Genomic DNA, 461,373 nt, shown 5'->3' with positions numbered 1-461,373 from the left:
GCAGGGGAGTTGTGTATAAGTGGCTGCGGAGTAGCTAGAGGATACTTAAATAACGAAAAGTTAACTAATGAAAAATTTGCACAGAATCCATATGAGCCGGGAGAAAAAATGTACAGAACAGGAGATCTAGCAAGATGGCTTCCAGATGGGAACATAGAGTATTTAGGAAGAATAGACCATCAAGTTAAGATACGTGGTTTTAGAATAGAGCTTGGAGAAATAGAAAGTAATATATTAAAACTAGAAGGAATAAAAGAAACAATAGTTTTAGCAAGAGACGGGGCAGTAAATAAATATCTATGTGCATATTATGTTGGAGAAAAAGAGTACAGTGTAGGAGAGTTTAGAGAAGAATTAAAAAAATCTATGCCAGACTACATGGTGCCATTATATTTTATAAAACTAGAAAGTATGCCATTAACATTAAACGGAAAAATAAATAGAAAAGCACTACCAGAGCCACAAGGTAAAATTGATACAGGAGCAGAATATGAGGCTCCAAGAAATGAAATAGAACAAAAACTTGTACAAATATGGGAAGACGTATTGGGAGTACAGGATATAGGAATAAATGATGACTTTTTTGAATTAGGAGGACATTCCCTAAAGGCAACAACACTAGTAGGAAGAATTTACAAGGTGTTAAATGTAGAAGTACCACTAAGGGAGATATTTAGTAAGAGAAATATAAAAGTTCTTAGTGAATATATAGATTCTGTTAGTAAAAAAGAATATGAGGCAATAGAAAAAGTAGAAGAAAAGGAATACTATGAAGCATCATCAGCACAAAAAAGAATGTACATGCTCCAAGAGCTTGATAAGGACAGTATAGCATACAATATGCCTGGAGCCTTAGAGATATTAGGTGATTTTGATATAAAAAGAATGCAGGAAGTGTTTATAAAATTAATAGAAAGACATGAAACATTAAGGACAAGCTTTTACTCTAAAGGTGATAAGATAGTACAAAAAATTACTAAAATTCATGAAATAAATTTTGAAATTGAGCAAATAGAAGTAAAAAGTGAAGAAGAAGTAGAGAAAAAGTTCCAAAAGTTCATAAGGCCTTTTGAATTAGATAAGGTACCGCTATTAAGGGCAGGAATTATAAAATTAGAAGAAAAAAGACATGTTATGTTCTTTGATATGCATCATATAGTATCAGATGGAGTTTCAATGTCCATATTAACAAGGGAATTTAGCGATTTATATACAGGAAAGGATTTAGGAGAATTAAAGGTACAGTATAAGGATTATTCTGCATGGCAGTTAAAGAAAAGAGAAAGTGAGGACTTTAAAAAGCAGGAAGAATATTGGTTAGGAGAATTTAGTGGAGAGATACCAGTATTGAATTTACCTACAGATTATAAAAGACCAAAGGTTAAAGAATTTAACGGCAGAAGCATAAATTTTGTGTTGGATAAAGAAACCACTGAAAGATTAAGAGAGATAGCCAAAGAAACGGGAAGTACCATGTACATGATGCTAATGGCCAATATAAATATACTATTATCAAAATACAGTGGACAGGAAGACATAATAATTGGAAGCCCAATAGCTGGAAGAAACCATGTGGATCTAGAAAATGTAATAGGTATGTTTGTAAACACGTTAGCAATAAGAAGTAGTGTAAATAGTGAAGCAAGCTTTAAGCAATACTTAAAAACAGTAAAAAGTAAAGCGTTAAAGGCTTTTGAAAATCAAGATTATCAGTTTGAAGAATTAGTGGACAAAATAGATGTAGATAGAGACTTAAGTAGAAATCCATTGTTTGATATTGTATTTGTACTTCAAAATATGGAAGAAGCTAAAATGAAAATAAAAGATTTAACCTTTAAGCCTTATGATATAAATGACGATATAGAAAAATTTGATATGACAATGATGGCAGTTGAGGGAAAAGAGGAAATCTATTTTAAGCTAAGTTATGCAACTAGTATATACAAGGAAGAGACTATTGAAAGAATGATTAATCATTTCTTAAATATAGTAAAAGTAACAGTAAGGAATATAGAGGTTAAGCTTAAAGATATAGAAATAGTGAGTGAAGAAGAAAAACGTAAATTATTAGTAGAATTTAATGATACCAGTGTAGATTATTCAAAAGACAAAACAATAACTGAGTTGTTTGAAGAGCAGGTAGAGAGGACTCCCCAAAATACAGCAGTTGTATTTAAAGATGAAAAATTAACTTATAAAGAGTTAAATGAAAAAGCAAATTCTTTAGCAAGAGTTATAGCACAAAAAGGTATATGTCAAGATGATATAGTAGGAATAATGGTAGAAAATTCCATTGAAATGATAGTAGGAATAATGGCAATCTTGAAAGCAGGAGGAGCATATCTGCCAATAGATCCAGAATACCCAGAAGATAGAATAGAATATATGCTAGAAAATAGCAAAACAAATATAGTATTAACAAAAGGTAAGCTTAAAGAGAAAATAACTGGGGATAAAAGAGAAATATATGATTTAGATAATGAAGAGTTATATAAGGAAAGTAAGTCCAACTTAGGTAAAACCTCTAAAGCAAATAATTTAGCATATGTAATATATACATCGGGGACAACTGGAAAACCTAAGGGAGTTATGATGGAACATAAAGGACTTGTAAATTTATCCTTGTGGCACAATAGATATTATGAAGTTACTGAAGAAGATAGAGCTACAAAATATGCAGGAGTAGGATTTGATGCATCAGTATGGGAGATATTTCCGTACATTATAGCTGGAGCAGCAATACATGTAATATATGATTCAATAAGGCTAAATATAGAACTTTTAAATGACTATTATGAAAAGAATAAAATAACCATAAGCTTTTTACCTACACAAATTTTTGAACAATTTATACAGCAGAAAAACCAATCACTTAGAAAATTGTTGACGGGAGCAGATAGACTTAAAGTATATAAAGAACAGACATATGAATTAATAAATAACTATGGACCTACAGAAAATGCAGTAGTTACAACAAGTTTTAGAATAGATAAAGAATATAGAAATATACCAATAGGAAGACCAATAGATAACGTAAGAATATATATAGTTGATGAAAATAATAAATTATTGCCTATAGGGGTAGCAGGAGAATTATGTGTAAGTGGAGATGGACTAGCAAGAGGATATATAAATAATGAAGAATTGACCAAAGAAAAATTTGCAGCCAATCCATATGAATCAGGACAAAGAATGTACAGAACAGGAGATTTGGCAAGATGGATTCCTAATGGCAATATAGAATACTTAGGAAGAATAGACCATCAAGTTAAAATAAGAGGCTTTAGAATAGAGCTTGGAGAAATAGAGAATAATTTATTAAAACTAGAGGAGATAAAAGAGGTAGTAGTTTTAGCAAGAGAAAAAGAAGAAAACAAATACCTATGTGCGTACTATGTAGGTGAAAAAGAATACAACATAAGCGAGTTAAGAGAGGAACTTAAAAAATCCTTACCAGACTATATGATTCCAGCATACTTTATAAAATTAGAGAGCATGCCGTTAACACCAAATGGAAAAGTGGACAGAAAAGCATTACCAGAGCCAGATGGAAAAATTAATACGGGAGTAAAATATGAAGCTCCAAGAAACGAATTGGAAAAACAATTGGTGGAAATATGGGAAGATGTATTAGATGTGTGCGATATAGGTATAAATGATAACTTCTTTGAAATAGGAGGACATTCCTTAAAAGCAACAACACTAATAGGAAGAATTTATAAGAAGTTAAATATAGAAGTACCACTAAAAGAAATATTCAGTAGGGGAAGTATAAAGGGATTAAGTGAATATATAGAATCTATTAACAAAACAGAATATGAAGCAATAGAAAGGGTAGAAGAACAAGAATGCTATGAAGCTTCATCAGCTCAAAAGAGAATGTATATGCTTCAAGAACTTGATAAGGATAGCACTGCATATAATGTGCCTGGAAGTTTGGAAGTATTGGGTAAATTTGAAATAGAAAGAATGCAGGAAGCATTTATAAAGTTAATAGAAAGACATGAAACATTAAGGACAAGCTTCTATACTGTGGATAATAAGATAGTACAAATGGTAAATAAAGCTAGTGAAATACAATTTGAAATAGAAAAAATAGAGGTAAGGACTGAAGAAGAAATACAAGAAAAAATAAAGGAATTTATAAGACCATTTGACTTAGGTACTGCACCATTATTAAGAGCAGCAGTTATAAAGTTAGAAGAAGAAAGATATATTATGATTTTTGATATGCATCACATAGTATCAGATGGAATTTCAATGTCCATATTAACAAAAGAAATTAGTCAGTTATATATCGGAAAAGACTTAGGAGAATTAAAAGTACAATATAAGGATTATTCTGCATGGCAGTTAAATAAAAAGGCAAGTGAGGAGTATAAAAGGCAGGAGGAATATTGGTTGCAAGAGTTTAGCCGAGAAATACCAGTATTGAAGCTGCCTACAGACTATGCAAGGCCAAAGACTAAAGATTTTAAAGGTGACAGTATAAGCTTTGTTTTAGATAAAGAAACAACTGAAGGCTTGAGAAATATAGCTAAAAAAACTGAAACTACTATGTACATGGTGTTATTAGCAAATATCAACGTAGTATTATCAAAATATAGTGAGCAGGAAGATATAGTGGTTGGAAGCCCAATAGCAGGAAGAAATCATGTGGATTTAGAAAACTTAATAGGTGTATTTGTAAATACATTAGCAATAAGAAGCCATGTAAATGGTGAACTAAGTTTTAAGGAATATTTAAAGACAGTAAAGAACAAAGCATTAAAAGCATATGAAAATCAAGATTATCAATTTGAAGAGCTGGCATCTAAAGTAGAGAAATATAGAAATTTAAGCAGAAACCCATTATTTGATGTTATGTTTGTTTTAGAAAATGAGGGAGAAGCTAAGATAGAAGTAGAAGGTTTAACCTTTAAGCCATACATCCTAAGTAATAAGATGGAAAAGTTTGATATTACAATAGCTGCGTCTGAAGGAACAGAAGAAATTAAATTTAATTTTAGTTATGCAACTAGCCTATATAAGCGCGAGACTATGGAAGATATGATTGAGTGCTTTAAACATATGATTAAAGTATCAAGTAGTAATTTAGATATAGCTATAAAAGATATAAGTTTAATGACTAATAATGAAGCCTACGATTTTCTATCAAAAACAAAGAGTAGTAATTTTAACAAAGATAACTTTGATTTTGATTTTGAAGATTAGCAAGTAAGGAGTAATATGCCAGATGGTAATGTAATTAGATTGAAAAATTAAATCACATTACTATCTGGAATTAATAAATGTGGATTAGTACTAAGAAATTAGGGGGGTATTACAAATGATTAGAGCAGAAGAGTCAGATATTAATTTAATTAATTTATCTAAAAAATATTGGAATAAGATTGCACATGGGGAATATGAAAGAATAAATTTTAGTAAGAGGGCTTCAGAATATGTACCAAGTAAAAATGAAATCAATGTAGACATAGATGGTGAAGTATTTAATAAAATAGTTAAAACATCTCGAAATAATGATTTAATTATTTATTTAATTATGTTGGCTACATTTAAAATCACTATAGCTAAGTACTTTCAAAATAATAAATTTTTAATTGGAATTCCACAATATATTGAATCAGAAGATATGGAAAGTACTAATGAATTTATAATATTAGATAATAATATTATTGAAGATAATACATTCAAACAAGCATTAGTTCATCAAAAAAATCAAACTTTTGAAGCATATAAACATCAATTTTATCCAGTCAAAAATATATATAAAATCAATGATATATATGACAGTGTTAATGTGTATTGTTGTATGAAGAATATTCATAATAAAAAACAGATAGAAGATATTTTGGCTTTAGGTAATAATGATTTTACTTTAAATATAGAAAAATATAATAATTCCATCAAGCTTATATTTAATTATTGTAACAAATCATTAATGGACGAAGTTAATGGAGTTAAAAGTGCTTTTATTAATATATTAAGTTCAGTAAGTCTTAATATGAATTCAGTTATTAAGGATATAGAAATACTAAGCGAAGAAGAACGCAGTATACTAGAAAAGTTCAATGATACAGAAGGAGAATATCCAGAAGGTAAGGTAGTAAGTGAACTCTTCGAAATGCAGGTGGAAAGGACTCCAGACAACATTGCAGTAGTATATGAAAACCAGAGTCTAACTTACAAAGAGCTAAATGAAAGAGCTAATTCATTAGGAAGAACCTTAACGAAAAAAGGCGTAGGAGCGGACTCAATAGTAGGAATAATGGTGAAGCGTTCCTTAGAAATGATAGTGGGAATAATGGGTATATTAAAAGCAGGGGGAGCATACATGCCAATAGACCCAGAATATCCAGATGATAGAATAGAATATATGCTAGAAAATAGTGAAACAAAGCTAGTATTAGTAGAAAACAAGTTTAAAGACAGAATAAATAAAAATAACGTAGAAGTATGCGGCTTAAATGATGAAGAATTATACAAAGAAAGTAATGCTAACTTAGGTAAAATTGCTAGTGCGGAAAATTTAGCATATGTAATATATACATCAGGAACAACTGGAAAGCCTAAGGGAGTTATGATAGAGCATAAAGGAATAGTAAATAGAATTAATTGGATGCAGAAAAAATATAACATAAGCAGCAAAGATGTAATATTACAAAAGACAACATATACATTTGATGTATCAGTATGGGAAATATTGTGGTGGTCATTTGTTGGAGCTCAGGTTAGGATGCTGGTGCCAGGAGGAGAAAAAGATCCAAGAGAAATAACAAAGAGTATAAAAGAAGGAAAGATTACAGTTCTTCACTTTGTTCCATCAATGCTGAATGTTTTTATGGACTATGTAATATCAGAAGATAAAGTGGAAGATATAGAAAGCCTAGAGAAGGTATTTACAAGTGGAGAAGCGTTAAAAGTAGAACAAGCCAACATATTTAATGAAGAAATAGGAAGAGTAAATAACACAAGGCTAATAAATTTATACGGACCAACAGAAGCTTCAGTAGATGTAACCTACTACGAATGTATGGAAAAAGAAGAAAAGATACCAATAGGAAAACCTATTGATAATACAAAAATATATATAGTTGATAAGAATAATAAAATGCTCCCAATAGGAGTAGCAGGAGAGTTGTGTATAAGTGGCTGCGGAGTAGCTAGAGGATACTTAAATAACGAAAAGTTAACTAATGAAAAATTTGCGCAGAATCCATATGAGCCTGGAGAAAAAATGTACAGAACAGGAGATCTAGCAAGATGGCTTCCAGATGGGAACATAGAGTATTTAGGAAGAATAGACCATCAAGTTAAGATACGTGGTTTTAGAATAGAGCTTGGAGAAATAGAAAGTAATATATTAAAACTAGAAGGAATAAAAGAAACAATAGTTTTAGCAAGAGATGGGGCAGTAAATAAATATCTATGTGCATATTATGCTGGAGAAAAAGAGTACAGTGTAGGAGAGTTTAGAGAAGAATTAAAAAAATCTATGCCAGACTACATGGTGCCATCATACTTTATAAAACTAGAAAGTATGCCATTAACATTAAACGGAAAAATAAATAGAAAAGCACTACCAGAGCCACAAGGTAAAATTGATACAGGAGCAGAATATGAGGCTCCAAGAAATGAAATAGAACAAAAACTTGTACAAATATGGGAAGACGTATTGGGAGTACAGGATATAGGAATAAATGATGACTTTTTCAGTTTAGGTGGAGATTCATTAAGTGCAACAACTTTAACAGGGAGGATTTTCAAGGTATTAAATGTAGAAGTGCCACTAAAGGAAATCTTCAATAACGGAAACATAAAGGGACTCAGCGAATACATAGAAACTATTAGCAGCAAGCAATATCAGGCAATAGAAAAAGTAGATGAAAAACAGTATTACGAAGTTTCATCAGCTCAAAAGAGAATGTATATGCTTCAAGAGCTTGATCAGAAAAGTACAGCATATAATATACCTGGAGCCTTAGAGATATTAGGTGATTTTGATATAAAAAGAATGCAGGAAGTGTTTATAAAATTAATAGAGAGACATGAAACATTAAGGACAAGCTTTTATACCAAAGCTGATAAGATAGTGCAAAGAATTAATAAAGCTAATGAAATACAATTTGAAATAGAGAAAATAGAAATAAAAAATGAAGAAGAAGTGAAAGAAAAGTTTGAAGAATTTATAAGACCGTTTGATTTAGAAAAAGCACCATTATTAAGGGTAGAAATTATAAAATTAGAAAAAGAAAGACATATTATGTTCTTTGATATGCATCATATAGTATCAGATGGAGTTTCAATGTCCATATTAACAAGAGAATTTAGCGATTTATATGAAGGAGAGGATTTAGGAGAATTAAAGGTACAGTATAAGGATTATTCTGCATGGCAGTTAAAGAAGAGGGAAAGTAAAGAATTTAAAAAGCAGGAACAATATTGGTTAAAAGAATTTAGTGAAGAAGTACCAGTACTAAGCTTACCTACAGATTATAAAAGACCGAGGGTCAAAGACTTTAGGGGCAGAAGTATAAATTTTGTTTTAGATAAGGAAACAACTGAAAAATTAAAAAAGATAGCTAAAGAAACGGGAAGTACCATGTATATGCTACTAATGGCCAATATAAATATATTATTATCAAAATACAGTGGACAGGAAGACATAATAATTGGAAGCCCAATAGCTGGAAGAAACCATGTGGATCTAGAAAATGTAATAGGTATGTTTGTAAATACGTTAGCAATAAGAAGTAGTGTAAATGGTGAAGCAAGCTTTAAGGAATACTTAAAAACAGTAAAAAGTAAAGCGTTAAAGGCTTTTGAAAATCAAGATTATCAGTTTGAAGAATTAGTGGATAAAATAGATGTAGATAGAGATTTAAGTAGAAATCCATTATTTGATGTTATGTTTGTACTTCAGAATATGGAAGAGACCAAGGTAGAAATAAATGACTTAGTCTTTAGGACATATAATACAAATGACAATGTAGAAAAGTTTGATATAACAATAACAGCAAAGGAAAGAGAAGAAGAGATCTACTTTAATTTAAGCTATGCAACTAGCCTTTATAAATATGAAACCATTGAAAGAATGAAAAAGCATCTATTAAACATAATAGAAGAAACGGGACAGAATGCGGAAACTAAGATTAAAGACATAGAATTAATAGATGAAGAAGAAAAGCATAAATTACTTATAGAATTTAATGACACAAAGGCATCTTATCCAAGAGGGAAAACAATAAATGAATTATTTGAAGAAGAAGTAGAGAAGACTCCAGATAATATTGCTGTTGTATTCGAAGATAAAAAGTTAACTTACAAAGAGCTAAATGAAAGAGCTAATTCATTAGGAAGAACCCTAACGAAAAAAGGCGTAGGAGCGGACTCAATAGTAGGAATAATGGTGAAGCGTTCTTTAGAAATGATAGTAGGAATAATGGGTATATTAAAAGCAGGGGGAGCATATATGCCAATAGACCCAGAATATCCAGATGACAGAATAGAATATATGCTAGAAAACAGTGAAACAAAGCTAGTATTAGTAGAAAACAAGTTTAAAGACAGAATAAATAAAAATAACGTAGAAGTATGCGGCTTAAATGATGAAGAATTATACAAAGAAAGTAATGCTAACTTAGGTAAAACTGCTAGTGCGGAAAATTTAGCATATGTAATATATACATCAGGAACAACTGGAAAGCCTAAGGGGGTTATGATAGAGCATAAAGGAATAGTAAATAGAATTAATTGGATGCAGAAAAAATATAACATAAGCAGCAAAGATGTAATATTACAAAAGACAACATATACATTTGATGTATCAGTATGGGAAATATTGTGGTGGTCATTTGTTGGAGCTCAGGTTAGGATGCTGGTGCCAGGAGGAGAAAAAGATCCAAGAGAAATAACAAAGAGTATAAAAGAAGGAAAGATTACAGTTCTTCACTTTGTTCCATCAATGCTGAATGTTTTTATGGACTATGTAATATCAGAAGATAAAGTGGAAGATATAGAAAGCCTAGAGAAGGTATTTACAAGTGGAGAAGCGTTAAAAGTAGAACAAGCCAACATATTTAACGAAGAAATAGGAAGAGTAAATAACACAAGGCTAATAAATTTATACGGACCAACAGAAGCTTCAGTAGATGTAACCTACTACGAATGTAGGGAAAAAGAAGAAAAGATACCAATAGGAAAACCTATTGATAATACAAAAATATATATAGTTGATAAGAATAATAAAATGCTCCCAATAGGAGTAGCAGGAGAGTTGTGTATAAGTGGCTGCGGAGTAGCTAGAGGATACTTAAATAACGAAAAGTTAACTAATGAAAAATTTGCACAGAATCCATATGAGCCGGGAGAAAAAATGTACAGAACAGGAGATCTAGCAAGATGGCTTCCAGATGGGAACATAGAGTATTTAGGAAGAATAGACCATCAAGTTAAGATACGTGGTTTTAGAATAGAGCTTGGAGAAATAGAAAGTAATATATTAAAACTAGAAGGAATAAAAGAAACAATAGTTTTAGCAAGAGATGGGGCAGTAAATAAATATCTATGTGCATATTATGCTGGAGAAAAAGAGTACAGTGTAGGAGAGTTTAGAGAAGAATTAAAAAAATCTATGCCAGACTACATGGTGCCATCATACTTTATAAAACTAGAAAGTATGCCATTAACATTAAACGGAAAAATAAATAGAAAAGCACTACCAGAGCCACAAGGTAAAATTGATACAGGAGCAGAATATGAGGCTCCAAGAAATGAAATAGAACAAAAACTTGTACAAATATGGGAAGACGTATTGGGAGTACAGGATATAGGAATAAATGATGACTTTTTCAGTTTAGGTGGAGATTCCATAAAATCAATACAGGTAATATCAAGAGCTAAAGCAAAAGGATATTATTTTGAGGTTAAGGATGTATTCAACAATTCAAATATAAAAGCTTTAAGTAAGTGCGTAAAGAAAAATGCTGTAACAATAAGCCAAGATGAAGTAGTTGGAGAAGTAGAATTAACTCCTATACAAAAATGGTTTTTTGAAATGAATTTTGAAGAAGAACATCATTGGAATCAATCAGTAATGCTGTTTAGTAAAGATGGGTTTGAAAAAGAAGCATTAGAAAAAGCATTTGAAGCTATAATTATTCACCACGATGCATTGAGAATGGTGTATAAGAAAGAAAATGGTGAAGTACATCAAATTAACAGAGGGACAAGTGAAAAGTTATACGATTTAAATGTATATGAAGGTTTAAATGAGAAAGAAATAACAGAAAAGTGTGATGAAATTCAAGGTAGTATTAATCTACATGATGGACCTCTTGTAAAATTAGGCTTATTTAAAACCCATGAAGGAGACCATTTACTAGTAGCAATACACCATTTAGTTATAGATGGGGTTTCATGGAGAATATTATTTGAAGATTTATCAAGGGCATATGAAATGACCAAAAACGGAGAAGATATAATACTTCAAGATAAAACAACATCATTTAAAGAGTGGGCAGTAGAGCAGAAGAAATATGCTGACAGCTACAGTATAAGAAAACAATTAGAATATTGGAATGGCATAGACAAATATGAGATAAGGAAACTTCCAAAGGACAAAGAGGCAGCTGTATCTAGGATTAAAGATTTAAGAAGTGTAGGATTTAACCTTACAAAAGAGGAAACGGAGAAATTATTAAAACATGTAAATAAGGCATATAACACAGAAATAGAGGATTTGCTATTAACAGCTTTGGCATTAACAATAAGTAAATGGACAGGCGAGGAAAATATATTAGTAAACTTGGAATGTCATGGTAGAGAAGAAATTATAAAAAATGTGGATATAACCAGAACAGTAGGCTGGTTTACTTCGCAATATCCAGTAGTATTGAATAGTAATAGCGATGATTTAGAAACTACAATAAAGAATATAAAGGATTCTTTAAGGAGAGTGCCTGATAAGGGAATTGGCTATGGCATAATCAAATATCTATCTAAGGATAAGATGGAATTTAGGTTAAAACCAGAAATAAGCTTTAATTATCTTGGACAGTTTGATGAAGATATTAATAATGATATCTTTAATATGTCGCCTTTAAGCAGTGGAAATTCAATAGGTTTAAATAATAAGGGATTATACTCATTAGACTTTTCTGGGATACTTGTAGATAAATGCTTAAATTTAAACTTAGGCTATAGTACTACAGAATACAAAGATGAAACAATTAGAACACTGGTTAATGATTACAAAGATAATCTTGAAAAGATTATTAAACACTGTATGAATAAAGATAAAGCGGAAAAAACAGCAGCAGATGTAACAAAGGAGAATATAACCTTACAGCAATTAAAACCGTATTTAAAAGATATAGATAATATCAAAAATATATACCCTTTGGCACCAATGCAAGAAGGAATGTTATACCATACGTTATATGATAATAAATCAGAAGCTTATAATGAAGAATTAGTAATAAAGGTAAAAGGACAATTAGATATAGACTTATTAAAACAAAGTTTTAATAAGTTAGTAGAAAGACATGATATTTTAAGAACTGCTTTTGATTATGAAAACTTTAATAGGAATATGCAAATTGTATTTTATAAAAGAAAAGCAAATGTCAGATATGTAGATATAAGTCATGAAAAATTTGACAAAGAAGACTATATAGATAAAGCAGTAAAGAATGATAAAAAGCAAGGATTCGATTTAAATAAAGATGTTCTTATAAAATTGACAATAATTAAAACAGAAGAGGATGTATATAATCTAATACTTAATAATCATCATATTATAATGGATGGTTGGTGTCTTAATATAGTAATGCTTGAATTATTTAAGATATATAATGAATTAAAGTATGGATACAAAGCAGATTTAAAAGAAGCAGTACCGTATTATGAGTATATAGAGTGGCTTAATAATAAGGATAGAGATGCAGCAAAGGAATATTGGAGAAAATACCTTTTAGATTATAATGAGGTAACAGCAGTACCGTTTGAAAATAAAGAGAGCAGTAAGGAATATAAAAAAGAAGAAATTAACTTTAATATAGGAAAAGATATAACGAGAAAGCTTGAAGCAATAGCTAGAAATAGTAAGGTTACAATTAATACAATAATACAAAGCGTATGGTCAGTACTGCTTAATAAGTATAATAACAGTAGCGACTCTGTATTTGGATATGTTGTATCAGGAAGAAATCCAGAGGTTAAGGGTATAGAAAATATGTTGGGATTATTTATAAATACTGTACCTTTAAGAGTTAAAGCAGAAGGAAATATGACGTTTAAAGAATTACTGACTACTGTTAATAAGTCTTTCTTAGAAAGTAGCAAGTATGATTTTTATCCTTTAGCAGAGATACAAGGGTTAAGTGAAGTTAAAGAAAAATTAGTAAACAACATAATGATATTTGAAAACTATCCAGTTGACACCGATGGCATTAATAATGAAGTATTGACTAAGAACAATCTAAAAATAATTGGCTGTAAATCACAAGAGCAAACAAACTACAACTTTAACTTAACTGTCATATATCAGGATACTATTTTAATAAAGTTTAAATTTAATAAATTAATGTATTCAAGGAATAATGTACTAAAAATTAAAAATTATTTTGAAAGCTTAATAAATCAAGTTATAGATAATACAGAAGTACTAATTAAAGATATAGAAATAGTAAGGAAAGAAGAAAAGTATAAGTTACTTATGGAGTTTAATGACACAAAAGTAGATTATCCAAGAGAGAAAACAATAAATGAATTATTTGAGGAAAACGTGAAGAAGGCTCCAGATAATATTGCTGTTGTATATGAAGATAAAAAGTTAACTTATAAAGAGCTTAATGAAAGAGCTAATTCATTAGGAATAACCTTAATGAAAAAAGGTGTAGGAGCGGATGCTGTAGTAGGAATAATGGTGCAGCGTTCTCTTGAAATGATAGTGGGAATAATGGGTATTTTAAAAGCAGGGGGAGCATATATGCCAATAGACCCCGAATATCCAGAGAATAGAATAGAATATATGATAGAGAATAGTAAAGCTGAAATAGTATTAACTCAAAGTAAGTTTAAAGAAAAAATAAAAAATGAAAAAATAGACGTATGTGACTTGGAAGATGAAGAGTTCTATAAAGAAGATCGTGCTAACATAGGTAAGACTGCCAGTGCAAAAAATTTAGCCTATGTAATATATACATCAGGAACAACTGGGAAGCCTAAGGGTGTTATGATAGAGCATTCCAATGTAACTAATTTAGTACATGGATTAAATGAAAGTATATACAGTAAATATAATGATAATTTAAAAATAGCTTTAGTAGCTCCATATGTTTTTGATGCATCAGTTAAGCAAATCTTTTGTGCTTTATTATTAGGAAATACATTATATGTAGTTACAGAAGCTGCTAGAAAAGAAGGCGACAAGTTAGTTGAGTTCTACTTAAATAATAAAATAGAGATAACAGATGGAACACCAATGCATTTAGCAATGATGGCTAATTCAGAGCTTCTAACAAATAAAAACTTAAAGCTTAAAAATTTGATAATTGGTGGCGATAAACTTACACGGAAAATAATAGAAAAGATATATAAGAAAGTTAATAATAAGGAGCTTATTATAAGTAACGTATATGGACCGACGGAGTGCTGTGTTGATGCTGCATGTAACAATATAACTATAAATAATTTGAAAAATTATATAAATATGCCATTAGGAAAACCAATAGATAATGTAAGAATATATATAGTTGATAAGAACAATAAATTGATGCCAATAGGTGCAGCAGGAGAACTATGTATAAGTGGATATGGGCTCTCAAGGGGATATTTAAACAATAAAGAATTAACCGAAGAGAAATTTGTAGCAAATCCATATGAACCAGGGCAAAAAATGTATAAAACAGGAGATTTAGCAAGATGGCTGCCAGATGGAACCATAGAATGCTTAGGAAGAATAGATTATCAAGTTAAGATAAGAGGTTTTAGAATAGAAATAGGAGAAATAGAAAATACATTACTAAAACTAGAGGGAATAAAAGAAACTGTAGTAGATGCAAAGGGAAAAGAAGAAAGTAAGCGCCTATGTGCGTATTATGTTGGTGAGAAAGAATACAGAGTAGGTGAATTAAGGGAAGAACTTAAAAAATCTTTACCAGACTATATGCTTCCGTCATACTTTATAAAAATAGATAAAATGCCACTAACTATAAATGGAAAGGTAGACAGAAAGGCATTACCAGAGCCACAAGGAAAAATTAATACAGGGGCAGAGTATGAGGCGGCAAGAAATGAAATGGAAGAGAAGTTAGTTAAGATATGGGAAGATGTACTGGGAATAAGGAATGTAGGAATAAATGATAACTTCTTTGAACTAGGTGGAAATTCTATTAAATTAGTTGATTTGTTGGTAAAAATGAAAAAACAATTAATCCTAAATGTTACAATGGATCAGTTATTTACAAACCCAACTATAAAAGATATTTGTAATTTATTATATTCTGATTTAGGTGAAGGCGGAAAATTTGTTACAAGGCTAAGTTATAGTGGAGGTAAAAATATATTTGCATTTCCACCGGCTATAGGATATGGATATTCCTATTTAAATTTAGTAAATAGAATAGATAATTATTCAATTTATGCATTTAGTTTTATTGATAATGCTAATATTATAGATGAGTATGTAAAAAGCATATTAGATACTCAAAATGAAGGACCGTTTATATTATTAGGATATTCTGGTGGAGGTAATTTAGCTTTTGAAGTCGCTAAAGTACTAGAAAAGAAGGGTTATGAAGTTTCTGATATTATAATGTTAGATTCGGCGGTAAAAAAATCAGTAAAAGACAATTTAACGTACCCTTCAAAGTATGAGGTTATTAGTATTATGAAAAACTTTTTTAATATAGACAATTTCCATGAATTTGAGGAAAATATAGCGGAAAGGGCTATGGTAAATCATAAAAAATATATACAGTACAATAATAAAAATATAACCAAAGAAAAAGTAAAAGCTAATATCTATGTTATATCAAGCTCTAGTACTAGAGAAGTAAGAGAAAACTATGAATACTTATTAAATTGGGAGAACCATACAATGGGTAAGTTCGTTATATATGATGGGTATGGTCTTCATTTAGATATGTTATCAGGAGAATATTGCGGTAAAAATGCAGAGATATTAAAAAATATATTAGCTGAATAAAGTATATAAAACCAATGAATAAGTTTGTGTGAAATCAGAATAGGAACGTACATAGATTTGTGTAAACAAACATGGTACGTTCTTTTTTTGGTATTTAATGCTACAGTCTCTTTTATGTATCTCAAAATTGATTATAATTATTTTTGCAAATATACATATTGCCTATTCTAAGTCATGTTCTGCCTTATATTTATCTACACAGTCTTTGCATATGCAGGCTTTCATTTTTAAATGTTCTGGTACTAAATCCTTTAAACCTTGAGGTACTTTTATGTGGCTGCACCAGCATTCACCATGTGGCAGGCCTTTTCTATTTCCGCAGTTATTGTCCTTACCACAGATTGGACACACTGTTGGGTCTATATGTTCATTCATAATATCCTCCTTTATTGGTTTCTTAGCTATAAGTCTATTATTTTTAGCATAGAAATAATTCATATTATACTATATTTTTATCAAGGTGTGTTTATAAAATCTAAAAATTGACAATAATAACGATATATACTGGTAAAGTATTACAATATATTAAACGAGGAGTTAGATTATGAATAAAACACTTTTAATAGGAAGAATGGCTAAAGATCCAGTTATTAAGCATATAGAAGCAACTGGAAATGATGTATGTGACTTTACTATAGCAGTAAATAGGAGAAAAAAGAAAGATAATGGTGAAAATATAGCAGATTTTATTCCTATTACTGTATGGGGCAAGTTAGCAGAAAATGTTGCAAAGTATATGAAAAAAGGCAGCCTTGTTGGAGTAGTTGGAAGAATACAGATAAGAAGCTATGCTGATAACGATGGAAATAGAAAATATGTTACTGAAGTTATAGGAGAGGAAGTACAGTTTTTAGAAAATAGAAAAGAAGCTGTATAGCGAATTAACATTGATTTGGAACATTAAAAAAGCTCTATAAATCTAAGGTAAAAAAATCATAAAATACTAAGGGTTTTGAATAACTCACTAACGTTCAAACAAATTTAAAACTCTAAGTATTTTATGATTTTTTTGCCAAGATTTATTAGAGCTTTTTTAAATTGTTCCTTCATCAATGTTAATTCGCTTTTGAGGTAAAACAATGAAAAAATTCCTCCGTGCCTACGGAATTTTGGGCGTAAACAGTGTGTATTGGACATAATTAGTTTGTAGGGGTTCTGACATTGCTTTGCTCGTCAACATGTTATGGTTTTGCCTAAAACTTGTGTATTATAATATCTAAGAATTTTATAATTTTTTTGCAAAGATTTATTAGAGCTTTTTTTAATTGTTCCTTGGCTGTGACGAAAAACCCCTAACTTGATTCACAATATAATAGAAATTACGTGCTATATATATTTGTAAAAACTAAATTTAAGTGATATAATAACTCAACATTGAATGTGTAATTTTTACAGTAAAAGGAGTGGTAATATGGATGAGGATAGTTTTTATACAGTGGGTGAAGAAATTGCAAATGCAATAACACACGGTATTGGTGCGGCATTAGCAATTGCAGCTCTTGTTATTCTTATAGTTTTTGCAGCCAGGACTGGCAGTGCATGGTATGTAGTTAGCTACAGTATTTATGGTACATGTCTTGTTTTACTATATTTATTTTCTACTCTTTATCACAGTATACAAAATAAAAAAGCTAAGCGGGTTTTTAGAATATTTGATCATGCATCTATTTATATATTAATTGCTGGAACATATACTCCCTTTGCTTTAACGATACTTAGAAAACATGGTGGTTGGATAATTTTTTCTGTTGTATGGACGGCAGCTGTGTTTGGGATAATACTCAAGGTTTTTTACTGCGGTAAATTTGAAAAAATATCTACACTTATATATGTAATAATGGGATGGATGATTATATTTTATTTTAAAACCATATTAACAGTTATGCCGGTTCAAGGAATTGTGCTTCTAGTTGCCGGTGGTGTAGTATATACACTTGGTTCGCTGTTATTTCTATTTGATAAAATTCCATACAATCATGCTATTTGGCATCTGTTTGTTATGGGCGGCAGCATATGCCACTTCTTTGCTGTGTTAACCTTATAGGGTATGAAATTTTTTTCGTCGACTTAATGTAGTGTAAAAACACTTAAGAGCCGACGAATTTTAAGATTATATTAAAATATCTGGATAGGATTAACACTGCGTATGCTTATCACTACTGATATATCACTATTGATATATCAGTAGTGATAATGTATAATAAAAGTGATTTTTTAATGTGTAAAAAGTAAAAGGAGAATATTATATATGGAGAAAATAGCAATTGTAACTGATACCGGTGCGGATTTGCCAGAAAAGTTTATAAAGGAAAATAATATAAACGTGCTTGCGTTTAGAATTATTTATAGAGATAAAGAATATAGAGATAAGATAGATATAACGTCTGAGGAAGTTTATAAAAATTTAGAAGTTGAAGTTCCAAAGTCCTCAATGCCATCACTTCAAGATATGGACGATTTATATACAAAACTTGAAGAAGAAGGATATACTCATGTTATAGGTATAACGATTTCAAGTGGACTTTCAGGAATGTTTAATGGACTTAAAATGATTGCAGATGATCATCCTAAAATTAAATCTTTCATATATGATTCTAAGATTTTAACTATAGGTGAGGGTGTATTAGTTATAGAATGTGCTAAACTCCTTAATAATAAAAAAAGCTTTGATGAAATAGTAGAAGCTATACCTGAAATAAGAAAAAGAATACATGGATACTTTGTTGTTGGTACACTTGATTATTTAAGAAAAGGTGGTAGAATAGGTAGAATAGCAGGAACGATAGGCAAGTTTTTAAATATTAAGCCAATAATTACGGTTGACGAAAATGGTGTTTATTATGCTTATGATAAGGTAAGAGGAAGAAAACAATCATTGAATAGGCTTCTTGAAATAGCAAAACGTATAACTGAAAAACACAAATGCAGAGCTTACATTGTTCATGGATATGCAGAGGAAGAAGCAAGAGAATTTTCTAATAAAGTAAAACAGATTCATAATATTACTGAAGTTATTTTTAATGGGTGTTTGGGTCCTGTTATGGGAGTTCATAGTGGACCTGGACTTATAGCAATTGTACTATTAGAGGAATAATATGCATAATAATGAATTAGATATTAAAGAGGAAGAAAAAAGGCTTTATGAAGAATACAAACAAAAAGTTGCAAAACTTAGGAAGATAAAAAAAGAAGGAAAAGCTGTTGGACAGGTCTTTACAAAAGGACTTCTTCCGCTTTATGTTCTTTTTGTATTGAGTTTAGGATCTACCAATGGTAATGATATTGCGAATCAGATAGGTAAGAGAACGAACGGACTATGGATTCCAAGTACTGGTGGAATATACCCTATATTAAATAAAATGGAGAAAAAGTCTCAAGTAGAAGGAAAATGGGATAGCGGAAGTAAAAAAAAGCAGAAGATATACAGTATAACCGATGAAGGATTAAAGGAACTTGAAAACAAAAAATATCTTTTAAAGGATAAAATAGGTGATGCTCTTCGTGTTTTTGAAATAGTTTATAGGGATCTATACGGGGGTAAATAATTATATTGCTTAAATGTTTTTACTAAATGCCTATTAAAATGTAGAAATCCTGTGCATAATAACTTTGTTTGGGAGGAATTTATGAATTTTTATTCTTTGTTTGTGATTGCAGTGGCATTATCATTAGATGCTTTTGGAATTGCAATTAGTATTGGACTTGATAATTGTGTTAAAAGGAAAAACAAAGTAATGTTTTCCTTATCTTTTGGATTTTTTCAATTTTTATGTACATTTGTAGGAGCATATGCTGGCTTCATTTTTAACACTTACATAGTAGCTGTACCACAAATTATTGGAGGTATAATAATTGCTTTCGTAGGCATATTTATGATAAAAGATGGTTTTGAACATAAAGAAGAAAAATTACTTTTAAGTGCTAAGATGTATTTTATTTTAGGAATTTCAGTTAGTATAGATGCAGCTGTTGTTGGGTTTACTGTATTCAACAAATTATCAAGCAATTTTTTTATATTTATGGATTCTGTATTTATAGGAATTGTGACTTTTGTTTTGTCAGTTATAGCATTTATTATATCAAGATACCTAAAGAAGATAGATTTAGTATGCAAGTATGCTGATTATATAGGTGGAGTTATATTGGTTATTTTTGGATTGAAAATGATGTTTTTTTAAAATAGTAATTAATTGAGATACTGTCGTACTAAAAATTAGTGCGATAGTTTTTTTTGATATAAAAAATAAGGAACTGCGCATCAAAGAAAATTAAGAATTAAGAAGGATTTTCCGCTGCTTTGCTCTGGAAAATCCATATTTTATATTGAAAAATTTATATAGATGTTATATTGACATATGATTATGATATAATTAAAGAGAAACCAATAGTTAAACTGGTTTCTCTTTAATATAATGTTTTGTCGTATATTTTTAATAGGATATTAAGGTGATAGTATGGATTTAAAAATGTGCCTAAAAAATCACAATATTAAGTCCACTAAGTGCAGGATTAAGATATTGGATATATTAAGTAAGGCAAATGATGCGCTTACAGTAGAAAGTATATATAACAGTTGCAATAGTGAAGGCAAATTTGCTGATTTATCTACTGTTTATAGAAGTTTGGATTTGTTTGAGGAGAAAAATGTTGTAAGTAAAGTAGATTTAGGAAATGGAAAATACAGCTACAAAATTAAAGGAAAAACACATAAGCATATTTTAAAATGCAATATGTGCAATAAGGAAATAGAAATAGAATGTCCCATGGATCAAGTTGAGGAGATTATAAAGAATAAAACAGGATTTGTCTTAATAGATCATGAGCTTAAGATGAAGGCACTTTGTAGTGACTGCATGAATAAATTTAATAAGGATAGAGATAAATAATTTAATTAATATAAACCTGATTTTTCAATACGTTTTAACTTCCATATTCCTGAGGAGGTTTTAATCATTGTCAGCTTGTAGCTTACAGTTTTGTGTGGAGATTTTTCCTCCATACCGCTTACAAGCAAAATTGATTCATCATCAGATGAAAACTTTAATATATATGAATCTATTTTGTATAATTTATGTGTATTGAAAATTCCAGATGTCATATAGTAATTAGCTGCATATGTTATATCACGACGTTTATTTAAATTTATTTTGTAGTTTGCATAAGATATTATTAAAAGAACTAGAAATATTAAAGTAATTAATTTTTTGTTTTTTATGATAAATTCTTTAAACATGTATACACTCCTACTCAATGGAAAATATTTACAGTATAATTATATTGCTAAAAGTTAAAAATTACAATATAGATTTTCATTTTATTTAGGAAAGGAATTATTTATATGGATTTTACATCGTTAGTTTTATTTGAAAGAAAAGAAAATGACAACAGTTTTTTAAAAGAGATTGGAAGCTATGAAGTAAATGATGGAGCAGAGTATATCGTTAAAATGTACTATGACGGAGATAAGGTAAAGGTATGGTTTAATACCAAAAATGATGTGGAAGATTGGGAATATTCAGCTTGTTATGATTTATTTAATGAAAAAGCATTTATGGAGAAAGGATTTTCTATAAGTGAAGTAGATGATGAGTACAATCCAACATGGCTTGCTAAATTTGATTATATAGAAGAACATAATGGAATGGGAAAAAGAATAAATGAATTATGCAGTTTAATAAAGAATGAAATGGACAGAATATTTAAAGAAATGGAAGGAAAGAAGGATCAATATATCTAAGGTTACGGAGGAAAGATGATAAAAACTGAAAAATATTTAATTGAAAACTTATCCAGAAGAGCAGGAGGAACTCTTAAAGAATGTAACTGCTTACAAAACGATATAAAATTTTGGGCGGTTTCTTTTAAAAATGAGTATACAGAAAAATACATAGTTTTTTCGGATGAAAGTAAGTTTCATTATATAGATTATTCTTCGTGTGACAATAAAAGATTTGAAGAAGTTAATGATGAAAATTTAGTTAAAGTTTTAATGGTAGATAATAATGAGGCATGGAAGAGGTATGCAGAAAATCATGGTAAGGGCGAATTTATAGTAATAAACTATATTAAAAATCAAATAGTTTATTTCAATGGAAATAACGAGCAAATTGTAAAATTACTCAATATGCTTTTGAATGAAATTGTGAGGACAACCCAAAATAAAGGTAGTATGACTGTAACATGGATAATAATCGCTGTTAATGTAATAGTGTATGCTATTTCTGCTTGGTTATCTAATAACCCTATTGAAATAAATTCTGCTGTACTTAATTTGCTTGGAGCTAAAAATAATGCTTTAATAGATAGCGGACAGTATTATAGATTGATAACTTGTATGTTTTTACATGGTGGACTAGTTCATATAGGTGCAAATATGTATTCATTGTACTGTATGGGGTACATGCTTGAGAATGTATATGGAAAGGCAAAATATACTGCCATATATTTCTTATCAGGACTTACTGCATCAATATTTAGCTATTTATTTAGTAGTGGACTTTCTATTGGTGCTTCAGGTGCAATCTTTGGCCTTTTAGGAGCAGCTGTTGTGCTTGGATTTAAGCTGCGCACGAGAATAGGAAAGAGTTTTCTTATGAATATGGTATCCGTTGTTATTCTTAATATATTCATAAGTTTTACTATACCTAATATAGATATATTTGCTCATTTAGGTGGTCTTATAGGTGGAATGATTATTTCACTTATACTTGGAAATAAAATATGGGAAAGACAATAAAATTATAACTACCTCCATTTCATTTGGGGGAAACAGAGGTAGTTATATATTATTAGATTTTAAGATATAAGTGGCGGAAAATCGTCATTCATTCTTAATTTTCTTTAAGTTGCTTCTAAATATTGTCACCTAACAATAATTCTTTAATATCATCATAGTTAAGAGTTTCATCAGCTATCAGTTTATCTGACATATTTTCAAGTATAGTTTTGTTTTCTAATATAATATTTTTAGTATCTGAATAGAGCTCTTCAACTAGTTCTTTGCATTCATCAACTACTGAATTTGAAGCTGAATAGTTAATTTCAGATAATTCATCTGCATTTAGAAGTCCTAAGCTTGATCCCATGCCATACTGTGTTACCAATTTTGTGACCATTGATGTAACTTTTTTTAAATCGCTGTATGCTCCAGTTGTTATGGCATCTTTTCCAAAAATAATTTCTTCTGCTGCTCTTCCTCCAAGTAAAACTTTAATTCTATTTTTTATATAATTTTTACTTTGATACATCTTGTCTTCGGGTATACTTAAAGTATAGCCACCCGAGCCATTAGTGCTTGGAATTATAGTTACTTTTGATATTTTTTCTTCAGGAAGTACCTTTAATGAAACCAATGCATGTCCTGATTCATGATAAGCTGTTATTTTTCTATCTTTTAAAGAAATATGTGATCTATCTACTTTTTCATATCCTGCAAGTACAATAGAAAAAGCTTTATCTATATGCTTATCTTCAATAAAAGTACTGCTATCTTTACATGCAATTATAGCTGCTTCATTTATTAAGTTTTCTAATTTGGCACCTGAGAAGTAGGCAGTTTTTTGAGCTAAATCATTTATGTCTATGTCTCTTACAGGTTTATTCTTAGTAAGAAGATTTAAGATTTTTTTTCTTGCAGAAATATCAGGTAAATTTATTTCAATGTGTCTGTCGAATCTTCCCGGACGGAGAAGAGCACTGTCTAGAACATCAATTCTATTAGTAGCAGCAATTACAACTATGCCCTCTTTTTCTTTAAAGCCAGACATTTCTGTTAAAAGAGCATTTAAAGTTTGGTCTCTTTCTTCTGAGCCTCCAGACTTTCCACCATCACGTTTCTTTCCTATAGCATCAATTTCATCTATAAAGATAACTGCTTTTCCATTTTCACGAGCCTTTTTAAAAAGCTGTCTTATTCTACTTGCACCGACACCTACATATATTTGTACGAAATCAGAACCTGACATTGCATAGAAGGGTACATTAGCTTCACCGGCAATTGCCTTTGCTAGTAAGGTTTTTCCTGTACCTGGTTCACCATAGAAAATCACACCTTTTGGCATTCTTGCACCATAAGAGCTGTATTTTTCTGGATTTTTAAGAAAATCTATTATATCCTTAACGCCTTCCTTTGCTTCTTCATTTCCAGCTATATCGTCAAATTTTATGCCAATATCACCTATACTTTCGGTTTCTAATTTATCTATAGCAAAAATTTTTTTTGTTGGTAGTGATATTTTGAAAATTTTAATATATGCAATTATTATATACAGAAGAGAGAGTGAAATAACTATTAAATAAATTGTACTTTTTAAATCTCTAAAACTTTGTTCTGAAACTTTTATATTGCTTTTTAATAGGTTTTCTTTAAAGGTATCTATTCTTGGATTATCAGTAGTGTAAATTGTACCGTCTTTAAGTTTTACAGTTATTTCGGGGGATGATGTTAAGTAAACGGTATCAATGCTATTTAATTTAATATCTTTTTCAAAGCTTGTGTATGTTTTATAAAAATTTTTGTTATGCTGTAAAGAAGAGAGCATGAGTAAACTAAATGAAATTAAAAATATAAGAGTGGGGATAGTAAAATGTTTATTTTTTAAATGTTTCATTGAATATCCTCCTATGTCAATGTGGTTTACATAATACAATTATACATGATATTTTTTTAATGTCTATTGGTAAATAAAACAAGTAAAATGAATGTTTAAAAATATGAAAAATGCACAATATATAAACGAATAAATTAGGTGATTTTGTATTTTTAAAGAAAACTTAAATTATTGTTAAAAATTACTTAATTATGTTTATTAAAGATTAAAAGGGAGGAAATGCTTTATGAAGTATTTAAAAGGAGTAACAACAGGGGCAATGATTGGAGCAGTAGCAGGAATGATAATATTACCAGAACTTAGTAAAGGTACTAGAAAAAAGTTCAGAAAATCAGGTAGAATGATAAGAGAAACAGCAGAGGATATAATGGATTCAATGAAAATACTTGGTAAATAAGAAAATCGGATAGAAATATCCGATTTTTATTTAGAAAGATTAAAAAAATGGATTAGATTTTTGGAATTTTAAGAAAAAATATGTTATAATCATATTGCACAATAAAAAATACATTTATATAATTAACATGATATAAATGTAAAAAATTAATAAAAAAATTAAATTAAATTTAAATTACATAAGCGAGTAAAGGAAGATATGTATGGAGATATTGTCTTTGGGAGAAAAGATTAAAGCGAGAAGAAAAGAATTAAATATGACACTTAAGGATTTAGCTGGAGACAGGATTACACCAGGACAAATCAGTCTTGTTGAATCAGGGAAATCTAATCCAAGTATGGATTTACTTGAGTATCTTGCAAATACTCTTAACACATCCGTTGAGTATTTAATGGAATCTGAAGAAACTCAAGCTGAAAAAATATGTGTATATTATGAAAATACGGCAGAGGCTTATATGCTTAATGATGAGCTTACGGAAGCAGAGCAGTATCTTGAAAAGGCAATGTATTATGCAGAAAATTATAAAATTTCTTATCGAAAAGCAAGAACTTTGTATTTATATGGATGCATAAATATGTATAAGAATGAATTAGGGGTAGCACAACAATTCTTTCTTTCGACTAATGTCCTTTTTATAAAAGAAAATAAATATGAAGATATAATTAATACATTTATAAATCTTGGTAAGATTACTCTAAAACTAAAAGCTTATAATTCGGCTTGTAGTTATTTTGAACAAGCTGAAAGAGTGTCAAGGGATAATGATATTGGAAATGACTTTTTAATAGGAGAAATTTACTATTATATGTCACTAGTTTATTTTAAAATGGATGATAGCAATAAAACAATCAAATATTGCTTGCTAGCTAAAGAAAAGTTTGCTGAACTTGAGAATAAAAAGGAATATGCAAAGACTCTTCTTATGTTAGCTAAAGAATACAGCAGAATTGGTGATATTGATAATGCAATAAGGTATTCTGAAAAAGCATTAAAAGCATTTAAAGAAAATGATAATATATTTGCTGTAGCTGAAATAGAAAATGAACTTGGAAAGTTATTCTACGAGTTTGAAAACATAGAGGAATCTTTTATACATTTAAATAAAGCAAAAGAGATAAGGAAAAAAACAAAGGGACATGAATTTATAGAAACGTTATGTAATATTTGTGAAAATTACATAAAATTAAAAGATACTGAAAATTCTCAACAAGTTTTGAATGAAATAAAAGAAAATATAGATGGAAATAATGTTTTTGATGTACTCAAATATTATCTTATTAAATATAGAATAAGTATCTTGAACAAAAACTTAAAGGAAGCTGAAAATATTTTATTAAGAGCCCTTCAGTATGCTGAGAACATGGATCTTGAAAAAGAAGCGGCAGAGTTTTCAATTATAATAGGAAAATATTATATTGATAATGGCGATGATGTTGAAGCTGCTAAATATCTTAACAGTGGTATTGAAAGATTCAAGAAAATCGGCGTATTAAAGGATTTGTAATCAGATAGGTGTGAGAAGTATGGAAATATTATCTGTTGGTGAAAAAATTAAAAGGGCAAGGATTTATAAAAGGCTTACACTTAAGGATATATGTGATGATAAAATATCTGTATCTAAGATGAGCTGCATTGAAAATGGTAAAATAAATCCTGATGATGAAATTTTAGAATTTATAGCTAAAAAGCTTAATATTGATTTTGGATATTTGAAATATGGTGTTAAAGATCAATTTCAAAATAATCTTGATAAGCTGGATGAGGTTGAAGAAAATAAGAAAGATGAATATTTAAGATATAATGTGTACTACGCAGAGCAGTATGAGTATTATGATGTTGCATTTCAATTTATGCATTTATTATTTAATTTATATCTTGATACAAATAATCTTACAGCAATTCAAGGTGTGACTTCGGAATATTATGATATATCTAGAAAGATTAAAAACAGAAATAATAAATTTAAATATTATCTTGATATAGGAAAATATCTTTTTATGAGTGGTGAATATGAGCAGGCTATAAATTATTATAGTAGAATTAGAAATGAGTTAAAAGATAATAATAACAGTGATAAAGAACTTACTAATATAATGATAGGAAGTTATTATTATGAAGCTAAATGTTATGCTTTATGTAATAAACACGATAAGGCGTATCAATTAGGTGAAAAACTTACTGAATTTATCCATTTAATAAATGACGATGAAAAAATAGGGTATATATATAATCTCATGATGTTTTTATCTATAGAAGATAATACTGATAAGTTTAACTTCTTTAAAGATAAGGCTTATAAATATATTAATATAAATGATGAATTAAAATCTAAATATGAGTACAACTGTGGATTGAAGATGGTTGAAAATGATAAAATAGAAGATGCTAGGGAATGCATTAGCAAAGCTTTTAAGTTATTTCCTGTAGGTCTTAATTACAAATATACGCCATACATGATTAATTTTGTTAATTGCATATTGAGAAGTGATGATTTACACAAATTTAAGGATATATGTGATGATATACTAGATTATTCAATAGAAATGGATAATAATATGCTTATAGAAAAGTGTTATTATCTTAAATCTAAAATTTTTAATGTGCTTAAAGACTTTGATTCTTATGAAATGTATATGAATTTAGCACTTGATTTATTGATTAAAATAGGTGACAAAGAAGCTTTATATGATAGATATATGGAAATGGGAAATATGTACTTTAAATTTGATAATGTAAAAGAATCACTAAAATATTTTAATTTAGCTATAAAATTAGATGAAAAAATATAGTAAAAAGGGAAGTGGAAGTATGGATGTTGATAAACTAACAATGAAGGTTCAGCAGGCTATAAATGATTGTCAATCAATAGCTATAAGGTATAATCATCAACAAATTGATACAATCCACCTTTTTATGGCAATTATATCTCAAGAAGATGGACTTATACCTAATATACTGCAAAAGATGGGTGTTAATTTAGAAGCAATTAAAAAAGACACAGAAGCTGAACTTGATAAGATGCCTAAAATTCTTGGAGAGGGTGCTCAAAATTCTTCAATTTATGCAACTAGAAGATTTGAAGAAATATTTGTAAGAGCCGAAAAAATAGCAAAGGATTTTAAAGATTCATATATAAGTGTTGAGCATGTTATGCTAGCACTAATGGATAAAGATTCTAATGTTATAGGAAAGATTTTGAGTAAGAATGGTGTATCAAGGAAAGAATTTTTAAAGGTATTAGCAGAGGTTAGGGGTAATCAAAGAGTTGATACTTCAGATCCAGAAGGAACATATGATGCTCTTAATAAATATGGAAGAGATCTTGTTAAAGATGCTAAAAAACATAAATTAGATCCTGTTATAGGTAGAGACGAGGAGATAAGGAGTGTTATAAGAATTTTATCAAGAAGAACTAAAAATAATCCTGTACTTATTGGTGAACCTGGAGTTGGAAAGACAGCAATAGTAGAGGGACTTGCAGAAAGAATTGTAAGAGGAGATGTCCCTGAAGGCTTAAAAAATAAAGTATTATTCTCACTTGATATGGGTTCTCTTATTGCAGGTGCAAAATACAGAGGAGAGTTTGAGGAAAGACTTAAGGCTGTATTAAAAGAAGTTGAAAAAAGTGAAGGTAAAATTATTTTATTCATAGATGAAATTCATACTATAGTTGGAGCAGGTAAAACTGAAGGAGCAATGGATGCAGGTAATATTATAAAGCCAATGCTTGCTAGAGGAGAGCTTCACTGTATAGGAGCTACAACTTTTGATGAATATAGAAAGTATATAGAAAAGGATAAGGCACTTGAAAGAAGGTTTCAGCCAGTTACTATAGATGAGCCAACACCTCAAGATGCAATATCTATATTAAGAGGTCTTAAAGAAAGATTTGAAATACATCATGGAGTTAGAATACATGATAATGCTATAATTGCTGCTGTGAAACTATCTGATAGGTATATTACAGGAAGATTTTTGCCAGATAAAGCGATTGATTTAATTGATGAGGCTGGCGCTGCAGTGAGGATGGAAATAGATAGCATGCCTACAAATCTTGATATGCTCAAGAGAAAAATATTTCAGATGGAAATAGAAAAAGAGGCTCTTAGTAAAGAAACTGATAAGGCTTCAATTGAGAGATTAAAGATAGTAGAAGAGGAAATTAGCAATTTAAAAGAAAAAGATAAAGCTATGACCGCTAAATATGAAAAAGAAAAGGCTCAAATACAGGGAGTAAAGGATCTTAAAACTAAGCTTGATGATGTAAGAGGACAAATTGAAAAAGCGGAAAGAGAGTATGATTTAAACAGGGCCGCTGAACTTAAATATGGTGAGATTCCTAAATTAGAAAAGCAAATTGAAGAGAGCGAAGAAGCAATAAAGAAAAACGGAGAAAATGCAATGCTTCGTGAAGAGGTTACTGAAGAACAGGTGTCTCAAATAGTTTCAAAATGGACTGGTATTCCTGTTTCGAAACTTGTAGAAGGGGAAAAGAAAAAGCTAATTAGACTTCCAGAAGAACTTTCAAAACGGGTAATAGGTCAAGATGAAGCAGTTACAGCTGTTGCTAATGCTGTTATAAGGGCAAGAGCAGGTCTTAAGGATATGACTAAGCCTATAGGATCATTCATATTTTTAGGCCCAACTGGTGTAGGGAAAACAGAACTTGCGAAAACTCTTGCAAGAACTCTTTTTGACAGTGAGAGCAATATAATAAGAATTGATATGTCAGAATATATGGAGAAGCATTCAGTATCAAGGCTTATAGGACCACCTCCAGGTTATGTTGGATATGAAGAAGGAGGACAGTTAACAGAAGCTGTTAGAAGGAAGCCATATAGCGTAATATTATTTGATGAAATAGAAAAAGCACATAATGATGTGTTTAATATATTCCTTCAAATATTTGACGATGGAAGGCTTACGGACAATAAGGGAAATACAGTAGACTTTAAAAATGCTATAATAATAATGACTTCAAATATAGGAAGTCAATATCTATTAGGTAATAAAGGAGATTCATCCATTGATGATGAAACCAGATCCAAAGTAATGAATGAGCTTAAATTAAGATTTAAACCTGAATTCTTAAATAGGCTTGATGATATAATAATGTTTAAGCCACTTTCAGGGGACGAAATCGGTAAAATTATTGATATATTCCTTTTAGATATAAAAAATAATCTAAAAGAGAAAAATATAAGTGTTAATGTTACTGATAATGCTAAAAAATTTATAGCAAAAGAAGGTTACGATCCAGTTTATGGTGCAAGACCTTTAAAAAGATATATTGAAAATGTAATTGAAACAGAAATAGCTAAAAAGTTTATTAGTGGAGAAATTTATGAAGGAACTACTGTTCAAATTGATGCAGATAATTCTGGTATCTTAATAAGTAAAAAATAACTTTATAATAAGCATTTTATGTAGAAGGTAGATATTATTACCTTCTATTTTTTTTATAAAAGAAGGGATAATAAGAACAAAGAATAAAATAATTTATACTTACTGGAGATGCTATTCAAATGAAAATAAATAAAAAGTGTTTTTTATGTGCTTTGATTTCCTTTCTTTTAATAATGCCTTTAAATGTAAAGGGAATATGTAATAAACCTACAGAGGGGACGCCAGAGAAAATTGCTTTTCTGACTTTTGATGATGGGCCAACACCTAATAATACTGTAAAAATAATAAATGAACTTAATAAAAATAACATTAAAGCAACATTTTTTGTGGTAGGGCAAAAGGAAGAGGAAAATCCCATTGCATTTAAAGAATTAGTGAAAAATAAAATGTGTATAATGCCCCATACTTATTCGCATAATTATGATATATATAAAAGCCTTAGCACTTACAATGATGATCTAGATAAATGTATGAATTTAATTCGTGGAGTTAGAGGTAAAAAAAAGTTGGAATTTGTCAGAATTCCTGGAGGATCTGATAATCAAGTTTCAAATAAGTATGTATTAAGCAGTATAAGAAAAAGTATACTTGACAGAGGAATGAATTATGTAGACTGGAATGTATGCTCAGGTGATGCGGAAGCTCACTATGTTCCTAAAAGCAAGATAATAGGTAACGTAAAAAAGCAGTGTACAGGGCAAAAGATTATTGTTATATTAATGCATGATTCATATTATAAAAAAACTACGGTAGAGTCACTTTCTGAAATTATAAATTACATTAAGGATAAAGGATATACTTTTAAAACATTTGATGATGTAAGTGAAAAGGAAAAGAATGAAATGATAGATATGGGAATAATCAACAGAAAACAAAAAATAGACGAAGGGAAATAACAGTGATTTGGAACATTAAAAAAATTCTATAAATCTAAGGCTAAAAAATCTTAAAATACTAAGATATTTCAATAACTCGCTGAAAGGATGCTCAGACAAATTGAAATATCTAAGCATTTTAAGATTTTTTAACCAAGATTTATTAGGATTTTTTTAAATTGTTCCTTCATCACTGTTATTTCCCTTAGAGAGTAAAGCAAGGAGAAAATTCCTTCGTTCCTACGGAATTTTGGGCGCAAATAATGTTTTCGTGGAACCATTAGTTTGTGGGGTGTTGACATTGCTTTGCTCGTCAGCAGGTGATAGGGTTTGCACAAACATCATGTATGATAATATGTAAGCATTTTAAGATTTTTCAAACAAGATTTATTAGGGTCTTTTTAAATTGTTCTAAAGTACTGTTACTTTTTTATAAAGTTCCAAAATTCCGTAGGTACGGAGGAATTTTTTCCTTAAATCACCGTTTGGATAAAATAATAATGTTGTAGGACGATTTAAATAAAGGTCAATAAATCTTTGGGGCTAATTGTTAAAAGACTTAGAAGTTTCAATTTGTCTGAGCATTTTTTCAGCGAGTTATTGAAACTTCTTAGTATTTTAATAATTAGCCCCTTAGATTTATGACCTTTATTTAATGTCCTGCAATATTATTATTTTATCCCTTTTTTTGTTCACGATTAACTATGAATTCTTTTGCTTTGAGCTCTAGAGAATCATCTATAGGATCTAAAGTTATTTTAGTTTTGTATTTTGCTTCAAGGGCCGTTTTTATAAATCTATCTGCAAGTTCAGGATTCTTAGAAAGAAGTGAACCGTGAAAATATGTACAATAGGTATTTTTATAAATGCAGCCTTCATAACCGTCCTGTCCGTTGTTTCCATAACCAGCAATTACTTTGCCTAAAGGTTTTAAGTCATTTATATATGTTCTGCCGGAGTGATTTTCAAAGCCAACATAAGTCTCATTGAAATCTTCATTTTTTATAATTGTATTTCCTATGAATCTTTTGTTTCCGGGTTCTGTAAATATATTTAATATATCTACACCGGGAAGTTTTTCACCTTCAGGTGTAGTGTAATATTTTCCTAGGAGTTGATAACCACCACAAATTGCTAAGAATACTTTATTATCATTGATGTATTTACTTATCGCTTCTTTTTTTGTATCAATGATATCATCTGAAACTATTGATTGTTCGTAGTCTTGACCGCCGCCGAAGAAGGTAATATCATAATTGTCGGCATCAAAGGTATCCTTTAGAGATATATTAAATACATTGACTTTTATGCCTCTTTTTTCAGCTCTATATTTTAGTATACGTACATTTCCAATATCACCGTAAACATTAAGTAAATCGGGATATAAGTGACATATGTTTAATTCCAATTTTTTCACCACCAATTACCAAAGTTTTTTAATAAAGCCTTTTGAATAAAGGAATTTTCTAAGGTCTATCATTGCTGTATATGTAGCTAACACATATATGATCTCTCCACCACAGTTTTCCATTCCTGAAAGAAGCTCTTCAAAATTGTTTTTTAGTTCAAATTTATTATTATCTAAGCCTGCTACCTTTAGACGTACTGCCATGTCATATAATCTTATACCTGAAACTAAAACTTTGTTAACATTTAAAGTACTTAGTTTTTCAAAGTTAACATCCCATATCCACGAAACGTCACGTCCGTCAGCGTAATTATCGTTTAGTAAGATCGATAAACTTATTTCACGTTTGTCAAGAGATATGGTCTTAATTGCTTCATCGTAACCAGCTGGATTTTTTACTAAAATTATTTTTACATCTTTTCCATTTATATTTATGGATTCCTGTCTTCCGAAGCTGCTTTTAGAATTTTTTAGAGCTTCAAATATTATTTTGTCATCTACATTTAAGAATTTTGCTGCTGAATATGCACAAAGAGCATTGTAGATATTATACACTCCAGGTTGATTTAAATAAAAGTCAGAGCCATTTATAGAAATAGAAGAACCAGATGGATCAAGTCCTTTTATACTACTTATGTAATAATTTAATTCGGGTCTCTTGTAGCCGCAGTTACTGCAGAAGAATTTTCCTAAGTGATTATAAGTTATAAACTCATATTCATAGGGATGTTTGCAGTTTATACAGAACTTTGCATCTGCATTTACACTTATTTTATTTTCTGAATTAACAGGGCAATTGAAACCATAATACAATTTTTTGTTAGGGACATCTAAGTTTCCAAGTAAGGATTCATCACCATTCAATATAAGGGTAGAATTAGGAACTTTTTTAACTCCATCCATTATTTTTAAAAGTGTTGTGTAAACTTCACCATATCTATCGAGTTGATCCCTAAATAAATTAGTTATAATTATGGCTTTTGGCTTTGTATATTCGGTCAAAAATTTTAAGTTAGCTTCATCTATTTCAATAACTGCATACTTTTCTTCAGAATCATAAAATTTAAAATTTTTTATGAAGCATGAAGTTATTCCAGGTTTCAAATTTGCTCCAGTGTTATTAGTTATGACTTTTTTACCACTGGCTTTTATTATGCTGTAAATTAAATTTGTAGTAGTTGTTTTGCCATTAGTTCCTGTTATAAAGATTATATTGTAGTTTTTGGTCACAGTAGAGAGAATGTCTTTATCTAGTTTTAAAGCAACTCTACCTGGAAAATTCGTTCCTCCCTTGAAAAGTTTGCTAGATATATTTATTATTGTTTTTGAAATAATTATGCTAAAAAAACTTCTTATATTAATTTTGAACACCTCCAATGTTTATTATTATAATACATATTTTCTATATTTACATCAATATAAGGTTATTTTTTATTATGCTAATTTTAAGAAATTATTAAAAATACAAAATACTATTTTAATAATTTAATAAAAATAGTATAATTAAATGGTTCATAATGTGAAACTTAAATTATACGTGTTCTAAAAGGCTAGCATCAAAGCATTATGGCGCATGTATAACTTAATAGTTAAACTGTGAACCATAAACTCTGTGTACTTCTACAAATCGAGTTCTTATATTAGCCGAAAGGAGACAAGTAATGTATACAAACTTAATCTTTATATTTAAAACAGTTCTGGAAGGAATTATTGAAGGAATTACAGAATTTTTACCAGTATCTTCAACAGGTCATATGATAATTTTAGGAAGTATAATAGGTTTCAAGGATGGTACAAAACCTGCAGCTTTATATAGTGCAGAATATATACATATGTTTGAAGTAATAATACAACTTGGAGCGATACTTGCAATTGTAGTTCTATATTGGAAAAAAATATCATCTGCCCTTAAACCGTCAAATTTATTTCCGTCTATGAAAGAGCATGAGAGTTCAGGGGTAGGAATAATTGGTGAATTTTTCACTAAAGGTTACAGGACAATGCCTGGATTTAAATTTTGGGCAAATATAGTAATTGCATGTATACCAGCTATAGTAATTGGATTGCCTTTTCAAAAGAAAATTGATAAAGTACTGTTTTATCCTCTTCCAGTAGCAGCAGCCCTTTTGATTGGAGCTGTGTGGATGATTTATGCAGAAAATAAGTATAGAAGGAAAGCTAAAATTAGAAATGTAGACGACATAACTTTAAAACAGGCATTTATAGTTGGATGCTTTCAATGTCTTGCATTGTGGCCAGGAATGTCAAGATCGGCTTCTACAATAATAGGTGCATGGATAGTTGGTTTGTCAACAGTTGCTGGTGCAGAATTTTCATTTTTTTTGGCAATTCCAATGATGTTTGGAGCTTCGCTACTATTTTTAATAAAGAATACTTTAGTGCTTTCAAATATTCAGATAATAGGACTAGCAGTAGGATTTGTAGTTGCTTTTGTAGTTGCATTAATAGTTGTAGATAAATTTATAAATTTCCTTAAAAAGCGACCAATGCGAATATTTGCAGTTTATAGGTTAGTTCTTGGAGTAACAGTTTTAATACTTGGTTTTACAAAAGTAATAAGTTAAAGTTAATATGGAATTTTGAATACTAGCTTATGTGATATTCTATGTAAGCTAGCATTTTTTATTTTTTGCATAAAATTTGAAGAACAGATAATAATAATTTTATACAATTAAGAAAAAAGGAGCTGAAATAATGGATTATTCAGAGGTTATAGAGGATATTATTAAAGAAAATAAATGGGTAAGAAATAATATAGGTATGGAAAAAATTCAATGTACAAAATTAGTTAAAGAAAATGAAAAGCTTATGGTTATAATTGTATCAGATAAATGGGCATTCCCAGTTTGTAGTCTTGTAAAAAAGATAATGGTTGATGATGGCGAAATAATTTTATTTTATGATGGTGAATATTATGAAAGAGTAGAGGAAGGGGAATACGATCGATATAAAAAATATCTTGACCGAGAAGAATGGAATATAATATTGGGTGATGATCCTGCGGAAAATTTATTTAAAAAGAATAGAGTAAGTGATAGACAAGGTTTTTATGTTCAACTTCACGAAACGGTAAAGGACTTTATAAATGGTAAATATGATAAAAAAGATACAGATGAATTAAATAATATATATAAGATAGGTTAAAAAAATTAACCCTTTATTGATATGTTAATACTGAGTATTGTTTTAAAGTAGTGTTTTTAAGGTGAAGGATTATAATTATGATCTTTGTGGGTGATTTTTATGATGGGGGGGTAACAATATTTAGCAAAATTCTAAAAATATTTAAAGATTTTTAAAATAAATGTTGACAAAATTTTTGATAAATGATATTATATAAAAGCTGTCAAGTGCAGCGAAGAATTGAACTTTGAAAATTAAACAGAGAATTATAAACCAGCAATTCTTTTGAATAGAATTTATTCTATTTAATAAATAGCGATGAGCTATAGGAATATAGAAGAATTATGTACAGGCAATGATGAAAAGTTTCGCAATTAATTTTGTTAGTGCATTTTATTGATGAAATATTGTGTAAATTAATAATCATAGTTTGCATATTTTGACTATATATTATCAAACTTTTAAATTGAGAGTTTGATCCTGGCTCAGGACGAACGCTGGCGGCGTGCTTAACACATGCAAGTCGAGCGGGGAACTTCGGTTCCCAGCGGCGGACGGGTGAGTAACACGTGGGTAACCTGCCTTACAGTGGGGAATAGCCTTCCGAAAGGAAGATTAATACCGCATAATACTCAGAGATCACATGATCTTTGAGCCAAAGGATTTATTCGCTGTAAGATGGACCCGCGGCGCATTAGCTTGTTGGTGAGGTAACGGCTCACCAAGGCTGCGATGCGTAGCCGACCTGAGAGGGTGATCGGCCACATTGGAACTGAGACACGGTCCAGACTCCTACGGGAGGCAGCAGTGGGGAATATTGCACAATGGAGGAAACTCTGATGCAGCAACGCCGCGTGAGTGATGAAGGTCTTCGGATCGTAAAACTCTGTCTTATGGGACGATAATGACGGTACCATAGGAGGAAGCCACGGCTAACTACGTGCCAGCAGCCGCGGTAATACGTAGGTGGCAAGCGTTGTCCGGATTTACTGGGCGTAAAGGATGTGTAGGCGGATATTTAAGTGAGATGTGAAATCCCCGGGCTTAACTTGGGGGCTGCATTTCAAACTGGATGTCTAGAGTGCAGGAGAGGAAAGCAGAATTCCTAGTGTAGCGGTGAAATGCGTAGAGATTAGGAAGAATACCGGTGGCGAAGGCGGCTTTCTGGACTGTAACTGACGCTGAGGCATGAAAGCGTGGGGAGCAAACAGGATTAGATACCCTGGTAGTCCACGCCGTAAACGATGAATACTAGGTGTAGGAGGTATCGACTCCTTCTGTGCCGCAGTTAACACAATAAGTATTCCGCCTGGGAAGTACGGTCGCAAGATTAAAACTCAAAGGAATTGACGGGGACCCGCACAAGCAGCGGAGCATGTGGTTTAATTCGAAGCAACGCGAAGAACCTTACCTAGACTTGACATCTCCTGAATTACTCGTAACTGAGGAAATCCCTTCGGGGACAGGAAGACAGGTGGTGCATGGTTGTCGTCAGCTCGTGTCGTGAGATGTTGGGTTAAGTCCCGCAACGAGCGCAACCCTTATCATTAGTTGCTAACATTAAGTTGAGCACTCTAGTGAGACTGCCTGGGTTAACCAGGAGGAAGGTGGGGATGACGTCAAATCATCATGCCCCTTATGTCTAGGGCCACACACGTGCTACAATGGTGGGGACAGAAAGATGCGAAACCGCAAGGCTGAGCCAAACTAAAAACCCCATCCCAGTTCGGATTGTAGGCTGAAACTCGCCTACATGAAGCCGGAGTTGCTAGTAATCGCGAATCAGAATGTCGCGGTGAATACGTTCCCGGGTCTTGTACACACCGCCCGTCACACCATGAGAGTCGGCAACACCCGAAGCCCGTGAGGTAACCTTTTGGAACCAGCGGTCGAAGGTGGGGTTGATAATTGGGGTGAAGTCGTAACAAGGTAGCCGTAGGAGAACCTGCGGCTGGATCACCTCCTTTCTAAGGAGTCGACGTGAAAATGTAATTTTCACGAAGGTTTTTAATTCTCTGTTTAATTTTGAGAGCTTAATTCTCATGGGTTTATAGCTCAGCTGGTTAGAGCGCACGCCTGATAAGCGTGAGGTCGATGGTTCGAGTCCATTTAAACCCACCATGTACTTTGAAAATTGCATAGTAATGAAAGAGTAATACTCTAAAGCAAGGCAAAGTTAATTCTTTGTTGTTTGAATTTAAATATATTTACTTAAGGTCAAGCTACAAAGGGCGCATGGTGAATGCCTTGGCACTAGGAGCCGAAGAAGGACGTGATAAGCTGCGATAAGCTTTGGGTAGGCGCAAATAGCCTGTGAACCAAAGATTTCCGAATGGGGAAACCCCCATGGATTGTATCCATGGACTGTATACTGAATTCATAGGTGTATAGAGGTAAACCCGGGGAACTGAAACATCTAAGTACCCGGAGGAAGAGAAAGAAAAATCGATTTCCTTAGTAGCGGCGAGCGAAAGGGAAAGAGCCCAAACCGGAAACTTGTTTCCGGGGTTGCGGGCAGATCATTAAAGCTTTATATCTTAACCGAAGATTTCTGGAAAGTTAAACCGTAGAAGGTAAAAGTCCTGTAGGTAAAAAGAGAAAAAAGCCCGATCTGTTCCAGAGTACCACGAGACACGTGAAACCTTGTGGGAAGCTGGGAGGACCACCTCCCAAGGCTAAATACTACCTAGTGACCGATAGTGAAGCAGTACCGTGAGGGAAAGGTGAAAAGAACCCCGGAAGGGGAGTGAAATAGAACCTGAAACCGTGTGTCCACAACCGATCAGAACACATTAACGTGTGATGATGTGCTTTTTGTAGAACGAGCCAGCGAGTTACGGTATGCAGCAAGGTTAAGCACTTAAGGTGCGCAGCCGAAGGGAAACCAAGTCTTAATAGGGCGCATAGTTGCATGCTGTAGACCCGAAACCGGGTGACCTATCCATGGTCAGGGTGAAGCGGAAGTAAAATTCCGTGGAGGTCCGAACCACAATGGTGTTGAAAAACCATGGGATGAACTGTGGATAGGGGAGAAATTCCAATCGAACTCGGATATAGCTGGTTCTCCTCGAAATAGCTTTAGGGCTAGCGCTGTGAATGAGTACCGGAGGTAGAGCACTGAATGAGGTAGGGGCTGACAACAGTTACTGAACTTTATCAAACTCCGAATGCTGGATACTTGAATCACAGTAGTCAGACTGCGAGTGATAAGATCCGTAGTCAAAAGGGAAACAGCCCAGATCACCAGCTAAGGTCCCAAAGTATAGATTAAGTGGTAAAGGATGTGGGATTTCTAAGACAACTAGGATGTTGGCTCAGAAGCAGCCATACATTAAAAGAGTGCGTAATAGCTCACTAGTCAAGAGATCCTGCGCCGAAAATGTCCGGGGCTAAAATCTAACACCGAAGCTGTGGACTTGTACTACGTACAAGTGGTAGAGGAGCATCCTGCATGGGTTGAAGTCGTACCGTAAGGAGCGGTGGACTGTGCAGGAGAGAGTATGCTGGCATAAGTAGCGAGAACTAAGTGAGAATCTTAGTGGTCGAAAACCTAAGGTTTCCTGGGGAAGGTTCGTCCGCCCAGGGTAAGTCGGGACCTAAGCCGAGGCCGAATGGCGTAGGTGATGGACAATCGGTTGATATTCCGATACCGCAAAACAACGTTATGAGAAATGGGATGACGCAGAAGGATAGGATATGCGTATGTTATTGGAAGTGCGCTTAAGCATTGAGGATGGAAAGCAGGAAAATCCGCTTTTCGTAAGTCTGGGATGTAATGATGAGGTAGTTTACTACCGAAATATCTGATTTCATGCTGCCAAGAAAAGTCTCTATCCAGGAGTTTTGTGCCCGTACCGCAAACCGACACAGGTAGGTGAGGAGAGAATCCTAAGACCATCGGAAGAATTGCTGTTAAGGAACTCGGCAAATTGACCCCGTAACTTCGGGAGAAGGGGTGCCTGCGAGAGCAGGTCGCAGAGAATAGGCCCAAGCAACTGTTTATCAAAAACACAGGTTTCTGCTAAAGCGAAAGCTGAAGTATAGGAGCTGACGCCTGCCCGGTGCTGGAAGGTTAAGGGGAATGCTTAGCGCAAGCGAAGGCATGAACTTAAGCCCCAGTAAACGGCGGCCGTAACTATAACGGTCCTAAGGTAGCGAAATTCCTTGTCGGGTAAGTTCCGACCCGCACGAATGGCGTAATGATTTGGGCACTGTCTCAACAGCAAATCCGGCGAAATTGTAGTGCAAGTGAAGATGCTTGCTACCCGCGATTGGACGGAAAGACCCCGTAGAGCTTTACTGTAGCTTAGCATTGAATTTCGGTATTGTCTGTACAGAATAGGTGGGAGACTTGGAAGCAGTTCCGTCAGGGATTGTGGAGTCACCTTTGGGATACCACCCTGACAGTACTGAGGTTCTAACCGGAGGCCATGAAACTGGTCACGGGACATAGCTAGGTGGGCAGTTTGACTGGGGCGGTCGCCTCCTAAAATGTAACGGAGGCGCCCAAAGGTTCCCTCAGCACGGTTGGAAACCGCGCGTAGAGTGCAAAGGCAGAAGGGAGCCTGACTGCGACACAAACAAGTGGAGCAGAGACGAAAGTCGGGCTTAGTGATCCGGTGACTCCTCGTGGGAGGGTCATCGCTCAACGGATAAAAGCTACCTCGGGGATAACAGGCTGATCTCCCCCAAGAGTCCACATCGACGGGGAGGTTTGGCACCTCGATGTCGGCTCGTCGCATCCTGGGGCTGAAGTAGGTCCCAAGGGTTGGGCTGTTCGCCCATTAAAGCGGCACGCGAGCTGGGTTCAGAACGTCGTGAGACAGTTCGGTCCCTATCCGTCGCGGGCGAAGGAAATTTGAGAGGAGCTGTCCTTAGTACGAGAGGACCGGGATGGACTGACCTCTGGTGTACCAGTTGTCTTACCAAAGGCACGGCTGGGTAGCTATGTCGGGACGGGATAAACGCTGAAGGCATCTAAGCGTGAAGCCCACCTCAAGATAAGATTTCCCATAACATAAGTTAGTAAGACCCCTGAAAGAACAACAGGTTGATAGGTCAGAGGTGTAAGAGTGGTAACATTTTAAGCTGACTGATACTAATAGGTCGAGGGCTTGACCAATAAAAAGAGTAAATATATAAGTTACTATGCAATTTTGAAAGTATATACAAGTTTCTTTACGAAACTTAACTTGTACTTGTTCCAAAATACTAGCTTCAAAGTATTATGGTACATGTGGAAGTTAGTAGTTGAGTAGAAAGATTGACTTTCAAAAACAAAATGTAAATCCGGTGATCATAGCTTGGTTGCAACACCCGTTCCCATACCGAACACGAAGGTTAAGAACCAAAGCGCCGATGGTACTGCAGGGGTTGCCCTGTGGGAGAGTAGGTCATTGCCGGGTAGAATGTATTCCGCGATAGCTCAACGGTGGAGCACTCGGCTGTTAACCGATAGGTTGAAGGTTCGAATCCTTTTCGCGGAGCCATTTTATTTTTTGACGAAATTTATTATATTATATGCTATACATAGAAGAGATGTATTAAAAAGGAGTATAATTATGCGTTGGATTTTTTTATACATATATTTTGTGTTTTATATGATTAAAACTTTATTTTTTAAAATAAAACTTAATCATATAAAGAAAATTAAAAGTGAAAAAGAATATGAAGAAGCAGTTCATAATGTAGTTTTTAAGTGGTCTAAGCATATTCTTAAGGTTATTGGGATTAAAGTGAACGTAAAAGGATTAGAGAATATACCTGAAGGTACATGCGTATTTATTTCAAATCATCAAAGTAATCTCGATTTTTTGGCTATAATGGGAATTATTGATAAGCAAATTGGTTTTATAGCTAAGAGGGAAATCTTAAAAATAAAAATTGTAAGTGGTTGGATGAAAATGATGCATTGTGTATTTATAGATAGAAATGATATACGTAAATCGCTTATGGCTATAAATGAAGGTGTGGAAAATTTAGATAAGGGATATTCTATGGCAATATTTCCAGAAGGTACAAGAAGCAAAAGTAGCAATATGGGAGAATTTAAAAAAGGAAGTTTAAAATTGGCTACTAAAGCGAATGCTGTAGTTGTTCCAATCGCAATTGATGGTGCATATAAACTTTTTGAGGATGTGGGTGGTAAGATTAGATCTGGAGTTATAAATATGTCCATATTGGAACCTATAGATATTAAGGAGCTTGATAGAAGTGAGAAATCTAAATTGTCAGATATTCTTCATGACAAAATTTACAAAGAAGTTCAGAAAATTAAAAGCTAGTATAAGTGATAATATTAATTAGAGCATTATTGAATATAACTACTAAAAAAGAAATTTAATAGTTATATATTATGAAAGGAACTAGTTTATGAATATGAAAAGACATATTGAGAAGAAGAAAATTTTTATTGCATATGTTTTTTTTATTTTATTAATAAGACTTATATTATCAACAGGAGTTAGAGTATGGACTTTTGGAGATAATCACTATGATGATGGTATGATGATTAAAAATGCTGCTAACCTTATATCAGGAAATTGGCTTGGCAGATTTGATCAGTATATACTTGCTAAAGGAATAACTTTTCCATTATATTTAGATTTAATACATAAAGTTGGCTTACCGTTTATTTTTTCAAATGTATTAATGTGTTTTGCGGCTTCTGTGACTTTTATAGTATCCATTAAAAAAATAATACCAAATAGAAATGCTTTAGCTATAATTTATACAATATTAATGTTTAATCCAATAGCATCTGCTTCATGGACATTTCAAAGGGCATATAGAGATTCTATATATAGCTATTTAGTAGTAATTTTATTTTCATTAATTATAGCAATATATTTAAATAGAAATGAATCGTATAATAAAATATTATGGTATAGTTTAGCATCAGGCTTTTTTTTATCAGCAACATGGCTTGCTAGAGAAGATTCTCCATGGGTAGCACCTTTTGTTGTTGTGGCACTTTTAGTAACTGCGATATTTATATTTTTAGACAAAAAAGAAGATAAGAAGATAAAGATAAAAAAAATTTTATCCCTCACAGTAACGCCAATTTTTTTAGCTGTTAGTATATTAGTGGTTTCAACTATAAATTATAGGCATTATGGGGTATTTATGACTAATGAATATACCGGAGGATATTTACCTAAGTTGTTTAAAGAATTGACTATAATAAAACCTGATAAGTGGATTCCGGATGTACCTGTTCCAAAATCAACTAGAGAAAAAGCATATAAGGTATCGCCTACTTTTTCTAAATTAAAGAAGACTTTAGAAGCTCATCCATTTATAGCTACTCAGCCAGGAGGAAATGCATCTTGTTCAATGCTTGCATGGGCGGTTATTGATAGTGTTCAGTGGTATGGATTGAAGGATGGAAAATCAAGTCAGGAATTTTACAAGAAATCTGCTGATGAAATAGAGGATGCTATAAAATCAGGAAAGCTTAAAACACGAGGTGGATATATTTTTATGTTTGAGTCCCCATGGGATAATAGGTATATAGTTCCTTTTATGAAATCATTTTATGAAACATTTAAAACCACTGTACATATGGGACAGTATTATAATACTGACCAAGAAAGTCTTGTTGAGACTCTTCAGGTAGACAAAAAATATAACAAAACAATTATACCTTTATTTCAAAATAATATAACTAGCATAGGAAATGATCAGGAAATAAGAAATCTTGAATATGTAACAAATAATATTGCCTATAATAAAGCAGATAGTATACCAAGCAGACAAATTAAGATGCGTATAACTAATAAAATAAGTTTAATTTATTACAAAATAAATTCTTTCTTGTTTATAATTGGTTGCCTAGGATATATTTATATTACTTTACGTTTGATTTTAAGTAGAAAAAGTAAAAAAAATTCTTTATTTGATGAATGGCTAATTTTAACTGGTATATTTTTAAGTTATATACTTCGTTTAGCTCTAATATCTTATACGGATGTTTGTTCTATATTTATGCAGTATTCAATGTATTTGGCGCCAAGTTATTGGCTAATACTTATGTTTACTTTTTCTAGTATATTTATTTCAGCTAGGGATTTAATTAAAAATCATTATAGAAATTAATAAAATAACAAAAATAGACTTTAGAATATTTAAAGTCTATTTTTATTATTAAAAAATTTAGTGTTTTTAATGGAAATGTAATTATGTTTTTTAGTATAATTAATCTATAGTATTTATATTTTCAATTAAAAGTGATTCTATTGAATTTATTTTTAATTTTAAGGAATTGTTTTTTTCGACTAATTCGTCTATGTCTTTTTTGTAATTTATATTATTTTTGTTTAATAAGCTTAATTTTTTATCTAATTCATCTATTTTTTCTTTTTTCTTATTTATTAATTCAGAATACATTTCATTAATAAGAATTGTTTTCTCAGAAGTGAGTTTAATTCTTTGAGCAACATTATTTGTTTTATCGTTTGTGATTTTTAAAAATTTGTTAAGTGGATTAGCCATAATATCACCCTTTCTCATATATATACGTTTATTATAATATTATAATCATAATTAATAAAGGAGAAATTTATGGATGAAAATAAGATTGTAAATAAATTCTTAGAACAAAAGGAAAATGAAAACAAGTCTTTAGAAGAAAAAATTATTATGCTTGAAGATTCTATAGAAAAGATGAACAAAGAAAATAAAGAATATGAAAAAATTTTAGAAAAAGAAAGATTAAAAAATGCAATATTGAATAATCGTTACGGAATGCTTTTAGGGGAAGCAAAAGAAAAGGGGATTGTGTTTAAAATTCGAAATAGTAATTTAAACATAAGAGAATGGGATAATTTATATTTTAAAGATCAAAAAGGGATTATTTATATTCAAAGCTTCTCGGGAAATTTAATACATGAATTTGATGAAAATGTAAGTGGACTAATAAGAATTTTGATATCAGAAAATGAGTACAGTCTTATTGTCATAAGAATGAATGAAAAAAATATAAAAATTCAATTTAGAATAGTTGAAAAGACGAGCGATAATAAGTAATAGTTATAAAAGTTAGCGTAATATATGTAATACGCTAACTTTTTATTTATATTATAGGCTGAAAGTTAATGAATTAGCATTAGCTTTAAAAAGAAATTTAAAATATGAAATTTAAATCATACATTTATTCAAAAACAAGCAATATTTAATTGAAAATAATATTTTAATATGTTAAAATATATTATATTCATAAATGATTTTTCTGCATAGCACTAATAAATAGGGGGCTTACAAAGGATAAATGCAAATTTATGCAAAATGAATTCATTATTATAAATAATTCTATTTATTGAAATATGAAGGATTGAAAAAATAAAAATCATTTTAAATTTTTGTATTAGGAAGTGATTTTATGGAAGAGTTGAAGTTGAAGGATGTTGACAAAGCTAATTTGTATAGAGATATCTTTCCATATCATGATGTTCCACAAATTAAGTTTGATGGTAGTGACATTAAAGTAGATATACCAGATGATATATGGATAACAGATACAACTTTTAGAGATGGTCAGCAGTCTATGACTCCTTTTACAGTTGAACAAATAATTAATATCTTTGATTATTTGCATAAATTAGATAATAATACAGGTGTTATAAGACAAACTGAATTTTTCTTGTATACAAATAGGGATAGAGAAGCCTTAATTGAATGTATGAATAGAGGTTATAAATTTCCACAGATAACTACATGGATAAGGGCAAATAAAAATGACTTTAAGCTTGTAAAAGATACAGGAGTAGAGGAAACTGGAATTTTGATGTCATGTTCAGATTATCATATTTTTAAGAAGCTAAAAATGAATAGAAGACAAACCTACGAAATGTATATAGAAATAGTTGAGGAGGCTCTTTCAAATGGCATAATTCCTAGATGCCATCTTGAAGATATTACTAGAGCTGATTTCTTTGGATTTGTGGTTCCGCTTGTGAATAAACTTATGGAGCTTTCAAAACAATATGGAATACAAGTAAAGATAAGAGCTTGTGACACATTGGGGTTAGGAGTTTCATTCCCTGGTGTTGAACTTCCTAGAAGTGTGCCAGCAATAATAAGTGGACTTAGAAAGTATTGTAATGTACCAGCAGAATCCCTTGAATGGCATGGCCACAATGATTTTTATAATGTTGTTCCAAATGCTGCAGCTGCATGGTTATATGGATGTTCAGCTGTAAATACAACATTACTTGGTATAGGCGAGAGAACAGGAAATTGTCCACTTGAGGGTATGGTATTTCAGTATTGTCAGTTAAAAGGTAATCCAGGAATGAATCTTCATGTTATAACGGAAATAGCAAAATATTTTGAAGATGAAATGAAATATGAAATACCACCGAGAACACCTTTTGTTGGAACTGATTTTAATGTTACTAGAGCAGGTATACATGCAGATGGTATATTAAAGGATGAAGAAATTTACAATATATTTGATACAGAGAAAATTCTTGATAGGCCTGTACTTGTTGCTGTTAATGAATATTCGGGATTAGCAGGGATAGCAGCATGGATTAATACCTACTTTAAACTTAAAAATGGAAATGAAGTAGATAAAAGAGACGATAGAGTTGCAGAAATTAAAAAATGGGTGGATAATCAGTATGAAAGTGGAAGAACTACACCTATAACAAATAAAGAACTTGAACTTGAAGTTAAGAGATATTTTGAAGAATTAATTAACATGGAAAATACAAGAGTTAGTTAAGTTATTAAGGAGAGATGCTTAAAATGGGATTAACATTAACAGAAAAAATATTAAAGAATCATTTAGTATCTGGTGAAATGAAAAAGGGCAGTGAAATAGGAATAAGAATAGATAATACACTTACGCAGGATTCAACAGGTACAATGGCTTATTTGCAGTTTGAAGCCTTGGGAATAGGAAAGGTCAAAACTAAAAGATCTGTTGCATATATAGATCATAATATACTTCAAACAGGTCCTGAAAATGCAGATGATCATTTGTATATTCAAACGGTGGCAAAAAAGCATGGAATATATTTTTCAAAGCCAGGTAATGGAATATGTCATCAGGTTAATCTTGAGAGATTTGATGTTCCAGGGGAAACTTTAATCGGTTCTGACAGCCATACCCCAACAGCTGGAGGAATGGGAATGCTTGCAATAGGTGCAGGTGGTCTTGATGTTGCTGTTGCTATGGGTGGTGGAGAATACTATATAATAAACCCAAATGTAGTTAAAGTTAACTTAAAAGGTAAACTTAGGCCGATGGTTTCGGCTAAAGATATAATTTTGGATGTTTTGAGACAGGTTACTGTAAAAGGTGGAGTAGGAAAGGTATTTGAATACTGTGGTGATGGAGTTAAATATCTTTCTATTCCTGAAAGAGCAACTATTTGTAATATGGGAGCTGAACTTGGAGCTACAACTTCAATTTTCCCAAGTGATGAAACTACAAAAGCTTTCTTAAAGGCACAGGGAAGAGAAAGTGATTATAAAGAATTTGGTCCAGACGAGGATGCAGTTTATGCAGAAGAGGTTACAGTTGATTTAGATAATCTTGAACCATTAGTAGCTTGTCCTCATAGTCCGGATAAGGTAAAAAAAGTTTCTGAAATTAAAGGACTTAAAGTAAATCAGATTGCTATAGGAAGCTGCACTAATTCTTCTTTTGTTGATATGATGAAGGTTGCTGAAATTTTAAAAGGAAAAACAATCAATGAAAAAGTATCTTTAGTTATAGCACCTGGATCTAAGCAGGTTTTAACTATGCTTGCTGAAAATGGAGCTCTTGCAAGTCTTGTTTCGTCAGGAGCGAGAATACTTGAATGTGCTTGTGGTCCATGTATAGGAATGGGTCAGGCACCTTGTACAAATGCAGTTTCGCTTAGAACTTTTAATAGAAATTTTGAGGGAAGATCAGGAACAGTTTCAGCTCAGATTTATCTTTTAAGTCCTGAAACGGCTGCTGTGTCTGCGTTAACAGGGTACTTAACAGATCCTACAACTTTTGAGGCAGATGTTCAGAAGATAAAGGTTCCAGATAGCTTCCTAATTAATGATAATTTAATAGTAAGTCCAGCCGAAAATCCGGAAGACGTTGAAATAGTTAGAGGACCTAATATAAAGCCTTTTCCTAAAGCAAAACCATTAACTAATAAGCTTTCTGGAAAAGCACTTATAAAGGTTGAAGACAATATAACTACGGATCATATTATGCCTTCTAATGCTAAGCTTTTGCCATTTAGATCTAATATTCCTCATTTAGCAGATTATTGCTTAACACCATGTGATAAGGATTTTCCTAAGAATGCTAAAGAAAATAATGGTGGATTCATAGTTGGAGGTTCAAATTATGGTCAGGGTTCAAGTAGAGAACATGCAGCACTTGCACCATTATATCTTGGAATAAAGGGAGTATTTGCTAAATCATTTGCTAGAATACACAAGGCAAATCTTATTAACAATGGTATTTTGCCACTTGTATTTGCTGATGAAGCTGATTATGATAAAATAGATAAAAATGATGAAATTGAAATAAATGATGTTATAAATCAAGTTAAAAACGGTGTGGTTTATATTAAAAATGTATCTAAAAGTGAGAAATATAAGATGATTCTTGATATACCAGAAAGACAAAAAGATATGCTTATATGCGGCGGAAAGTTAAATCAGATGAATAGTAGAAAATAAAAAATTAAAGAGGGCTTTATGCCCTTTCAATTTTTGTATAAACGTAAAATTTAATATTGGAGGTACAACATTTATGAAAAAAGATCACAACATAACACTTATTCCTGGAGATGGAATAGGACCAGAAGTAACAGGTGCTGCTAAAAAAGTAATAGAAGCAGCTGGAGTTAATATAAATTGGGATGTAGTTGAAGCTGGAGCAAATGTAATGGATGAGTATGGTACACCTCTTCCACAGTATGTATTAGATAGTATAAAGAAAAATAAAATAGCGCTTAAAGGACCTATAACAACTCCTGTTGGAAGTGGATTTAGAAGTGTAAATGTTGCTTTAAGGCAGGCATTTAATCTATATGCAAATGTAAGACCTATAAAAACTTATGAAGGTATACCTACAAGATATAAGGATGTAGATTTGATTATAGTTCGTGAGAATACAGAAGATTTATATGCAGGAATTGAACATAAAATAGGAGATTATGCAGCTGAAAGCATAAAGATAATAACAAGAGAAGCAAGTGAGAGAATTGCGGATTTTGCATTTAAGATGGCAGTAAATCAAAATAGAAAGAAAGTTACAGCCGTGCATAAAGCCAATATAATGAAATATTCAGATGGACTATTTTTAAGCTGTGCTAGAAAGATTGCAGAAAAGTATAAAAACATAGAATTTGAAGATGTAATTGTGGATGCTATGAGCATGAAGCTAGTACAAAATCCTGAAAAATATGATGTGCTTGTAATGCCAAATCTTTATGGAGATATATTGTCAGATATGGCAGCAGGCCTTGTTGGAGGACTTGGAGTTGCACCGGGAGCAAATATAGGACGCGATATTTCAATATTTGAGTCAATTCACGGTTCAGCGCCAGATATAGCTGGTAAAAACATAGCAAATCCAACAGCTGCAATATTGTCTGGGGTAATGATGCTTAGATATATAGATGAGGGAGAAGCAGCAGACAAAATAGATAATGCTATCAGGAAAGTTTTAAAGGATGGCACAAAGGTTACTTGTGATTTAGGTGGAAATATAGGAACGAAAGAATTTACAGATGAAGTAATAAAAAATTTATAAATTAAAAGTTATGTTTTAAATAAGTGTAAAAAACAACACTTATTTAAAACATAGCCAAATTAAAAAATATTGTATAGTGGAGCTGTTGTATTTATTGCAATGGCTTCACTTTTTTTTGAAATAAGTTTCAATTTGTAATACATGAACAATACGAACTAATTAAAGTTAGTTTGTATTGTTTATAAAATATAAATTATTGCATAAAATAATTTTCTTGTGAATATTTATAAAATATATTGCATAATTATAAAAAAAGTCTTATAATAATAACAAGCGAAAAATATAAGGTTGAGGTAAAAATGCCTCATGTATTTTGAAATTAAATTATGCATACTATATAAATTTGTAGCGTATAAATAGTATTTGGAAAGGTGTTTGATATTATGAAAGAGAAAGTAGTTTTAGCTTATTCAGGTGGTCTTGATACTTCAGTAACAATTCCATGGCTTAAAGATAATTATGATGTTGATGTAATAGCTGTATGTGTCAACGTTGGTCAAGAAGATGATATGGAGAAAGTTAAGGAAAAGGCAGTAGAGAGTGGAGCAGCAAAAATATATGTTGAAGATGTTAAAAAAGAATTTGTAACAGATTATTTATATAATGCTATAAAGTGGAACGCAAAATATGAAGGAGAATATCTTCTTGGAACATCATTTGCTAGACCATTAATTGCAAAAAAATTAGTTGAGGTTGCACATAAAGAAGGTGCTAAATATATATGTCACGGATGTACAGGAAAAGGAAATGATCAGGTTCGTTTTGAAACTGCAATTGCAGCAATGGATCCATACATTCAAATAATTGCCCCATGGAGACTCTGGGATATAGATTCAAGAGAAGCAGAAATAGATTATGCAAAGTCAAAGGGAGTAAAGGTTACTGCGACTAAGGAAAAGATTTATTCGGAAGATTGGAATTTATGGCATATAAGTCATGAAGGTGGAGATCTTGAAGATCCTAAGAATGAGCATAAGACAGATATGTATAAGTGTGTTGTACCTCCTGAAAAGGCAAAGGATCAAGATACTTATGTAAGTATATATTTTGAAAAGGGAGTGCCAACTAAGATTAACGGAGAAGAGCTAGATCCTGTTCAGTTAATTGAAAAAGCAAATAAAATAGCAGGCGACAATGGTATAGGAATTGCAGATCTTGTTGAAAACAGACTTGTTGGTATGAAATCAAGAGGAGTTTATGAGACACCAGGTGGAACACTTCTTTATGAAGCTCATACTCAGCTTGAACATTTAACTATAGATAAAGATGCATATCATTACAAACAAGTATTGGCACTTAAATATGCAGAGCTTGTATATGATGGATTATGGTTTACTACAACAAGAGAAGCATTAGATGCTTTTGTTAACACTGTTGAGGAGAATGTAACTGGTACAGTAAAACTTAAATTATACAAAGGAAATATGAAAGTTGCAGGGGTAGAATCAAAATATGCACTTTATGATCAAGGTATATCATCTTTTGGGGCAAGTGATTTATACAGTCATAAAGATGCACAAGGATTTATAAATTTATTCAGCCTTCCAAGTAAAATTAAAGCTATGAAGAAGTTGGAGAAAAAGTAATGAAGCTTTGGGGTGGAAGATTTAGAGAAAGTGAAAGTAAGCTTATGGAGGCATTTAACGCTTCTTTAAGCTTTGACAAAAAATTATATGAAGAAGATATAACTGGAAGTATTGCTCATGTAAAAATGCTGAATAAATGCAACATAATAAATAATGAAGAGTATGAACAAATATTAAGGGGACTTAAATCTATAGAAGAAGATATAGAAAGTGGAAAACTGAAAATAGAAGGTGACTATGAAGATATACACAGTTTTGTGGAATCCAACCTTATAGAGAAAATTGGGGCGGTTGGAAAGAAACTTCATACAGCTAGAAGTAGAAATGACCAGGTTGCCCTGGATATGAAAATGTATGTTAAAAAAAGTTCATTTGTCATTATAGAGTACATAGATAAATTATTAAATACTTTAAAGGACAAAGGAAATAAAAACCACTTTATAATGCCAGGATACACTCATATGCAAAGAGCACAGGTTGTTACATTTACCCATCATATGATGGCATATTACAGCATGTTCAAGAGGGATAAGAAGAGAATAGAAAATGCTATTTCAAATTTGAACGAAAGTCCACTTGGATGCTGCGCTTTAGCAGGAACAACTTATGATACAGATATGGAGTTTACAGCTAAAGAACTTGGTTTTGATAAACCTGTAGATAATTTTTTGGATGGAGTAAGTGACAGGGATTATATACTAGAGGTATTGTCGGATTTTTCAATATGCATGATGCATTTAAGTAGGCTTAGTGAAGAGCTAATTATGTGGAGTACTAAAGAATTTGATTTTGTGGCTATGGATGACAAGTTCTCTACAGGAAGCAGTATAATGCCTCAAAAGAAAAATCCAGATGCAGCAGAACTCATACGTGGAAAAACTGGTAGGGTATATGGAAGCTTAATAGCTATGTTTACAATCATGAAAGGAATTCCATTAGCATATAATAAAGATATGCAGGAGGATAAGGAACAATTTTTTGATGCTTTTGATACTCTTAAAATGTGTCTTGCTGTAATGGAAGGTATGATTTCTACCATGAAGGTTAAAAAGGACAAAATGAGAAATGCAGTAAAAGGTGGATTTTTAAATGCTACAGATGTGGCTGATTATTTAGTTACTAAGGGTATAGCCTTTAGAGATGCACATAAAATATCAGGTGAAATTGTAATATACTGCGAAAATAACAAAAAAAGTATAGAAGATTTAAGCCAAGACGAATTTAAAAAGTTTAGTGATTTATTTGATAATGATATTTATGACGCTATAAATTGTGATAAAGTTATACGAAAAGGAAACAAAAAAATAATGTAAAGGTAAGGAGACTGGTTTTGAAATTAAAGCTAGTTTCCTTATATTTTTATAATTTGGCTTATTCTAATGCTTACGAAATCTTCCATTACCGCTGGTAGAAATGTTCTTTTATATGTTATTAGATTTTCAAGAGAAGTGGCGGAAAATCATTAATAAGTCTTAATTTTCATTAAGCTGTTTTGCAATATTAATGTATTATGTATTGAAAAAATGAAGTGCGGCTAATGAAAAAAATTCATTTTTATGGTATAATACTCAATGTTGGGTGCAAAAATGAATGAAATCAATTAACGAGCATTCATTCTTTTTATTTTATATAGGGGGTAAAGGATAACAATGCAAAAAGAATTTTCTATAAGCAACAATAAAGTAATAATTAATTTTACAGCTAAATATTGTGATACATCTGAAAAACTATTAAATAGTGATGGATTTAGAAGAGTATTAGCTGTTTTTATTAAAAAAGGGAGACATAGGTCTTCTAATGATTATAAGTATATTGAACAAACTATAATCGAGGATGATGAGAACAAAATAGTAGATGATATTACAGAAATACTTAAATTGCTCTTGATTTTTAAGAGGGAAGAAATAATAAAAATTAATCCTAAATATGAGAGTTTTTTATCTAAACGTGATAATATTGTGAAAATAATAGAGAATATATATGGATTCTGGCGAAGACTTGAAAGATATACAGTAGTTCATAATAGTAAAATTAATGAGGGACTTGAAAATGTAAGTTTTGTAGATGCTAACCTTCAATTTTCTCAGCTCATAATAAATACTTACAGGAAAATTGAAGAAAATATTTTAGGTGAAAAGCCTAAAGTATATAGACAGCTTCCAGCAGGAGCTAATGCAGGACTTATTGTTAACAGTATAAAATGGAAATATCCAGAGGGATACGAATGCCTTAATGGGGTGCCTGTTATAGATTCTGTGTTAATAGATCCTCCATTTATATCATATCCTCAAAAGATAAAAAGAGATGGATTTTTTACAGAAGTATTTGAAAATCCGCTTAACTGCAGAATTAATAGGGATCACTGGTTTTGCTTCCCTGTTAAAATAGGAACACTTCTTGCATTTATCTATTTTCACAGAGATTTCATGGCACATGGTATTACCTTATGCAATTTGTTTGAAATAGCTAAGGGAAGTGAATATAAAGATAGGAAACCTGATATAGTATTTGTTTTTGGAGCTAGAGATAACGCAGAAAAAACACGTACTATATTTTATGATGATAAGAAAAATGACATAATGCTTGGATATATTAATTATAGTGTTGATGTTGATTATTTTGGATACATGAAAAAAATGGCATTGACACTCCACAACTTAATTATGATAAAAAGAGGATACCTCCCAATTCATGGGGCAATGGTAAATATAGTAACAAAGGACGGAAATACAGTCAATGCTGTCATAATGGGTGATAGTGGTGCTGGTAAATCTGAAAGTCTTGAGGCATTTAGAGAATTAGGAGAAGAATATATAAGCGATATGACGGTTATTTTCGACGATATGGGCGTTGTTAAACCTAATGGCACAGGTGGAAAACCTATGGGCTATGGAACGGAAATAGGAGCATTTGTCAGACTTGATGATCTTGATCCTGGATATGCTTTTAGAGAAATGGATAGAAGTATATTTATGAATCCTGATAAAACAAATGCAAGACTAGTTATCCCGGTAGCAAGTTACAGTGATATAACAAGAGGATATCCTATTGATTTATTTTTATATGCGAATAATTATGATCCTGATGGAGAGGAACTTTCATTCTTTAAATCAGCTAAAGAAGCAATTCCTGTATTTAGAAGTGGGGCTAGAATGGCAAAGGGAACTACAACGGAAAAAGGTCTTGTAAATACGTTTTTTGCTAATCCTTTTGGTCCAGTTCAAAGAGAGAAGGAAACGGATAAGCTCATAACAAAATATTTTAATAAATTTTTTGAAACTGGAATTAAAGTTGGACAGATAAGAACACGACTTGGAGTAAAGGGTAAAGAAAAAGAAGGACCTAAAAATGCAGCAATAAAACTTTTGGATGTAGTAAAGAAAATGTAAATAACAGCGCAGGACATATTTTTATGCTCTGCGCTGTTATTTATATTTAACGTTTAAATTTTATTTTTCTACACGCACTTCTCTATCTCTTCCTAGGAAGGATATTGCATATAATCCACAAATGCCTACTACTGCATATATTATTCTTGTTAAAGTAGACATTGTTCCAAATAATGCTGATACTAAATCAAAGCTGAAAAATCCAATTAGACCCCAATTTATGGCACCTATTATGACAAAAACTAAAGCTATAATATCTAGTGTTTTCATCATTTACATCTCCTTTAAAGTAGTTTTACAGCATTATTTTGTACATAAAAACTTATTTTATACTGGAAAACATGCGCTAATTATGCAAAATCTATATTTCTGTCTATTGGCTGAGAAAGTGCCATAAAAGTATTAGTTCTTTGCACACCATCTATAAGTTGTATTCTATTTAATAAAAGATTTTGAAGGTCAGCTATACTCCTACAGACAACTTTTGCAAAAATTGAAAATTCACCAGTGATATAATAAAGTTCTACTATTTCCTTTATTTCTTTCATTGATTCGAGGACACTCGGATAAGAGGCCGCTTTATCAATATATATACCAACTAAGCAGCAAATATCATATCCTAATTTAGTATTGTCTACTATAAGCTTTGTACCCTTTATAATTCCCATGTCTTCCATCTTCTTCATTCTAACATGAATAGTTCCGCCGCTTACGTGACATTCTCTTGCTATTTCTAGATATGGCGTTCTTGAATCCCCAACTAAAATATGTAATATTTGTAAGTCCAAATCATCCAATCCATTAACTTGTAAATTCATTTAAATCAACTCCTATAAGTTATAGTAAACAACAATATTATAACAAATTCAATACCATTTTATCAAAATAAATATAAAAAATATTATAAAATTATAGTGTTTTATTAAAATTATATTTGGTGTATAATTAATTGTGTATACTTGAATGGGGGATTTTTATGTATATTAACGAAGAGCAGAGTAAGCTTGACATAAATAAAAATATAAAAAAAAAATATAATATGGATTCAATGGTTTATTTTGATATAGAAACTACAGGATTTGATAGAGAACAGGACAATGTAATATTAGTATCACTAGGATATTGTACCCAAAGCAATAATTTTTATATAAAGCAGTATTTTGCGGAAAATTTAAATGATGAAAAATGTGTTTTGGAAAATTTAAAAAATGATGTGGAAAAGTTTAATATATGGTGTTCGTATAATGGAAAAGCTTTTGATCAACCATTTTTAGAGCATAGGATGAATAAGTATGATATTGCTTTTAAATCGCCTGATGAACATTTTGATCTATACAGAAAGATAAGGCCTTATCAAAAGCAGCTTGGACTTGGGAGATGTAATCTCAAGAGCGTTGAAAAGTATATAGGAATCGATAGAAAAGATACTATTGATGGAGGGATAAGTGTAGAGCTTTACAAAAGGTATTTAGAAGACCAAGATGAAAACTTGCGTAAGGTTATAATGCTGCACAATTATGAAGATGTACTTAATTTGCCTAAGATATTTAAAATATTAAGTAAAATTGATAGCAGCAATTTTATACGTGAAGATCACATAACTGAAAAGCAGCTTAAATATTTAAAATCTTTATTAAGGAAGCATAATATATTATTAAATATTAATTTAGATAATATATCAAAAAGGGCGGCATCAAAGGCCATTGGAGCTATATTAAATGAAGATTATGATGAAGAAAGTCTAAAAGACATAATTAAAATTAATTGTAGATAAAGAAAAAACAAGATGGAACTTAATTTTGTACTGCTTTCTCTGTAAAAATCACCACATATAAAATAATAAGTAAGAATGGAGAATGACTATGGAAATAAAAAATATAATGACAAGAAATATTGTTAAAGTAAAAGATACTGATACACTTAAAAATGCACTAGATGTTATGACAAGTGATGTTGTCAACAGCGCACCTGTGGTAAATGGTAAGGATGAGCTTGTAGGAATAGTAGTTAAGGCAGATATATATAGATTCTTAATTGAAGATGGACATTATGATACTTACCCTGTAGAAGCAGTTATGACAAAAAAAGTAATAACTGTAGATTCAAATACTGATGTGGTTGAAGTAGGCAGAGTTTTAAGAAATAATGATATATTTGCAGTGCCAATAGTTGAAGAAAATAAGATATTAGGACTTGTTAGTGTAGAAGATTTACTTGATTATTTTTTAAAGAATGCAGACTACTTGACACAAAAATAAAATTATGATATTTTTATCTTATGATAATTGAATAAGCAAGTCGTATAACCGGCGGAAGTGGAATAACCACAGGGAGTACGATTTTTAAAAGCCGACCGCCTGGGCACATGAATGTCTAGGGGGTCTTTTTGTATGTTCTAGACATTCAATTTAAAATAATTTCAATTACAATATTTAATAAAAATAAAAATTTTTTTACAAAGGGGATTTTTAGAATGATTAAAGAATGGAATGGTTTTAAAGAAGGCTCATGGGTGAATGGAATTGATGTAAGGAATTTTATACAAAAAAACTATACACCTTATTTGGGTAGTGAAGATTTTTTATGTGATGCAACGGATAAAACAAAAAAGTTATGGAGTGAATGTGAAAAATTAATTTTAGAAGAGCTAAAAAAGGGCGGAGTTTTAAAAACAGATAATAAAACTATATCAGGAATAGATAGTTTTGAACCTGGCTATATCGATAAAGAAAATGAGGTTATATTTGGTCTTCAAACGGATGAGCCTCTAAAGAGAATGGTAAACCCATTTGGCGGTATAAGAATGGCTAAACAAGCTTTAGAAGCCTATGGTGATAAAATTGATAAAGATGTATATGATATATTTACAAAGTATAGAAAGACACATAATGAAGCTGTTTTTGATGCTTATACTGATGAAATGAGAATAGCTAGACATGTTGGACTTTTAACAGGACTTCCAGATGCTTATGGTAGAGGAAGAATAATAGGTGATTTTAGAAGAGTAGCTTTATATGGCATAGATTATTTAATAGAGCAAAAGAAAGTAGATTTAAAAGAATTAAAAGGCGATATGACTGAAGAACTAATAAGAGCAAGGGAAGAAGTAGCAGAGCAGATAAAAGCCTTAAAGAAAATGAAAAATATGGCACTTAAATACGGAATAGATATTTCAAAGCCAGCAGCTAATGCAAAAGAAGCAGTCCAATTCACTTATTTTGGATATTTAGCTGGAATAAAAGAAAATAATGGTGCAGCTATGTCTCTTGGAAGAGTTTCAACATTTTTAGATATATATATTGAAAGAGATATAAAAAACAATGTTATAACAGAAAAAGAAGCACAGGAAATTATAGATCAATTTATAATAAAATTAAGACTTGAAAGACATTTAAGAATTCCTGAATATAATGAACTTTTTGCAGGTGATCCTAACTGGGTTACTGAATCAATTGGAGGAATGGGAATAAACGGAGAAACTCTTGTTACAAAGAATTCATTTAGATTTCTTCATACTTTAACTAATTTAGGACCTGCACCTGAACCTAATATGACTGTTTTATGGTCAGATAAGCTTCCAGAAAGTTTTAAAAAATACTGTGCAAAGATGTCTATAAAAACTGATGCAATTCAATATGAAAATGATGAGGTAATGAGACCTATTTATGGTGACGATTATGGTATAGCTTGTTGCGTATCTGCTATGAAAATAGGAAAGCAAATGCAGTTCTTTGGTGCTAGATGTAACATTGCTAAATCGTTATTATATGCTATAAACGGTGGTGTGGATGAGAAAAAATTTGAATTAGTAGTTCCTGGTATTGAAAGAATAGATGATGATGTACTTGATTATAATAAGGTTAAAGAGAATTATTTTAAGGTAATTAAGTATGTAGCAAAATTATATGTAAATACACTTAACTTAATACACTATATGCATGATAAATATGCTTATGAAGCAGGACTTATGGCACTTCATGATACTGATGTTCATAGATATTTAGCTTGCGGTGCAGCAGGACTTTCTGTGGCAGCTGATTCTTTAAGTGCAATAAAATATGCAAAAGTAAAACCTATTAGAAATGAAGATGGAATAGCTGTTGATTTTAAAATAGAAGGAGATTTCCCTAAGTACGGTAATGATGATGATAGGGTCGATGATATAGCAGTTGAAATAGTAAACAAGTTCATATCAGAGATAAGAAAGACAAAAGCTTATAGAAATGCTGAACATACTTTATCAATACTTACTATAACCTCAAATGTAATGTATGGTAAGAAAACAGGTACAACACCAGATGGAAGAAAAGCCGGAGCACCATTGGCACCAGGCGCTAATCCAATGCATGGAAGAGATAAAAATGGAGCATTAGCATCATTAAATAGTGTTGCAAAAATTCCATATAGAGAAGTATGTCAAGATGGAATTTCAAATACATTTTCAATTGTACCAGATGCACTTGGAAAAGATGGTGAGACAAGAGCTAATAATTTGACTGCTATTTTAGATGGTTATTTTGAAAAAGGAGCTCATCACTTAAATGTAAATGTACTTAATAGGGAGACACTAATAGATGCTATGGATCATCCAGAAAAATATCCAACTCTTACTATAAGGGTATCTGGATATGCGGTTAATTTCGTAAGACTTACAAAAGAACAACAAATGGAAGTAGTTAGCAGAACATTTCATGAAAGAATGTAGGGGTGTTAATTTGGGTAGAATTCATTCCATAGAGACCATGGGACTTGTAGATGGTCCAGGTATAAGGGTAGTTATTTTTTTCGCAGGATGCAGGCTTAGGTGCGCATTCTGCCATAATCCTGATACGTGGAGCCTTGATTCAGGTAAAGAAATTTCAGAAATTGATTTAGTAGAAAAAGTTAAGAGGTACAAAAATTATTTCGATAAATCTGGTGGTGGTGTAACTTGTTCTGGAGGGGAACCACTAATGCAACCTGAGTTTTTAATTGCATTTTTGAAGTTATGCAAGGAAAAGGGAATAAGAACTGCGGTTGATACTGCTGGCTTTGGTAAGGGTATGTATAGTGAAATACTTAAGTATACTGATCTTGTGCTTCTTGATGTAAAACATATTGATGCTGCTGGGTATAGGAAATTAACCGGTGGGGATATGAAGGAATTTTATAAATTCTTACATGAAGTTAATAAATCTGACACGGAAGTTTGGATAAGACATGTTATGGTTCCAGGGATAACAGATAATTATGAAAGTATGGATAAGTTAATAAATATAATAAAAAAAGTTAAGAGAGTAACCAAATTTGAAATTTTGCCATATCATACTTTAGGGGTAAAAAAATATAATGAGCTTGGCATAGAGTATAGACTTAAGGATGTTAAGCCAATGGACAAAGATAAGGCTCTTAAATTTGAGAATTACGTAAATGAAAGGCTGAAAATTAAGAATTAAGAAAGAAGAATTAAGAATGAAGGATGATTTTCCTGCGCTTTGTTCTGGAAAATCTACATTGCCTTACTTTAAAAATGAATTAATAGTGTTTTGTAACAATTAAAAAAGACTCTAATAAATCTTGATAAAAAATTGTAAAATGCTTAGAGTTTTCAATTGTTTGAGCTGTGCGAGTTATTGAAAACTCTTAGTATTTTACAATTTTTTATCTTAGATTTATAGAATCTTTTTTATGTTACAAATTACTATTAATTTATTTAAGCTGTTTTTTGGTGGTACAGCAATTATTACATGTTTTTGAATTACAGCAGCTACTGCAATCTCCGTTAAGTCCTTTTTTAAAACTCTTATAAAAAATATAGATAGCTGAGCATATTATGAGAATTGTTAACAATATTTCAATCAACATAAAAACATCTCCTTATAAAAATCAATACAACATAATAATGAATATCATTTTCAATTAAATATTATCATTTAATTTTTACAATGTCAATTAAAAATTAAAGTGTACATAATGAATGCTAACAATGCTAGTAAACCTTCACAATATTAATACAGATAAATAGAATAATTTCATATATTCTTATTTTTGTTGAATTATGATATAATTTAAGTAATTTCGTTGAAAGTATAAGTAAAATATAATTGTATGTATTGCAATTTTTATTTTTAAGTAAGCAGATTTAGATTATATAATAGGGGGGATTTATATGGCATTATCCTCTAAATCTGATATTAGCTACAAAACCTATAGATTTGCAAAAGAAAAAAGGAGTAAAAAAAGAAAGAAAATTAACATAGAAATTTCATATCCTAGAATAAATGATAAGAGTGTATATGAAAAATTTACTGGAGAAGGACCTATATTAGAATCAGTTGATATTTCAGAAACTGGAATTTGTTTTAAAAGTAAAATAATGATTCATAAAGGGGACTTTGTAAGCTTTCTTTTACAAGTTGGAGATAATCCTTCATTTTGGTGTACTTCATATGTCAGGTGGACAGGATGCAATGATAACTCATATATAGTTGGTTGTGAATTTGTTTCGTTATCATTGATACAAATAAGAACTATACGTGATTTTATTGAAGAAGATTGATTTGATTTTTTGTAAATAATATCGATATGTTTTACCTTGATATAAATAATTTAAAATACAATTTTTTTATTCATTACACTTTTTAGTTAATGGATGTTGTATGCGTTATTATTTATTCAAGGTGTTTGTTTTGTAAAAAACATATTATTTTAATGTGATAAGTATATTTTTGTGTAAAAAGACTAAAAGCATATTGACATTTAAAGTTATGCTAATTATAATGATAATTAAGAATTTAATAAGAATAGTGCACTTATCAAGAGAGGTGGAGGGACCGGCCCTATGAAGCCCAGCAACCTGTATGTATCATTTTATGTACAAGGTGCTAATTCCTGCAGCGCTAGCTGAGAGATGAGAATAAATTGAGCTTTTAAAGCCTGAGATTTTTTCTCGGGCTTTTATTTTTTTAATTTGTAAAATGAGGTGAAACAAGTGATAAAAATAAAAGGTGTATGTAAATATTTTTTAAAAAATAAAGTCCTTAAAGATATAAATTTAGATATTAAAGATGGAGAGATATTTGGTATTGTAGGTCATAGTGGTGCCGGTAAATCTACTCTTCTTAGATGTATGAATGGGCTTGAAAATTATGATGACGGAAGTGTAATTGTTTCTGGCAAGGAAATAAAAGCTTTAAGTGAGAAAGAACTTAGAAATTTTAGAAAAGAAATTGGGATGATATTTCAGAATTTTAATTTACTTAATAGAAAGGACGTTTATCATAATATATCTTTGCCACTTGAGGTATGGGGAGTACCAAAAGATAAAATAGAATCAAGAGTTAACGAGCTTTTAGAGCTTGTTGATTTAAAAGATAAGGTACATAGCAAACCAGCTAATTTAAGTGGAGGCCAGAAGCAGAGAGTTGCTATTGCGAGAGCGTTAGCTTTAAATCCTAAGATATTATTATGTGATGAGGCTACATCAGCACTAGATCCTAATACTACAAAATCAATATTACAACTTTTAAAAGAAATAAATTCAAAACTTAAAATAACAATAGTTGTTGTAACACATCAAATGGAAGTTGTAAAGGAAATATGTGAAAGAGTTGCGTTAATTGATGATGGAGTTATAAAAGAAGTAGGTGTGGTTGAAGATTTATTTTTAAATCCAAGTAAAGATATGAAAAGACTTATAGGTCAGAGCAGTGATGTTTTGCCTAAGGATGGAATAAATATAAAAATAATTTTTCCTAAGAGCAGCAGTGAAAATGCACTTATAACTTCAATGGCAAGGAAACTTGATATTGATTTTTCAATTGTATGGGGAAAGCTTGAGAAATTTAGAGATAATGTTTTAGGTAGTTTGGTTATAAATTTTTCTGAGGACAAAAAAGATATCATATGTAATTATTTAGATTCACATAATGTAATTTGGGAGGAGGTTTAATTATCATGGATATAATAACAGAAATACTAGTACCTGCTTTAGGTGAGACAATATATATGGTTTTTGTATCTACACTTTTTGCTGTAATAATCGGATTTATACCTGCTATTGTTTTGGTTTTAACTGATGAAAATGGTTTAAGACCGAATAAAGTTGTGTATAAGATACTTGATTTTATAATAAATATGCTTAGGTCTTTTCCATTTTTAATTTTAATGATTGCTATATTTCCGCTTACAAAACTTATTACGGGAAAACAAATAGGAACAACTGCGGCAATAGTTCCTCTTACAATAGGAGCTTTCCCATTTGCAGCTAGAGTTATAGAATCTTCACTTAAAGAAGTTGACAGCGGTATAGTTGAAGCTGCAAAGTCTTTTGGGGCAAGCAATTTTCAAATAATATTTAAAGTTATGATAAAAGAAGCCATGCCAGCAATAGTTTCAGGGATAACACTCACAGTTATTAATATAATTGGATATTCAGCTATGGCTGGAGCAATAGGCGGTGGAGGACTTGGAGACGCAGCTATGCATTATGGATATTATATGTTTAATACTACGGTAATGATTTATACTGTAATATTACTTATGATTATAGTTCAACTTTTACAATCTTTAGGCAATTTTATCTATAAAAAAATGATTCAATAAATTATTAGAGGAGGGCAATTATGAATAAAAAATTTTTATCTTTAGTTTTATCTGGAATAGTTTTAATAGGAGCTTTAACAGGATGCAGTAGTTCAAGCAGTAGTACTACATCAAGCAGCGATAAGAAAACAATACTAGTAGGTGCGACAGCAGTGCCTCATGCTGAAATATTGAATAATGTTGTAAAACCTATTCTTAAAAAAGAGGGATACAACTTAAAAGTAAAGGTATTTACAGATTATGTTGCACCTAATACAGCACTTAATGATGGTGAATTGGATGCAAACTATTATCAACATATACCATATCTCGAAGCTTATAATAAAGAGAAACATACTGATTTAACCTATACTGTTAAGGTTCATATTGAGCCTATGGGAGTATATTCGCATAAAATTAAAAAATTAAGTGAACTTAAAAATGGTGATGAAATAGCTGTACCAAATGATTCAACTAATGAATCAAGAGCACTTAAGTTGTTAGAGAAAAATGGAGTTATAAAACTTAAGAAAGCTGATCTCGTTACAAAACTTGATATAACTGAAAATAAGAAAAATATAAAAATAAAAGAATTAGATGCTGCACAACTTCCAAGAGTTCTTGATGATGTTACAGCAGCAGTAATAAATTCTAATTATGCAATTCAAGCAAATTTAAACCCTACAAAGGATGCAATTGTTTCAGAGGCTAAGGATGCACCTTATGCAAATATTCTTGCAGTTAGGAAGCAGGATAAAAATAAGCCTTATATAAAAGCTTTAAGTAAGGCATTAAATTCACCTGAAGTTAAAAAGTATATTGATGATAAATATAAAGGAAAAATAGTACCTGCATTTTAATCTATATTAGAAAATTGAAAAAAGAATGGTTTTAGAAATTTAATATTCTAAAATCATTCTTTTTTTCATATAGTGGTTAAATGTTTAACTAAAAGCTCTATATTTAATGAAAGAAATTACATTATATGGTATAATATAAATTGCTTGAATAAAAGCAGCTGAAAATTTGTAGAGTTTGGAAATTAATTGACACATAAGTAAATAAACAAAAAGAGAGTGATAGGATTGATTAAAAGAAATACCGTAAGTAAAATAAAAATAAGTGATTTTTCTAATAGTTTTAAAATTGGGTGCGAGAATAAAGTGTATTCAAAAGCATTATTTTTTGATTTAGAGCATTATGTGTATAAAAAACCCATATGTATAGGTGTATTTGGGTGTTCATATTATAATGAAGATTCAGAGGAACTTGTTACTACGCAGTATATGATAGAAAATAAAAAGGATGCAAAAGAAGTACTAAAAATAGCAGAAGAATACTTTAATAATGCCATGAGCAATTTAAAAAAGAATTATATTGTTACTTTTTCAGGTAATAATGATTTTACAGTTATAAATTATTTATTTAAAAAATATAAAATAGACATGGAAGTAAATAAAAAATTTAAAAGCATAGACTTACAAAGCGAATATGAGAAAGTTTCTAAAAAATGTGTAGGACTTAAAAATCTTGAAAAAGTATTTGAAATAAGTAGGGAAAGCGAAATAATAGGTGGTTCCACCTTAGCAAAGACATTTGGAAAAATCATGAAAGATTCTGAATATTTTTCAAGGATGCCTGACGAGAAAAAAGATAAGATACTTTTATATAATAGGCAGGATGTTGAAAGTCTATTTAATATGATTGTTACGTGGAATAAGTATGTAGAGGAAATTAAAAATGGTGAATAGTATTTTAAAAAGTGAAAAATTAAAAATTGTAGTATTTAGGATATGTTTTGCAGCAGCACTTTTAATGGCTTTTATTTATGGTTTGGAGTTAAATACGATAAATGATGGATTTTGGCATATAAAAGTTGGAGAATATATTTTAAAAAATAAAGTTATACCACATAGAGATATATTCTCTTGGTATGGTATTCAAAATAAATTTTATTGGATAAGCCATGAGTGGCTATTTGGAATTATAGCTTATTGCGTATATAAAATAGGGAGCTTTAAATCTGTTATAATTTTTTCGGCTTTCATAAATTTAATTACAAGTTTTGCTGTATATAAATATTCATTTATTAAAAATAAAAATAAATTTATATCTTTAATAATAATGTGGATATACATATTAGGAAGTTCTGGAGATATTTCTTATAGACCTATTTTAATATCAAAGCTTATACTAATTTTGATATTTATATTGCTTGAAAAGCGTAGGTATTTATCGGCAATAATACTTTTAATAATTGGAATTAATATACATGGAGGGATATACCCATTATATTTAATTATTTTTGCATACTATACACTTCCACATGACTATAAATACTTTTTTTTAAGTATACTCTCTATTTTTATAAATCCATATGGGTATAAATTGTACGAATATACGTATCTTGCTATGAAAAATGCTAATATAAATAGTTATTATATTAATGAGTGGGGCGTAACTCCTATTTATTCAAATAAAGCGGCTTTAATCATAATATGTATGGTTATATGTGTTTATACAGTTTCTAAAATAAGTTTGAAGGATTTTCTGATATCAGGTGCTTTTATAATACTTGCATTAAGTTCTAAAAGACAGGTGTTTGTAATATTTTTATTTGTACTACCTATTATATCTTCATATTTATATGATTTTTACTGTGATTTATTTGAAAAATTCGTATCAAAAGTAAGAGTGGAGAAATTAAAGGGGTATAGAGTAAAACTAAATAATGTAACATGTGTGCTATTCATAATTGTGTTACTTGTAAAATCGGTTATACTTATTGATAAATATTTTATGAATGTTAATAGCATAAATTTTGTACCTACTGTAAGTAATTCCTCATATCCAGTAAAAGCTTGTAATTATATAAACTCACATGAGGAAATTAAAACATCTAGAATATTTAATGATTATAACAGCAGTCCATACATTATTTTTAGTGGAATAAAAACCTTCGTGGATACTCGTCAGGATTTATTTACATACAACTTCAACAAGACTAATGCATTTGTTGATCAGATGAAAGCTTTGAATAGTTATGATTATATGATTTATGTTTTTAAGAAATATAATATTCAATATGCAATATTAAGGAATGATATGCCTAATGTTAAGTTACTTGTTAAATACGATAAAGCGTATAGAATCTATGGGGATGATTATTATTCTATATTTGAAATTGATGAGGCAAATTAAAGAAAAGTTAAGTTTAATCTTGAGTTTACTATTGTGTGTATAAATAGAAAAAACATGGGCATAATTCCCAATAAGGTTATAGGCATAAAAATATAATGTTTCAGTGGGCTTTAATGCTCTTTTTATTTTATTTAAATACACTTAGTAGTAAAGAAGGTTAATAAAGTGAAAAACAGTACTAAGAGAAAAGGATTTACTCTTATTGAATTGATAATTGTTATTGCTATTATTGCCATTTTAGCGGCTATTTTAGTACCATCAGTTTCAGCTTATAAAAAAAAGGCAGAGAAATCAAGCATACAGGCAAGTGCAAGAACACTAAGTCATGCCATTGATGCATATAATGCTGATGATCATGTAAGTGAAATAGATTCCTATAATTCATCAGCGCAGAAATTAATTGTAGGTGATATAAATCCAGCTAAGGTTCCATCATGTTTAAAGGATAAAAGTAAAGATCAAATTGATAATATAGCTTCTGGCAATTTTACTATTGTCAAAGAAAATGGATTAAAAACCATAATTAATATAGGAAATTAAAAAAGCAAGATTCAAGAGTAGATTAAGAAATATTATAAAAAATGATTATTAATATACTATATATTTAGTATGTTAATAAAGTTATAGAGATGTGAAAACTCACATCTCTATAATGGGTACTGCCAGTATTTTTGATTTAACTATACCATAAAATGATATAGAACTCATATTACACTAATTTATAAATATATCATGCATGAATTCTGTTAGGGAAATGGTAGGTTCGCTGATTTGATTTAAATAATTATTAAATGGCAGTACATATGAGTTTTCTCAATAATTTTTTTATACTTTTAAGGATTTTTGTTTCATTATCCTTATATATATTATAAAAATCACACCAATTTTTTAATGTTGTAATATCCAATTTTTGTTTGTGTATATTTATAGATAAGTCCTTTACAATTCGAAGTTTCTGTAGTAATGGAATAGAAATAGCAATAGAAAATACATAAAATTTCTATTGCTATTTTTTAATGTTAATCATCTAATGATAATAATGTTATTAAATCACTGCTCTAGTTTTCAATGTTAGATTGAAAGAGCATTTACCCATAACATTAATATGTTTGTAACATAATGGTAATAATTTTGGCATATAAACATTACTTGTATCGTGGCCAGTACTTTTCAAAGAATCAATGGCTGATTCCAAAGCCTCGTATTCTACACAAATATAGAATTAATAATGAGTCCTAATTGATGTTTTTGTCCCTTTCTATATGCTTGATGAAGTTCTACTTTTTTACCATAGAATACAGTTGCTGCAATACCATTCAAAATATACAATAATTTAATAAGTATGGAATTATAATCAATAATATTAAGTTACCTATGTAGGCCTATCATATTTAAGACCAGTACAGTAAGTTAAAATTAGAAATTAAATAAGATATCGAATAGATTGTTTTGGTGATTTAATTATTTTAAAAAGAGGTAAATAAACAGTGTTGTTTAAACGTAACAAAAATGGAATGAAACTGACACAAAGTTGAAATTACAAGATACGATTTTTATTATAAAATTATATTAAATCAATCGGTTGATTAATAAATAATAGCAAACTGAAAGTATAAATTTACTTCAAAAGTGCACAATTGCAGTAAAAAAGTAAATTTTCATGCCCAAGAGGTTTGAATCTGAGAAAAATGCAAAAGTAGTAATGTTGATGACTAAAATATATTATGCAAATTCATTCCATGAATTTGCTGTCCTAATAAGGGAGAGTGACTTTTAGCCAATTAAATGTAATCAGAAATCAATTATTGTAGGTAATTGATTGAAGCTTTAGGAGGGGGTTATTTATGAATAAAAAGAATGTTTTATTTTTAGTTGCAGATGATAGTAATTATAATTCTTTAGGGGCGTTTGGTTGCCCAGTAGAGAATATTACACCAAATTTAGACAAGTTAGCTTGTAATGGTATTAGATTTGAAAATGCTCATGTTACAGTTGCTATTTGTCAGCCATCCAGACAGTGTTTGTTAACTGGTTTGTATCCATATAATAATGGAGCACCAGGATTTGATCCAATAAATTCAAATGTCACAACGCTTACTGAAGTGTTGAAAAGTTCTGGATATATGAATGGTATTATTGGAAAGATAAAGCATTGTAAACCAATTGAAAAATTTGCATGGGATTGGATTTCAGATACTTTTAATTCAGAAAATCTTTATGGAAGAAGCCCAGATATATACTATAAGAATTGTAAATCTTTTTTTGAAAAAGCAAAAGATCAGAACAAGCCTTTCTTTTTGATGGCAAACTCTCATGATCCTCATAGACCTTTTGCAGGAAGTGCTGATGAACTAAAACAATTTGGCTTTAATATTTATGCAAGCAGATATTATACACCAGAAGAGATAGATATTCCAGGGTTCTTACCCGATATTTCAGCTGTTAGGAAAGAAGTCGCACAATATTTTAGTAGTATGCACAGATGTGATGAAACAATGGGCATGATAATGAAAGCTCTGAAGGAAACAGGCATGGATAAAGATACATTAATAGTTTTCTTAAGTGATAATGGTATGGCATTTCCGTTTGCTAAGACTAATTGCTATTTGAATAGTACTAAAACTCCATTGATTTTTAGTATGCCTGGGATTATTAAGGAGGGATCAGTGGATAATAAACATTTTGTAGCAGGAATTGATTTTATGCCTACAATTCTAGATTTTATTGATATTTCATACGATGGAAAAGTGGATGGAAAATCTTATAAAAGCTTACTTTTGGGTGAAGATGAAGGAGAGTGGAATGAAGTTTACACTCAAATCACTAAAAATTCAGGTGGTACCTATTTCCCAATGCGCTGCATTCAAGACCATAAGTATGGATATATTTTTAATGATTGGTCTGATGGAAAGACTAAATTTAAAAATGAGTCAATGAATGGACTTACTTATAAAGGTATGGTTGATGCTGCAGCAGATAATCCAGAAATTGAGGAACGTGTAAAAATGTTTTTGTATAGATCAAAAGAAGAATTATATGATTTTGCTAAAGATCCAGATGCACTAAAAAATTTGATTGATAATCCAGAATATCAAAGTATCCGCAATCAGTATAGAGATAAAATGTTATCCTATATGAAGAAAACAGGTGATCCATATTTAGATGAATTTTGTAAAATATTAAATAAATAAAAAATTATTTTTAATATAACATATTGAAGATTGTACATTTACAGATTTATAATAACTCTGCTAATCCCCTTTTTTCAGAACATTTTAAATCTGTAAATGTAGTAAATCTTTTGAATTATATATTAGAAATATCAGAAGAAAAACATTAATCACCTGCAATAAAGAATTGAAATAGTAGTATAAATTATTAGATTACTGAACTATTGGAGGAATTAAACATGCTAGCTATAAATTTGTTAATCAAGCCTGCTTCAGGTAATTGTAATTTAAAATGTAAATATTGTTTTTATAAGGATGTTACAGAAAATAGAAAAGAAAAAAACTACGGAATAATGTCACATAAAACATTAGAGATGCTAGTAAAAAGGGCATTTGAATATGCAAATAATATTGTGGGCTTTGCGTTTCAAGGCGGCGAGCCTACTTTAGCTGGTCTTGATTTCTATAAAAACTTAATAACTTTGCAAAAAAAATATAATGTAAAGAAAATACGAGTAAATAATGCTATTCAAACTAATGGAATGGTAATAGATGATGAATGGGCAAAATTTCTTGCAAAAAATAAATTTCTTGTTGGTCTTTCATTAGATGGTCCTAAAGAAATACATGATCAAAACCGCATGAATGTCAATGGAATTGGAAGTTATAAAAGAATTGAAAAAACCATTGAAAGCTTTAATAAATACAAGGTACAATATAACATTTTATCTGTGATTAGTAAATCTGTAGCTAGACATGTTGAAAAAATATATAAATTTTTTAGTAAAAATAATTTTAAATACTTACAATTTATACCTTGTTTAGACAAGCTAGGTACAGAGGCAGGGAACAATGAATATTCATTAACGCCAAAAGCTTATGGGGATTTCTTAAAAAAATTATTTGATTTATGGTACACAGATCTTAAATCAGGTAAACGGATAAGTATTAGAATGTTTGATAATATTTTACAGATATTGTTAGGCATGCATACAGAATCTTGCGATATGAGTGGTTACTGTTCGGCTAATTTAGTTATAGAAGCAGATGGTTCATGCTATCCTTGTGATTTTTATGCTTTTGATACATGGAATATGGGAAATATCACAGAGAGTAGCATAAAGGAGCTATTACAAGGAGATAAGGTTAAGAAATTTGTAAATTTGGGAAGTGGTATTCCTAATGATTGTAGGAAGTGTGAATTTGCTTATATATGTAGAGGAGGTTGCAGAAGGTATTATGAACCTGCTGATGCAAAAGCTCTAGGCAAGAATTATTTTTGCTCGTCATATAAAGATTTTTATCAATATACTATTTTAAGATTTCAAGAGCTTACAAATATAGTTCGTAAATATCGTGTGGCAAGTGATTAGAATTTTTGCAGTTTTTTCATATTATAGTATTAACAAAAAAGATATTATGTTTGAATTGGTGTTTATAGAAATAGTAATAATTTAAATTATACAGGGTCAAATGTATCTTACCGCACATATAAAAATGCAAAATAATATTTCTTCAAATTTAATTTCATACTGTTGATTTTAATTGTTAATGGTTATATGATTGTGACTTATAATTTAAAGCGTAACAAACTTTGTATACTATATAAAAATAGATATAGTATATAGTAGTGATCTATATTCTATATCTATTTTTAGTTGTGTAAATATCGCTTTTTCTATTATTGTAACTTTTCAATTCCAATTTTTATTCTATTTAATGATTCTTCTTTGCCTATTATATCAGCTATTTCAAAAGCACCACCAGGTGTAAATTTTTTTCCGGAAAGGGCAGTTCTTAAAGGCCATAATATAATTCCGTTTTTTACACCTAATTCTTTAATATAGTTCATTATAGTGCTTTGTATATTGTCAAAAGTCCAGTCTTCTATACCTTCAATAACAGGAAGACATTTTTTTAGGCTGTCTAATGATATTTCAGCATTAGTTTTCATTTTTTTATGAGTATACATAGCTATATCATATTCAGGTAATTCATTAAAGAAATCAATCATCTCAGGAATTTCATTCAATACTTCTACTCTTGTTTGTATTAATTCACTTATTTTCTTTAAATCGATATTTTCTTTTGTTATAACACCCTTATAATAAGGAAGTGCATAATTATGAAATTCTTCTGGGCTAAGTTTTCTTATATATTCGCCATTCATCCATTTTAATTTTACAGGATCAAATACGGCAGAAGATTTATTTATATGAGTATAGTCAAAATGTTTAACCATATCTTCAAGTGATAAAATTTCATCAGTTCCTTCAGGATTCCAACCTAAAAGAGCAATGTAATTTAATACTGCTTCTTTAAGATATCCTTTTGCAATTAAATCTTGGAATGAAGCATCACCATTTCGTTTACTTAATTTACTATGAGCATCTTTCATTATTGGAGGACAGTGTACATATATTGGTACATCCCATCCAAAAGCCTCATATAGTCTATTGTATTTTGGAGCTGAGGATAAATACTCATTTCCTCTTACAACATGTGTTATGCCCATTAGATGATCATCAACAACATTGGCAAAATTATATGTTGGATAGCCATCTGATTTTATTAGAATCATATCATCAAGCTCTGAGTTATCAACAGAAATTCTTCCATAAATAACATCATCAAAACTAGTAGTTCCAGTAAGTGGATTATTTTGTCTTATAACATAAGGAATACCAGCCTTAAGTTTTTCTTCTAGTTCTTCTTTTGATAAATGAAGGCAGTGTTTATCATATTTAAAAGGTCTTTTTAAAGCTTCAGAATTTGTTTTTAACATATCAAGTCTTTCTTTTGAGCAGAAACAATAATAAGCTTCACCTTTTTCTACTAATTTCTTAGCATAATCTAGATAAATATTTTTTCTTTCACTTTGAACATATGGACCAACAGGACCGCCTATGTCAGGACCTTCATCGTGCTTTAAACCTGTCATTTCAAGTGTTTTATAAATTACGTCTACAGCACCTTCTACATATCTTTCTTGATCAGTATCTTCTATTCTCAAAATGAATTTTCCATTTTCATGTTTAGCTATAAGATAAGTATATAGAGCTGTTCTCAAATTTCCGATATGCATATAACCTGTAGGGCTAGGTGCAAAACGTGTTCTTACTTCTTTTGCAGCCATTAAAAATCACTCCTATGTAATATAAAATGCCTCACACCTAAATTGGTGAAGGCTAATTAAAACGGTATTTTAATAATATAATATTAGATATTTTATGTCAAGTTTTATATAATATATTGGAAGCAATTTTTATATTAAAGTATGATATGTACAATTAGTTAAAAATTATATTATAATAAGATGTGATTTTGTAAATAATATAAATGAATAGGAGGAAGTGATATGAAAAATTTAATTATATTTGTAGAAGATAATTTTGAGGATATTGAACTTCTATATCCATTATATAGGTTAAGAGAAGCTGGATATGGTGTGACTGTAGTTGGTACTGGAACTAAATATAATTATACAGGCATACATGGTTATGTAGTTGATGTGGATGCTTCTGCAGGTGAAATTGATGAGGATGACTATGAGGGCGTTATAATCCCCGGAGGTACGGCATTCCTCAAATTAAGGACAAATGTACATATTAAAAATATAGTAAAACATATGATGGATAATAATAAGATTTTAGGAGTTATAGGTTATGGAAATTATGTTTTAATATCTGCTAAAGTTCTAACAAGTCATAAAATAAGCTGTACAGACGAGATGAGTGATGATGTTATTAATGCTGGCGGAGAGTATGTTAGAATAGGGAATTATGTTGATAAGAATATTATAACTGCAAAAAGGCAGGTTAATTTGCCGCAGTTTATGAATGATGTTTTTGATTATTTAAATAAATAAATATGTTAGAAAAATAAGTGTAGATAGGTCACTTGTTCTTTAAACTAAATTAAAATAAGGAAAGATGTTTTAAATGAAAAATTTAATTTATACTGTAGGATTAGGGGAGAAGACTAATGAAGAGCTTACAGCACTTTTATTTGACTATAACATAAATTGTGTTGTGGATATTAGAAGCAATAATTATATAGATATGAATAAGATAGACAAGTTCAAGAAATTTATTAATAAGCAGGGCATATATTATATACCTATGAATAGTGAATTTAGTTTCAAAAGTTTTGATAGTGAAGAGATTTTAAATTTTGAAAAAGTAAGATTAAGCACAGACATAAAAAAAGGGATAGATAGAATAGAAAAAGGACTTATAAAAGGATTTAATATAGCTGTTATGGGTGAAAAAATTGAACCTTTGGATTGCATAAGAAGTGTATTAATAGGATATATCTTAACTAAAAAGTGTATTTATGTGAAACATATAATAAGTAAAGAAATTGTAAAGGATCAAAAGCAAATAGAAGAGGAACTTTTAAAAAAATATGGTGTAGGACTTATAAAAAAAGTGGCAGAATTGTCTATAGAGAGTATTATAAAAAAACAAGATCTTGAAATGGACGAACATGATTTTAAAAATGAAATGATAGAAGAAGCATATAGAATAAGATATAAAGAGATAATTCGAAGTAATAATGCTTTGTAACATTAAAAAAATTCTATAAATCTAAGATGGAAAAATCATAAAATACTAAGATATTTCAATAACTCCCTAGCGGTCAGACAATTAAAATATCTAAGTATTTTATGATTTTTTCACCAAGATTTATTAGAATTTTTTTAAATTGTTGCAAAACATTGTTACTTCGATTAGAGAGTAAAGCAAGGAAAAAATTCCTCCGTGTCTACGGAATTTTAGGTGTAAATAAGGTATACTAGCCATCATTAATCTGTGAGTTACTTACATTGTTTTGCCCGTTAGGAGGTAATGAGTTTGTTTTTTGACATTAGAATTCTATATCAAGAAATATAACTATCATATGAGGTGTTTGGAACGTAATCCCATTATTCTTCTATAATATATTATGATATTTTTCGTAAGGAAGTGGAGAAAAATTTACCTTGCTTTTATTTTTAGAGAAGTAATAGTATTTTGGAAATGGTTTAAATAAAATTCAATAAGTCTTGTTTGAAATTATAAAAAGACTTAGAATTTTTAATTTGTTTGAGCATTTTCTCAGCGAGTTATTAAAATTTCTTAGTCTTTTTGTAATTTCGAACTTAGACTTATGAGTTTTATTTAATGTTTCCAAAATACTATTACTTCTTACTTAATTACCATCTGTCTTTTCTTCTGAAAAATTTTATGCAGCCAAATACTGCAAGTCCAATAATAAGAACTATACAAACAAAAGTTCCAATATATACAGATTTATTGTCAGATAAAATATCATTTGAAGAAATAGAAGGATAAAGATTGTAACTTTTTTTCATATCTCTTTCCTTAAGAGTTAAGGTTCCAACAGAAGTATCTTTGTTTAAATTCCATTCGTTTAAAGAAACTTTTTTTATTAATTTTTTTTCAGAATCGTTAAATGAGTTTTTGTAATAAGTTACATTATCCTTTAATATTAAAGGAACTTTTATTGTTTTTTCAGGCCCAAAATATTTAAAAAGCTTATAATGCACTGTTTCATAGCTATAAACTTGATTTTCCTTATACAAAATAGTTGGTTTTATGTTGTAGCTATAGTTTATAACATTGTCCATATCTTTAAAAACTTGAAGATCATCTTTGTCATAAACTGATTTCATTACTACGCCTATTATTTTTTCACCATTTCTATTAAATATAGTTATAAGGCATCGCCCAGCTTCATTTGTAAATCCTGTTTTTCCACCTATGCAGGTTTTATCATAAACAGGTTCTTTGGGGTCTATTATTTTATTGGTATTTTTAATTTCACATTTAGTACCATTATCAAGTGTGATTGTTGTTTTTTGTGTGGAAATTGTTTTTTGTATCCAGTTTATAGAAAATGCAGCTTTGGCTATTCTACTCATATCATATGCGGTTGAATAATGATCAGGATCATGAAGCCCATTAGGAGTTACAAAATGAGTATTTTTTAGACCTAATTTTTTTACTTCATTGTTCATAATAACTGAAAAAGCATTTCTAACATCTACGGCAGGTGCATTGTTTTTATTTATTATATTAGAAGCTATTACATATGCCATATCATTTGCAGAATACATTAAAAGACTTTTAAGAACATCGTCAGCGGATAATCTTTCACCTACATTTAGTGCATGAATGTTTTTATCGAAAGAAGATTCAGGTTGTTCTTTAGCACTAACCGAATAATACATATAATCAGAAGGTTTTTTATATTGATTTAGTATTATTGAAGTTAAAAGTTTTGTTGTACTTGCAGGAAAAATTTTTGAATCTGGATTTTTAGAATAAATAACTTCCCCTGTTTTGGCATTAATTGATATAGCAGAAGTTCCAACGATATTTGGTTCATTAGCTGCTGCTAATACATTTGATGAAAAAGAAGAAATAATAATTACTGATAATAAAATAGATAAAATCTTATGTTTCAAAATTCATCGCTCCAATTGCTTTTTTTATATGTAGGTTTAATGCTCAAACCTACAAAGTCTACCATATGAGTATAACATTTTAGTATTGTAAGAACAATGGATTAAGATAAAATTAACAATTGTGAAGTACCAGTAGTTTGAAACATTAAATAAAACTCATAAGACTAAGCCCCAAATTATAAAAATCCTAAGAAGTTTCAATAACTCGCTGAAAAGAAGCTTAGACAAATTGAAACATCTAAGTCTTTTTATAATTTGAGGCAAAGTCTTATTGAGTTTTATTTAAATAGTGTTCAAACTACTGGTACTTCGCGTAGAAGGAAAGGCAAGGAGGATTTTCTTCCGCTACGCTGCGGAAAATCTGGGCGAAAAGATTATTCGAGGCTAAATGTTTAATAACTCGCTGGGAGGATTACTCAGACAAATTAAAATTACTAAGTCTTTTTATAATTTGAATCAAGACTTATTGAGTTTTATTTAAATTGTTTCCAAAATATTGTTACTTCACATAGGAGGTAGGGGCAAGGAAGATTTTCTTCTGCTCCTCTGTGGAAAGTCTGAATTAAAAGTTTATACAGGGTTAAAATTTTAATAACTCGCATATGATAAGAGTGCTTTTATATGGTTAAGAAGGATAACAATCATATTATTTTTCGTTGGATTTATGTTTTGATCTAACGAAAAATAACGATACTACTATTAAAGCTATGTACGCAAAAATGTATATTACAGAGATTGAACCTAATCTTAAAGCAAAGCTTATGTACAAAAAAAGTACAAAAGATACGACAGTCCAAAACATTGATAAATGTGATAATTTAGAGTTTCTTTCCCTCCATGAAATTGGGTCTTTCATATCACCTAGAATTTTTTCACGAGTCCTTTTTCCAGGAGTTGTTTTGGCAACTAGACTTTTGTAATATATTGAAAGTAAAATTCCTATTACTGTTATGGCTAGGAAGAAATACGATAACGATATTATTGTAACTCTCATAAAATTCACCTCTGATTATATAGTTAACCAAATTACAAATTTTTAGTTCTATATAAGTGTTTCCTAAAAAAAATAAACTATTCATAATGAGCAGTATAATTAATGAAAAAATTGTAGTGACATGAAGATATTTAAATTAGAGAGTAATTTATTATATAAAAATAAAATTGCAGTAAGTTTTAATAACTTCTGCAATTTTATTTCTATCAAAGTATTTATATTTTTTTAGCGTGAACTGTTATGTTGTGGAACTTATCAAAGAAATGCATTAGATCCCAATATTTATATTCAACATAGGGTTCTTCGTTCGTTTGCAAATCAACTTTTATATCATTTTTTTGTATTACTTTATTTATTACCTTATTATTATGTTTGAATTTTACTATATAAACATCATCAGAATCAACATCAATTTCAAGTATACCAAGATTTATTGATTTTTCATTTAATTTTGTAATTGATATAACTTTTGATTTTATTGTTGGAATTTTACTTAATTTATATACTAGTAAGCTTTTAGAGGAACGTAATAGTAAGAAAATTATAAAGCCCACTATTGCGACAAAAAAGTACATTTGTATAATATACTGCTTTGTAAAAAAGTATGTTATATAACTGAAGACCGTGAATCTTAAAATTGTGTAAAGCAGCACTGGACCTAATATAAAACAAATGAAAAATACTAAAAAATTGTTTAATAGCTTATTTTTCATAATTAACATCATCTCCGTACAAACTAACTCATACTTTAGTTAAATAATTAAGTATGTAATGTATATGGCTCACAAGGTCAAACTTAAGTTATATGTGTTCCAAAATGCTAATATCAAAGCATTTTGGTGTACGTATAATTTAATAGTTGAACTGGGAACCATTTAAAAATATAATTATCAATATTAAAATTATCAATACAAATTTATTATAGCATAAAAAGTGTGTTAAGGAATAAATACTTGGTTATAAATTATTTTAAATAAATAAAAAGAGTATAAAAATTCTATTAAATTTCATTAATATAGAATTTTCAAAAATATAAGAAAATACTTTCTATTTTGTACAGTATAGTTTATAATATAATATATATTTTTATTGATGGAGGCGTTTTTATGGCAAATTGTCCGTTTTTAACTACTGCGGAAAAAGAAAGTTCATGCTTTGAAGAATGTATTTTTTATAAAAGTGACGATACTAAAGAAGAATGTCCCTTTAAGAATATTGAAAAATTTGATGATAGAGATGCAAATGTATATTATGATTACTTTACAAGGAAAAACAAAAAATTTCCAGAAGAAGATTATTACAAGAAGAGAATAGAAAATGCATAAATTTATATAAGATGCTGTGATGATTCAGCATCTTTTTTGTGATTTCATATAAAATGTAAGGATTAAGTGACAATTATATTTCTTGCAATTATAGTGCGTGTATATATTACACAAACAATTGTATTTTAACCTAAAACATGCTAAGATATTATTATGATCATTGTAAATTTTAGGAGGGCTAATAATGGATAAAGTCAAAATAGGAATTTTGGGGCTTGGAAATGTAGGTAGAGGAGTATGGAAAATACTTAATACCAATAAAGAAGAAATCAGAAGAAGATCAGGTTACGATATAGAGATAGCTAAAATCCTCGTAAGAGATGTTGAAAAAAATAGGGGAGTAGATGTACCACGTGAAATACTTACTGTAAATCCTGATGATATACTTGAAGATGATTCAATAAAAATAGTTGTTGAAGTTATAGGTGGAATCAATCCTGCTAAAGAGTACATATTGAAAGCAATGAAGAATAAAAAGCATGTGGTTACTGCAAATAAAATGCTTCTTGCAACAGAAGGCGATGAATTATTTAATGCTGCTGAAGAAGAAGGAGTAATGTTTTATTATGAAGCCAGCGTCGCAGGTGGAATACCAATAATTCATGCTATAAATGAAAGTCTTACTGCGAATAAAATTGAGCAGCTTATAGGAATAATAAATGGAACTACAAACTATATTTTGACTAAAATGACACTTGAAAAAATGGATTTTGCAACTGCATTAAAAGAAGCACAGGAAAAAGGTTTTGCAGAAGCTGATCCGACTTCGGATATCGAAGCTTATGATGCTATGTATAAGCTTGCTATATTAAGCTCTCTTTCGTTTGGAACTAAGATTAATGTTAAAGATATATACAGAGAAGGAATAACAAAGATAGAACCTATTGATATAGAATTTGCTAGAGAATTTGGGTATGTAATAAAATTAATTGCTATAGTTAAAGAAACCGAAACAGGACTTGAGATGAGAGTTCATCCTGCAATGATACCAGAAAGACATCCTCTTGCAAGCGTTAATGATTCATTTAATGCAATATTTATAAAAGGAAATGCTGTTGGGGATATAATGCTTTACGGAAGAGGTGCTGGAGATCTTCCAACGGGTAGTGCAGTTGTAGCTGATGTTATATCAATACTAAGAGGAAATGTTGATCTATCTGCAATAAGTACGGTTAAAAATAACTTTAGAAATAGAAAAATAAATTCTATGGATCAAACAGTAAGTGAGTATTATGTGAGAATAACAGTTAGAGATTTACCTGGTGTCTTAGGTGAAATTTCAATGATTTTTGGAGAAGAGGGAGTAAGTCTTCTTTCCGTTATGCAAAAAGGAAAAAGAGAAGAGTTTGTTACTGTAGTTTACTTTACTCATTCAGCTCATGAAGGCATGATAAATAACGCAATTGAAAGAATTAAGAAATCTAAGTACACTAAGAATATAGATAATCTTATAAGAATAGAAAATATACAGTAAATTTGGAGGAATATTAATGGAACATATATATTATAGGAGCACAAGAAATAATGATGTGAAAATTTTAGCATCACAAGCTATCTTAAAGGGTATATCAGAAGATGGCGGTTTGTACGTTCCGAGCAGAATCCCTAAGCTTAATTGTGAACTTAAAGATATAGTTAATTTAGATTATAAAGAATTAGCATACAATGTTATGAGTAGCTTTTTTACTGATTTTGCAGAAGAGGAATTAAAGTCATGCATTGACAGAGCTTATGACAGTAAATTTGATACAGAGGAAATAGTACCTTTAAAAAAAGCAGGAGATGCTTATTTTCTAGAATTATACCATGGACCTACTCTTGCATTTAAGGATATGGCACTCTCCATTTTACCGTATCTTTTAAAAACAGCAGCAAAGAAAAATGGAATTCAAGATAAAATAGTTATATTGACAGCTACATCAGGAGATACAGGCAAAGCAGCCTTAGCAGGATTTAAAGACGTTGATGGTACTGAAATAATAGTGTTTTTCCCAAATGATGGTGTAAGTGAAGTTCAGAGACTTCAAATGGTAACTCAAGCAGGTAAAAATACACATGTAGTTGGTATTGAAGGAAACTTTGATGATGCACAGAGTGGAGTTAAGAAGATTTTCACTGATAAAGAGTTTATTAAAGAGATTAAAGACGATGGTGCAGTTTTTTCATCTGCAAACTCAATTAATATAGGAAGATTAGTACCTCAAGTCGTATATTATTTTTATGCTTATGCAAAAATGTGTTCAAGAGGCGAAATTAAGTTCGGAGAAAAAATAAATTTCGTAGTTCCAACAGGTAACTTTGGAAACATATTAGCAGCTTATTTTGCAAAGAATATGGGACTACCTATAAATAAGCTCATATGCGCTTCTAATGATAATAAGGTATTGTATGATTTCTTTGAAAGTGGCAGCTATGATAAAAATAGAGAATTTGTAACAACAATTTCACCTTCTATGGATATTTTAATTTCAAGTAACCTTGAAAGATTAATTTATCTTGTGTGTGATAGGGATTCTGGCAAGGTATCAAACTTTATGAAAGAACTTAATACTAAGGGTAAATACAATATAACAGACAGCATGAAGGAAAAACTTAAAGAGTTTTATGGAGGCTATGCAACAGAAGCTAAAACTAAATCAGCTATAAATAAGATGTATAATGAAAATAAATATTTAATAGATACTCATACAGCTGTAGCCTACAGTGTTTATGAGGACTATGTAAGAAATACTTCAGATATTACAAAAACCGTTATAGCATCAACTGCAAGTCCATATAAGTTTACTAATGCTGTTATGACATCACTTGATGACAAATACAGTAAATATGATGATTTTGAACTCATGGAGAAAATGAGTGAGATTATGAAATCAGATATACCTGCAGGAGTAAAGGGACTCAATAAAAGAGAAATTCTTCATAAGAATGTATGCAAAAAAGGTGAAATGAAAGAAATGGTTAGAAAGTTCTTGAAGTAACAGTGCGAAGTAACAGTATTTTAGAACATTAAATAAAACTCATAAGACTAAGCTCCAAATAATGAAAATACTAAGAAATTTTAATAACTCGCTGAAAAGAAGCTCAGACAAATTAAAATTACTAAGTCTTTTCATTATTTGGAGCTTAGTCTTATTGAGCTTTATTTAAATCGTTCTCAAAATACCGTTACTTCACATAGGATAAGGGCAAGGAAGATTTTCTTCCGCTCTGCTGCGGAAAATCTGGGCTAAAAATTTATTCGTGGCTAGATGTTTAATAACTCGCTGAAAAGAAGCTCAGACAAATTAAAATTACTAGGTATTTTCATTATTTGGAGCAAAGTCTTATTGAGTTTTATTTAAAATGTTCTCAAAATACTGTTACTTCGCATGGAGGGTATAAAGGCAAGGAAGATTTTCTTCCACATTGATGTGGAAAATCTGAATTAAAAGTTTATATAGGGCTAAACTTTTAAAATAATTCGCATATGATAAGAGCTTTTATATTGTACGAGATTTGTTAAAAACCTATTACCTGCTGACGGACGAAGTGATGTCAGCCTCCCACAAACTAATAATACCTCAAAAGCATTATTTACGCCTAAAATTCCGTATGCACGGAGGAATTTTTTCCTTGCTTTACTCTTAAAGAAAAATAACAGTGATTTGGGAACGATTTAAAAAAATTCTAATAAATCTTGATAAAAAAATCATAAAATACGTAGAGTTTTGAATTTGTTTGAATGTAAGTGAGTTATTCAAAACTCTTAGTATTTTATGATTTTGAATTAATAAATTAAAAGTTGTTAGCTTTAAATATTAAGATAGCCTGTATTTTATAAAGAAGGATAATGGGTCCTTGACCCAAACCCCAGTTATGATAAGATTCATAGAATTTTTTTAATGTTCTAAATCACTGTTATTTTTCTTTGTATTCGTCAAGAGCTTTTTGTAGTATAACCATTGAGTTCTGTATATCCTCTATACTTGTACAATATGAAAATCTTGCTTCATTTTTTCCAAGACCAGGTGTTGCGTAGAAGCCTGAAGCTGGGGCAAACATTACAGTTTCATTTTTGTATGAAAAATCTGTAAGAAGCCACTTAGCAAATTTATCTGAATCATCAACAGGAAGTTTTGCAAGTATATAAAATGCACCTTCTGGTTTACTACAAACAATTCCAGGTATGCTTGTAAGACCATCATACATAATATCTCTTCTTCTTTTGTATTCCATTTTAACATCCGTTATGTAGCTTCCCATAGTATTTATGAGATTTGCTGCAGCATATTGTTCAATGGTTGATACACAAAGTCTTGCCTGACACAATTTTAGTATTTCGTGAATTAATTCTTTATTTTTCGAAGCTACAAGTCCAATTCTAGCACCACAGGCACTGTAATGTTTGGATATGCTATCAACAAGTATAACTCTATCTAAAATATCCGTTAAATGTATACTTGAGGTATATGGAACATTTCCAAATATAAATTGTCTGTAAACCTCATCAGATATTATAAATAAGTCATATTCCTTTGCAATTTCACCAAGCATCTTCATTTCTTCATATGAATAAACAGTTCCAGTAGGATTACATGGATTTGAAAGCAATATACACTTAGTTTTATCTGTTATTTTTGAAACAATTTCTTCTTTAGGTGGAAGATGAAAGTTATTTTCTATTTTTGTTTCAAAAGGTACTATTTTTGCATCTGAAATTTGTGCAAAACCATTGTAATTAGAATAAAAGGGTTCAGGTGTCAGTATTTCGTCACCAGCATCGCAGGTTGCCATTATAGCAAATTGTATAGCTTCGCTGCCACCATGAGTTATCATTATTTCATCTTTATCAAAGTATATATTGGAATCAGATAAAGATCTTATAAAACTATCTATTAAAGTATCTATTCCCTGTGAAGCGGAATATTTAACTATTGTTTCATTGTAATTAGTAACACCCTGAAAAAATGTATCTGGTGTTTTTACGTCAGGTTGACCTATATTTAAATGATAAACTTTTATACCATTTTTTTCTGCAGCATCTGCGTAGGGACCTAATTTTCTAATTGGTGAAAAATCCATATTACATATTCTTTTTGAAAATTTCAATTTAACATCCCCCTTATCTAGCTATTAAATTCATTTGAAAATTTTTCTAGTAAATTATATTTTACGTTCCAGAGTTTTTTGGAAAGGTCGACATAATAAGTATGTGGATTTTCAAGTCTTAAGACTTCTGGCCAAAGCTTTTCTGTTTCTTCTTTAGCTATATCCCTTATTTTTAAAACTTCAGGATTTTCATATGTGAGTTTTCCTTTTTTAAATATTTGAACTCTTAGATTTTTCACGTAATAGTTAGTGAGTCTCTTCTTTTTCCAGGTATAAACAGGATTAAATATTTCAAGAGGTTTAGACTCATCAATAACCTCATCATTTAAGGTAATTAAATCTGCCAGAGCTTTATCTGTGTCTTTATCAAATATTCTATAGATTTTTTTAAAACCTGGATTTGTTATCTTTTCTTCATTTTCACTTATTTTAATTTTAGGTACTATAGTGCCGTCATCATTTTCAACAGCACAAAGCTTAAATACACCGCCAAATACGGGCTCTGAGCTTGCAGTTATTAATCTTTCACCAACACCGAAACTGTCAATGTTAGCACCTTGAAGAAGAACATCAGTTATTATATGCTCATCAAGAGAGTTTGAAATTACAATTTTAGCATCAGCATATCCTGCATCATCTAAGATTTTTCTGCATTTTTTTGTAAGGTAAGTGATATCACCACTATCAATCCTTATTCCGGCAGGTCGTATACCTTGAGGTTTTAAAACTTCATCAAAAACTTTTATGGCATTTGGAAGACCGGATTTTAAAACATTATAAGTATCTATTAAAAGAACACAATTATCGGGATATACTTCAGCCCAGGCTTTAAAAGCCTCATATTCATTATCAAATAATTGAATCCAGCTGTGAGCCATGGTTCCAACGGCATTTACACCGAACATTTCTTCCGATATAGTACATGCTGTTGAGCTGCATCCTCCGATTACAGCCGCTCTTGCACCATAAATTGCACCATCGTATCCTTGAGCCCTTCTAGAACCGAATTCCATAACAGGTCTTTTGCCAGCAGCTCTACAAATTCTATTTGATTTAGTTGCAATTAGTGTTTGATGGTTTATTGTTAAAAGTATCATAGTCTCAACAAATTGTGCCTGAATTGCAGGACCTCTTACTGTAACTAAAGGCTCATTTGGAAATACAGGATTTCCCTCAGGAACGGCCCATACATCGCATTCAAATTTGAAATTTGAAAGGTAATTAAGAAATTCTTCAGAAAATTGATGTTTACTTCTTAAATACTCTATATCATCTTTTGTGAATCTTAAATTTGAAAGGTATTCAGTGAGTTGTTGAACTCCTGCCATTATGCAGTAGCCGCCGTTATCAGGTACTCTTCTGAAGAACATATCAAAATAAGCTATTTTATTTCCAACTTTTTGATTTAAGTATCCATTTCCCATCGTCAGCTCATAAAAATCTACAAGCATGGTTAGATTTCTTTCATTTTTAATATCAAAATTTTTTTTGAATTCCATAAATATTTCCCCTATCATTATATGCTGTATTTTATGTGCTTATCTTTAAAGCTTTTATAAAATTATATATACTTAATGTATAATTTCACATTATAATTTATTCTAATACCATATTTAAATTATTACAATAGCTTTTGAATAGGTAATAGCATACCACTGCAAAAGTATTTTTATGCTGCACTGGTATAACTAATGCAAATGTGAGTATAATTTATAGGGAACCCAAAGCCAAACTTAATTTATGCATGTACCAAAATGCTAGCATCAAAGCATTATGGTACTTGCATAAATTATTAGTTGAGCGGGCTTCCCTAGTGGGAACCAAAGGCAAACTTGAAATCATATAAGAATGAAAAATGCTAGCATCAAAGCATTATGGTACATGTACAAATTGTTAGTTGAGGTTTATTCATCATCTAATAAGACGAAAAAGGTTGTAATCAGCTAAAGCTGAAGTGTGGTGCGTTTATACTAACCTATTAACGAGCGGAGCAAAGTTAATACATAGGGAACTAAGGTTATGAAGGAGAATTTTATACAATGGAATATAGATTGGATGACTATCAAGAAAAGGCAGTAACGACTGAGGCTAAAAATGCCATTGTTATTGCTGCGCCAGGAAGCGGTAAAACGAGTGTAATAATAAATAGAGTGGCATATTTAATCAATGAGAGAAAAGTTTCAACTGATAATATTATAGTAATAACTTTTACAAAAGCAGCTGCTGTTAATATGAAAAAAAGGTACATAAGCTATTTTAAGAATAAGCGAACTCCTTTTTTTGGAACATTTCATAGCTTATTTTATAAGATACTATCAAGATATAGGGGAAATATAAATATAATACAGGAAGTTCAAAAATACAATATAATCAAAGCTGTACTCATAAAATACATGGATGAAATAAATGATGATAAAGTTAGAGAAGTAATAAATGATATATCAAGTTTTAAAAATGGTAGTACATCAAGAGAGGAATTTAAAGCTAAAATAGACAGTAAGATATTTTTCGAATGCTTTGATAAATATGAGGAATACAAACTTCAGAATTCACTCATGGATTTTGATGACCTTCAATTGCAGGCTGTGGAGCTGTTCCAAAATAATTCAAGGCTCCTTGATGGCTACAGGAAATTATTTAAATATGTTCTTGTAGATGAATTTCAGGACTCTGATTCACTTCAAATACGTCTCTTAAAAATGTTTAGTGAAGAAAGCAGTATATATGCGGTTGGTGATGAGGATCAGTGCATATATTCGTTTAGAGGTTCAAGACCTGATTGTATGGTAGATTTTGATAAAATATTTCACAGTGGCAAAAAGTTTTTCTTAAATACTAACTATAGAAGCACAAATAATATAGTTAAAATTTCTAAGTATCTAATAGAAAATAATAAAAAAAGAAATCTAAAAAATATAACTGCGTATAATCACGGTGATGGAAATATATCTATAATAAATAGTCAAAATGAAAATGTTCAAGCTGATAAAATAACAATGGAAATACAAAAATTAAGGGAAGTATCAGGTTATAAATATTCAGACAATGCTATTTTATATAGAACTAATGTGGAAAGCAGAAGTTTAATTGATAGTTTCATAAGAAAGAGCATTCCCTTTAAATTTCTAGATAGAGAATACAATTTTTTTGAACATTTCATATGTAAGGATATTGCAGCTTATTTGAGATTGAGTGTAGATGGTTTTGATAGACAAAGTTTTCTTAGAATAATAAATAGACCCTTTAGATACATAAGCAAAATAAATCTTCAGAAGGTAAAAAATTATAGATATAAGGAAAATGTTTTTGACATACTTAAAAATATAGAGGACCTTCCGATATTTCAAATTAAGGACATTGAAAAACTTCAAAAGAAAGTAGAATCATTAAACAAAATGTCATTATTAAGTGCTGTACAGCTTGTAATTTCTGATTTGGGATATGGAGAGTACATTCAAGATTATTGCAAGAAGAGAAGTATGGATGTAGAAGAAATGATGGACATAATACAGGAATTTAAAAGCTCATGTGATGGCTACAACAGCATAATGATGTTCCTTGCACATATAGAAGAGGTCAAGGAAAAAATAAAAGAAAATAAATTTGATAATAATAGGGACACGGTACTGCTGAGCACTATTCACGGTGTAAAGGGAATGGAGTTTAAAAATGTTTTTATAATAAACTGTGACGAGGAAAATATACCGCACAAAAACAGCATTCCAGATAACATAGAAGAGGAGAGAAGACTTTTTTATGTTGGAATTACCCGGGCAATAGAAAATTTATGGATTTCCATTACAAATGAACTTAAAGGCTGTGTACGTAAACCTTCGAGATTTATAAAGGAATGCAATCTTAAATTAAATGATTTTGAAGGAAAATATAAAAAAGGGGATAAGGTTGAGCATGTTTCCTTTGGCGTAGGGGAAATTTTAAGCATTGATGATGATGTGACTGAAATAAAGTTTAAGGATGATGTTAGGAAGTTTGATACCAGCGTGCTTTTGAATTGTAAGCTTATGAAAAGGTGGGAGTAACTATGAATTATATAATATACGATTTAGAATTTAATCAAAAGTATTTAGATTCTACCGACACTGAATCCAATAATGCTTTAAGTTTGCCTTTTGAAATTATTCAAATTGGAGCATTAAAGCTTAACGAAAGCTTTGAAACAGTTTCTAAATTTAATGCTCTCATTAAACCTACTGTTTATCCTAGCATTCATCCTTATGTAGAAAGCTTAACAAAAATAACTAATGACAAAGTTAGTTCCTGCAAAAGCTTTGTGCCTGTTTATGAAGATTTTTTGCAATTTATTGATAAAGATGAAGCAATATTATGTGTTTGGGGAACAGGTGATATTAAAGAACTTCTAAGAAATATAAAATTTTATAATTTATCAATTTCACCAATTCCTAAACTCTGCATTGATGTTCAAAAGTATGCTTCAAAATATTTTAATACACCTAATAAATCTAGAATTGGTTTAAAAAACGCCGTAGAGCTTTTAAATATGCCTGATAATGGTGAATTTCATAATGCTTTTAATGATGCTTATTATACCGCAGAAGTTTTCAAGCATATTTATGATGATACTATAAAACCTAGTATCTACGAACTTAATTTTAACAAAAGAGTTACAAAGCCTAAAGGAAAAATTGATACAGCTGCCTTAATAAATCAGTTTGAAAAAATGTATGATAGAGAAATGTCAGAAGAAGAGAAATCCATAATAAAGCTTGCTTATATAATGGGAAAAACTGGACAGTTTATGGACAAATAAAATGAACTAGATGAATTAAGTAGGTTAGTTCATTTGTACTTATATATGGTTTTGTAAACATGAATAGTTCATTATATTGTGACAAAAATATTATATGATATTTATAAGGTGATTTACCCTTTAATATCTAGAGGTGCTATTATAACTTTGTTTCTACCTTGTTCCTTAGCTCGATAGATAGCAGCATCTGCAGCTTTATATGAATCATTAAAAGAGTTTGAAAAATTATCTTTTAATATAGATATTCCAAAACTTGCAGTTATCTGTATTTGAAATTTTTCAGTTATTATAACTTTATTTTGAACGGTTAACCTAATATTGTCAGCTAACTCATAAGCTTCATCAATTGAAGTTTCAAAAAGAAATATAAGAAACTCTTCACCTCCCCAGCGAGTAGCTAAATCATTAGCTTTTATATGATTCATTAAAATATGACTTAATTCCTTAAGCACAATGTCTCCTACTGGATGACCTAATTTATTGTTTACATATTTAAAATGATCAATATCTACTAGAATAAGTGCTGACTTATTTTTGTTCTCAGCAATAATCTTCATTTTTTTGCAACGCGAGTTCCAAAACTCCTTCAATTTAAAAGCCTTGTTGAAGGATCATGATTTGACATATAGTCTAATTTTAAGTTGGTTTTTTCTAAAATTAGATTTTTAGCTATTGCATCATAATGATAATTATAAATTACTGTTGAAAGTAAAATTGCTGTTAAAAAGAAAATTAATCCGTTTATACCATTAGAAATCAGCAAATAAACATTATGTTGTACTATTAGTTCACCTAAATAAATTAAAAATGGAAACAGATATACAGCTAAATTTAATGGGAAACTTAGTAATATAACACCGCTTTAGTTTTATTCTTCCTAGTTTTAATAAAATTCATGCATATTATTAATAAGAATGATAATATTTGTGCTTAATTAAGCTATTTTGTTTCTAAAAAACTTTGATTTATCTGCTTTACCAAAAACCAAAAACCTATAACCTAGGAAGTTAACTACTTGCGCTAATACCATGGAGAGTATTTTAGCTAAAAATGAATTTATAGATTTATTACCCATTAATACACTGAGGACTATTAAACTTACTCCTAAAGAAGCGGAATTAACAACAATAAATTGTACTATTTCACTTGTCGTTTTTTTCTTTTGCCTGGTGTCAGTGAAAGTCCAAAATTTGTTACATAGATAGCTGTTTAAAGTTCCACCCCCATATGATACTACTTGACTTGTAACATAATTTACTCCTAATAAACTATTTAAAACCGAAAATAATATAAAATCTATTAAAGTATTCAAGCATCCAACACAGCTGAATTTTGTGAGATGTTTAGTTTTCTTACTATTTATAAGGGAAGCACAAAAATTTTTTATATTAGTCATAGCAATCACCCCTTCAAATTATTTACTATATATAAATCAATTTTTTATTGTAAGTAAATCATAACAATAAAATGAGGGATAAATAACATATAAGTATGTTAAATTTATGTGATTTGTAAGCTAAATGTTAAAACATTAATGATATAAATTTTTGTAAACATATTTAAATTAGAAACTTTATTGAATAATTTTGGTCAGTATTATATAATTTTAGTAGATGAATGTGGAATATAAGTTAAAAGTGTCAGGTTTTGATTGGTTTTTTTTCGTTTTAGAAGAAAGACCTTATATTTTACTTGGATTTTTAACTTAAAAGGGTTAATTAAAATTTTGAATAAGAGGTAGGATTAATGTCAATAAATATTAATTTAGATGATTTAATATTTTCACTTGATATAGGAACTAGAACAGTTATAGGAACTGTTGGTTCTATAAAAGATAAAAAGTTTAATGTCATTTCAGAAAAGTATACTGAACATGAAGAAAGAGCCATGGTTGATGGTCAGATTCATGATATAAATCTTGTTGCACGAGCAGTAAATAAAGTGAAAAATGAGCTTGAAGAGGAACTTGGCTTTAAGTTAAAAGATGTAGCAATAGCAGCAGCAGGTAGATTTTTACGAACAGCTTCTGTAAAATCAGAAACAAGTATAGATGAAGATAAGGAAATTGATAAGGATATTATAAGAAGTCTAGAACTAACGGCAGTAAGAAAAGCTCAAGATGAAGTAAATAAGGATACTGAGGGTAAGTTATACTGTGTTGGTTATAGTGTTAAAAACTATTTCCTAAATGGATATGCTATATCAAATTTGCTTTCGCATAAAGGAGAATCAATAGCTGCAGAGGTAATAGCTACATTTCTGCCAAGATCTATAGTTGAAAGTCTTTATTCTGTTATGGCTAAGGTCAATTTAAATGTAAAAAGTCTTACACTTGAGCCTATAGCAGCAATGGAAGCAGCAGTACCAAAGAATTTAAGGCTTCTTAACATAGCACTTGTAGATGTTGGAGCAGGAACTTCTGATATAGCTATAAGTTCTAAGGATACTATAAGTGCTTATGGCATGGTTCCGTTTGCAGGGGATGAAATAACAGAAGTAATAGCTCAAAATTATCTTGTGGATTTTAACACGGCAGAAGGTATAAAGAGAAACTGTACGGCTAAAGATGAAATTACGTATACAGATGTTCTTGGAATGGAAAATACAATAAAATGTGAAGAAATAATAAAGCTTATAAAACCGACTGCTCAAAAATTAGCAGAAGAGGTAGCAAGTAAGATAGTAGAATTAAATGGAGACAAAGCACCTAATGCAGTATTTCTGGTAGGTGGGGGAGCACATACGCCTATGCTTAAAGAGCTTTTGGCAGAAAAGCTAAATATGCCTCCTCAGAGATTAGCCATAAAGGGCCGTGAATCTGTAGTTGATTGTGTATGCAAGGATAACTCTCTTGGAAGCACAGGAGTTACAGTACTTGGTATAGCGCTTGTAGCTATAAGGAGATTTGGAAATGATTTTATAGATGTTATTTTAAATGATAATATAATAAGTATTTTTAATGCAAGTGTTCATACAGTAAAAGACGTAGTAGTTCAAGCGGGAGTAAATCCAAAACTTCTTATAGGAAGAAATGGTAAGAATGTTAGATTTACTTTAAATGGAGTTAAGAGAGTTGCATTTGGAACTGTTGCTAAAAATGCTGAAATTAGGATAAATGGGTTTATAGCCAATATAGATGCTGAAGTAAAAGAAAGCGATAAGATAGAGATAAAATACGCTGAGAATGGTGTAGATGCAGCACCACTAATAAAGGATTACGTTAAAAACTTATTTAGTTTAGGATTCTTTATTGATGATGAAGTTGTGAACTTAGATCCTATATTTATAATAAATGGTAACAAGGTAAGTATAGATACAGAAATTTCAGAAGGTGATGAGGTTGAAACAGTTTATCCTTCTACAATATTAGATTATATAAAATATGTTGATAATGACCTTAATAAAAATTATTATATTAATGGCAGGCAGCTTAACGAAAATTATAACATAAAAGAGGGAGACAAAATATATACTAAATTGAAAGAGATTTCTGATGAGACTTCTGATGATAGTAATAGTGAAAAGGATGAAGAAATTCATGAAAATGAAGAAGTACATGAGACAGAAGAAACAGAAGAACTTGTTAAAGATATGGAGAATTCAAACAAGGAAATTGAAATTCCAGAAAAAGTAGAAAATGAAAATAGCATTGTGGTAGTTGTAAATGATAATCCAATAAAGATGACTGGAAAAGACAAGTTTAAATTTGTGGATATATTTGATTATTTCCCATTTGATTTAACCAGTGTAAAAGGCAATCTTGTGCTAAAGTTAAATGGAGGAAAGGTTGAATTTTTCGATGAGTTACATGATAAAGATGTAATTGAAGTCAGATGGGAATAATAGTATAACCATGTGAGAAAGGAAAATGAAATGAATTATATAGAGGAAGCTAAAAAAATATATGATGAATTAGTTGAGAGAAGAAGAGATTTTCATGAGCATCCTGAACTGGGATTTGAACTTCAAAGGACCAGTGGTAAGGTAAAAGAGTTTTTGAAAAGTGAAGGAATAGAATATTATGAAACTGCAAAAACTGGTATATGTGCTATTATAAGAGGAAAGAACACAGGAAAAACTGTTGGGTTAAGAGCAGATATGGATGCACTTCCACTTATGGAAAACAGTGAAAACAGATCATATTGTTCAAAAAATGCAGGTAAAATGCATGCATGTGGACATGATGCACATACCACAATTTTAATGGGAACTGCTAAAATCTTAAATAGTATGAAGGATGAACTTTGGGGTAATGTGAAGCTTTTTTTTGAGCCAGCAGAAGAAACTACAGGTGGAGCTCCTGTCATGATTTCAGAAGGTGTTCTTGAAAATCCTCATGTTGATGCTATCATAGGTCTTCATGTTTCAGAAGATATAGAGTGTGGGAAAATTGGAATAAAAAAAGGTGTAGTAAATGCAGCATCCAATCCTTTTCAAATAAAAATAAAAGGTAAGGGTACTCATGGTGCACATCCTAATGCAGGTGTTGATCCTATTGTTGCAGCTTGCAATATAGTAAATATGCTTCAAACTCTTGTAAGTCGTGAAATTTCACCTGTAAATCCTTCTGTTTTAACTATAGGTTATATTCATGGAGGTACTACTGCAGAAAATGTAATACCTGAGGAAGCTAAAATAGGCGGAATAATAAGGACTATGAAAAAAGAAGACAGGGAATTTGCAAAGAAGAGATTAAAGGAAATAGTAAATGGAGCTGCAAATGCTATGAGAGCAAAAGCTGAGATAAATATAGATGAGAGTTATCCATGTCTTTATAATGATGATACTATGTTTAATATGTTTAAAGGATTTGCTTCAAAGGTGTTAGGAGAAGAAAATGTAGTGCTTTTAGATGATCCTAGTATGGGTGTTGAAAGTTTTGCGTATTTTTCTATGGAAAGACCATCAGTTTTTTATTATCTTGGTTCAAGAAATGAAGATAAGGGAATAGTAAATCCAGCACATGGAAGCCTGTTTGATATAGATGAAGAATGTCTTCCTATAGGTGTGGCACTTCAGTGTAAAGCTGCAGCGGAAACTTTGAGAAAATTAGCAGATAAATAAATTCACAGGAGGAAATAATGAAGATAGTTATAGGACCAAATGAAGCAGGACAGAGAGTTGATAAATTCATACGAAAATGGCTTAAGGATGTTCCACTAAGTGCTATATATAAAGCATTCAGAAAAGGTGACGTCAGGATTAATGATTCAAAATGCAAAAAGGAAAATTACAGCCTTGAAGAAGGAGATATACTTGAAATAAAGTACATAAAATCAGAGAATAAAAAGAAAAAATTTGTGAGAATTGAAAACAACTTCAAAGTTGTATACGAGGATGAAAATATGCTGCTTGTTGAAAAGTGGCCTGGAGTTTTAGTACATTCAGATAAAGAAAAAAATTCTCCAACCCTTACAGACTATGTTTTATCGTATTTATATGACAAGGGGGATTATGCTCCTGAGAATGAAGTTACTTTTACACCATCACCATGTAATAGACTTGATAGAAATACTTCTGGTATAGTAATATATGGTAAAAATTTTGAAGCTTTAAAAGATTTAAATGAGATGATAAGGGAAAGAAGAATAAATAAATTTTATCTTGCAATTGTAAAAGGTAAGATAAAGGATGGAATTTATGAGGCTTATATAAAAAAGAATACAACATCTAACAAATCAAAAATATTTGATAAATTTGTAGAGGGAAGTAAGAAAGTTTCTATGTCAGTTAAACTAATAGAAACCTGTGGAAGTTTTTCATTTATAGAAATTGAACTTTTAACAGGCAGAAGTCATCAATTGAGGTCACATTTAAGTCATTTAGGTAATCCAATTTTAGGTGATCCTAAGTATGGTAATAAGGATGTTAACAATTATTTTGAAAATAAGTTTGGTTTAAATTATCAATTTTTGTATGCATACAAACTTATATTTAGAAATTGTCCTGAAAAGTTAAACTACATGGAAAATAAAACTATAGCAGAAGCTCTTCCACCTATATTTAAAAAAGTAAAAAAGGATGTATTTAAATTTTAAGGAGTAAGTCTTATGAAGAAACAATCTACCTCTAAAGGGTTCGCAGTACTTTCCATGGGAACTATTGTAAGTAAATTATTATCGTTACTCTATGTTCCACTTTTAACTAAAATACTTGGTGGTTCCACATCTGTTGGGATATATAGTGTTTCGTATCAAATTTATGCATTTGTATATGTGCTTACAAATGCAGGTGTGCCGGTAGCTATTTCTAAATTGGTTTCAGAATTTGTAGCTACAAAAAACTACAAGGATGCCAATAAAAGTTTCAAAATGTGCAGAGCTATTCTTATAACTTTGGGACTTGTAATGGGACTAATCATGTTTGTATTTGCAAAATATATTGCAGTAGCAATGAAATTTCCACAGGCAAAGCTTTCGGTTATGGCTTTGAGTCCTGCAATTTTGTTTACGTCAATATCGTCTACATATAGAGGCTACTTTCAGGGAAATGGCAATATGGTACCTACAGCTGTTTCTCAGGTATTGGAGCAGTTTTTTAATACTATATTTTCTTTAGCATTTGCAGCACTGCTTCTTAAAAATGGTGTTGAACAGGCTTGTGCAGGTGCTACTGTTGGTACAACATTAGGTGCTTTTGTCTCGGCTTTATATTTAATAATAACTTATGGGATGGATAGAAGAAATGGTATAGGCAGAACAAATCCAGAAGGAGTTAGAAGAAGATCAAGCAGGGCAATATTAAATAGAATTGCTAATTATGCGTTCCCAATAACAGTTTGCATTGGCATGCAGAATTTAGGAAACCTATTGGATACTACAAACACTAAAGCGAGACTTCTTATAGCAGGAATTCAAGACTATAAGGCTACAGGTCTTGTTGGAAGTTTGGCACAGTATCAGACACTTATAAATGTGCCCATAGCAGTTTTAAGTGCACTTGCGGTAGCAATTTTACCAGCAATTTCAGCGGCAGTGGCGGTTAGAGACAGAAAAAAAGTAGCAGGTAAAATAAATTATGCTTTTAGGCTATGTTTTGTTATAGCGATTCCTTCAGCAGTAGGTCTATCTATTTTAAGTAAACCAATTTATAAGTTTATCTATTCAAATTCATTGTCAGGATATAAGATTATGCTCATGGGCGCGGAGGTTTTAATATTTATGTGTTTACTTCAGGTTCAGACAAGCATACTGCAGGGAGCAGGTAAATTATATTCCGTTACACTGTACTCTATAATAGGTATAGTGGTTAAAATATCAACTAATTATATTTTAGTTGCAAATTCAAAGATAAATATATATGGTACTATAATTGGAAGTATCTTAGGTTTTAGTACGACTATACTGCTAAATTATTTACTTATGAAAAAATCTATGCATCATGTAAAATTTCATATGTTCAGATTTATTAAAAAGCCTCTTTTTGCATCTATTTTCATGGGAGGGGCCGCTTATGGTGTATATTATATTTTGAATTTTTCTATAGGATATGTACTTAAAGTTCAATATCTTGTTAATTTAATAGCGCTAATGGTTGCAATGTTAGCTGCGGTTGTAGTATATGGCATTGTCTTAGTATTTATAGGAGGCATAAGGAAGAGAGATATGGAATCTATGCCAAGTAAATTAAAAAGACATATACCGAATAGAATAATGAATATGATGAGGGAATAAAGTCAAAATATTGACTCAGACATGAAATTAATATTAAAGAATTTCTATGCTTGAGTTAATATTATTTTTTGTCATTTCTAGATTAGTGCTATAAGTAATAATAAAATATTGTTTATTAATCATAAATGTTATACTATATGCTTATGCTGACTAGTCATTATAAACAACATAAATGGGGGGAATTATGAACAAAACTAAAGAGGATATATTTGGCGCTGCCATTAAAGTTTTTTCTTGTAACGGTTACGATAGAGCAACTATGGATGATATAGCATCTAATGCTGGAGTTTCTAAGGGAACACTTTATTATTATTTTAAAAGTAAGGAAGAGATATTTAAATACGCTATATCAGAGAGCATAAAGTTTATAAGAAAAAATATAAAAAAAACAATCAATGGAGACGAAAAATCTTTAGATAAATTAATGTCTTTATGTAAAAATCAAGTAGTTATGTTATGTGAGAATAAAAATTTCTTTAATGTAATTATGAGTCAAGTGTGGGGACATGAACGCAGGCAGGAAGAACTCAGGCAAGTGATAGAAAGTTATATAATTGAAATACAAAAAAGTTTAAAAGAAGCTATGGATGAGGGAATTATAAAGAAAGGTGAAACTAAGTTTTTAGCATACACTTTTTTGGGCATTTTGTGTTCTGAAGCAGTATATGAACTTGTGAATGGTAATGAAAATAATGACATTGATATTATTGTAGAAAGTATAACTAAATATGTTTTACGAGGAATAATAAATATATAGTTTTAATTTTTAAGAGAGGCGGAGAAAAAATAGTCTTTCATTTAAGCTAGGTAAAGCAATATTATTTTGCATTATTTTAATTTATTTTTGATTTTTGCAATAAGGAAAGTGAATAAAGAAAAACCAACTAACATTATAATGGATGCTTTTACTAATACTAATCTGTTTGGAATGATATTATTTAATATACTGAGCACAAGATATATAAGTACGCACATCAAAAAATCTATAAATATATCTATAAAATAAAAGTGTATATAGAAATCTTTTCTAATGTCTTTCATATTGAGGTAATATCCAGTAACTCCTGTTACAAAAAGGGTTATTGCATATCCATAAATATTTATTGCACGTATTCCAGTTAAGGCATAAAGTAAAACAAGTTCTTCTACAGACACTATAAGAGAATTTATAAGCAATTTATTTTGTTTGCCAAGACCGCTTAAAATGGCAAAAGTTGAAGCTGAAGCATAGGAAATTGGCATAGATATAGCTGAGGCTGCTATGTAATAACCTAAATCATTTCTATCAAAAAATACTTTTCCAAGCAGATTAGGTATACTTAAGCATACAAGTAAGGTAATTGTGCCGAGAAAAAATGATATTTTTAAAACTTCACCAATTCTTTTTTCTATGCTGTAGTAATCTCTTATGTTCAAATTTTGAGAAATTTCAGGAACTAGAACTGTTGCCATAGAATAAATAATTACAATTGGAAAATATGTTATATTTAATGCCATTCCAGAAAATTTACCTATTATGGACAATGCCTCGCTGTGCAAAAAACCAGCGTGTACAAGTCTTACTGGAAGTATGAGTGTTGAAGCAGCAGCAAGTAATGATGATACAAATCCGTTTACGCAAAGTGGTAATGAAACTGAAAATACATCAAAAATAATTTGACCTTTACTTTCAATAATTGAACTAGAGAGTCCAAATTTTTTTTTGTATAATAAAAATACTAAATAAAGGGCAACTAAACTTATAAATTCTCCAAAACTTAGAACAGCATAAACAGCTGTAACTGTACTTGAAATTGTTTTAAGCATTAGTATAGTTATTACGGCAAGGACAATGCCAACTCTAGCGGCCTTTTCAAGTATGTCTATGTATGCTGGTATTTTTGCTTTTGAAATACCATAAAAATATCCTTTAAGAATAGATGATAATGTTATGAAAATTAATGCCGGGCAAACAACTTCAAGTGAATATAGAGCACGCATGTCTTTTATAAAAGATCTTGCTATAAAGTTTGAACTAAAAAACATAACAAGACTTATAAATAATGACCAAATAAAGCTGAATAGAGAACAAATTTTAACAAGTGAATTCATATTAGAATAATCACTTTTACTTGATAGCATGGCTACTTTTCTTGATACAGCTATATTAAGACCGCCGCATACTATACAGCAAAATAAGTCATAAACAGGCATGATTAATTGGTATAATCCAACACCTTCTGCACCCAGCTTTTCTGACAAAATTACTGAAAATATAAATTTTAATATTCCTGTTGCAAAATTTGATATGGTTAATACTATTGTATCCTTATAAAAACTATCTAATTTCATACTTCTCTCCGCAAAATTATTATTACAGATAATACTTATGTATACCTTTATAAAATATATACCAAAAATCTAATGAATATAGTTTGTTATTATTAATATATTAAATATGAGAGAATTTAATTTAGGCATTTTAAGTGCCTTACGGGAGGATAGAGTGAAAAGAATCATTAGGTTTTTTATATTTGTTATTTTTATATTTGCAGCGGTTGGAATTACACATTCATATATACATAGTGATTACACTGTTAAATGTAAAAATAATATAAAGTATCAAATAAAATTTAAAGGTATTAGGGATGCAGTAGATTTTGCTAAGGATGAAAATAAAAACTTTTATATAGCTTATAAAAATAAGATACAAGCTGTATATAGTAATGGAAAAACTTCAGTTATAGTAAATAATATTAGTGAAAATATAATGTGTTTAGTGTATCATAATAATAAGCTATACTTTTCCTCAGGCCACGATGTATATTGCTATGATTTAGAGAAGAAAAAATTAGTGAAGATAATAAATAATATACCTAATTTTGGAGATTATAAAAATGTACAGTTATTAGCTACTGATAAGTACCTGTATATTTCTATAGGCTCAGTCACTAATAATGGAGTTGTAGGAAAGGATAATAAATGGATTGATGAAAATCCATATAGTTTTGATGTAACACCTAAAAATATTACACTTAAAGGAATAAATTTTGGGTCCGGAAATACTGGAGCTTTTGTTTCATATAAAACTCCTAATATAAAAGGGCAGATAATACCAGGACATTTTCCGGGAAATAGTTCCATTATAATATACAACATAAAAACTGATGCTGCGGAAACTTTTGCATGGGGCATAAGAAATGTAACAGGTATGGATTTTAATAACAGGGGCAAAATAATAGCAGCTGTAGGAGGTATGGAAGATAGAGGCAGTAGGCCTGTTAAAGGGGACAGTGACTATATTTATGAAATAGGTAAAGGGAAATGGTATGGATGGCCGGATTACAGCGGTGGTGATCCAATTGATTCTCCTAAATTTAAAAATAGAAATAAAAGAATACTCGACAAAGTACCGAATATAAATCCGCCAGCACCTATTTATGAATATGATAAAGTTGGTGCTTTAGATACACTAGCAGTAGATAAAAATGGATTTTTAGGGATAAAAGATAGTGTTTTTGTATATGATAAAACTGACAATTGTATATTAAGAATGTATGGAAGTGAAGATGAAAGAGACATAGTCTTTACTCATAAGTCACTAATTAAATCTATTCATGTCTTTCATGATGGTATGTATGCTCTGGATTCTAGGGAGGGATGTTTACTTCAGTTTTATAAAGAAAGCTCTGAAAAAAATGTCTTAGTAGATAAGAAAATTGTGTATTCATTAATATGTATAATGGGAGTATCGGCTGCAATCATACTGATATTTGGACTTAAGAAAAATTAGGGGGGAAAATATGAAGAAAAACTTTGAAAATACTTATGGTAAAACTGTTAGAGGAATATTTTTAGTAATAAATCCTGTTAAAAAGAAGATAATAAAGACTACATGTGTTATTCATAAATATATAAATTCACTTGCAATTGAAATACTAAAAAATAAAAAACTTGAAAATCAGTATAGGTTTTTTAGTGACAATATTGACGAAATAAATAAGGGCACTGTTTGGGCAGATCAAGATTTTAAATCCACAAATCACTTTTTTGATTTTCAGAAGGGAAGGGGCTTATACGGTTTTTCTAATGCTGTTGTGGAAAGCCAAAAGTATTATAATATGTCAATATGTTATCTAAAGGCAGGAGATAAGCGAAAGTCGCTATTTTATTTTGGTGCGGCTTGTCATATAATTCAAGATTCTACGGTTCCACAGCATGTTAATAACAGACTTTTAAAAAAACATAGAAACTTTGAAATGTGGATTATCCAAAAATTTTTGTCAGGTTATAGATTTATGAAAGCAGATGAGTTAATTAGAAGTGACAGTATGAAGGATTATATTAGAAAGAATGCTATGGTAGCTAATAAGGTATACAACAAATATGCTGAAGTGAGAGACAAGGATAGTAGGTATCTTACAATATCTAATTATATAATATATCAGGCTCAAATGAGTACAGCTGGTCTTATGATGGATTATTATGAAATATATGAAGCTGTATGTAAAAAGGATTCTTATTCTAAAATGGTAATGTAATTATACTTGGAGTTTTACATTTTTAAAAGGTAGATTTTTTAGGTGAAGCGGCGGAAAATCATCTATTTGTACGATAGTATTCCGTAGGTACGGATGAATAGTTTCATTACTTTACTTTTTAAATCTAAGTGACAGTACTTCAGAGCGATTGAAAAAAATTTTAATAAATCTTGGTGAAAAAAGCATAAAATACTTAGAGTTTTAAATTTGTTTGAACTGCGTGAGTTATTGAAAACTCTTAGGATTTTATGCTTTTTTCATCTTAGATTTATAAAATTTTTTTAATGTTCTGAAATACTGTCACTTAGATTTATGTAATATTTTTGCGAATAAATAATATCTATAAATATATGAGAAAAATTATTTAGGGGGTATATCTATGGATAAATTATTTATTAATCTTGAAAATGAGGTTCTTCATGGAAATGTTTTAGATGTTGGCAGTGATAATTATGGAATAGTGTATGAGTTATGTAAAGAAAATAGTGATAGTATAGATGTAAACTATGTTTCAGGAAAAAATCAAAAAGACTACATAAATAAAGATGCTTATGACAATTGTGTTTGTTTTTTTGCACTTAAAGATTTAAAATTAGATAGAGATAAAAATAAGTTTTTTTTGGACATGTATAATTTCATGAAAGATAATGCTGTAATTTATCTGTGGGATATGGATAAAGCAATGTTTAAAACCTTCAGAAAAAGTATAAGAATAGTCTTACCAGAAATGAAGATAAAAGATATACAAGTCAACGATTTTAATATATTAGTTGATAATTCCTGCAGTAAAATTTGCAATATGATGAAAAAATATTTTAAAATTATAGATGTAAAATGTTCTGACGACATATATTACATAAAGGCACAGAAAGAGGAAGGTAAAGTTAATGAAAAAAGTACTTCTTACAGCGATAAATTCTCAATTTATACACAGCAATTTGGCAGTGAGATATTTAAAGGCCTATACAGAAGATTTGGACTTAGAAATAAAAATAAGGGAGTTTTCTATTAACGATAGGATAGAAAGAGTATTTGAGCAAATAATGCATGAAAAACCGGATATTGTAGCATTCTCATGCTATATTTGGAATGGTGAGTATGTTGATAAATTGGGTACTTTAATAAAAAAAGTAGATGAAAACATACAAATACTTTATGGAGGTCCAGAAGTATCATTTGATTGCAGAAAGTTTTTACTGAATAGTGTAGGTGACTTTCTAATAGAAGGTGAAGGCGAAGAGACTTTTAGAGAATTTCTTAAGTGGAAGCTTCAAAATGGATTTTATAGAAGAGACATTTTGATAAAGGGCTTATACAGTAAAACACAAAATAATGAAATACTCTTTGGCGGGGAAAGAGAAGCTATGGATATGAATACTTTGGTTTTTCCATATAAGGAGGATGATGATTTATCAAATAAAATAGTGTATTATGAGTCTTCAAGAGGATGTCCATTTAATTGCAAGTATTGTCTTTCTTCAACAATAAAAGGTGTGTATTTTTTAGATGTTAATAGAGTTAAAAAAGAGCTTAAGTTTTTTGTGGATAAAAAGGTGACAATAGTTAAATTTGTTGATAGAACTTTTAATGCTAATCCTAAGTTTGCCATGGAGATATGGAAATATTTAATGGAACTTGATACGGAAACTGTATTTCACTTCGAGATAACAGCAGATATTGTAACAGAAGAAGAAATAGAGCTTTTAAAACATGCGCCTAAAGGTAGATTTCAATTTGAGGTCGGTGTTCAGTCTACAAATAATCAGGTACTTAGAAATGTAAATAGGTTTATAGAATTTAAGGATATAAAGAAAATAGTAATGGCAATAAAAGAAGGAAATAACATAAATCAGCATTTAGATTTAATAGTTGGGCTTCCTGGTGAGGATTTTGAGTCATTTAGAAATTCTTTTAATGATGTTTATTCTATAAAGCCTGAAAAGCTTCAAGTTGGATTTTTAAAGCTTTTAAAAGGTTCTTCAATGAGACAAGAAGCAGAAAAATGGGGCATGTCATATTCTCCATATCATCCTTATGAAATTTTGAAAACTAGGGATATGAATTTCTATGAAATAATGAAATTAAAGCGTGTAGATGCAGTGGTAGATAAATACTATAATACTGGTAAGTTTAACAATATAATTAAATTTATGATTTCAAAGTTTGATAATCCGTTTGACTTTTATTATGCACTTTCTAAGTATTTTTATGACAAAGGTTATTTCTATAGGAATATATCTTCTGCCAATTATTACAAAGTATTTCTTGATTTTAATTCGGAAATTTTGCATGAGGATAATTCTGTTTTAGAAGAAATAGTAAAGTTTGATTACCTGAAATTTAATAAGAGAAGCTGGCTTCCTCCATTTTTACATAGATTAAATGTAAAAGAAGAGGAGCAGGAAATAAAGGAGAAACTAAAAGAACAGAATAAATTTGATAAGCATATTCACATAGAAAAGTTTAATATTGATATTAATAAATACATAAATGACGGCAAGGTTGAAACTAAAGAAATGTATTATATTTTTGAATAAGAAAAAAGCAATAAAACTATTCTCTGGGTTTGCAGAGAATAGTTTTGTTGCTTTAGTTTGATTCTTTATCTAGAACATATCCATAGGCATTAATACGACCATCTTCATTTTCAAGATATACTCCTTGAATTTCTGGAGCAAAGCCAGGAAATTCATTTATGCCGTCTCTTAATATCAAGAAATATTTTTGAACTACTGTGTTCCACCTTTCGCCTGGAGCAACGCAGAAAACTCCTGGTGGATATGGAAGAGCACCTTCTAAGGCTATTTCGCCTACAATGTTTTCTATATTAACAAGTTTAGTGTTATTTCTTATTAGCTCCCAGTTAGCTTCTTGAGGAGTAATTGCCTGCTCTGGGAATGAAGCTGCTCTAAATAACTTCTTTTGATAAGTTTTTGCATCATTCTTCTTATAAAAATTATGCATTTCCTGACATAACCTTTTAATTGTATATCCTTTATAGCGCTCTGAATATTTATTATAAAGATGCGGCAGTGCTTTGCTTAAAGGAGTATCATTTTTTATAACTTGTTCAAATTTAACTAGTGAAGATAAAAGTCTATCCATTTTTTCTGGACTTTCTGCCGGTGTCAGTAGAAATAATATAGAATTTAAATCATTTTTTTCTGGTACAATTCCATGTTCTCTTAAGTAACTTGCAAGTATAGTGGCGGGAATACCAAAATCTTCATATTCACCAGTCTCTACATTGATTCCAGGTGTTGTTAACATAAATTTATTAGGATCAACAAAGTATTGATCTTTACCATAGCCCTCAAATGAGTGCCACTTTTCACCTGGACGAAACTTGAAAAATTCAATGTTATTAGAAATTTCTTCTGTATCATAATCTTGCCACTTCTTTCCATTAACAACTGGTGGAATAAATGGCTTTAGAAGCGAGCAATTTCTTAAAACTGATTTTCTGGCTTCAATTCCAAGCTTTACACAATCTAACCATAAGCGCTTACCAGCTTCGCCTTCCTGCATCCTTGCATTAATGTCAAGTGCAGAGAACAATGGGTAGAATGGGCTGGTAGAAGCGTGCAGCATATATGAATTATTAAGCCTTTTATGATCAACGTAACGTTTTTGACCTCTAATATGCTTATCTTTTTTATGAATTTGTGATGCCTGGGAGAATCCAGCCTGCTGTTTATGAACAGATTGCGTTACAAATATTCCAGGATCTTCTTCATTTAAATCCAATAGTAATGGAGAGCAGTCCCTCATCATAGGTATAAATTGTTCATATCCAACCCAAGCAGAGTCAAATAAAATATAATCGCAGAGATGTCCGATTTTGTCAACTACCTGCCTAGCATTATAAATTGTTCCATCATAGGTTCCAAGTTGGATTACGGCTAATCTAAAAGGTCTTTTTGATTTGGCCTTTTCTGGATCAACTTTTGATGCTAATTTTCTTAAATATTCTTCATTGAAGCAGTGTTCATCAATTCCACCAATAAAGCCGAATGGATTTCGTGAAGTTTCTAAGTATATAGGTCTTCCGCCTGATTGAATTAGAGCAGAATTATATACAGATTTATGGTTATTTCTATCAAATAGAACTAAATCTCCAGGTGCTACTACAGCGTTTGCAACTACGGAGTTTGAAGCACTGGTTCCACTCATTACAAAATAGGTTTTGTCAGCATTATATACTTTTGCTGCATGCTCTTCAGCTTTCATGGCTGGACCTTCATGGATTAGTAAATCTCCTAATTCAACGTCAGCATTACAAATATCCGATTTAAAAATATTTTCGCCGTAGAAATCATAAAAGTATCTACCAGCTGGATGCTTTTTAAAATATTCGCCATCTTGATGCCCGGGACAGTCAAATTGTAAATTCTCTGTTTCAGCGTAACTGTTTAACACTTTGAAGAATGGCGGCAATAAATTTTCTTCATACTCATTTGCAGCAGTTTCAATTTCCTTTGAAAACGTGCTTTTATCAAGATTATTTTCATCAATTATACGATAAACTTTTTTAAGAAGATTATTATCTAGGTTAGATTTCTTTTCTGAAACAACAAATACAGGGATTTCAAACTTTGTATTATACACCTTATTAATTATATCTATATTTGAATCAGTTAATATAACTGCAGATACATCTGTGTAATCAGTATTTTCAACTGAAATTAAACATCTGTCAGTTGAAAAGAAATTTTTAGAATTTTTAGTACAAGCAATTTTTAAGTGCTTCATAATGTGCCTCCTTTGCAGCTTTGAATAAATTAGAAAAATCTTATATCCTAAAGTAGGGTTTTAATCCAAATAGTATTTTACCACAAAAGTAAGTATTTGATTTATGAAAATAAAATAAAATTTACATCTACTATAAGTTATATGACAAAAAGCATATTCTCGTTTTCGAAAATATGCTTTTTGTCATATAACTTAATTTTCATTTCTTAAATTTTTCATGCTTATATCTAAAACCTTAAAGGAATGAGTAAGCATTCCAGATGAGATATAATCAACTCCTATAACTGCTTTTTCTTTTATATTTTCATAAGTTATATTTCCAGAAACCTCAATTAAAGCTTTCTTATCTATTAATTGTACAGCAGCTTTAATTGTGTCAGCATCCATATTATCAAGCATAATTATATCAGCTTTAGCTTCAATGGCTTCTTTTACTTCTTCTAAAGTTTCAGTTTCAACTTCTATTTTTCGAACAAAAGAAGAATTTTTTCTGGCAAGATGAACTGCATTTTTTATACTTCCAGCTGCGTCTATGTGATTGTCTTTTATTAAAATCCCATCAGAAAGACCAAATCTGTGATTGAATCCTCCGCCAACCTTTACAGCATATTTTTCTAAAAGTCTCATACCTGGTGTGGTTTTTCTTGTATCAAGTAATTTTACACCTGTGCCATCTAACTTTTTACTTAAATTGTAAGTTGTTGTTGCTATACCGCTTAACATTTGCAGAAGATTAAGTGCTGTCCGCTCACCAGATAAAAGAGAACGTGTATTGCCATGAACGTTTCCTATTACCTGTCCCTTAGTTACTAAATCACCATCGCTAACATTAAATTCTGAAGAAGCATCTTCTAATAGCTCAAAAGTTCTGTTAAATATGCCTGTTCCTGCTATAATGCCATTGTCCTTTGAAATTATTTCTGCAGTACTTTTAGAATTTTTAGCTATAATTGAATTTGTAGTTATGTCATTGTAAGCGCCGTCATCATTTAATTCTCTCTTTATAAAATCATCATATATTGATAAGTTCATTTTTCTTTTCTCCTAAAATGGATTTGAATTTTTCTATTACAATATTTCTGTTATTTTCTATAGCATTTAATGCATCATTTACTGTAAAGGCTGTTTTTATATCTTTTGTAGTAATTTCAGAAATGTTGCTATTTATATTTTTAGCAGCACGTCTTGAAAAAACTAATCCTTCAAGAAGGGAGTTACTTGCAAGTCTATTGGCACCATGTACGCCAGTACTACTAACTTCTCCGCAGGCATATAAGTTTTTCATTGAAGTTAAGCTATTAAAGTTAACTTTTATTCCACCCATGAAGTAATGTTGTACTGGGCTTACTGGAATTTTGTTCTTTGTTATATCAAGTCCTCTATCTAGGCATTCGTTATATATGCCAGGAAATCTGTTTTTTATGAAGTCGTCATCCATAAAGGTTATATCAAGATATACATAGTTACTATTGTCTTTTTCTTCTTCTTTATATATTGCATTTGCAACTACATCTCGTGGCAGAAGTTCGTTTATAAATCTTTCATTTTCTATGTTTAGGAGCTTACCGCCCTCTCCTCGTACGGATTCTGATATTAAAAATTTCTTTTCATTTTTTCCTCCATCATAAAGTGCTGTAGGATGAAATTGAATATAATTTAAATCACGTACCTCAATATCGTTTTTTAATGCCATAGCAATTCCGTCTGCTGTAAGGGTTCTTTGATTAGTAGAGTTCTTAAATATTCCACCTATGCCCCCACAGGCTAAAATAGTAGCTTTTGAATGAATGTCATAGACAGTATTATCTTTTATAGCTGTTGCTCCAAAACACACATTATTTTGAGAGATTAAATCAAATACAGCTATATTTTCTATGATTTTTATGTTGTCTCTTTTTTTTACCTCATTTAGTAATGTTTCAAAAACAACTTTACCTGTTTCATCTGTGCTGTGTACTATTCTGTTTACACTGTGGGCTCCTTCCCTTGTGTAATTTAAGCTGCCATCTTTATTTTTATCAAAATTCATTCCTATATTTATTAATTCTCTTATGTTTTCTCGGGATTCTGAAGCAAGTATTTCAACAGATTCTTTTATGTTTCTATATTGTCCAGCTTTTAAAGTATCTTCTACAAAAAGAGGCTCGTCTTCTGTATTCAATGCAGTTGATATGCCACCTTGAGCAAGATAAGTATTACATTCAGAGACTGTTGATTTTGTGAGCAAAGTTACTTTTATATCCCTATTTAAGGATAAAGAAGAATATAAACCTGCAACACCTGTGCCTATCACTAATACGTCAGTGTATAAATCCATAAATAAATCACCTTCCAAGTATCAACATATTTTCAAGGGAAGTAAGTGCTTTTTCTCTCAAATTTTCTTCTATATTTATTTCAAAAGTAGAATTTAAAAGACTGTTATAAACATCTTCTAAATGTGTTGCTTTCATGTTTACGCATACCATATTATTTAGAGTATAAAATTGTTTATTAGGTACTCTTTCCTGCATTTTGTACATTATTCCTGTTTCAGTTACAACCAGATATTTATTTGAGGCTGTATCTTTTTCGGCATAGTCTATCATTGCACCTGTGCTGCCTATAAAATCTGCCATATCCCTTACTGGTTTCCAGCATTCTGGGTGAGCTAAAATTTTCATATCACCATATTTATTTTTAATTTCATCTATATCTGGAGGGATTATCATATTGTGAACTCTGCAAAAACCATTCCATAGTATTATTTTCTTTTCTGGAACCTTTTCTTGAACGTATGAACCTAAATTCTTGTCTGGCAAAAATATTATTTCATCAGAATCTATTGTTTTTACTATCTTTACTGCGTTTGATGAAGTACAGCAGGTGTCTGAAAGAGCTTTAACTTCAACTGAAGAATTTATATAACATACTACCTTTGCATTAGGATGCTGATTTTTTAATTTCTTAAGTTCATCTGCAGTTGCCATGTCTGCCATTGGACATCCAGCTTTAGGTTGTGGAAGTAGAACTTTCTTTTGGGGTGATAGAACTTTAGCGCTTTCAGCCATGAATTTAACGCCGCAAAATACAATTGTATCAGCTGTGTTTTCTTTAGCAATCTTACTTAGGTAATATGAATCACCAATGAAATCAGCTATTTCTTGTACTTCGGGTCTTTGATAATAGTGAGCTAGAATTACAGCGTTTTTTTTGCGTTTTAGTTCTAGAATTTTTTCTTTTAAATTTTGATCCATTAATAAGTACACTCCTTTTTTATTGTAAGCAAGATACAGTAAATTATTTTGGTGTATACAGGTGTATATACATTAAATATAATATACAACTTTGTTGATTATTTATCAATACAAAATAACTTGCTAATATTGACTTATTAATATAATAAATATATATTTAACTATAGGATTTCTAAGGTGGTGTGCGATTTTGTCTATAGAAAAGAAAGAATTTGAATATGAAAAAAATAAATTAGAAGATACTGAAAAATGGATAGATGGTCAGATATCTACTATAGAGAAGGATAATGAGGAATTTGAAAATAAAATAGGAGTACTAAAGAAGCAGTCAAAGGGTAAATACAGTGAAGAACTTGAAATAACCGAGAAACTTTACAATATAACTCATAAAAGTCTTCAGAGATATAATGAAGCAAAAATAGTGCCTTATTTTTCGAGGATTGATTTCAGGGAAAAAAGAAGCACCGAGATTGAAAGTTACTATATTGGTAAGTTTGGACTTGGTGATAGTAAAAACGGAGAGGAAAAAATAATAGATTGGAGGGCACCTATTGCTGATTTGTATTATAGTGGTACAGCAGGTAAGGTGTCTTATAGAGTTTCATCAGGGTACGTGGATGGAGAGCTTTATTTAAAGAGAAAATTTATTGTTGAGGATAAAAAACTAAAAGATGCCTTTGATGAGGGAATAAATGAAATCATTTTAAGATCTGATGATAATGAAGAAAATAATTTAGTTGATGAATTTCTCAAAATAAACTTAGAGAAAAATGTTAGCAGCAAACTTAAGGATGTAGTTGCAACTATTCAAAAGGAGCAAAATGATATTATAAGAAGTGAAAAGAATTCTGCACTGGTAGTTCAGGGATCTGCCGGCTCTGGAAAAACCACCATAGCGCTCCATAGATTGGCATATCTTCTTTATAAGTATAATAAGTCTCTAAGCGGTAAAGATGTCCTTGTAGTGGCTCCTAACAAGCTTTTCTTGGACTATATTTCAGACGTTCTACCTAGTCTTGGTGCAAATACAGTTAAGCAGGAAACTTTTGAAGATATAGCTCGTAAAGTTTTAGGAGTGAAATCAAGAGTTTATACTAAGGACAAAAAACTTGCATATATATTTGAAGATAAAAAAGATGAGGAAAAGAAGCTTGTTGTTAAGGCAAGTGAGTTTAAAGGCTCTCTTTTGTTTAAAAGTATGATAGATGAATATCTTAAAAACATAGAAGAAAAAGATTGTGATGTAGATGATATTAAAATATCAGGTTATGTTCTTTTTGAAAAAGCTGAAATTAAAAGGCTTTTTGTAGAGGATATGAAGCATTTACCAATTGATAACAGAAAAGAAGAAATAAAAAAATATTTTAATCTTAAGCTAAAAGATAAAGTTAAAAGTATTTTAGATAAGGTATCATTTAGGTATGAATATAATATTGCAAGATTAAAAAGGAATATGATAGATGGCGCAGAAAGAAGAAAACAGTTAATAAAAATATATGATGAAAGAGATAGTGAGAAAAATTATATAGTTAAAAATGTAAAGAATGTCATGGACGAATACTTTGAGAATTGGAAGCATACTGATACAGGTGTGATTTTAGATAGATTTTTTAATGATCAGAGTATATATGATGAAATAGTTAATGACAAAGTGACAAAAAAACTTTGGAGTTATATGAAAAAAGATTTTAATAAAAATAGGGAAAAGAAGACAATAGATAGTGATGATCTGGCAGCAATGCTTTATATAAAGTTTAATATAGAGGGAAATGATAAATTTAATTTTAAACATATAATAATTGATGAAGCACAGGATTATAGTGTATTTCAATTTGCAGCTTTGAAAAATCTTTGTAGTAGCAGTTCATTTACAATAGTAGGAGATTTAGGACAGGGTATATATTACTATAAGGGTATAAATGATTGGAATACTTTAAAAAATAATGTGTTTAAGGATAATTTTAATTATACAGCATTAAGTCAGAGTTATCGTTCTACTGTTGAAATAATAAAGTTTGCAAATAAAGTTTTGAAAAAACAAAATATAAATTTAGAACCGGCAAAACCAGTATTAAGGCATGGTGATAGTCCAAAAGTAATAGAATTTATGGCTAACAAGGAATTTGCAGAAAAGGTTGACAGTATAGTAGAAAAATTAGATAAACTAGGTAAGAGAAACATAGCTATTATAGGTAAAACTTACGATGAGTGCAAAAAAATCAATGATACTTTAAGAAAATATAGTAAGAATCAATGGAAGCTAATAAGGGAAAATGACAAGAGCTTTGAAGTTAGTAAAATAATAATACCATCATATATTACTAAGGGCTTAGAATTTGATTGTAGCATCCTTTATAATTGCAATGAAGAAAATTATAAGGATACTGAGCTTGATAAAAAAATATTGTACGTTGCTTTAACTAGAGCACTTCATTATGAGTATATTTTCTTTAAGGGAAAGAAATCTAAGCTTATTAAATAATAATTAATACTATTTAATAATTATTATTGATTTTTCTCCAAAATATGTTATACTATATGTATAGTAAATGTTATAAAAGTAACAATATAGTATTGAGGAGGAATTAAAATGAGTATTGAAAAGCTTCAAAATGATGTATACTGGGTTGGTGTAAAAGATAAGGAACTAAAGGTTTTCGACATAATAATGGATACTAAAAAAGGTTCAACTTATAATTCTTACTTAATTAATGATGATAAAATCGCAATAATTGATAGTGTAAAAGATGGATTTTTTGATGAGTTTTTAGCTAATATAAGAAGTGTAATAGGAGATAAAAAAGTAGATTATATAATAGTACAACATACAGAATTAGATCACAGTGGTTCAATGTATAGATTAATAAAGGAGTACCCAGAAGCTAAGGTTGTGTCAACTAAAGCAGCTAACATGTATTTAAAGGAAATAGTGAATGATGATTTTGAAAGCTTGGATGCTGTGGCTGTTAAAGAATTAAATTTAGGAAAAAATACTTTGAAATTCATATCAGCACCTAATTTGCACTGGCCAGACACTATGTTCACTTATAATGAAGAAAATAAAATATTATTTACATGTGATGTTATGGGCTGCCACTATTGCCCTGAAGGTAAAATAACGGATGCGGTTAAAGAAGATTATCTTCCAGAAATGAAATATTATTTTGATGTAATAATGTCACCATTTAAGAGATTCGTAAATATGGGTCTTGATAAAATAAAGGATTTAAAGCTCAATATGATAGCTCCAAGTCACGGACCGGTTCATGTGAAGAATATAGAAAAAAGCATGGAACTTTATAGGAGCTGGGCAAAACCAAAAGTAAATGATGAAAAAAATGTGCAAATATTTTATATTACAGCATATGGAAATACAGGTAAAGTTGCAAAATATTTATGTGAAGGCATAAACAAAAAAGGCATTAAAGCAGATGTGCATGAAATAACTGAGATGGAAATGGGTAATATAGTGAGCTTAGTAGATAATGCAGATGGTATATTAGTTGGATCTCCTACAATAAATCAGGATGCTGTAAAACCTGTGTGGGATTTACTTTCTTCAGTTTGTCCAATAATAAACAGGGGAAAGGCAGCAGCTGCTTTTGGTTCTTATGGATGGAGCGGCGAAGGTGTTCCAATGATGATGGATAGATTAAAGTCTTTAAAATTTAAAATACCTGATGCAGGATTTAGATTTAAGTTTGTACCTAGTGACAAAGAATTTAAGGAAGCAGATGCATTTATAGATAAGTTTGTAAGCTTGTTATAAAATTTAATGTTGTTGTACTAAATAAAAATAAAGTGAATTAACATTGATTTGTAACATTAAAAAAATTCTATAAATCTTATCCTAACTGGGGTTCAGGTTATATTGGGTTACCAATAAAATATAATATATTATTATAAATACAAAAATATATTATATTTTGGTAAAGAAGGATAATTATCATATCCGGGGTTTGGGTTAAAGACCCATTATCCTTCTTTATAAAATACAGGCTATTTTAATTTTTACGATTAATAAATTCAATTTCTTAATAAAAAAATCTAATTAAAAATCATAAAAAGACTTAGAAATTTTATGATTTTTAATTAGATTTTTTTCATAGAGTTATTAAAAGTTTAACTTTGTATAAACTTTTAATTCAGATTTTCAGCAGCGGAGCGGAAGAAAATCTTCCTTGCCTCTACCTTCTATGGGAAGTAGCAGTATTTTGAGAACGATTTAAATAAAATTCAATAAGACTTTGCTCCCAATAATGAAAAGACTTAGAAATTTTAATTTGTCTGAGCTTTTTTTCAGCGAGTTATTAAAAGTTTAACTCTGTATAAACTTTTGATTCGGATTTTCCGCAGCAGAGCGGAAGAAAATTTTCCTTGCCTCTACCTTCTATGAGAAGTAACAGTATTTTGAGAACGATTTAAATAAAACTCAATAAGACTTTGCTCCAAATAATGAAAAGACTTAGAAATTTTAATTTGTTTGAGCTTTTTTTCAGCGAGTTATTAAAATTTCTTAGTATTTTCATTATTTGAAGCTTAGTCTTATGAGTTTTATTTAATGTTCTAAAATACTGTTACTTCCCATTAAAATCCTTTATTTTTTAGTTCAGATACAATCTCAACGTATTTTTCTAATATATCGAAACCTTTGTAATCTTCTCTTCTTAAATCTATGATATCTCCATGGGAAATACCACGTCTATGATTATTTCTTAAGACTCCTCTGAAATCCCCCCATTTTGCAGAGTCAATGGATACTAGTCCATCATTTTCACCTGCGGTTAATTTTGAAAAAATATAAGGAATAGATACCACATAGTCGCTAAATATATTTTTTACTGCAGATGCATAACTTTGATAATAAACATCAGGTACATCTGTTACTTCTTTATTAAAATTCATACTGTGATAAGTTGAGAATTGTCTACTAGCTGTATAAAAATCTGGATTTTTATCGCCTAAGATTTTATAATACTTATCAAAAAATTTGGCAACAGTCTTATAGATTTTATCAGGAATTTTGCAAGCTGTATCAACAAATTTGCAACCTCTATGTGGTGATGACATCATTGTTAAAGATGCAACATATTTGCCCATGCCTAGTTTGCTAACCATGTAACGTGCATCTAATCCACCCTTTGAGTGAGCGATAATATTTACTTTTTCGCAGCCTGTTTCTTTAATAATTTGAAGAATTTTATTTTTTATATCGTGTGCATTATATTGGACTGTTCCCCAAGCCTCTTGATTTCCATAATAAATGGTGGCTCCATTACGAATTAATTCTCTAGGAATTCTTCCCCAGTAATTAATATATTTTAAATCTCTAAAGCCAACCCCGTGAACTAAAACAAGTGGATATTTTGTTTTACAAATTTCTGAATGAACACGCTCTTTATTAATATTTACTTTATAACATTCATGATCGTATTCCATTGCTGCAACGTGACATGCATATAGCATTGCAAAAATATTTATAATTGGAATTAGAGACATAAAAGCTGTTATAAATCTTTTAACTATATTTAATCTTTTTGAAGTACATAATATTCGCAGCATTCCGTTAGCAAGCAAGGTAAGTATAAATAATATTGCAATAATAAGATCTATTATAAAAATATGTTTAGGAATGATTAAATGCCATGATTCTGTAAAATAAATTATGTACAGTGGTATTTGAAGAAAGAGTGTATATAAGCCTAGTAGTACAATTTGTCTTCCTGCTATCATTAGCTTTAAACGTGTATTTACATTTTCCAATTTAATGGTTGGAAGTATATTTACTTTTATCCAAGTATAAAAAATAAAAATAAATATTTCAATTAAAATAATCCATTTGCATACAATGTGAGTTTGTCCGATTTTAGTGTAGTTACTAAAAAGATAATAGAATAAAATAATGTGGGGAGCAAAAACTAAATAAATACCTGTGAAGCTTTTATTCAGAAAGGATATTTTTCTTTGATTATATAGCACTGCAACAATAATTAAAAATATAGGTAAGGTAAAAGCTAATATAAGTTCTATCATAAATAAAATCATCCTTTGTTTATAATTAATGTAATCAAATAATAATATAACATAAATTACATTTAAAATGCAGATTATGCACTATATTATTATAAATGGTTTGAAAAAGTGTTTGAAAATTTGTTTAAACACTTTTTCTTAGAACATATTTGGTGTAAAATATAAGTGTAAATAATATAATACTTAATTAGGAAGCGGTGATTTATTGAGGGGAGAAAAATGTGTTGTATGCGGAAAAGATGGTGAAAGACATCATATAGTGTATAAAAGTCAAGGTGGACTTGATTTTCCTCTTAATTATGTTTATTTATGTGACGAACACCACAGGGGGATTAACGGACCTCACAAAAATAGAAAAATTGATTTAAAGTACAAATTAGCTATGCAGAAAAAGATTGAAGAACTTTTGCCAAATGAATATTATAAGCTTAAGGACTTAATAAAATTGCTTCAAATCAATCAAAGACAAGCTAAAAGTATGACTAAAAATTTTAAGTTATATAAAGAAGGCTACAAAACAAGAGATGTAATAAAGCGAATTATGGGTGGTTCATTTTATTATGAAGATATGCTTAATGATTATTATGATGAATCCTTATATAAGTTGTTAGAAGAGAGAGTTAAATAAAATTATAATAAATAAAAAATGTAGAGAGCTTAAGCTCTCTACATTTTTTATTTATTATAATTTATAGTTCCATATTATTTTCAGAAGATGATAATTCTTTAGCTAATTTTTCAGTGATTTTATCAAAGGTTTCTTGAAATAATATACCGTTCATGACGTTAGATTTTATGAGCTTTCCGTCTTTATATATACTTATAGAATCACTTTTGCCTTTAAAGAGATATCCGTTTATAGTCTTTTCCACAATAATGCCTCCCTAATTTATAGTATAAATAAAATACATTAATAAAAAATGTATTTACTTTTCATTATACAAAATAAGCGATAAATTTTCAACATTCATTTTGTGTGAGTTTAAAAAGTGCAGTAGTGGAAATAATCATTCATAGAGGTGATTGTTTTGAAAAAGAATATTATGTTATGTGATGATGAGGAAATTTGGATAATAAAATTGGGACTTATTAATTACAATAATTTTTTATTGAATGAGAAAATTAAAGGAAATAAGAATGTAAATGATAGATGTGATAGAGTTAGAAAAATTTTAGATGAATTAAAATAGCAGATAAAAGTACTTTTATCTGCTATTTTGAACTTTAAGCGTATTGAAGCTTTAACATATTTGTAGTTCCAGATTTACCTACAGGAACTCCTGCAACAACAACCACTAAATCACCTTTCTTAATTAGGCCTTCACTTAGTGCTCTTGTTATTGATTCTGATATAAGTTCATCTGTAGAGAGTACTTGTTTTGATGTAATAGGTGTTATACCGAAATTGAGAGCAAGACTTCTTGCAACCCAGTCATGAGGTGTAACAGCAATTATAGGACAAGTAGGTCTGAATTTAGATACCATTCTTGCAGTTATACCACTTTGAGTTGCTGTTATTATAGCAGCAGCTTTAAGCTCAGCAGCAGTTGAACATGCAGCAAGACTTATAGCATCTGAAATTTTTGTTATAGCCTCGTCTTTTCTTTCATTAAGAGCTTTTGTGTAATCTATTTGTGATTCTGTTTTTTGAGCTATCTTTGACATAGTCTCAGCAGCTTCGATTGGATATAATCCGCTAGCACTTTCACCACTTAACATTATAGCATCAGTTCCATCGTATATTGCATTTGCTACATCGGAAGCTTCTGCTCTTGTTGGTCTTGGGTTTCTTATCATAGAATCAAGCATTTGAGTTGCAGTTATAACTATTTTACCCGCATCATTACATTTTTTTATTATCATTTTTTGTATTCCAGGAACATCTTCTATAGGGATTTCAACTCCCATATCTCCTCTTGCAACCATGATTCCATCAGAGAGCTCTATGATTTTGTCTATGTTATCAACACCCTCTTGAGTTTCTATTTTAGGAATTACTTTTATATTTTTTCCGCCGTTTTCATTTAGTATATTTCTTACTACAGTTACATCTTCAGGCTTTCTTATAAATGAAGCAGCAACTAAATCAGCCTTTGTTTCGCAGGCAAATTTTAAATCTAATACATCTTTCTCAGTTACAGCAGGCAGACTTATTGAAACACCAGGTGCATTTACCCCTTTATGATTTGAGATAACCCCGCTGTTTATAGCTGAACATATTATGCTTTTATCTACTATGTCGTCTATTCTAAATTCTAAAAGACCATCATCAACGAGAAGTAGACCACCTTTTTTTACATCATTATAAAGATTTTCATATGAAACTGAACATTTTTCTGAGTTACCTAAAATTTCTTCGCCACATATTATTGTGAACTTTTGACCTTTTTTAATTTCAGCCTTATCATTTTCAAAATTATGGGTTCTGATTTTTGGTCCTTTAATGTCAACTACAATGGCAACATTCTTATTTAACTCTTTTCTGAGTTTTCTTATGATATCCATTTTTTCCTTGTGACTTTCATGTGTGCCATGTGAAAAATTTAATCTTGCAGCGTTCATTCCAACATTAATTAGTTCTCTTAGCTTTTCCTCTGTATCACTAGAGGGGCCTATTGTAAAAATCATTTTTGTTTTTTGCATAATAAATCCTCCTAAAAAATCTATTAATAAAGCAATTATAACACATAAAATTATTATATGTTGTAATTGCTTCAAAGCTATTATAAAGTTTTAAAAATATAATTTTGCGATTTTAAGAATTCTATTATCTCAGGTAGAGCTACCGAAGTAGATCCGTTAGAAGCTGAGTCATGCATTAGTATTATTAATTTATCGTTATTCCCATAAGAAGCTTTAATGTGGTTTATGATTTCGGATGAGGAGTTTTGCTTATTTATGACTGAATCTTTAGAATCTAGATTCCAATCAACAAACGTATAGCCAGCCTTTTTTATTGAATTTGTGAATTTTTTATTTACAACATTAGAACCTCCTGGAAATCGTATCAGTTTATTGTTGAATTTATTATTTTGCAGTACAGTGCCTAAAATATCAGAGCATTCGTTAAGGTCATTTATATATGCTTCTGGTGAGGAATATATTTTTTTAGTATCATTGTTAAAACTTTTTAAAGCTATTTCGTTGCCATCACGACTTTCTCTTATAAGAGTTAGTTTATTTATTATGGAATTTTTACCTGTTACAAAAAATGTGGCATTTATATTATATTTTTTTAGGGTATCAAGTATTTGTAGGGTTACGTTAGCTGATGGACCATCATCAAATGTAAGATAAACTACTTTTTGAACTTTTTTATTTTTTACTTTATTTGATGCTGCCATTTTTGTGGGAACATTTTTCTGTACTTTCTTAGATGAACTTAAAAAATTCACTTTAACAATGTATATAAGCCCCAAAATTATTACTGCTATGGATAAAATTGCAATGGATCTTTTTAATATTAAAGAATTTCTAGTCTTTTTCATTGAGTAGTTCCCCCTTTAGAGTTATAAAATAAAGCGTTTTAAGATGTTTTTACATTAAAACACAATAACTTCTAATTAACAAAGATATTATATATAAATTATAGAATCTTTATGCAAAAAAATAAAGGGCTTTGTCAAAATAAAAAAGGAAATGGAAGTTATTAAGAAAAATAGAAAATTTTTATTGGGTGTAATTGAATTAGCATACCCATTTTTACAGCGAAGCAGAGAAAAATTTTCCTTGTTTTTATTTTTAAGTAAAAAAACAATATTTTGGAACGATTTAAATAAAGCTTAGACTTATGAGCTTTATTTAATGTTCTAAAATATTGTTTCTTTACTTCACTTCTTTGTTATAGCTGATTCATCCTGACTTCTAGTAGAGCGTCCTTTTTTAGGTTCAGTTACAATTCTGTAAATGCCGTATACTATTGTTAATAATGCAGCGCTATATGATATAAAATTTCCTACAAAATATGGAACAACTGAGGCAATGAGATTATCTTGAAATATCATTGAAAAAGATGTATGAGCAAGTACTGCACCGCCTATGTATATTACTATTTTGTATTTTTGCATTAAGTTTGCTACATACTGACTTCCCCAAAATATTATTGGGATATTTAAAATCAAACCAAATACAATTAAGCCTACATGGCCCTTTGCAGCGGCAGCAATAGCTAGTACATTGTCAAGGCTCATTGTAAAATCAGCAATTACTATGCTTTCAACGGCTGCTAGCATTTTTTTTGAATTATGTATTTGAGTAGGATTAAAACTCTCGTCTTCTGGTTTTATAAAATCCCAGGTTATTTTAACTAAAATTATGCCACCAACTAATTTAATTGGAAGCCATTGAATCATTAGTATATAAGTAATTAGGCATGCAAAGATTATTCTCAATGAGACAGCAGCAATGACTCCAATAAAAGAAGCTTTTTTGGCTAGATTTTTAGGTAAATCTTTTGTAGCAAGGGCAATAACACCGATATTATCGCCGCTTAAAACCATATCAAGGAGAGTTATTTGCAGAGCCCCCATAAAAAGAGTTATTAAATGATCCATTTTTTCCTCCTTATATATGTAAAAATAAATATTTGTATTATAAAACCTATAATAGTAAACAGGTAAACTCTTAAAGTGGTTTATAACACCACATATAACAATAATTATAATATTATCCACATAATAATTCAATACTGCATTTAAACTAGGTAATTTAATTAGTGTGTGTTAATATTAATTATATTAGTACAGGGAGGGAATTATATGCTTCTTATAAAAAATGGTAAAATAATGACTATGGCAAATGACAATTATGAAAAAGGATGCATTCTTATAGAAAAGGGTAAAATAGTTGAAGTAGCTGAAAATATAAAAGAAAGTGAAAACATGGAGGTAATTGATGCTTCTAATCTTACAGTAATGCCGGGGATAATTGATGCGCATTGTCATATAGGAATTGATGAGCAGGATATTGGAAATGTGGGACTTGATATTAATGAAATAGCAAATCCTGTGACTCCAGATCTTAAGGCGATAGATGCGGTAAATCCAATGGATTCAGCATTTAAGGATGCGGTTATGGCAGGGGTTACAGGAGTTATGACAGGCCCTGGAAGTGCAAATGTAATTGGCGGGCAGTTCGTTTTTATGAAAACTTTTGGTAAATGCATTGATAATATGGTTGTACTTGAACCTGCTGCAGTTAAGGCAGCATTTGGAGAAAATCCTAAAAGAGTTTATGGAAGAAAGGGAAAGTCTCCAGTTACAAGAATGGCAATTGCAGGTCTTTTAAGAGAAGTTCTTACAAATGCACAAAATTACAGATATAAAAAAATATCAGCAGAAGCTAAAGGGGAAAATTTTGATAAGAATTTAAAAATGGAAGCTTTAATTCCAGTTATTGATGGGAAGATACCACTTAAGATACATGCACATAGGGCTGATGATATATTAACGGCAATAAGAATAGGAAAGGAATTTAACTTGAAAATAACACTGGATCACTGTACAGAAGGGCATCTAATAAGTGATGAAATTAAAAATTCAGGTTTTCCAGTTCTTGTGGGTCCACTAATGAGTTCAAGATCAAAAAGTGAGCTTTTAAATAAAACACTTAAAACTCCAGGCATATTATCATCTGAAGGCATAAAAACTGCAATAATAACGGATCATCCTGTTGTTCCAATACAGTATCTTTCATTATGCGCAGGACTTTCTGTTAGAGAGGGCATGAAAATGGAAGAAGCTTTTAAGGCAATAACTATAAATGCAGCTGAGATTTGTGGTGTAGATAATAGAGTTGGAAGTATTGAAAAGGGGAAAGATGCAGATATTGCTATATTTAATGATAATCCTATGGATACTTTCACCAAAACAATATATACTATAATAGATGGAAATATTGTTTATAAATGCGAAGGATATTGATTAATATCTAATTGTAAAGTATAATAAGTAGTAATATATAACATAATAAGTAATGTTAAAGTCTATGAAGTGGAAAGTAGCATATTAAGATTTAAAGCGAGCTGATGATGATGGAAGGTCAGTAATTCAAATATGTGAAATAGAACCATGGAGATGAGTTATCCGCTTAAAGCGTTAAAATTTTAGAGTGGACTTATTTATATATAACGCATTAAAATTTGTGAGTTATATCTATGAGTCAATCAGAGTGGTACCGCGAAATATAATCGTCTCTGCATTTTATGTAGATGGCGTTTTTTTTATATTAATTTTGAGGAGGTAAAGTTGTGGACTACAAAAAAATAATAGCTGAAAAAGTTGGTAAAATTATTGATGTGGATATTGATGCTCTATATAATGTTATAGAAATACCACCAAAGAAGGATATGGGTGATTATGCACTTCCATGTTTTCAATTTGCTAAAATTCTAAGAAAAGCTCCTAATATGATAGCTGGAGAACTTAAAGATAAAATAGATAAGGATGGTTTTGGAAAGATAGAAAGTATGGGACCATATCTTAATTTTTTCGTAGATAAAGCTGATTTTGCAAAAGAAACCATAGAAAAGGTTTTAAATGAAAGAGATAACTATGGACATTCAAAAGTAGGGGAAGGCAAAAAAATAATCATAGAGTATTCTTCACCTAATATAGCAAAACCTTTTCATGTAGGACATTTATTCGGTACGGTTCTTGGAAGTTCGTTATATAAAATATTTTCAGCAGCAGGATATACAGGAATAAGAATAAATCATTTAGGCGATTGGGGAACACAGTTTGGTAAATTAATATCTGCATATAAAAGATGGTGTGATGAAGAAGCACTTTATAAGGATCCAATAAAAGAGCTTCTTAGGATATATGTTAAGTTTCATAAAGAAGCTGAAAAAGCTCCAGAACTAGAAGATGAAGCAAGAATGTATTTCAAAAAGCTTGAAGATGGTGAGAAAGAAGAAGTAGAGCTTTGGACAAAATTTAAAGATTTAAGTTTAAGAGAGTTTAAAAGGGTTTATGATGAACTTGGTGTTGGATTCGATCATTATACTGGGGAAAGTTTTTACAGTGATAAGATGGATGCAATAGAAGAAGAACTTACGTCAAAAGGACTTTTAGTTGAAAGTAATGGAGCTAAGGTTGTAATGTTAGACGATTATAATATGCCTCCATGTATAATAAAAAAAGCAGATGGTGCAAGTATATATGCAACAAGGGATTTAGCAGCAGCTGAATATAGAAAGAAAACTTATGATTTTGATAAATGTATATATGTTGTAGGACTTGAGCAGTCACTTCATTTTAAACAATTTTTAAAAGTACTAGAACTTGCAGGACATGAATGGGCAAAGGATTGTGTTCATGTTGGATATGGTCTTGTACGATTTGCAGAGGGAAAACTTTCTACCAGAAATGGAGATGTAATTTTCCTTGAAGATTTATTAAAAGAGTCTGTTTTAAAGACAAGTGAAATAATAGAAAAGAAGAATCCTGATCTTAAAAATAAAGAAGATGTTTCTAAAAAAGTTGGTATAGGAGCTGTTATATTTACTTATCTTAAGAATGGAAGAGAAAGAGATATAATATTTGATTGGAAGGAAATGTTAAGTTTTGAAGGAGAAACAGGTCCTTATGTACAATATACTTATGCAAGAGCTAAAAGTATACTTAGAAAACTTGGTACTGCCAAGGGAGATATAAAGTATGATAAGCTTGTTTCAGATGAAGAATTTGACATAGTAAAACACTTAGAAAACTTTAAAGAAGTTATATTAAATTCAATAGATAGGTTAGAGCCTTCTGTAATAACTAGATATGTAATTGAGGTTGCAAAATCCTTTAATAAATTTTATAATATGTATAATATTTCAAATACAGAGGATGAGGAGCTAAAGAATGCAAGACTTGCATTAGTTGAGGCAGTCTCAATAGTTATAAAAAGTGCACTTAAACTCATAGGAATAGATGTTGTTGAAGAAATGTAAGGGGGAATCGTCGTGAAGGGATTTAATTTTACGTTTATGTTGATATTACTTGTAATAATGTTTGCTATGACAATTTTATACAACAGGGTTAAAGATTTATTTATTACAAAGTTAAACAAATGGGTTGTGTTAGTATTTACAGTAATCTTACTTTTGGCAACTCTTGTACTTGGAGGTACTTTTAAATTAGGCAGCGGAAAAATAACAGTGAATGAAGTACTATATTACATCCTAATGGCAGTATTTTTATTTTCACTTAATGCCTTCTTTGATGTTTTAGGATGGGGTGGCCCAAGAGACAGCGGTAAAAAGAATAAAAAGATAGTTATAAAACCAAAGGCTAAACCTAAAAGAGCTAAGAAGAAGTAGTGTGAAGTAACAGTATTTTGAAACATTAAATAAAATTAATAAATCTAAGGGTGATATTTTAAAAATCCTAAGAAATTTCAATAACTCACTAACGTTCAGACAGATTGAAATTTCTAAGTCTTTTCAAAATATCACCCTAAGATTTATACAATTTTATTTAAATTGTTTCCAAAATACTGTTACTTCGCACAGAAGGTAGATGCAAGGAGGATTTTCTTCCACTGCGCTACGGAAAATCTGAAATGAAGGCTTATATAAGGTTAAGATTTTAATTATAAAAATACTAAGAAATTTTAATAACTCGCTGAGAAAAAGCTCAAACAAATTAAAATTACTAAGTCTTTTTATAATTTGCAGCAAGACTTATTGAGCTTTATTTAAATTGTTCCCAAAATTCTATTCCTTCACTTTATGGGGAAAAGCAGGGATGATTTTCTTCCGGTCCGCTGCGGAAAATCGGAATTAAAAGTTTATACAGGAATAAACTTCTAATAGCTCTTATACATGGGGGGGCTAAGCTGAGGGGTATTAACTTTGCTTCGCCCGTTAATAAGGGGGAAGTTTTATATTTATTATGGAATTCATTTAATGTTACGGAGAGTTTTGGCTTCGCATTTCTTTAAAAATTGTGATATTATAATATGAGTTTATAAGATTATTGCAAATGGCATAGTCTCAAGTGGAATATTTATATATTTGAAGAGAGGATGGTTTTAATGCAGGAAATAGTTCAATCTGTGGATAGATCACTTTCTATTATAGAGGTACTTTCGGATTATGAAAATGGATTAGGAATTACTGAAATAAGTGAAAAAGTAGGATTACATAAAAGTACAGTATTTAGATTGTTGTCTACGTTAATATATAAAGGATATGTGCAGCAGGATAAAAACAGCAGTCGATATGGATTGACTTTAAAACTTTTTGAATTGGGAAATAAGAAAGTAGAAAACATGAGTTTAGTTACAGTGGCGCTTCCATATATAAAAAAATTAATGGAAAAAACTAATGAAGTTGTTCATTTAGTTGTGAGAGATGGAACAGATATGGTGTATATATCCAAGGTAGAACCCCAAAAGACTATAAGAATGTATTCAAGCATAGGTAAAAGGATTCCTTTGTACTGTACAGCAGTTGGAAAGGCAATGATGTCACAAATGCTGGATAATGAAGTTGAGGAAATTTGGGAGAAAAGCGATATTAAAAAGCTTACAGATAGAACCATAACTGATTTAGAGACTATGAAAAAAGAGCTAAAAAAAGTGAAAGAAAAAGGATACGCTATAGATGAGCAGGAAAATGAAATAGGAATAAGATGCATTGGAACAATTATAAGGGATTATAAGGGAAATATATGTGGAGCTGCAAGTGTATCAGGTTCAATTTTGAGCTTTACAGAAGATAAGATAGGCGATTTCTCAAAATGGATGCTGGAATGTGCAAGTAGTATATCGAAGGAATTGGGATATAGAAATTAATATTAAATTAAACTGATATTAAAGAATTAATTTTATTAAGTATTTAAGAGAATATTATATTTAATAAGCATTTATCTAAAAAATTGCGGGAAAATAAGTTTTGCATTACGGAACGATATTTCGTATAATGAAAACAGTAATAGATATGTGAAAGAAGGTAAAAAGATGACTTCAAAATTTGAAATATTAAAGAGAATTAGTGACGTTGGAGTAGTAGCTGTTGTAAGAGCTAATAGCGAAGATGAGGCTGTAAAAATATCAAAGGCTTGTGCTGACGGTGGAGTAAATATTATAGAATTAACATTTACTGTTCCTGGAGCAGACAATGTTATAAAGACTTTAAACAATAAATTTAAGGATGAATTATTGGTAGGTGCTGGTACTGTACTTGACAGCGAAACTGCAAGAGTAGCAATTTTAGCTGGAGCTAAATTTATTGTAAGCCCATGCTTTAATTTAGAAGCAGCTAAATTATGTAATAGATATGGAGTACCATATATAGGTGGATGCATGACTATAAATGAAATTGTTACAGCTATGGAAGCTGGACAGGATATAATTAAATTATTCCCTGGAAGTGCATATGGTCCATCAATCATAAATGAAATTAAAGGACCTCTTCCACAGGCTCAAATAATGCCTACTGGTGGTGTTAGTTTGGACAATGTTAAAGACTGGATTAAAAATGGATGTGTTGCTGTAGGTGTTGGTGGAAAATTAACTGGACCTGCTAAAGAAGGAAATTATGCAAAAGTAACTGAAAATGCTAAAGAATTTGTAAGCAAAGTTAAAGAAGCTAGAGCAGAAAGATAGTTTTAGTAGCAATAAGATATATTAATTTATATTGTAAAATACTAAAAGTGCAGCAAATTAACGAAACTTAGTTCCACAGTGCGGAAAATTGCGTGGGAGTTTCGTTAATTTGCTATAATAATTGGAAATAATATAAGATGCGATTACTTGTAAAAGGTGAGTGAATTGTATGAAAAAGTTCTTTAAGATAAATGAAAAAGATAATGTAGTTATAGCGCTTACAGATATTGCGAAAGGTGAATCCATTACAGTTGATGGCATGAACATATCTGTAAAGCAGGATGTGAAAAAGGGTCATAAAATTGCTATAAATAAAATTAGTGAAAATGAGAATATCATTAAATATGGTTTCCCTATAGGTAGAGCTGTAGAGGAAATTTCTCAGGGAGAATGGGTTCATACTCATAATATTAAAACTAATTTATCAGGATTAAAAGAGTACAAGTTCAATCAAAGTTTGAATGAAAACCCATTTCATAATAAAAATTTGACTTTTGATGGATATAAAAGAGAAGACGGAAAAGTTGGAATACGTAATGAATTGTGGGTTGTACCTACAGTTGGCTGCATAAACGGAATCGGAGATAAAATCATAGAAAGATTTAAAGAGAAAGCAGATGTTATTTCTGCGGATTCTGTAACTATATTTAAACATAATTTTGGATGCTCCCAATTAGGTGATGACCATGAGAATACTAAAAAAGTATTAAGAGATATGGTTAAACATCCAAATGCAGGTGGAGTTCTTGTATTATCACTCGGTTGTGAAAATAATATACCTGAGGATTTTAAAGCTTTTTTGGGTGATTTTAACGAAAAAAGAGTTAGATTTTTAGTAGCTCAAAAAGTAGAAGATGAAATTGAAACAGGTGCTAATTTACTTCTTGAATTAAATGAAAATATGAAGAAGGATAAAAGAGAACCTATTAGTTTATCAGAACTTAAGGTTGGACTTAAATGCGGTGGCTCTGATGGATTATCAGGAATTACAGCAAATCCACTTGTAGGAAAGTTTTCTGATTTTCTTATAGCTCAGGGAGGAACTACAGTATTAACTGAAGTACCAGAAATGTTTGGCGCAGAGCATTTACTTATGAATAGAGCAAAAGATAAAGAAACTTTTGATAAAGAAGTAGCTCTCATAAATAATTTTAAAAAGTATTTTATGAGCTATAATCAACCTGTATATGATAATCCTTCACCAGGAAATAAAGCAGGTGGAATCACAACTCTTGAAGATAAATCTTTAGGCTGCGTTCAAAAGGCTGGCAGTGAAACAGTTATAGATGTTCTTGAATATGCAGACACATTAAAAAATAATGGTTTAAATCTGTTAAGTGCACCTGGTAATGACTTAGTAGCATCTACTGCACTTGCAGCTGCTGGATGTCAATTAGTTTTATTCACTACAGGTAGAGGTACACCTTTTGGAAGTTTTGTGCCTACTGTAAAATTGTCTACAAACACAGAATTATATAATAAAAAAAGTAACTGGATTGATTTTAACGCAGGTGAATTAATTAATGATGTTACAATGGATGATTTAGTACAGAATTTTGTAAAATATATAATTGAAGTAGCCAGTGGTAAATTGGCTAATAATGAAAAGAACGGAATACGCGAAATTTCAATATTTAAAAATGGCGTAACTCTTTAATATAAAATTCTTATTATATATGAGTAGCTATTAAAAAAGTGATAAGCTCTAAAAACTTATCACTTCTAATAACTAAACAAAATAAAAAGAACCTACTTTTGATAAAATAAAAATGATCCCGTCAATCAAATTTATAATCAAAAGAGGTCTAATCTAAATGGATATTATTATAGTACCACATAATTAATGATTATGCAAAGGTAAGAATACTAATATGGAGTAATTAAGTTTGTACCTGGTAGAGCTAAAAAAGTTCTTGAAGGTACAAATTTTTTTTCGTTCCACATGAGAAAATTTTGAATATATCCCAGAGTGTCACTGTTAAATGTACCAATAATACGTTGAAAAGCAATTAAATCATAATAAGTAAGCTTTTCGTTCATAACAGTAGGAAGTAAGGTACTTAATGCTAGAACCTCTCCTTGAACTGGCTTTTTCAATTTCCCATTTTCATAGTAATATTGAGATAGATAATCATATCCTTTATAGCTTATATCCAATATGAAAAGCTTATCTAAGGTGGTGCTGCTAACATTAACCTTGTAGAAGTCAGCATAATCTACTCTATATTTATATTCTGCATTATATTTATCAAAATTGAAGATTTCTACAAAGCTGCTGCCATTAAAAGTGTAAATGTAGAAAAAGCCGTATCCGCCGCTGCCGCCAGAATCTATGCTTAATTTTATGTCATCAATTTTGTCCCGTGTAAAATCACCTAGGAAGATTGACGCGTTATATCCAGAATTGAATTTAGGTTTAATAGTTTGAAGCTTATGTGTATGCCCATCTTCAACTACAATAGTGATATTGTCAGAAAAAATTTCTGAAGAACCGTTCTTGTTTCCATATAAAGACACTTTATCAGGTATACCATCACCAGTAACATCGCCTATTTTTACGTCAATTAAGTATTCATTTGGATTGTCATGTCTATAAGAATTTGAAACATCATAATTCCCCAAAGTACCCCAATTTTCTACTTTATTAAAATATGGATTAGAGGATATAAAGAATACTATTATTGGAGAAGTATTTAACTCTTTGTGAGATAAAAAAAATAATCTATCACCATATCTAATAGCTTTTAAAGCAAGTGGTAATTCACGTCTAAATATATAATTTCGCACTGCAGCTGATGCTGGATTAAGTTTTCCATCTACATATAGGTATACATGATAAGCATAGTTATTTCCTCTTTTAATCCACTGTCCAAGTACTTCATCTCTAGTAGCATTAGTCTTGTCATAAGCATAATTTAATCCAATTGTTAAAAAAAGTTCAGCAGTTATGTCTGAATGTGTAAGTGTATACCGGCGTGGAATAATAGGCTCTGTAGGAGTAACTCCATTCCGGTATTCTACAGAAAGTTTTTCAGGATTGAATTTATTCATTTTATATACTCCTGCAAAATAGTTCTAATATAAGTATTATATGAACTATAGAAAAATTGTGTTATTTTTTAATTGCATGATGTAGTTCATTTTTATTAATTCACATAAATGTAATTAGATTTTTCATATATTGTTATGAGAAAATAATTGGGAAGTGAATTATTATGAGTGTTATCAGTAAACTACTTTATAAAATTTCTATAAATGCTGGAGGTATAGTAAAAGTAAGATTTAAGCGTGAAACTAAAAGGTGCAGAGAGGTAAATGAAAAAGTCCTATTTAATATATTGAGAGCAAACTGCAATAGTGAAATAGGAATGAAATTTGATTTTAATAGTATTAAATCTATAGAGCAGTTTAAAAGAAGAGTACCTATTACAGAATATAAGGATTATGAAGGATATATAAATAGGATGGCAAGAGGAGAAAAAAATATTTTAATGAAGGATGATATTGAATATTTTGGGCATACATCAGGAACTACAGGGAAGCAGAAACTTATTCCATGCACACGAAATAGCAGAAGAATATCCTCAAGATATATGGCACTGCTTGTTAATAAATTCTGTTATGATAATTTTAAAAAAGGCTGGAATTATGGAAGAGGTTTAATGATAGCAGACATAGTTATGACAACTTATACAGAGGGTGGAATTCCAATATGTTCAGCCACGTCCGGTGGTATGAAAGGCATAAAAAGTGTATTGCCATATTTGTTTACATCGCCACTTGAGGTTATGAAAATAAAGGACAAGGAAACAGCTTTATACCTTCACTTATTATTTGGTTTAAAAGAAAAAGAACTATTATATATAGGCGGCGTTTTTATTTCAAGTGTATTAGATTTATTTAGAGTTATGGAAAAATGGCATAAGGAGCTTGTAAATGATATAAGGAGAGGATGTATAAATAGTAAATTAAATCTTGACGAAGGTGTAAGAAAGGAATTAAATAAGTTTCTTTCACCGGATAATGTGAGAGCAGATAAACTGGAGTTAGAATTTAAAAAAGGTTTTAAAGGTATAAGTTCTAGAATATGGCCTAATTTATTGTACATTGCAACAGTAACTGGAGCAAATTTTTCTATATACGATGACAAAGTTAAGTATTACACAGATTCACTGCCGATTTATTCTGCTGCTTATGGTTCAACTGAGGCTATGATTGGCATTAATCCTTATGCAGATAAAATAAGATATGTAATTATACCAAGCACTGTTTTTTATGAATTTATCCGTGTAGATGGAACCAGCAGAGACACATTTCTTTTACATGAACTGAAGCTTGGAGAAAAATATGAAATAGTAGTTACTAATTATGCAGGACTTTATAGATATAAAATTGGAGATGTTGTTAAGGTAGTTGGATTTTATAATAACTGTCCTGAGGTTGAGTTTTTGTATAGAAAGAATCAGGTTTTGAACATGGCAGCTGAAAAGACTAATGAGGAACAATTAACAAGTGCCATACAGGCTGCAATCAAAAAACTAAAATTGAATTTAGTAGATTATACTACAATGCCGGATAATTCAATTACACCAGGGAGATACATTTTTTATTTTGAGCTTAAAAATAATATGTCAAGCTGCATACTTCAACTATTAGAACGAACTCTGGATAGTGAGCTTAGAAAATCAAATTTAGCTTACGATAGGGCAAGGGATAATAGAAGGCTTGGTAGGATTAAAGTAGTACTTTTAAAACCTAATACTTTTAATTTGATAAAAGAAGCTCTGTTTAGAAAGGGAATATCTAAAAATCAAATAAAAATTCCAAGGGTTGCGGTTAATAATAAATGTGTGTTAGAGATTAGTGAGGAAAATAAGATTTCGTATCATTAATTTATGCTTGAAATAGAATATTAAAAGTTCACTTTGACAAGTATAGTTTGACATGAAATTATAAACATAAAGTGTGTGAGTATTGGATAGTAAACCCTATGAAGAAAACTATATTAGTTTATAGACCTGATACTGATACAAACCAGTATGCAGCTCCTGAAAGTTATTCTTTCAAAGATAAAATAAAAGTTGGGATATATGATAATTTGGAAATCAATTTTAAATTGTTGAGATTGTAGGTTAAGATGGATGAGTTAGAAAAAATTTTGTTGAAACAGAGAAATCAAAAAATTATGTTTGCTTTTTTTAGAAATTTTATCTCAATAACTAACTTAGAAATAAAAAGATTATGTTTTAAAACTAATCTAATAATATAAAGAGGTACAAAATTTTTTATATTAAATTTGGCAATTTAAATTGAAATTTATATTTGAATTTAGGATAAAAGGCATTATAAACTGTTGAATTAATGCCTTTTTTGTTAGATTCACATGTATTAATATTCAAAAATTTGTTGTATAATTTAATAAACTTTAGTTTTAAAAGAGCATGAAATTTAAACTATTCTCAAGCTTTGAAATAAAGGTAGAATGGAGTGAATAAATGAAAATACACAAGCAAATCACAAAAAAAGAATTAATTTTATCAGTGGCAGCATGTACTGTATTTATTTTAGTATACTGGCTGGCATTTTATGAACTATACATATTGTGCAAATTTGGAAGATTCAAAAACAATGTACCAATATTGATTGGGTGTCTCACTTTCTTCGTAGTATGGTTTATAATTTTGATAATCAGAAAGTTAAGAAAATCGGCAGTTTTAGATGGACAAAGTGAAAATGAATATGAAAATTATTCAAAGCTTAAAACTAAGTGGAACTGTGTAGTATTGGTAATATTAGTGCTTATAACGTGTTTTTATGGAGCTAAAATATACCATGATGCAGTAAAATATAATGGAAAGCTGGCTTGGCTTTTAGAGGATTTGAGAAACAAGAAAACTGTAAAGCTTCAGCATGATAACATATATAAGGATGGCGTAAAAGGACTTTTTTCGGATATTAATGCAAAGATACATATGCCTGAAAAGCTTTATGTAGCAACCAGTTTCAGTCTTAAATTTGATTCTGATGGTAAAATCACAGCTTTTGATACATTTCTCTATGGTAAAGATAGTGATGGCAAGCTCAAGACCTATTTAATTAGCTATGATGGCAGTAAGTCAGATGATATAACAGTGCGTTTAAATGGAAATGCTAATCCAACGTACAGCAAAGATAAGCTTTTAAAACCGCTGCTTGATACAATGAAGGTAATTCCACTTAAGAAAACCGTAAGTAAGTGGAATGAAAAGCAATTTGGCATTCTTTATTATGGAAAGAGAAGTTTTGGATATAATACAACTGGTATTATGTATATTGATTCAAAGGGGAATATAAGCTCTCCTGGTATGGCATTTTCGCAAATATCTGGATATACTGTTTCAATATATGTGCCGGGAAAAGAAAATGAGTATGTGCCTGTTAGATATAATTTGCTAGAAGGTTCGGCTAACGCAAAAATGCCAGAGTTTTCGAATGCAAATGAGAATAAAAAGCCTTCTTTTGATGAGCCAGACAAAGCCTCAGGTCAATTTTATTTGTCAAAGAAAGTTGGATATCGCTTGCAGGTAACGGCAGCAGCGGCAGGAAGTAGATCGTATTCTTTAGAAGGTACAACTGATGGAGGAACTACCTGGGAGACTATAAATGATGATCCATTTGCAGGGGATATTGGCACTGCTTCAGGAGTAACTTTTTTAAATGACAAACTTGGATTTTTATGTTTAGCTAAAAGTGGAGGAAGTAGGGGAGACTTATATCGTACGGAAGATGGAGGTAAATCTTATGCAAAGGTAAGTTTTCCAGAAGTAAAAGTAACATCTGCCGGTCAAACTTATAATCCTTTTGATTTACCTGGAATGCCTTATAAGAAAAATGGAATCCTTAATGCTTTGGTTGGACAGGGCTCTGACGGAGATTATAATGGGAACTCTAAAGCTTTATATGAGTCAAAGGATAATGGTAAAACATGGGGTTATGTAAAAGAAGTTTCTAAAAAATAGTGGAGGGATGTAAAAATGCAAGATGTAAGAGAAAATGTTGAGAAAGCTTTAAGAGAAGCTGGAGAAATAATTGCTGCTTCAACTATACATGGTAATATGGTGGAAGAAAAAGGTTTTGCTAATTATGTTACAGAGATTGATTACAAGGTTCAAAAGTTACTTACAGCAAAGCTTAAGGAGATTATCCCGGGGAGCAATGTTATAGGTGAAGAGGCTAAGAATAATCTGTATGATATAAAAAAGTCTACTTGGATTGTTGACCCTGTAGACGGTACTACAAATTTGATGTATGGGTATAAACATTCAGCAATTTCAGTAGGACTTTATAAGGAAAATAAACCTTGTATGGGTTTTGTGTATAATCCTTATTTGGAAGAGATGTTTTTTGCAGAAGTAGGCAAAGGTGCGTTCTTAAATGGAGCAAAGATTAGTGTTACTAAAAACAAGGTTTTGGAAGAATGTCTTGCAGGCTTTGGCACTAATCCCTATGATAGAAGCAATGTAGATGAAACTTTTGAAATAGTAACATCACTTTTCAAAAAATGCAGAGATGTGAGAAGGTCAGGCTCGGCAGCTTTAGATATGTCATACGTTGCCTGCGGACGTATGGATTCATTCTTTGAAATGTGCCTTCAGCCGTGGGATTATGCTGCTGGATTTATAATTTTAAGTGAAGCGGGAGGAAAGACTACAGATTGGGAAGGAGAAGCACCGCAGATTATTCGTCCTTCAAGTATTGTATGTTCTAATGGTTTTTTACATGATGAAATGCTTGAAATAATTAATAATGCACGTTAAAAAGATACATTTTAGTATAAGTCTATGTTTAATGCAGTGCTGAAATGTAGATTTATGGACATTATAGGTGAGATTGTCCACCTGTAATGTTCAATATCATAAAATTTTGAAGTAAGATTTATGACTTAATCTCATGCAATACCAAACTCAATTTTGAGCTTTTCATACCTTGTTTTTTCATGTGGCATTATTTCAAAGGTAGGATTATAAAAGCAATGCTGAAGTACGTCTGCATCTATTAAAACTTCATTAAAATCAGAATGTACAAATTCTTTTTCGCTGTGTGTATAAATAGCATCACAAATAATTTTAGTTTCATCCTCGTTTGTTATCTTTAATGATGCTAGTATTTCCTTTGCCAAGACAGCACCTTTATGTGCATGGTCTTTAGCATCCATTTTAGAATATGAATATATGTCATGAAGCATACCTGCCATAGTTGCAAGTTCAGCATTCTCCCCACGTTTCAATGCAATTAATGCGCAAGATTGAGCAACACCATATAAATGTACATAAGCACATCTTCGTTCTTTAACATCTGACATATTTAAAAGTATATTATCAATATATTGTCTTAAAATCTCAATTCTGTTCATTACTATTTTTCTCCTCTCAAACACTATTCTATCTATATTATAATCTACTTTTTTCTTGATTTTTGTGAATTATGAATTGAAGTAATATAAAATATATTCTTGACTCTTCCCTTACAGGAGAATATATACTCAATAATGCAATTGAAAAATGAGTATATATTCGAAAGGAGATAATGTAATGGAAGATAGTATTATTATCAGTCATTTGAAAAAATGTTATAAGGACAAAGTGGCTGTTGACAATTTATCTATCAAGGTAAAAAAGGGAGAAATATTTGGTTTGCTCGGGCATAATGGAGCAGGAAAATCTACAACTATTGACTGTACTTTAGGACTTAAGAAGTTTGAAAGTGGATGCGTAAGTATACTTGGGATGAATCCAATAAAAGAAAGGAAAAAGCTATTTGAAAGAGTTGGAGTACAGCTTCAGGAGTCATGCTACCAAGGGAATATTAAGGTTGGAGAGTTATGTGAAGAAACTTATGCACTTTATAAAAATCCTGCAAATTATAAAAAGCTTTTAAAGGAATTTAAGCTATCTAAATTTGAAAAGAAACAAGTATCCAGCTTATCTGGTGGAGAAAAACAGAAACTATCGGTTTTGCTTGCGTTAATTCCTAATCCAGAGGTTATTTTTTTAGATGAGCTTACAACTGGCTTAGATTCTGCTGCCAGGAGGGAAGTCTGGAAACAGCTGCTTTCTTTAAAAGAAAAACAAACTACAATTTTTTTAACCTCGCATTATATGGATGAAGTAGAAGCACTTTGCGATAAAGTGTGCATTATTAAAAACGGAAAAGAAGTAGTAAGTGGTACTCTTGATGAAGTAATAACGGGGAGCCCATACAAGAGAATGGAAGAAGCATATTTATGGTATATGGGTGAGGAGGACGCAGAATGAAGAGGTTTTTAAAGTTATTAAAGATAGAGGGACTGCTTGGATTTAGGTGTCCGGATAGCATATTTTTTGGAGTTTGTATGCCAGTAGGTATTATTGTATTAATAGGTGCTATTTGCAAGTCAAAACCTGCTTTTCATGGGGCGAGCTACACACTTTTAGAAAGTTCCTTTGGAGCACTTATAACGGTTGGTATTTGTGCTACTGCTTTTATGGGGATTCCTATAACAATTGCGGATTACAGAGATAAGAAGATTTTGAAACATTTTTTTGTAACACCTGTAAGCCCTGCTGTGTTACTATTAGTACAGGTTGTAATAGATATGGTACTTTCTATAATATCTGCAATATGTGTATATGCAGTAGTTAAGCTGTTTTTTAATTATGAAATGAGGGGTTCAAAAATTGGGTTCATTTTATCCTATTTTTTAGTTATGTTTTCTATGTACAGTATTGGAATGCTTATGGCAAGTATTTGTAAGAATATGAAAATAACAAATGTAGTCTGTAGTATTGTATATTTCCCAATGCTGCTTTTATCAGGTGCTACTGTACCATACGAAATATTCCCCAAAACGCTTCAATATGTTTCAAATGTTTTGCCTCTTACTCAGGGGATTAAATTATTAAAAGGATATTCTTTAGGATTACAAGAACAAAGTCTTTTAACACCTATTGTGATTATGTTAGTATGGGGATTAGTTAGTGCTATTGCAGCAGTTAAAACCTTTAGATGGGAATAAATTTTAGAGATTGTATAAGTGGGGTTGATTATGAAAGAACAATATAAGTGCGAAAAAAAAGATGATACTATATTATATAAAATTGGATTGTTTTCTAAGATAAATCAAGTTACTATAAAAACACTAAGATATTATGATAATGTTGGATTACTAAAGCCTGCACATGTTGATGAGCATAATGGATATCGCTATTATACTTCTGCCCAGCTTCCTGTTCTTCATCATATACTGGCACTGAGGCAGATGGGGTTTACCTTAGAAGAGATCAAGGAAGTTCAAGATGGCATGTCAGAAGAAAAAATGCTTTTGAAAAAGAAGAGTGAACTTATTAGAAAAATTGCGGATGATACTATGAAATTATCAGAGGTGGAGTCTTATTTAATCCAAAAGAATAATGAAGGCGAGTATCATATTATATTAAAAGAACTGCCTGAAATAATTGTTGCATCAATGAGGACAGTTATACCAGATTATAGTGTTTTATTTGATGTTGCTTCAATTAAGGATGCAGAAATGAAGAGACTCGGATGCTCATATACAGTTCCTCAATATTGTTTTGATATTTACCATGACGGAGAATACAAGGAACATGATATAGATGTGGAAATTTGTGATGTTGTTACTGAAAAGAAGAAAGATTCTGATATAATTAAGTTTAAAACCATGGAGAAGGTTGAAACTGCAGCATGCGTACTGCACAAAGGAAGTTACAAGGAATTACCTAAAGCCTACGCTGCTGTTTTGAAATGGATAGAAGAAAATGAATTTCAAATGGTAGACAATCCACGGGAATCATACATTGATGGTGTGTGGAATAAAAAGGTTGAAGAGGATTGGCTCACAGAAATTCAAGTTCCAGTTAAGAGAAGATAGTTATAATTTAAAGATAAATGCGTTATACGTTATATGAAGCTATGAATTTTTTAAAAGAATTGAGTTTTCGTATTTCTTCTAATTCCTCATCTTCAAGGGCATATTCTAAAAATTCAGGGTATAATTTTAATGCTGTAATTATATCCTCACATGCCCTGTCCTTTTCATCAATTAAAGCATAAAAACAGCTTCTATTGTAATACAAAAAATGTACTTCAATGCAATTATTGATTCCATCTGATAGGACTTTTATACCTTTTTTAGTATTTTTATATTTGTAAATTACGGCTAAGTTTAAATAGCTGTATTCATAAGTTTTATTCTGTTTAATTGATTTTTGGTAGAAATTAATTGCTCTCTCTAGCATATTAAATTTATTACAAATTACCCCCATGTTAAAAAGTGCTAAGTAATTTTCTGAATCTATTTCTAAAGCATTTGAGAACATTTTATATGCAAGGTTGTTTTGATTTTCTTCCTCATATATAGCACCTAAATTTAAGTTTGCCCAGAAATTCATAGGATTTAATGTTAGCAACTTTTTATAGGTAGCTACTGCCAGCCTTTTTGCTCCTGATACATCATAGGCATTTGCTAGGAAAAAATAGGCTTTATGATAATTTGGATTTATGAAAATAGCTTTTTTATATAATTCTATAGCTTTTTTGTAATTCTTATCATTATCATATATTACAGCTAGACCGTAATAAGCTCTATCTTCATAGTCATCTATTGCCAAGGCTTCTAAATAATACTTTTTAGCCATGTCAGATTTTCCTAAAGAATCATATATTACAGCTAAATTAATTATTGCTTCTATATTTTTACCATTAGAAAGTTCATAAACTTTGTTATACAGATCTATGGCTTTAATTAATTTTTTCTCCTGAGAAGCCTGTTCTGCATTTTTTAGGTATTCATCAATTTGTAGATCATTTTTCATAAGTTAACTTTTCCATCCTTATTTTTTAATAGTTTAGCTGTTTCTTCAAACATTAGTTTGTGCCCATGGACATTTGGATGTATTCCATCACTGTATAAATTTTTAATATCTTTTTTATTTATAAACAGGTCGTAAAAATCGATAAGAGTAATATTATTATTTGAGCAGAAGGTTTTAGCCCAATTAATGTAATTTAGTAAATTAGTATTAACCTCTTTATAATTAATTTCAGCATCCCAATAAATTTTTGCAAGTGAAGCTATTACCGGCGGTTGTAGAGCTACTATAGGTTCTATGTTATTCTCTTTAGCTTCAGTTATCAAAAACTTAATATTATCCTTAATTAGTTTTAATGGATAATTCATAAGCATATCATTTGTTCCAGCCATAATGATTACATGAGATGGTTTTTCCTGGGTAATATCTCTATAAGATCTTGAAAGAATTCCAGAGGTGGTATCTCCATTCATTCCCTTATTTATTATTTCTAAATTTAAATGCGATTTTAAAAGTTCTACCCAGGAGGAATTTGATGGAACTCCATATCCATAGGTTAAACTATCGCCAATACAAACTAATTTCATGGTTTTACCTCGATTTTTTAAAATATACTACATTTTAAATTCATTTTAACACTATTTATTCATATTGACACGATTAAATAATTTAATTATTATATATTAGTTTAATAGCAAATTTTATTTAACATGAGTTATAGTTTCAATATAAAATTTGTGGAGGTGTTTTAATGATTGATTCTAATGAGGTAAAAAAACTTTTATATGATCTAGGAGCTGATGTGTGTGGTATAGCGCCAGTAGAAAGATTTAAAAATGCACCTGAAGGCTTTCATCCTAAAGATATTTATTCTGATTGTAAATCTGTAGTAGTTTTCGCTAAAAGACTTCCAGCCGCAGCAAATATGCTTAAAAGTACGAGAGTAGTATATACTCATATGACTGCTTTGATTTTTGAAGAAATTGATAGAATAAGTGCTAATGCTTGCTGCTATTTAGACAAGTTACATACAGGAGCAGTTATGATACCATGTGATGAACCTTATGAGTATTGGGATGAAGAGAAAAAACATGGTAGAGGAATATTGTCCTTAAAACATGCAGGAGAGCTCGCAGGTATTGGGGTTATAGGTAAAAATACTCTTTTAGTAAATAAAGATTTGGGAAATATGATGTATTTAGGGGCTTTACTTATAGATAAAGTTGTAGATTATGATCCTATGATAAAAGAAAATTATTGCTATGATAAATGCAGGAAATGTATTGAAAATTGTCCTCAAAAAGCTCTTAATGGAGTTAGTGTTAACCAAGCTTTATGTAGGAGTAATGTAGTTAAGCAGTCAAGCAAAGGTTATTGGTTTTATAATTGCTGTAAATGCAGATTAGAATGTCCTAATTCTTTAGGAATGAGGAAAAAAATCAAAAAATGATAATTTAATAATGAATCTAAATATTAGGGGAGAACCAAATTCAAAAGATGGAGGTGGTTCTCCTTATTTTATTTTAAGAATCATTCTGCTATGCCTAATATTATCTTTATTGAGCTTTCTATAAGTACAATACGAAGTTAATTACCGCTATTACAAGAAAAATATATGTCCAATTCTTGTTACGAATAAAGAACAATGAACTGTAATGGCTACAATTAATACGCAGGAGTTTAATTGTAACGTCACTGAAATTCTTTTTAGGAAATTTTTCTTTTTGATGTTCTAAAATCATTTCAAACTCATCGTTTGTTAGTTCTACTTCATTTCTGACAAACAAAACTGTAAATAAAAAATTTAATATTGCAGCCATAAGTAAAATAGCTGTGAGAAAGCATTGATTAGTGTTTGGAAACTTTTTGAAATTAATAAAATAAATGAGTACAGAAAGAATTAAAGAGAAAACAACCAATTTCCCTTTCCTTTTATAGATAAAAATCATTTTTTATCCTCCCTTTTTTTATTTTCAATTTTAACATTTGCCTGGAAAATTGCAACAAAAATTTACAGTTTTTATGGCAAAATAGATGGCTAAAACTCATAATACCTCATTAATTTGTATAATATTATAGAATTTTAAATTATATTAAATATATTTTTAAATTAAACTTAAATTAGTATAATATTTTTTAAGAATATAAATTTTAGGATATGATTGATATAGTAGGTTTCTAAGTTCTTTATCTAAGCTTTTATAATCTTATATAATTTTACAAGGTTAACATAACATAAAACACAATATATACAACAACTTTTTAATAATTCGACATAAAAATGTAATGACAGAGATTTTATAATAATTATTAAGTTAGAAACTGTTGAAAACCGTGGAAATAAATCATTGACAGTCAAAAATAAGAGTAATATAATAAACATGAAATGGAAAAAATTTTGAAATGAAATAGTAATAATATTAAACTTCACACTTAACTTAAGATAACAATACTGAAAATATATAAAACTAGGAGTTATTATGGCTTAAATCTCTGTGACACCTGAAGAGTTAAAATCTCAGGTTCAGGCTTGTATTCAATTTAAAGAAAAAAATTGATCAAGTGATTCAAAAAGTGAATTCAACGAATAGAACAATTGCTGAGGAATGGAAAGAAATTAAGATGCTACTTTTGTGGCATCTTTTGTTAAAAAAACTATAAAAAATGTACTATTAATATTCATCTGTGTATTTGGGGGAATATTATTTTTGGCGAGCGCCCGATGTTTTCTAGTTGATTCCTAAGTAACTGGCTTTATTGGTTCGAACCTGATCAAAGACAAGGGTACTGCTGGATATCCTGTTTATTCTAGCCATGCTTGCAAGGACAGGTGCTATAGCTTATTTTTCTATTGGACATGCTATTAAAGCTAATAAACAATATGAATTGTTTGCTCAAAAATATGGATGTCAATTTGATAAAGCACAAGGGAATCCTTATTATCGTGATAACTCTAAAAATCATACAGATATGAGCGTAATACACTTTGTGAATATTTACAAGGTAATTTGGATGCCAACACTATTCACGAAAGAATTAAAAATCTAATAATGCTAAAATTATGATCAGTTTCACAGGAACGACTAAGATTTGTGAAGAAGAAAAAAACGAGAACTATACGGAAATTCAAAAAATACTTAGGAGTGTAAAGATAAATGAAAACAAATAAAACTACTTTATTGGTACTAGTATTAGTCCTGTCGCTTTTAATTCTCGGTGGATGCAGCGGTTCCAAAAGTATTCAAGGGACATGGAAAGTGCAGGATGGTAGTGGAGAAAATTCTACAATGGTGTTTAAAGATAAGAAAGTAACTGTAGATGGAAAAACTTTCGCTTATACACAAAATGCAGTCGGCATTAAAAATGGAATTAACTATTGTGTGATAAAGCAAGATAATAAAAATTATACTATTGTTTTCCCTGACAAAGATAAAAAAATTGCCATAATGATTGAACCAGATTCGACTGATAATTATCTCCGAGGGAAAATGCTATATGCAATGAATAAAATAACACAGCCCAATTATAAAAAATATGCAAAAAAATATCTGAAGTAAATTTGCATGATTCCGTACTTAACGAAGCTGCGCAGTTTTTGGAGGAGGAAAGCACGTTATATGGATACTAAAAACAAAATATTTTCAGCTAGTTTTCAACAATCATTAGCGTATGTCAATAATCCTAAGCAATTAGCTTCAATGGAAAAAGAGTTTATAAAAAACTATTTTCATGAACACTCGGTGATAAGAGTATTGTTTTGTTCATTTTTATCACTACTACTTTTTGGGGTACTTCCATATATTTTAGGAGCTTTTCTTCCACAAGAATTAGCCAAGGCACAGATTGGAAGCATTAATGATATCAACTATTATTCGGCTGTGATGGCAGGCAAGATTGGCAGTTACTTAATTGCCGTTCCACAGGTCTTTGAACTTTTTTGGGTAATTACTTGGATTTATTTTCCTTTAAGAAGAATGCTTCCAGGATATTCCATGAAAAATGCAATGAAAATTGCAATTTTACAAATGGTGTTACTTACTAATATACTGTTTTTTACCGGTTTTCCTATGTTAGTTGGATTTGCTATTTCTGGTTCTGGGATACTGGGAATGGTAGTACAGGTACTTTTTGTTATATACTTTTTGATAAAATCTATTATACATACTAGGAATAGAATATTATTTGAACTATATAAAACTAAGGTGGAAATGAAGAAGGGAGGTAGTTTAAAAAAATTTTTTAATATTTTTGTAGTATTTGTTCTTTTGATAATAAATAGCTACTTTCCAAGAATAGGAATGATAACTCCAGTTGATAGTTATCAAATTCTTTATGGATGGCTTTTTCTAATAATTTCGATTGTAAGCATATTTTTAGGAAGAATAGTAACCCCAACACTATTAGCTCATTATTATATAATAAAATATTCAGAATCGTATAGGGAAATTTGGGAAATTACAGATGAACAATGGTACGGCAAGCGAAGAGCAAAACGTATAGCAAGAAGAAAAAAAATAAGAGAGAAGATCAATGCTAGGATGAGATCAAGATAAAAAATTAAAGCAGTTCAATATAAATGGTCTCATGCGTATGATGACTTAAAAGATGATGCTTATAAATTATATGATTATGCTGGGTAGAGGCTGAATACTATCAAAAAAGCAGCTAGCAACTTTATAAGATCCGATTAAGGAAGGTACTAAAGTATACTCCTAAGGTTCCACAAGTATATTAAATAGAATTTGGATGGTGATTTTTATGAGAAAACCTAAAATTTTTACTGCAACATTTGAAGAAAGTCTAAACTTTGAAGACGATCCTATATTAAAAAGGCAAAATAAGGATGTAGAGAAACCAAATAAAAAGGAAAGACCTGTTTTATTTTTCATCATTGCTTGTATTTGCATTTTAATGTTATATGGGGTGCATCGGCTCACAGTAAGTCTTACAATTGAGCAAACTGCTGACAGTTCACTTCCAAAGGCTGATATAAATTTTTCACCGGTTTGGTTATTTTGGCTGTGCTTTTTGATATTTGTTTTATTTTGGATCTATACTCGCTTCATACGAATAAAACGTAACCGAATATTTTGGGCGCATGTAAATGCAAATAATTATTTAATTTGGCTGGCACTTGAATTTAATTTGATGTTTGTTACAATGTTATTAAAAATTTTCACGGCGTGGGGAATTATAATTATATACTGTGCATTTGGGTTATTCGCTTTTTTACTATTTCGCAGACAAATAAAGTCTATTCAAAGAACATTGTTTTCATCGCAAGATATTCGCACTAGACACAATGCTTTAAAAAATAAGATAATTAACATTGCTTTGACATTGGGAGGAATAGCTTGCACATGTTATTTAATTTTAAAATGGAGATATCCACACATTGAGGATTTTGGTAGTGGAACAGATGGATTGATTCAAATAGTTACAATGTGGGTTATTTTTAATTTGGCACTTATAGCAATAGAAATATATATTGAATTTCCATATCAAGTTCAAGGATATTACAAACGTAAATATGCTGAAGAATATCGTAAAAGGGAAGGTAAAAGTCAAATTGAATGGTATGGTAAAAGGTATTTTAGTAAACATATTTTAGGTACAAACAAAGAAGATAAGGCAGGAAATTCGCAAAGATAGAAAATTAGTTCTTGCATAGGTTTACAAAATATACTTAATTTCTTGCATGAATATGCTTGATTGTTTTAGCTTAATTATAATATAATAAAAAATGCCACATTTCACAGTATTTTAGAAAGGAGCTAAAACATATATGACATATTTATGTTTAGGATTTAGTTTATTAATGGCAATTTTATTAATAGTTTCGAGAGGTATTTTTTATAAATATTATGATAAAATCAATTTGAAAATAAAAAAGAGATTAGATAAAATGTTAAAAATAATTTATTTTGCACCTATAATAGCTTTAGGTATAATAGTTATTTTTATTGTTGCATATTTTAAATCAAAAGCTTATATTAGACTATCACATGCGTGGTTCGTAGTTAATTTTTGGATATATGGTGTTATGTTTTATTATATAACTATATTAATAGCAAAAACACGAAAATTAGATGTAATAATACCTATTGTTGGCATGGTAGCATCTGTAGTTATTGCCATATCATTAACAGTTTTACAACACTATCAGAGTGTGTTTCATAACACTAACTTAATAGTTCCAAATATCTTTGGATTAATTATGCTAATAATATCCATGCATTCAAACTATACATTTTTGACAAAGGAAACTAAAAAGCAAATTTAAAAGTTAAAGTGTTTCTTAAAAATAACAGCGCAGTTCTAATTAGAACTACGCTGTTATTTTTTAAGAGACAATCAAGGAATTATGAAATGTGCAGTTTTGCTACAGAAATATTTATGAACTAGGTAAGCTGCATAGTGCGCAGTATAATATCATTTGAGGTGATATTATGAATGAATCAAAAATAAAAAAAGTAAGCATTTATAGTAATGTTCTAGGCAAAGAAATGTCCATGCTTGTGTATATACCAGAAGACTATAATTGTTTGGATTCTTTACCGGTATTATATTTTTTACATGGAAGAAGCGGTAATGAAAATATAATGCTTGAAACGGATATAAAGACTAAAGCCGATCGAATGATAAAAAATAGAGAAATTAGACCAATGATAATTGTATGTCCAAGAATTGAAAACAGTCGTGGAATAAATTCATCATTAATATGTAAAGATGTAGCTGTTACTGAAAATAGTAATAATAGAACTATAAATTTAGGAATGTATGAGGATTATTTTATAAAAGAGGTAGTAGTGTTAACAGATAGAACTTTTAATACCATAAAAGACAGAAAAGGAAGATATATAGGGGGAGTATCTGCTGGCGGGTATGCAGCTCTTCATAATGCATTAAGGCACCAGCAGATGTTTTCAAAAGTAGGAGGGCATATGCCTGCTTTAGAATTGAAACTTGAAGATGAAGATAAACCATATTTTAAGGATATGGATGTATGGGAAAAATATGATCCGATATGTATTGCAAAAAACAATAATATTTCTCCCGATATTGAAGTATATCTTGATGCTGGAGACAAGGATGAAGGTGGATTTTATGAGGGATGTGGAGTTTTATATAAAATATTAAAAGAAAAGGGTGTAAAAGCTCAAAATCATATATTTTCTGGTAATCACAGTGCTGAGTATATAAAATCTAACATTGAAAAATACCTGAAATTTTATGGAGGGCTAATATAATGATGAATGAAGGACTGAACACTGAAAAGATTTACCCCCACATTCCATAGTCGGAGGTGTGCCTGCAAAACTTATAAGAAAGAGATTTGAAAATCCGGTTATAGAAGATTTACTAAAAATTAAGTGGTGGAATTGGGATACTGAAAAGATATCTAAAAAATTACATTATATTCGAAGTGGAAATATAGAAGAAATGAAAAAATAGAGGATAAATTTATTAAAGTGGGTTTAGACAAGTCTTTAAATCAAGGTTGTCCGTCGTAAATATTAAGATAACCTGTATTTTATGAGGCTTTGCCCGCGATAAAGGTTATGGACGATTTTCTTCCGCTAACATGTGGTCACAGATGAAATATCTCACCTGCTGACGTGCAAAGCGATGTCAGCTAACGCTTCACTCTTAAAGTAAATTAACAATGAGTTGGAACGATTAAAAAAATCCTAATAAATCTTGATGAAAAAAATCGTAAAATGCTTAGATATTTCGATTTGTCTGAGTATTATCATATGCGAGGTTTGGGCTTTAGCCCATTATCCTTCTTAACCTAATACAAGCACTCTTTAAATTACGTGAGGTTTGGACAATTTAGAAAGTGCTAATATGAAGTTGTTAGTGATAATATAGAAAATGCCTATTGATAATTAAGAAGAATAATGGGTTTTTGACCCAAACCCCGTATATGATTGTTATCCTTCTTTACCAGATATAATATATCTTTATTAAATTCCGTAGGTACGGAGGAATTTCTTCCTTGTTTCACTTTCAAAGCAAATTAACAATGTTGAAGGAACGATTTAAAAAAATTCTAATAAATCTTAATAAAAAAATCATAAAATGCTTAGATGTTTCAATTGTCTGACCGTTAGGGAGTTATTGAAATATCTTAGTATTTTATGATTTTTTTATTTTAGATTTATAGAATTTTTTTAATGTTAATTCAACATTGTTAATTTACTTAATTACTTTTATCCAACCATCTGGTGCTTTTATGCTTCCCATTTGTATTCCTGTTAATGTTTCACGTAACTTTTTGATAACAGGACCTACATTTGTCATTCCGCTTGGGAAACAAATTTCTTTGCCATGATCTACTACTTTTCCTACTGGAGAAATAACGGCTGCTGTTCCGCAAAGTCCACATTCTGCAAAATCCTTTACTTCATCAAAATAAACAACTCTTTCTTCTACTTCAAGTCCAAGGTAGTCCTTTGCAACTGTAAGTAAAGAACGACGTGTTATTGAAGGAAGAATAGTGCTTGATTTTGGTGTAACAACTTTATTATCCTTTGTTACAAATAAGAAATTAGCTCCTCCAGTTTCTTCAACTTTTGTTCTAGTAGCAGCATCTAAGTACATATTTTCATCAAAGCCATCTGCATGTGCAGTAACAATTGCATGAAGACTCATTGCGTAGTTAAGTCCGGCTTTGATATGTCCAGTACCATGTGGTGCAGCACGGTCAAAATCACTAACACGTATAGTTAATGGCTTAACACCGCCTTTGAAATATGGTCCAACTGGTGTCCCAAATACTCTAAATTGATATTCATCTGCTGGTTTTACACCAATAACTGATCCAGATGCGAACATATATGGACGAACATAGAAAGTAGCTCCACTTCCATATGGAGGTACCCATGCTTCATTTGCCTCTATGGTTTTTACTATAGCATCTACAAATTTTTCTTTTGGAAAAACAGGCATTTCTAGTCTTTTACAAGAGTTTTCCATACGTTCTCCGTTTAAATCAGGTCTGAATGTAACAATATGACCATCCTTAGTTGTGTAAGCTTTCATACCTTCAAAGCATGATTGAGAATATTGTAATACACCTGCACATTCATTAATTACAACATTTGCATCTGAAGTTAATGCACCTTCATCCCATTTTCCATCCTTATAATTTGATACAAACCTTTTATCTGTTGGCTGATATCCAAAGCCAAGATTTGCCCAATCTAAATTTTTCTTTTCCATAATTTTTTACTTCCCTTCCATAACTGTATTACGCAGCTACTTAATTTATAAAATTAATTTTAAGTACGTGCAATATTATACCTGCTGAAACCGTGGAAGCTTAATTGCTCTATGGCACATAAGGTTTACTGTAAAATTGCTATTTATATTATTATAAGTGATTTTTAGGGACTATTTCAATGATTTGACCAAGATAATTTTGCCTTTTTAAGCAAAGCAGAACCAATTTTAAAAATTAAAACCAGGCTATATTTTTCCGCTGTGATACCTTGTCCATATTTTTATTTTCATTTTTTTCGATAAGAGCCCCAATTAATTGAAAACCGGCAACATTTATTAATATTTCTTAATAACGTCGCAATATGAACCTGTTAATTTTAATATAATATAATTTGAGACAATAGTCAATTATCAAAAGTACTTATGATAACAATTATAATGTAAAAAAATAGAGCGTAAAGGTATACATAGTACTTAGCCCTCTTGTGTTTTTTAAATAGAATTTTAGCTTCAAGGAGGAGGTTATTCAGATAAGTAGTGGATAATTAGAAGAGTAATATAATTTTTATTGAGCAAAATAATTAAAAAACAATGTTAGGGAGTGAATTTATTGAAGCAGGAATTTAAAGCAATTATAAAACAACATGGGGATAAAGATGCGGCTTATGTTGAAATACCTTTTGATGTTAATGATGTGTTTGGCTCAAAACGTGTTAAAGTAAAAGCAACATTTAATGGTGTAGAATATCGTGGCTCAATTGTAAGAATGAGTGGCTGCTATATGCTTGGCATAACAAAGGAAATTCGAAATAAAATTGGAAAGAGATTTGGTGAAGAAATATTTATAACTTTGGAAAAGGATGAGGAGAAACGTGTAGTAGAAGTTCCTGAAGATTTTGTAGCGGCTATAAATAAAAATGAAATAGCTTCAAACACCTTTCAATCCTTTTCGTATACAGATAAGAAGCGATATGTAGTTTGGATTACTTCAGCTAAACGTGAAGCAACCAGAAATGAACGTATTGCTAAGGCAGTTACTTTATTATCAGAAGGAAAAAAGCTAAAATAAATCGCAATACAGTAATTTCGACCAAATGATATTTATTTTAATTGTTATTATTTTAAATTTATTATATGATATAAAGTATCAGTTTATGAAAGGAAGTGATAGTATTATGGATCTAGAAAAGAAAATTAGGGATAAAACTGCTGTTTTAATAGTTATGGCATTTATACTATATATTGTTTTTAATTATGGTAATAATGTTACTGGTATATTAAATTATGTGTACAAGTTATTGTTTCCATTTATTTTAGGAGGATGTATTGCATTTATTCTTAATATACCAGTTACATTTTTATCTAAACAGCTATCAAAGTGTAAAGAAAAAGGTATAGGAAAATTAATTAGAAAATGTAATAGAGGTATTAGCATAGTAGCTTCATGTATTTTTATAGTAGGTATTATAACTTTGATTTCTTACATTATTATACCTAATATTATTGAAACAATTAAAATTTTGCCAAATGCCTTCAATAGCTCATCAAAAGCATTTGAGAAATGGCTTGACAGTAATACATGGTTAGCTAACAATGCCATGAATTTAATTAACAATATTGGCATAGACTGGAATAAAATTTTTAATGGCATAAAATCAGGTGTTCTTAAAGGTGCTAGTTCAGTTGTACTATCAACCTTAGGAGCAGCAACGACTTTTGCAAGTGCTACTGTAGAATTTATATTAGCATTTATATTTTCTATATACATACTAGCACAAAAGGAGAAATTAGGTACTCAGTTTAAAAAAATATTATATGCCTTTATGAAAAAAGAAAAAGTAGACTCAATGATAGACATATTAAAGCTTACAAGTAAAACATTTTCAAGTTTTATTACAGGTCAGTTCACTGTAGCTGCGATTTTAGGATTTCTGTTCTTTGTTGTAATGAGCATTTTTAATCTGCCATATGCTATGGTTATAAGTATATTAATTGGTTGTTTTTCTATTATACCTGTGTTAGGTTCAGTTATTGGATTTGCTTTAGGTATGTTATTTATTTTAATGGCTAATCCCGCAAAAGTGATTGTTTTTGTAATTATTTATGCAGTAATTAAACAATTAGAGGATAATTTCATTTATCCGAAAATTGTTGGTGACTCAGTGGGACTTCCATCTATATGGGTACTAGCTGCTATAACGCTAGGAGATAAAGTATTAGGTGTTATAGGTATGCTTATATTTGTTCCATTATTTTCAGTAGTTTATGTCTTGCTCCGTAAGGAGGTTTATATGAGGCTAAACAAGAAGCATTTAGAAGTGGAATAGATTGTGGTGAGATTGGAATACGGAAAAAATACATGTAAGGTTAACTGAAATCTAAAGTGGAAATATAGAGAGTTAAGAAATAGAATATAAAAAAATTTTAGTGGTGTGAAAAAAGTGCAGAATTAAGCACTTTTTTTCTTTGAATTTTATATTCATAATGAAGAGTTTTTTATTATATGTGTTTAATGTAACATCATTATAAAAATATACCACTTAAAAGCAATAAATAACCACTTACCGTTGTTATATTTACAATAGAAAAGATAGTTAATATAATAAAAATGTGGGGAGTGAAAATATGAAATTACGGATTGAATTAGATAATAAAATAAGGGAAGACGAAGTTATTATAAGATGTAGTGAACTTACAGAAGAGATTAAAAATATTCAAATTATGCTGGATGATATGCTGTCTTACAAGAAACGTATAACTTTTTATAAAGGTGATACTGAATATTATATTTCTTTTGAAAAGATACTATTTTTTCAAACTGAAGGAAATGGTATTTGTGCACATACCATTGACAATATATATAATGTGAAATATAAGCTTTATGAACTTGAAGAATTTTTACCAGGATATTTTATGAGAGTTTCAAAATCAACAATCCTAAATACAAATCATATTTACTCCATAAAGCATAGTATAACATCTTCTAGTGTAGTTGAATTTCAAAATACGCACAAACAGGTATATGTTTCGAGATATTATTATAAACCACTCAAAATAAAATTATTGGAAAAGAGGAAATGATATGAAAAAAGAAAGAATTTTTTGGGGAGTCTTATTTATATTAATAGGTATTTTCTTAATTATAAGTAAACTCGGATATTTTCATAATGTGAATGTAGTTAGCTTGATATTAACGATTTTTTTAGTGATAATTATTGTGAAAAGTGTGCCTCATCTTAACTTTGCAGGTATTTTATTCCCTATAGCATTTATATGTATTATATATGATAAGCAATTGGGAATTACAAGTATTACGCCATGGACGGTATTGATTGCAGCATTACTTGGAAGTATTGGGTTATCTATGATTTTTCATAAACATGTAGAATGGTTTAATTTTCATAGTAGATGCAATTATGGAGATTATAAATTTGAAAAAGTTGATGTAAATGATGGAAAATGTGTTAGATTTAAAACTTCATTTGGCAGTAGTATGAAATATATAAATACAAATGATTTTGAAGAGGCAGATCTTGAGTGCTCTTTTGGTTCTATGAATGTGTATTTTGATAATGCAGTTATGAGCAATAATAATGCAGTGGTTAGAATCAATGTTTCTTTTTCAGGAATGGAATTATATATACCTAAAAGCTGGAGAGTTGTAAATAAAACTAAAGTATTTTTAGGTGCCATTACTGAAAAGAATAGAAGTAGTGATACTACAACAAACACTTTAACATTAGTTGGTGATGTTAGTTTTGCAGGAGTAGAAATAATTTATATTTAAGAATATAATAAGCTAAATATAAGCAAGCGTAAAAACTGCTAATGATCAATATATTTAAATGATCGTTAGTAGTTTTTATACTTTTAAATTAAATATTTTTGTAATGAAATTTATATTTTTTAATGTAATACATTTTTTTTATACTTATTTTAAGTAAAAACGAACTTTTAAGTGAATAAAGCTGTAAGATATAGTGTTATAAATAATGTTTTGATAATCAATGAAGTATAGTGATTATCGAGTAATACGAGAATAATGGGAAGTTTTACCTTACAGGGATGTTATGGTAATATAGTATATAATTGTAGTATGAGTAAATGCGTTTTTTTACAATTACTATAAAATATACGAAGGGATGATTTATTATGAGAAAGAAAAAACGAATAACAGCACTATTGACGTCTTTAGCAATGTTATTCACATGTGCCATTTCTAATACTTCATTAAAAGCGGATACAACAGGGGAATCTATCTACACAACAAAGGGTGAGGCAACAAAAATTTATGCAAGTGCTTTTGCACAAAATACTAGCGATGACTGGGCATGGATGGATATAGGAGATACTGCTACCTTAGCGTATCAAGATGTGACTAATCTTAGTGGTGTCAACTCTACTAACGCTCTTGCAAAGGTAAATGGTAATGCAAATTTTGGTATAAATATTTCTGATGGAAATCTAGCGGTAGGGGATTCAAGTACGTTAAAATTCCATATTGGTACAGTTACAATTAAAGCTACAGGTTATGATGATGTTGTAGTTAATCTAAATAAAGATTACTCAGAATCATATACTGCGGAGAAAGCTAGTTGGGGAACTACTGGAAATACTACGCAGGTTTTATTAAATGACTATATTCCAAAGGATACGACAGCCAAAGCAGCTTATCTTCAAAAGATTACTAGTGTTAAAGCTGATATTACTTTGTCCGATTATCAATATACAAAAGCAGCACCAGTTACACCAACTAATGGAAAAGATATATATACAACAAAAGGGCAGAAAACTGATATTTATGCTGATGCCTTTGCTCAAAATACTAGTGATGATTGGACATGGATGGGCTTAGGAGATGCAGAAGCTCTTTTATATAAAGATGTTTTAAACATGCAATCTACTGGTACTTCTGCATTTGACAAAGTAAATAGTACTGCAAATTTCGGTATAAATGTTGTTGATAACAATCTTGGCGATGGAGATTCGAATATATTAAAGTTCCATGTTGGTACTGTTACAGTTAAGGCCAATGGATATGATGATATTGTTGTTAATTTGAATAAGGATTATTCAGAACAGAATTCTGCATCAAAAGTTTCTTGGGGAATTAATGGAAATAACACACAAATTCTATTAAATGATTATTTACCAAAGGATGCAACAGCAAAGGTAAATTATTTAAAGAAGGTTACTAGTGTTTCTGCTGATATTACATTGTCAGATTATCAGTATATTAAAGCACCATCACAAGAATCAGAATTTCCTGCTGGCTATAAGCATCCAACAACAATGAGAGGTCTTTCTTCTATGGATTTAGTAAAAGATATGAAGGTTGGTTGGAATTTAGGAAATACTTTAGATTCTAAAGGTGGAGAAACAGGATGGGGTAACCCTAAAACGTCAATGAAAATGATTGATGAAATAAAGAAAGCTGGATTTAATACAGTTCGTATTCCAGTAAGATGGGATGAAAATTATACTGATGCTAACGATACTATTAATTCAGATTATATGAAGCGTGTTGAAACAGTTGTAAATTATGCTTTAGCTAATGATATGTATGCAATTATTAATATTCACCACAATAAAATACAGGGTGAAATGAATGCAGCTGATGAAGATGCTGTTATTAATGAAGGAAGCCTTGTATGGAAGCAAATTGCAGATCATTTTAAAGACTATAGCGATAAATTAATATTTGAAACAATAAATGAACCAAGAAATGATGAAGATTGGACAGGTAAGGAAGAATATTATAAGGTTGTAAATGACTATAATGCAAAAATGCTTTCTGTAATTCGTGCAACTGGTGAGAATAATGCTAAGAGACTTGTAATGATGCCTACTTACTGTGCATCATCAGATTATGCTAAGGTTTCCGCTATGGTAGTACCAAATGATCCTAATGTTGCAGTATCTATTCATGCTTATATACCATACAATTTTGCTATGAATGTAGATACTACTAAAGGAGCTTATTCTACCTTTGGTGATACTGATAAAGCATTTATTGATAAAACTTTTAGATTATTAGATAAAACATTTGTACAGAAGGGAATTCCCGTAGTTTTAGGCGAATTTGCTGCTACAAACAAAAATAATTTACAGGATAGAGTTAACTATGCAAAATATTATGCACAGACAGCAGCTAGTTATGGAATACCATGCTGTTGGTGGGATAATAATGTTGCTGTGGCTAAGTCCACGGATAGTGGAACTGATGTAATGGGAATTTTCGATAGGAAAACTCTTAAATGGGTATATCCAGAAATTGCACAAGCATTGTTAGATGGTTACAGTAATCCAAAGAATATTAGTAATTATGATGACAATTTAATGTTTAGTGGTACAGCAACTTCTTCAAGTTGGGGACAAGCAGTTTCATTTAATTATGGTTTGGATTTTGTGGATGATGACTTTTCAAATAAATTAGCAATAGCTGTAGATTACAAAAGCACAAATGCACCTCAATTAGTTTTAAGAGGAGATCAAACAGCTACAAACTGGGTAAGAGTAAGCCCTTCAATAACTAAAACCAATGGAACTACAAGTACTGCATATTTTACTTTAAATGATATGATAAGTGCATATAAAAAAGCTCTTTCGAACTATGATACTTATGGTAAGGTTCTACCAGGAATTCAAAGCATCATAGTTGGAGATCAGGGTGCGGATTTAACAGTAACAAAAGTTTACAAAATATATGTACAGAAGTTAGAACAAAAAGTAAGTGACTCAACTATTTCATATACTAATAATTCATCAGATAAAACAGAAGACATTTCTGTAACTCTACCTACAGATTTACAGAAAGTAGTAGATGCTGGAATTTCAACTTCTACAATGAGTTATAAGAGCAGTGATGAGACAGTTGCAAAAGTATCTCAAGATGGAAAGATAACAGCAGTAGGAGATGGAAAAGCAACAATTACAACAGCAGTAACAGCAGGAGAATCAAAAGCATCTTTCGAAACAAGAGTAATAGTGAAAAATTCTAATATAACTCTTTTAGGCGATGTAAATAACGATGGAGTAATAAACGTAAATGATTTAATTTTGCTTAAAAGATATCTCAAAGGTGCAAGTGTAAATATTGATATGACAGCAGCAGATTTAAATGGAGATGGCACTGTTAATGTTCTTGATGTAATACTTATGAAGAAGTATTTGTCAGGAAAGATAACCTCATTTCCAGCATCTGCAAAATAGTATTTAATACAAAATTTATAGCGTTTACTATTAAACCCCCGTCTAATTATGGACGAGGGTTTTCTTGGTTTTGCAATTAATGAAGTAATAGTAGAGAAAACAGGCCGTGAACTAGGTATGTAGGTAGTAAATTGTGGATACGCAATGCAAACCGGAAGGATAAACTTACTAATTACAATGACAGAAGTATGATATCAGTGAAACTATTGTGAAATTTAATTTATAAATGTACAAAAATCACAATTTTCAAGTGATTATTGTGCATTTATGAATTTAGTTGAACTAGTTTCACGATACGATGCTATAGGAAATCCGTTAAACGATGGAGTATACAGCTACACCTGGGAAATGGGAAGACAGCTTGCAGGAATGTCGGGAAATGGACAGAATATAACATATAAATATAATGACAGTGGCATAAGAACAGAAAAAACTGTAAATGGAGTTGCAACAAAATATATACTGGATGGAAGCAATGTAATCTACGAAACAGATGGAACAAATAAGATATATTACACCTATGATAGTGCAGGCAAACTATTAAGTATGAACTTAAATGGAACGGAATATTACTACATTAGAAATGTTCAGGGAGATGTAATAGGATTAATTGACAAGGCAGGTACTCAGGTAGTAAGTTATACCTATGATGCTTGGGGAAAATTAATATCTATAGATGGAAGCTTAAAGGACTCAGTAGGAAAGTTAAATCCTTATAGATATAGAGGATACAGATATGATAGCGAGACGGGACTCTATTATTTGCAGAGTAGATACTATAATCCTGAGATGGGGAGATTTATAAATGCAGATGATATAGAAGAACTGAAAAATGAAGATTCAGATTTACTAGATTATAATAGATTTGCTTATTGTAGTAACAATCCAGTAAATAAAATTGATGATAATGGACATTTTGCGTGGGCATTAATATATTTTGTGCCTGGAATTGGTCAGATTGCATTTGGAGTAACAGTAACGGCGTTTTTAGCATATGGAACCTATAAAACATCATCTTGGGCAAAACATAGAATTATGTATGCTAAACGTAAAAGCGTTCAAAATATACCTATAGGAAGAGCTAATAGAAAAAAACAGGGACGAGAAGTAAATGAAAGAAAGAGAAAAAACAAAAATTTTAAAACAAGAAGTAATAAAAATCCAAATAGACCTATGAAAAAGCATACTCCATCAAGGAAAGGGCATAGTAAATATTTTTAAGGAAGAAGGGTATTGTATGATTCGTGGTGGATTAAGAATTAGATATGAAAGTCATATGGATTTGCAATTAAAAGATATAATTATTGAATTTGCACGATGGCTTAGGAAAAAATACATCTTTCCAATACGACTTACTATATATATTAGGTATGAATATAAAAGTAAGGCAAATAATAGCGACAAGTTTTTAGCTTCATTTCTTGAACCAGATAGTGAAAAATATAATCCTCATATTAGAGTAGAAGTTAAAAATCATAGAGATGATGTAGATGATACTAATGAATTTAGGAAATATATATTAATATCTATAGCTCATGAAATAATTCATTATATGCAGTGGATAAAAAAAGTGGATTTTTGTGAAAAGGAGGCGGAATATAAATCTGAAAAATTAGTACAATTATTTATAAAAGAAAGATTTTATGATTTGACAATAACCCATAAAGTAAAAAAATTATTGGAATTAGCTGATAAAAGATGTGAAAAAGGAAAATTTGATGAAGCGATTTCAATTTATAATCAAGTTATGAAAATTGGTTGTTATGATAATGGAGGTATATATAATTCTGTTGCATATTGCTATGATTGTATAGGAGATTATACTGAAGCATTAAAATATTATGATATGGCATTAAAATTGAATAGTAAAGATAGTACAATATACATTAATAAAGGATTTGCACTTCAGTCACTTGAAAGGCATAGAGAAGCAATAGAAAATTTTGATAAATCAATTGAAATTATGCCTAGTAAAGAGGCTTATGTATTTAAAGCCGATTCAGAAGGAAGGTTAAAACAATTTATGGAGGCTATAAATTGTTGTGATGAAGCTTTAAATTTAGATTTAAATTATGATATAGCGTATAATATGAAAGGACAATTTCTATATGTTACCAAAAGATTTAATGAGGCGAAAAGAATATTTTTAAAAGCTATTTCTATTAATTCTAATTATGCAGATGCCTATTATAATTTAGCCCTGACATATGCAAAGCTGGATGACTTCAAAGCATCAATGGATTACCTTAAAGTAGCAATAAAAATTGATAGGCAATACATAGTATATGCAAAGGAAGAAGACATCTTGAAAGATTATAACTTAAAATTATAGAGTTTTAGTTTTTGCTATTTTTTATAATTGAATAATTATACGAGAAGATGGTGGAATATTATGAAGCTAACTTTAAAACAAGCATATATGTCAATGTTTTATTATCTTTGTAGCATATGGAATAAAGTAAAGGATGATAAAACTATATATAATATAGATGATTTTAGTGCTTTCATGGGTGGTATAAATCCATTTTTATTTAAAGGAAGTATGTCTGCTGATCCTGCTGCCTGGGAGGATTGGATATCATGTGTTAATAAAATTGAATCCAATAATAGTGAAGAAATAATGCTTACGAGCGTAGAAGCATTTGATTGTATGATATCATTTGTTAAATTTTATATAGATGATTTGTAGCTTCAGGGAGCGATGATAAAAGTAAACTTATGAGATATTGTCTTAAGGATGGAACTATATCTCAAGCAGACTGCATATCTGATGCTGGCTATATTATAGATACAATAAAAATAGTTAATGGTTATTGGTACTATAATACAAAGGACAATAAAATTAGATGCGTTAAACTGGCGAAATAGATAAAATTTAAGGTTATGGATATGATGAATTTTTTCAAGTAGATGAAAAGACATTATCACATGAAATACTTTTTGCATCGGGGGCCACAATTCTAATTTATTTTGAAAAGATTTCAATTAAAAAAGTGAAAAATTAATTATAATAATATGAGTTTTTGAAATTAAGGATAGCAGAGACAATTTTAGTCGCTGCTATTCTTTTTTAGCAACATCTATTTATGCCTATTTATAAATGTAATATAATGTAAAAACTTTAATGCATTATTGTATATTAAGGAATGAAATGGTATATTTAAAGAGCATTAGATGAAAAAAGTTTTGCAATATTTTCTGTTGATAAAAGTGGGAATAAGTGTTTAAAAATAGTAGATGGAAAAAATGTAAAAGATTCTAATCTATTTGGCTATTTTATGGTACAAGATAATAATATATATTTTGATGATTCTATGTCGGTGTACTTGTTTGATATGTCATCTGGAAAATTAAAGCTTTTGAATGATGATGTTGAACAGTTTAAGATAAATAATGGATACATGTTTTATATAGATCATGCTCAAAAAACATTTACTATATACAAGGAAAATATAAATGATATGAAATCTCAAATTATTCTAGGTAAAGGAGTATCAAAACCAAATAAAGGTATATATTACGGTTTTGATTTTATAGGCAGTGATTTATATTTTCTTAAACGTATACCGGATAGTACTTACGAGCATTGTGCTAATGCACTATATGCCTATAAGAATGGAAATGAAATACTTATGAGAAAAAATAATAATGAGGGCATAGATGAGGAAATGGTGGTATATAAAAAAGAATTATATTTTGCAACAGATGATTCTAGTAACAAAACTACGCTTTGGAAATATTCTAATAAGGATAATACTATGTCTAAAGTAGCTTGCCTAGAGTCGTCTAAGCTATATAGTTATTTTATCTGGAATACAGTAAAAATAGTAAATGGATATTTATATTATTACACAAAGAATTATAAACTTAGGTGTGTCAAATTAAACTAGTGAGAAAATTCATAAGTATTTTAAATGAAAGGAAAACATAATAAATTTTTTATGTATGGTGTGGAATATGAAGCTAACTTTAGAACAAGCATATATGTCAATGTTTTATTATCTTAATAGGATATGGGATAAAGTAAAGGATGATAAAACTATATATAATATAGATGATTTTGGTGCTTTCATGGGTGGTATAAATCCATTTTTATTTAAAGGAAGTATGTCTGCTGATCCTGCTGCCTGGGAGGATTGGATATCGTGTGTTAATAAAATTGAATCCAATAATAGTGGAGAAATAATGCTTACTAGTGTAGAAGTATTTGATTGTATGATATCATTTATTAAATTTTATATAGATGATATGAACTTTAATCTTAATTGGCTAATTGAGTTTATTTATAGAGAAAAGAATATATGTAAAAAAGATAATATTATTGATGAATGGATGAAAAATATCTTACGCTAATTGGAATAGAAGCAGGCGTGCCATTTGGATCATAAGGAATGATTGTAGGAGAGGTAACGCCGGATGAAATAAATATTGAATGGGATGTGAAATAGAGTATGCAAATATTTAGTGATGATTTGATAGAAGAATATGTAGATTGGCAAAAAGCAAATCCTAATAATTTTACTTGGTGGAGTTATGTTAATATGAAAGCTGACATAAAGACTGCTTTGGCTTTTAGCAAGTTTTTTTATGCGGAATTAATGGAGATAGATGGATATATTTTACTGAAAGATAATTTTGATTTTGATAGGTACTTAGGCTGGAAAAAGTTTTGTAAAAATGATAAAAATTCAATCGAAAGAGTTATGAATACCTATGAGGTTAGAGACTTTTTCCACATAAATACTGATTATGATGATGATAACATAGAAGAACAAATTGAAGCACTTGGTGAAATGTTGAAGTTTTTCTGGTCATTAAGTTTTAAGCAGCAGTTCCCAAATAGAAATATTGTTGTTGAATTATATGAAGACGAAGTTTTGTGTATAACTGTTTTTGAGAATGTTGTAGAAGATACTAATTAGTAAAAAGTATATAATTAATTAAAAAAATATAAGAAGCATTATAAATGCAGATGGAATTGCTGTGATAACTGGGGAAGCAAAATGATAAAAACTATGAATTGAAGGGGTTAAAAAATAAAAAGTTTGATGAAATTAGATATAGATAAATATTATGAAAAAGGTGAAAAATACTATTTAAATCAGGATTATAATAAAGCATTGAAATATTTTAAAAAAGGTTATGATATGAGCGAACATGAGGATTTTTTAAATTACATTGGATGTTGTTATGAATCTTGGTGTATGTTTTAGCCGAGTAAATAAATACAAAGAGGCAATTGCAGAGTTTGATATTTGTTATGCTCAAGATAATATGTATCAAGATTCGCTGTTTAATAAAGCCATAGCATTACTTTGTATGGGACGATACATTGAATCATTATATACATCGTTAGATTTATATAAAATTAATCCTAAGGATATTGAAAACCTATTAAATATTGGGGAATGTTATTATAGACTTGGTAACTTGAGTGATGCTGAGAGTCATTTTAATGAGGTATTGAAGAGTGATTCTCTAAATAGTAAAGCAAATAAATTTTTAAAGAAGATACATGCCAAAAATAAATAGGGGATATATACTTTTCAGTAACTAATGAACAAAATATGGATATATTCTGTATAGATAAGAAAGGAAAAAATATTTTAATGTATTTTATGTGGAAGACATTCCTGATATGGATCAGTTGCTATATTATAGGTTTATAGTGAGTGGAAATAATATGTATATTAGCTCAGGTATTGCGGTGTACTTGTTTAAAATCACGGACCATGAATTAAAGCTTTTATGTAATGAGGTGTTAATATGAGTAGTAGAGTAAATATTGAAGATATGAATCTAGATGAAAAATTAAATAAAATAGACGAAATTGAAAATAGAAGTAAATTTAATAAAATTGATTTTGAAGTTTTAGAAAAATTTTCTCATGATATCAATGACGAAGTACGATCTAAGGTAGCAGAGGTTTTAATATTTACAGATAATAAGCAAGGAGAAGAAATATTAATCGATTTATTAGATGATAAGGACGAATTAGTACGAACAAATGCATGTGATTCGCTTTGTATCAGTAAATCAGAGAATGTTATTAAATTATTAAAAAATAAGATTTTAAGAGATAAAAGTAATTTAGTTAGAGGATATGCTGTAGCATCATTAGTTGATATTGTTATTGCAATGGATTATAAAATTGAAGATATGAAAATGTTTTTTATAAATGTACTTCTTAGAGAGAAAGATAATTGGGTAAAAATTGATGTTTATAGAGGGCTATATATGTTGGGGGATGAAAGGTACTTAAATAAACTAATAAATATTCTAAATGATAGAAATTATAGAAATAGATGTTCAGTTGTTAATATATTAGGAGCATTAATTTGTAAAGAAAACTTTAATGTAATTACAAGTGCACTTGAAAATAAGTTTCAAGTAGAGAAGTCTGAGGCTGTAAAATCTTCTATAGAAGATATAGTTACTAAATTAGAGTAGTGCTGGATGTGCGTTTATAATGACATTAATTTCAATGAATATAACATCGTATATAGGAGATGAAAAATCAGGGGATATAGGTATAAAAAAGAGAAAAAATCCATATAAGCATTAAATAATGAAAGTTTTAGAACTGGTACATATTTATGCCACAAGTATAATGACAACCTCAGAAATCTGTGATATATTTATAATAGTAAGAAAAGATAGGACGCATAGGTTCAGAAAGGAAACATGAATGATGATTACAGCAATTAATATAAAAGATTACCTTAATAGCGAACGTTATGATGAGACACTGGGAAGTCAACAGGGTCTGAATTTAATATGCTCATATAAGGTAAGAAAAAATAATTGTCTGTATGTTTGTTAGCCTGAATACTATTGTATCATTGCATATATATTGGATTTTTATAAACCGCTTACCTTGAATAAAGGGTAGGCGGTATTTTTATGTTTAATTAGTTAAATCAGGTTAACTTAGGTTTTGTAAGTTAAAATCTCATAGAGTCATTCTACTAGCAGAAGTAATAAGGAGGATATTAAAATGTTTGAAATTAAAGGAAAGATAAATACAGCATTATGTTATGCAAAAGTAGTAGAGGATGAGGCAATAGAGCAGATTAGAAGAATGTGTGATTATGAATTTACAGCAGGAAGTAAAATTCGAATTATGCCAGATGTTCATGCGGGTAAAGGCTGCACAATTGGTACAACTATGACAGTTAATGATAAGGCAGTTCCCAATATTGTAGGTGTAGATATTGGATGTGGTATGTATACTATTAATCTAGGAAAAGCAGATATTGATTTTCAAAAACTTGATGAAGCAGCACATTTTGTACCATCAGGCATGAATGTATGGGAAGGAAGGCAGGAGAGATTTGATCTGACAGAACTTTGCTGTTATAGAAGTTTAAAAAACACTAAACGATTGGAACGAAGCATTGGAACTTTAGGTGGTGGCAATCATTTTATTGAGGTTGATGAGGCACAGGATGGCACAAAATATCTTGTAATACATACTGGCAGTAGAAATCTTGGAAAACAGGTAGCTGAGATTTATCAGCAGCTAGCGATTGATTTGAATAAAGGCAAAGAAACATATTTTAAGAAAAGAGATGCCATTATAGCAGAATATGAGGCAGCAGGAAGACGAAAAGAAATACAGTCAGCGTTAGAAGATATTTGGTGGAGTAAGAAAGAGCCTACAATGCCTGAGGATTTATGTTTCTTGTATGGAAGGTATTTTGAGGATTATTTGCATGATGTGGAAATCTGCCAGAGATTCGCAAAACGTAATCGTGAAAAAATAGCGGAGGTATTACTACAAAGAACTGGAATGATTGGAAGTGAAGCTTTTCATACTATTCATAATTATATTGATATAAAGGAAATGATTTTACGTAAGGGTGCAATTGCAGCACATGAAGGTGAAAAGGTATTGATTCCTATCAATATGAGAGATGGAAGTGTGCTTGCTGTAGGAAAGGGGAATCCAGAGTGGAATAATTCTGCACCACATGGAGCAGGGCGTATTATGTCCAGAAGAAAAGCAAAGGAAAGCTTGAAACTAGAAGAGTACAAACATGTGATGGAAGGAATTTATACAACTTCTGTAAATGAGGCAACTCTAGATGAAGCACCAATGGCATACAAATCTTTGAATGATATTATTAGTGTTATTAGTGATGCTGTAACAGTTATTGATGTAATGAAACCAATATATAATTTTAAGGCTTGCGACTAGGAGTGGCTGTTTTTGCCGGTGCAAGAATAGAAGGGGAAGCTCAATTATGCGAGGGATTAGTTTTAAAACCAAAGAAAGCTATGGAAACATATTATGTGGGATTCTATTTGGAATTGATGCTAATAAATTTTGCTGGTATATTTCAGAAGATGAGATATATGATGAAAAAGATAAACCAATATTTGAAAAAGGTTATGTTGATGGGGCAACTTTTTTGAGAAAAATACAGGAAAAAAGTTATATGGTTATGTTTGCTAATATAAAAGCATATCCTTCAGGGTGCAAACCTATTGATGTTAAGAATTATGATGAATTTGTAAAAAGTAAATGTGAATTAGTAATTCTATGTTCAGACCTATATTATTATGAAATATATGCAAAGGATACTTTAATGATTGAGACTATTAAAAATAATGCAATAAAAAATGGTATGTATGATATAGAATATATTACTAAAGAGAATGATGGAAGAACTGTTTTTAGTGTTTTATAATTGGTGGTAGAACATAAGTTTAAAAAAGAGGTGTTTGAAAATCAAACATATTATTGTATTTGGGGAGAAAATTCAGGATGATTGGATTAGATATTAAAGTTAAAAATGAATATAACAATTATATACATAAAATTTTTGATGGTATTGATTTATCTAATTATATGTGTCAGATAAATTTTGATGACTCTTTATATTTACAAAATGGTAAAATAGGACAAGACATTTTTAAAACCAATATTTTAAATGGGGATGTTTTTTTGAAATGTATACCAAAAGATGAGTATTATATAATATTTTCTGATATAAAAATATATCCTATAGATAGTAAGTTTGATGAAATTAAGACATTTGAAGATTTTATGAAAAGCAATTGCCAAATGGTTTTTCTTTGTACGGACTCAACATTTATTCAATTTTATAGTAAAGATGAAGTTGCATTGGATAAAGTATATAGTAATTGTATAAATAATAATTTTGAAGATATTAAATATATAGATGCCGAAGATGCACTAAAAAGAAATTTAATTGCTTGGTGAAGGTGAAATAAGCTTTTGGTCTGTAGGTTTTAATATGTATATAAGAAAGCAACCATTATTACAACAATCTCAGAAAATTGAGTTTGATAAAAGGGGCGGAATATCGTTTAAGATGCTTTAAAAGATAGGATTCAATTTGTAAAGAAATACTGGACATATAATATTCCATTAAATAGAAAAGAATGTCCTTGCATTATTTGGTATAAGGTTGAAGGTGTTGAAGAAATTATTGAAGCATTAAGAGATGATTTGTACTGTTTTAATTGTGTCATATTAAAAAGAGGTAAGAAATTAGAAGATGCATCATATGTATTAGATTTCAATGAAGAAATAGACTTCAATAGTTTAAGTATTAGAGAGAAGAATAAGGGAGAGTTTATCAATAAAATTCTTCCTGAAATTGAATTATATTTGAATGAAAAACTACAAATTATAGAAAAATAAAAGTAAAAATTAAATTGGGCTTTTGTAATATAAGGAGACTTTTATGGATAAAGAATATGAAATAGATATAGTGAGAGCATTTTTTAATAAGCACTGTCAAGAAAGAATATCATATGAACTAGCTAGCAAAAATAAGCGTTATAATGCAATAGGTAGGTTGTGTCATGATTTTCAAGAAGTTTTAAAACTTAATTATATGATAAAAATTGAATGTTTGGATTATAAAGATGTACTAAAAGAAATGAAATATTATGGAGCGCTTAAAACATGTTATGTAATTTCATATAATAAAATTGTTGATGGAATGTGTGTGAAATTAGATGAAGCATTAAAAAACGTTGTTGGATATGGAATGCCATCACTAGTGGTTTGCGTGCCAAATAAATTGGCTTATTTTGAGTCAGAACAATTAGAGGGTGCACCTCCACGTTATATACTACAGAAGTAGTACATGGGAGTTTAGTTACTCATTATGAATATAGCATGCTTTAATTAATATAAATAGGTTATATTACTAAATTTATTCATAAACGATTCAGGAAGTTCTTTTTCTGAAATTATATAATTTAAATTTGAAATACTTGTTACTTTGTATGGAGCAATTGAATCAAAACGATTATAAGGACATAGGAATACTTTTTCGCTTGAATGGGACAGCATTATTTTACGGATAGCTGTCTCATTTTCATTAGTATCGGTAATAATGCCAGCTTTTGATAATGCAGCAGAAGCGAAGAAGAACATATCTACATATATATTGTTTAACATTTCGGCGGCGAAGGGACCTATTGTAATGACATTATTGCAGTCTGAAATTAAGCCACCTATGCAGTATGTGCGCACGTGCTTAGAAGCTAAAAAATGTGCCAAGCCAATGTTATTTGTAAATACAGTTAAATCCATATCGGATGTTAAAAATGTTCCAAGATTAAAAGTGGTTGACGAACTGTCAATAAAAATAGTAGCCTCGTGTTTTATGAGTTTTGATGCTGTTTTTACGATAGTCATTTTTTCACGTTTGTTTTCTTGAATTCTTATGGAAAATGGCGCCATGCCTGGCTTGGCTGAAAGTAAAGATGCTCCACCATGAGTTCTTTTTACAAGTCCGCGATTTTCTAAATCCGTCAAGTCTCTGCGTATGCTAGAAGGACTGGTAAAAAGTTTTTGAGATAAATGCTCTACTGTAGCATAGGTTGTTTCTTTGAGTAATTTCATGATTTCTTTTTCTCTTTGAAGGTTGCTCATATAGAGTGCTCCTTTCAATATAAAATTGTGCTCATTTATGACCGAATTTCATAATTGCCGCCAGGTATTGACCATATGAGCATTATTTTATATTATACTCTCATAAATAAGAATTAGGAAGGTGGTTTTTATCATTAAAAATATAATATTTGATGTTGATGGTACTTTATGGGATACAACAGGGGTTTCAGCTAAGGCATGGAATAAAGCAATTAAAGAAGTTGGAGGTACAAAAGCAGTTATAACCTCAGATATATTGAAAAAAGAATTCGGTAAAACAATGGACATAATAGCAAATGATTTATTTTATGATGCCAGTGATGATAAAAAGGAACTTATACTAAAAAAGTGTGTTGAATATGAGCATGAAGATTTAGAGGAGTGTACAGAGAATCTATTATTCCCGCATGTTAAAGAAACACTTCAAAAACTTTCAGAGAAAAGTAATCTCTTTATTGTTAGTAACTGTCAGAAAGGTTATATTGAATTGTTTATGGAAAAGACAGATACTAAAAAATATATTACCGATATTGAGTGCTTTGGAAATACAGGTAGGACAAAAGGAGAAAATATAAAAATTCTCGTTAAAAGAAATAAATTAGAAAATGCTGTGTATGTTGGCGACACTTATGGTGACTACGAAGCAACTGTAATAGCTGAAGTCCCTTTTATATTTGCTAAATATGGGTTTGGTGATGTGGAAAAGCCTTATTTGACTATAAATGATATAGAGGAATTGCTTAGTATATAGAAAAATTAAGATGAAAGCATACTAATCTTATAAAGATATAGGTGCTTTTTTCTGTTAAGGTGCAATTATGAAAAATGTGTTTAAGTTGTTGCAAATAAAATTGAGGTAGTATGATATAATTTTATTGGATTAGTAGAATGAATAGTGAGGTGAAATTATGTATTGGGATAAATTAAAAATTGTATTTTTATCAGAATTAGTTAGCAGCGATGATGGATCCACAAATTGCGAAATTGCTTCTTATATTTTAAAGCATATTGATGAAGTTAAGAAGTATAACATAAGTGAGCTGGCTAAAAAATGTCATGTATCTAATAGTTCAATCAGTAGGTTTTGTAGAGAAATTGGATTAAATGATTTTACGGAACTTAAAGAATTAATTACCACAACATCATTTCAATTTGATATGTATTCAAATCATCCCAATATTAATGTACGCTCATTAGATTTTATTAATAGGGTTAAGGATAGCCTCAATTTGGCCTCAGAGTCTTTGAATTATGAAGTACTTAATCGTTTATCAATAGATATTTACAATTATGAAAAAATAGCGATTTTTGGCTTACTGAAAGCAGAAACGGTAGCAATGAATTTACAGAGTGACCTATTGCTTCTAGGAAAAGGTGCTTTTACAAAGGTGCCATTTAAGCAGCAGCTTGAATATATAAAAAATGCAACGGATAAAAATTTAATAATTATTTTTAGTTATACTGGAATTTATTTTGAACATACTTTCCCTAGAAATATACCTGAAAGTAAAGCAAAACCTAAGGTATATTTTGTTACAAGTGATTATAATTCTAAGTTAAATAAATATTTTGATGAGGTGATTTGCTTTAAATCTTTGCAGGATTATGCTTCGCATCCCTTTCAATTGCAATTAGTTGGAAGTTTGATCGCTCAGAATTATGCATATTATTTAAATAAAAAGAATAAATGAAGAAATGTTAATTCATATAGCAACCTAAGAGAATCTTGACTTAGGCTGTTTTTTATTTTGATATAAATAGAGCATTTCCTAAATTGGGAAATCAATAGAATAAGAGAACTGAAATTAGTATAATTAAGACACAAAATAAAAAGAAAAGAGGAGATTTTAATGAAGAAAGTTGCAGTCTTTTTAGCAGATGGCTTTGAAGAAGGCGAATCATTATTTGTAATTGATGTTTTAAGAAGGGCAGGCATTCATTGTGATTCTGTAAGTATTGCTGGAGAAATGGTTAGAGGTTCTCACGATATTGTAGTTAAAGCAGATAAAATTATAGGTGATGAAATTAAGGAATATGATATGATTGTTTTCCCTGGTGGATTACCTGGAGCAACAAATTTAAGGGATGATGAAAGAGTAATTGAACTAGTTAAATATTTTGATAAAGTACCAGAAAAGTTTGTAGCAGCTATTTGTGCAGCACCAATGATTTTAGAAAGAGCGGGAATCGTAAAGGGACGCAAACTAACCTCATATCCTGGTGATAAATATATTGAATTACTTAAAGAAGCAAATTATGTAGATGATATTGTTGTTATAGATGACCATTTAATAACAAGTAGAGGTCCAGCTACAACATTACCTTTTGCTTATGCATTAATTGATGCTTTGGGAGGAGACAGCAGTAAGCTAAAACAGGGAATGTTGTACAATATGTTAAGAGAAAGTAATTTCTAATTAATAAAATGATGAAACAATATAATTATATTGAGCTTAATAAAGCTAACATTAAAAGAAGTTTAATGTTAGCTTTAGGCATAATTATTTCTGCATTTGGCATGACGCTGCTTGTAAAATCAAGTTTGGGGCAGAGCACAGTAACTGCAATTAGCTATAATATAGGCATTGTTACACAAATGAAAACAGGTACGGTACTAACGTTAGTTAATTATGTATGCTTTATTGGACAAATTATTTTACTTAAGAAGGAATTTAAACTTATTCAAGTATTACAATTAGTTGTTACTACAGTATTTGGAAGTGTATTGAATGTGTTTTTATATGGTATACCGTTTATTACAAATATGCAGTTAAATAATTATCTAGTAAAATTAGTTGTTTTGCTAATTGGTATTATATTCATGGCGTATGGAGTAAGTTTAATGGTATTAGCAAATTTAGTTTTCATGCCATATGAAGGATTATGCAATGTGATTGCTTTAAAATTAAATGTACCCTTTGGAACAATAAGAAGGTACGTTGATATTACTTTTGTAATTCTTTCATTGGCCATAATATTTGCTTATAAAATACCTAATACATCTGTTCGTGAAGGAACTGTTATATACACACTTTTGCTTGGGACTTTAACTAATGTATTTATGAAGCATATAAAATGAAATTACTGCGAAACTTAAACTATATGTTAATATGCATATATAGTTTAAGCTTCGCAGCTTTTCAATATATGAGAAAGAACATGAATTATCTAAAGGTTACTTAAAAGTACTATATAAATAGGAATAAAAATTAATGTTGCAAGAGTTGTCATAGTTGTGACTACAGCAGCATATTTATAGTCTCCTCCGCTGGCTTCAGATAAAACAGAAGTGATTGACATTGCAGGCATACCAGATTGTATAATAAAAACTTTTTCCATTAGTATGGGTAGATGCAGGAAAGAACACATTAAGAAAACTATTAGAGGGGAAACTATAAAACGTCCAATTGTAATCAGTGTCAAGGATTTGTCCCATTTTATTTCTTTAATATCAATGTTATATATAATTATACCTATGTATAACATTGATAATGGGGTAACTAAATTCCCCATGTACTTGCAGGTATCCATTACACATTTTGGCAAGGTTATTTGAAGGAGAATGAGAATTATAGCAGCAATGAATCCGCATAAAGGTGGAGAAAAAAGATTTTTAAGATTTTCACTTGAAAAAAGATGTACTTTTTTATCTCCACCATCTTTGGCTAAACAGAAAGCCCCTATAGTCCAGAATAAGCTTATGTTACCTAAAAAATAAATAAAGACGAAAGGAAGGCTTTTATTTCCAAAGAGTGATGTATTAACGGGTAAGCCTACAAAGAGGGTATTAGCTATTGATAAAGTTGAAACAAAAATTCCTCTTTTGTTAGATGGAATATTAAATATTTTTGCTAATATAATTCCTAAAATGTAGCATATAATTATTGAAGCAAAAGGTACAAATACGCCGGAAGCAAATTGAATAAGTTTATCTTTTGTATATGTTGTTAATAGATTTGATACCATATAACAGGGTACTGCTATATTTATTACAACTTTAGAAAAAAGTTTTGAAGTTTCATTGTTAAACCATCCTTTATGGCTAAAAAAATAGCCTATTGACAACATTAATATAATACTTAATACACTTTGTAGAGAATTTAAAATAACCATGTCTGTTCACCCTTTCTGTTTCAACTTTTTTTGAATGTATGATGAAATATTATTTCAATACAATAATAACAAAAAAGTATTTATACAAAAAATAGTTAGTTATTATGATATATATATATTTAATATATAAATATAGGTGGGAGTATTATGGATATAAAACAATTAAGTTATTTTCTTGAGATTGCTAAAGAGGGAAATATTACAAAGGCATCTGAAAAATTGCACATAACTCAACCTCATTTAAGTTTGCAATTAAAACTGCTCGAAGAAGAGCTGAATGTTAAATTAATAGACAGAACTACTAGAAAGTTTCAAATAACAGAGGCAGGGAAAACTTTACAAAAACGCGGAGAGCAAATTATTGAGTTTACACAGGATACTGTTAAAGAACTTAGAAATATTAATAAAGGCGTAATAGGAACACTTGCCATTGGAAGTATAACAGCAGAGGTAGATACATTATTACTTAAGAGGGTTAATGAATTTCATAAAACATATCCTAATATAAATTTTACTATAAGGGAAAGGCATACAAATGAAATACTACAATTGTTAGAAAAAGGAATGATAGATATAGGGATAGTAAGAACTCCCTTAAATTCCATGGACGTTGAAGCTGCATATTTACATGAAGAATCTATGGTAGCTGTATATTGTAATGACGAGGATTGGAAGGAAAATAAGAAGACTATAGATATTATTGAACTTTATGATAGGCCACTATTGGTGAATTTTAGATATGAAAAAGATATTATAAATGCTTGTAAAAGAGCTGGTTTTGAGCCTAGAATAATCTGTAGAATTAATGATGCAAGATCAATACTTCTATGGGCTAATACAGGTATGGGAGTAGCTGTTGTCCCTAAAGATTGGCTTAATGCTGTACCTAATATTGATTTTAAATATAAGGAGATTAATGAAAAATATTTAGTAACACAAACAGCTATTATATGGAGCAAAAAACGCTATTTATCTCCTTTAGCAAAAAAATTTTTGAAGACTTTTAATACGTAATAAAATATTAGAGTAAGTAAAAGGCTGCCAAACTAATATTTCTTAATTAATTGATATGCCCTCTTTTAAGTGACAAGTTTTTTATTATTTTACCTGTCTACCTACAAGGGAGCATACATTTTGTGATATATTCCTTTTTATTTTATATATATTTAGTTTAATATGCAGCCACCATTTGTCTCTATGATTTCTTTATAACGGTAATATGAGTTTTTGATAACTCTTTTATATGAGCCTTCTCCGTTATTAAATCTGTCTACATATACAAAACCATAACGCTTTTTCATTTCGCCTGTTCCAGCAGAAACAACATCAATAGGACCCCAGTATAAATATCCCATAATGTTGCAGCCATCTAGTATTGCTTCATAGATTTGTTTTAAATGTGCTTCTACATATTTAATTCTCTCAGGATCGTTAATTTTTCCTGATCCATCTAAATTTTCATCAAGACCTATTCCGTTTTCTACAATAAATAGTGGGAGCTGATATCTATCAGTTAATTCATTGCATACATACCTTATGCCTTTAGGATCAATAGGCCAGCTCCAAGGCTCTGGTGATTTTCCCTCTAAATAAGGATTATCTGTTCCAACTGCACCGCCGGTATCTCCGCCCATTTTTACTCCTGATTTATATACAGAAGATCTGTAGTAGCTAAAGGACATTATGTCTACAGTATATTTTTTGATTAATTCTAAATCCCCATCATCTATAACAGGCGCACAGTCATTTTCTCTCCATATGCGCTTTACATATCCAGGATATTCACCCCTACACATTACGTCGCCAAAGAAAAGATTTTTTCTTCTAAATTGAAGTGCTCCCATAACATCGTCTGGATTACATGTAGCAGGATATGTAGCACATGAAGACATAGAAAGCATGCATCCAATTTTTGCTTCAGGGTCAATTTCGTGACATGCTTTTACTGCTAGTGCATTTGCCACGAAAGTATAATGACATGCCTGATATTTTTCTTTCAAAGTTAAACCTTTGATAGGTTCGTTTGTGTCTTCAGGATCGATATCTAATAGGCCACCTGCTGCGAATGGCATTTTAAAAATGTTATTAATTTCATTAAAGGTTAACCAGTATTTTACCTTACCCTTATAGTGTTTAAAAACAGTCCTAACGTATTTTTCCCAAATAGATATTAACTTTCTATTTGTCCATCCACCATATTCTGTAAGCAAATATAATGGAGTTTCGTAATGACTTAAAGTTACAACGGGTTCCATTCTGAGCTTAAGCATAGTATCAAATAAATCATCATAATATTTTAATCCTGCTTCGTTAGGCTTATCTTCAGTTCCATTTGGATATATTCTTCCCCATGAAATACTTGTTCTGAATGCATTAAAACCCATTCCAGCCATTAACTTTAAATCCTCTTTATAGCGGTGATAAAAATCTATTGCTTCATGACTTAAATACTTTTTATCTGGCTTTAATGCCATTTCCCACTTTTTTGTACTTTTATTCCATTTAAGGCCTGGATGATCAGCATCTGTACTTATGCCTACCATGACATCAGTAATATCTGGTTTTTTCCCATCCTCAAGCCATGCACCTTCACATTGATTTGCGGCTACTGCACCGCCCCATAAAAAATTCTTAGGAAATGTTTTCATCATATCTCCTCCTAAACTTGATTTTAAGAAAATTATATAAGATAAATTTATATATGTAAACAATTTCTAAATATATTGGAGTTAGTTTTCAGAAATTAATATTAGATATCATATAATTTGAAAATATGTTTCGTTTAAAATAAAAATATTGAATATAATTGTAGTTAGCGTGAATTTATTTAAAGGCTTGAAAAAATAAATTTGTATAGACAATCTTATGAAATAGATTCAAAGTTAAGTCAATGCTATAATAGAATAAAAAATATATTAAGAGGGGTACATTATGAAATTTATATCGTATGAAACTAGAGAAGATGAAAGAAAAGATTTTGAAGAAATATCAAGAAAATTAAATGTAGAAATTGTTTTAGTAGAAGAGACGTTAAATGAAAATACTGTTTGTTTAGCTGAAGGTTGCGATGGAGTGACGACTTTAGGGCAGAGCCAAATTAATAAATCTATTATAGATAAATTAAAGGAAATTAATATAAAATATATAGCTACTAGAACTATTGGATATAATCACATAGATGTTAAGTATGCTAAAAGTAATGGCATAAAGATTAGTAATGCTCATTATGCTCCTAATGGTGTTGCGGAGTATACAGTAATGCTTATGCTAATGTGTATAAGAAATTATAAACAGGCAATGTTTAGAGGAAATGTAAATGATTATTCTCTCATAGGACTTAAAGGAAAAGAAATGAAGGATTTAACTGTAGGAGTTATAGGAACTGGTAAGATAGGAGCAGCAGTAATTGAATGCTTACAGGGATTTAAATGCAGAATTTTAGCATACGATAAATTTGTTAATGAAAGCATAAAAGAAAAAGTGTCTTATGTGGACTTAGATACAATATATAAGGAAAGCGATATTATAACTCTTCACACACCTTTAAATGAGGAGACTTATCATATTATAAATAGTGAGAATATAAACAAGATGAAAGATGGTGTGGTTTTAATTAACTGCGCCAGAGGACAATTAATGCATTTGCCTGATTTAATTGATGGAATTGAAAAAAGTAAAATAGGGGCATTGGGTCTAGATGTGGTAGAAAACGAAGAAGGGATTTATCATTTAGATAGACGTACTGATATTATTAGTAATAGGGACATGGCATATTTAAGACAATTTCCTAATGTAATTATGACACAACATATGGCTTTTTATACTGATGCAGCAGTTACCAGTATGGTTAGGTGTGCAATAAATAGTTTAGTTTCTTTTGTAAAAAATGATGTAAGTGATTGTGAAGTTAAATATTAAAGGGCTATGGCAGCAATGTATTTTAAAAGAAAAGAATTGGGATTTTTATAAAGATCCCAATTCTTTTCTTTTAAAACCAGTATATTAAATTTTAAAGAATGTTTTTATTGGCCTGAAATCATGGTTTCGGATTGATTTCCAAAATCATAACCATTTTCTGGTACCCATATTCCATTTGATGAATCAAAATTAAAGGATTGCTCCTTTGTTTCAGCTCCTGGTTTAGCAGTATTTAGGTCATTTTCAAGATGATTTATAAATGATTTTATTGCCTCATTTTTTGCTTGATTTTCGTCTGTTAAATTCATTGCTTGAACATCTGAAATTGCCTCCGAAGCTGCTTTTTGAGAAATGCTTTCAACGTCTATATAATTAGTTTTAACATTAACTAATGCAGTATCATCGGTTTTAGAAGTTGTTTCTGTTGTAACGTTAATATTTTTTATGGCGTTTTTATATGCAGAATAAATTTTGCTACAGTCATCGTCACTTATTGTTATATCTGAAGCAGAACTCTTTATTCCTTTACTAAATGCCTTTTCTTTCATTTTATCTAGCTTGTCAGTAAAATCTTTTCCTGTGAAATTCATTAATATTTTACTTGATCCTGAGTCGTCACTTTTTACAAAGAAATTAAACCACATTTCGGCAGATTTATCAGGTGCCATTTTTAATTTTGATAAATCCGCTGCAAGTCCACCTTGTGCTAAATCAATAACACCATCAACATATTTATGTTCATCTTGTGGAACCCAAACATGATCTTTTACTACAAACTTAAAGGTATTTTCCTTAGATTTTCTAGATGGTTTAGCTTTATTTAATTGATCTATAATACTATTTATGTATTTCTTACAAATTGCATCTTTATCAGAAAAATCATTTTCATTATCAAGGTTTTCATCCATGGTATCACTTATTGAGTTTAAAATAATTTGTTTTACATCTATATAGTTTGTTTTAACTTTTACTTCGGCTGTTTCATCATTTTCAGAAACGATACTTGTAGTTATATTTACTCTTTTTAATGCTTTGTAATAAGAATTATAAAGTTCATCAGCAGTAGTATCATCTACTCCTATACCTATTGACTTTTTAATCTCATCTTTAAATTCTTTTTTAAATTTGTTTTTTTGCGTATTAGTTGATGTATATAAACTGCTTTTTGTATCTCCCAATTTTGATATTTCAGAAGTATCATTCTTTACAATAAAATTAGATAAAATTTTGGCAGATTCATCTGCTTTGATTTTAGGCTTGCATCCAACTAATATTGCAGGTGTTAATACTAAGATCATTAGTATTGATATAATTTTTTTCATTCGCTATTTCCCCCCCGGAAAAAATATTTACAAATTATAAAAGCATGACTTACATTACAATTTGTTTCATTTTAGGCAATATAATTACAACAAAGTACTTTTAATGAGCACCTATCATACAAATACCTTGTTTACAAATAAATACCTTATAAATTTTAGTACTAAATTTATAAGTTGTCAATGACATTTTAATGTCTTTTTAAATTAAATTAAATTTAAAATTAAACTGATAATAGTTTTGCATGATAAAGAATTTATCTATAAAAAACTTTTTAAAATATAAAGGTAAAATTTATGTAAATTATAATTGACAATTTTAAGGTATTTGCATATAATGAACATATGAACAATAATTCACATGTTCATATGTTTGATAAAAAATTGATGGCCGTAAATAATGAAATTTATAAATAGTAATTGGGAGGGGAAACATGGAAAAACAAATTAAGAATTTAAATAAGAGTAATTTAAAATTAGTAAACTCAAATATTAAATTAGTGAACCCAAATGCTAATATTAAATCTAATAGGATTAGCAGTGAAAGTATAGTGAAAAAGTTTCTTCTTCAGGGATTAGACTGTGCTAATTGTGCAGCTAAGATAGAAAAACAGGTTAGTAAAACTAAAGGAGTAAGTTCGGCAAATGTAAATTTCTTAACTAAAACTTTAACTGTAGAAATTGGTAAAGTAAATAATGTACAAGAATTTATTTCAGAAATATCTAAAAGTATTGTAAAAATAGAGCCTGAAGTTAAAGTTATTGAAATTGGAAATAAAAATAATGCCTCAAAAGAGAAAATTATCGAACATGGGCATGAACATGAGAATGGAGAAAGTAATAAAAATGAAATAATTAGGTTAGTTATTGCAGCTTCACTTTTTGGGATAGCTACCATAGGAAAGTTTTCAAATTCTGTAGAATTAATACTTTATTTAATAAGTTATGTACTTGCTGGTGGCGAAGTAGTATTAACAGCATTAAAAAATATAAGCAAAGGGCAAGTATTTGATGAAAATTTTCTTATGAGTGTAGCAACTATTGGCGCTTTTGCTATTGGACAGTATCCAGAAGGTGTAGCTGTTATGCTTTTCTATGAACTTGGAGAAATGTTTCAGGGAATTGCAGTTAATCGTTCAAGAAAATCTATTACTTCACTTATGGATATAAGACCTGACTTTGCTAATTTAAAAGTAGGTGATGATGTTAAAAAGGTATCCCCAGAAGAAGTTAGTGTAGGAAATATTATAATTGTAAAACCGGGAGAAAAAGTTCCACTGGATGGTAAAGTGCTTGAAGGTAATTCAATGATAGATACTTCGGCCCTAACGGGTGAGTCAGTTCCTAGAAAGGTAAGTGTAGGGGATAATATTTTAAGTGGAGTTATTAACAAAAATGGACTTTTAACAATTGAAGTGCAAAAGGGATTTGGTGATTCTACTATTTCAAAGATATTGGATTTAGTTGAAAATGCAAGCAGTAAAAAAGCAGAAACGGAAAAATTTATTACTAAGTTTGCTAGGTATTATACACCTGTTGTTGTTTTTTCAGCTTTAGCTTTAGCTATAATACCGCCTCTTTTTACAGGAAGTGCTACCTTTTCACAGTGGATTTATAGAGCATTATCATTTTTAGTAGTATCGTGCCCTTGTGCCTTAGTTGTTTCCATACCACTTGGCTTCTTTGGAGGAATAGGCGGAGCTTCAAGAAACGGAATACTTGTTAAAGGTGGTAATTATTTAGAAGCTTTAAACAATGTTGAAATTGTGGTATTTGATAAGACAGGAACACTTACAAAAGGAGTATTTAAGGTAACAGAAGTGAAAAATCAAGATGATATTTCAAAGGATGATCTTATAGCTTATGCAGCTTATGCAGAAAGTTATTCTAACCACCCAATAGCAGTTTCAATATTGAATGCTTATGATAAAGAAGTAGACAAGAGTTTAATAAAAAATTATTATGAAATATCTGGACATGGTGTGAAAGTAGTAGTTAAGGGCAAAGAAGTGCTGGCAGGTAACTATAAATTAATGAATGAAGAAAATATAGAATATGATGAAACTAAAACTATAGAGACAGTAGTTCATGTTGCCATGGATAAGAAGTATGCAGGATATATAGTTATATCTGATGAAGTAAAAGATGATTCTAAAAAGGCCATAAAGGATTTAAAAAACATTGGAGTTAAGAAAACAGTAATGCTAACAGGTGATAACAAAGTAGTTGGAGCTAAGGTAGCTGAAGAATTAGGCCTAGATGAAGTTCATGCTGAATTACTTCCAGATGAAAAAGTTGAAAAGCTAGAATTACTTGATAAAGAGAAGACATCAAAGGGAAAATTAGTGTTTGTTGGTGATGGAATAAATGATGCACCAGTTTTAGCTAGGGCTGATATTGGTATAGCAATGGGAGGAGTAGGCTCGGATGCTGCTATTGAAGCTGCGGATGTAGTTTTAATGACTGATGAACCTTCTAAAATTGCTTCAGCTATAAAGATAGCGAAAAACACAAGAAAAATAGTAATGCAGAATATAATATTTGCTTTAGGTGTTAAGGTTGTTCTGTTAGTAATTATAGCCTTAGGTTTAGGTACTATGTGGGAAGCTGTATTTGGAGATGTTGGAGTAACATTAATTGCAGTGCTAAATTCTATGAGAGCAATGAAGACAAAAAATATATAATTATATTTGTGAAAAGATTTAAGATGAATTGTTATAATAATCTTAGAGGTGATATCAAATGAAGATTTTAGTTGTTATTCCATTAAATAAGGATGAAAAAGAAAAACTTAAGTCAAAAATGCCAGAAGCAGAATATATTTTTATAGCTAAGAGTAAAGTTAGTGAAGAAGTTGTAAAAAGTGCTGATATAATTATTGGAAATGTACCAGCTAAATATGTGAAAGGTAGCAAAAAGCTCAAGTGGTTACAGCTAAATAGTGTAGGTACAGAAGGATATTCTGATGGGGGAGTGATTCCTGAGGGAGCACAGCTTACCAATGCAAGAGGTGCATATGGTCTTGCCATATCTGAACATATGCTTGGCATGCTGTTTGAAATTAAAAAGAAATTAAATTTATATTATTTAAATCAGAAAAAGCATGAGTGGCGAGATGAAGGAAGCGTTACATCAATAGAAGGAAGTACAACATTAGTGGTTGGACTTGGTGATATTGGAGGAAATTTTGCTAGAAAAATGAAGGCTTTAGGAAGTTACACAATAGGTATTAAAAGAAATATAGCTAAAAAGCCAGAATATCTTGATGAACTATTTACAATGGAACACTTAGATGAAATCTTACCTAAAGTAGATATAGTAGCGTTATCTCTTCCAGGAACTAAGGCTACTCACCATCTATTTAATATGGATAAGTTTAAATTGATGAAGAAAAGTGCGGTCATTTTAAATGTGGGTAGGGGAAGCGCCATATATACTGATGATTTGTGCGAGGCCCTTGAACATAGAATTATAAGTGGGGCAGGACTTGATGTAACAGAACCTGAGCCTCTACCTTTTGAAGACAGATTGTGGGATATGCCAGGAGCTATTATTACACCTCATATATCAGGCAGTTTTCATCTTGATGAGACTTTGAGAAAAATTGTTAATATAAGTATTGATAATCTGGATAGATTTGCTAAAGGCGAGAAACTTATGAACATAGTTGGAGTTATAAAATAATAGAAAAAATTAGCCAGGTAATAAGGTATTGCCTGGCATTTTTATGTACAATAAAATATCAATAAATAGAATAAAAATGTAACGCTATCATATTTACCAAGCCCAAAGAGGTACTTGTGAAATAATCGGGGAATTTAATGAAAATAACATCCCTGTAAATAATACTCCTAAAAGTAAGCTGAAGAGTATAAGTTTATGCTTTTTTAAAAACATGCTAAATCATCCTTTCGTAATATACTTTACCCAAATTTTTTACAGAAATTATACATTTCTTTAAGTGCTTGTATGTCTTCTGTGTTTAAATAAAATTCTATTAATTTATATTTAATAGATGAATTAATTTTTCCTTCTTTACCTGAAAGAATAAAAAACTCATTCATGGTATCTAAAACTTTTTCATGATTATTAGTACATGTGTATATGTCTACTAATTTAGATAAAATATCATATTCCAAATAATATCGCATTGATTTTTTTGTATATTTTAAAGCTTGTAAATAATATTCTTCTGAATTTTCGTATTCATTTAGTTTTTTGTATAGTTTACCTATTTCTGAATAAACCTCAGGTAAGTAAACAAAATCTTCATTTAGATACTTTCTGTTCTTGAGCATTAAGTCCAAATTTTCTCTTGCTTTATCATAATCAGAAAGATCTATGTAAATATCAGATAAATTAATTAAAATTATAATGTATTTTTCAGGATTATTTTCTTTAATAAAATCTATTACTTTATAATATAAATTTAAGCTCTTTTTGTATTGTTTAAGGTCTGCAAAACAAACAGCTTTTTGAATAAGTACATCGTAATATTTGTTCATATCAATTTTTTCTAATATAGGTTCAATTTTATTAAATCTTTCTAAAGCTAGATCATATTGTTTTAAGTTTATATAGCATAATGCACTATTATAAAGGAAAATACAATAATATTCTTCATCCATATTGTTAAAATGATTTATTGAAAAATCACAGCATTTTATATCATCTTCATATTTACCCATATAAAAGTATACCATTGATAGTTTTCTCAAAATAGGAATTGTATTATTAATAGACATGTCCATATTTATTAAAGATTTAGCTTTTTCATAGTACATTGAACTTTTATAAAAATCATTGATACTGCAAAAATAATCTCCAGCTAATTCAAATATTGAGATTTTTTTATCATTAAAGTCCCATGTAATTAAAAATTTTTCAGCTGCATTTAATTTACTAACAAAACTACCATCTTTATATACTGTAAGATCTTTAAGTTCTTTTATGTATTTGTCCAATATTTTAGTAGCTTGCGATTTTTCATCTTCCATTAAATATTCTATGCTTTCATCAACTGATATATGTTTTTTATCGCAAATTTTATTTAAGTTTTTTAATATAATTTCAGCAGCATTTTTAGTGAGATTTGCCTTATCATGTTCTATTTGACTTATAAGGTTTCTAGTTATTTCACCGCCTGTCAGGTCGTCTTGCCTCACATTGTATTTTTGCCTTAAGTTTTTAAGTTTTGTGCCAATAGTTATTATTTCATAACTTCTTCCCATGCTTAAAACTCCCAACCTGTAAAATATTTTACTTACATTCATTATACCACTAATTAGTTTATATGTTAATAATAAATTCGTTTACATAAAATTTTAAAATAAAGTGGAAATTTTAAATATGGCAAGTATTGCAGCTTAAAATATAAACTAAGTTTACTATGGAGGTTTTATGAAAAAATTGAAAACATATTATATAGATGTTATAATTTAAAATGGATATGTATATTACAATAGTGAAATTAAGGGAGGAAAATGGACATGATAATAGTGAATTGTGCTTTAAAGCAAAACGATGTAATAAAAGTTGTTGAGGATATTGAAGTAGATAATGATAAACCCTTTAAATATGTAAAAAAACAAGGCTTAAAGCTTTTTTTTGAAAGTAAATTAGAAGATACTGAAAAGGCTTGTTCTGTAATTAAAAAGTCAATAAGAGATACTAGTTTTGGAAATTCATTATATTTTAGTGTTACTCCACAGTAGTATTAAATAAATATAAGAATGTAATTTATATAGACCAGCGCCATATAATGTTTTCAATAGGATGCTGGTCTATTTTATTATTTTATAACGCAATTTTTTTCGCCGCAAATCAGCTCTAATGTTTCTTTTTCATAATGTTTTATCCCACCAAGTATTAGTATGTCACCTTGTTTGAGAACAGTTTCTCCATTTGGCAGTATTTCTTTATTATCACGTATAATCATAAATATTCTTGAGTTTTTTGGAAAATTTATTTCCTTTAATTTTTTATTGCACAGCTTTTCGTTATTAAGTACAAGTTCACGTACTGATATACTTTCTATGCCTAAGTTTTCTTTATTTTCATTAATATCATAAATAAAAATTTTATCAAAAACTACAGGAAATAAAAAACATGATAATATAGTGGTCATTATAAGAAGAGAATATATTTGCTGATTTATTACATTTAAATTATAAGCAATTTGACATCCAACAATCATAAGACTAAGCTGGCTTGCAAGTAAGAATGAAGATGATATCATTTTGTTAAAATTAAACATGTTATATAAAAGTAATGAAGATACTAATTTTATAACATAAAAAATTACAAGCATTAATGGAATCATAGCCATGAGTTTTAAGTTTGTAATTATGTTGCCTATGTTAAGATTGACACCAACTTCTATAAAAAATATTGGTATTAAAAGTCCATATCCGATTATGTCAAGTTCTTCATTTAAATTTCCTCTCGTTCTTCCAGAAATCAAAGAAAAAATTACTCCAGCTAAAAATGCTCCTAATACTATTTCTGTTCCAGTTTTATGTGATAGAAAAACTAATAAAAGGATTACTGCAAAGGCGGCTCTGACTTCTATATGAAGACCATTTAAAGTTTCTATTTTAAGAAATATACGTTTGTAACTTTTTTTAATAAAGAAATATATTAAAAATGCAGCTGCAAATATAAAAATAAATAAAAAGCTCTTGTAGTTTATTCCCTCTTTAATTATAGAAGAAATTAATGTTAATGAAATAAGACATATGAATTCACATAACAATGAAAAAATAAGCATAGTTTGACCATAGGTGGATTTTAATAAGTCTTTTTCCTTAAGTACAGGTACTAAAAAACCTGGCGCTGTTGCAGTTAAAAGAAAAGTTGAAAAATACAAATTTTTTATTATATGGAGTTTAACTAAAATAAATGAAAATGCAAAGGCTGTAATTAATGAAGCAAAAAACATCAGTATACAGGTGCGCAAAATTTTAAAACTCTCTTTATTTTCTTTAAACATTGAGAAGTCAATTTCAAGTCCACTTAAGAACATTAAGTATGCCAGACCTAAGTTTGATAAAAAGACTATCCATATATCGCTATGCACGATGTTAAAACCACTTTTACCAACTATGAGTCCAACGAATATTTCTCCAACTACAAATGGTATTTTAATCTTTTTTATTGAAGATATAATTAAGGGGGTTATGAATGCAAGTATAGAAATTATTAATATTGAACCAAAGCTTATAGATTCAGTCATAGTAAACACCTCTTAAAAATTTTAATTATGTGAATTATATACTAGCTTCAGCTTCAAGTCAATGTGATTTTATAGTATGTATTTTAGTGACAAATTATTATTAATTTATTAAATGTTATTACCTGCCATGTTGGAAATTATGTCGTTTATTTTAGGTACACTACGCTCGTTAGTAAGAACAATCAAATAGTCACCTGAAAAAATAATGGTGTCACCTGTTGGTATTATTTCATTTTCACCTCTTTTAACGGCAACTAATAGACAGTCTTTTGGCCAATTGATTTCTTTTACTTGTTTGCTATCTAAAATAGATCCCATACATATTACAAATTCCAAAATTGATTTACCTTTTTTATTGCTCGTAGGAGATTTTTTATCTTGATTATGGAGAAAATTTTCAAATAGGGATTCATAAATTGGCTTACATTCCAAAATATCTGCAATTATATATGCAATAAGAGACATAACAGATAAAGAGAGCAAGTGACCTAAAGAACCTGTAAGTTCAGTTATTAAGATTGTACCTGTTATTGGAGCCCTTACTACAGCTGTGAAATAACCTGCCATTGCAAATATTATAAAATTATTAATATAGGCATTGTTAAAATGAAAAATATCAACAACGAATACCCCATATATATTTCCTACTAAAGCACCAATAGCAAGAAGCGGAAGGAAAATTCCACCGGGAGCACCAGAACCGTAGCACGCCATAGTAAAAATAAATTTTACTATTACTATGATAAGTAAGGTTATTAAAGAGAATTTGTTTGCAGTTAATGAAGATATAAGACCATTACCGCCACCTAAAGCTTGGGGTAGAAAAATACCAATAATAACGGAAAAAAGCATTGGTATTATAATCTTAAATTCTTTACGTAGCCAGGTTTGTTTTTGATATAAAGTTTGTGTCTTTAATAGCACTTTATTAAATACTACTCCAGAAATTCCAATTATAATGCCTAAAGGAATTATGTAGATATAGTACTTTAGTGGTAGTATATGTAGGCCATTAAAGCTAAGAACAGGTTTTAAACCAAAAAAACTGCTGGACACAAAGTCGGCTGATAGTGCAGCTGATAATGCGGAAAGTAATATCAAAGGTGAAAAGTTTTTATGAACCTCTTCTAATGCAAAGAGTGCACCAGATAAAGGGGCATTAAAGGCAGCAGCTAGCCCAGCACTTGCTCCACTTGTAATAAGATATTTTTCTTCTATTTTTATACGTTTAAATATTCTACTAAAGCCTTGACCAATTGCACCGCCTAATTGTATTGATGGACCTTCTCTACCAAGGGAGAGTCCCGAACCTATTGAAAGTATTCCGCCAAAAAATTTACCTAGTAATATTTTCAGCCAGTTCATATCAAGTTTTCCAAGCAAAATACCCTCAACTTGTGGTATACCACTTCCGCGAATATTAGGTAAAAATTTAATGAGCAAGCCAACTAAATAACCTATCAATATTAAAAATATAATCCATGGTAGAATTAATACTGGATTTTTTTCTATGATACTATAAATGTGAAACACATATTTGAGTAAAATCTCAATAATATAACGATATAAAACAATAACTAGTCCAGTAATAATACCTATAATGATACCTTCAAAAATTAACTTAAATTTAAAACTGTGCCAGTGAAATAAAATGCTTTTGGTGGTACATTTATCGTTAGTTTTCAATTTACACCTCCATGTGGAATTGGTTAATTTAAGGTTATACTATGTATTGAATTATATCATCTAGAGTTTTAAAACAAAAATGAATATTTGTAGAAGCTGTATTAATATGTAATATATACTTGACAAAAGTAAAAAAGCAATTAATCTACAATGTAGATATCTACATGAGGTGATAATTTGGCTGAGTATTTAAAAATTAAGCACACTTCTGTAATTGATTTGGCTAAAAGACTTGAAGAAAAAGATATGATAAGGCGTTTTAAAGACGAAGAAAATAGAAGATATAAAAATGTTGTTATAACACAAAAGGAAATAACTGTTATGAAAAAATTCAACAATCGTAAAAAAGAATCCGTTGAGTCTATACTTGATAATAATATGACAAAAGAAGAGCAGAGAATTCTTAAGGAACTTTTACAAAAAGTACTATGCTGCCTTGAAAAATTGTAAAACTATTGAGTGTGAATTTGTGCACTCTTTTTATTTGAAATTATATGTAGATATCTACATATAAAGAGAGGTGATAAATGTAATAGAAATTTTATGCTTTTAGAAAAAGTAAAAATATTAATATAGGAGGCATTTTTATGAATAAGAGAATAGAAAATAAAGAACTAACAATTACAAAGACAATTGAAACAGAAATAGTTGTATGTGGTGGAGGTACTGTAGGCATTATTACAGCCTTAACAGCAGCCCAAAATGGTGCTAAAGTTATTAAAGGGATTAAATCCAACTGCTGCATCTAATATAACATCATTTCCATTAACTCCGGGCGTAACGGGAGATGAAATTAAAGTTGTTAAAGAAATAGGAGCTTTAATGGATCCTATTCCAACTGTTATGATCTTTGATAGAGGGGCAGTAAAACCAGGAAAAGAAGCGGGAGAACCATTTGAAGGTAAAATGTTTTGGCTAGGTAGCCAGCCATTTCTTAAAGTAAATAAATTTGGTGAGCGTTATACAAATGAATCAGTTCCATATGATTTTTGTGTACATGCTGCTAGTATGCAGCCAGGCAAAGTATGGTGCTCTATATTCGATTCAAATTGGATGGAAGATGTGCTTAAATTTCATACAATTGGTTGTTCACGAGTTGTACTTCCTAAAGATAATGAAAAACATCCATGTAATTTTAATACAAAAATTATAGAGGTAATGAATGAAAAATTATTAAAAGATGGTTATATGCAGCAGGCAAACACAATTGAAGAGCTTGCTCAAAAATTAATGCTTCCTCCTGAAACTTTAAAGGCAACTATAACACATTATAATGAGCTATGTGAAAAGGGAGAGGATAAAGATTTTCGAAAGGCAGCTTTTCGTATGAGACCAATTGCTAAGGTACCATTTTATGGTATAACGGTTGGAGGAAATTTATTGTGTACATTAGATGGACTGAGAATTAATACAAATATGCAGATATTAGATAAAAATATGGAACCAATTAAAGGTCTATTTGCAGTTGGAAATGATAGTGGTGGTTTCTTTGCATATTCTTATCCAGAACTAACTCCAGGGGTTGCAGCAGGAAGATCCATGACATTTGGCCGTCATGTAGGTAAATATCTAGCAAATTTATAAATACTATTAATATGTAACTAAAAGTATGAAGTATGCTATATGATTATCTTTAAAAATTATGTTATGGCTGATAGTAAAAAACAACACTTAGCCATAACATATAAATATATTGAAAGTAATTAATATATAGTTTTAATATTTATTAATTATAAGTTAAAATAAATATATAGAATTTATAAAGAAAATTAAAGGAGAGTAGAATATATGATCTTTTATTTTACGGGAACAGGTAATTCTTGGTATACAGCAAATGAAATTGCAAAGGCAAATAATGATATAATAATTTCTATTTCTAAATTAATTAATGAGGGAAAAGAATTAGAGTTTACTTTAAAGGACGAAGAAGTGCTTGGATTTGTATACCCAATTTATGCATGGGCACCTCCTAAGATAGTAAAGGAATTTATTAAAAAAGTTAAGTTTAATAACTATAAGAATAACTACATTTTTTCAGTAGCTACCTGCGGCGCTAACATAGGAAATACAATGGAATTAATAAAAAAAGAACTTAGCAATAAAGGAATGACTTTAAACAGCGGATTTTCAATTGTTATGCCAAATAATTATATAATATTTGGTGATGCAGATTCGAAAGAAGTAGAAAGAAAAAAACTTCAAAACGCTAAAAATGATATAGAAAAGATAAACGAGGTTATAAAAGAAAAAAGACAAAGTGTATTTGAAGTAGAAAAGGGATCTGCGCCATGGATTTTAACTAATGTAATCAATCCTCTTTTTGAGAAATACGGCATAAACGCATCAAAGTTTTATGCAACAGATGACTGCATATCTTGTGGAAAATGTGCAAAGGTATGTAATTCAAATATAATAACATTAGAAAAAGGGAAACCACATTGGAGTGGTGAGTGTTCTCAATGTCTAGCCTGCATTAACTGCTGCCCTAAAAAAGCAATACAATATGGCAAAGGAACAGTTAAAAAGGGAAGGTACGTTAATCCTTATTTTTTAAAGGCTGCACACAAATAAGTTATTTTGATGTAAAGTTTATGTTAATAAGGAAATGATTAATATATGGGATATGTTAAATAACTTAATAGGGTAGACAAAGAAACTACTTTATTAATATGCGAAATGTAAACTTACTCTCATCTTAGGCTTAATGCCTTAGATGAGAGTTATTTTTATATAAAATTTATTAAATATAATTTTCATATATTGTTATATTATGATAAAAGGTTTATAATCAAACATGTATCAAACATGTTTGAAAATGAGGCGATAAATTGGATAAATCTAATAATACCAAAAATCAATTAATAAAATCAGTAATGGAATTATTGCAAGAGTGTGACGATGTTTCAGAAATAACATCGAGAAAGATAACAGAAAGAGCAAAAGTAAATTTATCAACAATAAATTATCATTTTGCATCTAAAGATGAATTAATAAATATTGCTGCAAATAAATTAATAGGAGATGCTGCAAATACTTATTTTCAAGATATGAAAAATGATGTAAAGTCGCCAAAAGATAAGCTTAAATATTTTTTAATTCGTATAAGTGATATAGTTGTTCATTATAAAAAATATACAAAGGAAATGATGCCGTATATTTTATTAAAGGGAGAATTTACTGAAACTATTGAAATACTTCCTTTAGTTAAAGAATGTTTTAAGGGAAGTAAAAGTGATGAGGAGTGCAAAATTATTTCATATCAATTAATTTCATTTATGCAATTAGTATTTTATAGAGCAGACGAATTTAAATCTTTTAGCGATATTGATATTAATATTAAAGAAGAAAGAGATAGGTTTATTGATATTCAACTAGATTTACTTTTAAAATAAAGAGTTTTTGGGGGCAAATAAAATGAATAAGGAATTTAACTTATCGGAATATATGAGTGAAGGTATTGAAAATATAGTAAAGAATGTTTTAAAAGCATCTATGAAAAATCCAAAGGAAGCTGCATTTGTAATAAAGTATATGTTATCAGTAAAGGATGCAAAAAACAAAAGGCATATGTTAGAAAACAAAGGAGAGCATATACCACCGCTTTTAATGGGAAGCATTTCTAGTAATTGTAATTTACATTGTAAAGGGTGTTATGCAAGAGCTAATAAATCATGTGGAGATAACTTAAAACTTAGTGAGATGTCAGAAGAGAGATGGGGAGAAATCTTTAATGAAGCGAAGAAAATAGGAATTTCGTTTCTATTATTATTAGGGGGAGAGCCGCTTATGAGAAGAGGGGTTATTGAAAAAGCATCCTCTGTTAAAGAAATAGTTTTCCCAATCTTCACAAATGGAACTATGCTAGATGAAGATTATATAAACTTATTTGATAAAAATAGAAATCTTGTGCCAATGATAAGTATTGAAGGATATAAGAATCAAACAGATAGTAGAAGGGGAGAAGGCACTTATAATTCAATAATGATTGCAATGAATAGTCTAACTAAAAAGGGAATCCTATTTGGAGGTTCTGTAACCGTAACAACTGAAAATATAATAACTGTTACAAGTAAGGAGTTTGCACAGGATCTTTATAATAAGGGAGCAAGAGTGTTAATATTTGTAGAATATGTTCCTGTAACTAAAAATACTAGAAATCTTGCCCCTACGGATAAGGAACGTCTGATTTTAGCAGAGAAAGTGGAAGAATTGAGAAAAGTATTTGAAAGCATGGTGTTTTTATCGTTTCCTGGTGATGAAAAATATTCAGGTGGATGCTTAGCTGCAGGGAGAGGTTTTTTTCATATAAATGCTAAGGGGGGAGCAGAACCATGTCCATTTTCACCATATTCAGATGTTAATTTAAAGGGAAATAGTTTAAGAGAGGCTTTAAAGTCACAATTGTTTAAAAAACTTAAAGATAATGAAATGTTAACTGGGGAACATGATGGTGGATGTTTATTATTTGAAAAGGAAGAGGATGTTAAAAAGTTAAATATAAATTGCCTACATCACTGTAGATAGAAGGTTGAGATTATGGATAGTTCTGTTATTAAAGGTGAAATGCTGCCAGAATGCATATTGATTTGCAAATGGCACAATTAATAAGTGAGGAGTGGTATTTTTGAACGGTAATATTATATTTAGAAATGTTGAAAAATGTGATACAGAAGCTTTATGGAATATGATGAATAAATTAGATTATGAAACAAAGTTTATGATGTATGAACCAGGGGAAAGAACTAAGAATTTAGATATACTTCAGAAAAATATTAATAGGACCATTGATGGAGATGATTTGTTTTTTTTAGCCGTAGCTGGAGATGAAATTATAGGATTTATTTCAGCACAAATAGGTAATGTAAGAAGGACACAGCACAGTGCATACATAGTAGTTGGTATAAGAGAAAAATATCGCGGTTATGGAATTGGTACAAAGCTTTTTAGTAGGCTAAATGAGTGGGCATTGGAGAAAAAGCTTGTAAGGCTTGAATTAACTGTACTTTGTAATAATAAAGGAGCTTTAGGCTTGTACAAAAAAGACGGTTTTGAAGTAGAGGGAACAAAAAGAAAATCCATGTATGTGCATGGAGAATATATGGACGAATATTACATGTCCAAAATAATTTAATTATAGGAAATTTAAAGTTAAGTAATATGGATAGTGATTTTTAGGAAACACAATTTATATTAGGATGATGGTAGTATTAGTAAAAAATTTTTAAAAAATTAAAAACTAATACGATGCATTAAGAGATAAAATATGAATGAATTTTTTTATTGCAGGATTGTTATCAGTTTTTCGCCAAGCCGCAACAACATCAAAGCAGTACTCATCTCCTTTAAATGGTAAAAAACATATATTATTATTTCTATTGGCTTTGAACATTTTGGGTATAATTGCAATTCCCTGACCTGCCTCAACAATTAGTAATGAAGAATATATGCATTCATATGTAAAAACCATATCTTTGTGTAAAGATTCTAATCCTAAAAGTTTATTTGTAAAAGCTCCATAACCCCTAAAAATTTCATTGGAGGGCAGGAAAATATGTTCAGAGGCTAAATCACTAATCGAAATATTTTGGCGTGTTGCTAGGGGATGTTCTTTACACATTGCGGCACAAAGTACATCTTTATATAAAGTATATGTATTACACCAGGATAACATATCCTTATCTAAATTAAGTGTAAGAATTAGATCTAAACTCCCGCTTTTCAGTCGTGGTGGTAGATTTTCGTACAAGCCAGCAATTAGTGTTAGCTTGATATTTGGAAAATTTATATTAAATGAGTGGACAGCTGGTACAAGAATATTTTTTGTGTGTTCATATAAATATCCAATTTTCAATTCTTTTTCAAGGTGTTTTATTTTGGATTCAATTCTTTTTATACTAGTGTCATATTGATTGACAATATTTGTAGCTTCAACTAAAAATAGTTCGCCTATTTCTGTTAATTCCACATTATGATGATTTCTTGTTAATAAAGTTGCACCAACTTCATTTTCTAATGAAATAATATGTTTACTTAATACAGACTGTGTGATATACAGTTGTTTTGCTGTTTCACTAAAATTTAAGTTTTTAGAAAGTATAATAAATTCACGTAACAAATCAATTTTCATTTTATAGACCTCCTTATTACAACTTTTTTATGGTATAAGATTAACATAAAAAAAAATCAAAGTAAATTAATATTCATTTTTGGAATAACAATTGCTTTTTTTTGAATTTGAAAATGTTTTCAGGCGACGTTATAATTATAACAAGGCTGAGAAAAAATTAACAAAGTAGTATTCAAAATACTAATTTTAAATAAATATAGATGCTAAAGGAGGAGTTTTTATGAAGCTGAAATATCCTAATCTTTGTAAATCAATTACTTTAGGAAATGTTACTTTTAAGAATAGAATGTTTTCTGCACCTATTTCGTTGCAGGAATTATCACCAGAATTGACTTTAAATCAAGAAAATATTGCTTTCTTTGAGCTACGTGCAAAAGGTGGAGCAGCTAATTGTACTATTGGAGTGTCTAATGTACTTGATTCTGGTCGAGGACATACTAAGGAACTTGCACTAGATAATCCATTAATTTTACCATCTTTAACTCATGCAGCACGTACAATTAAGCGTCATGGTTGTGTTCCGAACATAGAGTTAACTCACGCGGGTAAATATGCAGGTGTTCCAAATTTAGAGAATCCGCATCCTAAAAACAAGCCATACGGTCCAATATATGAAATAGTCAATAATACCATTGTTCATCAAATGGATGAAGGTATGATTTTGGATTTAGTAGATGCTTTTGCTAAAGGTGCTGCTTTAGTTAAAAGAGCGGGTTTTGAAATGCTTATGATTCATGGAGGTCATGGATGGTTAATAAGCCAATTCCTTTCTCCTACTAATAATCGTGAAGATAAATATGGTGGTAGTCTTGAAAATAGATTACGTTTTCCTATAATGATACTTAAAGCTATTAGAGAAGCAGTTGGACCTGGATTCCCAATCGAGTTTAGAATGAATGGTCTTGATTTCTTTGAGGGTGGTTATGGTTTAGATGAAGCTGTAGAAATTGCTAAGGTTCTTCAAGATTATGTAGACATGCTTCATATTAGTGTTGGAAATCAAGAAGTACAGGAAACTTTTGTACGTACGCATCCAGATATGTTTTATCCTCATGGACTTAATGTTGAATTAGCAGCTGAAATAAAAAAGAATGTACATGTTCCTGTTGCAGTTGTAGGAGCTATTTCAGATCCTGATAAAGCAGAAGAAATTATAGCTTCAGGTAAAGCAGATGTAGTAGAAATGGCTCGTGCATTTATTGTCGATCCATTCTTCCCAACTAAGGTTAAAGAAGGACGTGATGAGGATATTAGAAAGTGCATGCGCTGTCATGTATGTTTTGATACAATTATAAATACGAGAGATGTAGCATGTGCTTTAAATCCTGTAATAGGTGAAGAAGAATTATACTTTTCGCCTCCAGCACCTCCAGCTAAATTAAAGAAGGTACTAATTGCTGGTGGGGGACCAGGTGGTATGCAGGCAGCTCTTACAGCAGCAGAAAGAGGACACAATGTAATACTTTGTGAAGCTAGTGGTGAATTAGGTGGACAGATACTTTGTGAGGCTCACGTTGATTTTAAGAAAAATTACTATGGATTTTCTAAATGGTTAATACGTCAGCTTAAAAAACATGATAATGTTGAAATTCGCTTAAATACTAAGGTAGATGAAAAGTTAGTAGATGAAATTAAACCAGATTCTTTAATTTGTGCTATAGGTGCTTATCCTATTGTTCCAAGGATTCCTGGTATTGATGATAAAAGAGTAGTATACTGTAGTGAACTTGCAAAAGATGAACCTAACATAGGAAAGAAAGTTGTTATAATTGGAGCAGGTCTTGTTGGTTCAGAATCAGCAGTTCACTTTAAACGTGAAAATAAAGAAGTAACGCTTATAGAAGCTAGAGACGATTTTGCAATAGATGCAAATCCATTCCATAAAATGGGCTTAACTAGAGAATTACGTGAGGGTGTTGATGTAAGAGTTAGTACTTCTGTAAAAGCTATAACTAAAGAAGGAGTTGTAGCAGTTGATAAAGATGGTAATGAACTTGTATTCCCTGCAGACACAATTTTATGTGCAGTTGGTATGAGATCACGTTCTGACGAAGTTAAAGCTTTAAGTGATAAGGTTATGGAGTTCCGTGCAATAGGTGACTGCGTTAGACCTGGAAAAGCTATGACTGCAATTCATCATGGTCACTATGCAGCTTTAGATTTATAGTTTGATCTGATATATAGAAATTAATGGGCAGTAGATAGTTTTAGTTTCATATGGAACTATCTATTGTTCCATATATTATAAGTGAAATTTTAAAAGTGATATTGATAAAAAATAGGGTAGAGATTGAGAGAGGTACTGATATATATTTAATTGTAATAAATTAAAAGGTACGGATAAATATAATTACACCTGCATGATTGTGCAGGTGCTTTTTTTATGTTGGGAATGCAAGTTATTAAATTAGTTAATAGAGAATATATGGACGAGTATTACATGTCTAAAATAATTTGATTATATGAAATTTAAGGGTAAAATAAGAGTAAGTAAGGGGGATGATAATAGTTGAATGGTGAAATGTATCAGATTTGCTGTATTACTGCGGCGGCAAAAAAAGCACTAAAGGAAAAGACAGCAATATCTTATAATCTATTTAAATATGAAAACAGAATTGAATTTCAGTTTTTGCCGCAGAATAAATTGTTTGTTACAAAAGAATATAAAGCGAAAAATGTATCTGAATGGTATGATTATTGTTTGAAAAAAGGAATGTATGATTTAAAGTTACTTGCGCCTGTCACAGTTAAGGATCGTAGTATTCTAGGCTTTTCAAATACAGCGCAGAGTTCTATTGTATGTTTTTTTGAAGATGGTAAAGTTACGTATTTCTTTGCAAAATGGGAATTTGACTCTTATAAAAAGATGTGGAATATTCTTTATACAGAAAAGGAGTTAAAGGATGCTCCTCTAGAAAAGCCGCATTTTCAAAATAATAGCGAGAAGTTCAAATCTGTTCTACTTGATATAAAAGAATTAGCTCTCAAGATTGATTGCAATAATTTTGCGTGGGTATTTCAAAAAGCTTTTGATATTCTGCTAGGTTCTTCTGATTATACAGATTCCGCATATAATATACCACTTCCTGAACTTCCAGAAGAAAATCTGCATATTTTTGAGGCGGCCAGTACTGCCGATGTTTTTGGCGCAATGGGTTCCTGGAATGATAGTCCTCCTTATATGGCACATGAAAAAGGGATGGATAAAGAATACGATTCTCTGTCGAGTGAATTGCTAAAGCAGATTAGGCTTGCAATTTTATATGCTATTAATGAATGGTAATAAAGCTATATTAGTAAGATTGATGGTGAGATCGTTTGTGTATATGTCTTGAATAGTGATTGCGATGAGCAATATATTAATGGAAATTGGAAATATCAAAATGCAACTTATAATGTAATTCATAGAATGTGTGTAAATCCTAAATTCCAAAATCAAGGCATAGGAGCATTAACTCTAAAGCATATTGAAAGAAAATTGAAAAGCGAAAGGGTAGAAACAATACGACTCGATGTTTTTTCACTAAATCCATTTGCTTTAAAAATGTATCATAAACAAGGCTATTTTGATTATTTGTTATCTCTTTCAAAGTAAGTTTCAAGAACATGGAGCTTAAAGACCTATAATAATTATTCTATAAGAATTCCTGCTCCTGCATATAAGTATGGATTATACCTATCCGATGTAATTTTACCATTAGATTCAATAATAAAATTTTCCCAAACTACATTATCAATACCATTACCATATATAGCTGATGAATTTAACATTTTAAGGGTATTATCCTCGCATTTAATAAGTATATAATGTAATGCTCTAGCAGATTTTTCTGAACTACATAAAATAATCGCATACTTATTGACACTTAACTTAATTTTATCAAGAACATCTATATTTATGCCGGATATTTTAAAACCTTCTGCAAGTGGCATAAGTGGACTAGTGGATAATATGCACATGCAGGAAGATGAATGCCATGTATCATTTAATTCATTAAATATTTTTTGCGGACTTGAACAAGCTTCATGAATACCCATATTATTGGAACCAGTTTGTATTTTTTTGTAAATACTATCAACAAAAGTTCTGTCATTTATACATTGAGATTTGTTTGTTTCCCATAAATAGTATGCAATTGAATATGCACCCCAACTCATACTACCTTTGGGTTGAGAAATATAAGGTTTAATCAAGCCACTGACTTCCTTTCATTAGTAATTTTGAGTTATTAGGTTATATTGTTTTTTGAAATTCATGTTATAATTAATTTATCATAAAAAAGCAGTATTTGTAAAATAATTTGGGCTAAATTAACAATAATTTAATGAGGAGAATTATGTATTATGAAAAGATCAATTATTACAGCTTCATTTAAAGCTGATATTAAAAAAGTATGGGAAGTGGTTACAAATAATAATAAATATGAGTGGCGCAGCGATTTAAGTAAAGTTGATGTTTCACAAGACGGGAACTCTTTTACAGAGTATACAAAAGACAATTTCCCTACTAAATTTACTGTTACTTTAAAAAAGCCTTATGAGAAATATGAATTTGATATGATTAATAAAAATATGAAAGGGCATTGGATTGGTATTTTTACTTCTAGCAATGATGGTACGAAGATTGAATTTGTAGAAGAAGTATCTGTAAACAATCCTATAATGAATTTGTTTGTAGGATTCTACTTAAAAAAGCAGCAAGCGATTTATATATCAGATTTAAAAAGGAAACTTGGCGAATAAATTTCTAACGTGTAGAGGTGGTTTTATGAAATGCTTGTTAGTTATAGATATGCAGGAAGACTATGTGGGAGATTCACGGAATGTAAAAATGTATCCGTATAAGGCTAAGGAACTGATACAGTCTATCAATGATAAAATTTTGGAATATCCTAATGAATCAGTGATTTATATTGTAAATAGATTCTTTTGGGAAATTGGGAGAAAGCCAAAGAAATTAGTTGATGGACTTTCTGTGGTATCTAATAATGTGTTTGAAAAAAGAAAGGCAAGCTGTTTTTCTAATAAAAAGTTGTCAGAGTATTTGCAAAATATAAATGCAAGTGAACTTGAGTTAGTCGGTGTAGATGGTAATTACTGCGTAAGTGCTTCAGCCATTGGTGGGATAACTAATCAATATAAGATTTTATTTAACGAATCACTTGTTGGTGTTGGAAATTATAACAAATTCAAAAGAACCAAAAAGAAATTAGAGGAAATGGGTGTAGTATTTATGCCCTAATAAATACAAAAATTGTTTAGCATGTTTCAATTGGTGCCCTAGGAAAGCTGTAAGGGGTGGAATAATGCTGAATAAAAGAGGCAGATATCATCATCCAGAAGTGTCTATAGAGGATATGAATTTGAAAAGTATAAATTAGTGGAGGAAAATGAGTATGGGAACAAGGGTAGCTAATATTGATGATTTTGAAACTGTTTATAAATTGTTTAATCAAATTTTTAAGCTGCATTTAGACAGAAGACCGGATATATATAGATGGAGTAGTAATTACAAAGAAACAATATGAAGAAATGATAAAAAATCCTAATGATATTATATTATTATGGATAGATAATGGTAAAGTAGCTGGATTATGCCACATGATAAAGAGGAAATCCATAGGAATACCTACTCTGAGAGATAGTGTACAATCATATATTCAAGATTTTGTTGTGGATTCAGAGCATAGATTTAAGGGAATTGGGAGAAAGCTTTTTGAAGCAGCTAAACACCAAGCTAAAGAGTGGAATGCAACGTCCTTAGAGTTAAATGTATGGAAAGTAAATAAAGAAGCAGAATGTTTTTATAATAAAATGGGGTTAAAGGTAAAAAGTACACGGATGGAATATAGATTATAATTTGTTAGCTTAATACTAAGGGATATGGAGAAATGAATATTAATATTATATTATTTAATGATTTTGAGACCTTAGATATATTTGGACAAATAGAAATACTAGGACAAATAGAAGACTATGAAATACATTATTATTCAGAAACTGGTGGAGTTATTACCAATGCACAAAATCTTAAAATTATAACTGAGCCTATTAGTTTAGCAGATGAAAGTGGTATATTAGTTATTCCCGGAGGGAGGGGTACAAGAAAATTAGTTAATAATATATCTTTTTTAAATAAATTAAAGTCAATTGCAGAGAAATCTACATATTGTTTATCTATATGTACTGGTTCAGCAGTATTAGTAAAGTGTGGAGTTTTAAATAGTAAAAAAGCTACATCTAATAATCAAGCTTTAGAATGGGTAAAATCAGTAAATGATAAGGTGAATTGGGTTCTAAAAGCACGAGGGGTTGCTGATGGAAAATATTATACATCATCAGGTATTTCAGCTGGAATTGATATGACATTGGGATTTGTTTCAGATAGATTTGGCAAAGAAAAAGCTATAAAAATTGCTAATGATATTGAATATATATGGAATGATAATTGTACAAATGATATATTTGCAAAATAAATTCTAATTTAAGGTTAAGTAATATAAATAGGAATTTATCTGTAATTGAATGTCAGCAAAGGAGGTATAGAATTAAAATGAAAATTGAGATTACTGATGAAATTAAAAAACAAGATGAAGATATTATTTTTAAAGGTTTATTAGAATACAATTTAGCAAAAATTGAAGATAAAAACCCAAAGGATTTAGGCGTTTATCTACAAGATGAAACAGGTAAAAAAGTTGCTGGTCTAATTGGAAATACACATGGTAATTGGTTGTTTATAAAATTTCTATGGGTGAGTGAAAAATTAAGGGGACATAATATCGGAAGTAATATTTTAAATCAGGCAGAAAAAACAGCGAAAAAGCGTGGTTGCAAGTATTCATTTTTAGATACTTTTAGTTTTCAAGCACCTGAATTTTATAAAAAGTATGGATATAAAGAAGTATTTGCATTAGAAAACTATCCAGTTACAGGAAAGCGCTATTATTTTACTAAAACTCTTTAAATATAGATATAAATTCTAACTTGTAAGGGGATATAAGTATGAATACAAGAACTATCATGATTTTTCCTGAATTTCAGAATATGAATGTTATAAATTATATCCGTGAGAAATACGATCCTCTTGCAGATTTAGTATTGCCTCACATAACTTTAGTTTTTCCTTTTGATAGTAAGTTAACTAATGAAGAACTTAAATTATATTTAAAAGAGAGTTTAGAAGGTATCCATCCATTTAAAATTGAATTAGAAGGTTTTAGTAAACAAGAAGATATATATGGAAACTACTTGTTTTTAAATGTAGTACAAGGTATAGATACTATCAAAAATATACACGATAGGCTATATAAAGATAAACTAAATAAATTTAAGTTGGGTCGTGATTATGTTCCACATATGACAGTTGGGAAAGTATCGTCTGTAGAGATACTAGATAAAGCATTTGACTATGTAAGTAAATGTAATGAAAAATTTAGCACTGTGATTAAAAAGATATCAGTTGAAATGATTGGTGAGCATGAAGAATCAATTATTATAATAGAACATGACCTCAATTAATAAATTTAAATTTGTAGAATATAATCAGTTATAGTTAATAAAATACAAATGAGCTTTTTAGATAGATGGCATATTTTCAAAAATGAGAGTATGCCATTTGTCTATAATTTCACCACTCAAGATTTTGTAGAAAGTAGGATGATTTATGGATAGTTTAATAGAATTGATTGAAAAATTATATTCTAAAGATAATAAAGAAGCATATAAAGCGTTACAGATGTTAGAAATTGAAAGTGAAAAATCTAATGCTGTTTATAAATTTTTTCATGAGTTTGCTGAAATGATTGAAAATAACAATTCATATATAAGAACTAGAGGTATTGTTTTAATATCAGCTAATGCAAAATGGGATGTGGAAAATAAAATTGACGAAATTATAGATAACTACTTAAAACATATTATAGATGAAAAGCCCATTACAGCAAGGCAGTGCATTAAGGCATTACCGTGTATCGCAAAATACAAACCGAAGTTAGCTAAATGCATTCGAGAAGCTCTGCTTAAAGCAGATGTTACTATATATAATGATAACATGCAAACATTAGTATGTAAGGATATTGTATCTTCATTAAAGAAAATAAAATGATAAGTTTGAGTTAAAGAATAATTTATGCTTTTGGTGAAAAAAGAATTGGAAATAATGATAAGTAAATTGTAAAGGAGAAGAAAATAATGAAATTTGATATTAAAGATTTAAAATGGACAAGACAACCTGAAAGCTATTCTATTACTGAAGATAAAATAGAAATTATTACAAAGCCACATACTGATTTATGGCAAAAGACCTATTATAATTTTAGGAATGATAATGCTCCTGTGCTTCAGATGAATACGGATGAAAAATACTTTTCTTTTATAGTAAGGACTGAATTTGAAAGTAAACATCGTTTTGACCAATGTGGCGTGGTTATGTATTTAGATAGTGAAAATTGGTTTAAAGGTTCTATTGAATATGAAAATAAAAATTTTGGACATTTAGGAAGTGTTGTTACAAATAATGGTTACTCTGATTGGGCTACTACAACTATTGATGCATCAATTAAATCGATGTGGTATAGATTTAGCCGTAGGGAGGCCGATTACTGTATAGAGTGTTCTATTGACGGAATTAATTATAGTCAGATGCGTATATGTCATATGTGGAATGGTAACGGTTCTATTAAATTTGGTATTTATGCTTGCAGTCCAGAAGATTCATCATTTAAAGCAACTTTTACAAATATGGAGATGACTGAATGTCAATGGCTAGCTCATGCTGGGCAGGCTCCAGATGGAAGTATATAGCGGCAAATTACAATTTGTTAAGGAGATGGAGAAATGCAAATTTATAAAATATTAACGAGAGTGTATGTGAGCAATGCAGAAAAAGCAATAAAATTTTACGAAGGACTTTTTCAAAAAAAATTGATAGTAGATTTAACATGATGGAATACAAAGATTATATTGAATTTGGGTTAAATGAGAAAAAACCATTGAAATTAATATTATGTGGTAGTGTTTAAAGTAAAGATAATAATATTTTTAGGAGGAATTATGAAATTTAATGCATTAATACCAGAGTTATCAGTAACTAATATTGAACATACAAAACAATTTTATATATTTTTTTTGGGATTTAAACTAGAATATGAAAGAATAGATGAAAAATTCATGTTTTTATCTTATGGTGAAAGTCAGTTTATGTTTGAAGAAATTCATTGGGATGGCTGGAATGTAGCTAGCTTGGAATATCCACTAGGTAGAGGAATAAACTTTTCTATATCCTGTAGTGATGTTGAAAAATTATATGCAGTTGTTAAAAATAGCAAAATTAAAATTTATAGAGAATTAAAAGAAACAATATATTTATACGATGGAAATCAAAAGATTCAAAAAGAATTTCTTATACAAGACCCAGATGGGTATTTATTGAGATTTACAGATTAATAAAAAGGTAAATTCCACTTTGTAGAATGTAATTTAATTGTGACAATATAATTTGATTTTATTATATTATGGAGCAAAATTTGGTAAGCTAAAAGATATTAACTTACAGTATATCACTCAAATAGAAAAAGTGGAACTATTTACTTCTTTACAGTCACTTTGAGAAAATGTTATTTTATTTATATAGGATAATATTAGCTTTCACGATTGGTTTTTTTAATAAGCTATTCCGGGAAAGAGTGATATTATCCTTTAGTTATTTTTTAAATATTGTATTATACAAATGGTAAATATGCTAATGTAAGGAGGGCGAGCTTATGCCTAAAATACTTATTGTTGATGATGCAGTTTTTATGAGATTGTCACTAAAAACGATGCTAGCCAGAAATGGATTTGACGTTATTGTAGAGGCTAAAAATGGAACTTCGGCAATTTTTAAATATAAAATATATAATCCTGATATTGTAACAATGGATATTACAATGCCTGATATGGATGGAATTGAGGCACTTAAAAAAATAAAAGAATATGATGATAAAGCTAAAGTTGTTATGATAACTGCAGTAGGACAAGAAACAATGGTTAAGAGGGCAATAATTAGTGGTGCCAGATCATTTATTGTTAAACCTTTTAAAGAAGATAAATTGATTGAAGTACTTAATAAAGTATTATCAGTGTAAATATTAAAACTGGATGGTGGCAAATTATGTCAGATAAGAACTCAAATGATGTTATATTTGAATCCTATATATTTGAAACGTCCCAGCTTATTGACCAACTTGAAACATTAATATTAGAAAATGAAAGTGGAAATTGTTATTCGGAAGAAGTTATCAATGAGATATTTCGTATCATGCATACAATTAAAGGGTCTTCTGCCATGATGGCTTACGAATGTATTTCAAATTTGGCTCACTCGATAGAAGATTTGTTCTATTTTCTCAGAGAAGAAAAACCTAAAAATGTAGATTACGAAAGTTTATCGGATTTAATTTTAAAATGTGTGGATTTTATAAAAGTAGAGCTTGAAAAAATAAAAAATGGGGATAAAGTGAATGGAAATTGCGATTTTATAATAGAGTACAATAAAAAGTTCCTTATAGATTTACAAAATCAAAATCGTAAAGAGAATATTATTAGCGAAAATATAAATGAAGAAGTCAAGTTGATTAATAGATATGAAGCAATTATATTTTTTGAGGATGACTGTGAAATGGAAAACTTAAGAGCGTATACTGTGGTAGAAACATTGAAGGAATTTGCAGAGGAAATTGACTATATACCTAAGGATATAATTGAAAATGATGATACTTGTAAAACAATACATAAAAATGGCTTCAAAATATTTATAAAATCCAATAAGTCATATAATGAAATTTCTGAAATTTTAGATAAAACAGTTTTTCTGAAAAGTTTCAAATTTGAGAAAATGAAAGAAGATATACAATTTGAAGGACTTACTAAATTTAATAAAAATGTAAATTCATATAATGAAAATACAAATGATAAATCAATTATACAGGATTTTATAAATGTAAAAGTGGAAAAGTTAGATAAGTTGATGTATTTAGTAGAGGAAATGGTTATTGCAGAGGCTATGGTTACTCAAAATTCTGATTTAAAGGGAATGAGATTGAGCAATTTTGAAAAGTCATCAAGGCAGCTTCATAAAATTACAAGCGAGCTTCAGGATGTAATAATGTCTGTAAGAATGGTACCTATATCTATAGTATTTCACAAAATGAATCGCATAGTACATGATATGAGTAAAAAATTAAATAAACAGGTTCACTTAAAATTAATTGGAGAGGATACAGAAGTAGATAAAAATATAATTGAACATATATCAGATCCTCTGATGCATTTAGTACGTAATTCTATTGATCACGGAATAGAATTTGTAGAAGATAGAAAACATATTGGAAAAAGTGAAACTGGAACTGTTACTTTAGAAGCAAAAAATGAAGGAAATGACATTGTTATAACTGTAAAGGATGATGGTAGAGGATTAAATAAAAAAAGCATATTAGAAAAAGCTATTTCAAATGGGATACTTAAGAAAAATCCAGAGGAGATGAGTGACCAAGAAATCTATGATTTGATTTTTATTCCGGGGTTTTCTACAAATGAAAACGTTACAGAATTTAGCGGAAGGGGAGTTGGCATGGATGTGGTAGTTAAAAATATTCAAAATGTATCAGGATCGGTTTCAATAGAAGGGCTAGAGAATTGCGGAACTACTATAACTATGAAAATACCTAGAACCCTTGCAATTATAGATGGTATGAATATAAAGGTGGGAAATTCATACTATACTATTCCTATTATGTCTATAAAAGAATTTTTTAGTGTGGAAAGAAGTAATGTAATTTCTAATATTGGTAGTGATGAAATGATAATGGTGAGGGGTAAGTGCTATCCTATTATTAGTATACATAAATTGTACAATTTAAAAACTGATGTTAAAAATTTAGAAGATGGAATAATTGTCATGGTGGAAAAGGACAATGTGGGATTATGTATATTTGCAGATGAATTAGTTGGACAGCAGCAGGTTGTGGTAAAGTGTTTGCCTAACTATATAAGAAAGGTAAAAAATGTATATGGACTTTCAGGATGTACTCTTCTTGGGGATGGAAGTATTAGTCTGATACTTGATATAGGTGAACTTATAAATATGCTTGGAAAACAAAAACCAATGGTGAGGGGAGAATGTAAATATGTCGGAAGTTGTAGTAGATGATTTAATTGAGGAAGAAGATACACAAAAGAATAAATATCTTACATTTACTCTTGAAAAAGAATTTTATGGTATAGAAATTAAATATGTGATTGAAATAATAGGAATTCAACCCATAAGTGAAATACCTGAACTTCCACAATACATAAAAGGAATTATAAACCTAAGAGGTAAGATAATACCTGTAATGGATATTAGATTGAGATTTAAGAAGGAGCCAATGGAGTATAACGATAGAACTTGTATTATTGTAATTGAGATTGAAGATATTTATATAGGGCTTATTGTAGATGGTGTGTCTGAGGTAATAGATATACCTGATTGTGAAATTGTAGAGCCACCTGAAATTAGTAGAATGAAAAATAAGTTTATAAAAGGTATAGGAAAAGTTCAAAATAATGTAAAACTACTTTTGGATTGTGAAAAACTTTTAAATCACGAAGATGCAGATAGTTTGAGTAATGCTTAATATAAAAGGAGTGTATAATTGTGAGATTATTTAATAACTTAAAAATAGGTATGAGGTTACTTATAGGATTCGCATTAATTGTATTTATAATGTTTACAATTGGAATATTTGGATTAATAAATATGGATAAAATCAATAATTTAGATACACAATTATATAAAAATATGACAGTGCCACTTGGTCAGTTGACTAGACTTAATTCATCCTATGGAGATATAAGAGCACATTTGAGGGATGTCATTTTATCAGATAATCAATCGGACATGGATAAATACATAAATGAGGTGAATTCATCTAGTTCTGATTTCGATCGACAATTAGATGAATTTTCAAAAACACTTTTAACTGATTCAGGAAAACAGGCAACTGGAAATCTTAAAGAGTCTAAAGAAAGATACATGGAAGTAGCTAATGAAATTATTGAAAAAGCCCAAAAAGGTGATAACAAAGGTGCAGTAAGTCTAGTACATGGAAAGCTTAGCACAGCACAAAATGATATACAAAATAATTTGAAAACAGTTATAAGTTTAAAGGAAAATCTTGCAGAAAGTTTTTCAGTAAATAATTATAAAACAGCAAATACAGGTGGAAAAATAATTATAATTTTTATAATTATAGGGGTATCTGTTGCCATAGCGCTAGGAACAATTATTTCACTATCCATAATAAGACCAATTAAGGAGCTTATGATTTCTACAAGTAAAGTTGCAGAGGGAGACTTAAATGTAAATATAGATACTATGGGAAAAGATGAAATAGGAATACTTGCAAAGGCATCTAAGAAGATGAATGATAATTTAAATGAAGTTGTAACAAATATTCAAATTGCAGCAAATCAGGTGGCTACTGGTGCTAAACAAGTATCAGATTCAAGTATGGCTCTTTCAGAAGGATCTACGGAACAAGCAAGTTCTGTGGAGGAATTGACAGCTTCTGTGGAAGAAATTTCTTCACAAATAAAGCTTAATGCGGATAATGCAAGTAAAGCAAATGAATTGACTGAACATGTAAAAGATAATGCAGTTAAGGGAAATTCTCATATGGATAAAATGCTTAAAAGTATGGATGATATAAATGTAGCTTCAGGTAATATATCTAAAGTTATAAAAGCTATAGATGATATTGCTTTTCAGACAAATATTCTAGCTCTAAATGCTGCAGTTGAAGCTGCAAGGGCTGGTAGGTACGGAAAAGGTTTTGCAGTAGTTGCAGAGGAAGTAAGAAATTTAGCTGCAAAGTCACGTGATGCTGCAAAAGAAACTACTTCACTAATAGAAGATTCTATTAAAAAGGTGGATATAGGTACTAAAATTGCAAATGAAACGGCTGAAGCTCTTGGTGAAATTGTAGAAGGAGTTACAAAGGTAGCAGATTTTGTGGAAGGCATAGCTATAGCTTCTAAAGAGCAAGCAACTGGTGCAGAGCAGATTAGCAGCGGAATAATGGAGGTATCTCAGGTTATTCAAGAAAATTGTGCTACATCTGAAGAAAGTGCGGCAGCAAGTGAAGAACTTTCAAGCCAGGCAGATATTATGCTTGAACAAGTTAAGAAATTTAAAACAAGAAAAGTAAATTATAGTTACGATAAAGAGGAAAATGTAAATCCAGAAGTATTTAATATGTTAAAAGATATGAAGTCAAAAAAGAAATATCATGAAATTGATCTAAATGGCTAAGAATATTAATACAATTTTTCATAGGAAGTTATCTACATATCTATGATGAATTTAAAAAAACTTATATAGTTTTGATATTATGCATTAATGTTAATTTTCTTATGATTAAAACAAAATCACTTAATTGATGATAATTATATACGAGGTGCTTTACTTAGAAATAATTAATTGGCTCATCCAAGATGAAGGATGAGCCTTGTATAGTAGTAGTATCATTTATAAAGGAAAGTGCTGTAAAACGTCCAAGTCCCTTAGTTTGTGTAGTGATAGTACAAGTTCTATATTGTTAGAGTTTTTATTTTTGTAAAAGTTTAAATATAAGATGGCTGCCTTATCAAGAAAAATGCATATAATACGATAACTAAATTATATTAAATAAAAGGGGATGCTGGGAAATGGATATAGCTGTTATGGCAACTGTTAGTAGTAATGTTAGAGTATGTGAACAGGCAAATATTGATGTACTTAAAATGGCAATGAATTCATCTAAACAAGATGGTCAAGACATTGCGGAAATGATACAATCAATGAATCCTAATTTGGGGAATAATATTGATACTAGAGTATAAATGAAATTAAAAAATTTATATTAAATTATTACGCTGATTTCCTTAAATTGCTTAATGACCTTATGATATCTACAGAATTTAATTTGACAGAGTTTATTGCAAATAACAATAAACATTAATCCATTCATTATTACAAATATACGAATTAAAGTAAAGCATGACGTGGAAATTCTTTTCATAGAACGATTTATAATAAGTTTAATTTTGTTAATATAAAGATTCACTATAGTTAGTACAAATAATAATAGGTTCATCCGAAATTGAAGGATGAGTCTATTTATAATATTATCATATAATAAGGGATAAAATGACAGATTTCAATTTTTAGTTAAGTATTATAAATAATAAATTTGTAGGGGTGATTATAAAATCAAAGATTTTCCTGAGTTTATGAAAAAAGATATCAACAAAGTTCCATCAAAGCAACAAAATACGCCAGATATTGATGGATATTATTTTGAAGGAAAAGATGGCAGCCAGATGGCTTTTTGGACATGTTATTCCGATAGAATATCTAAAGAACATAAACATGAATTTGATGAATATATGATATGCGTTTGTGGGCAATATACAGTTACTATAAATGGCAAGGCATTTGTTCTAAATCCAGGTGATGAACTTTTTATTCCTAAAGGAACAGTACAAGGAGGAAGTTGCACGGCGGGGACAAGAACAATTCATGCTTTTGGTGGAAAAAGAATTGAGGATAATGATAAGTAAATATACTTAAAAATATTATAGGCTAGTAATGTCTACAGGAATATTATAGGTTAAAAAAACGGCATATATAGGATATATTAGTACTGGAATTTTTTGTTAGCTGAGGGATTTCAATTGCTAACTATTTTAAAGATGGTAAATCATGTAAGCGGAGTTGCTATAGGTAAACAGAAGTTGGAAAACTATTCAGGATAGATTAATAAATAGGAATTTGTAGGAAGTGATTTTAAATGAAAATTGCTATTTGGATTGCTATAGGTGCTGCTCTTTTTTGCTCTATAAATAGAAAAAATAAAAAGGGATAAATTCCAATTAATAAGCACTCATACTGAGAAGTATGGGTGTTTTTATTATATCTAGAATACCACCTAAATTAAATATATTATAGTTTATGGAATATTTGAAATGGAAAAATTCACTGATGATTTTTGATAGATATGTAAGATTATCTACATATAAAATTCATAAGTTTATATTAAAATGCTAAATATACGAGAGTGTAATAAAATATGAAAAGTTTAAGAGGTTAATATTATGAATAGCATTCTAATAATTGAAGATGAAAAAAGTGTATCAGAAGTTGTAAAGGCATATTTGGAGAAAGAAGGATATGTGGTGTTTACTACTGAAAACGGATTAGACGGAATTGAAATTTTTAGAAAAAAAAGAATTGATCTTGTGATTTTAGATTTAATGTTGCCAGATATCGATGGTGAAGAAGTTTGCAAAATACTTAGAAAAATATCAGATGTATATATTTTTATGCTAACTGCTAAAAGCACTTTAAGTGATAAAATAGAAGGATTAAATATTGGAGCTGATGAATATTTAATAAAACCATTAAGTCCAAGGGAACTTACTGCCCGTGTAAATGCACTCTTTAGAAGAGTCGGAAGAAATAAAGAAAATATTCTCTCTTTTGATAACAATAGATTAATAATTGATATTGATAAAAGAACAGTTAAATTAAATGGAGAAGAAGTAAGTTTAACTCCTAATGAATTTGATATATTATATTTTTTAGCTTCAAATAAAGGAAAAGTATTTACAAGAGAAGCAATAATAGAGAGAGTTTTTGGTATTGATTTTGAGGGCTCAGATAGAAGTATAGATGTTCATATAAAAAATTTACGCAAGAAAATTGAGGAAGATACTAAATCTCCAAGGTACATACTTACTGTTACAAAGGTCGGTTATAAATTTGGTGATGAATTATGAAGCAAAGTATTAGAGGAAGATTAAGTTTTATCATAATATTTTGTGCTGTAACTGCTGTATTATTATTAGCTTTAATTGTAAATAGAACTATAACTGATACATTTAATAAATATATGCAAAATATACAAACTCAAAGAAATGAGAGGTTAGTAGAGTATTTTGAGCAAGTTTATAAAAGTGATGGTGGATGGAATAAAACTTCTGGTGAAGAAATGATGCATGAAGCATATATGAGTAATTACTGTTTGACTCTTTTAGATGGAAATAAAAAAGTTGTATGGCAAATGAATCATGAAGATATAAGAGAAAAAAATCATATTACAATTAATGGTATGAAGAAAACAGGAGTTTATACTACTAATACTTTTGATATAAATGTAAATAACAAAACGGTAGGGTATATTCTGGTAGGTCAATATTCACCTGTATTACTTTCACAGGAGGATATCAATTTCAAGACACAAATTAATAAGGGGATTGTATTTAGTGGAGCATTAACACTATTAATAGTAGCAATAATAAGTTTAATTTTATCGAAACAGTTTTCTGAACCTATAAAAGAAGTTTCAAAAACATCTGTTAGCTTATCTAAAGGAAATTATGGCTCTAAATCAAATATAAAAAGTAATATTGAAGAAATCAGAGATTTAACTGAAAGTATAAATGATTTAGGAGAAAAATTAAATAGCCAGGATTTGCTTCGAAAGCGTCTTATTTCAGATATATCTCATGAAATAAGAACACCTTTAAATGTGCTTCAGAATAATTTGGAAGCAATGATAGATGGGGTTATACCTGTAACTACTGATAAACTTAATAATCTAAATGATGAAGTAATAAGATTTGGTAAGCTTTTGAATAATTTAAATGCGTTAAAACAAATAGAATCTGATGAAATAGTTCTTAAATTAGGATTAGTGAATATAGGTGAACTTCTTTCCAATGTAATTAGTGACTTTTATATTGCTGCTGATGAAAAAAGTATAAAATTAATTATGAATAAAGAAGAGAATATAGATTATATGGTGGTTGGAGATTACGATAAATTAAAACAAGTTTTTATAAATCTTATATCTAATGCAATTAAGTTCAATAATATAGGTGGAACTGTATGGGTTAATGTCAGCAGCGACATAAACTTTGTTATCATTAAAATTAAAGATAATGGCATTGGAATTAAAAAAGAAGATTTATCTTATGTTTTTGAAAGAATGTACAGGGGAGATAAAAGCAGGCATAAGATTGAAGGAAGTGGAATTGGACTTACTCTTGTAAAGAAGATATTAACACTGCATTCTGGAACAATAGATGTAGAAAGTAAGGAAAACAAGGGAACTGTATTTACAGTATGCATAAGTAAAAATAATTAGCACATAAAATCTTCATAATTTTTTATTACAATTAATTATATTTAAAGATTAGTTATAAATAAATTGCAGTAATTTTATGGAGGATAATATGAGCATTAAGAGAGAAATTATTAAAGTATATAATATGACATGCACATCTTGTGAAAACAGAGTAGAAAAAGCATTAAAGAAAGTTGATGGAGTTGTAAATGTGATGGCTAGCTATAGTGCTCAGCAAGTTACTGTTGAGTATGATAGTAAAATTTGTACTAGTGAACAATTAAAGAAAGCTATAAATAAAGCTGGCTACAGCACAAAAGACTCAAATGGCATTAAACTTGCAGGATTTTTAGTTATAGCTGCAGCTGTACTGATTCTTGGCAATTCAACATCAGGTTTTGATATGAGTTCTAAATTAAATAATGCATCTTATGTGGTATTATTCGTTGTTGGGATGCTTACATCAATACATTGTGTTGGTATGTGTGGCGGAATAATGCTGACTCAAAGCTTATCAAAAAATAGTATTGCAAATGAAAAGCAGAGTAGACTCAAGGCTTTAGTACCTGCAATTTTATATAATGCTGGAAGAGTAACTTCTTACACAATAATAGGTGGTATTGTAGGAGCATTAGGATCAGTATTATCATTATCACTCAATGTAAAAGCAGGACTTCAAATATTTGCTGGAATATTTATGGTGATAATGGGATTAAATATAGCCGGTTTCTCTTTATTTAGAAGACTTAATATTAAATTACCATGGTCAGCATGTAAAATAAAAAGTAAACCTAAAGCTCCTTTCTTAGTGGGAATGTTAAATGGATTAATGCCTTGTGGACCATTACAAACAATGCAGCTCTATGCATTAGGCACAGGCAGTGCAGCAGCGGGGGCTATATCAATGTTCCTGTTTTCGTTAGGAACAGTTCCTTTAATGCTAGTGTTTGGAACAATATCTAGCTTGTTAAGTAAAGGTTATACAAAACAACTTTTAAAGTTTAGTGGAATATTAGTAGTGATACTTGGATTGATAATGGGGAATAGAGGTCTTGCACTTGCAGGAGTTGGAGTTCCAAATGCTAGAATATTAGCACAAAGTATTTCAGGTTCTAAAGCAAATGCATCTCAAGCCAATATAGGTAAAGCAACTATTGAAAATGGAGTTCAAGTAATTAAAATGACTGCAGATAATAACGGTTATACTCCTAATGCTTTTTATGTGCAAAAGGGTATACCTGTTAAATGGATTATAACAGGAAGTCAAATAAATTCTTGTAATAATGCTGTAGTAGTACCATCACTTAATATACAAAAAACTTTAAAGTCTGGTGAAAACACAATAGAATTTACACCAAAGGATGGAGACATAAATTTTAGCTGTTGGATGGGAATGATAAGAGGAGTAATTAAAGTAACTGATAATCTTGATTCTGTAGATACATCTAAGTCGGATTCATCTATTCCAGCTCCAAGTAGTGGAATGAGTTGTTGTACAGGCGGGGCAGGGGCTTCAAGCACTGCACCACAAGCTACAAGCATCTATGGGAATGATTTAAGTAAAGTTCCTACTGATAGATTAATCCAAAAAGCTAATATTTCAGGAAGCACTCAAACATTAAATATAAAGGGAACTGGCTATGAGTTTGAACCACTTGTAGTAGTGATAGAAAAAGGAATAGAAACAAACTTAGTTATTGACCTTAATAATTTTGATAATCCTAATAGTGAGTTTATCATAGTAAATTCAAATAGTCGCGAGAAAGTAAGTTCATTTACAGGGGAAAAAGGTATAGTTAATGTTCAATTTAAGATAGATAAAGCTGGAACTTATCTTATTGTTAAAGATAATGTAACAGTCGCTGGTCTTGAAGTTACGGATTCATTAAAAACAACGAACTTAGAGGACGTTCGTAAAAAATTAATAGATGGGTAAAGTACATTATGAAAAAATTAATTTTTATCTTTATAATATCTTCACAACATTTATTTATAATGTATTTACAAGGAGGCAATATTGAGAAAATTGTAAATAAATCGATTTTGAGTACAGGAGTTATTAAGCTTACTTGTTAAATATAACAACACAATTAAGGAGGAATTTATTATGAAGTGTCATGGAAATAACCCAAATGGAGAAAATAAAAAACACAATCCAATGAAGCATATGTTAATGATGGTGCTTTGCTGCGGATTACCCTATATTATTTTTGGAGCACTTCCGTTTATAAATGTAGGAACAGGATTTAAAGTAGCTATAAGTGGAATAGCACCTTTCATATGTCCTATAATGATGGTACTTATGATTGGAATGATGTTTAAGGATAGTAAGCATGGGAATTGTTGTAGTGGAAAGAAAGAAGTGAACGAAAAAAAGGAATGAAATTAAATTAATTGTATGATCATAATTATAGTAAAAGAAAGCTATTAAATTTTTAGCTTTCTTTTTTATTAGATTTATAAAGCCTATTTTTCAATTAAAAAAGTTAAATTTCCATAGCGTAAAACTTATTATAATTATAATGAAATTATGCAATTTTCCGTGGTAATATATGGTCTTATGTAAACCTACATAATTTCTACACAAATTTAGTGTATTATTTGAGTAACTTTACAAAAGAGTGACAAGTATTACTCTATAAATAAGGGAGAGATGTAAGTGAAAAAAACAATTAAAACGGTTATGCTTGCAACGGTGTTAGTGATGGTTACTCAAGTTTCAGCATTTGCTGCACCAATATCTAATCAAGCACAAACTCAATTGGAGCAAAATAAGAATTCGTTAAAGAAAGCACAAGACACAAGACATGAGCTTGAAGCAAGCATTGAAGAGTTGGATAATCAAATTGAAGATTATATGATAAAAATTGAAGGGAATAAAAAGAGTATAACGAAAGCAGAAAACGATATCGAAAACACAAAAAAACAAATAACTCAGGTTGAAGAAGAAGTGAAAATTAAGCAATATGTATTTAGTCAAAGAGTAAGAGCAATATATATAAATGGAGAATCTAGTTACCTTAACATTTTATTAGACTCAGAAAGTTTTAGTGATTTAATATCTAAAACAGAAATGATTGGAAAAATAATAGGCATGGATAAAAAAGTAATAGGCGATTTAAATGATATGAAAGCAGAAGTGAAAAGTAAAAAAGCATCCCTTGATGCAAAGTATAATGGTTTAAATGCATTAAAAAGTGAAAATGAAAACAAATTAACAAGTCTAAACAGTAGAATAACGGATCAGAAAAAACTTATTGAAGATGCTAAAGTTCAAGAAAAACTATATGCATCAAAGGTAGATGAATCCCAAGCTTCAGTAAATGCAGCTATGAAAACAGTAATTAACATGAGAAGTGAAGCACCTAGTGTCAATTATTCAAGAGGAATAGCTTCTGTAGCAACTGCTTCTGACAATAGTATAATAGCATATGCATCAAATTTCTTAGGTACACCTTATCTTTGGGGAGGGACAAGCCCTTCTACAGGATTTGATTGTTCAGGATTTACTCAATATGTTTATGCACATTTTGGAATAAGCCTTGGAAGAACAACGTATGACCAAATAAATGATGGGTATGGAGTTCCAAGAGATCAGCTTCAACCAGGAGATCTTGTATTTTTTGGTAAGAATGGAGACCCTACTCATATGGGAATGTATGTTGGCAATAATACATATATTCATTCTCCGAGAACTGGTGATGTAATAAAAATATCATCAATGGGGAGACCAGACTACATAACAGCTAGAAGAGTAAAATAAGTTTAAGAATATCTAAAATACATATTTAAAAATACCGCATTGACTGTGGTATTTTTTGCGTTAGAAAACACTGGCTATGCCATTGAAGATAAATAAGAATTTAAAAGAAATTAAATATTGTCAAATATTAAATCAAGGAAGATTGGGATATGAAGAGGATATATATTATATTGAAAAATATTATAAGCTAGTAATGTCTACAGGAATATAATAGGGTATAATAAAAATATAGATAGAAGTTGGTAGTGTGGATAAGAAAAAGTAAATGGGGAGATAAGCATGACAAAATTAGGAGAAATGTTAGTCAAAGATGGAATAAAAAAAGGAAAAGAAGAGCAGGCGACTGATACAGCAATAAAAGCAATAGAAATGGGATTAGATAATGAAACAATAAATAAACTTACAGGACTTACAGATAAAGAAATAAATATACTAAGAAGGGCAAAAAATAGTTAACGTTTATCATATATAATTCCTCTAAATTATAAATTTGTAGAGAGAAGGATTGGTTATGGACAAAAGAAAATTCAGTTTAACATTAGTCGTTCTTTGTATAGGTGGAGCATTATGGGTTAAGAAAACGGCATATATAGGATATATTAGTACTGCAATTTTTTTGTTAGCTGCGGGAATTTCACTTGCTGCTTATTTTAAAGAGGGTAAATCATGTAATTGAAGTTGGTATAGGTAAACAGGAGCTAGAAAACGGTTTAAGGTGGATTAATAAATAGGAACTTGTAGGGAGTGATTTTTAATGAAAATTGCTATTTGGGTTGCGATAGGTGCTGCTCTTTTTTGCTCTATAAATAGAAAAGGTAAGAAAAAATAAAATTCAATTTATAGAACATAACCAATTGGATTTAATAAAAGTATAAGTGAGCTTTTGGATAAATAAATATATATATTAAAAATGCAGTTTAGGTATATAAGAATAGATAAAAAGTTTTATAGTTTTCGACTATAAACAAATGGCATATTTTCATTTTGAAAATGTGTCATTTTTTTATGGAGGAATTTAAAGTATATTGAAAATTATGGAGGAAAATTAGGGACGAATGTAGAAATGTACTTCTAAATAAATAATATAGAATGGGGCGATTAAATTATGGTTATATTAGCTAATTATAAATCAATAAAAACAGTTAGTGGTATTAAAATATTTAGATATGATACTGAATTTCGATCTGATAATGGACCAGGAAATGTAATTGGGCTAATTTATATGTTGAACCCAGGAAGTGCAAGACCGGAGTCGGATGAGTTATTTGAGAAACTTTCTACTGAAGAATATGAAACTGAAAGACCTGTAGTTACTAAAAGTGATAATACAATGAAAAAAGTAATGAAACTAATAAAACAAGCTTATGCAGAAAATAATATTAAACTTCCAGAACAGTATACATTTCATATAGAAAATTTATTTAATATTAGATCTAAAAGTAGTGACGAAGCTAAGAAGTTAGCAAAAAATTTATCTGATACTTGTGAATTAATGTATAAAGCAAGGAAGTTGCAAGATGAATATCAGTTTGTTTGGCTGGCATGGGGAAAGACTAATATTCAAGCAAGTAGGCAAAGAGAAATATTAAATAAATATAAAAATGCAATTATGGTTCATAAATTAAACCAGAAAGGCATTTTAAAAAATGTTGAATATCCTGTTCACCCTCTGTATGTTAATTCGGAATATTTTTTGGAAGCTGCTGAGGGAAAGATTGGGTAGTGAGATTGATTTATGCGTGAAATTTTTTTATAAAATAAATGGAGGGAAAAATTTATGAATTCATTTGAAAATATTATTAAATTATTACCACTGTATTTAGAAAAGCTTCTTGAACAAAAGGAATATTTGTTTGCAGATTTAACTGAAGGGGAAATAAAAAAAAATTTTAATACAAGAGAACCTGTATCAGGTGTGTTCATAATGTTTGAAAAGGAGAAGCCTGTTTATGTTGGAAGGTCTAAAAATTTAGCTCAACGAATAGGAATTGATCTTAGAGCAGTTTCACAATCTCAAGCTACGTTAACGTATAAGATAATGAAATCAGAAGCATTTGAATTTAAAACTATGGAAGATACTAGAAATTATATGTACAAGTATTTTACAACAAAGATGTTTAGAATTGATGATGAGCATGAAAGAGCTATTTTTCAAATTTATGCTTCAATGAAGCTTGAAACTAAATATAATAATTTTATGGAATCATAAAATATTGGGGAGAGATAATATGCCAAAAGGAGATAGATATATTGGTTTGACTAGTAAAGATGATCCTAATAAGAGGCATATTGATAATTACTTTAGATAACCCTTATTTCAATAAAGGACTATCTATTGCTCCAAGGTTTAAAGATATTATGACAAGATGTGTCTCAGCGATTCCAATGTGTGCAGTTATGGTTACGAAAGGAGCTGACCTTTGTTTAATAAGTGATGAATTTCAAAATTTAATGGTATATGAAACTAAAGAAAAAGAAATTACTATTTGGAAGGGAAAGGCTATTGCAAAGAATGGCATTAATGCAAAGAATAATTATGGGTTGATTCTTAAGTTGCAAGGTGATGAGATATGTTACTTCCAGGAGATTGTGATTATGATGTAATAAATATGAATAAATATATTTTTCCAATAACGTATTTACATATTGTTGTACCGCATCATGGATCAGTTATGGTAAATGTACTTTCAGTGCTTAAAAAAATAAGAAGTTGGGAAAAGCATATGTATGTCAAGGAAAAAAGACTGGAAACTTTCATAGTGATTCTGAGTTGGTAAAAAAATATACAATCTTAAACTATAAAGTGAAAAATACCAAAAGCTTGATAAGGTTAAAAAAGTATAAGGTTAAGTTAAGATAAAAAATTCAACTACAAAATAAATATATAAAAATTTGTAGGGTTTATAGGGTTAAACTTAAGTTATACATGCTATAAAACGTTAGAATCAAGAATTATAGTGTATTTATAAATTAATAGTTAATATAAAAACCTTGTACCAAATGAAAATTTTCAATGTTAGAATATTCAAAGAAAAATACTAAATACATACAATGAAGATATATGAAATGATTTTTAATTAAGTTTTAAATTTGCATATGTTTACAATATGCGAAATAAAATGAAAACTTTAGATTCCAGGTTAATGATTAAATGTATAAGTTAACAAGTGGGGGGCGAAAACAAATATGTCAAATCATCAAGCTTCAGAACAAATGATAGGATATTTATATCAAGTTAGATATGCACTTAATCTTTTACTAAAAAGTGAGGATGAACAAGCACAGATTAGTATTGAAAAATTTGATGATATTGCATTTAGTGATAATGATATTCCTAAAATACTGATTCAGCTTAAGCATCATATAGAACATCGAGGAGATTTAACTAATGCTAGTGTTGATATGTGGAGAACAATAAAGGTATGGGTTGATGCAATAAAAGAATCAAATGAATTACTAGAAACTACTAAATTTATGATTATAACAACAGCATTAGCACCTGATAAAACAGCAGCCTATTATTTAAAAAACAATGAGAACAGAGATACTGAATTAGCATATCAGTTATTAAAAAAGGTAAGTAAAGAATCTAATAATCAAGTCAATTTAAAGTTTTATAATTCTTTTAATTCTTTGAATGAAGAAGTCGCAAAAAAATTATTGAATAATATTGTGGTAATTGATGGAAGTAGCAATATTATTAATGTAGAAAATGAAATTAAGAGAGAAATTCGATATAGCTGTTTACCTAAATACCAAGATTTAATTTGTGAAAGACTGGAAGGATGGTGGTTTAAAAAGTCAATTGAGGCTTTAAATTCTGATGATCCTATTTATGTTTCACAAAGTCAAGTTCGTTCGTATATTGTATCAATTAGTGAAGAATATACTCCTGATAATCTTCCAATAGATGTATTTGAAATTGAAAAATTAAATATGGATAATATGGCACCTAATGATAAAATTTTTCTCGAACAATTAAAATTGATTAGTATTGGAAGTAATCGTGTACGGATGGCGTTAAGAGATTACTATCGTGCTTTTAAACAACGTGCAAGTTGGGTTAGAAATGATTTGCTATATGTTGATGAACTAGAAGACTATGAACGAAAACTTATTGATGAATGGGAACATTGTTTTTATGCTATGCAGGATGATTTAGAGGAATATGGTGATGAAATTACTGAAGAAATAAAAGTAAAAAAGGGAAAAGATCTGTTTTCAGATTTAGAGAAACAAGATATAAGAATAAGAGAAAAGTGTAGTGAGGCTTTTGTAATGAGAGGTAGTTATCACATTTTATCAAATGAACTAAAAATAGGGTGGCATGCAGATTTTTACGAACGTCTTAAGTTATTATTAGAATTGAGGTGACATTAAATGCGAGATTGGAACGAACGGTCAAAGGAAGTAGCGTATTTACTTAATCCAGCTTTTTGCGGAAGAATTATATATAGTACAGTAAAAACATATGGTGAAGTAACTCATAGAGAATTTCCATTTGCACTTACGTATTTGATATTGCCATTAATTTTGCGAAGAAATACAAGAGAATTAATTAATAGCAAAACTAAAATGTTAATATGGGTGCAACGATATCCTGAGGCTTTAATTGACTTCCCTAAAAGGGCAAGAGGATTAATTCCAATTACAAATGAAGCAGTTGAATTATTAATACAAACAGGTGTACTACAGCTAACATATAATGGTGAATTAGAAATTGTTCGAACAATGAAAACACTTAGTAAAACAAAATTTATTGATGATGAAATAAAGGATTGCATTAATAAAGGTGCACATATTGCTAAGTGGTTTGCAACAGCAGGAAAAGTTGAAAATATATTTATATGTTTGGGGGTAAAACCATGATGCAAATAAGAGAAATTATTGTTTATGGAAAAAACGGAAAAGTTCGACGTTTACAATTTAAATTAGGATCAGTAAATATTATAACAGGAAAATCTAAATCTGGTAAATCGGCTGTTGGAGATATTATAGACTATTGTCTTGGAGGAGAGTCATGTAATATTGCAGACGGAATTGTTCGTGATAACGTAGTTTGGTATGGATTGTTGCTTCAATTTGAGAATGAAAGAGTATTTGTTGCACGTAAAAATCCAGATCTAGGACAACAATCAACGAGTTATTGTTATGTTGACATCGGAAAAGAAATAGAAGCTCCGATAAAATGTAATTTTGTATCAAATGAGAATGTAGCAGGATTAGAAGAAACATTGTCTCGTAGAATTGGAATTTTAGAAAATTTACATACGCCACCTGACGGGCAAAGTAGAAATGCTTTATCCGCAAATATAAGACATGCATTATATTATTGCTTTCAAAATCAAGATGAAATAGCTGCTAAAAACTTTCTTTTTCATAAACAATCAGATGATTATATTACTCAAGCAATTAAAGATACACTTCCGTACTTTCTTGGTATTGTAAATGAAGAAACATTAGCTTTAGAAAATGAAAGAAGCATATTGAAACGGCAATTATCTATTGAGAAGCGTCGTATTGAAGAAAAAAGAGTTTTACAAGGTGGAGGAATGGAAAGAGCAATTTCGCTTATTTCTGAGGCAAAGCAAGTAGGACTCATAGATTATACAACAGATATTGATTATAATAGTTATACTAAATTGTATGATCTACTTTTAAATGTAGTAGAATGGACACCTACCAGTTTTCATGAAGTTGGAATGGACAGGCTAAGTTATTTACAAAGTATATTGGAAAAGCATAAGTGTGAGTTAGAGGAATTAGATTTAAATATTTCAGATGCAAAAGCTTTTGCAGGAGAAACAACAGGATATGTAAATGAAGTTTCGCATCAGAAAATAAGATTGGAGTCAATTGGTTTGTTTGAAAAGCTAGATTTTAGGCCGGGTATTTGTCCGTTTTGCTCAGGAAAGTTAACTAATTCAATTCCAGAAATAGATGCTATAAAAACTGCTATTAGTAATTTGGATAAAAATATAGAAAATGTTACTCGGGAAAAACCTAAATTACGTAAATTTATTGATGGATTAGAACAAGAGAGGCAAAAATTAAGAGAAAAAATTGAAAACTTGAAAGCAGAGATTGATGGTATTTATAATGAAAACGAAGAAGCCCAAAAAATCAAAGATTTAAATTCTAGACGTGCAAAGATAGCTGGGAGAATTAGTTTGTGGTTAGAAAGTGTAAAAAAAGATACTGAATTTGAAGATAAAGAGCAAAAAATCAAAAAAATAGAAGGACGTATCGATGAAATAGATAATCTTTTAGACAAGGATATTTTAGATGAAAAGCGTCAATCTGTATTATCGCGAATTTCAGTTGACATGAGTGAATGGGCTAAAAAATTAAACTTGGAACATAGTGATAATCCTTACAGATTGGACATGAATAAAGTTACAGTTGTTGTTGATAAAGCGGAACGTCCAGTTCCTTTGAGGCAAATAGGAAGTGGCTCAAATTGGGTTGGAGTTCATTTAATAACTTATTTTGCATTGCATAAATATTTTATAAATGCAAATAGACCGGTACCTAGGTTCTTATTCATAGATCAACCATCGCAGGTGTATTTTCCTTCTGAACTTGATGAGAAAAATACAGATTGGAATATGGTGTATGATTTATATGATTTTATTATAGAGAGAGTAAATGATTTAAAGGGTAATCTTCAGGTTATAATAGTAGATCATGCTGAACTTAAGGATGAAAAATTTCAAAAATTAATTGATGAAGATTGGTGGCATGAAAAAAAGTTGATTCCAGAAGACTGGTATAAATAATTAAAGTTAAGGTAAAAGCAGAACATTTATGGATTAATAAAATAAAAAATTAATATTAAATTACGTAGTTTTTTATTTTATATAGTCTGCAAAGACACTCTAATTTATAGTTATATTATTAGTATGTATTTTATGTTGTTAATTTAAACGATTATTATATATTGTACAGAGATAATGGGCTCATCCGAAATTAAAGGATAAGCCCATTTATAGTATATTAATATAATAAAGGGAAAAGCGCCGTGAAAAGCCCAAACCTTGCAGTTTGTTTAGTGATAGTATAAAATCCTACGTCGCTAATATTGAGACTGACTATAGTTTATACAAGAGACTAATGGGCTCATCTTAAATTAAGGATGAACCCATTATAGTATATTCATAATATAAAGGGGAAGCGCCGTGAAACGCCCAAGCCCCGCAGTTTGTGTAGTGACAATATAAAGTTCTATATTACTAATATTGAGACCGACTATAGTTTATACAAGAGACTAATGGGTTAAAACCCAAGCCCCTCAGCTTGTATAGTGACAGTACAAGTTCTATATTGTTAATATAGAGACCGGCTTTATATAGCACAAGAGACTAATGGACTCATCCGAGATTGAAGGATGAGCCCATTATAGTATTATCATAATATGAGGGGAAGCGGCATGAAAAGCCCAAACCCCTCAGTTTATTTTATGGCAATATAAAGTTTTGGTCTGTTAATATTGAGACCGGCTATAGTTTGCACAGAGATAATGGACTCATCCGAAATAGAAGGGTGAGCCCATTTATAGTATTATCATAATATAAGGGGAAAGCGCCGTGAAACGCCCAAACCCCAGTTTGTGTAGTGGCAATATAAAGTTCTACGTTATTAATATTGAGACCGACTTTATATAGTACAAGAGACTAATGGGCTGTCGCCCAAGCCTCTGGATGATTAGCTACATCCCGTAGTGGTTCCGCAGTCTAGGCAGACATAGCAGGTGCCGTTTTTCACCATTCTTGTGGAGGAACAGTTAGGACAAGTTATGTCGTAAGCTCTTTCACCTTTGGAGATTTTTGTTTCCTCAGGGTGATGATGTTCCTCTTCGTAGGCTTCTATGTTTTGTGGCTTTACCTGGCAGTGGGAGAAGTCGCCTAGTTCTATGTCTATTATTTTGCTTATTAGGTCAGAGATTGAGGTTACGTGTTTTATATATGGGTGCATTTGTACAAAACCGTATGGCTCGTATTTTTGACCTCTAAGCATTTCTGAAATATCCTTTGGTGGAACGTGGTATTGAAGCATCACAGAGATTGATTTTGATAGGGAGTTTAAAAGTCCCATTATTAGAGTTCCTTCTCTGTCTGTTGTGATGTATATTTCAGAAATTTCTCCGTTGGCGCGTCTGTTTACTGTTGTGTATATTTTTATGTCTCCTATCTGTGCAGGGTGTGTTCTGCCGGTCCTTATGCCGACAGCTCTTTCGCGTGTCATGTGCACAGGGGAGGAGGCCGATTTTTTTACAAGGTTTAGAAGTTGTGCATAGGTCATGTCCTCTGGTTTAGTTGAGGAGTATTCTTCTAAGCTTGTGTTAAGAGGCTGACTTTCCTTTGAGGAATCTCTATATATTGTTATGCCTTTTACGCCGAGTTTCCAGGAGTCAATGATTACATTTTTAAAGTCTTCCACAGTTGCCGTTTTTGGAAGATTTACTGTCTTTGAAACTGAACCTGATATAAGAGGTATCAGTGATGCTACCATTAGTATGTGACCCATTGGGCGGATGAATCTTTCTCCAGTGCCGCATTTGTTTGCTGTGTCAAATACTGCAAGATGTTCTGGTTTTAGGTGTGGTGCTCCTTCGATTTTTCCGTCGAGTATTGTTTCATACTCTGTGCCATCTTCGCCTTTTGAAGTCTTTTTTCTTAAAATATAGTTTTGAATGTCGGCTATTTCATTTTTTGAGTAGCCGAGGTGTTTTAGAGCTTTTTCGATTAGAGGATTTGTTATGGTCATGTATCCTCCGCCGGAAAGCTTTTTGTAAATTACATGGCTGAAAAATGGCTCTATTGAGGTTGAGCTGCAGTCCATGGCAAAGGAGATAGTTCCTGTTGGAGCCATGACTGAAACTTGAGCATTTCTGTAGCCGTATTTGCTGCCACCTTCTACAGCTAGTTTCCATACGTTTTTAAGTTCGTCACCTACGTATTTAAGGTTTTCTTTTTCAAGTATTTTATGGTCTGCTTTTAAAGGTTCATAGTTTATATTTTCATAAGGAGTATTAATGCTTCCAGCAGCTCTTGCTTGATTTTCTATTACTGTATTCATGTATTTCTTGTTTATATCGTATTTTTCAAAAGGACCAACTTCTTTTGCCATTAATGATGAAATATAATATGAGTAGCCAGTAAGTATTCCAACTAGGGAAGCTGCTGCGGCTCTGCCTTCATCTGAGTCATAAGGATATCCCATTACCATTAGTAGGGCAGCTAAATTTGATACTCCAAGACCTGTAGTTCTAAACATATGAGTCTTTCGAGCAACATCTGCTGTTGGAAATTGTCCCCAATGTATTGAAGCTTCTAGAACTAATTGAACAAGTCCTATTATGTGTTTGTAACCTTCTACATCAAAGCTGTTATTATTTTCATCATAAAATTTATATAAATTTATTGAAGCTAGGTTGCAGGAAGTATCATTTAAAAAAGCATACTCTCCGCATGGGTTTGTAGAATTTATTTTGTTATATTGTGCATTATAAACGCCATCTTCGCCGCATGGACACGTATGCCATGCATTTAATCTGTCAGAGAAAAGAGGGGAAGGGTCAGCACATCTCCAGGAAGATTTATTGAACGCATCCCATATATCTTTGACTTTCTCTTTTCTGTTTACAGATGAATCTACTCTGCCTTTTAGTTCTATAGTTTCATCTGGTTTTTTATCTAAATTGCATACTTTTTTCATAAATTCATCAGTCAACATTACTGAATTATTGGCATTTTGACCTGATACAGTTTCGTAGGCTTCTCCCTCAAAGCTTGCATCATAACCCATTTTGCCAAGTGCCTTAACTTTGTCTTCTTCTTTAGCTTTCCATGTTATGTAATCCATTATTTCAGGGTGATCTACATTTAAGCAAAGCATTTTTGCTGCACGCCTAGTTGTACCTCCGGATTTTATTGCACCTGCATTTCTATCAAGGCCTTTTAAGAAGCTCATTAGTCCTGAAGAAACTCCGCCTCCTGATAGCTTTTCACCTTTGGCTCTTATAGTTGAGAAATTTGTTCCTGTACCAGAGCCACCTTTGAACAATTTTGTTTCTGTTACGTACTGTTCTGATATGGAATGAGGTCCTAAAAGCTTATCTTCTATAGAAATTATAAAGCATGCTGATGCTTGTGTTCTAGTGTAGCAATCACTGCTTGGTACAACCTTTTTTTGTTTTAAATCATAATAAAAATGTCCTTGCTTTTCTCCCTTTATTCCGTAAATTAATGATAATCCTGTGTTAAACCATTGTGGAGAGTTTGGCGCATACATTTGATTCAAAAGTGCATATGCTAGCTCATCATAAAAAATAGATGCATCTTCCTTGTTTTTTATAATACCTTCATCTTTAAGAGCTTCACACCAGAAGCTTACAAGCCTGTGTGCTACCATTTTCATGCTGTTTTCGTAACCGCATTCATTTGGTACTCCTGCTTTTTTGAAATATTTAGATGCTATTATATCGCAGGCATTTTGAGAATAATCATAGGGAAATTCTAGATTTTTCATGTCTGTGAGCACCTTATTAGTTTTGTGATCTATTAATTTGACATCAACTTTTTTCCATTTGAATAAATCATAGACGGTTTTATCTTTGTCTTTTTCAAGTTCCTGAGTATAGTATCTTTTAAATAATATGTTTAAATCATCCATTAAAAATCCTCCAGTTATATACTATATATAGTGGAAACTGATTCGAAAAGTACTATATATTGTATAGATATTATAAAACAAATTTGATTTTAATTCAACACTATTTTAGTATAGAATTATATATGATAATATTAGTGTAAGCGAAATATATAAAAATAATAAGTCTAGAAGGTGAAATTTAATGATATACAGTTATGAAAATAAAAAGCCAGATATAAATTTATCTGTTTTTGTAGCTCAAAGTGCAGATATAATCGGTGATGTTAAGATAGGACAGGACAGCAGCATCTGGTTTGGGGTTGTAATAAGAGGGGATTCTAATTATATAAAGATAGGTAGTGGTTCTAATATTCAAGATAATTCAGTAATTCATGTAAATTCTAATGACAATGGTGTTACTATTGAAGATAATGTTACTGTTGGTCATGGGGTTATACTTCATGGATGCACTGTTCACAGCAATTGCCTCATTGGTATGGGATCTACTATTATGGATAATGCAGAGATAGGGGAAGGAAGTATAGTAGGAGCTAATAGTCTTGTGACTTCAGGTAAAAAGATACCTAGTGGGGTACTTTGTATGGGAAGCCCTGCTAAAGTCATAAGAAAACTTACTGAGGAAGAAAAATTAAGCATAAAAGAAAATGCTAAGCATTATATTGAAATGGGAAAAAAATATTTATAAAAATGAATATTTAAAATGAAAATGTAAACAATAATAACAGATGTACTTATGTATATCTACAGCAGTCTAAAGTATATTGCGGGCGGTTTTTGATGTTTAATTTTTAGTAATTAAAAAATATTAAAATAAAAAAACATTTAAACTTGTATTTGAATTTACAGCCACCCGCGATATATTTTTTAGACTGCTTGTTTATTTTTCGAATATATTTTGTTACAATTAATATAATAGATAAAAATAAATGGTATATTGAATAGGGATGTGATTTTGTGGAGATTTCAAAAATAAAGAGTAGTAGACCGATTAAAAATAATAGTACACGTGTAGCTGTCAAGAAAGATTTCTCAAAGAGTTTTAATTTTGCGCAACAACAAAAATCAGAACAAGAGCTGAGGGATTTGCAGGATGAGATAAAAAAGAAGGGGAATAGGTTAATTATAACTAAGTGTTATGGAGATGTACGAGCCTATAAGAACCTTATACAGGAATATCTTCAATCGGTGCTTGATCATATGTATTCTGTGAAGAAGGATATAAGCTTCTGGCAGACACAATATTATATCACAGTGGAAACTATTGATGCCAAGCTTGAAGAACTTACACAGCAGCTTTTACAAGAAGAAAAAGAGAAAATACAAATAGCAGGAACTGTAGATGAAATAGCAGGACTAATAGTTGACTTATATAAATAAAGAGAAGTAACAATATTTTGAAGCATTAAATAAAATTCATAAGTCTAAGCCCCCAATTATAAAAATCCTAAGATATTTCAATAACTCCCTAACGGTCAGACAATTTGAAGTATCTAAGTATTTTTATAATTGGGGGCAAGACTTATTGAACTTTATTTAAACTGTTTTCAAAATATTGTTACTTCTATTAGAGTAAAAGCAAAGTGAATTTTTCTTCGTGATACTACGAAAAATATTGAAATTCAAGTCACTTCACACCTAAAACTTCGTAGGTACGGATGAATTTTTTCATTGCATTTATTTTAAGAGAAGTATCGGTATTTGAGACTTAGTCTTATGAATTCTATTTAATGTTCTAAAATACTGTTACTTCTCTCTTTAAGTTCTTTTAGCCATATTTCGTATGAAGCATCGCTTGGCATACGCCAATCACCTCTTGGTGATAGGGAAACGGAACCAACTTTTACTCCGTCAGGCATACAGGAACGTTTGAATTGTTGAGTGAAGAAACGTCTATAAAAAGTATTCATATCCTTTAATATATTTTCCTTATCAATATTCTTTTCAGAACCTCCATTTTTTTTAGCACTTAGCATTAAGGAATTTACATACAAGTCATATATTTTACTAGGGCCAAAGCCATATCTTAGCATATAATACAATATAAAATCATGAACCACATATGAACCAATAGCTTCTTCCGTTTTTTGTGCAATTGTTCCATCTGGGTTTGGAGGTAAAAGTTCCGGACTTATAGGTGTAGCACAAATGTCTAATAGAGTTTCTTTAATTTGGTCATTTTGTTTTTTGGCATATGAATTTACAATGCTTTTAACAAGAGTTTTAGGAATTGAAGTGTTAACTCCGTACATGCTCATTTGATCTCCATTGTAAGTACACCAGCCAAGAGCTAATTCAGATAAATCACCAGTTCCTACAACGATACCGTTATTTTTATTGGCAACATCCATAAGTACCTGAGTTCTTTCTCTTGCCTGAACATTTTCATAAGTAGTGTTATGTACTTCAATGTTATGCTTAATGTCTTTGTAGTGAAGAATGCAGGCATCTTTAATTGAAATTTCTTTATATGTAATGTGTAGTGCTTTCATTAAAGTTTTAGAATTATCTAGAGTTCTGTTTGTTGTTCCAAAGCCCGGCATAGTTATTCCTGTAATGCCTTTCATATCATAATTGTTGATTTTGAAAGCTTCCACGGCTACAATTAAGGCTAGAGTTGAATCTAAGCCGCCAGATATACCAATTACTGCTTCTTTGCAGTGAATTTTCTTTAATCTTTGAGCTAATCCAGTAGCCTGTAAGTGCAATATTTCTTCTGAACGATTGTCAATATCCTTAGGGACGAAAGGTAATATGGACAGTTCTTTATTTGACTTAAATTTAGTGGATTTAGGTTCAAAGGTTTTTGTGTAAATGTGATTATATTCTTTTTTATCTTGAACCATCATATAAGAACTATTTACAGCTCTATCATTCATACATTTTTCAATGTCAATTTCTCCATAAGTTATGTCCTTATTATTAAAGAATTTTGTTTCAGAAACAATATAGCCATTTTCAGCTATGATAGAATGACCTGAAAAAACTGTATCAGTTGTAGATTCGTCACTTCCAGCAGAAGCATAAATGTAACCGCACATACATTTTGCCGAATGCATTTTAACTAAGTCCTCACGGTACGCAGTTTTTCCTATAGTTTCGTTGCTGGCAGAAAGATTTACTACTATATTTGCCCCGTGTAGGCAGTGATAAGAAGAAGGGGAAATTGGAACCCATAAATCTTCGCAAATTTCTCCGCTTATTACGGCTCCTGTTTCGTCATCTTCAATAAGTAAGTTTGGGGTAAAGGGAACTTTTTCTCCATACATAATAATTTCATTGTTTAGTCTGGAACCCGAAGTTTTGAAGTATCTAGCTTCATAATAAATTCCGTAATTTGGGATAAAGGTTTTTGGAATAACACCTAGAATTTTTCCTTTATGTATTGCAACAGCGCAGTTAAATAGTTGATTATCCTTTCTTATAGGCATACCAACGAATATTATAGGGCTAAATTCACTGTTTGATTCTTCAATGAATCTTTTTAATTCCTTGTTTGCGCTGTTAAGAAGGGCAGAATGATTGAATAAGTCGCCGCAGGTATATCCTGTTACGCATAGTTCTGGATATACAACTATTCTTGTTTGCCTTTCCCCTATACGGTTTTTTTCATTAACTTCATTTATAAGTTCTAACATTTTATCTACATTGTATTCAGGATTACCTATTTGAATTGAAGTAGGCGTTAGGGCTGCTACTTCAACTATACCATGATTAAGTAAACTATTCATTTTTATTCTCTCCTATTAAATTTTTCTGATTTCATATTTATATATTATAGCACATGTAAGGTTCTCTATATTGTATTTACAGGGCTAATTTTCCGAAATGCTTGGTTCATAAACTTCATTTACTGCCTTTACCATAAAGATTATGCTGGCTAATGCATTTAATGTTGTTACTATTAGTAAAATATAAAAATAAGGAAATTTATCTAAAACAAGTCCATATACAAGGGAGCCTATGGGAACAGTGCATTGCATAAATACTCCTAATATGGAGAAGAATCTTGAACGAAGGTAGTTTGGAACCATTTTTTGAAGATTAGTGTTTATCGGTGTATTTAATAAAGCATTAGCTATACCTATGATTATACATATTAGGCTTAAGCTTAAAAATAATGAAATTGAATGTGAGCCTAGAAGCTTAACTAATTCTGGTGAAACAGCTATAGACAGAGCAAATAGCATAACTGCTTCTATTAATACGCCTAAATTCATTATGGTTTTGACTCTCATTTTCTTTGAGAGTAGATTTAAAAGTATGTTACCAGCTAAAGCACCGATGGTAAATATAGAGATTAAGAAACCATACTGTCCAGAACTAAAGCCTATACAAGTTTTAACAACATAAGGCATTACTATATCGATAAAAGGTGATATTAATAAATTTGATATCATTGCAAACGCAAATAGCTGAATAAGTCCTTTGTTACTTTTTATAAAGGTTAATACTTCACCCATTTCTTTAAATAATGAAGTGTTTGATAGGTTTTTATTTTTATGGTTTTTACAAACGTATATCATGAATAAAGATAGTATTCCAGATATAATAAATGAAAGGGCATTTATAAAAAATATAGCCTTTATTCCACAAAAGCCGTATAGGACACCGCCAATTGCAGGACCTACTATCATTGAAACTGCATCAAGACCTCCTCTTGTGGACATGGCCTTCATAAGTTCATCTTCATCTATAAGTTCACTTATAATTGCACTTGAAGAAGAGTAAAATATACTATTCATAATTGATACAAGTATTTGAACTGCAAATAAAACATAAATACTAAGAATTCCTCTAAAAGCTAAAATGCTCAATATTAATGTTAGAATTCCCCTTGAAAAATCTGAGATTATCATAAGATATTTTCTGTTTTTTCTGTCACCTAAAATGCCTGCGGTAGGTGATATTAAAACATTTGGAATTATATTTATAGCAGAAGATATTCCCATAAGCATACCTGAATGTGTTAAATCCAGTATGAAAAGAGGAAGAGCTGTTAGTTGTATCCCAGTTCCTATTAAAGAGATAAATCTAGCTGATAGGTATAGTAGAAAATTTCTTTTATATTTCATTTTATATTTCCTTTCTATGAGATAATATCTTTTATTTGACAATAAATAATATAATAAGCAAGTGCAATTTATTGTTATCATACATACAGCGTAACATAACATTGTTACGTCAGCAAGGAAATATGAACTTTTAATCAACTTGTATTTATTTTAGTAAATGGTTACACAATGCGGAAATATTTTACTAAAAAATTTTAATGAAATATATAATAAAATATTAAATTTATAAAAAGGCGAAAAACCATGATATAATAAGGTTGAACACTAAAGACAAGCTAAATTAGAGCAAAGGGTATAAATTAACCTTTTTAGAGGTAAAATGAAACTTTATTTACAGTATAAAATAATGTAAAGTATATTTCATCAAGGGGGGTGAAACAATGAATGATGTTTTGAAAATATGGATAGCTATTGGAGTCGTCATGATGTTAATTGATTTTACAACATCCGGATTTCTATTTATATGGTTTACTATAGGTGCAGTAGCTGCAATAGTGGCATCTTTATTGGGAGCATCACTTACAATTCAAATAATAATATTCTTAGTTGTAAGCATTATTTGTTTAAGTGTTGGATATCCTTTATCAAAAAAGTTAATAAAAAGTACAGTTAGAAGGACACCTTTAATGGAAGAAAAATTCATTGGAAGGGAAATTAAGGCAAATAAAGATATGGATATTGGAAACTCCAAAATTAAACTAGACGGTATATATTGGACAGTAAAAAATGTAGGCGAAAATATAAGAGAGGGCGAAAGCTTTATAATTACCGGTATCGATGGAAATAAATTATTGATAAGAAAAAAGGGAGATGTTTAACATGATAGGAAAAATATTTTTAATTATTATTATAGTTTTTATTTTACTTGTTATTTTAAGTTCACTTAAAGTTGTTACAACTGGATATGTGTATGTTGTAGAGAGGTTAGGACAATATCATAGAAGCTTACAGCCAGGTTGGAATTTTATAATACCTTTTGTTGATTTTACAAGAGCTAAAATTTCAACTAAGCAGCAAATACTTGATATACAACCTCAGAGTGTTATAACAAAGGATAATGTAAAAATATCTATTGATAATGTAATATTCTACAAAGTTATGAATGCAAGGGATGCTGTGTACAATATTGAAAGTTATAAATCAGGTATTATATATTCAACTATAACTAATATGAGAAATATTGTAGGTGATATGACTCTTGATGAAGTACTTTCAGGAAGAGATCAAATAAATCAAGCATTACTTAAAGTTGTAGATGAAATTACAGATGCATATGGAATAAAGATACTTTCTGTTGAAATTAAAAATATTATTCCTCCAGCTGAGATACAGCAGGCAATGGAAAAACAGATGAGAGCAGAGAGAGATAAGAGAGCAACTATACTTCAAGCAGAAGGTCAAAAGCAAGCAGAAATAGCTAAAGCAGAAGGTGAAAAACAGGCTAAGATACTTCAGGCAGAGGCTGAAAAGGAAGCTAACATAAAGAGAGCAGAAGGTCTTAGAGAATCTCAACTTCTTGAAGCAGAAGGTAAGGCAAAGGCTATAGAAACCGTTGCAGATGCACAGGGTAAAGCTATAAATGTTGTTAATAAATCTATAATAGAATCAGGAACAAATGAGACAGTTATAGCATTAAAACAGGTTGAAGCACTTAAAGAAATGGCTAAAAATCCTGCTAATAAACTTATACTTCCAAATGAAACACTTTCATCCCTTGGAAGCATAGCAGCAATAGCTGATGTTCTAAAAAAAGATTCTACTAAATAGTTTAAAAAGATGAAGGATTAAATAAAATATTCCTTCATCTTTTTTAGTATATAACTAAAATTCACTATTTACACATAATATAATATAGTGAAAATTAATCACTGTTTCATTTTATGTAAGCTTGAAAAAACTATTGAAAAACATTTATAATTGTAATATAAGGAAAATAACTTAATAATTGATTTATGTAATTTCAATTTTCAATATAAAAATTTGGAAAAACAAAAGCAGAAAAAATCAAGAATATTTTATATTTAATAGGGTCAAATGGGGGGAATAGTAATGAAAATACTAATGTTGTCATGGGAGTATCCACCTAAAAATGTTGGAGGATTATCTAATCATGTTTATAATTTATCACATGCATTAGCAGATTTGGGGCATAAGGTATATGTTGTTACATGTGAGGAAAAAACGGCACCTATTGAGGAAAATGATAATGGGGTATGGGTACATAGGGTAACTCCTTATAAAATTGATACAGAAGATTTTACTAAATGGATTATGCAGCTTAATTTTTCTATGATTGAGGAAAGCATAAGAATAATAAGAGAAATTGGGACTGTAGACATAATTCATGCCCATGATTGGCTTTCTATGTACTGTGCTAAGGTATTAAAGTGGTCATATAAGATACCTGTTGTGTGTACAATTCATGCTACTGAAAAGGGGAGAAATAATGGGATAAGAACAGATATGCAGAAGTATATTTCATCAGCAGAATGGATGTTAACCCATGAAGCAGTAAAAGTAATTGCATGCAGTAATTATATGAAATCTCAGATAGTAGATACATTTAAGGCAGAAGATGAAAAGGTTTGGGTAATACCCAATGGAATTGATTTAAAAACTTTTGATTTTGACTTTGATTGGCTTAAATTTAGGAGAAAGTATGCAGAAGATGATGAAAAGATAGTTTTCTTTATAGGACGGCATGTATTTGAAAAAGGAATTCAAATATTAATAGATGCGGCTCCATATATAATTTCAGAATACGGTAGAACTAAATTTATAATTGCGGGAACAGGACCTATGACTGAAGAACTTAAAGATAAGGTTAGAAGTTTAGGACTTAAGGATAAATTTTTATTTACAGGGTATATGGATAGTAAAACTAAAAGACAATTTTATAGAATCGCAAGTGCAGCGGTATTCCCATCTCTTTATGAGCCATTTGGCATAGTTCTTTTAGAGGCCATGGCAGCAGGATGTCCGGCAGTTGTTTCTGATACCGGCGGATTTGCAGAAATAATAGAACACGGACAAAATGGTATGAAGATGATAAATGGTTCTGTAGAAAGCCTTAAAGATAATTTAATTCAAATTTTGAAGGATAATGAACTTGCTCAAAGAATAAGGAGAAATGCAATAAAAACGGTACAGGATAAGTACACCTGGGATAATGTAGCTGCACTTACCACAAAGATGTATGAGCTTGTAAAAGAGGAATTGAAAGGCACTGAATGGAATCATACACAAGGCATGGGCGAAGCACATTATTCTTCTTAGCCTTACCTCTATAAGAGAAATAGTAATGATGTGAAACGATTTAAAAAAATGCTAATAAATCTTGGCTAAAAAATCGTAAAAGGATTAGATATTTCAATTTGTCTGAGCATTTTCTTAGCGAGTTATTGAAATATCTTAGCCTTTTACGATTTTTTAACCTTAGATTTATAGCATTTTTTTAATGTTCCACATCATTGCTATTTCTCTTCAGATTTTTGAATGTCCAATCAATGAAATCCATAACTACATTTTCAGTTTCTGAATTTTTATCCAAAAGTACGTTAAATTCAACAAGATCCATTGATTTAACGAGACCAGTTTTAGCAAGATAACTTATAATAAATTTAGTGTCAGGTATGCTCATGCCATTAGGGACAGGAGTTCCTGTACCTGGAACTATAGACTTATCAAGACAGTCTATGTCAAGGCTTAAATGAACTGAATGTACATTTTGGCTTAAAAGTTTTTTGTGAATTTCATCCATAATGTTTTTTACACCAATTTTTTTTAAGGTCTCTGTAGAATAAACATTGAGATGCTTTTCTGATATTAATTTTGATTCACCATCATCTATATCTCTTGCGCCAATTATAAATACATTTTCTGGTTTTACTTTTTGACCTTTGTAATATATGTCTGTAAGTTCATTAGAACCAATACCCATTGCAGCAGCTAGAGGCATTCCATGAACATTTCCAGACAAAGTAGTTTTATCTGTGTTTATATCTGTATGGGCATCAATCCATATTACAGCAAGATCCTTATCAAATTTGCTAGCACCAGATATACTGCCAAGACCTATTGAATGATCTCCTCCTAGTATAAATGGAAAATCTCCAGAAGCCAGTGAATGGTAAACTTCATCGGCAACATCTTTGTTAACTTTCATTATAGGTTTTAAAAATTTCATTTTAGAATTATCATTAAATTTATCTTTTTCAGGTATGAATGGAACACTGACATTTCCCATGTCCCTAACCTTGTGATTGTACTTAGTTATTACTGCTTTTAAATTGTCTTCCCTTATTTTATTAGGTGCTAAGTCAACTCCCTTTTTGTCAGAACCATAATATATAGGTACTCCTAATATATCGATATTCATTTGCAAAACCTCCGAGTTATAAATAATAGTTCGAAACTATTATATAATAAATAGTAGAAATATAAAGTACTTGAAGCATAGGCATAATATTATGAAAATTGTGTAATTTATATTAATACATGAATAAAAAAGTATAAATTTTAATATTCATATTATATGTGATAATATAATAATATTAATATTAGATTTAACCAAAAAAGCTTATAAATATTAAAAAATTTTTTTTGAGGTGAAATATGAATAAGAATGAAATTTTAGATTTTATTAGTGACAGTGGAATAGAAAATATACAGGAAATAAATTATAAAAATGATTTGTTTGTTATAAAGTTTCAATATGTTTTTGATAAATATGAAATAAATGCGGCTAAAGCATCTGCTGATGGAGAATGTAGTAAAGAAAACGAAGAGGATACATGGTATAGTAAGTATTATCTTCCATTTTTAAACGATCTTTCATTAGACAATGTAGATGCAGCACTTGAAGATTGTATTGATGAGTTTGGTATAAAGGCAAAAAGTATAGTTCACGAGGTTAAGGATAGAAATTGTGGATACAGTGATTGCTTAGCAGTATTTTCTGAAGCAAATAAGGAATTTGATATTAATAAAATAGCTAAAGATATAAAATTCTAATTGTAAAAAAATGGTATAACTAAGTGTACAGTAGCGCATAAAAGGAAAAACGAGATATAGTGTTGTAATTCGAAAAATATAAGAAATTCATTCGAAAAAAGTGTTTGAAAATCTTAGATATAATGATATAATATTATTCGTTGGCTGTGTTTGAGAAATGCAGTTTTAGTTTAAGGCCCTATGGTCAAGCGGTTAAGACATCGCCCTCTCAAGGCGGAATCACGGGTTCAAGTCCCGTTGGGGCTACCAAACATTTAAAATAGTGAGTTTGCAGAAATGTAGGCTCACTATTTTTGTTTTTGCAGATAAATAATTAAAAGCTAAGGGTTGAATTTCACTGTAAAGTGATGTGAAAAATAAAGTAAAATATTAAAGCTAATTATAATTTGAATTTATTAATGATATCAAGTAGTATAGGTATGTTCTTAGATATTTGCTTTTCATTTACCTCACTTATTGTAAGTCTAAAATAATTATTGCATTTGTATTCTTTTAGAAAAGATTCTGATGTATTGGAAATTTTTATGCTTTTATGCTGCAGTGCAGTAGTAATTTTATCGTATTTTAAAGAGGCATTTACGTAAATACATCCGAAGTAACCGGATTCTGGAATATTGTATTGAAAATCTTTATATTTATGATTTGATAAAGTGTTTTTTAAACAATTAATACGGTTAGCGTATAAATTAACTAATTGCTTCATATGACTATCAAACATTCCATTTTTTATATAGATTTCTAATGCACCTTGAGATAATATTGGGCTGTTAATATCAGTCCATTTTTTGTATTCTAAAAAAATATTAATTAATGGGTCTGGAATTATAAGGGCTGCAACCCTTAAGCCAGGCATAAGTACTTTTGAATAACTTTTAAGGTATATTACTTTTGAAGAAGTATCATAGGAAAATATAGGGTCATTTTTTTTATCCATATCTAAATCTGCAGAAATGTCATCTTCAACAATGTACACATCGTATTTTTGAGCTAATTTAATGATTTCTTGCTTTTCAAATTTATTATATGAATTTGCGGTTGGATTATGAAATCTAGGTATACTGTAGAAAAACTTTATATTACCGTATTTAAATAATTTTTCTAATTCGTCTAAGTTTATGCCTTTAAAACTTCTGCTTATACCTAGAGTTGGTATATTGTTAAGCTCTAAGAATTTTATCATACCATAATATGTAGGCTGTTCAACAAGAATGTTAGATTTACCATTTGGGAATGGCATGATCGATAATATGTTTAATGCTTGTTGGGAACTTGAAGTAATAATTATGTTATCTGGTTTCGTAAATATTTGATAGTTTTGCATATGCTTTGCTAATACATTAATTAGAGTATTTAATCCTCTAGGATCAGAATACGAAAAGAGCTTTTCTTTGTATAAATCTATTGATTTATTTAGACAATGTTGAAAATTTTTATATGGAAAAGCTTTGGTATTTAAATTTACAGCTGAAAAATCGATTATAGAACGTTTGGATGAATCCTCAGGCTCAAAATCATTAATTATATAGTAACCGCTTTTGGGTATTGAATAAATAATATGCTCTTGTTCAAGTTTTGAATAGGCTTTTAAAACTGTGCCTGTACTGCAATGAAACAATTCTTGAGTAGACCTTATCGAAGGCAATTTTTTCGGATGATTTAAATTTTCTGTCTTTATGCTGTTTTTAATATATTTTATAATTTCTTCGTATTTCAACAAAATGATGACCTCCGTAAAAACTGTGCTATCACAGATTGCAATTTTATTTGTTGATATATAGAATACACTATAATAACATAAATGTATAGCAACCTAAAAAGTGAAAAAACAGGAAGTATTAAAAGGGGGTATTTTCATATGATATTTTCTAAAAAATCCGAACAAATTTCACCCTCCATTACTTTAGAAATTACAGCTAGAGCAAAACAAATGAAAAAAGATGGTGATGACATTATAATTTTAGGGGCTGGAGAACCAGATTTTAATACACCACAAAATATTAAAAATGCAGCTATAAATGCAATTAATGATGGTTTTACAAAATACACAGCGGCTTCTGGTATAGAGGAATTGAAAACAGCTGTAGCAGAAAAATTTAAAAGGGATAATAATTTAACATATTCTAATTCTCAAATCATAATATCAACTGGAGCAAAACAGTGCATATGGAATGTTTTTCAGGCTATTTTAAATCCAGGAGATGAAGTTATTGTACCTAAACCATATTGGGTGAGTTATCCAGAGCTAATCAAACTTACAGATGGTGTTCCTGTGTTTGTGTTTGGAACTGAGGAAAACAATTTTAAATATACTAGGTGTATATTGGAAAGTGTATTAACTAAAAAGACAAAAGCAATTTTAATAAATAATCCTAATAATCCAACAGGAGCAGTTTATACAAAAGATGAATTAGTTATGATAGCAGATTTTGCAAAGGCGCATGATTTAATAATAATATCTGATGAAATATATGAAAAGTTTAATTATGAAAATGACAAGTATATTAGCATAGCTAGTATTAGCAGCGACGCATATGACAGAACTATAATAATACACGGAGTTTCAAAGACATATTCCATGACTGGATGGAGGATAGGATATGTTGTAGGAAATGAAAAAGTAATTAAATTAATGTCAAATATACAAAGTCATACTACGTCTAATCCTAATTCAATAGCACAATATGCAGCATTAGAGGCATTAAATGGAGATCAAGCTTCTGTAAAGATAATGGTTGATGAGTTTAAAAAAAGACGAGATTATATAGTTGAAAAAGTAAATGATACTGATATGCTTTCGTGCAAAAAGCCACAAGGAGCATTTTATATCATGATTAATATATCAAGAATGCTTGGCAAGGTAATAGATGGACAAGTAATTAATAATTCTATAGATTTTTGCAAATTACTTTTGAAAAAGGGGAAGATAGCAGTTATTCCAGGGGACGGGTTTGGAGTCAGCAATTATATTAGGATTTCTTATGCTGCTTCCATGGATAGTATTAAAGAGGGAATTAAGAGGATTATTAAGTTTACAGAGGATTATAAGTAAATGTAGAATATATTTTTATTTAGATTTGATAGGAGTTGTGTTTAAAAGTTGTATATTGCATGTAATTGGTCAAAAGCTTTGAAGTTTCTTATAGAAAAAGATTATATTAATGTAGATTACATTAAGTCTGGTGCATATGGAAATTTTAATGAACAGTTTTCAAATATGCGTTCAATGAGGCCAATTCTATTGCATGGTCTAGGATATTTTGAACGTACAGGAATGAGGAACATAGAAAATATAGATTTTAATTTTGCAAATAATCTTATAAAAAAGTGTGGTTCGCCACATTATGGTGTTCATCTTGCAATAAAAAATTCGGATATGTATAAAGGTATGACAGATGAAGATATATATGAACATATGTCTAAGCAGATTCGGATTTTTAAAAATAATTTAGAAGTACCATTATTACTTGAAAATATTCCTGATTCACCTAAAGAACATCAAATAACAATTGATCATTATCCTTATGTTATGCCAGAGCAAATTAGTCGATTGGTTATAGATAATGATGTATTATTTTTGCTTGATTTAACTCATGCAAAGATTACTGCGGAGTATCATGGTTGGAATATTCATGATTACGTTAAAGAGTTACCACTCAACCGTGCTATGGAGATTCATGTAAATGGTTCTGGATATGATAAGGATGGTTTTCCATCAGATACACATGAAGCAATGAAAAATGAAGATTACAATTTATTAGAATGGGTTTTAAATTATGCAAATCCAAAGATAGTTACACTGGAATATAGCGGAATAGAGTCGGAAGATAATGATACAGTTAAGTATTCTTTAAAAAAGCAACTTAATGGAATTCGATACATATGTAATAAAGAAAAATTATAGACACTTAATTATGAATTTTACAATATTGAAATGGAAGTAATATATGGATATTTTTGGGTGCAGGGAGGACTAAGGGATGCAAAAACCAGAACTTTTAGCACCAGCGGGAAATCTAGAAAAACTTAAAACAGCTATTAATTTCGGTGCTGATGCAGTATATCTTGGAGGAAATAAATTTAATTTAAGAGCATCGTCAGATAATTTTACCTTTGAAGAATTAAAAGAAGGAGTGGAGTTTGCGCATTCAAGAGAGAAAAAAGTACATGTTACTGTAAATATAATTCCTCATAATGAAGATTTAGTAGGTATGGATGAATATCTTAGACAATTATATGATATTGGAGTTGATGCTGCATTAATTGCTGATCCAGGGGTAATTAGCATAGCAAGAGAAGTTACTCCAAAGCTTGAAATACATTTAAGTACACAGGCTAGTCTTTTAAACTATAAAGCAGCTTTATTCTGGCACAAAATTGGAGTTAAAAGAGTAGTTGCAGCAAGAGAAATGAGCCTTGAAGATTTAAAAACTTTGAGAAGAAAACTTCCAGAAACTTGTGATGTAGAGGCATTTGTACATGGTTCTATGTGTATGGCATATTCAGGTAAATGTTTACTGTCAAATTATTTAACTGGGAGGGATTCTAATAAAGGGCTCTGTGCGCAACCTTGTAGATATAAATACAATTTGTTTGAAGAAAAAAATCAAGGAGAATATGTTAAAGCTACTGATGATGGTGTCAATTTAATGAATTCAAAGGATTTATGTATGATAGAGCATATTCCAGAACTTATTGAAGCGGGCATAAATTCCCTTAAAATTGAAGGAAGAATGAAAAGTTCTTATTATGTTGCATCCGTAGTGAAAGCATATAGGGAAGCTATTGATAAATACGTAGAAAATCCTAAGAATTATAAATTTGACCCTAAGTGGATGGAAAATCTTACAAAGCCAAGCCATAGACCATTTACAACTGGATTCTATTTTGATGAAGATGTAAGACAAATTTATGAAAATTCATCGTATATACGCAATTACGATATTGTAGGTGTTGTAAAAAATTATGATAAAGAAACGCATATTGCAACTATAGAACAGAGAAATAAAGTTTGTAATGGAGATACAGTTGAAGTTTTAGCTGTAAAAGCTGAAAACAAAATTATACAACTTGAAGATATGAAAAATAAAAATGGTGAGGCTATTGAAAGTGCAGCTTCTGCTAAAATGCTTTTTATGGTACATTGCTTAAAAAAATTAAAAATCAATGACATAATTATAAAAAATAGAAAGTGAAGTTCTTTTTCATTAAAGCGAATATATTGTTTGCAAGGCTTTATGAAAAAATGAATAATTTATATGTAATAAAATTAATAAGGAATAATCTAATGCTAAAGATATTTCTGAGGTAAAAGAGAATTCAAATTTGTTGAAAAATCAGCTCATTCTATACTAATTTGGGATGATTTTATATAATAAATAATAGAACTCTTTTTGGAAATGCTTTTGCATATTCAAAGAGAGTTTTTTGTATTGAAAGGATGTTGCAAAATGAATTTTTTGGAAAAATACAAGAAGGATTTTGAAGAGTATGACAAAATGGATAATGACTTTATAGACGATGATAAAATATGGGCTCAGATTAACAAACATGAAAATCCAAGTAAAGAAGAGGTAAGAGAGGTATTAAAAAAAGCTGAAACTAGAATAAGATTAGAGCCAGAAGAAACTGCCATACTTATTCAAAATACAGATACAGAAACTATTAATGAAATGTACGAACTTGCACATAAACTTAAAAGAGAAGTTTATGGTGATAGAATAGTTTTCTTTGCTCCGCTTTATATAAGTGATGAGTGCTCTAATAATTGTAAATATTGTGGATTTAGAAGTAGTAATAATGAAATGGTTAGAAAAACTTTAACTATGGGTGAACTTGAGCGAGAAGTAAAAATAATGATAAATGAGGGACAAAAAAGGACTGTTTTAGTTTATGGTGAATCACCGAAGACAAATATAGATTTTATGTGTGAAACTGTAAAAAAAGTCTACAGTATAAAAACAAAAAATGGTGAAATAAGGAGAGCTAATATTAATTGTGCACCTCTTGCACGTGAAGAGCTTGCTAAATTTAAAAAAGTTGGAATAGGAACTTTTCAGGTGTTTCAGGAAACATATCATCATGAAACTTATAAAACTCTGCATCCGGCTAATACAATAAAAGGAAATTACAGATGGCGTTTATATGCGCAGGATAGAGCTTTAGATGCAGGAATAGATGATGTTGCAATAGGAGCATTATTTGGACTTTATGATTGGCGTTTTGAAGTAATGGGACTTTTATATCATACAATTCATCTTGAAAAGAAGTACAATGGGATAGGACCTCACACTATATCTTTTCCTCGTATAACTCCAGCAACAGGAACACCATATTCAGAGAGGCCAAAATATTGTGTAAGTGATGAAGATTTTAAGAAACTTGTTGCTATATTAAGATTATCTGTACCTTATACAGGAATGATAATGACAGCAAGGGAAAGGCCTGAAGTAAGACGTGAAGTGCTTCCTCTTGGTGTATCTCAAATTGATGCAGGTTCAAGAATCGGAGTAGGTGGATACGGTAAGTCTTTCGGAAATCAAATACCCGATAAGGAACAATTTTCACTTGGTGATACAAGAAGCCTTGATGATGTTGTGAAAGAAACTTGTTCTATGGAAAGTATTCCTTCTTTCTGTACAGCATGTTATCGTGCAGGAAGAACTGGAGAAAATTTTATGAGTTATGCTAAAACAAAATTTGTACATAATTTCTGTATACCTAATGCTATTTTTACCTTTAAAGAATATCTATTAGATTATGCTTCAGAAGATACAAGGAAAGTTGGAGAAAAAGTAATTCGTGAGCATGTTAATAAATTTAAAGGTGATAAGATGTATGATCTTATAATGCATAACTTAAAGAGGCTTGAAAATGGTGAAAGAGATGTAAGAATATAAACATAAATAAATTTTAAAAGTAACAAGCTTACAGAGATGTGGGCTTGTTATTTTTTGTGTGTCTAGTATGGGCGATAACTTGGCGGTGAAAATCCGCTGTGGATTTGATAGTGAAATATAAATAGAAATGTGAACAAGTGTTAAATTTGTAGAAAGTACCTTGTATATTAAATATAATTAAAATTGATAATAATAATGTACTGTTGATGAAAGGATGTTATATTTAATGAATAGTAATATACAAGGTGATACTTTAAAAAACCAAAACTATGAGTTTGCAATATTAGTTGATTCATGTTGTGATGTACCAGAAGAATACTTAGAAAAGTACCCAATTTATGTATTACCACTCAGAATAAATTATAAAGGAAAGTCATATAGAGATAGAATTGACATTTCTCCAGAAGAAATATATAGAAAACTCAGCATAGAAATTCCAACTACATCTCTGCCAGAATATAGTGATGTAGAAGAGGTATTTGATAACATAATTAAAGATGGATATAATAAAATCATATCAATTAGCATTTCAAGTAATTTAAGCGGAACTTTTAATCTTATTAGATTGGTTAGCGAAGAATTTAAAGAAAAGGGAATTGACATATATTTATTTGACACAAAGAATATTGCTATTGGAAGCGGTATGTATGCGATTTCAGTAGCAGATAATTTAGAGGAAGGAAAAAGCTACAAGGAAACAATACAGCTATTGAAGTCAGAGTATGGCAATTCAAAAGTTTTCTTTTGTGTTGAAACTTTAGAGTACTTAAGGAAAGGTGGTAGAATTGGACGTGTAGCCTCTATGCTTGGATCAGCACTTGGTGTAAAGCCAATTATTACCTGTGATGAAGATGGTACATATTGTATTGCTGGAAAAGAACGTGGCTCTAAAAGATGTATTAAAAAGGTTATTGCATTGGTGAATGAATTTGCAAGCAGGGGGAAAAAGGCTCAAATTTCAATTATGTGCAGTGGAGAGAGAATAGAATTGCCGGAAATTAAGAATAAACTTGAACAGCTACTTCCTAATAGTATAGTAAAAATACAGGGACAGATAAGTCCTGTATTAGGTGTACATGTTGGACCGGGGTTAATAGGAATTGCAGTGCTTATAAATGTATAATTTAAAATATAACTAAAGAAATAATATTATGATGGATGGGAGAAGTTAAAATGGCGCATATCTTGATATGTGATGATGATATAGCAGTTCATACCTCTCTTGGTATATATCTAGAGGCAGATGATTTTTTATATACAAGCGTATATGATGGAAGAGAGTCACTAAAAAAAGCATTAGAAGGAAAATTTGATCTTGTTATTTTAGATATTATGATGCCATATTTGTCAGGAATTGATATATGTAAAGAAATACGTAAAGTATCTAAAATCCCAATTATTATGTTAACTGCAAAAGGAGAAGAAATTGATATTCTTTTAGGCCTTGAGCTTGGTGCAGATGATTATATTGTAAAGCCATTTAACCCAAGGGAAGTGGTTGCAAGAGTTAAAACTGTACTTAGAAGGCTAGAAGATATAAATGTAAGGAAAGTGGCATCGGTTGTTAGATTTGGTGATCTTGAAGTAAATGCTTCAACTTATAAATTACTTTTAAATAATGTTCAAATTAATGCAGCTCCAAAGGAAATTGAAATATTATTTATGCTTATATCAAATTCAGGTAAAGCACTTTCAAGAGATGAAATACTAGATAAGGTATGGGGTGCAGATTATACTTATGTAGATAGAAGAACAATAGATACCCATATTAACAGGATTCGTTCACATTTGCCTAGGGATTATGCTGAAAGAATTCAATCTGTTTACGGAGTAGGATATAAGTTTGAGGCGGGAATATGAAAAAAAGAGAACAATATTTGAATATAAAAAGCTCATATGTTAAGATTATTTTTATTGTAATGCTAACACTTATACTAGCATCAATAGGACTGTCAATTGTGTTTTATGGTTTTTATGGAAGTTACATTGAGGAAAGAATTAAGACTGCAAATCAAATAGTATTTGGAGTAAATACAGGAGTTCTTTGCTCTATGCTTATCACCTTAGTAGTTGTGTGTCCAATTGTTTTGTATGCATCAAGAAAAGTGGTTAGTCCACTAGTGGAAATGAAAAAAGTTGCAATTGCCATGTCAGAGGGTGATTTTTCAGTTCGTGCAAAGGATAATTATAGTGGAGAAATTGGACAACTGGCAGTTACATTAAATCAATTAGCATCAGAACTTTCTAAAACAATTAATTCACTTACTATTGAAGGCAATTTATTGAGACAGATACTTAACTCTATGAGCGATGGATTATTGGAATTTGATTTAGATCAAAAAGTAAATTTGAAAAATCGAACATTTGAAGAGATGTTTGATATAGAATTTGGCATGGAAGAATTAGAAGATGATTTACGTGAAATAATGAGAAAAGTATCTTTAGGGGCAATTAAAAATCAAAAAACAGAAATAACTACATGTGACTTCAAGGAAAAGAGTATTTTAATTTCAGGTTCTCCAATACGTTCTGAGGATGATAGTATTGTAGGTACAGTACTTATTTTTAGGGATGTTACTGAATCTACAAGACTTGAGCAGACTAGAAAAGACTATGTAGCAAATGTTTCTCATGAACTGAGATCACCACTTACAGCTGTAAAGGGGTTAATTATTCCACTTAAAGAGGGAATGGTTAAGGACGAAGAAAAGAAAACTCATTTTTATGAAATTATTTATAATGAAGTTGAAAGGCTAAATGGATTGGTAAACGATTTATTTGAATTGTCAAGGCTACAGTCGAGGAATACGCCTTTTGACATGCAAGTTGTTGATGTTTCAAATATATTATATGATCAGCAGGATAAATTTCAAATTCTAATGGAAGACAAAAATATGAAGTTAATAGTAAAGAAAAGTGAAACCCCAATATATGCAAAAGGAAATATTGATCGTATTGGACAAGTACTCACAATTTTGATTGACAATGCTTTAAAATTTGCAAAGGATAGCAGTATAATTACACTGTCTGCAAAAAATGACAGTGGAAAGACAATAATATCTGTATATAATACAGGCTCTATGATTAATAATGAAAATTTATCCCTTATATTTGATAGATTTTACAAAGTAGATAAATCTCATAAAGAAGAAGGCGCTGGACTCGGTTTAGCTATAGCTAAGGAAGTAGTTACGAGAATGAATGGAAACATAAGTGTAAAAAGTGACGGGGAGAATGAGACTTGTTTTAGCTTTGAGTTAGAGTCAGGAAGCCTCATTTAATTGTTACAAAAAAGTTTGAAAAGTGAAGGATACTAAATAAAATAGCAAGTTTGCAGAAATGTAGACTTGTTATTTTTTTTATTTGTATGCTATTGTGTCTTTTTATGTAAAGGAATACAGACACTAAATTAGTTCTATTTAGACTCTAAGAAAAACGTATTCAGACACTAAAGAAAACGTATTCAGACACTAAAAAAAAATGTTAGACACTAAATTAATGACAATAAAAATGTTGAAAAAACTAACTTTGTGGGGAAAAATAATGTTTGGCATGATAATTGCTATGTATATAAGTGTGACAAAACAGTATTTAATTATTTCAATATGGAGGTATAAAAAATGGATTTAGAACAAACAGTAATGAATATAATAATTTATTCTGGCGACGCAAGAGGATATATGTATGAAGCTCTTGAAAATGCCAAAGAAGGAAAATATGATGAAATAGACAGTCTTATCGATAAGGCAAATGAAGCTATAGGTAAGGCTCATGATGTTCAGACATCAATGCTTCAAAAAGAAGCAAGTGGTGAAAAATTAAAAGTATCAGTATTATTTGTACATTCGCAGGATCATTTAATGACAACTATATCAGAGAAAAATATGATCTGCGAAATCATTGAATTAAGAAAATTAGTTAATTCATTGATGAATAAGTAATTTATCTATAAAATATTAAAAAAATTATATTTCGTATAAGAAAGAGGAGGAAGTTATTATGATTACTATTAGATTATTTTGTGCAGCAGGAATGTCAACAAGTATGCTTGTTACTAAGATGCAGGAGGCAGCTAAGAAAAAGGGTGTTGAAGTAGATATAGAAGCTTTCCCAGAAGCTGAAATGGCAAAAAGATTAGAGGGAGTAAATGTTGTACTTTTAGGACCACAGGTAAGATATGCTCTTAATAAAGCTAAAAAGGCATGTGAACCTAAGGGAATTCCAGTAGAAGTTATAAGTCCAGCAAGTTATGGAATGATGGACGGTGCTAAGGTATTAGATCAAGCTTTAAAGCTTGCTAATAATAAATAAAATAATATAGAAACAGGGGGAAAAATCATGAGTGAACAAAAAGAAAGTAAATTTATGTCCAATCTAGAAAGAGTCATGATGCCAATTGCTGGAAAAATATCAGAAAACAGATATCTTTTAGCAATACGTGATGGTTTCATGCTTGCAATGCCGCTTCTAATAGTAGGAGCAATGTCATTATTATTCGCTAATTTTCCTATAACAGGTTATGGAGACTTCATGAAGGGCATATTTGGAGCTGGTTGGGATGACTTTTTTAACATTCCTTATAACTGTAGTATGGCACTTATGACTATATTTGTTATCATTGGTATAGCGGTCAGTCTTTCAAAATACTATGATATTGAACCAGTAAGTACTGGAGTAGTTGCATTAGTAGGTTTCTTAATAGTTACTCCTTTCTGGATGAATTATACTCCAACAGGAACTAAAAGCCACTTCTTTATATCAGGTATAATACCTACTACTTGGCTTGGTTCTAGTGGATTGTTTGTTGGAATGCTTGTAGCTATAATTGCAACTGAAATTGTTAGACAAATTGACCATCGTGGATGGGTAATTAAAATGCCAGCTGGTGTTCCACCTTCGGTTTCAAAAGCATTCTCAGCTTTAATACCTGCATTCTTTGTAATGTATTTCTTCAACTTAGTAAGATTAGGATTTACTTATACTCCATACAGCACTATTCATAATTTTATATTTAAAATTTTGCAAGAACCACTTACTTCACTTGGTGCTACTTATCCTGCATCAGTTATTGCGAACTTCTTTATGGACTTTTTCTGGATATTTGGTATACACGGAACAAACGTTGTTGGTGCAGTTACACAGCCACTTTGGATGTCATTACAGGCAGAAAACGTTGCTGCTTACCAAGCAGGTAAAGCTTTGCCACACATTGTAATTCAATCATACCAAGATATATTCATGCAATTAGGTGGTACTGGTTGTACACTTGGATTATGTTTATCAATGATATTCTTATGTAAATCAGAACAATGTAAGAAGATTGGAAAACTTGCAATAATACCTGGTATATTTAATATTAATGAACCTATTACTTTCGGACTTCCAATAGTTTTAAACCCTATTATGGCTATACCATTTATAATTGTGCCATTTGTTATGAATACAATGTGCTACTTCTCAATAGCATCTGGATTAGTTCCTAGACTTTCAGGTATTTTGATACCTTGGACTACACCACCAGTAATCGGAGGATTCTTAGTTTGTGGTGTAAGAGGAGCAATTCTACAAATAGTTGAATTGTTAGTTGCTACTTTGATATACTTACCATTCTTAAAAATGGTAGATAAGAATTACTATCAAGAAGAGCAGGCTGCTCCAGTAGAAGCTGAATAACTCTAAAATTAAGTTTTTGGGAATATAACTCAGTATTCCCAAAAACTATTTTTAATATTAAAATAAAACGTGATGGATATTGTAATATTAATATGAGGAGGAACTTTAATGGTAAATAGAAAATTAAACGTGATTCCTGAAAATTTCTTATGGGGTGGAGCCGTAACTTCTTTTCAAACTGAAGGAGCATGGAATGAAGGTGGTAAGGGACCTTCTATAGTGGATGCAAGAGAGATAAAGGATGATTTTTCAGATTGGAAAGTAGCAGTGGATTTCTATCATAGATATAAAGAGGATATAGCATTATTTAAAGAAATGGGATTTAATGCTTACAGAACAAGTATTTCGTGGGCTAGAATTTTTCCTGACGGCGAAGGAGAAGTGAACGAAGAAGGACTTAAATTTTATGATGATGTTTTTGATGAATTATTAAGGAATGGTATACAGCCAGTTATCACACTTTATCATTTTGATGTGCCACTAGCTTTAGCACAAAAATATAATGGCTTTGCTTCAAGAAAAGTTGTTGATTTATTTGAAAAGTATGCAAGAACTGTATTTAAGCATTTTAAAGACAAAGTTAAATACTGGATTACATTTAATGAAGAAAATTTGATGTTTAATATGCCTGAACACTGGGGAGTAAAACTTTCTGGAGATGAGACTGACGAAGCATTAAGATATCAGATGTGTCATAATGTTTTTGTTGCTCAAGCAAAGGCTAAAAAAACTCTTAAAGAAATAATTCCAGATGCTAAAATGGGAGGAATGGCTGCATATACAACATTATATCCTGCATCCTGCAATCCTAAAGATAATCTTGCGCTCATTAAGGCAAAGGAATTTTTTATAGATTTTTATTTTGATATATTTGCAAAAGGAGAATATCCATCATATATTACAAGTTATTTAAAAGAAAAAAATATTAAACTCCAAATGGAAGATGGGGATCTTGAACTTATTAAGGAAAATACTGTGGACTATTTAACTTTTAGCTATTATCAAAGTCAAATTGTAAAAGATGTTAATGAAAATGATGAGTTAAATCTTAAAGGTATTATGCCAAATCCAAATTTGAAGAAAAATGAATGGGGTTGGTCTATTGATCCTATAGGACTCAGAGTAGCTTTAAAGGATGTTTATTCAAGATATGAATTACCTATTTTTATATCTGAAAATGGAATTGGAGTAAGAGAAGAACTTAATGAGAAAAATACAGTTGATGATGATTATAGAATTGATTATTTAAGAGAACATATTAGACAGATGGAAATTGCCATGTCAGAAGGTGTAGAAGTAATTGGATATTTAACCTGGGGCTCAACAGATCTTTTGAGTTCAGGCGGCGAAATGAAAAAAAGATATGGCTTTATTTATGTAAATCGTGGTGAGAAGGATTTGAGAGATTTAAAAAGATATAAGAAAAAGAGTTTCTATTGGTATAAAAAGGTTATAGATTCTAATGGGAGAGAATTGGGTTAAGAATATTCTACATGATGAATGAAAGGATAAATGATGCTATGAATATGAATATAATTGAAGAAATAAAAGTTAGCTTATTTAAACCGTATAAATATAATGAATTTAAAGAGGAGTCAATTTTTAGAATAATTCTATTTCAGGGGATCACAGTGATAATAAGCATGATATTTTTAATAGTATCAGAGTTCTTTATGTCATTATTTACAGGTAAACTTTCAGTATTTAAAGTATATGTATCTGGATTTACCTTAAAGAACGCTTTGATTACTGCTTTTTCTATGTTTGTAGAGATAATCATAGCTACATTTTTAATAAGTCTTTTGGCTAAAATTGTAGCTCATTTTAGAAAATCCGACAAATTAAGTTTTAGAGTTACATTTAATTATATTGCACATTCTTTGCTTATTTGTTCTTTGTTTAATAGATTTTTTGGGCCATTTGTTGCTTTACTTGCACTTAGTTACTATTTAATGGCTGTTAAAGAGGATATTCCCTATCTAGGAGCTCCCAAATAATTAATATGCGTGATTTTTATCGAAAAAATCAGTAAAGTTGAGTGGCATATTGAAAAAATAGTTTTTATATGGTAGACTATTTTTTTAATCATATGCCACTCTTTATTGGCTATTTTCAAAAGTAGTACAAAGTGATAATAAGATTCGCAGTTTTTATAAATTAATTATTTAAGGAGGGGTTATTAATGACTAGAAGAGAACAAATATATAATAAGTTATTGGAATTGCCTAAAGGTACTAAAATAGGTGCAAAAGAACTTGGAGATATGCTTAATATAAGTAGATCTAATGTATGTTATGAATTAAATAACTTATGTAAGTATGGAAAAGTATTTAAGACACCTGGCAGACCGGTTCTATTTTTTGTTTCAAAATGTGATGATACTGAGGTTAAAGAAAATAATTTAGACAAGTTTGTAAAAAATAATATTAGTTTAAAACATGCTGTTGAGCAGTTAAAAGCAGCTGTATTATATCCTCCAAATGGAATGAATTGTTTGATACTTGGAAGTACTGGAGTAGGTAAATCAATGTTTGCATCTTTAATGCATGATTATGCTGCTGAGCTAAAAGTGAAGGATAAAAATTCACCTTTCATAGTATTTAATTGTGCTGATTATACTAATAATCCACAGCTTCTAACTTCACAGTTATTTGGTGTAAAAAAAGGATCATATACAGGTGCAGATACAGATAAAGTTGGATTAATAGAGAAAGCCAATGGAGGAATGCTATTTTTAGATGAAGTACATAGACTGCCTCCAGAAGGTCAAGAAGCACTTTTTACTTTTTTAGATAAAGGTGTATTTAGAAGAATGGGTGATGATGAGTTAAGAAAATCCAATGTTCTAATAATTTCAGCTACTACGGAAAATCCTAACTCAGCACTTTTGAAGACCTTTACAAGAAGAATACCTATGATAATTACAATACCTTCCTTAAGTGAAAGAACATCTGAAGAAAGGCTTTATCTTGTAAAAACTTTTTTTAAGAATGAAAGTAAAAAATTAAATAGAGATATTTCTGTGTCACTCAATACGATGAGAGCATTTTTATCATATGATTGTCCTAATAATATAGGACAGTTAAAAAGTGATGTACAATTAATATGTGCTAAAGCATATTCTGAATTTTTAACTAGTGGAAAAGTTGATGTGAGAATAAATAGTTCTAGTCTTCCAATGTATATTAAAGAAGGTCTTTATAAGGAAAAAGAACACAGAATTTTATGGAATAAATTAATGGGAGACGAAGTAGAATATTTTAAGTTTTCTAGTAAAGACGATAGAACTGAAAAAGAACTTGAATATAATAATAGAAATAATATTTATGAGTATATAGAGCGAAAGCTTGAAACTTTGAAGTATAAAGGAATATCTAAAATTGATATAGAAAATATCATTGAAAAAGATATATCAAAATATTTTAGTAAGTATATAACAGGAGTGTCAGAGGAAGTAAATAAAAAAAATTTACTTAATATATTAGGCGAGGAAACATTAAATTTTATAGATAAGATAGTTTACCAAATTGTAACTTCGCTTAAAAGAAATCTTAATAATAATATGTATACAGCACTAGCACTTCATATAAATACTTTGATAACTAGAATAAATAATAATAAGTCTGTGATTAATCCGGAACTTAAGACTATAAAAAAACTATATCCTACAGAATATAAAATAGCATTGCAAGCTAAGGGAGAAATCGAAAAATATGTTCATCATCCAATTCCTGATGATGAAGCTGGCTATATTGCATTATTTCTTTTAAACAATGATGAAAAATATCCTGCAAAAGTAATAGATTTAGTAAATGTAATCATTATTGCGCATGGAAAATGTACAGCTACATCTATGGCTGAAGTTGCAAATACACTTTTAGAAGAAAATTTTGTAACAGGCATTAATTGTCCACTCGAAGTTAAACCATCTGTAGTTCTAGAAGAATTAAGGGAAACGGTTAAAAAGAACTTTTCTACAAATGGGTATATACTGCTTGTTGACATGGGATCACTTACTACTTTTGGTGATGTAATTAGGAAAGAGTTTAATGTACCTGTAAAAGTTTTTCCACTAGTTTCAACGCTTCATGTAATAGAAGCAGCTAGAAAGGCAATGTTAGGTCTTTCACTGGATGAGATATATGATAGCATTTTCACAATAAATTCTTATCAGCATGTGGTTCAGCATTTGGATGATATGCCTAATAAGGATGGAAAAAAGAAGATGGCAATTGTAACTGCATGTTTAACAGGCGAAGGTGGTTCATTAGCTATAAAAAGTTTTCTTAATAGTAATCTCAAGTATGATAAAGATTTATTTGAGATAATATGCTTAAACTGTCTTGATAAGAATCATTTTAAAAGGGAGCTTATTTCTATAAATGAAGATAGAGAAATTCTATTTATTGTTTCATCTTTTCATATAGATTTAGATATAAAACAATATAATATGCATGATGTACTTAGCATGAATATAATGAATGAACTGCAAGAACTTGTTGATACAAAATCCGTAGTTTTGAAATTATCACTTGTTCTTAAAGAGAATATAGATAATATTGATGGAAAAGAATTATATGATGATATATATGATTGCATAAAAAGAATAGAAATGAGGCTAAAAATCAAGATTAACGATGAAACATTTATAGGTTTAGTACTCCACATTGCCTTTGGTATAAGTAGAATTAAGAAAGGAAAAGAACCTACAGAGTATCCTAATAAGGGCGATTTTATGAGGAAAAATTCAGAAGTGTATTCAGTTGTAAAAGAAAACTGTGAATGCCTATGCAATAAATATTTAGTGGAATTTTCTGACAGCGAGTTGTGTTATATAATGAATTTTTTAGTGAATAGAGATGAATAAAATTTTTTTAGATAGGTGCTATTAATTAGCACCTAATTTTTTTGTGAAAATTACAAAAGAAAATATTATCATGAATTATATAATATATGTTAATAAAGCTTTTAAAAAAATGTGTGATTTATAAATGACACAAAAAAATTTGTCATATTATAAATAACGATAATGTAAAGAATCGCATATTTTTATACTGGATGGTATAATAAAAATGATTGTGAAATAAAAATCAAAACACATATAAGTAACATTTATTTAGAATCTCTTAGGGGGGATTTATTTAAAATGTAATAAATAATACGGAGGATGAGAAAAGTATGAGAATAATATCAGATATGAAGATATTTAAAAAGCTAATGCTAGTATTTACAGTTATTTCTTTATTGACACTTATTACTGGGGTAGTTGGTATAAGTAAATGTAAGGCCATAAACAATGATTTAAAAAATACATATAATATGGACTTAAAAGGGTCAAATGATTTAAACAAATTAAAAACTAATGTAACAGAAATAAGAGCTGATCTTACAAGGTTAAAGGATAGAAACAGCAGAGATAGAATGGATGAGTCTGCTAAAGAAATCAATAAGTTAAAAATTGAAAATAATAAAATCATGAAAGATTACAAATTTACCATGGATACTGAAGAAGATAGACAACTATACTCACAGCTTGACACAAAGTTACAAAACTGGAGAGACTTAAGAGAAAAATTCATTGAATTAATTCAGCAGAATAATTATGATGAAGCTGATGTTTATTTTGATAAAGTATCAGAAGCTAGAAAAGATGCTTTTGATGTATTAGATAAAGCAATAGATTTTAATTTGAAATCTGCTAATGATAATTATATTTCAAGTGAGAAAACCTATAATAGTGCAGTGCGATTATCAATAATAGTGGTTTTAGGGAGCATAATTTGTTCAATTATACTTGGAATATTAATGGCAAAACATATAAATAGACCACTTAAAAAAATCGAAAAAATGGCAGAACGTTTTAGTATATTTGATTTTTCAACACCTATTGAAGTAAGGCGTAAGGATGAACTTGGAAAAGTTGCAAGGTCACTTAATTCTTCTCAGGAACATGTTGCAGAACTAATAAAAGTAATTATGGGTAATGCTGAGGACATGAGCGCTGCAAGTGAGGAACTTTCGGCTACTTCTGAGGAGCTTTCATCTAAAGCAAGCAGTATAGATGAAGCAGTAGCTAATATAGTATCAGGAATTGAAAATTCAAGTGCTTCTTCAGAAGAAATAAATGCATCAGTAGAAGAAGTAAATTCAAGTTTAAATGAGCTATCTTCAAAAACAATGGATCAAAGTAATAGTTCTAGTGATTCAAAGGATAGAGCTTTAAAGAGCAATGAATATGTAAAAAAATCTACAAGTGAAACTAAGAGCTTATATTCAGAAAAGAAAAATAAGATAATTGCGGCAATAGAAGCTGGAAAAGTAGTCGATGATATAAAAGTTATGGCAGAGACTATAGCGGGCATTTCAGAGCAAACAAATCTATTAGCTTTAAATGCATCAATAGAAGCTGCAAGAGCAGGCGAGGCAGGTAAGGGATTTGCCGTAGTAGCAGATGAAGTTGGGAAGCTTGCAGAGCAGTCAGCTCAATCAGTAGCTGGAATTAACTCTACTATAATAAAAGTACAAGAGGCATTTAAAAATCTTTCTTCAAACAGCGATGAAATATTACAATTCATAAATAAGGATGTACTTCAGAGATTTACAGCTTTCAAAGAAGTTGGACAACAGTATTATGATGATGCTGATTTCATAAGTAAGGTTTCAGAGGAACTAGCTGCTATGTCTGAAGAGGTTTCAGCTACCATGGATCAAGTAAGTGATGCATCACAAACTATGGCAGAGACACAACAAAAAGCTTCTGAGCATGTTGAGGGAATAAAAGCAAGTGTGGATGAAGTATCTAAGGCAACTGAACAGGTAGCAATAACAGCTCAAAATCAAGCACAATTAGCTCAAAAACTCAATGAAACGGTATTGAAGTTTAAAATAGCATAGTTGTAATGTGAAATGTTTAGGGATTAAAGTGATAAAATTAAAAAATTAATGTGCAGAAATAGCAAAGGCATTTTTAGTCTTTGCTATTTTTCATTGATGGACTTTATAATACAAAATACATTTAAAAGCTTAATGATATATGATAAAATGTGTACGAACACATTATGATGAGGAGATGATTACTTGAAAGGAGATAATAGAGAGACTATAATTTTTTCTTTTTTAAGTGATACCTGTGAGAAACAGAAAGAAGAAGGCAAAATAATTGGTTGTACAACTGAATATATATCTAAGGCATTAAATATGCAGAGAACTTATGTTAGTTCACTTCTTAATAATATGTATAGAGAAGATAAAATAATAAAATTAAAGCAGAAACCTGTACTATATTTGATTAAAGAAAATAATACAGTTAAAAATAAAAATGAAGCTGTTAAAGGATTAAATTTTAAAGCACTTATAGGAAGTGATAAAAGTTTAAAGCAATGCGTGCAGCAGGCAAAAGCAGCAATATTGTATCCTCCTAGAGGACTTCATACACTTCTACTCGGAGGAACTGGTGTTGGAAAGACTATGTTTGCAGAGTGTATGTATAAATTTGCAGTTGAAAATAAAATTTTAAAATATAATGCACCATTTATTTCATTTAATTGTGCTGATTTTGCTAATAATACACAACTTCTGATGTCACAGCTTTTTGGATACAAGAAGGGAACTTTTACAGGAGCAAGTGGTGATAAATGCGGAATTGTAGAAGAAGCTGATGGAGGTATACTATTTTTAGATGAAGTCCATAGATTACCACCAGAAGGTCAGGAAATGCTTTTTTACATAATTGATAAAGGAGAGTTTAAACCTCTTGGTGAGATTAAAAATGCTAAGAAAGTAAACGTACTCATAATTTGTGCAACTACAGAAAAGGTTGAGGATTTTCTTTTGCCAACGCTTTTAAGGAGAATTCCAATGATAATTACGCTTCCATATTTAAAGGAAAGAACTCTGGCTGAAAGATTTGAGCTTATTGGGGAATTCTTTAAAATTGAATCAACTAGAATAAAAAGGGAGATATGTGCAACACCTGAGATTATTAAGTCTTTGCTTTTGTACAATTGTGTTGGAAATATCGGACAGCTTAAAAATGATATACAGCTTGGTTGTGCTAATGCTTTTTTAAGATGTGTATCTAAGGGTAATAAGAAGATAGAGGTTGATATATCAGATTTTAATCAATATGTTAAAAAGGGGTTACTAAATTACAAGAAACATAAGAATGAAATAAATGAGCTTGTAAATGAAGATACAACTTATGTGTATACTCCAAGGGGAATAGAGAAGCTTGTAGAAAAGGGTGACAATAAGATTACAAGTACCTTCTATGAAGAAATTGAAAAGAGAATAGAAGAGCTTAAAAAGCGTGGAATAAGCGATAAAGATATACAAATGATTATGAGCATAGATGTAGATAATTATTTTAAAAGATACATATACAAAATTGATACAACAGTAAACAGAGATGAATTACTAAAGGTTGTAGATGAAAGTGTTATTTCTATTGTTGAGAAATTTATTAAATATGCAGGTAAGGAGCTTAATAGATTATTTCCACAAAAAGTATTTTATGGACTTGCAATGCATTTATCTTCTTCTCTCGAAAGAGTAAGGCATGGAAAGAAAATAATTAATTATAAATTAAGTGAAATAATAGAAAAGCATCCTGATGAATACGCTGTAAGCATGAGATTTGCAAGTATAATAGAAAAGGAAAAGGGGATAAAGTTTCCACTAGATGAAGTTGGATTTCTCACAATGTTTATTTGCAATGACATAATGAATGAAGATAAGGAATTAAATAAGCCTGTTGTTTTAATAGCTATGCATGGCGTTAGTACTGCTTCGTCTATGGTAGATGTTGTAAATAAGCTAGTAGGAGAAAATAATACTTATTCTTATGACATGCCTCTTAGCAAATCTACAGATAAAGCATATGAAGAGTTAAAAGAATTGATAATACAAATAGATCAAGGCGCTGGAGTACTGCTTCTTGTTGATATGGGATCACTTGGTATGTTTGGAGAATTAATTAGCGAAGATACTGGAATTAAAATTAAAGTTATTGACATGGTTACAACGTTAATTGGACTTGAATGTTCAAGAAAAGCAGTACTTGAAAGTAATATAGATGTGATTTTTAAGGAGGTTGTGGATAAGATAGGATATTCAATATATTATGAAAGAAATTCATTTAATAATGCAGCGCTCGATATGGATAATATAATAATAACTATGTGTATGACCGGAGAAGGCAGTGCCATGAAACTTAAAAAAATGATTGAAGACAATGTGAATTTTGAGGATAAAAATATTGAAGTTTTGCCTATGTCTATAGTTAATGAAGAGGATATGAATTTTAAAATAAATAAAATATCGCAGGAAAAAAATATTTTGTGTATAGTTGGAACTGTAAATCCTAAAATTTATGGTATACCTTATATTTCTGTAAGTGAACTTTTTAAGGACAACAAATATAATAATATTCAAGTTTTAGTAAATAACATAAATAGTAATTTGTTAAATGAGAAGGTAGAGGAAAATTCAGATAAAGAAGTAACTTTAATGTTAGATAACTTAAAAGATGACATAACTGCGTATGATTTTGAAGAATTTGAAAAATTAATTTTAGTATTTATTAAAAATATAGAAGAGAGACTTGAGATAAAAGTAAATGTGGATAAAAAAATAGGTCTTGCATTTCATATAGCCTGCGGTATAGAAAAATTGAAAATGGGAGAAGTTTTAAAGGAATGTAGGAATGCTAAGCATATTATGGATAATTATAGTGAAGAGATTAAGGTAATAGATGAGGAAATGTATATTATAGAAGATGCTTTTGATGTGAAATTTTCTATAGAACAATGCTGCTATATTATTATTTTGATTAAGGGTATAAGAGAATAGTACTATTGTGTATGAAAAAAATAGTATGTGTAAAAATTAATGAATAATGTGTATGAAAAAAGTTATATGTGTATGAATTAAAACGGTTTCTGTACAAAATATGATAACAAATATGGTAATAACCAAAAGAGACTGCTAGAAAATTAAATTTTTGTAGTAGTCTCTTAATTCGTGTAATAATGGGCTTTAGTACTGTTTGAAGATAAAAAAGTTACAGTTTATTTAAAATGAAATATATTATGGCATGGTAATTGCTATATTAAAGTAGTGTAAGAAATGATATGAATTTATAATTTTTAATTATGAAAGGGGAAATATATTATGAAAATTTCGTTGTTTTGTAGTGGGGGTTTTTCAACAAGTTTATTAGCTAAAAAAATGCAGAAAGCTTATGCAGAGAAAGGAATAACAGGCAATGTAATTGAGGCTTTTGATTTTGCAATGATAGATGAGGTCGAAGATGATGTAGACGTTATAATGATAGGCCCTCAAATTTCATGGGCATATGATCAGGTTAAGGATAAATATCCAGACAAAAAAGTAATATTACTTACTATGGCTGAATTTGGTTCTATGGATGGAAACAAAATAATTGATAAACTTGAGAGAGAATTATAAAAGCTAATTAAAATAATTTTTAATTAGGAAGGAGAAAAAGAAATGGAGAACAATAAGAGATTTAATACGTTTCAGCAAAAGTTCACAATGATAGTAGGAAAAGTAGCGGGGAATAAATTACTTTTAGCACTAAGAGATTCTTTTGTCCTTGTTTCATCAGTTATTATGATAGCAGGTTTTGCCACTATGATTAACAGTGTATTCTTAGATCCTAATGGAATTATATTTGGCAGTTCTGGTTTGAATCTGGGAAAAGTAATATTTGGAAGCCAGTCAGCCTGGCAGAGCTCAGATTTTATGAATAATTTAAAATATGTACAATCATTGTTTTCATTTTTCGTTCAAGGTGCAATGTCCATAAATGCATTACTAATAGTTGTTGTATTTTCTTATGTTATTTCGAAAAAGTTTTTTCCTAAAAACAAAGAGCATATAGTATCAGTTCTTTATGCAATATCAGCATATTTTGTTTGCTTACCATGGAATTATACTGCAATAATCAATAAGAAAAATATTCCTATAAGTGGTGTTATAAATCCTAATTTTTTAGGACCACAGGGGATGTTTGCAGGACTTTTAATAGCAGGAACAGCAGTATATATATATAATAAACTGCTTCAAAAAGATATATCAATAAAAATGCCTGATTCAGTACCTCCTGCGGTTGCTAGAAGTTTTGAATCACTTGTTCCAGGCCTATTAACTTTATCACTATATATAATACTTACGGCTATAAGTAATAAAGTATCCGGACTTTCTATGCCTGAATTACTATTAAAAGGACTTCAGGAGCCGGCTATGGCTATTTCAGGAACAGCAGCTTTTGCATTGGTTTCCCAGATAACTTGGCCATTACTTCAATGGTTTGGAATTCATCCAACTTCAATATGGGGACCTATATTTGGAGTAACTTGGGGAATTGCAGATACAGAAAATATGATGGGAACTGCACATCACTTGTACTCAACTTTATTCATGAATTTTTCGACTATTGCAGCAGGAACATTTGCTTTAGCACCGGTTTTAGCACTTTTAATATTCTCAAAATTAAAGCAAAATAAACAAGTAAGTAAAATAGCTTTAGCACCAGCGATATTTAACATAAGTGAACCTATTACATTTGGGCTTCCAATAATATTGAATCCTATTTACTTTATTCCTTTTGTATTGGTTCAGCCACTTTGCTTTTATATAGCAGTTTTTTTCACTAAGATAGGATTTATACCTGTTATAACTAACAATGTTCCATGGACAGTTCCACCACTAATATCTGGAGTACTATTTACAGGAACTTTTAAAGGTGCACTTGTTCAGCTAATAAATTTAGTTATAGCTATATTAATTTATCTTCCATTTGTTAAAATTGCAGATATGATGGAATTAAAGAAACAGAAAAATAAAGAAACAGCAAAATAATAAGGAGGCCACTAGTATGAATGAAAAGGATGCGGAAAAAGCAATGGAACTTATTTATATAGCAGGTAATGCAAAGTCCATTGCACTTCAAGCTATAATGCTTGCAGAAGGCGGAAAAATAAAAGAAGCTAGAGAAAAGTATAAAGAATCTAAAGAGGAATTACACAAAGCTCACGAAATACAGACAGGTCTTTTAAATAGGGAAGTAAATGGTGAAACTATTGAAAAAACCATTCTTTTAATACATGCTCAAGATCATTTTATGTCTGCTAGTACGGTTATAGAGCTTACAGAAAGATTTATAAAAATATATGAAAATAAATAATGTTAATTTACTATAAAAGTTGGAGGGCGATAAATTGAAATACGAATTTCCTAAAAACTTTTGGTGGGGAGCGGCTACATCGGGACCTCAATCAGAAGGTAGATTTAATAAAGAACATAAAAGTGTATTTGATTACTGGTATGATACAGAACCTGAGGCGTTTTTTAATAGAGTAGGTCCAAATGTTGCATCTAACTTTTACAATAGTTATAAGGAAGATTTAGCTATGATGAAAAGTATAGGATTTAATTCCTTTAGAACTTCTATACAATGGACAAGGCTTATCAAGGATTTTGAAACCTTTGAACCTTGTGAAGATGGGATTAGATTTTACAATGATGTTATTGATGAATGTATAAAATTAGGCATGACGCCTATCATAAATTTACATCATTTTGATCTTCCAGTGGAACTTTATGAAAAGTATGGAGGCTGGGAATCTAAACATGTAGTTGAATTGTTTAATGGTTTTGCAAATAAATGTTTTGAGTTATTTTCTCATAAGGTTAAATATTGGACCACATTTAATGAACCTATAGTTGTAGTTGAGGGGCAATATTTAGAACAGTTTCACTACCCTAAATTAGTTGATGGAAAAAAGGCCGTTCAGGTAGCTTATAATTTAAATCTTGCTTCTGCTAAAGCTATAAAAACCTTTAAAGAAGGTGGATACAATAAAGATGGAGGGAAAATAGGAACTATTTTAAACTTGACACCATCTTACGCTAGAAGTGAGGAAAAGGAAGATGTTAAAGCAGCAAATTTTGCAGATATGTTTTATAATAGAATGTTTTTGGATACAGCTGTAAAAGGAAAATTTCCATTAGAGCTTGTAGAAATGCTAAAAAATGATAATGTAATTTGGGAGTCTTCAGATGATGAAATTGATATAATAAAAAACAATACTGTAGATTTTTTAGGAATTAATTATTATCAGCCTAGAAGAATAAAAAAGAGGGAAGAACCTTATGCAGAAAACGGTTGGAAACCCGATAAATATTTTGAAAATTATATTATGCCCAATAGGCGAATTAACCCATATAGGGGATGGGAGATATACCCGGAGGCTATGTATGATATAGCTATAAATATAAGGGATAATTACAATAATATACCATGGTATGTTTCAGAAAATGGAATGGGTGTTGAAGGAGAAGAAAAGTTTAAAAATAGATATGGCACTATTGAGGATGACTATAGAATAGATTTTATAAAGGAGCATTTAGCATTTTTAAATAAAGGTATAAAAAAAGGTTCAAAATGTTTTGGATATCACTTATGGACCCCTATTGACTGCTGGTCATGGAGCAATGCTTATAAAAACAGATATGGTTTTATAGAGCTTGATTTAGCTACTCAAAGAAAAACCATAAAGAAATCTGGACATTGGTTTAAAAGTTTAACTGAGAATGGTGGTTTTAACTAAGTTATTGTAGAGGTGAATGTGATTATGGACATATTGAGTTTTGATGTAGGTGGAACTAGTATAAAATATGGTATGGTTAATGAAAATGGAGAGATTTTAGAAAAGGGAAAATTTAAGACGCCCAAAGATGATGTTGAAGTTCTTATAAGTAAGTTAAATGATGTTAAAGTAATGTTTCAGAAGAAATACGATATTAGAGGTGTTGGAATGAGCCTCCCTGGAGCTGTTAATAATGATACTGGAATAATAGGCGGATTTAGTGCAGTTCCATGCATACATGGATTTAATATAAAGAAAAAGATAAGTGATACTCTAGGATTTAAGGTGTCAATGGAGAATGATGCTAACTGTGCAGCACTAGGGGAAGTATGGAAGGGGGCTGCAGAGGGCTTAAATGATGTGGTTTTCATGATATGCGGATCTGGAATAGGTGGAGCAGTTGTAAAGAATAAAAAGATTCATAAAGGAGCAAATCTTCATGGCGGAGAATTTGGATATATGATTGTATCAGATGATTATACTACGTTAAGTAATGCGGCATCTACAGTGGAAATGGCAAAGAGAGTTGCTAAAGCAAAAAAAATACCAGACATTGAGGTTAATGGTGAAATGGCATTTAAGCTCAAGGAAAATGGGGATGAAATAGCTAAAAGGGAAATTGAAGTTATGTATGATAATTTAGCAAAGGCCATATACAACATTCAATATGCGTATGATCCACAAATGACCATAATAGGTGGAGCGATAAGTGCCAGGGAAGACTTAATAGATAATATAAATAAACATATAGATATGATACTAAAAAAAGTTAAAATTGCTAAAGTGAAACCAAATGTAAAAAAATGCAGGTTCGAAAATGATGCCAACTTAATTGGAGCAGTATATAATTTTTTAAATCAGTAGTTTAAAGGAGAGAAAACTGTGAAAAAGATGTTCAAATTAAATTCTATGTTTACAGATAATATGGTTCTCCAGAGAGAAAGTAAAGTTCCAATATGGGGAACAGCAATAGATGGTGAGAAGGTACAAGTCGAATTTTGCTCACAAAAGCAGGAAACTATATGTGTAAACGGAAAATGGAATATAATATTAGATGTGCTTAATGCAGGAGGACCATTTGATATGAAAGTTATCTGTGGAAGTTACGAAATGGTTCTAAAAAATATATTAATTGGTGATGTATTTATTGCAGCGGGACAGTCTAATATGGAATATAAGCTTAAAGATTCTATGTATGGTAAAGAAGAAATAGAGCATTCATATTCAGAGAATATACGTTATTATAGTGTTCCTCAAATAGAATATGAAGATGAAAATAAGCGAATACCTAACTTTGAGGAGGGGAAGTGGGAGACATGTTCTCCAGAAAGCTCAGAAAATTTTTCTGCAGTAGCACACTATTTTGCAAAGAACTTGTATAAATATGTAAATGTACCTATAGGTATAATAAGCTGCAATAAAGGGGGAACTTCAGCTTCCTGTTGGATTGATGAAAGGTATCTTTTACGAGATGAGAGTATTAAAAAGGCTTATTTAGATGATTATTTAGATGCAGTAAAGGATATGACGGAAGAAGAGGAAGATAAAAGAAATAGTGAATATTTAAAGGTTGTTCAAAAATACAATTGCAAATTAGAAAAGTACAAGAAAGATAATCCGCACAAGTCAATGAGTGAAGTGAAAAAGGCAGTAGGACATACTCCTTGGCCACCTCCATTTGGTAAAAAGTCATATTTGCGTCCTTCAGGATTGTACAGTACTATGTTTAGAAAAGTGGTTCCATATAAGGTGAAAGCTGTTTTATGGTATCAAGGCGAAGAAGATACACAGAACTGCACTTTGTATAAAAAATTATTTAACTGTTTAATAGAAAATTGGAGAGAGGATTTTAAAAATCCAAAGTTAAAATTTGTATTTGTGCAATTACCATATTATTATGATGATAAGGAAGAAAAGCCTAAAAACAGTTGGGCAATTCTAAGAGATAATCAATTATCTGTTATGAGAAATACTGAAAACACGGATATGATCGTGACTATAGATTGTGGAGAAAAATTTAATATTCATCCTGTGAATAAAAAACCTATAGGTGAAAGGTTAGCTCTTATGGTGAGAAATAGAATTTATAAAGAAAATATAAATGGATATTCTCCTATTTATAAGAGTATGGAAATTGAAGCTGGCAGGATAATAATATATTTTGATTTTACAAGGGACGATAGTCTTGTAATAAAAGGTGGAGATGAGCTTAAAGGTTTTGAAATAAGTGGCGAAGATAATAAGTTTGTTTATGCAAAAGCTTATATCGATGGTGGAAATAAGGTTATAGTTTATAATAAAAACATTAAAAATCCTAAGAAAGTGAGATATGGCTGGAAAAATTATGATGAGGTTAATCTTTATAATAAAAGTGGCCTGCCGGCTAGCCCTTTTAGAACGGATTTTAAATATTAAAATAAAAAGCTTCCATGAAGTATATTCAGGAAGCTTTTTATTTTTATGCAAAAAATCATCTGCTTTTTCGGCTCACAATATTTATATTTAAATACAACAGACCTACTATTACTACACTGACAGAAATTCGGCATATATCAACAAAATTACATTAAGTATAAAATACTTATCAGTTGGATTTATTTTAATATTTTATATTATTACTCCTTCCTATATATTTAAAATGGAAGGAGGTCGAAAAATGTCAGAAATTGAAGAAATAAAAGAACAAATAGAAAAACTTAGAGTTAATTTAAACAAATTAATTGATGAAAATGGCAATCTGGTCAATCCAGATGTAGTAGCAGCCAGTCAGATGCTTGATACGGTATTGAATAAGTACAATGAAATTATTAACAAAACTTTGGACAAGTAAGAAAGAAAAGGGCGGAGTACACCAAATTGGCACTCTGCCTTTTTAATTAAGGCTATGTTTTAATATAATGTTGAAATATGATAAAAAATTATAGTTAGGATTGTCCATCTATAATTTTTTGTATAAATACATTTAGAATTCTTTGTAATTACAGATTATGCCCATAATATTAGACATTGAACAGTTTTAAGTAATCATCAATCCACTTTTTAACTGCAATTGCAACTTCTTCGGAATTTAAAGTACTAACATTCAAAAAATCCACATTTTCTTTAGCTTGAAACCATTGTTTTTTCAATGGTAAAAGATGTGTTAAATGATGTTCAAAGAAATTTCTATTTCTTGTAGTATCATTTTCTTTATGGGTTCTTAGCACATCTTTACTTGCGTCTAAGAATAATATACGATTAGGTAAACATTGATGTAATTTATTTAATTCACTTTTCAAATCAGTGACTACATCCCAATCAAACCCCATTGATTTTGGATAATTTAGTGTATAAAACTCGATTTCCTCAGCACCAAAATCCATTAGTGAACATTCATATTTTTGAGATTTTTCCCAACGTACTATTTCTTTATCTATCCATAATTTTTGAATTTCAATATAATCTGAGAATTTATTTTTATCTAAATTCCTCCTTTTAATTTCATCAATTACACTACTATTCAACTCATAGTCTACATTTATATATGGAACATTTTTTCTGATATAATTCACAGCAGTCGTTTTACCAACAGCCATACAACCTTGAAGTGACAGAATTATTCCCATTTTTCACACCACCCATTATACATATATTGGTTTTCTGCTTTTTAAATCTTTTACTTTGATATATGAATGTGCTACATTGCTTTGAACTATAAAATTTTTAGCCTTTATTATTTCTTTATCTATATCAAACATTTGAAGCCATTTAAACCACTTAATATAGTTGTTGATATATTTTGTTTCAACACCATTAAACCTATTCATCCATTTCTTTAAATTACTATGTAGAGTATTAATATGTTGAATATGATATAATCCTTCTTTATGTTTATCTCTTTTTATACGTTTGTGTTCTAATGATAAATCATTTGCAAATTGTATATAACTTTTATGACTATCAGTACAAAGTATAGATTCATTGCTTATATGTCCATCATATAATTTTTCTAATTCCTTGGAGGTAATTCTACCTTTACATGCTAATTCCATAATTAAATTACCTTGCCTATCAATAGCAGTAGCAATGCAAACTTGTTCTTTTGAGATACCTCTTTTCTTAACTTGTTTGCTTCTTTTACGAGAGCGTCTGGGCATATTAGAAGGTTTTTGTACCCTTAAAACTTTCATCAAAGAATACTTCATCTGCTTCAATAACACCATCAACGTATCCCTTGACTAAGAATGTGCTTATACAATCAAGAATTTTATGTCTCCAAAAGAAACTTGTCGCTATGTTAATTTCTACAACTTTAGCACTCTTCCTAATAGAATATCCATTAACCATGCACTTAGCATATTTAAGCCACTTATCTAATGTTTTCTTACTTTTATAAGTTACAGAATTAGTGAAATCAGTAAAGGATTTTTTACAAGACTTGCAGATATATCTTTGTTTACCATTATACTTACCATTTCCTGATATAGCTTCGGAGCTACAAATTGGGCATACTTTCCCCTTAGAAAATCTAAATTCTTTAACTTCTTGTTCTACTTGGCTCACTTGCGAACCTAAGACAAGAATTTCTTCTAAAGTTGATAGTATTTGTTCTTTCTGATGTAATGGTAACTTTTCAATATCATTTAATATAGACTTTACATTTGTCATAATTCTACATTCTAAACACTATTCTATCTATATTATAACCTATTTTTCTAATATATATCAATTTTCAACACTTATTTAAAACATAGCCTTAATTAAAAATACTATTTATTAGGCAAAGAACTTATTGCCAAATTGGTCAAAAGGTATATAATAATAGTATAAATTAAATATATAAAGAGGAGGTTTGTATGCGTGAAATTCTAAGGCAATTATCAGATAGAGAACTAAGTACACTTAACATAGTTCATAAGAATGACATCATTACAAAGAAAGATTTGCAGGGGTTAACAGGTATGACGCTGACAACTTTAAATAGAGTAATGAAAAGTCTTGAGGATAAGAAACTAATAACGGAAGTAGGTACAGCTGAATCAACTGGTGGAAGGAAAGCAGTGGAATACAGCGTAATACAAAGGGGAATATATGTCATAGGTATTGATATATCAAGAACCTATGTAAGAATAATTGTATCGAATTTAAAAATGGATATTTTGAAAAAAGAAGAGTTTTTTATGAATGATAGCTTTTCACCAGAAAAAACTGTCCAAAAGATTGTTTCTTTAATAGAGCAAAAGTTGCTAGATTTATCAATAGATAAAAGTGAGATATTGGGTATAGGTATAGGAACTGTAGGACCGCTTGATAGGCAAAAGGGTGTTCTTTTAAAGCCTAAAAACTTTTTTAATGATTTATGGAACAATGTGCCATTAAAGGACATGATTGAAGAGAAGCTTTCTATTCCTTGTTTTATAGATAATGGTGCTAACAATGCTGTTTTAGCTGAATATTTATTTGGTATGGGTAGAAAACTAGAAGGCATTGTATACATAAATTGTGGAATAGGAATAAGGTCAGCAGCAATAACTAGTGGAACCATTATTAGAGCAATGAATAATTCAGAAGATGCTTTCGCCAATATGATTGTTGATTTAAATGATAAAAAATTTATTTGTGGCAGCATAGGTTCTGTAGAAAGTTATTCATCTATTGAGGCTGTAGTCAAAAGATTTAATTTAAAGGATGAAAAACGAAGTTGCAAGCAGGAAAAATTTAAGGAGGAAGAGTATAAGAAAATATTAGAACTGGCAGCTAGTGGAAAAGATGAACTTGCTTTTGAAATCGTAAGTAAGGGTGCCTATACTTTGGGTATTGGACTTGCGAATCTTGTAAGATTATTAAATCCTCAATTAGTGATTTTATATGGACCTTTGATTAAAAACTATGAGTCATATTATGAAAAGTGCGTTGATGCTTTTCGCAAAAATAACTGTACAAACAATAAAGTTGTGTTTAGTAAGGGTGGCAAATTTAAAGAAAATGCTATAGCAGTAGGTTCAGCATTAATGGTAATAGAAAATTATTTAGGGAATAATATACACATTGGAGGAAAATAAAAAGTGATTATTTTAGCTTTAAAAATATTCATTATATCGATTGCAGCAGGCGTATTTGGAGCTATTCTTGGACTTGGAGGAGGCATAATAATAACGCCAGTTTTAACTTTGGTCTTTGGAATAGACATAAAATATGCAATAGGTGCAAGTATAGTATCTGTAATTGCAACATCAAGTGGTGCAGCAGTAGCTTATGTAAAAGATAAAATAACTAATATGAGAATAGGTATGTTTCTCGAAATTGCAACTACTACAGGAGCTATAACAGGGGCTTTTGTAAGTGGATTACTTAATACAAAATATTTATATTTGATTTTTGGAATTCTTCTTGTTTATTCAGCATTTCAGATGTTTAAGAAAAAAGGCGAGGAAATACCCCAGCATGTAGAAGCTCATCCCATTGCCGATAAGCTAAAATTAAATGGTGAGTATTATGATAAAGTTTTAGATAAAAATATTTCTTATAATGTTACTGGTATATACAGCGGGTTTGGAATGATGTATGTTGCTGGAGTAGTATCAGGCCTTCTTGGTATAGGAAGTGGAATGTTTAAAGTTATGGCAATGGATATGTTTATGAGACTTCCTCTTAAGGTATCTAGTGCTACAAGTAATTTTATGATAGGTGTTACGGCAGCAGCAAGTGCAGGTGTGTATCTTCTAAGAGGTAATATTGATCCTAAAATAGCTGCACCGGTGGCTCTTGGAGTGCTTATTGGTGCAACTGTAGGAACAAAAATAATGCAGAATTTAAAAAGTAAAACTATAAGAATGATTTTTGTGCCGGTTGTTGCTTATGCTGGAATTGAAATGATTGTAAAAGGATTTGGGGTGAAATTTTAATGAAAGAGAAGAGTGAAATGGAGGATATGGAGATTGTTGTTAGCAATTTTCTAAGAGCTGGAGTTGTACTGAGTGCTATTGTAATTTGTATAGGATTAGTCATGTTTTTGGTAACCGGTAACAGCGGATATAAATCTAATTATTATCCAAAAAGTCCTGTTGATATAATAAAGGGACTTATTGCATTTAAATCTTATGCAATAATGCTCACAGGTATTTTAATTCTCATAATCACTCCTGTTATGCGTGTTGGAGTATCTATAATTGTGTTTTTTAAGGAAAAGGATTATTTGTACGTAAAAATAACAACTTTTGTTTTTATAATATTAATTATAAGCTTTGTTCTTGGAAAAGTGGAATAGAGGGATATAATAAGGCATTTATAAAAAATCATGTATTTAAATCTATGGGTGTATAGCAGTGCTATTTATTTCAGTCATAATAATTGCCATATCTTTAGGTGGAACATTTAAACCATCTTCTAGCCACTGCTGTACTACACCAATAAAGCCTGATATGATAAAAGGTCTTAAAAAATGAATCTTTATTTCAGAAATGGCTCCATTAAATGGAGGTTTTGTTTGCATAATAGCATCTTTAAACTTCTGTATAAATGCATAATCACCATCATGTCCAAGTAATATTTTACATATTTCAGCATTGCTTTGTACATATTCAAAGATATAAGTATAAAATGATAGAAAGTTTGCATATCTATCATTTTCCTTATTAAGACTCTGGAAAATTTTTATAAATTCATCAAACATTTCTGTTTCTATTTGTTCTACCATATCAAATATATCCTTATAATAAAGGTAGAAAGTAGATCTGTTCACATCAGCTAATTCTGTAAGTTCTTTTACAGTAATATCGTTTAGTTTCTTTTGAGACATGAGCTTTGTTAAACATTTCAGCAGAGCACTTTTGGTTTTACGTACACGTCTATCAATTTTTTGTTCTTTCATAAATGAAACCTCCTTAATATTGTGTCTATTAATAGACATATGTTGAATAAATGTCTATTAATCGTCAAATTTCTTGATATTAATGATTGAACATATACAACATGTATCTTATAATACACATATGTTGATTAAAATGCAAGCGTCTAATTTGTGTGATTATAAAAAAGAAAGGTGGTACCCACATGAAATTAATAAATATTAAGGAGAACAAAAAGCTTACAATAACGATTTTATCTATAGTAATTGCAGCAGTAATATTTGTGCCAACCATGTACTCTTTCGCCTACCTTGAAAGTATATGGGATGTTTATAATAGTCTTGGGAATGTGCCGGTTGCGTTTGTGAATTTAGATAATAGTGTTACAAGAAATGGTAAAGAATATTCATTAGGAAAAGATATAGAAAAAAATCTTAAAAGTAATAAGAAGGTAGATTGGAAATTTGTAAGCTATAAAGATGCGATTGATGGAGTAAAAGGGACTAAGTACTATGCAGTTATAGAAATTCCTAAAAACTTTTCTCAAAGTGTTGCAAGCGCTCAAGATGGAAAATTTAAAACTCCTCAAATAATATATATAGGAAACCAAGGGAAAAATTTTGTATTCTCTCAAATGTCATCAAAGGTTGCTGATAGCATTAAGGAAAATGTAAGTTCAAATGTACAAAAGGAAATTTCTAAAAGTCTAGTAAACAGTTTAGTGAATGTAAAGGTGTCTATTAAAGATGCAGCTGACGGAACACAGCAGTTACAAGCTGGTACAGAGAAGCTTGTTATGGGAAGCAGCCAATTATCAGATGGACTAAATACTGCCGCAGGTGGTTCTAAAAATCTTCAAGCAGGATTACAAACTATTGCTAGTGGTCAAGATAAAATAGTTAGTGGGTACCCAGTTTTAATTGATGGCTTAAATACATTAAAAAGTAATTTAACTATGCCCAATGACAAGCTTCCTTTATTAGTGAATGGTGCTTCTGAGCTTAATTATAAAACCGGTTTAATTGCAAATGGTGCAAGTGAGTTTGATACTTCATTTGGAGCATTAACAAATGGAATAAAGGGAGCGGATTCTGTATTAAATAGTGAACTAGCAGCTATTAATAATTCAAACTTAAGTGATGAAGATAAATATAAGCTTACAGCTTCCATTACAGCATTAAACAAAATAAGTGGTACAAATGTAGGTAATAGTAGTGAAGCACCATTAAATAAAGCAGCTGCTTCAGCTCACATGCTTTCTACCAATCTGAATCAGCTTAAAGGTGGTACCCAGGGAGTTTCGGATGGAGTTAGTGCATTATCATCAGGAATAGAAGATAGTCAAAACAAAGCAGCTGCAGGTGTAGACAAGTTAATTGCAGGAGCTAATACTCTTCAAAATGGTAGTAGAAATGTATTAACTGGCTTGAATACTGCTGTTAATAAGACTGATGAACTGGAAGCTGGTTTAGATAAGTTAAGCAGTGGTTCAAAAGCACTTACAAGTGGAATACAGACTGCTAATGATGGAACAGGAAAACTTAACAACGGATTAAATGCAGGGTATAATAAAATAAATGATAACCTTAAATTTAATGCTGATAATATGTCTAATTTTGTTTCAAATCCTATAACTTTAAAGGATAGTTCTATAAATAGCGTGAAGTACTATGGAGAAGGCTTAGCACCATATTTTATATCACTATCTTTATGGATAGGTGCAATGTTTATAAGCGTTATAATTTCGATTGTTAAAAAATTAAATTTATTTAAAAGTAAGCTAATTAATAGTTTTGCTGGCAGTTTTATAATAGGATCTGGTCTTGTGATTTTACAGTCGTGCATTTTAAGCTTTACGCTTCTAAATGGACTTAAGATTAATCCAGTAAGCATACCTGAATTTTGTGTGATTAATGCATTTATTTCGGTAGCGTTTTTTAGTGTTATGTATGGGCTATCTTATGCTATAGGTATTTTAGGTGGAGCGGTTATGTTTGTGGTATTAATATTGCAGCTTGCATCTTCGGGTGGAACTTTTCCAATCGAAACAGCTCCTGAGTTTTTTAGAATTGTAAATAAAGTAGTTCCTATGAGTTATTCTGTAAGTACACTTAGGATGACTATATCAGGTATAAATCAGTCTGTGTTAAATCACAATATATTAGTAATATTAACTTTTATGGTAGTATTTTTGGCTGGAGGTTTCATTATCCAAACATTAATTAGTCGTGTAAGGAATATAAAAAAATGTAGTAATTCTGATTCTGCTGAAGCTGCATAAAGAATATTAAAGTAGCTGTTCTTAGTAAAGGACAGCTATTTTTTTGTGTGTAACAAAGGATGAACTAAAATGAAAAAGATTACAAAAATGTATTGACTAATGATAGAAAAAAAGGTAAAATTAACTTATTAAAGGACATTTAAAAAGTTAATTAAAATGATAAGTAAAGGTTTAAATATATTTGAATAAAAATAGGGGGTTATTATGAGATATTTATTAGGTTTGGATATTGGCACATCAGGAACCAAGACAGCTTTATTTGATGAAGAAGGGAATACAATAAAAACTGCAATCTACGGCTATGATTTGCTTCAACCTCAGGTAGGCTGGGCGGAACAGAATCCGGAAGACTGGTGGCAGGCTTGTGTTAGTGGAATAAAGGATGTTATTGAAAAAAGTAATGTACAGGCTTCTGATATTAAGGGAATTGGTTTGAGTGGACAAATGCATGGACTTGTTTTGATAGATAAGGATTGCAAGGTAATAAGAAATTCTATAATTTGGTGTGATCAAAGGACGGAAAGAGAGTGCAGTGAACTTACAAGTACCATTGGAAAAGAAAGATTGATTAAAATAACAGGTAATCCTGCCTTAACGGGTTTTACTCTTTCGAAATTATTATGGATTAGAAATAATGAGTGGGATAACTATAAGAAAATATATAAAATTCTTCTGCCAAAGGATTATATAAGATTCAAGCTAACTAATGTATTTGCAACAGAAGTTTCAGATGCAAGCGGCATGCAGATGCTAGATATAAACACTAGAAATTGGAGCGAGGAATTACTCAGCGAGTTAAAAATAGATAAAAATATATTAGCAGATGTTTATGAATCAGTTGTTGTTAGCGGATATGTTACAGAAGAGGCAGCTAAATTGACAAACCTTGTAGTAAATACACCAGTTGTAGGAGGAGCAGGCGATCAAGCAGCTGGAGCTATAGGAAATGGAATAGTAAGCGAAGGAATAATATCAACAGTTATAGGGACTTCAGGAGTAGTGTTTGCGGCTACAGATACACCTAGATTTGATACAAAGGGTAGAGTGCATACGTTATGTCATGCTGTGCCTAATAAGTGGCACGTAATGGGAGTTACTCAAGGTGCAGGTTTATCACTGAATTGGTTTAAAAGAACATTTTGTAAAAGCGAAATTGATGAAAGTAAAAAACAAGAAGTTAACATATATGATTTGTTGACAGAAAGAGCAGCAAAATCAAAGCCAGGCGCTAATGGGATAATTTATTTGCCATATCTTATGGGAGAAAGAACTCCTCATTTAGATCCAAGTGTAAAGGGAGCATTTTTAGGAATATCACTTATAAATAATCATGATGATTTTGTGCGCAGTATATTAGAAGGTGTAAGTTTTAGTTTAAAGAATTGCCTTGATATTATAGAAAGTATGAATGTAACTATTAATGATATAAGAGTAAGTGGTGGTGGAGCAGAGAGCAGTATATGGAGACAAATATTGGCGGATATTTCTGGATATCCATTAACCACGGTAAAGGCATCAGAAGGACCAGCACTTGGTGTGGCAATACTTGCAGGAGTTGGAGTAGGTATATATGATTCAGTAGAGGATGCCTGCACGAAAATTGTGAAGGGAAATGCAAAAGTTATGCCAAATTTGGACTTAAAAGAAGTGTATTCAAAGGTATACGAAAAATATAATTCAGCTTATCCTAAAATTAAGGATATTTAGCTTTAACTAAAATAGTAACAGCGATATTATTAAGTAATGTACTGTAAGAAGGATAATGAACTTATATTAAATTGCGTGTTCTATATATTATATAAATTAAATTTTGCCTCTGGTTCTCTATGGATGAAAGGAGCATGATTGAATTTTATGCAAGTCAATCACAGTAAAATAAAGGAAACTAATAGAAAAAAAATAATACGATTATTATTAGAAAAAGACGAGATTACTAAGCTGGATATTTCTAGGATACTAGATATAAGCATAACAACAGTTTCTACGAATATTACAGAGTTAAAGGATAAAGGAGTTGTAGAAGATGTAGGTGCTTTAGAGTCTACAGGTGGGAGAAAGGCAATTGCTGTTAAATTAAATGGCAATTGTAGATATTCTATTGGAGTTTCACTAACACCACATCATATAAAAATAACTCTAGTTAATTTAAAGAGAAACACAATTGAAAACATAAAAATTAAGCATAAAAATGATAGTATAGAAAATTTAATAGAAGTGCTTAAGGAAAATATAGATTTATTAATAAAAAAGTATGATTTAAATTTTCAAAATTTATTAGGAATTGGAATTTCAATACCTGGAACTGTAGATTTTAATGAGGGAACAATAAAATATTCTTATCTTCTTGGAACTAGAGATTTTAATATAAAAGAAAGATTCCAGTATTTAAATGTACCGATATATGTAGATAATGAGGCTAACTTATCTGCTTACTATGAGTTCTTAAGTAAAAAAAATTCTTTGAAAAATTTATTATATGTTTCAATAACAGATGGTTTAGGACTTGGAATAATAATAGATGGCAAAATATATAGAGGTGACAACAATTCATCAGGGGAATTAGGACACATGAAAATAGAAATTGGTGGCAAGAAGTGCAAGTGTGGAGCTAGAGGCTGTTTAGAAGCGTATACATCTAAGAACTGCTTGATTGACAATTATAATGAAGAAACTAATTCTAGTATCAAAGATATAGACGAGTTTGAAGAAAAATATGATGAAAATGATGAAACTTTTAAAGTTATACTGGACAGGTATTTGCAGATATTGGCTTTGGGAATATCAAATTTAATTATGATATTAGATGCCAAAAATGTAATAATAGGCGGGGACATAAATAATTTATTAAAAGATAAGATAAATATTTTAAAAAGGAATGTATATAAAGATAATTTGTTTACCGATGAAAATAATTGTAATTTTAGTATTGCAAATTTTAAAGAATCATACTTGTTAGGGGCAGCTATGATGCCTATAGAGGAATTTTTGGAAATTAAATAATAGGGTGGTAAAACCACTTTATTATTTTTACAAACTTAATAAACAAATTTTAAAAACATATTTACTAAGTTAAATACAAACAGAAGTATGTTAAAGGTGAAATTTTTTAGACACAGCCAATGTGGATTATATTAGGGAAGTAAATGATATGGAGTAACTGGGCAGCAGTATTTGAGAAGTAAAATGCTGCTAAAATATATTGAAAGTTGCATGGGGAAAGGGTGAAAAGAATGGTTATTAAAAATGTTACGGATAAGGAATTTAAAAAATACGGACAGATTTTGAAAAACTATGATTGTAAAGAAATAATTGAAAAAATGAAAAATACACCACTGCCAGATGATGTTATATACGAGCCATCAATTAAGGAACTTGAAGATCTAGACTTTGCTAAAGAAATAGAAAGAAGAGAATATGGTGAGCTTCCGATACAGATAGGGTATTGTAATGGTAATAATTATTTGTTAAATGCAGTTGAATATCATTGTTCATCTGAAATAAACATAGCGGTGACTGATATGATATTGCTTTTAGGATCTGAGCAGGATATTGAAGATGATTATTCATACGATACATCTAAAATTGAAGCTTTTAAGATTCCAGCTGGTACAATAATTGAAGTCTATGCAACTACTCTTCATTATGCACCATGTAATGCAAGGGAGGATGGATTTAAATGTGTTGTAGTACTGCCCAAGAATACAAATTTACCTTTAGAAAATAAAATTCAAAAAGGTAGAGAAGATGCACTGCTTTTTGCTAAAAATAAGTGGCTAATTGGACATAAAGAAACTGATTTAGGTGAGCAGGGAGCTTTTATAGGTTTAAAGGGAAAAAATATTTCAATAAAATAAAATGGGGGAATTAAAAATGAATAATATACCAAAAGTAAAATTAGGAATTGCTGCAGTAAGTAGAGACTGTTTTCCAATGGAATTGTCATCAAATAGAAGAAAAGCAGTTGTTCAAGTTTACGAAGAATCTTATGGAGATATTTATGAATGCAAAATAGCTATAGAAAATGAAAAAGATATGAGAAAAGTTTTAAAAGATGTTAAAGACGCAGGGGTAAATGCGTTAGTTGTGTACTTGGGAAATTTTGGCCCCGAAAGTCCAGAAACTTTACTTGCTAAAGAATTTGATGGACCAGTTATGTTTGTGGCTGCAGCGGAAGAAAGTGGAGATAATCTAGCTGATGGTCGTGGAGATGCATATTGTGGAATGTTAAATGCAAGCTATAATTTAGCACTTCGTAATATAAAAGCATATATTCCTGAATATCCAGTGGGAACAGCTTCAGAAGTTGCTGGTATGATTTCTGACTTTGTACCAGTTGCTACAGCATTACTTGGATTAAAGAATTTAAAAATAATTTCTTTTGGCCCAAGACCTCAAGATTTTTTAGCTTGTAATGCACCTATAAAACAGTTATTTAATTTAGGCGTTGAAATAGAAGAAAACTCAGAGCTTGATTTATTTGCTTCATTTAATGAACATGCAAATGATTCAAGAATTCCAGAAGTAGCAGCTGATATGGCGAAGGAATTAGGAGAAGGCAATAAAATGCCCGGCATCTTGCCAAAACTTGCTCAATATGAAATTACATTATTAGATTGGGCAGAAGCACATAAGGGATCAAGGGAGTATGTTGCATTTGCAAATAAATGTTGGCCAGCTTTCCAAACCCAATTTGGATGTGTTCCTTGTTATGTAAATAGCCGTTTAACAGCTAGAGGAATTCCAGTATCCTGTGAGGTTGATATTTATGGAGCATTAAGTGAATACATCGGAACTTGCATAAGCCAAGATGTTGTAACATTACTTGATATAAATAATACAGTACCTAAAGATATGTATGAATCAGAAATTAAAGGCAAACATGATTATACATTAAAAGATATATTTATGGGCTTTCACTGCGGTAACACAGCAGCATGCAAATTAATAAAGCCTACTATGAGAAATCAAAAGATTATGGCAAGAGCATTAGAGCCCAATCAGGAGCCAAATATAACAAGAGGAACAATTGAGGGAGATATCGTTCCAGGAGATATTACTTTCTTTAGATTACAAAGTAATGCAGCAGCAGAACTTACAGCTTATGTAGCAGAAGGTGAGGTCTTACCAGTTGCAACACGTTCATTTGGATCTATTGGAGTATTTGCAATTCCTGAAATGGGAAGATTTTATCGTCATGTTTTAGTTGAAAATAATTTTCCACATCATGGAGCTGTTGCATTTGGACATTTTGGAAAGGCAATTTATAATTTGTTTAGATATTTAGGAGTGAAAGAAATAGGATTTAATCAGCCAAAGGGAATGTTATATAAGACAGAGAATCCATTTAAATAATAAAAGTTAATATAGCACATCAAATATTCTTATAGGATATTTGGTGTGCTATTAGTTTATATATAATCTCTCAACAATTTGGTGAGTTATCAAAAAAACAGCATAAAAAGTTCGAATTTTTGTGCCTAAATTATTGAAATCTATACGATGCAGCAGATCCATGTTTTTTTCTTTGAAATAGGTTATTATATATATAATTATTAATGTAATACATTATAATTATATTTAATAGAGTTTGTGAAAATTTAAAGTGGAGGTATATACATATATGATGGATAGCAGTAAGATTGATTTAAATAAGGATAAAAGAAAAGATATGATTGAGCTAATAAAAGATTATTTCTTAAATGAAAGAGATGAAGAATTAGGTGATTTAGCTTCAAGTTTAATTTTGGATTTTATAATAGAGAAATTAGCACCTGAATTTTATAATCAAGGAGTTTACGATTCTTATAAATATATGAATGAAAAAATTGACGACTTACTAGAAATTCAAAAAAGAGTTTAATGTATTTTTTATAAAAATAATCATAGTAGAACTTTACCTACTGAAAGTTTTGAGTATATTTTGTTATGAAAAGTTGCAAGATACTAATATAAAAACTTTTAGAAGGGAAGATTTGAAATGAGAAAGCACAAAAATTTTAATAAATTAATTATGGCATTTGTGGCCCTAAATATTTCTATGTTTATGTTTACTGGATGCGCCAACAATAATACATCTATGAATCCTCAAAATCAGGTGAAAAAGACATTTGATAAATCACAGGTAAAAAAAGACTATGATAATACTTTAAGTACATTAGTAAATGATAAAACTATAACTAAAGATCAATCTAATAAAATAGTAACTTCTCTTATGGGTACTGTAACTAGCGTTGGTAAACAAAGTAAGAGTAAACAAATAAGTGCTTTAGATAAGTTAGTAAATAGTAATATAATTACTAAGGAACAGGAAGATAAAATAATAAATGCTCTGAAACTCAGATAAGTAACAGTATTTTGAAACATTAAATAAAACTCATAAGACTAAGCTCCAAATTATAAAAATACTAAGAAATTTTAATAACTCGCTGAAAAAAAGCTCAAACAAATTAAAATTTCTAAGTCTTTTTATAATTTGGAGCAAGTCTTATTGAGTTCTATTTAAATCGTTTCCAAAATACTGTTACTTATCTTTTGGAGTAAAGCAAGGAAAAAATTTCTCCGTGCCTACGGAATTTTAGCATAACTGGGGTTTGGGTTGTAGACATGGTATTCTTTTGCATAAAATACTGGCTACTTAATATTTACGATTAGTAATTTTCATTTAATAATTTAAATACTTATCTAAAATATTTATAATTTGGAGCAAGTTTTATTGAGGGCTGCTGACATTGCTGCGCCCGTCAGCAGGTGAGTGATACTATGACAAAAGTTAAGGTTAAAATATTTCTTCAGGGAAGCGGAGAAAAGTGTTATTTATAATAAATATTATGGTATTCCCTTGGGATTTTTGCAGGTTACATGATGTAATGTAATAGTATTTTATATGATAAGGTTTAAAATTTTATGAAAAAGTATATTATGTATGCCGCAATGGTTTGTTTTATATATTCAATATGATATAATACTTTTGGGTTTTTTTAAACAAATGAGTGTATTTTATATAAATAGGATTATAAATGTAAGTTAATAATATTTTAAGGTACATAATAAAAACCTATGAATAGTATAGAATGTTTGTAAACAAATGTTTAATTATATTAAGGAGGGAACTTCATGTTCGATAATGATATATCCATGAGTTTAGTAAGAGTAACAGAAGCAGCAGCATTAGCATCTTCAAAATATATGGGTAGAGGAGATAAAATTGGAGCTGATCAGGCTGCAGTAGACGGAATGGAAAAAGCCTTTAGTTTTATGCCAGTAAGGGGTCAAGTTGTAATAGGTGAAGGAGAACTAGATGAAGCACCAATGCTTTATATAGGACAAAAATTAGGTATATGGAAAGAATATATGCCTGAAATGGACATTGCAGTAGATCCATTAGATGGAACAATTTTAATATCTAAAGGATTACCTAATGCAATTGCAGTAATAGCAATGGGACCTAAGGGAAGCTTACTTCATGCACCTGATATGTATATGAAAAAGATAGCAGTAGGCCCAGGAGCAAAAGGAGCTATAGATATAAATAAGTCTCCAAAAGAAAACTTTATAAATGTAGCTAAGGCTTTACATAAAGATATATCAGAACTCACTGTCATAGTTCAGGAGAGAGAAAGACATGATTATATAATAAAAGAAGCAATAGAAGCTGGAGCAAGAATTAAGTTATTTGGTGAAGGAGATGTTGCAGCTATACTTGCATGTGGTTTTGAAGATACTGGAATAGATATATTTATGGGAACAGGTGGAGCACCAGAAGGAGTTATAGCAGCTACAGCAATGAAATGTATGGGTGGAGAAATGCAGGCTCAATTAGTGCCTCATAATCAAAATGAAATCGATAGATGCCATAAGATGGGAATAAAAGATGTAAATAAAATTTGGACAAATGATGAGTTAGTTAAAAGTGATAATGTGTTCTTTGCAGCTACAGCTATAACAGAATGTGATCTTCTTAAAGGAATTGTATTTTCTAAAAATGAAACTGCAAAAACTCATTCAATAGTAATGAGGTCTAAGACAGGAACAATAAGGTTTACAGAGGCTATTCATGACTTGAATAAAAGTAAATTAGTGATAGAATAATATTAATATGTTTGAATTACGGTAAGGGGGGATAGTAAATGTCTGTAAGTATTGAAAATATAATAAAAGATCTTCAATTAGAAGTTTTAGTAGAGGGAAAAAGTGACATAAAATTAAATGTAAGTGATATTAATAGACCTGGACTTCAATTTGCTGGATTTTACGATTATTTTGGTAATAAAAGAGTTCAGGTTATTGGCATGGGTGAGTGGAGTTTTTTAAATGCAATGCGTCAGGAAATAAGAGAAAAAAGGGTTAGAAAATATTTTCAATTTGATACACCATGTATTGTTCTTGCTAAGGGGTTAAAACCGCAAAAGGAGCTGCTAGAGTGTTCTAAAGAATATGGCAGATGGCTTTTAAGGACAAATATGCAGACTACTAGATTTATAAATAAAATAATGAATTATCTGGATACAAAATTAGCACCTGAAACGAGGATTCACGGGGTGCTGGTTGACATATACGGTCTTGGAATATTAATTACAGGTGAAAGTGGAATAGGTAAGAGTGAGACTGCTCTTGAGCTTATAAAAAGAGGACATAGATTAGTTGCTGATGATGCTGTTGATATAAAAGAAATAGAATCAGTTCTCGTAGGTAAATCTCCATACATAACTGAGGGAATGCTTGAGGTAAGAGGTATGGGTATAATTGATGTTCCAGTTCTTTATGGACTTAGTTCTGTTTTATCAGAAAAGACTATTGATCTTGTAATATACCTTGAGCAGTGGAAAGAAGGAAGAGACTACGACAGACTTGGTACTGATGATGAGCATATAAAAATTTTGAATATTCCGGTTAGAAAAATGACTTTGCCAATAAGACCTGGGAGAAATGTTGCAGTTATAATAGAGGCTGCTGCCGCTAGTTATAGATATAATCTAAGCGGAAAAATATCTCCTGTAGATACTATTAATAATAGGATTGAAGAATATAAAAATGATTCAGAAGAATAAAAGGGAATTAAGGCAAAGAATGCTGGACATGCGAGACAGTCTAGACTCCAGTATAAAGTCAATTAAAGATAATAGAATTTATAATAAAGTGATAAATAGCATAGAATATAAAGATGCAACTAATATATTTGTTTATGTAAGTTACCAAAGTGAAGTTGACACTCATAAGATCATAAACAAAGCAATTATTGATGGAAAAAAAGTTTTTGTACCAAAGGTTATTTCTAAAGAAAAAGGTATGGAGGCTCTTGAAATTAAAGGATTACATGATTTAACAGAAGGAAACTATGGAATTTTAGAGCCTACAGGCTTAGATTATATAAAACCTCAGACGATAGATATGGTTTTAGCTCCCGGATTGGCATTTGATAAAAAAGGTGGGAGAATAGGTTATGGTGGAGGGTTTTATGACAGGTATATGAAACTTATTTCAAAATCAACAGTTAAGATAGGAATTTGTTATGATTTTCAGGTAGTGGAAGAAGTTATTATGGATTCTAACGATGTACTAGTTGATAAAATTATTACAGATTAGACGGATTTTATTATTTAGGAGGTTTAGAATATGTCAAAAGATTTATTGAAGAAATATGAAAATGCATGGAATAAATATGACAATGAAGAGGTAAAAAAAGTTTTTGCTCTAGGTGATAGATTTAAAAATTTTATTTCTAAATGCAAAACAGAAAGAGAATGCGTAACAGAGCTTATAAAAGTAGCTGAAAAAAACGGATACAGAAATGTAGAAGATTTAATAGTAAAAGGTGAAGAATTAAAAGAGGGAGATAAAGTTTACGCCAATAATAGAGGCAAGGGTCTAATAATGTTCTTAATAGGAAAAGAACCTATGTGTAATGGAATGAAAATATTAGGTGCTCATATAGACTCTCCTAGACTTGATTTAAAACAAAATCCTCTCTACGAAGATACTGATTTAGCCATGCTTGATACACATTATTATGGAGGAATAAAAAAATATCAATGGGTTACTCTTCCAATGGCGATACATGGTGTTATTGTAAAGAAGGATGGAAGTATTATAAATGTATCTGTAGGTGAGGATGATAGCGATCCTGTTTTTGGTGTATCTGATCTTTTAGTCCATCTTGCAGGCGACCAAACAGCTAAAAAGGGGAATAAAGTTGTTGAAGGTGAAGATTTAAATATATTAGTAGGAAGCATTCCAATTAAAGATGGAGACGAAAAGAAAAGAGTAAAAATGAATGTAATGAAAATACTCAATGAAAAGTACGGAATAGATGAAGAAGATTTTGTCTCCGCAGAGCTTGAAGTTGTTCCAGCTGGAAAGGCTAGAGATTATGGATTTGATAGAAGCATGGTAATGGGCTATGGTCAGGATGATAGAATATGTGCCTACACTTCTTTTGAAGCTATGGTTGAAATGAAAAAAGCAAGAAAAACCTGTGTGACAATACTTGTTGATAAGGAGGAAGTCGGAAGCATAGGTGCAACGGGAATGCAGTCAAAGTTCTTTGAAAATGTAGTGGCTGAAGTTATGAACTTATGTGGAGATTATGATGAATTAAAGCTTAGAAAAGCATTATTTAATTCCGAAATGCTCTCTTCAGATGTAAGTGCAGCATTCGATCCTAATTATCCAGATGTTATGGAAAAAAGAAATTGTGCATACTTTGGTAAGGGTATAGTTTTCAATAAGTATACTGGTGCAAGAGGTAAATCAGGGTGTAATGATGCGAATGCCGAATACATTGCAGAGCTTAGAAGAATACTAGGCAAAGAAAATGTAAGCTGGCAGACTGCTGAACTTGGAAAGGTAGATCAAGGCGGCGGTGGAACAATAGCATACATACTTGCAGAATACGGTATGCAAGTTATTGACTGCGGAGTTGCTCTTTTAAATATGCATGCACCATGGGAAATTTCAAGTAAGGCAGATATTTATGAAACTAAAAATGGGTATTCAGCTTTCTTAAATAATTAACAGTGCTTTGTAACATTAAAAAAATTCTATAAATCTAAGGTAAAAAAATCATAAAATACTAAGAGTTTTGAATAACTCACTACGTTCAGACAAATTCAAAACTCTAAGCATTTTATGATTTTTTTATCAAGATTTATTAGAATTTTTTTAAATCGTTACTTCAGCACTGTTAATTATTTTTTGGAGTAAGGCAAGGAAAAAATTCCTCCGTACCTACGGAATTTTGGGCTTGAGATTGTTTGAGGTTTAAATGTGGGTATAGCTTGATTATATAAATATTATCGTAACTGGACTTTCCTCAAGCTTGGTACAGGATAATGTTGAAAACTCTAAGCATTTTATGATTTTTTTACCAAGATTTATTAGGATTTTTTTAAATTGTTACTTCAGCACTGTTAATTCTTTTTGAGGGTAAAGCAAGGAAAAAATTCCTCCGTATCTACGGAATTTTGGGCTTGAGATTGTTTGGGGTTTAAATGCAGGTATAGCTTGATTTTACAACCTAACTTGTTAATGAATACCATTGTAGTATAATATGTATACATAATAACACATATTAGTAAATTATTACAAAACTGCTCTGATTAATATGAAACGAAAACATATTGATGCAGTTTTATACATTCAAAATGGAGGCTATAATGGATAATTTTTGGGAACGTTCTATACCTTTTTATAATATAGACATTAAGGAAATAACAGTTATATTCACAGAATATGATAAGCACCTTGAAATATTGAATTATTCTCCTATAAATGTTGGTTGTAGAAACAGTAATTATAAAGTGCATACGAATAGAGGATACTTTTTGCTAAGAATATGCCCAATAAACGATATTAGCCATAAAAAAGAGAGAACTATTAACGAATTATTTTATGGGCACTTAAATGTCCCTAAATTGCTTTTTGTATCTGAGGATAACATTACACAAAGAATATGCTTAATATATGAATATATACATGGAGAATCTATGCAAGAAATGTTGGTACAAAGAGGTAAGTTAGAAGATAGCATTATTGTTCAAGTTACCGAAAGTGCTTCATATATACATAACTGTAATATTACAAATAAAGGTGTATTTGATAATGATTATCCACCATTTCTAACATGGTATGATTTGTTTCTTGAAAAAGAAATTATTACAGAGCGTATTGGAAAAGAGATTAAAGAAAGAGTTAAGAGACTTATATCGCATAAAAAAAGAGATTTGTATGAAATTGATAAGTATATAAGTTTTACTCACTCAGATTTTCGTCCTGCAAATATGTTAATTGATAAAAATAATAGTATTTGGATTGTTGATTGGGAATTTTCGGGCTTTGGTCACAGCTTAGGAGATATAGGCCAGTTTTTTCGATATGAAAATAACTTTAGTCAAAAGCAAATTAAGATATTTCAGCAGGTATATAATAATTCTTCTAATAGAAGTTTACCATCTGATTGGTATAAACTAAGCAAACTTCGAGATTTAATAAATCCACTACAAATGCTCGGTGCAAAAGAGAATCTTCCACAAAAATATACTGACTTAAAAGATATTGTTTTAAATACATTAGCTTTTTTCGGTTACTAATATCTGTCTAAAAAGTCATTCTATTTATAAAACTCATTTTAGTTTATACGCAGTTCTCTTATATTATGTATTAACAGGTAGTCTAAATTCAAGTGGAAATTGGACTACCTGTTTTTAGAGTATATATTAGCAATTTAGTCTAACAGAGCCTAATTAAAAAATCCAACATTCTTAATTTTTCTTAAGTTGAAGCATTATTTGGATAGTAATATATCTATATTCTTACTATCTAAATGAACCTGACCTAATTTTCCGTGTTTTGTGTCTGATGGATCATCTGTATGGAAATCCGAACCTGCGGTTACTATTTTGTTGTAATTTGTAGCTATTTCTAAAAACCTTTTTGTATCAGATTCTTTATTTAATGAATAAATTGCCTCAAGTCCATCAAAATTAAGCTTTAAAAGTTCCTCTACAGGTGTCTTTTTTATTAAAATTGGATGAGCTAAAATTACTACTGCATTGGCATTTTTTAAAATATCAATTCCTTCTGACACAGATACTTTTTTGTTTGGAACATATGCGGGACTTTCCTTGTTTAATATGTTCTCAAATATATATTCATAAGTAAAATCATAGTCACTAGAGATTATTGCCCGCGCTATATGAGGTCTTGCTACAATATTATGGGCTTCTTTTAATATGCTTTTATAATCTAGCTTTATATTAAAAAAAGTATCTAGATTTTCAACTATTTTTTTTGCTCTCCATACTCTATAATTTTTCATACCTAATAGGAACTCCTGAAAACTTTTATTTTGGTATGAATTATCTCTGAAATATCCTAGAATGTGAATGCTTTCTCCATTTTGAAGAGTTGATAATTCTATTCCTGGAATCACTTTTATACCTAATTTTTCACCGTAAGATATAGCTCTACTAACTGAATCTGTAGTATCATGGTCAGTTACAGCCATTATGTCAATATCATTATTCTTGGCAATCTCAACTACTTTTTCCGGAGCATATTTTCCGTCAGATGCATTTGTGTGAATATGAAAATCACCTTTAACGTACATAAAAATCCTCTCCTTGAAGTCTATTTAATACACAATCAATATACCAAAAATTCTGTGATTTGTCGATTCTATTAATAATGAGAAGCGAAAAGGAAAAATTAAGAATTAAGAATTAAGAAAGAAGAATTAAGAATGAAGCAGGATTTTCCGCCGCTTTGCTCTGGAAAATCTATATTTTAGGAAAGAACATTTCAACTAGTTGAAATGGAAAGATGTAAGGTTAAAAGTTTTTCATAGTGAAATGAGGGAGAGGTATCATTGTTTTTATTATAAGAGAAGAATTTAAATAAAATTATCATATCCAAAATTCCGTAGGTACGGAGGAATTGTTACCTTGTTTTACTCTCAAAGGGGATTAACATTGATACGTAACGATTTAAAAAAATTCTAATAAATCTTGATGAAAAAAGCTTAAAATACTTAGATATTTCAATTGTCTTGTACTATAAGTGTAGACACTTAATCTCATTTGATTAAGTACCTACACTTATTTTAATATAATAAGAAATGGGCTGATGATTCAATTGTTGGAATTTTGCTTCCGTGGCTCAAACTATCACCCATTCCTTGTTACGGATATTCGATTAAGCAGGTTGGAACTATAATTAGCTTCCGTGTAACGAACAAAAATGAGTAGTAATAAGTGGATGGACAAAATTTTTAGCAAAGGAGTCGATATTATGATTAGTGTTGGCATAGACGTTTCAAAAAACAAAAGTACAGTTTGTATTCGCAAATTATATGGTGAAATTTTAGAGAAACCTTTTGAAGTTAAACATACTTTAGAAGAACTAAAAAAGCTGGCTGATAAGATTATAAGTTTTGACGAAGAAAGTAAAGTAATTTTGGAAGCAACAGGACATTATCATATTCCAGTAGTATCTTATCTACAGGAAAGAGGAATTTGGGTTTCTGTTGTTAATCCCATGCTTATGAAAAAGTATGCAAGTATATCTATTAGAAAAGGTAAAACAGATAAATTAGACTCAAAAACAATCTCGAAATTTGGCTTAGACAATTGGCATGAACTAAGTAATTATAAAATAGAAGAAGATATCAAAAGATAAGTTATCAGATTTTGTTCAAAAATACTGGCATTATGACAATATTATTAAATTAAGCCAAAATAAATTTACTGAAAACTATAAGAAGTGGACAAAAAAAGAGGGATACCAATTTAGCGAGAATAAAGCTCATGAAATATATATTCTCGCTAAAAATAGTATCACAACTATGCCTTCTAAGATGTCAAGTACAAAAATGATCATCTTAGAAACTATAAAGGGCATCCATTCGACTGGAATAACCTTAAATAAAATATTATCACGAATGAAGGAACTTGCCAAGCTATTACCAGAATATGATGTTGTTTTGAATATGAACGGTGTAGGAGAAAGACTGGCACCAAGAATTATTGCGGAAATAGGTGATGTAAGAAAGTATTACAGTGCAAAGGCTCTTGTGGCTTATTCAGGAATAGATGCACCACCTTATCAATCGGGAAACTTTAATGGAAACAACCGAAAAATATCAAAACGAGGATCTCGATATCTTAGAAAAACAGGTTATGAGATAATGAAAAGCATAAAATGTAGAGTCCCCACTAAAGATACAGCAGTGTATGACTATATAATAAAAAAAGAATCAGAGGGTAAGGCAAAGAAGCAGGCTAAAATAGCAGGATTAAATAAATTTTTGAGAATATATTATGCTAGAGTTTCAGAAATTTTGAAAAACTAAAAAAATAAAAATAGAGCATTTTAAAAAAATCTTCCGTAAGAAGGTTCTTTTAAAGTTGCCCTATTTTACTGAAAAATTTCTTTGAAATTTTTTAATAAAAACACTTGACTTTACTTAGCAGGTTTGAGGATCTTTTCAGCGAGTTATTGAAATATCTTAGGATTTTAAGCTTTTTTTATCTTAGATTTATAGGATTTTTTTAATGTTACGAATCAATGTTAATCCCCTAACGTGGTATTACGTGTGTGCCTAAATTATAAGGGTTGCAGGAAGATGGAATATCTGTTATATTCAAAAAGTCCTTAGGGTAATATCCATCCCATGGGGATACAGTTACATAATTTTTATTGTATACATCTAAAACAAATTTTTTCCTTGAAAAGGTTAAAAAAAATCGGTACATAGGTTTCTCTGGAAGGTTTGAGGGTTTATTTATGTAATTATGCTTTTTCAAATGAATTAAAAAGTTTTTTAAGACTGATATATCAGAATTATTTAAAATGTAATTTTTATAGTATACTGTATCTATTAAAGAAACTTTTATGACTTTTTCTTTTACGAAACTTTCTGCCAAAAGGTTTGTGTAATAAAAGTTAAATGGCTTTTTCTTATGTAAAAGTTCATTATCACAGCCGCAAAAACATACTAGAAAAATAGTTAATGCTGCTAATAAAATAATTTTTCGCGCTTTAATAACAATCACCAGCCCATTCTTTTTATATATAGAATATGAGCTGGTAAATTATTTTATTACATTTAAGACTTATTTTTTAAAAAGTTTCCTTTGTAAGGTTCTGGATGAATTACTGTACAGGAGTCCGGAAAGATGGTCTTTATTTGCTTTTCAATATCAGAACATATATTGTGGGTCTTTTCTAGTGAATCAGTGCCAACTATTTGTATATGAATATCTATTTCACGGGTATTGCCGCATTTTCTTGTCCTAAGTTTATGGTATCCTTCTACATAAGGATGGTTCTTAATTATAGCGGCTATTTTATTTAGATCTTCTTTATCAAGACTGCTGTCCACTAAATCTTTTAAAGACTTTTTTATTAAATCTACTCCGGTTTTTATTATTAAGAATGCTACTATAAAGGCAGCTGCAGAGTCTATGAGCTTTATTTTAGTTATTTTTAGAAGAATTAACCCCAAAAATACTCCCATTGATGTGAAAACATCAGTAAATAAATGTGCTGCATCTGCTTCAAGAGCAATGGAATTTGTCTTTTTGGCGCATTTAGAAAGTATAATTGATATAAACAAGTTAACTCCAGAAGATATAAGCATTACATAGATTCCTGAATTTACATTTTGTATTTCTGAGTGAGATACTAATTTTGTGACTGCCTCATATATTATCATTGCAGCTGCAAATATTATCAGTATTGCTTCAGCAAATCCAGATACGTTTTCATATTTGCCATGTCCAAACGGATGTCCTTCATCTTCTTTTTCGGATGATTTTCTTATGGAAAAAAAGGCTATTAAACTTGCTACAAGATCTATTGATGAATGAATAGCCTCAGATATTACACTAATTGAGTTCATTGCAATACCAGCAGTAAGTTTAAAAACTATTAAAATACTATTTGATGCAATAGATAATACTGCTGAATTATGTTTGTTCATTTTTAATCTCTCCAATTCTTTTTCTATTTCAATTGAGAAAACTTATAAATAGTATATAGTATAAAAGCCACTAAATCAATACAATTACAATAAAAAAAGTAGAAAAAATTGTAATAAATAATTTCAACTGAGAATGATTTTAAAAACCATGAATTTTAATATATAATGTATATATAGTTATTCGTGAAATTAAACCTATGCATTTATGAAAATTGTAAGTACATAAGTTTATGGAACAATATTAGGTTAAATATTTAGTTTTTATATATAATATTATTTTAGTCATAGTTTTGTGAATGAAAAAATTTATTAAGATTTATGAGGTACTAAAATGAAGAAAAGTAATAAATATAAAGCATCAAGTTTGTTGACCTTTTTTGGTGTATGCTATTTTATAAGTAGTGCATTTAAGGACAATTTTTATGGAGGTCTTATTTCAAGTATATCGGAGGCAGCTCTTGTAGGCGGCATAGCAGACTGGTTTGGTGTTACAGCTATTTTTAAAAAGCCACTTAATATAAACTGGCCTAAAAAAATATTTAGAACGGATATACTTAGAGATAATAAAGAAAAATTTGTTTGTACAATAGTGGATATGGTTGAAAATGATCTTCTAAGTAAAGAAAAAATAAATGAAAAGGTAAGAAATTATGATTTCTTTTCAGCTATTTTAAATATGAAGCTGCTTAAAAAAGAAGTTCTTCAAAATATAATATCTCGAATAGATATTAAAAGATTTTTAAAGGATAATATATATGAAAATGAAGCATATGTAAATAAAGCTTTAGATAATTTTATTCAGAGTAAGTTATATGATAAAGCGGTAGAACTAGTTATAGGAGAAATGGTGAAAGTCATAAATGAGGATTTCTCCATAAAATTTATTAATGAGATTTTAACAGATACTATAAAAAGATATGAAGGAAATAGTCTTAGGAGAAAGCTTACAACTGGATTTATTCTTAAGGCTGTTTTTAAAGGAAATTTGAAATTAGCTCCATATATAGTTAAGGATAAAATTATAGAAAAGCTAAACAGTATAAGAAGTGGAAAAAATGAATATAAGGAAGATGTTAAGAAATTCATACTATCTATTTATAAAAATAAGGATAAATCCTCTTTCCCTGATGTTTCAACTTTAGTAAAGGACTGTGCTAAAAGGTGTGAAAACTGTCCAAAGGAGTGTAAGATATGGAATAAAAAATACAGTGAAGACAACATTAGCGAGTTAATAATAAATGCTGTAAATAATCTTGATAAAAAGGTAGTGAATGAATTTATAAGCAATTTTATAGAAAAACTCGTTAATTCTAAACACAAGGAAATAGGCAGTATAGTACGTGAAAGTTTAAACAAATATAATGATGATGAGATAATAAAGTTAGCTTATGATAAAGCTGGTGATGACCTTCAACTTATAAGAATAAATGGTTCTGTTGTTGGAGGGATGGTAGGTATGCTAGTATTTATAGTTACAAAAATATTAATTTAATATTAGGAGTAGAGATTATGAATTATAGAAACAAAGCTAATATAACTCTTGTAATGGTTTCAGTTGGTTTTATAATTGCTTTCATAATAAAATATTACGTGTTAAATAATGCATATAGTGATTTCCTATTTACTATAATGGAGGCAGGGCTTGTAGGAGGAGTTGCTGATTGGTTTGCTATAACAGCCCTTTATAGAAAACCACTTGGTGTATCATTTCATACGGCACTTATACCTAGAAATAGGGAAAAAATAATTGATGCCACAGCTAGTTTTGTAGAGAAAGAACTTTTAAGTAGTGAGTCTATAAAGCAGAAGATAGAAAAGAACAATATTGGAGATAAGTTGATTGAAAATATAATAAAAAATGAGAAGAGTATATGTTTAAAGGCTTTTAGCCTAATTGATGAATACGTAAATAAAATAGACAAAAATAAAATAAAAGAAGAAATAAAAAAGCTTAGAGAAAAGTATCTAAATGAGCTTTACAGCAGCAGTAGAATAAAATGTATAGCAGAGTGTATATATACTAATAATAAGGAAAAAATTTTAAATGTTATTTCTGACTTCTTGCTTTATGTTTTAAAAAAACCAGAAGTAGAGGATTATATATATAATTTTGCAGATAAAGTTAAAAAGGAGAATACTAAAGGTACTTTTGCCAAAATAGGATTGTCTATTTTTGAAGCTTCAGATAGTGTTAATACAAGAGAAGCATGCAAAATATTTTATGAAGAGCTTATACATAAGGTGAAGGGATTAAGCGAGCCTCAAAATTATTATAGAAATGAAATTGACAAGTGCATTATGAGGTTTTTAGATAGATTAGATTCTAGTGACGGTAATTTGGAAGTCATTAAAGAGAATATCTTTGGCGATGATAGTATAGAAAAGATTATGAATAAGTTATTTTTAAAGTCAAAAATTCAGTTTGAGGAAAATGAACTTTATGGATGTTTTATATCTGAAAAATTATTCGGGATTTTTGTGAATTGCTTTAAAAAGTTAAAGGATGATAGAAAAAGCTTAAGTAAAATTGAAGACTATGTTCAGAAAACGGTTATAAATTTACTTCAAGAGAAGCATTATGTTATAGGAAAATTTATAAGAGATACACTTAATGAGTTTGATGATAAAAGATTAAATGAATTCATTGATGATAAGGTTGGAAGTGATCTTCAGTGGATAAGGATAAATGGATCGGTTGTTGGTGGATTTGCAGGTATGATTTTATTTTTTATTATGAAATTCATATATAATCCATTTATATCACCTGCAATAAGGGGATTGTTTTTAAGATAACTAATCCCCTTAATTATTATGCAGTGATATTACAATATGAACTTTAGCTTAGTTCTTTTAAATATTCTTCTACTTCTGATCTTTTAAGATTTCCTTTTAATAAGTCTTCATCTGATTTACTGAGAAGCTCATGGTAAAAGTTTATAGCTGTTTCCTTAAAATTATTGCTATCACTTGAATTCATTAGTTCATAAAGGCAGTCATCTGCTTTAGCGTAATTTTCAGTGATTTTAAAATACTTGAATAATTTTTCCATGGTTTCCGTGCTTAGCTCATATTGAGTTAATCTTTCTATAGTAGTGTCTGATAAAGCCGTATAATTTTCTATATCGCAGTCTAAATCATCATTAAAAACTGTGTATATTAAGTTGAAGGCCCTTTCATATCTAAAAAAAGCTTCTGATATATTGTCTTCATTGTCTTCAAAAATAGTACCCTCTTCGAATAAAAGTGCTGATACTATTATGAGTTTATTTCCATCAGGCATATTATTTGTTTTTAGAAAGTTTAAAAGGTCTTTCATAGAAACTGAATTTATAAAACTTGAGCTCATTCCCGAAAACCTCTTAAAAGAATCATCTATTGCAGGGAAGGCATCCTTATTTAAATCCTTAAGTTTATGTATTTTATCAATATTATTTTTAAATTCTTCGCTTAGAAGTTTACTTATATTTTTTTTAATCAATTGACACACCCCATTAAAAGTTTTATATATAAAGGTATCATATTATTATATTGTAATTTCTAATATAAAATATTGCAACCTACATTATTATAAATTAAATTGGAGTTATGATATAATAAGCTGTGTATTTGATAATTAAATTAGGAGTGATAAAATGGAAAGACTGCTTATATTAGATTGTAATAGCCTTATGAATAGAGCTTTTTATGCTTTACCTGAACTTACCAATACAGAGGGAGTCCATACTAATGCAATATATGGTTTTATGAATATGCTGCTTAAAATGAGAGATGAAATAAAACCTGATTACATAGTCACAACATTTGATAGGAAGGCTCCTACTTTTAGACACAAGGAATATTCAGATTATAAGGCAGGAAGAAAGAAAATGCCTCCAGAGCTTAGTGAGCAGTTTCCTATTTTAAAAGAATTGCTTGAAAAATTAGCTATAAATATATTTGAAATAGATGGATTTGAAGCTGATGATCTTATAGGAACATTAGCTACATATGCAAAGGAAAAAGGAATTGAAGTATACATAGTTACTGGAGACAGGGATGCTCTGCAACTTTCCGATGATAATGTTAAAGTTGTTATAAATAAAAAAGGTATGACGGAAAAAGAAATATACGATAAAAAAAGAATGATAGAGGAATTTGGAGTTACACCTCTTCAATTCATAGATGTAAAAGGACTTATGGGCGATAATTCGGATAACATACCAGGGGTTCCAGGAATAGGACCTAAAACTGCTTTTAAACTTATACATGAATATGGCAGCGTGGAAAATGTCCTTGAAAACATAGATAACATAAAAGGTAATAAGGTAAAAGAAAATTTAGAAAAATATGCTGAACAGGCGGTTTTTAGTAAAAAACTTGCAACTATAATGACAAATGTTCCTATTGAAATTGATATTGATGATATAAGATCTAAGGAAAATTTTGACGTACCAGGTGCAAAAAAGCTTTTAAGATGGCTTGAGTTTAGAAACATAATGGAGAAAATACCTAAACTTAATGAAGAAAGCGAAGAAAATACAATTGATGTGAAAAGTGTAGATATAGATGAATTTTCTAAGTTTCATGAATTTGTGTTGGGAGTTAAAGATACCACTATATACATGACATATGCTATAGGTGAGGGAAATGTATATTCTAAAAGTTATATAGATAAAATGTTCATAAAAACAGATAAAGACACATATTTTATTGAAATTAAGAAGATAATGGATGAAAAAAAGGAAGATACTTTAGAGGATTTGAAGAAGTTTTTTGAAAATGAGACTATAGCTAAAGTAATTCATGATTCTAAAAAGTTATACACAATACTTGGTAAGAATGAAATAAAGATAAAAAACATAATATTTGATACAGCAATAGCTGAATACCTCATAAATCCTTCTAAAAAAGAGTACAATTTAAAAGATGCTGCTGAAGAAATGCTCTCACTGGATTTGACGGGAGAGGAAAATGATATTAGAATAAAAGAAGTCTATATAATGGATAAAATTTACAACAACCTTAAAAATAAAATTGAAGCTCTTGAGATGGAAGACTTGTACTATAAAGTAGAGTTGCCATTAGTAGAGGTACTGGCATCTATGGAAAGTGAAGGATTTAAGGTTGAAAAAGATAAACTTGAACAAATTGGTGAGAAATTTAATGGCGAGATAACAAAAGTTAAGAATGCAATATATGAAATGTCAGGTGAGGAGTTTAATATAAGTTCTCCAAAGCAGCTGGGTAAAATACTCTTTGAAAAATTAGATTTACCTGTGATAAAAAAGACTAAAACTGGTTATTCAACAAATGCGGAAGTCTTGGATAAACTTTTGGATAAACATCCTATAATTGAAAAAGTAATATACTATAGACATCTTACAAAATTATACTCTACATATGTGGAGGGGCTTAAGCCTGTTATAGATGTTGATGAGAAGATACATTCAAGCTTTAATCAAACGGTAACTACAACAGGAAGACTTTCAAGTACTGAACCAAACCTTCAAAACATACCAATTAAGAGCGAAATGGGAAGAGAAATAAGAAGGGTTTTTGTACCAGAAAATGATGAGTGTATAATACTTTCAGCGGATTATTCTCAAATAGAGCTTAGGGTACTTGCACATATTGCTGATGATGAAAATTTAATTAGTGCTTTTAAGAATCACAGTGATATTCATACTAAAACTGCTTCCGAGGTTTTCAGGGTTCCAATTGGAGAAGTTACACCTAAAATGCGAAGTAATGCAAAAGCAGTAAACTTTGGTATTGTTTATGGAATAGGGGATTTTAGCTTAGCTAAGGATATAAAAGTATCAAGGAAGGAAGCTAAAGAGTATATTGAAACTTATTTTGAAAGATATCCAAATGTAAAGAAATATTTAGATGATACCATTGCAAAAGCTAAAAAGGATATGTATGTTACGACCATAATGAATAGAAGGAGAACCATTCCTGAAATAAATTCATCCAATAAAATGGTTAAAAGTTTTGGTGAAAGACTTGCAATGAATACTCCTATACAGGGAAGTGCAGCAGATTTAATAAAGCTTGCTATGGTAAATGTTTATAATAAAATTAAAGAACTAAAGCTTAAAAGTAGACTTATACTTCAGGTTCATGATGAGCTTATTTTGAATGTATATAAAGATGAACTAGATACAGTAAAGAATATGGTAAAATTTGAAATGGAGAAGGCTATGGAGCTTAAAGTTCCATTAGAAGTCGATATAAAATCAGGTAGTACCTGGTATGAAGCAAAATAAATTTATTTGGTGGTGGGAGTATGTTAAAAATTGGCCTTACAGGAGGAATTGGCAGCGGAAAGAGCACAATTTCAAGAATGTTTAAAGAAAGGCAAGTTTTAGTTATAGATGCGGATCAAGTGGCAAAGAGTGTAATTAAAGAGCATCCAGAGATAGTTACAGCAGTAAAAAATAAATTTGGAAATGACTTTTTTGATGAATCAGGTGCACTTAAAAGAAGAGAGTTTGGAAATTTTATTTTTAGTAATGAGAATTACAGGAAAGAATATGAAAATATTATAATGCCATATATCAAGAAAGATATAGAAAGAACTATGAAAACTTATGAGAGCCTTGATGAAAATGTATGTGTCCTTGATGCACCAACACTTATAGAAAATGATGTTTACAAGGATATGGATATAAATATTCTTGTTTGGGTGGATAGAAATACACAGATAGAGAGAGTTAAAGCAAGAGATAATATGTCTGAGGATGAAGTTATCCTGAGGATTAATTCTCAAATGCCGCTAGATGAAAAAAAGAAGTACGTGGATTTTGTAATTGACAACAGCGGTACATTTGAAAATACAATTAAGCAGATTGATAGAATAGGGCAGTCTGTAAACATAATGAAGGAAAAATAAATGAAGTCTAAATTTTTTACATTTTTTATAATAATAATTGTTGTAATTATAGCTTTAAATACAAAAAACATATTAAAGCACTTTTATCCAGTTAAGTATCTTACTTATGTAAAAACATATTCAACTAAAAATAAGATTGATCCTTATTTTGTATTAGCTGTAATAAGATCAGAAAGTGACTTTAATAATGATGCAAAATCAAATAAAAGTGCCTATGGTCTTATGCAGATTACTCCGGAAACTGCTGATTGGGCAGCGAAAAAGATGGGAATTAATAATTTTAAGACTGATGACTTGTATAATCCTGAGATAAACATAGAAATAGGATGCTGGTATATAAAGGACCTGTCAAATGAGTTTAACGGCGATAAGACACTCATTTTAGCTGCTTATAATGGTGGAAGGGGTAACGTTAAGAAGTGGCTTAATAATAAAGCTAATTCTAAAGATGGAAAGACACTTCATTATATACCATATGGTGAGACTAGCAAATATGTTAAAAAGGTAATGAGCGATTATGAAATATATAAACGACTTTATGGTAATTAGAATATATTTTGTATAACATATACGGGTATAGATAAAAATAAGTAAATTTAATTGTAGTACTGTACGATAATATAGCAATGGCAGGTTTAAATAAATACTGGGGGGAAATATTATGTATACAGTACTTCATATTGAAAAAAACAATTTTTTTAGAGAAATGCTTAAGGGTATTTTGGACAAAAAGGGTTACTATTATGTTGCTACGGATAGTTTTGACGAGGCAGAAGAGATTCTTAATAGAGAGCACATTAGCTTAATCATAACATCATTTATTGCAGATGGAGATACGATAGAAAAGTTTATTTCTGATGTGAACTTAAGTAAGCACAGTGAAGTTCCAATATTTTTAGTTACAAGTAATGAAATGGATAGCGATAAGAAGAGGATAATGAACCTTGGAATTACTGATTATATAACTAAGGATGTATTTTTAGATGAAATATCGAAGCATATTGATGTTGTTTTCCAAGAAGATCAATATATGAATGATTTAAAAAAGGCAAAAATTGCAGTTTTAGATGATAGTAAATTTGAACTTAAGCGAAACAAAGATATTTTAGATAAATATGGAATTGAAAATGTAGATTACTATAGCACTGGTAGGGAACTTTTAAATTCTGATAAAAAGTATGATATTTATCTTGTAGATATAGTCCTTAATCATGAGTTTGGAAAAAATATAATTATGAATATAAAGAGAAATAATATAAATTCTTCTATAATTGCTGTTACGGGTATTACAAATCCTAAGACAATTTCAAGTATTTTAAATGCTGGTGCCGATGATTTTATTACAAAACCAGTGGAGGAAACTTTATTTATAGCCAAGCTTAAGGCAAATGTAAGATTATACTCTTTAAACAAGCAAGTGAAGAAATTGCTAAAAGAGATAACAAAACTTAATTGATAATTGTAAAGCTTTATATTTATGCTGATTTTTTTTATTGACAAAATAAAATTATATAGTATAATTTTATTTGTCAGTTGATTTAGCATAAATATGCGAGGGTGGCGGAATTGGCAGACGCGCACGTTTGAGGGGCGTGTGGTTATACCGTACGGGTTCAAGTCCCGTTCTTCGCACCAATTGAATAATTTTCTGAGGTATTCGTGAAGCTCTTATTTTGAACCTACAGTTTAAACAAGGGAGTTCAATATTTAGATGATTATATGTACTTCTTGTGAATCCTTTTACGGTATTGAATGAGATAGAAGCATCTGTGAGGACACCCACCTATCGGAGAGATAGGTGTCAAAATTAGGGTAACGGTATTTTGGAGTAATATTTGAATGTAAAGAGAGGTTTTTGACCTCTCTTTTTTGTGTTCCTATATATTAAGAATATTATTTAGTTAATGACATATTCGATTGTAAAATTAATTTTAATTTAAATGGATAAAATATACTATATTAACAAACAATAAAACATATGTTATAATAAGTGTAAACAAACTATTTTACAAGTAAGGTTAATAAAGGAGTTTTAAGTATGGGAAGTTATGAGATACTGTCAGTTGGAAACAAACTTAAAAACTTAAGAGAAAAATATGATGTACGACAAGATGATTTGGCTGGTGGTGAAATAACTAGAAACCTTATTAGCCAGATAGAACACAGCAAAGCAAAATTAACTAAGCATGCTGCTGAGATTATGATGAGTAATTTGAAAGGAATCTGTAATAAAAAGAATATTAAAGTTGATGAAACTATAGAATATTTAATGGAAGATGAAACTTCCCAAGCTAGTAAAATACTTGATAAATATATAAAAGAGCTTAAAGATTTGAGCGTTTATAAAGACGGAAGCTTTACCGAAAAATTAGATGAGGTGGAAGGGTTCTTGACTAAATGGAACTTAGTCGATAAAAAAATAGACGTTTTTGAGTTAGCAGGAGATTATTTTGCTAATACAAACGACCTATATAATAGTTCAATGTATTATGAAAAAGCTAGGGCGTTAATGGACGTTAACGTTTATACCGAAAATCTTGTCTCCATTCTAAGAAAATTATCAATGGTTTATTCTTACATGGATAAATACGAGGAAAACATAAAATGTTGTGATTTTGCCTTAAATCAGTTTGGGGACAAACTAAGTGATCAATATCGTTCTATATTTCTTTTCAATAGTTCATTATGTTATTCAGGATTAAAGAAATATAGTATAGCACTTGACCGATTAAAAAAACTAGAACCTATAATCAAAGATATAAATACGGATAAGTATTGTGAAGTGCTGGGACAAGAAGGTGTTTGCTTAGGATTGCTTAAAGAACATCGTAAAGCCTTAGACATATTTAATAGAATATTTAATGTTATAAGCAAAGATAACTTTGAGCTACGCATATCAGTAATGTTTAATTTGGTGGACGCTTATATCAATCTTGATAAGATAGGTATGGCAAAACAATACTTGGAAGAGATAGATCAAAACATAGACAATGTTCCTCAGAAGACGAAACGATTACCTGAAATGTACCACGAAGTTGGAAATCTATATAAAAAATTAAATGAAATAGAAACGGCAAAATCATATTTTTTGAAATCTTTGGATTATGCTAAGGCGTACAAGCAGTACAACGTAGTAAGAATTACATTAGATGATTTATTTGATATATATATTGACAATAACGATGATAAAGCAATTAACGAAATTAAGGACATGTTTTTATTGAACATAAATAAAGAACAAAAAGTTAAAGTAAAATTTATGAATAAGCTTGTAGAATATTATTTGAATAAAAAAGACTATGAAACCTTGAAAGAAATTCAAAAATTCATTAAATTATATATGAAAGGTCGTGGATATAATGTTCTTTAAAAATCATAAGTTGAGTATGAAATTGTTCATTTTATCGGTATTGGTAGTAGGTACGTGTGTAGTGCTGCCACATCTTAACACTATAATGGCATATTTTCCTATGTCAGGCTGGTAGTTGATAACGTTTCACATAGCAAAACAAAAAGGAGCTGCAATACTAAGTGATTTAGTGGCGCAGCTTCTTTACTATTTTATTAATAAATTTCTAATCTATTAATTATGCAGTGATAGTTATTAAATTATAGTTCTACTATACAAAAATCATAAATAGTATATAGTAGTAGTTTATAAAGGGGGAATTTTGCCTTGAAAAACGTTTACGATTATGGAGTTTATGCTGTTCGTTATGACAAAAATAACAGTAGACAATTTATAACTAGAGTTAAAGTTTGTTTTATAAAGGACAATAATATAAGTTTGCCAACTGAATTTTCGAGGGATTTTTTAATAGCTGATATAGAGGATGGAAATAAATATTATACTATGTACAAAAATGATAACAAGTGGGATAGAAAAAAGCGGGTTAGTATAGACTATATTAAAGGTGAAGCGTATGTTAAAATTAAAACGGACGACAGAGTATGTGATGACCTAGGCGATTTGCCACGATATTAAAAGTGTCTAACCCAAAAGTATTAAGAGATGAACAAAGGAGGCAGATGTTAATGAATAAGACTATAAGATTTGCAGTTATAGGAACAAGTAAGATTACAGATTGTTTTTTAAGTGCTGCGGCACATGTAAAGGATTTCGAACTTACGGCAGTGTATTCAAGAAGTGAAGAAACGGGAAAATCATTTGCAGAAAAGTATGGGGCACAGTATGTATTTACTGATTTAAATAAAATGGCAGAAAGTGATTTAATAGATGCAGTTTATGTAGCATCTCCAAACGCACTTCATGCAGAGCAGAGCATACTATTTTTGCAGCATAAAAAGCATGTACTTTGCGAAAAGGCTTTTGCTTCTAATAAAAAGGAAGCAGATAAAATGATTGAAGCAGCAAAGGATAATAATGTGGTTTTAATGGAAGCGATTAAGACAGAATTTACACCTGGCTTTAAAGCCATTAAAAATAATCTAAATAGAATAGGTAAAATCAGAAGATATGTTGGCAACTACTGCCAGTATTCTTCAAGGTATGATAAATTTAAAAGTGGAGTGATTTTAAATGCTTTTAAAAAGGAACTATCCAATGGCGGTTTAATGGATATAGGGGTTTACTGTATTCATCCAATGATAAATTTATTTGGGATGCCAAAGGAAATAAAGGCAAATGCATTGTTTCTGAGTACAGGTGTTGATGGAGAAGGAAATGTGCTTTTTAAATATGATGGCATGGAAGGTGTAGTCATATATTCAAAAATAACTAACTCTAATTTATATTCAGAAATTCAAGGGGAAGAGGGAAACATAGTAATAGAGAACATTAATAATTTTGAAAAGGTGAAATTGATACTTAGAAATGGAGAAGGAGAAGATTTATCAGCTGCACAGGTAAAAGATAATATGTGCTATGAACTTGAGGAATTTATAAGTTTAGTTAAAAAGAAAGATATTTTGAGTGCTATGGAAAAGCTTAAAGTTTCTAGTATGGTAATGGAAACTATGGATGAAGTAAGAAAGCAGATTGGTCTCATTTTTCCTGCGGATGAAAGATAATTTTCAAGGGGACTCTCGTATATATAAAGGCTTTTGAGAGGAATATTTTAAACATAACAAAATAAAATTATAAAAATAAATCCAATTTAAATATTCCTCTCCTGCCATAAATTTTGCATAGATTGAATAGGTTTTATCTGTTAGAATCATAACTAAACGTAACGCACTAAAATTACTGCATTGCAGCGTATAAAATATTTCTGCTAGAGCAGCATGACTTAGAATATTTTATAATGAGGAATGCAATATAAATTATGCGTTATATATAAATTGCCGAATCTTAAAATTTACTTAAGTACGGGGGAACACATTTTGGGTGAATCTTATATTGATTATATGAGTAGGGTACCTTCAACCCGAATCCGTAAGCTAACCTCGGAGGCATAATTCACAAGGGAAATTAATATTCTTTGCGAATAATAGAAGGGAGAAAATTATGATAAAACTAAAATTAAAATTTTTCATTTTTGCAGGGGCTCTTGCTTTTGCAGCAATGGGAAAAAATTCTGTGCAAGCTGCAACTTACAGCGTAAAAAGTGGGGATTCTCTTTTTACTATAAGTAGAGCGTATAATACTAACTACAATTACCTTACTGCTGTTAATAATTTAAAGAACAATATTATATATCCTGGACAGACACTTAAGGTTCCAGATGTTAAATACACTGTAAAAAGCGGTGAGACTCTTTATACTATATCTAAAAAGTTTGGAGTGTCCTTCAGTGATATAAAGCTTGCAAATAATATATGGACAAACACTCTTAATGTTGGACAAGTTATAGTAATACCTGTTGGAGTTTCGGCACCAGCACCTACACCTCTATATGTAATACCATGTACAGCATCAGAAGTTGATTTGCTTGCAAGGCTTATAAATGCAGAAGCTGGTGGCCAAAGTCATACAGCTATGGTTTCAGTTGGAGCTGTAATAGTAAACAGGGTTCAAAGTGGTACTTGGCCAAATACAATTACCAAAGTAATATATGATAGAGAAGGCGGATATTATCAGTTTACACCGGTTTTAAATGGCATGATTAATAAGAGTGCCACGGCAGAATCATTAAATGCGGCAAAAGAGGCTCTTTATGGAGCTGATCCTACAAAGGGTGCATTATTTTTCTATGACAATACCGCAACAAATACATGGCTTAGGTCAAAACCTACAGCGCTTACATCAGGTGCATTAATATTTGCATACTAAAGTATTTATTTAAATAAATGTAAAATGGGACAACTATTAAAGATTTAGTGGAAAAAACTATTTTCTGCTAAATCTTTTTTTATGTGTTTATAAGAATTACATGTATTTTATATTGATAAAAATATATGGCTGTGGTAGTTTATTTATTAAGAGTATATTACTAAACTCTGCCGATTATAATAAGATTTAAAGGTGGTGCAGTGATGCGTGAATTAAATAATGAGAAAAGTTTTATTGAAGATGTAAATAAATCGATTTTGGGAATAATTAAAGGTCTACAAAATTTAAAAGAAATAAATTTAGAGGAATTTAAGAAAGAAAACACTGTTATTATAAATGTTGATTTGATTAATGGTTTCTGCAAAAGTGGAAATCTAAGTTCACAGCGAGTTGAAAAAATAATACCTTATGCTGTACAAATTAATAATCTTTTTAAGGATTACAATAAGATATTTTTCGTGGATAAACATACAGAAAAGTCTGCTGAATTTGATGCTTTTTTACCACATTGCATTGGAGGAACTACTGAAAGTGAAATAGTTGATGAGTTAAAAGATTTTGCTAGTGAAAATGCCACTATATGTGAAAAAAACAGCGTTAACGGATTCTTATGTGATTCTTATAGTGATTGGCTTAAGAATAATTTAGATAAAATTAATATGATAGTAGTAGGTGATGTTACGGATATTTGTATTATGAATTTTTGCTTAACTCAAAAGGCATTTTTTAATGAAAAAAATATAAAATCCAGAATAATTGTACCTGTAAAAGCCGTTGAAACATTTGATGTAGATGAGACAAATCACAATGGAGATTTAATGAACATATTTGCATTATACAATATGAGTATGAATGGTATTGAGATAGTTAAAGATATAAAATAATTAAATGTGCTCAAAAATTCTTTGATATAGGATATATTGATATAATAATTATCTAAAAAATTACGATATATATATTAAAACAAATTATAAGGATTTTAGTTAAAACGCTATAATTAAATGGGCAACACCCAAAAATTGAGGATTAATATATATATAATTTAGGCGTTTGTCTAGTATACTTACGACTTTATATGAAAAATGAATTATGAAAATATGTAAATTAAGTAAATAGGAAAGGTAGGAATTTATTATGGAAAGTAATATACTGCTTGAATCAGGAACAGGTGAATTGGAAGTACTTGAATTTATGATTGGAGATAGGCATTTTGCAATTAATATCATAAAGGTTAAGGAAGTAGTTGAAGTAGAGGGAGGAAAAATAACAAGATTGCCGGAAACAAATCCTGCAATAGCTGGACTTATATTGTGTAGGAATGAAATAATAACTCTTGTGGACTTAAAGTATGTAATAAATAAGGGCGAAAGAGTAAAATCATGCTCTAAAGTAATAATATGTGAATTTAATAAGATAAAAGTAGCATTTAACATTGATTCAATAGTTGGAGTTCATCGTATTAAGTGGGAAGAAATTTTAAAACCAGACGATGTTTCAGATAATCCATTGGTTATAGGACATGTACTTTTAGATGAAAAGATATTATTAATGCTTGATTTTGAAAAAATAGTTACAGATATAAGCCCTAAAACAGGAATAAGTGAAGAAAGAATTGGCAATATTGAGTATAAAGATAGATCTGGTATAAGAATTGCAATGGCTGATGACTCTACTTTAATAAGGACACTTTTAAAAGATACTTTAGCTAAAGCTGGATTTACAAAATTAGAGATATTTGATGATGGAAAACAGCTTTTAGACTACCTTGAAAAAATTGCCGAAGAAAAAGGCGATAAGGTAAAAGATGAGGTTCAGTTGGTTATAACTGATATAGAAATGCCGCAGATGGATGGACATGCTCTTACAAGACAGATAAAAGAAAACCCACTTTTGAGAGACATTCCAGTTATAATTTTTTCATCCCTTATTACAGATGAATTAAAACATAAAGGTGAGTCTGTAGGAGCAGATGCACAGATAAGTAAACCTGAAGTTGGAGATCTTATTAGAATTATAGATGAATTAGTTGAAAAACATTGATTTTATTTTGAAATGTGCTATAATAAGCTTAAGTAAACGTTATAAATCAAATATTTTCTGAAGTATTCGCCAAGCTCTTATCTTGAACCTACAGTTTTAAAACGGGAGTTCAATATAAGAGTATAGATATGGATTTCTCGTAGTAGAGAAAAGATAGAAGTACTTTTGAGGACACCCACCTATCAGCGGATAGGTTGTCAACGAAAGAGCAGCGGTATTTTGGATGTATATGTGGAAAAAGAGAGGTATGTACCTCTCTTTTTTTTATATGTGAAACTAATTTTATGAATTTTTAACTTAAAGAAGCTAATAAATCATAAGTGACTTTTTATATTTAAGGTGAAATGTGAATGGTACAGTCTTATCACATTATAAAAGGTTATTGTTTTTAAGATTATTTTATGATATTATTAGTACGTTAGTTCATGAAGTACATACAAGTGTTTGCTTAATAAAAACATGGAAGCGGTGATTGAAATTAGTACGACTGCACCTAAAAAATATTTACTTATTGATACAGCTGTACTTCCTGATGTATTTGATGAGGTTATAGCTGTAAAGGAACTTTTGAGAATGGGCAAGGTTAAAGATATCACAGAGGCAGTTAAAAAGGTTGGCATAAGTAGGAGTACTTATTATAAATATAAAGATTATGTTTTTAAAGTTTCTGATGGACTTAAAAGTCAAAAGGTCACTATATCAATTTTGATAGAACATAGAAGGGGAACTTTATCGGAAGTTTTAGATAAATTAGCTCAAAGTCTTTGTAATATACTTACAATAAATCAGGATATACCTATAAATAATACAGCTAATGTAAATATTACTTTTGATATAAGCCGCATAGAAGGTGATATCAAGGAGATAGTAGAGGAACTTAAAAAAATTAAAAATGTATTGAAGGTTGAAATTGTAGCAATGGAATAAAAAATATTGGGGTGTTTAAATATGATCAGAGTTAGAGTACCTGCCACAAGTGCAAATATGGGGGCTGGATTTGATACGTTAGGTATGGCCCTTAAGCTTTATAATGAAATAACTATAGAGGAGACAGAGGGCAAAACAGAAATTAAGCTTTTAAATGGGAAGCTTGATAGAAACTATAAAGAAAATTTGACTTATAAAAGTATTGTGAAAGTATATAATTTTTTGAATAGAGGATATAAAGGTTTTAAAATAGATATGTCAAGAACAAATATACCTTTGTCAAGGGGACTTGGAAGTAGTGCAGCTTGTATTGTTGGTGGAATAGTTGGGGCTAATGCGCTTTTAAAAGGAAATATGGCAGTTCAAGATATGCTTTCTATAGCAGTTGATATTGAGGGACATCCAGACAACGTTGCACCAGCACTTTTAGGTGGCATTGTAATAAGTATAAATGATAATGGAAATATAATTTACTCAAAGGTTAATGAAAAATCAAATTTAAAGTATGCTGTAATGGTACCTGATTTTAAAGTGAGTACTGCGGCATCTAGGAAAGTACTGCCAGATTCATATTCGAGGGAAGATGCAGTATTTAATGTATCGAGATGTGCCATGCTTATTTCTGCTTTAAATAACGGTGAGAACGAAAAATTGAGATATGTGTTTGAAGATAAAATTCATCAGCCTTATAGGAAAAAATTAATAAATAATGTGGATGAGATTTTTATTAATGCTAAGAAAAATGGTTCTCTTGGTGAATTTATAAGTGGATCGGGTTCTACTCTGATTGCGGTTATAGATGGGGGAGATACTGAGTTTATTTATAAGATGGAGAATTATCTTAAGGGATTAAAACATAATTGGAAAGTATTCGAAGCGGAGAAAGATAATGATGGGGCTGTAGTCATAAAATAATTCATATTGAATATACATATACCATTAATACTAGCATAGCTTTTATTTTTGGGAGGAATAATGTATGGAATATTATGGCTGTAACTATGAAAACAATATGAATCATGTATCTAGAGCACCCTATGAAGATTGTCCATTTGAATTTAATCCATGTATGAGAAATTCTAGGCAGTTTTGTCCTGCTCAAAGATACTATTCGCCGCCTTTTGCTATCCCTAATTTTAAAGAAGTTGATGAAGAAGAATTATTTGGGTAGTTAAAAATTTATATAGGCTGTTACCTACTTTAGAAAAATTAAGAATTAAGAATGAAGGATGATTTTCTACCACTTTGCTTTGGAAAGCCTACTAACTTAGAAAAGAACATTTGCCTTAGGTGAATGGAGTATTTATAAGTTCTCAGGTTTTTCGGAGCAAATAGGAGAAAAATTTACCATCATTCTTAATTTTTTACGTGTATAAGTAGAAATCGCTTATGCTGCTTAAAATAAAAAATTAAAGGATAATTCACCTCAATATCGAATTAATTTTTAGAGGTGAAATTATGTTTGATGTAGATATAGAATTTGAAGATATAAGTGTAAAGAATATTGAAAGAGAAGATATAAGCGATTTAAAAAGTATGCTGAAAGATAAGAAATTTTGCCTCAATGGTAATGGATTTGATGAAGTGTTTTTAGGATACTACATGAGTGAATATGAATTCTTTACTAAAATATTAAAAAATGAAGAATTCATAGGAGTTTTTAGAGGAAGGATAGAATTTAAAAGCAGGAATATTGTATGGATTTCTTACTTTTTCATAGATGAAAGATATAGTACTTCTAAGGAAAGTCAGAATATATTAATGAACATATTAAAGTATTTTTATAATAACTTTGGTATTTGCGATTTTATAACTGGCATTACTAAAAGTGAGAAGAATATGATAAAAATGTGGCAGAATAATGATTTTAAAATGATTAGAGTAAATAAGGAATTTTATTCAGATAAGGAATATAAAGAAGATCTTATAATAATGGAAAAGAATATTTCTTGAAGTTTTTATATATAAATCATAAATTACACCTAAAGTTAATATATATATAATAAATATTATACTTTAGGAGATGAGAAAATGAGATATACTAGATATGATTTAAAACATAAAAAAAGTAGCAGTATGCCTTTTGTGATTTGTTTGACTTTGGTTTTATTTTTATCATTTTTAATTGGAACGGTTATATTTAAAACTTTTATTAAAGCGAGCGGTACATCTCAAAATGCTAAAATTGTATCAAAAGAAAATGATAAAAAAAGTGAAGGAATGGCGAATTTTTTTATTATCCAGTGCTCAGCTAATTCAAAGAAGGAAAATGCGGATAAAGTTCTTAATGACTTAAATAATATAGGTACGCCGTTTGAAGTAAAGAATAAAGGATTATACAAAGTAATTTATGCTGCCTGTAGTGAAAAAGATTATGATGCTTATGAAAAAAATGTTAAAAGCAATAAGTTTGACTTTAATAAATTTACTATTAGTTTTAGCAAGAGTGATTTAGGTGGGGACGAGCTGTACGATATAATAAGTGCATATCTAGAAATTATAAATAAGTTTAATGATAAGAATGTAAAGTCAGTTCAGGTTTCTTCATTAAAAAAGTGGTGCTCTAGTCTTCAAAATGCGAATGAAGATTACAAAAACTACAAAGTTATTCAAGAAATAAAAAAACATATAGCTAGTCTTTCAAGCGATATTAATAGGGACAACATAAATGAAAATGAGATTTTTATTTATAATGAATTAATGAAGATAAAGTGAAGTAACAGTGATTCGGAACATTAAAGAAATGCTATAAATCTAAGGTAAAAAAATCGTAAAATACTAAGATATTTCAATAACTCGCTGGAAAAAAGCTCAGACAAATTGAAACATCTAAGTATTTTACGATTTTTTTACCAAGATTTATTAGCATTTTTTTAAATTGTTCCTTCATCACTGTTACTTCACTTTATGAGGTAAAACAAGGAAAAAATTCCTACGTGCCTACGGAATTTTGGGTGTAAATAATGTGTAGTAGACATAATTAGTTTGTGAGGTGCTGACATTGCTTTGCTCGCCAGCAGGGGATGAACTTTGTGCATGATACAATTGAAACATCTAAGTATTTTACGATTCTTTCACCAAGATTTATTAGCATTTATTTAAATCGTTCCTTCATCACTGTTACTTCACTTTATGAGGTAAAACAAGGAAAAAATTCCTACGTGCCTACGGAATTTTGGGTGTAAATAATGTGTAGTAGACATAATTAGTTTGTGAGGTGCTGACATTGTTTTGCTCGCCAGCAGGGGATGAACTTTGTGCATGATACAATTGAAACATCTAAGTATTTTACGATTTTTTTACCAAGATTTATTAGAATTTATCTAAATAGCTCCTTTAGCACTATTACATTGTATTATTCTTAATTACTAGTTATTAATGTACACATTTTTAAAAATAAAATAAAAAATTTTTTAATAATCTTTTAAAGACTTGTTTAAGAGTATATTAAATGATAAACTATAAAAGATGTATATTTGATGTAGGGAGTTAGGTAAGGTGAAAGGTAAGAATTTCAGGGATGTTTTATTTCTATCTCTAATAGGTTGTATAGGTGGTTCATTAGTTGGAGATATACTGGGAGAACATTTTACACGGGTTGAATTCCTTAGAAAAGCATATAGTATTGGAACAGCTAAACCGCTTGTAGTTGATCTTAAAGTTTTTAGTTTTACTTTCGGATTAAACTTCAATATTAATTTAATGGCTGTAGCAGGGGTAGTAATGGCAATAATAATATATAGCAAAATTAGGAAGTGAGATCATGAAATTAGTTTTAGCATCAGCTTCACCCAGGAGACGTGAACTTCTAAAAAATATTACTGAGGATTTTATTACTATAGTAAGTGATTTTGATGAAAGTTCTATTGAAAATACTAGGGATGTTGGAGACTACGTAATGACTTTGGCTGAATCTAAAGCACAAAGTACACTTAATAAGATTAAAGAGGAATCTTTGCTTAAAGATGAAGATGAAATCTTTATAATAGGGTGTGATACGGTAGTTTCAATTGATGGTGAAATACTTGGTAAGCCAAAGAATTCTGAGGAAGCTTTTAATATGCTTTCTAGGCTTAGTGGTAGAACTCATAAGGTTTATTCAGGTATTGCAGTTATAGACATTAAAAACAACTTGACTAGAAAAGATTTTTTATATACGGATGTGAAGTTTTCCGATTTATCACGTGAAGCCATATTAAATTACATAGCGTGTGGTGAATATAAAGATAAAGCAGGCGCATATGGTATTCAAGGGAAAGCTTCAATTTTTGTTGAAGAAATTAAGGGCTGCTATTATAATGTTGTAGGGCTGCCCATAAATAGATTATATAAAATTCTTTTGGAGATGGGGGTAAATCTATAAATAGGAGATTGATGAATTTTTATGAATAACAATCTTAAAATTGCGGATTTACCTAAAAGTGAGCGACCTAGAGAAAGGCTTTTAAGGTATGGAAGTGAAGTGCTTTCAAATAGTGAGCTTTTAGCTATTATACTTAGGACAGGAACATTAAATGAGAATATAATTAATTTAAGCAGCAGGATTTTAAGTGAAAATGGCGGCTTAAATGGTGTTTTGAATTTGAAACTTGAAGAACTTAAGAAGATAAAAGGCATAGGCAATGCGAAGGCAGTTCAAATTATAGCGGTAGGTGAGCTTTTCAAAAGATTTAAAACATATAAATCTGGAGAAAAGTATAAAATCACATCGCCTAGAGATGCTGTTAATCTTGTTATGGAAGAATTAAAAAGTTTTAATAAGGAGCACTTATATGTCATTATGCTTAATACAAAGAATATAGTTATAAAGATATCTGATGTTTCTGTAGGAAGTTTAAATTCTTCTATAGTTCATCCTAGAGAGGTATATGTTGAGCCAATATTAAAACACGCAGCATCAATTATATTGTGTCATAATCATCCTTCGGGTGATCCAAAACCAAGTAATGAGGATATAAATATAACTAAAAGACTCTTTGAGTGCAGCAAGATAATAGGAATAGAGCTTTTAGATCATATAATAGTTGGGGAAGGTATATATGTTAGTTTAAAAGAAGAGGGACTAATATAACGTAGTTAATGAAAGGAGATAAATTAATGGGTTTTTTTGGAATATCAAGAGATATGGGAATAGATCTTGGAACAGCTAATACACTGGTTTATGTGAAAGGTAAGGGTATAGTATTAAGAGAACCTTCTGTTGTTGCTATTAATACTTATAATAAAGAGGTTCTTGCTGTCGGAAATGAAGCAAAGCAAATGATAGGTAGAACACCTGGAAATATAGTAGCAATAAGACCTTTAAAAGACGGTGTTATTGCAGACTTTGATGTTACAGAAAATATGCTTAAGAGTTTTATAACTAAGATAAGTGCTAAAAGTGCATTTGCAAGTCCTAGAATTCTTATTTGCCATCCTTCAGGCGTAACAGAAGTTGAAAGAAGAGCAATAAAGGAAGCTGCTAAAAGAGCAGGAGCAAGAGAAGTAAAGGTTATGGAAGAACCTATGGCAGCGGCTATTGGAGCAGGTCTTCCAGTTGAAGAACCAAGAGGAAGTATGATTGTAGATATAGGTGGAGGTACTACAGAAGTAGCAGTAGTGTCTTTAGGCGGAATTGTTACTAGTAAATCACTTAGAGTTGCAGGAGATGAATTAGATCAGGCAATAATAAGTTACATTAAAAGAGAATACAATCTTATGATAGGTGAGAGAACTGCTGAGATAATAAAAATGAAAATGGGTTCAGCATTTAAAACTGAAGAAACTTTAGAAAATATAGTTATAAAAGGAAGAAATCTTGTAACAGGATTACCTAAAACTGTTGAAATAAGTGAAGAAGAAGTTAGAGATGCCTTGAGAGAGCCAGTAGCTTCCATAGTTGATTCAATAAAACTTGCTCTTGAAAAAACACCTCCAGAACTTGCAGCTGATATCATGGATAGAGGAATTATGCTTGCCGGTGGTGGAGCACTTCTTAAAGGTCTTGATGTGCTAATTAGTAAAGAAACCAATATATCTGTACATATAGCAGAATCTCCCCTTGATTGTGTAGCCCTTGGAGCTGGCAAAGCTCTAGATCATTTTGAGAAGTTAACTGATTAGTGGCTTAAATGAAACTATTTAAAAATAGGCTGACAGTAACGATTGTTGTTCTGTCAGTTAGCTTTTTGATATTAATAGGATACACAGTTAAGAGGGAAAAGGTTTCTTTTGTAGAGAATGGAGTAGGTACAGTATTTAATTCTGTACAAGGTTTCTTTTATAATATCAATAACAATATTAAAGGGGCTGTAGGATTCGCACTTAATTTTTCAGAAGTTCAAAAGGAAAATGAAACACTAAAGTCAAAGAATAGTCAGCTTAAGCAAAAGGCAGCAGCTTATGATTCTCTTAAAAATGAAAATGCTGAACTTAAGAGAATGTTTAAGTTTAAAGAAGATCACTCTGAGTATGATTATGTTGGTGGCGATATAGTATTAAAAAGTGGTTCCGGCATATTAAAAGGATATGTTATAAATAAGGGAACTAAAGATGGAGTAAAACCAGGTATGGCTGTAATTAATGATGCAGGGCTTATAGGTAAAGTTACTTCTGCAGCAAGTAATTATTGCAAAATAGAAACTATTTCAAGTGAAAATGTGTCTGTTGCAGCGCTTATCCAAAGAACACAGGTTAATGATTGCATTGTTACAGGATATACTGATAATGCAGATAAGAGCAAAAATTTAGCAATATTAACTATGCTTCCTTTGAATTCAGACATAAAAGAAGGAGATACTATAGTTACATCTGGAATTGGATCGGATTATCCTAAGGATATAATAATAGGTAAGGTTACAAGTGTTGAAGACAACAAAGGTAAAATGGAGAGAGAAGCTATAATTGAGCCAGCTGTTGATTTTACAAGACTCCAAAGGGTATTCATAGTAGTTCCAAAAGATACAAGCGAAATTAAATATTAGGTGATGTTTTATGAGAAAATTTTTAACATTATTATTATGTATATTGGGATTTACGTTTATAGATAATTGTATAGCACCGTTTATTAACATTAAAGGATATTACCCTAGTCTGCTTTTTATTTTTATAATAAGTTATTCAATAATAAATGAAGGATGGCCGTGTGTTGTTATTGGAATTGCTGCAGGGTTTATTCAGGATATTTACCTTTTTAATGGGATTGGTGTAAACATGCTTCTTGACATGATATTATGTGTTGCAGCAGGAGCTATAGGTAAAAATTTGTTTAAAGAAAAAGCTTTTATACCAACAATAGTCATTTTTATAATGTCCTTTATAAAAGGTATTTTAATGTTTGTAATCTTATATTTATGTAAAAGTTATAGCGATATAAGTTTTAGCTTATATGGATCAATCTATAATTTTGTTTTGGGAATATTTATATACATATGGGTTTACAAGTTGTGTCAAAAAGACTATATGATAACAAAGTGGAGACTTTAAAGTGAGGTAATAGATTATGAATAGAAAAAAAACAAAGTTAAAAAAGATATTTAATAGATTTACTGCATTGATTTTAGTCGCACTTTTTGTATTTTCAGGTATTATTGCTAAACTTGTAGATCTTCAAATAGTTGAAACGGACTCCTACAAGGCAAAAGCTAACAGCACGGCTCATAAGTTTATAAAGGCAGTTGCCCCTAGGGGAGAAATAACGGATTCAACAGGAACACTTCTTGCAACGAATAAGCAAAGCTATGATGTTACTTATATTCAAACTGATGGTAATAAAAATAGTTTTTATAATACTGCTGCTAAGGTGTTCTATATTATTGATAAAAATGGTGAGAAGCAAAATGATAGTTTTGCATTAAAGTATGATGCTGCTTCTGGATTTAGTTTTGACTTTAATACTACGAATCCAGATGAAGTAAAAAAGATGCAGCTTAGATTTTTAAAAGACAGAGGCTTTGAAGAGCCTATTATAAAGAAGATGCATAATGGAAAAACAAAGGAAGATGAACTTACTACTGCTCAACTAAATGAAGTAAATAATGCTCTTCTAAAATATACTCCTAAAGAGGTTTTTGATTCACTTGTTAAAACTTATAAAATACCTAATTCTTATAAAATTACAATTGATGGTAATACTATAAGTAAACAATGTGATATTAATGATATTAGAAGATTTATGGTAGTAAAAGATGCTATTAAAATGAATTCAGGATATAAGCCTGTTATTATAGCAAGTAATGTAAAAAAGGATACAGCTTTTAATATACTTCAAAAATCTGATGAACTTCCAGGAGTAGATATTTCAATTGATCCTATAAGAAGTTATCCTTATGGTAATTTAGCTTCTAACGTTTTAGGATATATAAGTAAGATAACTCCGTCAAGTACAGGGCAATCACAGAAGTATACAGAAGAAGGTTATGATGTTAATAGTGATCTTATTGGTACATCTGGTATTGAAGCTGCATTAGAGGACAGACTTAAAGGAACATCTGGTGGAAGAATTGTTGAAGTAAACAAGCAGGGAAAAATAACGGATGAACTTGCTAAAAAAGATCCATATCCAGGACAGAATGTTCAGCTTACAATAAATAAAGATGTACAGTATGCAACAGAACAGGCACTTATAAATACAATGTCTTCTTTAAGAAAGCAAGGATATGCAAATTCTAATTCTGGAAGCTCATATTTAGGTAATGCAACAAGAGGTGCTGCGGTAGCTATAGATGTAGATACTGGAGGAGTTTTAGCACTTGCTTCTGTTCCTAATTTTAATCCTAACGATTTTGCAGACCCTAATGGTCTTTCTAAGGATACGCTGTCAAAATATTTTTCAACGGATTTGATTTCTCAAGCAAAATCTGTCGGAGTTCCAGAAAATTTATATGATACTTTGTTTCCTAAGAGTACAAGTAATCCAAATATTAGAATAGATAAATATGATTATCTTCCTAAACCTCTTTATGATTATGCAACGTTGTCATTAATACCACCAGGTTCCACATTTAAACCACTTACAGCTATAGCAGGACTTGAGACTGGTGCTATAACTCAGGATACAACTATTGATGATCCTGGATCATTTGATGATGGAGCCGGCTTCCATACTGTATTTAAGGCTGATGGACCGCAGGGTAGTAATAATCTTATAGGCGCAATTGCTAAGTCTAGTAATGCTTACTTTATGACCGTTGGAAAACTTTTAAGACAGAAAGCTGGGCTTGATTCATTGGCACAATATGCATGGAAATTTGGACTTGGTGTACAACCTAACTCCAATGTAAATCCGACTACGGGTATAGAAATTCAAGAAAACTTTGGTCAGGTATATAACCTTTATAGTTCAAAACAGAGTTTTGCGCAGCAGGGTCAATGGACTATAATGGAAGACCTTCAAAGTGGTAAGTATTTAAAGGGCGTAAATATAAATTTGTATACTAATGATAGCGATTCAAAGACACTTTCTACGTTAAAAGCAGCTATAAAAAGTAATATGAGAACTTCTATTTCAACAGGTAAAATTGATAGAAATAAAACAGAAGAGCTTGTAAATCAACTTATAAGCACAGATCCACTTTATAAGGGAAAGACATTTTCACAAGCGGATATAAAGGCTATTGTAAGTGGAATAGTAAGTCAGGAATCAGAAGATGATTATCAGGCTAAAAACCCAACAAACATTTATAGTGCTGCTATAGGTCAGGGTCTTAATCAGTTTACTCCTCTTCAGCTCTGCAATTATATTGCCACTATAGCTAATGGTGGAAAAAGATACAAGGTACATCTTGTGAAGAAGATTACAGATGCTAATGGGAAAACGGTGTATGAAGATAAACCTGAAGTTGTTCAAGATACAGGTGTTAAAGCAGCTAATATAGCTTCAGTAAAGGCAGGAATGAATGCTGTTAATGATAGAGGTACTGCAGCAGGTACTTTTGCAAACTTTAAAATCCCTACAGCAGGAAAAACTGGTACAGCCGATCCGTATAGTAGTGATTTAGAAAGTCAAATAGATAGATCGTCATATGCACTTTATGTTGGATTTGCACCTAGCGATAAACCTAAAATAGCAGTTGCTATAGTAATATTCGATGGTGGTTTTGGTGCTGGTGTTGCAGGTATTGCGAAGGATATGTATGAAGCTTATTTTAAGGATATACTTAAAGCAGAAAATTTCAAGTTTGATATAGATGTTGATGCAAAACCTGAAGTAGATACAACAGGGAAGTAACAGTGATTTGGAACATTAAAAAAAGGCTATAAATCTAAGGTGAAAAAATCGCAAAATGCTAAGATATTTCAATAACTCGCTGAGAAAATGCTCAAACAGATTGAAAATCTAAGCATCTTGTGATTTTTTCACCAAGATTTATTAGCCTTTTTTTAAATCGTTCCTTCATCACTGTTACTTCCCTTTGGGGGTGAGGCAAGGAAAAAATTCCTCCGTACCTACGGAATTTTGGGTGTAAATAATGTGTGCTAAATATCATTAGTCTGTGAGGTGCTGACATTGCTTCGCTTGTCAGCATATGGGGAGTTTGTCTTTGATATTAGAATTCCGTATTAGGAAAGTGCTTACATTCGGTTAAGAAGGATAATAGGTTCTCCAGAGCCCCGTGTATGATAATATTTTTCGTAGTGAAGCGTAGAAAAATTTACATTGCCTTTATGTTAAGGGAAGCAATAATATTTTGGAAACGGTTTAAATAAAATTCAATAAATCTTGATTCAAATTATAAAAAGACTTAGAAATTTTAATTTGTTTGAGCAATCTTTTCAGCGAGTTATTAAAATTTATTAGTATTTTTATAATTTGAATCTTAGACTTATGATTTTTATTTAATGTTTCAAAATATTATTGCTTCCCTTAGAATATTAAAAGAAGGAATTCGTAAAATAATGTTGAATTATATTAAGTAATGGCAATATATAAGCTTAAATTTATGGGGCTTTTTCGGTATAAATGGAAATAGCACCTTTTAGCTTTGAGCTTATTTGGGTTTCTTTTTAGTGAGACTACTCATAGAATTGTGGAGGATTAGTATGTTTAGAGACGGAATAATTATTAAGGGAAATAGAGAGGGTCTTAATGTAATAATCAATATGAATAGTTTCAAGGATTTTGACGAAATGCTTGAAAAGTTTGTTTCTAAATTGTCAAAGGGAAAAAGATTTTACAAAGGATGTACTCTTAAAATAGTAACGCAGCTTAAGGAAATCAATGAAAGAGATATGCGAAAACTTAAAGACATTTTATTTGATGAATTTCTCATAAAGGATTGTACTTTTGAAGAAAGTGATGAAAAAAGAAATAAAATGTTTACTGGTATATATGAGGGACGTACTAAATTTATAAGAAGAACCATAAGAAGTGGTCAGATTATTAGATATTCAGGAAATGTTGTAATTGTAGGTGATGTAAATCCAGGAGCTGAAATTTATGCTGGCGGAAATGTAATGGTTTTTGGCATTTTAAGGGGAGACGTTCATGCAGGATTTAGTGGCAATGAAAGAGCAATTATTTCAGCGTTTAGACTTCAACCTAAAATACTTCAAATATCAAAGTTTATATCAAGATCACCAGAAGATGATGAAAAACCTGATTATCCGGAAGTTGCAAAATTAAAGGGAAACTCTATAATAGTAGAACCGTATTTACCTAATAAGTTCATATAGCAAGCTTATGTGTTGGGGGAGAATCCCTCATTTTTTTTGAAATTACTTATTAAAAAGTATGTAAATTATACGATAATTAAAAATGGACTTATGTTGCATATTTTTGCATGGATAAAATTTACTTTTATTTCACTGAAGAATAAATTATAATTATAATTGTTTTAAAATAAGTGAATACAAGGAAGGATTTTTTTATTTATTGTAGAATGTAAATAAGTGCAATAAAGAGCGTTTATTTAAAATACAGTCTAAAGCAAAAATAATTTGTTTACTTTTATAGTATATGTAAAATATATTTGCTATAATATTTAAGAAGGTAGTAATTTATATAATTGTAAAAAATATATTAATATATGACTATTCGCCTAATAAAATATTCAATGGAGGTAAGTTTGATGGGAGAAGCTATAGTAGTAACATCAGGAAAAGGCGGAGTTGGTAAGACAACCACTACTGCAAATATTGGTACAGCTCTTGCTTCAATGAAAAAAAAGGTAGTACTTATAGATGGTGATACTGGACTTAGAAATTTAGATGTACTTATGGGACTTGAAAATAGGATAGTTTTCACACTTCTTGATGTAGTAGAAGAAAATTGTAGATTAAAGCAGGCATTAATTAAGGACAAGCATTATGAAAATTTATTTTTACTTCCAACAGCACAAACGAGGGATAAAAATGATGTTAAGCCTGAGCAAATGTTGAAATTAGTAAATGAATTAAAAGAAGAGTTCGATTATGTTATTATAGATTGTCCTGCTGGTATAGAACAGGGATTTGAAAATGCAATAATTGGAGCTGATAGAGCTATAGTTGTTGTAAATCCTGAGGTTACTTCTGTAAGAGATGCAGATAGAGTTATAGGTAAAATTGATGCAAAGGGTATAGATGACCATCAGGTTGTTGTAAACAGAATTGATTATGACATGGTTAAGCGCGGTGATATGCTTGGAATCGAAGATATTATAGATAATCTTGCTATAAAGCTTATAGGTGTTGTACCTAATGATAAGCAGATAACGGTTTCTACTAATAAAGGAGAGCCAATAGTATTAAATCAGAATTCTAGTGCTGGAAAAGCTTTTAAAGATATAGCTAGAAGGGTGCTTGGAGAAGATGTGCCATTTGAAAAGTATGAAAGTGAAAGTGGTTTTATTGCAGCAATAAAAAAATTATTCAGCGGTAATAGGGGGTAAAAGTATGGATTTATTGGGTTTTTTTTCTGGAAGAAATTCTTCCAAGGAAGTTGCTAAGGAACGCTTAAAACTAATACTTATACATGATAGAGCAGACTTGTCTCCCGAACTTTTAGATCTTATTAAAGGAGAAATTTTAAACGTAATTTCAAAGTATGTAGAAATAGACAATTCTGATGTGGAAGTAAAGCTCACAAGAACTGATGTAGAAGATGGAAATTCTCCAGCATTAGTTGCAAATATACCGATTAAATCTATGAAAAATAGAAGAAAGTAAGATCCATTAGAACAAAGCTGTGCCAAGTTTTATGGTTAAATGCATAAAAAGTTTAACTATAAAAAATCTATGAGTTGTATACATGGCTGTTGCATTTAAAATAAATATTGCACTAAAAATTAATTTGCAATATTTTTTAACTACAAATTACTAACTTTTAATGCGACAACCCTTTATGTACACAATTGTAGAATAAGTGCATGGCTTTTTCTTTTTTTTATGGTATAATCATAAAAGTGGAGGGAAAGAGACATGATATTAGATAAAATTAAAATTGATAGAAAAACGTTAAAAGACATGGATTTTACGTTACTCTTAGTACCTGTAATAATTTCTCTGTACAGTGCAATGAATGTATATAGTGCGGCTCATAATCAATCGGATATTTCAAACACGTGGAAGCTTCAACTAATGTGGCTTGTTTTAGGATTAATATGCGTGTACTTAATAATTAAGATGGATTATAACTTTTTTATAAATTATGCAGAAGTAATATATTGGGCATCTATTGTACTGCTTATAGTAAATGATATTTTTGGTTCAACTAGAAATGGTGCAAAGGGATGGATCGCTATTGGACAAAGAGCCATTCAGCCGTCTGAGGTTGCTAAAATTGGACTGGTTCTTATGCTAGCTAAAAAGCTTGACGGCATGAAAGATGGAATAAATAATGTTAAGAATTTCTTTACGTTACTTATATATGCAGCAATTCCTATGGGACTTATTTTAATTGAATCGGATATGGGAATGACTATGGTGTGCTTTTTTATAGTACTCGGTGTATTTTTTATAGCAGGATTAGATCTCAAGGTTATATTTGGTGGGTTATTTGGTGTTGTTGGAGGTGTTGCGGCAATATGGAATACACCATTAATGAAGCCATACTGGAAGGCGAGATTCTTTTCTTTTTTAAATCCAGAAAAGTATAGCTCTACATCAGGTCTTCAGCTGCTTCAATCTCAGATTGCTATAGGTTCTGGCGGTGTTTTGGGAAAAGGATTTTTAAAAGGAACGCAAATTCAAGGCGGTTATATCCCTGAAAACTATACAGATTTTATATTTGCAGTAGTTGGTGAAGAGTGGGGACTTATAGGTGCAATTGTTCTTATAATATTTTATGGTATATTTTTATATAGAGTTATTAGAACATGTAGAAATGCAAGAGATACTTTTGGAAAAATATTTTGTGCTGGTATAGCTGCTTCATTTTTGTTTTCCATATACATAAATATGGGTATGGCTATAGGAATTGCACCTATATCAGGGCTTACACTTCCGTTTATGAGTTATGGAGGAAGTTCAATGTTAACTGCTTTTATAGCTGTTGGAATTGTTTTGAAAATAGGCATTACTAAGGATGGAATTAGTTTTTAAATGTAATAGAATTTATGCTCTATATATGTAATAAAAGTATAAAAAGAAAATATATATATAAAGAAATTAATTTTAAGAGGTTGTTTCTGAATGTAAATTTTTAATTGAAGTTAAATGACTTATACTAAAGAGTTTAGCTTAGGCTGAATTATTTTTGTGTACTTTGTTTTTAAATTAAAAAGAATATTCATTGAAGCAATCTCTTTATTTTTATATTTTTATTAATAGATAATGGAGGATAAAATGGGTAACTACAATTCTCAGTACGAAAATTATTACAGGGCATTATTAAACAGAAATTCTAGAACAAGCAGCGTTTATAGAGGAGATATTAACAAGAAAAACTGGGGACAAAAAATTGTAAAGAAAATTGAATTTCAACTTGTAGGTGCATTTATATTATTTGTAGTGGCATTGGGGTGCAAAAGTGTTACCACTCCAGAAACAAAAATAGCATGCAATTACATTAAATATACACTGGCATATAATTACGACTTTTCAGCATTAATATCACAAGTTAGGGATTTGGACGTTAGTAACATAGAGGCTTATGCTAATAAAGTTGATGTGGATTCCTTTAAAAATGATTCTGTGAATTATATTGAAGATTTAAGGACGAAAATAACAGGAGGGAAAACCTTTGCTGATAAGATAAAGCAGGATTATGCATTACCAATTGAGGGCAAAGTTATTTCTCACTATGGTGCAAAGGGTAAAAATAAAGGTGTTGATATTTCTGCAAGTGACAATGATAATGTAAAAAACATATATAATGGCACTGTAGAAAATGTAGGAGAGGACAAAGATACAGGAAAATATATTTTGGTTGATAATGGAGATGGCATTGAAAGTAAATATTCAAATATTGATTCCATTGAAGTTAAGAGGGGCGATGGTGTTACAAAGGGTGAAACTATAGGAAAAGTGAAAAAAAGTGACGATAAATCTAAGGCTTATCTTCATTTTGAAATAATGTATATGGGAGAAAATAAAAATCCCGAAGATTATTTTACATTCAATTAAAATGATTTTATAGGGGGCATGTAAACTAGAGTTTAGTGCCTTCTGCAATTTATTTAGAACTAGAAGCAATATTTCGGAGTGATTGGTTGTTTAAATTAAGCAAATACTTTATTCCATATATTATAATTCTATTTATTATAGGTTTTAATGGAGAACTTTTTTATGTCTTCATTTTTGTTCTGCTTCATGAGATTACACATTATTTAACTGCTAGAATATTGGGTTTCAGTGGTTTTGATATAGAAATATTACCCTTTGGTGCAGTTTTAAAGCTTAAGGATATAGAATATGCAACAGAGAGGGAAGATTTTATTATTTCTTTATCAGGACCTTTATTAAATTTAATTCTAGCAGCTATTTTTTATGTTTTATTTAAAAATAATTTTGGCTACAAAGTATATTCTCTATGTATTATTAATTTTTCATTAGGAATATTTAATTTAATGCCTGCATTTCCGCTTGACGGGGGACGATTACTTAGGGATATGCTTTCTTGTAAACTAAATTATAGAAAATCTAATGAAATAACCATAGGTGTAAGTATTTTTATTGGAATAATATTTTGTATATTTTCACTTATAGGTGTTTTTTTTAATATTAAAAATTTAAATATGCTAGTAGTGGCTTTTTTTATACTATTCTGTTCTTTTAAAGAAAAGGGAAGGATGGTCTATATTGTTATGGGGGATATATTAAGAAAAAAAATAATATTTTTAAGAAAAGGGTATATTGAAAATAGGATGATTTCTGTATCAGACCAAAATAATCTCATAAATTCACTTAAGATAATGGATAAAAATAAATATACAGTTTTTACAGTCTTAAATGAGGAAATGAAAGTTATAGACTTAATTTATGAAGAAGAAATTTTGGATGCTCTTAAAAATTATGGCAATATAACTTTTGGAGAATTAGTGAGTTTAAGAGAAAGAAATGATTAATATGTTGAACATTTTTTAATGTATGTGTTAGAATATAAAAATGAGCGATTTTTAGGAGGAAATTTAATGAATAACACTTTTGATGATATTTTGTTTAGAGTTGAGAAACCAGCCAGATATATAGGAGGAGAATTTAACTCTGTTATTAAAGATAAAGAAAAGATAGATGTGAGATTTGCTTTCTGCTTTCCGGATGTTTATGAAGTTGGAATGTCACATCTTGGAATGAAAATACTATATGATGTGCTAAATAAAAGAGATGACACATACTGTGAAAGGGTTTTTGCTCCATGGCCTGATATGGAAAAGTTGATGCGTGAAAATAACATTCCGCTTTATGCTCTTGAATCAAAAGATCCTATAACAAATTTTGATTTTATAGCTTTTACTCTTCAATATGAAATGAGTTATACAAATATACTCAATATGCTTAATCTTGCAAATGTGGAAGTAAGAGCATCTAAAAGGCGTGAAGATGACCCGATTATTATATGTGGAGGACCATGTGCTTATAATCCAGAGCCTCTTTATGATATTGCGGATATATTCTCATTAGGTGAAGGAGAAGAGCACCTAAGTGAGATGGTTGATTTATATAAAAAATGCAAGAGAGATAAATTAAGCAGAAAAGAATTTTTAAGAATGGCATCACATGTTGAAGGTACTTATGTGCCATCTCTTTATGATGTTACATATAATGAGGATAATACTATAAAGGAATTTAAACCTCTTTATGACGATGTACCTAAAAAGGTAAAGAAGAGGATAATAACTAATTTTAATGAGGTAGTATATCCTGAAAATTTTATAGTTCCATATAATGAAATAGTACATGATAGAATTATGCTTGAAACTTTTAGAGGATGTACAAGAGGATGTAGATTTTGTCAAGCAGGGATGATATATAGGCCTGTAAGGGAAAAGAAGACGGATAAATTAATGGAGCTTGCTGATAAGATAATAAAAAGTACTGGATATGAGGAAATGTCACTTACATCTTTAAGCATATGCGATTATTCAGATATTAAAAATCTTGTATACAGTTTAATTGAAAAATACAAAGAAAAAAATGTAAGTGTATCGCTGCCATCTCTTAGGGTAGATTCATTTTCAGTCGATTTAATAAAAGAGCTTCAAAAGGTTAGAAAATCGGGGCTTACTTTTGCTCCTGAAGCCGGAACTCAGAGAATGAGAGATGTTATAAATAAAGGCGTAACAGAGCAAAACCTTATGGATTCAGTAAGCAGTGCTTTTAGAAACGGTTGGACTACTATAAAACTTTACTTTATGATAGGACTTCCTAATGAAACTAAAGAAGATGTAAGAGGCATAGGTGAGCTTGGTAAAAAAGTAGTAGAGGAATATTATAAAGTACCTAAAGATCAGAGGAAAAGAGGACTTAAGGTTACTTTAAGTACATCTATATTTGTACCTAAGCCGTTTACTCCATTCCAGTGGTCTCCTGCAGATAATATAGAATCTGTTAGAGAAAAAATAAGTGGACTTAGAGATGAATTAAATGGAACAAGGGCTATTACATATAACTGGCATGAGACTCCTGTAAGTTATCTTGAGGCAGCACTTGCAAGAGGTGACAGAAGAGTTTGTGATGTAATTATAAAAGCCTATGAAAAGGGAGCTAAGTTTGACGGATGGTCTGAGTATTTTAATAATGATACATGGATGGAAGCTTTTAAAGAATGTGGTGTCGATCCGGATTTTTATGTTTACAGACAGAGAAGTTATGATGAAGTTCTTCCATGGGATTTTATAGACATAGGAGTTAATAAGGAATACTTAATAAATGAAAATGAAAAGGCTAAACAGGCGGTAGTTACACCTGATTGTAGACAGGGATGTAAAAACTGCGGAATTAACATTAATTTTAAAGAAGGGAAGTGCTTTGAAGGTGCGTTATTTAATAAAATACAGTAAGGGTTCAGATATAAAATTTGTTGGGCATCTTGATTTAATGCGTACAATCCAAAGAGCTATAAAGAGAGCTGATCTTCCTATTGAGTATTCACATGGATTCAATCCTCATATGACGATGTCAATAGCACAGCCCCTTTCTGTTGGTGTTTATTCTGATGGTGAGTATATGGATGTAAAATTCAGCGATGAAATACCTGAAAGTGAAGTAAAGGAAAAGTTCAATAAAGCTTCAACCAATGCTTTAAAAATTGTTGATGTGGTTAAAATAAGAAATGAATATTATCCTTCAGGTAAAAAAGTTGAAAGTTCCATGGCTGTAATAGAAGCAGCTGTATATGATATAAAAATTAAATATGAAAATACATCTAAGCTTAAAGAAGAAATGGAAAGTTTATTAAAGAGCGAGGATTGGTCAATACTTAAAAAGACTAAAAAAAGCGAAAAGATAGTTAATATTAAAAGTATGGTAAAAAAGCTTTCTTATAATATAGAAGATAATGTATTAAAAATTCGTACTGCAATAAGCTCTGGAAGTCGTGAGAATCTTTCACCGGATTTGCTCTGTGATTATATAAAGAAGAATACTAATAGCGTACTTAAAGATTCTTTTACAGATATAAAAAGAGTTGAAATGTATGCTATTAAGAACAAAAAGTTAGTTCCGCTGAACAAGTATTTTAGCTAAATTATAAATGCAGGGATACAAAAGAGGTGTTTTAATTGAAAAAGGTATTTATAGAGAGGTGTACTGACTTTCTAAAAGTAGCTATAGAGGAAAATGGTATTTTTAATCAATGTTTTATAGAAGATGAAAGAGAAGAAACTTATTCTGGAGAAATATACAAGGGAGTTATTAGGAATATAGTACCTGCTATAAAGTGTGCTTTTGTGGATATAGGTAGGGGGAAAAATGGATACCTCTACATGGATAAGAAATTCAATAATATAAATATAAAAAAAGGTGACGAGATATTAGTTGAAATAATAAAGGAAAGCATAGGTAGCAAAGGACCTAAGGTTAGTAATGCAATAACCATACCAGGAAGGTATTCTGTTATAGTTACTTTGAATAAAGATATAAGTATCTCAAAAAAAATATCTAATCCTAAATATGTAGAGGAACTAAAGAAAAATATAAAAAAACCAGACGACGTTGGAGTAATGATAAGGACAAATGCTCAAAATGTTAACTTTGATGACATAAATGAAGAAATAAAAAGTTTATATGAAATTTACTGCGGCATAAGTAAGAAGGCAAAATACTCTAATAAGCTTGGTCTCATTTATAAAAGCGGCGGAGTAATAGAAAGAGTAATGAGGGATAATTCTGATGAAGATGATCTCCAGGTAGTAGTAAATGATGTGAATGATTTTGAATACATAAAAAAGTATATAGACGGCAAAAAAGACATGAAATGCGATTTGAAATTACATGATAATCCTATAACCTTAATGGAATACTATGGGTTTGAGAAAAAGATAATTAAACTCATAGATAGAAAAGTTATGCTTAAATGCGGTGGTTATTTAGTAATTGATAAAACAGAAGCAATGTACGTAATAGATGTAAATTCAGGCAAGAACATAAAAAATTCAAGTTTGTCTAAAACGGCTTTTAAAACCAATGTGGAAGCGGCAAAAGAAGTGGTGCGCCAGGTTATACTTAGAAATTTAAGCGGTATAATAGTAATTGATTTTATAGATATTAATAGTGCAGAGGAAAAAAATAGAATAATAAGTATATTAATAGACGGATTTAAGAATGATAAAAATAAAACCATAATATATCCTTTTACAGAATTAAATATAGTTCAGATTGCAAGAAGAAGAAGGGGAAAATCAGTTTATGATTACCTTGAAGAAGATTGCATGTCCTGCCGTGGAAGCGGAAGCGAGCTGAGTTTTGATTATGCTAAAAGTCTTATGAGAAATGAGCTTAATAGATACTTAAAGGAACATGAAAAGATTAATAATGTATATATTGAAATTGATATAAGGTATAAGGATAAAATTAAAAGTGACACGCAAAAATTTGTACATGATATAGGTGCGGAGAAGCTTCACGTTTATGTTAAGTACGAACATAGAAGCGATTTCTTTAAAATGGATTTTAGAGAGCTTATGGGAGATGTATCAATTCAGCAGTATAAAATTTATGGGTAAAAAAATTCTTTACAAAAGGTAAGCTATATGATACAATGGCACATGTAGACCGCACAAAAAGGGTTTATATAAACACAATTTATTGTGTACCCTAATGGCGAGGCCGTAAATGAGGAGGTGTTTGTTAATGTACGCAGTTATAGCTACTGGAGGAAAACAGTATAAAGTTCAAGAAGGAGATACAATCTACGTTGAAAAACTTGAAGCTGAAGTTGATTCAAAAGTTGAACTTGATAATGTTCTTGCAGTTTCAAAAGAAGATGGTTTAGTTTTAGGAAAACCTGTTGTTGATGGAGCAAAAGTTGTAGCAAAAGTTGCAGCTCAAGGTAAAAACAAGAAAGTCATCGTATTTAAGTATAAGAGAAAAAAGGACTATAGAAGAAAAGCAGGACATAGGCAGGCTTATACTAAACTTGTAATTGAAAAGATTGAAGCATAATTATGATTGATGTGGTTTTTAAAAAAGAAAATCAAAACCTGGTTTCTTATTCCATAAAGGGTCATGCTGACCGTAAGGCCAGTGGTGATGACATATATTTAGAAAATTATGATAGAGAAACAGGGATGGTATATGATGATGCAGTCTGTAGTGCCGTATCAGTTTTAGGTCAAGTATGCATTTTAGGTATGGAAAATGTTTTACATATGAAAGTAAAGTATTCGGCTGAAGAAGGGCATATAGGGTTAAATCTTAAAGATTTGAGCTCAGATGATCTTAAGCAGACACAGGTTCTTATGGAGACTACGTTATTAGGCTTTGAAAATTTAGCGGAAAGCTATAGCAGTTATATAAAGGTTAGTGTGGAGGAGGTGTAATTTTATGCTTACAATTAATCTTAGATTATGTGCCCACAAAAAAGGAATGGGTAGTTCTAAAAACGGAAGAGATAGTGAATCCAAGAGACTTGGAGCTAAAGCTTCTGATGGAGAATTCGTTCTAGCTGGAAACATAATTGTTAGACAGAGAGGAACAAAAATTCATCCAGGTGTGAATGTAGGTAAAGGTAAAGATGATACACTCTTTGCTAAAGCTGATGGACTAGTTAAATTCGAGAAACGCGGAAAAGATAAGAAATATGCAAGCGTTTATCCAGTTGAAATTCAGGAAAGCGCAGCAGAATAAATCTTAAGCACCCTTTATTAAGGGTGCTTTTTTACAATTTAGATTATAAAAACATTTAAAATACTAATAATAACTATATATGACGTATTAAAATTTATGTGATATATGTAAGTGAATTAATAAATAAATTATTAAAGGTAAAGGTGAGATTATGTTTGTAGATAAAGCTAGGATTTTTGTTAAATCCGGAGACGGTGGAGATGGTGCAATATCCTTTAGAAGAGAAAAATATACACCGCTTGGAGGACCAGACGGTGGAGATGGAGGAGAAGGCGGAGACGTAATTCTTGTAGCAGATTCCAATATGACAACACTTCTCGATTTTAAATATAAAAGAAAATATGTAGGGGAAAGAGGCCAAAATGGTCAAGGCGCAAAATGCTATGGCAGAGATGGTAAAGACCTCTATATAAAAGTTCCTATGGGAACAGTAATAAAAGATGTAGAAACAGATAAGATAATGGCAGATTTAGCTCATAAGGATGATAAATTTGTAGTTGTAAAAGGTGGAAGAGGCGGAAAAGGAAACGTAAAATTTTGTACTCCAACAAGGCAGGCACCTAACTTTGCACAGCCGGGTATGCCTGGAGAAGAGAGATGGATAAGTCTAGAATTAAAGCTTTTAGCAGATGTTGGACTTATTGGATTTCCTAATGTTGGAAAGTCAACACTTCTTTCTATAGCGTCTAAAGCAAGACCTAAAATTGCTAATTATCATTTTACAACTATAACGCCAAACCTTGGAGTAGTTGATGTTCCGGGAATTAGCAGCTTTGTAATGGCAGATATACCTGGAATAATTGAAGGTGCATCTGAAGGTGTAGGTCTTGGTTTTGAATTTTTAAGACATATTGAAAGAACAAGACTTTTAGTTCATGTTGTTGATATATCTGGTTCAGAGGGAAGAGATCCTCTAGATGATTTTATGAAAATAAATGAAGAACTCAAAAAATATAATGTAAAGCTTTGGGATAGACCTCAAATTGTAGTTGCAAATAAATCAGATATGCTTTATGACGATGAAGTCTTTGAAAAATTTAAGGCTGAACTTAAAAAGTTAGGATATAATAGTGTATTTAAAATTTCTGCTGCAACTAAAATGGGAGTAGAGCCTCTTTTAAAAGAGTGTGCTAGAGTTTTAAGTACTATTCCGATTACGGATATGGAAATACCTGAGGAAGAAAAATTTGTACCAGAGGATAAGCATTTTACTTATACAATAAGGAAAGAAGAGAATACTTACATTGTTGAAGGAAGCTTTGTAGATAGACTTCTTGCAAGTGTAAATGTAAATGAACCAGACTCCTTTAAATATTTTCATAAGGTTCTAAGAAACAAAGGTATAATGAATGAATTAGATAAAATGGGAATAAAAGATGGAGACATTGTAAGACTTAATGATTTTGAATTTGAATTTTTAAAGTAGGAGGAAATTTATGCTAACAGGTAAACAAAGAGCCTTTTTAAGAAGTATGGCAAATAATATGGAGGTTATATTCCAGATAGGTAAGAATGGAATAGAAGATTCTCTAGTAAAACAAATAGATGATGCACTTGAGGCTAGAGAGCTTATAAAAATAAATGTTCTTGAAAATAGTGGTATTACACCAAGAGAAGCAAGTGGCGTTTTATGTGAAAGATTAGGCTGCGAGGGAATACAGGCAATTGGTAAAAAGCTTGTTATATACAGAAAATCAAAAAATAAGCCTAAAATCGAACTTATTAGTAGGTAGTGCAGAAGAAGGGATAAAATGAAGAAAAAAGCTATTTTTGGTGGAACATTTGATCCTATTCATAATGCGCATTTGAATATAGCATATAAAAGTCTAGAAAGATTTAACCTTGATGAGGTAATATTTATACCTTCGGGAAATCCTCCACATAAGGATGAAAAAAAAGTAACTCCAGCATGCATAAGATATTCTATGGTACAGGAAGCCATTAAGAGTATTCCTAAATTTAAAGTAAGTGATTATGAAATTGAAAAGGGCGGAGTTAGTTATACTTACGAGACACTTAAATATTTTTCACAAAAAGAAAAAGATGTGGAGTGGTTTTTTATTTCAGGGCTTGATAGTCTCATGGAACTAGATACGTGGAAGAATCCAGATATAATACTTAAATTGTGTAAGTTTATTGTATTCAATAGACCCGGATATAGAAGAAGTCAAGTTGTAGAACAAGAAAAATATTTGGAAAAAAAATACAGCAATAGCATAGTATTTTTGGATATTCAGCCGATAAATATATCATCTACCATAATAAGGCAAAAAATTAGAAGAAATGAATATATAGGGGATTTGGTACCTAAAGAAATTTGCGATATAATAAAAAATAATAAACTCTATGTTTGAAGGTGTATATTTGTATGTGGTCATATGATAAAATTATAGATTATTTGAAGAACAATTTAGGAGAAAAAAGATTTAAGCACAGCTTAGGAGTGATGGATACTGCTGTTAAGCTTGCAGAAAAATATAATGGGGATACCAAGAAAGCTAAATTGGCAGGGCTTGTACATGATTGTGCTAAAAAACTATCGGATGAAAAAATCGTTGAAATATGTACTCAAAATGGTTATAAATTAGACGATATAGCACTAAGAAATCCATCTCTTTTCCATGGACTTGCAGGCAGAATAATTGCTAAAAATTTAATGGAGATAGAAGATGAAGAAGTGCTTAATGCTGTGGAGTTTCATACTACAGGCAAAATTAACATGTCACTTTTAGAAAAAATTATTTATATAGCAGATTATATTGAGCCAACCAGAGATTTTAATGGTGTAGATAAACTTAGAAAAGCAGCATTTGAAAATCTAGATGATGCACTTCTATTGGCTTTTGATAATACTATTAAATTTGTAATTGGTAAGAAAGGTTTTCTTCATCACAATACGATAGAGGCTAGAAATTATCTCATTTCGCAAAGAAAGTAGGTGTCATTTTATGGTTTTTGATAAAAAAAGAATAATAATAATTTGTGTTTTTGTTTTGATATGTGCAGCAGTTGGTTTTGGAAGTTTTTTTTATGTATCATTATATAGTACTAGCACTAATTCTAAAAATGTAAATGTACAGGCAGTTGAGCCTGAAAAAAATGAACCTGTAAATATTTTGGTTACAGGTATGGATGATGGGCGTAAGGAAAACGAATTTGGAAGTTATGAAAAGAGAAATGATGCTATAATGATTGTGCATTATGATCCTAAAGCTAAAACTGCAAGTTTAGTGTCCATCCCTAGAGACACTAAGGTATTAGTAGATGGGAAAGCTAAAAAGATAAATGATCTAAATTCCATAGGTGGTCCTAAATATTTAGTTAACGCCATAGACAAAAATTTCAACATTAAAGTTAATTACTATTTGCAGCTTGATTATGCTGGCTTCAGAAAAATAGTTGATTCACTTGGCGGTGTAAATGTAAATATAAATAATAAAATGAATTATGATGACCCATATGGTAAAATTCACATACATCTTAATAAGGGTGAAAATCAGACATTAGACGGAGTAAAAGCAGAGGATTTTGTAAGATGGGAAAAAAATAATAATTCCAAGGATAGCTTAAGCAGCGATTTAGTTAGAATAAGAGATCAACATGCATTTATGGCAGCAGTTATGGATAAACTAAAAAGTAGAAAGATGATATTTAAAATGCCTTCTATTTTGAAAACTGCCGCTAAGAATGTGACAACTAATATGTCCATATCGGATATGCACAAGTATGCCAAAGCTTTAGCAGCTGTAAAGAGTCAGAATCTAAAAGTAACTACACTCAGCGGAGCAAATGCATACATTGATGGTATCAATTATTTTGTCTATAATAAAAGTGAAAATAAAGCTATATTTTCAAGTGGAGAGACATCAAAAGTAAATATTCCGAGTCAGGCATATAAAGTTGAAATTTTAAATGGTACAGAGAAAAATGGACTTGCTAAACAGTATAAAGATATACTTGTTAAGAAAGGTTTAGGAAATGACATAACTACAGGTAATTATCCTAAAAAGCCTGTTAAAGAGACCAAGGTAACTTTATATGGTATACCTGAAGATTATGTACCGTATATAAAAAGCAAACTAAAAGTCGATGATATAGAATTAGTAGGCAAGAAAACAGATAAATTTGACATGATTATACTTCAGGGAGAAGATTTTAGTGAATAGAGAAGATAATAATAGACTTGTTTACTTTGTAGAAAAACAGCATGAAAATTTTAAAATAAGAGATTATTTAAAGAAGGTTCATGGATTTTCCACAAGATTTGTAAGGGGAGCAGCATTTGGCGAAAGAATATTTGTAAACGGAAAAGTAGTTAGGTTATCTTACAGAGTATCTGAGGGAGATAAAATTGAAGTTGATGTAAACAAGGTTGAAAGCCAGAATGTAGAGCCTGAAAAAATGGAACTTAACATAGCTTATGAGGATTCAGATGTAATAGTTATAAATAAACCCCCTAAAATGATTGTTCACCCAACAAAAAATTATCAGCATGGAACTCTTTCTAATGGCTTACTATATTACTTTAAAGAAAAGGGTGAAAATTGCATTGTTAGATTAGTAAATAGATTGGATATGGATACTTCCGGTCTGGTGCTGGTAGCAAAGAATCAATTTTCTCACATGGCACTTGCAAGAGATATGCACCTAGATTCCTTTAAAAAGGAGTATATAGCGGTTATAAGTGGACATTTATATGATTCCAAGGGTACTATAGATAAACCCATTTATAAGGCTGAAGATGAGCCTATAAGGAGAGTAATAGATGATAGAGGACAGAAGAGCATAACACATTTCGAAGTCCTCCAAAGATACGAAACAGGTGATAAGGTTAAACTTTCACTTGAAACAGGGAGAACACATCAAATTAGAGTGCATTTAAGCAGTATTGGCAATCCTATAATAGGTGATAGTCTTTATGGAACGGAAAGTGACTTAATTGACCGTCAGGCACTGCATGCATATAGGCTTCAGTTTCCACATCCTAGAGATGGCAGAATAGTAAGTGTTGAATGTAAGCTTCCTCAGGATATTGAAAATCTTATAGAGAACATGAAAGAAAGTGCAGAATGATATATTCATTCTGCACTTTCTTTATAAAATTAAGAACGTACCAGATTTTTATACAAATCTATGTACGTTCTCATAAAATTTAAATTACAACTAATTTATAGATACAAATCTATATCACTATCTTTTTTTTCTTTTTTCTTTTTTAATATGACTGCTGCTGCACCACCAGCTATTAGGAGCAAGCATAATAAACCATAGCCTATATATGTTTTATAATTGTCATAACTGTAACCTGAAATAATAGTTTTATCTTTAGATTTAAGGTTATCTATACCGCTGCTTAATTTTAAAGGTTCAGCTACTTTTTTGCCATCAATAAAAACATTCGCTGCTAAAATCTGTTGACCTTTTTTGAAATACTTTTCCTTTAAAGAGTTATTAGGTATAGAGTATTTAATCTTAGGATTAGAACCCTTTGGAACTAAATAATAATAATCTTCAGTGGCAATAAGAGGTATTTTCATATCATCTGCATAATAATTTTGAACAGCATCACCTTTTGAAAATAATTTTTTCTGCTCATAATTATTAAATCCGTAATCAAACAAGGCTTTCGTATCATCATAAAATGTTTTATCTTTGCTATGTATAAATGCTACAACAAGTTTTTCATTACCTCTTGAAGCTACAGAAACAAATGAGTGAAGTGACTGAATAGTATAACCGGCTTTTCCACCTATACATCCGTCATAATAGCAGCGTGAATTTTTATAAACTAATTTATCTTCATTCCAGAAGTTTCTGGATTTTTTTGTCTGAGCTGCATCCATCTTATTAGTTGGTGCCATTTCATAGTTAAGTGTTGTCGAAATTGTCTTATACTCAGGATTTTTAGAAAGTTCTCTCATTATTAGAGCTAAATCCTTAGCAGAAGTTTTATGGTCTTTATCGAATAAACCATTTGGATTTTTGAAATTTGTGTCAGTACATCCTAGTTCTGCTGCTCGCTTATTCATGAGTTTTGCAAAGGCTTCTGGTGAGCCACTTATATGTTCTGCAAGGGCAACGGCAGAATCATTAGCGGAAATAAGCAAAAGAGCATATAAAAGATCATGTACAGTAAACTCTTCTCCATCTCCAACATTTATTGTATTGCCATCCCTTAGAGCAAGATACTTTTTAGTAAAATCATCACTTGTCTTTACTTTATCATTTAATTTGCAATTTTCAAGAGTTAAAAGCGCTGTCATTAACTTAGTTGTAGAAGCAGGTGGATAAGCAGCATCCATATTTTTTTCGTACAAAATTTCACCGCTGTTACCATCCATTAATACAGCACCATCAGCAGAAACTTTTGGAGGCTCTGGCATCGCATGTACATCAAATTTGATGCTCGAGATTAAAAATATTACTGTAGTTATGTATATAAATATCTTTTTCATTGTATCCTCCTAAAAAATTCATAATAATAGTATACCAAAAAAAAATATATGTGGCAAAAATTTATGTTTAAAAATATGTAAGTGGTCGAAAATACCAAATATAAAGGTAAAAATTGGTGGTGATTGTGTAACGATGAAAAATAAGAAGGTTTTTATTGGTTCAATAGCTCTTGTGGTTATATTTGCGATAATGATTTTTGTAGGATATAAGGTAGAAAATAAAGATGATGAAAATGGAGCTTCATATGACGAAGCAGTTAGTGAAGTTACAGGCAAGAACAAAAGTAAGGAAAATTACAGTGCTTCTAAAAACGAAAATAAAAATGAAAATAAGAATGTAAGTGCTCAAATTTTTGGAGCTGTGAAAAACCCGGGAGTGTATACGCTAAAAGGCAGCGGCAGAATCAAGGATTTGATTAATGCTGCCGGAGGTTTTGCTGATAACGCTGATAAGTTTAGTGTAAATGGGGCTGCCAAGGTGACAGATGGTGCTAATATATATGTGAAGGCGCAGGGTGAAACTACAAATAAGGCGGCTTCAGCTGGAAACTCTTCTGGGGCAGTTCAAGCAGCATCTCAAACTTCAGGTTCAGGCGGCGCTTCACAGGATGAAAAGCTGGATATAAATACTGCAACAGCTGAGGATATTGTAAATAAGAAAATCAAAGGCATAGGCGCAGGTCTTGCAAAAAAGATAGTGGATTACAGAGAAAAAAATGGAGGCAGGATAAACTCCGCTGAGGATCTTCAGAAAGCTATAGGCCCAAAGAGGGGAAAGGACTTAATGGATTATGTTACTATAAATTGATATATAGAAGTTGCACGAGAGTGCATATGATTTCAAGGATCTAGGAGTTCCATGCAAAAAAAGTAATGATAAGTCCTGAGTTATGGTAATAAATATTTATATGTTTTTCCAACCGTCTTAATAAGTTAAAGTGCTTTGAGATGTTGAATTGCAATGCTTTGAAGTGATTTTTACATGCAATTTATGAAAAATGAAAATCGGTTGGAAAATTTTAAGGAAATTCTTTATTAATGCGGGCTAGAAGAGTATAATAAAAATAAAGAATGGCTATTTTACAGTAGTTGAACTTTAACATAAGATGTATTTTTAATCAATATATTTATAAAATTTAATGTTATCAGGCATTATAATGCAAATAATTAATTATATAAATATGAGTTTTAAAAATGAGGTACGTCGGTATGATACTTATAGACGAGTATGATAATTTTGCAAATATAATTATCAATTGGAATATATTATCCATTGATTTTTTGAAAAATAGAAACTATACTAAATTAGGATAGATTAGATGAAAACGAAATAGATAATAACCTCAGTATATAACTGGGGTTATTTCTATGTAAACAATAGTTGAATTGTAATAATATTTTGTAATGATAAAATTGCAATGGTTTGAAGCACTTTTTACATGCAATGCCCTAAAAATGAAAATTGGTTGGACAAATTTCAAGGAAAGCTTTTATTAAGGAGAGCCTTAGATTAATCTAAAGCCCTTTTTAAAAAATATTCTTTCAGGGAATCAGGAAAATGCGTAAGCATGCTGTGCATAAATGGAACAACAATCTTATAACGTGAACGAAGATGTTCTTTTGAAATTATACGGGTTACATCTTCTGCTGCCTTTCTAGGATCAGCTGAATTTTGCTTGCTTCTATATTGAATATCATGTTTATAGAAATTCCAATAATGAGAATCAGGATTTGATATGACATCATTTGAATTATTGGCCAAGGTTTTAAAAAAATTGGTTTTTATAGCGCCAGGTTCAATAACAGTTACTTGAATGTTGCAGCTGCTAAGCTCTAAACGCAGTGTATCATTTAACGCCTCAACTGCAAATTTTGATGCACAATATATACCGTTAATTGGTTGAGCAAATTTTCCTGAAATTGAACCAAGATTTATAATCTTACCTGATTTATTCTTACGCATTTCTGGAACAACTGCCTGAATCATATTAATTATTCCAAATACATTTACATTAAACATATCTTTTGCCTTTTCAACGTTAATTTCCTCTAAAGCACCTCTAAGTGAAAAACCTGCATTATTTATGAGAATATCGATTCTTTGAAATTTTGATTTTATTTCATTTATGGCACTATAAATAGACTCTGTTTTAGTAACATCTAAAGGGAGCTTCAAAGACGCAGGTAAATCTTCTAAAGTTTCAACTTTTCTAGCTGTAGCGACAACTATATATCCCTTATCAAATAATACCTTACAAAGCTCCCGTCCAATACCTGTAGAACATCCAGTAATTAAAACAACTTCTTTATTTTCCATAGTAACTAACCTCCATTAATAAAGCTTAGCTACATCATAAATCATGTGCATAATATTTGCATTATCATTTGTTAAGATTTAATTTTGATCTTATTCTGCTAAGTGACACAGGGGTTATTCCTAAATAGGAAGCAAGATGACATTGTTTAATACGATTTTCCAAACTAGGATATTCGTCAAGAAATTTTTTATATCGTCCCACACTATTTAATAACTTAAAGCTACTAGCATGTTCTTCCTTCATAACAAGAATTTTATCCAGTGCCTTTTTATAGAATAGAAGAATCTTATAGTTTCCATCAACTATTTTTTCAAAATCAGAAATTTTAGCTACAAGAATTTCGCTATCTTCTAATGCCTGTATAGTATACATAGACTCACTTTTACTCAAATATGCTACATAAGAAAGTAGTATTCCGCCTTCTGAATAAAAATATTTTGTTATATCGTTACCATTTTTATCAATATAGTAGGAACGAAAAGCTCCATTTATAACAAAGCCTATTTCCGAGGATTTTTCACCTCCCTGCAGGAAAAATGTATCTTTTTTCAATAATCTTGGCTTAAAAATACTCTTGAGTAAAGCGAAATTTTCTTCGTCCAAATAAATTCCAATGTTTCTTGAAAACTTTATAAATAAGTCATGATATATATTTTCATTCATTTACAGGCCTCATTTCTTTTATTTAATTCAAATGTTTTTATAATTATATCATTTTAGAATGTATTTTAAGATATATTTTTCCAACCGTATCAATAAATTAAAGTGCTTTGAGCTATTGAATTGCAATGGTTTGAAGCATTTTTCATATGCAATTTGTGAAAAATGAAAATCGGTTGGAAAATTTTTGAGGAAATCCTTTATTAATGCGGGTTAGAAGAGTATAATAAAAACAAGGAATGGCTATTTTACAGTGGTTGAACTTTAACATAGGATGTATTTAAATCAGTTAAGAATACTGGAATCACTCTGAATATAGTTTAGTTGAACTTTAACATAGGATGTATTTAAATATATTAATGTTGCATAGTTCAGACAATCTTAAGCCAGTTGAACTTTAACATAGGATGTATTTAAATTGTCACTGAACTAACCACTGCATTTAAACGACTTTGTTGAACTTTAACATAGGATGTATTTAAATTACAGAAAGCCACGCAGGGAGTTAGCCATAATGAGTTGAACTTTAACATAGGATGTATTTAAATTTGAATCAGTTTCTTTTGACTGCACTATTGCGTATTCGTTGAACTTTAACATAGGATGTATTTAAATAGCAAAAGAAATTTGCCAACTTTATCTTTACCCGCGTTGAACTTTAACATAGGATGTATTTAAATTTGTACAAGCTAGAGGTAGCTGAACCCGCATCATGTTGAACTTTAACATAGGATGTATTTAAATTAAAGTATTTAAGTGTTTTGGTATTAAACTATTTGTTGAACTTTAACATAGGATGTATTTAAATGGTAAAACAACAAATACTGCTGTTTTACTGCTTTCAAGTTGAACTTTAACATAGGATGTATTTAAATTACTATCACCATTCCTTAAATATTTCTCTTACCTATAGTTGAACTTTAACATAGGATGTATTTAAATTGAATTCCCATCCTTCTCCCTTTTATGAATATCACGTTGAACTTTAACATAGGATGTATTTAAATTTATTATTATAATCCTTATACCATATTTCTTTATTGGTTGAACTTTAACATAGGATGTATTTAAATTAACCTGACGTTATGAATTGAGTATTCATTTTCTGTGTTGAACTTTAACATAGGATGTATTTAAATTGGTAAAATGCAAGTGCTTTTTCACCAGCAATTCGAGCGTTGAACTTTAACATAGGATGTATTTAAATAGTAGTAACTTTTGCAGGAATCTATTTTAAGTTAAGGTTGAACTTTAACATAGGATGTATTTAAATTATTTCAGCCAATAGAAAATTTTATCCTCAATATTTGTTGAACTTTAACATAGGATGTATTTAAATAATGATGCTATTGCTAGTGGAGCGATTAGTTTTAGTTGAACTTTAACATAGGATGTATTTAAATTTATGAACAGGGTTATTTAAAAAATAATGCTATATGGTTGAACTTTAACATAGGATGTATTTAAATTAAATTATGTAAAAAATATGAAAATGAAAAAATAGTTGAACTTTAACATAGGATGTATTTAAATAAATATACTGACTCAGAATAATAACCATTAGATTCAGTTGAACTTTAACATAGGATGTATTTAAATTAGATATATAAATCTACTGCATTGGGTTCAGTTGCGTTGAACTTTAACATAGGATGTATTTAAATTAGTGTTGCACTGAAAACTTAGTCCGTACAGCATTGTTGAACTTTAACATAGGATGTATTTAAATTCATCTATAATGCAAGTTTCCTCCATCTCTATATGTTGAACTTTAACATAGGATGTATTTAAAAGGGAAGGGAATATTGTATTAGATAGTCTTTAAAATTTGAATATTTTGTTAACATAAAAATCAGATACAGAATAAATTAATGTTAGTATAAATCAAGATTAAAAAAATTGCGGAAAATGATATTTGCAGATAGTTTTATTATATAAATGTGTTATTTTAGTGTTTGAAAAAATTAAATAAAATTCTTTATTTTAAATAGATAGAAGAGTATAATGATAAATAAGTATAGTTGGATTTTGCGCTTCTGAACTTTAACATGAAATGTATTTAAAATTGATGGGTATTTTATTTACGTAAAGCTCATAATAACTTTAACATGAGATGTAGAAATAAAAAATTAAAATATAATAAAAGTTTCCGCTTTATGTGTTATTATATAAATATAATTCATTGATAGGTAAATTATTACGTAAATAAAAATGTAAGGAGGAACAATAATGAATAAAATTGCAAAAGCTTTTAAGATAATAGAGCTATTACATCGAGAAGAAAAATTAACGGCAAAACAATTAGCGTTCAGATTAAGGTTAAGTGAGCGTACAATAAGGAAGTATATAGTTGACCTGGAGGATGCAGGCATATATATTAATACAATATATGGAAGGAATGGAGGATATACTATTGATAAAAATCGTATGAAGTGATATAACGTTTGTAAACGTTATATCACTTGGCGTGGTAAAATAATTGGTGCGAAAGAGGGGATATCTTGAAATATTATGAAATGAAAGTAACAGTGCTTTTGAAGCAAGATTTAAAGTTTACAAGAACTAGTGAAATTATAGGGAAGAGTATCAGTTCAGCTATGTTGAAAAGTGAAGAATTAATGAAATATCATAAGCAAAAGAGATATAAGTATGTTTTTAATAATTTTATGCCTGTTGAAAAAGCGGGTATATATAAGGCTAATAGGCTATATATTTTTTGCTTAAGAACTTTTGAAGAAGATTTTATGACTAATATAAAAAACTGTTTTCAGGATTATGATAATATAAATTTAAAAATTATTTCAGTATCTGTAAAAATAATTCAACAGAAAAAAATAAAATTTATACGAACAATTACTCCGGCAATAGTAACCATAGATAGTAAACCATGGCTTAAAAATAATGATTTATTGACATTAATTAAAAGGATTCATGCCAACGCAGAAAAGAAATATAAGTTCTTTTTTGGAAAAGAAATAGGACAAGTAGATGATTATTTTGTTGAAAAATTAAAAATATTGAATTTACAGCCTATACCTTATACTTATAAAAACATTACCCTACTTGGAAATAAATTCAAAATAAAAGTTAATGATGATGATAAATCACAGAAACTGGCATTTGTAGCTTTGGGAGCGGGATTGGCAGAAAAAAACTCAGCATTAGGTGCGGGGTATTGTGAACCGTATTGGAGGTGAATTTTAATTTGATTAATGATTTATTTATTAAAAAATTTACTACAAAAGATGTATTTTATAATAATGGTTTAATTAATTTGAAAATGCAGCTAGAAAAAAATAGTTTTGAAGATTTAGATTGCAATTTTACACAAAATCACTTGGAAATTAAATGCCTAAGTGATAAAGAAAGAAACTACTATGATGAAATATTAGAAAAATTTATACGCGATAATGATATAGTGTTTAAAACAAAAAATAATAGATTATATTGGGATAAAGATAATGAATGCTTTATGTATAGTAACAGATATGATATTAGAGGAAAGTCATCAGGAAACGATGTTAAATACTTATATAAATATATAACACCGGTTGATATAGGAAAAAGTACTGAAGAAATATTTGATATATATATTGAGTTTGCGGATAAACATGGAATTGGTAATGCTGATATAAAAGCGGATACAAAAATTTTTAAAAAGGGTACTAAGTTTAAAATTGAAAACAAGTGTAATATACCAGTATTTATGAGCAAAAATGAAGCAATTGATAGATATATTAAATATTTGGTAAAAGGGGATATATTTACATATGATTCTAAAATACATCAGTTTGAAGATGGTGGAGATTGTTTTAGAGATATGTTATTAAATAAGGATAATTTAATAGACAAATGGGATGCACTTATTTACTGGTTTGGGGTGAAAATAAAGAGGTATTATAATGTTAATTATTTTATTTATCCTAATTCAAATGATTTACTAACGTTATATGATGTGAAATCACGATTAAATATAAGTGATGATCCTATTCGGGTAATAGACAAAAAAGGTAATGTAAAAACAATTCCAACAAATTTAAGATTATCTGATCAACTTTATTATGATGAAATAAAAAAAAATGATAACTTTTATATATCAGAAAGTATAAATGAATTTGAATTAAAGCTTTTTATGTATTTTACTTCATATATGGTTCATTTAGAAGAAGATAATAATACCAGTGAAGATATGATTGATGAAGAAGAAAAAAATATATATAAGAATTTAATTAAGATAAGTTTTGTGAGTTACACTCAAGATGGTGATATGAAATCAAGTCTTGATGAATATCGTAAAACATACAAAATGATTTCATTCCTAAAAAAACTTATGAAAACAGAGTATTCGGATTATACGATGTTTAAGTATCTTGCTGATTTAATTACATCAATAAGTATGTCTAAAAATAGCAACGAAAAGGTTAATTTAAATATTAAGAGATTTGCAGATAATCTATTAAAATTTTTTGATCTGAGGAAAACATATTATAATGTCTCTTTCAAAATATTAAAAAATGACAGAAAAAGCTTAGGACCAGGATTATATTGTTTTGAGAATATGTATTTAAAAGAGATAGGAAGAGGTGAACATATTATGAATTTACATGAAATATCAAAAGATATGGGCAATGGTATAGGAATTTATGCATTTAATGTAGGAAAGGACGGAAAAAATATACTATTTAAATTGAGAAATATTAAAAATAAAAAACAGATGATAGCATATTTTAAGGATTTAGAATTTACTATTTTGAAGAATGAAGCATTAGTGAAATTTTCAAAGCAAATTAATGATAGCTTAGAAAAAGTTTTTGAAGCAATAAATAGTGAAAAGGAAAAATCAGAAGATTGGGAAATTATAAGAGATTATATAGCGATATATGCTATTAATAAATACAGATCAATAAATAGTGCTAAAAAATTACAGGGATTAAAAGGAGGAAAATAAAATGTTTTATAATATTTCGTATATATCAAAAGTTAATTTGGCATCGTTAAATGGAAGTGAAGGTATGGGAGGAAACATAACACCTATTAAAAAGATAATGGATAATCAGGGTAACGAATATGCTTATATATCTGGGCAGGCATTAAGGAGATATTTAAAGAACACCTTAATGCAACTTGGCGAAAGGGTAACAGCTGTTAATAAAGATGGAGAGCCGGATTTCCTTGAATTAAATGATAAAATAATAAAAAATGGGCAATTCAAAAATAAAGAGTTAATGTACAAAGAATTTTGTGATCTTGATTTATTTGGATATATGTTTCCTAAAGGTGGAAGAAGATGGTCACCGGTTAAAGTTGCTCCAATGGTGTCTATCTTTCCGTATGGGGGTCAATATGACTATTTGACAAGAAAAAAATATTCAAAAGAGGGAGAAGACAAGAGTGGGAATATAGTTCAAATAGAAATAGATACTTTAAATTATATGAGAGGTAATATAATTGTTGATATAGACAAAATAGGAAATGACATAAACGAATATAATTATGAAGTTATACCTATGCTTGATGAAAGTGAAAAGAAAAACAGAATTAATAAACTAACAGATTCTATAAGATTTTTCAATGGTGGTGCTAAACAGGCAAGAAATCTAGAGGATATATCACCAAAGTTTGTTGTTGCTATAAAGCAGAAAACAGGTAATCCGTTTTTGCTAAATAGTATAACTATAAACGATTATAATGAATTAGCCATTGAAAGCATTATGGAAGAAATACAAGACAATAATGCTGTTATAGATGGAGTAAGGATTGGAATTTCAAAAAATATATTCAAAAATGAAGATGAAATTAGAAAAATTGTTAAAGATGGAGGAATTGAAATAGGTAGCATAACAGAGGCGTTTGATTTTTTAAAGGTAGGAGCTGAATAAAAGTGCATATTATAAAATTCAAAGTAGACGGAGTATTTAATTCGTTTAGAGTGCCTTTTTTCAGAACGTATCAAAAAACATTTTTGGCTCCTCCCAAAACTACTATATTAGGAATGATAACTAATATAATGAAAAAGCCAGAAGAGTTTTTTTATAAAATTTTAAATGATGATACAATAAAAATCTCAGTTATCATAAACAATATAAATGGCAAAGTAAAAGATTTGTGGACATATAAAACATTTGAAAGTAAATCTGGCATGCATGGGAAAAGCATTATAAGGAGAGATCATCTTTTTAATGCCCAATATACAATTTATATAATGCTAGAGAATGAACAATTAAGTAAAGATATATATAGTGCTTTATTATATCCCAAGTCAATTCCGTCGCTTGGTTTGGATGATGAAATCGTTAAAATATATGATGTAGAGTGTAATGTTGATATCAAGGAAAATAAATCTGATGTTATAAATTCAGTTTTTATGGATAAAGGGTATGAATATGAAGTTAAAATAAAAGATTTATTTGATGCAGTTGAAATGCCTACAGCCAATGAAGTGCCTCTAAAATATGAGATTGGAGAAAATGAAGGAGTTAGATCTGCTAGAAAAGGCAGTGATGTGTATAAACAAGTTGAATTTTTAAATTGTTATGTACAAATAAATAATGTTAAAAGTTTTATATGTGGAGACGATAGATTAATTTTTTATTAAAGGATATGAATTATTATGTGTGAAGTGGTGGCTAAAAAGAGCGAAGATGGACGAAAACAAAGTTTAGATGAACATACATTTAATGTTATAGAGGAAGCTTTAAACTTAATTCATGATGATGAATTAAATGTTATTTCTGAAAAAACAGGAGTAGATAAAACAAAGATTGAAGATTTAATTTTCTTTTCGGCTTATTTTCATGATATAGGAAAAGCTACTGATAAATTCAAAAAAACTATTGATAATAAAAATAAAAGTTATCATTCATTTTATTCTGCAAGTTTAGTTATTAGAATTAATGACTTTAATTTTAATAATGTGAATCTTCTTATGTTAATTATATTAACGCATCATACAGTATTTAATCAGGATAGCTCATTTAAAACTGCAGAAGATGGAAATACATTTAAATTTGAATTTATTAATTATGCTGAAGAATTTTTTTATAAATATAAATATGCTTATGAGAAGTATATGAGAAAAGAATGTAAATATAATTTTGTGTATAAAGAAGCAACGTTAAAAGAAATTTCAAATATTATTAGATGTACTTATGGGTGTATAGACTCACATAAATTGGTAAAATGCAACAATCATATAAAGCTAAGAGTATTATATTCATATGTAACTGGGATATTGACTTTGTCAGATTGGATAGCTTCAGCAAAATTTAATAGGACTATGCCTCAAATAGAATTTAATGGTGTACCGAGCAAAGAATATATTTATAAGGAATTGTCTAAATCATTAAAAATTGAAAAGTTTGTTCCTAGAAATTTTCAAAGCATGCTTTCGGATTTTAAAGGAAATGTACTTGTTGAAATACCTACAGGAGAAGGAAAAACAGAAGGATCATTTTTGTGGGGAGTAAAAAACTTAAAAGGTAATTGGGGTAAAATTATATATACACTGCCAACTCAAACTACATCAAATAAGCTTTATGAAAGGGCTAAAAGCGTATTTCATAATAATACTGGACTTATTCATGGATCATCTAAGGTTTATTTAGAAAAGGAATACGAAAAAGAAAATGGAAAAATTGATAATAAATGTGACAGCAATATTTTATTTTCTCAAACATTTAATAAGGGCTGTACTATATCTACCATAGATAGTTTATTTAAATATTTTTTAAATATAGGAAGATATAATATAGCCATGCTTAATTTTATTAAGTCATCTGTAATAATAGATGAGGTTCATTCTTATGATTTTAAAATGATGGGATTTATGAAACGATTTTTAGAAATATGCAATTTATATAAAGTACCAGTTTGTATTATGAGTGCATCAATACCTAATAAAACTAAAAAGTTAATAGGCATTGATAGATTTACAATTATTACAGATAAAAAGTTATTTTCAAAAAAAGCAAATTATATATATAAGGTAGATGATTCCATAGACAATAATATGGATATAATTGTTGATAAATACAATTCTGGACGCAATGTTTTAATAGTTAGAAATAATATTAAGAATTCAGTAAAAACCTATAAAGATTTAAAGAATAAGAATGTAGAGGATATAATTTTATATAATTCCCAATTTAAGAAGAAAGATAGAATAAGAAAAGAAGATGAAATATATGATAAGTTAAAAAATAATGAACATTTTATTTTAGTTGCAACCCAAGTTGTAGAGATATCTCTTGATATAGATTTTGATGTTATGTATACAGATAATGCACCAATAGATTCACTAATTCAAAGATTTGGAAGAGTAAATAGAAATAAAAATATAAATAAGTTAGGAGAGGTATTTGTTTTTAAAAAGGTAGAAGAGAAACCTTATTACTATAAATTGCTTGAGATAACTTATGATACTATTCAAGAAGGATTATTTACAATAGGCAAGTATAATGAATGGCTTAATATTGTATATGATATGTTATACGGTGATAAAAGAATCGAGGATGAAATCCAAGATAAATTTACAACAGGTTATAAAATGTTTGATAAAATTATAAAAAATCTTCATGGTATAGAGCAAAGTGATGATTTTTATAATTTAAGGGACATTCAATTTCCTAAAAAAGATTTTATATTAGAAGATGATTATGATAAAAATTGTTTTGAATATGAAAATACAGTGTCGTTACCAATATATTTGGCACGACCAGAATTAGGATATTTAATTGATGATAAATTTGGTCAAAGTCGTTATGATATTTTAAACCTCAAATATAATTATGATACAGGAGTTAAAATGCCTAATATAAAAGATTTGGATTTATTTTTGGGGGAATGACTAATGCAAAATATTAATATTAAAAAATTTATCAGGTGATATGTATGAAAATAAACGGAACGCTAATAAACTACTACTTTCACTGCAAACGTCAATTTTGGCTTCATGGAAATAGGATTAATCTTGAAGATAATAGCGAGGATGTTCACATTGGCAAAGTACTTCATGAGCTTAAAAGTGAGGGCAAAAAGAATACTGAAATTTCAATAGATAATGTAAAAGTAGATAAGATAACTGATGAATATCTTGTTGAAATAAAAAAATCTGATGTTGATGTAGAAGCTGTTAAGTGGCAGGTACTCCTATATTTAAAGATATTAAAGGACAAGGGTATTGAGAGAAAAGGTAAAATTGAATTTGAAGAAAAAAACAAACAAAAGAAAAAAATAATATATATTGAGCTTACGGAAGAACTAGAAAAGAAATTAGAAAAATTAAAGACAGATATGGAAAAACTTATGGGAAATGATATGCCGCCTAAAACCTATGAAGTTAAGAAATGCAAAAAGTGTGCGTATTATGAATACTGTTATGTATAAGAGGTTAGGATGAAATTTTAATTATTTAATTTTTAAAGGACTGTGATTCAGTATGAATAATTAGAAATCTATAAATAAGCTGATGAGGAAGTGAAGGTAGTGAGCAGTGGAACAAAATATATTATGAGTATGGGAGATATTAAAAGAAAAGATAATTCTATATTATTTAAAAATGAAAAGGGTAATTCCTATTTGCCTATAGAATCAGTAAAAGAAATATACTGTATGAATGAAGTGAATGTCAACAGCAAGTTTTTGGATTTAGCAGCTAAAGCAGGTATAATAATTCATTTCTTTAATTATTATGGATATTACAGTGGGACATTTTATCCTAAAGAGAATCTTGTAAGTGGCAATTTGACCATAAAGCAGGCTGAGGCGTTTTTGAATAAAAGAAATGTAATAGCAAAAGCCTTTGTACAGGGAATTGCAGATAACATATATGAGGTTTTATATCATTATTATAGACATGGCAAAGGTGAACTTAAGGAGACTTTAGATTGGATAAAAAGTGCTGTTCCTCTATATTTGAAAAATGATAAGATAAATATAAAACAGATACTTAGAGTAGAGGGAGAAATTTGGCAAAGATTTTATGGCAATTTTAAATATTTTCTTCCAGAGAATTTTGTGTTTAATAAGAGAGTAAAGAGACCACCAGATAATCCTATGAATGCTCTTATTTCTTTTGGTAATTCTATTTTGTATTCTAAAACTGTGGCCCAAATTTACAATACACATTTAAATCAAACTATAAGTTTTTTACATGAACCTTCTGAGGGCAGATTTTCATTAAGCTTAGATTTATCGGAAGTATTCAAGCCAGCAATAGTATATAAGACTATATTTGAGCTTGTAAATACTAAAAAGCTTCAGGTTACAAAGCATTTTGATAGAAAGTATAACTATTGCCTACTAAATACTGCTGGAAAAAGGATATTTGTACAAGCCATAGAGGAAAGATTTGATGAAGTTTTTCAGCATAGTAAATTAAAAAGGAAGATATCTTATAGAACTGCAATAAAATTAGATGGATACAAGCTTATAAAGTTTATACTTGAAGGCAGAAAATTTAAGCCATTCAATCTGAAGGAGATGGTTTAATGCGAAAAAATTTTAATTTCAATTATGCCTTTTTATTTTATGATGTAAATGAAAAGCGGGTAAACAAGGTGTTTAAGATCTGCAAAAAGTATTTTCATCACCATCAGAACTCTGTGTTTAGAGGTACCATAACCCCGGCTAATCTCATAAAACTAAAGAGTGAAATCAATAAAATAATTGAAGGTAAGGATTTTGTAACAATAATAAAGCTTATAAATGGTGATTGTTTTGATGAGGAGACTTTAGGTATAAACGAAAAGAATACGGAGGATTTAATACTATAATTAAATGAATTTTTCCAACTGATGCAATAAATGAAAGTGATTTAATCTATTGTATATCAATGTATTGAGGCACTTTTTTGTGTAAATTTCAAAAAAATGAAAACCGGTTGGAAAAATTTTAAGGAAATCCTTTATTGATGCGGGTTAGGAGAGTATAATGAAAACAAGTAATGGCTATTTTACAGTGGTTGAACTTTAAGTTGAACTTTAACATAAGTTATACAATCTAATGCTGAAGTAAAAGAGCATGAGGTTGAACTTTAAGTTGAACTTTAACATAAGATGTATTTAAATTGAGGTGCTGTTTATGAATGAAAAAACTACATTATGTTGAACTTTAACATAAGATGTATTTAAATTTTTTATAATCTTCTTGGAGCATTTTTAGCTGTTCCCGTTGAACTTTAACATAGGATGTATTTAAATAGAATGGTGACGTACTTGAGAAAAATGAGAAACGAAGTTGAACTTTAACATAGGATGTATTTAAATAGGAAAGATAATATAGAACATATCAATGAGACACGTTGAACTTTAACATAGGATGTATTTAAATTGGTTCATATTTTTAAGTATTGATACCATTTCATAGTTGAACTTTAACATAAGATGTATTTATTGTTCTGATTTACTCGGCTATTGAATTTATGAAAATCACACTATAGCTATGCATGGCTCTAGAATGGTTATGTTAGTCAGTATAATTTTGATAAGCTCAGTTTTTAATAAAAAAATAATACACGATATTGCACAATATTTATGTGTTATGTCATGTATTTTTATAATTGTTAAGATTATAGTTGATTTTAATATAATTACTTCATATTAATAGATTTTACTACTACAGTATCAATATTTTCGAGATCATGTATCATTGATTTTAATTTATCTTCTTTATCACGGAAATTCAAAGTTATAAGTCCATGATCATGTTCGCCTGGATCATGGGTTCCAAATCTAGAAATAATGCTATCACCATATTTGGTTAACACTTCTTGAACATTTGCCGCAGATTTTGTTCTCTTGTCAACAAGAATTCCAACTATACTTAATTTATCCAAAATATATTCACCTTCCTCTGATTTTATATTATTATATCCAACCTTGTTTTTACTATTCACTATTGTATGTTATTTTATAATTTATATGTTTCATATTAATAGTTGAATTATATAAAAGTTACCATTAACCTCAAATTATTTCCCCGGAAACTTCACTCCGAATTCAATAAAATTTCAAAATAAGAATGCTTAAATTTATTATGTATTGTAATGTTGCCCTTTATAAATTCTTTGATGTTTCGATAATTAATATATTGCAATGGTATAATAATGTCTTAACACTTTATTTTTCTGCGTTTTAATATTAAAATAGTATTGTATTAAAAAAAATATTAAATAATTTATAGTTTCCACTGTGGTAGGGGTGATAGAACGTGTCAGATTGGTATGGTTTGGCAGCTGTAGACATTGTCAATTTATTTAGGAGTAATGACATTAGAGGTCTCAGCGATGAAGAAGTTATAAACAATAGGAAAGCTTATGGAAGTAATAAGATAGTAAGTAGTAAAAATAAAACGCTAACTTTAAATATGCTTAGGCAAATTGTCAATCCGTGGTTTATTTTCTTTATGTTTTGTGCAGTTACGCTTGCATATGCAGGGAGAATAGAATACTGTATTGTAGTATTGGCTATGGATATAGCAGCGCTAATAGTAAGCTTAATTCCTAACTATATGATGTATAAATCCATTAAGAATGTTGAAAGCTTTAATTCTAGAAAAGTAAATGTGCTTAGAAATGCAAAGCTTACAAGCATTAATGCTGAGGATTTAGTAGTAGGTGATATAATTGCATTTTCTAAGGGAAATGTTATCCCGGGGGATGTAAGAATAATAGATGCTAGGGATTTAAAGATCAATGAAGTAAATGTTACAGGGGATGAAAGTATAATTGAAAAATTCTCTGCTAAAATATACGGTGATGATCTTGAAATATCAGAGATGAGGAATATGCTTTTTAAATCTTCAATTGTGTGTGAAGGAGAAGGAGAAGGGATAGTAATTGCAGTAGGTGATAAGACTGAATTTGGAAAGACAATGGCAACTACCCTTGATATAGATAAGAGCAGTAATTTCCTACTTGAAAATGTTAAAAAGGTAATGAATGCTCTGGCAATTTTTTCTTTTGCAGCGTGGATTGTAGTTATGTGTTATATGAGTTCAAGTAATGTAGCTTTAAATAGTTCAATTGATGCGGCTTCAATAGTGATTTTTTCAGGTGCATCGGTAAATGTGATATTTGTATTATATGCAATATTTTTAATTATAAATTTACATTTTAAATCTAAACACATAAAGTTAAAATCACTTTCCAATATTGAAAATTTATCTAAAATAAATGCAATTGTAACGGATAAAGAAGAGGCACTTACTAAAAATAAAATGTATGTTAGGAAATTTTATGACAACGAATCTGTAAGAAATTGTGATAATAAATTCCAAGTAAATAGCAATATTAAAAGAATGCTTGAGATAGGATTTATGTGCAACGATTATGGCTCAAAGAAAAATTCTAATGCAACCCTCAATGATGCAGAAGGGGCAATATTAGAATTTATTGAAAAAGAGGAAATGGAGCTGGAGCCGTCAAAGAGGATTTTTGAAATTTCATATAATAGAAATAAAAGAATTAAAACCACAGTAAATAAAATTAAAAGACGGTACAGGGCGAATGTTAAAGGACCCGTTGATACTATATTAAAAAATTGTACGCATTATATGATTGATGGTGTTGAAAGAGAACTTACAAATGAAGTTATTAACAATATAAAACTAGCGGATATGAAGATGAGTAATGAATGTCTTCATGTTATGGCTCTTGCATATAGAAATTTTAGTTATAATCCAAGTCCTGATGAAAATATAGAAAGTAATTTAGTATTTGTGGGTTTGATGGGTTTTGAAAGTATATTTAAAAGCAATGCTAAAATTGCTGTTGAAAGGTGTATTGCAAACTCCATAAAGCCCATTATATTTACGGAAGATGGAAAGCTAACTGCTGCGGCAATGGCAAAAAATCTTAATATATATAGTGGTGCTAACTGTGTGCTGGCAGGGGTTGAAATGGACAATATGTCGCAGGAGGAAATAAAAAACAGTGTAGATAATATTACCATTTATTCGAGAGCTTCTGAAGAAAATAAAAGAGATGTAGTTCTTGATTTAAAAGAGTTAAATTATAATGTTTTAACTTCAGGCTCAAAATTGACAGAATTAAAATCAATAAATGAGTCAAATTTGTCTATTTCATATGGTGAAAAATGCAATAAAATAGTTGAAAAGTTAAGTGATGTAGCTTTTGGAGAAAATGACATGTGGTCCATAGTTAATATAATTGTGGACAGCAGAAAGTTTGTTATAGCCTTTAAAGATATGGTTAAATACATTTTAACTTGGAATTTTAATTTGGTAATTTTATTCTTGATATTCATGCTTAAAGGTATTTCATTAAAATTTAATGCTTTTGAGATTTTATGGGTACTATTTTTCAGCATTACGGTTAATAGTGCTGCGGTTTTCTTGAATTATAAAAAGGTTATATCTCAATATGATTTTAATCTCGAGGAGGATAATTTATTAGATATTAGCTTATTTTCAATACTATTTAATGGTGTTCTTCCAGCAATTTTAGTCTTAGGAAGCTGCATTGTTTTTAGTGATGTTAATATACAGACATTTGTGTTCTGGTGTGTTATATTTCAGCAGATTGTTTATGGTTTATTTAATAGATTTGAAAAAAATATATGGTTTTTAGTTGTAATAACTTTAAATTTAATTTTGCAGCTAGGTATAGCTTTAAGTAACTTTGGAAATTATATGTTTGGAATTAATAACCTTAGTTATTACGAAATTAAAATTATAGGTGTAGTTTTAGGATTACAGGTATTTGTGATTTTTGGTAAAAAATTATTTACAGAATAAAAGTTCTGTATTTTGATTAATGTGATTATGATTTGGTTAAAATACCAATGGAGGTGCATTGGTATGTTTGATAATGTATATGAGAGTTTCGGTAAAGATAGAGATGTTATGTGCTTAATTGTACCTAAGAAGGATTTTTTGTTTAGTTATGAAGATATAAATAAAGAAACTTCAAATGATTTTGCAAATAACTATTTTAAGACAAAAGGAAGAGAAGGCATACCTCAGGTTAAAGATGTACAAATTGAGGATGCCATGATAAAATTTTATGTTTCCATCGACCGCAGCGAAAGCGAGAAGCCTATGAATATTCCTGATTCACTTAATATGCGTGGGTATCAGCATAATAGAACAAGATGAAGCGACCACTTGTTTTTTATTTTGTAAGTATTATATTAGGAATTTTAACAGCTGCTTTTTTGAAAAATTATATTTTAATTGGTGCAGTTATGGCTGCATCTTTTTTCGTTATAATGTTTTTTACTAATAGAAAATATTTCTTTTTTATCAATCTATGTTTTTTTATAATTGGATTTGTAGCCTGCGTTCAATATTTTAATCTCAGTATACAAAGTGGAAAGTTAGTAAGTGTAAGAGTGAATGGAAAAAGTGGGTATTATTTAACTGGCAGCTATAAAGGTAGAAATATAAATATTTATGGAAAAAATATTAATGTAAAACTGGGAGAAATAATAAGAATAAAAGGTACATATGAAAAGTCCATGGATTACGGCAGTGGTACTATAGGAACTTTGCACATTGATAAGGTTCAGTCATATAAATCTGATATTGTAACTGAAATGTATGATATTAGAAGTGAAATATATGAAAATTATTGTTCACACATGAGTAAGAATAGATCAGGCATAATCATGTCTTTATGCTTTGGAGATACTTCTAATTTAAGCGGAGATGATAAGAACGAACTTAAGAAACTTGGAATAATACATGCTGTAAGTGTGTCTGGTATGCATCTGGCAGTAATTTATGGACTTTTGGAAAAAACTATAGGACTTATTTCGGCTATTGTAGTGTCACTATTTTACGTTATATTTACAGGTTGTCTTCCGGCAACAATGAGGGCTTTTATAATGATTTTTATTTTGAAGCTTTCAGTAAAAGTCTATAAAAATTATGATTCACTTTCATCAATTGCACTGTCAGGTATACTAATGCTGATTTTTAAGCCGTATTATATTTTCAATATAGGAGCAGTGCTGTCCTATTTAGCAACTATAGGTATCCTTCTGTATTATAAGAAAATATCAAGGGCGTTATATAAGCTGCCACAAAAGCTTAATGAAAGTATAAGCTTGACTTTAAGTGCACAGGTTTTTTCTGTACCTTATGCTGGAATTGTATTAAAAACTTTCAGTGGAGGATTTATTCTTGGTAATTTAATTATAGTTCCTATATATTCGGTTGTTATTATTCTAGGAAATCTTGGAGGATTAACTTATAAAATAGAGCCAGTATTCAATATTTTGTGCTATTTCCTTAATATACTTCTAAAAAGCTGTGACGGGCTTATTAAGGTTGCTTTAAAGGCTACTCCACCAATGATGTATATGTCCGAATTTACGAGTATTTCTTTAACTGTTATGATTTTTAGTTTTATGCTCACAATAAAAGGTTATAGAAAATTTAAGTATTTACCCATTCTGTTGTCTCTGGGAATTATAATAAATACATATCATTACTTCCCGGAAATAAATTGTGTTAATATAAATAATAAGAATGCAATTATAGTTAGATATAGGGATAGTGCAGATTTAATTACAAATTACATGATAAAGAAGAAAAGTCAAAAAGAAAACATGCTAAGTAGTTTGGGAGTTAATAGGATAATTACTGTAAAGAATAACAAGCTTTTAAGAATAAACAGAAGCATGTATGAAATATTTTGGGAAAATGGGGCTAAAATTTACTTTAAAAATAGAGAAATAGCTTATATATCGGGTGATAGTATATATTATAAGGGTTTTTATTTGCATCATTATGGTATAATAAAATTCGGTAATTATAGCAAATACTCTTTTCTTGGAGTTAAGGCATCAATAAAAGTTATAAATGGAAAAGTTTTGGTTTTTAAAGGGTGGGAAAAATGATTAATTATACTGAGTTAGAAGAGAATATAAATAGAAACAAAATTAATAACGTATATGTAATGTGCGGTTTTAATGAAAAGCTTATGAAGGAAGATATAAATAAAATACTCAAAAAATCTGTTGATGCAAGCTTTGAGACTTTAAATTACAGTACATTTGATGGAAATAATATAGAGTTTGATGAAATAATGAATGCTTGTGAAACTGTTCCATTTATGAGTGAAAAAAGAGTAGTTGTTGTATATAGAGCTGATTTTTTAAGTGATAATTCAAATGGTTCAAATAAGAATTATGATAAGCTTATTAAAAGTATAGAAAAATATGTGACTAATATACCGGAATACTGTATTTTAATATTGTACTATGTATTTGATAATCCAAGGGAGAAACCTTCATATAAGGTTAGAAAATTTGATAAAAAGGCATGTGTGGTGGAATTCTCCAAGCTTAGAGGTATGCAGCTGCAGAAAAAAGTAAAAGAGGTATTTCAGGAAAAGAAAAAGCCTATAGGAAAAACAGAATTAAATTATTTTTGCAGCAAAGTGGATAATAATATGGACATTATATACAATGAAGTTGAAAAATTATGCTGCTATACTTTAGATAGGGAAATAACAAAACAGGACATAGATAAAATCTTGCAGCCAAATGAAAATGACGATATTTTTAATTTGGTGGATTACATATCGCAGTCAAGACCTGAAATGGCTGTGACGGTTTTAAATGAAATAATGTACAAGGGTGTCAAAGCAAACAGCATACTTTATATGATAGAAAGGCAATTCAAGCTTATGCTCAGCATAAAAGTTGGCATTGAAAGCGGAAAGACTAAGGAAATCCTTTCACGTGAACTTAAATTAAATCCATATGTGTGTGAGAAAATGATGAATGAATGTAAGAGATTTAGCATGAAAAAAATACTTAAAGCGTTAGAGATATGTCTTAATACGGAAAAGGAACTTAAGAGTGTCTCTAAAGACCCTAAGTTTAAGATGGAGACATTGATTATAAATATAGCTATTATCTAACACGAGGTTTGGGTCAAGTACCCATTATTCTTCTAAATCAAATACCGCCAATCTTTTGATTTGTTGTGTTGTAATAATTTTTCACAGCAGCAATTTCATAATATTCTAAGCATTTTGTAGTATGTTATTAAATATAGGAAATAAAAAAAAGCCGGCTTAACCGGTCTTTTTTATGCGTTTAAAGAATTTAACTTTAAAGCTAATCTTGATTTTTTTCTTGCAGCTTTATTCTTGTGAATTATGTTCTTTGAAGCAGCCATATCTAAGGCTTTAGCTACAGTAACGAAAGCAGTTTTTGCTTCTTCAACATTTTTTGCATCGAAAGCAGCATCAAACTTCTTTATGTAAGTTTTTAAAGCTGATTTAATCATTTTATTTCTAAGAGTTTTAGTTTCAATTACTTTTATTCTCTTTTTAGCTGATTTAATATTTGCCATTCTTTTTCACCACCTTGCAGTTTTGTATATGCGAGCAGTTTTTGAAAATCTGCATTATGCCACATTATTAACAAATGATATTATAACATTAATATAGGCAATCTTCAAGTGCAATTTAAAAATTGCGAAGTAACAGTATTTTGGAACGTTAAATAAAGCTCATAAGTCTAAGCTTCAAATTATAAAAATACTAAGAAATTTTAATAACTCGCTAAAAAGCAGCTCAGACAAATTAAAATTTCTAAGTCTTTTTATAATTTGAAGCAAGACTTATTGAGTTTTATTTAAATTGTTCCCAAAATACTGTTACTTCGCTTAGAATAAAGGCAAGGAATATTTTTCTCCGCTTCACTACGAAAAATACTATAATACATTGTTATAGAAGAATAATGAACTTTGTGTATTATTCTATTAAATATCAAATAATATATATATCAAATTAAATCTATGCAATTCATGCCCAAAATTCCGTAGGTACGGAGGAATTTTTTCAGCGAGTTATTGAAATATTTTAGTATTTTACGATTTTTCCATCTTAGATTTATAGAATTTTTTTAACGTTACAAATCAATGTTAATTCGCAATAGAATACTTAATGATAAAAGGGGTAAAAATATGTTTCAGAGAGGAGTGAAAATTTTATGTATAGTGTTAGAACGGATCTTGCAGTAGAAGCAAGAGAAATGTACTGTGGCAGCGAGGAAAAAGAAAATGGTGTAAAGGTTGATACTAGAAAAGTAAAAGATATAGAAATAACCACAGTTAATGTGTTAAATGATGAAGGAGAAAGAATTATAAGAAAGCCTAAAGGTACATATGTGACTTTAGACATACCAAAACTTACAATGTACGATGCTAATATTATGGAAGATGTAAGTAAGGCTTTTGCAGATGAACTTTCTAAAGTTATAAAAAAATTTGATTTTAATGAGAGTATGACAGCACTGGTAGTTGGTCTTGGTAATTGGAATATAACGCCTGATTCCTTAGGTCCTAAAGCTGTAGATGGACTTATGGTTACAAGACACTTAAAAAAATATGTTCCTGATAGTATTGATGAAAGAATACGTCCTGTGTGTGCTATAGCCCCTGGTGTTCTTGGAATTACAGGAATGGAAACAGGTGAAATATTACGAGGTATTGTAGAAAATGTTAAACCTAATCTAGTAATATGTATAGATGCATTAGCTGCAAGAAAAATGGAAAGGGTAAATTCGACTATTCAGATTGGAGATACTGGAATATCACCTGGATCAGGTATTGGAAATAGGAGAATGGAAATAAGTGAAAAAACTCTTGGCATTCCTGTCATAGCAGTTGGAGTACCAACGGTAGTGGATGCAGCTACTATGGCAAATGACACTATAGAGATAGTCATTGACAAAATGAAGGAGTATTCGGATAAAGGAAGTAATTTTTATAATATGCTAAAGGCAATAGATAATGACGAAAAGGAACAGCTTATCCATGAAATATTAAACCCATATGTAGGTCAACTTCTAGTTACTCCTAAGGAAGTTGATATGGTTATGGAATCACTTTCTAAAGTCATAGCATCAGGTATAAATATGGCGCTTCAGCCTGCGCTTGAACTTGATGAGATAAATAGTTTTATTGGTTAATTTTTAGAATAAACCTCTACTGTTTTTAATATATTTATGGTGGAGGGGATATAATGATATTTAATAAAGTGATAAACAAAGATAAAGATAAATTTGATTTTAAGCTCGGAATGTTTATTTTTATATTCTTAATTTTATTTATAAGTTTGATCAGTCTTATAGGTAAAGATAAGAATAAAAAATATGAGAAAAAAAATATGATTTACGTTCAGATAATAAATTATACGCTCCCATCTATAAAAGTATCAAATTTTGATGCGGAGGATATGGCGGAAAATGCTTATTCTTTAAAGAATTTATGCTTTGGTATTGTTGGAATTGATATCAATCATCCAGAAAACATAGTTTCAAGGGAAATGTCATTTTTAGGTGGCAAGTTACCTCAAGATAAAGTTAAAACTTCTGGTGATGAATTTAGTTTAAACGATAGTGATGTGGTTAAAAATACGGATAATAATGTAAAAGATCAAAGACAGAAGACCTCAGAAGCAAATGTGTATGATCCTAAATTTAAAAAGACACTTGATAAATCAAAGCCTGAGGTTTTAATATATCATTCTCATACTACAGAAGCTTATAAACCTGCGACTCCAGATACACTTGATGATACTAAAAATGTGTGTGCAGTAGGCGATGAACTAGCTAGAGAGCTTGGACAAAATTATGGTATATATGCTATAAATGATAAGACGGTTCATAATGTTGTGGCATACAATAAAAGTTATACAAGGTCAGGCGAAACTCTGGATAAATACTTAAAGCAGTATGGCGATTTTAAAATGATAATAGATATGCATAGAGATTCGGGAGTAGATAAAAAGGCTGTTACGGCTACAATAAACGGCGAAAATGTGGCTAAATTTATGTTCGTTATGGCAAGAAAAAATCCGCATTACGATAAAAATATTGCTATGGTTAACGGTCTTGTGTCTATATGCAATAAAGATTTCCCCGGGATTTTTAACGGAATATATTATTATGATTATGGTACAAATTATTTTAATCAGAATAAAAGTAACAATGCATTTTTACTGGAAGTTGGTTCTGATATAAATACTATTGATGAAGCAAAGGCGACTAGTAAATACCTGGCAAGGATAATTGCAGAATATTTAAATGCCAAAAAATGAATAAAAAGTTTAAAAAAAGTACATCCTTAACATAGGAGGTGCTTTTTTGTATATGATGAAAAGATGTAAAATGGTATTTTTTGTATTGATTATAATATGTGTTGTTATGTTTATAATAGTAAACAACATTGAACTTAATAGAGATATATACTGTAATGATCTTCATATAAAAAGAAGTGAGGAGAATGATAGAAATGCATCTGATAATTATAATTTAGATAGCATGGAAAAACATCTAGATGCACTTGAACGTGAAAGTAAAAAGGTTAGTAACAAAAAAGATGATTTTAGTATGCTTTCTAAAGTTTATGTGCCTAAATTTAGAATACTTTATAGTACAAATCCCTTTGATATAAGATTTGAAACACTTAATTATAAGGTGTATGTAAATAGAAGTATAGCTGAAGCTGCTATAAATGAAAAGACATATTTATATTCTAAAATTAGAGATTATTATGAAGTGATTGATGACTATATGAGTTATACAGGAGATGATATAGGCATGCTTAAAATGAGAACAATAAATTTCGTGGAATATTATAAAGATAAGGTATTTTCGAAAAAATAATAAGCCTATATAATATGCTCAGTGCTTAAAAGCGTTATTGTTGACAAATACCCTTTTACATATGCTATAATTTAAAGGACTTGTACATTTGGAGGGATATAAAATGCAAAGTGAAAGACAAAAACATATAAGGAACTTTTGCATAGTTGCACATATAGATCATGGAAAATCAACGCTTGCCGATAGATTACTTGAGCTTACAGGAACTCTTACAAAGAGGGAAATGGAAGCTCAGGTTCTTGATAATATGGACATTGAGAGAGAACGTGGAATAACTATAAAATCACAGGCAGCGCGACTTATATATAAAAGAGAAAAAGACGGCGAAGAGTATATATTAAATCTTATAGATACTCCAGGTCATGTGGATTTTAACTATGAAGTTTCAAGAAGTTTGGCTGCTTGTGAAGGAGCAGTGCTCGTTGTAGATGCAACACAGGGAATACAGGCACAAACTCTTGCAAACTGTTATATGGCAGTAGATCATGATCTTGAAGTAGTACCTGTAATTAATAAAATAGATCTTCCAAGTGCCAGACCGGAAGAAATAAAGGATGAAATTGAAGATGTAATAGGAATAGAAGCTAGTGATGCACCACTTATATCTGCTAAAACTGGGCTTAATGTTGAAGATGTACTTGAGGCAGTGGTAGAGAAAATTCCAGCACCAGAAGGTGAGGAAGGCAATCCTCTAAAAGCTCTTATTTTTGATTCATATTATGACAGCTATAGAGGAGTTGTATGTCATATACGTGTTAAAGATGGCTCTGTAAAAGCTGGCGACACGATAAAGCTCATGGCAACCAATAAGCAATATGAAGTTACTGAGGTTGGAGTCTTTGTACCTAACTATTTAAAGACAAATGAACTTAAAGCTGGAGATGTTGGTTATATAACAGCTTCTATTAAAAACGTAAGAGATGCTAGAGTCGGAGATACTATAACTGAAGTTGATAATCCTGCAAAGGAAGCTCTTGAAGGTTATAGACCTGCTATATCTATGGTATACAGCGGTATTTATCCTATAGATAGTGCAAAGTACGATGAACTTAAAGAAGCACTTGAAAAACTTCAAATTAATGATGCGTCGCTTAATTTTGAGCCTGAAACGTCTATAGCTCTTGGATTTGGTTTTAGATGTGGATTCCTTGGATTACTGCACATGGAAATAATAGAGGAAAGAATTGAAAGAGAATTTAATCTTGATGTAATTATGACAGCGCCATCAGTTGTGTATAAGGTTAAAAAGACTGACGGTACATTGCTTGAAATAACAAATCCTACAAATCTTCCAGAAACAACAGAAATAGACTATATGGAAGAGCCTGTTGTAAAAGCACAGATAATAACTCCATCCGATTTTGTCGGTGCTGTAATGGAGCTGTGCCAGAATAAACGTGGTGTTTTTATAGACATGGAGTATATAGAAACTACCAGAGTAATGATAAATTACAGAATACCACTTAACGAAATTATATACGATTTCTTTGATTCACTTAAATCAAGAACTAAGGGATATGCTTCTTTTGATTATGAACTTGATGGATATATGAGAACTGAGCTTGTTAAGCTTGATATAATTCTAAATGGTGAAGTTGTGGATGCTTTATCAATGATTGTTCCAAGTGAAACAGCATATGCTAGAGGAAGAAACATGGCTGAGAAGTTAAAGGAAATAATACCAAGACAGCTCTTTGAAATTCCTATTCAGGCTGCAATTGGAAGTAAGATAATAGCTAGAGAAACTGTAAAGGCTCTTAGAAAAGATGTACTTGCAAAATGTTACGGTGGAGATATTTCAAGAAAGAGAAAACTCCTTGAAAAGCAGAAAGAGGGTAAAAAGAGAATGAGACAGGTAGGAAGTGTTGAAATCCCTCAGGAAGCATTTATGTCGATACTCAAAAATGATTAGGGGAGAAGTAACAGTATTTTGGAACGTTAAATAAAGCTCATAAGTCTAAGCTCCAAATTATAAAAATACTAAGAAATTTTAATAACTCGCTGGAAAGCTTGCTCAGACAAATTAAAATTTCTAAGTCTTTTTATAATTTGGAGCAAGACTTATTGAGTTTTATTTAAATCGTTCCCAAAATACTGTTACTTCTCCCCAAAATAAAGGCAAGGTAAATTTTTCTCCGCTTTGCTACGAAAGAATTATAATACCTAGGCCTGAGTTAATTTTAGGCAATAATAGATTTATTATGGGTAAAGGCTGGAGATATATTCTGCCAAGTTCCGTGTAGTAACACAAAAGGATGATTTTCCGCCGCTTCACTATAGAAAATCTAATAACTTATAGAAGAACATTTCAACGAGTAGAAATGGGAAGGTAAATTTTTCTCCGCTTTGCTACGAAAGAATTATAATACCTAGGCTTGAGTTAATTTTAGGCAATAATAGATTTATTATGGGTAAAGGCTGGAGATACATTATGGCAAGCTCCGTGTAGTAATACAAAAGGATGATTTTCCGCCGCTTCACTATAGAAAATCTAATAACTTATAGAAGAACATTTCAACGAGTAGAAATGGGAAGGTAAATTTTTCTTCGCTTTACTACGAAAGAATTATAATACCTAAGTTTGAGTTAATTTTAGGCAATAATAGATTTATTATAGTTAAAGGTTAGGAGGTACATTCTGGCAAGTTCTGTGTAACACAAAAGGATGATTTTCAGCCGTTTCACTATGGAAAATCTAATAACGTGTAGGGGAACATTTCAACGAGTAGAAATGGGGTAGAAGTAACAGTATTTTGGAACGTTAAATAGAATTCATAAGTCTAAGCTCAAAATTATAAAAATACTAAGAAATTTTAATAACTCGCTGGGAGGATTGCTCAGACAAATTAAAATTTCTAAGTCTTTTTATAATTTGGAGCAAGACTTATTGAGTTTTATTTAAATCGTTCCCAAAATACTGTTACTTCTACCGGAATAAAGGCAAGGTAAGTTTTTCTCCGCGTTGCTACGAAAAAGAACTATAATACTTAGGCTTGAGTTAATTTAAGACGATAATAGATTTATTATAGGGAAAGGCTGTAGATGTATCCTGCCAAGTTCCGTGTAGTACAAGAGGATAATTTTCCGACGCTTTTTTCTAGAAAATCTAATAATATATAAAATAATATTTTAACTATTATAAATGAAAAAGGAAAAGTTACATTGATTTACTCTAAAATGAAAGGAACATTGGATGAATAAATTAGGTTTATATATACACATACCGTTTTGTAGGAGCAAGTGTCTTTATTGCGATTTCCCGTCGTATCCATGCATGGAAGAGTATATGGTACCATATGTAAAGGCATTGTGTCTAGAAATTGAAGAGGTAGCTAAAAATAAAGAATTTAGTAGTGCTTTTATTGGAGGGGGTACGCCAAGCTATTTATCTGTAGAAGCACTTCAAATATTGTCGCGTACTTTAAAAAAGGTAAAGAGAACTTCTGATTTTGAGTTTACAATTGAATGTAATCCAAATTCATTTGACGAAGAGAAATTGAAGATATTCAAGGATATGGGAGTAAATAGATTAAGTATAGGACTACAGGCGTGTCAAAATAGGCTTTTAAAAAAGCTTGGAAGAATACATAGCTTAGAAGATTTTACGTGTGGATTTAAACTGGCTAGAGAATTAGGATTTGAAAATATAAATGTTGATTTAATGTTTGGAATTCCAGATCAGAGCGTAGAAGATTTTAAGGAAACGTTAAAGTATATAGCTCACTTAAAGCCAGAGCATATATCTGCTTATAGTCTCATAGTTGAGGAAGGGACACCTTACTATAAAATGAATGAGCAGGGAAAATTAAAGCTTCCAGGTGAAGAAGCGGAGAGACAGATGTATGTATTGGCACGTGATTTTTTAAAGGAATCCGGATATAATCAATACGAAATTTCAAATTTTACAATTAAAGGAAAGGAATGTAGACACAATCTTATATATTGGGAACTCAATGATTACATAGGCTGCGGTGCTTCAGCACATTCCTATTTTAGGGGCTTAAGGTATAGAAACGAAGATAATGTGAGAGAATACATAAAGAAAAAATTGAATTATGAAAGTGTAGTGGTAGAAAAACATTTAAATTCATTGAAGGACAATATGGAAGAATTTATGTTTTTGGGACTTAGAAAAACAAAAGGGGTTTCAATAGAAGAATTTAAGAGAAGATTTAATGTAAATATGGATGATGTCTACGGTAACGTCATAAAAAAGTATACAGATGATAAAATGCTTATTTTTCATGAAAATCGTCTGTTTTTATCCGAATATGGCATTCAAGTATCCAATAGCATAATGTGTGATTTTATATTGCAGTGATATATGCACTAATTGCTAATAAAACTTAGAAAAAGAGTATAAAACATGGATAAACGGGCTATAAAGCTAAATTAAATATTTTTATCAAAATGCGTGAAGTTGACAAAGATAATGTCAGATGATATTTTATAAACATAGTCATTAGCACTCAAATGAAGTGAGTGCTAATAAAGAGGTGGATGATATGGAAATGGAGGAAAGAAAACTTAAGATTCTTCAGGCAATAATAAATGACTATATAAATAATGGTGAACCAGTAGGTTCAAGGACTATTGCTAAAAATTATAATCTTGGAATAAGTTCTGCTACCATAAGAAATGAAATGGCGGACTTAGAAGAAATGGGTTATATTGAACAACTCCATACATCTTCTGGAAGAAAGCCTTCAGATAAGGGCTACAGGTTGTATGTTGATAAGCTTATGGAAATACCTCGCATATCTTTAGAAGAAGAAATGTTCATAAGGGGTAAAATAATAAGCAGTGCACTTTATGAGATTGATAAGATTATAAAACAAGCGATGTCTTTGATTTCTGAGATGACAAAGCTTACATGTGTTGTAAAATCTTTATCAGCTAAAAAAAGCTGCATAAAAACAATAAGCTTAATAAATATAGAGCCGACTATAATTTTGTGTGTATTAGTAACTGATACCAGCGTAATTAAAAATAGTATTATTAGAGTTAATGCTGGCATTAGTAACAGGGATCTTGAGAGAGTATCAAATATTTTAAATTCAAAGCTTAAAGGACTTACTATTGAAGAAATCAATCTTGAAGTTATAAGCAATATTAAAAGAGATTTAAATGAATATGGTCATATATTTGATAGCATAATGCCTAATCTTTATGATATCTTGAAGGAAGCAGATTCAACTGAAGTTTATAAAGAAGGGGCTATGAATATATTTAATTATCCTGAATTTAAGGATATTGAAAAGGCTAAGGAATTTTTATCTGTAATTGATAATAGCCAAATTTTAGATAGCTTATTTAATATTTCTGGTGGAATTACCGTGAATATTGGTAATGAAAATAATATGGAAGAAGCTAAAGATTTTAGTATTGTTTCTTCTGTATATAGTTTTAATGGAAAACCACTCGGGACTATAGGAATTATAGGACCGACGAGAATACCTTATTCTAAAGTAATTAAAGTTATTACGGAAGTAGTAAACCAGGTTAATGATAATTTAAATAAAATGAATAATACTGATTAGAGTAAGAGGTGAGCTTATGAAAGAAAAAAATAAGAAGAAGTTATCAAAGGAAGATAAAAATGAGGTAAATTCTGCCGAAGATGCTTCCAAAGAAGAGAACATTGAAGAGGAAGTTAAAGATTCTAAAGTAAAAGGAACTGATGATTCCAAAGCAAAAGAAGGCGCTTCTATAGAAGATGAACTCAAGGCAGCTAATGAAGATTTAATTAAAGATAATAAAAAATTCAAAGATGAAAATGAAAAATTAAATAATGAATTAGATGCTGCAAAAGATAGATTCATGAGGTTAAATGCTGAATATCAAAACTATAGAAATAGAACTTCTAAGGAAAAAGAAGGCATTTATACAGATGCCTGTAGTGATGTAATAAATGAAATGCTTCCTACACTTGATAATCTTGAAAGAGCAACTGCTGCAGAAGGCAGTGCGGAAGACTTGAAAAAGGGTGTAGAGATGGTTATAAAGCAGTTTAAAGGTTCTCTTAAAAAATTAGGTATTGAAGAAATACCTTGTGATGAAGGTTTTGATCCTAATTTTCATAATGCAGTTATGCATATTGAAGATGAAAACTATGGAGAAAATGAAATAGTTGAGGTTCTTCAAAAAGGATATAAAAAAGGAAATAAAGTTTTAAGACATAGTATGGTTAAAGTTGCCAACTAAATATATAGGAGGTTTTTATAATGTCAAAAGTAATAGGAATTGATTTAGGAACAACAAACTCATGTGTAGCTGTTATGGAAGGTGGAGATCCAGCAGTTATCGCTAACTCAGAAGGTGCAAGAACAACTCCTTCAGTTGTATCTTTTCAGAAAAATGGAGAAAGATTAGTTGGACAGGTTGCAAAAAGACAGGCAATCACAAATCCAGATAAAACTATAATATCAATAAAAAGAAAGATGGGAACTTCTGATAAAGTTAGTATAGATGGTAAGGATTATACACCACAGGAAATTTCCGCTATGATTCTTCAAAAATTAAAGTCAGATGCAGAAGCTTATTTAGGAGAAAAGGTTACTCAAGCTGTTATAACAGTTCCAGCATATTTTAATGATAGCCAAAGACAGGCAACAAAGGATGCAGGAAAAATAGCAGGACTTGAAGTATTAAGAATAATAAATGAACCTACAGCAGCATCACTTGCTTATGGCCTTGATAAAATGGATACTAACCAGAAGATTCTTGTTTATGATTTAGGTGGAGGTACTTTTGATGTATCTGTACTAGAACTTGGAGACGGAGTTTTCGAAGTTAAATCAACAAACGGAAACACTCACTTAGGTGGAGATGATTTCGACCAAAAGGTTATGGATTACATTGCAGAAGAATTTAAAAAGAGCAATGGAATTGATTTAAGAAATGATAAGATGGCACTTCAAAGATTAAAAGAAGCTGCTGAAAAAGCAAAGATTGAATTATCATCTTCAACACAAACAAATATAAATCTTCCATTCATAACAGCAGATGCAACAGGTCCTAAGCACATAGACATGGACTTAACAAGAGCAAAATTCAATGAATTAACTGCTGGACTTGTTCAAGATACAATAGAGCCAATGAAGAAAGCACTTGCTGATGCAGGACTTTCAATAAGCGATATAGATAAAATAGTTTTAGTAGGTGGTTCAACAAGAATTCCTGCTGTTCAAGAAGCAGTTAAAAATTACACTGGAAAAGACCCATCAAAGGGAGTAAATCCTGATGAATGTGTTGCTATTGGTGCAGCTATTCAGGCTGGAGTTTTAACAGGAGATGTAAAAGACGTATTACTTCTTGATGTTACACCATTAACACTTGGAATTGAAACTTTAGGCGGAGTTGCTACTCCTTTAATAGATAGAAATACTACAATACCTACTAGAAAGAGCCAGGTATTCTCAACAGCAGCAGATAATCAGCCATCAGTTGAAATCAATATAGTTCAAGGTGAAAGAAAAATGGCTGCTGACAATAAGAGTCTTGGAAGATTCACTCTTGATGGTATAGCACCAGCTCCAAGAGGAGTTCCACAAATTGAAGTTACATTTGATATAGATGCTAATGGTATAGTAAATGTATCAGCTAAGGATAAGGGAACTGGAAAAGAATCACACGTTACAATAACAGCTTCAACAAACTTAACTGATGATGAAATAGATAAGGCTGTAAAAGATGCAGAAAAATTTGCAGAAGAAGATAAGCAAAAGAAAGAATCTATCGATGTTAAAAATAATGCAGATCAGATAGTATTCCAGACAGACAAAGCTTTAAAAGATCTTGGAGATAAAGTATCAGCTGAAGATAAATCAAATATAGAATCTAAGAAAGAAGCATTAAATAAAGTTAAAGACGGAAATGACACTGAAGCAATTAAGAAAGCAACAGAAGATTTAACTCAAGCTTTATATGCTGTAACAACTAAAGTATATCAACAAAACGGTGGAGCACAAGCAGGACCTAATGCAGGACCTAACCCAGGAGCAGGTGCAAATCCTAACCCGGGAGCACAAAATGCAAATGGTTCTGACGACAATGTAGTAGATGCTGACTTTAAAGTAGATAATGATAAATAGTATTTGAAAATATTTAAATTATGTATATAATAGTATAGGAAAGTTAGTAAAGAATTAAGGGAAAGGGTCTAAACCCTTCCCTTAATTTTGAGCTTTAAAAAGTTTATGTGTAATATTTAGGTGGTGAAAGGGATGGCAAATAAAGACTACTACGAAGTGCTTGGGCTAAAAAAAGACGCTAGTGATGATGAAATAAAAAAAGCATTTAGAAAACTTGCTATAAAATATCATCCTGATAAAAACCGTGGAAATAAAGAGGCAGAAGAAAAATTTAAGGAAATAAATGAAGCTTATCAGGTTTTATCTGATCCTAAAAAGAAAGCTAATTATGATAGATTTGGAACTGCAGATTTTAATGGAGCTGGCGGTGGCTTTGGAGATTTCTCTGGAGGCGGCTTTGGAGATTTTGGAGATTTAGGTGATATATTTAACTCGTTTTTTGGCGGCGGATTTTCAGGTGGAGGTTCAAGCAGTAGAAGAAAAAATGCCCCTCAACGAGGGAATGATATAGAATATTCTATAAATCTTACTTTTGAGGAAGCTGTTTTTGGTACAGAAAAATCTATAAATATAACTAGAAGTGAAAATTGTGAGACTTGTAATGGAACAGGTGCAAAGCCAGGTACTTCGCCAAAGACTTGTGATAAGTGCGGTGGAACTGGAACTATAAGAGTTCAAAGAAATACTCCTCTTGGAAGTTTTGTTTCTCAGTCAGCCTGTGATAAATGCGGTGGAACCGGAAAAGTAATTTCTGATCCATGCCACGATTGTCATGGAACAGGACATGTAAGAAAAAAGAGAAAGATAAGTGTAAAAGTGCCAGCAGGAGTTGACAATGGAAATGTAATGCCTTTAAGGGGGCAGGGTGAGCATGGCAAAAATGGAGGACCAGCAGGTGATTTATATATAAATATAAAAGTTTTACCTAGTAAGCAGTTTAAAAGAGAGGGCTTTGATATTTATATAGATACTCACATAAGTTTTCCAAAAGCTGCCCTTGGTACTGAGATGACTGTACCAACTATAGATGGCGGTGTAAAGTATACTGTCCCAGCTGGAACGCAGTCAGGAACTGTATTTAGATTAAAAGGTAAGGGCGTTCAGAAAGTTAATGGTTCTGGAAGAGGAAACCAATATGTAAAAGTAATAGTTGATACTCCAAAGAATATGAACGAAAAGCAAAAAGAAGCTTTAAAGATGTTCATGGAGGCAAGTGGAGAAACTAAAAGTGGAAAAAAGTCTGGTTTTAAGAGATTTTTTTAGCTATATAGATTAGGGAAACTCAATTAAACTCAGTTTATGAATATGCCTATAGCTACTAAGGTATGTTTATAAATTTCAGGTTTAAATGGTTTCCCTATAAATTTATTTCTTAAAATACATAAAGGAGAATTAAATATATGGATAAAGATTGGTTAGAAGTGAGTATAGTAACAAGCAGCGAGGCTGTTGAAGCTGTTACGGGGATACTCTATAATACTCCAGTTGAAGGGATATCTATTGAGGATTCCAATGATGTTGAATTTAAGAGAAAACATCCTGGAGATTGGGATTATTTCGATGAATCTCTTCTAAATGTAAAAAAAGGTGCTGTAATTAAAGCTTATTACAAACATAATGATGAGTTTGATGATAATATTAAATACATAGAAGAAAGCATTAATAACCTTCATGAGTTCGGTATAAATAAAGGTGAAGGAAAAGTATTTGTAAATAAAGTGAACGAAACTGATTGGGAAAACAATTGGAAGAAATACTATAAACCTACTAAAGTTGGTGCTAGAGTTGTTGTTAGACCAATATGGGAAGAGTATACTCCAAAGGATTATGAGCTTATGCTTACTATGGATCCTGGAATGGCATTTGGAACAGGAACACACGAAACAACAAGGATGTGTATTCAAGCTCTTGAAAAGTATGTAGAAGATGACAGTGAAGTATTTGATATAGGAACTGGTTCGGGAATTTTAGCTATAGCCGCTGCAAAATTGGGAGCTAAGCATGTAACAGGTGTTGATTTAGATCCAGTTGCAGTAAAGGCAGCAAAAGAGAATATTGAATACAATGATGTCCACAATATAGAAATACTCCATGGAGATTTAATGGAAGTTGTTAATGGAAAAGGTGATATTATTGTCGCTAATATAATAGCTGATGTAATAAATATTTTAATTCCAGATATAAAAAAATTCTTAAAGCCTGGAGGACATTTCATATCTTCTGGTATAATTAAAGATAGAGCAGAAGAGGTTATAGAGAATTTAAAGAAAAATAAATTTGAAATAGTTGAAGTTAACAATCAAGGAGAATGGATTTGTATAGTTGCTAAACTATAAAGGAGTGTTTTTTTAAAATGCATAAATTTTTCGTGGGAGCAGAAAATATTCATGAAAGCACTGCTTATATATATGGAGATGATGTGAAGCATATATATAAGGTGCTTAGGCTTAAAATCAAAGAAAAGGTAAGTATCAATGATTGCATTGGTCATGAATTCCTTGGAGAAATTGAAGATATAAATAAAGAGTGTGTTAAGGTTAAAATAATAGAGAAGCTTGATATAAATAACGAAAGTCCTTTAAACGTATATCTTTATCAGGGATTTCCCAAAGCAGCTAAAATGGATATTATAGTTCAAAAAAATTGCGAGCTTGGAATAAAAGAAATAATACCTGTTATTACGGAAAGAGTAGTTGTTAAAAAAGAGAAAGATGACAAGAGGAAGCTCGAAAGATGGAATAGAATAGCTTTTGAGGCAGCAAAGCAGAGTAAAAGGAGTATAATACCTGAAGTTAAACCTATTCTAAGCTTTGATGAAATGCTTGAAAAACTTAAAGATATGGATTTAATACTTGTTCCCTATGAAAATCAAGAAGAAATAGGACTTAAAAAGGTTCTTCAGAATATTGATAAAGATTCAATTAAAAATGCAGCAATAATAATAGGACCTGAAGGCGGTTTCGAAGAAGCTGAAATAGATAAATTAAAGTCTGTAGGAGCATATATAATTACCCTTGGACCTAGAATTTTAAGGACTGAAACAGCCGGTTTAGTTTGTAATTCATTAATTATGTATGAATTGTCCGATATTGGAGGAAAAATATAATGAAAGTTGCTTTTATTACTTTAGGATGCAGAGTTAACGCTTATGAAAGTGAAGCTATGGCAGAAAAGTTCTTAAAATCTGGATTTGAGATTGTAAATCATGATGAAAAAGCTGATGTTTATGTAATAAATACTTGTACTGTAACTAATATGGGAGACAGAAAATCACGGCAGATGATAAGTAAGGCTAGAAAGCTTAATAAAGATGCAGTTATAGCCGCTGTTGGATGTTATTCTCAAGTAGAACCTCAAAAGGTGTCTCAAATAGATGGTGTAGACATTGTACTTGGAACTAGAAATAAAGGGGACATAATCGATTACGTAAATGAATTTATGGATGAAAAAAAGCAGATAGTAAATGTTAAGGATGTTTTTAGAGATAAGAAATTTGAGGATTTAAATATAGATGAATATCAGGATAAAACTAGAGCATTTTTAAAAATACAGGATGGATGTAATAGATTTTGTTCATACTGCTTAATACCATATGCAAGAGGAGGAGTATGCAGTAAAGAACCAAGTAAAGTTATAAGTGAAATGAAAAGGCTTGCGGCACATGGTTTTAAAGAAATTATATTATCAGGTATACATATAGCTTCATATGGTGTTGATTTAAAAGAAGATTGGAACCTTATGGATATAATAGAGAAAGCAGAAGAAATTGATGGAATTGAAAGAATAAGAATAGGTTCTATAGAGCCGCGCTTTTTTGATGATGCAACAATAGAAAAAATTAAAAATATGAAAAAATTGTGTCACCATTTTCATCTTTCTTTGCAGAGTGGATGCACAGAAACTTTGAAGAGAATGAATAGAAGGTATACGGCAGAGGAATATAAAGCTATAGTGAATAAGCTTAGAGAGAATATAAAAGATGTTTCTATAACTACTGATGTAATAGTGGGTTTTCCAGGAGAAACCGATGAAGAATTTCAAGAAACATATGATTTTCTCCGTGAAATTCATCTTTCAAAGATGCATATATTTAAGTATTCACCAAGAGAAGGCACTAAAGCTGCAGCAATGAAAAATCAAATTGATGGCAAGGTGAAAGAAGCTAGAAGTGCAAGGCTTATTGAGCTTGATAAAATAAATGAAGAGAAATTTATGACCGGATTTTTGGGCAGAGAAATGAAGGTCTTGTTTGAGAAAAATTTTGAAAATCACTATAATTTGTACGAGGGATACACGCCTAATTATATTAGAGTAGTAGTGGAATCGGATGAGGATATATCTAAAAAAATACTCAAAGTAAAACTAATGAGCTTTAAAGATAACCACTTACGAGGAGAATTAGTGAATTAAAAATAGAGGAAATAGTAATGATTATGTTGAATATATTTACAAGGGGGTGAAAATATGGACGATTGTGTATTCTGTAAAATAGTAAAGGGAGAAATACCATCATCTAAAGTTTATGAGGATGATAAGGTGCTTGCATTTAAGGATATAAATCCTATAGCTCCCGTACATGTGCTTGTAATACCTAAAAAGCATATATCAAGTTTGAATGATGTAAATTCAGATAACAGTGAGCTTATAGGACATGTGTTTGAAGTAATATCTAAAATAGCTAAAGAGCTTGGTATTGATAAAGATGGATTCAGGGTTATTTCTAACTGTGGTGAAGCTGCAGGTCAAACAGTTCCTCATATTCATTTTCATCTATTAGCAAAGACAAAATTCACATGGCCACAATAATAAATGTTTTTTTATTTAGAAACACTATGATATTTTTGTAAAGCCCTTATTATTGTGAATTTATTGACAGTACAGCTTTACATGGTGTATAATAATTTGTGTGTTATTTAGCCCAATTAGCTGCATTACGTTTCAAATTTGAATTGTGCTAGCGGAGGGAGGGATATAGATGTCAGAAATAAAAGTTGGAGAAAATGAATCCTTGGAAAGCGCTTTAAGAAGATTTAAAAGAAAATGCGCTAGAGCAGGAGTTCTTTCAGAAGTAAGGAAGAGAGAACATTATGAAAAACCTAGCGTTAAGAGAAAGAAAAAATCTGAAGCTGCTAGAAAAAGAAAGTTTAAATAGTTTTGAAAGAAGGTACGTGAATGTCCCTTAAAGAAAAACTTCAAGAGGATTGGAAATGTGCTCTTAAAAGTAGAGATAAATTTAAGGCTAATGTAATCAGTATGGCTAAAGCTGCTATTTTGCAGGTAGAAAAAACTGATGGCGTAAAACTTAATGATGAACAAATCGTTGGAGTTTTAGCGAAAGAAGTTAAACAGAGACGAGAGGCTTTAGTTGAGTTTGAAAAAGGTAATAGACAGGACTTAGTTGACAGTACTAATGCCGAAATTAAGATTTTAATGGATTACCTTCCTCAGCAGTTGACTGAAGATGAAATTAGAAGTTTAGTTAAAGATGCAGTTTCTAGTGTTGGAGCTAATAGCATAAAAGATATGGGAAAAGTTATGTCTGCTTTAATGCCAAAAGTTAAAGGGCGTGCAGATGGTTCCATGATAAGCAAACTTGTAAAAGAGTTTTTAAATAATAAATAAGAAATTTAAAAAGATCTGGTAAATCCAGGTCTTTTTTTATTTTTTGAGGTAATTAAATGATTTTTACATTCATAAATTAGTATGAAAGTGTATGCGTTTAAGGGTGAGAGGATGAGTAAAAATAAATTATATAATTTCAGAAAAATGGTAGCAGAAAAACTTGACTTTCCAGGGGATGCTGTGATGTATACTCCCAAAATAAATATTTCAGTAACTGGTAACGGGGAAATAACTATTGAAAATTATAAGGGGATTATAGAATTTACAGATAAACTTATAAAAGTAAATACGGAAGTTGGAATCATAAATATAAGTGGTACTAATTTTGAAATTATTTTTATAAGTGGTAATACCATAATTTTAAGTGGCAAGTTTAAAACTATTGTTTATGGGGATGATAGAAATGAACTTTAAATTTGAAAGATTTAAAAATACTTATATTGTTGTTCGAGTTAGGACAGGTAATATAGAGAACTTTATAAATAAAGCATGGAAAAGTAAGATAGAAATAATGAACTTAGTGAGATTTAATGCCAATCTTATTCAATTTAAGATTCCTTTAAAGGATTATAAAAAAACAGTTAAAGTAGCAAGGGCAAGTGGTGGAAAGCTAAAAGTAGTGGGAAGATACGGTATAGGATTTTTGCTTTTTAAGCTCAAAAATAGAATTTCAATTTTATTTGGTATAGCTGCATTTTTGTTTTGTATATGCTATTTATCTACATTCATATGGGAAATAGACATAACCACCGAAAAGAACATAGCACCTTATGATGTAAGGCAGGATTTAAAAAGTATAGGTATATCCCCGGGAATTAAAAAAAGTAACCTTAATGTGTACAATATTGAAGAACAGCTTATGCAGAAAAATAATAATATTATGTGGGCAAGGGCTAGAATTTATGGATCTAAACTAAAAGTAAAAATAATTGAAAGACAGGAAATACCGGATGTAAAAAAGAGTAATGAAACGGGAGATGTTTTGGCAAAAAAGTCGGGGCAGATACTTAGAGTTTATACTACTTCGGGAACTGCTGTTGTTAAACCAGGTGATGTAGTAAAGAAGGGGCAAATGCTCATAAAAGGTGAGGAAGGAAAGGAAGACAATATATATAAAGTTAATGCTAATGGTAAAATAATAGCAAAAACTTTTAATGAGAATTCTGCGAAAGTTATGCTTACTAAGCATGAAAGAAAAAGGACTGGTAGGCAGGCAAAAAATTATTTTGTAATAATTGGGGGCAAAAAATTTTATTTGAAAAAAAGTGAAACTAAGTTTGATAAGTATGATAAAATAGTAGATGATAAATATCCCATAGGGATTGAAACTTATTATGAAGTAAATGATAAAATAGTAAAGTGTAATAAAGATGATCTTGTACGTAAGACATCAGAAAAGATATATGACAAAATGAAAGAAGATTTTGATATGGATATTAAAGTTGTAGATAAGATAACGGATTATAGTGTAAGCGGAAATGTATGCAAAGTAACGCTCGTAGTAGTGTGTGAAGAAGATATAGCAGATAATTAACTAAAAAAACTATTTATATTCGGGATAGGTATAAGGAACAAAAGGGTGAATTATAAAATGAAAATAGTTCAGTTAATGAAAAAAAATAAATTTATAAGAACAATTACTTTTCTCAGTGTTTTTGCTATTATATATGGCATATTGCTTACATCTCTTGATATGAGACAGTATTCATTAAAAGAAGGTGATATTGCAAAAAGCGATATAAAGGCAACTAGAGATGTAACCGATGCAGCAGCTACGGAAGAAAGGAAAAAGCAAGCTGTAGATTCGGTTGGGATTCAGTATACAAAAAAATCTGAAGTTGCATCTGATATTGTAGAGGATATAAACAATGACTTTACAAATATAAATAAAATTAAAGATGAAAATATCAATGATAATCAAAAGATGAGCCAGCTTAAGAGTTCTTTAAAGTCAGATATAGGAGATAAAAATATAAGCACTATTTTACAAACAAATAAGGATGATTTAAAGACTTTACAGCAATTTATAATAAAAACCATGAAGGATACTTATAATGGTGATATAAGGGAAGACAGTACTGCTGATGCAAAAAGGGCTAAAAATAATATTGAGGCTCAATTTTCTAATGAGAAGTTCTCAGGAAGCATTACGGATCTTGGTATAGCAATAGCGAATTCTTATGTACAGCCTAATATGTTTTTGGATTTTAAAAAGACTAAAGAAGTAAAAAACGAAGTAGCTAAAAATGTAGAAAATGTAGTTATAAAAAAGGATCAGCTAATTGTAAGAGAAGGCGAACCTGTAACAAAAAATGAAATTTCTATTTTACAGGATTTAGGGCTTCTAAATAATTCCGGTTTAAGTAATTGGTATATGTACATTATGCTTGCTGTTATGACGGCTGTAGTTTTATTTTTACAGTTATATTATATTAATAGATATTACAAAGACATATACAAGCAAACTAATAAAATTATAATGCTGTGTATATTGAATATATTTACAATTGTACTTGCTAGATCTATAGAAATAATTTCGCCATTTTTAGTACCATTTGCCTGTGCACCTATGCTTATGATATTACTTATGGACAGCAGAATAGCACTTTTTGAAGGTGTACTTAATTGTGTTTTTATTTCGGTAGCATGTAGATTCAATATTGAGGTTACCATAGTTGCAATTATGAGTGCTTTAATTGCGTGTACTACTTTGAAAAAAATGAAACAGAGAAATGATACTATATATGCGGCACTTTTTATAGCTATAATAAATGCTATAATGGCTTTTTCTATTGGATTTTTGCTCAGCAGCAATTTATTTGATAATTTTAAAAAAGCAGCTTTTGTATTTATAGGTGGTATAATGTCTGCAATATTAACTATAGGTTTTCTTCCTATATTTGAAAGTATATTTGATGTTGTAACGGATGTAAAGCTCCTTGAACTTTCAGATCCTAATCATCCACTTATAAAGAAACTGCTCATGGAAGCACCTGGAACTTATCATCATAGTATAATTGTAGCCAATATTGCAGAAGCAGCAGTAGAACAGGTTGGCGGCAATGCATTATTAACTAGGGTTTCTGCATATTACCATGATATAGGAAAACTTAAAAGACCGTATTTCTTTAAGGAAAATCAGATTGGAATAAAAAATCCACATGATAAAATAAATCCTAATTTAAGTGCTTTAGTTATAATTTCCCATGTAAAAGATGGAGTGGATATTGCAAAAGAATATAAGTTGCCGCAAATTATACAAGATGCAATACAGCAGCATCATGGGACAACTCTTGTAAAATATTTTTACTTAACGCTTAAAAATGCAAGTGATAATCCAGATGAAATAAAAGAGGAAAATTTCAGGTATCCGGGACCTATTCCTAGGAGTAAAGAAGTGGCAATTATAATGCTTGCAGATAGTGTAGAAGCAGCTGTACGTTCTATTCAGGAGCCAACACAGTGTAAAATAGAGGAAATGATAAATAATATAATCGAAGCTAGATTAAGTGATGGACAGCTAAATCAATGTGAATTAACTATGAGAGATATACAAAAAATAAGAAAAGCATTTTTAAAGTCTCTCCTTGGAATATACCATCAGAGAATTGAGTATCCTACAGATAACAAAAAACTTAAACAAAAAAGGCTTGAAGAGGGTAAAGATAAAATAAGTGAAGACAAAAATGCAATAAAGGTAAAAGGAGCTAGGTTATGATATACATAGACAACAGACAGGATAAGATTGAAGTCAGCGAAGAATTAAAAAAGACTATATGTGATGTTATAGATTATGCCTTAAAAGAAGAGGGCGTAAAAATAGACTATGAAGTTTCGGTAATATTTGTAGATAATGAAACTATAAGAAAAATAAATAAAGAAAATAGGGATGTTGATAGAGCAACAGATGTGCTTTCATTTCCAATGATTGAATATGATGCTGATAAAGTTTTTAAAGAAGTTTATAAAAAATGTGATTTTAGTGATGAATATTTTGATGATGGCAATCTTGTAATAGGCGATATTGCACTGTCACTTGAAAGAGCAGAGGAACAGAGAAGGGAATATGGTCATTCTTTTGAAAGGGAAGTTCTATATTTAACTGTTCATTCTGTACTTCATCTTATGGGATATGATCATATGATTGAAAGTGATAAAACGAGAATGCGAAAAAGAGAAGAAGAAATACTAACTCATTTTGATATATTAAGATAAAATTTTAGGATTTAGGGTGATGATTATGAAACCTAAGAAATTGGTGGATAGTTTCAATTATGCACTTGAAGGTATTATATATGCAGTAAGAACACAGCAGAATGTTAGAATTGACCTTGTGGCAGCTATTATGATATTAACTGTATGCTTTTTTACAAATTTAACTAGAGTAGAACTTTTAATTATAACAATAACAATAACTATGGTAATAAGCGCAGAACTTATGAATACGGCAGTGGAGGCAACTATTGATTTGACATCTAATTACTATCATCCACTTGCTAAGATTGCTAAGGATGTTGCAGCAGGTGCTGTAGTTGTTACAGCTGTAAATGCTGTTATTGTTGGGTTCATAATATTCTGGGATAAACTAGAGCCTGCAACAAATCACGTCATATATAAAATAAAAAATTGCAGTCCATACATGATATTTGTTATTCTTGTAATGGTATGCATATTAACTCTTATAATAAAGGCTATTTTTGGCGAAGGCACACCTTTAAAAGGCGGCATGCCAAGCGGTCACAGTGCTATAGCCTTTTCTTTAGCTACCATAATAACTCTTATATCACCTCAACCTATTGTTATTATATTAAGCTATCTTTTAGCAGTTATAGTTGCGCAGAGCAGGGTGGATTCAGAAGTACATTCGCCTCTTGAGGTTTTATGTGGTGGTGCTTTCGGAGTTTTAGTCACGTTAGCATTATATAGATTGTTTCATTAAAGCATACTGTGAATAAGGTTATAAGTGAATTTTGTGATGAAGATATGTAAATAATATTAGTTAAAAATATAAATGATTATGTAGTTGTAAAATTTAAAGATATATTTAAGACACATTTTCAAAAGAAGAATTATTTAAGGAGGATTTATGTTTAAATCTGGATTTGTAACTATAATTGGAAGGCCTAATGTTGGAAAGTCGACTTTGCTTAATAATATAATGGGAGAAAAGTTATCTATAGTTTCTTGTAAGCCTCAAACTACAAGAAATAACATACAAACAATACTCACGGGCGAAGAATATCAAATAGTTTTTGTGGATACTCCTGGTATGCATGAACCTAAACATAAACTTGGAGAATACATGGTTAAGGTTGCTAAGGATTCCATAGGTAATGTTGATATAGCAGTCTTTGTTACAACACCTGAGGTAGAAGTTAGAAGAGGAGATTTACATATATTAGAGCAGTTAAGGGACTTAAAAATTCCTATATTTCTTGTAGTAAATAAAATAGATGAAACAACAGAAGAAAGGCTTGCTGCTACTTTAAAAAATTATTCAGAGGCTTTTCCTTTTAAAGAAATAATACCTATATCTGCAGCAAAGGGTAAGAATGTAGATACTTTAATAGAACTCATGGTAAAGTATTTAGATGAAGGACCTAAGTATTATCCTGATGACATGATAATTGACAAACAAGAGAGATTTATAATAGCTGAGATAATAAGAGAAAAGGCACTTAGATTTTTATCTCAAGAAGTTCCACATGGTATAGCTGTTGAAATCCTTCAGATGAAAGAAAATGATGAAAAGTACAATATAGAAGCTAATTTACTATGTGAAAAGGATTCTCATAAGGGTATAATAATAGGAAAAGGCGGATCAATGCTTAAAAAAATATCACAGGCTTCAAGAAAAAGCGCTGAAAAGTTTTTAGACAAAAAAGTAAATCTTAAAATATGGGTGAAGGTAAAAAAAGATTGGAGAGACAGCTCTTTTGTGCTTAATGAACTTGGATATAAAATTGATAAGAAATAATTTTAAATAAATAAATAAAAATGGGATAAAATAATGAGGAGATGGTAATCTGGCTTTATTTAAAAGTAGAGGAGTAGTATTAAAAAGTCAGGATATAAACGAAAACGATAAAATCATATGGATTTTTACAGAGAAAATGGGCAAAATATCGGTTATAGCAAGAGGTGCTAAGAAAAATAGAAGTAGATATTTGCCTATTACTATAAATTTTTGTTTTGTAGATTTTGTGTTTTTTAAGGGAAAAAGTATGTTCTCATTAAATGAGGGACAGATAATCGATTCTTTTCAGGAGTTTTTAAATGATTTAGACGTTTTAACATATTGTTCTTATCTATGCGAATTAATAGACATTTCTATGGCAGAAGGTGAAAGCAATAGGGACTTATTTAGAGAATTAGTAAGTACTTTTTACCTTATTAAAAATAAAGTTGGAGATATAGATACACTAGTTAGAGCATTTGAATTAAAGCTTTTAAGATATACAGGATATAGTTTGAATTTAGATTATTGTGCTAAATGTAAAAAAAAGATCAAAGCATCTTCTTATATAAGCTATAAATATTATGGTGGAATATGTGATGATTGTTCAAAGGAAGGAGGAGTCAGGGTTACACCAGCTGCATATAGCAGTTTGAATTATTTAAACAAATTGCCGCTAGGAAAGGTGTATAGAGTAAATTTAAATAAGGATATAAAAAGAGAAATGTCTGAAATTTTAAAGGGATTTATAAGTCAAAATTATGCAAGAGTGCCTAAAAGTCTTGAAATATTAAATATAATGAAAGAGGAGTGAATGTAATGGAAGAAATAACTTTAGAAAAAATTGATATTATAAAAGAGAGAACTGGAGTAACATACACTGAAGCTAAAGAAGCTCTTGAAGAGTCTGACGGCAATGTAATTGATGCGCTTATATTCATTGAAAATAAAAATAAAACAACTAAAGATAGTATTAAAGATAATATTTACGATACAAAAGAAGAATTTGTTCAGTGGATTAAGGATACAATGAACAAAGGAAACGTTACTAGAATAGTTGTAAAAAAAGATGACAGAGTTATTCTAGATATACCAGTTACAGCAGGAGTTGCTGGAGGTGTTATAGCAGGAGCTATATGGGCACCATCACTTGCAATTATGTTCCTTACAGCAGTATTTGCAAAGGTTACAGTAGAGATAACAAAGGATGATGGCTCTGTAGAAGTTGTAAATAAAGTTGTAAAAGATACAGTTTCAGATTTAAAAGATAAAATGAATGACGTAAAGAGCAAATTTACAAATAAAAAAGACGATAAAGTTAATGAGGATAATACTTATCAATACAGTGTTAAGTTTGATGATGAAAACAAGGAAGAAAAATAGATGACTTTATGTTAAAGCTTAAAATAAATAGGTGATAAACTGCAAAGAATCATAAGTTGTACTGCGGGTTTTATCACCTATATATAATTTACGAATTATATAATGTTTATAAATTTAAATTTATTTTAAACTTACCACCTATATAATTGCAAAAAGTATGAGCAAAGTCTATATGAGGCTCACTATGTTTTGTAGTGCCTTTTATTAAATTTATAAAAGCAGATTTATTGCATTTATTTATATTGTTATAGTAATCTTTACATATCTTCCAAAATTTTTGAGGAAAGACCAAAGCAGATAATATATAAAGATATTCATCTAGGTTTAATGGATTGATAGATTCGTACGAATTTAAGGTGTTTATTAATAGTTCGCTGTTCCATACTGTGTTATCTCTTTTCATTATTCTTCTTAAGAAATAAGATATATCATGAACTGAATAATCAAATTTACACTTATCAAGATCTATTATCCAAATATGATTACTATTATCAAAAATTATATTTTTATTTACATAGTCAAGATGGCATAAGCTTTTTTTTAGATTTTCGCTTTGTATTTTTGATGAAGCACCTAATGCTATTTTAGCGAGTTTTATAAATGAATCGGAGTTTTTTAGTACAATTTTTGAAAAAGAATCGTTAATTTCATAAGCTTTATTCAAAAATAGTAGGGTTTGTTCAAAGTGTTTTTTATTTGATAAATATATATTTTCAAATCCATGCCTAATAGAACTATTTTGTATTGCAAAAAAGGTATGAGAACATTTATGCATGTGAGCTAAATTTTTGGCTGATGTGAATATATCTTCTTTTTTATCATAATTGCATTTTCTCCCATCAATCCAGGGCATTAAAATGAAAATCATATCTGAATATATTACAAAACGGGAATTATCTATTGTTGGTAAAATCCTTGTCACATTTATTCCATGTCTGAAGAACCATTCAGTTGTGGAATATACAAATAGAAGTTCTTCCTTATTATAATATACCTTTTTTAAACAGTATTTTTTAGAGTTTGAAGTTACTTTATATACAGCTCTTTGCTTGTCAGTATCTTTAAATTTTATTTGCATTATCTCAGGATTCTTAAGATTATATTTTGGCAGTATATATTTTTTTATTGAAGCTTCTGGCAGAAGAATGTGCTGGGAGTTAACTTTTTCAGGCACTATATCACTTCCTAAAAATTATCTTATATATTATGATATTAAAAAAAAATAAATAATATACATTTAAATAGAAGGAATTTGAACATTTATCAAGAATTTATTTGAGAGTATAAATTAAAAAATTAAATAAAAAAATTTTCTATATTTTTTCAAATTTAGAATAAAAACCACTATTCATTGGTAAACTAGGAATAGTAAAATGGATAATGCTATAATTTTAAGGCATAATTCTTAAAAAAGAAGGATTTGAAATATTTTTGTCGAATATAATTATGCTCATAGGAAATTAGTTATTAGGGTGGAATGTCTTATTATAAGTGAAGATATAATTCAAAAGGTTAAAGATTTAAATGATATTGTCGATATTGTATCTGAAAAGGTAAAGCTTAAACATACAGGACGCAGTTATTCCGGACTTTGCCCATTTCATCATGAGAAAACACCGTCATTTAGCGTTTCTCAAGATAAGCAAATATATAAATGCTTTGGCTGTGGTGAAGCTGGTAACGTGATAACATTTGTAATGAAAACTAGAAATTTTTCTTTTGTAGAGGCTGTTAAGTATCTCGCAGATAGGGTTAATATAACCATCGAAGATAGCAATAGTAAAAAGTACAGTAAAAACAAAGAAAAATATGATAAATTGTATACTATAAATGTTGAAGCAGCAAGGTATTTTTTTAGAAATTTAAATTCAAATCCAAAAGCAAAAAAATACTTTTTGGATAGGGGAATTACTGAGGCTACTATGAGAAAATTTGGTCTTGGGTACGCTAAGAATGATTGGAGACAGCTCCTTAATTTTATGAAGTCTAAAGGATATACAGAATTGGATCTTATAAAGGCAGGACTCATAATAAAAAAGGATAGGGCTGTCTATGACAGGTTTAGAAATAGGGTTATATTTCCTGTATTTAATTATAAGGGGAAGGTAATAGGTTTTGGAGGTAGGGTACTAGATGACTCAAAACCTAAATATTTAAATTCACCTGAAACAGATTTATTTAAAAAGGGAACTAATCTTTATGGACTTAATTTTGCAATAAAAGGCAACATAGGAAATACATTTATAATTGTAGAGGGGTATATGGACTGTATATCTTTACATCAATATGGTATAAATAATGCGGTGGCGTCACTTGGCACAGCACTTACAAAGGATCAAGCAAGACTTTTAAAAAGGTACGCTGATAAGGTAGTAATATCGTATGATGCTGATGCGGCGGGTCAAACAGCCACACTTAGGGGATTTGATATACTAAAGAATACAGGATTTGATGTAAGAGTAATAAAAATACCGGACGGAAAAGATCCGGATGAGTTTGTGAGAAGAAATGGTAAGGCTGCTTTTATGAAGCTTGTAGAAAATGCTGTGTCTATTGTGGATTATAGAATAAATAGAATTCATGAAAATGCTAATCTAAAAGATAATGAAGGCATTATAAAGTATGTAAGGGATGTTTCTGAAATAATTGAAAACTTGGATCCCGTAGAAAAGGATATTTATATTAAAAAGGTTTCAGAACAGACCGGTATAAGAGAACAAGCAATTTATGATTTGATTACTACTGATATAAAGAAAACTAGCAATAAAATTGAAAACTTGAATAAAATTAGCAACTATGGACAAAATTTATATGTAGAATCCGCATATGTTAAGTCAGAGAGATGCTTAATAAAATTAATGGTACAGTATGAAGAAATATGCGGCTACATAACAGCTAAAATTAGTGCAAGTGACTTTATGATGGATAGTCATAAGAAGATATATAACATTATACTGGATTATAAGGAAAATTTAAATGGTAATGTTAAGAGTAAGTTTAATTTCATTGAATCAAAATGCGATGATGCTTCTAGTTCTTCTGAGATTATAAAAATTGAAGAAGAAAATATAATACTTTCAGAAAATAATGTTAAAAATCTTGTGGATGATTTTATTATTAATATTAAAAAATTCAAATTAGAGGAGTCAAAGAAAAAGATTATGAGTGAAATTAAAGACCTTGAGGAAAAAGGATTGTTTGATGAGACCCTTGAACTTATTAAAAAGATGGAAGCAATTCAAAAGCAGTTAGACAATCTATAGAGTAACGGAAGGAGGTTTTCATTAATGAAAAGTAAAACTGAAGTTAAAAACGGAGGAACAAAGAAAAACTCAAAAAAGGTATCAAAAGAACAAACCATTAAAGATAAAAATGAAAAGATGAAAATTGTCAAAAATTTAATAGATAAAGGTAAAAAAAGTGGAAGTTTAACTTATAAAGAAATAATGGATGAACTTCAGGAAGTGGATTTAAGCCCAGAACAGATAGAAAAGATTTATGAAGTACTTGAATCTGTAGGCGTAGAAGTAGTGGGCGATATGCACGAAATAGAAGTAGAAGAGGAAGAATTAGATTTATCAGTACCTGAAGGTATAGCTATAGATGATCCTGTAAGAATGTACCTTAAAGAGATCGGTAAAGTGCCACTTTTGTCACCAGAAGAAGAAATAGATTTAGCACAAAGAATTAACAATGGTGATATGAGAGCTAGAAAAAAGCTTGCTGAAGCTAATTTAAGACTCGTTGTAAGTATAGCTAAAAGGTATGTTGGAAGAGGAATGCTTTTTCTTGATTTAATTCAGGAAGGAAATTTAGGACTTATTAAGGCAGTAGAAAAGTTTGATTTTACAAAAGGATTTAAATTTAGTACTTATGCTACATGGTGGATTAGGCAGGCTATAACAAGAGCTATAGCGGATCAAGCAAGAACTATAAGAATTCCAGTTCATATGGTTGAAACTATAAACAAGTTAATAAGAGTTTCAAGGCAGCTACTTCAAGAATTAGGTAGAGAGCCTCAACCAGAAGAAATTGCTAAAATAATGGAGATGCCAGTTGACAAGGTAAGAGAAATAATGAAAATTGCTCAGGAACCAGTGTCACTTGAAACTCCTATAGGTGAAGAAGAAGATAGCCACTTAGGTGACTTTATTCCAGATGATGATGCTCCAGCTCCTGCAGATGCTGCTGCATTTAGAATGTTAAAGGAACAACTTCTTAAAATCTTAAATACATTAACCCCTAGAGAAGAAAAAGTTTTAAGACTTAGATTTGGTCTTGATGATGGAAGAGCTAGAACTCTTGAGGAAGTTGGAAAAGAATTTAACGTTACAAGGGAAAGAATAAGACAGATAGAAGCTAAAGCCCTTAGAAAATTAAGACACCCAAGTAGAAGTAAGAAATTAAAAGATTATTTAGATTAGAAAATTATAAATAAAAAATGTTCCCCTGTTTTGAATAGTATAAATTTAAAGCAGGGGAATATTTTTAGGAATTTTGTGGGAACTAAAATAAAATTGTAGAAAACAATAATTTTATGTGTGTAACGTACTAAAGGCAATGGTTTTCACTTATTTCTATTTATGATATAATTATTACAAAAGAAGGTGAGAAGTTGTACGATATAAAAGTTCATAGAGGATTTTCTGCTTTAAGTATATTCGCTATAACGGTAGTAATAAATGTGCTGTTTGTAATTACCAGTATGTTTGTGAATAATTATATAATCTTAAATATTCTAGAACTATTTGTTGTGATTTTTGATGTGTGCCAGGTATACTATATTATAAAAAGTTTAACCCTTAAATATTGTTATGATAAAAATAATATATACATATTATGGTGTTTTGGAATAAAAAAAATCACCATAGCATTCAAAAATATTAGAATGTACAATGTTTCCCACGGACAGGTAAAGGGAGTAAAGGTATGGGGATACGGAAGAAATATGTTTGCTCTAGGTACGTTTTTTGTAAATGATATTGGAATAGTCAATATGTTTGCTACATCGACTAAGGATATATTTTATATGAAAACCGATGATGGGATATATGGCATTTCACCTGAAGACCCAGATGAGATAGAGAAAGTATTTAATGAACGTAAATTGCCTTTGAGCAGCTGGAAATATGAAAAAAAAGCAAAAGTAAGTTTGAGTCATGATAGACGTTTTGTTTTATTAACTTTCTTAATTTCAATAATAATTTTAATGATTACAGTAATTCCTTTTATATTATATTGGAAAGGTGTTATTCCATCTAAAATGCCTTTAAGCTTCGATGCCAAGTTTAAACCTATAATGTATGGAACAGCAAGAGAGTTTGCCTTTAAACAAATGATGTACGGGGCATACAATATGGCTATATTTTTCTGTGTGTATTATGCAGCCTATCTATATAGTAAATACAGCAAAAAAATAGCTTATAGGTTAATGTATGGATGTCTTTTAGTAGCAATTGTATTTTCAATATTTCAAGTAAAAGTTTTTATGACTTACATATACATTCACTGAAGGTTGGTGCTTTAAATGGAAATAGCGTATAGACTTAAAGTAATTAGTTCACTTATAGATAAGTGTGAAGTTATTGGAGACATAGGTACAGATCATGCTTATTTGCCTATATATTTATTGAAAAATAATATATGCAATAGATGTATTGCTTCGGATATAAATAGAGGACCTTTAAAAAAGGCTGCTAATAACATAAGAAGGTATGATCTTCAAGATAAAATAGAATGCCGCTTGGGGTCAGGTCTTAATGTGTTAAAGACGGGCGAAGTGGATTCTGTAGTTATAGCTGGAATGGGCGGAAATTTGATAAGAGATTTAATTGAAGAAAGACTTGATATATTCAAAAGCTTAAAATATGCTGTCCTTCAGCCAGTTCAAAATCCCGAAGTACTGAGAGAATATTTATATAAGAGAGGATTTAACATATTAGGAGAACAATTGTGTATTGACGAAAGCAAATATTATGAGATAATAAAAGTATGTTATGCTTCTAATGTGAAAGTTAAAGATGACATATATTACGAAATAAGCGAAAAATTAATAGAAATGAAGCATCCTCTTTTAAAGGAGTATATTGATTATAAGATAAAGAAATATAATAAAATATGCGATAATATAAATGAGGACAGCGTAAATGCTTTGAATAGAAAAAAGGAATTAACTTTGAAATCACATAAACTTAAGGAGTTGTTATCATGTCTTTAAAAGTAGAGGATTTGTGCAATATAATAGAAGATTTTGCTCCTGTTTCTTTAAAAGAAGATTACGATAATGTAGGGCTTATGATAGGGGACAAGGAAGCAGAGGTGCATTCTATATTAGTGACTCTTGACTGCACTATGAAAGTCATAGATGAAGCTGTAGAGAATAAATGCAATATGATAGTAGCACATCATCCAATTCTATTTAGAAAGCCATCTTCCATAACAAATGAAACTCTCTTAGGTAGAAAAATAATTAAGATAATAAAAAATAATATAAATGTTTATGCAGCGCACACTAATTTAGACAGCGTTAAAGGCGGAGTAAATGACACAATTGTGAGTCTTCTTGGATTTAATAAAACTGAGTTTTTATCTAAAGATAATAATGCAGTAAAAGAAGCTGGAATTGGAAGAATTATTAAGCTAACAGAGTCAGTTACATTGAAGGAATTGTGCGATATTGTAAAAACCAAGCTTAAGATTAGCAATTTAAGATATGCTGGAAATGAAGATAGGAAAATAAAGAGTATTGCTGTAATAAATGGAAGCGGTCAGGACTTCTTTGAGGAAGCCAGAAAAGCTGGTGTTGACTGCATAATTACAGGGGACACTTCTTATCATTATGTAAGTGATTATGCTGAAATGAATATAGGAATTATAGATGCAGGACATTTTGGAACAGAGTGGCCGGCAGTAGCAGTTATGTCCGAAAAGTTAAAAAAAGCATTGAATACAAGGGGCTTAAATGTTCCTGTTTTAGTGTCTAAAAATAATATTGATCCGTACAGATTTAGGTAGATATAGTTTTGCTATGTCTACTTTTATTTTTTATATAAAAGGTGTAAATAATGCTTTAGATGTATATAAATAGGAGGGGTAAATATGAATAATGATATAGAACTAGCATATTTAATTCAACAAAATTATGACCTCATAAAAGAAAGCAAAAAAATACTTAAAGATGGCTCATATATCTATCTATTAAAAAAGTTAAAAAATGAGTTTGAAACTGCAAAAGAAAATTATTTGCAAAGTGGAAATAAACTAAAGAAGATAAAAGAAGGCTATGTTTCTATAAGTTTAGAACTTAGACGAGAGAGAGAAAAGTTAGAAAATGATGAATTTGAATTATACAATAAAGCGGGCTCTGATTTAAATCTTATAAAGAAATTGGAAACTGTTATTGAAACAGAAAAATTGAGTTTGAAGAAGATGGAAGAAAAAGCGGTTGATTTATTGGATGAAGAGGAAAAGATAAAAAAGGAAATAGAAGATTTAAGGATGAAACTTTTAAACATAAAGGATAATTTTTATGATTATAAGGTAAAAACTAGCGGTAAGGTAGAAAAAGCAAGAGGAGATATTAAAGCAGCAGAATTAAAAATAGAGGAGATAAAGAGTAAAATTCCACAAAATTTACTTGATGAAATAGCTAATTTAATGAAAAGAAAAAGCTGTGCAGTGGCTAAATTAAATGGCGAAACATGTGGCGGATGTAGAATGAAAGTTTCCTCCATGACTGTAGACAGTTTAATGAATGGCAGCAGCATTGTTCACTGTGATAACTGCGGGATAATTTTGTATTACGATAAAAGCGAAGGAAAGATAAAAAGAAAATCACGAAAAAGAATAAAGGCTTAATTTTGTAAAATACAAAAATTTCCATTGATATAGAATAGTATTTGTGATATTATAATTAAGCGAGTAAACCAGACAATCGCTGCTACTTTTTAAGTAGGAGAGGAAAGTCCGAGCTCCATAGGGCAGGGTGCCGGGTAACTCCCGGTCAAGGCAACTTGAAGGAAAGTGCAACAGAGATATACCGCCACTTTTAAAGTGGTAAGGGTGGAAAGGTGAGGTAAGAGCCCACCAGCGCATTGGCGACTTTGCGGCTATGTAAACCCCACTTGGAGCAAGATCGAATAGGGAAGCATTTTGGGGTGGCCCGTCCCGCTTCCGGGTAGTATCGCTTGAACCTTATGGTAACATAGGGTCTAGATAGATGATTGTCAAATACAGAACTCGGCTTACAGGTTTAGTCGTCCATTGAAAACACTAGGTTTCGTACTTAGTGTTTTTATTTTGCCATCGTTTTGCCACCCTATTTATTTAAAATTTTAGAAAGCTCGTTTGTGGCGTTCTCTTGCATTTTTTTAGTGACATGGGAATAAATATTTGTAGTGGTTGAAAAATCTTTATGACCAAGACGTTCTTGAATTACCTTTAAGCTTATCCCACGGGATATTAATAGAGTTGCATTTGTATGCCGTAAATCATGAAATCTTATGTTTTTATCAATATTAGCATTTTTAAGAACTTTTTTTATTTTATTAGTGTGTAATACATAGGATGAATATACTTTCCATCTTGCCATACCATTACAAGGTCGTACTAGTGTAGAAAACACAATAAGCACAGGTAAAACTATAGTCGATGATGCAGACAAAATTTTAAATGTTGCAAGTGATGTTATGCAAGGTAATCCAGCAATCGAAGTACTTGAGATCATAGAAAAATGGGCTAAAATAGCAGTGGGCTATGCAGAGCAGTTATCTCATGCAGGTGATATAAGTAAAGATCAAAGAGCACAGGGCACAGGAACCGTTGTACTTAATGTTTTAAGTGAAATGAATGTTATACTGTTGATGATAATAAGAAAGCTCTTATAGATGCTACAATTAAAAGCGCTGTGAATGATTTAGGACACATACCAGTAAATGAAGCATAGAAAACAGCACAAATGCAGGAAGTGCAAAATAAGTTATCGGATGCTTTGCAGGATAATATTCAGTTAAAGCAGAAGATTGATACAATTCAAGTAGCAGTAAAATAATTAAATAAGCAAAAGTCCCTAGAGTAGTAAAAGCTAGTCTAGGGATAATATTTGTTTTATAATTATCTTATATAATTACGTAATACATTCCAAGTATTTTGGTCAACAACACCATCAACGCTTAAACCATTGTTACTTTGAAAATTCCTAACAGCTTTATCTGTTTCATCTCGGAAAACTCCATCTATACTTGTATGAACATTTGGTAAGTATCCTGCATGAGATAAACAAATCTGAACTAATTCAACGCCACTACCGACATCACCTTCATGAAGAGTACCACCATCAGCGATAATTTGATTAACAGTTCTATAATCCCATGAATCACGAAGTTTTAATAATGTAACACTTTTAGATGGTACTTGTGTAGTTACTTTAGTAGAAGTTGTGTTTATTTGTTTTGTATTATTAGTAGCAGCAAAAGCGGTAGAAGAAATTAAGATACTAGATACAATTCCTAAGCATAGAACTTTCATTTTTAGATTTTTCATTTTAAAATCCCCCTTAAAATATAAATTATATATATAATATACAGTTATTTTACATTAATGTTAAACACTGAAATGAATTAAATATAATTATATTCATACGTTTTGTCCTAATTATACAAAATAACTAATAAATTCTTACAATGTATAGACTCAATAAATGAAACTCCATTCACAGCAAACTTAATCCTATACAAAGTAATCTCATAATAGCTGCTTAAAATTCAAAGCGTATGTTTCAAAAAGGCACTCTTAAAGGGTGCTCTTTTTATTTGGAATATATTATCCATTATAATATGCCTGGAATGACAGATATACAAGGAGTAGCAAGATTTTTTATGCTTATTAAGACAAGTTATGGAAGTGACCATAAGTCATGTGGCTGTGTAAAGAGAGGTGTCAAGGTAATGACTGATTATTTAACGGATATTCATTAGAGGTTATCAAAAGTAGTAATTGAAAATAGGGACTTTGAAAAACTTATAAATGTTTATGATAGGGAAGAAGCATTGTTTTATGTAGCTCCTCCATATTATGGTACGGAAAAATATTATCAAGAGAAGTTTTAAAAAGAGAACCATCTAAGATTATGTAATAAGCTTAAAAATATCAAGGGTAAGTTTATTCTTTCATATAATAATTGTGATTTTATAAAAGATATGTTGAGTTTATATCAGAGTAATCTAGATTATAAGATTTATTGACATATTGTTAATATAAAGGCACCGATATTGTATCTTTTGCAGATACAAATATCAGTGCCTCTGTGTCATACTGTTTTTATGACACAAGAATATTAAAAATTTCTCCCTTTTTATTTTAGAAAGCTTTCGTATATATATCTTTAAGCTCACTTATAAGTGGATATCTAGGATTTGCCGCTGTACACTGATCGTCATAGGCCAGTTCTGACATCTTATCCAGTGTAAGGAAAAAATCTTTTTTATCAATTCCAATTGCACTTATATTCATAGGAAGATTTATTTCTTTCTTTAAGTCTGTAATCGCTTTTATTAATGAGGCAACTTTTTCGTCATCACTGCTGCCTTTTAAATTCAAATAATCTGCAATTTCAGTATATTTTGCTTTTGCATTAGGATATTTGTATTGAGGAAATGCTGCTTGCTTTGTTGGACAATCTGTTGCATTATATTTAATAACTTCTTCAATTAGTACAGCGCATGCAACTCCGTGAGCAACATGATGCATTGCTCCAAGTTTATGAGCCATGGAATGACATATACCCAAAAAGGCATTGGCAAAAGCAATCCCTGCAATATTGGATGCATGTGCCATTTTCTCTCTAGCATCAATATCTATTTTCCCATTTTTATAAGCTATAGGTAAATATTTAAATATCATTTTTATTGCTCTTAAAGATAATGCATCAGTATAGTCAGTAGCCATAGTTGAGACGTATGCTTCTATAGCATGAACCAAAGCATCTATTCCTGTTGCAGCAGTTAGTCCTTTAGGCATATTCATCATTAATTCAGTATCTATTATAGCCATATTTGGTGTTAATTCATAAGAAGTTAAAGGATATTTCATTCCTGTTTTATCATCAGTTATAACTGCAAAAGGTGTTACTTCAGATCCAGTACCAGCAGTTGTAGGTATTGCTACTGAAATTGCCTTTTTACCAAGTTTAGGAAAACCACATATTCTTTTTCTTATATCTAAAAATCTTATAGCTAAATTTTCAATTTCTGCTTCTGGATATTCATATAACAAGTGCATTATTTTTGCTGCATCCATTGCAGAACCACCGCCAATAGATATTATAACATCCGGTTCAAAGCTAAGCATTTCTTTGGCACCAGCTTTTGCAGAGCTAATGCTTGGATCAGATTTTATATCTGAAAATACATCATAAGTAATACCTATTTCATCTAATGCCTTTGTGATTTTATTAACATAACCGAGCTTAAAAAGATCTTTGTCTGTTACTATAAATGCTCTTTTTCTATTCATGTCTTTTAATTCTTTTAATGCAAATCCAAGACAGCCATATTTAAAATATATTTTTTGAGGTACTTTGAACCAAAGCATATTTTCCCTTCTTTCAGCAACACTTTTAATATTTAATAAATGCCTAGGTGTTACATTCTCTGATATAGAATTTCCACCCCAGGTACCACATCCTAATGTAAAGGAAGGTGCTATAGCAAAGTTATAAAAATCTCCACTTGCGCCTTGTGAAGAAGGCATATTAATAAAGGTTCTTGAGGTTTTCATTGTTAATCCAAATTTTTTAACTTTTTCTTTATTGTTTTGAGAGTCTATATACAAGGAAGAAGTATGTCCATTTCCACCTAAGTATGCAAGTCTTTCTGCTTTTTCAAGAGCTTCATCAAAATCCTTAACCTTATATAATGCTAAAACTGGTGATAATTTTTCGTGTGAAAATAATTCTTCTCTTTCAACAGACTGAACTTCACCTATTAAAACTTTTGTAGCTTGTGGTACCTCGATTCCTGCCATTTTGGCAATTGTATAAGCTGATTTTCCAACTATACCAGCATTGATATTTCCATCTTTAAACATAACTTCTTTTGCTTTAGCTAACTCGTTTTTGTTAAGTATATGAGCTCCACGTTTTACAAATTCATCTCTAACTTTTTCATATATTGAACTTGGAACTAATACTGATTGCTCAGAAGCACATATTACACCATTATCATAGGTTTTTGATAAAAGTATAGAGCTTACAGCCATAGTTGTATCTGCACTTTCATCTATTATTGCAGGAGTATTTCCAGCTCCAACGCCAATTGCAGGTTTACCTGATGAATAGGCGGCTTTGACCATCGAAGGTCCTCCTGTTGCTAAAACTATATCAGCTTCACTCATTAATTCTTGAGAAAGTCCTATTGATGGTTCATCTATCCATCCTATTATGTCTTTAGGAGCCCCGGCTTTAACAGCTGCATCTAAAATTAATTTTGCAGCAGTAATAGTTGACTTTTTTGCACGAGGATGAGGTGAAAACAAAATTGCATTTCTTGTTTTTAAAGAAATTAGTGATTTAAAAATTGTTGTAGATGTTGGATTGGTAGTAGGAATTATAGCAGCGACAACTCCAATAGGCTCTGCAACTTTTGATATACCTAATGCTTCATCATGTTCTATTATTCCGCAAGTTTTTTCGTCTTTATATTTGTTATATATATATTCTGCGGCAAAATGATTTTTTATAATTTTATCCTCCACAAAACCGATTCCTGTTTCTTCTACTGCTAATTTTGATAGAGCTATTCTCTCTTTGGCTGCTGCTATAGCACATTGTTTGAAAATTTCATCGACTTGTTCCTGAGTATATGTTGCAAACTTTTTTTGGGCTTCTTTTAATTGATTTAGTTTTTGTTTTAATTCTTTTGAATTTGTGACTTTCATTAATATACACCCCTTTTATAAAATATATACAATAGTTTGATATTTAACAAACTATTGTATAAAAACTAAATGATTTATATAATAAATTCTAGCATTTTATAAATTGTGAAATATAGTTTTATTATATCATAATAGTATAAATACAATAAAATATTGATATATCAATGATTTACGCGTTTGTTAAAAAAACGAAATAGTTATATAGCATATTTGTTTTTACGATTTCAGTATATAGCAATAAATTTATATTGTCAAATATTTAACAATATTTTTTCTGAAATATGTAATTAAGAATAAATTTTAAACTTTTTGTTTTTTTATGGAATTACTTATTTTTATGTGTTACAATCTACTTGAAATTGGTCATACCAATATACCAATTTTAGATAGGGAGGGTTTACAATGGATATTTTAGTATGTATTAAACAAGTTCCAGGTACTAGTAAAGTTGAAGTAGATGAGAAAACAGGGGTTCTAAAAAGGAATGGAATAGATTCTAAAATGAATCCCTACGATCTTTATGCACTTGAAACAGCACTTAGAATAAAAGAAAAGATTGGAGGTGAGGTAAGCGTTATTACTATGGGACCTCCACAGGCAAAAGAAGTTATCAAAGAAGCATATATGATGGGTGTAGATAGAGGAATGCTTATTTCAGATAGAAAATTTGCAGGTGCAGATGTACTTGCTACAGCATATACAATTTCTCAAGGTATTAAGAAAATGGGGAATTTCGATTTAATACTTTGTGGAAAACAAACTACAGATGGAGATACAGCTGAGGTTGGACCTGAAATAGCTGAATATTTAAAAATACCACATATTGCAAATGTGATAAGAATAGAAGAAGTGAATGAAAAAGAAATAACAGTAGATATGGATATGCCAAACACTATAGAGCTTGATAAAATTTCTTATCCGTGTCTTCTTACTATAGATAAAGATATATTCGAGCCAAGACTTCCATCTTATAAGAAAAAACTTGAAACTAAGGATAGGGAAATTGAAACTATTTGCCTTAATGATTTTGAGGATAAGGATGAAAATCATTATGGACTTAATGGTTCAGCAACTCAGGTTGAAAGAATATTTCCACCTTCAGTTAATAATGACAGAGAAATTTGGAATGGAAGCAGTGAAGAAATATCAGATAAAATATTTAATAAACTTAAACAATTAAAGTATGTTTAATGGAGGGGAATTATTATGGGAAAGTTAGTTATTAATCAAGATAAACTTACAAAGGAAAACATAAAAGAACTTATTAATTTATGTCCTTTTAATGCTATAGAAGAAAATAATGGTAAGCTACAAATAAATGCGGCCTGTAAGCTCTGTAAAACATGCATAAGAAAAGGTCCTAAGGGAGTTATAGAATTTGTAGAAGATAAGGTTAAAAGTATAGACAAAAGTGCCTGGAAGGGAATTTTAGTATATGTAGATCATGTGGAAGGAAATATACATCCTGTAACTTATGAGCTTATAGGAAAGGCAAGAGAGCTTGCTTCTAAAATAAATCACCCAGTTTATGCATTGTTTATTGGGCATAATATAAAGGAAAAAGCAGAAGAACTTCTTCATTATGGCGTTGATGAGGTTTTTGTATATGACTATGAAGAACTTCGTGATTTTACCATTGAACCATATACTGCTGCCTTTGAAGATTTAGTAAAAAAAGTAAAGCCAACAGCAATACTTGTTGGAGCTACTACTGTTGGAAGGTCACTTGCACCTAGAGTTGCAGCAAGATTTAAAACAGGGCTTACAGCGGATTGTACAATACTTGACATGAAAGAAAATACTGACTTAGTCCAAATAAGACCTGCTTTTGGCGGAAATATAATGGCTCAAATTATAAATCCAAATAACAGACCACAAATGTCTACGGTTAGGTATAAAGTTATGAATGCACCAGAGAGACAGGATGGTAAGAGCGGAAAAATTACAGTATGCAGCATGGATAAAGAAAAACTTAATTCCAATATAAAGGTTTTAAAAATAACTAAAAAAGAGCCAGAAAACAGTATATCTGATGCGGAAGTAATAATTGCAGTTGGAAGAGGAATTAAGGCTGAAAAGGATATGGACATGGTGTATGAATTAGCAGACCTTTTAGGTGCAAGAGTTGCAGGGACGAGACCACTTGTTGAAGCAGGATGGATTGATGCTAAAACTCAAATAGGTTTAAGCGGTAGAACTGTAAAGCCTAAACTCATAATAGTTCTTGGTATTTCAGGAGCAGTTCAGTTTACAGCAGGCATGAACAGCAGTGAGTATATATTTACAATAAATAAGGATGAAAAAGCACCTATATTTAATGTAAGTCACTATGGAATAGTTGGAGATTTATATGAAATTGTTCCAAAACTTATTGAAAAGATAAAGCAAAATAAAAAAGTAGAAAAGGCAATATAAAGGGGGAAGTTCTTATGGTTAATATAGAGGATATAAAATATTTTCAATCATTTTTAGGTGAAGATAGAGTACTCAGCGGAGATGAAATAAATGAGGATTTCAGCCATGATGAGCTTGGCAGCGTAAGCAAGATGCCTGAAGTACTTTTAGAGGTTAAAAATACAGAGGAAATATCAAAGGTTATGAAATATGCTTATGAAAAGGGCATACCGGTAGTTCCAAGAGGATCGGGTACGGGACTTGTTGGAGCAGCTGTACCACTTCATGGTGGCATAATGCTAAATATGAGCAGCATGAATAAGATTCTTGAACTTGATGAGGAAAATTTAACGCTTACCGTTGAACCGGGAGTTCTTTTAATGGAGATAGGTAAATTTGTAGAGCAGCATGATCTTTTTTATCCACCAGACCCAGGTGAAAAATCTGCAACTATAGGCGGAAATATAAGTACAAATGCTGGAGGCATGAGAGCAGTAAAATACGGTGTTACTAGAGATTATGTAAGAGGACTTGAAGTGGTGCTGCCAAATGGTGACATTTTAAATGTTGGAGGAAAGGTTGTTAAAAATAGTTCTGGTTACAGCATAAAAGATTTAATATGCGGCTCAGAGGGAACCCTTGCTATAATAACAAAAGCAATCTTAAAACTTATGCCGCTTCCTAAAAAGACAATAAGCCTTTTAGTACCTTTTAATGATCTTGATACAGCTATAAGTACTGTTCCTAAAATTATAAAGTCAAAAGCAATTCCTACAGCTATAGAGTTTATGGAGAGAGAAGTAATTCTTTCTGCTGAGGAATACTTAGGCAAAAAGTTTCCTGATAACAGTGCAGATGCATATTTGCTTTTGAGTTTTGATGGAAATACTAAGGAAGATGTTGAAAAAGATTATAGTAAAGTTGCTGAAATTTGCCTTAATGAAGGAGCACTTGATGTCTATATAGTTGATACGGATGAGAGAAAAGAAGCTGTATGGAACGCAAGAGGAGCGTTTCTTGAAGCAGTTAAAGCTTCTACTACAGAAATGGATGAATGTGATGTTGTTGTTCCAAGAAATAAGGTTGCCGAATTCGTAAAATATACAGATGAGCTTCAAAACAAGTTTAATATTAGAATAAGAAGTTTTGGTCATGCTGGTGATGGAAATCTTCATGTTTATATATTAAAAGATGATTTAAGTAAAAAAGAGTGGGAAGAAAAACTAAAGAGAGTATTTGAATGCATGTACAAAAAATCCATGGATTTGGAAGGACTTGTATCAGGAGAACATGGAATAGGTTTTGCCAAAAAGAAATATTTATTTAATCAATGTGGTGAAGAATACATTTCACTTATGAAAAATATTAAAAAAGCTTTTGATCCTAAAAACATTTTAAATCCAGAAAAGGTATGTGAATAGAAGCTTTATTAAGGTATTTTAAAGCAATAATGCTGCGGTAAGATGTTCTGAAGCGTTATTGCTTTAAAAATTTTACATTAAATATTTCATGATACTTTTGAATGAAAAGAAATTTGAAATATGATTGGAGACCGTATATCTTTCTATTAATATTAGTCCATGTAACGTTTATAAGCATCTACAGTTACAAGAGAAGCATTTTTTGCATATTTTTGGTTATGTGCGAATAAATGTTCAATGTTGTGTTTATATCAGAGCAATATAATTGTACTTGGATTACTTTGAAATCCACATGAGTAACAGAGGTATAGTATACTAATAAATAGTTGAATTTTATTAATATGATTTTCAATTGCCAATAGTATTTTAGAAATGATTTAAATAAAATTCAATAAGCTATATTCCAAATTATAAAAGAATTTAGAAATTTTAATTTACTTGAGCATATTTTAATATAATATTAAAATATCTTATGATTTATATAAAATGGAAGTAAAGCTTATAAGTTTTATTTAATGCTTAAAAATATTAGTCTGCACGACAGCTAAAGCATCTTTAATATTGATAGCGTTGGTTCGAAGTAAATAGCATAGTGATCAACTTCACAATAGACACCATACTTTTCTCTATAATGCTGTATAGCCTGTTCAAGAAATTTCTCTGTGACATTTAGATATTCAGATATTTCACTTTTTGTTCTTAGACCTTTTTCAAAGGCGTTTATTAAATCAATAAGTCCGACTGTTTTCTCATATCCCCAGTTACGGGCTCTTTTTTCTTGCTTAATATTCTTTAAATCATCTAGTTCTAATATATTTCCAAATGTAGTGCAATAATGTCCAATTTCTTCAGATAATACCTGATATTTTTGAGCATTTGATATGTTCAAATTTATTATAATAAAATCGCCATTTGTAAGATGTAAATATTTACCACACTCTTTATGAGTACCTAAATCAACCTCTAAAACATTTATACCATTAATTTCAGCTTTAATTACTAACTCTTCATACTTTGTCATTCACAACAGCTCCAATTACTTAAAACCATTTATTTTGTCTAAAATTCTTTTATCCATTTCTGATTTTTCAGCAGGTGTTAAATCATCATCATGTGCAGCAATAGTATCGCTCATATTTTCAAGAATTTTTGTTGCTGCATTTTCTGAATCATAATATATAGGAATACATGTTAATTCAGCAACTCTTTTATTAGCTTCATTTTTGCCTAAGTCATTTAATTTATTGTAATTACTTAAAAGTTTTGCTTCATCCATATCTAATTCTTTTTTACTTGAATCTTCCTCTTCAGTTTCCCATCCCATTATTAAAGAGGGAGATAGATTTAAAGCTTTAGCTAGGGCAACAATATTATCTCTTCTCATATTTTCTATCATACCTGTTTCCCATTTTCTAACTGTGCTCTTACCTACGCCAACCATTTTTCCTAGTTCTTCATAAGTAAGCCCAAGTTCTATTCTTCTATTGTGAATTATATCTTTAACATTCATTTTTGCCCCTCCTCAAATTACTTAAATTATAGCATATCTGTGTCCTTTATGCAACTTATTGATGCTTTTTAAAAAAAAAGTGTCTTTTAAGTGTTGACATTGGAAAATAATAGAGTTATATTAAAAGTGTCGTAAATGACACGAAAGGAGTTGGAAATATGAACACAGCATTATTAAAAGCACAGATTATTTTAAATAACAAAAAAATTTCAGATCTAGCTAATGAATTAGGAATAAGTAAATCTGCTTTATATAGAAAGCTTCGCGGTGAAACTGAATTTACTAGACAAGAAATAGAAAACATTATTGTTTTTTTAGGACTAAGTGTTAGTAAAGCAATGGAAATTTTTTTTAACGAAAAAGTATCTTAAAAGACACAAAACAATTTAAAATTAGTAAAAGCTTTGTTCACAAGATTATAAAGTAAAAAATCAAATGGAGGTTAATACAATGAGCAAAATAAAGAAACTTTTAATAAAGAATTTTCTTGGTGTGGATGAATTAGGACTAGAGGCTTCAAAAGTAAATATTTTTAAAGGACCAAAAGGCAGCGGCAAAAGTTCTATTCTTGAAGCTATAGAAAAGACCTTTACAAATAAAAATAGACGTACTGAGATAATAAAGCATGGAGAAAAAGAAGCAACATTGTTTGTGGAGCTTGATGATGGGTTACAAGTAAATAGAAAAATCAGACAGGAAAAATCGGATTATTTGAAATTGAGTAAAGGTGATGAAGGTATTCCAAGTACAGAAAGGTTTTTAAGGGATTTAATTAATGGCTATATATTTAGACCTCTTGATTGGGTAAATATGAATATTATGGAACAGACTAAATCAATTCTTAATATGCTTAAGATAGATTGGTCTCAGAAGGATATTAAAAAATGGTTTGGAGAAATACCTTCAAATATTGAATATGATAAACACATTTTGATGGTACTTAAGGCTATAGAAACTAAGTATTTCAAGGATAGGGAAGAAGCTAATAGGAAAATTAAAGAGCTTAAAATTCAAATTAAAAATATTAGGGATGAACTTCCAGCTGATTACGATGGTGAGGCTTGGAGAAATAAAAGTATTCAGGAATACTACAAAAAAGTTAATGATGCACAAGAAATTAATAAATATATAGAACAGGCGAAGGCACTTCAGAAAGGTTTTAAAACAAATGTACAAGCTATTAAGGCTAATGCAGAAAGTGAAAAGTCAAGGATACAGCTTAATTATAGAGATAAGCGTCAGGATATTAAAGAATTAATAGATTTAGCTAAGAATAAAATTGAGAAAAGTAAAGATATATTAGTAGGTGCAGATAAGAATTTAGAAGTTAACATAAAAGAAGCTGAAAACAAGCATAGAGATGGAATTAATAAAATTAATTTTGATTATCAAAATGAGCTAAAAACTTTAGAAGAAGAGTATAAGAAAAAATGTGCGGCAGCTAAGGAAAAGTATTCTTTTGTGAAAGATAATGTCAATAATGAATTAGCTATAGATAAAGAAAATTTAAAAAAGGAAAGCCAGGCTAGAAAGGAATCTGAAAAGGACAATATATACCTACAGAAAAATAAGATTACTCAGAAAACAGAAGAACTTAATTCTTTGGATTCATTAGAAAAACAAAAACTTGAAGCGGTAGATACCAAAGCTACAGATGAAGTTGAAAAAGAAAAAATTAGAGTTGGTAAAGCAGCAGAGTACCTTGAAAATAATGAACCAGTTGATGTTACACCATTGCAAAAGGCTGCTGATGAAGTATCAGAGATGAGAGAGTACTTAAGACAATGGGACAACCTAATAAGTATAAGGGACAATAAATTAGCAGAGAAAGAGAGATATTCAGCTGATTTAACTGCAAAGGTTGAAAAGGCTAGAACATTGCCAACTGAGCTTTTGAAAACCGCTAAAATGCCAATAGATGGCATATCCATCGATGGTAATGGATTGATTAGAATAAATGGAACTCTTATTGATGGCTTAAGTGATGGTGAAAAATTTGAGATTGCTATGAAAATTGCAAAAGCACAAGCTGGAGAATTGAAAGTTATTTGCCTTGATGGTTTTGAAAAACTCAATCCAAGGTCACAGAAAGAATTTTTAAGATCTATTGAAGATGATGAATTCCAGTACTTTATAACTGCTACAAATTCAGATGAATTTCAAATAGAAAAGTTATGTTAAATTTTCCAATAAAATAAGTAGGTGAAAATATGAGAGAGAGTAAAGGCTGGATTAGTATATATAGAAAAATTGAAGATAGTTGGTTGTGGCAGGAGAGGCCTTTTTCAAAGGGGCAAGCATGGATTGACCTTCTCCTTTCAGCCAACTATCAAGAGAAAAAAACATTATTTGATAGCAATTTAATTCAAGTTAAAAGGGGGGAATTAATAACCTCTATGCGGAAATTATGCACAAAATGGGGCTGGAGTAATTCAAAAGTAAAAAGGTTTTTGGAGCTATTAAGTTGTGATGAAATGATAATCTATAAAAGCGACAGCAAAAAAACCACTATAAGTATAGTAAATTACAGCACTTATCAAGATATGAACATCAGTAAAAGCGACATTGAAACGTCACCAATAAATCACAGAAACCTCAAGAAAACATTACTGAAACGTACAAACAATAATGATGATAATGATAATAACGATGATAATATATATCGTCCAAACTCAAACGAGTTTCGACTAGCATCATATCTCTTTAAATATATTAAGCGTAATAATGACAAGACTAGGAAACCCAATATAGAGAAATGGGCTAAGACTTTTCACTATATGCTTGAGATTGATAAGAGGAATATAGAAGAGGTAAAAGCAGTAATTAAGTGGTGTCAAGAAGATCCATTTTGGTATAAGAATATTTTAAGCCCGGAGAAATTAAGAAAACATTATGACAGATTGATGCTTAATATGAAGGATTCAAGGAAGAAAGAAAAGCAAGATAATTTTAGTAACTATAGTCAGAGAAAATATGATTATGCTGAATTAGAAAAAAAATTAACAGAATGGCAAAACGAAGAAGATGAAATTTTGATATAGATTTACTTTTACATTATTAAAAGACACTCAATTGGAAGGAGAAAATATGGAAAAACTTACACCTAAGGAATTAGGACTATGGACATATATGATGATACAGAAAAGGAGGAAGAAAATTAAGCAAATTAAGCTGCGCGGAAATATGGAAGCAAGGCAGGTACTTATAGAGAGTAGTATAAAAGCCAGAAATAGAAATTACAAGTCAAGCAGGAGGTAAATATATTGATGCTATGAAGAAAGTGAAATTTAAGAATATATATATATATGTAAGAATACTGAAAAGGAGAAAGTGATATGACATCAGGAGAGATAATTGGAAAATTAAAAACTGCACAAATAGCATTAACTAGAGGCAATTCAGAAATTAAAACATTAGGAATAAAAAAGGCAGAAGCAGAAAGAAATTATAGAATGGCATTAAATAAAAGGATACTTTTGCTAAAATCACAGAAATATCCGGCTACTTTAATACAGGATTTGTCCCGCGGAGATGAAGTGGTAGCACAACTTAGGATGAATAGGGATATAGCAGAGTCATCTTATTACACAGCTATAAGTGCAGCAGATAATTTAAGACTAGAGATTGAAACTTTAAGAAGTATACTCATGCGGCTAAGGTTTGAACTTAAAAATACTTAACTTAAAAGGGTGATGTTATGATAGATAAAGAAACATTTAGGAATACAGAGCGTAAAGTATATAATTATTTTAAGAAAGATAGGGCAATAAATAGTCTCAAACATAAAGTTGACATATTAGATAAACAAGTAGATCAGATAGAAAAGAAATTACGAAGTACAGATATAAGTATTCCAGAGGAATCTAGAGCAATGACTTATGAGGAGAAAGTACAGACAAGCCCTAATAGTGAAAGTTATGCGGAAAGAACAGCAGTGAGAATAGTAGATAAGCTTTTAAAAGAGCAGTCAAGAAAACTTGAAGAAATAGCCGATACAGAAGAACAAATACGTGAGATAGAAGCTGATAATGTAATTATTGATGATAATATAAGGGAATTATGTAAGAAGGATTTTGAATTCCTTAAAAGCAGGTATGGAAAAGAACTACCAGAATGGCGTGTAGGAATTGAACTTCACATGTCTCAATCACAGGTAAACAGAAAAAAGCAAAGAATTATAGAGAACATAGCTAATTGGGGAATGTGGCATAGCGATACAGATAGTAAAAGCATTTTATAAGATTGATGATTTTGAAGTTCAATAATATATAAAAGTTTATGAATTAAATATGAATTAAAAGCGAATTAAAAACGAATATCATAGGACATAATTAAGTCTTATAATAGTATTGTAGAAAATTAAATACAGGCAAAAGTCAACTTATGTGGTGGCGGAAAGGTGAACACAGTCAAAAGTGAACGGGAGATAGAGTATTATGGTTTTAATCCATATTAGTAATGAAAACTCTACAATATAATAAGCACGAATCCTAAACCACATGTTAGGCACTAGTAGAAATACTGGTGCTTTTATTATACATAAAATAAGGCAAGTAAATTACATTTTTAAAATAACTAATTAGGCAGGTGATGTGATGTGCCGAGGCAAAGAAGCCCAAATAGGGATAAGGCATTTTTAATTTATAAGCAGCATAAAGGAAATATAAAATTAAGGGAAATTGCTAGGATACTTCAAATCTCCGAAAAGACAATATCAGGATGGAAAGCAAAGGATAAATGGGAATACAAATTGAATGGAACAATGCAAAAAAAGAGCAAAAAAAATACTGAGCTTACCGATAAACAAAAGCTTTTTTGTGCTATATATGCTAAAAAACAAAATGCTACTAAGGCATATCAAAGAGCTTATAAATGCACTTACGAAACTGCAATGGCTAAAGGATGCAGAGCCCTAAAGAATCCAAAGATAAAACATCAGATAAATGCATTACTAGATGCTGAGCTGAGTGAGGAATTTCTTAAAAAGGGACTAATACAGAAGTATAAAGATATCGCTTTTTCAGATATAGGGGATTATCTTGAATTTGGAAAGAAGTTTGAGCTTCAGTGGACTAAGAATGATAAAGGAGAGGGCATACCAGTCATTGATCCTAGTACTGGGGAACAAAAAGTAAAAGAGTATAGCTATGTTAATTTAAAGGATAGTGCAAATTTCGATACAAGTTTAATAACAGAAGTGTCAGAAGGTAAATATGGCATTAAAATTAAGCTCCCAGATAAATTAAAAGCAATGAGCATGTTAGTTAAACTAAGCAATCTTTTATCTAATGAAGAAAAAGTGAAATTTGAACTTGAATATAAGAAGCTTGTCAATGAGAAAATTAAAGCTGAAATTAACAGCATGAAAGGTAATGACAATGATAAATCCTGTGAGGATATTGAGAACTTTATTGAAGCTACAAGACCAGGCGAAAACGAAATAAAAGAACTGTTTAAGGATGATGAAAATGAGAAAGAAAAAGAAGATTAAAGGTTTTAGATTTATGCCATTTTCATTAAAGCAAAAAAAGCTGTTGTTCTTTTGGGAAAAGGGTTCGCCGTTTGCTCACAAAGATATTGTTATTGCAGATGGAGCTATAAGGTCAGGCAAAACAATTGCTATGATATGCAGCTTTATAAGATGGTCCCTCAAACATTTTAATGGTGAAAATTTCATATTAGCAGGTAAAACCATTGGAGCACTTAAAAAGAATGTTATAGGACCTATGCAGCAAATACTCACAGCATGGAATCTTAACTATGAGTATAACAGGTCAGAGAATTTTATTATAGTAGGTGACAATACTTATTACATGTATGATGCCAGTAATGAAGCTTCACAGGATAAATTACAAGGCTTAACTGCTGCTGGTGCGTTAGGTGACGAGGTTGCTCTATTTCCACAAAATTTTGTTGATCAAATGATAGGACGCTGCTCTGTAGATGGTGCAAAGATATTTTTAAATTGCAATCCAGGAAGTCCATATCACTTTGTTAAAACTGAGTTCATAGATAAAGCAAAAGAAAAGAATATTTTATATATGCACTTTGATATGGATGATAATTTAAGTCTTTCAGGGAAGGTCAAGGCGAGATTCAGTCGTATGTTCAGTGGTGTGTTCTATAAACGCTATATATTAGGCTTATGGGTACAAGCTGAGGGATTAATTTATGATATGTTTGATGAAGTTAAGCACAAGGCGCAGACAATACAGAGAGAATATAAAGAGTTTTATGTGAGCTGCGACTATGGTACTCAAAATGCAACTGTTTTCCTTTTATGGGGACAGTGTGATGGTAAATGGTATTTAGTTAATGAGTATTACTATTCTGGAAGAGACAATGGTAAACAAAAAACTGATAATGAGTATTATGATGACCTGGTTAAGTTTGTTGGAGATAGAAAAATAAAAGCTATAGTTATTGATCCAAGTGCTGCAAGTTTTATAGCCATTATAAGGCAGAAGGGAAAATTTTATGTTAGAAAGGCTAAGAATGATGTACTTGAAGGCATAAGAAATGTTGGAAGTGCTTTAAATGATTGCGTATTAAAGTTTAATGATTGCTGCACAAACACATTTAAAGAATTTTTTTCATATGTTTGGGATGAAAAGGCTGTACAACGTGGGGAAGATAAACCACTAAAGGTTATGGATCATGCCATGGATGCTGTAAGGTATTTTGTCAATACAATACTTAAGATAACTGAAAAATCTTATAATGATGCTATATATAACAAGGGACTAGGAATTAAGAATAGTGCATTTGGAAAAAGCATAAAGATGCACACAGTATTTTAGAAAAAATTTATAGAAATATGGAAGGGAGGTAATATTAATGCGAAATATTAATTTAGCACCAAGTATTAGAGAAACATTATTTAATTTGCCTATAATTGAAAAAATAGAGCGTAGGGAAGCCCTTAAATATTACCTATTTTATAAAGGAAAATGTAAGTTTCCTAATGTAAACAAGGTTCAAGATGATATATTTTTAGGTCAGAGCTGGAAAAGCAATGATAATGTTGATTACACGCCTACACAAGATATAAGAAATAAGGTTAAGCCTCTATTAAAAAAGCAAGCTAGGTTTATGCTTGGGGTAGAGCCAACTATGTCATTTAAAGCTGACAATATAGAGGATGACAATGAATGTGAGGCTCTAAGAAAGTTTGTTTATGATATATTGGAAGCTAATCAATTTTGGAAAAACACCAAGCAAGCTTTTCTAATGAGTACCATTGAAAAAAGAGTACTTCTTAGAGTTGAAGCAAATCCTAATAAACCAATAGAAATAAAATATGAGAATATAGAAAATTTCTATTATGATGAGAAAAATGGAAAGCTTTTAAAAGTAGTATTTTTTGAGGAAGATGATAACAATGCATTAACTGATGATGACACAAAGAAAATTTATTATCTTCACACTTATTTTTATAGCAGAGAAAAAGAAACAGATCCTATAACTGCATTCTATAGAAAAGATAAATACTATGGTGATAATTTAACAGAACCTATAGAGACGGTGACAACTAATACAGGTTTTAGTATTCTTCCATGCTGGCTTATTAAGAATGGTGGAGAGCTTAATGATGATTTTGGAGAAAGTGATCTTGAAGACTTGATTGATGTTCAAACACTTTATAATAAGAAAAATTCAGATTTTGCAGATGCATTAAGGTTTGAAATGTTTGGTGCTACCAATATTATTGATGGTAAAAAAGAAGATGTAGATAATTTAGTTATAGCTCCAAATGCCATACATGCTATAAGAACAGATGATAAAGCAGCTGATGCAGGCAAGCAAGCAACAATGTCTAGACAAGAGTACAGCGTGAGCAGTTCAGGTGCTGTAGATTCATACTTAGATAGACTAGATAGGGATATGAGGGAGACACTTGATATTCCAACTATTAAAGATTTAAATAATATTCCAAGTGCAAAAGCAATGAAATATTTATACAATGACTTAATAGCAAGATGTGAAGAAAAATGGACTGATTGGGAGCCTATATTTAAGCAGCTTATTAATTTTATAGTTGAGGCCTCTCAATATAGTTACAGTAGCTTTAAAAAATCCTGGTTAGGTTTAAGCTATTCCATTGTATTTGGACATAATTATCCTCTACCCGAAGATGATGCAGATAAAAAGAATGTGGCAATGGCAGAAGTTAAAAATAATGTAATGAGCCATAAAGAATATATAAAGAAATATGGCGAAGTCGAAGATGCCAATGGAGAATATGGCCTTATACTAAATGAAATAACTCAAATTACTAATGCAGAAAATCATGATAAAAAAGGGCAATAGCAATTAAAATCGCCTTTTTACTTTAATTGCAGGCGTAAAAGAACAATTTAAATAGCTCTATATCGTGCCGAACACGTAAAAAACGTATTAGAGAAAAGGGAGGATTATTATAAATGCCAAAGTTAGTTGAAATTTTAGGAGAGGAAGCTTTTAAGGATATTCCAAATGAAGTAAGAGACAAGTATAGAGATGTTGATTTAGTAAATAGTTCTGCTTATATTCCTAAAGATAGATTTAAAGAGGTTACAGATGAAAAAAACGAATATAAAAAGCAGGTCGAAGAAAAGAACAAACAATTAGAAAACTTTCAAGATAAGGTTAAATATAATGAAAATTTGGCTCAGGAAATCAAAGAGCTAAAAGAGGAAAGCAGAAAAACTTCGGATAACTATGAATCTGAAATCAATAAATTTAAACTTAAGTCTGCAGTAAAAAGTGCATTAAGAGACTCAAAAGTTAGAGATGCAGATCTTGCTATGAAACTTATTGATTATAACAAAGTAAGACTCTCCAAGGATGGGACATTAGTAGGTATTAATAATCAAATTGCAAATATGAAAAAAGAAAGAGGCTATCTATTTGAAAAACAAATGGGTGGTACTGGAAGTTTTGCAACAGGCGGAACGAAAACTACACCACTTGCGACTTCTTTGGGAGAGAGACTTGCAAAGCAAAAAGCAATTTCAATGAAAAATGTACAAGAACAAAATAAATTTTTTAAATAGGAGGAACGATTCATGAGACAAAGTTCAACACAAATTATAGATTCTCAAGTTAACATACTTAAATACAATCAATATTTTTTACCTGTAAATCTTAAAGTAGCCAAAACAGCTGCAACATTAAATAGTAATGGTGTGCTTCAAGCAGGTACTATAGTAGATTCTACTGGAAAGGCCGTAAATGATGGTACTGCATTTGGTATTGTTTATGAGGATGTAGATTTTAATAATTCAACAGGTACAGAAAATGCAGCCGTATTAATATTTGGTTTTATTGATGCATCTAAATTACCAGTTGCACCATCAGATACAGCTAAAGCAGCATTAAATATGATTAAATTCTTATAATCGGGAGGAAAAAACATATGAATTTACAAGATTTTATAAATGCAAATCAAATTTCACTATATATTGAAAAGTTACCTATACAAAGTACTATAGATAAGACATTATTCCCACCTAAAAAACAACTTGGAACTGAAATAGAACTTGCTAAAGGTTCAATGAAAAAGCCAGTTGCTTTAAAGATGAGTGCCTTTGATACAGCTGTTAAATCCAGAGCATTAAGTGCTAGTTTAAACATAGAAAAAAAGGAAATGCCATTCTTTAAAGAATCGGTACTCATTAAAGAAAAGGAAAGACAATTTCTTTTACTAGCAATTCAATCAAATAATCAAAATTTAGTAGAGCAGCTTACATCTCAAATTTATGATAATTATAAAAGCTTAGTTGATGGTGCAGAAGTTCAAATGATAAGAATGAGAGCACAGGCACTTCAAACAGGAAAAATTAATATATCAACAGATGATGGTGATATTGTAGTTGATTATAATGTTCCATCTCAGCACAAGGAAACTTTAACAGGTACTGCTACATGGGATAATGAAGATGCTGATATAGTAGGAGATTTAATAAGATGGTCAAAAGTACTCACTAATAATGGATATGGAACTCCTACAAGAATTCTGCTTACAGATACAGTACTTGGTTATATCAAAAAGAATAAAGCAATAAATGGTGAACTAGTGGCTCGTAATCCTAATCTTTTAACAATAATAACAGATAATGATATTATAAATTATTTAAATGGTAAACTAGATTTATCTGTTGGTATATTGAATGGTAATTACATTGATGAAAGTGGTGCAATTCAAAATTATTATCAGGATGATTTAGTTACATTAATTCCTGAAGGAGCTTTAGGTAGTACTGTATATGGAACTACTCCAGAAGAAGCAGATAGACTTTATGGTACAGGAAAGCTAGATACAAGTATAGTTAATACAGGTGTTGCTATAACTACTATGCTAAAGGAAGATCCAGTAACAGTTGAAACTAAAGTATCTGAATTAGGAATACCTTCATTTGATAGGGTAGATGAATGCTTCTTTGCAACTGTAAAATAGATGAATAAAAAAGCAGTATGTTATAGGAAGCTGTAAAGTAAGGTGATTTTATGGCAACGAATATTGAAATATTAAAATTTAATCTTCAGGAAAAACAATATCCGTATTTTGATGATGATGATTTACAAATGCTGTTAGATACAAATGATAATGATGTTAAGAAAGCATCTTATGAGGGGTGTTTACTAAAAGCAAATGCAGATGATGGATTAACTTTATCAAATATTAAATTGTCTAGTAATAGAGACTACTGGCTAACACTTGCAAAACAATATGAGACAGGTTCATATAGTACAAGTATGAGAAGAGCTGATGAAATATGATTTGGAATGAAGATAGAAAACAGAAAATAAGAAATCAATTAATTAAAAAAGTTATGCCATTTACGGTTAAGATAGATATTTTAAGACAGCAGGATAATGTATTTAATGAGAAACAAGATTACATTAAAGTATGCACTGTAAATGGTTATTATCATACTGGTACTAGTTATATAAGCGGTTTTATAAATGATAGTTCAAGTTTAAAAAGAAGCTGTGAAGATAGATTACTTTTAATAGTTAACGATGATGTAAAAAAAATAAAAGAGCATGATCGTTTTATCTTGGATGAAGTAATGTATGAAATAATTGATAAAGGGAATATTTCGGATATTGTTTGGGATACTTATCTAAACAGAATGGAGTGATTTTATTATGCTAAAATTTGATGCAACTGATTTTTTTCTTAAGATTGCTAAAGAAGGCGATGTAAATAATGAAATGAAATCGGATGTAGCAAGTTACTGCGATAGTATAGGAACAGAAATGGAAAACTATGCAAAAGTGAATGCTCCCTGGAAAGATAGAACTGGTAATGCAAGACAAACCATAGAAGGCGGCTCAAAATGGCAAGGTGAAAGTGAGTGTGCTGCCTATGTTGCAGGAAATATGGAGTATTCACCTTATCTTGAATTGGCTCATCGTAAAGAAAGTGAACAAGATGATGGAGTAGGCATGGAAGTAGGACCTTCCTTTTCTGAGTTAGAGCTTTCTAATGAAGGTAAATATGCAATACTTAGACCAACAGTTAGAAAATTTGAACCTGAATTTGTTAACGGCATGGAGAATATTTTAAAGTAGGTGTTTTTGTGATAAATTCGGAGATTAAAGATATGTATAAACCACGTACCGTATGGGAACGTGTTTTTTTGTTTCTAAAAAATAAAGGAATAGATGTATACAGTCCAGGACAACATCAAGGTAAATGCAAGGAACCTTATGTTGTCTTAAAAAATACTGGAACATCAGGATTTGAAGGATGCAATAAAATTGGTTATCAAACTATAGATATACTGATTTATTGTCCTTCTACAAATTATAGTGACTTAGAACCTTTTGCGCAAAATATACAATTGTGTTTAAGTGAATTAAAAGAGTATATAAGACCTACAGGTAACATTACAAGCGTAGTTGTGGATACCAATATTGATGCGTATACACAAATCATAGAATATCAGGGATTACAAAAATTGAGGGGGTAATAAAATGTCAGATGCAACTACATCAAATGAAAACTTGCCAATTGCTAATATAGCGTTGGCTGAAATCATAAATGAAGTCACAGGTGAAAAATTCTATTTTGATACAGCATCTAGTGCAGATGCTAAACCTGATTTATCCAAAGGCAAAGAGGATATATTAAGGGTTAGAAATAGAATTGTAGCAATGAACAGAACAGAGGATATATGTATTGGATACACTATAAAATTAAAGGATAATGTTTTTTCACCTAAATTAATGAGTTTAATAGATGGTGGAACTTTAGTAGATTCTGTGTATGAGGGTCCTGAGATGGGAAAAGTTGTTGAAAAGGTTCCATTTACTTTGAATTTGTATTCAGAAGAAAAGGATTATGATTCCTCTACTATTCAATATGCTTGCTTTAGCTTTAAGCATAATAAAGGAAAGCCAGTGGATTTTAAATTACAAGACGGAAAATTTTATGTTCCACAATTTGAATCAACTAGTAGACCTAAGAGAGGTGAGAATCCAGTTTATATTAGTTTCCTTAGTAGTTTACCTAATGGTCAAGCAGGAGGAAATACACCAATACCTAATATTCCAACACCAACAACAGCTAGTGGCAGCACTCCAGGTGTAAGTATTGGTACAGATTATAAAGTTACATGGACATATTTAAGTGCAGTTGATAATGATGATATAACAGTTAATAATTTTAAAATAACTAGGCTTTCAGATGGTTCAATAGTTGCAGGTAATGTAACTGTTGATTCTACAGGAAAAATAGTAACTTTTGTACCTACTTCAATAGAAAATGGAGTTACTTATTCAGCAGTTGCTGCCGCAATTAGAAAAGTAGGTAGTTCAGATAAGACTACACCTGTTTCAACAGTATTTACTACTACATTATAATAGGAGGAATTTTAGATGAGCGAGTTAAAGGTAACAAGTATAGACGAATTGAAAAATATGGCTACAGAAGTTATAGAATTAAGTCCTTTTTCAGGTGACAAGCCTTTTTGCGTAAAAGTAAAAAGGCTTTCTATTTTAGGATTATGCCAAAGTGGAAAAATACCTAATCAACTTTTAGGAGTAGCAAGAAGATTATTTTATCAAGATAATGCAGATCAAATTGATTTAAAAGAGTACGGTAAGTTAATTGATATAATTTGCGAGAATACTTTAGTTGAGCCAAGCGTAAAGGAGCTCAGAGAAATAGGACTAGAATTGACTGATAGTCAACAGTTTGAATTGTGGGCATATAGCCAACAGGGAGTTGATGGCCTCAAATCCTTTCGTACAATCACAAAGGATAGTCTCAATAATAGCGATGGCAAAAATGTATCGAGTAAGGCCAAGCAAAATCTTAAATATAAAAAATGATTATACAGCTTTTTGCTTCGATGAAGCTTGTAATTACATTTTTTCTGAGCTCAGCGCTGAAAATCCAAAAACCCCTAAATGGAATGATGGAATAGAAAATAATAATATAGATAATAAATCTACAATAGAATGGATGACTAAACATAATAAAGCCTACTAAATTTAGGGCGTAAGCTAGGAGGTGATATGGTGATTAATGCAGGATCTGTAGTTGCTTTTATGGAATTAGACACTTCTAAATTTACACTTGGATTAAGCAGCGCGGGAGAACAGATGAAGCAGTTTATGGATTTAAATGATAGCGCTGAAGCTAGAGTGCAAAGTTTTAATGAATCCATGACAAATGTGGGAAGTTCAGCAGCTAATGCTTTAACACTTGTATTAGGAGAGGTTAGAAGAACTGCTACAGAAATTAGTGCTAATATTGATGAACAAATATCGAGGTTGCAATCAATTGATGGAACAATTGAAGCTGATTTTAATAAACTAAGTGGATTGGCACTTAATTTTGGAATTAGTATAAATTCAGCTGGGATTGAAGCTTCTAGTGGTATGAGGAATTTATCTACTGAAGTATTGAAATTAAATGGGTCAATGCAAGTTATACCGCCTATGTTAAATATAGTAATAGCAAAGGAAATGGATTTAGTAAATGCAACCAATGGAATGGCAGCAGTATTTAATAAAATTATATCAACAGCAGGCAGTCAAGTTGGATATATTACTGGTATGATTTCGCAAAGTGCAGCTTCAATAAGATCTGGTATTACAAGTCTTCAGGGAGTTATGCTTAATATTCTTTCAGTATTGGAACAAATTTTACAGAAACTAGATAAGTTGTCCGTTGGGTTTAACAGTTGTAGTGTATCATGTCAAAATGTGTGCAATGTAATAGTAAAATCAGCGAAATCAATAAAAAGTGCTATTGCTGAAACAGGAAAAAAAGATATATTTGATGAAATAAAAGAAAAAGTTGAAACTTTTAATACAGTGGTAGAGGCAATAGAAAAAGTTATTAAAATCTTAAAAAAGTTAGGCGAGCATCTTTTTAAAGATGGAAAAGATGTTAAAACATTTGGTTCAATTGTAGGAGCAGTTTTTAATGCGTTGCCTGGAATTATTAGTCCACCAGTTTTAATAGCAGTTGCTATAATAGCTGCATTAGGATTGATAGTTTATGAAGTAGTAAAGCATTGGGATGCACTTAGCAAGGCAGCATCAGATTTAGGAAAATATCTAGATAGCGTATTCAAATGGTGGCAAAATGCATTTAAATCAGGTTGGAACAGCGTAATAGGATTCTTAAAAAATATAAATTTATCTCATATAGGAAAAAATATAATAGATGGATTAATTAATGGAATAGCAAGCGGAGCGGGAGCACTTGTTAACAAGATGAAAAGTGTTGGAGGAAAAATCAAGGATACTCTTAAATCAATATTGGGTATACATTCTCCATCAACTGTATTTGCTAGTTATGGAGTTTATACAGGGCAAGGATATATTGAGGGTATTGACAAAATGCAGTCGCCTATACAGGAAAGAATGGCAACTATGGCTAATGGAATAAAAAACATTGGAAAGGTAAAGCCTGACTTTAAAGGATTAGACGATGCTGTTTTAGGAAGCGGTAATGCTGCTAATGGATCTCATGCTAGTACAAGTAATTTAAATAATAATCAAAAGCATATGGAATTTAAACCAACCATAAATATGTATGTTACTGTGGCTGATACGGGAGATAAAGGTACGCAGCAGTTAACAACTGCCTTAAAGGATATGACAACAAAATCACTTAAAAATACTGTTGCAGACATGTTCTTAAAAGATGCATTTAGACTATAGGAGGTGTTTATATGGCAGATTACAATGAACCACAATTATTGTGTGAAGGCACAAAAGTAAATTGCACTATTACAGACTATACGCCCCCTAAACCTAGCATAAAAAGAATAGCAAATAAAACACTTAATGGACACAGTAAATTTCAACAGGTAGGTGGAACTGATTGTCTAATTGATTTCACAGTAGTTTTTAATATAGAAGATGGTAATATTACAGACTATAAAAATTTTATGGCGAGCTTTTATAAGGAATTTACTTTTATAGATGAATGGGGTTACAACTATACAGGATATATGCAGGGAGACTGGCAAGTTAAAAATCCAATTGAAGGGGACATATATTATATTCCAGTAGAAATGATATGTCCTTGTAATGCAGGTACAGCGGGGTGGTAATATGGAAAATCCTACGTTTCAACTTAGAAAGTGGGCTAAACATGATTCTAATCATGAATTAAATAGTTATTTTGATGATTTAAGCGATTATGTGATAGACTTTAGGATCAGTAGAAGATATGGTACAAATATAAATGAACTTGAAATAACCTTTAACAATATCGATCATATGTTTAAGCCAAATCCAGCAGGGGGTGTTGGAGATACTGATGGACTACATCATTTAATAGACAACATGGATAGAATTCAATTACTGATTAATGGAGTAGTTGAATTTACTGGCTTTTTGACGGATTATTCTACAAAAGCAGATGATAAAACAGCGGTTGGTACTGTACATGATGTTTCTTGTTTACTAAAAAGGGGAATTAATCTATTCCCTAGACCAGAATTAAAGCACTCTAGTATGGGAGCAATAGAGGCAATTATAACGGCAGGCGGAATGGTCAATGTACCCATTAATATAGATGATAGAGTAAAAGCTAAAGACTATACAATAAGTGAAGTAACATTTGACTGCGGCACAATTGCATATGATATGATTTCAGAAATATGTGATTCTTTAGGTGCACAACTAATTTGTACTAAAGATGGAACAGTTGAAATAATACCTTTATATGATGGTACAATACCATCAGTGCTTGATTTTGATTATAATGATGTAGATCATGTAACAAGTGGTGATAGGAAAGTTCAAACATCTGAGCTTTATCCATCAATTTGGGTATATAATTCTGATGATTCTTCTGGTATAAGTAAAGGTAAAATGTTTAGAGATAAGAATATGTATGATTATCTTAATCAGTGGGACAGCTGCTTGAAAGTGAATTCTAAATATGCATTAGATCAGCAGACTTATTGTAACATTGCATATACTAAATACATGGAAATGTGGAGAGAAAGTACATCAGGTGATGCAGTAACTGCATATGGAAATACTTCAATGGATATTGGACAAATAGGCAAAATATCTTATGATGATGATGCAAGTAATTATTTAGTAATTGGGTTAACAACGCAGTTTAATGATAGCACAGGATATACTGATACATTAGAGATTCAGGATGCAACATTAAAACCATATGTTATATATTTAGGCCAAATGTTAGAATGTGGTAACATTAGGGATCAAATCGTTAAGCAAGTTGAAAGTTATGGAGGAACACTATTTGAGCCAGGTGCGTACCTTAGGTCAGGTGAGTGGGGAATGGTAGATGAGGCACTTATTACTCATGTACTCATTGATTTGGGAATGAAAAGTCCAGATACATTAACTACAAGTCAAGAGACAATAGAAAATGATTGGTGTATAAAAGTTGATGAAGCAGATTTGAAGCCTGGAGATATTGTTACGTGGAATCATGACCTTCATGAGATGGGATGGTACGTGGGTAATGGAATGGTATGGGAGGTTTGGGGATCTATATTAAAAAATAATACTCCTCAAGCTATGAGAGCACATAGATATTGGGTAAAAGGAATTCAAAAGCCACCGGGTATAACGGTATGGAGATTAAAGGAGCTGAAGGATTGTGACTGATTATTATAGAGACTTTACAAAACCAGTTAAATTAGTATTTAGTAGGCTTGTTAATAAAATGCAAATAAGTGGAGCAATTGGAGCGACTAGAACCATTCCCTCACCCTCTAGAATTCCAGCGTATGACCCTACTGAATATCCATGTAAGATAGTACGTGATAATAATAATAAAGTTATAGAGCTTCAATATGGCACAGGGTTTAATGGTGATTGTGAATGGAAGCAAGATATAGTAAGAGATGGCAGTGGAATGGTTATTTCTATAAAGGAAACTACACCTGATGGTGTCGGCAGTATTGTCTTATATAGGGATAGCACTGGCAAGGTTACTAAAATTGACTATGAATAGAAGGTGTTAAAATGGGACTACCCTCATATGTTATAAATTTTGACGAGTTAGCAGATGCAATAAAAGATTATTTACAAAATGGAATTAAAGTTGATATTCCGAATATGTCATTTTCAACATCTAATATTGAAAGTCTTTTAAAAGATATATCAGATAAGATACAAGGCGTAAATTACAGTGACTTAATTACTGCACTTAATGATTTGGGGGTTAAAATAGATACATTAGAAAGTGCAGCAGGTATAATTGGGGTACAGAGAATTTATGGGCAAACATTACAAATTCCTGCAAGTACCGGTCAATATTCAATAAGTTTTTCAGCACCTTCAGGTGGTAAACTTACAGATATAACATATTCACTTAGTGCATGGAATTATCAAGATACCTGGGATTTAGATGTAGGAAGTACATCACTTTTTAAAAATGTTACTACCAAGGAATATGGTGAAAATAAGCATTTTGAGAGCTTTTATAAGGTAAACACAGGGGATGTAATTAAGTTAACATATACCAATAAAAGCGGTTCTGCACGTACCCTCTGGGCTGATTTTGCTATATTGGAGAATTCGTAATGGCGGATATAGACAGTGTACCAAGATATATAGTAAATTTTTACGAACTTGAACAGAGACTTAGAGAATTACTTTTAAAAGATGTTTATAAGAATATGATTACGAGCTATCCCCAGCTTGATACGGATGGCATAAGCGATATACTGGGATATATAGAAAGTCTAATGCCTGATGTAAAATACAAAGATATAAAAAATGAAATAGATCAATTTATATTATATAAATATGATGGAACACAGCAAATTGAAGGGGCTGTACTTAATATACCTGCAATTAGAAATGATTATAAAGTTGATTTCACATTTGATAAAGATGTGTTTTTAACTGGACTTCATTTAAATGAAACAGGTTGGAAAAAGGAAGATACATACAGCCTTAAAATAGATAAATCAGAAATAATATACAATGCATTCACAAAAGAAATAGGAGAGCATAAGCACTTTAACACTTATTATAAAGTTGATGCTGATACTCCTGTTTCTTTTATTTTTCACAGTAAAAGTGGCAATAGCAGGCAGGTTCTAGTTGATTTAGAGTATATACAAGGTCAAAGGAAAACAATTAGTCCCCCAGCACCAACCAATCCAGACATATCAGACATATCTAATGATTGGGATGTAGCAGTTCGTATGCAGTGGGAGGAAAATACTCCATGTGATATGGATTTACATGGTGTTATAGGTAAGAAACATGTTTATTTTGGTAATGAAAAAGAAGATAATTTTTATTTAAACTGGGATTATATAACTCATATGGATAATTGTAATCCAGAGATACTTTCAGTTAAAGGGTACAATAATGACACTTTATATATTTATATTAGAAACTATAATGGTAAGCAATTAAGTAAACCGGTGAGTGTAAAGGTATATTTTAATAAATCATACGGAATTGTGCTAGTAAAAGAATATAGCATAGAAGTTGCTGCAGAAGTATCAGCAACATATAGCGTATGTAAAATAGATTTAAAAACGAAAAGCATAACGGATATGCTTCAAAAGGTAAATAATATTTAAAAGATTTATGCTAATCTTGCTATATTGGAGGATTCGCAATGGCGGATGGAGACAGCGTACCAAGATATATATAAATTTAGGAGGCAATTAAATGGCTATTATAGAAGATTTTTATTACAATGAAGGAAGTGCGAGCGTAAAGGATTTAGTCAAAACGCTTGCAGAAGAAATAACTCAGAATGCGGGTACTTATAAATGGAATTTAGTTTATCCGACAACTTTAGATAAAATTGGTTCATCAGGGGCATCAACTACAATAGATTTGATAACAGATAAGAGTACAACAGATAAAGTCCAGACTGTATATACATTAAACTCTCAAAATGATATGTGCATATTAGGATGTGAAACACTTTATTATAAAGATCATCCTTTTTATTTAAAAATAGATAGATTAGCAGTAGATTTAACTGATGCAGAGAAAAAAGCAATTCAAGAATTTTCAAGCTTGCATTCATATTCAGTAACAAATGACAGCGGTTATACCGCTTATTATACTAGAACAGATGCACAGGTTTTAGAAATGATGAGTAAGAACGGAACATTTAGCTCTTATGTAAGTGCTAAGTGTGGTGGTCAATCTTTAAATAACATAAGACTTCAAATTGCTACATCACTTAATTCTGATGGTACTGATATTGATGTAAGTAAGGATATACAAAGTGAGTACAATTATAGACTAGCATGGTATAAGAAGTTGCAGCCTGAAATAAAAGATTATCTTCCAGTGCAATTTTGGATATCAATGACAAAGGATAGCATAAATCTTGTGCTGCGTGGTGATCCATCAGCAGATGTTGCACCATATGATAACTATTTGACATCATATGCATATATTGGCGCACTAAAACCAGTTGAAGATTCAGCGTATACAGATGACCAATACAACTTTGGTATTACAGTATCTAGTGATGTTGAACCTAATTACAGTAATCCATATGGAGTTAGGACAGCTACAGGGGTTACAGATGTTGCAATGATAGCAAATAAAATAGGAATGCCATATCAGCCTCATTACCCAGCTTTTTATAGTACTAATCCTTTCATGGACAAGTGCAATGTAGAAGGTTCAAGATGGAATCTTAAGAAGCATCAATTTAGTGATATAACATTAGTTCATCCAATAGATATGGAGAGAGGAAAAATGCAAAATATTCTTGCAGGAGATTCTTGTGGAATTGATGATAGCGATAAATTAGTATACAGAAAAGGAACTGATAATGAGGAAAACTACAAGAAATTTAAGATTACAGCACCATTTAATTTCTTGAATAACAGTGCAAATGTAAACTATTGTATTGCAATAAGATGCTATCAAGCTACTAACTAATAGGGAAGTGATTATATGCCCTTACATGCAGTTCCCTTATGCGATTTTGAATATGTAAGGGACAATACTCAAAATGTTTTTAATTATAAAGGTTACTTAACACCTCTTGGAAATTTTAAGTATACATCTGATGTTTCGAGTGCAGTATTTGAATATGATACTACTGAAAATTTATCGAAATATCAAGGAACAAAACTCTTTTATAATGAAAATAGAAAAGAAATATATAAGAGCAACAGCAAAATGTTTAAAATTTATATTAAAAACATGGCAAAAATTCATGGTAGAGAGCTATTTGACAATAAATATAAGACGGTTACTAAGCATCTAAATAAAGAGTTAGAATCTTTAAATAAAAAGATATCAAAAAATATTGATAAAATTTTAGAACAAAATAATATTCTAATAGAAGAAATAAAAGGCATAAATTTAGATGGTACTAGGATTAAAGCAATAAACATTGAAAAATCTTTTGAATTAAATGAGGCAGAAAACAGGCTTATAAATATTAAAAAATATTTTGAACTAGGTAGAGCAGAAATTAAGCTTATAAATATTGAAAAATCTTTTGAATTAAGTAATGCGGAATTGAAACTTATAAATATTAAAATCTATAAGGAAATAGCCTATTCTAAGTTAAGGGAGTTTGATAAAAGCATATCTCCTTTTTATATGAATAGGTTAAATGTATCTTTCTTAAATAAATTTCAAAATATATTTTTGGACAGGAGTGTACTTAAAAATATAGATAAAATCCTGTTACAAAAGCCACTTGAAGTCAATGAAAGAAATATGTATGAGGCAAATAAAATAGCGTTAGATAGAGTATGCTTAAAGTTTATGGATATTAATACTTATCGCTTTTACGAGAAAGTTGCCTTAAGGAATATAGATAAATTTAGAGGTATGTCTCCGGTTTATAAGAACAATTTAAAAGATTTTACAAAATCAAATGAAAATTATTTATATAGGGTAGCACTTAAATGTATAGATAATTCTTTAAGATCTCAATTAATGCATAGGGGATTTTTCAATAATATTTATAAATCATATGAAAAATATACAGATAGGATAGGCATTAAAACTGCGTTCAAACATTCAAAGATATTGTTAAGGAGAAATGCACAGAAAAGGCTACTTAAGGGCAACAAGATTGATAATATGCTTAAAGAAAAAATAATAAATATGTCTAAGAGCAGCGAAATAGATATGTTTAAAGAAAAAATAATAAAGGCATATAAGAGCAGAGAATTTTCTATATTTAGAGAAACAAAAGTAAAAATATTTAAAATTGGTGGAATCTTCGTTAATAATACTAGCCAATGTATTATTGATAAGAAGATTGAAAAAGAACTAATGCTCTTAAGGATGTTTAATATAGATAAATCATATGAAAAATATGTGAGCAGCAGCGTAGGAAAGCTGGATAAAAAAGAGCATAAATATATTGAAAGGCAGTCAGCTAATAAGGACATATATGTAGAAAACAGCAGCAAATATATAGATGTTGTAAGACGCTGGTGGTGGCTTAATTCTTTAGAGCCAAAGGATAGCATAATAATTCCGGATGTAGATTATGAATATTCAGGAGATCAGCTATATAATCATGATTACGAATATTTAAGATTTATAGACCACCCTATTCCGTGGGGTTCTGATTATGGTCTTCATGAATATCCTATAAGCATTGAAATTATGCTGGATTTGGTAAATATTTTATTAGAATTATGGCATGATAATGTACAAGCATGGTTATGTGTTACGGGGAAAGAAAGCATACAGTTTATTATGGAGATCTTATATGACTGGTACAATTTAGAGAGTTCTAAACCTAATAAGGATTATTATAGAGCCTATAGGTGGATTAGGTGGGAAGCTGAAAAGGTGTATTTTTTAGATTTGGATAATGGATTACAGGCTGTAGGTGTACTTATTGCAAATTTAATTGATTATTTAAAACAGCACCATTTTAATATTGTACCAATATGGAGAAACCCAAAAGCCATGAGTATAGAAAGAAATTTCAATAGAATGGCTCAAAATGACGATTTAATAAAAGCTTTAGATAAAAATAAAGGTAAAAGACATTATTATATTAAGGAGTGATATTATGACAATACCAAGTACAATAAATTTTAAAAATCCCCGCCAAAAGGAATGGGGAATAATACAAAATAATAACTTAGTTGCACTAAACTATGGTTTTATAACAGATACTACTGGTAAAGCAATAAATTCATATTCTACAAATTGTTATGAAAATATGCTTGAACAGGCAAAATTACTTATAGCACAGGGAGTTGGAACTGCCAATATAGAGGTCGTTGAATTTGTACCATATGATTATTTAATGCAGCCTAGGGAATAGTCTAATGAAGTTATTAAAGATTGAAGATGGAAAAATTGATGGCAATTTCTATTTGACCTCTGATTTTACGGATTTTTTAGGAAGTGCAAATGTTAAAAGGGATACAGTAAATAACACTGTATCCCTTATTTCTAATACAAACATTGAAAGAAAGTTTAATTTTGATGAGTTTGTTATTGAAATCAAGAAGCAAAATTGGGGAGAGTATGAAGATAATGATTTTAATGAGTGCTATGTAGGAACTGACAATGGCATTTACGGAATAATAGATGATAAAGATGGCGAAGAGTCATATTGGAAGCTGCTTGTTCAGGAGGGATATATTCAGGTCTATAGCAGTGATGATGGAATATCATGGACAAACTGCAATGGAGTAAAGTTACCAGACAAAATTACAAGGCAGGGATTTAAAAAGCAAGGAGCTAAAGATTTTGTATTACAAGATTATAATGTGTATAAAAATCCTTATGTGACAATTTTTAATTTTCCCAAAGGAACTACGGCAGTACTTCAAGATAAAGATGGCAATGAAATAAAGAGAGAAATTTTTGATGATTCTATGCAAGTTCAAATATATTTGGATAGTTGCATGCAGGGGAAACTAAGTTTTTTAGATTCTTCAAAAGTAGTTATTTATACAACTGATATTATTAATTTACAGTATGGAGATGTGTATTGCTTTAGTAAATACGATTTAGAAGTGATATATAAAGGTAAGGTTGTGTCTAACCCAGAAATGTTAGATTCATTATATGAAAAAATTTCAATCACTAATATAGGATCTTCTGCATATTCAGATATAAAAGTAGGAATAGATAATTATGGTAATGATTTAATACAACTTAGTTTAGATAAGGCTATATTTTTAGATACAATTACTATAAATAATATACAACCTAATGAAAGCATTGATATATATATTAAAATAACAAAATTAATAGATAACTACAACTACACGGCAAGAAACTTTCAGCTTATTATAGAGTAGGTGATAAATTGGGCAAATTTTTTAACGTTTTGGGAAACAACAATTTTACGGATGAAGAAAAGGGAAAAGTAAGTAAATTAATTGTAAATGGTGATGGAACTAAATATCTTAGTGATAATGGTACCTATAAAACTGTATCTTTGAGTGAAGGTTCAAGTAATATTATTCAACCTACAGAATCACCTATTTTGTTAAATGCAGGAGAAGAGGGTTTTATTAATACTCCCGAAATAACAAGTAATAAATATCTTTTATCGGTACAGGAGCATTATTTGCCAAGCGCTATAACAAATACACAAATTAATTTTAAAAATTCAAATGATTATACAGGTCAAAGCGATTCAGTTATAATTGATAATAAAGTAGAACTGGATATTTATACAAAATTATTAATGCATATGGATAATAGCACAATTAAAGATGAATGTGGTCATACAGTTACTAGTAATGGAGTTACATTAAACACAAATAACAAAAAATTTGGTGATAGCAGTGCTTATTTTAATGGTAGCAGCTATCTAAGTATTCCAAATCCAGATTATTTTTGCTTTGGAAAAGAAGATTTTACAATTGATTTTTGGATGAATTTATCAGTTTATCAGAGTAATAAATATTTCGTTTCATTTAATCAAGATCATAATTTTGGATTAGCAACATCAAATACAATAGGAAATTCATTATGTTTAATGCTAGGAAATGGAGGAGGATGGATACAAGGTATTGAAACAGGTGAAAATACTGTATTAACCAATACATGGCAGCATGTAGCTTTGGTAAGAAGCGGAAAAATAATAACACTGTATCTAGATGGAGTTTCTAAAATATCTATGAATGTAGGGGATTATAGTCTCTTAAATCCTAACAGTATAGTTACAATAGGAAGTGCTCCGTGGTTTTCTTCATACATTAATGGATATATAGATGAATTTAGAGTATCTCATATGGCAAGATGGACAGGTAATTTTACACCACCAACAAGAGAATCAAATTATGTTCTTCCAAACTCTGAAATGTTTTATTTAGAAACGACAAATGTTGTTAATTACCCTATAAAATATGTAGATACATTTAGTTCTTTATTCATACCTATTACGTTGCCAACAAATACAGCTGTAAAATGTTTATTTAGTGTAGACAATAACACAACATGGTTATATAAAGACAGTAATGGAATTCACAAGTTTACTGATGATTTATCTTCTGATTGGGGCAATAAAGGTAATAGTAATACAGATTTGCAAACTTACTTTACAAATTTAACTTTAGAACAATTAAAAAATGATTTAACAGTTTTAGGAATAATTCCGTCAACTTTAGGTTTTGCATTTCAATTAAGTACGACTGATAATACTGTAACGCCTTGCATAAGCCCGATTACACTAAATTATAAAACTATGGCACACGATGAAATTGCAAGTTGTGGAAGTTATGATGAGACTACTGTAAAATTTCAGATAAAAAAAGTTGATGATACAACATTCAGTATAAAAAATAATACTTCTGAGCCAAGACAGGCAATAGTGAATATAGATGTCTCGGGTTCACCCTCAAATGGAGATAGTAAAATCAGGTTAACAGGGGATTTAAGCGGCACTTATGATAAACCTGAAGTAATAGGTATAAACAGTATTCCTGTAGATGATTCAACTAGAACAGGTAATTTGCCACTTTTAGGTTATAATCCTTCTACTAAGAAACATGAATATTTTACTGTTTCAATGGGCAATATTATTAATTCTAGTGGAGACATAGTACAGCCAGAAGGTAGCCCCATAAGTATTAGTCAAGGACAAGAGGTAATTGTCAATCATAATGAAGTTAAAAATAATAAAATGATGATGCAAATATTAGAAGAAATTCCTGGTAGCACTGTATCAGACACCAGTAACAATTTTAGTGATGCTAATGATTATGTTAAGGAAAATGACAACACTATAATAAAAAATGGAAATGCTACATTAACTAGCGATGGAATTGATAGTTATACTAAGTTAATGCTGCACATGGATGAAGGAACATTTAAAGATGAATGTGGACATACTGTCACAAATAATGGTGTTGTATTAGAATCCACAAATAAGAAATTTGGAAACGGAAGTGCTTCTTTTAATAATTCAGGATCATCTTATTTGTCAATTCCACATGATGCTGAATTATGCATGGACAGTTCTGATTTTACAATAGACTTTCAGTTATATCTTACAAGCAGCAGTAATGGTTATTTAATAAATAATTCTGGAAAGACTGGAGCATGGCCTCCAAACTATTCTGTAATATATGAAAATGAATATGGGAACTTAAGATTTATTATTGGCAATTCTGATGATCCAGCAAAAAATATAAATATGACATATATTTACAATAACGGTAACGCATTAAATCAATGGCAACATATGGCTATAGCAAAGAAAAATAGTAATATTTATATATTTATAAATGGAAAATTATTATATACTACAACCTTATCATTTGTACCTTCATATAGAAATACACCTATATATATAGGAAGAGATTTAGATTCTAGTTTCCCTCTTGTTAATACTTATATAGACGAAGTAAGAATATCTAAAGGCATAGCTAGATGGACAGAAGATTTTATACCTCCTACAAAAGAATATAGTGGATATTCAATAATCCCAAGTTATATAACTACAAGAGTAACATCTATTAGTTTAAATACAGTATCTAAAATTAATTCCATATCATCGACTGTAACTGTTCCAACAAATACTTCTATTAAATGGTTAGTTTCATTTGATGGTAGAAAAAAGTGGTTATATCATGATGGTGATGGTTGGCATATAGCAGTAGATACAGGTGCAGGAGGAAATTTATCTGAAAGTAGTGCTTTTACTAATAGTAATTTATATTCTGATATAGGGGTTTATTTTACTAATTTAACTATAGCTCAATTAACTTCTGATTTAAGTGGCTTAAGCATAGCTCCGATACAACTAGATTTTGCATGGCTATTGAGCACAACAGATGCAGCGCTTACTCCATCCATTGGTGAAATAATTATTGATTATACGGAGAATTCTCATTATGAACTAGCTTCGGAGGGAGCACTCAAAGATAAAAATGTTTCATATGGAGTTAAAAGAATTAGTTCTACTACAACAGGAATAAAGAAAATCAGTGAAGGTACTACTAATATAATACCAAATATAATCATAGATACTTTGGGCTCATCTCAAAATGAAAATTTTGAAATATTTAATTTATAGAAATGAAGTGAATAATTTATGTCAGATACACAAATAAAAATTAGTGCGGATTTAGAATCAAATTTAGATAATTATAAAACAGCAGGTCAAATAATATTTACTGAGAAAACTATAAATATTGTAAAAACAGATGGAACTAAGGTAAATTATTTAAAGGATAAAGTTGAAATAGTAAGAGTACTTCCAACTATTGATATTATAAGCAATAAGCCATATTTTCTAACTACAGATAGATCAATCAATATTTGGAGTGGTACTTCATGGGATAAATATGGAACTAGTGAAATTAAGTTATCTGGAGATTTAGGTGGGACAAAGGATAATCCTGAAGTAACAGGTATAAATGGTATTCCTGTAGATGATTCAACTAGATCAGGTAATTTGCCAATTTTAGGTTATAATCCTTCTACTAAGAAACATGAATATTTTACTGTTTCAACTGGTAATATTGTTAATTCTAGTGGAGATATAGTTCAGCCAGATGGAAGCCCCATAAGTATTAGTCAAGGACAAGAGATAATTGTCAATCATAATGAAGTTAAAAATAATAGAATGATGATGCAAATATTAGAAGAAATTCCCGGCAGTACTGTATCAGATTCTAGTAATAATTTTAGTAATAGTAATGATTATATACAAGAAAATAGTACGGTGATAACTATTGGCAATAATGTTGCAGAATTAAAGGTTGGAAAAAGTTGTACTAATAATTATAAGATGAATGAAACAAGTGGAACAGCTTGTATAGATAGTAAAAATCTTTATAAGGGCACTTACAATGGTACTACAAGTGTAACTGATTCTTATGGAACTTATAGAAGTTTTAATGGTACAAGCGATTATATTAATTTTAATGATGCTGTAATACCTAATGGCAAAAAATCTATATATTTTGAAATAAAATTTTCGGGAACAAGAAGTACTGATCAATATTTAATGAGTAATCATAATGCAGCTGGAAAACCTTCAGGTTTTATGATCGTGATTGGTAGTAACACTGGAAATTTAACTTTTGCTTATGAAAACAATAACTGGGATAGTAACCATTCTATTTCATTAGAAAATGTAAATGATGGTAAATGGCATAAAATATTATTTACTGATGACGGCTCTATTAATTCTACTTCATTAAAGGTATATTTAGATGATTTTAGTGAAGCGATTAAAGTAGCTCCAGGAAATATTATTGAAAATGCTCCTTCTGCAAATCTATCTATTGGAAAGATGTCAGGTATTTTACTTGATTATTTCCAAGGTTCCTTGAAAAATTTACAGATATATAATGATGTAATTAATCCTTCAATATTAGATAACTATATTTTAACTAAATTTACATCAATTAGCTTAAGTACAGTATCTAAAATTAATTCTATATCATCAAATGTAGCTACTCCAGCAAATACTTCTATTAAATGGTTAGTTTCATTTGATGGTAGAAAAAAGTGGTTATATCATGATGGTAACGGTTGGCATATAGCAGTAGATACAGGTGCAGGAGGAAATTTATCTGATAGTAGTGCTTTTACTAATGGCAATTTATATTCTGATATAGAGGCTTATTTTACTAATTTAACTATAGCTCAATTAACTGCTGATTTAAGTGGTTTAAGCGTAAATCCTGTGCAACTAGATTTTGCATGGCTATTGAGTACAACAGATGTAACTATTACGCCATCCATGGGTGAAACAATTATTGATTATACAGAGAATTCTCATTATGAACAGGCTTTACAGGGAACATTCAGAGATAAAATTGTTTCATATGGAGTTAAAAGAATTAGTTCTACTACAACAGGAATAAAAAAAATCAGTGAAGGTACTACTAATATAATACCAAATATAATCATAGGTAATTAAATATGCATGTTGCTGCGGTACAAAGTGGAAGATTTACAATAGACTTTGTACCCTTTTTATATAGAGAAAAAGTAAAGGAAATTTTAGATGCAACAAAAATATGAAATTACCTTTAGTACATAAAAAAGATAATACAAATATACGGGCTGTGGGATTTACGTTTAAATGCAGCCTAATAGGTAGGAGATGTCATTATGAGACTTGTAAAAGTAAAAGATGGTCTACTAGAAGTTGAGAATTTTTTCTTGACTTCTTTTTTTAGTGATTTTGCTGGAAGTGCCAATGTCACGAGAGATATAAGAACAGGAAAATTGAAATTAATATCAAACAACAAAATTGAAAGAAATTTTAACTATAATGAATTTGTTATAGAAGTAGAAAAAGAAAACTTTAATGACATGAGTCAGGATGATTATGCTGCACTATATTTAGGAAGTGATAAATATAATTTTGGCATTAAAGATATAGTTAAGACTGAACAACATAAGTTCTGGAAAGTACTTAAGCAGGATAATTACGTACAAGCCTATGTAAGTGATGATGGCATTAACTACACTAATATAGGCGGAATGAATTTTACAGATGCAATTTTAAACCAAGGATTTCAGAAGTACTCAAATGAGGATTTCATACTAGATAATTATAAAGTATATGCAAATCCTTATGTTACTATAGATCATTTTCCAGAAAATACTTCATGTGAATTATATGATTCCAAGGATAATTTAATAAAGACGAGATTATTTGATGGCAATTTTGAATGCAAGATGTTTTTGGATGGTAATATTCAAGGGTATTTTCTATTTAAGGATTCTACTGGAAGTAAGATATATAAGTCAGATTTATTAAATTTAAAATATGGTGATGCATATGTGTTCAGTAAATATGAGCTTGAAGTAATTTATAATGGCCTAATTGTAACGGATGTAGATCCAGGAGTTTTAAAAGACTTAGATGAAAGTATATCTATTAAGAATATTGATACTGTAGATTACAAAGGATTAACCATAAGTACTGAGACATCAAGTAATGATAATATACAATTGAGTTTGGACGGCACCACGTATTCAGATAAGATAAAATTAGATTTGGATCATGGGCAGAGCAAAAATATATTTGTAAAAATAACCAAAAGTGCAGATAATCACAATTTTTCAGCAAGAGATTTTCAGCTGATAATAGAAGAATAGGCGGTGACTGTATGAGTGAATTTTTTAGTGTAACTTTAAACAAAGATGTTGTTTTAGATGACAGCGCAACTAACAGTTTTACAGGGTGGACAAGTCAACATATTTTAGATCAAATAATAGAGCACAGGATAACGAAATTTGGAGGTTTAGATGATGTTAATGTAGCAAATAAAAAAGATAAACAAGTTGTTATATATTCCGCAGATGAACAGAAGTTTGTAACTATGGACTTGCAGAACATAGGTGAAGCAAGTGGACTTAGTATGAATCAAGTGAGTAAAACGGGAATAACAGGTTCAACTACAACACCATATGAGGTGGATATTCCAATTAATACAGTAGATTTTAAGGTGCCTAGGGTAAATGTCCTGAAATGGGATCCAAGCACAGAACAAAATGTAGTAAAAACTTTAAATGATTTCAGCAGTACAGATGAAAATAATTTTGAAACAGATGACATGATTGAATTTGATGGTACAGTACATTTGAAAACTAATTATAATTACCCGATGACATATGAAAATGATATAGGGATAGAAAATAAAGAATATTCATGTGAATTTGATAAAAGTATTTTTAAAGAAATAGATGATATAAAAAGATTAACGGAAGGTACTAATGAAGTTTTGAATCTAATCGCAATACCTAATGATAGACTTATAATTGAAAAAAATGATAAAGATTTAAGTTATGTTAGTAATATAGATTATCTTAAGGTTACATCTGCAGGAAGTAGCTTTAAAATAATATGCAGTATTGATAGTGGAGCAACTTGGCAAACATATAATAGAAATACAAATTGTTGGGAAAATTTATCTCTTAGCATTAAAGATATAAAAGAAAAAGGTATGAGTGTAGTAACATTTAATATGGTGAGTTCTACATCATGGAACTTACTTAATACCAATAAAAAAATTAGATTTGCTTATTTTCTTTCAATGGATAGTATTTCAGATGAAGAAGGCATAGACAATTTAGAAATGCAATATGATGGAAAAGGCAAATGGATACAAGCAAAAGAAATGGATTATGATGTTGAGTACGCTTCAAATACACAATTGCATGTGTTTATAAAATTTACTGGGGATGCCAAAATTAATTATCAGGAGTGATTAAATAATGTCAAATTATGTAGGAAGAGAAACAATATATGATTACTTAAAAAATGAAAATATACCAGACGGAATACATACTTTAGTGTTACACAATAATACTAGTATTGATGCTGAGATATATAATTTTAATGACAATATAGAATATTCAGCATCACCAACCTTAGGTGATAATATTGCGGATACTAAAATGCTTATACTAATATATCATAAAAATTTAACTATTGATAAAGATGTTATATTTACGCCGCAAGTGAGAAAAAAAGGCATGTGCATTTATTGTAAAGGTATATTGACCAATAACGGAGATATATCAATGACAGCGCGAGGTGCGAATGCTGAAGGAAAAGATGTTTACTTATTAAAAAATGGTGATGGTTCTTTTGAATATGTACCAGCTGCTGGAGGGATAGGTGGAAGTGCTTCTGGAGGATTGATTAATAGAGAATTTGTAGGCATAAAAGGAGCTGATGGAACTTCCAGAGCAACTGCCGGCGGTGGTTCAGGAAGTTGTTATTGCTCAGCTACACTTCAAGGACCTATAGCTGGTTCTGGTTCTGGTGGAATAGGGACAGCCTTTTCAGGAGGTGCAGGTGGAGGAAGTGCTGTATCTGTATATGGTGGTGCTTGGGGAGGCAGTGGATCTTCTAATGGAGGTGCTGGTGGATATGCAAGTACAAGTAATAATTATAGCTACTTGACAGCAGGAGGTGGAGCTGGTAATCCAGCAGGAAACGGAGATTATGGCGGAAATAGTGGTGAAAATGGTACTGGAGGATTATTAATTATATATTGTAAAGCATTTAATAATTGCAAAGTTATATCAGCTAATGGAAGTAACGGTGGAAATGGAAATACGGTTGCTGGAGGAGCTTCTGGCGGTGGTTCTATAAATATATTTTGTATGGTTAATAGAAGTCCAATTGCAACTGGTATAATTGCAACTGGAGGAATAGGGGGAGCCGCTGGGAATTTACCTGGAGGTAATGGAGGTAATGGTTCTATAACAATAACTAAATTACCATCACCTTTTTTAATTGTTCAAGATGAAAAATATTATTCTATTAAAAATAACGTTTTGACATTATTGGGCATTCCTACAGATGATATTCAGAAGGAACAGTGGTTCAATGATTACGGTATAGATGATTTAAAAACAGCGTTGTTAACACATGATTCAAATAGTACAAAATTAATTGACAAATTAGATGATAAATTTCAAATTAGAATGATGAAACCTAATAACTAGCAATAGTTATTCTGTCTTAGGCAAATTATCACAATTTTTTAGCTGATAATAGAAGAATAGGCGGTGAATATATGAGTGAATTTTTTAGTGTAAGTTTAACTATACCGGTAATAGATGATGGTCAAACATCTAGGTCTTCTACTTGGAGCAGCGAGCAAATACTTGAAGAAATATTAAGCCACACACAAGGAAGTTCTTTAAAAGGTGGTGCGGAATTGAAATACAGGGAGATTAATGACACTATTAATTTAAAACCTATAGAAGAAATTACAAAGAATTATGATTTGGGTGATGATACAATGATTTTGACTACTCTATATTTGGACATACCAGATGGTAGTACATTCAGATTTAGGGTTTTTGACAAGGCAGAAAATGGATTCCTACTATATGATTCAGGTAAGGTAACTCATTATACAGACAGCGTATTTGTTCCTTATGAAGATAAAGATTCAAATACAAATTCGCTGCACGCTGTAATAACAAATTATAACCCTAATAATCCAGTAACTTTAAATATGAAATTATTAGGTCTCACAATACAAAAAAATGGATAAAACAGATTCCAACTTTAACATTTTATAAGTTCTATTTAGAACAATAAGAAAGGGGTGCTTTAATGTTAGTAAAAGGTGAATGTCTAAAAAGTGATTTATTACAAGCAATACATGATGCAATTTTATCTTCTGGATCTAACTGGACAGAGATCTCAAGTAATAACGAACAAGACTATAATATCGATGGTGGCGGTTCTGATGGGTGGATTTTTAAGAGCCCCGGTGTTGGTAAAAATGGTCAAAGTGTATTTTTTACATTAAAGGGTCAAGATTTCACAGTTGAAAACACATACATTATTATGGTAGGTTTAAGCGAAAATTATTTACCAAATGCAACAGCAAATACAAATGGTACACATACGAATAAAGGTACTTTTTTGTGGGCGATATGCAGCGGCTCACCAAATTATGATACTACATGGCTGCCAACAGATACCGTTGAATATTTTGTTGATGTTTTAGATAATAGGATACTTATAACTATACAAAAGAAATCAGCAGTGTTAAATAATTATCCTCAGTATATGTATATAGGTTATCCGGACTTAGCTACTAATTTAGAAAGTACAAATATAAATCAGTTTATTTGTGGAAGCAATTTAAGAACTAAGGTTAATGCGTATAAACCAGTATGGTTAAAGACGTCCCAATGTAAATCTGGTTCATATAATCCATACTTTGCAACCGTAACATCAGCTGTTTATTTAAACGCTAATAACCCAACTCCAGGCGGTGAATATTTGATGTGGCCAGTTTATTTAAATGGAGACGATGTTACAAATCCAAGCTGTGGATTATTGGGTGTACTTGATGGATTATATTTTTTACCTGCTACAAATGTTATTAATGGAGATATTATAAAAGTTGGAGATAGTACGTATAAAGTATTTGTTCAACAGTGGTATATTAATAATCAAATTAATGCATATGGAGGCTGGGCATATTGGATGAACTCTGTTTCTGCATCAGTTTGGGTTATGAAGATTAGTTAGGTGGTGTTAATATGGCAACTTATACTGGATTTATTGTAAATTTACCGATACTATTTGGTAAGCGCTCACGCAGCTATTTAAGTGGCTTATGTGTGCCAGCACCAATGATGTTATCTGGTAAGCGCTCACGCAGCTTTTTAAGCGGTTTATGTGTGCCAAGTGTACCAATTTTAAGAGGGATTAGAAATCAGCATGTACTGCGAGGATATAATGCTCTAGATAATAATGCCTATGTATTTACTAGAATACCTAAAGAACATGTTTTAAATAAATTTAGAAAGCTTGGCGGCAATGTAAAATACTAATTGGAGGTGTATCATGAGTGAATATGATTCGAATTTATGTAGAGAACGACACAAAGTGATTGATGAAAAGTTAAATTTACATGATACAAGACTTAATGATCATGGAGAACGGTTAAAAAAATTGGAGCAGCGTGGAGCTGCGGTGGATGAAAAAATTGAAAATTTATGTGAACAAATTAAAAATTTAGTAAGTACCCTTAAGTGGGGTATTGGACTGCTAGGAGCTTCATTTTTGGGGCTTTTTATTTATTTAATAGAATTACATTTAAAATAGATAGAATAGGAGGAATTTAAATGCGTGGAGTAGATATTTACGAAGGACAGGGGAATATAAACTTTTCGGCATTAAAAGAGGCAGGCATTGAAGCTGTTTACATCAAAGCAACTGAAGGCGTTACCTACAATGATTCAAAATTCATGCAGAATTATAATGGCGTTAAAGCGGCAGGGCTCAAAGTTGGAACCTATCATTATCTAAGAGCAAATAATCCATACATTGAAGCACAGCATTTTTTAAGTATTATAGGTAATTTACAGTTTGATTTAAGGTATATGATTGATGCAGAAGATAGATGCTTATTTAACAGTGATGCATCAACCCGTATAAGGCAGTTTGCAGATTATATGTTATCACATGGAAAAGATACTGGAGTTTACACATATACAAGCTTTTTTAAAGAATATATGGATAGTAGAGTTAGAAGTTTGCCGCTTTGGATAGCGGAGTATGGAGTAAGTAAACCTAATATAGGTAATTCATATGTTGGCTTCCAATATTCTGAGGCAGGAAGAGTATCAGGTATAAGTGGTTCTGTGGATCTTGATGAATTTTCAGATGGAATATTTATAGGGAACACAAGTAATGCTGCAATAGCTGTTTCACAATCTAATAACATGTGGAATGGATTTAATATGGACAGAGCTAGAAGTTTACAGCATCTTTTGAATGGACTAGGGCTTAGAGATAATAATGGTAATATGCTTACTGAAGATGGTAAACCAGGTACAAGAACTTTTCAGGCAGCGGAAAAGCTTCCTGTTGCACAGATACATGGCTATCATAATGATGCTTACACCGATTGGTTAGAGTCGCAGTTTGGACAAAGACCGGATCATTATTTTGCTGGTATTATGGATAGTACTGTTAGGAATTTTCAAGGCGTACACGGTTTATCGGCAGATGGGAAAGTAGGAATAAATACACTAAAAGAAATATTAAGGCAGCCTTAAATATGAATGGGGTTGTCTTTTTTATTTGTGAAAAATTTTAGAAATCATAGGAGGGGTCTCATTATGACAAATGAAGGTTATCAAATTATTGCAATAGCAGGAGTTGTTTTTGGAGTGTTAGTTTTTTTACTAGCTGCACTTCCATATGCAAGAAAGAAAGGTGTCAATGTAGAAAATACAATAGGCACAGGTAAAACTATGGTTGACGATGCAGACAAAATTTTGAATGTGGCAAGTGATGTTATGCCAGGTAATTCTGCAATCAAAGTACTTGAAATCATAGAAAAATGGGCTAAAATAGCAGTGGGCTATGCAGAGCAGCTGTCTCATGCAGGTGACATAGGTAAAGATGAAAGGGCACAGGCAGCAGAAAATGTTGTACTTAATGTTTTAAGTGAAATGAATGTTACCGTTGATGATAATAAGAAAGCTCTTATAGATGCCACAATTAAAAATGCTGTAAATGATTTAGGACACACACCAGTAAATGAAGCGCAGAAAACTGCACAGATACAGGAAGCTCAAAATAAGTTATCTTCTGCTTTGCAGGATAATGTTCAGTTAAAACAGAAACTTAATACAATTCAGAGCGTTGTAAAATAATAAATAAAACAAAATATCCCTAGAGTAGAAAAAACTATTCTAGGGATTATTTTCTATGTTTAAGTTTTTACATAATAATTAATGCATAACACTCCAAGTAAGTTATTATATGAAAACTTTTAGGATTATAGTAAAAACTATGGTTCTTTTTTATTAAACAATATAATAAGAAAAATGTATAATAATATTAAAGATTATATTTTTTATAATATTTGTAAAAAATTAATAATAGACTATCAATAATGACATTGTATTTTTGGCTAGAATAAATTGTTTTTTGTGTATTATATAAAAATATAGATGTAATAAGCCAGGATATTAACGTTATATTTACTACGAGTTTGTATATTTTAATTATGAATGCTGTGGTTGTATTTGTGGAAGAAGTTATTTATAGAGGATATCTTCAAACTAGATTAATTTGTTGGCTTGGTACAATAATATACAAAGTAATCAATAAAGTGAAAGGCATCTGAATTTAATCAGGTGTCTTTTCATTATATAATATATATTTTTTATACTATCTATGATAATAATGGTGATGTGAATGATAGTGATAATGCATCATGTAAGGCATCATGTAAGGCATGTTATAATATGGCATATTCTGATAATGTGGCATATTTTGATAGTAAGGCATATTTTGATAATAAGGCATACCTTGATAATGATGGAACATCATAGGTCTCCTTCTCCTTCGACGGCGAGACATTGAATCGCTTTGTGGGTCGGAATATTCCTGCTCATAACAAAATGGGCATAGGGGTTGCTGATCATAAGATATAGGCTCCTCAGTGTATTGATCATCCTCTACGTTGTTTTTGACATTATCATCTGATCTATTATTTCTATAATGCATATATTCCTCCGAAAAATAAAATATTTACATTTTTATTATATGTATTTATAGAGATTAGGTTACTATTAAAAATTGGTGTTTTGAAAGAAATGATGTGAGTTTAATGATATATAGTTAAAATATATACTATATAAATGCTATTATATTACGATAATAATATTGGCTATAAGTAAAATAATACATATTTTAGGGGGATAATAAAATGAAGAAAAAATTTAAATTTATTGGATTATTTTTATGTGCATTTTTTGTAGTAGCCTCAGTTATATTTAGTGGTGATAGCAGTAAAATATTTGCAAATCTAACTAAAGGCTCTTCAAATAACAATGCAGTTGCAGCAGTAAATAATGAAAATTATGTACCTAAGAAAGATTATTCATCTAATTTAGTAGCAAATTATAAAATGGATGAAACAAGTGGAACAGTTTGTAAAGATAGTTCAGGAAATGGAAATGATGGTACTTATAGTGGTACTACAAGTGTAACTGATAATGATGGAACATATAGAAGCTTTAATGGAATAAATGATTATATACAGTTTAGTAAGCCGATAATACCTATAGGTAAAAAAAGCATTAAATTCATGGTGAAAACAAATGCAGCATCAAATACTATGTATTTAGTCAATCAAGATTATTCAGATCCATTCACAGGTAATTTAATTTTAATGTCAACATCAGGTAAAATTTCGTGGTTTGAATCTAATGGTGGAAATAGATTATTTACAATAACATCAAATAAATCAATAAACGATAATTTATGGCATCAAGTCATGTTTATTTGGGATGGAACCACAAATACTAATGGGGTTAAGTTGTATATTGATGACTTAAGTAATCCTGATGCACAGGTTACAGCTTCATCTAATTTACAATCGAAAGTTACAAATAACTTATCTGTGGGTTTAGATAATCGTACTAATATTAATTGGTATTTTAAAGGTTCATTAAAAAATTTACAAATATATAATGACGTAATAGATTACAATAGCATAGCAACAGGAATAACGTTAAATAAGACAACAGATTCAATAGAAGAAAACAAAACTGATACTTTAACAGCAGCAGTAACACCTGATGATACAACTAATAAAACTGTAAAATGGACAAGTAGTGATACAGGTATAGCAAAAGTAGACGAAAATACCGGGGAAATAACAGCAGGAAACAACGAAGGAACAGTGACAATTACGGCAACTACACAGGATGGAAGTAATTTAAGTGCTAAATGTACAGTTACAGTAACAAAAGCAAATAATCCAACGCCTATAACGGATGATTCAGATAAAGCTGCATTAAATGTAACCATGACAAATGGACAGGTTAAGCAGTATAATGTGACTATGAATGAAGTTAATAAATTTATATCATGGTATAAGTTAAGATCAGCAGGAAGTGGAGATCCGTTTTATGAATTTGACATAACTCAAAGTTCAAATCCTGATATTAAAAGAACTGATTATGTTATATTTGACAAGATATCATCTTTTGAAGTAGATGACTATACAAAATAGTTAAGATACAAGGCACTGGTAGAAATACTGGTGCTTATTTTATTTAAGAGGAAGCTAGGATATCCAAGGTATTATATCATTAATTTCAGGTGCCTTTTCTACCATAAAAGAGAACAACAAATTTTGAAGATACACTTTTAGCTTATATATTAGATGAATATGACCTGAAATTGAAGTTTGTAATAGTATATAGAAAAATTAGATAACAAAGGCAGAAGTAAGTGGTGAGGGCATATATGGCAGAAAACAAAATAATGTAGCCTAATAGTTTACATAAGCAACCAAAACATAATACCGTATACTTGCTATATTTATAAAAAAATCTTAAAATGGTATTATATTTAATAATTATAGACAATTTAGCAAGTTAATACCTATTTTAAGATTTTTATTTTAAGTGATTTTGTACTGTTTGTAATATATTATCAATATTTTGTAAAATTGGCAGTATCATTCCACATTCTAGCAAATTCACTTTCAAATTGCTTTGCTGTTACTGAATCGTTTAGAACAACTAATACTTCATCATTTTTATAAGTTGCATCATTAGTATAATTATATGATCCTGTGGTTACAATCTGGTTGTCTGCAATAGTAACTTTTAAATGCATAAGACCTGTGTGGGTATTAATTTTAATAGGTATTCCGGCATTTTTTAACCGAGTAAGTTCTTCTGATTCAAATTTACTTTGGGATTCTTTGGCATCTGTAATTAATCTTACAGTTAATCCTCTTTGTTTAGCAGTAATAATGCTATTAACTATATTAGGTTTAGTAATAGAATAAATAGCAATATCAAGAGTATGTTCAGCAGTATTCATTACATCAATAAGACGTTTATCAGGTTGTCCACCATCTTTAGGAAAGTAATAACTTATATTACCGCTTGAAGTACTTTGCTTAATTGCAATTGATGTATTATTTTTTTGGCGTTTCGCAATTGTTGGTTTGGCTTTGGTATATTGTTTCTTATGATTTGATGCCGCTTTTACAGCAGCACATCCTGAGACTAAAATACATATGGATATAATAGATATTACTTTAGAAATATGTTTATTCATATATTCACCCCTTTAATAAAATATAACTATATATTACCATTTTATGGAAAACTGTCAAGCGGTTATTATCCATAACGTTTAATTTAATTGTGCTAAAACGTAATACACATTAATAAGAGCTGTTTCACTAAAATTTAATGTTTCAAAATACTATTACTTCACACTATTTAAATATAAATAAACTTTCTATTGAAGTGTTAAGCACTTTTGCAATATCATATGCAAGTTTTAAAGATGGATTATATCTTCCATTCTCTAGCCTTTGAATGGTCTCTCTTCTAACATTGACCATTTATGCTAATTGTTCTTGCGTAATATTGTTCAATTTTCTATGTTGTTTAATTGTTGTTGTTAAATTCATTTTAAGTCCTTTCAAAATAAAAAAATGATAAAACAAAAATTGCTATAAGTATAAAATTAATGAAACTAATAAAAAATTATTTATAGCATTTAATGACAATGTAGATATTATTATGATAATACCTACAATACAACTTATAAAACTTACCATAGAAGCTTTTAATATATTTAATTTAAACAATTCATCTTTGATTTTTGGGAATAATTTAAAAACAGCAATATTTATTATTAAGAGGGAAATAAGACCTATAATTATTAATTTTAATGGATTAAATTCGCCTAAGGTAAACTTATGGCTATAAAGCCTATACCAGTTATTGGTTACAAAAAACATTGGAATAATGGTACAAACAATAAAAAATAAAGCAGTAAACATTTTATTATTGTTATTCATTGTACAAAACACCTTTCTTTTTTATTATTATGAGACAAATATATGACTTTTACAAGTTTAAGTCAATATGGATATTTTTATAAATTAAAAATAGTATTACATTGCAAAAAAATATTATGTTAAAGGAGGCGTGAAATGAAATATTTAAAAAATAAAATAATTCACTTTATAGTATTTGGCAGTATTTATATGGATATAGAAGTGCTTGCAAGAGTAATGGGAAATCAAATGGTTGGATATAAAGGAATTAAGCCATTGTCTCTTATGGGATATACAAGCTTGTGGATGTTTTTAGTTGGAGGATTATGTGGTGTAATCATAGGATGTTTAAATGATAGACCAAGATACTGCAATTTGAAAATGTGGCAGCAGGTTTTAATTGGAGGGACTTTAATAACTTTAATGGAGCTGATTTCAGGTATTTTTTTCAATTTGTATTTAAATTTGCATCTTTGGGACTACAGCCAGGATAAATTTAATTTTATGGGACAAATAGAACTTAAAAACTGTATTTGGTGGTATGTACTTCCTGTTATAATAATATGGTTTGATGATGTACTTTCATGTTATTTTTATGGAAATGATAGACCTCCGAGTATATTAGTGTATTTTAAGAATTTGATAACTCTTAAATGAAATTAGAAGTAACAGCATTTTGGGACATTAAATAAAATTAATAAAACTAAGAGGGAGATTTTAAAAAGCCTAAGAAATTTTAATAACTCACTGGCGTTCAAACAATTAAAATTTCTAAGCCTTTTCAAAATCACCCTCTAAGTTTTATACAATTTCATTTAAATTGTCCTCAAAATACTGTTACTTCTATTAAAATAAAAGCAATGTGAATTTTTCTCCGTTTCACTACGAAGAATTTCTAAACGTATAACTGCTTTCATTTCCACTAGTAGAAATGTTTTTTATAAAATGTAGATTTTCCAAAGCAAAGCGGAGGAAAATATTCCTTAATTCTTAATTTTTAACTCTTCATTCTTAATTAATTTGTTACATGCAAGAGTTTAAACTTATGGTTCCATTCCCCAAGTTAATTCACCTGATAAATATGCTGTGACATTATTACAATCAGCATAGTTAGATGATGCTGTGTTTAATGAATAATCACCTATTTGCGTGTAATTACTCCAATCTGTTCTGTTTATTCTGCACTGAACTTCTATACTTTGTCCAGGTGCAAGGCTTCCAGCTTCCTTAGTAAATCCAACTTCAAGATAATAATCTGCACAAGTTTTAGCTACAGGCATTTTTACAAATGTTCCAGTAACGTTAGAACTGCCTACTGTAGACCAGTCACAATTAAAAACCTGTGCTTTTTCATCATCGATAGTGTAGTAATAACGTATTTTTGCTTTTGACAAATCTATAGCTGTTTTCCCTGTGTTTACTAGTCTGAATCTTGGATTAATTGTATTAATTGAATCTGCTGTATTTCCATTGTATTCTTGTACCTTAAGATTTCCTGTCTGACTTAAAGAATCAGATACGTTAACGGATAAAACCTGATCTTTACCTGCACTAAATTTGAATGTAAGGTTTGTTATACCAACTGGTTGTTTTGCAAGGTAGCCTTTTAAGATGGTTACAGTATTATCTGAAACTGTATAATCAGTGCCTTCAACCAATTTATTTGTACCATTTTCTATTGAGCTTAAAGTATTGCCGTTTAAATCCATCTTTACTGCAATATCTTTTACAGCAGAATCATTTTTATCAAAACTGAAAGTTTCTGGTGTGATTGTTGAATTTTTGACATCAGTATTTGTACCTGTCATGTGTATGCCATCGATATATGCCTTTAATGCTGATTCACTAGAATTTATTCTCCAATCAGTTTCTTTATTTATACTGAAACAAACAACTGAATTTATTAAACTGTATTTGTCTGAATTTATTTGTTTAAAAGCATCAGTAAACCATGCTGCTTTGTCTCCACCTATTTCTGTAGATGAAAATTCGGATAGTTCTATTGGCTTATTTTTTACTTTTAATGCATTATATGCTTGTGAGAAGATTTCATCAAAAGATTGCCATTTGCTGCCCCAGCTCTGAGTTGTACCCCAATTGTATCCATCTATTGATATTATGTCTACATAATCATCACCTGGATATTGCTCTAAGTAGCTTGCACCAGTTCCAACACTTGAACAATTAACATTATAGTTCCATTTAACATTAGTAGCGCCTACAGCTCTAAATATATCTACAACATGTCTATATGCTGCTATATATGTTTCGTTTGTGTTTACTTTGCTATCTCCTATAGCCCAATCGTACCAATTACCATTACCTTCATGAAATAATCTTATAACTATGTTTTTATTATAAGCTTTCATATCTTCAGCCATTTGCTTAATATAGTCATCCTTTTTTCCACTTGCTATATCTGAATTAGAAAGACCCCAAGCTTCCCATGTAAGTGACATTGTTGAACCGTTTTCATATACAGCATCAAAATTCTTTTTGATATCGGAAAAATTAGTCTTCCAATTAACGAACATATTTACCGTATCAAGGTGTTTCTGCTGTAAGGTTTCAAAATCATTTATTCCTTGAGTTGTTGGCTTATCTGCAAAGAAAGCCCCATATTTTATTGTCCTATTACTACTTGCAAAAACCTTTGATCCATTTCCACATAGCACTAAAGAAAATATTAATATTGGAATGGATAAAATCGTTAATTTAAATTTACTTTTAATAAACATGTTTTTCTCCCCCTTAATTATTGGTATATAGCTAACAAAAAAGATTTATTTGTGAAATAGATAGTTTTTTAAACTTATTCAAATAATAGTAATCTTATAATTTTACTTGATATTTTTAAATTCGCATACTATTTCTTAAATATATCTTTTATATTAGTTATAAACTAAAAAAAGTAATTACAAACAATAATGTAAGTAAATATTTACCTTTACATTTTACAATAATTTTCATTAATTGTCAATATGTTAATTAAAATATTATATATGTAAATATAATCGTGATACATAGAAATGAATTTTGCTTTAGAATTGAAGAGGGGTACACTTAAAATTGCACCTATGGGTACATTTAGGTTGTGTCAAACCATAAATAATTGCGTTATAATAGATTATATTGTGATGAATTTTGCAAATGTTATGATTTATGGGGGGAGACAATTTTGAAAATGAAAAAGGTTTTTAGTAAAATTGCACTGTGTTTAGTTGCGGCTATTTTTCTATTTACTGGTTGTACACAGAATAGTGCTAGTTTACATAACAAGAAAAATGTATCAAGTGCAGTTAGAAACAGTACGAAGGTAGAGGCTGAAAATAAAGTTGCAGGAAGTCTTAAAGTTCGTTATATAGATGTTGGACAGGGAGATAGTGAGTTAATACAAAGTAATGGACAAAATATGCTTATTGATACAGGAACCAATGAATCTAAAACGTCATTAGTTAACTATCTGAAAAGCCAGAATGTAAAAAGAATTGATTATTTAGTGCTTACACATCCACATGAGGATCATATAGGTGGAGCTGATGCAGTTATAAAAGATTTTGATATAGGAACTATATACATGCCGGATGTAGCCACTAACACTAGAACTTTTAAAGATGTTTTATCTGAAATGAAGAATAAGGGATTAAAAGCAAATAAACCGGAACCTGGTACTAATTTTAAAGTTGGAGATGCAAGATGCGATATTTATGGACCTGTGAATACTAATAAAGAGGATTTGAATACTTATTCAATAGTAATAAAATTAACTTTTGGAAAAACGAAATTTATGTTCACAGGTGATTCTCAGAATTCAAATGAAGCTGCTATGATTGCTAAAGGTTATGATTTAAGTGCAGATGTTTTAAAAGTGGGTCACCATGGCAGCAGAACATCTACTTCTGATGAATTTTTAAATAAGGTTAACCCTAAGTATGCAGTTATAAGCTGTGGAAAGAATAATGACTATGGACATCCACATACTGAAACTATGCAGAGACTTCAGAATAAGGGCATAAAATTATACAGAACAGATGAAGAGGGTACTGTTGTTTGTACAAGTGATGGAAATAGTATAAGTTTTGGATGTAACCCTGGAGATTATGCATCAGGACAAAAAAATGGGCAAGTAAGTAATAACAGCAATAAAAATGCTTCTACAGGGAAAGCACAGTTTGCAGCAAGTACACAAAGTACGCAGGCACAAGGAGCGCAGCAGAAGCCAGGTAATGATGACAGAATAGTATATTATACTCCAAATGGTAAGTCATATCATTATGATAGAAATTGTGTTACATTAAGGAGAAGTAAGACTGTTTTATCCGGCAAACTTTCTGATGTTGTAAAAATGGGTAAGAGTGATCCATGCGATAAGTGTGCTCATTAAAATTTTCTATAAGTAAATTTTACATATAGAAGAGAAAGTATTATAAATGAGCTTTTAATCAAAAGTATGGTAAAGTACAGTATAAAAAGAGCGATCATTTCTGAGCGCTCTTTTTAATATATCTATTCTTCGTTGTCACTATGGTTATCATAGTTATGGTTGTCATAGCCATGATCATAATAATCGTGATCATAATGATGATAATGGTGATGTACCACGTAAAACATGTTAGGGTAAAACATGTTAGGATAAAACATGTTATTGTAATTCATATTAGGGTAATTCATATGATGCTGTCTTGAGCAAAATGGGCAGAATTGCTCATTTCCATAAGATTGAGGGTATTGGGTAGGTATATCTTCTTGGGATTCTCTAGCTAAATCATAGTTGTTTCTATAAAACATATATGCCTCCAAAAAATAAATTACATACGGTTATAGTATATGCTTATGTGTGCATAAGTTTACAATTTTATAGATATATTTTATGATGATGTTGTAAAAATAGGTAAGAATCATCCATGCGATAAGTGCGCTCATTGAATTCAGAGCTAATTGGATTCTATAAAAAAGGTAGGGACATCGGAAGGCGTAATTAGTGTACGGCCTTCTTATTGTATTTTTTCCCAAAGACATCAATAGATCCTATAGTTATTAGAGCATCTTCATCAAGTTCATTTACTAGATTCTTAACTTTTGATATTTCAAGACGAGATACAACAACATATAGAACATTGGTTTCAGCTCCTTTGTAACCGCCTTTTCCGTTTAGCAAGGTTACTCCTCTTCCGAGTCCAGTCATTATAGCTTCAGTTATATCTTCATGCTTTTCTGAAATGATGATTATAGCTTTTGATTCATCTACTCCATCAACGATAATATCTATAACTTTCATGGCTATAAAATATGCTATAAGAGAATACATTGCTCTATCCCATCCAAATATGAAGCCAGCAAAAGTAAGTATGAAGAAGTTGAAGAACATTACAATTTGTCCAACAGAAAAGCTTATTTTTTTGTCTAGAACTATTGCAACTACTTCTGATCCATCTGTTGAACCACCATTTCGAATTATTAATCCTATGCCGAGGCCAACTATTATTCCCCCGAAAACTGATGCTAATAAGATATCGTGCGTTATTCCAGATATGGGGTGTAAAAAGCTTACACCTATGGAGTAACATATTACAGAAAATAAAGTAGATATAGTGAATTCTTTTCCAATCTGTTTGTATCCAAATATAAAGAATGGAACATTAAAAATAAAAGTAAGGATTCCTAATGGTATTTTGGTAAAGTAATTGACCATTATAGAAATTCCAACAATTCCACCATCAATTACATGGTTAGGAATTAGAAATATTTCAAGACCAATTGAATATATAATTGAACCTATCAGCATAAATATAATTTTGCCAATTAACGAATATGTTTTGACTTTTTTACTTTTCATATATCTCTCCTTTAGTGGTTTATGTTGAGTCCTTTAATTAGTTTTGACTATGTTACTTATATTATACAGTATAATTGGCACACTATAAATTCTATATTTGCTTTTTAGTTCAATCTTTAAGACTCTTTAATATTTTGCAGATATCATTTATATCATCAGTACTTAATTCATCAAAGTTGTCTAATTTGGATTTTATATTATCAATGATTTCACTTTTATAGCTTGTGTTAGTTTTTTTATTGAGAAAAAATGTGGATATGGTTCCTGTAAGCATACTTAAAAAACCTATACCAACAATCATAAGTATACTTGCTAGTATTCTTCCGAATGTTGTAGAAGGAGAGATATCTCCATACCCAACGGTAGTTATAGTAACAAAACTCCACCAAAGAGCATTTCCGTAAGAAAGCCCTTCTATAAAATGCATTCCTATGGTTCCAAGAACTAATACGAATATTGTAGTATAAATAACATAATGAAAATTATTTGTTTTAATAAATTTACTAATGTATTTTTTAAATCTTAATAATAAGGCAAAAACCCTAAATAATTTTACTAGCTTAAGCAGTTTTGTGAATTTTAATAATTTCGATATTCTTAGTATTTTAAATCCTTGAAAAATTGAGTTAAATGGAATAATTGAAATTAAATCTATAATATTTTCCTTAAAGAATTTCTTTTTATCTTTTGCTATGTACAGTCTAAAAAAATAGTCTATTGCAAAAATAATAAGAATAATGTTATCAATGATATCAAATATGTATACGGTGCTGTAAGGCAATTTAAAAGATAATTCTATTATAAGCATAATGGCTACAATTAAGGCAAGTAAAGCTGAAACCAATTCATAAATTATTTTCTCACGTTTTGTTATGTTCAATGTAAATACACCCCCCCTGTATATAATTATATTATTATTAAAAAGCTATAAATTAATCCATATTATGTATCGTATTAAAGTATATATTTCTGTACTTAAATTATCAGCTAATTTATTTTATATTCTTAAATTGTGAAGAGAATTTGCTGAAATTTGAATGGGATACACATAATAAAGTTACCAGTGGTTAAAATATATAAATATGAAATGTGCATTTTATAGTGTTATAGGAAGGAATTTTAGATGAAGCATATAAGTAAACATCAATTATTTACATTAATGTTCGTATTTGAAGTAGGCAGCACTACACTTTTTGCGTTAGGTATTGATGCCAAGCAGGATGCATGGATTGTTATTTTAATTGCACTGATAATAGGCTTAGGATTTATATGGATTTATACAGAACTTCAAAGTGCGTTTCCGGAAAAAAATTATGCTGAAATAATAATTACAATATTGGGAAAAAGGTTAGGGACAATTCTCGCATTGCTGTATGCATTAGAATGGCTCTGGCACTTAGCCCGAAATGTTCGTGAGTTTAGTGAACTTACACTTATAACTCTTCTTCCTAAAACATCTATATGGGTTATAACATCTATATTTGTATGTGCTAGTTTGTATACATTACTAAAAGGAATTGAAGTGTTAGCACGTGCAAGCGAAATAATCATGCCTATTTTAGTGATATTTTCAATTGTTGTATATTTACTTGTTTGGGTATCCGGTGGCATGGATTTAAAAAGACTAATGCCAATTTTAGGTGGAGGCATTAACCCTATAATAAAAACATTACCTAGCGTAGTTATGTTTCCTTTTGGTGAGAGCTTTATTTTTCTCATGTATTGGCATTATGTAAATGAAAAAAAGGTTGTAAGGAAAACTTCAATGAAGGCAGTTTTTTGGTCTGGTATATTACTTTGTTATTCTTTAATAGTAGATATATCAGTATTAGGAGTTAGATACACATCTATTGCAACAATTCCTCTTGTTGAGACTATAAGAACCATTAATGTAGGCAATATAATAACTAATATAGATGTTATAGGTATAATTATTATATTTTTTGGTGGATTTTTTAAAGCCTCTGTATATTTAAATGGAGTTGTAGAGGTTTTTACAACAGTATTTAAAATAAAAAACACCAAATGGTTTCTTATACTGTTTAGTATATTTTTGATATGGTTTTCCATTGCATTTGAGCCTAGTTATGCTTACCACCAATGGTTATTCCCTTTTGATACAAATTATTTTGCTATAATTTTTTCAAATATATTTCCACCTATGCTGTTAATTATTTATAGGATAAAAAGAAAAAGACTTGAGTTTAACTAATATTTAAGGGTGGTTAAGTAATATGAGTATTGTACAGTTTATGGAAAGATTTTTTCAAAACATAGTAATATATGCAGTTTTTATGTGTATTATTTCCTGGATATTTGGAATTATTATGATGGTGGTACTTGTTTGGCAGGTTATACTATGCATATTTAGGGTGAAATGCAATGATGATAATTTTAGGAAAGCCATTAATGAAGAAATGGATAAAAAATCAAAGGAAAATGAATAACGATTTTTATATAGACACATAATAGGAAAAATGAAGGGGTGCTTAAAGATGTTTAGATATTTGTATAAAAAACTTAAGTTTATAGAACTTAAAAATACAAGTAATGATGGTGATAATGATGATGTACAAAAAACAATTTCACAGCCTAAACTTTCAAAGCATCTCAAAGACAACTTGGACATTTTTAAGAATATTTTAGGTTTAAGTACAGACATAATTTATCGTGAATTTTCCTTTGGATCTAAAAAGCAGATTAATGCTGCAATTATATATTTAGAAGGTATGACGGAAAAATCAAGCATAAATGAGGATATTATAAAACCTTTGATGTATGACAGTAGGTTATATGAGCTGGAAGATGAGCTAGAATCAGGTAATATAAGTGCTATAAAAAACAATATACTTTGTGTTGGAAATGCTAAACAGGTTTCAATTGTAAATAAATTAATAGATGCATGCTTGTCTGGAGATACAGTATTTTTAATTGATGGTTCCAGAGAAGCACTTGTTATTAGTTCAAAAGGTTGGGAAACGAGAGGTGTAGAAGAGCCTAAAACTGAAGTTGTAGTTAGAGGACCAAGGGAGGGGTTTTCTGAGAATATAGCTACCAATATGGCTCTTTTAAGGCGAAAAATAAAAAATCCTAATTTGACTTTTGAAACAATGGAAATAGGAACACAAACGAGAACTAATGTATGTGTTGTTTATTTAAAAAAGGTGGTTAATCCTAAACTTATAAAAGAAATAAAGGAGAGACTGAGTAGAATTAAGACGGATGCTATTTTGGAGTCGGGTTATATTGAACAATTTATAGAAGATGCACCGTATTCTCTTTTCCCGACTATAGGCAATTCTGAAAAGCCTGATACTACAGCCGCCAAAATACTTGAAGGTAGAGCAGCTATTTTAGTTGATGGAACTCCTTTTGTACTTACTGTACCGATGCTTTTTGTGGAAGGATTTCAAAGTGCAGAAGATTATTATTCAAGAACTTATCTTTCAAGTTTTTTAAGAATTTTAAGATTTCTATGTTTTATTATAAGTATATTGGCACCAGCTACATATGTAATGCTATCCACTTTTCATCAGGAATTAATACCTACAACGCTATTATTTACAATGGCAGCAGGGCATGAAGGCGTTCCTTTTCCAGCGGTTATGGAAGCAGGTCTTATGATAATAACTTTTGAGATTTTAAGGGAAGCTGGTGTTAGGCTCCCGCGTCCAGTAGGGCAGGCGGTAAGCATAGTAGGCGCTTTAGTAATAGGTGAGGCGGCTGTGTCTGCGGGACTTGTAGGGGGAATTATGGTTATAGTAGTAGCTTTAACAGCTGTTTCAAGCTTTCTAGTTCCAGTATACACAGATGCAGTTTCTATTTTGAGAATAGTATTTCTCATTTTAGCGGGAAGCCTTGGAATATTTGGAGTTGGTACTGGTTTATTAGTGCTTCTAGTTCATATTGTATCTTTGAGATCTTTTGGAACTCCGTATTTAGCACCACTTGCACCAATGAACAAGGAAGATTTAAAGGATACATTTGTGAGAAAACCATTATGGAGTATGAATACTAGACCTAGAGTTATAGGATGGCATAATTTGGTTAGACAAAAATCAGGATTAAAACCTAAAAAGCCATCAGGAAGAAAAACTTAAAGTTAGAGACTGCAACTCTACATATGAGGTGAAATCAATGAAAAAATACATAAAAAAGTGGGCAAAAATAATTATATGTATTTTTATGATTGTTTGCTTAGTTTCCTGTTCAGATGCTACTGAATTAAACAAAATAGCTATTGTTATGGGAGTTGGAATAGATAAAGTTAAAGGAATGTATCCAGTACAAATGACGCTTCAAATAGCCAATGTATCAGGAATTAAAAATCCTTCAATGGGAAGCGGTGATGGCGGTACAGGTAATGCCGGATATATATATATAAAGGAAAAGGGAGAAAGTATTTCTAGAATATCAAAACTCTTTGCACGTAAATTAAATCGTAAATTATTTTATTCCCATAATCAAGTTATTATATTAAGTAAGGATATAGCAGAGGATGGAATTGAAAAGTACATTGATTTTTTTCTGCGTTACAGACAAACTCGTCTTTTAGTATGGATATTAGTGTCTAAAGGACATGCAGATGAAATATTAAACGTAAAACCGGAGCTTGAAACTAATCCTGGAAAAAACATAGGAGATTTAGTTAGGAATGAGCAGGATATATCACAAATACCAGCTGTGGATTTAAAAGAATTTGTATTGAGACTTATGAGTAAAACTACAGCGCCAGTTGCACCAATGATTGAAATAAGAAATGATAAAGGTAAAAAAATGGCATATCTTTCAGATACGGCAGTATTTAAAAAGGATAAAATGGTTGGAACGCTAAATAAAAAAGAGACGAGGGGTTTATTGTGGAGCATAAATAAGGTTAAAGATGGAGTTATTGTTTTAAATAAAGCAGATGGCAATAACGTGAATATTGAAATAACGCGTTCTAAAGGAAAAATAATTCCTAAAATGAATGGGGATAAACCCAGTATAGAAATAAAAATAAAGGAAGAGGGAGATTTAGAAGAGCAAACTTTTTCTGAGGATTTAGCCAACCCAAAGGAATTAAAAAAGCTTGAAGAAACAGAAAATAAGTATATAAAAACGGAAATAATGATGGCCTTAAAAAAATCACGTGAACTGAACGCAGATATATTTGGTTTCGGAGATATTATATATGAGCACTATCCTAAACAGTGGAGCAGAATGGAGAAAGATTGGAATAAGGTTTATAAAAATATAGATGTAAATGTAAGCGTAGATGCTAAAATAAGAAAAACAGGAAGAATAACTAAACCTATTCTTTCAAAAGAAAAGTAGCGTTAAAAAATCAGGATTTAAGAGTGTACGGACTAATGATATGGATGAGGTATGAAAAATGATATTTTTATTGGTTATTTTCTTTGTAGGTTTAATATTATTTGAAGTTCCGAATATGATTGAAAATAAGTATTGGCGTGAGCTTATGGTATTTTCTGCACTTTCAATAGCAGCATTTATATTGTGTCTATTATATATTCTGGATTTACCTATACCTAATCCAATATCAGGGCTAGAATATGTGGTGAAAAATATATTGCATTTAAATTATAAATAGGATAGCTATTTCTTATGAAAATTAAATTGAACAATTAACATATTATATTAAAAGTTGTAACATAATTGTCACAATAGAGAGGTAATATAGAATCATAGAAATTGAATAATTTATTAAAACAGTTAGTTCTTAATATCTCCTTTACTAACTGTTTCTTTTTTTTTACTTAGTGGCTGCTGCATTAGCAAAAAACATGTTAATGCGGCAGTATTTTATATATTTCACTTATTTGCTGAAAGGTATCAGACATTTCTACTTATAGCAACAAACAATACTATGATTGATAATTGGATTCGTACGGGTGACTTTGGATTTATAGATTCATTTCTGTTAAATTTAAATGAAAAAATAAGACGAAATATTCTAAAGCAAATCGCAATTCAGAAAATTAATTCAAACATAGTAGCTAAAATTGCAGTTAATTAAAATTAAATAATTCACAAAAACAGTTAGGTTTAAAGATTTCCTTTACTAGCTGTTTTTTTATAAGTTATGTATTTTAATTCAGTATTTATAAATAAAGCTTATATTTTGACTGCAATATATAGTATAATATTTCTTATAATATAAGGCTTTCAACAAATATGTAATTGAAGATAAAATTAATTGCAGCAGAGAAGCTAGTTAATGCATGAAATATTTATGAATATACATATCTTTAGATAATGAATGCCGTAAGAGATTAAATTAAGGGGAGAAAACTGAATGATTAATAATTTATTCGGGATTATTATTGGACAAAATAATTTAGAAGTAACTCCAGCCCATATCAATGAAGTTAATGATGAAATAAGGGAAATAAATTATAAACGCTTTTTTGTATTTAGTATAGTTACTGGTATTATTGAATTAATACTGATTGTTTTTTATGATATTCCATCAATAAATAAGGGTAATTGCAATCTAATTGATATAATGTATTTGTTTTTTCATTCATGTATTCTTATCACGAGTTTAACTGTATTTTTTATATTAAAAAGTTATAGGAAAAACGAAAGTAAAAAAACACCTTGCGTAATTGCGGAAATTCCTATATTGTTGTTCATGATATTTGTAGCTTGTATAAGTGGACTTGATCAAATTACATCTGGGCAGGTAACATCATATATTACAGGTTTACTAATATGTGGAGTTTTGGCTTTGATAAAACCTCCAAGGAACTATTTAATATATTCAATATCACATATTATTTTCATATGCCTATCCCTTATGTTTCAAAAGGATCAAGGAATTCTTTTAAATAATATTATTAATGGTACGGTATTTTACTTTAGCGTTTTAGTTTTATCAAAATTAACCTATGAAAATCAAATTAATATTCTGATAAAAAATATAATATTGGAAGAAACTAATAACAAACTAAAATATATTTCTAATTATGATGCGCTGACTAATTTATTTAACAGAAGATATTTTGAAACTGTTATAAAAAGAAGTATTATAGAAAATAAATCCTACAAAAATAAAGAAGCAATTATAGCCATAATGGATATTGATTATTTTAAGTCTATTAATGATAAATATGGACATAAAGCTGGAGATGTGGTATTACAAGAAACGTCAGCAATAATTGATGAAAATATTAGGAAAATTGATTTGGCAGCAAGATGGGGAGGAGAAGAATTTATTATATTGTTCCCTGATATATCAGCTAAAAATGCGGAAATAATCGTTAACAGAATACGACAAAAGATAGAAGAAAATAGAGTACTATTTGATAACAACTCTATTCAGGTTACAGCGAGCTTTGGGTTAACTAGGCTTATGGGAAATACAGAAGAAAATTTTGAAAATTGTTTTAAAACTGCTGATAAGGCATTATATTTAGCTAAAACCAATGGAAGAAATAGAGTTGAGAAATTTTTTGAATAAAATGTATATTGTTTATAAATGTTGCTGAATAATGAAATTTAAATTAAAGACTTTCCATATTGAAATGGAGGAAAGGCACCCAAGCTTTACCTCCAAAGAACTGTTAATTTCCTTCATTGTATTTTTGCAATACCTTTCTAAATTCTTCTCCCTCCTTTAAGCAGGAATATTCCTTTTCTCCGCTGGCATTTGTAGTTGTCTTGTAAGCATATGCTTCATTGGAATTTGGAGCGCTGACAATTAAGTACTCATTTCCATCCAATCTAATAGTATCAATTAGTTCTAAGTCAACTTTTTTCCCAGAGCTGTCTATTACAGAGATTACTTCACTAGTTTCCATAAATACGCCACCTTTCACTTATTATATTGTTACTAAATAAGTCCATTTTATACTAAAAAATTATAATAATACGTTATAAAATCACAAAATGCTAAGTATGTCCATGGTTACAATTGTATTTGAGATGAATGTGTGATACCATAAATTATAAGAAAATTTAATAGCAAGGAATCAGGTTAAAATCCTGAACGGTCCCGCCACTGTAAGAAAGAAGTTTAAGCAAAAAGAAAAACCAAAGTGAAATTTAAAAACTTCACTAGGTTATTATGCCACTGGGAAACTGGGAAGGCGTGCTTAAATGATGATTTTCAAGTCAGGATACTTGCCAATAGTTACGTGCTTTTTTCTACGAGAGATAGAAAGAATGTTTATTAAGTATATCAGCCTAGAAAGGTAAACTTTTAACGTTTTTTTCGTTAGAAGTTTTTTTATTTTAATGTGAGGTGATTAAATGATTCACGGAGGAGACATTTATACTGAAGGTATTTTTAAGGGAAGAAAACTTCTAGATTATAGTTCTAATATAAATCCACTTGGGTTGCCTCAAAGTTTTGTACATAACATAGATGAAGCCTTGAAAAATGCTGAAGTTTATCCTGATATTAATTATAGAAATGTAATTAAGAGTATAAAAGAATATATTGGATTAAATAATGCAGGGATTGTACTTGGCAATGGAGCTTCCGAAATAATTGAACTTTCTATAAGTTTATTTAAAACCATTCTTATAGTGGTACCATCTTATGTTGAATACGAATTAGATGCTAAAAGGTATGGCATTAAAACAAAGTTCTCTTATTTAAGTGAAAGTATGGAAATAAATTATGAAGATATTTTTTCTAAATTAAAAGAAGTGGATGCACTTATAATAGGAAATCCTAACAATCCTAACGGAGGAATAATTGATAAAAATAAATTTAGAGACATACTTGATTTTTGTGAGGAAAATGGGAAAAAGGTTATTATAGATGAGGCTTTTATTGAATTTACGGCGAATGTGGATTTTAGTTTTGTAAATGAATGTGAAAAGTACAGCTGTATTTTTATAATAAGAGCTATGACAAAGTTCTTTTCTATGCCGGGAGTAAGGCTTGGCTATGGTATTACCGCGAATGAAGATATGATAAATAAAATAAAATCAAAGCAAAATCCTTGGAATGTTAACTGTTTTGCTGAAATGGCAGCAGTACATTGCTTAAAAGATGAAAAATACATAAAGGAATCACTTTTATGGATAAGAGAAGAGAGAGAATTTTTAACTAATGAATTAAAAAAAATGGATTTTATAAAGCAAGTATTTTGGACTATGGGTAATTTTGTTCTTTGTAAGCTTAAGGGTATCAATGAAAATGAACTTTATGATTACTGCCTTAGGCACAGAATAGTTATAAGGAAAGCCAGCAATTTTAGAGGACTTGATGAAAGTTTTATAAGGCTTGCTATAAAAGACAGGACTTCAAATAGAAGACTTTTAAGTACTTTTTATAATATGGAAAATGAATTATGAAAGTGACTTCAATATATCCTGGTACTGTTGGGGAAATAGTTCAAGGAAAATTTAAGGAGAAGGATGTTTTAATTTCATGCCCCGTAAACCTTATGACGAAAGTTACCATATTTGAAAGCATGGAAATAGAACCTTTGCAAAGCAGTTTAAAAACCCAAAAATTTTTAATTAATATTTTAAAAAGGTGGCATTTTGAAGAATACATAAAAAATATGAATGTGGTTATAAGCTCAAATATTCCAAGAGGTAAGGGTTTTGCCAGCAGTACGGCGGATTTATGTGCTGCATATTATGCGCTCTTAAAGATGTTTAATAAAAAGTTCAATGAAAAAGAACTAATTGAAGAATGTATAAAGATAGAACCTACAGACAGCATTCTTTTTGATAAAATCACTGTGTTTGATTATAAAGGGGGAACTTACAAGGAAACTCTTGGAGAATACCTTAAGTTTTATCTTCTGGTTTTTGAAGGTAAAGGGACTGTGGAAACTGTTGAATTTAATAATAAAAAACTAGAAGAATTAAGAAATGCAGATGATTTAATAATTAGGGTTAAAAACTCTTTAAAAAATAGAGACATAAAAGGTATTGGTGAGGCCGCTCTTGAAAGCATAATGAGAAATGAAAACAGACTTAAATATGATATTTTGCCAGAAATCACAAGGATTAAGGACGAAACAGGTGGACTTGGCATTATAGGAGCTCATAGTGGAAATGTACTAGCTATAGTTTATGATGACTTTAACATTTTAAACAGGGCAAAGAAAAAAGTAAGAGAGATTAAAGGTTATAAAACTTATATACTTGAAACCTTGAATGAAAATGAAATGAAAATTGGGGTGAAATGAATTATGAATTTAAAAAAAGCAGTAGATGAAATTAAAGGTTTAGATGAAGATGTAATAGAAAAGGTTCAAAAGAGGTTAGATAATTTAACAAAACCATTAGGAAGTTTAGGAACCTTAGAAGATTTAGTAAAGCAAATAGGTGGAATAACAGGTGAGGTTTTTCCGGAAACTAAAAACAAGACAGTTATTATAATGTGTGCTGATAATGGTGTGGTAGAGGAAGGAGTTAGTTCTTGTCCTAAAAGTGTTACGTCAACAGTTACTAGAAATTTCATGAAGGGGTTTACGGGAATTAATGTTTTTACAAAGCATGCCGGAGCAGACATTAAGGTTGTGGACATTGGAGTAGATGATGATATAAATGAAGAAGGAATAATAAATAGAAAAATAAGAAAAGGTACTTCTAACATGGCAAAAGGACCTGCCATGACAAGGGAAGAAGCCATAAAGGGACTCCAAATAGGAATAGAGATTGTAAAAGAGCTTAAGGACAAAAATGTAAATGTGCTTGGAACAGGTGAAATGGGCATAGGAAATACAACTACAAGCAGTGCTGTGGCAGCAGTATTAACAGGCTGCAAAGTAGAGGACATGGTAGGTATTGGCTCAGGACTTACAAAGGCTGCATTTCAAAATAAAATAGAAATAATAAAGCGCAGTATAGATGTAAATAAACCTGATGCGTTAGATGCAGTTGACGTGCTGTCAAAGGTTGGTGGATTTGATATAGCTGGGCTTGCAGGATGCTTTTTAGGTGCTGCAATTTACAGAATCCCAATAGTAATAGATGGATTTATATCTGCGGCGGCAGCATTAACGGCGGTAAAAATAAATCCAAAGGTTAAAAATTTTATAATTCCTTCACACGGCTCAGCTGAACCTGGAAGTAAAAGAATTATGGAGGAACTTAACTTAGAGCCTATGCTTAATCTTAAAATGAGACTTGGAGAAGGCACTGGAGCAGCTCTTGCATTTCAGATTATTGATATGGCTTTGTTTTCTTACATGGAAATGGGAACCTTTGAAAAAGCAAATATAGAAGCTTATAAACCACTTGAGTAAAGGAGGAAGATGCAATGGCTAAAATTATGATTCAGGGAACGGCTTCATCTGTAGGAAAGAGCATAATTGTGGCAGCTTTATGTAGAATTTTTAAGCAGGATGGTTTTTCAGTTTGTCCATATAAATCTCAAAACATGTCTTTAAATTCATACATAACTTTAGATGGCAAGGAAATGGGCAGGGCGCAGGTACTTCAAGCTTATGCTGCTGGACTTGAGCCAGAGGTTTATATGAATCCCATACTTTTAAAGCCTACTACAGATAAAAACTGCCAGGTTATTGTAAATGGTGAAGTGTACTGTAATTCAAGTGCAAAACATTATTGCAATCTAAAGAAAGATTTTGCCCCTATGCTTAAAAAGGGATTTAAAGAACTTGAAAAGAAATTTGACATAGTTGTAATTGAAGGTGCAGGAAGTCCAGCTGAAATAAATTTAAGAGATAATGATATTGTGAACATGGGATTTGCAGAACTTGTTGATGCACCGGTACTTTTAGTTGGCGACATAGATAAAGGTGGAGTATTTGCCTCTCTTTTTGGTACTATTATGCTGCTTACAGAAGATGAAAGAAAGAGAATGAAGGGTACAATTATTAACAAATTTAGAGGCGATGTGGACATACTAAAGCCTGGACTTAAAATGCTGGAGGATAGAATAAATCTGCCAACCTTAGGAGTTGTACCGTATTTCACATTGAACTTAGAGGACGAAGATGGTGCAGTCGATTTTAATACTAAAGTTAATTCTGCAATAGATGCAGCAGTAATCAGGCTGCCTCATATTTCAAACTTTACTGATATAGATGCACTTAAAGTTGAAAAAGATGTGTCAATTAGGTATGTAACCAGTGCTGAAAGTTTTGGACATCCTGATGCATTAATTATTCCAGGAAGTAAAAACACTATAGGTGACTTGCTTTATTTAAGAAAAACTGGCATAGAGAAAAAAATAAAAGAATATGCAAGTGAAAAAGGTTTAGTTATTGGAATATGCGGCGGATATCAGATGCTTGGAAATGTAATAGAAGACCCTTTAAAGGTTGAAACAGAGTTTGGAAAAGTAGATGGAATGGGACTTCTAGATATAAATACTGTTTTTAAAGATGAAAAGGTAACTACAAGAGTTAAAGGTGAAGTTTGCGGAAAAGGAATTAAGGTGTACGGATATGAAATTCATATGGGGATTTCAAGTTATGGAAAATCGGTAAAACCTTTTGCTCACATAACAGAGGAAAATGAGGGCAAGGCTCACATAAAAGACGGTGCTGTAAATATGGCTGGAAACGTCATAGGTACATACCTTCATGGCGTATTTGATTCCACAGATTTAAGGCAGTATTTTGTAAATATGCTCCGTGAGAAAAAGGGATTAAAAACGAGAGCATCAGTGTCCTATGAAAAACTTAGAGACAATGAAATAAATAAGCTTGCAGACATTGTACGAAATAATATTGATATGAATAAAATATATGAAATAATGGGTGTTAAGAGATGAAGAGTATAGTTGTATCGTCAAATAGAAGTGGTGGAGGCAAGACCACAGTAACCTTAGGACTTATGAAGGCACTTATAAATAGGGGCTTTGAGGTTCAGGGATATAAGGTTGGACCTGATTATATAGATACAGCTTTTCATAATCATATTACAGGTAAAGCTTCAAGAAATTTAGATCTATTTTTAATGGGTGAAGCAGGGGTTAAGGCTTCTTTTTCACGAGGCTGCGGCGATTTTGGCATAGTTGAGGGAGCAATGGGACTCTACGATGGTAAGGGTATAGACTCAGAATATTCTACAGCTCATGTGAGTAAAGTTTTAAAGCTTCCCGTACTTTTAGTTATAACTCCAAAAGCACAAAGCGTAACTTTATGTGCGGAAATAGAGGGACTTATAAATTTTGAAGATATAAATTTTGCAGGTGTAATTTTAAATAACATAACTGAGAGTTACTATGAGCTTTTAAAGGCTGCTATTGAGAATAGATTTAAGGAGAAAGTTAAGGTTTTTGGATATTTACCTAAGGATAAAATTCTGGAATTAAAGAGCAGACATTTAGGACTTGTCCAAAGCAGTGAAGTCGAAAATTTAGATGATAAAATTGAAAAGTGCAGTGAGCTTTTAGAGAAGCATGTCAACATAGATGCTCTTTTAAAAGAGTTTTCAAAAACAGATGAATTTCAGGATAAATATCATATGAAGACACAAAATTTTAAAATTGGAGTAGCTAGGGATGAAGCTTTTAGCTTTTATTATAAGGAGAATCTTGAGCTTTTAGAGGAAATAGGAGAAGTTAAATATTTCAGTCCTTTAAGGGATAGTAAGCTTCCTTCGGATTTAGACTTTCTCTATATAGGAGGAGGATATCCAGAAGTTTTTAAGGAAACTTTAAGTCATAATAGAACCATGCTCAGCAGCATAAAAAATGCACTTAATAGTGGACTTAGATGCTATGCTGAATGTGGAGGACTTATGTATTTAATGGACAGCATAGAGAAAACTCCTTTAGTTGGTTTTTTTAAAGGAGAAGCTTATATGGGTGATAGACTTCAAAACTTTGGATATGCTGAAATAGAAGTTAATAAGGGAAACAAAATGCTGCCCCAAAATATTAAAATAAACTGTCATGAGTTCCATAAATCATATGTAAAAAGTAATGAGGATAGGATATATTTGGTTCAAAAAGAAAACTATTTGGGAGAGAAAAAAACTTGGCAGTGTGGTTATGTTAAAAATAATGTTTTAGCGGCATATGCTCATGTACACTTTTTTGGAAATATGAATTTTTTAAAATATTTAGTTAGGTAAGGTGAAATTATGGATTATATAAAAGACCCTAAGATGATAGAAAAAGAAAGCTTTAGAATTATAGGCAGTGAAATGGGAGCTCACAGTTTCACGGAAAGGGAACTTAAAATAGTAAAGAGAGTAATACATACTACAGCTGATTTTGAATACAAGGATTTAATTTATATAAGAGAAGGAGCTATTGATGCGGCTTTAAAGCTTTTGAAAAAAGGCAGCATAACAATTTATGCAGATACAAATATGATTACGGCAGGTGTAAGTAAAAAGGTTTTAAACGCTTTAAATTGCAAAGTGGTTTCGTATGTTAGGGATGAAAGAACAGCAGAAATTGCAAAGGAAGCAGGAATAACACGTTCCATGGCAGCGGTAGAAAGGGCAGTAGAGGAGGGCATAAAGTTTTTTGTATTTGGAAACGCTCCAACGGCTCTTTACAGATTAAAGGAATTAATTGAAGACGGTAAATGCAGCCCCCACTTTGTAATAGCAGCGCCTGTTGGTTTTGTGGGAGCAGAAAAGTCAAAAAAAGATTTTGAAGAATTATCAGTACCTATGATTACTATACGTGGAAGAAAAGGTGGAAGTACTGTGGCAGCGGCTATTGTCAATGCACTTTTGTATATGCTTTAGTTTTGGGAGGAAATGCATAATGGGAAAGCTTATTTTTATAACAGGTGGAGCGAGAAGTGGAAAAAGCTCTTATGCTGAAAAACTTGCAGAGAGTATAGAGGGAGATGTTTTATACGTTGCAACTTCTATTCCTTTTGATGATGAAATGAAGGATAGAGTAAAAAAGCATAGGGAGAGAAGACCACAAAACTGGACTACATTAGAAACATATAAGGATTTCGATGTTAAATTACCGGAAAAACTTGAGGGCAAAGACGGTGTGCTTTTTGATTGTGTAACTAATATGGTTTCAAACTTAATGCTGGAAAAGGTGCAGGACGATGAAGTCATATCTCCTAATAAGTCAGATAAGGTTCAAGAGTATATTGAAAGTGAAGTAAATAAACTCATGAAAGTAATACATGAAAGCAGTGCTGTATTTATCATGGTTACAAATGAAGTTGGCATGTCACTTGTCCCTGCATATGCGCTAGGGAGGCTATTTAGAGATGCAGCAGGTATTATAAATCAAAGAATTGCTGAAAAAGCGGATGAAGTTTACCTGTGTGTTTCAGGTATTCCTGTGAAAATAAAATAGTTTTGGAGGTGGTATAGGTGGTTTTTTTTAGACGTTTAATTTTAATGCTTCAATTTTTCACCCGCATTCCAATTAAATATGAAAGTGATATAACAACTGAAGATTTTGGAAAAGCCCTGGCCTTAATTCCCATAGTAGGGCTAGTAATAGGGGGAATAATGGGAGGCACATATATGCTGCTGCTTTATATATTTTCTCCTAAAATATGTGCTGTAATAGTTCTAATTGAATACATATTTTTAACTGGCGGAATACATTTAGATGGTCTTGGAGATACTTTTGATGGATTATTTTCATATAGACCTAAGGAAAGAATACTTGAGATAATGCATGACAGTAGAGTTGGTACAAATGCAGTACTTGCTGTAGCTTCAGTACTAATATTAAATTCAGTGCTTTTAACTGAGATAAATGGTTCTTTTACACTTAAAGTAATCATTCTTTTCCCTGTGGCAGGGAGGCTTGGTTCTATAGTTGGCGCAGCATTATCAACTTATGCAAGACGTGGAGAGGGCATGGCAAAGTCTTTTATTGACTGCTGCGGAAAGTTAGAGCTATTTATAGGAATAGCGATGTATGTAATAATATTTTTATTAGTTGGACTTTACAGAGGATACATAATAATGATTTTCCCAATCATAACAGCTGTTATTTTGATAAAGTATTTTAGCAGAAAGATAGATGGAGCAACAGGGGATGTACTTGGAGCAGTGTGTGAATTAAATCAGACTTTATTTTTAATGGCAGCTTATGCAGTGCTAAATTATAGAGGGTGGTAATGATGCTTGAAATAACACTAGTAAGACACGGTGAAACCGTAAGTAACAGTGAAGGAAGATATCTTGGCTGGACGGATGTTGATTTAAACGAGAAGGGAATAAATCAGGCAAAAAAGGTAAGCAGCAAACTGAAGAATAAAAAATTTGATATTATAATGTCCAGTCCTCTTAAAAGGGCAAGGCATACGGCTGAAATTATACGAAATGACAATATAATTTATGATGATGATCTAAAAGAAATCAACTTTGGATCATGGGACAACCTTTCGTATAAGGAAATAGAGAAAGGTTATCCAGAGGAATGTAAAAGCTGGGGTGAAGACTGGAAGAACTTTATATTCCCAGATGGAGAAGGTGTTTTGCAAATGTACAAAAGAGCTTCAAATTTCATAGATAAGCTTAAGGCTGAGCACAAAAATGGTTCAATTTTGATTGTCACTCACGGTGGTATAATAAGAAGCATTACAGCATATTTACTTAATATGGGGCTTGAAGGCTACTGGCATTTTGCTGTGGATAACGGCAGTATAACAAGAATAAAAATTACTGACGACTATACTGTTTTATGTGCCTTTAATAATCTTTCATTATAGAAAAAGAGGCTGACACTAATTTCTAGTGAGCCTCAATTTTAAACTCAAGGATTTAAATCGTCATAATTATAAGTTCTTACAGGATTTCCTCTAACTATATTTATTCCTGCTGACCATCTTTCCCTGCGGTTTGTTTTTTTCTCTTCTTCTTGTAGTTTCTTTAATCTAAAAGCCAGTCGTGCTTTAGCTAATTTTATATTTAAAAATTGGCTTCTTTCTTCACTGGAATTAACAACTATACCTGTTTTTTTATGAGTTATTCTAACTGCGGTTTCGGTTTTGTTTACGTTCTGACCGCCTTTACCGCTGCTTCGCATTTTTTCAATAATTATTTCATTATCGTTTATATTTATACTAGCCTCATAATTAAAACACTGTACATCTATAAACCAGTTCTTTCTCCTGTGATGCTCTCTATATTTGCTTTTCCAGATGAGAAGGTGAGTGCCTTCTATAGAATTTGTATATTTAGTAACATTTTCACCTGTAAGCTTTAAAAATACCGACTTTAATGTATCATTTTCTTCTCCAGATACATAGTCTAAAACTTCAATTTTTATATTTCTACATTTGCATTCTTTTTTCATTAAATTTAAAAATAAATATACGAAATGGCAACTTTCAATTGGCCCAGTGCCTGCACTAATTTGAATATACATGTTTAATCCTTATAAGTTAATAGAGGTTTCAATTTTGCAACCACTTTTATGAGGTTAAAATGTACTAAGTCTTTGATTACTTTATCTATATTTTTATAGGCCTCTGGTGCTTCTTCGTATATTAAATTTTTATCACTGCAAATGAGATTATAATAGGAATTTGTAATATATTTTTTAGAAAATTTGTTCTGGAGTCTTTCCTTGCAGCCATTTCTATTCCACTTTCTGCCTGCACCGTGAGCTACTGAAAAACCAGTCTCAAGTGAAGTATTAATAGGTTTTACTATATAGGAATAGCTTCCTCTAGAACCCGCAATAACTATATAATCATTTAGGGCATCTGCCGCACCTTTTCTATGGATATAATAATTGTCTATAGTTTCTATTCCATTATGAATTGCTTCTATTTTTAACTCCAGGTTTTTTATATTTAATTTATCACATAGATTTTTTGCTATGAGATTTCTATTTTCTTTTGCAAAAATCACAGCCTTTTCATAGTCTGAAAAATAATTTTTAAAGCCTTCACTGCCACTTATTAGTCCATTCTGGCAGGAGTATTTTTCTATATACTTTCTTAAAATTTCTTCTCCGAGTCCGCGGCTGCCGCTGTGAACTAATAGATAAACTTTATTTTTATCTAACTTAAGACTATTTTCTTCTTCTATGATTTCATCAATTACTGTAAATTCAGCAAAATGATTTCCTTTGCCTATAGTTCCAAGATTAAAAGGTCTTTTTATAACCTCATTTTCATAGGGACTACTTTGTAAGCGCTTCATTGCCTTGTCTATTTTGAACTTCCTTTTAATATTTGAAGTTTCAAATAAACTTATTGAACACCCAATATCATTTCCTATAAGATGAGGATAGATGATATCCTTAGTAATAATTGAAACTCCTATGGGTGTTTTACCAGGATGAAGATCTGGGTAACCAATTGCGGAAATTACTCCTTCAAGGGTAGATAGGTTTTTAACTTGCTCTACGGCAGCACTTTCTATCCATGAATCCTCTGTTTTAAAAATTTTATACATATATAATATTCTCTCCTTAATTAAGACAATTTGATTTTATTGAGAGAATACCTAATAGACTTTATTAAATTTCTCTCACCATTAAATTTTTTATCATAATTATCACAACCTTTACTTAAATTTATAAATCTATTTTACCAATTAGTAACTTAATAATCAATAATAAGAAAATTAAATTTCACTAAAAGTATTATTTAACACCATATCTTTTAAAGCAGTCATTGCTGGTGAAAGCCATTTTTGACTGTGATATATCATTCTTGCATATATATCGATATGGAAAGTTTGTACAGGTAATATTACAAGCTCACCGTTATTAACTTCGCGTTTAACAGTAATTTTTGGAAGTAAAGAAATTCCAAGCCCACTTTTTACACACTGCTTTATAGCCTCTAAGCTGCTAAGTTCCATAATAGTGTCTATTTTTATGTTTGATTTTTTTAGGAAAGTTTCAAGCTCTATACGATAACAGCAATCTGGTTCTGAAGCAATAAATGACTGATTCTGAAGAGCCTCAATTGCTATGCTTTTTAAGGAAGCTAGTGGATGATCGGGTGCAGCAATAAAAACTGTAGGGTTTTTAAATACATCAAATTGAGTTATATATTCCTCGTCTATTTCATCATGAAGACTAAAAGCAATATCAATCACATCATTTTCAAGCATTTTAGGAAGTTTAAGGCAGTCTGCCATTTTCAGAATAACTTTAGCCTTAGGATACATAATTTTATATTTTTTAAGAAGAGGTGGCAGCCAAAATACAGAAATTGTTTCAGCAGCTCCAATTCTAATAGAACCTGTAATTTCTTTGTTTTTGTTAAACAATTCATAAACTTGCTTTTCATCCTGAACCATTTTTTTAGCTGCAATAAGAAGTTTTTGTCCATGCTCATTTAAAAATACTTTTTTTCCAAGACGATCAAAAAGTTTCACACCAAATTCTTGTTCTAAACTGCTTATATGGTCAGAAACTGATGACTGAGAGTAGTTAAGCTCTTCAGCGGCTTCTCTAAAATTTAATAGCTTGGCAACAGTAATAAAAGTTTGAAGCTTTTTTGTATCCACTAATATCACATCCAATCGTAAAATTCGATTAAATTGATTAATATAATCGTATTATTCGTAGATGTTTTTCATGTTACACTAGGAGCAAATAAAATTCAAGTTAATTTAAACGGAGGCAATTTATGAAACAGGAAATTAAGCTTAAAAAAAGTATTACATGGATTAAAGGAGCGGCTCTTACGGTAGGTGCTGTACTAGGTTCTGGAATTTTAGTATTACCAGCAATTGCAGCAGAAATGGCAGGACCGGCATCAATATTAAGTTGGATACTAATGGGACTATTCTCGCTTCCTATGGCTATAACTATTGGAATGATGTCCTCTAAATTTCCAAACTCAGGTGGATTAGCAGCTTATGCAAGGCAGGGTTTTGGTGATTCTTTAGGTGAACTTACAGGAATCCTTATACTAAGCGCGATGCCTATAGGAATGCCTGTAACTGCGTTGATAGGTGCAAATTACTTAGGAAGTATCTTTTCATGGTCCCAGCTTTATATTTATATAGCAGCAGGAGCAATTTTAGTTTTTGCTATAATTTTAAACTATAGAGGAATTGAATTATTAGGAAAAGTACAGGTGTTTATTATTTCTGTAATACTATTTATATTAATTTTAACTGTGACATTTTCTAGTGCACATGTCAATATATCTAATTTTCATCCTTTTATAAGCAATGGTTTGTTGCCGATTGGTCAGGCTATGAATTTATTGTTTTTTGCCTTTATGGGATGGGAGATTATTGGAAATTTGGCAGAAGAATTTAATAATCCGCGTAGAGATATCCCTTTGAGCTTAGGGGCAGGATATATAATAGTTAATTTAATATATATTTCCATAGCATTTGTTACCATAGGTAATGGAATATATAACTCAGTTAATTCTGCATCAGTAATGATTAAATTAGTGTCATATGGAATTGGTAAAAGTGGTCAGGTCCTTGTAGCCTTTTTAGGATTTATTATTTGTTACTGTACTGTTCACACTTATATTTCCGGATTTTCACGTTTGGTTTATTCTGAGGCCAGAGATGGAAAGTTTCCTGCTTTATTTGGAAAACTCCATCCTAAATATCAAACACCATATGCAGCACTGCTTTCATTTATTCCATTATTTTTAGCTATAATGTCTATAAGTTATATTTTTTCTTTAAATTTAAAAGCACTTATTGGAATTCCAAGTACTACGTTCCTTGCTGTTTATATTATAAGTATGCTTGCAGCTGCTAAGGTTTTATTAAGTAAAAGGGGAAAAGTCTGTGCTTTAATAGCTGCATTTTTATCCTTTATTGTTTTTTTATTTGCCGGATGGAGCGTTTTGTATCCTTTATTAATAATAATTACATTTGTTGTTTTAAATAAAAGAAAATAAATTGTATATTAGGCTTTTTAACTGCGGCTTACATGATTAGCGTATATGTTTCTTTAGCCAATGCCCCAAAAAATCAAGTTGCTTTTCAGTGTGAAAATAATGTTCTCCATCTTCCATTATTCTTAAGTCGCAGTTGAATTTTTTTGCAAAATCAGATATTATGTTGAATTCACACACATTATCTTTTATGCCGTAGAGAATTGAGGTAGGCTTATTCCAGGTAATAATAGGATGCGCCTTAACATAACAGTAGTAATCCCAATAAAGAGTTTGTCCAATCGGTGTTGAAATTTCTTTTTCTTCCTTGAGTTTGCTTTCGCTTATATTGAACCATGTCATCATATTAATTATAATTCTTTTCATGTTTACTACAGGAGAGAGAAAAAGACATTGCTTTATAGGTTCAGTATTATATGCCAGTAAACTGAAATATGCTCCCATGCTGCAGGCAAACAAACTTATATTGTTTGATATTGAACGTGCATAATTCATAATAATATTAAGATCCTTAACACAGTTTTGCACTGTACAAGCATAGTTTTCATTTTTGCGATCGCCATGTTCAGGTAAATCGAAACTAAGTACTATATAGCCTTTATGTACTGCTTCTTTTGCAAATATAACAATTGCATCATCTGCTTTGTTTGACATGTTGCCATGTACTGCTATGAATAATTTATCTGATTTAGTACCCCACAAAATTGCAGGGATATTTTCTATTTTTAAATTTTCCTTTTTCATTTTAAAGTCACCTCTATAGATACAATATTATAGGTGTATATTACAAGTTTCAAGGTTACAGACAGTTCTGAAATGTTTATGAATGTAGATAAGCATGATACAATAAAAACAACAATTCACTAATTTATTATGGCACCAGTCATATGAAGAAAAAAGAAGACACAAAGTTTATAAGGGTTTCTAATAATCTTTTGATATTTATTATAGTATACCTTGGTACATAAAAATTGCAGGAATACTAAATTAAAAAAAGGGGTATGGTTATATGCAAATGAATAAACTTATTTACTTTATAAGTGTGGCTGATAATTTGAATTTTACTAAGGCAGCAAAAGAATGCTATTTGGCGCAATCAGCTATTAGCCAGCAAATAAATTCCTTAGAACAAGAACTTGGATTTAAGTTATTCATAAGAACCAGCAAAAATGTTAAGTTTACTGAGGCTGGAAAAGTATTTTATAATGGTGTTAAAAACATAGTGGAAGATTATAAAAATACAGTAAAAAAAGCTGAAAGTGTGGCTTATGGATATAAAGGAATGATAACAATAGGGATATGCGGAGGTACAGAGGAAATATTTTTGCCACAAATATTAAATAAATTTAAAAAAATATATCCTTTAATTGAAATAAATTTTAAAAGAGCAGCCTTTGAAAAAATAAGTAAGGAGCTAGAAGGTAAAGTTTATGATGTAGTATTTACATGGCCATACGATATAGAGGAATTAGAGGGAATTGATTATAAAATAATATTTGAAGACAATGCATGTGCTATGATGAATTCCAGCAATAAATTAGCAGGTAAAGGAAAGGTATCACGGGAGGAACTTTCAAGGGAAAATAATATAGTTGTAGCAAATGAGAAAAAAACAA

The 461,373-nt window shown here is 30.3% G+C and carries 419 protein-coding genes, 4 tRNA genes, 3 rRNA genes, 3 other RNA genes, 4 pseudogenes, 2 CRISPR repeat arrays, 4 riboswitches and 1 other annotated feature (2 of these 440 cut by a window edge); of the genes and pseudogenes, 358 read left to right on the top strand and 75 right to left on the bottom strand.

The window, feature by feature from the left end; genetic code table 11:
• Together BEE63_RS22085 and BEE63_RS04685 are read left to right on the top strand one after the other, a co-directional pair.
• A protein-coding gene (locus tag BEE63_RS22085; RefSeq protein WP_242874904.1) for a non-ribosomal peptide synthetase crosses the window boundary here: on the top strand, positions 1 to 5,214 show its final stretch. Its footprint begins 6,843 nt before the window's first position; only the last 5,214 of its 12,057 coding nucleotides appear in the window; its start codon lies off the left edge, out of view; the stop codon is at positions 5,212 to 5,214.
• A 115-nt stretch (positions 5,215 to 5,329) separates the two neighbouring features.
• The gene (locus BEE63_RS04685; RefSeq protein WP_066020273.1) at positions 5,330 to 16,213 is read left to right on the top strand and encodes a non-ribosomal peptide synthetase; all 10,884 of its coding nucleotides are present in this window, start codon (positions 5,330 to 5,332) and stop codon (positions 16,211 to 16,213) included.
• Positions 16,214 to 16,375: 162 nt separating this feature from the next.
• On the opposite strand, the gene BEE63_RS04680 is transcribed toward BEE63_RS04685, so the two are convergent.
• Positions 16,376 to 16,588, bottom strand: a complete 213-nt coding sequence (locus tag BEE63_RS04680; protein WP_066020272.1) for a cysteine-rich CWC family protein — start codon at positions 16,586 to 16,588, stop codon at positions 16,376 to 16,378.
• A gap of 169 nt (positions 16,589 to 16,757) precedes the next feature.
• Between BEE63_RS04680 and BEE63_RS04675 the strand changes: the two genes are divergently transcribed.
• The 6 genes from BEE63_RS04675 (at position 16,758) to BEE63_RS04650 (ending at position 21,099) form a co-directional block, all read left to right on the top strand.
• Positions 16,758 to 17,090 carry a single-stranded DNA-binding protein gene (locus BEE63_RS04675; protein WP_066020271.1) on the top strand — a complete coding sequence of 111 codons (333 nt, stop codon included), beginning with the start codon at positions 16,758 to 16,760 and terminating at the stop codon, positions 17,088 to 17,090.
• A 534-nt stretch (positions 17,091 to 17,624) separates the two neighbouring features.
• Positions 17,625 to 18,257: a PAQR family membrane homeostasis protein TrhA gene (trhA, locus tag BEE63_RS04670; RefSeq protein WP_066020270.1), complete on the top strand. Its 633-nt coding sequence runs from the start codon at positions 17,625 to 17,627 to the stop codon at positions 18,255 to 18,257.
• Between the two features lie 204 nt (positions 18,258 to 18,461).
• Positions 18,462 to 19,307 carry a DegV family protein gene (locus BEE63_RS04665; RefSeq protein WP_066020269.1) on the top strand — a complete coding sequence of 282 codons (846 nt, stop codon included), beginning with the start codon at positions 18,462 to 18,464 and terminating at the stop codon, positions 19,305 to 19,307.
• A 1-nt stretch (position 19,308) separates the two neighbouring features.
• Positions 19,309 to 19,758, top strand: a complete 450-nt coding sequence (locus tag BEE63_RS04660; protein ID WP_066020268.1) for a PadR family transcriptional regulator — start codon at positions 19,309 to 19,311, stop codon at positions 19,756 to 19,758.
• Positions 19,759 to 19,839: 81 nt separating this feature from the next.
• Complete coding sequence (locus BEE63_RS04655; RefSeq protein WP_066020267.1) at positions 19,840 to 20,391, top strand: manganese efflux pump MntP; 552 nt, start codon at positions 19,840 to 19,842, stop codon at positions 20,389 to 20,391.
• A 276-nt stretch (positions 20,392 to 20,667) separates the two neighbouring features.
• A complete protein-coding gene (locus tag BEE63_RS04650) occupies positions 20,668 to 21,099 on the top strand; it encodes a Fur family transcriptional regulator (protein ID WP_066020266.1) in 432 nt (143 codons plus the stop codon).
• Positions 21,100 to 21,104: 5 nt separating this feature from the next.
• On the opposite strand, the gene BEE63_RS04645 is transcribed toward BEE63_RS04650, so the two are convergent.
• Complete coding sequence (locus BEE63_RS04645; RefSeq protein ID WP_066020265.1) at positions 21,105 to 21,446, bottom strand: hypothetical protein; 342 nt, start codon at positions 21,444 to 21,446, stop codon at positions 21,105 to 21,107.
• Between the two features lie 105 nt (positions 21,447 to 21,551).
• Here BEE63_RS04645 and BEE63_RS04640 point away from each other — a divergent pair, with 105 nt between their 5' ends.
• Both BEE63_RS04640 and BEE63_RS04635 read left to right on the top strand, forming a co-directional pair.
• Entirely contained in the window at positions 21,552 to 21,950 is a 399-nt protein-coding gene (locus tag BEE63_RS04640; RefSeq protein WP_066020264.1) for a DUF6762 family protein, read from the top strand.
• Positions 21,951 to 21,965: 15 nt separating this feature from the next.
• Positions 21,966 to 22,949 carry a rhomboid family intramembrane serine protease gene (locus tag BEE63_RS04635; RefSeq protein WP_066020263.1) on the top strand — a complete coding sequence of 328 codons (984 nt, stop codon included), beginning with the start codon at positions 21,966 to 21,968 and terminating at the stop codon, positions 22,947 to 22,949.
• 115 nt (positions 22,950 to 23,064) lie between these two features.
• Here BEE63_RS04635 and BEE63_RS04630 read toward each other — a convergent pair whose 3' ends face one another.
• Entirely contained in the window at positions 23,065 to 24,822 is a 1,758-nt protein-coding gene (locus tag BEE63_RS04630) for an ATP-dependent metallopeptidase FtsH/Yme1/Tma family protein (RefSeq protein ID WP_066020262.1), read from the bottom strand.
• 226 nt (positions 24,823 to 25,048) lie between these two features.
• Between BEE63_RS04630 and BEE63_RS21350 the strand changes: the two genes are divergently transcribed.
• The 5 genes from BEE63_RS21350 (at position 25,049) to BEE63_RS04610 (ending at position 31,524) form a co-directional block, all read left to right on the top strand.
• On the top strand, positions 25,049 to 25,219 hold the full coding sequence (locus BEE63_RS21350) for a YtxH domain-containing protein (RefSeq protein ID WP_100369866.1): 171 nt from the start codon (positions 25,049 to 25,051) through the stop codon (positions 25,217 to 25,219).
• Between the two features lie 202 nt (positions 25,220 to 25,421).
• Complete coding sequence (locus BEE63_RS04625; protein ID WP_066020261.1) at positions 25,422 to 26,726, top strand: helix-turn-helix domain-containing protein; 1,305 nt, start codon at positions 25,422 to 25,424, stop codon at positions 26,724 to 26,726.
• Positions 26,727 to 26,745: 19 nt separating this feature from the next.
• Positions 26,746 to 28,011 (top strand): helix-turn-helix domain-containing protein, encoded by a 1,266-nt coding sequence (locus BEE63_RS04620; RefSeq protein ID WP_066020260.1) that lies wholly within the window; start codon positions 26,746 to 26,748, stop codon positions 28,009 to 28,011.
• 19 nt (positions 28,012 to 28,030) lie between these two features.
• Positions 28,031 to 30,628, top strand: a complete 2,598-nt coding sequence (clpB, locus tag BEE63_RS04615) for an ATP-dependent chaperone ClpB (RefSeq protein ID WP_066023160.1) — start codon at positions 28,031 to 28,033, stop codon at positions 30,626 to 30,628.
• Positions 30,629 to 30,747: 119 nt separating this feature from the next.
• Complete coding sequence (locus BEE63_RS04610) at positions 30,748 to 31,524, top strand: polysaccharide deacetylase family protein (RefSeq protein ID WP_066020259.1); 777 nt, start codon at positions 30,748 to 30,750, stop codon at positions 31,522 to 31,524.
• A gap of 655 nt (positions 31,525 to 32,179) precedes the next feature.
• Here the strand turns inward: BEE63_RS04610 and BEE63_RS04605 are convergent.
• Together BEE63_RS04605 and BEE63_RS04600 are read right to left on the bottom strand one after the other, a co-directional pair.
• The gene (locus BEE63_RS04605; RefSeq protein ID WP_066020258.1) at positions 32,180 to 32,911 is read right to left on the bottom strand and encodes a type 1 glutamine amidotransferase; all 732 of its coding nucleotides are present in this window, start codon (positions 32,909 to 32,911) and stop codon (positions 32,180 to 32,182) included.
• A gap of 15 nt (positions 32,912 to 32,926) precedes the next feature.
• Positions 32,927 to 34,282, bottom strand: coding sequence for a Mur ligase family protein (locus BEE63_RS04600; RefSeq protein WP_066023159.1), 1,356 nt, complete (start codon positions 34,280 to 34,282; stop codon positions 32,927 to 32,929).
• A 290-nt stretch (positions 34,283 to 34,572) separates the two neighbouring features.
• Here BEE63_RS04600 and BEE63_RS04595 point away from each other — a divergent pair, with 290 nt between their 5' ends.
• From BEE63_RS04595 to BEE63_RS04555, 9 genes are all read left to right on the top strand, one after another.
• Positions 34,573 to 35,496, top strand: a complete 924-nt coding sequence (locus BEE63_RS04595) for an undecaprenyl-diphosphate phosphatase (protein ID WP_066020257.1) — start codon at positions 34,573 to 34,575, stop codon at positions 35,494 to 35,496.
• 130 nt (positions 35,497 to 35,626) lie between these two features.
• Positions 35,627 to 36,076 (top strand): hypothetical protein, encoded by a 450-nt coding sequence (locus BEE63_RS04590; protein ID WP_066020256.1) that lies wholly within the window; start codon positions 35,627 to 35,629, stop codon positions 36,074 to 36,076.
• Positions 36,077 to 36,517: 441 nt separating this feature from the next.
• Positions 36,518 to 38,022, top strand: a 16S ribosomal RNA gene (locus tag BEE63_RS04585).
• A 77-nt stretch (positions 38,023 to 38,099) separates the two neighbouring features.
• Positions 38,100 to 38,176 (top strand) — tRNA-Ile (locus tag BEE63_RS04580).
• A 94-nt stretch (positions 38,177 to 38,270) separates the two neighbouring features.
• Positions 38,271 to 41,177, top strand: a 23S ribosomal RNA gene (locus BEE63_RS04575).
• Positions 41,178 to 41,343: 166 nt separating this feature from the next.
• Positions 41,344 to 41,460 (top strand): 5S ribosomal RNA (gene rrf, locus BEE63_RS04570).
• Together the 16S, 23S and 5S rRNA genes with 2 tRNA genes alongside form the textbook arrangement of a ribosomal RNA operon.
• A 9-nt stretch (positions 41,461 to 41,469) precedes the next feature.
• Positions 41,470 to 41,544 (top strand) — tRNA-Asn (locus BEE63_RS04565).
• Between the two features lie 72 nt (positions 41,545 to 41,616).
• Positions 41,617 to 42,339, top strand: a complete 723-nt coding sequence (locus BEE63_RS04560; RefSeq protein WP_066020255.1) for a lysophospholipid acyltransferase family protein — start codon at positions 41,617 to 41,619, stop codon at positions 42,337 to 42,339.
• A 94-nt stretch (positions 42,340 to 42,433) separates the two neighbouring features.
• Complete coding sequence (locus tag BEE63_RS04555) at positions 42,434 to 44,152, top strand: hypothetical protein (protein WP_242874689.1); 1,719 nt, start codon at positions 42,434 to 42,436, stop codon at positions 44,150 to 44,152.
• A 99-nt stretch (positions 44,153 to 44,251) separates the two neighbouring features.
• On the opposite strand, the gene BEE63_RS04550 is transcribed toward BEE63_RS04555, so the two are convergent.
• Positions 44,252 to 44,548, bottom strand: a complete 297-nt coding sequence (locus tag BEE63_RS04550) for a hypothetical protein (protein ID WP_066020253.1) — start codon at positions 44,546 to 44,548, stop codon at positions 44,252 to 44,254.
• A 69-nt stretch (positions 44,549 to 44,617) separates the two neighbouring features.
• Here BEE63_RS04550 and BEE63_RS04545 point away from each other — a divergent pair, with 69 nt between their 5' ends.
• The 7 genes from BEE63_RS04545 to BEE63_RS04515 all read left to right on the top strand — a co-directional run bounded on the left by BEE63_RS04545 (position 44,618) and on the right by BEE63_RS04515 (position 54,783).
• Positions 44,618 to 45,082: a hypothetical protein gene (locus BEE63_RS04545; RefSeq protein WP_066020252.1), complete on the top strand. Its 465-nt coding sequence runs from the start codon at positions 44,618 to 44,620 to the stop codon at positions 45,080 to 45,082.
• 352 nt (positions 45,083 to 45,434) lie between these two features.
• Entirely contained in the window at positions 45,435 to 46,781 is a 1,347-nt protein-coding gene (locus tag BEE63_RS04540) for a 2-isopropylmalate synthase (protein ID WP_066020251.1), read from the top strand.
• A gap of 23 nt (positions 46,782 to 46,804) precedes the next feature.
• Entirely contained in the window at positions 46,805 to 48,730 is a 1,926-nt protein-coding gene (locus BEE63_RS04535; protein WP_066020250.1) for an aconitate hydratase, read from the top strand.
• A gap of 73 nt (positions 48,731 to 48,803) precedes the next feature.
• Positions 48,804 to 49,808, top strand: coding sequence for an isocitrate/isopropylmalate dehydrogenase family protein (locus BEE63_RS04530; RefSeq protein WP_066020249.1), 1,005 nt, complete (start codon positions 48,804 to 48,806; stop codon positions 49,806 to 49,808).
• Between the two features lie 383 nt (positions 49,809 to 50,191).
• Positions 50,192 to 51,394, top strand: coding sequence for an argininosuccinate synthase (locus BEE63_RS04525; RefSeq protein ID WP_066020248.1), 1,203 nt, complete (start codon positions 50,192 to 50,194; stop codon positions 51,392 to 51,394).
• Positions 51,394 to 52,707 (top strand): argininosuccinate lyase, encoded by a 1,314-nt coding sequence (gene argH / locus BEE63_RS04520; RefSeq protein ID WP_066020247.1) that lies wholly within the window; start codon positions 51,394 to 51,396, stop codon positions 52,705 to 52,707. Before BEE63_RS04525 ends, argH begins: the two co-directional genes overlap by 1 nt.
• Positions 52,708 to 53,043: 336 nt before the next feature.
• Positions 53,044 to 54,783 (top strand): phosphoenolpyruvate carboxykinase, encoded by a 1,740-nt coding sequence (locus BEE63_RS04515; protein ID WP_066020246.1) that lies wholly within the window; start codon positions 53,044 to 53,046, stop codon positions 54,781 to 54,783.
• Between the two features lie 60 nt (positions 54,784 to 54,843).
• Here the strand turns inward: BEE63_RS04515 and BEE63_RS04510 are convergent, their stop codons facing one another.
• Both BEE63_RS04510 and BEE63_RS04505 read right to left on the bottom strand, forming a co-directional pair.
• Positions 54,844 to 55,053, bottom strand: coding sequence for a DUF378 domain-containing protein (locus BEE63_RS04510; RefSeq protein ID WP_066020245.1), 210 nt, complete (start codon positions 55,051 to 55,053; stop codon positions 54,844 to 54,846).
• An 80-nt stretch (positions 55,054 to 55,133) separates the two neighbouring features.
• Positions 55,134 to 55,601 (bottom strand): Lrp/AsnC ligand binding domain-containing protein, encoded by a 468-nt coding sequence (locus BEE63_RS04505; protein ID WP_066020244.1) that lies wholly within the window; start codon positions 55,599 to 55,601, stop codon positions 55,134 to 55,136.
• A 158-nt stretch (positions 55,602 to 55,759) separates the two neighbouring features.
• Between BEE63_RS04505 and BEE63_RS04500 the strand changes: the two genes are divergently transcribed.
• The 13 genes from BEE63_RS04500 (at position 55,760) to BEE63_RS04440 (ending at position 71,089) form a co-directional block, all read left to right on the top strand.
• Positions 55,760 to 56,557 carry a ribonuclease H-like domain-containing protein gene (locus BEE63_RS04500; RefSeq protein WP_066020243.1) on the top strand — a complete coding sequence of 266 codons (798 nt, stop codon included), beginning with the start codon at positions 55,760 to 55,762 and terminating at the stop codon, positions 56,555 to 56,557.
• A gap of 88 nt (positions 56,558 to 56,645) precedes the next feature.
• Positions 56,646 to 57,041 carry a CBS domain-containing protein gene (locus BEE63_RS04495; RefSeq protein WP_066020242.1) on the top strand — a complete coding sequence of 132 codons (396 nt, stop codon included), beginning with the start codon at positions 56,646 to 56,648 and terminating at the stop codon, positions 57,039 to 57,041.
• A 34-nt stretch (positions 57,042 to 57,075) separates the two neighbouring features.
• Positions 57,076 to 57,153: riboswitch (ZMP/ZTP riboswitch) on the top strand.
• A gap of 103 nt (positions 57,154 to 57,256) precedes the next feature.
• Positions 57,257 to 59,488 carry a formate C-acetyltransferase gene (gene pflB, locus BEE63_RS04490; protein WP_066023158.1) on the top strand — a complete coding sequence of 744 codons (2,232 nt, stop codon included), beginning with the start codon at positions 57,257 to 57,259 and terminating at the stop codon, positions 59,486 to 59,488.
• Between the two features lie 10 nt (positions 59,489 to 59,498).
• Positions 59,499 to 60,218 (top strand): pyruvate formate-lyase-activating protein, encoded by a 720-nt coding sequence (gene pflA, locus BEE63_RS04485; RefSeq protein ID WP_066023157.1) that lies wholly within the window; start codon positions 59,499 to 59,501, stop codon positions 60,216 to 60,218.
• Between the two features lie 713 nt (positions 60,219 to 60,931).
• Positions 60,932 to 61,321, top strand: a complete 390-nt coding sequence (locus BEE63_RS04480; RefSeq protein WP_066020241.1) for a PilZ domain-containing protein — start codon at positions 60,932 to 60,934, stop codon at positions 61,319 to 61,321.
• A gap of 250 nt (positions 61,322 to 61,571) precedes the next feature.
• Positions 61,572 to 61,679: riboswitch (SAM riboswitch) on the top strand.
• 74 nt (positions 61,680 to 61,753) lie between these two features.
• Positions 61,754 to 62,713: a methionine ABC transporter ATP-binding protein gene (locus BEE63_RS04475; protein ID WP_066020240.1), complete on the top strand. Its 960-nt coding sequence runs from the start codon at positions 61,754 to 61,756 to the stop codon at positions 62,711 to 62,713.
• A gap of 5 nt (positions 62,714 to 62,718) precedes the next feature.
• Entirely contained in the window at positions 62,719 to 63,366 is a 648-nt protein-coding gene (locus BEE63_RS04470; RefSeq protein ID WP_066020239.1) for a methionine ABC transporter permease, read from the top strand.
• 20 nt (positions 63,367 to 63,386) lie between these two features.
• Positions 63,387 to 64,205, top strand: a complete 819-nt coding sequence (locus BEE63_RS04465; protein ID WP_066020238.1) for a MetQ/NlpA family ABC transporter substrate-binding protein — start codon at positions 63,387 to 63,389, stop codon at positions 64,203 to 64,205.
• A 225-nt stretch (positions 64,206 to 64,430) separates the two neighbouring features.
• Complete coding sequence (locus tag BEE63_RS04460; RefSeq protein WP_066020237.1) at positions 64,431 to 65,096, top strand: ribonuclease H-like domain-containing protein; 666 nt, start codon at positions 64,431 to 64,433, stop codon at positions 65,094 to 65,096.
• Complete coding sequence (locus tag BEE63_RS04455) at positions 65,086 to 66,546, top strand: hypothetical protein (RefSeq protein WP_066020236.1); 1,461 nt, start codon at positions 65,086 to 65,088, stop codon at positions 66,544 to 66,546. Before BEE63_RS04460 ends, BEE63_RS04455 begins: the two co-directional genes overlap by 11 nt.
• 165 nt (positions 66,547 to 66,711) lie before the next feature.
• Positions 66,712 to 67,086, top strand: coding sequence for a prepilin-type N-terminal cleavage/methylation domain-containing protein (locus tag BEE63_RS04450; RefSeq protein WP_066020235.1), 375 nt, complete (start codon positions 66,712 to 66,714; stop codon positions 67,084 to 67,086).
• Between the two features lie 1,304 nt (positions 67,087 to 68,390).
• Positions 68,391 to 69,737: a sulfatase family protein gene (locus BEE63_RS04445; protein WP_066020234.1), complete on the top strand. Its 1,347-nt coding sequence runs from the start codon at positions 68,391 to 68,393 to the stop codon at positions 69,735 to 69,737.
• Positions 69,738 to 69,955: 218 nt separating this feature from the next.
• Entirely contained in the window at positions 69,956 to 71,089 is a 1,134-nt protein-coding gene (locus BEE63_RS04440; protein ID WP_066020233.1) for an anaerobic sulfatase maturase, read from the top strand.
• Positions 71,090 to 71,397: 308 nt separating this feature from the next.
• Here the strand turns inward: BEE63_RS04440 and gltX are convergent, their stop codons facing one another.
• Positions 71,398 to 72,852, bottom strand: coding sequence for a glutamate--tRNA ligase (gltX, locus tag BEE63_RS04435; RefSeq protein ID WP_066020232.1), 1,455 nt, complete (start codon positions 72,850 to 72,852; stop codon positions 71,398 to 71,400).
• Positions 72,853 to 73,074: 222 nt separating this feature from the next.
• On the opposite strand from gltX, the gene BEE63_RS04430 reads away from it, so the two are divergent.
• Both BEE63_RS04430 and BEE63_RS04425 read left to right on the top strand, forming a co-directional pair.
• The gene (locus tag BEE63_RS04430) at positions 73,075 to 73,584 is read left to right on the top strand and encodes a DJ-1/PfpI/YhbO family deglycase/protease (RefSeq protein ID WP_066020231.1); all 510 of its coding nucleotides are present in this window, start codon (positions 73,075 to 73,077) and stop codon (positions 73,582 to 73,584) included.
• Between the two features lie 73 nt (positions 73,585 to 73,657).
• Positions 73,658 to 74,284, top strand: coding sequence for a DUF488 domain-containing protein (locus tag BEE63_RS04425; protein ID WP_066020230.1), 627 nt, complete (start codon positions 73,658 to 73,660; stop codon positions 74,282 to 74,284).
• A gap of 629 nt (positions 74,285 to 74,913) precedes the next feature.
• Here BEE63_RS04425 and BEE63_RS04420 read toward each other — a convergent pair.
• From BEE63_RS04420 to BEE63_RS04410, 3 genes are all read right to left on the bottom strand, one after another.
• Complete coding sequence (locus BEE63_RS04420; protein WP_066020229.1) at positions 74,914 to 76,188, bottom strand: D-alanyl-D-alanine carboxypeptidase family protein; 1,275 nt, start codon at positions 76,186 to 76,188, stop codon at positions 74,914 to 74,916.
• Positions 76,189 to 76,834: 646 nt separating this feature from the next.
• Positions 76,835 to 77,182, bottom strand: a complete 348-nt coding sequence (locus BEE63_RS21190) for a hypothetical protein (protein ID WP_081312467.1) — start codon at positions 77,180 to 77,182, stop codon at positions 76,835 to 76,837.
• A gap of 215 nt (positions 77,183 to 77,397) precedes the next feature.
• Positions 77,398 to 77,757, bottom strand: coding sequence for a hypothetical protein (locus BEE63_RS04410; protein ID WP_242874687.1), 360 nt, complete (start codon positions 77,755 to 77,757; stop codon positions 77,398 to 77,400).
• A gap of 531 nt (positions 77,758 to 78,288) precedes the next feature.
• On the opposite strand from BEE63_RS04410, the gene BEE63_RS04405 reads away from it, so the two are divergent.
• The 3 genes from BEE63_RS04405 (at position 78,289) to thrC (ending at position 81,485) form a co-directional block, all read left to right on the top strand.
• Positions 78,289 to 78,507, top strand: a complete 219-nt coding sequence (locus BEE63_RS04405) for a hypothetical protein (RefSeq protein ID WP_066020226.1) — start codon at positions 78,289 to 78,291, stop codon at positions 78,505 to 78,507.
• A gap of 184 nt (positions 78,508 to 78,691) precedes the next feature.
• Positions 78,692 to 79,981 (top strand): homoserine dehydrogenase, encoded by a 1,290-nt coding sequence (locus BEE63_RS04400; protein WP_066020225.1) that lies wholly within the window; start codon positions 78,692 to 78,694, stop codon positions 79,979 to 79,981.
• Positions 79,982 to 79,997: 16 nt separating this feature from the next.
• Entirely contained in the window at positions 79,998 to 81,485 is a 1,488-nt protein-coding gene (gene thrC, locus BEE63_RS04395; protein WP_066020224.1) for a threonine synthase, read from the top strand.
• A gap of 919 nt (positions 81,486 to 82,404) precedes the next feature.
• Here thrC and BEE63_RS04390 read toward each other — a convergent pair.
• Positions 82,405 to 83,595: a pyridoxal phosphate-dependent aminotransferase gene (locus tag BEE63_RS04390; RefSeq protein ID WP_066020223.1), complete on the bottom strand. Its 1,191-nt coding sequence runs from the start codon at positions 83,593 to 83,595 to the stop codon at positions 82,405 to 82,407.
• A 17-nt stretch (positions 83,596 to 83,612) separates the two neighbouring features.
• Entirely contained in the window at positions 83,613 to 85,094 is a 1,482-nt protein-coding gene (locus BEE63_RS04385) for a nicotinate phosphoribosyltransferase (protein WP_066020222.1), read from the bottom strand.
• A gap of 540 nt (positions 85,095 to 85,634) precedes the next feature.
• On the opposite strand from BEE63_RS04385, the gene BEE63_RS04380 reads away from it, so the two are divergent.
• Positions 85,635 to 87,635 carry an ATP-dependent helicase gene (locus tag BEE63_RS04380; protein WP_066020221.1) on the top strand — a complete coding sequence of 667 codons (2,001 nt, stop codon included), beginning with the start codon at positions 85,635 to 85,637 and terminating at the stop codon, positions 87,633 to 87,635.
• Between the two features lie 2 nt (positions 87,636 to 87,637).
• Positions 87,638 to 88,384: a 3'-5' exonuclease gene (locus BEE63_RS04375; RefSeq protein ID WP_066020220.1), complete on the top strand. Its 747-nt coding sequence runs from the start codon at positions 87,638 to 87,640 to the stop codon at positions 88,382 to 88,384.
• 113 nt (positions 88,385 to 88,497) lie between these two features.
• On the opposite strand, the gene BEE63_RS22080 is transcribed toward BEE63_RS04375, so the two are convergent.
• From BEE63_RS22080 to BEE63_RS04365, 3 genes are all read right to left on the bottom strand, one after another.
• Positions 88,498 to 88,941: a GGDEF domain-containing protein gene (locus BEE63_RS22080; RefSeq protein WP_066020219.1), complete on the bottom strand. Its 444-nt coding sequence runs from the start codon at positions 88,939 to 88,941 to the stop codon at positions 88,498 to 88,500.
• A gap of 29 nt (positions 88,942 to 88,970) precedes the next feature.
• Complete coding sequence (locus BEE63_RS22075; RefSeq protein ID WP_242874685.1) at positions 88,971 to 89,147, bottom strand: hypothetical protein; 177 nt, start codon at positions 89,145 to 89,147, stop codon at positions 88,971 to 88,973.
• Positions 89,148 to 89,318: 171 nt separating this feature from the next.
• Complete coding sequence (locus tag BEE63_RS04365) at positions 89,319 to 89,780, bottom strand: GtrA family protein (protein WP_066020218.1); 462 nt, start codon at positions 89,778 to 89,780, stop codon at positions 89,319 to 89,321.
• Between the two features lie 350 nt (positions 89,781 to 90,130).
• On the opposite strand from BEE63_RS04365, the gene BEE63_RS04360 reads away from it, so the two are divergent.
• The 5 genes from BEE63_RS04360 to BEE63_RS04340 all read left to right on the top strand — a co-directional run bounded on the left by BEE63_RS04360 (position 90,131) and on the right by BEE63_RS04340 (position 96,814).
• On the top strand, positions 90,131 to 92,227 hold the full coding sequence (locus BEE63_RS04360) for a cell division protein FtsA (RefSeq protein WP_066020217.1): 2,097 nt from the start codon (positions 90,131 to 90,133) through the stop codon (positions 92,225 to 92,227).
• A gap of 30 nt (positions 92,228 to 92,257) precedes the next feature.
• Positions 92,258 to 93,448 (top strand): M20 metallopeptidase family protein, encoded by a 1,191-nt coding sequence (locus BEE63_RS04355; protein ID WP_066020216.1) that lies wholly within the window; start codon positions 92,258 to 92,260, stop codon positions 93,446 to 93,448.
• 17 nt (positions 93,449 to 93,465) lie between these two features.
• Positions 93,466 to 94,422, top strand: coding sequence for an RluA family pseudouridine synthase (locus BEE63_RS04350; protein WP_066020215.1), 957 nt, complete (start codon positions 93,466 to 93,468; stop codon positions 94,420 to 94,422).
• Between the two features lie 12 nt (positions 94,423 to 94,434).
• Positions 94,435 to 96,057 (top strand): putative polysaccharide biosynthesis protein, encoded by a 1,623-nt coding sequence (locus tag BEE63_RS04345; RefSeq protein ID WP_066020214.1) that lies wholly within the window; start codon positions 94,435 to 94,437, stop codon positions 96,055 to 96,057.
• A gap of 184 nt (positions 96,058 to 96,241) precedes the next feature.
• Positions 96,242 to 96,814, top strand: coding sequence for a TetR/AcrR family transcriptional regulator (locus BEE63_RS04340; protein ID WP_066020213.1), 573 nt, complete (start codon positions 96,242 to 96,244; stop codon positions 96,812 to 96,814).
• Positions 96,815 to 96,885: 71 nt separating this feature from the next.
• Here BEE63_RS04340 and spoVB read toward each other — a convergent pair whose 3' ends face one another.
• On the bottom strand, positions 96,886 to 98,388 hold the full coding sequence (spoVB, locus tag BEE63_RS04335; RefSeq protein WP_066020212.1) for a stage V sporulation protein B: 1,503 nt from the start codon (positions 98,386 to 98,388) through the stop codon (positions 96,886 to 96,888).
• Between the two features lie 154 nt (positions 98,389 to 98,542).
• Here spoVB and BEE63_RS04330 point away from each other — a divergent pair, with 154 nt between their 5' ends.
• The 4 genes from BEE63_RS04330 (at position 98,543) to BEE63_RS04320 (ending at position 103,114) form a co-directional block, all read left to right on the top strand.
• Complete coding sequence (locus BEE63_RS04330) at positions 98,543 to 99,829, top strand: PQQ-dependent sugar dehydrogenase (RefSeq protein ID WP_066020211.1); 1,287 nt, start codon at positions 98,543 to 98,545, stop codon at positions 99,827 to 99,829.
• A gap of 10 nt (positions 99,830 to 99,839) precedes the next feature.
• On the top strand, positions 99,840 to 100,577 hold the full coding sequence (locus BEE63_RS04325) for a phospholipase C (RefSeq protein WP_066020210.1): 738 nt from the start codon (positions 99,840 to 99,842) through the stop codon (positions 100,575 to 100,577).
• A gap of 379 nt (positions 100,578 to 100,956) precedes the next feature.
• On the top strand, positions 100,957 to 101,589 hold the full coding sequence (locus tag BEE63_RS21180) for a hypothetical protein (RefSeq protein WP_242874683.1): 633 nt from the start codon (positions 100,957 to 100,959) through the stop codon (positions 101,587 to 101,589).
• Positions 101,522 to 103,114 (top strand): B12-binding domain-containing radical SAM protein, encoded by a 1,593-nt coding sequence (locus BEE63_RS04320; protein ID WP_242874902.1) that lies wholly within the window; start codon positions 101,522 to 101,524, stop codon positions 103,112 to 103,114. Before BEE63_RS21180 ends, BEE63_RS04320 begins: the two co-directional genes overlap by 68 nt.
• 52 nt (positions 103,115 to 103,166) lie before the next feature.
• Here the strand turns inward: BEE63_RS04320 and BEE63_RS04315 are convergent, their stop codons facing one another.
• The 4 genes from BEE63_RS04315 to nadA all read right to left on the bottom strand — a co-directional run bounded on the left by BEE63_RS04315 (position 103,167) and on the right by nadA (position 108,565).
• A complete protein-coding gene (locus BEE63_RS04315) occupies positions 103,167 to 105,329 on the bottom strand; it encodes an ornithine decarboxylase (protein ID WP_066020208.1) in 2,163 nt (720 codons plus the stop codon).
• A gap of 192 nt (positions 105,330 to 105,521) precedes the next feature.
• On the bottom strand, positions 105,522 to 106,361 hold the full coding sequence (gene nadC / locus BEE63_RS04310; protein ID WP_066020207.1) for a carboxylating nicotinate-nucleotide diphosphorylase: 840 nt from the start codon (positions 106,359 to 106,361) through the stop codon (positions 105,522 to 105,524).
• A complete protein-coding gene (locus BEE63_RS04305; RefSeq protein ID WP_066020206.1) occupies positions 106,342 to 107,646 on the bottom strand; it encodes an L-aspartate oxidase in 1,305 nt (434 codons plus the stop codon). The genes nadC and BEE63_RS04305 overlap by 20 nt, the downstream gene beginning before the upstream one ends.
• Before the next feature lie 7 nt (positions 107,647 to 107,653).
• The gene (gene nadA, locus BEE63_RS04300) at positions 107,654 to 108,565 is read right to left on the bottom strand and encodes a quinolinate synthase NadA (RefSeq protein ID WP_066020205.1); all 912 of its coding nucleotides are present in this window, start codon (positions 108,563 to 108,565) and stop codon (positions 107,654 to 107,656) included.
• A 190-nt stretch (positions 108,566 to 108,755) separates the two neighbouring features.
• Between nadA and helD the strand changes: the two genes are divergently transcribed.
• Together helD and BEE63_RS04290 are read left to right on the top strand one after the other, a co-directional pair.
• The gene (gene helD / locus BEE63_RS04295; RefSeq protein ID WP_066020204.1) at positions 108,756 to 111,047 is read left to right on the top strand and encodes an RNA polymerase recycling motor HelD; all 2,292 of its coding nucleotides are present in this window, start codon (positions 108,756 to 108,758) and stop codon (positions 111,045 to 111,047) included.
• 108 nt (positions 111,048 to 111,155) lie between these two features.
• Entirely contained in the window at positions 111,156 to 112,334 is a 1,179-nt protein-coding gene (locus BEE63_RS04290; protein WP_066020203.1) for an FprA family A-type flavoprotein, read from the top strand.
• An 818-nt stretch (positions 112,335 to 113,152) separates the two neighbouring features.
• Here BEE63_RS04290 and BEE63_RS04285 read toward each other — a convergent pair.
• On the bottom strand, positions 113,153 to 114,598 hold the full coding sequence (locus tag BEE63_RS04285; protein ID WP_066020202.1) for an esterase/lipase family protein: 1,446 nt from the start codon (positions 114,596 to 114,598) through the stop codon (positions 113,153 to 113,155).
• A gap of 205 nt (positions 114,599 to 114,803) precedes the next feature.
• Here BEE63_RS04285 and BEE63_RS04280 point away from each other — a divergent pair, with 205 nt between their 5' ends.
• Positions 114,804 to 115,226, top strand: coding sequence for an HNH endonuclease (locus BEE63_RS04280; RefSeq protein WP_066020201.1), 423 nt, complete (start codon positions 114,804 to 114,806; stop codon positions 115,224 to 115,226).
• 61 nt (positions 115,227 to 115,287) lie between these two features.
• Here the strand turns inward: BEE63_RS04280 and BEE63_RS04275 are convergent, their stop codons facing one another.
• Positions 115,288 to 115,470 carry a hypothetical protein gene (locus BEE63_RS04275; protein ID WP_066020200.1) on the bottom strand — a complete coding sequence of 61 codons (183 nt, stop codon included), beginning with the start codon at positions 115,468 to 115,470 and terminating at the stop codon, positions 115,288 to 115,290.
• 156 nt (positions 115,471 to 115,626) lie between these two features.
• On the opposite strand from BEE63_RS04275, the gene BEE63_RS21585 reads away from it, so the two are divergent.
• Entirely contained in the window at positions 115,627 to 115,788 is a 162-nt protein-coding gene (locus tag BEE63_RS21585) for a hypothetical protein (RefSeq protein ID WP_157797097.1), read from the top strand.
• Positions 115,789 to 115,822: 34 nt separating this feature from the next.
• Here BEE63_RS21585 and pyk read toward each other — a convergent pair whose 3' ends face one another.
• The 3 genes from pyk to BEE63_RS04260 all read right to left on the bottom strand — a co-directional run bounded on the left by pyk (position 115,823) and on the right by BEE63_RS04260 (position 119,151).
• Positions 115,823 to 117,241, bottom strand: a complete 1,419-nt coding sequence (pyk, locus tag BEE63_RS04270; RefSeq protein WP_066020199.1) for a pyruvate kinase — start codon at positions 117,239 to 117,241, stop codon at positions 115,823 to 115,825.
• Positions 117,242 to 117,321: 80 nt separating this feature from the next.
• Positions 117,322 to 118,086: a polysaccharide deacetylase family protein gene (locus BEE63_RS04265; RefSeq protein WP_066020198.1), complete on the bottom strand. Its 765-nt coding sequence runs from the start codon at positions 118,084 to 118,086 to the stop codon at positions 117,322 to 117,324.
• Positions 118,087 to 118,428: 342 nt separating this feature from the next.
• Positions 118,429 to 119,151 (bottom strand): TerC family protein, encoded by a 723-nt coding sequence (locus BEE63_RS04260; RefSeq protein ID WP_066020197.1) that lies wholly within the window; start codon positions 119,149 to 119,151, stop codon positions 118,429 to 118,431.
• Between the two features lie 204 nt (positions 119,152 to 119,355).
• Between BEE63_RS04260 and BEE63_RS04255 the strand changes: the two genes are divergently transcribed.
• The 6 genes from BEE63_RS04255 to BEE63_RS04230 all read left to right on the top strand — a co-directional run bounded on the left by BEE63_RS04255 (position 119,356) and on the right by BEE63_RS04230 (position 126,854).
• Positions 119,356 to 120,519: an amidohydrolase gene (locus BEE63_RS04255; RefSeq protein ID WP_066020196.1), complete on the top strand. Its 1,164-nt coding sequence runs from the start codon at positions 119,356 to 119,358 to the stop codon at positions 120,517 to 120,519.
• A gap of 55 nt (positions 120,520 to 120,574) precedes the next feature.
• Positions 120,575 to 120,796: a binding site (T-box leader), on the top strand.
• Positions 120,797 to 120,845: 49 nt separating this feature from the next.
• Positions 120,846 to 122,537 (top strand): arginine--tRNA ligase, encoded by a 1,692-nt coding sequence (gene argS / locus BEE63_RS04250; protein WP_066020195.1) that lies wholly within the window; start codon positions 120,846 to 120,848, stop codon positions 122,535 to 122,537.
• A 12-nt stretch (positions 122,538 to 122,549) separates the two neighbouring features.
• On the top strand, positions 122,550 to 122,906 hold the full coding sequence (locus BEE63_RS04245) for a hypothetical protein (RefSeq protein ID WP_081312466.1): 357 nt from the start codon (positions 122,550 to 122,552) through the stop codon (positions 122,904 to 122,906).
• Between the two features lie 716 nt (positions 122,907 to 123,622).
• On the top strand, positions 123,623 to 124,384 hold the full coding sequence (locus BEE63_RS04240) for an IclR family transcriptional regulator (protein ID WP_066020194.1): 762 nt from the start codon (positions 123,623 to 123,625) through the stop codon (positions 124,382 to 124,384).
• A gap of 165 nt (positions 124,385 to 124,549) precedes the next feature.
• The gene (locus BEE63_RS04235) at positions 124,550 to 125,197 is read left to right on the top strand and encodes a bifunctional 4-hydroxy-2-oxoglutarate aldolase/2-dehydro-3-deoxy-phosphogluconate aldolase (RefSeq protein ID WP_066020193.1); all 648 of its coding nucleotides are present in this window, start codon (positions 124,550 to 124,552) and stop codon (positions 125,195 to 125,197) included.
• A gap of 169 nt (positions 125,198 to 125,366) precedes the next feature.
• Positions 125,367 to 126,854 (top strand): UxaA family hydrolase, encoded by a 1,488-nt coding sequence (locus BEE63_RS04230; RefSeq protein ID WP_066020192.1) that lies wholly within the window; start codon positions 125,367 to 125,369, stop codon positions 126,852 to 126,854.
• 947 nt (positions 126,855 to 127,801) lie between these two features.
• On the opposite strand, the pseudogene BEE63_RS22070 reads toward BEE63_RS04230, so the two are convergent.
• Positions 127,802 to 128,248, bottom strand: a pseudogene (locus BEE63_RS22070) (staygreen family protein); the annotation flags it as partial.
• A 164-nt stretch (positions 128,249 to 128,412) separates the two neighbouring features.
• Here BEE63_RS22070 and BEE63_RS04220 point away from each other — a divergent pair.
• From BEE63_RS04220 to BEE63_RS04210, 4 genes are all read left to right on the top strand, one after another.
• Positions 128,413 to 130,089 (top strand): GH3 auxin-responsive promoter family protein, encoded by a 1,677-nt coding sequence (locus BEE63_RS04220; protein ID WP_100369863.1) that lies wholly within the window; start codon positions 128,413 to 128,415, stop codon positions 130,087 to 130,089.
• Positions 130,090 to 130,160: 71 nt separating this feature from the next.
• On the top strand, positions 130,161 to 130,328 hold the full coding sequence (locus BEE63_RS21340) for a Uma2 family endonuclease (protein WP_242874681.1): 168 nt from the start codon (positions 130,161 to 130,163) through the stop codon (positions 130,326 to 130,328).
• Positions 130,329 to 130,692: 364 nt separating this feature from the next.
• Positions 130,693 to 132,195, top strand: a complete 1,503-nt coding sequence (locus BEE63_RS04215; protein WP_066020191.1) for a WD40/YVTN/BNR-like repeat-containing protein — start codon at positions 130,693 to 130,695, stop codon at positions 132,193 to 132,195.
• Between the two features lie 15 nt (positions 132,196 to 132,210).
• Positions 132,211 to 132,993, top strand: coding sequence for an inositol monophosphatase family protein (locus tag BEE63_RS04210; RefSeq protein WP_066020190.1), 783 nt, complete (start codon positions 132,211 to 132,213; stop codon positions 132,991 to 132,993).
• 131 nt (positions 132,994 to 133,124) lie between these two features.
• Here the strand turns inward: BEE63_RS04210 and BEE63_RS04205 are convergent, their stop codons facing one another.
• Positions 133,125 to 133,589: an HD domain-containing protein gene (locus tag BEE63_RS04205; RefSeq protein ID WP_081312464.1), complete on the bottom strand. Its 465-nt coding sequence runs from the start codon at positions 133,587 to 133,589 to the stop codon at positions 133,125 to 133,127.
• A 178-nt stretch (positions 133,590 to 133,767) separates the two neighbouring features.
• Between BEE63_RS04205 and BEE63_RS04200 the strand changes: the two genes are divergently transcribed.
• From BEE63_RS04200 to BEE63_RS04190, 3 genes are read left to right on the top strand one after another with little or no spacing between them, the layout of a single operon-like run.
• Positions 133,768 to 134,490 carry an ABC transporter ATP-binding protein gene (locus BEE63_RS04200; RefSeq protein WP_066020189.1) on the top strand — a complete coding sequence of 241 codons (723 nt, stop codon included), beginning with the start codon at positions 133,768 to 133,770 and terminating at the stop codon, positions 134,488 to 134,490.
• The gene (locus BEE63_RS04195) at positions 134,487 to 135,230 is read left to right on the top strand and encodes an ABC transporter permease (RefSeq protein WP_066020188.1); all 744 of its coding nucleotides are present in this window, start codon (positions 134,487 to 134,489) and stop codon (positions 135,228 to 135,230) included. Before BEE63_RS04200 ends, BEE63_RS04195 begins: the two co-directional genes overlap by 4 nt.
• A gap of 30 nt (positions 135,231 to 135,260) precedes the next feature.
• Positions 135,261 to 136,103, top strand: coding sequence for a MerR family transcriptional regulator (locus BEE63_RS04190; RefSeq protein WP_066020187.1), 843 nt, complete (start codon positions 135,261 to 135,263; stop codon positions 136,101 to 136,103).
• 22 nt (positions 136,104 to 136,125) lie between these two features.
• Here BEE63_RS04190 and BEE63_RS04185 read toward each other — a convergent pair whose 3' ends face one another.
• Complete coding sequence (locus BEE63_RS04185; RefSeq protein ID WP_066020186.1) at positions 136,126 to 137,046, bottom strand: tetratricopeptide repeat protein; 921 nt, start codon at positions 137,044 to 137,046, stop codon at positions 136,126 to 136,128.
• Entirely contained in the window at positions 137,043 to 137,630 is a 588-nt protein-coding gene (locus tag BEE63_RS04180) for an SGNH/GDSL hydrolase family protein (RefSeq protein ID WP_066020185.1), read from the bottom strand. Before BEE63_RS04180 ends, BEE63_RS04185 begins: the two co-directional genes overlap by 4 nt.
• Positions 137,631 to 137,794: 164 nt before the next feature.
• Between BEE63_RS04180 and BEE63_RS04175 the strand changes: the two genes are divergently transcribed.
• The 9 genes and pseudogenes from BEE63_RS04175 to BEE63_RS21575 all read left to right on the top strand — a co-directional run bounded on the left by BEE63_RS04175 (position 137,795) and on the right by BEE63_RS21575 (position 144,498).
• The gene (locus tag BEE63_RS04175) at positions 137,795 to 138,493 is read left to right on the top strand and encodes an epoxyqueuosine reductase (protein WP_081312463.1); all 699 of its coding nucleotides are present in this window, start codon (positions 137,795 to 137,797) and stop codon (positions 138,491 to 138,493) included.
• Positions 138,494 to 139,532: 1,039 nt separating this feature from the next.
• A pseudogene (locus BEE63_RS21170) lies at positions 139,533 to 139,656 on the top strand (WXG100 family type VII secretion target); the annotation flags it as partial.
• A gap of 201 nt (positions 139,657 to 139,857) precedes the next feature.
• Complete coding sequence (locus BEE63_RS21580) at positions 139,858 to 140,091, top strand: hypothetical protein (protein WP_066020183.1); 234 nt, start codon at positions 139,858 to 139,860, stop codon at positions 140,089 to 140,091.
• A gap of 107 nt (positions 140,092 to 140,198) precedes the next feature.
• Positions 140,199 to 140,600 carry a glycosyltransferase gene (locus BEE63_RS04160; protein WP_066020182.1) on the top strand — a complete coding sequence of 134 codons (402 nt, stop codon included), beginning with the start codon at positions 140,199 to 140,201 and terminating at the stop codon, positions 140,598 to 140,600.
• Between the two features lie 60 nt (positions 140,601 to 140,660).
• Positions 140,661 to 141,596 carry a hypothetical protein gene (locus tag BEE63_RS04155; protein WP_066020181.1) on the top strand — a complete coding sequence of 312 codons (936 nt, stop codon included), beginning with the start codon at positions 140,661 to 140,663 and terminating at the stop codon, positions 141,594 to 141,596.
• A gap of 205 nt (positions 141,597 to 141,801) precedes the next feature.
• The gene (locus BEE63_RS04150) at positions 141,802 to 142,695 is read left to right on the top strand and encodes a hypothetical protein (protein WP_066020180.1); all 894 of its coding nucleotides are present in this window, start codon (positions 141,802 to 141,804) and stop codon (positions 142,693 to 142,695) included.
• A gap of 133 nt (positions 142,696 to 142,828) precedes the next feature.
• Positions 142,829 to 143,326: a hypothetical protein gene (locus tag BEE63_RS04145; protein WP_066020179.1), complete on the top strand. Its 498-nt coding sequence runs from the start codon at positions 142,829 to 142,831 to the stop codon at positions 143,324 to 143,326.
• Positions 143,327 to 143,492: 166 nt separating this feature from the next.
• The gene (locus tag BEE63_RS04140; protein WP_066020178.1) at positions 143,493 to 144,293 is read left to right on the top strand and encodes an alpha/beta hydrolase; all 801 of its coding nucleotides are present in this window, start codon (positions 143,493 to 143,495) and stop codon (positions 144,291 to 144,293) included.
• A 58-nt stretch (positions 144,294 to 144,351) separates the two neighbouring features.
• Positions 144,352 to 144,498 carry a hypothetical protein gene (locus BEE63_RS21575; RefSeq protein ID WP_157797096.1) on the top strand — a complete coding sequence of 49 codons (147 nt, stop codon included), beginning with the start codon at positions 144,352 to 144,354 and terminating at the stop codon, positions 144,496 to 144,498.
• 747 nt (positions 144,499 to 145,245) lie between these two features.
• Here BEE63_RS21575 and BEE63_RS04135 read toward each other — a convergent pair.
• Complete coding sequence (locus BEE63_RS04135; RefSeq protein ID WP_066020177.1) at positions 145,246 to 146,271, bottom strand: branched-chain amino acid aminotransferase; 1,026 nt, start codon at positions 146,269 to 146,271, stop codon at positions 145,246 to 145,248.
• Between the two features lie 610 nt (positions 146,272 to 146,881).
• Here BEE63_RS04135 and BEE63_RS04130 point away from each other — a divergent pair.
• The 20 genes from BEE63_RS04130 (at position 146,882) to BEE63_RS21565 (ending at position 163,604) form a co-directional block, all read left to right on the top strand.
• Positions 146,882 to 147,340 (top strand): YdeI/OmpD-associated family protein, encoded by a 459-nt coding sequence (locus BEE63_RS04130; RefSeq protein WP_081312462.1) that lies wholly within the window; start codon positions 146,882 to 146,884, stop codon positions 147,338 to 147,340.
• An 85-nt stretch (positions 147,341 to 147,425) separates the two neighbouring features.
• Entirely contained in the window at positions 147,426 to 148,598 is a 1,173-nt protein-coding gene (locus BEE63_RS04125) for an AI-2E family transporter (protein ID WP_242874679.1), read from the top strand.
• 298 nt (positions 148,599 to 148,896) lie between these two features.
• Positions 148,897 to 149,352, top strand: a complete 456-nt coding sequence (locus BEE63_RS04120) for a LytTR family DNA-binding domain-containing protein (protein WP_066020174.1) — start codon at positions 148,897 to 148,899, stop codon at positions 149,350 to 149,352.
• Between the two features lies 1 nt (position 149,353).
• Positions 149,354 to 150,058 carry a LiaF transmembrane domain-containing protein gene (locus BEE63_RS04115; protein WP_066020173.1) on the top strand — a complete coding sequence of 235 codons (705 nt, stop codon included), beginning with the start codon at positions 149,354 to 149,356 and terminating at the stop codon, positions 150,056 to 150,058.
• Between the two features lie 365 nt (positions 150,059 to 150,423).
• Complete coding sequence (locus BEE63_RS04110; protein WP_066020172.1) at positions 150,424 to 153,483, top strand: cellulase family glycosylhydrolase; 3,060 nt, start codon at positions 150,424 to 150,426, stop codon at positions 153,481 to 153,483.
• A gap of 267 nt (positions 153,484 to 153,750) precedes the next feature.
• Positions 153,751 to 154,704: an RHS repeat-associated core domain-containing protein gene (locus BEE63_RS21165; protein ID WP_081312461.1), complete on the top strand. Its 954-nt coding sequence runs from the start codon at positions 153,751 to 153,753 to the stop codon at positions 154,702 to 154,704.
• Positions 154,705 to 154,720: 16 nt separating this feature from the next.
• On the top strand, positions 154,721 to 155,815 hold the full coding sequence (locus tag BEE63_RS04100) for a tetratricopeptide repeat protein (RefSeq protein ID WP_066020171.1): 1,095 nt from the start codon (positions 154,721 to 154,723) through the stop codon (positions 155,813 to 155,815).
• 60 nt (positions 155,816 to 155,875) lie between these two features.
• Entirely contained in the window at positions 155,876 to 156,172 is a 297-nt protein-coding gene (locus tag BEE63_RS04095; RefSeq protein ID WP_066020170.1) for a hypothetical protein, read from the top strand.
• Positions 156,173 to 156,201: 29 nt separating this feature from the next.
• Complete coding sequence (locus BEE63_RS21570) at positions 156,202 to 156,351, top strand: hypothetical protein (RefSeq protein ID WP_157797095.1); 150 nt, start codon at positions 156,202 to 156,204, stop codon at positions 156,349 to 156,351.
• A 410-nt stretch (positions 156,352 to 156,761) separates the two neighbouring features.
• Positions 156,762 to 157,373 (top strand): hypothetical protein, encoded by a 612-nt coding sequence (locus BEE63_RS04090; RefSeq protein ID WP_066020169.1) that lies wholly within the window; start codon positions 156,762 to 156,764, stop codon positions 157,371 to 157,373.
• A gap of 67 nt (positions 157,374 to 157,440) precedes the next feature.
• Positions 157,441 to 157,836 carry a hypothetical protein gene (locus BEE63_RS04085; RefSeq protein WP_066020168.1) on the top strand — a complete coding sequence of 132 codons (396 nt, stop codon included), beginning with the start codon at positions 157,441 to 157,443 and terminating at the stop codon, positions 157,834 to 157,836.
• Positions 157,837 to 157,934: 98 nt separating this feature from the next.
• On the top strand, positions 157,935 to 158,405 hold the full coding sequence (locus tag BEE63_RS04080) for a hypothetical protein (RefSeq protein WP_066020167.1): 471 nt from the start codon (positions 157,935 to 157,937) through the stop codon (positions 158,403 to 158,405).
• Positions 158,406 to 158,528: 123 nt separating this feature from the next.
• A complete protein-coding gene (locus tag BEE63_RS22065) occupies positions 158,529 to 158,696 on the top strand; it encodes a hypothetical protein (protein ID WP_242874677.1) in 168 nt (55 codons plus the stop codon).
• A complete protein-coding gene (locus tag BEE63_RS04075) occupies positions 158,674 to 159,015 on the top strand; it encodes a tetratricopeptide repeat protein (protein WP_242874676.1) in 342 nt (113 codons plus the stop codon). The genes BEE63_RS22065 and BEE63_RS04075 overlap by 23 nt, the downstream gene beginning before the upstream one ends.
• A gap of 234 nt (positions 159,016 to 159,249) precedes the next feature.
• Positions 159,250 to 159,933, top strand: coding sequence for a HEAT repeat domain-containing protein (locus tag BEE63_RS04070; RefSeq protein ID WP_242874675.1), 684 nt, complete (start codon positions 159,250 to 159,252; stop codon positions 159,931 to 159,933).
• A gap of 547 nt (positions 159,934 to 160,480) precedes the next feature.
• Positions 160,481 to 161,683, top strand: a complete 1,203-nt coding sequence (locus BEE63_RS04065; RefSeq protein WP_066020166.1) for an RtcB family protein — start codon at positions 160,481 to 160,483, stop codon at positions 161,681 to 161,683.
• Positions 161,684 to 161,729: 46 nt separating this feature from the next.
• On the top strand, positions 161,730 to 162,176 hold the full coding sequence (locus tag BEE63_RS04060; protein ID WP_081312460.1) for a DUF2691 family protein: 447 nt from the start codon (positions 161,730 to 161,732) through the stop codon (positions 162,174 to 162,176).
• A gap of 77 nt (positions 162,177 to 162,253) precedes the next feature.
• Positions 162,254 to 162,712: a DUF2691 family protein gene (locus tag BEE63_RS04055; RefSeq protein ID WP_066020164.1), complete on the top strand. Its 459-nt coding sequence runs from the start codon at positions 162,254 to 162,256 to the stop codon at positions 162,710 to 162,712.
• A gap of 249 nt (positions 162,713 to 162,961) precedes the next feature.
• Positions 162,962 to 163,156, top strand: a complete 195-nt coding sequence (locus BEE63_RS04050; RefSeq protein ID WP_066020163.1) for a hypothetical protein — start codon at positions 162,962 to 162,964, stop codon at positions 163,154 to 163,156.
• 43 nt (positions 163,157 to 163,199) lie between these two features.
• Positions 163,200 to 163,604: a hypothetical protein gene (locus BEE63_RS21565; RefSeq protein ID WP_066020162.1), complete on the top strand. Its 405-nt coding sequence runs from the start codon at positions 163,200 to 163,202 to the stop codon at positions 163,602 to 163,604.
• 44 nt (positions 163,605 to 163,648) lie between these two features.
• Here the strand turns inward: BEE63_RS21565 and BEE63_RS04040 are convergent, their stop codons facing one another.
• Positions 163,649 to 164,401, bottom strand: coding sequence for a DeoR/GlpR family DNA-binding transcription regulator (locus tag BEE63_RS04040; protein WP_066020161.1), 753 nt, complete (start codon positions 164,399 to 164,401; stop codon positions 163,649 to 163,651).
• Between the two features lie 121 nt (positions 164,402 to 164,522).
• On the opposite strand from BEE63_RS04040, the gene BEE63_RS04035 reads away from it, so the two are divergent.
• From BEE63_RS04035 to BEE63_RS04020, 4 genes are all read left to right on the top strand, one after another.
• Positions 164,523 to 165,152, top strand: a complete 630-nt coding sequence (locus BEE63_RS04035; RefSeq protein WP_347463713.1) for an HAD family hydrolase — start codon at positions 164,523 to 164,525, stop codon at positions 165,150 to 165,152.
• A gap of 157 nt (positions 165,153 to 165,309) precedes the next feature.
• Complete coding sequence (locus BEE63_RS04030; protein WP_066020160.1) at positions 165,310 to 166,092, top strand: MurR/RpiR family transcriptional regulator; 783 nt, start codon at positions 165,310 to 165,312, stop codon at positions 166,090 to 166,092.
• A 159-nt stretch (positions 166,093 to 166,251) separates the two neighbouring features.
• The gene (locus tag BEE63_RS04025; protein WP_066020159.1) at positions 166,252 to 166,818 is read left to right on the top strand and encodes a DJ-1 family glyoxalase III; all 567 of its coding nucleotides are present in this window, start codon (positions 166,252 to 166,254) and stop codon (positions 166,816 to 166,818) included.
• Positions 166,819 to 166,826: 8 nt separating this feature from the next.
• Positions 166,827 to 167,480 (top strand): YczE/YyaS/YitT family protein, encoded by a 654-nt coding sequence (locus tag BEE63_RS04020; RefSeq protein ID WP_066020158.1) that lies wholly within the window; start codon positions 166,827 to 166,829, stop codon positions 167,478 to 167,480.
• 89 nt (positions 167,481 to 167,569) lie between these two features.
• Here BEE63_RS04020 and BEE63_RS04015 read toward each other — a convergent pair whose 3' ends face one another.
• Positions 167,570 to 168,514 (bottom strand): AEC family transporter, encoded by a 945-nt coding sequence (locus BEE63_RS04015; protein ID WP_066020157.1) that lies wholly within the window; start codon positions 168,512 to 168,514, stop codon positions 167,570 to 167,572.
• A gap of 147 nt (positions 168,515 to 168,661) precedes the next feature.
• On the opposite strand from BEE63_RS04015, the gene BEE63_RS04010 reads away from it, so the two are divergent.
• A complete protein-coding gene (locus BEE63_RS04010) occupies positions 168,662 to 169,528 on the top strand; it encodes a LysR substrate-binding domain-containing protein (protein ID WP_066020156.1) in 867 nt (288 codons plus the stop codon).
• A 152-nt stretch (positions 169,529 to 169,680) separates the two neighbouring features.
• On the opposite strand, the gene BEE63_RS04005 is transcribed toward BEE63_RS04010, so the two are convergent.
• On the bottom strand, positions 169,681 to 171,165 hold the full coding sequence (locus BEE63_RS04005; RefSeq protein WP_278286404.1) for a glycoside hydrolase family 1 protein: 1,485 nt from the start codon (positions 171,163 to 171,165) through the stop codon (positions 169,681 to 169,683).
• Between the two features lie 280 nt (positions 171,166 to 171,445).
• Here BEE63_RS04005 and BEE63_RS04000 point away from each other — a divergent pair, with 280 nt between their 5' ends.
• Positions 171,446 to 172,432, top strand: a complete 987-nt coding sequence (locus BEE63_RS04000; protein WP_066020154.1) for a D-isomer specific 2-hydroxyacid dehydrogenase family protein — start codon at positions 171,446 to 171,448, stop codon at positions 172,430 to 172,432.
• Between the two features lie 104 nt (positions 172,433 to 172,536).
• On the opposite strand, the gene BEE63_RS03995 is transcribed toward BEE63_RS04000, so the two are convergent.
• On the bottom strand, positions 172,537 to 173,754 hold the full coding sequence (locus BEE63_RS03995; RefSeq protein ID WP_066020153.1) for a DUF5105 domain-containing protein: 1,218 nt from the start codon (positions 173,752 to 173,754) through the stop codon (positions 172,537 to 172,539).
• A 431-nt stretch (positions 173,755 to 174,185) separates the two neighbouring features.
• Here BEE63_RS03995 and BEE63_RS03990 point away from each other — a divergent pair, with 431 nt between their 5' ends.
• Together BEE63_RS03990 and BEE63_RS03985 are read left to right on the top strand one after the other, a co-directional pair.
• Positions 174,186 to 176,435, top strand: coding sequence for a heavy metal translocating P-type ATPase (locus BEE63_RS03990; protein WP_066020152.1), 2,250 nt, complete (start codon positions 174,186 to 174,188; stop codon positions 176,433 to 176,435).
• 58 nt (positions 176,436 to 176,493) lie between these two features.
• Positions 176,494 to 177,435, top strand: a complete 942-nt coding sequence (locus tag BEE63_RS03985) for a D-2-hydroxyacid dehydrogenase (RefSeq protein WP_066020151.1) — start codon at positions 176,494 to 176,496, stop codon at positions 177,433 to 177,435.
• A gap of 239 nt (positions 177,436 to 177,674) precedes the next feature.
• Here the strand turns inward: BEE63_RS03985 and BEE63_RS03980 are convergent, their stop codons facing one another.
• Complete coding sequence (locus BEE63_RS03980) at positions 177,675 to 178,982, bottom strand: helix-turn-helix domain-containing protein (RefSeq protein ID WP_066020150.1); 1,308 nt, start codon at positions 178,980 to 178,982, stop codon at positions 177,675 to 177,677.
• 258 nt (positions 178,983 to 179,240) lie between these two features.
• Between BEE63_RS03980 and BEE63_RS03975 the strand changes: the two genes are divergently transcribed.
• Positions 179,241 to 179,465 carry a hypothetical protein gene (locus BEE63_RS03975; protein ID WP_066020149.1) on the top strand — a complete coding sequence of 75 codons (225 nt, stop codon included), beginning with the start codon at positions 179,241 to 179,243 and terminating at the stop codon, positions 179,463 to 179,465.
• Positions 179,466 to 179,542: 77 nt separating this feature from the next.
• Here BEE63_RS03975 and BEE63_RS03970 read toward each other — a convergent pair whose 3' ends face one another.
• Complete coding sequence (locus BEE63_RS03970) at positions 179,543 to 180,985, bottom strand: cation:proton antiporter (RefSeq protein ID WP_066020148.1); 1,443 nt, start codon at positions 180,983 to 180,985, stop codon at positions 179,543 to 179,545.
• A gap of 108 nt (positions 180,986 to 181,093) precedes the next feature.
• Positions 181,094 to 182,671: a ClC family H(+)/Cl(-) exchange transporter gene (locus BEE63_RS03965; protein WP_066020147.1), complete on the bottom strand. Its 1,578-nt coding sequence runs from the start codon at positions 182,669 to 182,671 to the stop codon at positions 181,094 to 181,096.
• Between the two features lie 177 nt (positions 182,672 to 182,848).
• On the opposite strand from BEE63_RS03965, the gene BEE63_RS03960 reads away from it, so the two are divergent.
• From BEE63_RS03960 to BEE63_RS03935, 7 genes are all read left to right on the top strand, one after another.
• Positions 182,849 to 183,121 (top strand): MarR family winged helix-turn-helix transcriptional regulator, encoded by a 273-nt coding sequence (locus BEE63_RS03960; RefSeq protein WP_066020146.1) that lies wholly within the window; start codon positions 182,849 to 182,851, stop codon positions 183,119 to 183,121.
• Positions 183,122 to 183,258: 137 nt separating this feature from the next.
• Entirely contained in the window at positions 183,259 to 183,420 is a 162-nt protein-coding gene (locus BEE63_RS21560; RefSeq protein WP_157797093.1) for a hypothetical protein, read from the top strand.
• Entirely contained in the window at positions 183,374 to 184,255 is an 882-nt protein-coding gene (locus BEE63_RS03955; RefSeq protein ID WP_066020145.1) for an FAD-binding protein, read from the top strand. The genes BEE63_RS21560 and BEE63_RS03955 overlap by 47 nt, the downstream gene beginning before the upstream one ends.
• 204 nt (positions 184,256 to 184,459) lie before the next feature.
• Positions 184,460 to 185,242: an EFR1 family ferrodoxin gene (locus tag BEE63_RS03950; RefSeq protein ID WP_066020144.1), complete on the top strand. Its 783-nt coding sequence runs from the start codon at positions 184,460 to 184,462 to the stop codon at positions 185,240 to 185,242.
• A gap of 257 nt (positions 185,243 to 185,499) precedes the next feature.
• On the top strand, positions 185,500 to 186,063 hold the full coding sequence (locus BEE63_RS03945; RefSeq protein WP_066020143.1) for a TetR/AcrR family transcriptional regulator: 564 nt from the start codon (positions 185,500 to 185,502) through the stop codon (positions 186,061 to 186,063).
• A 22-nt stretch (positions 186,064 to 186,085) separates the two neighbouring features.
• Positions 186,086 to 187,195, top strand: a complete 1,110-nt coding sequence (locus BEE63_RS03940) for a radical SAM protein (RefSeq protein WP_066020142.1) — start codon at positions 186,086 to 186,088, stop codon at positions 187,193 to 187,195.
• Positions 187,196 to 187,295: 100 nt separating this feature from the next.
• Positions 187,296 to 187,802 (top strand): GNAT family N-acetyltransferase, encoded by a 507-nt coding sequence (locus BEE63_RS03935; RefSeq protein WP_175400824.1) that lies wholly within the window; start codon positions 187,296 to 187,298, stop codon positions 187,800 to 187,802.
• 105 nt (positions 187,803 to 187,907) lie between these two features.
• Here BEE63_RS03935 and BEE63_RS03930 read toward each other — a convergent pair whose 3' ends face one another.
• Positions 187,908 to 188,798, bottom strand: a complete 891-nt coding sequence (locus BEE63_RS03930) for a LysR family transcriptional regulator (RefSeq protein ID WP_066020141.1) — start codon at positions 188,796 to 188,798, stop codon at positions 187,908 to 187,910.
• A 220-nt stretch (positions 188,799 to 189,018) separates the two neighbouring features.
• On the opposite strand from BEE63_RS03930, the gene BEE63_RS03925 reads away from it, so the two are divergent.
• From BEE63_RS03925 to BEE63_RS03915, 3 genes are all read left to right on the top strand, one after another.
• Positions 189,019 to 190,965 carry an FAD-dependent oxidoreductase gene (locus BEE63_RS03925; protein ID WP_066020140.1) on the top strand — a complete coding sequence of 649 codons (1,947 nt, stop codon included), beginning with the start codon at positions 189,019 to 189,021 and terminating at the stop codon, positions 190,963 to 190,965.
• Between the two features lie 342 nt (positions 190,966 to 191,307).
• A complete protein-coding gene (locus BEE63_RS22060; protein ID WP_066020139.1) occupies positions 191,308 to 192,081 on the top strand; it encodes a hypothetical protein in 774 nt (257 codons plus the stop codon).
• Between the two features lie 48 nt (positions 192,082 to 192,129).
• The gene (locus BEE63_RS03915; RefSeq protein WP_242874671.1) at positions 192,130 to 192,393 is read left to right on the top strand and encodes a GNAT family N-acetyltransferase; all 264 of its coding nucleotides are present in this window, start codon (positions 192,130 to 192,132) and stop codon (positions 192,391 to 192,393) included.
• Positions 192,394 to 192,428: 35 nt separating this feature from the next.
• Here the strand turns inward: BEE63_RS03915 and BEE63_RS03910 are convergent, their stop codons facing one another.
• Entirely contained in the window at positions 192,429 to 192,992 is a 564-nt protein-coding gene (locus BEE63_RS03910) for a hypothetical protein (protein ID WP_242874669.1), read from the bottom strand.
• A 150-nt stretch (positions 192,993 to 193,142) separates the two neighbouring features.
• Between BEE63_RS03910 and BEE63_RS03905 the strand changes: the two genes are divergently transcribed.
• The 31 genes from BEE63_RS03905 to BEE63_RS03775 all read left to right on the top strand — a co-directional run bounded on the left by BEE63_RS03905 (position 193,143) and on the right by BEE63_RS03775 (position 217,528).
• Complete coding sequence (locus BEE63_RS03905; protein ID WP_066020138.1) at positions 193,143 to 193,541, top strand: SRPBCC family protein; 399 nt, start codon at positions 193,143 to 193,145, stop codon at positions 193,539 to 193,541.
• 25 nt (positions 193,542 to 193,566) lie between these two features.
• A complete protein-coding gene (locus BEE63_RS03900) occupies positions 193,567 to 194,040 on the top strand; it encodes an isochorismatase family protein (RefSeq protein WP_066020137.1) in 474 nt (157 codons plus the stop codon).
• Positions 194,041 to 194,194: 154 nt separating this feature from the next.
• The gene (locus tag BEE63_RS22285; protein ID WP_278286403.1) at positions 194,195 to 194,326 is read left to right on the top strand and encodes a hypothetical protein; all 132 of its coding nucleotides are present in this window, start codon (positions 194,195 to 194,197) and stop codon (positions 194,324 to 194,326) included.
• Between the two features lie 4 nt (positions 194,327 to 194,330).
• On the top strand, positions 194,331 to 194,657 hold the full coding sequence (locus BEE63_RS03895; protein WP_066020136.1) for a GNAT family N-acetyltransferase: 327 nt from the start codon (positions 194,331 to 194,333) through the stop codon (positions 194,655 to 194,657).
• 32 nt (positions 194,658 to 194,689) lie between these two features.
• Positions 194,690 to 195,274: a DJ-1/PfpI family protein gene (locus BEE63_RS03890; RefSeq protein ID WP_066020135.1), complete on the top strand. Its 585-nt coding sequence runs from the start codon at positions 194,690 to 194,692 to the stop codon at positions 195,272 to 195,274.
• A 77-nt stretch (positions 195,275 to 195,351) separates the two neighbouring features.
• Positions 195,352 to 195,765 (top strand): GNAT family N-acetyltransferase, encoded by a 414-nt coding sequence (locus BEE63_RS03885; protein WP_066020134.1) that lies wholly within the window; start codon positions 195,352 to 195,354, stop codon positions 195,763 to 195,765.
• A gap of 38 nt (positions 195,766 to 195,803) precedes the next feature.
• On the top strand, positions 195,804 to 196,319 hold the full coding sequence (locus tag BEE63_RS03880; protein ID WP_066020133.1) for a 2'-5' RNA ligase family protein: 516 nt from the start codon (positions 195,804 to 195,806) through the stop codon (positions 196,317 to 196,319).
• 145 nt (positions 196,320 to 196,464) lie between these two features.
• Positions 196,465 to 196,905, top strand: a complete 441-nt coding sequence (locus tag BEE63_RS03875) for a SufBD protein (RefSeq protein ID WP_066020132.1) — start codon at positions 196,465 to 196,467, stop codon at positions 196,903 to 196,905.
• Between the two features lie 86 nt (positions 196,906 to 196,991).
• Positions 196,992 to 197,603 (top strand): DUF1349 domain-containing protein, encoded by a 612-nt coding sequence (locus BEE63_RS03870; protein ID WP_066020131.1) that lies wholly within the window; start codon positions 196,992 to 196,994, stop codon positions 197,601 to 197,603.
• 249 nt (positions 197,604 to 197,852) lie between these two features.
• The gene (locus BEE63_RS03865) at positions 197,853 to 198,245 is read left to right on the top strand and encodes a bleomycin resistance protein (RefSeq protein ID WP_066020130.1); all 393 of its coding nucleotides are present in this window, start codon (positions 197,853 to 197,855) and stop codon (positions 198,243 to 198,245) included.
• Between the two features lie 317 nt (positions 198,246 to 198,562).
• Complete coding sequence (locus tag BEE63_RS03860) at positions 198,563 to 198,925, top strand: response regulator (protein WP_066020129.1); 363 nt, start codon at positions 198,563 to 198,565, stop codon at positions 198,923 to 198,925.
• A gap of 26 nt (positions 198,926 to 198,951) precedes the next feature.
• Positions 198,952 to 200,988, top strand: coding sequence for a chemotaxis protein CheA (locus BEE63_RS03855; RefSeq protein ID WP_066020128.1), 2,037 nt, complete (start codon positions 198,952 to 198,954; stop codon positions 200,986 to 200,988).
• Positions 200,966 to 201,454: a chemotaxis protein CheW gene (locus tag BEE63_RS03850; protein ID WP_066020127.1), complete on the top strand. Its 489-nt coding sequence runs from the start codon at positions 200,966 to 200,968 to the stop codon at positions 201,452 to 201,454. The genes BEE63_RS03855 and BEE63_RS03850 overlap by 23 nt, the downstream gene beginning before the upstream one ends.
• A 20-nt stretch (positions 201,455 to 201,474) precedes the next feature.
• Complete coding sequence (locus BEE63_RS03845; protein WP_066020126.1) at positions 201,475 to 203,130, top strand: methyl-accepting chemotaxis protein; 1,656 nt, start codon at positions 201,475 to 201,477, stop codon at positions 203,128 to 203,130.
• Positions 203,131 to 203,525: 395 nt separating this feature from the next.
• Entirely contained in the window at positions 203,526 to 203,699 is a 174-nt protein-coding gene (locus BEE63_RS03840) for a YjfB family protein (RefSeq protein WP_066020125.1), read from the top strand.
• A gap of 369 nt (positions 203,700 to 204,068) precedes the next feature.
• The gene (locus BEE63_RS03835) at positions 204,069 to 204,419 is read left to right on the top strand and encodes a cupin domain-containing protein (RefSeq protein WP_066020124.1); all 351 of its coding nucleotides are present in this window, start codon (positions 204,069 to 204,071) and stop codon (positions 204,417 to 204,419) included.
• Positions 204,420 to 204,953: 534 nt separating this feature from the next.
• Positions 204,954 to 205,637, top strand: coding sequence for a response regulator transcription factor (locus BEE63_RS03830; RefSeq protein WP_066020123.1), 684 nt, complete (start codon positions 204,954 to 204,956; stop codon positions 205,635 to 205,637).
• Positions 205,634 to 207,007 (top strand): sensor histidine kinase, encoded by a 1,374-nt coding sequence (locus tag BEE63_RS03825; protein ID WP_066020122.1) that lies wholly within the window; start codon positions 205,634 to 205,636, stop codon positions 207,005 to 207,007. The genes BEE63_RS03830 and BEE63_RS03825 overlap by 4 nt, the downstream gene beginning before the upstream one ends.
• A gap of 88 nt (positions 207,008 to 207,095) precedes the next feature.
• On the top strand, positions 207,096 to 208,922 hold the full coding sequence (locus BEE63_RS03820) for a sulfite exporter TauE/SafE family protein (protein ID WP_066020121.1): 1,827 nt from the start codon (positions 207,096 to 207,098) through the stop codon (positions 208,920 to 208,922).
• A 171-nt stretch (positions 208,923 to 209,093) separates the two neighbouring features.
• On the top strand, positions 209,094 to 209,369 hold the full coding sequence (locus BEE63_RS03815; protein ID WP_066020120.1) for a hypothetical protein: 276 nt from the start codon (positions 209,094 to 209,096) through the stop codon (positions 209,367 to 209,369).
• A gap of 276 nt (positions 209,370 to 209,645) precedes the next feature.
• On the top strand, positions 209,646 to 210,749 hold the full coding sequence (locus tag BEE63_RS03810; RefSeq protein ID WP_066020119.1) for a C40 family peptidase: 1,104 nt from the start codon (positions 209,646 to 209,648) through the stop codon (positions 210,747 to 210,749).
• Positions 210,750 to 210,825: 76 nt separating this feature from the next.
• Positions 210,826 to 210,960, top strand: coding sequence for a hypothetical protein (locus BEE63_RS22280; protein WP_278326944.1), 135 nt, complete (start codon positions 210,826 to 210,828; stop codon positions 210,958 to 210,960).
• A gap of 68 nt (positions 210,961 to 211,028) precedes the next feature.
• Entirely contained in the window at positions 211,029 to 211,205 is a 177-nt protein-coding gene (locus tag BEE63_RS21555; RefSeq protein ID WP_157797092.1) for a hypothetical protein, read from the top strand.
• Between the two features lie 55 nt (positions 211,206 to 211,260).
• On the top strand, positions 211,261 to 211,425 hold the full coding sequence (locus BEE63_RS21550; protein ID WP_157797091.1) for a hypothetical protein: 165 nt from the start codon (positions 211,261 to 211,263) through the stop codon (positions 211,423 to 211,425).
• A gap of 429 nt (positions 211,426 to 211,854) precedes the next feature.
• Positions 211,855 to 212,472, top strand: coding sequence for a DUF1643 domain-containing protein (locus BEE63_RS03805; RefSeq protein ID WP_066020118.1), 618 nt, complete (start codon positions 211,855 to 211,857; stop codon positions 212,470 to 212,472).
• Between the two features lie 54 nt (positions 212,473 to 212,526).
• Positions 212,527 to 212,958: a hypothetical protein gene (locus tag BEE63_RS03800; RefSeq protein ID WP_066020117.1), complete on the top strand. Its 432-nt coding sequence runs from the start codon at positions 212,527 to 212,529 to the stop codon at positions 212,956 to 212,958.
• Positions 212,959 to 213,038: 80 nt separating this feature from the next.
• Complete coding sequence (locus tag BEE63_RS03795; RefSeq protein WP_066020116.1) at positions 213,039 to 213,353, top strand: hypothetical protein; 315 nt, start codon at positions 213,039 to 213,041, stop codon at positions 213,351 to 213,353.
• Positions 213,320 to 213,526 carry a hypothetical protein gene (locus BEE63_RS21930; RefSeq protein WP_066020115.1) on the top strand — a complete coding sequence of 69 codons (207 nt, stop codon included), beginning with the start codon at positions 213,320 to 213,322 and terminating at the stop codon, positions 213,524 to 213,526. Before BEE63_RS03795 ends, BEE63_RS21930 begins: the two co-directional genes overlap by 34 nt.
• A 409-nt stretch (positions 213,527 to 213,935) precedes the next feature.
• A complete protein-coding gene (locus BEE63_RS03785) occupies positions 213,936 to 215,123 on the top strand; it encodes an ABC-three component system protein (RefSeq protein WP_066020114.1) in 1,188 nt (395 codons plus the stop codon).
• A gap of 6 nt (positions 215,124 to 215,129) precedes the next feature.
• Positions 215,130 to 215,618: a three component ABC system middle component gene (locus tag BEE63_RS03780; protein WP_066020113.1), complete on the top strand. Its 489-nt coding sequence runs from the start codon at positions 215,130 to 215,132 to the stop codon at positions 215,616 to 215,618.
• Complete coding sequence (locus tag BEE63_RS03775; RefSeq protein WP_066020112.1) at positions 215,615 to 217,528, top strand: DUF3732 domain-containing protein; 1,914 nt, start codon at positions 215,615 to 215,617, stop codon at positions 217,526 to 217,528. Before BEE63_RS03780 ends, BEE63_RS03775 begins: the two co-directional genes overlap by 4 nt.
• A 925-nt stretch (positions 217,529 to 218,453) precedes the next feature.
• Here BEE63_RS03775 and BEE63_RS03770 read toward each other — a convergent pair.
• The gene (locus tag BEE63_RS03770; RefSeq protein ID WP_066020111.1) at positions 218,454 to 221,423 is read right to left on the bottom strand and encodes a vitamin B12-dependent ribonucleotide reductase; all 2,970 of its coding nucleotides are present in this window, start codon (positions 221,421 to 221,423) and stop codon (positions 218,454 to 218,456) included.
• 181 nt (positions 221,424 to 221,604) lie between these two features.
• Here BEE63_RS03770 and BEE63_RS03765 point away from each other — a divergent pair, with 181 nt between their 5' ends.
• Positions 221,605 to 222,108 (top strand): gamma carbonic anhydrase family protein, encoded by a 504-nt coding sequence (locus tag BEE63_RS03765; RefSeq protein ID WP_066020110.1) that lies wholly within the window; start codon positions 221,605 to 221,607, stop codon positions 222,106 to 222,108.
• Between the two features lie 275 nt (positions 222,109 to 222,383).
• Positions 222,384 to 222,800 (top strand): YaaR family protein, encoded by a 417-nt coding sequence (locus tag BEE63_RS03760; RefSeq protein ID WP_431732484.1) that lies wholly within the window; start codon positions 222,384 to 222,386, stop codon positions 222,798 to 222,800.
• A gap of 347 nt (positions 222,801 to 223,147) precedes the next feature.
• Here the strand turns inward: BEE63_RS03760 and BEE63_RS03755 are convergent, their stop codons facing one another.
• On the bottom strand, positions 223,148 to 225,151 hold the full coding sequence (locus tag BEE63_RS03755; RefSeq protein WP_066020108.1) for an NAD(+) synthase: 2,004 nt from the start codon (positions 225,149 to 225,151) through the stop codon (positions 223,148 to 223,150).
• An 84-nt stretch (positions 225,152 to 225,235) separates the two neighbouring features.
• On the bottom strand, positions 225,236 to 226,495 hold the full coding sequence (locus tag BEE63_RS03750; RefSeq protein ID WP_066020107.1) for an MFS transporter: 1,260 nt from the start codon (positions 226,493 to 226,495) through the stop codon (positions 225,236 to 225,238).
• A gap of 380 nt (positions 226,496 to 226,875) precedes the next feature.
• On the opposite strand from BEE63_RS03750, the gene BEE63_RS03745 reads away from it, so the two are divergent.
• From BEE63_RS03745 to BEE63_RS03735, 3 genes are all read left to right on the top strand, one after another.
• Positions 226,876 to 227,313: an NfeD family protein gene (locus BEE63_RS03745; protein ID WP_066020106.1), complete on the top strand. Its 438-nt coding sequence runs from the start codon at positions 226,876 to 226,878 to the stop codon at positions 227,311 to 227,313.
• Position 227,314: 1 nt separating this feature from the next.
• The gene (locus tag BEE63_RS03740) at positions 227,315 to 228,262 is read left to right on the top strand and encodes an SPFH domain-containing protein (protein WP_066020105.1); all 948 of its coding nucleotides are present in this window, start codon (positions 227,315 to 227,317) and stop codon (positions 228,260 to 228,262) included.
• 282 nt (positions 228,263 to 228,544) lie between these two features.
• Positions 228,545 to 229,771 (top strand): glycosyltransferase family 4 protein, encoded by a 1,227-nt coding sequence (locus BEE63_RS03735; protein ID WP_066020104.1) that lies wholly within the window; start codon positions 228,545 to 228,547, stop codon positions 229,769 to 229,771.
• Positions 229,772 to 229,949: 178 nt separating this feature from the next.
• Here BEE63_RS03735 and rocF read toward each other — a convergent pair whose 3' ends face one another.
• On the bottom strand, positions 229,950 to 230,873 hold the full coding sequence (rocF, locus tag BEE63_RS03730) for an arginase (RefSeq protein ID WP_066020103.1): 924 nt from the start codon (positions 230,871 to 230,873) through the stop codon (positions 229,950 to 229,952).
• Positions 230,874 to 231,109: 236 nt separating this feature from the next.
• On the opposite strand from rocF, the gene BEE63_RS03725 reads away from it, so the two are divergent.
• The gene (locus BEE63_RS03725; protein ID WP_066020102.1) at positions 231,110 to 231,508 is read left to right on the top strand and encodes a hypothetical protein; all 399 of its coding nucleotides are present in this window, start codon (positions 231,110 to 231,112) and stop codon (positions 231,506 to 231,508) included.
• Positions 231,509 to 231,682: 174 nt separating this feature from the next.
• Positions 231,683 to 231,757: transfer RNA gene (locus BEE63_RS03720), tRNA-Glu, on the top strand.
• Between the two features lie 130 nt (positions 231,758 to 231,887).
• Here BEE63_RS03720 and BEE63_RS03715 read toward each other — a convergent pair.
• Positions 231,888 to 233,225, bottom strand: coding sequence for a PLP-dependent aminotransferase family protein (locus BEE63_RS03715; RefSeq protein ID WP_066020101.1), 1,338 nt, complete (start codon positions 233,223 to 233,225; stop codon positions 231,888 to 231,890).
• Between the two features lie 138 nt (positions 233,226 to 233,363).
• On the opposite strand from BEE63_RS03715, the gene BEE63_RS03710 reads away from it, so the two are divergent.
• From BEE63_RS03710 to BEE63_RS03605, 22 genes are all read left to right on the top strand, one after another.
• On the top strand, positions 233,364 to 234,557 hold the full coding sequence (locus BEE63_RS03710) for a pyridoxal phosphate-dependent aminotransferase (RefSeq protein ID WP_066020100.1): 1,194 nt from the start codon (positions 233,364 to 233,366) through the stop codon (positions 234,555 to 234,557).
• A 78-nt stretch (positions 234,558 to 234,635) separates the two neighbouring features.
• Entirely contained in the window at positions 234,636 to 235,409 is a 774-nt protein-coding gene (locus tag BEE63_RS03705) for a multinuclear nonheme iron-dependent oxidase (RefSeq protein WP_242874667.1), read from the top strand.
• A 76-nt stretch (positions 235,410 to 235,485) separates the two neighbouring features.
• Positions 235,486 to 236,700, top strand: coding sequence for a peptidase U32 family protein (locus BEE63_RS03700; protein WP_066020098.1), 1,215 nt, complete (start codon positions 235,486 to 235,488; stop codon positions 236,698 to 236,700).
• Positions 236,701 to 236,955: 255 nt separating this feature from the next.
• Positions 236,956 to 238,404 (top strand): [FeFe] hydrogenase H-cluster radical SAM maturase HydG, encoded by a 1,449-nt coding sequence (gene hydG, locus BEE63_RS03695; protein WP_066020097.1) that lies wholly within the window; start codon positions 236,956 to 236,958, stop codon positions 238,402 to 238,404.
• A 226-nt stretch (positions 238,405 to 238,630) separates the two neighbouring features.
• Positions 238,631 to 239,527 carry a DegV family protein gene (locus tag BEE63_RS03690; RefSeq protein ID WP_066020096.1) on the top strand — a complete coding sequence of 299 codons (897 nt, stop codon included), beginning with the start codon at positions 238,631 to 238,633 and terminating at the stop codon, positions 239,525 to 239,527.
• Between the two features lie 50 nt (positions 239,528 to 239,577).
• Entirely contained in the window at positions 239,578 to 240,264 is a 687-nt protein-coding gene (locus BEE63_RS03685) for a response regulator transcription factor (protein WP_066020095.1), read from the top strand.
• Positions 240,261 to 241,685: a HAMP domain-containing histidine kinase gene (locus tag BEE63_RS03680; protein ID WP_066020094.1), complete on the top strand. Its 1,425-nt coding sequence runs from the start codon at positions 240,261 to 240,263 to the stop codon at positions 241,683 to 241,685. Before BEE63_RS03685 ends, BEE63_RS03680 begins: the two co-directional genes overlap by 4 nt.
• Positions 241,686 to 242,024: 339 nt before the next feature.
• Positions 242,025 to 242,345 (top strand): PTS lactose/cellobiose transporter subunit IIA, encoded by a 321-nt coding sequence (locus tag BEE63_RS03675; RefSeq protein WP_066020093.1) that lies wholly within the window; start codon positions 242,025 to 242,027, stop codon positions 242,343 to 242,345.
• Positions 242,346 to 242,403: 58 nt separating this feature from the next.
• Positions 242,404 to 242,715 (top strand): PTS sugar transporter subunit IIB, encoded by a 312-nt coding sequence (locus BEE63_RS03670; protein ID WP_066020092.1) that lies wholly within the window; start codon positions 242,404 to 242,406, stop codon positions 242,713 to 242,715.
• A 27-nt stretch (positions 242,716 to 242,742) separates the two neighbouring features.
• Complete coding sequence (gene celB / locus BEE63_RS03665; RefSeq protein WP_066020091.1) at positions 242,743 to 244,077, top strand: PTS cellobiose transporter subunit IIC; 1,335 nt, start codon at positions 242,743 to 242,745, stop codon at positions 244,075 to 244,077.
• A 108-nt stretch (positions 244,078 to 244,185) separates the two neighbouring features.
• Complete coding sequence (locus tag BEE63_RS03660) at positions 244,186 to 245,559, top strand: glycoside hydrolase family 1 protein (RefSeq protein WP_066020090.1); 1,374 nt, start codon at positions 244,186 to 244,188, stop codon at positions 245,557 to 245,559.
• Positions 245,560 to 245,570: 11 nt separating this feature from the next.
• Complete coding sequence (locus BEE63_RS03655) at positions 245,571 to 246,074, top strand: hypothetical protein (protein ID WP_066020089.1); 504 nt, start codon at positions 245,571 to 245,573, stop codon at positions 246,072 to 246,074.
• Between the two features lie 185 nt (positions 246,075 to 246,259).
• A complete protein-coding gene (locus tag BEE63_RS03650) occupies positions 246,260 to 248,944 on the top strand; it encodes a sigma 54-interacting transcriptional regulator (RefSeq protein WP_066020088.1) in 2,685 nt (894 codons plus the stop codon).
• 311 nt (positions 248,945 to 249,255) lie between these two features.
• Complete coding sequence (locus tag BEE63_RS03645; protein ID WP_066020087.1) at positions 249,256 to 250,971, top strand: methyl-accepting chemotaxis protein; 1,716 nt, start codon at positions 249,256 to 249,258, stop codon at positions 250,969 to 250,971.
• Positions 250,972 to 251,154: 183 nt separating this feature from the next.
• A complete protein-coding gene (locus BEE63_RS03640) occupies positions 251,155 to 253,926 on the top strand; it encodes a sigma 54-interacting transcriptional regulator (protein ID WP_066020086.1) in 2,772 nt (923 codons plus the stop codon).
• Positions 253,927 to 254,247: 321 nt separating this feature from the next.
• Positions 254,248 to 254,544 carry a transcription antiterminator gene (locus BEE63_RS03635; RefSeq protein ID WP_066020085.1) on the top strand — a complete coding sequence of 99 codons (297 nt, stop codon included), beginning with the start codon at positions 254,248 to 254,250 and terminating at the stop codon, positions 254,542 to 254,544.
• A gap of 42 nt (positions 254,545 to 254,586) precedes the next feature.
• The gene (locus BEE63_RS03630; protein ID WP_066020084.1) at positions 254,587 to 255,960 is read left to right on the top strand and encodes a PTS sugar transporter subunit IIC; all 1,374 of its coding nucleotides are present in this window, start codon (positions 254,587 to 254,589) and stop codon (positions 255,958 to 255,960) included.
• A 16-nt stretch (positions 255,961 to 255,976) separates the two neighbouring features.
• Entirely contained in the window at positions 255,977 to 256,285 is a 309-nt protein-coding gene (locus tag BEE63_RS03625; protein WP_066020083.1) for a PTS lactose/cellobiose transporter subunit IIA, read from the top strand.
• Positions 256,286 to 256,319: 34 nt separating this feature from the next.
• Positions 256,320 to 257,711, top strand: coding sequence for a glycoside hydrolase family 1 protein (locus BEE63_RS03620; protein ID WP_066020082.1), 1,392 nt, complete (start codon positions 256,320 to 256,322; stop codon positions 257,709 to 257,711).
• A 24-nt stretch (positions 257,712 to 257,735) separates the two neighbouring features.
• A complete protein-coding gene (locus tag BEE63_RS03615; protein ID WP_066020081.1) occupies positions 257,736 to 258,614 on the top strand; it encodes an ROK family protein in 879 nt (292 codons plus the stop codon).
• A 27-nt stretch (positions 258,615 to 258,641) separates the two neighbouring features.
• Positions 258,642 to 260,165 (top strand): sialate O-acetylesterase, encoded by a 1,524-nt coding sequence (locus BEE63_RS03610; protein ID WP_066023147.1) that lies wholly within the window; start codon positions 258,642 to 258,644, stop codon positions 260,163 to 260,165.
• Positions 260,166 to 260,406: 241 nt separating this feature from the next.
• The gene (locus BEE63_RS03605) at positions 260,407 to 260,580 is read left to right on the top strand and encodes an aspartyl-phosphate phosphatase Spo0E family protein (protein ID WP_066020080.1); all 174 of its coding nucleotides are present in this window, start codon (positions 260,407 to 260,409) and stop codon (positions 260,578 to 260,580) included.
• A gap of 169 nt (positions 260,581 to 260,749) precedes the next feature.
• Here the strand turns inward: BEE63_RS03605 and BEE63_RS03600 are convergent, their stop codons facing one another.
• Positions 260,750 to 261,355: a hypothetical protein gene (locus tag BEE63_RS03600; protein WP_066020079.1), complete on the bottom strand. Its 606-nt coding sequence runs from the start codon at positions 261,353 to 261,355 to the stop codon at positions 260,750 to 260,752.
• A 15-nt stretch (positions 261,356 to 261,370) separates the two neighbouring features.
• Positions 261,371 to 262,397, bottom strand: a protein-coding gene (locus BEE63_RS21155) for an IS1595 family transposase (protein WP_100369859.1) whose coding sequence is annotated in 2 segments (ribosomal slippage) — positions 261,371 to 261,898 and positions 261,900 to 262,397 — 1,026 coding nt in all. Because the reading frame shifts where the segments join, the coding sequence is not laid out codon by codon here.
• Between the two features lie 188 nt (positions 262,398 to 262,585).
• Here BEE63_RS21155 and BEE63_RS03585 point away from each other — a divergent pair.
• The 3 genes from BEE63_RS03585 to BEE63_RS03575 are packed head-to-tail and all read left to right on the top strand — an operon-like array spanning position 262,586 to position 264,996.
• Entirely contained in the window at positions 262,586 to 263,791 is a 1,206-nt protein-coding gene (locus BEE63_RS03585) for an ROK family transcriptional regulator (protein WP_066020077.1), read from the top strand.
• 3 nt (positions 263,792 to 263,794) lie between these two features.
• Positions 263,795 to 264,634 (top strand): sulfite exporter TauE/SafE family protein, encoded by an 840-nt coding sequence (locus BEE63_RS03580; protein WP_066020076.1) that lies wholly within the window; start codon positions 263,795 to 263,797, stop codon positions 264,632 to 264,634.
• The gene (locus tag BEE63_RS03575; protein ID WP_066020075.1) at positions 264,634 to 264,996 is read left to right on the top strand and encodes a DUF1634 domain-containing protein; all 363 of its coding nucleotides are present in this window, start codon (positions 264,634 to 264,636) and stop codon (positions 264,994 to 264,996) included. The genes BEE63_RS03580 and BEE63_RS03575 overlap by 1 nt, the downstream gene beginning before the upstream one ends.
• 42 nt (positions 264,997 to 265,038) lie before the next feature.
• Here the strand turns inward: BEE63_RS03575 and BEE63_RS03570 are convergent, their stop codons facing one another.
• Complete coding sequence (locus tag BEE63_RS03570; protein ID WP_066020074.1) at positions 265,039 to 265,599, bottom strand: TetR/AcrR family transcriptional regulator; 561 nt, start codon at positions 265,597 to 265,599, stop codon at positions 265,039 to 265,041.
• A 182-nt stretch (positions 265,600 to 265,781) separates the two neighbouring features.
• On the opposite strand from BEE63_RS03570, the gene BEE63_RS03565 reads away from it, so the two are divergent.
• The 12 genes from BEE63_RS03565 (at position 265,782) to BEE63_RS03510 (ending at position 280,441) form a co-directional block, all read left to right on the top strand.
• Complete coding sequence (locus BEE63_RS03565) at positions 265,782 to 267,857, top strand: YhgE/Pip family protein (RefSeq protein ID WP_066020073.1); 2,076 nt, start codon at positions 265,782 to 265,784, stop codon at positions 267,855 to 267,857.
• 204 nt (positions 267,858 to 268,061) lie between these two features.
• Positions 268,062 to 269,564 carry a xylulokinase gene (gene xylB, locus BEE63_RS03560; protein ID WP_066020072.1) on the top strand — a complete coding sequence of 501 codons (1,503 nt, stop codon included), beginning with the start codon at positions 268,062 to 268,064 and terminating at the stop codon, positions 269,562 to 269,564.
• Positions 269,565 to 269,711: 147 nt separating this feature from the next.
• Positions 269,712 to 270,857 (top strand): ROK family transcriptional regulator, encoded by a 1,146-nt coding sequence (locus BEE63_RS03555; protein ID WP_066020071.1) that lies wholly within the window; start codon positions 269,712 to 269,714, stop codon positions 270,855 to 270,857.
• A gap of 230 nt (positions 270,858 to 271,087) precedes the next feature.
• Complete coding sequence (locus BEE63_RS03550) at positions 271,088 to 271,711, top strand: DUF4867 family protein (protein WP_066020070.1); 624 nt, start codon at positions 271,088 to 271,090, stop codon at positions 271,709 to 271,711.
• A gap of 16 nt (positions 271,712 to 271,727) precedes the next feature.
• Positions 271,728 to 273,209 (top strand): L-fucose/L-arabinose isomerase family protein, encoded by a 1,482-nt coding sequence (locus tag BEE63_RS03545; RefSeq protein WP_066020069.1) that lies wholly within the window; start codon positions 271,728 to 271,730, stop codon positions 273,207 to 273,209.
• 268 nt (positions 273,210 to 273,477) lie between these two features.
• On the top strand, positions 273,478 to 273,717 hold the full coding sequence (locus tag BEE63_RS03540; protein ID WP_066020068.1) for a DUF2164 domain-containing protein: 240 nt from the start codon (positions 273,478 to 273,480) through the stop codon (positions 273,715 to 273,717).
• A 117-nt stretch (positions 273,718 to 273,834) separates the two neighbouring features.
• On the top strand, positions 273,835 to 274,200 hold the full coding sequence (locus BEE63_RS03535) for a hypothetical protein (protein ID WP_066020067.1): 366 nt from the start codon (positions 273,835 to 273,837) through the stop codon (positions 274,198 to 274,200).
• 770 nt (positions 274,201 to 274,970) lie between these two features.
• Entirely contained in the window at positions 274,971 to 275,945 is a 975-nt protein-coding gene (glpX, locus tag BEE63_RS03530; RefSeq protein WP_066020066.1) for a class II fructose-bisphosphatase, read from the top strand.
• 38 nt (positions 275,946 to 275,983) lie between these two features.
• Complete coding sequence (hprK, locus tag BEE63_RS03525) at positions 275,984 to 276,904, top strand: HPr(Ser) kinase/phosphatase (RefSeq protein ID WP_066020065.1); 921 nt, start codon at positions 275,984 to 275,986, stop codon at positions 276,902 to 276,904.
• Positions 276,888 to 277,439 (top strand): 5-formyltetrahydrofolate cyclo-ligase, encoded by a 552-nt coding sequence (locus BEE63_RS03520; RefSeq protein ID WP_066020064.1) that lies wholly within the window; start codon positions 276,888 to 276,890, stop codon positions 277,437 to 277,439. The genes hprK and BEE63_RS03520 overlap by 17 nt, the downstream gene beginning before the upstream one ends.
• Positions 277,440 to 277,469: 30 nt before the next feature.
• Positions 277,470 to 278,867 (top strand): aminopeptidase, encoded by a 1,398-nt coding sequence (locus BEE63_RS03515; protein ID WP_066020063.1) that lies wholly within the window; start codon positions 277,470 to 277,472, stop codon positions 278,865 to 278,867.
• Between the two features lie 641 nt (positions 278,868 to 279,508).
• A complete protein-coding gene (locus tag BEE63_RS03510) occupies positions 279,509 to 280,441 on the top strand; it encodes an aminoglycoside phosphotransferase family protein (protein ID WP_066020062.1) in 933 nt (310 codons plus the stop codon).
• Positions 280,442 to 280,635: 194 nt separating this feature from the next.
• Here BEE63_RS03510 and BEE63_RS03505 read toward each other — a convergent pair whose 3' ends face one another.
• Entirely contained in the window at positions 280,636 to 281,460 is an 825-nt protein-coding gene (locus tag BEE63_RS03505) for a PHP domain-containing protein (protein WP_066020061.1), read from the bottom strand.
• Positions 281,461 to 282,140: 680 nt separating this feature from the next.
• Between BEE63_RS03505 and BEE63_RS22520 the strand changes: the two are divergent.
• Positions 282,141 to 283,200 (top strand): annotated as a pseudogene (locus BEE63_RS22520) (IS110 family transposase).
• 226 nt (positions 283,201 to 283,426) lie between these two features.
• Here BEE63_RS22520 and BEE63_RS03495 read toward each other — a convergent pair.
• Positions 283,427 to 283,903, bottom strand: a complete 477-nt coding sequence (locus BEE63_RS03495; RefSeq protein WP_242874665.1) for a DUF4883 family protein — start codon at positions 283,901 to 283,903, stop codon at positions 283,427 to 283,429.
• A gap of 53 nt (positions 283,904 to 283,956) precedes the next feature.
• The gene (locus BEE63_RS03490) at positions 283,957 to 284,832 is read right to left on the bottom strand and encodes a cation diffusion facilitator family transporter (protein ID WP_066020059.1); all 876 of its coding nucleotides are present in this window, start codon (positions 284,830 to 284,832) and stop codon (positions 283,957 to 283,959) included.
• Between the two features lie 331 nt (positions 284,833 to 285,163).
• On the opposite strand from BEE63_RS03490, the gene BEE63_RS03485 reads away from it, so the two are divergent.
• Both BEE63_RS03485 and BEE63_RS03480 read left to right on the top strand, forming a co-directional pair.
• A complete protein-coding gene (locus BEE63_RS03485; RefSeq protein ID WP_066020058.1) occupies positions 285,164 to 286,324 on the top strand; it encodes a DUF445 domain-containing protein in 1,161 nt (386 codons plus the stop codon).
• Positions 286,325 to 286,341: 17 nt separating this feature from the next.
• Positions 286,342 to 287,625, top strand: a complete 1,284-nt coding sequence (locus BEE63_RS03480; protein WP_066020057.1) for a DUF445 domain-containing protein — start codon at positions 286,342 to 286,344, stop codon at positions 287,623 to 287,625.
• Between the two features lie 43 nt (positions 287,626 to 287,668).
• Here the strand turns inward: BEE63_RS03480 and BEE63_RS03475 are convergent, their stop codons facing one another.
• Entirely contained in the window at positions 287,669 to 288,310 is a 642-nt protein-coding gene (locus BEE63_RS03475) for a DUF6483 family protein (protein WP_066020056.1), read from the bottom strand.
• 154 nt (positions 288,311 to 288,464) lie between these two features.
• Here BEE63_RS03475 and polA point away from each other — a divergent pair, with 154 nt between their 5' ends.
• From polA to BEE63_RS03260, 43 genes are all read left to right on the top strand, one after another.
• On the top strand, positions 288,465 to 291,080 hold the full coding sequence (gene polA, locus BEE63_RS03470; RefSeq protein ID WP_066020055.1) for a DNA polymerase I: 2,616 nt from the start codon (positions 288,465 to 288,467) through the stop codon (positions 291,078 to 291,080).
• Positions 291,081 to 291,100: 20 nt separating this feature from the next.
• A complete protein-coding gene (gene coaE, locus BEE63_RS03465) occupies positions 291,101 to 291,706 on the top strand; it encodes a dephospho-CoA kinase (RefSeq protein WP_066020054.1) in 606 nt (201 codons plus the stop codon).
• Entirely contained in the window at positions 291,707 to 292,255 is a 549-nt protein-coding gene (locus BEE63_RS03460; protein ID WP_066020053.1) for a lytic transglycosylase domain-containing protein, read from the top strand. It abuts the gene before it with no gap.
• Positions 292,256 to 292,367: 112 nt separating this feature from the next.
• Positions 292,368 to 293,162 (top strand): response regulator, encoded by a 795-nt coding sequence (locus BEE63_RS03455; RefSeq protein ID WP_066020052.1) that lies wholly within the window; start codon positions 292,368 to 292,370, stop codon positions 293,160 to 293,162.
• A 95-nt stretch (positions 293,163 to 293,257) separates the two neighbouring features.
• Positions 293,258 to 293,341 (top strand) — tRNA-Leu (locus tag BEE63_RS03450).
• A 7-nt stretch (positions 293,342 to 293,348) separates the two neighbouring features.
• Positions 293,349 to 293,540: non-coding RNA, 6S RNA (ssrS, locus tag BEE63_RS03445), on the top strand.
• 204 nt (positions 293,541 to 293,744) lie between these two features.
• Positions 293,745 to 295,076, top strand: coding sequence for a hypothetical protein (locus tag BEE63_RS03440; protein ID WP_066020051.1), 1,332 nt, complete (start codon positions 293,745 to 293,747; stop codon positions 295,074 to 295,076).
• 306 nt (positions 295,077 to 295,382) lie between these two features.
• Positions 295,383 to 295,691 (top strand): DUF3892 domain-containing protein, encoded by a 309-nt coding sequence (locus tag BEE63_RS03435; RefSeq protein WP_066020050.1) that lies wholly within the window; start codon positions 295,383 to 295,385, stop codon positions 295,689 to 295,691.
• 50 nt (positions 295,692 to 295,741) lie between these two features.
• Entirely contained in the window at positions 295,742 to 296,737 is a 996-nt protein-coding gene (locus BEE63_RS03430) for a Gfo/Idh/MocA family protein (protein WP_066020049.1), read from the top strand.
• A gap of 261 nt (positions 296,738 to 296,998) precedes the next feature.
• Positions 296,999 to 297,136, top strand: a riboswitch (cyclic di-AMP (ydaO/yuaA leader).
• A 37-nt stretch (positions 297,137 to 297,173) separates the two neighbouring features.
• Positions 297,174 to 297,938 (top strand): LysM peptidoglycan-binding domain-containing protein, encoded by a 765-nt coding sequence (locus BEE63_RS03425; RefSeq protein ID WP_066020048.1) that lies wholly within the window; start codon positions 297,174 to 297,176, stop codon positions 297,936 to 297,938.
• A 203-nt stretch (positions 297,939 to 298,141) separates the two neighbouring features.
• On the top strand, positions 298,142 to 298,822 hold the full coding sequence (locus BEE63_RS03420) for an isochorismatase family protein (RefSeq protein ID WP_066020047.1): 681 nt from the start codon (positions 298,142 to 298,144) through the stop codon (positions 298,820 to 298,822).
• Between the two features lie 250 nt (positions 298,823 to 299,072).
• Entirely contained in the window at positions 299,073 to 299,978 is a 906-nt protein-coding gene (locus BEE63_RS03415) for a chemotaxis protein (RefSeq protein WP_066020046.1), read from the top strand.
• A 51-nt stretch (positions 299,979 to 300,029) separates the two neighbouring features.
• A non-coding RNA gene (ssrS, locus tag BEE63_RS03410) (6S RNA) lies at positions 300,030 to 300,208 on the top strand.
• Positions 300,209 to 300,437: 229 nt separating this feature from the next.
• Positions 300,438 to 300,905, top strand: a complete 468-nt coding sequence (locus BEE63_RS03405) for an ACT domain-containing protein (RefSeq protein WP_066023146.1) — start codon at positions 300,438 to 300,440, stop codon at positions 300,903 to 300,905.
• A 21-nt stretch (positions 300,906 to 300,926) separates the two neighbouring features.
• Positions 300,927 to 301,820: a homoserine kinase gene (thrB, locus tag BEE63_RS03400; RefSeq protein WP_066020045.1), complete on the top strand. Its 894-nt coding sequence runs from the start codon at positions 300,927 to 300,929 to the stop codon at positions 301,818 to 301,820.
• Positions 301,821 to 301,884: 64 nt separating this feature from the next.
• Complete coding sequence (locus tag BEE63_RS03395) at positions 301,885 to 302,076, top strand: hypothetical protein (protein ID WP_066020044.1); 192 nt, start codon at positions 301,885 to 301,887, stop codon at positions 302,074 to 302,076.
• A 287-nt stretch (positions 302,077 to 302,363) separates the two neighbouring features.
• Positions 302,364 to 302,858 (top strand): GNAT family N-acetyltransferase, encoded by a 495-nt coding sequence (locus tag BEE63_RS03390; protein WP_066020043.1) that lies wholly within the window; start codon positions 302,364 to 302,366, stop codon positions 302,856 to 302,858.
• Between the two features lie 78 nt (positions 302,859 to 302,936).
• Positions 302,937 to 303,620 carry a hypothetical protein gene (locus BEE63_RS03385; protein WP_066020042.1) on the top strand — a complete coding sequence of 228 codons (684 nt, stop codon included), beginning with the start codon at positions 302,937 to 302,939 and terminating at the stop codon, positions 303,618 to 303,620.
• A gap of 783 nt (positions 303,621 to 304,403) precedes the next feature.
• Complete coding sequence (locus BEE63_RS03380) at positions 304,404 to 304,664, top strand: DUF4321 domain-containing protein (RefSeq protein WP_066020041.1); 261 nt, start codon at positions 304,404 to 304,406, stop codon at positions 304,662 to 304,664.
• A 4-nt stretch (positions 304,665 to 304,668) separates the two neighbouring features.
• Positions 304,669 to 305,268: a Maf-like protein gene (locus BEE63_RS03375; protein WP_066020040.1), complete on the top strand. Its 600-nt coding sequence runs from the start codon at positions 304,669 to 304,671 to the stop codon at positions 305,266 to 305,268.
• Between the two features lie 21 nt (positions 305,269 to 305,289).
• Positions 305,290 to 305,976, top strand: coding sequence for a RadC family protein (gene radC / locus BEE63_RS03370; RefSeq protein WP_066020039.1), 687 nt, complete (start codon positions 305,290 to 305,292; stop codon positions 305,974 to 305,976).
• 26 nt (positions 305,977 to 306,002) lie between these two features.
• Positions 306,003 to 307,007, top strand: a complete 1,005-nt coding sequence (locus tag BEE63_RS03365) for a rod shape-determining protein (RefSeq protein ID WP_066020038.1) — start codon at positions 306,003 to 306,005, stop codon at positions 307,005 to 307,007.
• 8 nt (positions 307,008 to 307,015) lie between these two features.
• Positions 307,016 to 307,867: a rod shape-determining protein MreC gene (gene mreC, locus BEE63_RS03360; RefSeq protein WP_066020037.1), complete on the top strand. Its 852-nt coding sequence runs from the start codon at positions 307,016 to 307,018 to the stop codon at positions 307,865 to 307,867.
• A 10-nt stretch (positions 307,868 to 307,877) separates the two neighbouring features.
• Positions 307,878 to 308,369: a rod shape-determining protein MreD gene (mreD, locus tag BEE63_RS03355; protein ID WP_066020036.1), complete on the top strand. Its 492-nt coding sequence runs from the start codon at positions 307,878 to 307,880 to the stop codon at positions 308,367 to 308,369.
• Positions 308,370 to 308,385: 16 nt separating this feature from the next.
• Positions 308,386 to 311,112: a penicillin-binding transpeptidase domain-containing protein gene (locus BEE63_RS03350; RefSeq protein ID WP_066020035.1), complete on the top strand. Its 2,727-nt coding sequence runs from the start codon at positions 308,386 to 308,388 to the stop codon at positions 311,110 to 311,112.
• An 812-nt stretch (positions 311,113 to 311,924) separates the two neighbouring features.
• The gene (gene minC / locus BEE63_RS03345) at positions 311,925 to 312,557 is read left to right on the top strand and encodes a septum site-determining protein MinC (RefSeq protein WP_066020034.1); all 633 of its coding nucleotides are present in this window, start codon (positions 311,925 to 311,927) and stop codon (positions 312,555 to 312,557) included.
• Positions 312,558 to 312,952: 395 nt separating this feature from the next.
• On the top strand, positions 312,953 to 313,753 hold the full coding sequence (gene minD / locus BEE63_RS03340) for a septum site-determining protein MinD (protein ID WP_066020033.1): 801 nt from the start codon (positions 312,953 to 312,955) through the stop codon (positions 313,751 to 313,753).
• A gap of 4 nt (positions 313,754 to 313,757) precedes the next feature.
• Complete coding sequence (minE, locus tag BEE63_RS03335) at positions 313,758 to 314,030, top strand: cell division topological specificity factor MinE (RefSeq protein ID WP_066020032.1); 273 nt, start codon at positions 313,758 to 313,760, stop codon at positions 314,028 to 314,030.
• A 255-nt stretch (positions 314,031 to 314,285) separates the two neighbouring features.
• The gene (gene rodA, locus BEE63_RS03330; RefSeq protein ID WP_175400882.1) at positions 314,286 to 315,404 is read left to right on the top strand and encodes a rod shape-determining protein RodA; all 1,119 of its coding nucleotides are present in this window, start codon (positions 314,286 to 314,288) and stop codon (positions 315,402 to 315,404) included.
• A gap of 243 nt (positions 315,405 to 315,647) precedes the next feature.
• Positions 315,648 to 316,427: a murein hydrolase activator EnvC family protein gene (locus BEE63_RS03325; RefSeq protein WP_066020030.1), complete on the top strand. Its 780-nt coding sequence runs from the start codon at positions 315,648 to 315,650 to the stop codon at positions 316,425 to 316,427.
• 86 nt (positions 316,428 to 316,513) lie between these two features.
• On the top strand, positions 316,514 to 317,368 hold the full coding sequence (locus BEE63_RS03320) for a M50 family metallopeptidase (RefSeq protein WP_066023145.1): 855 nt from the start codon (positions 316,514 to 316,516) through the stop codon (positions 317,366 to 317,368).
• 66 nt (positions 317,369 to 317,434) lie between these two features.
• Positions 317,435 to 319,303, top strand: a complete 1,869-nt coding sequence (locus BEE63_RS03315; protein WP_066020029.1) for a TIGR03960 family B12-binding radical SAM protein — start codon at positions 317,435 to 317,437, stop codon at positions 319,301 to 319,303.
• Positions 319,272 to 319,988, top strand: coding sequence for a TIGR03936 family radical SAM-associated protein (locus BEE63_RS03310; protein ID WP_066020028.1), 717 nt, complete (start codon positions 319,272 to 319,274; stop codon positions 319,986 to 319,988). The genes BEE63_RS03315 and BEE63_RS03310 overlap by 32 nt, the downstream gene beginning before the upstream one ends.
• A 35-nt stretch (positions 319,989 to 320,023) precedes the next feature.
• Positions 320,024 to 321,466, top strand: a complete 1,443-nt coding sequence (locus tag BEE63_RS03305) for an Rne/Rng family ribonuclease (protein ID WP_066020027.1) — start codon at positions 320,024 to 320,026, stop codon at positions 321,464 to 321,466.
• Between the two features lie 127 nt (positions 321,467 to 321,593).
• Positions 321,594 to 321,905 (top strand): 50S ribosomal protein L21, encoded by a 312-nt coding sequence (gene rplU, locus BEE63_RS03300; protein WP_066020026.1) that lies wholly within the window; start codon positions 321,594 to 321,596, stop codon positions 321,903 to 321,905.
• A 2-nt stretch (positions 321,906 to 321,907) separates the two neighbouring features.
• A complete protein-coding gene (locus BEE63_RS03295; RefSeq protein WP_066020025.1) occupies positions 321,908 to 322,282 on the top strand; it encodes a ribosomal-processing cysteine protease Prp in 375 nt (124 codons plus the stop codon).
• 4 nt (positions 322,283 to 322,286) lie between these two features.
• Positions 322,287 to 322,589 carry a 50S ribosomal protein L27 gene (gene rpmA, locus BEE63_RS03290; RefSeq protein WP_066020024.1) on the top strand — a complete coding sequence of 101 codons (303 nt, stop codon included), beginning with the start codon at positions 322,287 to 322,289 and terminating at the stop codon, positions 322,587 to 322,589.
• A gap of 151 nt (positions 322,590 to 322,740) precedes the next feature.
• Positions 322,741 to 324,015 (top strand): GTPase ObgE, encoded by a 1,275-nt coding sequence (obgE, locus tag BEE63_RS03285; RefSeq protein ID WP_066020023.1) that lies wholly within the window; start codon positions 322,741 to 322,743, stop codon positions 324,013 to 324,015.
• Between the two features lie 10 nt (positions 324,016 to 324,025).
• Entirely contained in the window at positions 324,026 to 324,322 is a 297-nt protein-coding gene (yhbY, locus tag BEE63_RS03280) for a ribosome assembly RNA-binding protein YhbY (RefSeq protein ID WP_066020022.1), read from the top strand.
• 18 nt (positions 324,323 to 324,340) lie between these two features.
• Positions 324,341 to 324,943, top strand: coding sequence for a nicotinate-nucleotide adenylyltransferase (gene nadD / locus BEE63_RS03275; RefSeq protein ID WP_066020021.1), 603 nt, complete (start codon positions 324,341 to 324,343; stop codon positions 324,941 to 324,943).
• Positions 324,944 to 324,957: 14 nt separating this feature from the next.
• A complete protein-coding gene (gene yqeK / locus BEE63_RS03270; protein WP_066020020.1) occupies positions 324,958 to 325,527 on the top strand; it encodes a bis(5'-nucleosyl)-tetraphosphatase (symmetrical) YqeK in 570 nt (189 codons plus the stop codon).
• A gap of 10 nt (positions 325,528 to 325,537) precedes the next feature.
• Complete coding sequence (locus BEE63_RS03265) at positions 325,538 to 326,755, top strand: LCP family protein (protein ID WP_066020019.1); 1,218 nt, start codon at positions 325,538 to 325,540, stop codon at positions 326,753 to 326,755.
• Positions 326,748 to 327,662 carry an RluA family pseudouridine synthase gene (locus tag BEE63_RS03260; RefSeq protein ID WP_066020018.1) on the top strand — a complete coding sequence of 305 codons (915 nt, stop codon included), beginning with the start codon at positions 326,748 to 326,750 and terminating at the stop codon, positions 327,660 to 327,662. The genes BEE63_RS03265 and BEE63_RS03260 overlap by 8 nt, the downstream gene beginning before the upstream one ends.
• A gap of 95 nt (positions 327,663 to 327,757) precedes the next feature.
• Here BEE63_RS03260 and BEE63_RS03255 read toward each other — a convergent pair whose 3' ends face one another.
• The gene (locus tag BEE63_RS03255; protein WP_066020017.1) at positions 327,758 to 329,044 is read right to left on the bottom strand and encodes a D-alanyl-D-alanine carboxypeptidase family protein; all 1,287 of its coding nucleotides are present in this window, start codon (positions 329,042 to 329,044) and stop codon (positions 327,758 to 327,760) included.
• A 133-nt stretch (positions 329,045 to 329,177) separates the two neighbouring features.
• Here BEE63_RS03255 and BEE63_RS03250 point away from each other — a divergent pair, with 133 nt between their 5' ends.
• Complete coding sequence (locus BEE63_RS03250; RefSeq protein ID WP_066020016.1) at positions 329,178 to 329,852, top strand: ComEA family DNA-binding protein; 675 nt, start codon at positions 329,178 to 329,180, stop codon at positions 329,850 to 329,852.
• A gap of 702 nt (positions 329,853 to 330,554) precedes the next feature.
• Here the strand turns inward: BEE63_RS03250 and BEE63_RS03245 are convergent.
• Both BEE63_RS03245 and BEE63_RS03240 read right to left on the bottom strand, forming a co-directional pair.
• Entirely contained in the window at positions 330,555 to 331,361 is an 807-nt protein-coding gene (locus BEE63_RS03245; protein ID WP_066020015.1) for an SDR family oxidoreductase, read from the bottom strand.
• 64 nt (positions 331,362 to 331,425) lie between these two features.
• On the bottom strand, positions 331,426 to 332,025 hold the full coding sequence (locus BEE63_RS03240) for a Crp/Fnr family transcriptional regulator (RefSeq protein WP_066020014.1): 600 nt from the start codon (positions 332,023 to 332,025) through the stop codon (positions 331,426 to 331,428).
• A 253-nt stretch (positions 332,026 to 332,278) separates the two neighbouring features.
• Positions 332,279 to 333,815: direct repeats of the CRISPR family, unit length 30 nt; unit sequence GTTGAACTTTAACATAGGATGTATTTAAAT.
• A 436-nt stretch (positions 333,816 to 334,251) separates the two neighbouring features.
• Here BEE63_RS03240 and BEE63_RS03235 point away from each other — a divergent pair.
• The 9 genes from BEE63_RS03235 (at position 334,252) to cas2 (ending at position 342,794) form a co-directional block, all read left to right on the top strand.
• Positions 334,252 to 334,458, top strand: coding sequence for a helix-turn-helix transcriptional regulator (locus BEE63_RS03235; protein ID WP_066020013.1), 207 nt, complete (start codon positions 334,252 to 334,254; stop codon positions 334,456 to 334,458).
• 65 nt (positions 334,459 to 334,523) lie between these two features.
• Positions 334,524 to 335,219, top strand: a complete 696-nt coding sequence (locus BEE63_RS03230) for a CRISPR-associated endoribonuclease Cas6 (RefSeq protein ID WP_066020012.1) — start codon at positions 334,524 to 334,526, stop codon at positions 335,217 to 335,219.
• 8 nt (positions 335,220 to 335,227) lie between these two features.
• A complete protein-coding gene (locus tag BEE63_RS03225) occupies positions 335,228 to 336,970 on the top strand; it encodes a hypothetical protein (protein WP_066020011.1) in 1,743 nt (580 codons plus the stop codon).
• A gap of 1 nt (position 336,971) precedes the next feature.
• Positions 336,972 to 337,901 (top strand): type I-B CRISPR-associated protein Cas7/Cst2/DevR, encoded by a 930-nt coding sequence (gene cas7i / locus BEE63_RS03220; protein ID WP_066020010.1) that lies wholly within the window; start codon positions 336,972 to 336,974, stop codon positions 337,899 to 337,901.
• A gap of 2 nt (positions 337,902 to 337,903) precedes the next feature.
• Positions 337,904 to 338,617, top strand: coding sequence for a CRISPR-associated protein Cas5 (gene cas5 / locus BEE63_RS03215; protein WP_066020009.1), 714 nt, complete (start codon positions 337,904 to 337,906; stop codon positions 338,615 to 338,617).
• 15 nt (positions 338,618 to 338,632) lie between these two features.
• Positions 338,633 to 340,867 carry a CRISPR-associated helicase/endonuclease Cas3 gene (locus BEE63_RS03210; protein ID WP_066020008.1) on the top strand — a complete coding sequence of 745 codons (2,235 nt, stop codon included), beginning with the start codon at positions 338,633 to 338,635 and terminating at the stop codon, positions 340,865 to 340,867.
• 44 nt (positions 340,868 to 340,911) lie between these two features.
• Entirely contained in the window at positions 340,912 to 341,406 is a 495-nt protein-coding gene (cas4, locus tag BEE63_RS03205; protein ID WP_066020007.1) for a CRISPR-associated protein Cas4, read from the top strand.
• 123 nt (positions 341,407 to 341,529) lie between these two features.
• On the top strand, positions 341,530 to 342,510 hold the full coding sequence (cas1b, locus tag BEE63_RS03200; protein WP_066023144.1) for a type I-B CRISPR-associated endonuclease Cas1b: 981 nt from the start codon (positions 341,530 to 341,532) through the stop codon (positions 342,508 to 342,510).
• Entirely contained in the window at positions 342,510 to 342,794 is a 285-nt protein-coding gene (gene cas2, locus BEE63_RS03195; RefSeq protein ID WP_066020006.1) for a CRISPR-associated endonuclease Cas2, read from the top strand. The genes cas1b and cas2 overlap by 1 nt, the downstream gene beginning before the upstream one ends.
• A 264-nt stretch (positions 342,795 to 343,058) precedes the next feature.
• A CRISPR array of direct repeats spans positions 343,059 to 343,415; the repeat unit is 30 nt; unit sequence GTTGAACTTTAACATAGGATGTATTTAAAT.
• A gap of 194 nt (positions 343,416 to 343,609) precedes the next feature.
• On the opposite strand, the gene BEE63_RS03190 is transcribed toward cas2, so the two are convergent.
• Positions 343,610 to 343,915 (bottom strand): hypothetical protein, encoded by a 306-nt coding sequence (locus tag BEE63_RS03190; RefSeq protein ID WP_242874661.1) that lies wholly within the window; start codon positions 343,913 to 343,915, stop codon positions 343,610 to 343,612.
• Positions 343,916 to 344,229: 314 nt separating this feature from the next.
• Between BEE63_RS03190 and BEE63_RS03185 the strand changes: the two genes are divergently transcribed.
• From BEE63_RS03185 to holA, 4 genes are all read left to right on the top strand, one after another.
• Positions 344,230 to 346,776, top strand: a complete 2,547-nt coding sequence (locus tag BEE63_RS03185; RefSeq protein WP_066020004.1) for a cation-transporting P-type ATPase — start codon at positions 344,230 to 344,232, stop codon at positions 346,774 to 346,776.
• Positions 346,777 to 346,839: 63 nt separating this feature from the next.
• Entirely contained in the window at positions 346,840 to 347,136 is a 297-nt protein-coding gene (locus tag BEE63_RS03180; RefSeq protein WP_066020003.1) for a hypothetical protein, read from the top strand.
• On the top strand, positions 347,133 to 348,884 hold the full coding sequence (locus BEE63_RS03175; protein WP_081312454.1) for a ComEC/Rec2 family competence protein: 1,752 nt from the start codon (positions 347,133 to 347,135) through the stop codon (positions 348,882 to 348,884). Before BEE63_RS03180 ends, BEE63_RS03175 begins: the two co-directional genes overlap by 4 nt.
• Positions 348,881 to 349,912, top strand: a complete 1,032-nt coding sequence (gene holA, locus BEE63_RS03170; RefSeq protein ID WP_066020002.1) for a DNA polymerase III subunit delta — start codon at positions 348,881 to 348,883, stop codon at positions 349,910 to 349,912. The genes BEE63_RS03175 and holA overlap by 4 nt, the downstream gene beginning before the upstream one ends.
• A 170-nt stretch (positions 349,913 to 350,082) precedes the next feature.
• On the opposite strand, the gene rpsT is transcribed toward holA, so the two are convergent.
• Positions 350,083 to 350,349, bottom strand: coding sequence for a 30S ribosomal protein S20 (gene rpsT / locus BEE63_RS03165; protein WP_066020001.1), 267 nt, complete (start codon positions 350,347 to 350,349; stop codon positions 350,083 to 350,085).
• A gap of 641 nt (positions 350,350 to 350,990) precedes the next feature.
• On the opposite strand from rpsT, the gene gpr reads away from it, so the two are divergent.
• The 23 genes from gpr (at position 350,991) to BEE63_RS03050 (ending at position 374,723) form a co-directional block, all read left to right on the top strand.
• Positions 350,991 to 351,971 carry a GPR endopeptidase gene (gene gpr / locus BEE63_RS03160; protein WP_066020000.1) on the top strand — a complete coding sequence of 327 codons (981 nt, stop codon included), beginning with the start codon at positions 350,991 to 350,993 and terminating at the stop codon, positions 351,969 to 351,971.
• 53 nt (positions 351,972 to 352,024) lie between these two features.
• The gene (locus tag BEE63_RS03155) at positions 352,025 to 353,101 is read left to right on the top strand and encodes a stage II sporulation protein P (RefSeq protein ID WP_066019999.1); all 1,077 of its coding nucleotides are present in this window, start codon (positions 352,025 to 352,027) and stop codon (positions 353,099 to 353,101) included.
• Between the two features lie 52 nt (positions 353,102 to 353,153).
• Positions 353,154 to 353,669: a hypothetical protein gene (locus BEE63_RS03150; protein ID WP_066023142.1), complete on the top strand. Its 516-nt coding sequence runs from the start codon at positions 353,154 to 353,156 to the stop codon at positions 353,667 to 353,669.
• Positions 353,670 to 353,772: 103 nt separating this feature from the next.
• Positions 353,773 to 355,581 carry a translation elongation factor 4 gene (gene lepA, locus BEE63_RS03145; RefSeq protein WP_066019998.1) on the top strand — a complete coding sequence of 603 codons (1,809 nt, stop codon included), beginning with the start codon at positions 353,773 to 353,775 and terminating at the stop codon, positions 355,579 to 355,581.
• Between the two features lie 1,281 nt (positions 355,582 to 356,862).
• On the top strand, positions 356,863 to 357,990 hold the full coding sequence (gene hemW, locus BEE63_RS03140; protein ID WP_066019997.1) for a radical SAM family heme chaperone HemW: 1,128 nt from the start codon (positions 356,863 to 356,865) through the stop codon (positions 357,988 to 357,990).
• Between the two features lie 184 nt (positions 357,991 to 358,174).
• Positions 358,175 to 359,209 (top strand): heat-inducible transcriptional repressor HrcA, encoded by a 1,035-nt coding sequence (gene hrcA / locus BEE63_RS03135; RefSeq protein WP_066019996.1) that lies wholly within the window; start codon positions 358,175 to 358,177, stop codon positions 359,207 to 359,209.
• Positions 359,210 to 359,225: 16 nt separating this feature from the next.
• Positions 359,226 to 359,873, top strand: a complete 648-nt coding sequence (gene grpE / locus BEE63_RS03130; protein ID WP_066019995.1) for a nucleotide exchange factor GrpE — start codon at positions 359,226 to 359,228, stop codon at positions 359,871 to 359,873.
• A 20-nt stretch (positions 359,874 to 359,893) separates the two neighbouring features.
• A complete protein-coding gene (gene dnaK / locus BEE63_RS03125) occupies positions 359,894 to 361,762 on the top strand; it encodes a molecular chaperone DnaK (RefSeq protein WP_066019994.1) in 1,869 nt (622 codons plus the stop codon).
• A 132-nt stretch (positions 361,763 to 361,894) separates the two neighbouring features.
• The gene (gene dnaJ, locus BEE63_RS03120; protein ID WP_066019993.1) at positions 361,895 to 363,025 is read left to right on the top strand and encodes a molecular chaperone DnaJ; all 1,131 of its coding nucleotides are present in this window, start codon (positions 361,895 to 361,897) and stop codon (positions 363,023 to 363,025) included.
• 137 nt (positions 363,026 to 363,162) lie between these two features.
• A complete protein-coding gene (gene prmA, locus BEE63_RS03115; RefSeq protein WP_066019992.1) occupies positions 363,163 to 364,098 on the top strand; it encodes a 50S ribosomal protein L11 methyltransferase in 936 nt (311 codons plus the stop codon).
• Positions 364,099 to 364,115: 17 nt separating this feature from the next.
• Positions 364,116 to 364,868 (top strand): RsmE family RNA methyltransferase, encoded by a 753-nt coding sequence (locus tag BEE63_RS03110; RefSeq protein WP_066019991.1) that lies wholly within the window; start codon positions 364,116 to 364,118, stop codon positions 364,866 to 364,868.
• Positions 364,868 to 366,172 (top strand): tRNA (N(6)-L-threonylcarbamoyladenosine(37)-C(2))-methylthiotransferase MtaB, encoded by a 1,305-nt coding sequence (gene mtaB, locus BEE63_RS03105; protein ID WP_066019990.1) that lies wholly within the window; start codon positions 364,868 to 364,870, stop codon positions 366,170 to 366,172. The genes BEE63_RS03110 and mtaB overlap by 1 nt, the downstream gene beginning before the upstream one ends.
• A gap of 54 nt (positions 366,173 to 366,226) precedes the next feature.
• Positions 366,227 to 366,568 carry a histidine triad nucleotide-binding protein gene (locus tag BEE63_RS03100; protein ID WP_066019989.1) on the top strand — a complete coding sequence of 114 codons (342 nt, stop codon included), beginning with the start codon at positions 366,227 to 366,229 and terminating at the stop codon, positions 366,566 to 366,568.
• A gap of 169 nt (positions 366,569 to 366,737) precedes the next feature.
• A complete protein-coding gene (gene rpsU, locus BEE63_RS03095; RefSeq protein WP_010964600.1) occupies positions 366,738 to 366,914 on the top strand; it encodes a 30S ribosomal protein S21 in 177 nt (58 codons plus the stop codon).
• 20 nt (positions 366,915 to 366,934) lie between these two features.
• The gene (locus BEE63_RS03090; protein ID WP_066019988.1) at positions 366,935 to 367,384 is read left to right on the top strand and encodes a GatB/YqeY domain-containing protein; all 450 of its coding nucleotides are present in this window, start codon (positions 366,935 to 366,937) and stop codon (positions 367,382 to 367,384) included.
• Positions 367,385 to 367,465: 81 nt separating this feature from the next.
• On the top strand, positions 367,466 to 367,798 hold the full coding sequence (yqfC, locus tag BEE63_RS03085; protein WP_431732474.1) for a sporulation protein YqfC: 333 nt from the start codon (positions 367,466 to 367,468) through the stop codon (positions 367,796 to 367,798).
• Positions 367,788 to 368,918: a sporulation protein YqfD gene (gene yqfD, locus BEE63_RS03080; protein WP_066019986.1), complete on the top strand. Its 1,131-nt coding sequence runs from the start codon at positions 367,788 to 367,790 to the stop codon at positions 368,916 to 368,918. The genes yqfC and yqfD overlap by 11 nt, the downstream gene beginning before the upstream one ends.
• A gap of 57 nt (positions 368,919 to 368,975) precedes the next feature.
• Entirely contained in the window at positions 368,976 to 371,102 is a 2,127-nt protein-coding gene (locus tag BEE63_RS03075) for an HD family phosphohydrolase (protein ID WP_066019985.1), read from the top strand.
• Entirely contained in the window at positions 371,099 to 371,599 is a 501-nt protein-coding gene (gene ybeY, locus BEE63_RS03070; protein WP_066019984.1) for an rRNA maturation RNase YbeY, read from the top strand. Before BEE63_RS03075 ends, ybeY begins: the two co-directional genes overlap by 4 nt.
• A 25-nt stretch (positions 371,600 to 371,624) precedes the next feature.
• On the top strand, positions 371,625 to 372,323 hold the full coding sequence (locus BEE63_RS03065) for a diacylglycerol kinase (RefSeq protein WP_066019983.1): 699 nt from the start codon (positions 371,625 to 371,627) through the stop codon (positions 372,321 to 372,323).
• Positions 372,324 to 372,470: 147 nt separating this feature from the next.
• A complete protein-coding gene (gene era / locus BEE63_RS03060) occupies positions 372,471 to 373,361 on the top strand; it encodes a GTPase Era (protein WP_066019982.1) in 891 nt (296 codons plus the stop codon).
• 49 nt (positions 373,362 to 373,410) lie between these two features.
• Positions 373,411 to 374,154 (top strand): DNA repair protein RecO, encoded by a 744-nt coding sequence (gene recO, locus BEE63_RS03055; protein ID WP_081312453.1) that lies wholly within the window; start codon positions 373,411 to 373,413, stop codon positions 374,152 to 374,154.
• A gap of 5 nt (positions 374,155 to 374,159) precedes the next feature.
• A complete protein-coding gene (locus tag BEE63_RS03050; protein ID WP_066019980.1) occupies positions 374,160 to 374,723 on the top strand; it encodes a DUF4342 domain-containing protein in 564 nt (187 codons plus the stop codon).
• A gap of 106 nt (positions 374,724 to 374,829) precedes the next feature.
• Here BEE63_RS03050 and BEE63_RS03045 read toward each other — a convergent pair whose 3' ends face one another.
• A complete protein-coding gene (locus BEE63_RS03045; RefSeq protein ID WP_066019979.1) occupies positions 374,830 to 375,897 on the bottom strand; it encodes a CotS family spore coat protein in 1,068 nt (355 codons plus the stop codon).
• Between the two features lie 298 nt (positions 375,898 to 376,195).
• Between BEE63_RS03045 and dnaG the strand changes: the two genes are divergently transcribed.
• The 7 genes from dnaG (at position 376,196) to rnpB (ending at position 382,985) form a co-directional block, all read left to right on the top strand.
• Entirely contained in the window at positions 376,196 to 377,986 is a 1,791-nt protein-coding gene (dnaG, locus tag BEE63_RS03040) for a DNA primase (RefSeq protein WP_081312452.1), read from the top strand.
• Positions 377,987 to 378,010: 24 nt separating this feature from the next.
• On the top strand, positions 378,011 to 379,147 hold the full coding sequence (rpoD, locus tag BEE63_RS03035; protein WP_066019978.1) for an RNA polymerase sigma factor RpoD: 1,137 nt from the start codon (positions 378,011 to 378,013) through the stop codon (positions 379,145 to 379,147).
• A 191-nt stretch (positions 379,148 to 379,338) separates the two neighbouring features.
• Positions 379,339 to 380,235 carry a PH domain-containing protein gene (locus BEE63_RS03030; RefSeq protein ID WP_066019977.1) on the top strand — a complete coding sequence of 299 codons (897 nt, stop codon included), beginning with the start codon at positions 379,339 to 379,341 and terminating at the stop codon, positions 380,233 to 380,235.
• Positions 380,236 to 380,250: 15 nt separating this feature from the next.
• The gene (locus tag BEE63_RS03025; protein ID WP_066019976.1) at positions 380,251 to 380,940 is read left to right on the top strand and encodes a tRNA (adenine(22)-N(1))-methyltransferase; all 690 of its coding nucleotides are present in this window, start codon (positions 380,251 to 380,253) and stop codon (positions 380,938 to 380,940) included.
• Positions 380,931 to 381,737, top strand: coding sequence for a Nif3-like dinuclear metal center hexameric protein (locus BEE63_RS03020; RefSeq protein ID WP_066019975.1), 807 nt, complete (start codon positions 380,931 to 380,933; stop codon positions 381,735 to 381,737). Before BEE63_RS03025 ends, BEE63_RS03020 begins: the two co-directional genes overlap by 10 nt.
• 84 nt (positions 381,738 to 381,821) lie before the next feature.
• Positions 381,822 to 382,580: a zinc ribbon domain-containing protein gene (locus BEE63_RS03015; RefSeq protein ID WP_066019974.1), complete on the top strand. Its 759-nt coding sequence runs from the start codon at positions 381,822 to 381,824 to the stop codon at positions 382,578 to 382,580.
• Positions 382,581 to 382,640: 60 nt separating this feature from the next.
• Positions 382,641 to 382,985, top strand: an RNA gene (gene rnpB / locus BEE63_RS03010) — RNase P RNA component class A.
• 55 nt (positions 382,986 to 383,040) lie between these two features.
• Here the strand turns inward: rnpB and BEE63_RS03005 are convergent.
• Positions 383,041 to 383,385 carry a tyrosine-type recombinase/integrase gene (locus tag BEE63_RS03005; protein WP_242874659.1) on the bottom strand — a complete coding sequence of 115 codons (345 nt, stop codon included), beginning with the start codon at positions 383,383 to 383,385 and terminating at the stop codon, positions 383,041 to 383,043.
• A gap of 25 nt (positions 383,386 to 383,410) precedes the next feature.
• Between BEE63_RS03005 and BEE63_RS03000 the strand changes: the two genes are divergently transcribed.
• Complete coding sequence (locus tag BEE63_RS03000) at positions 383,411 to 383,608, top strand: hypothetical protein (RefSeq protein ID WP_066019973.1); 198 nt, start codon at positions 383,411 to 383,413, stop codon at positions 383,606 to 383,608.
• A gap of 226 nt (positions 383,609 to 383,834) precedes the next feature.
• On the opposite strand, the gene BEE63_RS21150 is transcribed toward BEE63_RS03000, so the two are convergent.
• Positions 383,835 to 384,263: a peptidoglycan-binding domain-containing protein gene (locus BEE63_RS21150; protein WP_081312451.1), complete on the bottom strand. Its 429-nt coding sequence runs from the start codon at positions 384,261 to 384,263 to the stop codon at positions 383,835 to 383,837.
• A gap of 269 nt (positions 384,264 to 384,532) precedes the next feature.
• On the opposite strand from BEE63_RS21150, the gene BEE63_RS21545 reads away from it, so the two are divergent.
• Entirely contained in the window at positions 384,533 to 384,697 is a 165-nt protein-coding gene (locus BEE63_RS21545) for a hypothetical protein (protein WP_157797090.1), read from the top strand.
• Between the two features lie 382 nt (positions 384,698 to 385,079).
• Here the strand turns inward: BEE63_RS21545 and adhE are convergent, their stop codons facing one another.
• Complete coding sequence (gene adhE / locus BEE63_RS02990) at positions 385,080 to 387,656, bottom strand: bifunctional acetaldehyde-CoA/alcohol dehydrogenase (protein WP_066019972.1); 2,577 nt, start codon at positions 387,654 to 387,656, stop codon at positions 385,080 to 385,082.
• 402 nt (positions 387,657 to 388,058) lie between these two features.
• On the opposite strand from adhE, the gene BEE63_RS02985 reads away from it, so the two are divergent.
• From BEE63_RS02985 to BEE63_RS02975, 3 genes are read left to right on the top strand one after another with little or no spacing between them, the layout of a single operon-like run.
• The gene (locus BEE63_RS02985) at positions 388,059 to 388,847 is read left to right on the top strand and encodes an electron transfer flavoprotein subunit beta/FixA family protein (protein ID WP_066019971.1); all 789 of its coding nucleotides are present in this window, start codon (positions 388,059 to 388,061) and stop codon (positions 388,845 to 388,847) included.
• 15 nt (positions 388,848 to 388,862) lie between these two features.
• On the top strand, positions 388,863 to 390,071 hold the full coding sequence (locus BEE63_RS02980) for an electron transfer flavoprotein subunit alpha (protein WP_066019970.1): 1,209 nt from the start codon (positions 388,863 to 388,865) through the stop codon (positions 390,069 to 390,071).
• Between the two features lie 14 nt (positions 390,072 to 390,085).
• Positions 390,086 to 391,471, top strand: coding sequence for an FAD-binding oxidoreductase (locus tag BEE63_RS02975; RefSeq protein WP_066019969.1), 1,386 nt, complete (start codon positions 390,086 to 390,088; stop codon positions 391,469 to 391,471).
• 544 nt (positions 391,472 to 392,015) lie between these two features.
• Here the strand turns inward: BEE63_RS02975 and BEE63_RS02970 are convergent.
• Positions 392,016 to 392,492 (bottom strand): ImmA/IrrE family metallo-endopeptidase, encoded by a 477-nt coding sequence (locus BEE63_RS02970; protein WP_066019968.1) that lies wholly within the window; start codon positions 392,490 to 392,492, stop codon positions 392,016 to 392,018.
• 15 nt (positions 392,493 to 392,507) lie between these two features.
• Positions 392,508 to 392,981 (bottom strand): helix-turn-helix domain-containing protein, encoded by a 474-nt coding sequence (locus tag BEE63_RS02965; protein ID WP_066019967.1) that lies wholly within the window; start codon positions 392,979 to 392,981, stop codon positions 392,508 to 392,510.
• Positions 392,982 to 393,139: 158 nt separating this feature from the next.
• On the opposite strand from BEE63_RS02965, the gene BEE63_RS02960 reads away from it, so the two are divergent.
• The 42 genes from BEE63_RS02960 to BEE63_RS21145 all read left to right on the top strand — a co-directional run bounded on the left by BEE63_RS02960 (position 393,140) and on the right by BEE63_RS21145 (position 431,401).
• Positions 393,140 to 393,352 (top strand): helix-turn-helix domain-containing protein, encoded by a 213-nt coding sequence (locus BEE63_RS02960; protein ID WP_066019966.1) that lies wholly within the window; start codon positions 393,140 to 393,142, stop codon positions 393,350 to 393,352.
• Positions 393,353 to 393,431: 79 nt separating this feature from the next.
• Entirely contained in the window at positions 393,432 to 395,162 is a 1,731-nt protein-coding gene (locus BEE63_RS02955; RefSeq protein ID WP_066019965.1) for a hypothetical protein, read from the top strand.
• Between the two features lie 29 nt (positions 395,163 to 395,191).
• The gene (locus tag BEE63_RS02950) at positions 395,192 to 396,022 is read left to right on the top strand and encodes a hypothetical protein (protein ID WP_066019964.1); all 831 of its coding nucleotides are present in this window, start codon (positions 395,192 to 395,194) and stop codon (positions 396,020 to 396,022) included.
• Positions 396,023 to 396,068: 46 nt separating this feature from the next.
• Positions 396,069 to 396,239, top strand: coding sequence for a hypothetical protein (locus BEE63_RS21540; protein WP_157797089.1), 171 nt, complete (start codon positions 396,069 to 396,071; stop codon positions 396,237 to 396,239).
• 77 nt (positions 396,240 to 396,316) lie between these two features.
• Entirely contained in the window at positions 396,317 to 396,661 is a 345-nt protein-coding gene (locus tag BEE63_RS02945; RefSeq protein ID WP_066019963.1) for a hypothetical protein, read from the top strand.
• 17 nt (positions 396,662 to 396,678) lie between these two features.
• Positions 396,679 to 397,221, top strand: coding sequence for a hypothetical protein (locus BEE63_RS02940; protein WP_242874657.1), 543 nt, complete (start codon positions 396,679 to 396,681; stop codon positions 397,219 to 397,221).
• 357 nt (positions 397,222 to 397,578) lie between these two features.
• Positions 397,579 to 398,472, top strand: coding sequence for a terminase small subunit (locus BEE63_RS02935; RefSeq protein WP_066019962.1), 894 nt, complete (start codon positions 397,579 to 397,581; stop codon positions 398,470 to 398,472).
• Positions 398,450 to 399,781 (top strand): PBSX family phage terminase large subunit, encoded by a 1,332-nt coding sequence (locus BEE63_RS02930; protein WP_066019961.1) that lies wholly within the window; start codon positions 398,450 to 398,452, stop codon positions 399,779 to 399,781. The genes BEE63_RS02935 and BEE63_RS02930 overlap by 23 nt, the downstream gene beginning before the upstream one ends.
• Positions 399,782 to 399,818: 37 nt before the next feature.
• Positions 399,819 to 401,291, top strand: a complete 1,473-nt coding sequence (locus tag BEE63_RS02925; protein ID WP_066019960.1) for a phage portal protein — start codon at positions 399,819 to 399,821, stop codon at positions 401,289 to 401,291.
• Positions 401,292 to 401,404: 113 nt separating this feature from the next.
• Positions 401,405 to 402,016 (top strand): phage scaffolding protein, encoded by a 612-nt coding sequence (locus BEE63_RS02920; RefSeq protein ID WP_066019959.1) that lies wholly within the window; start codon positions 401,405 to 401,407, stop codon positions 402,014 to 402,016.
• Between the two features lie 12 nt (positions 402,017 to 402,028).
• Complete coding sequence (locus tag BEE63_RS02915) at positions 402,029 to 402,361, top strand: hypothetical protein (protein WP_066019958.1); 333 nt, start codon at positions 402,029 to 402,031, stop codon at positions 402,359 to 402,361.
• A 17-nt stretch (positions 402,362 to 402,378) separates the two neighbouring features.
• A complete protein-coding gene (locus BEE63_RS02910; protein ID WP_066019957.1) occupies positions 402,379 to 403,419 on the top strand; it encodes a major capsid protein in 1,041 nt (346 codons plus the stop codon).
• A 50-nt stretch (positions 403,420 to 403,469) separates the two neighbouring features.
• A complete protein-coding gene (locus BEE63_RS02905; protein ID WP_066019956.1) occupies positions 403,470 to 403,742 on the top strand; it encodes a hypothetical protein in 273 nt (90 codons plus the stop codon).
• A complete protein-coding gene (locus BEE63_RS02900) occupies positions 403,739 to 404,107 on the top strand; it encodes a hypothetical protein (protein WP_066019955.1) in 369 nt (122 codons plus the stop codon). Before BEE63_RS02905 ends, BEE63_RS02900 begins: the two co-directional genes overlap by 4 nt.
• Before the next feature lie 7 nt (positions 404,108 to 404,114).
• Positions 404,115 to 404,540: a hypothetical protein gene (locus BEE63_RS02895; RefSeq protein WP_066019954.1), complete on the top strand. Its 426-nt coding sequence runs from the start codon at positions 404,115 to 404,117 to the stop codon at positions 404,538 to 404,540.
• A gap of 32 nt (positions 404,541 to 404,572) precedes the next feature.
• The gene (locus BEE63_RS02890; RefSeq protein ID WP_066019953.1) at positions 404,573 to 404,941 is read left to right on the top strand and encodes a hypothetical protein; all 369 of its coding nucleotides are present in this window, start codon (positions 404,573 to 404,575) and stop codon (positions 404,939 to 404,941) included.
• Positions 404,942 to 404,945: 4 nt separating this feature from the next.
• Positions 404,946 to 405,833: a hypothetical protein gene (locus tag BEE63_RS02885; protein ID WP_081312449.1), complete on the top strand. Its 888-nt coding sequence runs from the start codon at positions 404,946 to 404,948 to the stop codon at positions 405,831 to 405,833.
• Between the two features lie 15 nt (positions 405,834 to 405,848).
• The gene (locus tag BEE63_RS02880; RefSeq protein WP_066019952.1) at positions 405,849 to 406,304 is read left to right on the top strand and encodes a hypothetical protein; all 456 of its coding nucleotides are present in this window, start codon (positions 405,849 to 405,851) and stop codon (positions 406,302 to 406,304) included.
• Positions 406,305 to 406,490: 186 nt separating this feature from the next.
• Complete coding sequence (locus tag BEE63_RS02870; RefSeq protein ID WP_139111552.1) at positions 406,491 to 408,149, top strand: phage tail protein; 1,659 nt, start codon at positions 406,491 to 406,493, stop codon at positions 408,147 to 408,149.
• A gap of 11 nt (positions 408,150 to 408,160) precedes the next feature.
• Complete coding sequence (locus tag BEE63_RS02865; RefSeq protein ID WP_066019949.1) at positions 408,161 to 408,544, top strand: hypothetical protein; 384 nt, start codon at positions 408,161 to 408,163, stop codon at positions 408,542 to 408,544.
• A gap of 1 nt (position 408,545) precedes the next feature.
• Positions 408,546 to 410,084, top strand: a complete 1,539-nt coding sequence (locus tag BEE63_RS02860; protein WP_066019948.1) for a hypothetical protein — start codon at positions 408,546 to 408,548, stop codon at positions 410,082 to 410,084.
• Positions 410,077 to 410,433, top strand: a complete 357-nt coding sequence (locus BEE63_RS02855) for a hypothetical protein (RefSeq protein ID WP_081312448.1) — start codon at positions 410,077 to 410,079, stop codon at positions 410,431 to 410,433. The genes BEE63_RS02860 and BEE63_RS02855 overlap by 8 nt, the downstream gene beginning before the upstream one ends.
• A gap of 11 nt (positions 410,434 to 410,444) precedes the next feature.
• Positions 410,445 to 411,005 carry a hypothetical protein gene (locus BEE63_RS02850; RefSeq protein WP_066019947.1) on the top strand — a complete coding sequence of 187 codons (561 nt, stop codon included), beginning with the start codon at positions 410,445 to 410,447 and terminating at the stop codon, positions 411,003 to 411,005.
• Complete coding sequence (locus tag BEE63_RS02845; protein WP_066019946.1) at positions 411,005 to 412,021, top strand: hypothetical protein; 1,017 nt, start codon at positions 411,005 to 411,007, stop codon at positions 412,019 to 412,021. The genes BEE63_RS02850 and BEE63_RS02845 overlap by 1 nt, the downstream gene beginning before the upstream one ends.
• Positions 412,022 to 412,112: 91 nt before the next feature.
• Positions 412,113 to 413,351: a hypothetical protein gene (locus tag BEE63_RS02840; protein WP_066019945.1), complete on the top strand. Its 1,239-nt coding sequence runs from the start codon at positions 412,113 to 412,115 to the stop codon at positions 413,349 to 413,351.
• A gap of 15 nt (positions 413,352 to 413,366) precedes the next feature.
• Positions 413,367 to 415,457, top strand: coding sequence for a hypothetical protein (locus BEE63_RS02835; RefSeq protein WP_066019944.1), 2,091 nt, complete (start codon positions 413,367 to 413,369; stop codon positions 415,455 to 415,457).
• Between the two features lie 4 nt (positions 415,458 to 415,461).
• Positions 415,462 to 415,719 (top strand): hypothetical protein, encoded by a 258-nt coding sequence (locus BEE63_RS02830; RefSeq protein ID WP_066019943.1) that lies wholly within the window; start codon positions 415,462 to 415,464, stop codon positions 415,717 to 415,719.
• A 4-nt stretch (positions 415,720 to 415,723) separates the two neighbouring features.
• Positions 415,724 to 416,707 (top strand): hypothetical protein, encoded by a 984-nt coding sequence (locus BEE63_RS02825; protein ID WP_066019942.1) that lies wholly within the window; start codon positions 415,724 to 415,726, stop codon positions 416,705 to 416,707.
• Positions 416,708 to 416,715: 8 nt separating this feature from the next.
• Positions 416,716 to 419,934: a LamG domain-containing protein gene (locus BEE63_RS02820; protein ID WP_066019941.1), complete on the top strand. Its 3,219-nt coding sequence runs from the start codon at positions 416,716 to 416,718 to the stop codon at positions 419,932 to 419,934.
• An 18-nt stretch (positions 419,935 to 419,952) separates the two neighbouring features.
• Entirely contained in the window at positions 419,953 to 421,791 is a 1,839-nt protein-coding gene (locus BEE63_RS02815; protein ID WP_066019940.1) for a LamG-like jellyroll fold domain-containing protein, read from the top strand.
• A 194-nt stretch (positions 421,792 to 421,985) separates the two neighbouring features.
• The gene (locus BEE63_RS02810; protein WP_066019939.1) at positions 421,986 to 422,981 is read left to right on the top strand and encodes a hypothetical protein; all 996 of its coding nucleotides are present in this window, start codon (positions 421,986 to 421,988) and stop codon (positions 422,979 to 422,981) included.
• 11 nt (positions 422,982 to 422,992) lie between these two features.
• Complete coding sequence (locus BEE63_RS02805) at positions 422,993 to 424,093, top strand: signal peptidase II (RefSeq protein ID WP_066019938.1); 1,101 nt, start codon at positions 422,993 to 422,995, stop codon at positions 424,091 to 424,093.
• Positions 424,094 to 424,100: 7 nt separating this feature from the next.
• On the top strand, positions 424,101 to 425,342 hold the full coding sequence (locus tag BEE63_RS02800; RefSeq protein WP_066019937.1) for a hypothetical protein: 1,242 nt from the start codon (positions 424,101 to 424,103) through the stop codon (positions 425,340 to 425,342).
• 71 nt (positions 425,343 to 425,413) lie between these two features.
• A complete protein-coding gene (locus tag BEE63_RS02795; protein WP_066019936.1) occupies positions 425,414 to 425,899 on the top strand; it encodes a hypothetical protein in 486 nt (161 codons plus the stop codon).
• 62 nt (positions 425,900 to 425,961) lie between these two features.
• Positions 425,962 to 426,891: a hypothetical protein gene (locus BEE63_RS02790; protein WP_066019935.1), complete on the top strand. Its 930-nt coding sequence runs from the start codon at positions 425,962 to 425,964 to the stop codon at positions 426,889 to 426,891.
• Positions 426,892 to 426,902: 11 nt separating this feature from the next.
• Positions 426,903 to 427,196: a hypothetical protein gene (locus BEE63_RS02785; RefSeq protein WP_066019934.1), complete on the top strand. Its 294-nt coding sequence runs from the start codon at positions 426,903 to 426,905 to the stop codon at positions 427,194 to 427,196.
• A 13-nt stretch (positions 427,197 to 427,209) separates the two neighbouring features.
• Positions 427,210 to 427,470, top strand: a complete 261-nt coding sequence (locus BEE63_RS02780) for a hemolysin XhlA family protein (protein WP_066019933.1) — start codon at positions 427,210 to 427,212, stop codon at positions 427,468 to 427,470.
• Between the two features lie 20 nt (positions 427,471 to 427,490).
• The gene (locus tag BEE63_RS02775) at positions 427,491 to 428,426 is read left to right on the top strand and encodes a GH25 family lysozyme (RefSeq protein WP_066019932.1); all 936 of its coding nucleotides are present in this window, start codon (positions 427,491 to 427,493) and stop codon (positions 428,424 to 428,426) included.
• Between the two features lie 63 nt (positions 428,427 to 428,489).
• The gene (locus BEE63_RS02770; RefSeq protein ID WP_066019931.1) at positions 428,490 to 429,029 is read left to right on the top strand and encodes a hypothetical protein; all 540 of its coding nucleotides are present in this window, start codon (positions 428,490 to 428,492) and stop codon (positions 429,027 to 429,029) included.
• A 341-nt stretch (positions 429,030 to 429,370) separates the two neighbouring features.
• Entirely contained in the window at positions 429,371 to 429,505 is a 135-nt protein-coding gene (locus tag BEE63_RS22515; protein ID WP_431732473.1) for a CPBP family glutamic-type intramembrane protease, read from the top strand.
• 67 nt (positions 429,506 to 429,572) lie between these two features.
• Entirely contained in the window at positions 429,573 to 429,713 is a 141-nt protein-coding gene (locus tag BEE63_RS21535; protein ID WP_157797088.1) for a hypothetical protein, read from the top strand.
• 377 nt (positions 429,714 to 430,090) lie between these two features.
• Positions 430,091 to 431,401 carry a LamG-like jellyroll fold domain-containing protein gene (locus BEE63_RS21145; protein ID WP_081312447.1) on the top strand — a complete coding sequence of 437 codons (1,311 nt, stop codon included), beginning with the start codon at positions 430,091 to 430,093 and terminating at the stop codon, positions 431,399 to 431,401.
• A 425-nt stretch (positions 431,402 to 431,826) separates the two neighbouring features.
• On the opposite strand, the gene BEE63_RS21925 is transcribed toward BEE63_RS21145, so the two are convergent.
• The 3 genes and pseudogenes from BEE63_RS21925 to BEE63_RS02750 all read right to left on the bottom strand — a co-directional run bounded on the left by BEE63_RS21925 (position 431,827) and on the right by BEE63_RS02750 (position 433,216).
• Positions 431,827 to 432,462, bottom strand: coding sequence for a phospholipase D-like domain-containing protein (locus BEE63_RS21925; RefSeq protein ID WP_198507933.1), 636 nt, complete (start codon positions 432,460 to 432,462; stop codon positions 431,827 to 431,829).
• Positions 432,463 to 432,625: 163 nt separating this feature from the next.
• Positions 432,626 to 432,823, bottom strand: a pseudogene (locus BEE63_RS21140) (helix-turn-helix transcriptional regulator).
• 42 nt (positions 432,824 to 432,865) lie between these two features.
• A complete protein-coding gene (locus tag BEE63_RS02750; protein WP_066019929.1) occupies positions 432,866 to 433,216 on the bottom strand; it encodes a hypothetical protein in 351 nt (116 codons plus the stop codon).
• A 135-nt stretch (positions 433,217 to 433,351) separates the two neighbouring features.
• Here BEE63_RS02750 and BEE63_RS02745 point away from each other — a divergent pair, with 135 nt between their 5' ends.
• Positions 433,352 to 433,852: a putative ABC transporter permease gene (locus tag BEE63_RS02745; protein ID WP_066019928.1), complete on the top strand. Its 501-nt coding sequence runs from the start codon at positions 433,352 to 433,354 to the stop codon at positions 433,850 to 433,852.
• Between the two features lie 386 nt (positions 433,853 to 434,238).
• On the opposite strand, the gene BEE63_RS22055 is transcribed toward BEE63_RS02745, so the two are convergent.
• On the bottom strand, positions 434,239 to 435,933 hold the full coding sequence (locus BEE63_RS22055; protein WP_066019927.1) for a X2-like carbohydrate binding domain-containing protein: 1,695 nt from the start codon (positions 435,931 to 435,933) through the stop codon (positions 434,239 to 434,241).
• A 291-nt stretch (positions 435,934 to 436,224) separates the two neighbouring features.
• Between BEE63_RS22055 and BEE63_RS21910 the strand changes: the two genes are divergently transcribed.
• Positions 436,225 to 436,377, top strand: coding sequence for a hypothetical protein (locus tag BEE63_RS21910; RefSeq protein WP_207646929.1), 153 nt, complete (start codon positions 436,225 to 436,227; stop codon positions 436,375 to 436,377).
• Positions 436,378 to 436,379: 2 nt separating this feature from the next.
• On the top strand, positions 436,380 to 437,579 hold the full coding sequence (locus BEE63_RS02735) for a ComEC/Rec2 family competence protein (protein WP_081312637.1): 1,200 nt from the start codon (positions 436,380 to 436,382) through the stop codon (positions 437,577 to 437,579).
• A 594-nt stretch (positions 437,580 to 438,173) separates the two neighbouring features.
• Here BEE63_RS02735 and BEE63_RS02725 read toward each other — a convergent pair.
• Positions 438,174 to 439,031, bottom strand: a complete 858-nt coding sequence (locus BEE63_RS02725; RefSeq protein ID WP_066019925.1) for a YitT family protein — start codon at positions 439,029 to 439,031, stop codon at positions 438,174 to 438,176.
• A 109-nt stretch (positions 439,032 to 439,140) separates the two neighbouring features.
• Positions 439,141 to 439,911 carry a potassium channel family protein gene (locus tag BEE63_RS02720; protein ID WP_066019924.1) on the bottom strand — a complete coding sequence of 257 codons (771 nt, stop codon included), beginning with the start codon at positions 439,909 to 439,911 and terminating at the stop codon, positions 439,141 to 439,143.
• A 243-nt stretch (positions 439,912 to 440,154) separates the two neighbouring features.
• Between BEE63_RS02720 and BEE63_RS02715 the strand changes: the two genes are divergently transcribed.
• From BEE63_RS02715 to BEE63_RS02690, 7 genes are all read left to right on the top strand, one after another.
• Complete coding sequence (locus BEE63_RS02715) at positions 440,155 to 441,243, top strand: GerAB/ArcD/ProY family transporter (RefSeq protein WP_066019923.1); 1,089 nt, start codon at positions 440,155 to 440,157, stop codon at positions 441,241 to 441,243.
• A gap of 22 nt (positions 441,244 to 441,265) precedes the next feature.
• Positions 441,266 to 441,478, top strand: a complete 213-nt coding sequence (locus BEE63_RS02710) for a hypothetical protein (RefSeq protein WP_066019922.1) — start codon at positions 441,266 to 441,268, stop codon at positions 441,476 to 441,478.
• Positions 441,479 to 441,526: 48 nt separating this feature from the next.
• The gene (locus BEE63_RS02705) at positions 441,527 to 443,131 is read left to right on the top strand and encodes a spore germination protein (RefSeq protein ID WP_066019921.1); all 1,605 of its coding nucleotides are present in this window, start codon (positions 441,527 to 441,529) and stop codon (positions 443,129 to 443,131) included.
• Positions 443,132 to 443,168: 37 nt separating this feature from the next.
• On the top strand, positions 443,169 to 444,347 hold the full coding sequence (locus BEE63_RS02700) for a Ger(x)C family spore germination protein (protein ID WP_066019920.1): 1,179 nt from the start codon (positions 443,169 to 443,171) through the stop codon (positions 444,345 to 444,347).
• A 58-nt stretch (positions 444,348 to 444,405) separates the two neighbouring features.
• The gene (locus BEE63_RS02695) at positions 444,406 to 444,624 is read left to right on the top strand and encodes a hypothetical protein (RefSeq protein WP_066019919.1); all 219 of its coding nucleotides are present in this window, start codon (positions 444,406 to 444,408) and stop codon (positions 444,622 to 444,624) included.
• Between the two features lie 276 nt (positions 444,625 to 444,900).
• A complete protein-coding gene (locus BEE63_RS21530; RefSeq protein WP_175400823.1) occupies positions 444,901 to 445,050 on the top strand; it encodes a hypothetical protein in 150 nt (49 codons plus the stop codon).
• A 279-nt stretch (positions 445,051 to 445,329) separates the two neighbouring features.
• On the top strand, positions 445,330 to 446,496 hold the full coding sequence (locus tag BEE63_RS02690) for a GGDEF domain-containing protein (RefSeq protein WP_066019918.1): 1,167 nt from the start codon (positions 445,330 to 445,332) through the stop codon (positions 446,494 to 446,496).
• Between the two features lie 103 nt (positions 446,497 to 446,599).
• Here the strand turns inward: BEE63_RS02690 and BEE63_RS02685 are convergent, their stop codons facing one another.
• Positions 446,600 to 446,836, bottom strand: coding sequence for a DUF1292 domain-containing protein (locus tag BEE63_RS02685; RefSeq protein WP_066019917.1), 237 nt, complete (start codon positions 446,834 to 446,836; stop codon positions 446,600 to 446,602).
• A gap of 125 nt (positions 446,837 to 446,961) precedes the next feature.
• Positions 446,962 to 447,180, top strand: a riboswitch (cobalamin riboswitch).
• A 107-nt stretch (positions 447,181 to 447,287) separates the two neighbouring features.
• On the opposite strand from BEE63_RS02685, the gene BEE63_RS02680 reads away from it, so the two are divergent.
• From BEE63_RS02680 to cobC, 9 genes are read left to right on the top strand one after another with little or no spacing between them, the layout of a single operon-like run.
• Positions 447,288 to 448,343 carry a pyridoxal phosphate-dependent aminotransferase gene (locus tag BEE63_RS02680; protein WP_066019916.1) on the top strand — a complete coding sequence of 352 codons (1,056 nt, stop codon included), beginning with the start codon at positions 447,288 to 447,290 and terminating at the stop codon, positions 448,341 to 448,343.
• Positions 448,340 to 449,191 (top strand): kinase, encoded by an 852-nt coding sequence (locus BEE63_RS02675; RefSeq protein ID WP_066019915.1) that lies wholly within the window; start codon positions 448,340 to 448,342, stop codon positions 449,189 to 449,191. Before BEE63_RS02680 ends, BEE63_RS02675 begins: the two co-directional genes overlap by 4 nt.
• A 3-nt stretch (positions 449,192 to 449,194) precedes the next feature.
• Positions 449,195 to 450,253, top strand: a complete 1,059-nt coding sequence (gene cobT, locus BEE63_RS02670) for a nicotinate-nucleotide--dimethylbenzimidazole phosphoribosyltransferase (RefSeq protein WP_066019914.1) — start codon at positions 449,195 to 449,197, stop codon at positions 450,251 to 450,253.
• Positions 450,254 to 450,267: 14 nt separating this feature from the next.
• Complete coding sequence (locus BEE63_RS02665; RefSeq protein ID WP_066019913.1) at positions 450,268 to 451,749, top strand: cobyric acid synthase; 1,482 nt, start codon at positions 450,268 to 450,270, stop codon at positions 451,747 to 451,749.
• Positions 451,746 to 453,056, top strand: coding sequence for a cobyrinate a,c-diamide synthase (locus BEE63_RS02660; RefSeq protein ID WP_066019912.1), 1,311 nt, complete (start codon positions 451,746 to 451,748; stop codon positions 453,054 to 453,056). The genes BEE63_RS02665 and BEE63_RS02660 overlap by 4 nt, the downstream gene beginning before the upstream one ends.
• A gap of 9 nt (positions 453,057 to 453,065) precedes the next feature.
• Entirely contained in the window at positions 453,066 to 453,683 is a 618-nt protein-coding gene (locus tag BEE63_RS02655; protein ID WP_066019911.1) for a precorrin-8X methylmutase, read from the top strand.
• A gap of 19 nt (positions 453,684 to 453,702) precedes the next feature.
• A complete protein-coding gene (gene cobU / locus BEE63_RS02650) occupies positions 453,703 to 454,260 on the top strand; it encodes a bifunctional adenosylcobinamide kinase/adenosylcobinamide-phosphate guanylyltransferase (protein ID WP_066019910.1) in 558 nt (185 codons plus the stop codon).
• A 17-nt stretch (positions 454,261 to 454,277) separates the two neighbouring features.
• On the top strand, positions 454,278 to 455,039 hold the full coding sequence (cobS, locus tag BEE63_RS02645; RefSeq protein WP_066019909.1) for an adenosylcobinamide-GDP ribazoletransferase: 762 nt from the start codon (positions 454,278 to 454,280) through the stop codon (positions 455,037 to 455,039).
• The gene (gene cobC, locus BEE63_RS02640; RefSeq protein ID WP_242874655.1) at positions 455,039 to 455,632 is read left to right on the top strand and encodes an alpha-ribazole phosphatase; all 594 of its coding nucleotides are present in this window, start codon (positions 455,039 to 455,041) and stop codon (positions 455,630 to 455,632) included. The genes cobS and cobC overlap by 1 nt, the downstream gene beginning before the upstream one ends.
• A 44-nt stretch (positions 455,633 to 455,676) precedes the next feature.
• Here the strand turns inward: cobC and prfH are convergent, their stop codons facing one another.
• From prfH to BEE63_RS02625, 3 genes are all read right to left on the bottom strand, one after another.
• Complete coding sequence (gene prfH / locus BEE63_RS02635) at positions 455,677 to 456,291, bottom strand: peptide chain release factor H (RefSeq protein ID WP_066019908.1); 615 nt, start codon at positions 456,289 to 456,291, stop codon at positions 455,677 to 455,679.
• Between the two features lie 2 nt (positions 456,292 to 456,293).
• Positions 456,294 to 457,328, bottom strand: coding sequence for an RNA ligase RtcB family protein (locus BEE63_RS02630; protein WP_066019907.1), 1,035 nt, complete (start codon positions 457,326 to 457,328; stop codon positions 456,294 to 456,296).
• A gap of 171 nt (positions 457,329 to 457,499) precedes the next feature.
• Entirely contained in the window at positions 457,500 to 458,393 is an 894-nt protein-coding gene (locus BEE63_RS02625; RefSeq protein ID WP_066019906.1) for a LysR family transcriptional regulator, read from the bottom strand.
• A 122-nt stretch (positions 458,394 to 458,515) separates the two neighbouring features.
• Between BEE63_RS02625 and BEE63_RS02620 the strand changes: the two genes are divergently transcribed.
• Positions 458,516 to 459,760 (top strand): APC family permease, encoded by a 1,245-nt coding sequence (locus BEE63_RS02620; RefSeq protein ID WP_066019905.1) that lies wholly within the window; start codon positions 458,516 to 458,518, stop codon positions 459,758 to 459,760.
• Positions 459,761 to 459,796: 36 nt separating this feature from the next.
• On the opposite strand, the gene BEE63_RS02615 is transcribed toward BEE63_RS02620, so the two are convergent.
• A complete protein-coding gene (locus tag BEE63_RS02615; protein ID WP_066019904.1) occupies positions 459,797 to 460,501 on the bottom strand; it encodes an alpha/beta hydrolase in 705 nt (234 codons plus the stop codon).
• Positions 460,502 to 460,766: 265 nt separating this feature from the next.
• Here BEE63_RS02615 and BEE63_RS02610 point away from each other — a divergent pair, with 265 nt between their 5' ends.
• Positions 460,767 to 461,373: the 5' portion of a LysR family transcriptional regulator gene (locus tag BEE63_RS02610; RefSeq protein ID WP_066019903.1), read on the top strand. The gene runs 275 nt beyond the window's last position; the window shows 607 of its 882 coding nt (coding positions 1-607); the start codon lies at positions 460,767 to 460,769; its stop codon lies beyond the right edge, outside the window.

This window comes from Clostridium pasteurianum, assembly GCF_001705235.1.
Lineage (GTDB): Bacteria > Bacillota > Clostridia > Clostridiales > Clostridiaceae > Clostridium_S > Clostridium_S pasteurianum_A.
The sequence above is the reverse complement of the archived record's forward strand: the minus strand, read 5'-3'. Positions and strand labels throughout refer to the sequence as shown.

Excerpts from the sequence above, each read along its gene's own strand:
- BEE63_RS03405 (WP_066023146.1), top strand. The coding sequence starts at position 300,438 with ATGGAAGCGGTGATTGAAATTAGTACGACTGCACCTAAAAAATATTTA.
- BEE63_RS03180 (WP_066020003.1), top strand. The coding sequence starts at position 346,840 with ATGTTTGATAATGTATATGAGAGTTTCGGTAAAGATAGAGATGTTATG.
- rocF (WP_066020103.1), bottom strand. The coding sequence starts at position 230,873 with ATGAATATCGATATATTAGGAGTACCTATATATTATGGTTCTGACAAA.
- BEE63_RS21540 (WP_157797089.1), top strand. The coding sequence starts at position 396,069 with ATGGAAAAACTTACACCTAAGGAATTAGGACTATGGACATATATGATG.
- BEE63_RS03490 (WP_066020059.1), bottom strand. The coding sequence starts at position 284,832 with ATGAACAAACATAATTCAGCAGTATTATCTATTGCATCAAATAGTATT.
- BEE63_RS02840 (WP_066019945.1), top strand. The coding sequence starts at position 412,113 with ATGGCTATTATAGAAGATTTTTATTACAATGAAGGAAGTGCGAGCGTA.
- BEE63_RS02890 (WP_066019953.1), top strand. The coding sequence starts at position 404,573 with ATGTATAAACCACGTACCGTATGGGAACGTGTTTTTTTGTTTCTAAAA.
- BEE63_RS03325 (WP_066020030.1), top strand. The coding sequence starts at position 315,648 with ATGGGTAACTACAATTCTCAGTACGAAAATTATTACAGGGCATTATTA.
- BEE63_RS04620 (WP_066020260.1), top strand. The coding sequence starts at position 26,746 with ATGGAAATATTATCTGTTGGTGAAAAAATTAAAAGGGCAAGGATTTAT.
- BEE63_RS02915 (WP_066019958.1), top strand. The coding sequence starts at position 402,029 with ATGAGACAAAGTTCAACACAAATTATAGATTCTCAAGTTAACATACTT.
- BEE63_RS04410 (WP_242874687.1), bottom strand. The coding sequence starts at position 77,757 with ATGTACTTTTTTGTCGCAATAGTGGGCTTTATAATTTTCTTACTATTA.
- BEE63_RS04590 (WP_066020256.1), top strand. The coding sequence starts at position 35,627 with ATGGATTATTCAGAGGTTATAGAGGATATTATTAAAGAAAATAAATGG.
- BEE63_RS03850 (WP_066020127.1), top strand. The coding sequence starts at position 200,966 with ATGTCGGAAGTTGTAGTAGATGATTTAATTGAGGAAGAAGATACACAA.
- BEE63_RS02685 (WP_066019917.1), bottom strand. The coding sequence starts at position 446,836 with ATGGAAACTAGTGAAGTAATCTCTGTAATAGACAGCTCTGGGAAAAAA.
- BEE63_RS04640 (WP_066020264.1), top strand. The coding sequence starts at position 21,552 with ATGGATTTTACATCGTTAGTTTTATTTGAAAGAAAAGAAAATGACAAC.
- BEE63_RS04440 (WP_066020233.1), top strand. The coding sequence starts at position 69,956 with ATGCTAGCTATAAATTTGTTAATCAAGCCTGCTTCAGGTAATTGTAAT.
- BEE63_RS02665 (WP_066019913.1), top strand. The coding sequence starts at position 450,268 with ATGGCTAAAATTATGATTCAGGGAACGGCTTCATCTGTAGGAAAGAGC.
- BEE63_RS03825 (WP_066020122.1), top strand. The coding sequence starts at position 205,634 with ATGAAGCAAAGTATTAGAGGAAGATTAAGTTTTATCATAATATTTTGT.
- BEE63_RS04055 (WP_066020164.1), top strand. The coding sequence starts at position 162,254 with ATGATTGGATTAGATATTAAAGTTAAAAATGAATATAACAATTATATA.
- BEE63_RS03175 (WP_081312454.1), top strand. The coding sequence starts at position 347,133 with ATGAAGCGACCACTTGTTTTTTATTTTGTAAGTATTATATTAGGAATT.
- BEE63_RS04480 (WP_066020241.1), top strand. The coding sequence starts at position 60,932 with ATGGCATTATCCTCTAAATCTGATATTAGCTACAAAACCTATAGATTT.
- mreD (WP_066020036.1), top strand. The coding sequence starts at position 307,878 with ATGAGAAAATTTTTAACATTATTATTATGTATATTGGGATTTACGTTT.
- BEE63_RS03635 (WP_066020085.1), top strand. The coding sequence starts at position 254,248 with ATGAAAATTTCGTTGTTTTGTAGTGGGGGTTTTTCAACAAGTTTATTA.
- BEE63_RS03950 (WP_066020144.1), top strand. The coding sequence starts at position 184,460 with ATGATCTTTTATTTTACGGGAACAGGTAATTCTTGGTATACAGCAAAT.
- BEE63_RS03550 (WP_066020070.1), top strand. The coding sequence starts at position 271,088 with ATGGTTATTAAAAATGTTACGGATAAGGAATTTAAAAAATACGGACAG.
- argH (WP_066020247.1), top strand. The coding sequence starts at position 51,394 with ATGAAGCTTTGGGGTGGAAGATTTAGAGAAAGTGAAAGTAAGCTTATG.
- BEE63_RS03630 (WP_066020084.1), top strand. The coding sequence starts at position 254,587 with ATGGAGAACAATAAGAGATTTAATACGTTTCAGCAAAAGTTCACAATG.
- BEE63_RS02835 (WP_066019944.1), top strand. The coding sequence starts at position 413,367 with ATGCCCTTACATGCAGTTCCCTTATGCGATTTTGAATATGTAAGGGAC.
- BEE63_RS02845 (WP_066019946.1), top strand. The coding sequence starts at position 411,005 with ATGGCGGATATAGACAGTGTACCAAGATATATAGTAAATTTTTACGAA.
- gpr (WP_066020000.1), top strand. The coding sequence starts at position 350,991 with ATGTATAGTGTTAGAACGGATCTTGCAGTAGAAGCAAGAGAAATGTAC.
- BEE63_RS03880 (WP_066020133.1), top strand. The coding sequence starts at position 195,804 with ATGAATACAAGAACTATCATGATTTTTCCTGAATTTCAGAATATGAAT.
- BEE63_RS04610 (WP_066020259.1), top strand. The coding sequence starts at position 30,748 with ATGAAAATAAATAAAAAGTGTTTTTTATGTGCTTTGATTTCCTTTCTT.
- BEE63_RS04535 (WP_066020250.1), top strand. The coding sequence starts at position 46,805 with ATGGGATTAACATTAACAGAAAAAATATTAAAGAATCATTTAGTATCT.
- BEE63_RS02775 (WP_066019932.1), top strand. The coding sequence starts at position 427,491 with ATGCGTGGAGTAGATATTTACGAAGGACAGGGGAATATAAACTTTTCG.
- BEE63_RS02975 (WP_066019969.1), top strand. The coding sequence starts at position 390,086 with ATGGTTAATATAGAGGATATAAAATATTTTCAATCATTTTTAGGTGAA.
- BEE63_RS04660 (WP_066020268.1), top strand. The coding sequence starts at position 19,309 with ATGCATAATAATGAATTAGATATTAAAGAGGAAGAAAAAAGGCTTTAT.
- BEE63_RS03350 (WP_066020035.1), top strand. The coding sequence starts at position 308,386 with ATGAATAGAAAAAAAACAAAGTTAAAAAAGATATTTAATAGATTTACT.
- BEE63_RS02880 (WP_066019952.1), top strand. The coding sequence starts at position 405,849 with ATGAGCGAGTTAAAGGTAACAAGTATAGACGAATTGAAAAATATGGCT.
- BEE63_RS03670 (WP_066020092.1), top strand. The coding sequence starts at position 242,404 with ATGATTACTATTAGATTATTTTGTGCAGCAGGAATGTCAACAAGTATG.
- BEE63_RS04125 (WP_242874679.1), top strand. The coding sequence starts at position 147,426 with ATGAAAGGAAGTGATAGTATTATGGATCTAGAAAAGAAAATTAGGGAT.
- BEE63_RS04140 (WP_066020178.1), top strand. The coding sequence starts at position 143,493 with ATGAATGAATCAAAAATAAAAAAAGTAAGCATTTATAGTAATGTTCTA.
- BEE63_RS04680 (WP_066020272.1), bottom strand. The coding sequence starts at position 16,588 with ATGAATGAACATATAGACCCAACAGTGTGTCCAATCTGTGGTAAGGAC.
- BEE63_RS04675 (WP_066020271.1), top strand. The coding sequence starts at position 16,758 with ATGAATAAAACACTTTTAATAGGAAGAATGGCTAAAGATCCAGTTATT.
- BEE63_RS04240 (WP_066020194.1), top strand. The coding sequence starts at position 123,623 with ATGCAGGAAATAGTTCAATCTGTGGATAGATCACTTTCTATTATAGAG.
- BEE63_RS21550 (WP_157797091.1), top strand. The coding sequence starts at position 211,261 with ATGGACAAAAGAAAATTCAGTTTAACATTAGTCGTTCTTTGTATAGGT.
- nadA (WP_066020205.1), bottom strand. The coding sequence starts at position 108,565 with ATGGATCAAAATTTAAAAGAAAAAATTCTAGAACTAAAACGCAAAAAA.
- BEE63_RS03420 (WP_066020047.1), top strand. The coding sequence starts at position 298,142 with ATGCGTGAATTAAATAATGAGAAAAGTTTTATTGAAGATGTAAATAAA.
- BEE63_RS03365 (WP_066020038.1), top strand. The coding sequence starts at position 306,003 with ATGGGTTTTTTTGGAATATCAAGAGATATGGGAATAGATCTTGGAACA.
- obgE (WP_066020023.1), top strand. The coding sequence starts at position 322,741 with ATGTTTGTAGATAAAGCTAGGATTTTTGTTAAATCCGGAGACGGTGGA.
- BEE63_RS02825 (WP_066019942.1), top strand. The coding sequence starts at position 415,724 with ATGAAGTTATTAAAGATTGAAGATGGAAAAATTGATGGCAATTTCTAT.
- BEE63_RS21530 (WP_175400823.1), top strand. The coding sequence starts at position 444,901 with ATGATTGATAATTGGATTCGTACGGGTGACTTTGGATTTATAGATTCA.
- BEE63_RS04255 (WP_066020196.1), top strand. The coding sequence starts at position 119,356 with ATGCTTCTTATAAAAAATGGTAAAATAATGACTATGGCAAATGACAAT.
- polA (WP_066020055.1), top strand. The coding sequence starts at position 288,465 with ATGGAAAGACTGCTTATATTAGATTGTAATAGCCTTATGAATAGAGCT.
- dnaJ (WP_066019993.1), top strand. The coding sequence starts at position 361,895 with ATGGCAAATAAAGACTACTACGAAGTGCTTGGGCTAAAAAAAGACGCT.
- BEE63_RS02700 (WP_066019920.1), top strand. The coding sequence starts at position 443,169 with ATGAAAAAATACATAAAAAAGTGGGCAAAAATAATTATATGTATTTTT.
- BEE63_RS04095 (WP_066020170.1), top strand. The coding sequence starts at position 155,876 with ATGAAGCTAACTTTAAAACAAGCATATATGTCAATGTTTTATTATCTT.
- BEE63_RS04000 (WP_066020154.1), top strand. The coding sequence starts at position 171,446 with ATGAAATTTATATCGTATGAAACTAGAGAAGATGAAAGAAAAGATTTT.
- dnaK (WP_066019994.1), top strand. The coding sequence starts at position 359,894 with ATGTCAAAAGTAATAGGAATTGATTTAGGAACAACAAACTCATGTGTA.
- BEE63_RS02815 (WP_066019940.1), top strand. The coding sequence starts at position 419,953 with ATGTCAGATACACAAATAAAAATTAGTGCGGATTTAGAATCAAATTTA.
- BEE63_RS02925 (WP_066019960.1), top strand. The coding sequence starts at position 399,819 with ATGCGAAATATTAATTTAGCACCAAGTATTAGAGAAACATTATTTAAT.
- BEE63_RS04025 (WP_066020159.1), top strand. The coding sequence starts at position 166,252 with ATGAAGAAAGTTGCAGTCTTTTTAGCAGATGGCTTTGAAGAAGGCGAA.
- BEE63_RS03255 (WP_066020017.1), bottom strand. The coding sequence starts at position 329,044 with ATGAAAAAGATATTTATATACATAACTACAGTAATATTTTTAATCTCG.
- BEE63_RS03555 (WP_066020071.1), top strand. The coding sequence starts at position 269,712 with ATGCAAGTCAATCACAGTAAAATAAAGGAAACTAATAGAAAAAAAATA.
- rplU (WP_066020026.1), top strand. The coding sequence starts at position 321,594 with ATGTACGCAGTTATAGCTACTGGAGGAAAACAGTATAAAGTTCAAGAA.
- celB (WP_066020091.1), top strand. The coding sequence starts at position 242,743 with ATGAGTGAACAAAAAGAAAGTAAATTTATGTCCAATCTAGAAAGAGTC.
- BEE63_RS04505 (WP_066020244.1), bottom strand. The coding sequence starts at position 55,601 with ATGAATTTACAAGTTAATGGATTGGATGATTTGGACTTACAAATATTA.
- BEE63_RS04220 (WP_100369863.1), top strand. The coding sequence starts at position 128,413 with ATGAGTGTTATCAGTAAACTACTTTATAAAATTTCTATAAATGCTGGA.
- BEE63_RS02950 (WP_066019964.1), top strand. The coding sequence starts at position 395,192 with ATGAGAGAGAGTAAAGGCTGGATTAGTATATATAGAAAAATTGAAGAT.
- BEE63_RS03940 (WP_066020142.1), top strand. The coding sequence starts at position 186,086 with ATGAATAAGGAATTTAACTTATCGGAATATATGAGTGAAGGTATTGAA.
- BEE63_RS02870 (WP_139111552.1), top strand. The coding sequence starts at position 406,491 with ATGGTGATTAATGCAGGATCTGTAGTTGCTTTTATGGAATTAGACACT.
- BEE63_RS03535 (WP_066020067.1), top strand. The coding sequence starts at position 273,835 with ATGAGAAAGCACAAAAATTTTAATAAATTAATTATGGCATTTGTGGCC.
- BEE63_RS02745 (WP_066019928.1), top strand. The coding sequence starts at position 433,352 with ATGAAATATTTAAAAAATAAAATAATTCACTTTATAGTATTTGGCAGT.
- BEE63_RS03660 (WP_066020090.1), top strand. The coding sequence starts at position 244,186 with ATGGTAAATAGAAAATTAAACGTGATTCCTGAAAATTTCTTATGGGGT.
- BEE63_RS04260 (WP_066020197.1), bottom strand. The coding sequence starts at position 119,151 with ATGGATCATTTAATAACTCTTTTTATGGGGGCTCTGCAAATAACTCTC.
- BEE63_RS04115 (WP_066020173.1), top strand. The coding sequence starts at position 149,354 with ATGAAAAAAGAAAGAATTTTTTGGGGAGTCTTATTTATATTAATAGGT.
- BEE63_RS03925 (WP_066020140.1), top strand. The coding sequence starts at position 189,019 with ATGAAGCTGAAATATCCTAATCTTTGTAAATCAATTACTTTAGGAAAT.
- BEE63_RS03235 (WP_066020013.1), top strand. The coding sequence starts at position 334,252 with ATGAATAAAATTGCAAAAGCTTTTAAGATAATAGAGCTATTACATCGA.
- BEE63_RS03745 (WP_066020106.1), top strand. The coding sequence starts at position 226,876 with ATGAATGATGTTTTGAAAATATGGATAGCTATTGGAGTCGTCATGATG.
- BEE63_RS02945 (WP_066019963.1), top strand. The coding sequence starts at position 396,317 with ATGACATCAGGAGAGATAATTGGAAAATTAAAAACTGCACAAATAGCA.
- BEE63_RS22280 (WP_278326944.1), top strand. The coding sequence starts at position 210,826 with ATGCCATTGAAGATAAATAAGAATTTAAAAGAAATTAAATATTGTCAA.
- BEE63_RS02900 (WP_066019955.1), top strand. The coding sequence starts at position 403,739 with ATGATTTGGAATGAAGATAGAAAACAGAAAATAAGAAATCAATTAATT.
- BEE63_RS03765 (WP_066020110.1), top strand. The coding sequence starts at position 221,605 with ATGATATACAGTTATGAAAATAAAAAGCCAGATATAAATTTATCTGTT.
- BEE63_RS02885 (WP_081312449.1), top strand. The coding sequence starts at position 404,946 with ATGTCAGATGCAACTACATCAAATGAAAACTTGCCAATTGCTAATATA.
- BEE63_RS02805 (WP_066019938.1), top strand. The coding sequence starts at position 422,993 with ATGAGTGAATTTTTTAGTGTAACTTTAAACAAAGATGTTGTTTTAGAT.
- BEE63_RS03710 (WP_066020100.1), top strand. The coding sequence starts at position 233,364 with ATGATATTTTCTAAAAAATCCGAACAAATTTCACCCTCCATTACTTTA.
- BEE63_RS03860 (WP_066020129.1), top strand. The coding sequence starts at position 198,563 with ATGCCTAAAATACTTATTGTTGATGATGCAGTTTTTATGAGATTGTCA.
- BEE63_RS02960 (WP_066019966.1), top strand. The coding sequence starts at position 393,140 with ATGAACACAGCATTATTAAAAGCACAGATTATTTTAAATAACAAAAAA.
- BEE63_RS02795 (WP_066019936.1), top strand. The coding sequence starts at position 425,414 with ATGAGTGAATTTTTTAGTGTAAGTTTAACTATACCGGTAATAGATGAT.
- BEE63_RS03740 (WP_066020105.1), top strand. The coding sequence starts at position 227,315 with ATGATAGGAAAAATATTTTTAATTATTATTATAGTTTTTATTTTACTT.
- BEE63_RS04645 (WP_066020265.1), bottom strand. The coding sequence starts at position 21,446 with ATGTTTAAAGAATTTATCATAAAAAACAAAAAATTAATTACTTTAATA.
- BEE63_RS02710 (WP_066019922.1), top strand. The coding sequence starts at position 441,266 with ATGAGTATTGTACAGTTTATGGAAAGATTTTTTCAAAACATAGTAATA.
- BEE63_RS04060 (WP_081312460.1), top strand. The coding sequence starts at position 161,730 with ATGCGAGGGATTAGTTTTAAAACCAAAGAAAGCTATGGAAACATATTA.
- BEE63_RS21555 (WP_157797092.1), top strand. The coding sequence starts at position 211,029 with ATGACAAAATTAGGAGAAATGTTAGTCAAAGATGGAATAAAAAAAGGA.
- BEE63_RS03575 (WP_066020075.1), top strand. The coding sequence starts at position 264,634 with ATGAAAGAGAAGAGTGAAATGGAGGATATGGAGATTGTTGTTAGCAAT.
- BEE63_RS04560 (WP_066020255.1), top strand. The coding sequence starts at position 41,617 with ATGCGTTGGATTTTTTTATACATATATTTTGTGTTTTATATGATTAAA.
- BEE63_RS04630 (WP_066020262.1), bottom strand. The coding sequence starts at position 24,822 with ATGAAACATTTAAAAAATAAACATTTTACTATCCCCACTCTTATATTT.
- yqfC (WP_431732474.1), top strand. The coding sequence starts at position 367,466 with ATGAAAGTGTATGCGTTTAAGGGTGAGAGGATGAGTAAAAATAAATTA.
- BEE63_RS03655 (WP_066020089.1), top strand. The coding sequence starts at position 245,571 with ATGATGAATGAAAGGATAAATGATGCTATGAATATGAATATAATTGAA.
- BEE63_RS03090 (WP_066019988.1), top strand. The coding sequence starts at position 366,935 with ATGTCCCTTAAAGAAAAACTTCAAGAGGATTGGAAATGTGCTCTTAAA.
- spoVB (WP_066020212.1), bottom strand. The coding sequence starts at position 98,388 with ATGAAATTAGATAGTTTTTATAAGGATACAATAGTATTAACCATATCA.
- BEE63_RS04545 (WP_066020252.1), top strand. The coding sequence starts at position 44,618 with ATGGATGAAAATAAGATTGTAAATAAATTCTTAGAACAAAAGGAAAAT.
- BEE63_RS02980 (WP_066019970.1), top strand. The coding sequence starts at position 388,863 with ATGGGAAAGTTAGTTATTAATCAAGATAAACTTACAAAGGAAAACATA.
- BEE63_RS04285 (WP_066020202.1), bottom strand. The coding sequence starts at position 114,598 with ATGATAGAACTTATATTAGCTTTTACCTTACCTATATTTTTAATTATT.
- BEE63_RS04235 (WP_066020193.1), top strand. The coding sequence starts at position 124,550 with ATGACTTCAAAATTTGAAATATTAAAGAGAATTAGTGACGTTGGAGTA.
- lepA (WP_066019998.1), top strand. The coding sequence starts at position 353,773 with ATGCAAAGTGAAAGACAAAAACATATAAGGAACTTTTGCATAGTTGCA.
- BEE63_RS04425 (WP_066020230.1), top strand. The coding sequence starts at position 73,658 with ATGAAAAATTTAATTTATACTGTAGGATTAGGGGAGAAGACTAATGAA.
- BEE63_RS02680 (WP_066019916.1), top strand. The coding sequence starts at position 447,288 with ATGATTCACGGAGGAGACATTTATACTGAAGGTATTTTTAAGGGAAGA.
- BEE63_RS03485 (WP_066020058.1), top strand. The coding sequence starts at position 285,164 with ATGAAGAAAAGTAATAAATATAAAGCATCAAGTTTGTTGACCTTTTTT.
- BEE63_RS03510 (WP_066020062.1), top strand. The coding sequence starts at position 279,509 with ATGGATAATTTTTGGGAACGTTCTATACCTTTTTATAATATAGACATT.
- BEE63_RS22080 (WP_066020219.1), bottom strand. The coding sequence starts at position 88,941 with ATGAAGATTATTGCTGAGAACAAAAATAAGTCAGCACTTATTCTAGTA.
- BEE63_RS02905 (WP_066019956.1), top strand. The coding sequence starts at position 403,470 with ATGGCAACGAATATTGAAATATTAAAATTTAATCTTCAGGAAAAACAA.
- BEE63_RS04185 (WP_066020186.1), bottom strand. The coding sequence starts at position 137,046 with ATGAAAAATGATCTACAAATTGATGAATACCTAAAAAATGCAGAACAG.
- BEE63_RS04625 (WP_066020261.1), top strand. The coding sequence starts at position 25,422 with ATGGAGATATTGTCTTTGGGAGAAAAGATTAAAGCGAGAAGAAAAGAA.
- BEE63_RS02955 (WP_066019965.1), top strand. The coding sequence starts at position 393,432 with ATGAGCAAAATAAAGAAACTTTTAATAAAGAATTTTCTTGGTGTGGAT.
- BEE63_RS02705 (WP_066019921.1), top strand. The coding sequence starts at position 441,527 with ATGTTTAGATATTTGTATAAAAAACTTAAGTTTATAGAACTTAAAAAT.
- BEE63_RS04500 (WP_066020243.1), top strand. The coding sequence starts at position 55,760 with ATGTATATTAACGAAGAGCAGAGTAAGCTTGACATAAATAAAAATATA.
- BEE63_RS04345 (WP_066020214.1), top strand. The coding sequence starts at position 94,435 with ATGAAGAAACAATCTACCTCTAAAGGGTTCGCAGTACTTTCCATGGGA.
- BEE63_RS03615 (WP_066020081.1), top strand. The coding sequence starts at position 257,736 with ATGGACATATTGAGTTTTGATGTAGGTGGAACTAGTATAAAATATGGT.
- BEE63_RS02725 (WP_066019925.1), bottom strand. The coding sequence starts at position 439,031 with ATGAAAAGTAAAAAAGTCAAAACATATTCGTTAATTGGCAAAATTATA.
- BEE63_RS03065 (WP_066019983.1), top strand. The coding sequence starts at position 371,625 with ATGAAACCTAAGAAATTGGTGGATAGTTTCAATTATGCACTTGAAGGT.
- BEE63_RS04040 (WP_066020161.1), bottom strand. The coding sequence starts at position 164,401 with ATGAGCAACCTTCAAAGAGAAAAAGAAATCATGAAATTACTCAAAGAA.
- BEE63_RS03075 (WP_066019985.1), top strand. The coding sequence starts at position 368,976 with ATGAAAATAGTTCAGTTAATGAAAAAAAATAAATTTATAAGAACAATT.
- hydG (WP_066020097.1), top strand. The coding sequence starts at position 236,956 with ATGAATTTTTTGGAAAAATACAAGAAGGATTTTGAAGAGTATGACAAA.
- nadD (WP_066020021.1), top strand. The coding sequence starts at position 324,341 with ATGAAGAAAAAAGCTATTTTTGGTGGAACATTTGATCCTATTCATAAT.
- BEE63_RS03875 (WP_066020132.1), top strand. The coding sequence starts at position 196,465 with ATGGATAGTTTAATAGAATTGATTGAAAAATTATATTCTAAAGATAAT.
- BEE63_RS02655 (WP_066019911.1), top strand. The coding sequence starts at position 453,066 with ATGGATTATATAAAAGACCCTAAGATGATAGAAAAAGAAAGCTTTAGA.
- nadC (WP_066020207.1), bottom strand. The coding sequence starts at position 106,361 with ATGAACTTATCAATATATGATGATTTTATAAAGAGAGAATTAAATGAT.
- BEE63_RS03295 (WP_066020025.1), top strand. The coding sequence starts at position 321,908 with ATGATTGATGTGGTTTTTAAAAAAGAAAATCAAAACCTGGTTTCTTAT.
- BEE63_RS03800 (WP_066020117.1), top strand. The coding sequence starts at position 212,527 with ATGAATTCATTTGAAAATATTATTAAATTATTACCACTGTATTTAGAA.
- hprK (WP_066020065.1), top strand. The coding sequence starts at position 275,984 with ATGTCTGTAAGTATTGAAAATATAATAAAAGATCTTCAATTAGAAGTT.
- BEE63_RS03975 (WP_066020149.1), top strand. The coding sequence starts at position 179,241 with ATGATAATAGTGAATTGTGCTTTAAAGCAAAACGATGTAATAAAAGTT.
- BEE63_RS03885 (WP_066020134.1), top strand. The coding sequence starts at position 195,352 with ATGAAAATTGAGATTACTGATGAAATTAAAAAACAAGATGAAGATATT.
- BEE63_RS03890 (WP_066020135.1), top strand. The coding sequence starts at position 194,690 with ATGAATATTAATATTATATTATTTAATGATTTTGAGACCTTAGATATA.
- BEE63_RS03110 (WP_066019991.1), top strand. The coding sequence starts at position 364,116 with ATGCATAAATTTTTCGTGGGAGCAGAAAATATTCATGAAAGCACTGCT.
- BEE63_RS03990 (WP_066020152.1), top strand. The coding sequence starts at position 174,186 with ATGGAAAAACAAATTAAGAATTTAAATAAGAGTAATTTAAAATTAGTA.
- BEE63_RS04210 (WP_066020190.1), top strand. The coding sequence starts at position 132,211 with ATGCAAGATGTAAGAGAAAATGTTGAGAAAGCTTTAAGAGAAGCTGGA.
- BEE63_RS03685 (WP_066020095.1), top strand. The coding sequence starts at position 239,578 with ATGGCGCATATCTTGATATGTGATGATGATATAGCAGTTCATACCTCT.
- BEE63_RS04510 (WP_066020245.1), bottom strand. The coding sequence starts at position 55,053 with ATGAAAACACTAGATATTATAGCTTTAGTTTTTGTCATAATAGGTGCC.
- BEE63_RS02785 (WP_066019934.1), top strand. The coding sequence starts at position 426,903 with ATGGCAACTTATACTGGATTTATTGTAAATTTACCGATACTATTTGGT.
- BEE63_RS03565 (WP_066020073.1), top strand. The coding sequence starts at position 265,782 with ATGAAATTAATAAATATTAAGGAGAACAAAAAGCTTACAATAACGATT.
- rpmA (WP_066020024.1), top strand. The coding sequence starts at position 322,287 with ATGCTTACAATTAATCTTAGATTATGTGCCCACAAAAAAGGAATGGGT.
- BEE63_RS03375 (WP_066020040.1), top strand. The coding sequence starts at position 304,669 with ATGAAATTAGTTTTAGCATCAGCTTCACCCAGGAGACGTGAACTTCTA.
- BEE63_RS03985 (WP_066020151.1), top strand. The coding sequence starts at position 176,494 with ATGAAGATTTTAGTTGTTATTCCATTAAATAAGGATGAAAAAGAAAAA.
- BEE63_RS03390 (WP_066020043.1), top strand. The coding sequence starts at position 302,364 with ATGTTTGATGTAGATATAGAATTTGAAGATATAAGTGTAAAGAATATT.
- BEE63_RS03645 (WP_066020087.1), top strand. The coding sequence starts at position 249,256 with ATGAGAATAATATCAGATATGAAGATATTTAAAAAGCTAATGCTAGTA.
- BEE63_RS04065 (WP_066020166.1), top strand. The coding sequence starts at position 160,481 with ATGTTTGAAATTAAAGGAAAGATAAATACAGCATTATGTTATGCAAAA.
- BEE63_RS02715 (WP_066019923.1), top strand. The coding sequence starts at position 440,155 with ATGAAGCATATAAGTAAACATCAATTATTTACATTAATGTTCGTATTT.
- BEE63_RS03785 (WP_066020114.1), top strand. The coding sequence starts at position 213,936 with ATGTCAAATCATCAAGCTTCAGAACAAATGATAGGATATTTATATCAA.
- adhE (WP_066019972.1), bottom strand. The coding sequence starts at position 387,656 with ATGAAAGTCACAAATTCAAAAGAATTAAAACAAAAACTAAATCAATTA.
- BEE63_RS21910 (WP_207646929.1), top strand. The coding sequence starts at position 436,225 with ATGAATTTTGCTTTAGAATTGAAGAGGGGTACACTTAAAATTGCACCT.
- cobU (WP_066019910.1), top strand. The coding sequence starts at position 453,703 with ATGGGAAAGCTTATTTTTATAACAGGTGGAGCGAGAAGTGGAAAAAGC.
- BEE63_RS02940 (WP_242874657.1), top strand. The coding sequence starts at position 396,679 with ATGATAGATAAAGAAACATTTAGGAATACAGAGCGTAAAGTATATAAT.
- BEE63_RS04020 (WP_066020158.1), top strand. The coding sequence starts at position 166,827 with ATGATGAAACAATATAATTATATTGAGCTTAATAAAGCTAACATTAAA.
- BEE63_RS03585 (WP_066020077.1), top strand. The coding sequence starts at position 262,586 with ATGCGTGAAATTCTAAGGCAATTATCAGATAGAGAACTAAGTACACTT.
- BEE63_RS21570 (WP_157797095.1), top strand. The coding sequence starts at position 156,202 with ATGAGATATTGTCTTAAGGATGGAACTATATCTCAAGCAGACTGCATA.
- BEE63_RS03015 (WP_066019974.1), top strand. The coding sequence starts at position 381,822 with ATGAATAATGATATAGAACTAGCATATTTAATTCAACAAAATTATGAC.
- BEE63_RS04555 (WP_242874689.1), top strand. The coding sequence starts at position 42,434 with ATGAAAAGACATATTGAGAAGAAGAAAATTTTTATTGCATATGTTTTT.
- BEE63_RS04315 (WP_066020208.1), bottom strand. The coding sequence starts at position 105,329 with ATGAAGCACTTAAAAATTGCTTGTACTAAAAATTCTAAAAATTTCTTT.
- BEE63_RS04430 (WP_066020231.1), top strand. The coding sequence starts at position 73,075 with ATGAAAAATTTAATTATATTTGTAGAAGATAATTTTGAGGATATTGAA.
- BEE63_RS03155 (WP_066019999.1), top strand. The coding sequence starts at position 352,025 with ATGATATTTAATAAAGTGATAAACAAAGATAAAGATAAATTTGATTTT.
- BEE63_RS22285 (WP_278286403.1), top strand. The coding sequence starts at position 194,195 with ATGGGAACAAGGGTAGCTAATATTGATGATTTTGAAACTGTTTATAAA.
- cobT (WP_066019914.1), top strand. The coding sequence starts at position 449,195 with ATGAATTTAAAAAAAGCAGTAGATGAAATTAAAGGTTTAGATGAAGAT.
- ybeY (WP_066019984.1), top strand. The coding sequence starts at position 371,099 with ATGATATACATAGACAACAGACAGGATAAGATTGAAGTCAGCGAAGAA.
- BEE63_RS02770 (WP_066019931.1), top strand. The coding sequence starts at position 428,490 with ATGACAAATGAAGGTTATCAAATTATTGCAATAGCAGGAGTTGTTTTT.
- BEE63_RS03775 (WP_066020112.1), top strand. The coding sequence starts at position 215,615 with ATGATGCAAATAAGAGAAATTATTGTTTATGGAAAAAACGGAAAAGTT.
- BEE63_RS03970 (WP_066020148.1), bottom strand. The coding sequence starts at position 180,985 with ATGACTGAATCTATAAGCTTTGGTTCAATATTAATAATTTCTATACTT.
- BEE63_RS03830 (WP_066020123.1), top strand. The coding sequence starts at position 204,954 with ATGAATAGCATTCTAATAATTGAAGATGAAAAAAGTGTATCAGAAGTT.
- thrB (WP_066020045.1), top strand. The coding sequence starts at position 300,927 with ATGATCAGAGTTAGAGTACCTGCCACAAGTGCAAATATGGGGGCTGGA.
- BEE63_RS04205 (WP_081312464.1), bottom strand. The coding sequence starts at position 133,589 with ATGAACAGAATTGAGATTTTAAGACAATATATTGATAATATACTTTTA.
- BEE63_RS03265 (WP_066020019.1), top strand. The coding sequence starts at position 325,538 with ATGGTTTTTGATAAAAAAAGAATAATAATAATTTGTGTTTTTGTTTTG.
- era (WP_066019982.1), top strand. The coding sequence starts at position 372,471 with ATGTTTAAATCTGGATTTGTAACTATAATTGGAAGGCCTAATGTTGGA.
- BEE63_RS03805 (WP_066020118.1), top strand. The coding sequence starts at position 211,855 with ATGGTTATATTAGCTAATTATAAATCAATAAAAACAGTTAGTGGTATT.
- BEE63_RS02860 (WP_066019948.1), top strand. The coding sequence starts at position 408,546 with ATGGAAAATCCTACGTTTCAACTTAGAAAGTGGGCTAAACATGATTCT.
- BEE63_RS04375 (WP_066020220.1), top strand. The coding sequence starts at position 87,638 with ATGAATTATATAATATACGATTTAGAATTTAATCAAAAGTATTTAGAT.
- BEE63_RS02690 (WP_066019918.1), top strand. The coding sequence starts at position 445,330 with ATGATTAATAATTTATTCGGGATTATTATTGGACAAAATAATTTAGAA.
- BEE63_RS21190 (WP_081312467.1), bottom strand. The coding sequence starts at position 77,182 with ATGAGAGTTACAATAATATCGTTATCGTATTTCTTCCTAGCCATAACA.
- xylB (WP_066020072.1), top strand. The coding sequence starts at position 268,062 with ATGAGATATTTATTAGGTTTGGATATTGGCACATCAGGAACCAAGACA.
- BEE63_RS03735 (WP_066020104.1), top strand. The coding sequence starts at position 228,545 with ATGAAAATACTAATGTTGTCATGGGAGTATCCACCTAAAAATGTTGGA.
- BEE63_RS04200 (WP_066020189.1), top strand. The coding sequence starts at position 133,768 with ATGGAAGATAGTATTATTATCAGTCATTTGAAAAAATGTTATAAGGAC.
- BEE63_RS02985 (WP_066019971.1), top strand. The coding sequence starts at position 388,059 with ATGGATATTTTAGTATGTATTAAACAAGTTCCAGGTACTAGTAAAGTT.
- BEE63_RS03430 (WP_066020049.1), top strand. The coding sequence starts at position 295,742 with ATGAATAAGACTATAAGATTTGCAGTTATAGGAACAAGTAAGATTACA.
- BEE63_RS21145 (WP_081312447.1), top strand. The coding sequence starts at position 430,091 with ATGAAGAAAAAATTTAAATTTATTGGATTATTTTTATGTGCATTTTTT.
- BEE63_RS04195 (WP_066020188.1), top strand. The coding sequence starts at position 134,487 with ATGAAGAGGTTTTTAAAGTTATTAAAGATAGAGGGACTGCTTGGATTT.
- BEE63_RS03515 (WP_066020063.1), top strand. The coding sequence starts at position 277,470 with ATGTCAAAAGATTTATTGAAGAAATATGAAAATGCATGGAATAAATAT.
- BEE63_RS21165 (WP_081312461.1), top strand. The coding sequence starts at position 153,751 with ATGAATTTAGTTGAACTAGTTTCACGATACGATGCTATAGGAAATCCG.
- BEE63_RS04525 (WP_066020248.1), top strand. The coding sequence starts at position 50,192 with ATGAAAGAGAAAGTAGTTTTAGCTTATTCAGGTGGTCTTGATACTTCA.
- BEE63_RS04005 (WP_278286404.1), bottom strand. The coding sequence starts at position 171,165 with ATGATGAAAACATTTCCTAAGAATTTTTTATGGGGCGGTGCAGTAGCC.
- BEE63_RS04530 (WP_066020249.1), top strand. The coding sequence starts at position 48,804 with ATGAAAAAAGATCACAACATAACACTTATTCCTGGAGATGGAATAGGA.
- BEE63_RS04160 (WP_066020182.1), top strand. The coding sequence starts at position 140,199 with ATGAAAACAAATAAAACTACTTTATTGGTACTAGTATTAGTCCTGTCG.
- minC (WP_066020034.1), top strand. The coding sequence starts at position 311,925 with ATGTTTAGAGACGGAATAATTATTAAGGGAAATAGAGAGGGTCTTAAT.
- BEE63_RS04290 (WP_066020203.1), top strand. The coding sequence starts at position 111,156 with ATGAGTATTGAAAAGCTTCAAAATGATGTATACTGGGTTGGTGTAAAA.
- BEE63_RS22055 (WP_066019927.1), bottom strand. The coding sequence starts at position 435,933 with ATGTTTATTAAAAGTAAATTTAAATTAACGATTTTATCCATTCCAATA.
- BEE63_RS04325 (WP_066020210.1), top strand. The coding sequence starts at position 99,840 with ATGAAGAAAAACTTTGAAAATACTTATGGTAAAACTGTTAGAGGAATA.
- BEE63_RS03700 (WP_066020098.1), top strand. The coding sequence starts at position 235,486 with ATGCAAAAACCAGAACTTTTAGCACCAGCGGGAAATCTAGAAAAACTT.
- BEE63_RS03315 (WP_066020029.1), top strand. The coding sequence starts at position 317,435 with ATGAATAACACTTTTGATGATATTTTGTTTAGAGTTGAGAAACCAGCC.
- BEE63_RS02735 (WP_081312637.1), top strand. The coding sequence starts at position 436,380 with ATGAAAAAGGTTTTTAGTAAAATTGCACTGTGTTTAGTTGCGGCTATT.
- BEE63_RS04265 (WP_066020198.1), bottom strand. The coding sequence starts at position 118,086 with ATGAAAAAGACTAGAAATTCTTTAATATTAAAAAGATCCATTGCAATT.
- BEE63_RS03540 (WP_066020068.1), top strand. The coding sequence starts at position 273,478 with ATGATGGATAGCAGTAAGATTGATTTAAATAAGGATAAAAGAAAAGAT.
- BEE63_RS03750 (WP_066020107.1), bottom strand. The coding sequence starts at position 226,495 with ATGAAATATAAAAGAAATTTTCTACTATACCTATCAGCTAGATTTATC.
- BEE63_RS04010 (WP_066020156.1), top strand. The coding sequence starts at position 168,662 with ATGGATATAAAACAATTAAGTTATTTTCTTGAGATTGCTAAAGAGGGA.
- BEE63_RS04230 (WP_066020192.1), top strand. The coding sequence starts at position 125,367 with ATGAAAAAGTTCTTTAAGATAAATGAAAAAGATAATGTAGTTATAGCG.
- BEE63_RS04015 (WP_066020157.1), bottom strand. The coding sequence starts at position 168,514 with ATGGTTATTTTAAATTCTCTACAAAGTGTATTAAGTATTATATTAATG.
- BEE63_RS04400 (WP_066020225.1), top strand. The coding sequence starts at position 78,692 with ATGGATAAAGTCAAAATAGGAATTTTGGGGCTTGGAAATGTAGGTAGA.
- BEE63_RS03460 (WP_066020053.1), top strand. The coding sequence starts at position 291,707 with ATGAAGTCTAAATTTTTTACATTTTTTATAATAATAATTGTTGTAATT.
- BEE63_RS04070 (WP_242874675.1), top strand. The coding sequence starts at position 159,250 with ATGAGTAGTAGAGTAAATATTGAAGATATGAATCTAGATGAAAAATTA.
- BEE63_RS04145 (WP_066020179.1), top strand. The coding sequence starts at position 142,829 with ATGACATATTTATGTTTAGGATTTAGTTTATTAATGGCAATTTTATTA.
- BEE63_RS03425 (WP_066020048.1), top strand. The coding sequence starts at position 297,174 with ATGATAAAACTAAAATTAAAATTTTTCATTTTTGCAGGGGCTCTTGCT.
- BEE63_RS04655 (WP_066020267.1), top strand. The coding sequence starts at position 19,840 with ATGAATTTTTATTCTTTGTTTGTGATTGCAGTGGCATTATCATTAGAT.
- BEE63_RS04190 (WP_066020187.1), top strand. The coding sequence starts at position 135,261 with ATGAAAGAACAATATAAGTGCGAAAAAAAAGATGATACTATATTATAT.
- BEE63_RS03100 (WP_066019989.1), top strand. The coding sequence starts at position 366,227 with ATGGACGATTGTGTATTCTGTAAAATAGTAAAGGGAGAAATACCATCA.
- BEE63_RS02850 (WP_066019947.1), top strand. The coding sequence starts at position 410,445 with ATGGGACTACCCTCATATGTTATAAATTTTGACGAGTTAGCAGATGCA.
- radC (WP_066020039.1), top strand. The coding sequence starts at position 305,290 with ATGAATAACAATCTTAAAATTGCGGATTTACCTAAAAGTGAGCGACCT.
- BEE63_RS03455 (WP_066020052.1), top strand. The coding sequence starts at position 292,368 with ATGTATACAGTACTTCATATTGAAAAAAACAATTTTTTTAGAGAAATG.
- BEE63_RS04385 (WP_066020222.1), bottom strand. The coding sequence starts at position 85,094 with ATGGAATTCAAAAAAAATTTTGATATTAAAAATGAAAGAAATCTAACC.
- BEE63_RS03150 (WP_066023142.1), top strand. The coding sequence starts at position 353,154 with ATGATGAAAAGATGTAAAATGGTATTTTTTGTATTGATTATAATATGT.
- BEE63_RS02630 (WP_066019907.1), bottom strand. The coding sequence starts at position 457,328 with ATGTATAAAATTTTTAAAACAGAGGATTCATGGATAGAAAGTGCTGCC.
- holA (WP_066020002.1), top strand. The coding sequence starts at position 348,881 with ATGATTAATTATACTGAGTTAGAAGAGAATATAAATAGAAACAAAATT.
- BEE63_RS21565 (WP_066020162.1), top strand. The coding sequence starts at position 163,200 with ATGGATAAAGAATATGAAATAGATATAGTGAGAGCATTTTTTAATAAG.
- BEE63_RS04550 (WP_066020253.1), bottom strand. The coding sequence starts at position 44,548 with ATGGCTAATCCACTTAACAAATTTTTAAAAATCACAAACGATAAAACA.
- rpsU (WP_010964600.1), top strand. The coding sequence starts at position 366,738 with ATGTCAGAAATAAAAGTTGGAGAAAATGAATCCTTGGAAAGCGCTTTA.
- BEE63_RS03820 (WP_066020121.1), top strand. The coding sequence starts at position 207,096 with ATGAGCATTAAGAGAGAAATTATTAAAGTATATAATATGACATGCACA.
- BEE63_RS03680 (WP_066020094.1), top strand. The coding sequence starts at position 240,261 with ATGAAAAAAAGAGAACAATATTTGAATATAAAAAGCTCATATGTTAAG.
- BEE63_RS03385 (WP_066020042.1), top strand. The coding sequence starts at position 302,937 with ATGAGATATACTAGATATGATTTAAAACATAAAAAAAGTAGCAGTATG.
- BEE63_RS02695 (WP_066019919.1), top strand. The coding sequence starts at position 444,406 with ATGATATTTTTATTGGTTATTTTCTTTGTAGGTTTAATATTATTTGAA.
- BEE63_RS03870 (WP_066020131.1), top strand. The coding sequence starts at position 196,992 with ATGAAATTTGATATTAAAGATTTAAAATGGACAAGACAACCTGAAAGC.
- BEE63_RS04540 (WP_066020251.1), top strand. The coding sequence starts at position 45,435 with ATGGAAGAGTTGAAGTTGAAGGATGTTGACAAAGCTAATTTGTATAGA.
- BEE63_RS04360 (WP_066020217.1), top strand. The coding sequence starts at position 90,131 with ATGTCAATAAATATTAATTTAGATGATTTAATATTTTCACTTGATATA.
- BEE63_RS03900 (WP_066020137.1), top strand. The coding sequence starts at position 193,567 with ATGAAATGCTTGTTAGTTATAGATATGCAGGAAGACTATGTGGGAGAT.
- mtaB (WP_066019990.1), top strand. The coding sequence starts at position 364,868 with ATGAAAGTTGCTTTTATTACTTTAGGATGCAGAGTTAACGCTTATGAA.
- BEE63_RS02865 (WP_066019949.1), top strand. The coding sequence starts at position 408,161 with ATGGCAGATTACAATGAACCACAATTATTGTGTGAAGGCACAAAAGTA.
- BEE63_RS02800 (WP_066019937.1), top strand. The coding sequence starts at position 424,101 with ATGTCAAATTATGTAGGAAGAGAAACAATATATGATTACTTAAAAAAT.
- BEE63_RS03600 (WP_066020079.1), bottom strand. The coding sequence starts at position 261,355 with ATGGGAATAATTCTGTCACTTCAAGGTTGTATGGCTGTTGGTAAAACG.
- rpoD (WP_066019978.1), top strand. The coding sequence starts at position 378,011 with ATGAAAAGTAAAACTGAAGTTAAAAACGGAGGAACAAAGAAAAACTCA.
- BEE63_RS04465 (WP_066020238.1), top strand. The coding sequence starts at position 63,387 with ATGAATAAAAAATTTTTATCTTTAGTTTTATCTGGAATAGTTTTAATA.
- BEE63_RS03955 (WP_066020145.1), top strand. The coding sequence starts at position 183,374 with ATGGTGCTAAAGTTATTAAAGGGATTAAATCCAACTGCTGCATCTAAT.
- BEE63_RS03605 (WP_066020080.1), top strand. The coding sequence starts at position 260,407 with ATGTCAGAAATTGAAGAAATAAAAGAACAAATAGAAAAACTTAGAGTT.
- BEE63_RS04365 (WP_066020218.1), bottom strand. The coding sequence starts at position 89,780 with ATGACTAATATAAAAAATTTTTGTGCTTCCCTTATAAATAGTAAGAAA.
- BEE63_RS03240 (WP_066020014.1), bottom strand. The coding sequence starts at position 332,025 with ATGAATGAAAATATATATCATGACTTATTTATAAAGTTTTCAAGAAAC.
- cobC (WP_242874655.1), top strand. The coding sequence starts at position 455,039 with ATGATGCTTGAAATAACACTAGTAAGACACGGTGAAACCGTAAGTAAC.
- BEE63_RS03980 (WP_066020150.1), bottom strand. The coding sequence starts at position 178,982 with ATGGGAAGAAGTTATGAAATAATAACTATTGGCACAAAACTTAAAAAC.
- BEE63_RS04080 (WP_066020167.1), top strand. The coding sequence starts at position 157,935 with ATGCAAATATTTAGTGATGATTTGATAGAAGAATATGTAGATTGGCAA.
- BEE63_RS02830 (WP_066019943.1), top strand. The coding sequence starts at position 415,462 with ATGACAATACCAAGTACAATAAATTTTAAAAATCCCCGCCAAAAGGAA.
- hemW (WP_066019997.1), top strand. The coding sequence starts at position 356,863 with ATGAATAAATTAGGTTTATATATACACATACCGTTTTGTAGGAGCAAG.
- BEE63_RS03855 (WP_066020128.1), top strand. The coding sequence starts at position 198,952 with ATGTCAGATAAGAACTCAAATGATGTTATATTTGAATCCTATATATTT.
- yqeK (WP_066020020.1), top strand. The coding sequence starts at position 324,958 with ATGTGGTCATATGATAAAATTATAGATTATTTGAAGAACAATTTAGGA.
- BEE63_RS03415 (WP_066020046.1), top strand. The coding sequence starts at position 299,073 with ATGGAAAGTAATATACTGCTTGAATCAGGAACAGGTGAATTGGAAGTA.
- yqfD (WP_066019986.1), top strand. The coding sequence starts at position 367,788 with ATGAACTTTAAATTTGAAAGATTTAAAAATACTTATATTGTTGTTCGA.
- BEE63_RS21930 (WP_066020115.1), top strand. The coding sequence starts at position 213,320 with ATGTTACTTCCAGGAGATTGTGATTATGATGTAATAAATATGAATAAA.
- BEE63_RS02675 (WP_066019915.1), top strand. The coding sequence starts at position 448,340 with ATGAAAGTGACTTCAATATATCCTGGTACTGTTGGGGAAATAGTTCAA.
- BEE63_RS04090 (WP_066020169.1), top strand. The coding sequence starts at position 156,762 with ATGGTACAAGATAATAATATATATTTTGATGATTCTATGTCGGTGTAC.
- BEE63_RS04340 (WP_066020213.1), top strand. The coding sequence starts at position 96,242 with ATGAACAAAACTAAAGAGGATATATTTGGCGCTGCCATTAAAGTTTTT.
- BEE63_RS04495 (WP_066020242.1), top strand. The coding sequence starts at position 56,646 with ATGGAAATAAAAAATATAATGACAAGAAATATTGTTAAAGTAAAAGAT.
- BEE63_RS03480 (WP_066020057.1), top strand. The coding sequence starts at position 286,342 with ATGAATTATAGAAACAAAGCTAATATAACTCTTGTAATGGTTTCAGTT.
- minD (WP_066020033.1), top strand. The coding sequence starts at position 312,953 with ATGGGAGAAGCTATAGTAGTAACATCAGGAAAAGGCGGAGTTGGTAAG.
- pflB (WP_066023158.1), top strand. The coding sequence starts at position 57,257 with ATGATTAAAGAATGGAATGGTTTTAAAGAAGGCTCATGGGTGAATGGA.
- prmA (WP_066019992.1), top strand. The coding sequence starts at position 363,163 with ATGGATAAAGATTGGTTAGAAGTGAGTATAGTAACAAGCAGCGAGGCT.
- BEE63_RS04075 (WP_242874676.1), top strand. The coding sequence starts at position 158,674 with ATGAATCTTGGTGTATGTTTTAGCCGAGTAAATAAATACAAAGAGGCA.
- BEE63_RS02620 (WP_066019905.1), top strand. The coding sequence starts at position 458,516 with ATGAAACAGGAAATTAAGCTTAAAAAAAGTATTACATGGATTAAAGGA.
- hrcA (WP_066019996.1), top strand. The coding sequence starts at position 358,175 with ATGGAAATGGAGGAAAGAAAACTTAAGATTCTTCAGGCAATAATAAAT.
- BEE63_RS02970 (WP_066019968.1), bottom strand. The coding sequence starts at position 392,492 with ATGACAAAGTATGAAGAGTTAGTAATTAAAGCTGAAATTAATGGTATA.
- BEE63_RS04180 (WP_066020185.1), bottom strand. The coding sequence starts at position 137,630 with ATGAAATTAGTTTGTATTGGCGATAGTTTAACCTATGGATATGGAGTT.
- BEE63_RS04665 (WP_066020269.1), top strand. The coding sequence starts at position 18,462 with ATGGAGAAAATAGCAATTGTAACTGATACCGGTGCGGATTTGCCAGAA.
- BEE63_RS04405 (WP_066020226.1), top strand. The coding sequence starts at position 78,289 with ATGGCAAATTGTCCGTTTTTAACTACTGCGGAAAAAGAAAGTTCATGC.
- prfH (WP_066019908.1), bottom strand. The coding sequence starts at position 456,291 with ATGTATATTCAAATTAGTGCAGGCACTGGGCCAATTGAAAGTTGCCAT.
- BEE63_RS21560 (WP_157797093.1), top strand. The coding sequence starts at position 183,259 with ATGAATAAGAGAATAGAAAATAAAGAACTAACAATTACAAAGACAATT.
- BEE63_RS02910 (WP_066019957.1), top strand. The coding sequence starts at position 402,379 with ATGAATTTACAAGATTTTATAAATGCAAATCAAATTTCACTATATATT.
- BEE63_RS04350 (WP_066020215.1), top strand. The coding sequence starts at position 93,466 with ATGAAGATAGTTATAGGACCAAATGAAGCAGGACAGAGAGTTGATAAA.
- BEE63_RS03755 (WP_066020108.1), bottom strand. The coding sequence starts at position 225,151 with ATGAATAGTTTACTTAATCATGGTATAGTTGAAGTAGCAGCCCTAACG.
- BEE63_RS02790 (WP_066019935.1), top strand. The coding sequence starts at position 425,962 with ATGTTAGTAAAAGGTGAATGTCTAAAAAGTGATTTATTACAAGCAATA.
- BEE63_RS03840 (WP_066020125.1), top strand. The coding sequence starts at position 203,526 with ATGGATATAGCTGTTATGGCAACTGTTAGTAGTAATGTTAGAGTATGT.
- BEE63_RS03995 (WP_066020153.1), bottom strand. The coding sequence starts at position 173,754 with ATGAAAAAAATTATATCAATACTAATGATCTTAGTATTAACACCTGCA.
- BEE63_RS04305 (WP_066020206.1), bottom strand. The coding sequence starts at position 107,646 with ATGGATTTATACACTGACGTATTAGTGATAGGCACAGGTGTTGCAGGT.
- BEE63_RS03895 (WP_066020136.1), top strand. The coding sequence starts at position 194,331 with ATGATAAAAAATCCTAATGATATTATATTATTATGGATAGATAATGGT.
- BEE63_RS03245 (WP_066020015.1), bottom strand. The coding sequence starts at position 331,361 with ATGGAAAATAAAGAAGTTGTTTTAATTACTGGATGTTCTACAGGTATT.
- BEE63_RS03440 (WP_066020051.1), top strand. The coding sequence starts at position 293,745 with ATGGGAAGTTATGAGATACTGTCAGTTGGAAACAAACTTAAAAACTTA.
- BEE63_RS04100 (WP_066020171.1), top strand. The coding sequence starts at position 154,721 with ATGATTCGTGGTGGATTAAGAATTAGATATGAAAGTCATATGGATTTG.
- cas7i (WP_066020010.1), top strand. The coding sequence starts at position 336,972 with ATGTTTTATAATATTTCGTATATATCAAAAGTTAATTTGGCATCGTTA.
- BEE63_RS03725 (WP_066020102.1), top strand. The coding sequence starts at position 231,110 with ATGAATAAGAATGAAATTTTAGATTTTATTAGTGACAGTGGAATAGAA.
- grpE (WP_066019995.1), top strand. The coding sequence starts at position 359,226 with ATGAAAGAAAAAAATAAGAAGAAGTTATCAAAGGAAGATAAAAATGAG.
- BEE63_RS03650 (WP_066020088.1), top strand. The coding sequence starts at position 246,260 with ATGACTAGAAGAGAACAAATATATAATAAGTTATTGGAATTGCCTAAA.
- BEE63_RS03570 (WP_066020074.1), bottom strand. The coding sequence starts at position 265,599 with ATGAAAGAACAAAAAATTGATAGACGTGTACGTAAAACCAAAAGTGCT.
- BEE63_RS04685 (WP_066020273.1), top strand. The coding sequence starts at position 5,330 with ATGATTAGAGCAGAAGAGTCAGATATTAATTTAATTAATTTATCTAAA.
- glpX (WP_066020066.1), top strand. The coding sequence starts at position 274,971 with ATGTTCGATAATGATATATCCATGAGTTTAGTAAGAGTAACAGAAGCA.
- BEE63_RS02660 (WP_066019912.1), top strand. The coding sequence starts at position 451,746 with ATGAAGAGTATAGTTGTATCGTCAAATAGAAGTGGTGGAGGCAAGACC.
- BEE63_RS04085 (WP_066020168.1), top strand. The coding sequence starts at position 157,441 with ATGAAGCTAACTTTAGAACAAGCATATATGTCAATGTTTTATTATCTT.
- cas4 (WP_066020007.1), top strand. The coding sequence starts at position 340,912 with ATGAAAATAAACGGAACGCTAATAAACTACTACTTTCACTGCAAACGT.
- BEE63_RS03905 (WP_066020138.1), top strand. The coding sequence starts at position 193,143 with ATGAAAAGATCAATTATTACAGCTTCATTTAAAGCTGATATTAAAAAA.
- BEE63_RS03020 (WP_066019975.1), top strand. The coding sequence starts at position 380,931 with ATGTCTTTAAAAGTAGAGGATTTGTGCAATATAATAGAAGATTTTGCT.
- BEE63_RS03250 (WP_066020016.1), top strand. The coding sequence starts at position 329,178 with ATGAAAAATAAGAAGGTTTTTATTGGTTCAATAGCTCTTGTGGTTATA.
- BEE63_RS04650 (WP_066020266.1), top strand. The coding sequence starts at position 20,668 with ATGGATTTAAAAATGTGCCTAAAAAATCACAATATTAAGTCCACTAAG.
- clpB (WP_066023160.1), top strand. The coding sequence starts at position 28,031 with ATGGATGTTGATAAACTAACAATGAAGGTTCAGCAGGCTATAAATGAT.
- BEE63_RS04175 (WP_081312463.1), top strand. The coding sequence starts at position 137,795 with ATGATTGATTCTAATGAGGTAAAAAAACTTTTATATGATCTAGGAGCT.
- trhA (WP_066020270.1), top strand. The coding sequence starts at position 17,625 with ATGGATGAGGATAGTTTTTATACAGTGGGTGAAGAAATTGCAAATGCA.
- yhbY (WP_066020022.1), top strand. The coding sequence starts at position 324,026 with ATGCTAACAGGTAAACAAAGAGCCTTTTTAAGAAGTATGGCAAATAAT.
- BEE63_RS03395 (WP_066020044.1), top strand. The coding sequence starts at position 301,885 with ATGGAATATTATGGCTGTAACTATGAAAACAATATGAATCATGTATCT.
- coaE (WP_066020054.1), top strand. The coding sequence starts at position 291,101 with ATGTTAAAAATTGGCCTTACAGGAGGAATTGGCAGCGGAAAGAGCACA.
- BEE63_RS21350 (WP_100369866.1), top strand. The coding sequence starts at position 25,049 with ATGAAGTATTTAAAAGGAGTAACAACAGGGGCAATGATTGGAGCAGTA.
- BEE63_RS04635 (WP_066020263.1), top strand. The coding sequence starts at position 21,966 with ATGATAAAAACTGAAAAATATTTAATTGAAAACTTATCCAGAAGAGCA.
- BEE63_RS03025 (WP_066019976.1), top strand. The coding sequence starts at position 380,251 with ATGGAAATAGCGTATAGACTTAAAGTAATTAGTTCACTTATAGATAAG.
- BEE63_RS03610 (WP_066023147.1), top strand. The coding sequence starts at position 258,642 with ATGTTCAAATTAAATTCTATGTTTACAGATAATATGGTTCTCCAGAGA.
- BEE63_RS21150 (WP_081312451.1), bottom strand. The coding sequence starts at position 384,263 with ATGAAAAATCTAAAAATGAAAGTTCTATGCTTAGGAATTGTATCTAGT.
- BEE63_RS04445 (WP_066020234.1), top strand. The coding sequence starts at position 68,391 with ATGAATAAAAAGAATGTTTTATTTTTAGTTGCAGATGATAGTAATTAT.
- BEE63_RS03000 (WP_066019973.1), top strand. The coding sequence starts at position 383,411 with ATGCAAGGTAATCCAGCAATCGAAGTACTTGAGATCATAGAAAAATGG.
- BEE63_RS03520 (WP_066020064.1), top strand. The coding sequence starts at position 276,888 with ATGATTCAGAAGAATAAAAGGGAATTAAGGCAAAGAATGCTGGACATG.
- BEE63_RS02920 (WP_066019959.1), top strand. The coding sequence starts at position 401,405 with ATGCCAAAGTTAGTTGAAATTTTAGGAGAGGAAGCTTTTAAGGATATT.
- BEE63_RS04150 (WP_066020180.1), top strand. The coding sequence starts at position 141,802 with ATGAGAAAACCTAAAATTTTTACTGCAACATTTGAAGAAAGTCTAAAC.
- BEE63_RS04455 (WP_066020236.1), top strand. The coding sequence starts at position 65,086 with ATGGTGAATAGTATTTTAAAAAGTGAAAAATTAAAAATTGTAGTATTT.
- BEE63_RS02965 (WP_066019967.1), bottom strand. The coding sequence starts at position 392,981 with ATGAATGTTAAAGATATAATTCACAATAGAAGAATAGAACTTGGGCTT.
- BEE63_RS03690 (WP_066020096.1), top strand. The coding sequence starts at position 238,631 with ATGAATAGTAATATACAAGGTGATACTTTAAAAAACCAAAACTATGAG.
- BEE63_RS03815 (WP_066020120.1), top strand. The coding sequence starts at position 209,094 with ATGAAGTGTCATGGAAATAACCCAAATGGAGAAAATAAAAAACACAAT.
- BEE63_RS04380 (WP_066020221.1), top strand. The coding sequence starts at position 85,635 with ATGGAATATAGATTGGATGACTATCAAGAAAAGGCAGTAACGACTGAG.
- cas1b (WP_066023144.1), top strand. The coding sequence starts at position 341,530 with ATGAGTATGGGAGATATTAAAAGAAAAGATAATTCTATATTATTTAAA.
- pyk (WP_066020199.1), bottom strand. The coding sequence starts at position 117,241 with ATGCAAAAAACAAAAATGATTTTTACAATAGGCCCCTCTAGTGATACA.
- BEE63_RS03505 (WP_066020061.1), bottom strand. The coding sequence starts at position 281,460 with ATGTACGTTAAAGGTGATTTTCATATTCACACAAATGCATCTGACGGA.
- BEE63_RS21580 (WP_066020183.1), top strand. The coding sequence starts at position 139,858 with ATGCTTGCAAGGACAGGTGCTATAGCTTATTTTTCTATTGGACATGCT.
- BEE63_RS02895 (WP_066019954.1), top strand. The coding sequence starts at position 404,115 with ATGCTAAAATTTGATGCAACTGATTTTTTTCTTAAGATTGCTAAAGAA.
- BEE63_RS02930 (WP_066019961.1), top strand. The coding sequence starts at position 398,450 with ATGAGAAAGAAAAAGAAGATTAAAGGTTTTAGATTTATGCCATTTTCA.
- BEE63_RS03930 (WP_066020141.1), bottom strand. The coding sequence starts at position 188,798 with ATGAAAATTGATTTGTTACGTGAATTTATTATACTTTCTAAAAACTTA.
- BEE63_RS03865 (WP_066020130.1), top strand. The coding sequence starts at position 197,853 with ATGAAATTTAATGCATTAATACCAGAGTTATCAGTAACTAATATTGAA.
- BEE63_RS04215 (WP_066020191.1), top strand. The coding sequence starts at position 130,693 with ATGAAAATACACAAGCAAATCACAAAAAAAGAATTAATTTTATCAGTG.
- BEE63_RS21180 (WP_242874683.1), top strand. The coding sequence starts at position 100,957 with ATGGATAAATTATTTATTAATCTTGAAAATGAGGTTCTTCATGGAAAT.
- BEE63_RS04355 (WP_066020216.1), top strand. The coding sequence starts at position 92,258 with ATGAATTATATAGAGGAAGCTAAAAAAATATATGATGAATTAGTTGAG.
- gltX (WP_066020232.1), bottom strand. The coding sequence starts at position 72,852 with ATGGCTGCAAAAGAAGTAAGAACACGTTTTGCACCTAGCCCTACAGGT.
- rpsT (WP_066020001.1), bottom strand. The coding sequence starts at position 350,349 with ATGGCAAATATTAAATCAGCTAAAAAGAGAATAAAAGTAATTGAAACT.
- BEE63_RS03770 (WP_066020111.1), bottom strand. The coding sequence starts at position 221,423 with ATGGATGATTTAAACATATTATTTAAAAGATACTATACTCAGGAACTT.
- mreC (WP_066020037.1), top strand. The coding sequence starts at position 307,016 with ATGAAACTATTTAAAAATAGGCTGACAGTAACGATTGTTGTTCTGTCA.
- cas2 (WP_066020006.1), top strand. The coding sequence starts at position 342,510 with ATGCGAAAAAATTTTAATTTCAATTATGCCTTTTTATTTTATGATGTA.
- BEE63_RS04155 (WP_066020181.1), top strand. The coding sequence starts at position 140,661 with ATGGATACTAAAAACAAAATATTTTCAGCTAGTTTTCAACAATCATTA.
- BEE63_RS04515 (WP_066020246.1), top strand. The coding sequence starts at position 53,044 with ATGCAAAAAGAATTTTCTATAAGCAACAATAAAGTAATAATTAATTTT.
- BEE63_RS02780 (WP_066019933.1), top strand. The coding sequence starts at position 427,210 with ATGAGTGAATATGATTCGAATTTATGTAGAGAACGACACAAAGTGATT.
- BEE63_RS04470 (WP_066020239.1), top strand. The coding sequence starts at position 62,719 with ATGGATATAATAACAGAAATACTAGTACCTGCTTTAGGTGAGACAATA.
- thrC (WP_066020224.1), top strand. The coding sequence starts at position 79,998 with ATGGAACATATATATTATAGGAGCACAAGAAATAATGATGTGAAAATT.
- BEE63_RS03675 (WP_066020093.1), top strand. The coding sequence starts at position 242,025 with ATGGATTTAGAACAAACAGTAATGAATATAATAATTTATTCTGGCGAC.
- BEE63_RS04135 (WP_066020177.1), bottom strand. The coding sequence starts at position 146,271 with ATGGAAAAGAAAAATTTAGATTGGGCAAATCTTGGCTTTGGATATCAG.
- BEE63_RS02615 (WP_066019904.1), bottom strand. The coding sequence starts at position 460,501 with ATGAAAAAGGAAAATTTAAAAATAGAAAATATCCCTGCAATTTTGTGG.
- minE (WP_066020032.1), top strand. The coding sequence starts at position 313,758 with ATGGATTTATTGGGTTTTTTTTCTGGAAGAAATTCTTCCAAGGAAGTT.
- BEE63_RS04595 (WP_066020257.1), top strand. The coding sequence starts at position 34,573 with ATGTATACAAACTTAATCTTTATATTTAAAACAGTTCTGGAAGGAATT.
- BEE63_RS03625 (WP_066020083.1), top strand. The coding sequence starts at position 255,977 with ATGAATGAAAAGGATGCGGAAAAAGCAATGGAACTTATTTATATAGCA.
- BEE63_RS03210 (WP_066020008.1), top strand. The coding sequence starts at position 338,633 with ATGTGTGAAGTGGTGGCTAAAAAGAGCGAAGATGGACGAAAACAAAGT.
- BEE63_RS04030 (WP_066020160.1), top strand. The coding sequence starts at position 165,310 with ATGTATTGGGATAAATTAAAAATTGTATTTTTATCAGAATTAGTTAGC.
- BEE63_RS02810 (WP_066019939.1), top strand. The coding sequence starts at position 421,986 with ATGAGACTTGTAAAAGTAAAAGATGGTCTACTAGAAGTTGAGAATTTT.
- BEE63_RS02750 (WP_066019929.1), bottom strand. The coding sequence starts at position 433,216 with ATGAATAACAATAATAAAATGTTTACTGCTTTATTTTTTATTGTTTGT.
- BEE63_RS03545 (WP_066020069.1), top strand. The coding sequence starts at position 271,728 with ATGAATAATATACCAAAAGTAAAATTAGGAATTGCTGCAGTAAGTAGA.
- BEE63_RS03780 (WP_066020113.1), top strand. The coding sequence starts at position 215,130 with ATGCGAGATTGGAACGAACGGTCAAAGGAAGTAGCGTATTTACTTAAT.
- BEE63_RS04120 (WP_066020174.1), top strand. The coding sequence starts at position 148,897 with ATGAAATTACGGATTGAATTAGATAATAAAATAAGGGAAGACGAAGTT.
- BEE63_RS21925 (WP_198507933.1), bottom strand. The coding sequence starts at position 432,462 with ATGAATAAACATATTTCTAAAGTAATATCTATTATATCCATATGTATT.
- BEE63_RS03050 (WP_066019980.1), top strand. The coding sequence starts at position 374,160 with ATGGAAGAAATAACTTTAGAAAAAATTGATATTATAAAAGAGAGAACT.
- BEE63_RS04110 (WP_066020172.1), top strand. The coding sequence starts at position 150,424 with ATGAGAAAGAAAAAACGAATAACAGCACTATTGACGTCTTTAGCAATG.